This window comes from Marinomonas rhizomae (genome assembly GCF_024397855.1).
Classification (GTDB): Bacteria; Pseudomonadota; Gammaproteobacteria; order Pseudomonadales; family Marinomonadaceae; genus Marinomonas; species Marinomonas rhizomae_A.
In genome coordinates this window covers 2,594,533-3,055,905 of the sequence record NZ_CP073343.1, presented here as the reverse complement: position 1 = coordinate 3,055,905, position 461,373 = coordinate 2,594,533, and the positions used below count along the sequence as shown (strand labels likewise).

Sequence of the window (461,373 nt, the reverse complement as noted above, 5' to 3'; positions counted from 1 at the left end):
CGCGCACAGTGCTTTAAAACGGACTACGCGTTGTAAGGCATCACGAAATGTTCTGGCATGATAAGCCACTAAAAATGACGGCGGCAATGTGCTGCTATCCAGTAATGTCATCAGTTCAATGCCAACATCAGCACCCTTAAGCTGTTCCAATGCGTTCCAAAGCGCAAAAAATTGCGCTGTGGATACTTTACTTTGGGTATGGCCAATTGATAAAGGTAAACCCGCCAACCGAATTAATTGAGAGCGGCTGATATCTAACTTATCAATTGCTAACCAAAATACTGTTGGAAGTGTGTTTCGATCCGGAGTGCTCATTTGGCTTGATAACCACCATCAATATTTAAGGTATGACCAATGACAAAACTTGCTTCATCGGAAAGTAGCCATGCAATTCCATTAGCTATTTCTTCTGGATAGCCCAAACGATTAATTGGGTGCATGGCTGCAAGCCCTTCTTCATTGGCGGCAATATGCTCTGCGATAATGTCTGTTCTGATAGCCCCCGGTGCAACCGCATTAATACGAATACCTTGAACTGCATGGTCTATTGCCGCAGACTTTGTAAGCCCGACTACAGCATGTTTGGTAGCCACATAAGTCCCCGTCATTGGTACACCGTTTAATCCAGCAATAGACGCTAAGTTTACAATCGCGCCACCACCTTGCTTAAGCATCTGAGCAATTTCATTTTTCATGCAGTAATAGACGCCCATCACATTCACATCAATCATTTCATTAAACTTTTTCGTATCAGATTGATCAAGCGTTGCGGCTTCGTTATAGACACCTGCATTGTTAACTGCCATATCTAGGCGCCCAAATTCAGAGACTACCTGAGCAATCATTTGCTGGATAGCTGTTTCGTCCGTCACATCGTTGCGAATAAACTTAACTTTAGCTCCCTTAATAGAAACGGACTCAATTTCAGTAATTGCGTCGTTAGCCAATTCCTCTCGGCGTCCTGAAATAACCACATTCATGCCTTGGCTAGCCAGCTTTTTAGCGGTGGCCTTACCAATTCCTGTTGCTCCACCTGTAATAAGTGCTGTTTTAATTGTCATGTTGATGCCTATATCGCTGTCATTAATGTCGATCAATTGTAAGAGAAATTATGAGTGAATTAGTTGCAAATCGCGCCAATGATGTTGCGTAAGGCGCCAATATTTGTGCCATGTATTGGAGAATGATTAGTTTGGCCCTGAACGGAGTCTGGATTTTGTTAAAGCCAAAAAACCAACAACAATCTAGGGGAAATTCCTTTGCATAAGAAAACCTTATGTTATCCATTAGTTTATACCTAGTTTACAAGCTTCTAAATGTTGCTCATTATCGATTAACGTATTTCAAATAACAGATGAATCTAGTTATAACGTTAATAATAAACAACTAACTTATTAATTAGTTTTGTCAATATTTTGGGTATAGATACGAAAAAGTGGAAAGATAATTTTAGAGAGATGAAAAGGATATAATAACTCAATAAATAAAATAAAAAATTAAATCAACAGGTTTAAATAAGGATCACATATGACACGAAAAACGTTTTACCTAAAATGTAAATTGCAATGTGAAGGGGCGGGATATGACCGATAAAAAATCTAACCCCACCAATAATAAAGGTGATATGCAAACAGCTTATGTTGTCGGGCAAGACAATATTGTAGGTACATTTGGACCATTAGGCTTTGATATCCACAACCGAGTATTCATAATATCCTCTCTTACATCCATCATTTTCATTTTACTTACTCTGGCTTTTCCAGCGGAAGCAGGTAACATCTTTCAATCCATAGTGTCTTTCTCAACCAAAACACTGGATTGGTATTTCTTAGGTCTTGTTGATTTTTTCATATTGTTTTGTGTATTTCTTGCTATTTCCCCCTACGGTTCAGTCCGTCTAGGAGGGGAAAATGCCAAACCAGATCACAGCTACTTATCTTGGTTTGCTTTACTATTTACTGCAGGTATAGGAATCGGGCTGTTATTCTTCAGTGTGTTAGAGCCTGTATATCACGGTAACGTATCTTTACCTTTAGGTATCACATCTCCTTTTGCCGCCAATGGAGAACTTATACCAAGCGCAGTAGAAGAAGCGACCGCTATGGGGCTTGCCGGAACCTTCCTTCACTGGGGGATTCATGGTTGGGCAGTTTACGTTATCATGGCTCTAGGTCTAGGTATATTTACCTATAACAAAGGTTTACCATTTTCAATTCGTTCAGTTTTCTTTCCAATATTTGGTGATCGCGTTTGGGGATGGACGGGCGACATGATTGATGTACTGGCCGTGTTTTCTACTCTCTTTGGCTTGGCTACGTCACTAGGACTTGGTGCAAAACAGGCAAATGCTGGAATGAATTTCATATTTGGTATGGAAGTCAATACAACAACTCAAGTGATTGTAATCACATTAGTGACGGCCGTTGCATTAGTGTCAGTATGGCGTGGACTAGAGGGAGGGGTGAAAAAGCTTTCTGAAATAAATATGGTCATGGCTGTACTTTTCTTCCTATTTGTATTGTTTGCTGGCCCAACTTTGGTAGGTTTAAACGGCTTCTGGACGGGGTTAACTAAATACGTTACGGAATTTATTCCATTATCTGCTCCATTTGGCCGTGATGATGACGCTTATCGCCAAGGATGGACTGTATTCTACTGGGCTTGGTGGATTAGTTGGGCGCCATTTGTCGGCATGTTCATTGCGCGCGTCTCACGTGGTCGTACTGTTCGAGAATTTGTGATTTGTGTACTTATCGTTCCAAGTCTGTTCATTTTTATCTGGATGGGGGTGTTTGGTGGTATTGCACTGGATCAGTTATATGCTGACCCAAACAACAGCTTGGTCAAGGAATATGTGATAGACAGCTATCGGCCTGAACTATCACTTTTCGGTATGCTAAATGAGTTGCCACTATCGGGTTTTACATCAATTGTTGGTATCATTTTGGCATTGGTGTTCTTTGTAACCTCCTCAGATTCTGGCTCACTGGTTATCGATACTATTACGGCTGGTGGTAAAGTTGATGCACCGCGCCCACAGCGTATATTTTGGGCTGTAGTTGAAGGCTTAATTGCTATCGTATTATTAATCGGTGGTGGCTTATCTGCGCTTCAAGCGGGGGTAACAGCAACAGCTATTCCGTTCTCTATTTTAATGCTACTGATGTGCTACTGCATTGTCATAGCTCTCAGAGGTGAGCGAAATAAGTAAAACGCAGTTTTCAGTAAATAGATGTTTTCAGTAAGTAAAAGCTTTCAGTGTACTCTCGAACCTTACCGTTCTTGGTATTCTGAAAGTTTTTTTACTATTGACTTCAGGTTATGTTTTACTCAGTCGAGAGGGAGGATCACTTGTATTAATTGCGCTGTTTTTGCGCAGTTTCCAGTACCCATTGTTTAAATGTTTCGGCATTTGGGTGCAGGAATTTTTGGGCAGTATGAGTTAAGAAAAACGCTTCCGATGTTTCTAATTTTTGTTCGAAAGGCGCGATAAGGCTACCTTCCTTCAACATTTCTGCTACCAGGGACGTTCGACCTATTGCAAAGCCTTGTCCAAGTTTAGCCATTTCTAGCGCGGAAATTAGAGTGTCAAATTGGATGCCTAAGCCATTGTCAGAATAATCCATATTGGTTTGATTTAGCCAATAACCCCAGCCCTCTTCATAACCTAATACATGCAATAGTCTGTGTTCTGACAATATGTCTGTTTGTAATGGTAGTGAATGATCTCTTATTAGATCGGGGCTGCATACAGGAAATAGTTCATCCCAAGTGAGCCTTTCTGCTTTTACATCAGACCAAATACCTCTACCATAGCGAATATTTAAGTCGGTTTCTCGTTCTTTCTCTCGCTCTTTTTCTGTTCCTTCTTGCCAAATGTTGCTGGTAAAGCGTATACGAATGTCTGGATGTTTTTCATAAAAAAACGGCAATTTTGGGGCAAGCCAGGTGGTAAAAAAGACCAAGCTGACTCTGATAGTTACCTGTTTGCTTTGTCCCTGACCAAATAACTCATCTGTCACAGCGGTTAAGCGATTAATGGATTCATGAATGGCCGGCACATAGGCTAACCCTGCATCTGTTAGTGCTAAACCTCTTGGTAAGCGTTTAAAGAGTAAGGTGCCTAACTGAGACTCTAGGCTTTTTACTTGTTGGCTAATAGCCGCTTGAGTGAGGTTTAGTTCATTCGCAGCTTGGGTGAAATTTAAGTGACGGGCTGAAGCTTCAAAGGAACGAAGCCAATTGAGCGGTGGTAATCTTTTTTTCATGCTTGTTATCTCAACATAAGTTCCTACGTCGGCTATAAATCATGTCTCCAAATATTTGAAATATTGCCCTGAGTTAATAATTTTTCTGGTAGTGCAATTTTATCTTTATTTGGTATCAAAATAATTATTTTTTTAATGCTATAACTAAAAAAGGGAAGATAACTCGCGTTATCTTCCCTTTGGTAAATTTAATAGTTATTTCATTGTTGGCATAGAAAACTCAATACCTTCGCGGACGCCAGCAGAAGGCCAGCGTTGAGTGACAGTTTTGCGTTTGGTGTAAAAACGAACGGCATCAGGACCATAAGCATGAAGGTCACCAAAGAGTGAACGTTTCCAACCGCCAAAGCTGTGATAAGCGACAGGAACTGGCAATGGGACGTTAATGCCGACCATGCCTACTTGAATGTTATCAGAGAAGTAACGCGCTGCTTCGCCATCACGAGTGAAGATACAAGTACCGTTACCGTACTCGTGAGCATCAATCAGATCCATGGCCTCTTGCATTGTGTTCACTCGAACGATTTGCAGGACAGGGCCAAAAATCTCATCTTTGTAACTAATCATCTCAGGGCTAACATTGTCGATTAATGTCGCACCCACATAGAAGCCATTTTCATAGCCTTTTATTTTAACGTTACGTCCATCAACAACGATTTTTGAGCCTTGTTGTTCCGCGCTATTGATATAGCCAATAACTTTTTCTTGATGTGTTTTGGTGATAACAGGACCAAAGTCATTGCTCGCATCAGAGTAAGGACCCACATTTAGCGTTTGCATAGCGGCTTGCATCTTCTCGGCAAGTGCGTCTCCAGCGGCATCGCCAACTGTCACTGCTACAGAAAGTGCCATGCAGCGTTCGCCAGAGGAACCAAATGCCGCGCCAACTAATTGATTGACTGCATTGTCCATATCCGCATCAGGCATCACTATTGCGTGGTTTTTTGCTCCGCCTAGGGCTTGGCAACGCTTACCATTGGCGTTCGCTGTGGTGTAAATGTATTCTGCAATTGGAGTGGAACCCACAAAGCTAACGGCCTTAATTCGGTCATCATTCAATAGAGTATCAACGGCTTCTTTATCACCGTTAATAACATTCATTACACCGTCAGGAAGTCCTGCTTCTTTTAGTAGTTGGGCTATAAACAATGTTGAGCTTGGGTCACGCTCAGAAGGTTTAAGAATAAAGCAATTACCACATACCAAGGCCATTGGGAACATCCACAAAGGCACCATAGCAGGGAAGTTAAAGGGGGTGATACCTGCGACAACGCCCAGAGGCTGGAATTCACTCCAAGAGTCGATATTCGGACCGACATTTTTACTGTGTTCACCTTTTAGAAGTTCTGGTGCACCACATGCATACTCGACGTTTTCAATGCCGCGTTGAAGTTCACCTGCAGCATCATGACTGATTTTACCGTGCTCTTCACCAATCATTTTACAAATGATATCGGCATTTTTTTCTAGTAGATTTTTGAAGTTGAACATAACTCGAGCGCGTTTGATCGCTGGCGTATTGCGCCAAGCTGGATAAGCTGCCTGCGCAATAGCGATCGCTTCTTCTACTGTCTTTTTAGAAGCCAAATCGACTTGTTTGCTTACCTCTCCAGTGGATGGGTTGTATATCTCCTGTTGGCGAGTTCCTTCGATAACGATTTCACCATTAATTAGTTGCCCAACTGTGTTCATTATTATTTTCCTATAATTAACGTTCCAAATATTGGTTTTCTATATGCATTCAAATTTAATTTAAAATCTTTACAACCAAAGTTTTTTATACAATTCAATAACTTCTGATGCACTGGGAACTTTTGGGTTGTTATTTGGAGAGCCTGATGCTAATGCTTGCTCTGCCATTGTGTTTAAAAGTCCCATGAAGTGTTCTTTGTTAATACCAAACTCTTCCAGTGTTGGTACTTGCAACTCTTTATTGAGGGCTTTTAATTCTTCAATCAGTTTGATATTCGCACTGTTATCGCTATCCTGCTCAGAAGCTACTCCCATTGCCCGAGCACAATTGGCATAACGTTTGATGGCAGCAGGAATAGAATACTCGGTGATAGTTGGAAGCAACATAGCGTTGGATAAACCATGTGGCACATGAAAAGCTGCACCTATAGGTCGACTCATCCCATGAACTAAGGCAACAGAAGCGTTGGAGAAGGCCACTCCCGCTAGGGTAGAGCCTAACATCATTGCTTCACGTGCTGTTTCGTCTGAACCGTCGTGATACACACGACGTAGATTCGGAGCAATAAGACGCATAGCTTCTAGTGCTTGCGTGTCACTATAAAGGCTCGCTTTTTTACTTACATACGCTTCCATTGCATGGGTTAACGCATCTATTCCGGTATCAGCTGTTGTACGTGCGGGTAAAGATAGCGTTAAATTGTAATCGACTAAAGCTGCTATAGGCATAAAACCGACGCCCATACAGAGCATTTTTTCGTCTGTGGTTTCGTCGGTAATGATGGTTACTTTAGTGACTTCTGAACCTGTTCCTGCCGTTGTTGGGATGGCTATAATAGGTAAACCTGATTCAGTAATGACCCGCGGAAATTTATAATCGCGCATTTCGCCACCAAATTTACCTAGTATGCTGATGGCTTTAGCACTGTCGATTGGGCTTCCACCACCTAGGGCAATAATGCTGTCGTAATTACCTTTTTTTACTTTGTTAACGCCTGATTGAATTGATGCAACAGTGGGTTCTGGTACGGTGTCATCAAAGATATCAGCCGACATGTTTTGCTCTGCTAGAACTGCTTGGATTTTTTCCGCATAGCCTAACTGCACCATCATTTTATCTGTGATGATTAGTGGGCGGCGGCAACCTAGACTCTCAAGAATCGATGGCGTGGCACGACTGGCATCTTTGCCGACTTGTAGCATTCGTGGAAGAATAATTTGAGTAGACATATGGTTCCCTACTATATAAGTGTTTTAAGAAAATTGATTGGGTCCATTATTAGGTTTAAAACAGTTTGAAACTGCTTGTTTTTTTTAAACCGTTTTACTGTAAAGTGCTTTTGCAAGGCTTGGTTCGATTGCTGTGAATAATGCAATTGCGATCACTAGCAGGACTGAGCCGACAGCTAAAATTGGTTAGGTGCCGCAGAGGGATCCTTATTTTAGGGAGAGCATAAGCTTTGTTGTTCATCGTGTAGGCCTCGCCATCGCGCTAAAGCTTTTCGAAATCACTAAACTTATTAACGTTTTAGTTTGGTGATCTAAACCGATGAGACTAGGGGACGTTATATTATTCATATTGCCATTCTCACTTTTATTTTTATTTTATTGTTAAGGTGTTTTTATACTCATTTACTCGAAAAAACATTGTTATGAATCTTTTTGAAACTGAGAAGCAATAAAAAATCTACCTAAGCCCTCAAAAAATTTATGACTCAATTTTATTTTTTAGATATAAAAAAAATGATATCTCAGACTAATTTTATTTTGCTGGTTCGCTGTTTAATTCACTCCTAGTATTCTGCTTTCGACGTCTATTGGATGATGTTTTTAGTTGACAATTATGTCGTCTAAACCTAAAGGCAGCCGGGACTCCGGTATAAAAATAAATAACGCCGGTCTACATGAACCGTTTTTATAAACGGGGGTGGATCAGGTGAATTAGGATGAAGCGAATATGAATAAACAGAATCAACTACCGTTAGTAGGTGTCCGCGTTGCTGATTTTGGACAGCAAATTGCGGGTCCCGCTGTGGCTATGGTGTTGGCCGATTTAGGTGCAACGGTCGTACATATAGATCCACCAAATGGACCTAGTTGGCAGCACCCTGCTAACGCTGTATTGAACCGTAATAAATCCTCTCTTCGTTTAGATCTAAAGAGCCAGTCAGGTTTAGACCAAGCCTTAGAGTTAATCGCTAATGTTGATATTGTTATTGAAAGTTTTCGTCCCGGTGTGATGAAAAGGCTGGGGGTTGATTTCGCAAAATTGCGTGAGACGCGCCCTGAATTAATTACATTATCTATTCCTGGCTTTGCAAGTAATGATGAACTCCGTCGTGACTGGAAGGCAACGGAAGCAGTAGTTGCTGCGACGTCGGGTTCTTTTACTGATATGGGCTTTAACCGAGTTTTAATGGGACTTAACCCTAGCTTTTCACCATTACCATTGGGCTCATCTTATGCCATTTCTCTGGCTGCGAGCTCTGCTGTTTTGGCGCTGTTTGAAAGAGAAAAAACAGGTCGAGGGGATAATATTGAGGTACCTATTGCCGCTGCGTTAATGGAAGGGCTTTCATATAACTCTTATTTGGTTGAGCAGCTGCCCGAGCGTTATAAGACCATGCGAGAATTAGAAATAGAACATCGTAAGTCCAATGGCATAAAAATGGATCTTAGTTATGAACAATTACAAGAGTACTTAGACCCATTTTATCGAACCTATTTATGTGCCGATGGTCGCCTGTTTTATTGTGTTTGCCCTTCTCATCGAAATCATGCCAAAAGGGCATTGAAGGTATTGGGTATTTATGACGAATTAGTGGAGGCTGGCTTGCCAGATGTGAAGGACCTGCATGCTCCAATTAGTGAGTGGGAAGGTGAAACCTCTATCGGTGTTTACCCGCTACCGAAAAAATGGGCCGATATTATTTCAGAGAAGATGAAAAAAGCCTTCCTACAAAAAACCTCAGATGAGTGGGGGGGTATTTTTGGCGAAGGCCAAATACCTGGAGCTCCTCACCGTACAACCCAAGAGTGGGTAAACAGTGAATATAGCAAGGAGTCTGGATTAATCGTTGAAGTTGAAGGGACAGAGTTTGGTACGATGAAGCAGCCAGGACCCATTGTTTGGTTCGAAAATGAAGCAGAAGCGATGCTGAAGCCAAATGCACAAGAAAATGTAAGCTTCGAAGAGGCCTTAGCACGTTTGCAAGATGTTGCAAAAATAGAAAATACCACCCGTCCAACAGGAAAAGACATTCAGCCAGCAAGTGGTAAAGGCTGGTTGGAAGGGGTGAAAATTTTAGATTTAACCAACGTGATAGCTGGACCTCACTCTACCGCATTTTTGGCACGCTTTGGTGCTGAAATTACTAAGTTAGACCCAGTGACGCCTCTGTACGATCCACTGATAGGTATTCTATTTACGTTTCAAACGGGTGTCGGTAAGCAAAGCGCGTTGGTTAATATCATGACCAAAGAAGGCCGTGAAGTGTTTGAACGCTTAGTCAAAAGCGTGGATATGGTGGTTATTAACGCTCCGGATCGCCAAATGAGGCCGTTGGGCTTGGATCAAGATAGTTTGAGTGCAATCAACCCAGATGTGCTCTTCTGTCGCCTTGACTGTTTTGGTGGGCCTCGTGCAGGTAGTAAGACAAATTACATTGGTTATGACGATATTATTCAGGCAAATAGTGGAATTATGAGCCGATTTGGTAAGCCAGAAACACCTGAAGAACATGCGCATTTGGGTACGCTCGATGTGAATTGTGGTTTTGCTGGTGCGTTAGGTATGGTGGTTGGTCTATATCAAAAACGTAAAACGGGTAAAGTGAGCCGTGCGAGGACATCATTGTCTGCGGTGACCAATATTGCACAGCTTCCGTTTGCCTTTGATTATGAAGGGCGTGGGCCTTTTAACGAGGCGTCTGGTCGAGAGGCGAAGGGCAATCACGCTTTATCACATTTTTATCAAACTCTTAATGGCTGGATATTTGTAGATTCACACCAAGATGAGTTGGCGAAACTGGATGCTATTAAAGGCTTAGGCGGCATTCAACAGAGCCAAGATATTAGTCAATTTTTACGTGAAAACCTCGTGAAAGAGTCCTCAGACTACTGGCTGAACGCGTTTTCTTTAGCTGATATCGCTTGTGCTGAACCCTTGTCTATTGAGCTTTTACGTGAGAAAAATAGCCGGCAGGCGGATCAGAAAGCGGGAACTGATCGAGGAAGTTATGCTTTCTCAATTTTCCCCAATCATCCTAGTGGACATTGTATTACTCAGGTGGATCCATACTCAATTCGTCCGTTAGAGGCCAAGATTAGAGCGGTAACACCCGCAGAAAAATTTGGCCATTCAACGACCGAAGTTTTGAGAAGCTTGGGTTACACTGATGACGATATATGTTTGATGCTAGAAAAGGGCGTTGCTGCAACTGGCTGGAGTAATGAATTTTTACCAAGCTAAGTGGTTTTTATAGCGATGGCAGTCACAGATAACTGAATGTGCCCCCCATTATTTGATACTTGTAGAGGTATAAATACAAATAAAGTGCTCTTTGAGCACCATGGAAAGAGTCGTAACCAAGCTTATCTTCTTAAGCTTGGTTACCGCCCTAAAAAGAAGGGTTATAGGGTTGTTTTAAAAGGTGATCTATCTGTTAAGTTGTATTCATTAATCACCTGCAGAATTAGACAGTGTTATTTACTGATCTAAGTACAGCGTTTGTTTTTTTTTAATAGTCTACCAGCCACCTATTTTGCCGCCGAGCCATTGGCCCAAAGAGCCACCCATGCCTTCAGCGATGGAACCGACGATTCGCCCAATGACTGTGCCAATTATGGGGACTCAAGTCTCATATTCGAAGTCAAAGACATGGCAATATTGATAAAACAATAACGTCTAATTCCGGCTCTTTGCGAACAAGAGTCTTCTTATCACCTTCTTCCATTCCCTTCAGGTTTGACCACTTTGCAATGAAACGATTGGCGTAATTCGCAATAAGCTTGGCGTCATCTGCAATTTTATATCGAATTAGGTGAGATACACTCAGTATCAGTTAAGTAAGGGAGCGCCCCTTCTCAGAGATGTATAGAGGGCAACATTAATACTGGCAACTGACGTTAAAACTCACCAATTTAGGAGTGCTTTATGCAAATCATTAATAAACATTATATCAATGGCGACTTCGTGGTATCCCACGGTAATGATGTTGCCGATCTTATCAATCCATCGACTCAAGAAATCATTGGTCAAGTTGTACTCGGCGATGAAGAGGATACACAACGAGCGATCACAGCGGCAAAACAGGCTTTCAAAAGCTATGCACAGTCAACTCCAGAACAAAGAGCAGAGTATTTACAAAGACTTCATGATGCTATCGTTGACCGCTTAGATGACCACATTGAGGCATTAGTGAAAGAGTACGGTGCCCCAACCCAAATTGCGCAATATCTTGTTCAAGGTGCAGCTGGCGTAATCTTAAGTGCCAAAGAAGCCTTACAGAGCATGGCCTTTAAGGAAATGGTAGGTGACACAGAGGTATCTCTTCACCCTGTCGGTGTTGCCGGCCACATTACGCCATGGAATGCGAACATAATTTATTTTTGTAACAAAACAGTCTCTGCGTTAGCTGCGGGGTGTCCTGTGGTGACAAAACCAAGTGAAATGAGTGCTCTACAAACACAAGTCATTATGGAGTGTGTTCATGCAGCAAAGTTACCCGCTGGCTTGATTAATATTGTCAACGGTCGTGGAGATGTGGTCGGTGCCGAGATAACCCGCAACCCTGATGTGGCAAAAATATCTTTTACAGGCTCTACAGCGGTAGGAAAAATCATTGCTCGCGATGGTGCTGCAACACTTAAACGTGTCACTTTAGAGCTGGGTGGTAAGTCCCCACATATCGTCTTGGAAGATGCTAGCCTAGAGCAGGTAATCCCGTTTATTCTGATGACTAGTTTCATGAATAGCGGTCAGGCTTGTATTGCAGGAACTCGCTTGTTAATCCCAGAAAGCCGCGCAGAAGAAATTAAAGCAGCATTGAAACAGTCTGTAGCTCAGTATCTAAAAGTAGGACGTCCGGAAGACGGTGATACCGCAATTGGACCAATGGTATCAAAAACTCAGTATCAACGAGTGCAAAGCTATATCACTAAAGGCATTGAAGAAGGGGCTGAGGTTTTGGTTGGAGGAGAGGGTCATCCTGAAGGACTGGAAAATGGTAACTTCGTGAAACCTACTATTTTCGTCAATGTCACCAACGACATGACTATCGCACGTGAAGAAATCTTTGGCCCAGTTTTGTGTGTACTGACCTATAAAACTGAGGAAGAAGCCATTGAAATTGCGAATGACACCCAATATGGTCTGGCTGGTTACGTAAGTGGTACCAATATCGACCACGCTAAAGTCATAGCAAATCAAATTGATGCGGGTGTGGTTTCTGTTAACTCTTTTAATCATAACCCTGCAGCACCATTTGGTGGGTTTAAACAATCTGGTATCGGCAGAGAAAATGGGGCGTTCGGTATTCGTTCGTACTTGGAAATCAAATCTGTGAGCTAATCAGTTCATTCACTTTTTAGAATTCCAGCCACTCCAACAAAGTTGAGCATCACGAAAAGGATGCTCAACTTTTAATGAAAGCAGCGTCTTAAATTACTGAGTATCGTCAACATGTCCCGTTTATTCATTATACTTTCCACATTTTTACTGAGCGCTTGTGCCACAGAAAACCTCTATGACGACTTATCAACATCTCCCCCACCAATACAGAAAAAGACGTTGAAACCACAAATACTTGGAGTCGCATTTGGAGGTGGTGGTGTTAGAGGCATTATGCATCTTGGTGTTATCAAAGCATTGATGGAAGAAGATATTACTCCCGACTTAGTGACTGGTACCTCAGCTGGCTCGATAGCCGCCGTTATGTTTGCATCGGGTATGAACTACACCGACATGGAGAATATTCTGCTCAACGTGAGTTCATCCGACTTAGCCGATGTCGTCATTTCATCTAAAGGACTAATCAACGGACAGAAGTTGTCTGACTGGGTTAACCAGCATGTTAATCAAACTGAACTTGACTCAATGCCTATTCCAGTTGGAATTACAGCGACTAATTTAAATACTCTAGAACCCATTGTGATCCGTAAAGGTAATGTGGGACACGCCGTTCAAGCCTCTTCATCAATTCCAGGAGTTTTTATTCCCGTTATTAGTAATGAGTCTGTGCTGGTCGATGGTGGTTTGGTCAGCGTAGTTCCCATTAATTCGGCCCGTGAAATGGGAGCTAATATAGTCATTGCTGTTGATATTTACTGCGGCAATACCCCAAAACCTACTCAAGCGATGGGAGGAGATGAAATTACTTTTTACAGTTTTAGAATAATGGCTTGTAAGCTATCTAAAAATGAAATTCAAAGCGCAGACGTATTGATTCAACCTAATTTTGAGCCTAAAACCTCAGGTTTTTTCGATTATCAAGCAAAACTTGATTCGATTAATGCTGGTTACGCAGCCACAAAAAAAGCAATTCCCAAAATAAAAGAGCTACTTGGTCTCCCTACTTTTATAGCCAACACAGCCCCATAGAGAAAAGATATGGAAAATATTCAATCCGCCATTAATGCCTACTTCCTTGGCGAACGAAACGAAATGATTTCGATTATCGTGGGATCGGTCATGGTATCTACATGTATTATTCTATTAAATCGTAAATATCAACGTAATCTAATCAAATCAATAAGTTGGTCGGTGAGCGCTTCTGGATTACTGCTTTCTGCAACGGCAATCTCTTTGCTGTTCAGAGATGCTGAGCTAAGAAATACTTTACTATCTGGGTTATCTGCCAGTCATACCACTGAGCTTCTCACAACAGAACTTCAACGTATTAACACGGTAGTCGGAAAATATCGGATTTATCAGTGTGTTTCTGCTGGCATTATTGTTTCATCTTTATTTGCTGTTTTTTTCTCTAAGCATTCGACTGTGAGAGGTATTTCTATAGGACTAATACTTCTGTCCATAGCTCAATTGGCGATTGATCACTATTCAGAAAATCGAGCCATTCAATATCAAAATCAATTATTCCATGCGTTGTACTCAACTCTTAAGTGACAAAGTTTGTAATGATCTAATTATTCTAGAAGATCCTATGCCACTACACCTGAAAGACCCGTATGTTTATATGGATGTAGGTAATTAGGGCGATTGCCGAGGGCATGATCTAAAAGTCAGTATTTTATTATTGAGCACCTCGACAATAGAACTACTATTCACAGTCGGTACTCACCTCTAATAACAGGCTTTTATTCACATGCTGAAGCAAGAGGACTCGTTCGTAGTTTTCTTAGTGACTTCACCATTTGGATTTTGAAGCTGTAAATAATAGCTATGCCTCTTTGTCCCATTAAAGTTTCCGATAATTAGCCCCAAGAGCGAGTTTTGCTTGCTTTTCTATCTAATGCTTTGCTTAAGTGTTGCTTTAATTGGTAAGAAGCCTCTAATGTGCCACCTTGCTCAAGCATATCTAAAATTTCCAAGTGTTCGGAACAATTTGTAACGAGCCGCTCTCTATTTATTTGGGCTTTATACTCCATTAATTTTCTCATTTTATTGACTCTTTGAAGCGCCATTAAGAAGTAAGGATTACCTGAAAGTTTAATCAGTTCTTCGTGAAAATTAGCGCCATATTCCAGGATTAAACTGTCAGAAATTTCTCCTACTGTAGAGTCAAGTATCCTGTTTTGAACATCTCGGAGCTTTTGTGTTACTTGTCTGTCAAGTCTGAAAGTGGGTTCAAGTAATGCGGCTGGTTCAATAGCCGCTCTAAAACGGTAAAGTTCGCTAAAAGATTCGGTTGTTTTAGCAACAGGTAATAGTTTCCAGCCGTAACCAGGGTTGCGCTCAGCCCAGCCTTCTTTTGTTGCGCGATTTAATATGGATAGTGCTTTTGACTTTGTCCAATTATATCTGTCTCTTACATACTGTTCCGTCAGAGTGTCTGGAATTGAATCTGTTAACCAATCATCCGCTAACTGTTGGTAATCGTCGGTTTCATTTTCGAGTTTTGACTTAACCCAATTATGGACTGAGTCTGGTAAGTTATCTGCAACAAAAAAACCTTTATTGGGGGCTCTGCTAACAACTTTGTGCTCTTCAAGTTCCATAAGTGCATCGCGTACTGGTGTTCGTGACACATTGTAGTCTTCTGCAATTGTCTTAGCGTTTAGATGTCCGCCTAACTCTCGTTTTCCAGAAAGAATATCTTGCAGAATCATTATAGAGAGTTTCTTGCGAACTCCACTGTCTCTGGTGCTCATTGCTATCTCCAAATTACAAAATTCTGGCCCATTGGGCGAAAGTTTAACAGGTATTATTTCAGAAAGTGATTCTTGTGGTGATTAAAAAGCGACAAAAGTTGTATTTATATGATTATAAAAACATTTTTCTAGTGTGGGGGGAGTTCATTATTAGGTTTATAAGTTGTTTTATGTCTTTAAATTATTATGTTTAGCTCATTTTTATCTTTAGGTTGGCAATGATTGCGTAAGAAATTTATAGATGTATTATTGCATTTTTGTGTTTTAATGTGCAATATTGTGATTCCTATATGAGCTGATGCAGAGGATTTGATAATGATAAAAAAAGTACAAAATCTCGTGAAAATGGGTGTGTGTGTTGCTATGTCTACAGTGTCGCTGATGACGTTTGCCGATACTTACCCAAGTAAATCTATCAATATAGTGGTTCCGTTCAACCCAGGGGGTGGTGTTGATACTGTTGCTCGAATTATCGCTGTTAGCTTAAGAGAAAGTCTTGGGCAGGATGTCATTGTGGATAATAAACCAGGTGGAAGTGGCATGATTGGTGCGAATGCGGTGGCTAAAGCGGAGCCAGATGGCTATACCCTTTTGTTGGGATCTGCCGGAGAAACTGCGATAAACGAGTTTGTTTATAAATCTAAAATGCAGTATTCGCCAGCGCAAGACTTGGCTCCAATTACGCTTGTTACAAAGATCCCAAATGTATTTGTTGTTAGCCCAAGGTTGCCTGTAAATAATGTTGAAGAGTTTGTTGCTTACGCAAAAGCACACCCCAATACGCTAACTTATGCGACTAGTGGAACAGGTAATGTTCAACATTTAGACGGTGAGTTATTGAAAATGATGGCAGGGATTGATATGACTCAAATCCCATATAAAGGCGCCTCTAAACAGCTTGTTGATGTTTCTTCAGGAATGGTGGACGCAACATTTGTAAGTTACACCGCGGCACGCAGTTTTATGCAAAATGGTAAAGTCAAGGCACTTGCTGTGACATCAGAGCTTAGAGCGGATTTTGATAAATCAATCCCTGCTGTGAATGAATATCCCCCCCTTGCTCAATATAGCCTAGAAAATTGGTTTGGTATGTTTGCGCCAGCAGGAACGCCTAGAGAGGTTCTTGAAAAAATTAACTCGGCCGTTGTTGCCGCTTTAAAAAATCCTGAACTATCGGAGAAGTTAAATAATATAGGTGGTAAGCCTGCACCATTAAGCATAGATCAATTTTCTGACTTTCTAAAAGTTGAACGAGCTGTTTTCGCCGATATCGTTGATCAAGCAAACATCACTATTCAGTAATTTAGTAGGTCAGTTCATTTAGTATGGACTGACCTTGTCGGGATAAAAATATGAAATTATCACGAGATCTATGGGCAGGACTTGTTCTGTTGATTATTGGAACAGTCGTTGCTCTTTATTCACATAATCAATATCGAATGGGGACAATTCAAAGTATGGGGCCTGGTTATATGCCTTTTGTATTGTCTATTATTCTGATCATTCTAGGTGGTGTAACCGCAGTCTCTTCTCAGTTTGGAGTATCTTCTGAAGAGCCAGAGCGAAAGATAAGCTGGAGAAAAGTGATTCCCGTTGCTTTAGCTGTTTTGGCGTTCGCATTGACTATAACCAAACTCGGTTTAATTGTGGCAACCACGTTGTTAGTGTTTATCGCTTCATTAGCGGATAAGCGTTTTAATTTAAAGCTCACTTTATACCTGATCATTAGCTTCTGCTTTATTTCATGGGTTGTATTTTCATACTTCCTTCAGATGAACATGCCTGCCTTTTGGTGATTTATGGATATTTTATCGAATTTTGTAAGCCACCTTTCTATAGGTGTTAATGAAGCATTTACGCTTGCTAACCTCTGGTATTGTTTTGTCGGTGTGTTTTTGGGGACCTTAGTTGGTGTTATTCCAGGTTTGGGGTCACTTATTACAATCTCCCTTCTTTTACCACTAACGTATCACTTAGACCCAACTGGTGCCTTGATTATGCTCGCCGGTGTCTACTTTGGAGCGGATTATGGTGGAGGGACATGTTCAATACTTTTAGGCGTTCCTGGCCATCCTGCAGCGGCAGTAGATGTTTTGGATGGCTATCCTATGGCAAAACAAGGGCGCGGTGGCGTGGCATTATTCATTAAGTGTATCGCTTCCTTTTGGGGTTCTACGGTTGGGATTTTACTTTTGATGTTGTTTGCTCCTCTGCTGGCTGCAGCTGCATTTAGCTTTGGACCTCCAGAGTATTTTGGCTTGATGCTGTTGGGGCTTGTTTCTGCTTCGACTGTAGGTGAGGGGTCTGCTGTTAAGGGTCTCGCAATGATGGTTATTGGTCTGATCATTTCCTGTGTGGGAACTGATGTAAATAGTGGTATTGAACGTTTTACGTTTGGCTATCCAGATTTGTCAGAAGGTATTGGTTTAATTGTTGTAGCAATGGGGGTTTTTGCTATTGCTGAAGTGATGAGAAGTGCTGGAACTATTGCGGTAAGTCCAGTGAAACAAAAGTTTGGAATGCGTGATCAGATACCAACAAAAGAAGATATGAAGCAGTCATCGGGTGCGATGCTGCGTGGATCAGGAATTGGGGCGTTTTTTGGCTCTTTACCCGGAACTGGTGGAGGCATGGCGACTTTTATTGCTTACGCAGTCGAAAAAAGAGTTTCGAAACATCCTGAAAAATTTGGTAAGGGCGCGATTGAAGGTTTGGCAGCGCCAGAAGCTTGTAATAATGCCGGTGTAGGTACTGCGTTTATCCCAACACTCACTTTAGGTATTCCTGGTGATGCCATTATGGCGCTGCTTTTAGCTGGATTGGTAGTTCAAGGTATTCAGCCAGGACCAATGGTAATGAGTACTAACCCTGAATTATTTTGGGGATTAATTGTGAGCTTTTTTATTGGTAATTTAATGTTGCTTGTTTTGAATATTCCTTTAATTGGCTTTTGGGTTCGTCTCCTTAGTATTCCGTATCAATGGTTATTTCCGGGAATCTTGCTGTTCACTTGTATTGGGGTTTTTAGTACTCATTACAATGTATTTGACATATATCTACTGCTTATTTTTGGCGCAATTGGCTATATCGCTTGGTTATTAAAGCTGGATGTCGTTCCCCTAATTTTAGGGATGGTATTAGGTCAACCGCTTGAAGAAAACTTCCGTAGGACAATGCTTATTTTCAGAGGAGATTTCTCTGTCTTTGTGACAAGACCAATTACAGCTACGGCTCTTGCCGTATGTGTTTTGTTGATTTTGTGGTCCATTAAATCTCAGATTACCAGGAAGAAAAAATCATGAGTGATTTAGCTGTTAGTGTTAGCGATAAGCTAATTACAAATATTACTGTAGCAAACAAAAAGTACTCCGTAGTAAATCCTCGAGCAGCTTTTGGCGACGTTGTTGATAGATTGCCTGTCGTTTTGCGTTTGCTGCTTGAAAACCTCTGTCGTAATGCATCTGAAGATGAGTTGAAAGAAGGGGCTTGCGCAATTATTGGCTGGCTTGAAAAGCATACAAGCCATGCGGAAATCCCTTTCCAGCCAGGCCGAGTTTTAATGCATGATACAACCAGCACACCTGCATTGGTTGATATAGCTGCGATGCGTGACACATTGCGAGAGAAAGGAGTACCCCCGACTTCACTCACGCCACTGTTGCATGTGGATGTGTCTATTGATCACTCACTCGCTGTTGAAGCGTTTGCTGAGCAAGATGCCGCCAATACAAATATGGCTCATGAGATTAGAAGGAATAGTGAAAGATATAGATTTCTTCGTTGGGCAGCAAAGGCATTGGGGAATGTGACTATTCATCCGCCAGGGACTGGCATTATGCACACTATCAACTTAGAGCAGCTTGCGACAGTTGTTTATGAAGAGGAGATAGATGGTCGAGATTTTCTTGTTCCAGATATGATGCTTGGCACAGACAGTCATACCCCAATGATTAATGGAATTGGCGTTCTGGGTTGGGGGGTTGGCGGACTTGAAGCTCAAACCGTGATGTTTGGCATGCCGACTATGCTTAGAATTCCTGATGTCGTTGGCGTCAAATTAACTGGAGAGTTAGCACCTGGAATTCAAGCATCTGACCTTGCTTTAACTGTCACAAATCGATTAAGAGCGATTGGTGTTACCGGCGAGTTCGTCGAGTTTTTTGGCCCTGGTGTTAAAACATTAAGTGCTGATTCTAGGGCGGTGGTTGCCAATATGGCTCCTGAGTATGGAGCAACTACTGGTTACTTTCCTGTTGATGAAAATACCCTGACTTATTTGAAAAATACAGGTCGCAGTGACGAACAGCTGGCTCTTATTGAAAGTTATATGAAAGAGGTTGGCTTGTGGTTCGATGAGAATGCTAACCCTGAATACAGTCGATTGCTTGAAATTAACTTGAGTCAAATTGGTTTGCATGCCGCTGGTCCTAGAAGGCCCCAAGATATTTTAACTCTTGATCAGATTCCATCAGCATTGCGTAATATAGAGCCATCCCCTAAAGGAACAAGTGGTGAGTTACCAGTCTTTCCTGTTGCGGTTGCTGCTATTACGAGTTGTACAAATACGTCATCGCCAGCGCTTCTGGTTGCAGCAGGATTACTTGCTAAAAAAGCAGTTTTACTTGGACTATCGATACCTGACTGGATCAAAACGTCTCTGGCTCCTGGATCTCCAGCGGCGGTTTCGTACCTAAAGCGAGCCGGTCTGCTTGAAGCGCTAGAAATATTGGGTTTTGGGGTTGTTGGCTTTGGTTGTACAACCTGCATCGGTAACTCTGGTCCCTTGACAAGCAAAATTTCAACCGCGTTGGAGAGGGAGGAAATTCGGCCAGTGGCCTTTCTCTCAGGTAACCGAAACTTTCCGGGAAGAATTCACCCAGATGTCGATTTAGGTTTTATTATGTCGCCGCCAATGGTTATCGCAGCCGCATTAGCTGGAAATGCTGAAATTGATTTGGCGAATTCCCCGCTGCAGTATTCAAAAACGGGAGAGGCTGTTTATCTAAAAGACTTATGGCCATCGCATGATGAAGTCAATGCTGCTCTAGCCAAAGGCTTGCAGACCATTGATTTCAAAAATGACTTTGACATTGCTTCTAAAAATCCACTGTGGATGTCTTTGGTTGCACCTGAATCAGATTGTTTCCCTTGGGCAGAAGAGTCTACGATTTTGCGTCGGCCGCCATTTGCCTCTTGTGATGAAGGCACTCTTTTAGGTGACTTTACCGCTTACCCATTGCTGGTAGTTGGTGATGATGTTACTACCGACCATATTTCTCCGGCCAGTGCGATTCCGAAAGATAGCTTGGTGGCCGACTTCTTGGTTGAGCGTGGAGATGATCGCAATGATCTGAATGTATTTGCATCGCGCCGAGGGAATTGGGAGGTTATGATGCGGGCCGCTTTTCATAGTAAGACGCTGGTGAATCTTCTCGTTCCAGATGTGCCTGTTGCTCATACATTACACGTACCAAGCAATACAGTAGCACCTATTTCCGACGTTGCAGATCAATATCGAGCGGCGGGTGACTCGGTGGTTATTTTGGCCGGTGAACGTTATGGCATGGGATCCTCACGTGACTGGGCTGCGAAGGGGCAACGTTTACTGGGTGTGAGGGCTGTGATTGCCGTGAGCTTTGAACGCATTCATCGATCTAATCTAATCGGGATGGGAATTTTACCGCTTTGTTTTCCTGTTGGAGTCAGTTCTGCAAGTTTATCTATCCAGCCGGGTGATCAAATTCAAGTGAATGCTGATCATAAAATGCTATCTTGTCGTGGTGCTGTGGAGGTAAAAATCATCCGAGCAAACGCGGCTGATGAGTTAATCGTGGCTACGGCTGCCATTGAAACACAACTTGAGTTGGAATTGTTAAGGGTAGGTGGAGTGCTTCCTTTGATTTTAAAGCGAACCATCGAAAATAATTAAGTGGCAAGCCAGTTCATTTTCTTACTCTAGCGAATGGGGCTGGCTTTTAATGAATCACTGCAATACACGCTTCCAAGGGACAGTACATGGATAATTTACAAGAAATAAAAGACAGGTTCGCTCCTACAGGACATTTGAGAGTGTCGATTAATTTAGGTAACCCTATTCTTGCTAAAGCGGAAGTGGGTAATCAACCTCCATCTGGAGTGTCGGTAGACCTAGCTAAAGAGTTTGCTAGGCGACTAGGGCTTGAGATTGAATGGGTTGTTTTCAACTCAGCGGGAGAGTCGGTAGAGGCTGTGACATCTGAAGACGCAGATATTGGCTTTTTTGCAATAGATCCGCTTCGTGGTGTGGGAGTTAATTTTAGTGCAGCGTATGTTCATATTACAGGCAGTTATCTTGTGCCAGAAGCGTCTGAATTACAGACAATTGAAGAGGTAGACCAATCAGGAAATCGCATTGTTGTGGGGAAAGGAAGTGCTTATGATCTTTATCTGACTCGTAACCTAAAAAGCGCGAGTATTGTTCGTGCACCTACATCGCCCAAGGTCGTCGAGTTTTTTGTTCAGAATCAATGTGAAGTTGCTGCAGGTGTTACACAACAACTGGAATCTGATCTTCAGCGTTTCCCTAATCATCGGCTTTTATCTGGTAATTTTATGTTGATTCAACAGGCTATGGGCGTACCAGTAAGTCGTGGTGATTTAGCTGCTCAATACCTTGCTGATTTCGTTGAAGATGTTAAACGAACAGGATTTGTTGCCGAGGCTTTGATTCGCAATGGTATAAAAGGTGCGTCTGTTGCACCTCAAGTGGAGGAGTAGGGAATGCTGGCATTTATTGGCTGTCGCACAACGAAGGAGCGAAATGCTAGAGGTGAAGGTATTAGCCTCGTATCCTATAACGAAATAGACGGTTCTCTAAAGTTAGTTCACCTTGAAAAAGGGTTAACGAATCCTTCTTACTTAGTCATTAATAAAGCAGGTGATCGCTTATACATTGTTCATGGTGACGGTTCTGAGGTTAGCGTATTTAAATTCGATGCCAATAGCCGAAAACTAACTCATTTAAATACACAAGATACAGGTGGGCTAAATCCTGTCCATTTGGCACTATCGCAAAATGAAAAGCACCTTGTTGTATCGAACCACATAACAAGTAGTTTGGCGGTCCTACCAATAAATGCAGAAGGTGGATTGCTAGAAAGGTCACACTTGATTCAGCTTGCTGGTGAGCCAGGGCCCCATCGAAAAGAGCAGCCGTTTTCAAAACCTCATTTCAATCCATTTGACCCAAGTGGTAGATTTGTTGTCGTTCCGGATAAAGGTTTGGATAAGATTTTCTTATACGAATTTAAGAATGGTCAGCTTGATTCTACTCACTTGACCGAGGTAGATTGCCGAGAAACGTCCGGCCCGAGGAATCTTGTTTTCCATACAACTAAACCATGGGCTTATGTTGTTAATGAGCTTGATTCAACCATAACAGCATACGAATTTGACAACAAAACTGGAGCGTTGGTTCCGTTTCAAATTCTCAGTGGGCTCTCAGATCGTTTCACTGGAAACAGTCGAGCGTCAGGTATTACTCTTGATATGATGGGCAAAACGCTTTATTCAAGCCATCGAGGTGCTGATGCTATAGCAGTTATGAAAATTGATTCCGAGACGGGCAGTTTAACGCTCATTCAAACAATCAGTGGCCAAGGCAAAACCCCACGTTTTATTACGCTTAGTCCCGATGGCAAGTGGTTATATGCACTTAATGAAGACAGCGACAATATTATTACTTTTGCTGTTATGCCAGAAACTGGCTTGTTGCAGGAAACCAGTCAGTGTTTTATTACAGGAAGCCCTGTCTGCATGGTATTCAATTAGTGCTGATACATGTTTACTGGCGAAGAGTATGTGTCGAGCTTTGAAGGAAGTTATTGTCTTGCTAGGTTTGCAATATCTTTAACTTCTAATATTTGGCTTTTATAGCCCAGTCGTACTGTATTTAACATTGCCACACCAATATCGCGGGTGGTTAAAATGTGGTTAGGAAAGTAGTGTTTTAATAATGGAAATAGTGGCGTCATCAGTTGATGGATTATCCGATAACTCATTGTTTTAGAACGAATACCGTTTAGCGGTTGGATAATGGCTGGGCGAAACAGATAGACGTTGGCGAAGTTGCTTTTTAACAAGGCGTTCTCCGTTTTACCTTTCACCCTAGCCCACATACTTTTACCATTTTCAGTACTGTCAGTCCCTGCACCAGAGACATAAGCAAAGGTCATATCTGGATTGTTTGGTTGTAAAGCTTTAGCCGCCGACATCGTCAAATCAAAGGTGATGGCTCGATATTGTTTCTCCATCATACCTGATGAAGATTGGCCTAGACAAAAAAAACAGGCATCTATCTTTGCTAATCCATCTAGGGTGTGAGGTAGGTTTTTAAAATCTTCACTGATAATCTGTGTGACCCGTTTATTATTTTCAGGTAATAAACGTCTTCCGACCACAAAGATGTTATCTACATCAGATGCAAGAAGTGATTCATGCATGACACCTTGTCCCACCATGCCGCTAGCACCAAAAATTAGCACATTCATATTTTTCTCTTTTTCATCATATTCGCTTTGATTTTATATTGCATCACGACATTTGGTTTTGGATAGTAGCTTTTGATTCGAGTTATCCTGTTAACAGAGTTTTTCTGAGCAACCAGTGGAATTTATCAATGTAGCTCCACCTGTAATAAGTGCTGTTTTAAGTATCATGTTGATTCCTCTGTCGTTGTCGTTAATATCGAACAAGTGTAAGAGAAAGCTTGAATTGATCAGTTGCAAATTGCGCCAGCACTATTGCGTAAGACGCCAAATTTTGAGTCTTACGTTAGAGGTCTATAACAAGCGTTTTGAAAGCTAGGTGGTTTTATTTACCTATGCGTGTACTTAAATAAAACGCTGCACACAGGGTGCCGCAGCTGGCCATGATGATTGAAAGGCTTCCTGGTGTGCCATCGAACAATAAGCTCGCCACATAACTAATGAAGCTCCCCATCGCAAATTGAGCGGCTACTAATAGCCCAGACACCGTACCTGCCTTTTCTGGTAATAATTCAAATAAGGTGGCTAAGCTGTTTGCACCAATCGCGCCAGTGACACTGATGTAAAGCATGGTAGCGATGACAAATAAGAGAATGGGTGTCCCATTAAAGCCATACATTCCCCAGATGATCAGTGTCGCCATAAAAGAGATAGCAACCGCTACGTTTAATGCGACGCTGACACTATAACGTTTACTGAGATATGAGTTGAGTAAAGTGGCGATAATGATAGCGACAATATTGGCGGAAAATAACATCGCATAATGGGTTTCTGAAAGGTGAAAGTACTCGATATACACAAAAGCGGATGTTGCAATGAAGGCAAACATTCCCGCGAATGAAAAAGCGTTGGTCAGTACATATTGGACCAACAATGGTGCGTGCAGGCAGTCAATGTAGTTGTTACAATAATGACGCAAGCTTGGCTTTATCGTTGAGCTGGACTTTGTTTCTGGTAATAACAACGCGCTTCCAATAAAGGCGATCATTGAGAACAAGGCTAAGAAATAAAAGATCCAACGCCATTCAAAATAGCTAACAATGTAAGCTCCGAGTATGGGTGATACCAGCATGACCATCATTGAAATGATATGCATGTGTGAAAGGATATTGGCTGCTCGCTTTAATTCATACAAGTCTCTCACTAACGCTCTACCCAGAACGGCCGCTGCAGCGCCTCCTAATGATTGTAGGAAACGAAATAGAATAAGGCTCTCGCCTGTCGACGCCATGGCGCAACCAATACTACTCAAAAAATAAAACCCTATCCCAATTAACAGTAAGCGTTTTCGGCCTAACATATCGGATAAAGGGCCAAAAATGAGCATGCCGATTGCCATTCCAAGCAAAAATACCGTAATCGTTGTTTGTATTAGTTGGTCCGTGGTGCCTAAGTTATTGGCGATAGTCGGTAAACTTGGCAAATACATATCAATAGAAAGCGGCCCAAACGCGACCAAATAGCCAAGTAATGGGATGGTTAATTTACTCAAAGCTGAGGTCATGGAAGCTCCTATTTAAATAAGCTGATTAGTTTAGGTTGGTGATTGCCGCGTTCGCACAGTCAATATCTTGCTGTTCACTACCACCAGAAATACCAATTGCACCAACCAGGCAAGCATCAAGTAAAATAGGCAATCCGCCACCTAAAAAGGTGAAATCTGGCTCGCTTTGTAAGGCTAGTAAGGTGTTATTTCTTTGTGCGAGTCGGGTTTGCCACTCTTTGCTTGGTATGCCAAATGATACAGAAGTGATGGCTTTTTTATGGGAAATGGCTTGCGATAAAAGCGGTGCTTTGTTCATTGCGACGCTCGCTAGGCTACGACCTGAAGTGTCGACAACAGTGATGCAAATATGGATATCAATTTGCTCCGCATGATAGATGGCAGCACGACAAAGCTGCAGTGCTGCGAGAGTGGTTAAATCCTGTTTTGTAATAGTGTTCATGATCATCTGCCTACCTAGTAGAAAATATGACTTATAGCAGCCTTGTTGCTAAGCATAGGAATAAGATTAATTATTAACATGTTAAGTATTTTTGTTGAATGTTTCTAGGTGTTTTTTATAAATATCACACTAATGATTTTTATATATGGCTTGTTGTTACTTGGGTAAATGAGGCTAGGTTGCTTTTCTGTATTGCTTTCGAAAATCCGAAGGGCTCAGACCAGTATTTTTTAAAAAGAATCGAGAGAAATAGGAAGGATCGATATAACCTAAAGTGTATGCTATTTCAGTGAGGTTTTTATTCGTGTGAGTCAATAAACGTTTGGCTTCTAGCAATACGCGGCCGTTGATCATTTTTTTGGGGCTTAGTTTGGTTATTTTGTTACACAAGTAATTCAGCCTACTTTCATTGATTTGTAAGGATTGGCAATAGAACTGAATGTTTTTTTCCGTTAAAAAATGGTGTTCGAGTAATGTGCTGAACTCTCGAAAACAGAGTATTTCAGATTGGTTGTGTTGCTTTTGCGGTTGCTCAGTACCAGAAAGTCTTAGCATACAGATCAGAATTAGCTTAACAATGGCTTCAATACTGTCCCGTTGATATAGCGCAGATCGACTCCATTCTAACTTCAGTATTTCAAACAGGTTTAACAATTGTTCCCAATGTTGCAGCTCGGGTTTAATGTCTTTTTGCTGATCGATATGAAAGGGCATCAGTAGTGAGTTGTGATTACTGTATGCGTTGAGTTCAGCCATGATTTTTTGTAGGTGGGTATTGTGAATCGTGATGACATAGCCAGGAGCTGTTGGCTCTGTTAGAAACGCATGCGGTGTTGCTGGAGGCGTATAGAAGGCGGCGCAGCCTTTTGTCTCATAAACATTTTGATCAATATTAAACAAAGTATTGCCGGAGCGAATTAGGTGTATTTGGCAATATTCTGCGTGCAGATGCATGGGCATATCGCGCCCAAAAAAGTCAGCCATTTTGCCAAGAACATCAAAATGGATAGTGGCGTCCTTGTAGGCGACATCATAGTCTTGGCCAATCGTGATATTGGGGATCCACTCTTCTTTCATTGAGTTAGGTTCTTTGTTGTTTGTGAGCGATTGGAGTTTCTTCAGCTGTTAATGTTTTAAAGCATACATTGAAATATTAAAAGAGAGCGTTATGCGATGTCACGATAAAAAAAGCCCGACATGTGAGTAGACATCATGCCGGGCAAAGTTAGGGTGACCAAAGATAAAACGTCTAAACTAACAGGCATAAAAGCACTAGTTTAGATTACAAGCAGCATTTAATAGACGGATGCTGTTGTTTCTTCATGGGAATGTTGTTCAGGTTTGAACTCATTCACCAAAGCTTTAGTACTGTTCATTAATAAACCAGTATCACTGCCAACGGCGACAAATAAAGCACCAAGCGATAGATAACGTTTCGCTTGTTGTTTGTCCGCCATTAAAATGCCTGGGGCTTTTCCTGCCGCAATGATTTTTGCAATGCTCTGCTCGATCACTTTAACCACTTCAGGGTGGTTAGGCTGACCAATATAGCCAAGCGATGCACTAAGGTCGGCAGGTCCAATAAAGACACCGTCTACCCCATCTACAGCTAGAATATTATCCAGTTCTTCGATAGCTCGAAGTGACTCGATTTGAACCAGTACGCAAATTTCATCGTTCGCTGTCGTCAAATAGTCGGGCGTTCTATTGAACTGCGAGGCACGTGCTAATGCACTGCCAACACCACGAATACCGGCGGGTGGATAGCGTGTAGCTTTGACTATCTCCAGCGCTTGCTCAGCATTATCTACCATAGGTGCTAGGACAGTTTGCACACCAAGATCAAGTATTTGCTTAAGCGCGACATGATCCGCCCATGCAGGACGAACAATTGGGTGGCTGGCAAATGGCGCTATGGCTTGCAGTTGCCCAACCATAGTTTGCAAGGTGTTTGGTGCGTGCTCTCCGTCGATCAATAGCCAATCAAATCCTGCGCTCGCAATAAGTTCTGCGGTGTAGTTGTTGGCTAAGCCAAGCCATAGACCAATCTGTGGCTGTTGGCTTTTGAGGGCCGCTTTAAAAGTGTTTTTAGGGGCAGACATGTCTATCTCCTAAGCAAAATGACAAGACACTGAACCAAGTGGGCCATAATCCACGTTAAATGTATCGCCTTTACGTGCTGCAATCGGGCGAGTAAAAGAGCCGCCAAGGATGATTTGTCCTGGCTCAAGTTCAACATCAAACGGCGCGAGTTTATTGGCTAACCATGCGACGCCATTAGCTGGGTGATTGAGTACACCTGCAGCCACACCTGTTTCTTCAATAATGCCGTTACGTTGCATAATGGCTGACGCCCAACGTAAATCCATTTCATCTATTTTGATCGGTCGTCCACCTAAGATAATCGCAGCGTTGGCGGCATTATCGGCAATGGTGTCGAAGACTTTGCGTGGGCGTTTGCTTTCTGGGTCGATAGATTGACTACGTGCATCAATCAGCTCAAGTGCAGGAATAACATAATCTGTTGCGTTATAAACATCGAAAATCGTGCAGTTTGGTCCTTTCAAAGGCTTTTTTAAAACGAAGGCTAATTCGACTTCAATACGCGGTACAATAAACTTGTCCGTTTCAATTTCACAGCCATCGTAATACAGCATGTCATCAAGCAAGGTGCCGTAATCTGGCTCATCAATTTGTGAGCTCATTTGCATCGCACGAGATGTTAAGCCAATCTTATGACCAATTATCTTGCGACCTTCATTTAATTTCATTTGTACCCATTCGCGTTGAATGGCGTACGCATCATCAAATGTTATATCTGGATAATCTAGTGATATTTGACGAATTTGAACGCGTTCTTTTTCAGCCTGATTAAGCTTGTTAGCACAAGCCGTAATAATATCGTTTGAAAGCATGCTACACCCTTATTTAAATTGTTTTTAGGTATTCTGACTCAGAAATAATGGTGTTTTTTAGAACACCAACGCCTTCTACTTCTGTGGTTACAACGTCACCAGGCTTTACATCGGCTAGACCTTCCGGTGTCCCTGTGAAGATCATATCGCCTGGGGTTAATGTCATAATGTCGCTTAAGTAAGCAATCAGATGAGGAATATTAAATACTAAATCCTTGGTGTTCCCTTCTTGCTTCAGCTCACCATTAATATAAGTGCGCAGCATCAAGTTATGAGGGTCTTTAATGTCTTTGGCATCAACGAGATATGGCCCAATTGGTGTGCAAGTGTCACGACTTTTTACGCGCAGGTTAGGGCGGTAGTAATTTTCTAAATAGTCGCGAATAGCGTAGTCGTTACCTACTGTGTAACCGCCAACGTAGTCCATGGCGTCTTCTTTGGAGACGTTTTTGGCTTCTTTGCCGATGACGACAACCAATTCACATTCATAGTGCATGTAATCGACGTTATCAGGACGGTAGGTGTTTTGATCGTGGCCAATTAGCGAGTTTTTATTTTTCAAAAAGACTAAAGGTTCTTCTGGTGCTTTGAAGGAGAGTTCAGCAGCATGGTCGGCATAGTTGATGGCCAAAACGAACATTTTACCTTCGCAAGGTGGTAACCATGTAAATGAACCATCTGCCAAAACGTCACCTTGTTGAGTAACGACTTGATCTTGTTCGTTGATGGTGACATCTAATGTTTTATTGTTAAAAAGTATACGCGCGCTTTTCATGACTGCTTCCTATTCTTGTTCCACTGGATTGGCTAGACGGCCGACGCCTTCGATATCTATCATGACACTGTCACCGGGCTTGATTTCTAATTCCGGTGTGCGCTCGGGCGTACCCGCGATGATGATATCTCCCGCTTCCAGCGTCATAAAACTGCTGATATAGCTCACTATCTCTTCAACCGAATGGATCAATTGATCGGTATTTGTCTCGTGCACTAACGCGTCATTCACAAAGGTCTTGATACTCAAATTATTAGGATGACTGACCGCTGTTTTGTCTATTGTCCATGGACCCATAGGGCAGAAAGTATCGCGGCATTTTGCTTTTACCGCGGGGCGATAGAAGGAGGTTTCAGCCAAGCTCACTTCGTTAACTACGGTAAAACCTTGAACAAAATCTAGAGAGTCACTGGCATTGACGCGAGTTGCTGACTTGCCAATGACGATACCTAACGAAGGGCCAGCATAGATAGCGCCTTTGTCAGTAGGAACCTTGATGCTGCTCGCATATCCGATATGAGTATTATCGGTTTTAATGTGTAAAACAGGCGTTTTAGGAGGGTGAATATGTGGCTTTTCGTTGAACGCTTGCTCCAAAGACTTGGCTAGCGCTTTATTGTTTAGAGCGACGCCTATTACACTGCCAGATGTTGGTGGGAGTATGGTGTCATCTAATCTAATTTCAAAGCTGGCATTCGCTGTTTTGGATACCACTTCATTTGATTCTTTTTGTCTGTAATGAAACATTTTTTTCTTACCAAATGTAGTTAACATGTTAACTATAGTTTCGTAAAAAACATTCCTTGTCAATACACTGTCGATTTTATTGGATGAATTTTCGGAATAGCTCGGCTTGAGATTTGATTTTGAGTTTACGATAGATGTTCTTGCGATGGTTCTTAACCGTTCCTTCCGAAACAAAGCATTTGTCCGCAATAGAAGCCGAAGATAGTCCGGTTAAAATAAGCTCAACGATCTCTTTTTCTCGTTTGGTGAGGTTATGATATTCAAACATAGAGCGGCGAGCATCTAGGTTTTCATGTTCAATCGCTTGGTTTTGTTGTAACTGTCTCCCAACACGCTCATGGGTCAAAATAGCCGCTTTAATAGAGTTAATGCAAGGGATTAGCTCTCGGTTGACCGCTTCAATGGAAGAGCCGTTGTCTTTTGTTGAATAGACGATGCAGATTTTTGTGTCATCGTTTGTGCCGATCACAATGTTTGTTTCATTGCACCAGTCTAATCGTTGATAAAACGTATCGTAGTAAATGGAGTCACGAAAATCATCGTTAACAAGACTGTCTAACGTAAAGAGTTCGGTTGGATCTTTATCACCGCAGATCATGTCATAGACAGGGTCTAGTAAGTACGCTGATTGACAATACACTTCATCAATTTCTGACATTGGATAGCCACCTAAAAAAACAGGATGATGTGTTTTCGAATAGCTAACAATTCTGATGTTAGAAATGGGGTCTAGCTCTTTGATTGAATAGGCGACTTGATCATAGAAGTGGTGCTGACCAATGCCATTGATAAGAGCAGGCAAAGTGTCATAAAGGCTTGAATTTAGCATGTTATGCGCTCCCGTTTATTGTCAGTTATTTGATAGGGCACAGATGGATAATTTCACATCTGCACTAAAAGTCAATCGATGCAAAAGATATTCCATATCTACCTATCCCTGTCTTTTTTAATTAAATGCCTTTCATTGTTGGTAAGTGTGCTTGACATACTATACATGTTAAGTTTAATTTATTTAACATGTTAACTAAATCGATGTCGAGACATTCTCGTTCGGTTCCTTATCAGAAGAGAGAAAAAAATGATTAAGAACTTGATAAACGGCAAATGGGTTGAGAGTAAAGAAACTTTTCAGACTTTTAATCCAGCTACAGGTGAAGTATTGGCTGAAGTAGCTCACGCATCCGATGAGCAGGTGGCTGAAGCGGTTCAAGCAGCCAAAGACGCCTTTCCAGCTTGGGCGGCTATGCCCATTGCAAAGCGCTCAAAAATCATTGAAAAGTTAGGCGACCTTATTGCTGAAAACGTAGAAGAAATCGCTCGACTCGAAACAGCAGACACTGGCTTACCTCTATACCAGACGCTAAATGCATTGATTCCACGTTCATCGAATAACTTCTATTTTTTCGCTGATAAAGCCAAGCAGATGAATGGTCATACGTATCCAGTTGATGACCAAATGTTGAACTACACCTTATATCAACCAACTGGTGTGTGTGCGTTGATTTCGCCATGGAACGTACCTTTCATGACGGGAACATGGAAAACAGCGCCTGCCCTAGCGTTAGGTAACACAGTGGTGATGAAGCAGTCTGAATTATCTCCGTTGACAACAGACTTCCTAGGTCGTTTGTCCATCGAAGCAGGCGTGCCACCAGGTGTTTTCAATATTGTGCATGGTATGGGGGCAACAACAGGTAATGCCATCATCACCAACGACGATGTGGATGCGATTTCTTTCACTGGTGGAACGTCAACAGGCAAACACATTATTGCTAATGCTGGCCTAAAGAAATTCTCTATGGAGTTGGGTGGCAAATCTCCGGTGATGATCTTTGAAGATTGTGACTACGAACGTGCTATGGACGCTGCGGTATTTGGTATTTTCTCGATCAATGGCGAGCGTTGCACAGCAGGTTCTCGTATTTTCGTACAAAAAGGCATTTACGATAAGTTCGCGACGGAATTTGCTGAGCGAGCTAGCAAAATCAGAGTCGGCGATCCGACAGACCTGAATACGCAAGTTGGCTCTCTGATTAGTCAACAACACTTCGACAAGGTGACAGGCTACATTCGTATCGGTATGGAAGAGGGTGCGACATTGATCGCGGGTGGTCCAGATAAGCCTGTGGATGAGTTACCAGATCATCTGAAAGGCGGTCATTTTGTCCGTCCAACCGTATTTCGTGATGTTACTAATGACATGCGTATTGCACGAGAAGAAATTTTTGGGCCGGTTGCTGTGTTGATTCCGTTTGAAGATGAAGCCGATGTGGTCGCCATGGCGAATGACAATGAATATGGCCTAGCGTCTTATCTATGGACGCAAGATGTTGGCAAGGTTCACCGTATCGCGCAAAAAGTAGACGCAGGTATGATGTTTGTAAACTCGCAAAACGTACGTGATCTTCGCACCCCATTTGGCGGTAAAAAAGCGTCAGGTACAGGCCGTGAAGGTGGTGATTACAGCTTTGAAGTTTTCTGTGAACCGAAGAATGTTTGTATCAGCATGGGTTCTCATCATATCCCTAAATGGGGCGTTTAGTTTAAACATTGGCGAGGGCGTTATGTCCTCGCGCTTGTCGGAGCATTCTTATGCCACATTTTGTTTTTGAATATTCTGCCAATCTTGAAGGTCGTTTAGATTTTCAGCCAGTGTTTAAAGCGCTGCATGAATACATAGTTTCTACCGGACACTTTCCTCTTGGTGGTGTGCGTAGTCGAGCGATATGTTGTGATCATTTTCGCGTAGCGGATGGCCGAGATGACTTCGCCTTGATTAATTTAAATTTAAAAATAGGTCATGGACGTAGCATGGAAATACGCCAAGAAGTGGCGGAAAAGGTCTTTGCTATTTTCTGTGAATGGATGAAACCGATCACGGATAACAGTTATTGCCAGATCTCTTTTGAACTGACGGAGCTGGATCCTGTTCTTAAATTTAATAAGAACAATATTCACGGTCTCTTTAAATAGAGCGTGATTGATTAAATAACGATTTCAAATAATTATAAATAGAGGGTAATCGTGATGAACCTTAAAAAGATTTTTTCTATTGCTGTAGCGGCCACTTTGTCCAGTATGACGTTTGCGGAAACGATCCGTGTTGCTAGTTGGCTTCCGCCGACGAATCCAATGAACCAAGTGGTTATTCCTGCTTGGGGGAAAGCCATTTCTGATGCCACTGACGGACGTATTAATGTCGAAATCGTCTATGGTCTGGGCCATCCTAAAACAATGTGGAATTTGGTTGAAGATGGAATAGTGGATGCGAGTTATAGCTACCATGGATACGTTCCAGGGCGTTTTGAATTACCACAAGTTGTAGAACAACCAGGGCTAGGGACGAATGCAGAGGCGGCTTCTTATGCCTTATGGACGACTTATGAAAAGCTTTTTTCTAACTCACACGAATTCGATGGTCTAAAACTACTGGCTTTGTTTACTCATGGCCCAGGTCAAATTCACTCAAATTTTCCGGTCAATGCCATTGATGATCTTAAAGATAAAAAGATCCGCATTGGCGGCGGTGTGCAAAGTATTATTGCTGAAAAATTTCATGTAACGCCAGTCGGTGCGCCTGCACCAAAAGTTTACGAGATGATGCAGCAGGGCGTCATTGATGGTGCATTTTTACCTGCTGTAGAGCAAAAAGTGCTGCGTCTATCCGAAGTGACTAAGTATTTGACCATTTTCCCCGATGGTCTCTACATGGGCAGTTTTTCTATGTTCATGAATCCTTATGTGTTTGAAGATTTAGATAAAGAAGATCAAAAAGCAATTAATGATGCCTCTGGTGAAGTCTTATCTGTGCTAGCGGGTAAAGCGTGGGATGCAAGTGATGCGGCAGGGGTAGAGTCGGCGCGTGAAAATGGCGTCACAGTCACTATTTTGTCTCCAAATGATAAGCTTGTGAAAGATGTTCAAGCCACTTTGTCTGATGCCAGCGCTAGCTGGATAAAAACCGCCGATGACAAGGGTTATGACGGCAGTAACGCGTTGAAATACCTTCGTGATACGGCTCATCAGTATGCAGCTAAGCATGGAGAATAGCCATGTGGTTATCTGCGATGGTTAATAAACACCATAGAGAATTCGGGCTGGTTAAATGGCTGGCCTTTGCTCTTGAAGTGGTGTCGTCATTGGTATTACTAGCTTTGATGTTATTGACTTGTTCCGACGTGATTGGACGTTACGTATTTAACAACTCTATAAATGGTACAACAGAGCTAACTGAGTTGGCTCTTTGTATTATTGTGTTTTGTCAGCTGCCTATCGTAACGCTTACTAGTGCTCATGTGGTGGTGGATATTCTGGATCGTATATTACCGGCAATATTTATGAGAGTAAGCGGTTTAGCTATTAATTTAGCGATTGCAGCAGGTTTTTTCTTTGTGGCAGAGCGTGTCTGGTTTCAAGCTGCTAGGTCATTACGTCGCGGTGTGATGACGGAATTTTTGCATATCCCTGTGGCGTATTTTATCCAGTTTATTTCTATCATGATGTTTGTGACTGCCGTGATTCTTATGCTGAAAGCTTTTTATACTGTGTTTTCAAAAGTGGAGGTGTCTGAGTGATTATTTCTGCTTTTGGTTTTGCCATTCTGCTTGTGCTCATTCTCATTTTTAGAATGCCTATCGCCTTTGCTATGGGAACGGTTGGCATTGTTGGGTTTGGTTATTTGCAAGGTTTGAGTTTCGATAATCTGTTTGATTTTCGTTGGACCGGAGCTTTAGCCCTTGCGACAAACCGTATTATCGATACTTCACAAGAATATGGGTTGTCTGTCATACCGCTGTTCATCTTGATGGGCAACTTTGTGACGAAAGCAAACTTATCGGGTGAATTATATAAAGCGTCCAATGCGTTTTTGGGGCATCGTAAGGGTGGTCTAGCAATGGCAACGATTGTGGCTTGCGGTGGTTTTTCGGCGATTTGTGGTTCGAGTTTAGCAACATCAGCAACTATGGCAAAAGTCGCTATGCCGCCGATGAGAAAATATGGCTACAGTGACGGCTTAGCCAGCGCTTCTATTGCAGCGGGTTCTACACTCGGTATTTTGATTCCGCCTAGTGTTATTTTGTTGATGTATGGGTTGTTAACCGAGACCAGTATTCGAGAGCTATTTGCCGCTGGTTTTTTACCAGGAATACTTGGGATTTTGTTGTATTTGGTTGCGGTAAGGTATGTGGTTTGGCGTCACCCAGAAAAAGGGCCGAGTGCTGAGCGCACCGGTCTTGCTGAACGGCTACAGGCGTTGAAAAATGTCTGGGGTGTTTTAGTCTTATTCATGGTTGTGATGGGGGGGATTTATCTTGGTATCTTCACTCCTTCAGAAGCGGCTGGTGTCGGTGCAGGAGGGGCTTTTTTAATTGCTTTAATGCGTAAATCACTGACTGTAGAAGCGATTTTTCATGCATTAATTGATACAGGTAGAACCACAGCCATGTTGTTTTCGGTATTAATCGGCGCCTTAATCTTTTCTGATTTTATTACCATTGCCGGTTTACCCGCAGAATTACTGGCCTTTGTACAAAGTTTTAATCTTTCTGCATTTGGTGTCATTTTAATTATTATCGCTATTTATTTAGTGCTAGGAATGGTATTTGAAAGTTTATCAATGATTCTTTTGACGGTTCCTATTTTTTACCCTTTGGTACAAAGCCTAGGTTTTGATTTGGTCTGGTTTGGCATCGTGGTGGTTGTGGTGACAGAAATCAGTCTTATTACGCCGCCAGTAGGGATGAATGTATTTGTGTTGAGCGCTGTATTAAAAGATGTAAAAGCCGGAACGATCTTTAAAGGCATTACGCCATTTTGGTGTGCCGATATGGTCCGACTTGGCTTAATTGTGGTCTTTTCATCTGTCGCTCTTTTCCTACCAGAACTGTTATATAGATAAACACTATTTTGGAGATTTACTATGGGTAAGTTAGCTCTTGCTGCAAAAATAACACATGTGCCATCTATGTATCTTTCGGAGCTTGATGGCCCTCAAAAAGGCTTTCGTCAGGCCGCTATAGACGGTCACCTTGAAATTTCAAAGCGCTGTCGTGAACTTGGAGTGGATACCATTGTTGTATTTGATACACATTGGTTGGTTAATGCGAACTATCACATTAACTGTGCGCCACACTGGGAAGGGGTTTATACCAGTAATGAACTGCCACACTTTATTAATAATATGCCATACAGCCTCGATGGTAACCCAGAGTTAGGTCGTATCATTGCTAAGGTGTGTAATGAACAGGGTGTTGAAACCATGGCGCACGATGCGACGACATTAGCGCCTGAATACGGCGCGCTAGTGCCAATGCGTTATATGAATCCAGACCAGCATTTCAAGTGTATATCCGTCTCGGCGTTATTAACGGTTCATTACTTAAATGATTCGGCGCGTTTGGGATGGGCTATCCGTGAGGCGATTGAAAAACACTACGACGGTACTGTCGCTATTTTGGCCAGTGGCTCGTTATCCCATCGTTTTGCTCAAAACGGTCAAGCGCCAGGTTTCTCTACCAAAGTATGGAGCCCATTTCTTGAGAGCCTAGATCACCGAGTCGTTGAAATGTGGGAAAACGCAGAGTGGAAAACATTCTGTGAGATGCTTCCTGAATACGCGGCAAAAGGCCATGGAGAAGGATTCATGCATGATACGGCTATGTTGCTAGGGGCGCTCGGTTGGTCGGATTACGATCAAAAAGTGGAGGTTATCACGCCTTACTTTGGTAGCTCTGGCACGGGACAAATTAACGCTATTTTCCCTGTGTCTCCGCAAACTGGCGATGCAGTCCCAAAACCTCAAGCTTCTGTGGAAAATGGTACTTTTGTTTATGGCGCTAGCCGTCTGTAAGAAAAATCCGCTTTAAATGGCTGAATCGAAGTGTCGATCAGCCATTTTTTTGCTGTGGAGCGTATCGTTATTCTAAAGAGCATCGTGGTATTCGTGAAATCGACTCAAATGTCCCTAAGGGGATATATAAACAGTGTTTTTTTGTAGATACGATAAAAATGTTTCGTTTTATCTTCTTTCAGGAGAAGGCGTTTAAATAACCCAAGATAGATAATGCTAGGTAAGGTTTGGTGTTTATTTAAAAGGGAGTTGACGCCATATTAATAATAAATTCTGTCGTGCGATGTAATCTTAATATTGTGGTGATAAGTGGACGCATTTATTTAGTTTAATCACTCGATCTATTTATTCTTCGAAGACGTCATTATTAATATAAAAAATATAAACCATTTTTAGAGTAGGCAGCACTATGAGCGAGAATACTAAAATCGATTTTATTTATCTTTCTGAACCAGACATGATTAAAGCTGGCGTAACGGATATGCCGAGTTGCGTGGATACCATGGAGGAGATGTTTGGACTTTTGTATACGGGCGATTACCGTATGGCAGGCCCCAATAATGATTCGCATGGTGCGATGATTACGTTTCCTGATGAATCCCCTTTTCCTACTATGCCAAAACCAACGGCTGATCGTCGTTTGATGGCGATGCCTGCTTATCTTGGCGGAAATTTTCAGACCTCTGGTGTTAAGTGGTATGGATCAAACATCGCCAATCGAGAGAAAGGTTTACCTCGTTCTATCTTGATGATGATTTTGAATGATATCGATACTGGGGCGCCTTTGGCTTACATGTCCGCTAACTTGCTGTCTGCTTACCGAACGGGGGCTATTCCTGGTGTGGGTGCGCGTTATCTTGCTCGTAAAGATTCAAAAGTCATTGGCTTACTGGGTCCTGGTGTTATGGGTAAGACCACAGTGGCGGCTTTTATCGCCGCGTGTCCTCAAGTTGATACGATTAAAGTGAAAGGTCGTGGGCAGAAAAATCTAGATAGCTTTATTAATTGGGTCAAAGACACCTTCCCTCAGGTCACAACGATTCAAGTAGTGGACAGTGTTGAAGCGGTGGTTCGTGATTCAGACTTGGTTACTTACTGTAATTCTGGCGAAGTGGGTGATCCGTCAACGTACCCAATTGTTAAGCGTGAATGGGTTAAACCAGGGGCTTTTTTAGCGATGCCAGCGAGCTGTAGTTTAGATGATGGCATGGAGCAAAAAGATGTTCGTAAAGTCCTTGATAACACCGGCTTGTATGAGGCGTGGTACGAAGAAGTTCCGAAACCGGCTCATCATGTTATTCCGCTTGTTGGCGTGCGCTGTATGGACATGATTGCTGAAGGCAAGCTGACGCATGATGATATTGAAGACCTTGGCAAAATTGTATATGGCGACTCTCCAGCTCGTCAGAATGATGAAGAGATCATTGTTTTATCTGTTGGCGGTATGCCGGTAGAAGACGTGGCTTGGGCAACCGTGGTTTATCGTAATGCTATCGAAAAAGGCATTGGGGTTTCACTGAACCTTTGGGATGTTCCAGCATTACGTTAATCGGAAATATTTTATTCTCAGTTTAAATATTAGGTAAGACAAAATGGTTAAAATTATTAAAGCAAAGACAGACTCCATATTCGAAGAAAAAGCGAGTTATTCTCGTGTTGTGTCGGTGGATAATTGGATATATGTGTCGAATAGCGCTGGTCGAAACCCTCAGACAAAAGAAATTCCCGAAGATGTGCTTGATCAGTTAGATCAGGTTTTTAGCAATATCGAATTAGCCTTGAAAGCCGTTGACTCTTGTCTTGAGGACATCGTTGTTTCTCGTGTTTTTATCCAAGACCCAGCAGACACGCCGAAGGTTATGGATGCCATAGGGCAAAAATTCAAAGGGGTGAATCCTGCATCGACTGTAACCTGTCCTCCTCTGGGATCAACGGTTTATAAAGTGGAACTAGAAGTTACCGCTTATCGCGGTGCATCCACTGCCAATGTTGAAAACATTACTATCGGTTAATAAATGTGCACTAGGGATGAATAGAAAAAATATCTATCTTCCCTAAATCTTCAGGAAAAAATCATGACAAAAACACTCGAAAGAGTTGAGACTCAAGATCAGCTACCGGACTCAACCAGCGTTGTCATTATCGGAGGTGGCATTGTTGGTCTGACCGCTGCTTTGGCTTTGGCTGAGCGCAATATTCCTGTTGTATTATTGGAAAAAGGTCATGTGGCTGGTGAACAATCTTCACGGAATTTAGGCTGGATTCGTAAAACCAATCGTCATTTACATGATGTTCCATTAGCGCAAGCCGCTGATCGACTTTGGGCAGAGATGCCAAGCCGAGTAGGGCAGGATGTCGGCTACAAAAAAGCTGGCATTATGTTTCTGGCTAAAACTGAAGCACAACTTGCTATGCACCAAGGCTGGTTAAAATCGGTGGAGTCACTTTCGTTAGACTCAAGAATGGTCACTCCTGAAGAAATAACAGAACTGGCTCCCGGTGGTAAAGGGGATTGGCTTGGTGGAGTTTATACTCCTTCGGATGGTTATGCAGAACCTTCTATTGCCGCTTCGGCTATCGCTAAAGCCGCGATTAAAAAAGGGGCGATAATCGTTCAGCAATGCGCGGTACGAACCTTGTCGACTGATGGTGGAAAAGTGACGGGCGTAGTGACAGAGAAAGGGGCGGTTCGCTGCGAGCAAGTGCTTCTAGCTGGCGGCGCTTGGTCTCGACGCTTCTTAGGTAATCTTGGTATTTCATTTCCGACACTGCCTTTAATTTGTTCTGTGTTACGAACGAAACCTATGGACGGGCCAACGGATATTGCGGTGGGCGGGCCAGATTTTTCTTTCCGAAAACACCAAGATGGCGGCTATATCATTACGCAGCGAGGCAAACTTGATGCTCCGGTGACACTTGATCATCTGTTAATTGGTCATAAATATCTTGATCAACTTCGTACTCAACGTAGTTTTTTAAATATTTCTATGGGAAGTTATTTCTTTAAAGACTTGGGCTTATCTCGTCGTTGGAATGCAAAAAATCGCACACCTTTCGAAAAAGTCAGAACCAATGACCCAGAATTTAATGCGGACTTGAATCAGCAAGCTTTAAATAATCTTAGACAGGCTTGGCCCATTTTTGAAAAAGCAGAAATTGCCGAAGCATGGGCTGGAATTATTGATGTCACACCAGATTCTAATCCGGTGATTGATCAGGTTAAATCTATTCCTGGCTTAACCGTCGCAACGGGCTTTTCAGGGCATGGATTTGGCACTGGGCCAGCGGCTGGACAATTAGCGGCCGATTTAATGTCAGGCGTAGAACCTATTATCGATCCAAGCCCTTATCGGTTTGATCGACTTTAGACAGAATACGTTCAGCGTCCGTCTCTTTTATAAATTGTCATTATAAAAAATGGAATGCTCTATACTGAGCATTCCATTTTTTTATGATCTAATCTAACTTCTAGTTAATCAAAAATAGCGCTGTAGATTTTCTTGTGATTTTTTAAGCTATAGTGGCTTTTGACGCTGGTAAAGGTGGATTGATGTATGAAAGTGCATGAGTTAATTCAGCGCTTTATGTAGACACTGAATGAGCCTGTCTCGAACTTTGGCTTTGATTTACCTGCTTTTTCCTCACATTCACCGAATTTTGAATAGCCATCTCTCGCTATTGAATTCGAACATATTGATAGTACGTTGTTCAATAACAGTCAGGACTTTCGAATTCAATGAAGTGTACTTTTATTGCTCTATAATTGGGTAAAAGGCTATCTTTAATGGTAATGAGTCACATTAAACTTCCCTAAGCACAATCTCTCCTTAATTCTTATGAATTCCTCCGACTTTGTAGGCTTAATCTCTCGTGAGTTTACTTATATTATTAGTGTCAAATTTATGACGTCATCCTTATGTTGAGGATTGGTTGAATCCAATTAAGCAACGAGAGAGCTTCTTTTGAAACTATTTTTTACTTCTTTATCTCATGTGCGTGCCAATTCCTTTTGGCTGATAAAACAATCTTTATTTGCGTCTCTATTAATTAACTTAATAGGGCATGCACAAGCGGAAGAGTCGGATGTTAAGGTCGATTCTGTTCCTGTGGCTGAAAACGTTCAATTAGAGCAAGAGTCAAAAGGGTATGCTTTTTCAAATCAGACGGTTATTGAGCTGGCGAAAAAATTGGCCCAATCCCCAATGAAGCCTGCCGAGAAAGCGCCGCCAGCGTTGACCGATATGGATTATCCCACTTATCGACAAATTAATTTCCAGCAAAACCAAGCTGTGTGGGGAAATACGCCAACAAAATTTTCCGTCCAACTGTTCGCTCCCGGTTTTATCTTTAAAGATTTGGTCTCTATCGATGTGGTGGAAAACGGCCGTGCTTTTCCTTTGAATGTGTCGTCGGATTCCTTTACTACTCCTAATGCCGAGATTAGTAAGTTGATATCTCAGGTTGGTAAATACGCAGGTTTACGTTTGCACTACCCGATTAATAACGCAGATACCAATGATGAATTTGTTGTTTTTCAAGGGGCGAGCTATTTCCGTGCGATTTCCAAAGGTCAGTCTTATGGTTTGTCGGCCCGCGGTTTGGCGGTAGATGTTGCCCAACCTAAAGGTGAAGAGTTCCCAATGTTCAAACAGTTTTGGATTGAACGTCCATCTTCAAGCCAAGATGCCATTGTGGTTCATGCTCTGCTAGACAGTAAAAGCGTTACGGGGGCTTATCGTTTCGGTATTTATCCAGGGAAGCCGACTCATATCGATGTAAAAGCCACCTTGTTTCCGCGAGTAGATTTAAAAAATGCTGGTATTGCTCCTCTAACGTCTATGTTCATGTACGACAGTTCGTTGGATGCTTCCGATATACCTGATTACCGTACTGCGGTTCATGATTCGGATGGATTACAGATTTTAACAGGCAAAGATGAGATGCTTTGGCGTCCTCTGAATAACCCAAAATCGTTACAAATAAGCGCTTTTAGCGATACCTCTCCAAAAGGTTTTGGGCTGATTCAGCGTCATCGTAAGTTCGAGGATTATCAAGATCTAGAAGCCAGCTACCACACTCGTCCTTCTGCTTGGATTAAACCAATGAATGACTGGGGCGCTGGGCATGTAGAACTGGTGGAAATTCCGTCTAACGCCGAGACCAATGACAATATTGTTGCTTATTGGCAGCCTAAAGAGGGGCTTAAGAAGGGCGAATCATACACTTATAAATATTTGATGACTTGGTCTAACGATACGCCTGTGTCATTGGATTACCCTCGTGTGGTCCGTAGCGCCAAAGGGGTGAAGTTGTTCAAGACAAACCCAGAGGTGGTGATTGATTTCAATAAAATGCCGGATGTTAATGTCGATGATCTGACAATTGATGCCAGTATTAGCAAAGGAAAAATTCTCGAAGCGATAGCTGTCAAAAATCCTCATAAAAAAGGTGTCCGTGTTTACGTCTCTTTTGATCCTCAAGATACGGATTTGGCTGAGTTAAGAGTTCAACTTAAACAGGGAGATACCGCCGTTGCACCGACTTGGCTGTATCGTTGGATGAAGGAATAATCATGTTATTAAAGGATAGCGCTACAAAATTGGCATTGCCGCAAACTTCACCGTTGGATATGCCTCGTCATACTGTTGATGAAGCCCCTCAAGTTCGTAAAAAAAGGCTGCAAGGGTTTGCAATAACAACGCTGCTTTCGCGCTTGTTTGTTTTAGTGATTACTGCTGGATTGTCTTGGTATGGCGCCACTGAAATGTACAGTGTGCTGAATACCAATGCGATTGCGGGTCTACAGTGGGCGTTCTTGGTATTATTTTGTATCAACTTTACGTGGATTTCCTTTGCGTTTTCCCAAGCGACACTGGGGTTGCTTTTTCAGCTATGGCCCTTTTCACACACTCGAAAAGAGCAAGAGGTAGAAGGCGTTACGGCTATTTTATTGCCTGTCTATAACGAAGATCCTTTGCGCATTCGTGCCAATATCCAAGCCATGCACGAAGACCTGATGAAACAGGCTCCGGGCAAATTTGCATTCTTTATTTTAAGTGATACTAACAGAGCGGATGCTTGGATTGCGGAGGAGCAAGCGTTTCGTCCTTTGCTTAATGATGATGCGGCGGCTTGTCCTATTTATTATCGTCGTCGTTATAACAATGCTGAACGTAAGGCAGGTAACATTGCAGAATGGGTGACCGGTTACGGCGGTGATTATGAATGCATGATAGTGCTGGACGCGGATAGTTTGATGGGCGCGGATTGCTTGATCTCACTGACCCGTCGGATGGCGGCAGAACCAGGTTTGGGTTTAATTCAAACTTTACCAACCATCATTCGTGCCAACACATTATATAGTCGTATTCAGCAGTTTGCTAACCATTGCTTTGGTCCTATTTATGCCTCTGGTTTAGCGGCTTGGCATGGTTACTCTTCTAACTTCTGGGGACATAACGCCATTATTCGCACCAAAGCCTTTGCCGATGCGTGTGGTTTGCCTGTTTTAGAAGGCAAAGCGCCTTTCGGTGGTCATGTAATGAGTCATGACTTTATGGAGGCGGCATTATTGCGTCGTGCGGGTTGGGGCGTGCGTTTTGATACCGACTTAAAAGCGTCTTATGAAGAAGCGCCACCATCGCTGGTGGATGTGATAGTGCGTGATCGTCGCTGGTGTCAGGGTAACTTGCAGCACAAAGCCTTTGTATTCGCGAGAGGCTTCCACTTTGCAACTCGCTTGCATTTGATGTCTGGCATCATGTCTTACCTAAGCGCCGTTTTTTGGCTGATGTTGATAGTGGTTGGTTTTGCCTTGGCGGTTCAGGCCTATTTTGTTCGCCCTGAGTATTTTGCTAATCCATCCTTGTTTCCAACTTGGCCGGTATTTGATTTTGAAAAAGCGCGGTCTTTGTTTGTTTTGTCTATGGCCTTGGTGCTAGCCCCTAAAGTGTATGGTTGGTTGGCGGCTATGTTGAACTTTCGTCGTTGCATGCAATTTGGCGGGCCCATATTACTGACTTTCAGTACTTTGATAGAAACCGTGTTGTCGGCGTTGTATGCGCCTATTCTGATGTTGTCTCAATTTCAAGTGGTTTACGATGTTTTTAAAGGTCGCGACAGTGGCTGGAAACCTCAATCTCGTGATGATGGCGCAACGTCTTGGAAAGTCGCTGCTCGAGCGCACTGCAGCCATACTTTGCTGGGTATTGGGCTTGCTGGTGGTGCTTTATTCTTAAGTAAGGAGCTTTTTTACTGGTCCTTGCCAATTAGTTTTGGCTTAATCTTGTCTATTCCTTTGTCATGGTTAAGTGGTGGTGCAAAACGCGGTAATGTGATTCATCACCTAGGCTTGATGCGTGCACCGGAAGAGAAACGTCCTCACCCAATTATTGATATGCAAAGTCGCTATGATGCCTCACAAAGTGAATTAAGCTTTGATAGCGCTGCATCTTCTCTAAAGCGATTGTCATCTGATTCGGCGTTGTTTTACTGGCATTTAGCTCAAATGCCAGAAGATGAACCAAACAAAGAATTTTGCCGCGCATGGATATGTGCCGAATGGCAGATCATCAACAGCGACAACATTCAAAGCTTGCTAGATCATCTTAATGAGAAAGAGTGTCTTGCTATCTTGCAACACCGAGAGCTGATGGCGGCAATGGAAAAATATTTGCCAGAAGATAAGCAGCTAAGCGAACAGACAGAAGAGTTTGTATTGGCTTAGGCTGACTAAGCTTAAATTTCGAATTCGGCGTAAAGAGAGTATTTTCTTTGCGTCGTTTTTTTATGTTACGGGTAATTGTATGGAGGGAATCCATTTAACGGGAATTCCCTCGTTATTTTGGGTTGTTTACTCAAAAGCTCATCATAACTATCTAGATTATCTGGTGATGATCTCACAATCACCACTGACAGAATGGTATTTTTGTATTTCAGAGCATTTTACAAGGGCTGTCAGCCTTATGAAATTATTAAAAGGCATTTTATTCTTTGTTTGTTAATTCAGAAAAGACTTGCTGAGTGATTGTTTTGAAAGATTCAAAGGCGAATTGTTCTTTTAAAGAATCAGCACACATAATGTAGATATTTCGTTCTATCGGAATAACATCTTCTAAATTGATTTCCTTCACTGAATAACCGTCTTTAATCACAGAAACAGGGAAATGGGGTAGAGCGGCTAAGTATCGACCGGTAGACAGCATTTTCATGATCATGATTGCATCATTCCTAAAGATCACTTTTGTTCTTGTGCTGTGGATACCATAGGATGTGAGCATCTCAGTTGTTTGTTTCTCGAAATACGAGGCAATGCCTAGACTAAGCCAATCAAGCTCGTAAAAATCTTCAATTTGAAGGTTTTTCTTGTTTGCGAGTGGATGACTTTCTCCACAAAAAATGCCGATTCTATCCTCAATAATGAGTTCACGATGTAAGTTTTTAGTTATTTTATCCGCAGGCTGCGGTGCAATAATAATATCGAATTGATCATCCATTAAGCCTTCTAAGGCGATTGAAGGGTTTAGGCAAGTAACTGTCATTGCAATATCTGGTTGTTCAGCCAGCATTCTTTCAATAATGGCCGGTAATATCTCCATCGCAAGTAATGATCCTGTGGCTATTCGTAAATTGTGCTTGATACCTAATTTGTAGCGAGAGATTTGTTCTTTTGCTGAGCTAAGTCTGCGGGTAATAGCTCGGCCTTCTCTGGCTAAAGATTCACCAATAGGCGTGCTTGAAACACCAAAACGACTTCTGGTAAATAGCTGTGCACCAGCCTGCATTTCAAGGGTAGCCATTGCTCTTGTTAAAGTGGGTTGTGCAATATTTAGATGTTCTGAAGCTGCGGTAATAGACCCCTTTTCTAGAATGACAGATAAATAAATAAGATGTTTTGATTCCATTAGTTGGGACCTATAAAGACTTTTTTAAATTGTTATTTTATTTGATCAGCTGGAAAGCTAGCACATTCATTGAAAATACGCGCACTACAATGACGACACTTTTCTTTATTGATATGTTCTAAAATCCCTGTGATGGCGTCTTTTGTATTATTGGTTAGATAAGCTGATAGAAAAGATTTGAATACTGGCATGGACCTAATCTCATCTAAGACGGTGCCTTTTAGGGAGCAAATCCTGACACAGCCACCTAACTTTTCAATTCGTGCTATTTCGGACTCGAGTAAATGGACACCTGAAGCATCCATAAAATTGATGCCTTTGGCAACAATGATGAGATGCTTTGTCCCATCCTTACTGAATTTGCTGATTTCTTTTTGTACATAATCCACAGAGCCAAAATACAAGGACCCATCAATGCGGATGATTTTTACTTGTGGACAAACGGCCAGAGAGTAGCGATGAATATTTCGGATGATTCTGTGTTCTGCGTCTTGTATCGGAGCAACCTCGATGAGTCTAGGTCTTGAGGTTCTGCGCAGGTAAAAAACAATGGACAAAATAATACCTACATAGATAGCAAGCTCTAATTGTATAAAAAGTGTTGACAGAAAAGTGCCTGATAGAATGATGGCTTCTGCGTGGCTGAGTTTTAGAGTCTCGATGATTTCTTTTCTATTAATTAAATTCCAAGCAATTAATAGTACGCTGCCAGCCATTGCAGGAAGTGATAAATAGGAGGTGGCCGTTGGGATGAACGCAATCACGATAGCCACAATAATGGCGGCATACACCGCAGAAAGAGGGCTAACTGCTCCGGCGTCGTAATTGGCACCAGATCGTGTGAAAGAGCCAGAGCTTGGATAACAGGAGAAAAAACCACCGACTAAATTCGACATTCCTTGCCCAACAAATTCTTGATTGCCATCAATTATCTGTTTCGATCGGACTGAAATAGCACGAGCTATCGATACGGCTTCAATTAGCCCAAGTAATGCCACTGCAAAAGCGCCTGGAAATAGGTTATGAATACGTGAAGATGAAAAATCAGGTAAAGATAACTGGGGTAAGGTCCCCAGCATACTTTGTACCATGGCAACCCCATGAGCTTGGCCATCTAGCAATAAGCAGATGATGCTACCAAACACCATGCCTATTAATAAATTGGGGAGTTTTTTGTTGATAAGTTTGATCAGCAATGACGTGATTAAAGTAGCGATACCTATTATCAAAGCGTAGACATTCAGTTCACTAAAGTGTTCAACGAGAGCCGCTACTTCCTCGATGAATGATAGGTTTGATGCCAATTTGATCCCTAAAAAGTGCTTTATTTGGCTGGTGGCAATGAGTATGGCTGCGCCAGTAGTAAAGCCAATAATTACGGTATGAGAAATAAAATTGACCAAGGCTCCTAGTCGAAGAGCACCTAAAGAAAACTGCATCAGGCCTGTAAGAAATGAAAGAGTCACGACTATGGTCATTTGTTCTGCGACGGAGGAATAGCCTATTTGTTGTACAACAGAGGCGACAACAATGGATAAAGCCGCTGTGGGACCTGAAATCATATGAAAGGAGCTGCCAAAGAGGGCTGCAACAGACGCCGAAACAATGGCTGTATATAGCCCAATTTCAGGAGGTAACCCCGCTATGTATGCGTAAGCAATACCTTGGGGGAGGACTAATACAGCCCCTGTGATGCCGGCCATCAGATCTTTTTTAAATGTAGCGGGTGTTTGTTGTTGAGCCCAAGAAAAGAAAGGAAATAAGACCGACAAGATGGCTTGAAGCATGATGATTCCATTAGGTAGAAAAGGGTTGATCTGGGTTCTTTGAGTCTGTAATAAATGCTTTTTTTATAGATGATAAAACATAAAGTTTTATTATTAAAATGATAAATCAGATATCCAATCAATCATTAATGGATATCATGCTGAAATTTAGTATTCATTAATGATTGATTAATCTCTTAAAATGGTATTTTACGGATATAAAAATAGAAGGTAGATTGATGAGATAGCTAGACAAAAAAAATAACATCGAGCCGGAGAACAAAATGTATAACCCTAGAAAACTTCTAAAAAATGGATTGTGTGCTGTTAGTGTCGTATTCGCGAGCTCTTTTATTGCTTCGACCGCTCATGCAGAGCAAATTGGTATGGAATCGGCTACGCCTAACAGTATCCTTGGTATGTTTCCTCAAGCCATGGCGCCTTATTGGTCTAAGCAAGGTGTTGATATTCAATTATCTCTTAATCAGACATTAACCAAATCACTTTTGAAAATTGGACAGGGGAGTTTGGACTCGGCCGTTATTCCTCCATTAGCCTTCACAGCTATGCAAAAGGGTGTAGGACCATATGCAAGGATGGCAGATAAAGCGAAGGCTTTGTCTAAGAATGTACGAGGATTATTTACTTTACCAGGTAGTTATTATCATGCCATTACTCGAGCTGACTCGGGTATTAATACTTGGGCTGATGCAAGAGGCAAGCGAGTTTTTATTGGGCCGCCAGCAGGTGCCGCTAACTCGCAAATTATGAGTCTTGCTGCGGCAGGTGGGCTTGCTGAAGGTGAATATGAAGCCATTAAAGCGCCTTGGGGAGCGGCTGCACAAAGTTATCAGGATGGACAATTTGATGTGTTTGTCGGGACTTTTAGTTTAGGTTCTCAATCACTAGCGGAGCTCAGTCTCTCGAATGATATTCGACTGCTCGGCGTTCCAGGAGCGAAAATGATTCCGCCTAAAGGTCTAGGGATGCAGGCAGCTGAGATTCCAGCGAATACTTACCCAGGTCAGGTGAATGAACAATCCGTTTTGACTTGGCAGACTATAATGATGATGGCTGTGAAAAAAGACCTTTCTGATGATATTGCTTACACGTTAACAAAGGAGTTTGTTGAGAACCGTTTAGCATTGGCAAAATCAAATCCCCTTTTTAATGATCTGCTAACGACTGATTATTTTGTCGGCGTTAATGCACCTCTTCACCCAGGGGCTGTACGTTATTATCGAGAAGCAGGAATTGCTATTCCAAAAGAGTTATTGCCTTCACAGTCGTAATCGCTCTTCGGTATTTTTTATGTAATTTTCATTAGACAAAGAGCTTGCTCTTTGTCTAAGGAGCTTCTTATGTTTTTTTCTTCTCGTCTTTTACTGAGACTTGTTTCGGCGGTCATTGTCATATTGAGTTTAATGATATGTTTATATGGCTTAGCGAATGTGATGCCTGCCATTGGTGATCTGCGTATAGGGCCATTTCCACTGGTGTTTTTTAGAGCGACGTTTTTTGCTTTGTGTGTTGTCACCATTGCTTTTTCTATGATGGAAAGTTATCTGCATGGAAAAAACAATATATTAGTGGCGGCTATTAGCACGGTATTTATGTTTGGCTTGCTGTGGTGTTGTTGGTCATTCTATCAAGTGAGTATTGCACTTGATGACGGCATGTTCTTGTTTGGTTCCAGCGAAATGTGGATTGCGGTCTTAGCGTCAGCTGGTGCATTGTTTTTTTGTTGGCGTATTTGGGGCGTTCCAGTCGCTTTACTTGGTGTGATCGGGATTTTGTATATGGCGACAGGTCAGTATTGGCCGGGACCACTGCAAACCGTGAGTCATGATGTTAATGAAACATTGGCCCAAAACCTTTTATACAGTCTTGATACCGGTATTTTAGGCAGTACTTTTGCCATCGTAATTACTACTGTATTTCCATTTATTATACTAGGAGCGTTACTAGAAGGCGTGGGAGCAGGCGACTCTATGATCCGCATTGCGTTTCATTGGATGCGTAAAACAGCGGGTGGCCCTGCTCATGCGGCTGTGTTGTCCTCAGCCTTGTTTGGTACCGTTTCTGGTAGTGCTGTAGGTAACGTTGTAGGAACAGGTGTTATTACCATTCCTATGATCAAGCGCCGAGGTTTTTCTCCTAATTTTGCGGGTGCAGTAGAGGCATCTGCATCAACTGGTGGGCAAATAATGCCACCTATTATGGGGGCGGCTGCTCTAGTGATGGCGGATTTTGTTGGTGTGAACTACATGACTGTCATTATTGCCGTGTTAGTGCCATCCATTGCGTATTATGCCAGCCTGTTTGCGATGATTGTTTTCGAATCCCGTCGCCTTGATATAAAAGCGGAGGATGAGTTTGAAGGCGTTGATAAGCCAAATAAGCAAGACTACTTAAATCTTTTACTGATTTTTATCCCTCTCATTATTATTGTGTCATTACTATTATATGGGCTATCGCCATCTGGCGCTTCAATTGCTGCGTTGGCTTGTTTATTTCCGTTAAGTCTTATCAACCCGGATATCAGGGCAAAGCCCGTAAAATTGATACATAGCCTTTCTGTAGGTGGCAGAACCTTTGCTGGCTTGCTCATGGCCATTGCTGCAGTGAGTATTGTTATTTCAGCCTTATCGGCGACAGGTGTTCCGGTCAAGTTTAGTGTTTTGCTGTCTAGTATTGTTTCAAACTCTTTGTTGGTTTCATTACTGATTGCCGCACTATGCTGCATTGTACTTGGAATGGGAATGCCAACTTTACCTGCTTATGTCACTGTCGCAACGATAGCAATTCCTGCTATGGAGCAGCTTGGGTTAGCGCCACTTACCGCGCATATGTTTGTGTTTTTTATCGCGGTAGGGTCGGCAATTACGCCACCTGTTGCTATCGCCGCTTTCGCTGCGGCCAGTATCGCGAAGGGTGGCCCTATTGGTACCTCTGTACAGGCTTCTAAAGTGGGGATAATGATATTCATCATTCCATTTACGTTTGCCTTTAATCCTCTACTGCTCACTACATCTGATTCTGGCGTTGATTTTGAGCTGATTCCTTGGCTTTGGTTATTAACAAAATTAGTTATTGGGATTTTATTAATGGCAACTGCTTTGACTGGCTTTCATATGCATAAGTTACGCTTTTATGAAGTCGCGACGCGTTTAGTCGCAGCCGTTTTATTATTTGCGCCAGGTCTTCTGTGGGATCAGATTGGCATTTCAATGGCTATCTTTTTATGGGTTTGGCATTTACGTCATGATTTAACAATATTGCAGCGTTTTAAGGGAGCAAAATAATGACCAATATTATATACATTGTCGCTGATGATCTTGGGTACGCAGATTTAGGGTGCTACGGTGGGCGTGAAGCTCAATTTGGTCAGGTATCACCGAATATAGATAAGTTGGCAGAAGAAGGCATGATATTTCTGGAGGGGTATGCAAACTCTCCTGTTTGCTCACCTACCCGTTTTGCGTTAATGACTATGGCTTATCAGTATCGCCTTCGTGGCGCTCTGGAAGAGCCAATCAATAGTAAGAGTATTGGTAGCTCTACTTTAGGCTTGCCTCCGCACATACCTACGTTACCATCTCAGCTTAAAAAATCGGGTTACTATACGGGGTTAATGGGGAAATGGCACCTTGGCTATCCTCCTCATTTTGGACCTCGATCTTCTGGCTACGATGAGTTTTTCGGCATCATGGCAGGCGGTGTGGACTATTTCTCACATAAAAGCGGTCATGGTGATCATGACTTATGGATTAATGAAGAAGAGCATAAAGAGATCGGCTATTTGACGGATCTTATATCAGAGCATTCTTTGGATTTTATTAATCGTAGAGCAGAAGAAAGTCCTGAACAGCCATTTTTCTTGAGTATTCATTATACAGCCCCACATTGGCCTTGGGAAACACGAGATGATGCGCATCTTGCGGATAATCTTTCTACCTTGTTCCATCTTGAAGGTGGCAACATCCATACGTATAGAAAAATGATTCATCATATGGATGAAGGCATTGGACGTATTATGGAAGCGTTAGAGAAGCATGGTATAGCGAATGACACCTTAATTGTCTTTACCAGTGATAATGGTGGCGAGCGTTTTTCTGATAACTGGCCTTTGGTTGGGGGGAAAATGGACCTAACCGAGGGTGGGATTCGCGTGCCTTGGGTAGTTCGTTGGCCTGGAGTCGTGGAAAAAGGCAGCGTTAGCATGCAGCACTGTATGACAATGGACTGGTCACGTACCTTGCTTGAAGCTGGTAACGGTCAATTTGATCCGAATTATCCTGTTGATGGTGTGTCTCTTATGCCAGTACTGAAAGGTGAAACAGGGCGTTTTGAACGACCTTTATATTGGCGTATGAAACATCGTGGTCAGCGAGCGCTTCGACTAGACGACTGGAAATACTTAAAAGTTGATGAGCATGAGTATCTATTTAATGTGACGAATGATGCTCGTGAGCGAGCAAATCTAGGAAAACGCTATCCTGAAAAACTCGTTAGTATGAGGCAACAATGGCTCGATTGGAACGCTACTATGCCAGCGATACCAGAAGATGCCGTGGTGAGTTTAGGTTACAGTGTTGCGGATATGCCGCAAAGGTAGTGGTCTTATAAAACCAGCCCTTTTTAAAGGGCTGGTTTTATCATGGCATACGATTTGCTATTTCGATTGCTGCTTGTTGGAGGCGCAAAACGACTTCTTTCTCTAAGTCGTGATTTTTTATACAGCCTGGTGACCAAGCTAAAGAAAGGCATCCAATCAATTTTTCATGGCGTGTTTTTATAGGAACTGCAATAGCTTCAATAAGCATGCCATTTTGGTTGCGATGATTATAGTATGACGATTGTCTAACACCATAACCTAGTATTCTAGTTTGATTAATTATTTGGTTTAAATATTCAGTATCTTGAGCTAGTTTACCTTCTTTATTTTTTGATTGTCTCAGTTTAGATAGTATTTCTAATCTTTCTTCTTCTTTACAAAATGCTAAATAACAACGTCCTACTCCAGAATATAAAAACTCAGGCCGGCATTGAGATATTTTGGTGGTAAGAAAAGAGTGTCTGTCGCGTGTTGTTTCTAATAATTTCATTCTATCGTTATCTCGGACACTAATATCAGATGGCCAATTTAATTTGTAATAAAGGCTATCTAATATTGGTGCTGCTGCTTCTGCTAAACGAGCTTCTGGAGATTTAGGTAGGATTTCCTCTAGTATAGAGGAAGATATACTGTACTTACTTTCGCAAAGAGACCTGATTACCCAGCCATTAATACTTAATGTTTTTAGTATTCTTAGTAAAGTCGATTTGTTTATATTTGTGCATCGCTGAAGTTCAGAAAGTGTAAGTGGTTTTGGTGTTTTTTTTAATATATCTAAGACATGCATTGCTCGGGTTACAGAATTAATTGATTTAACCATAAGATTAACCTTTTAAAGCATGGCTTTTATTTTAAAAATAAAGTCTTAAATGAAAGGGTTTTATATTTTATATCTAATGATAGTGTTTTTATCGGGAGAATGGGTATTCAAAAAAAAGGATGTTGTAGTGTTTTTTGATATAAAAATGCCCAAGTAAAAAAGGGAGTAATACCTGAGCATTTTTATAAAGCTAAAAAGTCTGGAAGATTAGTAACTTAAGTTAATGCCTAGTGCTACGTTATCCGCTGCTATGTCATAGTTGGCGGCTTCAGCCCAAAAAGAAAGGTTCTTTCCAAGTTGTTTTTTGACCTGAAAAACTGTTCCTTCATCATCATTGTTATCTATATCAGAGTCTTTTTGGTAGAGAGCAGCAGCTACAGAGTAGCTGTTATTTATATAGTAACGAGCAGCAACGCCAAGAGTATTGTAGTCACCAGATGACCCAAATGTATCTGTGTTTATTTCGTACGTGGTGCCCAAGTCTAATTTTTCAAATTTGTAACCAGCAGTAATTGCAGATCGCTTATAATCTTCTGAGGCAGATGTTAATGTTTTGCTAGCAATAACATGGCCAACGCCAAAATTAAATTCACCTTGATTATAAATTGCACGGAACGACTTTACGTCAAAATCATTTTCATTATCTTCTTTAACAGACAGCATAGCAGCGACAAATTTTATTCCATAAAACTTAGGGGATGACCAAGCAACAACATCGCTTCCTTCAGACGCTTGACCAAATAAAGTGTTTCCTGATGGAGATGACATTCCAGAATGCGCGGCATTGTATTCAAAATAATTTACGTTAGCGTATAAATCTCTATATTGACCGCTTGTTGATCTTGGTGATAATACAAAATTGCCGTATGAAGTGGGGAAAATCATGTTTGCCTCTTTAACATGAATATCCGCTTCACCGTCTGTTCCGCCAGTATCTCTACTATTTATTGCATCTGAAAGATCTGCCTTAACATTATAAATGATTTTCAAACCATCTGATGTAACTATACCGCTAACCCCAATTTCTGTTTTAAATGCTTCAGGGTCAAAATCTTTCTCTTCGACATTCAGAACACCAAAACTAGCGAGTAAAGTGAATTTTGGCTTATTTATGATGGTATCTGGAGATTCAGCCGCTACTGTGATTTGACTAAGTAATAATGGTATCGAAACTGATAATGAAATTTTAGTTTTTTTATTCATAATATGTGCCTTTTTAATAATTATTTTTACAAATAAATATATTAACAGGTGTGAGGAGAGTGAAAATGGTGTGTTTCACCTAGTGAACCGTAAGGGTTGTTATGTGATTTATCTTGTATGGTGTTTTTTTGAATGCTAGCGGTTTAATTTAATTCTGGGGTGTTTTTTTAAGGTGAGGTTTTTGTATAAATATTAAAGGTTTAATTAAATGTTGGTTTTTCGGTTATGGTAAACAGAGGAGGATTATACTTAATATTAGTCGTTATTAAATAACAGGGGGATGCTCCCCCCGTTGTCTATCTGTCTTAGAGGTTATTGAATTTTCGGTTTCCATATCTTTTCGTTTTGCCATGCTCAGCGGCTTTCTTTGCCTGCTTTTCTCGTACTCGCTCCGCATCTTCAAAACTCAATTCTGCTGGTGCGCGGGGTGTTTGGCCTTCTGGAATAATGCGCTTTCGCGGTGGCAGTTCGAATTGCTCAGAGGATACTCTGGGTAAGTTTTTAAATTTATACAGATAGAAAACTTCTACTTTTTCTCGTGCCCATTCGGTTTTTTTGAGAAATTTTACACTGGACTCAATACTCGGGTTAGTTTTGAAGCAGTTGATGTTCAGGTAAGCGTATAGGATCTCAAAACCGTAGTGATCAACTAGCTGGGTGAGCAGTTCTTGTAACCCTAGGCCGTGTAGTGGATTGTTTTCGTAGTTGATCTCGTCGTTCATAAGAGTGTCCGGTAGTATGTCGAATAATTTAAAAGGCATTAGAAAGCGCCATCATACCTGTGACAGCCAATACAATATAGTAAAGCCTAATCTCAGTCGTTGTAGAAATACCTATAAACGTTCAACCCTAATGGTTTTCACGAATGCATTTAAAGTAAACTAGTTTTTAAAGCATAGCAGCCATCATTGGATGCTATCAGGACTCAGATATTAATAGGTGGAAGGTAATGGAGCACATACATAAGCAATCCCCCAAACTTCTTCTAACCGCAAACGAAATGGGAAAGGCTGATAGCGCTGCCGTTGTGGCCGGTGTGCCAGCTATGGAACTTATGGCGGCGGCAGGGAAGGCTGTTGCTGATGCTGTGCTCGGTCGCTGGTCTAGGTGTTCTGTCTTGGTGCTTTGTGGGCCGGGTAATAATGGCGGGGATGGTTTTGTTGTCGCTCAACTTTTGCTATCTGCTGGTTGGCCGGTGCGTCTGGCTTTTTGGGGTTCTGTTGAAAAATTATCGCCAGAAGCTGCGCATTTTTACTATGCTTGGCAAGGCGAGGTTGAAGCGTATTCTGTTGATTTATTAGAGCAAACTGATTTGGTTATCGACGCTATGTTTGGTGCGGGTTTGACACATGCCTTAGAAGGCAAGGCTCGTGACATGGTAGATGGAATCATCGAGCGTAAAATTTCTGTGTGTGCGATTGATGTTCCTAGTGGTGTGGATGGTACAACCGGCGCTGCGCTTGGCAATGTTGCCCCTGCTGAATTAACGGTGACTTTCTTTCGTAAAAAGCCTGGCCATTTATTATTTCCAGGTCGTGGTTTGTGCGGCAAGCTTGTTGTTGCTGATATTGGCATTCCCGATCCTGTTTTAGACGAGTTGAACCTCCAGACTTGGGAAAATAGCCCTGAGCTTTGGTGTCGAGATTACCCTTGGCCTCGTTCAGAGGAACACAAGTTTCATCGTGGACACGCTGTGGTGTATGGCGGAGAAAATATCACTGGCGCAAGCCGTTTGACCGCTCGTGGCGCTATGCGAATTGGCGCGGGCTTGGTGTCGCTGGCCGTGCCAATTAAAGTGTGGGCAATATATGCTACGGCGATGACTAGCGTGATGGTGGCGAAGTTAGAGCAGAGCCAAGAAGCAGAAGATTTTGAAGAGTTATTGCTCGATCCCCGTCACAACGCTATTGCAGTCGGGCCAGGTGCTGGCTTGGCTGGGTTTGAAAGAATACGGACACGCAAAATTGTTCTGGCTGCGCTGGCGACTAATCGTCCTACCGTGTTGGATGCTGATGCACTCAGTGCTTTTGCAGATGATCCGAAAATACTTTTTGATGCGATTAATGGACCTTGTGTGATGACACCTCATGAAGGGGAGTTTGCACGTCTGTTTCCTACTTTTAATGAAAGCACTGATATTAATAAAAGCCCTGACATTAATGAACAATGCGTGGCTGACAAATTAACGCGAACTCGACTTGCCGCCAAATTAAGTGGTGCAGTGGTGGTATTGAAAGGAGCGGACACCGTCATTGCGTCGCCTGATGGCCGAGCGATTATCAACTCAAACGCGCCTGCGGATCTGGCAACCGGTGGCTCTGGGGATGTGTTGGCGGGCTTTATTGTCGGATTACTTGCTCAAGGCATGCTGCCATTTGATGCCGCAGCGACTGCGGTTTGGTTACATGGTGAAGTAGGTAATGAGGTGGGAATTGGCTTGATTGCAGAAGACTTACCAGATCATCTTCCGAAAGTGTTATCTGCTTTTAAGAGACAATACTTCAGCGATTAAATAGGATTATTTAGATAAAACAAAAAAGACCTTGTTCAACTCTCGTTATGTAAACGTTTGCGGAACAAGGCCTTTTTTAATCTAGCGTTCTAGATTGGTAGCTGAATTAGCTTACCATTTTGTGAGGGTCGATAACGAATTTCTTCGCTGCGCCGCCATCGAAATCAGCATAACCTTGTGGTGCTTGGTCAAGTGAAATCATTTGTACGTTAACCGCTTTAGCAATGTCGATCTTATCAAACAAGATGGCTTGCATTAGTTGGCGGTGGTACTTCATAACAGGGCACTGGCCAGTATGGAATGAGTGAGATTTCGCCCAACCTAGACCGAAGCGCATGCTTAGGCTGCCTAGTTTTGCCGCTTCGTCAGTGGCACCTGGATCTTCTGTTACGTACAAACCAGGAATACCAATCTGTCCACCAGCACGTGTCATTTGCATTGCAGAGTTCAAAACGACTGCTGGAGATTCTTGTTTGTGGTTACAACCACAAGCGTGTGCTTCAAAGCCTACACAATCCACAAACGCATCGACTTCACGATCACCAAGAATCGCTTCGATTTTATCTTGGATGTCGCCTTCTTGAGTAAGGTCGATTGTTTCACAGCCGAAAGAACGTGCTTGGTTAAGACGATCTTCCACCATGTCACCAACGATGACACAGGCTGCACCAAGTAGGTGAGCGGATGCCGCAGCAGCTAGACCAACAGGACCTGCGCCAGCAATATAAACAGTAGAGCCTGGACCTACACCAGCCGTAATACAGCCATGGTAACCAGTAGGAAGGATGTCAGACAGCAAAGTTAGGCCTTGGATTTTTTCCAGTGCTTGGTCTCTATCAGGAAATTTTAGTAGGTTAAAGTCAGCGTATGGAACCATAACGTAGTCAGCTTGTCCGCCAACCCAGCCGCCCATGTCAACGTAACCGTATGCTGCACCTGGGCGAGCTGGGTTTACGTTCAAACAAATGCCTGTTTTACCTTCTTTACAGTTGCGGCAACGGCCACAAGCAATGTTGAAAGGAACCGATACTAAGTCGCCGACTTTAATGAATTCGACATCGCGACCACATTCGATAACTTCACCAGTGATTTCATGGCCAAGAACTAGGCCTTTCTCAGCAGTTGTTCGACCACGAACCATGTGTTGGTCACTACCACAAATGTTAGTAGTAACAACTTTTAGAATAACGCCATGATCACATCGGCGCTTGCCAATAGAAAGTTCTGGAAAGGGGATTGATTCTACTTTGACAGTGCCGTTACCTTGATAAATAACACCGCGGTTTGCATGATTACTCATATCGACATCCTTTTTACTGTTGTTTTTGTTGTGCGCACGACTGGCTATTCTGTCACCAGTGAAAATAAAGAGTAGCCCTTAGAGCGACATAAAAACATGCTAAAAACGACGAAAATATAATAGCGACCACTGCGTGACGATTGCATTCGTTAATACCTTGTTAAAACAGATTCAAAATGCCCATCATTACTATATGACACAGCTAAGAAGCAACATCAAGCTACTTCTTAGCTGTAAAGTAAGCTAGGAGATATGCAGCTCATGTAGGGACAGACTCATGGCTTCCTGATCTTTGAGGTAGTCCCGTGTGATCATTTTTTCCAGAAAACTTGTGTGGTCAAACACAAAGTCTCGGACTTTGGCTAAGGGCGAAGGTAAATAGTGGAATAGGTTACCCAGTTTACGAGCAAACTCCACATGGTGATTCACATAATCGACCCGATCCGCTTCGAACTGAGAAAAGCCTCGTATGACGGAGTTCATATCGCTTAAATCCAGTTGATTCATAGCCTTACCCAGAAAATACCCATCTTCAATCGCCATTCCCATACCGTAAGCTGCATAAGGGGAAACAGGATGCACCGCATCACCTAGGCAAACCACTCGGCCGCGACTCCATTGCTTAAGCGATGGGCGATTATAAATATCCCAGCAAAAAATCTGTTTGTTGAAGTCCGTCACATTCGGGAACTGGGGTAGCGGATCCGACCAGTTTTTGAGTATGCCTTGGATATGTGCTTTGACGTCTTTTGGCTCCGGTGCATTTTCTTTTACTGGCTCAACCACCCACCATTCATAGCCCGGCTTGCCATCGTGTAGCATTGGGAAAAAGCTAGCCTGATATTTATTCGAGTGGGTAACCGCCGCGGTATGGGGAAGGATGCCTTCAATGCCGCCTGCATCACACCATGCCAGCCAAACTCGCAAGCCAACATGAAATAGATCTGGCTCACCAAAGGCCTGACGGGAGACTCCAGAACGTATGCCATCGGCACCAACTAGGATATCTGCTTCGACAGTGCTGCCATTGGTGAATGTGATCTCGATGTGATCGCTGTCTTCACGGTAGGATTGAAAGTTATGATTGGCGATCAAAATACCCTCTGACAGGCACTCCATCATCCGTGCAAAGGCATTAGCGCGTAGCATGCCATAGTGCCAACCTTTGAGGCCGAATGACTCTTCAACTTTTGCATTGGAGGGAACACTGGTTCGTACTCGGCCACGATGGTTGCGAAATTCAGTGTAGGTATAAGAGCCGAAATTATTCAGATCAACACCGTATTTACGCAGTATCGCCAGTACTGGAACGCTCAGTAGCACACCACCACCTAAAGGTTTGGGCTTTGGGCTTTTGTCGTAGAGGCGCACATCATATCCTTGATGATGTAATGCTAATGCGGCTGATACGCCCCCAGGGCCTGCACCGATAATCGCTACTCGTTTGCCTTTGCGCCATGGTAATGCTGTTGTTGATGTCATGTGTGTACCTCTCGATTTTTTGTTATTTTGTTTGGAATCTAAACAATACGAGTTGCGACTTGAACAAACTATGCGCATTGATCCATACTTTCGGACAAATAATCCTATAGTGATGAAGCATGATGGACTTATTAAGCAGTGTCTTATTGGCCTTAAGGATCGAGTCCACGAGTATTTCCCGTTGGCGCATGTCGGCCCCTTGGGGGGTTAATGTGCAGGACTTTTTACCCGGATATTGCCTGAGTATTGTTACTGGGCAATGTTGGGTGACATGGGCTGGAATGGAGGCTGTTCAGTTGCAACCCGGTGATACGTTGCTGGCACTCAAAGGAGGGGATTGTCAGTTGTTATCTGAGTTGGGGACTGCAGCCTCAATAATGAATGACCTGCCGTGGCAGGGGGAAGATATCCAAGGGATGGATGCACGGCATCGTCCTACTTCAACCCAAAAATTGACGTGGGGCGGTGGAGGCGAACTTTGTAGCATGTTGGGCTTGGCGTTTACTTTTCGTCGAGGGCGCGGTGATTTTCTACTGCAAGCATTGCCTCAGTTTATTGTATTGCGGCGTGATGATACCGAGTTATTGCCATTGACCCATTCGGCCATCGAATGTCTGGTCGATGATGATAAGCCCGGTTACATTGCCGTGGCCGATCAGTTGGCCGAATTAATTATCATCAGCTTGATTCGCTCCGCTGTGCTGTCTGATACAGTGCCGTCTAACCATTGGATAAAGAGTCTACAGGATCGTCATATTAGTCGTGCTCTGGCGGCTATTCATGCACAGCCGCAGTGTGCTTGGTCTGTGATTGCTTTGGCACAGGAAGCGAACCTATCACGATCCTCTTTTGCCGTGCGTTTCCATCATCTGGTTGGTCAGACACCAATGGACTATGTGAATCGCTGGCGTATGCAGCTGGCGGCTGATTTACTCACCGAAACCCGAACTTCCATTACTCTTATTGCACAGCAAGTGGGTTATCAATCTGACCGTGCGTTCCGTAGGGTATTCAATCAGCAGATGGGTTGCTCCCCGACCACCTATCGTAAACTCTACGCATGACAGCGTCGAGTAGTGCTGAGGTACTTTAAGTTGGCTTTGAATCCATATTAATCACAGCTTGCTTTATTGTGTTACGAAGCCAGATAAGACCTTCGTCATTGTTGCGATATTGATGCCATTGTAGACACTCCTTCATTGGGGGGATGTCGAAGGGTAAAGGCATGATTTTTAACGGCCAGACTTTGGTCATTTTGGCTGCCAATCTAGCATGAATGGTGGCAATGTTTTCCGAACCAATCACCAATGCTGGTAAGGATGTGAAGCTAAAGGTGGTGGCGATGGATCGCCTTTTTATATTGTACTTGGACGTAAAGGTCGTTTCGAAAAAATCTCCTCTATCTGCCCCCGTCGGACGCATTAAAACATGGCCTGCTTCCACGTATTTCTCTTGCGTAAGTTCTGACCTAGCCAGCTCACTGCCATCCCAAACAACGCAAACAAACTCTTCTTCGTAGAGCACTTCACTGGGGTGATCGTCAGAGGTGAATTCCTCGGGGATGATGATTAAGTCGACTAGACCTTGTTCCAGTTGTTCATATGGCGGTGGGTTTAACTGACCTAAAAACTGGAAACGTGCCGTGCTTTTATGTTTGCCAATCAATTCTAGTACGTGGGGAGCGAGCACCGTTTGTGTGTAATCGGAGCAAAAAAAGCTGAAAATTCGCTCTGTGGATTGAGGATCAAAGCTAGGCTGCATCAAAATGGTACTTTCGATGTTGTAGAGCGCGTTTCGCACAGAAACTTGTAAACTTTCGCCCAACGGCGTGATCACCATTCGACGACCGATTTGCGTTAGCAAGTCATCATTAAAATACTCTCTTAATCTTGATAACGAGTTGCTGAGAGCCGATGGGCTCATGTTTAGCTGCTGAGCCCCTTTAGTAATGCTTTTTTCCGCCAACAGAGTGTCCAAAGCGACGAGCAAATTTAGGTCAAGTTTCTTAAAACGCATTGCGCATCTCCAGAATTTTTATTTTTTATCATTCGATAGTATCGAAAGGTTGATTCGGTTTAAAGGTTTTTCCTGAAAGGTTATCGTCATTTATATTGAGCTTGTTCTGGAAATATAAAAATAATATTTGAGAGGAAGAACAAGTGAAAACAATAAACTCGACGCCATTTCGGCTGAAGGTAATTGTCTTAGCAATTGCCTCAGGCGCAAGCTCCGCATATGCATTTAATATTGAAACTGGTCATTCTGACTTGAGAGCAAGTCTGGACAACACGGTTAAATACAGTACTGCTTTTCGTACACAAGAGGCTTCCTCAGGTTTAACAGAAGGAAGTGAAGCGGATAACTTTAACGATGGCGATAACAACTTTGGTAAAGGGCTGGTATCGAACCGTCTAGATCTCTTTTCTGAATTTGACTTGTCTTATAAAGATTATGGGATTCGTATTAGTGGTGCAGCGTGGCATGACGATGTGTACCACCATGATACGGACAATACTAGCATCACTTCAAACCATAGCCCTGCTAATGAGTTTTCAGATGCCACCAAAGAAATCATGGGGGGAGATGCTGAAATTCTTGATGCCTTTGTTTACGGCAGATTTCCTGTGATGGATGGCATGGAAGGGACTGTTCGTATAGGGCGTCATAGTTTGTTATGGGGCGAGAGCTTATTCTTCGGCGCGAATGGTATTGCTGGAGGCCAAGGCCCTGTTGATGTAGTGAAGTTGTCATCTGTTCCTAATTCTACCTTTAAAGAAACAATGCGCCCAACAGGCAAAGTATCGTTTGATATACCCATTTCTGAAATAGCTTCTTTCGGGGCTTATATGGGGTATGAGTGGGAAAAATCTCGTTTTCTACCCGCAGGTTCTTATCTTTCTACAGGGGATACCTTAGAAGGGGAGCAAATTCTTTCTGGTCCAGCAAGCTTTACTCACACGACTGACGAGGAAGGCTCTGATTCTGGTCAATACGGTCTGCAATTAAAATGGAGTGATTACGATCTTGATGCGGATTTTGGTTTGTATGCGATTCGTTTTGACTCTAGTTCGCCAAGTAACCTTTACACCATTCTTGATTCTACTTTTCAGCCTAGCCAATACAAATGGGCTTATGCCAAAGGTATCGAAGCCTATGGTGCCAGTGTGGCAAAAACGATTGGGATCTGGAGTTTAGCTGGTGAAGTCTCATATCGCAAAAATGCCCCTTTAGACAGTACTACCCAAACGATAACAAGGGTAGGCGTGCAATATGATAACGATGACAATCCTGGCTACGCGATTGGTGAAACCGCTCATGCTCAAATTTCTTGGTTGGCACTTTTAGGTCCCAATTTCCTATCTGAAGAGTCCACTTTTGTTGGTGAGATTGCTTGGAATACTCGTGTTAAAACCACCGAAAATGAAAGTATGCTCAATCCCAATGCAGACAAATCTGCTATTGGTTTGAAAATGGTTTACAGCCCAACTTATCGTCAGGTGTTTGATGGTGTGGATCTCAGTCCTTCGATTGGTATTGGTCATACATGGGGGAAATCTTCTGCATTAGGGTCTTCGTTTGGTGTGGACGATGGTGGTGATATCAACATTGGTATAAATGCTGTGTATTTGAATCGTTGGAATGGATCTTTGAACTATATCAAATATTTAGGAGATGAAGGGATACTCAATGAAAGCGATAGCAATAATGGAAATAATGCAACTTACAAGCAATCGCTAAAAGATCGGGATTTCATCTCCGCTTCAATTAGCACCACCTTTTAACTTTTGGGAGAATTGCGATGTATAAGAATAAAAAACACACTTTAAGTATTGGGATAGTAACAGCTCTGGTGAGCCTAGCTAGTGTGAATGGCTATGCTGCGGTTAGTCTTGAAGAAGCGGCTCGATTGGGCGCAGATTTAACGCCTTTGGGCGCTGAAAAAGCAGGTAATGCGGACGGTTCTATCCCGGCGTGGACTGGTGGTTACAACGATCCTATTCCGGGGGAAGTATTGGGGGGGAAACGGCTTGATCCATTTGCCGACGAAAAGCCTTTGTATACGGTTACCGCCGCCAATATGGATCAATACGCTGATAAGTTATCTGACGGCGTAAAAGCCATGTTGCAAAAATACCCCGATACCTATCATCTTGATGTGTATCCAACTCACCGTACCGCGACTGCACCAGATTGGGTGTACAACTTCACACAGCAAAATGCTTTGAAAGCAACTTTAGACGGCCACGATATTAAAGGCGCTTACGGAGGCATTCCTTTCCCCATTCCTAAAACCGGCTTAGAAGTGATTGACAACCATCGTCTTTCTTGGCGCGGAGTAAGTTGGGAAACAGCCATTAACCAATACCAGATTACTGCCAGTGGTAACGTGGTATTAACCACCGATGGCTTGCTGAAAGAGCAATCTCCTTACTACTTTACCGAGGGATCTGCGGAAGACTTTGATGGTTATTTTTGGGATGTGAACCTTGAAAACTATGGCCCGCCAATTCGTGCCGGAGAGCGTCTTGTTGGCCGCTCTAACTTAGACGGTGATGCTAGCCGAGCTTATGTCTATCTGACTGGCCAGCGTCGTGTGCGACGTTTGCCAAATGCGTGTTGTGATACACCTGCCCCAGCCACAGCGGGTTTGATGTCGTTCGATGAGCTAAGGGTCTTTTCTCTTACCACGGAAATGTTCGATTGGAAGCTTATTGGCAAAAAGGAAATGTTGATTCCGTACAACGAAAATCGCTTCCTTCAATATAGTGACGATCAAATCATCACCGGAAATCACTTAAATCCAGATACCGTGCGCTGGGAGTTGCACCGCGTATGGGAAGTGGAAGCGACATTAGCAGAGGGTAAACGTCATCAAGCTGTGCGCAGTAAATATTACATAGACGAAGATACTTGGCAGGCGGCTTTAGGGGATCGCTGGGATTCTAAGGGTAACCTCTGGAAGACCTTATTTCAGTTCAACTATGTGATGCCTGAATTCCCCGGCACGATTCCTCAAACATTTGGCTTTTACAATCTGTTATCTGGTGAAGGATTTGTGGGGGCTGTAATGAATGATAAAGCGTTCCATAACCGTCCAGTTGAGCGCTTCCCGACCAGTATCTTCACTGGGCAAGGATTATCACGTCAGGGAGTTCGATAGCATTTTATTCTGTTGTTAATTGCATCGAGAGCAGGTGAGCCCTTCCCCTTGGGTGAGTTTGTTTTTCGATGCAGGTTTTTTTGCATCATAAAGGTGTTTGTTAACCAGATGCTCAGTTTGTTGAGTCTTAAATATTGGATTTTGGAGAACTTATGTTTAGTTACTTTCCCACGAATTACCCTTGGGATCTTGCCATTAATATCGCCTTGGACATGGGGGCTTGTATGGGAGAAATCGACGAAATGTGCGCGCCCCTAAAAGAAGCGGCCAAAACCAAGGACGCCGAAGCGTCGGAAGCTTTTCGTAAAAGCTGGGAGCTCATGGCAGATAAATTATGTGAACTGGCGAAAGAAGATGAAGGCAATGGCCGTTTGCTTTCTGCGGGGGATAAATACGCTCGAGCATCGACTTACTACTGTACCGCAGAACGTTTACAAGGGCATGGTGCGCCGGGGCGAATGGAATTATACCAGCACTTTTTGACGATTTTTGCCCGCAGTTTGCAGTTAGCAAAAGCAAACTGTGAGCGTGTGGAAATTCCTTATGAAGGCAAGCATTTGTCTGCTTTGTATGTGCGAGCAGAGGGCGTACGTGCAGAAGACGTTGAAGGTAAAGCGCCGGTTTTAGTTATGGTGAATGGCTTGGATTCCACAAAAGAAATGATATATCGCGGTGGCTTGCCTGAGTTGTTGGCGAAACGTGGTGTCTCGTCGTTGATTGTCGATCAGCCAGGCACGGGTGAAGCGATTCGTTTGCACGGACTGACTGCTCGCTTTGATGCGGAGCATTGGGCGAGTCGTGTGGTGGATTGGTTAGAAACACGTGAAGAAATTGATGCCAAGCGAATTGGTATGGAAGGCATATCCCTAGGGGGATACTTTGCGCCAAGAGCAGTGGCATTCGAGCCAAGACTCGCTTGTGGCGTGGTTTGGGGCGCAAACCATGATTGGCGAGATGTTCAAAAACGCCGCCTAGAAAAAGAAGGCAACTTTCCTGTTCCTCATTATTGGAAGCACGTGTGTTGGGTGTGGGGAGCTAAGGATATTGATGAGTTTATGGAGATTGCGGAACAGGTCCATCTAGATGGCGTGCTAGATCGTGTCAAAGTTCCATTCTTGGTGACCCATGGTGAACAAGATTCACAAATTCCATTGAAGTGGGCGCATCGCACCTATGAAGAATTGGTGAATAGCCCTAAACGTGAGCTGAAGGTCTTTACTGAACGAGAAGGTGGGGTACAGCACTCAAGCTGTGATAACTCCACCAATGCGGGCGCTTACATTGCTGACTGGGTCGCAGAAACGCTAAACGCTCACACCGCTTAATTTCGTAGAGAGGAACACATAATGAAGATACTAGGTTTAGAGACGATTGTTTTTGGTGTTGAGGATGTGGCGTCGTGTGCTGCATTTTTAACGGATTATGGTTTATTGCCTGTTGATGTAACAGAAACAGGTGGCCGTTTTGAGGCATTAGATGGTACGGCGGTGGTTTTAGCGCATGCCTCAGATGAAAGCCTTCCCGCCAGCATTGGTAATGGCTGCATGATGCGCAAAACCGTTATGGGCGTGGCCGATCAGGCGACGGTTGAAGCCATTAAAGAAGAGCTTGGTAAAGATCGGGAGGTACTTACACTGGCGGATGGTTCTATTGAATCTACCGATGATTCAGGTTTCGGGATCGGTTTTAAAGTCACGGCACGCAAAACGCTGGATTTAGCCGGTGAAATCTCCAATGTTCCCGGCTCTCCTCTCCAACGCCCTGTTAATCACAGAGCGATACAGGTAGATAAAGAGCAAATTCGTCCTCGCACCTTGTCTCATATCGTTTATTTTGTCCCAGATCCGGTTAAGGCCGAAGCGTTTTATGTGGAGCGTTTAGGTTTTCGTTGCACTGACCGTTTTGAAGGAGCAGGGCCGTTCCTACAACCTGGTGGCACACTTGATCACCACACACATTTTTTAATTGGTGCGCCGCCATTTATGCATGGTGTAGATCATTTTACCTTCCATTTTGGGGGGCCAACAGAGGTGATGCAAAATGGCGCACGTTTCGTCGAAAAAGGGCATCAACCCTTTTGGGGGCCAGGGCGTCACATTTTTGGCTCAAATTGGTTCTGGTATTTCAACAGCCCATTTTCATGCTTGATTGAAATGGATGCGGATATGGATCTGCTCGACGAAAACAGCTCCCCTCGTGTCGCTCAAATGGGAGCGGACACGTCCCAAGCGTTTTTAATGCGTTACCGCGATAAATGGGCGCCGGGCAAAGGAACAACGGCCAAGGGCGCATACGAATAACCGTATAGAAATATATCTCAACAAATAGTCCTATTTGAGATTTAGTAGGTAGAAAGCCCGATGCACTCTCTTAGAGAGAAGCGCTCTTTTAGAGAGAAGCAGGGCATCGGGCAACCACTACATAACAATAAATACAGTGGATAGAAAACATGTCGAATAAAAGTTTAAGAAACTCAGTTAAGGCTGCGGTGATTAAACGTCTGATCTGCGTTGTCTTGGTGTCGTCTTTATTCGCTATAAAGGGGGTTGCCGCGACCGTTGATGACGCGATAGACCGCCCAGCAACCAGATCTGTATTAGGTGCTCACTCTGCACTACTGGATGCTGACCTAGTAGGACAAGATATCATCGCCGTGGGGGAGCGGGGATTCATTTTACGCTCTAATGACGGCGCTCACTCGTGGCAACAAATCAAATCGCCTGTGAGCGTCACTTTCACTGGCGTGCAATTTTTTGATGAGCAGGTTGGTTATATTATCGGTCATGGTGGAACTGTGTTGCGCACTGTGAATGGCGGTCAGGACTGGGAACTTCGTTTAAATGGTCGCATGTTAGGGGGGATTTTATTACGCCAAGCCAAACAGGATCAGGATGAGGAAGCACTGCGCAGGGCGCAATATTTGCTGGAGGACGGCCCAGATAAGCCTTTTTTAGATCTGTTGGTGATGGACGCAGAGCATCTAGTCGTCGTAGGGGCCTATGGGTTAGCACTTGAAAGTGTGGATGGTGGTGCAACTTGGTTGCCTTGGATGTCGCGCCTACCGAATGATTTTGGTTCGCACTTGTATAGTATTCAAAAACAGGGCGATCAGATCCTTATTGCTGGCGAGAGGGGTTTTGTTGCTCTGTCCCATGATAAAGGACTTTCTTTTGATCTAATTGAAACCCCTTATGAGGGGAGTTTTTTCACCGCACAATTTTTAGCTGATGGACAGATTTTTTTGGCAGGCCTAAGAGGCAATAGCTTTTTGAGCCAGGATGATGGCGAATCTTGGGTGCAACTAAGTAACCCTATCTCAGCCAATATTACCGCCTCAACTCTGCTTGCCAATGGTCAACTGGTGATGGTCAATCAAGCGGGCTTCATCATGGAAGCGTCATCGGATCATCTAGCGCCGTTACCTATTCCTCCGTTGCCACCGTTAACGGAGATCTTAGAAATAGCTGGGGATAAATTGCTGGCGCTGAGTATGTCTGGCCCCTTTACTGTTGACCTTCCTGCTGTTGCGAGGACTGCTGATAGTGCTGTTTATGGGGCTGTTGATAGAGGGAATTCTAAATGAAGCATTCATCACCTAATACCGTTTCACCTGAGGATCGATTCGATCCCAAATCTGGCTCCTTAATTGAACGTGTGCTATTTAACTATCGTATGGTCGTTATTGTCATCTGCACATTGATAACCCTTGTATTGGGGTGGCAAGCTACCAAGCTAACCATCAATGCCAGCTTTGAAAAAACACTGCCAACCCATCAGGCGTACATACAAAACTATTTGACCTACGAAGATGAGCTAACCGGACTGGGTAATGCCCTTAGGATTGCGGTGGTTAATCCGAAAGGGAGCATTTATACCGCTGAGTATATGGAAACATTGCGTCAATTGAGTGATGAGGTGTTTCTGATGCCGGGGGTTGACCGTGTGCAAATGAAATCCCTATGGACGCCTTCCACTCGCTGGATTGGGGTGACCGAAGAAGGCCTAGATGGTGGCCCTGTCATCCCAGAAAACTTCGATGGCTCACCTGAGAGTTTGCAAAAGCTCAAAACCAATGTGGTGCGATCTGGTCAAATTGGCCAACTGGTCGCTGCAGATGGTCAGTCGTCTATCGTGTATATGCCTTTGTTAGGGCAGGATGCGACCGGTAAAACGCTAGATTACGCGCAATATTCCGCCCTTTTGGAAGCGCTACGAACGAAGTACGAATCCAAAGGGGTGGAAATTCACATTACAGGCTTTACCAAGATTATGGGGGACTTGATCGAAGGGGTTGAGTCGGTACTGTCCTTTTTTGCCATAGCGGTTGTGATCGCGACGATTATGGTTTTTTGGTACACGCGCTGTACTCGGTCTACATCATTAGTGGTGTTTGCCTCGTTGTTGGCCGTGGTGTGGCAACTAGGGTTATTGTCAATTCTGGGCTATGTACTGGACCCATATTCCATTTTGGTACCGTTTTTGGTGTTTGCCATTGGTATGAGCCATGGCGCACAAAAAATGAACGGTATTATGCAGGATGTTGGTCGTGGCTTTGATAAATTAGTAGCCGCTCGATTTACCTTCCGGCGTCTCTTTTTAGCAGGTTTAACAGCACTTCTCGCTGATGCGGTTGGCTTTGCAGTACTGCTGGTCATCGATATTCAAGTGATTCAAGAATTAGCCATCGCCGCGTCTATTGGTGTAGCTGTGTTGATTTTTACCAACCTAATTCTGTTACCCATTATGTTGTCATATATTGGGGTTAGCGCACGCGCGGCTAAACGCAGTGTAGTGAACGACATAACGCCAACTGAAAGCAAAAGGATTCCGCTGATATGGGGGGTCTTAGATCAATTTACCCAACGTAAGTGGGCCATCGTATCGCTTGCAGCTGGTGTGGTTTTGGCGGTTGGTGCGCTTATTATCAGTAGTCATTTGAAAATTGGTGACTTGGATCCGGGGGCACCAGAATTACGCCAAGACAGCCGTTATAATCTCGATGTTGCCTTTATGAATGATCATTACGGAGCGTCCAGTGATGTATTGGCCATCATGGTGAAAACCCCAGATGGAGAATGTTCACAGTATTCTACGTTGAATAAAGTCGATGCTCTGGAGTGGCAGTTACGTCAATTGCCAGGGGTTGAAACCACGGATTCTCTAGCCTTGTTATCCCGCCGTGTGCTCTCTGGTTTAAATGAGGGTAACCCCAAGTGGTACGAGTTTTTGCCTAATCAAAGCATGTTGAATTACATCACAGCGGGCGCGCCTCGCGGTCTTTATAACAACAGCTGTAATTTACTCACTGTCTATGTCTATCTAAAAGATCATAAAGCGGACACCTTGACAGGCGTGGTGGATCATGTAGCCGCGTTTGCTCAAGCAAACAATGATGATCAAGTGCAATTCTTATTGGCGGCTGGATCTGCAGGTATTCAAGCAGCCACCAATATTTCTGTGAAAGAAGCTTGGTATCAGATGTTGTTCCTTGTGTACGGGGCGGTTGCCTTGTTATCTCTGATTACCTTTAGGTCCATTAAGGCTGTCATTGTTGCCATTGTGCCGCTGATGCTGACTTCCGTGATGGCGGAAGCATTGATGGTAGTGCTCGGCATGGGGGTTAAGGTCGCGACCTTACCTGTGATCGCGTTGGGGGTGGGCATTGGCATTGATTACGCCCTGTATATTTTGTCGATTACGTTAGTCGGCCTACGCCTCGGCAACACACTTTCCCAATCTTATTTAAGAGCATTGAATTTCACTGGCAAGGTGGTGATGTTAACCGGAGTTACCTTGTCTGTGGGGGTGATCACTTGGGTCGCTAGTCCTATTAAGTTTCAGGCGGATATGGGGTTGTTGCTGGCCTTCATGTTCATTTGGAACATGCTTGGTGCCTTGGTTCTCTTGCCAGCGCTAGCGCATTTTCTGCTTAAGCCAAAGTTCATATCTGAAAAGGTAACTGAGGAGTTAGAGGTAGAAAAAGAGGCAGCGTTATAAATAAAACAAAGCGCGGTAGTCGCGCAAAGGTCTCTAACAAACAATAGTTAAAAATAAGAATTGAGGAGTAGAGTAAATGGCCGCAGTTAAAAAGGTTTTAGTCATTGGTGGTGGTTTCTCCGGTATGGCGGCAGCGATCAAGCTGCGTCGTCACGGTATTGAAGTAGACCTCGTTGAAATCGACCCAGAATGGTGTGAGCTGGGAGCAGGGATTACCATCCATGGGGCTTCAATGCGTGCATTAGAAGACCTTGGCTTGTATGAGCAAGTGGTTGAAAAAGGCAGTGTTACCGATGGTGTTGCCATGCATTTGCCCCATGGCCCTTTGTTGGTGGAAATTCCCACACCTAGCCCAGTCGGTTCAAACGTAGGGGGCAGTGGTGGTATTTTTCGTCCGACGCTAGCACGTATTATGTCGGCGGCTACCCTTGAGGCGGGTGTGGATGTGCGTCTTGGTTGTTCCTATACAACTATTGATATGACAGATGACGGTGCCGTGGTCACATTTACTGACGGTTCTACTCGTTCATACGATTTGGTTATTGGCGCTGATGGTGTGCACTCTCAGCTAAGAAAAGAATTTTTCCCGGAAATACCTGAACCTGAATACATTGGCCAAGGTGTTTGGCGCGCTATTATGCCTCGCCACGCCGAAATCAATCGCCTTACTATGTGGATAGGACATCATTTAAAACTGGGGTTGAATCCAGTATCCGATACGCTCATGTACATGTTTATCACGGAAGACCGTCCGGTCAAAGAACACATCGACAAAGCGACTTGGCCACAGGTATTGGCTGGCCTGATGAAAAATTTCCCCAACCCGATTGTACAATCACTGATCCCCCATGCGTTGGCTGAAGAGGCCAATATTGATTATCGTCCATTAGCCAATTTGTTAGTTAAAATGCCTTGGAATCGAGGTCGTTTGCTCATGATTGGTGATACCGTCGCGGCGACCACACCACATCTGGCATCTGGTGCTGGTATTGGCATTGAAAGCGGTATTGTCTTAGCGGATGAGCTGGCGGGTAATGATGACCTTGCAGTTGCATTGGACAAATTCCACGAGCGTCGTTGGGAGCGCTGTCGTATGGTGGTGGAGAATTCCGCACGCTTGTGCCACATCGAAATCAATGACGGCGATAAAGCTGAGCATTCAAAGATTATGATGGAATCAAATATAGCACTTGCTCAGCCGATTTAACCTTCACCTTATTGGGCAGCGTGAGGTCTCTATTGACCGATCGCTGCCATTTTTTTGTAAACAAATTAATCAATTTAGGGGATGAGGAAATGAAATTCGCAACACTGCCCAACGACACGTTAGATGGACGTTTGGTTATCGTATCAAAAGATTTAACCAAGGCTGTCGATGCCACTGTTATTGCGCCTAACTTATTATCAGCTGTGCAAAATTGGCAGGAAAAAGTAGCAGATCTACAAGCTTTGTATAACTTGCTAAATGAAGGTCAAGTCGATTTTGCCTTTGCTTTTGACCCGACGGTGTGCCTCGCACCCTTGCCTAGAAGCCCTCAGTGGTTGGATGCTTCGGCATTTTTGAATCACGGTAAATTAATGGAACAAGCTTTTAATGTGGATCCCATTGCGGATTTCGACACGATTCCATTGATGTATCAGGGAGCAAGTGATGACTTCATCGGCCCCAATGCGGATGTGGTGATGCCCAATGAAACCGATGGTATCGACTTTGAAGGGGAGTTCGGGGTAGTGATGGCAGAAGTACCTATGTCGGCTTCTGTGGAAGAAGCGGAACAGGCGATTCGTCTTATCGTGCAGATTAACGATTGGAGTTTACGTGCCCTAGGTGCACGTGAAATGCATTCGGGTTTTGGCTTTTTACAAGCCAAGCCTTCTTCAAGCTTCGCCCCTGTTGCGGTGACACCAGATGAATTGGGGGAAAGCTGGGCCAATGGCCGAGTCAATATGAGTTTGCATGTAGCCTGGAATGGTCAGCGCTTTGGTGAGCCCCATGGCCGTGAAATGGGCTTTTCATTTCCACAATTAATCGCCCATGCAGCGCATAGCCGTCGCTTGAGTGCGGGTTGTATTTTAGGTTCTGGAACCGTGTCTAATGCTGCGCGCGAAGCGGGTTCGGCGTGTATTTCTGAGCGCCGAGTAATCGAAAAAATCGACCTTGGTGAGATCAAAACCCAGTTTATGCGTTTTGGTGACAGGGTGCGTATGCAAGCAAGATTCGATGATGGCCGCGATGGCCCATTTGGTGTGATCGAACAAAAAATTGTTGCTAATAACTGTTGACGTTAAGAAGAAATAGAATGCTCCTAAGTGAGCATTCTATTCTGTGTGTCATCGAAAAAGGTTATTCATCAAAAATAGCGACAGCGCGGACAAAGCCTGCGGAGCCGTTTTTGATCTTGTAAGGGAAACAAGACACCATAAAACCATTGGCGGGTAAGCTTTCTAAATTAGATAGTTTTTCCATTTGCCCATATCCAATGTCGCGGCCTACTTTATGTCCTTCCCAGATGATGGATGCATCGCCTGACTCTGCGAATTTCTCACGAGTGTATTTGAATGGTGCATCCCAGCTCCAAGCATCCGTCCCCACGACTCGAACACCACGTTCTAATAAATACATAGTGGCTTCTCGTCCCATACCGACCCCTGCTTCCAGATAACCGGCTTCGCCGTATATGGCTCCTGCACGGGTATTGATCAGTATAATATCAAGGGGTTGAAGGTCGTGATTGATGCGTTTTAACTCAGCTTCGACTTCAGCGGCGGTAATGATATGGCCATCAGGAAAGTTGCGGAAATCCAGTTTCACTCCCGGTTGTAAGCACCAATCTAACGGTAATTTGTCAATGCCATAAGCGAGTTTGCCACCGTCAGTGGTAGACGCATAATGCCAAGGTGCATCCATGTGAGTACCGTTATGAGCGCTCATTTGTAACTTTTCAAATGCCCATCCCTCGTTACCTGGCATGTCTTCTTTTTGTAAACCTGGGAACATGCCTGCCATTTCTGGCCAACCTTCTTGATGGTTGGAGTAATCAATCTTGGGCAGAAGCGGTGGTGGGTCGGTATAGGGGTTATTATCTAGTGTGACTGATAGGTCGATAATACGTCGTGTGCTTGATGGCTTCATCGCTATGTATCCTCTTAATTATCCCAATGCCATCACTAGGCTAATTAGCACTTAAGATGCGGCATTGTTTATTGTTCTAGTCTCCTTCGATCATAGTAAAAAGTGTTTGCTGGGTTAAGTTGATAATAACCACTCAATATGTTGATAAAATCAACTTGACTTTTTTCTTGAGTGATAAGTATTCATCAGCACATCCAGCATGGCCGCTGCCGCGATGGAGAGATTAGATCTGGGTTGGCAGATGACGCCGACGCGTCGGCGAATTTCCGGTTCTATGACTGGTCGGCAGGTGGCGCCTTGTTCAATCGCTTGTTGTCGGCACAATGCAGGGACAACGGCAACGCCCATGCCCTCGCTAACCATGCGCCCCACAGTGGCAAGTTGGTGAGCATCAAACGCGACATTGAGTTCTATGCCTGCCTTATGGAGTGTACTTTCAATCATGGTTCGAACACTGGAAGGGCGCTGCAAGGTGATGAAATCGTATTCCAGAAGTGCTTGCCAAGAAATTGTGTCTTGTTCTTCTAAAGGGTGATTCTTCGGTAAAATCGCGATGAACCTGTCTTCATAAAGGGGATAGAAATACAAATCCACAAGATTACTGGGTTCGAAGGAGATGCCTAATTCCACTTGGTTGTTACGCACCATTTCCACCACCACATCCGATAAGACATCATCTATGGCGACCTGAATATTGGGGTACGATGAATGATAATTACGAATCGCTTTTGGCAGCAATGACGCAGCAAAAGAAGGCATGGAGGCAATGGTAATTTTGCCAAGCTGCAAAGCAAAGCGTTGCTTCATCTCGTCTTCGGCATTTTCCCATTGGGCCAACAATCGTCTCGCTATAGGCACTAGAGCTTCTCCTTCTGGAGTTAAGGCGATATGACGTGTCGTACGAGTGAATAATTTCCCACCCAAATTATCCTCTAGGCTTTTAATTGACAGGCTCAGCGCAGGTTGTGACAAGTGTAATTGTGTGGCCGCACTGGCAAAACTCATGGACTCGGCGACTGCGAGGAAGGCTTTTACTTGTTTGACGTTCATTTAAGAATACTTCTCTTATGATTATTATTTTGAAAAACTTATTAATAAATAGAAAAAACAAATTTAATTAATTTATCTGCTTGGGTCAAACTGAAGGGAAATTAAGAATAAAAAAACAGGAGAATAAAATGGCCGGTTTTGACAAAGTCGTCGCTTCTTATGAAGAAGCCATGATCGGGCTAGAAGATAATATGACGGTGCTTGCAGGTGGTTTTGGTCTGTGTGGTATCCCAGAAAACTTGATTGCTGAAATTAAACGCAAAGGCACAAAAGGTTTAACTGTTGTGTCGAATAACTGTGGTGTGGACGGTTTTGGCTTGGGCATTTTGCTGGAAGACAAGCAGGTGCGCAAAATGGTGTCGTCTTATGTTGGCGAAAACGCCTTGTTCGAAAAGCAGTTGTTGAATGGTGAGCTTGAGGTTGAGTTAACACCACAAGGTACCTTGGCTGAAAAAATGCGCGCTGGTGGTGCGGGAATCCCCGCTTTTTACACGGCTACTGGTGTCGGTACGCCTGTCGCCGAAGGTAAAGAAACCAAAGAGTTTAATGGCCGCGAATACTTGCTCGAAGAAGCCATCGTTGGTGACTTCGCTATTGTTAAAGGCTGGAAAGCAGACCGTTACGGCAACGTTATTTATCGTCATACCGCGCAGAATTTCAATCCTTTGGCCGCAACTGCCGGCAAAATTACCGTTGTAGAAGTAGAAGAGATCGTTGAAGTCGGCGAGCTTGACCCCGCACAAATTCATACCCCAGGCATTTATGTTAATCGAGTTGTTCTTGGAACATTCGAAAAACGCATCGAAAAAAGAACAGTCAAGCCAACAGAATAAGAAAAAGAGGTTTTATATGTCACTTACTAGAGAGCAAATGGCACAACGTGTTGCTCAAGAGCTACAAGACGGTTTTTACGTCAACCTTGGCATTGGTATTCCTACCTTAGTCGCCAATTACATCCCAAAAGGCATGGAAGTCATGCTTCAGTCAGAAAATGGCTTGCTGGGCATGGGGGAGTTTCCTTCGGAAGAAACCATTGATGCCGACATGATTAACGCAGGCAAGCAAACCGTCACGACAGTTAAAGGAGCATCGATTTTTTCCTCGGCTGAATCCTTTGCGATGATCCGTGGTGGTCATGTGGATTTAACGGTATTAGGTGCATTTGAAGTAGACGTGAACGGCAACATTGCATCTTGGATGATCCCCAATAAGCTGATTAAAGGCATGGGTGGTGCGATGGATTTAGTGGCAGGTGCCGAGAATATTATCGTCACCATGACGCACGCTTCCAAAGATGGCGAATCTAAACTCTTGTCTAATTGTTCCCTTCCACTAACTGGCAAAGGTTGTATCAAAAAAGTCCTGACAGATTTAGCTTGGCTAGAAATTGAAAATGGCGCGTTTGTGTTAAAAGAACGGGCGCCAGGTGTTTCTGTAGAAGAAATTCAAAGTAAAACTCAAGGTAAGTTGATTGTCCCTGATCATGTCCCTGAAATGGTCTTCTCAAAATAATAATCACAACAGGAGCGTTACTATGAAAGCCGTTATTGTTGCTGCTGCAAGAACACCGATTGGTGCCTTTAATGGTGCTTTATCTTCTTTAAGTGCTGTGCAATTAGGTACTCAATTGTTGTCTGGCATGCTAGCCAAACAACCTATTTTGAAAGATCACATTGAAGAAGTGATTTTAGGTCAAGTTCTGGCTGCTGGCTGCGGTCAAAACCCAGCTCGCCAAACAGCTGTTCATGCAGGATTACCAAAGCATGTTTCTGCCATGACTATTAATAAAGTCTGCGGCTCTGGCTTGAAAGCTGTGCAACTGGCAGCTCAAGCCGTACTGAATGGCGATGCGAATATGGTTGTTGCAGGTGGGCAAGAAAGTATGAGCCAAGCGGCGCATGTTTTACCAAACAGCCGCTCTGGTAAAAAAATGGGCAACTGGGAATTATTGGACTCCATGGTCACCGATGGTCTATGGGATGCGTTTAATGATTACCACATGGGGAAAACCGCCGAAAATATTGCCAATCGTTGGGATATTAGCCGTGCAGAGCAAGATGCATTTGCTGCACTCTCTCAACAAAAAGCCACGCAGGCGCAAGCTGCAGGGCGTTTTGTTGAAGAAATTTTGCCGATCTCCATTCCTCAGCGTAAAGGTGATCCTATTATCGTCGATGCCGATGAGCAAATTCGTCCGGATACCACCGCAGAGTCCCTAACCAAGTTACGTCCTGCCTTTGCAAAAGAGGGCACTGTCACTGCAGGTAATGCATCTACCTTGAATGATGGTGCTGCCATGGTGGTTGTCACATCGGATGTGGAAGCCAAACGTTTGGGCTTGCCGATTTTAGCCGTCATTGAAGCGGCAAGCGGTGCCGGTGTTGATCCTGAAATTATGGGGACTGGACCGATTGCTGCGACACAAAAAGTACTTAACAAAGCTAAGTGGCAAGTAGCTGATCTGGATCTTATCGAAGCGAACGAAGCCTTTGCTGTGCAGGCGTTGTGCGTCAACAAGGAGCTTGGTTTAGATGCATCAAAAGTTAACGTAAACGGTGGTGCCGTGGCGTTAGGTCATCCGATTGGTGCGTCTGGTTGCCGAATTTTGGTGACATTGCTTCATGAAATGCAACGGCAAGATCTTAAAAAAGGCTTAGCGACCTTGTGTATTGGTGGCGGCATGGGCGTTGCTATGTTGGTGTCTCGCTAATAAGTCATATTAAAAAGAACGAATAAATAAACGTAATAAAGTGAGTTAGCAGAAAAGGATCTATTCTTTTCTGTTTTTGCTTTTGTCGTCCAATAAAAAATATAAAAAATATAAAAAAACAGGATAAAACTGATGAATACTCTCGAACAAAAACAAACAGGTTTACAAAAAGTAAGCCAATTCTTCGTTACCTTGTTACAGCGTTACCTTCCTGATCCTTTTATTTTCGCCATAGTCTTAACATTTGCTGTATTTTTATTGGTGATGCCGAGTACTGGGCAAGGGCCAATGCAAGTAGTTAATGCTTGGGCGGGTGGCTTTTGGAATTTACTTAGCTTCTCTATGCAGATGGCGATGGTAGTTGTTACGGGCCATGCCATGGCAAGCGCTCCGGCGTTCAAACGTAAGTTGGCTATGTTGGCGGGTGTCGCGAAAACACCTGGGCAAGCGATTATCTTAGTAACGGCTATTAGTGCGATGGCGTGCTGGGTTAACTGGGGGTTTGGCTTGGTCGTCGGTGCTATTTTTGCCAAAGAAATTGCTGCTCGTGTTAAAGGCGTAGATTACCGTTTATTAATCGCTTCTGCTTACAGTGGGTTTTTGTTCTGGCACGCTGGACTGTCTGGCTCTATTCCTCTGTCTATTGCAGGCGGTGCGAATATAGAAAAGGTCACGAATGGCGCAGTGACGGCTGCGATTCCAACGTCAGAGACAATTTTCTCTGCGATGAACTTAACCATTTTGGCTGTGATGTTTGTCACTATCCCGTTATTAAATCGTTTGATGCATCCCGCACCACAGGACACGGTTGCGATTGATGCAGAATTGTTAAAAGAGCAAGTCGTCGAAATGCCAAATAAAGCAGACATGACAACAGCTGAGCGCCTTGAAAACAGTCGTGTTTTATCCATGCTGTTAGGTGTGATGGGCTTTGCTTACGTGATTTACTATTTTGTGAATAACGGTTTCGCACTGAACCTGAATATAGTGAATTTTACCTTCTTGTTTTCGGCGGTTTTGCTTCATGGAACACCAAAAAGTTTGTTGAATTCGGTCTCTCAGGGAGCACGTAACTGTTCTGGTATTTTGCTGCAATTCCCATTCTACGCAGGGATCATGGGCATGATGACTGCAACGGGTGACTCTGGTGCGTCATTGGCAGGGGTGATTTCTCAGGCATTTGTGTCTATTTCCAATGAAACGACTTTTCCGCTGTTTACTTTCTTGAGTGCCGGTATCGTTAACTTCTTTGTGCCTTCTGGTGGTGGTCAGTGGGCAGTACAAGCGCCAATCATGATGCCAGCAGGTGCAGCACTGGGTGTTGATGCCGCGAAAACAGCCATGGCGATTGCTTGGGGGGATGCTTGGACAAATATGATTCAACCATTCTGGGCATTACCAGCACTGGCCATTGCAGGGCTTGGTGCAAAAGACGTGATGGGCTATTGCTTGATGGCATTGATCGGTTCTGGTGTGATTATTTCTTTAGGCTTTTTGATTTTCTAATCTAAAACACCAAACAGGGCGGTCATGGCTTAGAGGTTTTAGCCAAGTTCGCTCTGTTTTTCCTATTTAGTGCACATATTGAAATATTCTTGAAAATTATATATAATACCACTGCTTATTTCCTTAAAGTTATAACTCTTAGTCGTCCTCTCCAGCATGATTTCTCTTTATAATGTTTACAATCTTAATAATTTGAATACGCAATGTGCGTACGTAGGGCGGGGGAGTTCTTATGCGGCAGGGAATAGACAGAGACGATCAAAAAGGAGTGGTTAGAAACAAAGATGCAATCGTTGAAAGCAGTTTAAATCTAGTGAAATACTCTTTAATTGGTTTGTCTCTCTTGTTTGGAATGTCTGCATATGCGAACCAAAGTTGGATGTCTGCAACTTTAGATAATGACTTTTTTGTCAATGAAGATAATGGCTACACTAACGGTCTGTATGTAACTATCTATGACGTCAATGAATCTGGTAATGATTCACACTGGCCGGATTTCTGGGTTAAGCCACTAATGTGGACTATGTCAGATGCACCAGTTAAGACGTCAGCAAATGTCTACAGCGTTGGTCAAACCTTGAACACAGCTGAAGATCTGACGCTAACCAATCCCCCCCAAGGCTCATTTCCATATTCTGCATTGGTGAGTATCAATAATACTTACATCACGACACGTGATGATCATGCGGATCTTGTCAGTACGACTATTGGCATTGTCGGGCCATGGGCGTTGGGTAAAGAAACCCAGAAAACTATCCATAAAGTAATAAGTGCCCAAGACCCCAAAGGCTGGAATACTCAGCTTCATAATGAGTTGGTGTTTGAATTATCCAGAAGCCGTATATGGCGTTCATGGATTTCAGAAGCGGACACCATGGACGTGTTAACCGGTTTTGATGTGAGTGTAGGGACCCTGAAAAGTTCGACGAACACGGGGGTTATGTTTCGCTACGGTCGTAACCTAGAAAGTTCATACGCCACTACGTTATTAGCCGAGAATCGCATGTCCAACCCCATGGCTATAGACAATGGTTGGTTTGTATATGCGGGCGTTAAGGTGGGCTATACTTTTAACCAAATTTTTACAGACGGTAATACCTTCAGAGATAGCCGGTCGATCGATTATGACCATAATACAAGCGTATTCTCCACTGGTGTGAGCTATGCATGGGATGACATTGCCATTGCCTTTGCCATTAACTCACCATTCACTATTAATGGCGACAAACACGATAGAAAAATTGATCGTTTTACTCGCTACGGAACAATGACTTTTGCTTGGCAGATTTAAAGAGTAGCGATTTGTTGATTGATTATAAAAAGAGCCTTCTCTATTGATTCAGAGAAGGCTTTATAGGTTTAAACTAATTCAGCTAAATAGCGTTCCCACTCAGCCGTTCTGCCATAGTACTTGCTGTGTTCTAACCAGGTTAACTGGTCATTTCTTTCAATAATCATGGTTGGATATCCACTGATTCTCAATTTACCCATCAAGCGATGACTTTCCTCCACTTGATTCAGCATGCTCGCTTCAGAGTCGGCCATTTTTTCGTTCCAAGTAGCTTTATCTAATCCCATAGATACAGCCAGTTCTGCTAAGGCATCTAACTCATCGAGATGCTTACCATCTTGATAGTGTGCTTTTTGAATGGCGGCGAGCATGAAATGTGCTTCAATCCCCATTTCTTGACCAACAAGAAAGGCACGAGTTGTCGAGTAAGAATCCACGATAAAATCGCCTGCACCCGCCACTCTTGCTTTATATGCATCGCCAAAGTGTACTTTTGTCATGTTGGCTATTTGACCATCAGCTTGCAAAATATGTTGTCTAAACGAAGGGTCAATTGCCCGTTTCGGAATCATGCCTCCAGGGTGATAAATGATTTCCAATTCCGGCATGTCAGCCAATACACTTACCAATGATGATGCCCCGTAACACCAGCCACACATAGGGTCGAAGAAGTAATGAACTTTTACCATGACATTTCACCTTTATGGACTTTAGCTGCGATATCTAAGCTTAAAGCACCTTTAGCATCTGGATATTTTGCTGTCATGGCTTTAATAAGTTCAGCACTGTTTTTGCTCTCTTTCTTCGCTTTCTGAAAGACTGTGATGTAATTCAGCGAGCTTGAAATAGTGCTTGAATCAAGTTCTGTACCTAGTGCCATGTGACCAGGAATAACAACCTTTGGTTTTAATGCCAACATTTCTTCTAATTGGGCAGTCCAGGCGGCTTGAGCGGCATCAGATTGCGCATCTGCCATCCATAGATGCATGTTTCCGTATACCGCTACGTTGCCTAAAATAGCTTTATTCTCTGGAATCCAAAGGTAAGGGCGATGTGCAAATGCACCTTCAGTGCCACGAATATCAATAGTATGGCCGTCTACCATCAAAGTAGGTTTATCGTAAGCCGTTGGAATAACTGGATTGACTGGTGCGTTGTTGCCCATTTTTGGTCCCCAAAAAGCTAATTTCCCCGCCAGCTTTTCTTCAATGACCTTTTTAACTGCAGGAGTCGTGATAATGTCGGCTTTTGGGAAAATGGTGTGCAGTGTCTCGGCACCAAAGTAATAATCAGGGTCTGCTTGGCTAATGAAAATAGTTTTTAGCTCTTTATTGGAATCGAGCACTTTGGCCGCAATACGCAATGCATCAGCTTTGGTAAAACCAGTATCGATAAGCATAGCTTCCGTTTCACCATATACCAAAGTAGAGGTCACATTAAAGCTATTAGCATCTGCATTATATACATCTAACATTAACGGTTTTGTGTCTGCTGCAACTGCAGAATGAGCGATAAGTGCAGAAGCAACGAAGGTAATCAGTTTTTTCATCTTTATCTCCAAAGAGTGATTGTGTAATTCATGTGGCCATCATAGAGAATTGACGTGCTCGGAAAAATACACAAAAATGAACATGATTGTTTCTTTTATCGTGCAAGTGAAAGGTAGGTTATGGATAGAGTGATAGCAGCGAAAGTTTTTATCGATGTTGCCCAATCGCGGAGTTTTTCCCGCACGGCAGAGCGTTTAAATATGTCGCGCCCCATGGTGACGCGTTATATAGAAGCCATGGAAGATTGGTTAAAGATTCGTTTGTTGCATCGAACGACACGGAAAATATCACTTACTAGCGCAGGTGAAGCCTGTTTAAAAGACGTGGAACAGTGGTTGGAGCAAGCTGATAATATTCTTTCCTTGGTGAATACCAGTGATGAGTTGTCAGGTTTGGTGCGAATCACATCCAGCATGTCGTTTGGTTTTTCTCAACTGATGCCAGCCATTCAAGACTTCATGCAGAAACATCCCAAAGTTCATATTGATATCGATCTAGAAGACAGTACGGCCGACTTAACAGAGAAAAGCATCGACCTTGCTATACGCATTGCTTCGAATCCGGATCCATCGTTAATCGGCAAACCCATTGCCGTGTGTGAATCCGTGTTGGTAGCGTCTCCTGCGTATCTTGAAAAAGTACGACATACGATAGGCGAGATCCAGCATCCGCAAGACCTAATTCATCACGATTGCTTGGGCTACAAAAATCTAGCACGCCATATTTGGCACCTATCCCAGCATGACCAATTTGAATCTGTCTCTTTGGATTGTCGTTTAAGCATCAATGAAGCCACAGCACTTTTGCATGCTACATTGAATGGCATGGGGGTTTGTCTTCAGCCTACTTATTTAGCGAATCGCTACATTAACGATGGTAGCTTGTGCCATGTCTTGCCTGACTGGAAACCCAAAGACCTGATTATCTGCGCGCTTTATTCGTCTCGAAAACATTTATCACCCAATGTTCGTGCTTTGATCGATCATTTAGAACGCTACTTTGCCGAGCATCCTTGGTGATGATAAGAGGTAAAATTGGAAACTTAAACTTATCTCCTAAACCACTCAGCTAAATCTTTCCATTGCTGTTCTGATTGAGCGGCGAGCATTTCGCCGTCTAGCATGGTTGGGCTGTATTCTTGGCCGTCGAGTGTACGGCAGATGCCGCCAGCTTCGGTGTGAACCAGTACGCCCGCGGCGTGATCCCATGGCAGCATTTTGTAGGTTAAGCTGAAGTGAAAGTGGCCTTGGGCTATTTGTCTATAAGCAGGGCAGGAAGGTAAGTTGTTAATGCGAACAAAGCGGCTCGCTTTAAGAGCAAAATCTTGTTTTTTCTGGCCGGTATACGAGTTAACCGACATGATGCCAATGAGCTTATCTAGGTCTGGTTCAGCGGTGAAGCTGAGTGCCAATGGCGTTTGTTTAGGCGTTTGATGTTTGCCTTTTTCATTCATTGCGGTGCGTTGGAAAAAAGTACCTTCACCTAGGTTGGCGTATATCCAGTCATCATTTACTGGGTCATAAAGTAAGCCAAAACGCGTGACGCCTTTTACTACCACGGCGAGTATGATGCCAAATTCTGATAATCCGTGGGCGTAGTTCCAGGTGCCGTCAATAGGATCGATTATTACGCAAGTGTCTGAGGTGCCAATTTTATCTGTGGTGGATGGATCTTCCGCGACGGCTTCTTCTCCGACGATTTCCCAATCCGGAAAGGCAGCCTGAATTTCCTCAGTGATAAAGGCTTCACTGGCTTTATCGGCAATGGTAACAAGATCGGTAAGGCTACTTTTGGTTTCTACGTCTGCGGCACTAAGCTGACGAAAGTTTGGCATGACGATCTCTTGGCCTGCTCTACGGACAATGTTTATTAGTCTTGCTTGAGTTGGTTTATCGAGGTTCATTTTTCGTCACTCCTTTTGTGCTTTCCAAGGTTCACAAATTATACGTGATCAGAGTGACGAATGGTTTAGTGAATTTTGATTATTCTGTGATGTTTTTGTTACTACTTAACACTATGCCAATTGCCTTGTTCCACTGCTGTCGCTTTGATGATGCAGTAAGTTGTCGATGGTTGTTTCGGCTATGTGGTTCAGCGCTTCGATAGTGAAGTAGCCTTGGTGTCCTGTTACGACGACGTTCGGGAAAGTAAGCATGAGCTGGAAGACGCTGTCTTGGATGATATGAGATGACATATCTTCGAAGAAAATTTTGTTTTCTTGCTCATACACATCCAAACCCAGATAACCAATTTTACCGCTGTAAAGGGCGTCGATGGCTTCTTGGGCGTGGACGAGTGCGCCGCGACTGGTGTTGATGATCATCACGCCGTCTTTCATTTTTTCTAGGCTGTGCTTGTTGATTAGGTGATGAGTCGATTCGTTTAAAGGGCAGTGCAGGCTAATAATATCGCTTTGTTGGTAGATTTCATCGAGTGTGAGGTATTGGCAACCTTGGTCGATGAGCGCTTGTGACGGATATAGGTCATAACATAACACCTTGCAGCCGAAGCCTTTCATGATGCGACAAAACGCCGCGCCAATTCGCCCTGTGCCAATGCAGCCAACGGTTTTTCCCTCTAGGTTAAAGCCCATCAATCCTTCAAGTGCAAAGTTGCCTTCTTTGACGCGATGATAAGCTCGATGAGTTTTGCGGTTTAATGTCATGATGAGAGCAACAGCGTGTTCGGCAACCGAAGTCGGGCTGTAGTCGGGAACGTGAAATACTTTTATGCCTTCTTTTTTTGCAGCGTCTAGATCGACGTTATTGAAGCCAGCACACCGCAGGGCGATGGTTTTTACACCTTGTTGCTTTAAAAGATGAATGACCTCGGCATTAACATCATCGTTAACGAAGCATGAGACGGCATCAAATCCTTGTACTAAGCTAATGGTTTCCATGCTAAGCCGACTTTCAAAGTAGCTCATTGATAATGCTTTCTCATTGGCGAAGGTGGCTAGTGTTCTTTTGTCGTAAGGTTTGCATGAGAAAACAGCGACTTTCATAAAACGTGATCCTGTCGTTTTGATCGGAAAATAATGTATTTATAGCCTAAAAAGAAGATAAACGCTCAGGTTGTGACTGTTCTGTTGATACAGGACAAGGTTATGGAATGTTAAATAGTAGTGTTCAGGTGAAACGTCGAGAGTGATTTTACCATACGTAACGTTATGTAATTTCTTTGTTTTTTATGACTCAGTTGCTTCTAAAAACCATTAGTTAATCTACACTTATCGGTAGATAATTTTGCTAGGAGGCAAATGTGAATTGGTTGTCATCTGAAAACATATTCAATCGCTGGGTGATGATCACTTTGCTTGTCGGGACGTTAATCACTTGTGCTGTGGCTTATGACGTTTATTACTCAAATGAGAAAAGAATTAATCAGGCGGCTTACGATACATCGGTTACTTTAAAGCAAGAAGTGACGTCTAGAATAGAGCTATACCAGTATGGATTGCGCGGTGCTCGCGGAGCTGTGCTTACAGCAGGTGAAAACACGATTACACGCGATATTTTTAAGCGATATAGTCTATCGAGAGATATTGACGACGAGTTTCCAGGGGCTCACGGTTTTGGTTTTATCCGACGAGTACCACAATCAGACATAGCGAGTTTTACATCGTTGGCTCGTCAAGATGGCTGGCCAGAATTTTCCATAAAAATGCTTAACCCCAACTTTAACGAGCATTATGTTATTCAGTATATTGAACCGGTAGAGCGTAATCGTCAGGCGGTTGGGTTGGATATAGCATCAGAAAGAAACCGCAGAGAGGCTGCTACATCGTCGCAATACACTGGCGAAGTGCGTTTAAGCGGTCCAATTACTTTAGTGCAAGCCACGGGAAAACCTCAGCAATCTTTTTTAATTCTTATGCCAATTTACCGTGGAGGTAGTACGCCAAATACTCAATCAGAGCGAATAAACAAAGGTTTCGGTTGGAGTTATGCGGCGTTGATAACGGAAGAGGTTCTCGACAGCCTAAGTTATGATCCTAATAAAGTTCATTACCAACTTTATGACATTACAGATTTAGATGATCAAGTGCTTTTTTATAACACAGGTGAACTGAAACATAGAGGTTATGAGCAAGTTCAAACGACAGTTGTTTATGGTCGGAATTGGAAGAGTAAATTAAATGTCTCTCCTGCCTTTATTGCAGATCTACACCTTCCAGATCCTTTGTTTTTTTTAGTAGTGGGCTTTTTTATCAGCTTACTGGGTGCTGGTTTTGTGGTGGTGGTTCGAGTAAACACCGTACGTCAGCGTGAAGTGATGGCTCATCAATCCAGAATCACCGCGTTAGTAGAAAGCTCTGCTGATGGTATTGTTAGTCATAGTTTAGATGGGCTGATTGTCAGTTGGAATAAGAGCGCCGAGCGTATTTTGGGTTTCACCCATGAAGAGGCCATAGGACAATCTATTTATGATCTACTGGTGCCAGGAGACCTTAAAGAGGAAAATTTTGATACGGTTTCTAATCTAATAGCGAATAAAGAAGCGCACTCCATTGAGACTCGTAGAAAGACTAAATTCGGTACGGAAGTCCCCGTTTCACTGACGTTGTCCCCCATTTTAGATGCTAAAAATATCATCATTGGTGTGTCTAAAAGTGTGCGAGATATCTCTGAGCGTAAAAAAGCAGAGGCTAGAATACAAGAATTGAATACCAATTTAGAACATCAGGTTAAGGAGCAAACAGCTGAGTTACGTGAACTTAATGTATTATTAAATGATGTGCTAAATGCGTCATCTGAGGTTTCAATGATCGCAACGGATATGAGTGGTTTTATTACACTCTTTAACTATGGCGCAGAGAAAATGTTGGGTTATACCGCAGAGGAAGTGGTTGGTAAGTTGACGCCAGCTGTATTCCATCTTCAATCGGAGATGGACCAGAAGTGTGTGACAATATTTGAAACGACCGGAGTGCAAGTTGATGAACGTGAAGCGTTCGTTTATTTCGCGTTACGTGATGGTTACGATAGCCAAGAATGGACCTATATTGATAAACAGGGGAATCATCTCCCTGTTTCTATATTGGTTACACCAATGAAAAATAGCGATGGTGAGTTGATTGGTTTTCTTGGGATGGCCATCGACATTTCGGAACAAAAAAGAGCTCAGCGAGAGTTGATTTATGCGCGAGATCAAATGCTTATGGCGGCAGAGGTCGCTCAGTTAGGCGTTTGGCATTTAGACATAGAAACTGGAGTGTCGGAATGGAGCGATTTGATGTTCGACATCTATCAGCTACCTCGTTCCATAACGAATAAAGGACTGTCACTCGAAAAATGGCGGGAATTTATTCATCCTGAAGATTTAGCGTCTGCTGAAGCTTCATTCAATGCTGCCATTGCAGGGCAAGAACACGAAGAAGTCATTATTAGAATCATCGTATCCGATGGCAGTATTCGTTATATTTTGGGGCGTGCCATTTTACAAAAAAATTCAAATGGCAAAATGACAAAATTAATGGGAATAAACCGCGATATTACCAAAGAATATGAATTAGAGAGTTGGCTGCGAAAAGCCAAAGAGGAAGCGGATGCGGCTAGTGCGGCGAAATCAAACTTTCTTGCCAATATGAGTCATGAAATTCGTACGCCCATGAATGCCATTCTGGGGATGCTGCATTTAGTCAAACGTACGACGTTAACTCATCAACAAAATGATTATGTATCAAAAGCGCAAATATCAGCGAAATCATTATTGAGTTTAATTAATGATATTTTGGATTTTTCTAAAGTCGATGCTGGAAAGCTGGTTTTAGAGAAAGCGCCGTTTGAAGTCGAAGAATTATTATGCGAACTGTCTACTGTTTTGTCTGGAAGTTCGTTAGGAAAAGACGTTGAGCTGATTTTTGACGTTGATAAAGATATACCAGAATATCTCATCGGAGATAAATTACGCCTATTGCAGATACTGATTAACTTAGTCAGCAATGCTGTCAAATTCACCCTAGAAGGCAGTGTTGTTGTGCAAATCAAGTCGCAGGCTGTTGAGGGCGTATCACGTTTAAGTGTTTCTGTTAATGATACGGGTATTGGTATTGCGAAAGATCAAATAGACGCTATTTTTGATGTGTTCTCGCAAGCTGAATCCTCTACTGCAAGGCGTTTTGGAGGGTCGGGTCTAGGTTTGGTCATTTGCCGCCGATTTGTTGAGCTGATGGGCGGGGAGTTGAACGTAGATAGTGTATTGGGGGAAGGCAGTCGTTTTCATTTTACTGTTGATTTGCCAACTGCTGATAGTCCGCTTGAAACAAGACCACATTCATTACCCTCAAAAACACTGCGTATTTTAATTGTCGATACCAATGTGGCGACACAAGTTATTTTGACTCGTATGGCATCGACTCTCGGCTGGTATTGCGAAAAAGCGGAGTCTATTGAAGAAGCTGTGCAATGTATTCATTTAGCTGCCAAACAGGATGATTTTTATGATGTGATTTTGTTGGATACAAAGACTGTGGACTTCATCGATCAGAACAGCATTGAAGATCTGCTGTCTAGTACCGGTGACTTTAAAATAGCACCCAAAATAATAATGCTGTCCAGCATGCAGAGTAATCAATCAGGCAATGAGCTTAAAGCAGTCTCCAGCTACTTATTGAAACCTGTTACTTTGAGCAAATTATCAGAATCTGTATACCAATCTCTTTCAGGTACGACTACCGATATAGAAAGGTCTCAGGATAATCAGCAAGAAGAAAGTCTAATGGGACTAAAACTACTACTGGTGGAAGATAACGCTTTTAATAGACAAGTCGCCACGGAGTTATTGAGGGCGGAAGGGGCTATCGTTTCCGTTGCTGAAAATGGCATAGAGGGTGTCGCAACAGTATTAAACCATGATGAAGTCAGCTTTGACTTGGTTTTAATGGACATGCAGATGCCAGAAATGGACGGTTTAGAAGCGACTAGGCAAATTCGTAAAGTGTCGAAATTTGCTCCACTTCCTATTATCGCCATGACCGCAAATGTGTCAGAAACAGACCGTCAGTCTTGCCTTGACGCTGGCATGAACGATCATATTGGTAAACCTTTAGATATAGATCAGATGGTTGGCTGTATTCTTAAACACACGACGGCTAAACCGGCGAATCAAAGTAACTCAGCGGTTGTGATTCATGAAGAAGAGAGCGAATCACCTGAGTGTATTGAGCCAGCAGTCATAACACCTGAAAGCAATGCTAGTGAAAACAATGCTAGTGAAAACAATGCTAGTGAAAACAATGCTAGTGAAAACAATGCCAGTGACAACAATGGTGATGAATACGAAGACATAGAATCCATCTTGAACCGATTTGGTGACAGTGTGGATCTTTACCGAAGCGTTGTCGAAGGCTTTACTCTTGAGGCAAAAGATTTATTAGACAAGATAAAAGAAGCGGCCGATAAGAAGGATCAGGTGACAACGCGTGAGAACCTTCACACTCTAAAAGGTGCAGCACTGACGATGGGATTGTTGAAATTTTCCAATAGAGTGTTTGCCTATGAAAGTGTGTTAAAAGTGTCAGAAGACATAGCTGAAATAGAAGCCTGCATGGCGTCTATTAATACGACCGAGTTGAATGTTGAGCTAGAAGAAGAGCTCGCTATCATTTTCGCAGCATTACCGTAATTAGAACGGTAGCGAGTATATTACAAAAAAATAACCCAACCATTTTTGATGGTTGGGTTATTTTTTATGACAAGATAAGAGAGTCAGATTTTGCGCTACTTTGTCTAGCCATGAGACAAGGTGTCTAGCGTTTTCAAAAGCCACTCCAATTCATTTTCACCTTCTAAGCGTGCAGCCATGATTTGTTCATGTTCCATGACGCGATCGCTTAACGTTAAGAAAAACTTTTCACCTTTTTTAGTCATAAATAAAGCATAAGAACGGCGATCATTAATGGCTGGTCGACGTTCAATAATGTCCATTTGCTCTAGCTTATCGACCGCGGCCACCATGGCCGATCTGTCATTACCGAGGGCTTGAGCGACAGCCGTTTGAGTTAAGCCAGGGTTACGTTCCACGATGGCAATAATGGCAAATAAACCAGGACTAATGCCAAGATCAGAACACACTTCAGAAAACTTGCTAAAGAAATTCATTTGAGCGCGACGTAGGCGATAACCAACTAAGCTATTGAGTATCCCAAAGTCCACTGGTTGGTCTGTTTTTTTTGTGTCGTCAGCCATTTAAGTCTCATTTTTAATCAGATGAACCCGTATTGTAATATAAAAAAACTAATCTGGTGTAATGCTAAACAGTTTAGAGTCTTCTCTATGCAACAAGAGCCGGCATAATTCCCGGCTCTTGTTGGTTTTCATTAGCCAATTAGGTGAACCAAGCCGAGGGTAATACTTGGGAAAAGTATTAACAAAGCCACCCTAACAAAGTCAGAGAGGAGGAATGGAATCACACCTTTAAAACACTCTTTTAGTTTCAACGAATCATCAAACGATTTGATAATAAAAACGTTCATACCAACAGGGGGCGTTATTAATCCCACTTCGACAACGATCAAAGCGAGTATGCCGAACCAAATACCTAAATCTGCTTGTGGAATACCAAAGTCCATTGCCATAACCATTGGGAAATAGATTGGAATGGTTAGCAAAATCATCGCCAAACTGTCTAAGAAGCAGCCCATGACCAAATAGGTAAGCAGCATGCAAACCAATATAGTGTATGGCGACAAACCTGAGTTTTGAATCAGCTCTACCCCTAAGTCTGGTAATCTTGATAGCGCAATAAAGACACTAAATAAATCTGCCCCCAAGACTATGAAAAAGATCATTGCAGAAGAAACAGCCGTTTTCATTAAGCAGACTAACAAGCCATCAAGACGCATTTTACCGTGAGTGAATGCTAGGATTGCTGTCAGGATAACCCCAACAGACGCGGCTTCAGTGGGTGTGAAAACACCTAAATAAATCCCACCCAAAACAATTAAGAAAATCCCCGTGATGTGCCAAACATCCTTGGTGGATTTGATTTTTTGGGCAAAGGTCGTTTTTTCACCGCGTGGACCAGCATCTGGGTACAAACGCACATAAATAGCAATGGCAAGAATATAACCGCCAGCTGCTAAAAAGCCTGGAACAAAGGCTGCAATAAACATCTTAGAGATGTTTTGCTCAGTCAGTACCGCAAAGATGATGAGTACCATTGATGGCGGAATCAAAATCCCTAATGTACCGCCTGCCGCTAGTGCGCCAGCAGCAAGACTGCCAGAATAATTAAGACGCTTCATTTCAGGAAGCGCTACTTTCCCCATAGTGGACGCTGTTGCTAACGAAGATCCACAAATAGCGCCAAATGCAGCGCAACCTGCAATAGCCGCCATGGCAATACCACCACGTTGACGGCCTATCCATGTATTACAGGTTCTAAAAAGTTCTGCTGTAATACCAGAGCGTGTGGCTAACTCTCCCATTAGTAGGAAAAGCGGTACAACCGATAAATCATAACTAGAGAACTTTGAAACGGGCGCGGTGCCTAAATATTCCAATAGAGCAGGGAAGCCACCGATCATGGCGTAACCAAATGCGCCACACACTAACATGGACAATGCAATCGGAATGCGGATGCTCATTAAGACCATCAGCACAGCCATCATTAAAAAGGCCAGTTCGATATTACTCATGATTACCTCCACGAAGTGTTGCGGACAAGCGATATAGGCCGCACAGACCACAAAGTGTCATAGCAATGACACCAACAATAAAAGTCCACCAAGTGGGAAGTTCAAGTAGCATACTTTGCTCTAAATATTCTTTTGCTTCAAAGCCACTTAGGGTCATTCGATACGCAAAAGTAAACGAAACAAGGGTAAACACAAGGTCACTAATTATTCCTAAAGTGAGCAAGGTGTTTGGTTTGCAGTTAGCCGTAAACAAGTCAACAATGACGTGGCCTTTACGGATATAACAAGTAGGGAGAAAGAGAAAGATGGCCATGGCTAGCCCCATTTCTGTTATCTCATAATCTCCCTCTATTGATTGACCAATCGTGGTTCGTCCAATAATGCTAGCGACGGTAACCGCCGCTACCACTAACATGATAAACCCACCTGTCAGTGCTAATATGTCAGAGGCGCGCCCTAGGAAAGAGCGCTGTAAGTCGGTAGTAAAACGTATCATGTTAAATCATCCTACGTACGGTAACGGTATGGCTTAAAAGTTTTCGTATTTCTTAATGAGGTCTTTGGCTTCGTCTAGAAGACGTTGTGCGTCATAACCTTCATCATTCATTTCTTCTAGCCATTGCTCAGTGACAGGCGCAAGTTTTGTTTTCCAGCGATCGTATTCGGCACCTTCAATGGTACTGAAAGTATTACCGCGTTTTACTGCATCACCACGAGCGCCTACTTCATACGCATCGAATGCGTCACCAATAAAGCCTGCTAGATTCACGCCAGAATTTCGGTCTATGACGGCTTTCAGGTCCGCTGGAAGTTTTGCGTAAGAATCATTATTCATCGCGAAAATGAAAAATTGAGTGTAGAGGCCACGATCACCTTTGAACTCAGTATGGTGTGGTGCTAATTCATCAATTTTTAATGGTTTAACGACTTCAAATGGTAGCGCAGCTACATCGATAACGCCTTTTGATAGGGCGCTTGGCATGCTAGGAACCGGCATGAAAACCGTATTGCCACCCAAAATACCGAAAGCATCAGCCATCATTTTGTTTGGCGCACGTACTTTTAGTCCATCAAGGTCTTCAAGAGATTTGATGTCTTTATCACGGGAATGGAGGGAGCCTGGGAAGTGGGTGTGCATGGCAAGTAAGTGAACGTCTTTTAGTTCATCCTGCATTTCTTTTTCTGCATATTCTTGTAAAGCCATGCTTGTGGTACGAGCGTTTAGAGGCATAAACGGCAGTTCAAATACAGTGGCCTTCGGGAAGCGTCCGGGAGTATAGCCGCCAACCGTCCAAGTAATATCAACAACCCCTTTACGAGTCTGATCGAAAAGTTGTGGTGGTTTTCCACCCAATTGCATGGCTGGATAGATATCAATATGGATGCGGCCGTTAGATTCTTCTTCTACCTTATCTGCCCAAGGTTGTAGAAAGTTTGTGTGTGCATTAGAGACTGGTGGAAGCATGTGATGAAGCTTGAAGGTGTATTCCGCCTCTGCCGCTAGGGCATTGATGGACATGATAGAGCCAGCAATTAATGCCAAGCTTTGTAGTTTGAATTTTCTCATTGTGATCACCTTTATTTTTTTTGTTATACGAGTCTTGCTTTTGGAGTCGTTAATGACATTTTAGGTATGTCATCACTTTAGATGACAAAGTTATGCAGGCGTCATTTCCTTATTATTGCCTAAAACTCACTCCTTTTTGACATAGATTGTTGTGCATTTCAACAATCTGGAAGATAGATTTTTTACCCAAGGTATTCAAAATAGGTATGGTTGCTTAAAAAAGGGTGAAAGTGACCTATTTAGATTATTCCTAATCCTTCGTTATAACAGTGTTTTGTGAGATATCCCTATAAGAGCAGCGCTCTAAGGGAAGAGCGCTGTTTTCAGGTTAACAATGATGCTTCTTAGAGGTCATTATATTTTTGAATCAAGGATTTCGTTTTATCAAGTAAGCGCTGGCCATCATAGCCATCCTCATTCATGTCTTTCACCCATTTTTCTGCGATTGGGGACATGGCTTTTTCCCAATGTTGATGTTCTGCTCCTTCGATATAATCAAAAGTATTACCACGATCCACAGCGAATTTACGTGCAAATAATTCGTAGTCATCGAAAAGCTTGCCAATGTGGCCCGCTAACGTAATGCCTGAGTTATTGTCGATCACTTTTTGTAAGTCGAGAGGCATGCTGTCATATACTTTTTTATTCATCGAAAAAATAAAGGTATTTGTGTATAAGCCGGTGCCTTTAAACTCAGTATGGTGCCCAACAAGTTCATGGATTTTCATTGGTAGAACCACTTCATATGGCAATACAGCTACGTCTATTACACCTTTAGAAAGAGCGCTGGGCATTTCTGTTACGGGTAAAAATACCGTATTGGCGCCCACAAGATCGAAGGCTTCAGACATGGCTTTATTTGGCGCACGTACTTTTAATCCTTCTAGGTCTTCAAGCGTTTTAATTCTTTTATCACGTGAGTGAAGAGAGCCCGGTGTGTGAGTATGAACCGCCAGTAGATGAACATCTTTTAGTTCATCTTGCATTTCTGTTTCGGCATATTCCTGTAAAGCCATACTGGTTGCTTGAGCCGAGCCTGGGATAAAGGGCAGTTCAAAAGAGGTCATTTTAGGGAAACGTCCAGGAGTATAGCCTGCGACAGTCCAAGAAATATCGACAATACCTTTGCGAGTTTGGTCGAAAAGTTGAGCCGGCTTGCCGCCTAATTGCATAGCCGGATAAATATCAATGTGAATACGCCCATTCGATTCTGCTTCCACTTTTTTTGCCCAAGGTTCTAGAAAGTTGCTATGGGCATTAGATGCTGGTGGCAGCATGTGGTGTAGTTTGAGCTTATATTCAGGCTCTGCTGCGAAAGCAGTCATAGACATCATTGAGCCAGCTAATAAGGCCAAGCCTGCTAGAGGGATTTTTTTCATTCTATTCACCTTTGTTTTATTTTTATTAATCGAGACCTAGCAACAGTGTGGTGACTACGTTACATAGCTTTTTTATGACGCTACCAAGAGCGTTTACGCAATATCGAGTCGACTGCCATCAAACTATTACTTTCTAGATCATAGTTTGTTTTTCACATAAATTGTTGTTTCTTTCAACATTTACACTTATTGGATTTTTACACTGGCTATTCAAAAAAAGTAACGCCAACATAAAATGTTTGTAAAAAAAATAGTTGTGGTGTACAACATAATTATGTCTGGCAAAGTAACGTCAGCAAACTAAAGCCCAACTTACTAAACAATTATAAAAGACATGTGAGGGTAGAAAATGAGCAAGGTTATTTCCCTAGCGCAAGCTGCTGACTTAATTCCAGATGGTGCCAACGTCGCTTGGTCTACCGTAGGAATGTCTTATTTTGCAGAAGCGATCGCCAAAGCTGTTGAGCAGCGTTTTGAAAAAACAGGTCATCCACAGCAATTAACGCTTATTCATGACTGTGGTTGTGGTGATGGTAGAGATGCAGGCATGTCACATATGGCGCATCCAAATTTGGTGAAGCGTTTGATTTCTGGTCACACAGGTCAAGCTCCAAAGATGGCGCAAATGATCACAGATAATGTGATTGAGGCTTATCTTCTTCCTCAAGGTGTATTAACCACCATGTGGCGTCAAATCGCAGGAAACAAGCCTGGTGTGATTACCAAAGTTGGCATGGGAACCTACGTTGATCCTTTGATTAGTGGTGGTAAAGTGACATCTATAACCACTGAAGATCTAGTGAAACGCATCGATATTGAAGACGAAGAGTGGCTGCTTTATAAAAAATTCCCGTTAGATGTGGTGGTTATCCGTGCCACTACGGCTGATGAAAATGGCAACTTGTCTGTAGAAGAAGAAGCCATGTTGGCGGAAATTTTGCCTATGGCGCAGGCAGCGAAAAACAGCGGTGGTATCGTTATTGCGCAAGTGAAATACATTGCTGAACGTCATTCAATACATCCTAAAGAAGTCAAAGTGCCAGGCGTTTTAGTGGATTACGTTACCGTCGCGCCGGCCGAAGATCACAAACAAACCATCACCACAACCTACAACCCAGGTTTAGCCGGTAACTCACGTGTACCGTTAAACGCTTTACCACCTATGGCATTCAGCGACCGAAAAGTGATTGCTCGCCGTGCTGCGATGGAATTGAAAGCGAATGTCATGGTGAACCTTGGTATCGGTATGCCAGACGGTGTCGCCGCAATTGCCGCAGAAGAAAAAGTCTCCCATTTATTTACTCTAACAACCGAGCTCGGCACTTACGGAGGTATTCCCGCGTCTGGCGGTGATTTTGGTGCGGCGTGGAATGCGGATGCGATTATTGAGCATGAAGCTCAGTTCGATTTTTATGACGGCGGCGGTTTGGATATTGCTTTCTTAGGACTGGCTCAAGCGGATAAAAATGGCAATTTAAACGTCAGTAAATTTGGCCCTAAAGTGGTTGGGCCTGGTGGTTTTATTAATATTTCCCAGAGCGCTAAGAAAGTGGTGTTCTGCGGCACATTAGTCAACGGTGCCAAACTTGGTTTCGAAAATGGCAAGATGAAAGTGTTGGAAGAAGGTAAGGTGCAGAAGTTTGTTGAAGCCGTTGATCACATTACTTTCAGTGGGTCTGTTGCGAGAGAAAATCATCAACCTGTCGTGTTTGTCACTGAACGTTGTGTGTTGGAGCTGCGCCAAGAAGGCATGGTTCTAACCGAAATTGCACCGGGACTAGATCTAGAAAAAGACGTGTTAAGTGTGATGGCGTTCCGTCCAATCATCGCTGATGACCTTAAAAATATGCCAGCAGAAATCTTTGCTGAGCAGTGGGGCGGTTTGGGCGACATCATGGCAGCAGCTAGCCAACAGTAAAATAACAAGAATAAATAAGCGAGGACACTTTATGTCTATCAAGAATGTAGAAATTCCTTACGGCGCTTACTGGAGTACACCGTTTACCAAATGGCAAGGTTCACTTCAGCATCTGCACTCGATGAAATTCGCTGCGCACGTAGCGAAAGCTGAATTGGCAAAACGCAACATTGATCCAAAGGTGTTCGATTCAGGCGTATTGGGCATGACGGTTAATCAGTATCAATCTTTTAACGGCGCACCTTGGCCTTTGTATGATATTGGTGCGGTAAATACAGCAGGTCATGCGGTTAACCAAGTGTGCGCGACCAGTGCCCGTGGTTTGTTTGCAGCAGCATCAGAAATCGTCTGTGGCATGGCGAATATCTCTCTCTTGATGACGGCAGATCGCTGTTCAAATGGCCCGCATATTTATTACCCAAATGCGAAAGGTCCAGCTGGAGCATCTGAAGACCAAGTAACTTATAACATGATGAACGATTGTGTTGGCGGCCATTCGATGATGCAAACGGGTGAAAACGTTGCCAAACGTTTTGATATTACTCGTGAAGAATTGGATTTAGTAACTTATAGACGTTATGAACAATATCAAGATGCTTTGAAAGACGATCAAGCTTTTCAAAAGCGTTATATGACGCTGCCTTTGTCTGTGCCAACGGCTAACTTCAAAAAAGAAGACACGGTAATTACTGGCGATGAAGGGGTTTTCCCAACGACGCTGGAGGGCTTGCAAAAACTAAAACCCATTCAAGAAGGTGGCGTGATTACCTTTGGTAACCAAACGCATCCTGCTGATGGTAATGCCTCTGCGATTCTTTGTCGTTCTGAAGAGGTTGCTTCACTCACTTCTCGCCCTGAAATTAAAGTAGAAGTGCTAGGTTTTGGCCAAGCCCGAGATGATCTTGCTTACATGCCAGCGGCGCCAATAGAAGCGGCAAAACGCGCTCTAGCTGTAGCGGGAGTCGATATTAAACAAGTCAAAGCGATCAAAACACACAATCCATTTGCTGTGAACGATGTGGCTTTTGCCAAAGCCATGGATGTTGATGTGATGACGATGAATAACTACGGCTGCTCATTGATTTGGGGACACCCTCAAGGGCCAACTGGCATGCGCGCCATTATTGAGCTTATTGAAGAATTGGTCATCAACGGCGGCGGTTACGGTTTATTCACGGGTTGTGCTGCTGGAGACACTGGCATGGCCGTGGTGATTAAGGTTTCTGACCGATAAAAACGGCATGACTACTGCGCTCGCCAATAAGAGTTTGAGGCGTTCCATAAAGAATTTTAAAGGTAATCCGAGATGACTTATCAATTTATTAACTATTCCGTAGAAAATGGCGTGGCGCATTTGCAGCTTAATCGCCCAGAAAAGAAAAATGCCATCAATGACAGCTTATGTCTTGAGATTGAACACGTGTTTTTGAATTTAACCGATGACGTTAATGTCATTGTGTTTTCAGGTAGCGGCCCGGAGTTTTGCTCTGGTCTGGATTTGCAAGAGCACAAAGCCCGTGAGCCATTTGAAGTGGTGAAGCACTCTAATATGTGGCATCGCGTGTTTGGTCATATTAGTGATTCAGGCATTCCTGTCGTGGCTGCTATGCATGGCGCGGTGATTGGCGGTGGTTTGGAATTGGCTATTTGTGCCCATGTTCGCGTCAGTGAAGAAAATACCTTTTACCGTCTGCCTGAGGGCAAACATGGCATCTTTGTTGGCGGTGGCGCATCGGTAAATGTATCCAATGTGATTGGTGCCAGCCGCATGACAGAAATGATGCTGACGGGGCGTGATGTAAGAGCCGAAGAAGGTTTGCGTATTGGCTTGGCACATTATGTTGTTGGCAATGGTGAAGCCTTGGCAAAAGCCTTTGAAATCGCAGAAGGCATCGGCAAAAACTCGAAATACTCCAACTGGGCCATGACCACAGGTCTGAGCCGTATTAGCAATATGTCGGCACAAGATGGTCTGTACACTGAATCATTGATTTGTGGCATTACGCAAACCAGCGATGAAGTAAAAGCACGTATTGATGCGTTTTTGAATCGTAAAAAAAGCTAAGAAGTTTTGCCCTTTGTCATAAAAATAACAGCAAGGTAAGGAGTATTAAGATGCAAATTCAAGATAAACATTTTGTGGTGACAGGTTCAGCTTCGGGGATTGGCGAGGCGGTTGCCCGTCGTCTACATGGTTTAGGAGCAAAAGTGACCCTAGCCGATGTGAATGAAGAAGGTTTAGCACGCGTTAAATCTGATTTAGGTGAGCGCGTACAAGGTTGCGTGACAGACATCGTTGATGAGAATTCGGTACAAAGTGCGATTAATCAAGCCGTTGAAGCCTTTGGTCCTATTAGTGGTTTAGTGAACTGCGCAGGTATTCCAGGCGCAGAGCGTATTGTCGGTCGTGAAGGGCCACATCGCTTGGCATCATTTCAACGTGCGGTATCGGTTAACTTAATTGGTACTTTTAATATGATTCGTTTGGTTGCTGACAAAATGCAGCATAACGAGCAAGAAGCCAATTTAGAGCGCGGCGTAATTATTAATACAGCGTCTGTAGCGGCGTTTGATGGTCAGATCGGGCAAGCAGGTTATGCCGCTTCCAAAGGTGGTGTGTGCGCCATGACTTTGCCAATTGCTCGTGAATTAGCACGCTTTGGTATTCGAGTGATGACCATTGCTCCGGGATTATTTAAAACGCCAATGATGGATGTTTTGCCGGAAGAAGTGCAAAAATCTTTGGGTGAATCTGTGCCATTTCCACCGCGTCTTGGTGAGCCTGATGAATACGCGTCTTTGGCACAACACATCATCGAAAATGGCATGCTGAATGGCGAAGTGATTCGTCTTGACGGTGCGATTCGTATGGCTGCGAAGTAATACGGAGTTGATGATGAACTATCAAGCTCCTTACAAAGATATGCAGTTGCTGGTGGCACAAGCCTATCAACAGCAAGGTCTGGCTGGCGTTGAATCGTTAGACGGTTTCGACCCTGAATTGGCCAATGCGGTAATGGAAGAAGCGGCTAAGTTCGCTACTGGTGTGCTTGCTCCACTGAACCAAGTTGGTGATGTGCAAGGTTGTCGCTTTCGAGACGGGAAAGTGATTACAGCTGATGGCTGGAAAGAGGCGTATCAGCAATTTGCCGAATCTGGCTGGATTGGTTTGGCATTGCCTGAGGAGTTTGGTGGTCAAGGTCTGCCAAAATACATTGCCCAGCCTGTAAACGAAATGTGGCTGTCAGCGAATTTGGCCTTTGTGATGTTTCAAGCTTTGGCGCAAGGTGGTTCAGAAATTCTTTTAAATTTTGCCAATGAATCGATTCAAAATCGTTATTTACCAAAGATTGTTAGCGGTGAATGGACCGTGGCGATGGCGCTAACTGAGCCTAATGCAGGATCGGATTTAGGCGCACTGAATACTAAGGCGATTCAACAAGCTGACGGCACTTATAAAATTAAAGGCCAGAAAATCTACATTACTTACGGTGATCATGATCTTACCGACAATATTGCCCATTTGGTTTTGGCTAGAACACCAGATGCACCAGCAGGCAGTCGCGGTATTTCGCTATTTATCGTACCTAAACATCGTGTTGCTGATGATGGTGCATTAGGAGAGTTTAACGATGTTCGCTGTACCGGTATTGAACACAAAATGGGACTTCATGGTAGCCCAACGTGCTCTATTAGTTACGGTGATCAAGATGACTGTATTGGTGAATTAGTCGGTGAGTTGAATCAAGGCCTAATGGCGATGTTCGTCTTGATGAACGAGGCTCGATTAAGTTGTGGCCTGCAAGGTGTGGCGTTAGGTGAATTAGGATACCAGCGTGCATTGGAATATGCCCAAGAAAGAACTCAGGGTGCCAATAGCCAAGGTGAAAAAGTGGCCATTGTTGAACATGCTGATGTAAAACGGATGTTGTTAGAAATACGTTCGGAAACCTTTGCGCTGCGTGCCGTGGGTTATCAGATTGCGGCGCAAATTGATGCGACTGAAGTGACAGATGATCCGCTGAAAAAAGACCGAGTGGCTTTGCTAACGCCGATCTTTAAAGCCTTTGCAACCGAACGTGCGAATGTCATGGCGGGTCAAGTGGTTCAGGTATTTGGTGGTATGGGCTTTGTAGAAGAAACTGGTGTGGCGCAAATTATGCGTGATGCTCGAGTGACGACGATTTATGAAGGCACCACTGGTATTCAAGCCCGTGACTTGATGTTTAGAAAAGTGCGCGGCGATCAGGGTAAAGCCTTAACTGAGTTATTAGCAGAAGTAACTCAGTTGGCTCAGTCTTTTGAGTCCGACGAGGTATTTGCCTCTATGGCGCAAGACTCTCAGCAAGTGATTAATAAGATGACGTCGTTACTGCATTCACATTTGCTGAATCCTGATATGGACCATGAAGATTTACTGGCTGTGTCTGTGCCCTTCTTGGAAGCCATGGGGATCTTATGTTGCACATGGCAGTTATTGAATGTGTTGGCTTATCAGCAAGCGCAAGAAAATACGGATGAGTCTTACGTGCAGAATATTAAGGCGCTATCCGTATTTTACGGTGCTTATCGTTTGCCGTCTGCCATGGCGGCATTGAAGGTCGTTGAAAACGCTGGGTTAGGTCTTGGCAAATATAAATTTTGAAGCAGGCCATTTAGGTCTGAAGTCGAGATAAAAATAACAATTCGGCAGTGGTTAATAAACCACTCCCTAAAACTCTAGCCATAAAAATAATCATAGAGCCCTTAAGGGCAAAAGATGAGAGTGGGAGCAAAAAAATGAACGGTGAATTTCATCCAATAAAAGTTGTAGCGCATCCTATCGACATTGAAAATCGCGACGGCGGAGTGCAAATCATCAATAGCCAAAAAGCGCTCGATGAGTATGCTCGTTGCTGGACAGATCAGCTTGAATACTGGGCTGATAAAACCCCCGATCGAATATTTGTTGCGCAGCGTGATGAGCAAGGTGACTGGCAGGAAGTTACCTACTCACAAGCGGTAGCCCGAGTACGAAAAATAGCATCTTGGTTAATCACTCAGCCAGTTTCTGCTGAGCGTCCCATCGTTTTTTTATGTGGCAACAGCGTTGAGCATTTGATGCTTGCTTTGGCTGGTATGTATGTGGGTGTGGCTCATTCTCCTTTGTCGCCTGCTTATTCTCTTATCGCGACGGATTATTCTAAGCTGCAAGGTATTGTGGATATTTTGACACCCGGCATGATTGTGGTGGATGAGTTGGCACCTTATGAAAAGGCAATTAAAGCGGTTTGCCAAGATACGGAAATTCCCGTAGTGGTGATCAAAGGGGATACCAAGGCACAACAAATTGACAATCCAATTGTGGCTTTTCAATCCTTTTGGGACTTTCCTGAGTCGGCTTTGATTGATGAAATGAACGAGCAAGTGAATGGCGATACGATTGCCAAAGTGCTTTTCACCTCTGGTACCACAGGTATGCCAAAAGGCGTTATCAATACTCAGCGTATGATTTGCGCCAATCAGGTGATGATTCATCAAGTAATGCAGTTCTTGCAAGATCAGCCGCCTATTATGGTTGATTGGCTACCTTGGAACCATACTTTTGGCGGTAACCATAATATTGGTATCGCTTTGTATAACGGCGGTAGTTTGTATCTTGATGATGGCAAGCCAACTGAAAAACTGTTCGCTAAGACATTGCAGAATTTGGCGGAGATATCTCCAACCGTGTATTTCAATGTGCCAAAAGGTTTTGAGTTATTAGTGAAAAATTTGAAAGCGGACAGTGAGTTAGCTGAGAAGTTTTTTGCGCGCTTACAGTTTACCTTCTTTGCCGCTGCAGGTTTGGCTCAGCATATTTGGGATGATTTGGATGCGCTGGCGATTCAATATACTGGCAAGAAAATCCCTATGGTCACTGGGCTAGGCTGTACCGAAACAGCGCCGTCAGCGACGTTTGCTTCTGTTGAAGAATCAACTTCTGGTGTTATTGGTGTTCCTGCGCCAGGTGTGTCTATCAAGCTTGTTCCAAACGAAGGTAAGTTAGAAGCGCGTGTGAAAGCTGAAACTGTGATGCCGGGTTACTGGCGTCAACCAGAATTGACCGCAAAAGCGTTTGATGAAGAAGGCTATTATTGCTTAGGCGATGCGATAGCATATCTTGATGAAAATGAACCGCAGCGAGGCTTCCGTTTTGACGGGCGTGTATCGGAAGACTTTAAACTCGATAGTGGTACTTGGGTCAGTGCAGGTACATTGCGTGCTAAATTTATCAGTGCCTTTGCGCCATTTGTACAAGATGTTGTGTTATGTGGTACGAACCGTGGCTATATCAGTGCATTGATCTTTCCTGATTGGGCTCATTGTCAGGCGATTCTTCCTCATGATTTGGTGGAGACGAACGAGCAAGTTATTGCACACTCAGCAGTACGTGATGCTTTTCAGCAGAAGTTAAGAGATTTTGCTAAAAACAGCACCGGTAGTTCGACTGTGGTTCAACGTATTTTGTTGCAAGCTGTGCCACCGAGTATTGATGCAAATGAAATTACTGATAAAGGTTCGTTGAATCAGCGTGCGGTGCAAGCTCATCGAGAAGACCAAATTGAGCTTTTGTATCAAGAGCCTCTTTCTGATTTGGTTATCAGTTTATAAGGAAGAGCGTCATGTTTAACAATGAACGCCAAGTACAAATTGAGTGGGGTGACTGCGATCCCGCCGATATTGTTTTTTACCCGCGTTATTTTGCCTATTTTGACGCGTCAACGGGGGCTTTATTTGAGGCAATGGGCGTTTCGCTTAGATATATTCGCGATGTATTAAAGACCGTTGGTTTTCCAATGGTTGATACGCGCTCTCAATTTTTTAAACCTTCTAAGTATGGTGACAAGGTTACTATTAAAAGTGAGTTTACTGAGGTTGGTCGTGCCAGCTTTGGGATTCGTCATCAGCTTTTTAATGATGGTGACTTAGCGGTCGAATGCACGGAAAAACGTGTCTGGGCCTGTCTAAATGCAGAAGGTGATCTTAAAGCTAAGACAATTCCAGATGACATTCGAGCAAAAATGTTGAGTCATGGTTAAACAGAAAGGTCAGTGAAAGAATGAAAATTTTAGTAGGTGTTAAACGCGTCATTGATTACAACGTTAAGGTTCGTGTTAAAGCAGATCAAAGCAATGTGGATTTAACCAATGTCAAAATGGCAATGAATCCATTTTGCGAAATCGCTGTTGAAGAAGCGGTTCGCCTGAAAGAAGCTGGCGTGGCATCTGAAGTGATCGTTATGAGCGTTGGAACGACGCAAAGCCAAGAGCAACTTCGTAATGCCCTGGCGTTAGGCGCTGACCGTGCCATTTGGGTTGAAGCTGAAAGCGACATTGAGCCTTTAAATGTCGCCAAAGCCTTTGCCGCAGTCGTTGAAAAAGAGCAACCTGGATTGGTGATTCTTGGCAAGCAGTCGATTGATTCTGATAACAATCAAATGGGACAGATGTTAGCTGCCTTGATTAAATGTCCACAGGGAACCTTTGCTTCTAGGCTTGTTATCGACGGCGATAAAGCGCTTGTTACTCGTGAAATCGATGGCGGGCTACGTACTGTTGTCCTGACATTGCCTGCGATTGTAACGACGGATCTACGTCTTAATGAACCTCGCTATGCCAAATTACCCGATATTATGAAGGCTAAACGTAAACCACTCGATACCTTATCCTTGGCAGACTTGGGCGTAACGCCAAAGGCTCATTACCGATTAGATAAAGTGGAAGCGCCTTCAACTCGTAGTGCGGGCATTAAAGTGGCGTCGGTGGATGAATTGATCAGTAAATTGAAAGATGAAGCGAAGGTGATCTAATGACGACTTTATTAATTGCAGAACATAATTCGAGTACGCTTTCGTCTGCTACTTTATGCGGCTTGACGGCCGCTCAAGCCATTGGCAATGACATCCATGTGCTGGTGGTAGGTAAAAATGTTGAGTCCGTTGCCGATGAGGCGGCGAGCCTTGCTGGTGTTGCTAAGGTGTTGTGTGCCAATGCGGATGTTTATGAATACGCCTTGGCTGAGCCAATGGGGGATTTGGTCGTGCATTTAGCGGCAAACTATTCGCACATTATTGCGCCGTCCAATTCAGAGTCAAAAGACTTCATGCCTAGAGTATCGGCTCTATTGGATGTTGGGCAGGTGTCTGATATTTGCGCTGTGTTGAGTGCTGAGCAATTTAAACGCCCGATTTATGCTGGTAATGCGATTGCGACGGTAACGGCTTTGGATGCCACAAAAGTCATTACAGTACGGGCGTCTTCTTTTGATAAAAACATTAAACAGAATGATCAGAAGTGTCCTGTTGAAACGATCGATTTTGTGGCTGAGAGTGTTTTGTCTAGTTGGCAATCTGATGATATTACTGAGTCAACAAGACCAGATCTTTCCAGTGCGAGCCGCATTGTGTCAGGTGGTCGTGGAGTTGGCAGTGGCGAGAATTTTGCGTTGGTTGAGGCGTTGGCCGACAAACTAGGGGCAGCGGTCGGTGCCTCTCGTGCGGCAGTGGATGCGGGTTTTGTATCGAATGATTTACAAGTTGGCCAGACGGGTAAAATCGTCGCGCCCGATTTGTACATGGCTTTTGGGATCTCTGGTGCTATTCAGCATTTAGCAGGTATGAAAGACTCCAAAGTGATTGTGGCGGTAAACAAAGACGAAGACGCACCTATCTTTCAAGTGGCGGATTATGGCTTGGTAGGTGATCTTTTTGCTGTGCTTCCAGAAATGACAAGTAAGCTATAGGGATACATTTCCATAATAAATAGACTGTCTAACATCAAGTTAGACTGCCTGTTGTGAATTTGATGACGTTAACCGAGCCTCGGCTCGGTTTATTTATTTGCTTGAATTAGATTGAGAGCAAAGCTCAATAACGCGTTTTCCACTGATAACCAAGAAACAGCAAACCGTCGTTGCTAAAGCGGTAAGGTGAAAAAAATCAACAAGTAGCATGTTTTCCATAGATGATTCCTTTTGTGAATTTTTATCATTGTTATTTTGTTTAATAAAAGCACAAGATTCACAATTCGTCCATACTGTTTGCGAAATAGGCCGTTTGAAAAGCATTTATTTGCGACAATGAAAAGTTTTGAATTTTGCCTTATTGGCTTATAGTGTGCGTCGGGATTTACTGTATACCTCGATCCTATGGTTCTTTTGAAATACTCCCTCTATATTAAAGATGCTTTATACTGTGCAGATTGTTTATAGGAGTCGTGAAGACTCATGATTCGCCCATTGTTGATTATGCGATTGCTGACTATGCCGTGTTTATGGATGAGCGTCGTGCAGTTTGTGTTTGGTGAATTGTCCTTTATGTTTTTTAAGGATGATGTTGGGCGTGCTTTTGCACTGCCTGCCTTGATTACGTTTAGCATCGCCTTAGTTATTTTACTGGGTTTTAAAAAGTACCCTTTACCTTCAGTGAATTCTCGTGAAGCCATGTTGTTTGCTACTTTAACGTGGTTGGCTGTTGGTGTGCTTGGTGCGATTCCTATTATTTCGATAACGCATATTTCTTTCACTGATGGGGTGTTCGAATCCATTAGTGCGTTGACTACCACAGGTGCAACTGTGTTATCAGGCCTAGATGACATGCCACCTACTTTTTTGATGTACCGTCAGTTTTTGCAATGGATGGGGGGGCTTGGTGTTGTGATCTTTGTGGTAGCCATTCTTCCAATGTTGAACATTGGTGGCATGCGCTTATTAAAAGCAGAAACACCAGGACCGATTAAAGACGATAAACTTTCTCCACGAGTATCCAGTACAACTCATTATCTATGGATGGTGTATTTGGCTATTACCGGTTTGTGTGCGCTGAGTTATTACCTTGCAGGTATGTCAGCGTTTGATGCCATAGGTCACAGTTTTACCACGGTATCGACTGGTGGGTTTTCAACCCATGATGCCAGTATGGGGTACTTTAACAGCCCGTTGATTTTGTGGATTTGTAATCTTTTTATGGTATTGGGGGCGGTGAATTTCGCGTTGCATTACCGTATTTATATTGCCCGTAGTATTAAGTTGTATTGGCAAGATGAAGAGACACGAGGTTTTTTGAAAATCATTGCTTTTGTGGCTTTATTATTGGCTTTGTTTCTTTTCCAAACGGGTTCAGAAGATGGACTTTGGGTTTCTATCACACAGTCTTTTTTCCATGTTATTTCTTTTATTACCAGTACGGGATTCGCAGCAACAGACTTTGGTGCTTGGCCTGCAGTAACATCAATTGTATTGATTTTTGTTGGTTATATTGGCGGTTGCGCAGGGTCGACAGCGGGTGGTAATAAAGTCATTCGGAATGTTATTTCTTTAAAATCTATTTCGTTGGAATTGAAACGTTTAGTACACCCAAATGGTGTTTTTGCGATGAAGTTTCAGGGACGAACTATCAGTGCCGATGTCCGCCATTCTGTGATGGGTTTTATGTGTCTTGCCGCTATGGTTACGGTTTTATTTACTGCCTTATTGATGATGACGGGGATGAGTTTTATGGCTTCTCTGAGTGCCACCGCAGCTTGCTTGAATGTGCTTGGACCAGGCTTTGCGGAACTTGGGAATAACTTTTCCCCGCTAAGTGATACAGGGACTTGGCTGATGAGCTTTGCGATGATCTTGGGGCGATTGGAGTACTTTACTGTGCTAGTGCTTTTCTTACCCGTGATGTGGCGTCATTAAACATATTGCTCTTATGCCATTATTTGCTCGAAAAGGCGAACACTCGCGGTGTATCGTGCTTGGGTAAATGAATTAATGTAAGCCCATAATGCTGAGCGAGCTTGACGGCTAGAGTACTTGGTGATGCCAAATGAATTAATCTAGACAGCCCAACCCGCACCGCTTTCTGGACCAGTTCCGTACTGCATCGGCTTGACATCAAAACACTGTAGTTATGTAAGTTTATATCTTGCTGTAGTGCATAGCCGATTATTTTATCTAGGGCATTATGCCGACCTATGTCTTCCATGCAAACAATGGGTTCGCCTTGCGGTGAAATCAATAAAGCGGCATGAACCGCCCCTGTTTTATTGCCCAATGCTTGGAATTCAGATAAACGGCTTCTTAATGTCAGCAAGTCTGTTTCTTTTATCGCTTGGCTTGCTTGAAGCCTTGGTAGTACTGGAATGGCTTGGGTTAATGATTCTATACCACACAAACCACACCCTGTTGCGCCAAGATGTGTTTGTCTTCTTTGTTTGAATTGTGAAAATCGACGTGGGCTTAGCTCTAAATTGATTGCAACACTTTCGATGTCTGGGTGCGTTTGAGAAAGCTGGACATCAATGTCTCGGATATCATTAATATGTTCAATAATCCCCTCACTGCGAGCAAAGCCGACGACAAAGGCCTCTAAATTGACAGGTGTTACCATCATGACGGCATAAGAAATGTCGTTGATACTAAGTGCTAACGGAACTTCTTCAACAAGTTCTGCTGATTCGAATGATGCCTGTTGTTGCGTCGAGTCTATCTGTAACGTATCGCAACGGCCAAATTTTTGGCGCCTGTGGCTAGTAAAAGAAATCGGCGAATGCTGCATGATGTTGAGATCGGTTAATTAAAAAGATGTACTCATAGTACGGACAGTGGCCAAGAGCGTCCAATGCTTTTGCGCTAAGAAAGAGGATGAAAACGACATGAATATTGAATAAATATTGTTTGTTTAATAAAGCAGCAATATACGGCAGGTTTTCAAAGGCGGGAAGTATTTCTTTAGCCGTTAAAATACCGTATCCTACCCCGAAAATTTAAGCTTCGAATACTTTTATCCGTCTGGGTTTTGTAAAACTATGGGGTAAAAGGGTATGGACTGTGATTATTTGCACTCCAACAGTGGCAAGGAAAAAGTGCATGCTACAAAGTGTGGTTCTGTTTTTGTCATATATTGAGAACGTGTACGGTCAAAAGATCAGTACATAGTCAGGTTCTCCGTGAGCCACTTTTGTTTAATGAGTTTTTTATTTATGCAGTTTATCAAACACCTCTCGCGTTGGGCTCTTTCTGGCCCGCGAGCTTGGTTATCCATTATTTTTATAGTATTTATTGTACTTTCTTTCGTTTATAAGTCTCTTGTGTCTCCAGCTAATGACCTTAATGAATATACACTTCCAAGTGTTACCGATGTCATAACGGGTAAGGGATACACGCCTAAGATCAGCAATAATGACAATGTCATTTTCCCCCAAATCAGTTCGAACACAGATGAAGACAATAATTATGATTCTCTGGTTACGATGGACGCTCTGCAAAATGTGGAGAAAGTACCGCCTGTTATCCCCTCGATAGAATATGTTATTAAACCCGGCGATACACTGGCACGTATTTTTGCTCGTTTAGGATTATCCAGAGAGGCCTTATACTCAGTATTGGAAGCCGATCAGGAATACTTGGTACTTGAGCCATTGCTGCCAGATGATAAGTTCACCTTTAAATTGGATGAAGACGGTGACTTACTCGAAATTACCCGACGCATAGATATCAGTAAAAGTGTGTCTTATGTTCAGCATGATGGCGGTGGTTTTAGCTACAAAGAGAGCATCAAACCCATTACTTACACGCAGAAAGCAGTACACAGTAAAATCGTTGGAAACTTTTATCTTTCAGCAAAAAAAGCTGGCTTATCTGATACGCAAATTTTAATTATTAATGATTTGCTGAAAGGTCGGGTGAATTTTCGTAAAGACCTGCGTGCCAATGATGCGTTTGACTTCGTCATTAAGAGTGGCAGCATTGATGGTGTAAAAGTAGGCGACAGCCAGTTAGAAGCCTTAGAAATCACAGTAAAAGGTGAAACCTATCGTGCATTTCTACATTCAGATGGTCGTTTTTATGACCAAGATGGAAATAGTTTAACGCCAGCTTTATTGCGCTGGCCAACACATAAGAAATATAGAATTAGCTCACCCTTTAATGCGAATCGTCTACATCCTATTACAGGTCACCCGGCGCCACATAATGGTGTTGATTTGGCGACGCCTTCGGGAACGGAAGTGCTGGCAACCGGTGATGGTGTGGTGACTCGTGTTGCTTCGCATAAATATGCAGGCAAGTATGTTGTAATTGATTACACTGGCCCATATGGTTCACGCTTTTTACATTTAAGTAAGATATTGGTGAAAAAAGGCCAGAAGGTTAAGCGTGGTCAAGTTATTGCGTTGTCTGGTAATACTGGACGTACAACGGGTGCTCATTTGCACTATGAGCTACATATAAGAGGTCGTCCCGTGAATCCAATGACCGCAGAAATTCCGACGACTCAGTCCATCCCCAAGAGTGATAAAAAAGAATACTCTAACAATGTTGAGCGTTTGTTAAATATGATGATGGGCAATCAGGCAGGAGACCCAGATGTCACGGATGCACAGCCTGATTCTATGGTCGATTCGCAGTCTACATTAGATGCTGTTGCAAATTAAACTTTGATTTTAAGCTGCATAACGCAATAGAAAAAGGCGTCTTTTCTGAAGAAGAGACGCCTTTTTTGTTGGCTATTTTTTATCTTTAGATACTTTAATGTTGTGTGAATACAGTGCTTACATGTTTTTCTTGTACGATTTGTTACCGATCACGAAAAGCACCAAAAAAATGGCTAAGCCAAGACAATTAATCCAAAGCGCTAGATGTGGCCACAGCATCATTACAGAAGCAACTAAGGCAATCACTCGAGCAAAGATCGATAGTTTATCTTCTAGGTAACCTTCCATTGCCCCAACGAGAGCGTACATGCCAAATATAGCAAAGACAGTCAATCGCAGAAGTGTTTCTGTATCACCGCCAATTAATGGCGTATAAGCCATTAACAGAGGAACAATATAAAGGCCTTTAGCCAGTTTCCACGCCGTTAGACCTGTTCGCATTGGCGGCGTTTTGGCTATGGCAGCAGCTGCGAACGCGGTTAAGCAAACCGGAGGCGTGACGTTACTGTCTTGGGAAAGCCAAAAGATAATCATGTGGGCTGTGACGAGAATCATCGCCACACTTTGAGCCCCCAATGCTTGATCCATTAACATGCTTTTGAAGTCGTTAGGAACTTGCGCTAATAGAGCTTGAGCTTGCTCCATTGGCATGCCTTGCGCTAATGCTGCAATAGCGGAAGGGTCAACCAGCATGAAGACAGCGCTGGCGGCTTCAGGTAAATTGCCAGCAGACATCATGTCTAATAGTTGGCTTTCAGCGATAAGGTTAAATAGGGCTGGTGCAGATAATGTCCCTAATACAATGTAAGACGCGGTTACAGGTAAGCCCATACCCAAAATCAAAGACGCGATGGCGACTAAAATAATGGTGAAGAACAGGCTGCCACCAGCCCAATTGGTAATTAATAAAGAGAAAGTATTCCCAACGCCTGTGGTACTAATTACGTTAACTACCAAGCCGATACCAACCAGTAGAACGGCGGTAGTAGACATGTTTTTCGCGCCTTGAGCCATGGCATCGATCACGGCAGCAGGCCCCATTCTATGCTTACTAGACAGGAAAGAGGCGGCAATAACGGCCAAAATACTGATGCCAGCGGCGTAGGTCGGTGTAAAACCCTGTACTAACAAGGTAACTAAAACGCCAAGTGGCACAATATGATGCCAGCCATCTTTAAGTACTTGTGAAATTTTGACGGCATCATCGCTTTCTGTGGCGATGACTTTGCTTCGTTTTGCTTCGACACGCACGAAGAATCCAACAGAAAGGAAATACAATAGCGCTGGAATCGCGGCAACACTGATAATAGTGACGTACGACACTTGCGTATAAGAAGCCATAATGAACGCCCCAGCACCCATTACTGGTGGCATCAATTGCCCACCGGTAGACGCGGCGGCTTCTACACCTGCGGCAAATCGTGCTGGAAAGCCAGCTCTGCGCATCAATGGAATAGTGATGACACCAGTGGATACCGTATTCGCCACCGATGAGCCAGAAACAGAGCCCATCAAACCAGAGCCTAGTACCGCGACAAAACCAGGGCCACCGATCATTTTGCTAGCAAGAGATCGAGATAGGTCAATGATAAAGTCGCCCGCACCGGACTTGACTAGAAATGCACCAAATAAAATGAACATGAAGACAAAGCTCCATGAAATACGGGAGATGGAACCGAACATACCGTCGGTGCTAAAAAAGCTACGATACAACAAGGTTTCTAAACTGAGTCCAGGAAAGTTAAACATTCCTCCCAGCCAACTTCCCCATAGCACCACATAAGTTAGTGCGACGATGATCAAAAAAGGGATAAACCAGCCGCTGGTGCGACGAATAAGTTCGAGGGACAGTAAAACCGCGACACTTGAGACAATCCAATCTGAGGTATTGAAGGTGACGCCTCGGGCGTAAAGGGCGTCTTCAAAAAATACAATGTAAAGCACCATTCCTATGAGCGCGAGCACAATAGCGCCATCAAAAAATAGGGCTACCTTGCTGTCTTGCCATTTAGGGTGCGCTGGAATCAGTAAGGCACATAGGGTACCGAAGCCTGCAAAATGAAAAGCAGAGACCCAGAGTTCTGGCAGCGTGGCGATGGTGTTGATGTAAATATGGGCAACAGCTAAGAAAACTGACAGTGTGAATACAAAACGGTTTAGCCAAGGGCCAGAGCGGTGTTTGGTTTCGAAATCTTCAAGATTGACGTCTTGAGGTTCTGTTGGTTGCGATGAAGCAGTCATAGACAGGCTACCTTTGTGTGTGCAAAAAGCGGGTCGTGCAAAGAGGTAAAAAGCGCGCCGTACTTAGGTACGGCGCTAGAACGAGATGGAACCTTGTTATTGAGTGATTAGACGAGCTGGGATGTTAATACCGCGTTCACGATAATAACGAGCCGCACCAGGATGCAATGGCACTGGAAGGCCAGCGATGGCTTTCTCAATTGACATAACGGATGTCGCTTTATGAATAGCGCTTAAATACCCTAAGTTCTCATAAAGTGACTTGGTGAGTTCGTAGACATCGTCATCTGATAAGTCGGCGCGAGTTGCCAAGAAATTTGGTTGAGCAACCGTATTGATGTCTTTCGTTTGACCTGGGTAGGTATTGGCCGGAATGACATAGCGAGTCCACAATTCGTAGTTACCGTTTGCTTCTTTGATTTGCTCGTCCGTGAAATCTAATACTTTGACCTTGTCGCCCATGGAGGCATACAGTCTCGTTACAGCACTGACTGGAACACCTGCAGGTGTGTTCATGCCATCGATATTACCGTTTTGCATTGCATCAGCACTTGCACCGTAGCCCATGTAAGCAAGAGCGAACTTATCTGGGTCAATATTCAGACCTTTAAGCTGCTGACGACCAGAGCCTTCCGTTCCAGAATTTTTAGTACCAATGGAAAACTTATTATTGGTTCCTTCAAGAGCTTTTAAATCTGACATAGTGCCGGTTTTGGTTAGGTCAGTTTTTAGCACAAAATGCTCTACGTTTTGCCAAAGCATGGAAACTGAACGTAATTCAGTCTGTTTGCCTGAGCTTTCAAATGGGCCTTCACCGTCCCAAGCCCAAGCACCATAAAGACCTTGTAAGATGGCAAATTGTGCTTGGTTTTCACGTAGAAGTTTGATGTTCTCGCCGGAACCTGCTGAACTAATGGCAGAAACTGATAAGCCAAATTTAGGCTCTAGTTTTACTTTACTTAAGGTGGCGATAGCGACACCCACTGGGTAATAAGTTCCCCCTGTCGATGCTGTCGCTAAGATATAGTTGCGGTTGTCTGCAGCGGATACACCAGATGCAGATAACGCAATAGCAGCCGCTGTTGCGCTGGTAAGAATCGTTTTAGTAACAAAGCCCAATTTCATATTATTTTTCTCCTATTGATGGGGTGTTGACATACTCTATAGCGATTATCATGCCAAATATATATCTTATTGATTTATAGGTGTTTTATTTTATCCTTAGTATTTCCTTTGTTTTAATATACACATATGCGCTATTTATTGCTTATGGTTGACGTTTCACTGTCGGCAATAAATTGCTTACGATGTAAGCGAGCAAAACCCCTTACAAACATGCTATTTTGTGTCATGGCGTTTGATATCATGAGCAAAATATTGCCGATGGACTTAGAGCGAGAGAATAATGAAACAAGATCATAATATTCGGGTTGTATTGTTTGATTTGGGAAATGTCTTAGTCGACTTAGGTGATGTTTCTGAAATGCATGCTATGTTGAATACGCAAGGTGAGGAATCTGAGGTTTGGTTGAAGTGGTTAAGATCTCCAACCGTCGCTGCCTTTGATTCAGGTAAAATCACTTTTGACCAATTTGCTGATAGCTTATTAAAAGAGGTTGGCAGTAGTATTGATAAGGAAATATTTAAAGCGTCTTTTAAAGCATGGCCAAGAGGATTATTTGACGGCGCGCTTGAATTAGTTGACGCTGTGAAACCTCAATATCATCGTGCTATTTTATCCAATACTAATGCGGCGCATTGGCCGCGCTTAATGGGTGAAATGGGACTGGCTGGTAAATTTCACAGTTATTATGCTTCTCATATGGTGGGGTTTGTAAAGCCGGATGAGGCGATTTATCAGTATGTGATACGACATTTACAAGTGGCGCCTGAGCAGATACTTTTCATTGATGATAATCAGATAAACATTGATACAGCGAATGCATTAGGTATGAAAGCGTTTCGGGTTAAAGGAATAAAGGAGGCGCGTCTAGTGCTTCATCAACATGGGGTGTTGTCCGGCGAGATTATTGCTTGAGATAAGCGGCAATAGAATTGCTTGAAGCCTTAAATTAAGCTGTAGAGGTGTAAATGCTATTTGGTCTAGAGGTTTCTATGCGTACTTTTGATGGGCAATCTTCTACAAGTTATTCGCGGACTCGGCCCATGTATCCGGCTGAGCTTTATTATTGGTTATCACAGCAAGTACCAGCATCAAGTACTGTATGGGATTGTGCATGTGGCACAGGCCAAGCGTCGGTAGATCTTGCTGCGTATTTTGATCGCGTAGAGGCGTCTGATATTAGTGAGTCTCAGGTCACCGCAGCGACACCGCACCGCAAGGTGAATTATCAGGTTTTTCCCGCTGAGAAGACGCTTTATCCCGATGATTATTTCGATGTGGTGTGTGTTGCCCATGCACTACATTGGTTTGATTTAGATGCGTTTTGGGCTGAGCTCAAGCGCGTATTAAAACCCGGCGGAATGTTTGTTTGCTGGGGTTACAACTGGCTGCAGGTTGGTGAAGCAGAAGATAAGGCGATTGCAGAGAATGTCTTGCCGCACCTTGAAACCTATTGGCCTGCTGAAAGCCGTTTGTTGTGGAATCAATATCGTGATATTAAATTTCCCTTTGAATTAATAGAGGTTCCAGCTTTTGAGCTGAACTGTCACTGGTCTGTTACGCAAACGCTGGACTTTATTCGGACTTGGTCTGCGTCTCAATTGCGCATTCAGGAAGAAGGTGATGACTTTTTAGTAAATGCTTCACCTATTATTCGTGACGCTTGGTCTGAGCCAACAAAGAAACAAGAAATACGCTTGCCATTCTTTGTTAAGGCGGGGCGTTTCGCTTAGGTCTGCTTTTGCAATAAGACTAAAGTGGAATAGATTGGAACCTCTGGCAGGTTATAGTAGTTCAGCATCCGAATAAAAAATTTAACAATGGAGCGGGTTATGAAGTCATTATATAGCGCAACCTCAAATGAGGCGGCAAAAAATGCCAATGTGAGTCAAGCAGAATTTGAAAAACGCTATCAAGAATCGATTGAAAACCCAGACGAATTTTGGGGCAAAGAAGGTCAGCGTTTAGATTGGTTTACACCATATACAAAGGTTAAAAATACCTCTTTCAAACGCGGTGAAGTTGACATTAAGTGGTTTGAAGACGGTGAGCTGAATGTAGCTTACAACTGCATTGACCGCCATTTAGCCCACGCCGCAAATAAAGTCGCTTACTACTGTGAAGGCGACCAAGAAAGTGATGAAAAAACCGCAATTACCTATCAGACATTGCATGATGAAGTCGGGCGTTTAGCCAATCTATTGAAGCGCCAAGGCGTTAGTAAAGGCGATCGTGTCGCTATATATATGCCAATGATCCCCCAAGCAGCCTATGCCATGTTGGCGTGTGCTCGAATCGGTGCTATTCACTCTGTTATTTTTGGTGGTTTTTCTGCCAACGCGATCGCTGATCGATTAAATGATTGTGGAGTGAAGCTCGTTATTACCGCAGACGAAGGCCGTCGCGCAGGTAATACTATTCCCCTTAAACATAATGTCGACATGGCCCTAGACAAGAATGCTTGTCCGTCGGTTGAAGGTGTTGTGGTTTATCGCTATACCCAAAAAGATGTACCTTGGTTTGAGGGTCGTGATTTGGATTGGGCGGCTGAAGTAGAAAACGAAAGCACTGAATGTCCAGCTGAGCCCATGAATGCCGAAGACCCGCTGTTTATTCTCTATACTTCAGGTTCAACGGGTAAGCCAAAAGGCGTTGTCCACACAACAGGCGGTTATTTAGTCTATGCCTCGTTAACTCATGAGTTGGTATTTGACCTTAAGCCAGACGATATTTATTGGTGTGCTGCCGATGTAGGGTGGATCACAGGTCACAGTTATATGGTTTATGGGCCACTTGCCAATGGCGCAACCAGCATCTTATTTGAGGGTGTTCCAACCTATCCAGATTCTGGTCGTATCGGTCGCGTGGTAGACAAATTTGGCGTGACTCTTTTATATACTGCACCAACGGCAATTCGTGCTTTGATGGCGAAAGGTGATGAAGCGACTCGCTCCAGCAAACGTGATTCTTTACGAGTGTTGGGTAGTGTCGGTGAACCAATTAACCCTGAAGCGTGGTCTTGGTATTACAACGAAATTGGTAATGCCTCTTGTCCTATTGTTGACACTTGGTGGCAAACAGAAACTGGCGGCATGATGATGTCACCTCGTATTGTTCAAGGTGATGTTAAGCCTGGGTCATGTACTGGTCCTTTGTTCGGTGTGCAGCCTGCCTTGGTTGATGCGCAAGGTGTCTTGCAAGAAGAGCAAGGTGTGTTGGTTGAAGGTGGTTTGGTTATTACCGATTCTTGGCCTGGTCAGGCGCGTACCGTGTATGGCGACCATGAGCGTTTCGAGCAAACTTACTTCAGTACTTTCGAGGGTATGTATTTCACTGGTGACGGTGCTTCTCGCGATGAAGATGGTCATTATTGGATCACTGGCCGTATGGACGATGTATTGAACGTATCAGGGCATCGTCTAGGGACCGCTGAAATTGAAAGTGCGTTAGTTGCTCATCCTTCCGTCGCTGAGGCCGCTATTGTTGGCTACCCTCATGATATTAAAGGGCAAGGCATTTATGTTTATGTTAGTGCTGTCGCTGGTGTGACGCCAGATGAAGAGCTGACTAAGTCATTGAAGCAGTTTGTTCGACAAGAGATTGGGCCCATTGCGACACCAGACCTTATTCAGTGGGCTAGCAAAGGGCTACCGAAAACTAGATCTGGTAAGATCATGCGCCGAATTTTGAGAAAAATTGCTGCGAATGAACATGATCAATTAGGTGATACAAGTACATTAGCTGATCCAAGTGTGGTTGATGATTTAATTGAAAACCGTTTAAATGTGTGACGGTTTACACATTTAAAAGGATACACAGTGATTTCACTTGTTATCGCGGATGATCATCCCTTGTTCCGTAGTGCGCTATGTGGCGCACTACGGTCAGAAATTGAGGGCATTACCATAGTCGAATCCCATGATTTGGATTCGACGTTACAGTGTTTGGATAGTCTAAATGATCTTGATTTGCTGCTGCTGGACTTGAATATGCCGGGAAGCGGTGATTTATATGGGCTCATACGAATTCGTAAAGACTTTCCTGATGTGCCCGTAGCCGTTATTTCTGGTAGCGAAGACACCACCATGGTTGCAAAGGTGATTGATGCTGGCGCTTTGGGGTTTATTCCTAAAACGAGTGAGCCCGCTACTTATGTGCAAGCCATTCATGCGATTTTGGCTGGTGGTATTTGGCTACCTGATGGACTTAGGGAAGAGGTTGCCAAGCAACCTAAGCCTGATTTATCAATGCAGCATAAAGTCACTGAGTTAACGCCCCAGCAATATAAGGTCTTGTGCTATCTGCATGAAGGTCTGTTGAATAAACAAATTGCTTATGAATTGTCTATTTCTGAAGCAACGGTAAAGGCTCATATTACAGCGATTTTCCGTAAATTGGAGATTAATAATAGAACTCAGGCGGTCTTAGTTGCGAGTGATTTGAAGTTGCAAATGAGCGCGACACAAAGCTAATTCTTGTCTTTTTCTGTTTTCTCGCTTTTGCAGTGGCATGAGTCTGGAACTGGATCCATGCCACCTTCGTGCCATGGATGACATTTAGACAATCTTCTCAAGCCAAGCCACACTCCCTTAAAAATTCCAAAGCGTTCAATGGCTTGGATCATATACTGTGAACAGCTAGGATAAAAGCGGCAGTTATTCCCCAATAATGGACTGATTAAAAACTGATAGCCTTTTACTAATAATATGAAGAATCTTTTCATGAGCCGCTTACTTTAGTGAAGTGTTTGATGGTGGGAAGTGTGTCATTTTTGTGTAAATGGTAGCGTCTATTTGTTACTGTAGCGGAAATATATCACAGAATCGATTCTACTATGCCAGATCAACATCTTACTCTTGATGCAATGCAGGTTGTTGCTTATCAAGGCGAGCCTGGGGCTTACTCTCATCTTGCTTGCAAACATACCTTCCCAGATTGGACCAGTATTCACTGTGCGAGCTTTGTTGATGCTTTGCAGATGGTGGAGCGAGGCGATGCTTACTACGCAATGATTCCAGTAGAAAATTCCACCGCTGGTCGAGTGGAAGAAATATATCGAGAACTAAAGCGTACCCAGCTGTATGTGGTGAAAGAGCATTTTGAGCCTGTCAATCATTGTCTGATTGCTCGTCACTCGATGACATTGGATCAAATTACACGAATTGGTAGTCACCCTCAGGCATTGGCGCAATGTGATGCCAATATCAAGGCGTTAGGGGCGAAGAGTCAGGCTATGTATGACACGGCTGGCGCGGCTAAGCATATTGCTGAGTTCGATGAACCCGGCTTGGCGGTTATTTCGTCTGAGTTGGCGGCAGAATTGTATGGTCTAAATGTATTACAAACTTTTTTCAATGATACGGTAGGCAATACAACACGGTTTTTGGTCTTCTCCCGCCAGCAAAAAATGCCCGTTTATGAAGACGGTAAAACCTATATCACTTCTTTTATGTTTCGCGTGCGAAATATCCCTGCTGCACTGTATAAAGCGATGGGCGGTTTTGCGACACAAGGTATTAATATGCTGAAGTTAGAAAGTTATATGGTGAATGGTAATTTCACCGCGACTCAGTTCTATGTAGACGTTGAGGCGCACTTTCAATCATCTTCTATGCAAGCGGCACTTGAAGAGTTGCGTTTCTTCTCTGAAGAAGTGCGGATATTAGGAACCTATTTGGCGGATGATTATAGGTTGAAGTGACAATGATGACTCGTTGGTTATGTGTTAGTTTATGTCTGCCTTTTAGTATGAGTACTTGGGCAGAAATGGATGATTCCTCTTTCAGAGGTGATGCCTTGTATGAAAACACTGCTGGTGGCAGCTTTTCCGATATGAGTGCATATGATGGTTTTTTTGATCATATTCCTGTGGTGGTAACTCCGTCTAAAATGTCTCAACCTAGAGTGGATGTGTCTTCTACTTTATCGGTATTGGATGGTGAGTTCATTCGACGTATTAATATTCAATACGTGGAGGACCTCTTGCAGTTTGTCCCCGGTTTTTCTGTTGCACCTTATAAATCATCCAGCCAAAAAGAAGCCTCATACCACGGTACTCAGTTAGACCAATATCGCCGAATTCAAGTCTTGGTTAATGGGCGCTCTGTTTATAGCGTAGGGCTAGCACGTGTTGAATGGGCGACTTTGCCGCTTAGTATTGAAGATGTTGCTCGTGTGGAGGTTAACCGCGGACCAAATGCTGCCAGTTACGGTATTAACTCGTATTTTGCTGTAGTGAATATTATCACCCGATCTCCTTTAGAGACTCTGGGTGACAGTATTACTGCGTATTCTGGGTCTCGTGGAGATTATCGTTTATATGGGCAGCATAGTGGCTTAAATGGAGATTGGAGTTATCGTGCATCTGCTTCAACAAATGCTGTGCATGGTTTTGATAAAGATTACTACGGTGAAGACAGGCACGATGGCCATCGTTCAACGATGGGAAATGTTTTCATTCAAAAAGAAACGTCAAACAGTTTTTTTGATTTAGATATTGGTGCGAGCTCTTTAAAAGACAAAGTGGATCCTATGCGATATGACATAGGCTCTATATCTGGAGGAAGGGATACCAATAACCCTATGCGCTTGGTCGATCGTGAGCACATTAAGTTCAGTTATAGTAAGCAAGTTTCACCAACGCATGAGCTTAAAGTTCAGTATTACTATGATCAATCTGATTTAGGCGAATATCATGAAGCTCGATTAAATAAAGATTTTTATAATGCGGCCTTCAGTGCTTCAAGCGCTGATGATGTAGACGTTTCATACTTGATTGACCTGTTAGAAACGCGTCATGATATTGAACTTCAGAGCACGTGGGAGGCATCTAAAAAACTTAGGTTAATTTCTGCGATAGGCTATCGTTGGGACGAAGCAGAATCCGAGAGTTTCTTATCTGGAACAGCGAGTGATGAAGTGTTTCGTCTTTCCTCGAATATGGAGTATCGAGCGAGCGATCTTTGGATCGTCAATGCGGGAGCAATGTTCGAGCGTAGTGAAATGGGAGGTGAATTTTTATCTCCTAAGCTTGGTATGACGTATAAACTATCTGAACAGGAGTCAGTTAGATTTAATGTTTCCAAAGCGGTGAGAACGCCAGATTTGTCAGATCAATACTTCAAATGGCATTATGTTTTGTCGAATGGCAAAGAATCGTTCACAAACTACGCAGTGAATGGTGAGGAAGAGGAAAAAATTACCTCTTATGAGCTCGGTTATTATCAATACTGGGCGAGTCATGGTGTTTCTCTTGATGTGAAGCTATATCATGATGAAATTGAGGACATGGTATTAAGTAAGAAATTATTTACCGCTCTTAATGCTGATGCGCCTATCGAAGAGGGTGTGGTCGAAGATGTTAATATCAATGGGCTTGAGCTTGAGCTGGATTGGCGCTTTCGATCTGGTGCTATTACTCGTTTCACCTACGCATATCAAGATACTCAAACAGACAACGCCAGTCTTTTGAAGGCCACAACGCCTGTGATGTTGTCTTTTTTCGGAAGTCTGCCACTAGCGGAGCGTTGGGCTATTCAAAGCTATTACTGGTATGGAAAAGAGTTAGGTGGAAAAGATTACGAGCTTCTCAATACTTGGTTGTCTTATCGATTGTCTTTAGGAGGATACTCAAAAGCAACCATGGGTTTTGGGGCAGAAACGCGTTTGGATAATAACGCACTGGTTTCTAAGCACAATAATATAACGGAAGATACGTTTGCTTATGTTTACACGAATATCACTTTCTAGCTTGGATAAATAGAAAAGTGAAAAGGATTTTTTCTATTATTTTTTTGCTGCTGACATCCATGCACGTGTCTGCAGCGATTTATATAGTCCATGATATTGAAGAAAGTTCAGTACGTTCTCTATCATTCCAACTTTCTAAATTACTGCCTGAAGACAGTCAGCTGATCCCAGTGCGTCGTTCTTTATTTCTGCAAAATGTGTCTTCTCTGAAAGAAGAAGACGTTATGGTGGCAATTGGAGTGGATAGCTTTAGTCAAGTTTGCTCATCAGTATCTGAAGGGGCGGTTATGGCTATTTTCATCGGTAAAGAGGAATACCTTAAAGCCCAAGCGCAATGTTCAATACCGAATACAGCGGTATTTTCCGGAGCGCCTTTGGATAAACGATTAGCATTGCTAAAAGCGGTTTGGTTTGACCGTAAACCACTGGCTATGCTCTACAGTGATAATCTCTTGGTTGATGAGCAAGAAATGCAAGATCAGGCTGCTCAATATGGTTTTGAGTTCCAGTTTATGAAAACAGAAAGCGACCGACTCTCTGTTTTGAAGGCCATCAATTTTGTTTTAGAAGATTCAATCATGGTGTTTTCATTGGTTGATACGGAGCTTTATAAGAATCGTATAGCTCAGGATGTATTAAAGTTACTGTTTCATAAGCAACGTGTCATGATTGGCCCGTCTTTCGCTTTTGTTCGAGCGGGTTCTTTATTTGCTGTTTATTCTGATACAGGCACCAAGCTAGGCATATTGGCCAATCAAATTGGCGTATGGCAGACAAGAGAGATTCTTTTGCCTGCTGTATACCCTGACAAGTTGCGGGTGAGTTTTAATCCTTATCTCATCAAATCTCACGGTGTCGTATTGCCGTCCCCTTCTTATTTGAAAGATAAATATGGTCTTTGTTCGGAAACGGCATGTTAGTGCTTACTGTAAAAAACGTTTTACCAGGCTGGTAAAGGGGAGTGGCTTTTCTGCATGTAGCCAATGACCAGCGTCTGTGATGATTTTAAAGCTGGCATTAGGGAAAAGAGCCATGATCGCTTCTTGGTGTTGTGCCACGATATAATCTGAGTTCTCGCCTTTGATAAATAGCGTTGGTATGTCTACTACATTTTCCATAACTGGCTTTTCTAGGATGGTAGAATAACTATCTGCTATGTTGTTGACAGAGAGCTCCAGAGTAAAGCCTTGCTCACTTCTCACTAGGTTTTTCAGTAAGAACTGTCTGACTGCTAAATTTGATTCGTATGAGCTTAGCAGGGCATCGGCTTCTTTTCTTGAGGCTGGCTGTGATTTCTCAATAGCCTTTAATCCTTCTAAGATACGGGTATGACTTGGTTGGTAATCAACTGGAGAGATATCAACCACGATGAGTTTTTCAATTTTTCCCACAGGTGCGTTTGCAGCCATCTGCATAGCGACTTTTCCACCCATTGAGTGGCCGAGAAGGTAAAAAGTGTTTATTTTATTGAGCTCAGCCCAGTCGAATATCGCTTCTGCCATTTTTGGATAGCTGGCATCAGACATACTGTCTGATTTACCATGGTTAGGAAGATCGATACAGTGCACTGTGAAATGTTCAGCCAAGCTTTGTGCAATGGAGTGCCAGTTGTCAGCATTACCAAATAAACCATGTATGACAATAAGATTTGGGCCAGATGAGCCATATTGCTTTGCGTGTATCATAGGAGCCTTGTGTGGAAGTGAATATAGATACATTGTATCAAGTCTTGGAAAGTTTCGTCCCTATAGAATCAAGGTAGTTGTTTGAATGTTAGACACGTTTTTTATAAAGAGCTTGAAACATCCTTTGCGGATTACAGCAGTGGTGATCGATAAATTGGGCATTAAAGCCAATTGGATTACTTTGTTTGGCTTTGCTTTTGGCATGATGGTGTTGCCTGCTTTGTATTTTGGAAATACGTCATTGGCGTTGCTGTGCGTGATCATTAATAGAGTGATGGATGGTTTAGATGGTGCTGTGGCAAGAGTGCAGGGGCCCACCGATTTAGGCGGATATTTAGACATCACTTTGGATTTTATTTTTTATTCAGCGGTGATTTTTGGTTTTGCTTTGATGAATCCGTTGGAGAACGCGCTAGCCGCGAGCTTTTTGATTTTTTCTTTTATGGGAACGGGGAGTAGTTTTTTAGCGTTTGCTATCATGGCAGAGAAGCAAAAAATAGAGCGCTTAGACTATGGTCGTAAATCGCTGTATTTTTTAGGTGGTCTAGCGGAAGGGACAGAAACCATAGCGTTGCTAATATTGATTTGTTTGTTCCCAAGTTACTTTGCTGTCATGGCGTATGTTTTCGGTTTGATGTGTTGGATAACGACGGCAACCCGAATTTATGCAGGTTACCGAACATTATCTTAAACTCTCAGTGCAAGCTTTAATCGAAAAAAGCGATTTCAATGTCACTTTTGACAATAGCACAGCAAGCTAACAAATAACCGCTTTGCACCCACGCTAGAGGCTCAAATGGGTACATAACATTTCCCCATAAGAGCTTGATTGAGCACGAAGAGCAATATCCCTCACGACACTGGTATTCAACGTGAATACCAGCTCGTTCAAGTTGTACCAGTAAGGGCTCATCCTCTGTGACAAGAATTTGTTTTTTCCCTAAGAGTACGCGATGTACTTGGTCTTTTTTTTCTGGGGCTTTGGGATCAGAGGTCGAAGTCATCAAAGTCTGAATCGTCTAAGCTATTGTCCGTTTGTCCTACTAGGTAAGAGCTGATTTCTGCTTCTTGTGGGGCAACTTGAACATTATCACTCACCAACCAAGCGTTTATCCAAGGGATTGGGTTGTGTTTGGTGTCGAAACAAGTTTCAAGTCCAACCGCTTGCATACGTACGTTAGTAATGTATTCAACATATTGGCCTAAAATTTGAGAGTTAAGACCGATCATTGAGCCGTCTTTGAATAGGTATTTTGCCCATTCTTTTTCTTGTTCCGCCGCTTCGATGAAGATTTGGCGAACCTCGTTTTGGCATTCTTCAGCAATCACCGCCATCTCTGGGTCATCTCTACCGGAAGCCATTAGGTTCAACATGTGCTGAGTGCCTGTTAAATGCAAGGCTTCATCACGAGCGATCAGCTTGATAATCTTAGCGTTGCCTTCCATTAGAGTGCGTTCAGCAAAGGCGAAGCTACAAGCAAAGCTTACATAGAAGCGAATCGCTTCTAACACATTGACGGAAGCAATTGTCAGGTAAAGGGCCTTTTTAAGTTTAGGCATAGAAATTTCAATTTCGCCTTTACCTGGAATATCAAAGGTTCCCATGCCCATGGTGTTGTACAAATTGACCATTTCAATTAGACGGTCATAGTAGATAGAAACACTATCAGCACGTTTGGTTATTTCTTCATTTGTCACAATATCATCAAAAATCTTGGTGGGATCGTTAACGATGTTACGAATGATGTGTGTGTAGGAACGGCTGTGAATCGTTTCACTGAAAGACCACGTCTCGATCCACGTTTCTAATTCAGGCAAAGAGACAATCGGTAATAAAGCAACGTTTGGCGAGCGACCTTGCACGCTGTCTAGCAGAGTTTGGTACTTAAGGTTACTTAAGAAGATGTGTTGTTCGTGCTCTTCTAAACGTTGAAAGTCTTTGCGATCAGTAGATAGATCGACTTCTTCAGGGCGCCAAAAGAAAGACAATTGCTTTTCGATTAGCTTTTCAAAAATAGGATGCTTTTGCTGATCATAGCGAGCAACGTTGACATTTTCACCAAAGAACATAGGTTCTTTTGTGCTATCGAAGTGCTTGCGGTTGAAAGTCGAGTAACTCATGTTTCAGGGTATTCCTCAAAAGCGTAGGGCATGTTCAATAAGAAAATGCCCTAGTTATTAATAGATTTTAGGTTTCATTAAAGCAGTAAACGTAGCAAAGCCTCATCCATATGAGGCTCTGCTTGTCAGATCATGCAACAGATCTGTGTGCGATGGCTGACCGATTAGATTTTGCAAGCACCGCCAGCACAATCGTCCATGTCTTCTTGTTTATCATCAGCACCATCGCGAGTGTTATGGTAGTAAAGGGTTTTTACACCAAGTTTGTAAGCGGTTAGTAGGTCTTTCAAAATGACCTTCATTGGTACCTTTTGTGACTCAAATTTTTGAGGATCATAGTTGGTGTTAGCAGAGATCGCTTGATCGACAAATTTTTGCATGATACCAACTAATTGTAGATAGCCATCGTTTGATGGGATAGTCCACAACAGCTCATAGTTGTCCTTTAGACGTTCAAATTCAGGAACTACTTGCTTTAAAATACCGTCTTTACTTGCTTTAACAGACACGAAACCACGAGGAGGCTCGATACCGTTAGTTGCGTTGCTGATCTGAGAAGACGTTTCTGATGGCATCAATGCTGTCAGTGTTGAGTTACGTAGACCGTGAGCAACGATCTCAGAACGTAACGTTTCCCAATCATAGATCAATTCGTTAGAAACAATGTTATCGATTTCTTTTTTGTAAGAGTCGATTGGCAAGATGCCTTTAGAGTATGTTGTTTCGTTAAAAGCCAAGCATGGACCAAACTCTTTCGCTAGCTTGTTAGAGGCTTTCAATAAGAAGTACTGAATTGCTTCAAACGTTTTATGAGTGAGCTCGTTTGCGCTGCCGTCAGAGTATTTAACACCGTTTTTCGCCAAGTAGTAAGCGTAGTTAATAACACCTACACCTAATGTGCGGCGTAGTTCAGTTGCACGTTGTGCTGCTGGAATTGGGTAGTTTTGGTAATCCAACAGTGCATCTAGTGCACGGACGATCAGCTCAGACAATTCTTCAAGCTCGTCTAGGTTCTCTAGGGCACCTAGGTTAAACGCAGATAATGTACAAAGTGCAATCTCGCCTTCTGGGTCATCAATGCGATTTAGTGGTTTGGTTGGAAGCGCGATCTCCAAACACAAGTTACTTTGTTTGACTGGTGCAACTTTGGGATCGAATGGGCTGTGAGTATTACAATGATCCACGTTCTGTAGGTATATACGGCCAGTGCTTGCACGCTCAGAAGCAAACAAAGTAAACAACTCTGTTGCTTTAACGGTTTGCTTGCGGATAGAAGGATCTTGCTCATACATGGTGTATAGGCGATCGAATTCTTCTTGATCGGCAAAGAAGGCGTCGTATAGACCTGGGACGTCAGAGGGGCTAAATAGCGTTATGTTACCGCCTTTAATCAAACGTTGGTACATTAAACGGTTGAACTGAACGCCATAGTCTAAGTGGCGAACGCGGTTTTCTTCTACACCACGGTTGTTTTTTAATACTAGTAGGCTTTCGACTTCAAGGTGCCAGATTGGATAGAAAACAGTCGCTGCACCACCACGAACACCACCTTGAGAACAGCTTTTTACGGCGGTTTGGAAATGTTTGTAGAATGGGATGCAGCCAGTATGGAAGGCTTCGCCACCACGAATAGCGCTACCCAATGCACGAATAGCCCCTGCATTTACACCAATACCGGCACGTTGACTGACGTATTTGACGATAGCGCTGGATGTTGCATTGATGGAGTCTAAGGAATCACCACACTCAATTAGGACACAGCTACTAAACTGGCGTGTCGGCGTACGGATGCCAGACATGATAGGTGTTGGTAATGAAATCTTAAATTTAGAAACGGCATCGTAGAAACGGCGAATAAGATTCAAGCGATCTTTTGAGTCGTACTCAGCAAACAAGCAAGCAGCAACTAGGATGTAGATAAACTGAGGGCTTTCGTAAATATCGCCGCTTACACGGTTTTGTACTAGATATTTACCTTCAAGCTGTTTGACGGCCGCGTAGGAGAAATTCATGTCACGAGAATGGTCAATGAATTCATTCAGCTGATTGAAATCTTCTTCAGAATACTTGTCTAGCAATTGAGCGTCATATCGCTTTTGTTGAACTAGGTTTTTTACATGCGCATAAAGGTGTGGAGGCTCAAAATCACCAAAAGCTTTTTTACGTAAGTGAAAGATAGCTAAGCGAGCAGCCAGATATTGGTAATCAGGCGTATGTTCAGAAATCAAGTCTGCAGCAGACTTGATTAGAGTTTCGTGAATGTCTGTAGTTCGAATGCCCTCAAAGAACTGAATTCGTGCTTTTAGCTCTACTTGGGAAACGGAAACATTGTCTAGACCTTCAGCCGCCCATGCGATGACTTTATGAATCTTGTCTAGGTTGATGTTTTCCGTCGTCCCGTTACGTTTAGTAACTGTGAGAGTACTCATGCATTGACTTCCCATTAGTGCGATATAAAAAGAGGTGGTTTACTCTATGTAGTGTGTTTGTTTTGGTTAACATACTACATATAGTGTTTTGTTAATAATCTGTGGTGAACAATAGTGCTCATTCAAGTGAAAATCAAGGCTTGAAAAAAACTCTAAAATGATAATTAAATAATAGCTAAGTGCTTACTTACTTTACTTGCCTGAAGAAGCGTAAAGTTAGCAATTGGCAATACCGTTAGGGCTATTTTTATCTATTTTTTGATGAAAAAAACTCACCTCACTGAATGCACGAAAAGTGATCAAGAAATGAAATCGAGCACCATTTTGAACGCTGCCACTAGTATAAATAAAATGACTTGATGGATAAGGTATATAGGCAGAGCGTAGCGTCCCATAAAGGCCAGAATGTCTATTATTAGCGCGTTTGGTGTTGGACACTTGTGCGAGTTCAAGTAGCCAAGAAGAGGACCAATTAAAACAACGCCTATCCATGGAAATGGAAATACAATATCTAAGGTTCTTTGCGGCAGCTCTACATAAGAAGTAATGACTGAAAATGCGTTTGGGAAATGTAGCCAATTTGTGGAATGGTAGATAATTGTGATGACTGCGCCAGCCAGCGCTGAACTAATTGGCCATTTGGCAAATGGTCTGGTGATCAAAGAGGCTATAAAGATAAAGTGTAATATGCCAAAGTATATCCATTGGTTAGGTGCGGCAAGATATGTGGCGAGTGAAATTGCAGCCGCGGAAATAAACAGTTTGGTATCGCGTTTCCAGAATGAAGGGTGTTTGGCTTTGGTTAGCGTGAGGTAAGTGGACCAACCGATGGCCGTAAGAAAAAGTGTTAAAATAACGCTGCGAAAATACACCCAAAAAGGGTCATAAATGGAAAACTCCATAAACCCAAAATTCCGTAGGTCCCAGCAGAAGTGAAAGATCATCATTAGTAGAACAGCAGATCCGCGATATACGTCTAAAAATGCGCTGCGTTTGGTTGGCTCGAAAACGGAAGAGGTTTGCATTGAAGTCCAAGGTGAATAATTAAATGGAAGCTCGGCCATCATACCGATACTCATTTTCTAGCTCAAGCTTGCCGTCGTTGATGTCTCAGCTTAAATCGGATGTGCTGTGGGAGCGGGAAAGCCTGACTATGTTTGGACGTGATGTTTTGGTGCCACGCCAAGTCGCATTTATAGCGGATCACGGTGTTTGTTATCGTTATTCCGCTAAAGATCATCATGGTTTTGGTTGGCCTGATTGGCTGTTGCCTATTAAGAAAGAGGCTGAACAACATGCATGTCAATCTTTCAATGCGGTGTTATTGAACTGGTATCAAGATGGTGATGAATATATGGGCTGGCATGCGGACGACGAGAAAATATTAGGTCCGGCTCCCGTTGTTGCTATGTTGAGTCTTGGCGTGAGTCGACCCTTTTTATTTCGCTTAAAAGTGAATCATCAAATTAAGCACAGCGTTGAATTAGAAAATGGAAGTTGGCTAGTGATGTCGGCTTCAACACAAGTGTTGTGGCAGCATTCTTTACCGGTAAGGAAGCGGATCAAAGAGGAGAGGATAAGTTTAACCTTTCGTCTCCTACTTTGAGTTCCTGTTCACTCTCCCAAAAAGCTTCATTTGTAGGGATTAAAACTGCTTTCTATTAAGTATATACATAACACTGCTACGCTTTTTCAGCAGCGAGTTTCGATGCCTTAATGTAGCCTTGTATAGTGTCTTTCAGCTGTAGACGTTGCTTCTTTAATTTTTCTTCTTCCATGGTTGGAGCTGGGGTAAGTTCTTGCTCCATTTTTTCCACTTCTTTTGTTAAGTGATTATATTCATCATAGAGTCTTTTAAAGTGCGCATCGTCCATTTTTAGCTGGTGGATGTCATCTTTATATTCAGGAAATTCGTTTATTAAATTGTGGTCTTCAATCGGCATAATTGCCTCCTATACTTGCTAGCTTTTGTTAAAGACTAACCTAGTTAGGGTAGCCTTCTCTTGATGTTGATCATGTTTTAGTGAGTCTTTAAAACATCGACCAATTGCTTTGCTACAAAGGGATGTCGGCTGTTTACCAAATGTCCCAGATAGGGATTTCAAACGCTCTAATATAGTTATGGTCTGTTTATTTTGCTTTTCAATGGAGGGTGTTTAAGTCTAGATTAGGTTGCACTGATTCGCAGGTTTCTTTGCGTATTTTTGACATTAAAAAGCCGTGATAGAGTGGTTTTCTATCACGGCTTTTGGGGTAAGTCTGATGTACTTTAAAAGCGGTTAATAAGAGGTCTTAGAAGTTTAATTCTACTCTTGGTTTACTGCTTTTAGATAGGTCCACTTCAGGAGTGCAAAGGAAAACTCGTGATGACGAGATGCCTTCTTTTACCAAATAGTCTTTTAAGTGATCGGCGCGCTTCTGTGCTAGGTTGCTGGCGGCTTCCCGTGTATCACTATCAATCGATACTGGTGGTTTCTCAAGCCCTAGATCGAGATAGCTTGCTACACCACAGGCTTTTAGCTGACTGTCTTTTTTGTCTTTCATTAGGGCGACAAGTTGTTTTAAAAAGGCGTCTTGCGAGTCGTTTAATTCGTCGTCTTCTGCGTCAAATATCAAAGGCTCTACGCGAATTTTGAGTAGTTGATCACCGGCAAATTGCGCAATGCTAATGACATTGGCATAAGGAATAAACGTCTGCATTAAGTAGGTGCTTGATGCGCTGTACAATGCTTTCCGGACCGGTAGAAGCAAGAAGTCCTGCCAGCCAAATTCTGGTTTTTCAATATCACCAGACAAGGGGATATCGAGATCAATGTTGTTGTCTCTGTCTTTAAGAATGCCGACGGCGATGTTAAGTGGAACAGCGCCCGCTTTGATAGCGGAACTGCTTTCTTTGCGTCCACCCAGATCAAACTCCCTTAATACGATATGCGAGTTGCCATTTAACACGCCATTATCTGCATTAAGCTTTAAGTCTAGATCCAGTTGTCCTGAGTCAATTTGGTAGCCTAAAACGCTGGCAATATAAGAGGAGTAGGGTGGCAATTCCGCTTCACGAATAACGACGTCGCTTTTTAAGGTGAGTTTGTCTGCCAAAGGCCAAATGGTGATATCGCTTGTTAACGTAGCGTATTTGCCATTGCGTGCTTTTAAAGCCAACACGGTGGCTTGATCTTTTTTCTGCGTGTTTAGGTTACGCAATGACAATGTATCTATGTCTAAAGAACGTTGCAGTGCTGGTGAAATGCTATTGTCTTTTATATAGATACTGGATTTCCCCGTAGTATCGTAAGCGTCTAAAACAACGTAGTAAGGTGCTTTAAATGCCGGATTCTGTTCTCCGTCCTGAGTGCTGCTAATGGCATTGTTGGCGTCTTTTTCCCTTGGAACGTTTGGATTTTTGAGCACTGGCTCAGGTGCTTTTTGCTGTTCTACATCGACAAAAACGAGATTTTCTATACGTTTCTGTGTATCCAAAATGAGACTGGCCTTGGCTGAGTCTGTCGTAATCTGCTTGATTTTCGCGCCATCTTGATTTGCGCTCAATTGCTCTACTTGAATGCTGCCAACATGAGCCAGTGGTGGAAGTGTTTGTTTGCTACCTTCTTTTGCAAGCTGTTCGGAAACGGTTAAATCCTTGATGCTTAATTGCTCTAATGAAGCATCAAAGTCTTTATCTTGCTGAGTGAATGAAAGACCGCTAATGTCGGCATTTTTCCAAGAAGCAATGCGCTTCTGATTCGTCAACATGCTGTCCAGCGATTCACTGGTGAAGTTTAGGTTAGTACCCTTTATTGCAGGAGGCTGCTGATTCGCTTGTTCTACATTCAATTGGTCCGCTGTCAGTTTTGCGACACCTAATGAAAATTGCTTTTCGTCACTTTGTGTCCCTTTCAACTCTTTAATATCGATGGACAGTTTGCTGTTTTTAGCCGAAAGCGTATCGCTGTTTTTTTGTAGGGAAAGCGTGTTAGATAAATTGAATTCTTCGTAGTTTGCAGTGTTACCAGCTTGCTGTACTGATAGGTTTTTGCTTTGGATATCGGCGAGCAATGAAGCAGTAAGAGATTCATTGTTATCCATAGTAAAAGCGACATCGTTTAATGCAATGTGTAGCTGCTTGTTTTGCACGGCAAGGCTTTCTGATGATAGAGAAAGTGCATTCATGTCCAGTGTTGTAGAGGCCACGTTGGCGGTCAGCCCCGACTGCTTATCTTGTTTGACATCGAAAGGTGTGTTCAACGTCAAATTATCGAACTGTACGCGTTGTTCCGCTTGTGCAAATAGGGATTTTCCTAACTGTAAGTCAAGGTCACCGCTGGCGGCTAATCCAAGCTCATTCTGCTTGATATCGAAGGGTGTTTTAAGCGTAAGTGTATCGAGCTGTGCTTTTTGTTCAGCTTGAGTAAATAGAGGCTGCTCTAGCTGTAAATCAAGATTGCCGTTTGCTGCTAATCCCTGTTTATCACGTTTTACATCGAACGGCGTGTTTAGAGTTAGCTGATCAAATTGTGCGGCTATATCGGCCTGCGCAAAGAATGATTGTGTAGATTGTAAGTTAAGCGTTCCCGCCGCCGCTAGCTGATCGGCTGAAACAAAGTTTATATTGGCTTTTGAAAGTGCCAGTGTTGTAGATTTAGTAGAGGCTTTGTCTTGCTCTCCTAACGGTAAATCTAGGTTTTCAATTTGCGTGTTTAGGGTTAGGTTTTTGATGTCAAAAGTAGGTGCACCATTAACTTGCTGCTGAGTAAATTGAAAATTTGCTGCGAGATCCAGTTGGCCTTTGCCTTCGTTATATGGAGAAGGTAAGAAGTGACGAAAACTTTCTATTAGCAATCGTGTGTTTTTAATATCGACGTCAGCATTGGCTTGTTCTGGTGAGTAGTCAAATTGGCTATTTAAAGACAGTGTTGTTTCGTTGACGAGGGCGGATAGCGCTATTTCACCTTGCCAAGTGAGTTCTTGGCCGGATAGGTCTTCAATAGACAAATTTGTTAAGACGAATTTATCGGATTCAGCTGGGACGTTTAGGTCTGGCTGGCGAGATAAATCAACTTGGCTGTTTGTAAAGGAAAACGAAGGCAGTTTGATGGTCCAAGGTGCGCTCGTATTTTCTTCCGATTCAGCTTCTGGCTCAGGTTCTTGTTGGTCTTCCGGTGTAATGAATTGGGACGTATTAATACCGGCAACAATCCAATCTTTCTCTTTTTGAGAGACGACTAAGTTTAAACCTTCAATTTTGGCTTCTGAGATATGAACTGTTTTAGTCAAGAGTGGCCAAATTTCAACTTCGAAAACAGCGCGTTCAAGCGTCAAGGTGTCTTGCGATTTGTCATTAATAACAATGTTTTTCAAATCAACTTTAGGTGGGAAGAAATCAATAGACAGCTTGCCAACAGTTACATCTTCGCCTTGTTCTTGAAAATAAGTGGTTAGATAGTGTTCAGCGACAAATGGCGCAGCCAGCCAAGTAGCCGTCGTTACACCAGTCAGAGCTGCAAATGGGTAAAAGACAAAGAGTCGAAAATGTCGGCGTGTCATCATAAAGTGCCTTTCTGCTGTGTATGTAAAAATAAGTGGCTATTGGTTAGTTGGTTCCGTCTTTTTCTTCTGGCTTTTTTAATGTGTCTGACGATTCATTGTCAGGCTCATTGATGTTCGTACTGTCTGCGGTTGATACGCCCTCAGAACGAATCGGCATGCGTAATAAATAAGTGCTGACGCAGAGGCCTATGGTAATTAATCCTATCGTTGCCCAAAAGCGAGAAACAATAAAGATCGAAATGGCCATACCGGCCCACATAAAAATAATGGCACGGTTTCTTGCTTTGCGAGGGATGCCATCTGAAGATTGCCAATCACGCACAATAGGGCCAAAGAATTTATGTTCAATCAACCATGTGTGGAATCGTACAGAGGAACGAGAGAAACACCAAGCAGCGAGTAACACCAGCGGTGTTGTGGGAAGTAAGGGAAGGAAAATGCCAATGATGCCTGTGATCAGAGAGAACCAGCCCAGCATCAAATATAAGATTCGCTTTCCTTGCATATGAATGCACTCTCTAAAGGGTAAATAAAAAAACGCGTTATCAACGTAAAAACGCGTTTTTCCAATTGAGCTATTTTCCTGAATTAAAAATAGCGGCCATGCTATCTTCTGCTTCGTTTTCAACCAGTGGCCAGCCACCAAGTCGTTTTAAGCGATTCACCATTTCACAAAATAGTTCTGCGGTTTTTTCCGTATCGTACTTTGCCGAATGTGCTTCGGAGTTACTGAATGGAATAGACGCCGCTTCACAGGCTTTTGCTAATACTGTTTGTCCAAATACCAAACCTGCTAGACTTGCGGTATCGAAGCTAGAGAAAGGGTGAAATGGGTTGCGCTTAATATCCACTCGCTCAATAGCTGCGTTTAAAAATCCGTGGTCAAATGCAGCATTGTGGCCAACAAGAATGGCACGTTTACAGCCAACAGACTTTAGTTCTTTTCGAACTTTGCTAAACATTTGGCCAAGTGCTTCGCTTTCTGGTATGTCTTGTCTATCGGGAGCAAAAGGGTCTATGCCTGTAAAGTCCAGCGCTGCTTTTTCAAGGTTTGCACCTTCAAATGGCTTAATCAAAAACTCTAATGTTTCATGGATATATAAGTCGCCATTTTCATCCATTCGAAGGATGCTGGCTGCCATTTCTAATAAAGCATCGGTTTTTTGATTAAAGCCTGCGGTTTCTACGTCGATAACAACAGGTAGGAAGCCGCGGAATCTATCTTTGATTTCATGGTTTGACAAAAGAAGGTCCTTAATTCTGCCGCTTGATCAACAGTAACGGTATACAATAGGATCGGATCATAACACATTTGATAATGCTTGAACGAGATGTCTAAATGGGAATTCCCCAACAACTTCTAATTCGCACAACATTTTTATTGGCTGCTGCCATGCCATTTATGCAAGCCCAGGCCATAACTCACTATCAATCCGGTATTTCGGATTCTGAGTGGCTACTTTCGGGCGACATTTTTTCGTGCAGTTTAACGCACCCCGTGCCGAACTATGGCGAAGGCCACTTTATAAAAGAAGCGGGCGAACCAATGAAGTTTATTTTGCAGCCGCAGAATGAAAAACTTGGTCCCGGTCAGGTGTATATTATTTCCCAAGCACCAGATTGGTCGCCGGGATTAAGGCCAGAAACCTTAGATATTCTGCCTTATCCGGGTTACGGGTTAACGGTGGAAGTGGGCGGCAAAGTCGCGGAACGAATGCTCACAAGTTTGGATCGTGGGCGTCATCCTGTTGTCGCAGGAACGGCCTGGGAAAACAATCGCGAGACTGTGGAAGTCGGCTTGTCGAATATTAACTTTGCCCCAGCGTACAATGAGTTTAGACGCTGTTTGGCTAGTTTGTTACCGGTGAACTACGATCAAATCGCCAGAACGGCGGCTCTGTTTCCAACCAATGGCGTGAACCTTACTGATCGAATTAAGGCGCGTTTGGATCTGGTTGCCTTATACGTGTCGTCTGACCCAAGTGTCGAGTACATATATATCGATGGTCATACGGATATTATTGGCTCTCGCCGAGATAACCGCGAACTGTCAAAAGTACGAGCAGAAAAAGTTACCTCGTATTTATTGGAAAAAGGCGTGCCCGCAGGGAAAATTATTTCTCGTTATCACGGTGAGCGCTATCCTGCTATGACGAATAATACGAGCCAAGGACGAGAACGTAACCGACGAGTGACGATTCGCTTGGAAAAAGCCGATGCTAGTTGATTTATGTATTATTTGATTCTCTATAATTTACTAAAAGGGCCCTGTTTTACTGAATTATCTTAGTAGAGCAGGGCTTTTTGCTTGCTAAGCAAGAATCGAGATCTTACACTTACAGCCCCTTTTTTTAAATTATTTGCGCCGCCATGTACTGGTTTTAAAGCATTGGCGTGGGAGCGCGAGCTCGTTGAGGAGAATAGAGATAATGTCTGACGTGAAGAAGGTAGTGCTTGCCTATTCTGGCGGCCTGGATACTTCCGTAATCGTGAAGTGGCTTCAAGAAGAGTATAACTGTGAAGTGGTTACCTTTACCGCTGATTTGGGTCAGGGTGAGGAAGTTGAACCAGCTCGTGCTAAAGCTCAAGCGTTGGGTATTAAGGAAATCTACATTGAAGATTTGCGCGAAGAGTTTGTTCGCGACTTCGTTTTCCCAATGTTCCGTGCTAACACTATTTACGAAGGCGAATACCTATTAGGTACGTCCATTGCGCGTCCTTTGATCGCTAAACGCTTGATCGAGATTGCCAATGAAACTGGCGCAGATGCCATTTCTCACGGCGCAACAGGTAAAGGTAACGACCAAGTACGTTTTGAGCTTGGCGCTTACGCGTTGAAACCTGGCGTTAAAGTGATTGCTCCTTGGCGTGAGTGGGACCTAACGTCTCGCGAAACCCTAATGGCGTACTGCGAAAAGCACAATATCCCAGTGGATTTTTCTACTAAGAAGAAAAAATCACCTTACTCTATGGACGCTAACCTACTGCACATCTCTTTTGAAGGTGACCAGTTGGAAGATCCATGGACAGAGCCAGAAGACGATATGTGGCGTTGGTCTGTATCTCCTGAAGATGCGCCAAATGAAGCAACTTACATCGAAATCGGTTACGAAAAAGGCGACCCAGTTTCTATCAATGGTGAAGCTATGTCTCCTGCAACCATCTTGGAAACATTAAACAAGGTTGGTGGCGCGAACGGTATTGGCCGTGTAGACATAGTTGAAAACCGTTTTGTTGGTATGAAAGCACGTGGTTGTTATGAAACACCTGGTGGCACCATCATGATGCGTGCGCACCGTGCGATTGAGTCTATTACGCTAGACCGCGAAGCGATGCACTTGAAAGACGAAATGATGCCTCGTTACGCGAAAATTATTTACAACGGTTTCTGGTGGTCTGAAGAGCGTCGCATGATGCAAGCGATGATCGACACGTCTCAGAAATATGTTAACGGTACGGTTCGTCTTAAATTGTACAAAGGCAACGTAACGGTTGTTGGTCGTCAATCTGAAAACAGCTTGTTCGATAGCTCTATCGCAACATTCGAAGACGATGCTGGTGCTTACGATCAGAAAGATGCTGCAGGCTTTATCAAGTTGAATGCGCTTCGTATGCGTATTGCCGCTCAAAAAGGTCGTGGTTTTCTAGATAACGATAAGTAATTACTTGTTGATATAGAAAATAAGCTTTCAAAAAACGCTCCATTCTTGCAGAATTGGAGCGTTTTTTATTTTTGTACACTTGGTCAGTATTCGCTGGTAAATTGACATAGCATGCATGCTTTGAAAAATGAGCAGTGGAATAAAATGTGCCGATAAAATAAGCACGCTGATCTTGAAGGAAGAGAATTATGACAATTTATAACTTTGGTTCGATTAACCTCGACCACCTTTATCAGCTAGATCATTTTGTTCGGCCAGGCGAGACCATGGCATCCAATAACTATCAGTGTTTATTGGGTGGTAAAGGGGCAAACCAATCCGTAGCTCTTGCTAAAGCTGGCGCTGACGTAAAACACGTTGGTGCGATTCATCACAGTGATCAAGCTGTGATTGATCAGCTAGAATCCCTTGGTGTTGATACCGGCTTGATAAACCGAATTGATGTACCAACCGGTCATGCGATTATTCAGCTAACCAAAGAAGCGGAAAACTCGATTATTTTGTACCAAGGCGCGAATCATGCGCTAACGGAAGAACAGGTTGACCAAGTATTGTCGCAAGCAAACGCTGGTGATTGGGTGTTACTACAAAACGAAACTAACCTGATTGAATACATCATGCGCAAAGCGCAAGAGAACAAAGTTAAGGTCGCATTTAATCCAGCGCCTATGGACGCGGAGCTCACTAAGAAAGTGCTTGGTTTTGTTGATTTGTTAATAGTTAACGAAGTCGAAGCCATGGATTTGATTGGCACGGCAGACATAGATAGCACGATTGAAGCGTTTCCAAAGGCTTATCCTGAGCTTGCTGTATTGATGACGCTTGGCAAAGCGGGTGTTTGTTACTTTAACGGTAATGAGAAGTTATCGGTAAAAGCCTTTTCTGTAGAAGCGGTTGATACCACAGCAGCTGGCGATACCTTTATTGGTTTTTGCTTGTCTTCTCTAATGAATGATGAAGATATGACGCAGGCCATTACTCGTGCCTGTGCCGCATCGGCTATTTGCGTTACTCGCTTAGGTGCCGCATCAGCAATTCCAACGCAAGATGAAGTGACGGCCTTTCTTGCTAAGCACAACCGTTAGCCAAAATACATTGCCAACAACGAATAGTGAAAAGAGGAATTGAAACATGGCTCGTAAAATTATAATTGATACAGATCCAGGTATAGACGATGCAATGGCGATCTTCTTCGCCTTTCAGGCACCACAGCTTGATGTACTAGGTTTAACGACAACCTTTGGTAATGTGTCTGTAGATTTGGCAACACAAAACGCCATCACCTTGACTGAGATTGCGAAAGTAAACGTGCCTGTTGCAAAAGGCGTTGCCGTACCAAGTAAGATTGCCCCACGCCCACATCCAGATTTTGTTCACGGTGCAGATGGCTTCGGTAATATTGATTGGCCAGCACCAAAAGGTAAAGCCATCGATAAAAGTGCCGCGCAATTTATTGTTGATACTGTCCGTGAGTTTCCAGGTGAAGTGACTATTATCGCTCTTGGTCCGCTAGGTAACTTGGCAAAAGCGTTGGAGATTGATCCAGAAGTGGCCAACTTGGTTGATGAAGTGGTTCTAATGGGCGGTACAGCAATTGAATACGGTAACGTATCGCCAGTAGCAGAAGCCAACATCATGAACGACCCTCATGCTGCTGATTTGGTTTTCACCGCGCCTTGGCAAGTGATCATGATTGGTTTGGACGTCACTCATCAAGTGTTGCTGGATAACCCGATTCTAGAACGTATTAGAGAAGCGAATCCTACTGAAGGTGGTTTCTTGTATGATTGCGCTCAGCATTACATTAATTTTTACAGCAGCCGCTTTGATATGGATGGTTGTTACTTCCATGATGCATCGACGATTGCCTATGTAATGGACCCGAGTATTTTTGGGGTAGAGCTTGGCGCGGTGCGTGTGGCTTGCGAAGGCATTGGTATTGGGCAAACGATTTTTGCACCACAAGGCATGACTTTCCCTGAACCACATTGGAACGATGTTCCAATGACACAGGTTTGCATGGAAGTGGACAGTGAAAAATTGTTGGCCTTGTTTGAGACAACCTTGTCTTAAACCGTTAGAATGGCGTAATCAAACTTGAAGGCATGGAGCATAACGTCCATGCCTTTTTTATTTATGAAGAGAAAAATATGAAATTATTAGTAAGAAATCTAGCCCGCAACACCACCGAAGAAGAGTTGAGAAGTTTGTTTGCCGTTCATGGTACTTTACAGTCTTGCACGATTGTGATGGACAAAGAAACGGGCGAATCTAAAGGCTTTGCCTTTGTTGAAATGCCAAAAGTGGGCGAAGCAAAAGTGGCAATCAAAACCCTAAACGGTATGGATGTTGATGGTTCTAAAATCCGCGTGAAGAAAGCGGAAGAGACAGCGAAAAAAGCGGACGGCGATGACGCAGAGTAAAATTCACACCTAGTGATCCGCTACGCTATCCTAGCTTATCTTTGTTATGGGCTAGGAATGAGCGTCGGCGAATTCTTTGATAAAGTTCACGTCTTTATCTGAAATGGTGTGATAGCTAAGTTTTATATAGTGTTTATTATGCTCGTTAAAAACATCCAGTTGCGGATCGCATAATACTTTTAGCGTGGCTATTTTTCCCTCATGAATTGCCTTCAACTCTAGCTTCACCATTTTAGACCCTTGTATACCTTCAGGTGCTTCCACTTCTATCATTTGTGTTGATATGTGTGTGCAATGAATAGGCATGGTTTTGCCATTGGTTAAATACAATGTGCCTGTCCAAAAGCAGCGAACGTAAGGCGAATGTGAAATAGACATTGGTTTATCCTTTACTGGGTGAAGATCCAAGGTCGTTGATGACTCTTCTAGGACAGCCATTATAGTGCAAGATGCTAGACAAGTGATAGCTAGATAAAACTGATATGAATCAAGGTGTTGCTGGGAACTTATCGGCAACACCTTGATTAGAGTGTATTACTAAGGCTGGTAGCGTCTGTTAGTTTTGTTGCTTAATTGTCTCGCCCAGAGCATTGATCAGGCTGTCGATTTCGGATTGCTCTGTTGTAAATGGCGGGGCTAATTGAATAGTATCAGCGCCATAACGTACATAATACCCTTTGTCCCACATGGCCATAGCGATTTGGAACGGACGTTTCGCTGGCTCGCCATCGATTGGCGCAATAGTAATACCTGCGGCAAATCCATAGTTACGAATGTCTGTGATCATAGGGCTGGCATCTTTCAGCTGGTGGACGCTGTTTTCCCAGCTTGAACTCATGCTGTTAACACGTTCAATCAAGCCTTGCTTCTTGATTTCATCAAGTGATGCTAGCGCCGCGGCACAAGCAATAGGGTGAGCCGAATAGGTGTAACCATGAGGGATTTCCAGCATGTAGTCAGGGCCGCCGTTATCCATGAAGGTATCGTAGATCTCTTGTTTGAAGGCCACAGCGCCCATTGGGATAACACCATTAGTTACTTGTTTTGCCATGGTAATCACGTCAGGCGTCACGCCAAAGGCTTCTGCGCCAGTTTTTGCGCCCATGCGGCCAAAAGCCGTAATGACTTCATCAAAAATTAACAAGATATTGTGCTGATCACAGATTTCGCGCAAACGTTGTAAATAGCCTTTCGGTGGCACAATCACACCAGCAGAACCTGACATAGGCTCAACGATCACCGCGGCAATGTTAGACGCATCGTGCATCATGATTAGATTTAGCAGGTCATCCGCGCGCTCTTTGCCTTGCTCGGCCATGCCTTTGGAAAACTCGCTGCCTGGAACTTGCGTATGAGGAAGGTGGTAGGATTCTAAACCTTGGCCGTAAAGCGTACGGTTTGCAGGAATACCACCGACGCTGAAACCTGAAATCCCCGCGCCATGATAACCTTTGGCACGACCGATGAATTTGGTCTTCGTACCCATGCCTTTTTTACGCCAGTAAGCCCGGGCCACTTTTAGTGCCGTATCGACAGATTCAGAACCAGAGCCTGTGAAGAAAATACGATTTAATCCCGCAGGCATAAACTCGGTAATCTGTTCCGCTAACAAGAAAGATTTCTCGTGACCGAATTGAAAAGCAGGGGAGTAATCAAGGGTTTTAACTTGCTGAGCTACCGCTTCGTTAATGGCTGGGTTGCTATGTCCCAAACCACAAGTCCATAAGCCAGACAGACCATCAAAAATCGTTCTGCCATCACTGTCGGTGTAATAGTTGCCAGCAGCAGAAGTGATTATGCGAGGATCTTTTTTGAATTGACGATTGCCTGTGTAGGCCATCCAATGGGCATCAAGCTGGGCTTGGGTTAAACGATGACTCATGGCATTCTCCCTCTAAAAAAGTGAAATCTAATAGAGTAAGAATGCCGAGCTGGAAAGGTTTAATAAATGCGATGTTATTTAAATTTAGGTTAGTCTTTAGTTAACTAAAGAGTCTTAACTAAAGGTCTATAACTTAATTAGGTAGACGTCTTGTCTTTGTACTCACAGAGGTCTTCAATAATACAGGCATCGCATTTAGGTTTACGAGCTACACAGATGTAGCGGCCATGCAAAATCATCCAGTGGTGAGCGTCCAAGAGAAATTCCTTTGGCACAAATTTCAGTAGCTTCATTTCTACTTCTAAGACGTTCTTTCCCGGTGCGACTTTTGTGCGATTACCAAAACGAAAGATATGCGTATCCACCGCCATGGCCACTTGTCGAAATGCCGTGTTTAAAACCACGTTGGCGGTTTTGCGGCCAACGCCAGGTAAGGCTTCAAGCTCTTCGCGCGTTTCAGGTACAACACTGTTGTGTTTTTCGATCAGAATCTGGCAAGTTTTAATGGCATTTTCGGCTTTGGCGTTAAATAAGCCAATGGTTTTGATATAGCTTTTTAAGCCATCTACGCCAAGGGCGAGCATGGTTTCTGGCGTGTTGGCCACAGGGAAAAGCTTGCGTGTGGCTTTGTTGACGCTAACATCAGTGGCTTGGGCTGAGAATAAAACCGCAATCAAAAGCTCAAAAGGCGAGTTGTATTCCAGCTCAGTTACGGGATTTGGGTTTTCAGCTCGTAAGCGAGAAAAAATCTCGTAGCGCTTGTCTTTGTTCACAGTAAATAGCCTTTATTTATTTTTTGACCCCCTCCCAACCTCCCCCTTGGCAGGGGGAGGGGCTTAGAGCTTTTTTATTCCTTCCCCTTATCTTCAAGGGGAAGGCTAGGAAGGGGTTGTCAATTTTTTGACCCCCTCCCAACCTCCCCCCTTGGCAGGGGGAGGAGCTTAGAGCTTTTTATTCCTTCCCCTTATCTTCAAGGGGAAGGCTAGGATGGGGTTATTAATTTTTTGACCCCCTCCCAGCCTCCCCCCTTAGCAGGGGGAGGAGCTTAGAGCTTTTTTATTCCTTCCCCTTATCTTCAAGGGGAAGGCTAGGATGGGGTTGTCTTGATCTTGGTGTAAAGTGTTAGCTAACTTGCCCAGTCACACGAACGCGTTTTGATGCACTTGGGCCGTCTTTGGCTTTTTGTGCTGCAACGCGTTTCTTCTCGCGTTCGTCTAGGTAGTTTTTACCGGCAATCAACAAACCTAAGCCAATGAAGGCACCTGGTGGCAATACAGCAAACAAGACATTTGGGTAATTTTCAAAAACGACGATTTTCCAATGAATTGCCATGTCACCGAATAGAAGCTGCATATCGGAAAACAGTGTCCCTTGCCCAATTAGCTCACGCATTGCGCCCAAGGTGACAAGGATAAACATGAAGCCCAAGCCCATCATAAAACCATCTAGCGCTGAAGGTAGCACAGGGTTGCGGCTGGCAAAGGCGTCAGCACGTCCAAGAATCGCACAGTTAGTCACGATAAGTGGAATGAAAATCCCTAGAATTTGATAAAGCTCATAAGTGTAAGCCTGCATGATTAATTCGATACAGGTGGTAAACGACGCGATAATCATCACAAAAGCCGGTAGGCGCACGGCATCCGCAACGTAATTACGAATGATGGAAACCGCAATGTTGGAACCGACCAATACAACCAGAGTCGCTAAGCCAAGACCTAAGGCGTTAACGACGGTACTGGTTACCGCCAACATTGGGCATAAGCCAAGTAATTGAACTAGGGCAGGGTTGTTTTTCCAGATGCCGTTATAAATGATTTCAGCGTAATTGGCGCTTGGCTTGCTCTCTTCTTGAGTAGCGTCGCTTGCGGCTGTTTCTGCGCTCATTTTCATTAGTCTGTCCTAATACGCTAATAGCGTATCTTTGTGTTGATCAAAATAAATAAGAGTATTTTTTACGGCGCGAACCACAGCGCGAGGGGTGATGGTCGCACCGGTAAATTGGTCAAAGTCGCCACCGTCTTTTTTCACGCCCCAGCCTTTTAAGCTAGGATTGTCTAACGACTTGTTGGCAAAGCTTAAAATCCATTTGGATTTCTTGAGGTCTACTTTGTCGCCAAGTCCTGGTGTTTCTTTATGACTAATTACACGGCTACCTGTGACGACGCCGTTTTTATCAATGGCAACGAGCATATCTAAATTGCCATTATAGCCGCGTGGTGCAATGGTTTCGAAGATGATGCCAGAGACTTCGCCATTTTTACGAGCGATGTGAATTTTTATGCCTTCTTCGCTGCCAAGTAATGGATCAGCAGGTAGTGTCGCTGTGTCTTTGGTTAAGTCGTTATCATACAGATTGGCTGGCAGTATTTCGTTGAAGGCTGAAATTTGCGCATCCAAAATATTGTTCTTAATGGTGTTATCAGTCAGCTGGTGGGTAATGGCAATGAGGCCCGCTGTAAGTACCGCGAAGATGCCCAGACCAAGACTGTTACGACGAATAGAGGCTAATAATTCCATTAGTTATCTTCCCCAATTTTTAAGCCTGTCTTAGCTTTTTTATGGCCATAAGTTCTCGGTTGTGTGTAGTAGTCGATTAGCGGTGCGGCGAAGTTCATTAGCAAGACGCCAAATGCTACGCCGTCAGGGTAACCACCCCAAGAGCGAATAATGTAGATCAAGATGCCAATGCCTGCGCCATAAATCAGCTTGCCGCGATTACTGGTACAAGACGACACAGGATCAGTGGCAATAAAGAAGGCGCCAAACATGGCTGCGCCAGTGGTTAGGTGAAAGAAAGGCGTTGCTGTATTGCTTGGGTCAAATAGGTGAAAAACACCCGCCATGACCAGTAATGCACCCAACATTGCCGCTGGCGTGTGCCAGGTGATAATACGTAGCCAGATCAATCCAAGACCACCGACAAGATACGCTGCGTTTACCCAAAGCCAGCTGTTTAAACTTGGCCCTTGAAGAGCGGCAATACTGCTAAAGGCGGCTTGCGAATCTAATAGATCTTTATGTTTGAAGCCATCTAAAGGCGTCGCCATGGTGTAACTATCAATCACGGGTAAGTGATGGAAAATAGCCTGCAAGCTCTGCATGAAGGACAAAGTCTCACCAGCTGGAATCATGCTTTGTACGCCAAGCCATTGGCTCATTGGCACAGGGAAAGATACCAGCACAATGGCATAACCGACCATAGCAGGGTTAAACGGGTTGTTGCCCAAGCCACCATAAAGTTGCTTGGCAAAGATAATCGCAAACGCCACCGCTGTCACCGTTACCCACCAAGGCACAACGGGAGGCAAGGCAACGCCTAACAGCACCGCGGTTAATAGAGCGCTGTAATCTTTCAAGAAGAAACCGACAGCACGACGACGAATGGCTAAAATAGCCGCTTCACTTAATAATGCAGTGATGCAGGCGATCATTAGGTTGATTAGCGTGCCCCAGCCAAATAGCCAAGTCTGTACGACTATGCCAGGAATGGTCGCTAAAATGACCATCTGCATCACCCAAGAGGTGCGACGTCCTGCACGTTGTGTGTGGGGGGAGGTGATCCTCAATAATGCCATTTAACGATTCTCTTGCATGTTGGTTTGCGAATGAATAAGTTTTTCTAACAAGGTTTCGGCGCTCTGCAGACGTTTCTCAGTGGCGGCAATCTCTTGATTGATGCTGTCGGCGTCTTCAGGCGAGTTTTCTAAGCGCTTGTTGAGCTTGTTAATTTGCGCTTTGGCGAGCGCGACAGCGATTTTTTCTTTCTTGATTTGCGTTGCTAAATCCATTTCTGGTTCGACTTTAGCTTCGCTGTCAGCTGTCGAATCCGCAGCTTTCTCTGCTGGAGAGGAAACAGGAGCGGTCGTTGCTGCTGGTGCGCTTTCATTTGCTTCAAGCGCGGCTAGCTTTTGTTGTGCTTCAATGAGTTTTTTAGGCCATTCCGATGCTTCTATCTCGCTTTCGTCCTTGCCTTGGTCTTTTAGAAGCTGAATGTTTTTCTCGGCTTTCTTGATACCGGCCTTGGCGATAGCTAGGTCTATTTTGCGCTTCTTAGCGGCATCCGCATCGACGTTTGCTGAGGCAACTGGTGACGCTGGTGCACTGGCTTCTTTTGCGACGGAAGGTGCCGTTGTCTCTGCAGCTTGTTCTTTCTCAAGTGCAGCGAGTTTATCTTGTGCTTCTTTTAGTTTGCTCGGCCATTCCGACGCATTGATTTCAGCCTCGTCTTTACCTTGCTCTTTCAGAAGCTGAATATTTTTCTCGGCTTTTTTAACACCTGCCTTGGCAATGGCTAGGTCGATCTTGCGTTTTTTGACTGCGTCGGCATCAAGGTTGGCAGCGGGCTCTGTTTTTTCTGCAGCCGATTTGGGTGCTGCAGCTTCTGGATTAGCTAAGGCTTGTTCCAGTTCATCAGCTCGCTGCTGGGCTTCTTGCAATTGCTGGCGAATCGCTTCGATTTCAGGCGCGTTTATTTCTTCCGCCTTCTTCAAGGCTTTTTCGACTTTTTTCACTGCCGCTTTGGCAATGGCTGCATCGATTTTTAGCTTTTTCAATTCATCGCTAATCGCGGCTTTTGGTTCGGTTGCTGCCGCGTTTGCGCTTGGCTGAGTACTTCCATTTAGCTTACTGACTGTGTCTTGCGCGGCTTTTAGATCGGTTTCAAAAGCGCTGATCTTGTCTTTCAACTCTTGATCATCTGGTGTCTCTATAAGCTGCTTTTGCAGTTTCTTCAGCTTCACGCCAATCAAGGCTACATCAACTTTGGCTTTTTTCAGCTCGTCGCTAACAGTCGCTGGACTTGCTTTGGCGGTATTTGCCACTGGAGTGGCAGGCGCTGCGCTTGGAATTTGCGCAAGCTGTTCTTCCAGTGTTGCGATGGCTTTTTCTTGATCGGTGACTTGCAGTTGCAAGCTGTTGATCTCTTCTACGTGCTCGTTTTCTTGCGCTTCAAGCAACTGCTTTTGCAACTTCTTCAATTTGGATTTGCCAATGGCAATATCGACCTTGAGCTTTTTCGATTCGTCGTTGGTTGCAGGCGCAGCAGCGGCCGTTGGAGCAGCTTTCGCTGGCGCAGCTTTTTTCTTATCTGTCGCTTTGTCGGATGTCGCTTTTTGACGAGCAAGGCGTTTGGCTTCTTTCTCCGCGGCTTCTGCGTCTTGGCGAGCTTTACGAGCTTCAAAACGTTGCTTGGCTAAGTCTGATTTGACGTTGGCTTCGCGAGCTTCACGGATGCTGCTCTTGGAATGACGGTAATATTGCACCAGCGGAATGCTGCTTGGGCAAACATAAGAGCAAGCGCCACATTCGATGCAATCGAATAGGTTATGGTGTTCGGCTTTTTCAAACTCTTGGCTTTTACTGAACCACAGCAACTGCTGAGGCAACAAGCTAGCAGGGCAGGCTTGCTCGCACATGCCGCAACGGATACAGGCTTGCTCTGGTGCCGGCGCAGGCAGTTCTTTTTTGCTGGCGGCTAAAATGCAGTTACTGGTTTTTACAATCGGTACCGTGGCTGAATCTAAGGTGTAGCCCATCATTGGGCCGCCCATGATCAAACGGCTGAGTTTTTTCGGTTCAGAATCGGCGTATTCCAATAAATGCGCTACTGGCGTTCCGAACAGTACTTCGACGTTTTGCGGGTTTTTTAATGCATCGCCCGTTAAGGTGGTAAAACGTGAAATGAGTGGTTTACCAAGTGTAATCGCATCGTGAACTGCCACACAGGTGCCGACGTTTTGACATAAAACGCCAATGTCTGCTGGGTATTGCCCACTTGGGACTTCTTTGCCCGTTAATAGTTGGATTAATTGTTTTTCGCCACCAGAAGGGTATTTAGTTGGCACAACCGCAATTTGAATCTTGCTGTTGCGTTCAGTCAATACGGCTTTTAATGCCGCAATGGCGGTCGGTTTATTGTCTTCAATACCAATGACAATGTTATCTGCCTCAACAAGGTGTTGAAGTATCTCGATACCTAACACTAACTCTAAGGTTTTCTCACGAATCAACATATCATCAGCGGTGATGTAAGGTTCACATTCTGCCGCATTAATAATGAAATGCGTCAGTGGATTCTTGTGGGCACCTTGAAGTTTTACTTGCGTTGGAAAGCCAGCACCACCCATACCTATGATGCCCATTTCAGACAAATACGCCAGAACGTCTGTTTTACTGATATCTTGCCAATTGCTTAGTGGCTCAAGGTTTGCCCATGTATCCTCGCCATCAGGTGTGAGGATAATACAAAGGTCGCTTAAACCAGATGGATGGGCAATTAGGCGCTCTTCAATAGCGGCGATCGTGCCAGAAGTCGGCGCATGTAAAAAACTGCTTAAAAAACCATTATTGATGGCGATGGTTTCGCCTTTTAATACCTTGTCGCCCACTTTGACTAACGGGCGAGAGCTCTGACCAATATGTTGTCCAAGAGGCAAAATAAGCTCGTTAGGTAGGCTTGGTCGACCCAAAGGTAATTGCAGAGATTGCGCTTTGTTTTCCGGTGGGTGAATGCCGCCGTGAAAAGAAAACACCTTTGCTGTTTGTTGTTTATCAGCTTGCATCAATGCGTCACCTCCGCTTGGCGGTCGGTGGCAATAACGTTTAATGAAGTTGCCGCGATACCTTGCGGTTTATCCCAAGACCAAGTTTTCGCTGTCACGCCTACTTCTACCATATCAATACAATCTACAGGGCAAGGCTCGACACAAAGGTCACAGCCTGTGCATTCATCTGCTATAACGGTGTGCATTTGTTTCGCCGCACCTAAAATCGCGTCTACAGGGCACGCTTGAATACACTTAGTACAACCGATGCATTCGTCTTCACGGATAACCGCGACACGCTTCGCGCTTTCTGCGCCGTGATCGCCATCTAAAGGAACCGCTTCTACATCCAACAAATCGGCTAGGGCTTGGATGGTGGCTTGACCGCCAGGAGGGCAATGGTTAATGGCTTCACCGTTGGCAATGGCTTCGGCATATGGACGGCAGCCTGGATGACCACATTGGCCACACTGTGTTTGTGGCAGAAGGGCATCGATTTGGTCGACTATTGGGTCGCCTTCAACGTGGAAACGCACGTTGGCATAACCCAAAATAGCGCCGAAAATAAGCGATAAAAGAACTAAAATGCCGATGGCGAGTAAAACAGTAAACATCGTCTGACTCCTAAATCTGCACAAGGGCGGTAAAGCCCATGAAAGCAAGGGCCATAAGACCAGCGGTAATCATGCCGATAGCGGAACCTTTGAAAACAGTCGGTACATCCGCCACGTTGATGCGTTCGCGCATGGCAGAGAACAAAATCAATACGAAGGAAAAGCCCACCGCCGCACCAAAACCATAAAGAATGGATTCAACAAAACCGTTTTGCTTGCTGATGTTTTGCAGAGCCACACCCAATACGGCGCAGTTTGTGGTGATAAGAGGTAGGAAAATACCTAATACGCGATACAGTAGCGGACTGGTTTTATGGACCACCATTTCAGTGAATTGCACAACAACGGCGATCACCAAGATAAAAGAAATGGTTTGTAGGTATTCAAGGCCAAATGGCTGAAGTATGTAGGTATAAGTTAGATAACTGCACAGGCTGGACAAGGTTAAAACAAAGGTCGTCGCCATTGCCATGCCAATAGAGGTTTCTAGTTTCCCAGACACGCCCATGAAAGGGCATAGGCCCAGAAACTGTACCAATACAAAGTTATTAACCAGAATGGTACTGACCAGTATCAGGAGATATTCAGTCATCTCAAATCCAAAGTATGCGGTGAATAGTATGTGGTTTTAGATACCTTTAAGAGAAAAGTATCTTTGAGCGTAACTATACCAATCTGCTTATAACTAACAAGACTAAAGCTTTTGTATTTCTAGTCCGATTTAGTATATAGATAATAAGTTATGCTTATATAAGTTCGATTTATGTTTTTTTATTAATGCCAATGCCCACCTTATTAAGAATCTTTCTTATTTACTAAGGTGAGCACTGGAATGTATTGCTTTTCTTGGCTGTATAGGACTATGCCGTGTGGCTTACATCACGCGTTGGCCAGGTTTTGCACCAGCGTGAGGTTCTAGAAGATAAATTTCTTCACCACCAGGGCCTGCTGCCAATACCATGCCTTCTGACATACCAAACTTCATTTTGCGAGGTGCAAGGTTGGCAACCATCACGGTGTGTTTGCCTTCTAAGTCTTCTGGCTTATAAGCTGACTTAATACCAGAGAACACAGTGCGTGTTTCGCCACCAATGTCTAAGGTCAATTTTAGCAGCTTATTGGCTTTTTCAACGTGCTCGGCTTTAACGATCAAAGCGATGCGCAAGTCCACTTTTGCAAAGTCATCGAAATTGATTTCTGCTTCGATTGGTTCTTTGCTTAGTTCGGTTTCCGCTTGAGTCGGTTGCGCTGCTTCTTTTGCTGCTGCCTCTGCCGCCGCTTCTACCTTGCCTTCTTCGATGATGGCATCGATTTGTGCTTGCTCAATACGACCCATCAGCGGCTTGAATTTGTTCACTGTGTTGCCAAACAACAATTCGCTGCGGTTATCCCAAGTTAGCTCTTTGCCAAGGAAGGCTTCCGCGTCGGCCACCAAGTTTGGCATGACTGGTTTCAAATAAGTTGCCAATATGCTGAACAAGTTCAAGGCAACGGTACAAACGTCCTGAACCTTCGGTAAAGTTGCTTCGTCTTTTGCCAACACCCAAGGTGCTTGAACGGCAATGTATTCGTTCGCTACGTCAGCAAGGCGCATGATTTCACGAATGGCTTTACCGTATTCGCGGCTTTCAAAGTGCTCGGCAATTACATCGCCAGCGTCAACGAAAGATTGGATCATCTCCGCTTCGCTCACATCATTTGCCAATTGACCATCGAACTTCTTGTTGATGAAGCTCGCTGTACGGCTCGCTATGTTAACGACTTTACCCACGACGTCTGAATTCACGCGCTGCAAGAAATCGCTTAGGCTAAGATCGATATCGTCAACACGAGAGTTTAGCTTGGCTGCATAGTAGTAACGCAAGTATTGCGGATCCAAATGCTTCAAGTAAGTGCGGGCTTTAATAAAGGTACCGCGCGACTTAGACATTTTTTCGCCGTCAACGGTTACATAACCGTGTGCGTTAACCGCTGTCGGTGTGCGGTAGCCAGCACAGTCCAACATGGCAGGCCAGAACAAAGCATGGAAATTGATAATGTCTTTACCGATGAAGTGGTAAAGTTCGGCGTCGGAATCTTTCGCCCAGTAATCATCAAACTCCAAACCTTCGGTGCGATCACACAGATTTTTGAAGCTCGCCATATAACCAATTGGTGCGTCTAGCCAAACGTAGAAATATTTACCCGGTGCGTCTGGGATTTCAAAACCAAAGTAAGGTGCATCGCGGCTGATGTCCCATTCTTTCAAACCAGAATCTAACCACTCAGATAGCTTGTTAGCCACTTGGTCTTGCAAAGTGCCGCTACGTGTCCATTTCGCTAGGAAATCTTGGAAGTCTGGCAATTTAAAGAAATAATGTTCTGAGTCTTTTTCAATTGGCGTCGCGCCAGAATAAACAGAGCGCGGATTGATCATTTCCATTGGTGTGTAGGTGGCAGAACAGACTTCACAGTTGTCGCCGTATTGATCTTCTGCTTTACACTTAGGGCAAGTCCCCTTAATGAAACGATCCGCAAGGAACATTTCTTTCTCTGGGTCGTACGCTTGCACGATAGAGCGTACCGCGATTTTGCCATTGTCACGAAGAGCTGTGTAAATGCTGTTTGAGAATTCGCGGTTTTCGTCAGAATGTGTTGAGTGGTAATTATCGTAACCAATCAAGAAGTCATTAAAGTCTGCCATGTGTTCTTGGCGAACCCCTTCGATCAACTCTTCTGATGTAATGCCATTTTGCGCGGCTTTGATCATAATCGCCGTGCCGTGAGCGTCATCCGCACACACTGCTGTACAAAGATGGCCGCGCATTTTTTGAAAACGCACCCAGATATCGGTTTGGATGTGTTCCAGCATATGCCCCAAATGGATAGAACCATTGGCATAAGGAAGGGCGCTGGTGACTAAAATTTTGCGTTGCGTTTGTGCCATTTTTGATAAGCCTGCTGGATTAAAAAAGGTCGGTTATTCTATCAATAATTAGACGTAGATGACGAATGAATAAAGCGCCTAAAAGATAGATTCTCTAAGAAAAGCGACATTATAAGTCCCAATTCCGCGTGTGCAAGCGCTAGTCTTGTATCCCAGTCTTGCTTTTCTGCAATTTGCCCCCACACTTGGCTCAACGTTATAAAATAAACACTCTTTAAAATACGCCTAACTAGGAGCCCCCATGCTAACTAATGCCCAACTACAGGCGACTTTAGAAACCCTAATCGACGACAACAGCGGCCAACCTTATGGTGCTGTTTGGAATGTTGTTGCAGACGACAGCCGAGTTCATGTCACTTTAACGCTCGCCTATCCTGCGCAAAAACAACAAGCTCAACTAGAAGCCAAGATCAAAGAACTCTTGGGCGATTCTCGTAACTTGGTGTTAGACATCGACTTTCAAGTTAAAAGCCAAGCCACACAAGGCAGCATTCCAGGCATGAAAGGCGTGAAAAACATCATCGCCGTAGCGTCTGGCAAAGGTGGCGTGGGCAAGTCCACCACCACAGTTAACCTTGCTCTTGCTATGGCAAAAGAGGGCGCTCGCGTTGGTATTCTGGATGCAGACATCTATGGCCCAAGCCAAGGCATGTTGCTAGGGTTTGAAGAGGGTACTCGCCCACAAGTCCGTGACGAGAAATTCTTCATCCCACCAACGGCCTTTGGCGTGCAAGTGATGTCCATGGCGTTTCTGACCACTAAAGACACGCCAGTTGCATGGCGTGGTCCTATGGTGACAGGCGCCTTGATGCAGATCCTAACGCAAACCGATTGGGATAACCTTGATTACCTATTTATCGACATGCCACCGGGTACAGGCGACATTCAACTGACGCTGGCGCAAAAAGTCCCAGTTGCCGGTTCTGTTGTTGTCACCACACCACAAGACATCGCTTTATTGGATGCTCGCCGCGGTATTGAAATGTTCAACAAGGTAAACATTCCAGTATTGGGCGTGGTGGAGAACATGTCGACGCACATCTGTTCTAACTGCGGTCATCACGAAGCCATCTTTGGTGACGAAGGTGGCGCGAGCCTAGCAAAAGAATACGATGTTAATGTATTGGGTAAACTACCACTCAGCCTAGCGATCCGCGAACAGAGTGATGCTGGCCGACCAATCGTGGTAAATGCCCCAGAAAGTGATACTGCAGGCATTTATCAGTCGATTGCACGCAAGCTTGGTGCTACCCTTGCATCCCAACAAAATGAACAAACAGCGATGCCGATTATTGGCATGAGCGACGATTGAGGAAAAGTAATGCGTTTGTGTGACCGAGATATTATTAAAGCCCTAGACGAAGGTTCCATTGTCATCGAACCCCGCCCAGATAACAGCGTTATCAGCGGCGTATCTGTTGACCTACGATTGGGCAACTCGTTTCGCGTCTTTCAAGGTCACCCAGCGCCTTATCTTGACCTAAGCAGCTCGAAAGCAGACTTAAGCAAAGTCATCGAATCTGTGATGAGCGAAGAAATCCTTGTCGAAGACGGCAAACCTTTCTTCATCCATCCGGGCGAACTCGTACTTGGCGTCACCAAAGAATCCGTCACCGTGCCAGACAACCTAGTCGGCTGGCTCGACGGACGTTCTTCCTTGGCACGCCTTGGCTTAATGGTTCACGTCACCGCACACCGCATCGACCCAGGTTGGAGCGGCGGCATCGTGTTGGAATTCCTCAACGGCGGCAAACTGCCCATCGCCCTAAGCCCAGGCATGACCATCGGCGCCATCAACTTCGAAACCATGTCGGGGCCGGCGGATCGTCCTTATAACAAGCGGGATAACGCTAAGTATAAAGACCAGACCTCAGCGGTTGGCAGCCGGATTTCAGGTGACAAATCCTAGATCTTTTTAAGATCGACTAGAAAGAGGCCTCGGCCTCTTTTTTTGTTTTTATAAGGTCAAATAGTTACTTCTCAGCGATTCCTAGTTTGCAAGCTTGGTTCCGCTCTGCTGAGCGGGTAACTTTTGCCAATCGATGCAAAAGTAACCAAAAAATCTTTTATCGGGCTATCGCCCAAACGTCTCTTTCACTCTGTTTAACGTTACATTTAGCAAGACGACTTTTATCGTAAGGCATAGATTGTTTATTTCGTGAGAGATGGATTGTCAAACAATGACCCTGAAACTCCATAGGGTCGCGCAACTTCGTCGCGTCGAACTTACTTCATCATAGAGGCTGATTTTCATGAGGCGTCATGAATGGAACGGCTCTAAATTTAAAAAAATGCCGATGAAAGTGATGCTTTCATTTTCTAAAGTAGGTCGTCCTTCAGGGCGACAAAAAACACCATGGTTAAAAGCTTTTATTGTCTAAATAGAGTGATTATCCATTAAGTGACGCATTTTCTCAGTGATCCAATCTGTCAGTTTATTGCTTGGGCTGTCGAGTCGTTTCACTATGCCTATTTCAATTAATTGATCTGTTAAGAAATCGCTTTTGGCGATTTTTATTTGCTCAAAAAACCAATGCGCTTTGGCAATATGCTCAGGCACGATGGCCCAGCCTTGATTCTGCGTGACCAATTCACAAATCAAATAGTAACTGTCTAAATCCCAATGATCTGGACTTAGGGCGTTTTCGCGGTTCTCTCCTGAACGGTTGCATAACACGAACTGACGGTATTGCTGTAGTTGCGATAGACTCAATACATTTTCTTTAGCAAGTGGGTGCTTTTTACCGACAATCAGAATTTTTTTAAAATATCCCAAAGACTGCATGGTTAATTTTGGTGGCAAGGCACTGTTGCTAATCATAAAGCCCATGTCGGCTTTTTGATTGGCAATGGCTATGGCGATGTCGTCTTGTGATCCGTTAGTAATAACCAAATGCGTATTAGGAAATAAATCGCCAACTTGTGAAAAAATGGAATGAATGGTTTCCAGTGGCAAGGCTTCATCTAGGGCGATGCGTAACGAAATAGGTTCTTTGTTTGCCGCTGATAACGCACGTGAGTCTAAGCGTAAACATTGGTTAAGCACGGCTCGCGCTTCGGGAAGCATCTCGTTTCCCAGTGGCGTTAATACGGGGAATTTAGAGCTGCGATCAAATAACTCAAATCCTAAATCCAATTCTAAATTAGCGATGGCGCTGCTGATGCGAGACTGGGCCTTTTGTAATTGCCTTGCTGCAGCCGAAAAAGAACCAAGCTCAGCGGTGGTAACAAACGCCAGTAACTGATCCAGTGTCCAATTCATTTCTTTGCTCATAAAATGGTTACTCTCGCGGCATAGATAATGGCTCAATCCATCCTATAAGCGGATGGTAACTAACTTTCTTATATCTTAATTATATATATTATGCCTGCATTCTTACTTTCTGGATATTTAAGTTATGCAAGCCGCTCCACAGGTTCAACCATCACAATCCGTCGCAGGCGCGTTTTGGCGCTTTGCCATTCCTTCCATCGTCGCTATGTTAGTTAGTGGTTTGTATCAGATCATTGACGGCTTCTTCGTGGGCCACTTTGTTGGTGCGGACGGACTTGCAGGCATCAACATGGCCATTCCCTTGCTTGGTCTAATCATGGGCTTTGGTATGCTGGTGGGAATGGGCGGTGGCAGTGTGCTGTCTAAATATCGAGGCGAGAATAACCTAAATGGTACCCAAGCAACACTCGTCACGGCGCTTTTCTTGATCATTTTGATCGGCTTATTGGCTACTGTTGTATTTATTGCCTTTGGACAGAGTCTGCTCAATATTCAAGGCGCGACAGGCGTCACCCTAGAAATGAGCTGGAGTTATGTGCAGACCATGTCGTTTGGTGCGCTTATTTCGATTGGTGCCAGTGCCATGCCTATGCTGGTCCGAAACGACGACAGCCCAAACCTTGCGACAGTGTTCATTGTCGTTGGCGCCGTCGCCAACATTGTCTTGGACTATGTTTTCTTAGCTCACCTTGAGATGGGATTAAAAGGCGCAGCCATTGCCACCCTAATTGCCCAACTGGCGACCTGTATTCTGTGTCTACGTTACTTTACGTCCTCAAAAGCCAAAACCAAGCTGGCGATTAAACAGCTTGATAAAGCCATTGCGATTCGTATCGTGCAACTGGGTGCGTCAAATTTAGTGATGTTTATCTACTTCAGCTTTGTCATGGCGTTTCATAACCTGCAATTTATGGCCTACGGAGACACCACACAACTCGCCGCCTTCGCTATAGTTGGCTACTTAGCGAGTTGCTACTACTTCTTCGCCGAAGGCTTAGTCAGCGGCTTGCAGCCACCGGTGAGTTACTACTTAGGCGCCAAGCAATACAAGCGCATAACCGAAACCGTAAAACTGGCTTTTTCCGTCACCGTTGGATCGGGTATTGCCTTGGTTATACTGTTTAACATTTTTCCAGAACTCTTTATCAGCATCTTTACCACAGGCAACGATGCACTGCTTGAAGCCAGTAAAAATGGCATTCGTCTGCACTTAATGGCCCTGTTTTTAGATGGCTTCTTATTCATGGCGTCCATCTACTTCGTCGCCGTTGGCAAAAGCGGACAAGCCCTGTTTGTCTCCGTTGGCAACATGTTGATACAGATTCCATTCCTGTTCATCTTACCGAAATACCTCGGCATCGATGGTGTTTGGTTAGCTGTTCCTCTATCCAACATCACCTTCGCATTGATCGTACTGCCGATGCTATTGATCAACCTGAAAGGTCTGATGAAAATGCATAACCAACAAAGTGATATTGAAGCAAGATCGGTCGCTTATCAGTAATCTCTGAACCTATTAGTGAAGAACACTTTGTTCAAGGTGTTCTTCAAATTTGGCTTCTTCGTTTCCATTCAAACGCTTTGTATTCCCAGCCTTTATTCCGCCTTTTAATTCTGGGAAAAGCTGAGCGGGTAACTTCTTGACAAAAGCCATTTTACCTATCAATATGATAGGTATTGACTCAATGGATGAGTAATATGAAAAAGAATAATCCACAAGGAACCGTGGCGTTTCCTCTCAGTGAATTTACAGCTCGAAAAATCATTAATGATCTAGCAGAAAACCATACCAATAGAATCCGCTGGAGTAAGCAAATTAAAGAGAGAATGCTGGAACGTGGTGTGACAACGGGACAGGTTTTGGCGCTACTTAAAAGTAAGCGATCTGTATTTCGTGAAGGGCCTTATCTTGAGCTAAATGGTGATTGGAAGTTTAATTTAAAAGGAATGGCGGCTGGATCTATTATAGAACTCAGTGTCGCCATTAAGAACCATGCTGATAACCCGACTTCAATTCTCATCACAGTTTGGGTTCATTAGGAGTAAAACTATGTATCACTATACAGAATGTGGCTTGCCTAACGTCTATCTAAAAAACGGTTTTACCATTGAAAATATAGACGGCGAAGACTACACCAGCATTGATGATATGAATAACTTACATGTCGCCATCGCGCAAACAATCGCAGACAGTCACATGATACTTCGTCCTGCTGAATTTAAGTTTTTACGCATAGAGTTAAACCTATCGCAAAAAATGCTCGGACACCGCTTTGGTGTATCAGAACAAACGATAGCGCGTTACGAAAAAGGCCAGTCAGAAATCCCCCGAACGACAGACGCTGCGCTTCGATCTCTATTTATGGAAAAACTAGAGAAAACAAACTCCGTCAGCTACTTTCTAGACCTTTTGTCTGATGCAGAAGCCCAACAAGCCGCAAAGGAAATATTACTGGAAGAAATTGACAACCGCTGGGGGATCGCGGTTTAGCTAGATGTGGAATTGAGGTTCCATTTGAACGCTCTGTATTCCTGACCTTTATTCCGCCTTGTAATTCAGAGAAACGCTGAGAGATCGGTTTTTGTAGGGCGAGATAATGGAGGCACGACTGCTTTCTGTAATATACGAGAGCCAAACCAATTGTTCGTGTTTTGCCTCTGAGCGAGGCGTTGAACTAAGTCGCTTCGTGGGCCTTATCTTAATTTCCCCAATTCCCTTATTTAGAACCACACTTAATCTTCCACTCAACAGTGGAGGATTAGTTATGACGCTTTAAAAAGTGCTTCGTATCATACTGTCATGGGACAATGGCAGTTAGCGTTAGCACACGGTGAGATCGGTGTATAAAAACAGATCAGATCATAAGGCCTGAGGGAATCGCTTGCCTCGTGGGTCAAATCGCGCTACAAAAGGGCAAACAAAGAACCAACATAGCGGCGATCAAAGACGATCTGAAGCGGCGTAGTCCAGACAAACGTTGGTATTTAGCGAGTTATATAACAGGGAAGTCCTACCATGAAAAAAGCAAATCCCCTATATAGACAACGCAGCCGTTCAACAGTGGGTTATAACCGCAGCTACGCTGCCGTATAACCCTTAATTGTTATGAGTTACGGAGAGTGAAGTGACAGATAGAGTAAAAATTTACTGTAATACTTGTAAAGGTGAAACAAACCATAACATCAAGTCTACTCATGATCAGTCATATCACGAAGAGTTTGAAGACCATGGTCAACGATTTCTGGGCTATTGCGAGGAAACAAAGTTTAGCTTCCTGGTTTGCCGCGGATGCGACTCTGCAACGTTACAGGAGAGGTGGACTTGCTCTGGAATGCATGATCACAATGGTGATGAAATCTACTCATACAACTACCACCCTAAACGAAAAAATCTAGGCGAGCGTGAAGTTAAGAAATTTCATCATGTAGATAAAAAGCTGAATGATTCATACAAAGAAATCATTACTGCTTTTCAGCAGGGCCTTGAAATTGTCACTGCTATGGGAGTTCGAGCATTACTTGAAGGTATATGCGTCATTGAAGGAATAGATGACAAAGCTGCTTGGGGGTTAACAAAAAAAATTGAAAAGTTAAAAGACTCTCAAAATATACCAGATAGCATCATTGATGGTCTTAACGGCTTAAAGTTTATCGGTGATGATGCTGCGCATCGCTTGAATGCTACCGACAAACACACGTTAAGCCTCTCAATTGATTTGTTGGAATCACTGCTAACTCATTTATATGAAGCTCGCATAGATTTGGAGCGAAAAGCTGAGATGGTGCGAAAAACTCATAACAAGCAAAGGCAGTCGGACGCGTAAACGCGCCGATGCTTTGGGCGTTATGGCGCACGATCAAATTAACTAGGTACTCAGGATGAGCGATAGAGTAAAAGAAGCATTGATTTGGTTTAAGGGGATCTTGGAATCAGAGCGAATTGACTATCAAATTGTTGGTGGCTTGGCTGCAACAATTTACGGTGGTAGCCGAGCAGTTGCAGACATTGATTTGTATATCCACAATAGCGATGCTGAAAAACTGTTAGCAAAGGTTGGTTCATATGTCTCCAAACCTTTAACTCATTACGTGGAATACGGCTGGGATTTAGAGTATTTCCAATTAATCTACCATTCTCAAAAAATCGAAGTTGGTTTGTCTAAAGGAACTAGAATTCAATCGACTCTTGATGGTTTATGGCACAAGTTAGAAATTGACTTTTCTAACTCGGTTTCAATGTGTTATCAAAATGTCGAAGTGCCAGTAATCCCCAAAGGCGAGTTAATAAAGTACAAGCGCTTACTGAACAGAGTGGTGGATTTAATCGACATACAGGAACTGACTGAAAACCCAGCGCCATAACAAATTGTTCAAGAGTGATTCGGCACTTTACTATGCGTTGGTTTTAATGGTTAAGGTGGTATGTAGCGGCTTGATCAGTGGGTTGTTCACTACCAAATTGGACGCTATGCACATGAAAACTGGGATGAAATAATGAAAGTGAAATTCTTAATCCTAATTGTCCTCATTATAGCTGGCTGCACGTATCGAGGGGCTTATGAAGGCATTCAAACTAGTAACAGATTCGAGTGCTCTAAACTTCCACTTTCTCAATATGATGAGTGTATGGAAAACGTTAATAAATCATATGATGAATATGAGCGTGAGCGAAAAGAAGCACTGGGGCAGTAATATTTTGGTGTAGCTAATTGTTTGATCTTGTCGTTGAAGTTTTAATGCATAACAAGGTGGTTCGCAAAGCTTGGTGTTTTCGTTTTGCTAAAGTATAGCCAAGCGTCGCTAACGCATTAATGCGGCATTACCACGCAAAAGCCTCATGAAAGCCATCGTAACCTCAGATATTTTCGGCAGAACTGTTGTTCTTGAACAGCTTGTCGAAAAGACAAGCCAAGACGCGTTAATTTTAGATCCATATGATTCTAAAAGGTTTAGTGAGGACCCAAAGAAGGGATTAACCCCATCCTCCGCCTTCCCTTTGAAGACAAAAGGGGAAGGGACTTGGTGATTTGTAGACGTTTCCTTCAATATTCGACGAGCTATCAACACATGAAAGTTTCGCTTTCATCGGCGCATCACGGTCGTACCTCCCTCATGTCGCCCTACGTCTTTGTTTTCCATCATTGCAATCCAGAGGAAGTCTGTTCGACGCGACGAAGTTGCGCGACCTTATGGCGTTTCAGAGTCATTAACGGAAAGCCCTTCTAATACCACCAAAAACAATCTATGCCTTTCGAAATAACTCGTGTTGCTGGACATAACCTTAACCAAAATAAATGAGACGTTTGGGCGATAGCCCGATAAAGAGACCTTTTGGTTACTTTTGTGCTTTTCTGAATTAAACAGAGGGCTAAAGTTACCCGCTCAGCAGAGCGGAATAAAGGTTGGGAATACAAAGTGTTTGAATGGAACCAAAAACAACCTCATCCTAGCCTTCCCCTTGAAGGAAGGGGAAGGGACAAAGCCCTTGTTACATTGGCTCAAACACCGAGCCTAAGCTCGGAACAAACAATTTATTGTACATGCGGCTGGCGTAGTCGTCGGTCATGGAGGCCATGTAGTCGCAGATGATGCGCAGTCCATTTTCTCCCCGCTCTTGGCTTTTCTGCCATTCGTTGGCGATTTCTCTTGGCAGTAATCGGCTTGGGTCGGCGGAGTAGGCTTCGAACATTTCCAATAGCATTTGCTGGCCTTTGTAGACGAGCATTTGCACTTCTGGGCGTTGGATAATGTGCTGCATTTCAAATTGTTTTAGTAGGTTTAAGGCTTGGCGTTGACCTTCTGGTAAACCGACTTGGAAGCGTAATAGCGGATGTTCAAATTGCTGCTTTTCGATTACTCGACAAGAGGTGATGAACCAGCTGACTAAGCTGCCGATGGCTTCTTTACGAAGGTGGCTTTGGCGGCTGAACAGTTGGGTTCGAATGTCGTTTAGGTTTTCAGCTAAAAAGGGTGAAGCCAAGGCGGCGAGTTTTGGTTCTAGGTGTTCGAGCCACATGTCTTTGGTGACCATGCCGAGGACGATGGCGTCTTCTAGGTCGTGTACGCCGTAGGCGATGTCGTCAGCGAGGTCCATGATGCTGGTGTCGAAGCTGGCGTGTTTAGCTTTGGCGTGGCCGTCTGGTTCGGTTTGGTTTACTTCTTGTAATAAGCTTTTGTCGGCTTGACTAAAGGGCTCGATGATCCAGTTTAGTAAGTCTTGTTCTTCTTGGTAGACGCATTTTGGTGGCGCCCAGTTAGACGCTTTGAATTGGCGGAAGTTGGCTGGTTTTTCTGGGTATTTACCAACCACGCTGGCGTGCAAGACGGGGTATTTTAAAATCCCCAATAAAGTACGACGGGTGACGTCCATGCCATAGATGGGCGAGTAAGACCCGCGTTTGCCGAGTATTCTTAGTGACTGTGCGTTGCCTTCAAAGCCGCCATAATTTTGCATCATATAGTTTAGAGCCACTTCACCGCCATGACCAAAAGGCGGGTGGCCGATGTCGTGGCTTAGGCAAACGGTTTCAATTAAAGCATCGTCAGCGAGCCAAGGCTGAAAGTCGGCGTCAGCTGGGGAGCTAAATTTAAGCTGATGAACAATGCCGTTGCCAATTTGGGCGACTTCTAGAGAGTGTGTTAAGCGTGTACGGCTATAGTCGTTTTGTCTAATGGCGAGGATTTGAGTTTTGGATTGTAGTCGACGAAAGGCGGCGCTGTGGATGATTCTAGCTCGGTCGCGTTGGTAAGGAGTGCGGTAATCGTTGTCGCGGGATTCTTGATGGCCGGATTGTCTTTCGTGCCAAGGTCGCATTGTGTCTTGTTCGGTTGTCATGCACTTAATCCACTTAGGTTAATAACTTTGAGTCTTTCATGAAAACACGATATAGGTCAATGTTCGTAAAATTGGCATTGGGCATAATGTAACCAACTATAAGGAATCTTTATGCTTAATACACAACATCTCATTACCTTTAGGTCGTTGGTTGAAACAGGAAGTTTTACTAAAACTGCGAAGCAGTTGGGTTTGACTCAACCTGCGGTTAGCCAACATATTCAAAAACTGGAGCGTGACTTGGGCGAGCCCTTACTGGTTCGACATGGTCGAGTAACGGACATGACACCCGCGGGTGAAGTTCTACTGCAGCACATAAAAGAGCTGGAAGCCTGTTACGAGGGGTTTATTGTTTCCTGGCAAAGTCACTTGGAAAGTAAATCGAATGACGTGTTCCAAGCCATTAAAAGTGCCTAATCATAGGTATCAGACACTTTTATTTTGGATTTAAAGAAAGTCGCGTTTATTGAGGTGAGGTTGGTATGAGGTTGGCAACGTGCAGACCACACTCCTTGTGTTCGGACTCTTCCCACCACCAGCGGCCTTCACGTTCGTGTTGGTTTGGTAAAATAGGGCGTGTGCAAGGTTCGCAGCCGATGCTGGTAAAGCCTTTCAAATGCAGTTCATTGTAGGGAACATCAAACATTTTGATGTAGTTCCACACGTCTTCAGAAGACCAATTAGCCAATGGATTGAATTTAAATAAGTCTTTTTCATCGGTACTAAAGGCACCGTCTTTTTCTGCAAAAGCGAGCACGTTACGGGTGCCAGGGCTTTGGTCTTTGCGTTGTCCGGTTATCCACGCATCTAATGTTGCCAGCTTACGTTTAAGTGGCTGTACTTTGCGGATGCCGCAGCATTCTTTGTGACCATCTTCAAAAAAGCTAAACAAGCCTTTTTCACGAATGAAGTTTTCGAGTGCTTCACGGTCAGGAGAAAGGATATCGATCTTAATATTGTAGTGTTTGCGCACTTGCTCCATGAAACGGTAGGTTTCGGCATGAAGACGACCCGTGTCCAGAGAAAATACGTGAATGTCTTTTTTTGCTTTGACTGCCATGTCAATTAGAACAACATCTTCCGCACCGCTAAAAGAGATGGCAATGTTGTCGAATTCTTTCATCGCGTTATGGATGATTTTTTGAGCTTCGTCTTCTTTGTTGTTAGCAATAAAAGACGCTAAATCAAATGCTGGCATAGGAAAGTTTACCGTGATCTAAGTTACGTTAGCTGTACCTTATCAATTTGTGCCAACGAAATAAAAGACGAAAGAACACTATCCTTATAATGCTTAATAAAGGTAATGGATAAAAAACCTAAAAACCGTTAACGAATGTGTCTGGCCAGCGTTTGATAAAGTCCGTAGAGTATGCCGGCGGTGACGCCCCAAATACGGATTTCTTCATAGTCGATTTCAAAGTAACCACGCTCTATGGTATCGAGCTTTTTTTGTCTAAAACGGTAATTTTGTGGTGTCAGTAAGTGTCGCAAAGGCACCCAATGGACAGATTTAACTTCTTCTTCACACAGGCTTAGTTCACTTCTGCGTGTCATTTCAGCGACAATGGGTTTGATGCAATAGCCTGAAATTGTGCAATATTCGCCCAGTTCGCCTAAGAGATCGAAACAGTCTGGTGACAGTCCAACTTCTTCCAAGGTTTCACGCAGAGCAGTGTATTGAATACTTGCATCATCTGGGTCATGTTTGCCGCCGGGGAAGGCAATTTGCCCTGGATGATTGCGCATATGAAGCGCACGTTGGGTGAGAAGTACATATAACTCACCATCCTCCGGCTCTCGCCAAATAGGGATGAGCACTGCCGCAGATCGGTATTTTAAATCATAACCACTAGGGAACATTTCCTCATCTGGGTTATGGATTTGTTGCGCGTAAGGTTCTCTGTCTAATGCAGCGCGAATATCATCCAAGCTCAGGTCAATGGGAGGAGCATTTAAAAAGTGCTCAATGTCAGACATGATACGGCCTATTTCAAAAAGTCTTGTTCTAGAGTATGGGTTAATTTGCCCACTTTGGTAAAGGTTTCTTGGTATTCTTCCTGACATTTCGAATCCGCGACCAATCCCCCGCCGGCCCAACAATGCAAGTTACCATGGTCGGCAACCAGTGTGCGGATAGTGATACTGGAATCCATTTGACCGTTTGCACTGAAGTAAGCGATAGAACCGCAATAGGCTGAACGTTCATGAGGTTCGAGCTCATCGATAATTTCCATGGAGCGAATTTTAGGCGCGCCAGTAATAGAACCGCCGGGGAAGCTTTGATGGAACACTCGAATCGCTTGGTCGGGCTGATCAATGCGACCTTCTACCGTGGAAACTAAGTGATGGACATTGGCATAAGTTTCTAAGGCAAACAGCTTAGGAACTTTGATACTGCCGGTTAAACAGGTTCGCCCTAAATCGTTGCGTAGCAAATCGACAATCATCAGGTTTTCTGCGCGATCTTTTTCTGACGCTAATAACCAATCTGCATTGGCTTTGTCCTCGTCTGGTGTTTTGCCCCGCGCGACCGTGCCTTTGATTGGTTTAGATTCTACTCGCCCTTGATCGCATAAAAGGAAACGCTCCGGCGAATGACTCAATAAACTTTGTTCTGGTGAGAATTCCATATACGCAGAAAACGGCGTTGGGCAAGCGTCCCGTAAAGCGTGATACGCCGTGAAGGTATCGCCTTGATAACGAGTGGAAAAACGCTGTGCCAAGTTGACCTGATAACAATCACCAGACTGAATGTAATCTTGAACCGATGAAAATTTCTGCGCGTATTCCGCTTCTGTCATGTTTGAAGTAAAGGGCGCTTCTAGGCTAAAAGGCTGCGCTTCGTTTAAATCATGTTTTACCAGCACATCATCACAGGCGCTGGTGAAGCGATTGATTAGATCAGCAACGTCTTCGGAAGGGCACCAAGGTGAAATAATCAATTGGGTGGTTTTTTCCTTGTGACAAGTCACCACTGCCCAGCCATAAAGCCCAATGCTCAATGTGTCTAACTGAATGTCGTGTTCAACTGTGTCCGGCAATTGCTCAACAAAGTGGCCGCTTTCGTAACCGTAATAGCCGAGTAAGCCGCCAACGAAGGGCAAGTCTTTTGGCGCCGATTTTGCCCAAGGTTCTTGGCAGATAAGGCTCATTAACTCATTCAGCAAGGTCATTAGATTGTCAGTAATGCTTAGATCATAAAGCGGTGTTGTGTACCAAGTAATGGGCTGGTTATTGTGAGCAGGATGAATGCGAGCGAGTGGGTTGGCAACTAAAATGTCGAAGTTGGTATCGGGGAAGTGTTCGTGGTTACTGTCGAGTAAAGCCGGATAGGGTAAGTCTCGTACAGCAGAAAAGAAAGACAGTAACGACGCCTGATACGGGAGATTTACTTGTTTGATTTCTGACATTTTTTTATCAATACCTAGTAATAGAGACCTTTGCACGACTACTGCGCTTGCCAATACTTTGTTAAAAATAGACTCGAAATGCTCATTTATAACCTATAAACTCGGCTTTGGCATCCTGCGTCGCTCTAATACCTACATCCATGTAGGTGTCTGCTTTCTCGTCTATTTTTTTTGCCTCGTCTTGTTTTCGCTCGTAACATCGTGCAAAGGTCTCTAATATACGTTTGTGTGTAGAGTGCGAGTAAGTGCAAACATTGTATTCTTTTAATAAAGGTTCTCACAGGTTAATTACAAGTGTCAGACATATTTTTTCTTTCTTTACCCAATGCTCGTATTGCCTATCGCCTTTACGAAAACCCAGAAGCACAAAGCGACCGAGCCTGCCTGTTATTGCATGGTGCTGGTGTGGCTGGTGAAATCACTTTTTCCCCGATGTTGCCGTATTTTACCCAATGGCGTTGGATGCTGGTGCCAGATCTAAAGGGCATGGGCGACTCTTTTCATTGTCATGGCGAAAAGGGCGAGTTTCATCATCACGGTGAAGAGGGCGCAGTGTCGATTGCCGAATTGACCGAGGAAGTTGAGGCGTTGCTAACCCATGTTAAATGGGACGACTTTGATTTGGTTGCCTACTCATTAGGCGGTCTGGTGGCGTTGAATCTCAATTATCAGCGTAGCTTGCAAGGCAAAAAGAAAGTGAAAATGGCGTTATTAGAGCCAGCATCTTTGGATCGTGAAGACTTATCCAACTTGATGGATGTACGCCAAAAATATCGCCATGCGTCGAAGTTGATTCGAGATACGGGCGATGTGGAACTAGGCGTAGCGAGTTTTATGGATGGCGTATCACCGAACCGCCGCAAACATCCGGTTGCGGAAGCCACCACTCAATCTCGACTCGCTCACCGACCTTTTGGTTTTGCTTATGCTTTGGATGCGGTGACAGACCATGTGGCGTTAATGGCGGAGGAACCTCATATTCGTCAGGCCATGATAGAAGCGTCTGAGCAGGTGTTTTTGTTCTCTGGAAAATTAAGTCACGAAGCCTTGCGCCAACATTACGATTTGTTGAGTGAGCAAAACACGGCTTGGCAACATAAAACCATGAGTGCATGTGATCATTCATTGCCCTTTCAAAAACCGAGACAAATTGCGAATCATATTAACAAATGGTTCACGACCGTATAGTCTAGAGCGGTTAGGATAAATTAAGCGGAACGGGCATGGATGTCTGTTCTGTTCAGTGTTGTTTAATATAAAACAAGGAGGTTTTCAATGAACCGTCAATACGGTTTCTCTCTGCTGGAACTGCTTTGTGTTCTGGCCATCTTGAGCATTTTAGCCCACGCAGGCTCGGCGCAATTTCTCAGCGTCAGCCAAAAAACCAAAGATAAAAACACCCTCAAAAATGACATGAAGCGTCTGGCAGATGCGCTTACGCAAGCTCGGCAATTGGCGGTAATTAGTGGTCAAACCAGCTTTTTGTGTGGCGGTTTGAGTTGCGATGGCGGATGGTCTTCAGGCTTTACCCTTTATCAAATTGAGCCAGATAGCGATGTTGAAAAACACTATCGCCAGATCGCGTTTGATCATGAGCTAGCAGTATCTTGGCGAGGTTTTCCGGTTAAAAAACAGCAAATAGAATTTCGACCTAATGGCTTGTCTGGTTACCAAAATGGCACCTTTGAATTTTGCTTGGGGGCTTGGCAAGCAGATTTGATTCTTAATCAAAGCGGTCGTTTTTACCTTACTAATCCACAAGGTATTGATTCAAAGGACTATGACTCACAAGGAGCAGGTGAAGAGCGATGCGGATGAATAGGCAGCGGTTAATAAAAAAATTGTCTCAGCCAAGATCAAAAGGCTGGATCATGCTCGAAGTGGTGCTGTGTTTGGCGTTATTTGCTGTAGTGCTGTTGGTTTTGCAACGTCAGAGCACTGTACAATGGCAATCGCTTCAGCAAGCGGAAGCGCAACGACAGCTTGATGAAAATCAACAGAAGCAAGCAGCAATGGCGCAGTTGACCGGATCAGTCGCTTGGCTTGATGCCCAGAATTCGCCTAACGACGTGTACCCTGATTGTCAGGCATGCAGCGGCAATGAACTTAAAAATTGGTTCCATGCCTCTCAACATTCTTTGTCTGAGTCAACGGTCTTAACCTTGAATGAAGAGGGCTCACGATGAATCAGCGACGTTATCTAAAAGGCAGCTTGTTGATTGAATTGCTGGTGGTTTGTGGTTTGATTGCGGTGTTTTTACCGTTTCTGGTAATTGCTATTGCGCGCATGCAAGAGCGTCACCTTTTGGCGCAAATCTATCAAGATCAACACACCATAAAGGCCGCTATTGATGCGCATTTTAAAGCCCAGTGGTCGCGGCTATTGCCTGCCAGTTGTGCGATTGATGAGTCGTTATATTTGACCATTGAATCGGGTATGTCTCCGCCAATGCGGCTGGTCACTCGTATCGTTGATAAATATTCAGATTGGCTACAGGGTGTCGATCACGGTTTGTGTCGTAGCTCAGTTACTGTCAGGAGTAACCCGATGGAAACCTCCATGGCGTGTCACTGGAAAGCCGGTGATAAAGCCAATTTCTCATCTTGTGAGTCGCACTATAAAGGTCAGGTGCTGAGTGTTTCTAGCAGAAAGAGCCAAATTAAATTAGCCGATGATCTTGCTGTTGGTCAGTCTGGCATTTTAGAAAGTGAAGACGGGTTTTATTGGTACGTATCTCAAGGCAAAGATGGCTCAAACGCATTATGGCGAACACCAGAAGAAAGCGGTAACTCGCTAGAGCTGTGGAATGGTATAGAGCGTATGGCGATTTTCCCTATGTTGGATAATAACCAAGATGGTTTGGTGGACACACTAGACACTCAATATGGGCGCTTTCCCTTAAAAAATCTGCGTGGTTTATGGGTCGAATATCAATATCGATTAAGTGATTGCCAAGTCGCTCGTGATGCCGAGTTTCTGGAAGAATATCACTCTATGCGCGGTGAGAAATGGCACTATTATTCACCTTGCCAAAGTGTCGGTAATCAAATAATCGCCTTATAAGATCGCTGCTTTTACAGTCTCAAGGATGAGATAAAAGTGTTAAGGGATAAATAAAATGGCTGCTTTTTTATTTCATGCGCAACGGGCTTGGGTGTCTTTGCCCATTATTGCTTTGCTATTGGCGATGTCTAGCTTGTCGATGCATTTTCAAGAAAGACTCAAGGCATCCTATAAATGGCGTGGCCAAGTGAATGAAGTGGAATTAGATCAGAAAATTTGGACGGATTTTCATCAAAACTTAGTTGCGTCTCCAGGTTTTGCATCGGCCATAGCGAGCGAATGTATTGGCTTTTGCGATCTGGGCAAACCTATTCAGGAAAAGACATGGCAAAAAGCCAAGCAACTTGTGCATTATCGCTGGGAAAGTTACGAGTCTTTGCCAGACGACGCTGACAATACAAAAACCTTCTACCGACTCTGCGCCACGCAAAACCAGCAAGAGTATCGATGCTGGTGGTGGCGAGAAGACAGGTTACTGTCAAACGGTTGGGTTAGTGTTTCTGATTGAAGGCTTTTAAATGTTCCGCACTGCAAAATGCACGCGCTTCTTGGTCATGGATTGCATGAGAACGCGGCATGAAGGTTTTGCATTCTTCACAGCGAACCATACTTTCTTGGGACTCATCCTTTTTGGTTGAATCCTGTTTTTTAGCTTTCGCAGGCGACTGACTGCGTTTAAAAGCGACAAATTGGCGGTACAACCACCAACCAATAAAGAAAATAGCAACAAAAACGATCAAACGTACGATCATATACTTTACCTAGCTTGGGTTATTCCAGACAATAACGGGCATATTCTAACAGAGTTCACGAGATAGCAACTGTATGACATTACGAATTGCAATGGCCCAGCTGGATATGCTGGTCGGAGACATCACAAAAAACACTCAATCCGTTATTGATGCGGCGAACAAAGCCCGTGATGAAGAACGCGCGGATGTGGTGGTTTTTCCTGAATTAACCTTAACTGGCTATCCACCAGAAGACCTACTGCTACGTTCCAGTTTGGATCAGCGTATCGAATCTGCCTTGGCAAAATTATTGGCCGAGATTCGCGATATTTACGTGGTCGTTGGTTATCCTCGTCGAATCGATGGCGAACTGTTTAACTGCGCTGGCGTGATTTACCAAGGTGACTTGCTGGTGGAATACGCCAAGCAGAAACTGCCTAACTTCCTTGTGTTTGATGACAAGCGTTACTTTAGCGAAGGCCGCGAAGCGGGTCTTGTGGATATCAAAGGTGTTACCGTTGGCTTAAGTATTTGTGAAGATATCTGGCACCCAGAGCCGATTGCCCAAGCCAAAGCGGCTGGGGCAGAACTGATTCTTAACTTGAACGCCTCGCCTTACCACATTGAAAAAATGGGTGAGCGCGAAGAATTGCTTCACCAGCGTGCGACCGAATCGACATTACCCATTGTCTATGTGAACTACATGGGCGCGCAGGACGAATTAGTCTACGAAGGCGGCTCGTTTGTGGTTAACGCAAAAGGCGAAAAAATCATGCAAGCGCCTTGGTTTGAAGCCGGTCTGTTCTGTATCGACATGATCGTTGACGAAAGCCAACCAAACAAAGTTGAGCCTGTGGCTGGTGTCATAGCGCAAACATTGGATGTAGAAGCCAGCGTTTACCAAGCCATGGTGCTTGGCTTGCGTGACTACATTACTAAAAACCGTTTTAAAGGCATTGTGCTGGGTTTGAGTGGCGGAATCGACTCAGCCTTGTCTTTGGCTGTCGCAGTAGATGCCATCGGCGCAGATCGTGTTCAAGCTATCATGATGCCTTACACTTATACGTCTTCTATCAGCTTGCACGACGCCGAAGAAGAAGCCAATTTGTTAGGCGTGAAATACAGCGTCTTGCCGATTGAATCCATGGTATCGGCCTTTACCGACGTACTAGCCCCAGAATTCGAAGGCTACGCCAAAGACACTACCGAAGAAAACCTACAAGCGCGTACTCGTGGCGTGACCCTAATGGCGATTTCTAACAAGAAAGGCTACATGGTACTAACCACAGGCAACAAGAGTGAAATGGCTGTGGGTTATGCCACACTTTATGGCGACATGGTTGGTGGTTATTCCGTTTTAAAAGACGTCTTCAAAACACTCGTCTTCAAACTTTGCCGCTACCGCAATACCTTGGGCTACGTGATTCCTGAACGCGTTATCACGCGTCCACCTTCCGCTGAACTCGCTCCAGATCAAAAAGACGAAGATTCCTTGCCAAGCTACGACATCCTCGATGAGATCTTACGTATGTACATCGAAGAAGATCAAAGCGCAGACGCTATCCTAGCGACTAAGAAATTCGACCGCGACACTGTGTATCGCGTACTTCGACTTGTCGACGTCAACGAATACAAACGTCGCCAAGCACCAACCGGTGTTCGTATTACTGCTCGAGGTTTTGGACGAGATCGTCGTTACCCGATTACCAATGGTTGGCACATCGGGGAGTAGCGCTTTTAAAAAAGCTTTCAAAACGTGTTTTTGCGCCTTCTCTTTGAAAAAAGAGAAGGCGTTTTCTTTGGTTTCCTTTCAAACGCTTTGTATTCCCGACCTTTATTCCGCTCTGCTGAGCGGGCTAGTTCCTTCCCCTTTCTTCAAGGGGAAGGTTAGGATGGGGTTGCTCTTTGGTTTCCATTCAAACGCTTTGTATTCCCGACCTTTATTCCGCTCTGCTGAGCGGGTAACTTTTATCCAGATCCATAAAAGTAACCAAAAGGTCTCTTTGTCGGGCTATCGCCCAAACGTCTCATTTGCTTTGTTTAAGGCAGCGTTTAGCAAGACGACTTTTATTGTAAGGCATGGATTGTTCATTCGGTGGGAGGTAGATGGTCAAACAATAACTCTGAAGCTCCATAAAGTCGCGCAACTCCGTCGCGTCGAACTGACTTCTTCGTAGCCAATCGTCTGCAAATTTATATCCGATACCGTAATGCCAGTCGTAGGGCGGATGAGGGAGGTAAGACCGCTTTCTGTAACATAAGAGTGCCGTTGAAAGCGAAGCCTTCATTATTCCCACTAAGTCTCCTGCATAGATACGTCATTCCCCACAAGGGGACAAGTGCCCGCGAAGGCGGGAATCAAGGTCTTATAGACTAAGATGCATTCTCTTTGAAGTTGAGCCGACTTCATTTTTGGATGAAAGTTAAAGCACAATTTATGTGTGCATATACAGTTTATTTTTTAAATGATCCATTATTGGAACGGTTTGCCTAATAAATAATCACAGAGTTGCGTGTTTTGTACTGGCGTTAAGCAAGAAAGTCTAATAATATCAATGACTAAGGATATCGGTAGCAGAAATACCCCGCTGTGGATAAAGACTAAACGCGCATGCGCACTATTAAACTGTTATGAGCTATAGAGAAATTGAGCATGGACGAAAGAATTGACTGTAATAAATGTGGTAAAAAATGTACCCCTAGGCTATGGCATTTAAAGGGAGGTTTTTTCCTTAGAAAGCGGATTCAGCATTTATGCCCATATTGTGGCTCTGTAATGTATGAGTCAGGTGGTGGTGTTGGTCTAGGCGTCATCGGTCTTGGGGTGCTGTTTGCTATCTATGCCGCATCCGCCTTTAATCAATGGGCAAATAAAGATGAAATTGCCGCTCAACGGCTGAAGGTGGAGATAAAAGAATTAAAAGAAAGAGTCGAAGGGGACGAACACGAGGTTTCTATTCTTGTCGAGAAAACTCAAGGTGGTAAAAATCCTCAACTATTGAAGCAGCTGGATGGTAAGTCTGAGAAATTGGAAAAGCTTAAAAGCCTGCTCAATAAAAAAATATCGACGCTTAAATCAGCTAATGGCTCATAACAAAGCCAGTCATTTGACCGCCATTCCGGCGCCTCGCGCCTACATGCCAGCAAATGCTGGCATGTAGGCGGCGTTGATGCTGTTTTTCTTGAATTAGAAATTCTACAGGCTCGTTATGTTTAATCAGCTCTACGTAGTTAAATAAGGAAATTAAAATGAAGTACTTAATAGCGTTACCAATGATTTTAGCGCTTTTAGCAGGATGCCAATCAACCGGCGAGCTTACATCTGTGTCTCAAATCAAGCCGGGAGTGGCGAAAGAAGGTTCGCTTGCAAATGCAAAATTAATCTCGGATGCTACTGAAGGCTTGGAGCAGTTAGTCGGAGAATCTATTGAAGCTCCTAATTTACTAAAGTTTGTTATTCAGCAGCCAGTTGGAGAAACAGGATCCCGCTCTTGGAGGGAAATGTGGATTGTTAAAAAACAGAACTCTCAAACTCAGTATCTAATCACATTTAAAGAGGCGGGCTTAGGAGCAGCAGACTTTCAAATTGAACCAATGAGCAGTGCATCTCAAAAGGCTGAATGTCCAAAATCGGTTAGCAGCTTTAAAGAAGGACAGTCGAATAAATTCATTTTAGAGTGCTTGGGTGAACCAGATAATATCGACAAAAATCCTGATGGCCGTTACATCTATTTTTACTATGGCCCTAAAGGTGTAGTTTTAACTTATCTATTTGATACAGATGATGAACTTATTAAATTCAGTGCGTATCAAGACACAAATTAAACATAACAAATGCATTAAACCTCACAGTGTTCGTGCGGACATCTACTCGTTGGCTGGCGCTTCGCGCGAGTTTAGCCAACAAGTAGCTGTCCTTTATGCAAAACGTTAGGCGATCAATGCGAATGAGCACAGAACCATTTGCTATCAAAGATGAAGGTGTTGCCCACCCAATTGCGGGCAGCTGGCGATCTATCTTTCAAGAGGTGGTAAAGGCATTTGCCAAAGGAGATTTTGAGCTGTCTCGGGGAGTGCCTGGAGTTGAGCCGGTTGACACTGATATTGCCTCACAGAACCGGGAATATGTCCGGGAATATGGCGAAGTGTTGGTGGAGCTTCCGGAGACAACATGGGGCACATCTTGCGCTCATTGGATGGGATCGTATTGGGAAGTTTTAATTGACCTATATACCGAGAATGAAGGCTATAGTGATCTTGTTCTGACGGGCCGTATGAGTGAGCAGAACGGTAAACCACAACTTACAGTGGGGCTTATCTATGTTCCGTAGCACATTCGAGTCCCAGCGCCTAATCAACCAAGGCAGTGGGACGCTATGTGGCCATTGATAACGAATTTTTGAACATTCAATTTATGTTTGAAGAGCTAATTATTTTGTTCGAATCAAAGTTAAGTGTGCGTGATCAATATTTAATGTGGGTGTCTTGGTAAGCATTTTACACCGATGAACCTTTTGATATGGTTTTTGTTGGTGAGGCACTGAAAAGGCATGGTTACTTTGTTTTTGAGATCGATGGCTTGGTAAAAATAGTGGAGGCGCAAGAGGAGTACATTTTATGAAAAGGGAATACATGTATCGGTTAATGAAGAAGGATATATTTCGGTGTCTGGGTTAGTTGTCTCTTATTCAACTAACATTGTTGACGGTGCTGGCACCAATGTTGGTTGGATTTACAAAGGAAATAATAATGCCTGGGAGAGAGTCGATCATCAAGACGAATGCCCTTGCAACAATACACTTAGACACCAGTTGCAGTTTTCATTACTAAGAATGCTGAATGCAGCGATAAAGAATGAAGAGTTTATTACAGAGGGCGCTTATTGTTACAGGCATAAAAATGTCCAGTCTGCCTAACAAGTCAAGGCTACCGGACGCTTCGTGCCGCAGCTTGAAGCGTTATACTTTTGGGGGGAGTATATGGAAGTATCGCTTTATAGCGCAAAAGGTTCTAATAGCTCTGAAAGAGTGGAGTGGGTCCTCAATTTTAAGGGTATAGGTTACGATAGAATTGAGATCAGCTCTGATGAACTATCGACAACATACCTAGATATAAATCCTTTCGGTTATGTCCCATCTCTTAGTGTCGATGGTTCGGTATTTTCTGAATCAATGGCAATTATTGAATATTTGGAAGAACGCTTTCCTAATCCGGGTTTATTTGGCAAAAATCTTAATGAAAAAACGCACATCCGCAGGGTTTGTGAGTACGTAAATTCCAGTATTCACTCTCCCCAAAATAGAACAGTATTAAGATTCATGCGTCCGGAGTTAGATGAAACATCAAAGCGCGAACTTCGGGGGAATTGGATTATGCGATGCCTAGAAAAGTTAAGTACATCGATCTGCTGTGAATCAGGATTTGCAGTTGGTAATATCTTTAGCGTAGCCGATATATTTGTAGCTTCAATCTATAAAAAAAGCGTTACAACATGGTTGTGCGGGAAACGACTTTTACGACCAGCACTTGATGTACATAAGGGCAAATGAAAATGTCGTGGTTTCAGAACCACAAGCATAACAAACAACTCAAGTGGATTCTCAACGCATGGCGGTTTGGACTTCGCAGCCTTTGTCTGAATCAGATGTAAAGGCCCTGTTCTCAGATTTTGAAATAGTCAGGTTTTTTGAGCGTGATGGGAAAGCCAAAACCTCATTGGGTAGAGTGAAGCATTGGCATACGTATTCTGTAGTCGCGGTGAAACGAAGAGAGCAAGGTGTTCAAGTAGGTCTTCAACGGTCGGCGCTATAGTTCTAGCGCCTTTGTTTTGGCTGCTGATCTAAGTGTTATGCCTTCTATGGAAAATTAGAAAATGATGGATGAAAACAAGGATGTCTGGCTTCAGTATTATGAAAAAGCATTATCTCGCCCTCACTTAAAACGTACTGAGCTTGCGGCTCGACTTAATGAGTCAAACCTTAAAGTGGCCACAGATTGCGGTTGTGGGGCAGGTAGTGATATTCAGTATCTAGAGCAGCAGGGTTTTCAAGTTTATGGTTTTGATAGTAATCCTGAATCTGTAGCCATTTGTCGAGATAGGTTTGCTTCAAAGTCGTTAGTGCAAATATCAGAGTCTTCGTTTGAGTGTTTTGATTACCCTAAATCTGGTGTTGTTATCGCAAACTCAAGTTTGTTTTTTGCTGACCCAAATTACTTTGATACGACTTGGAGCAGCATTAAATCCTCAATTGAAGTTGGTGGAGTATTTGCTGGTGACTTCATGGGCCTGAAAGATAGCTGGGCTAAAAACTACCGTAGTCCGACATCGCCTTTGTCTGAATCAGATGTAAAGGCCCTGTTCTCAGATTTTGAAATAGTCAGGTTTTTTGAGCGTGATGAGAAAGCCAAAACCTTATTAGGTAGAGTGAAGCATTGGCCTACTTATTCTGTGGTCGCGGTGAAACGAAGAGAACAAGGTGTTCAAGTAGGTCTTCAACGGTCGGCGCTATGGCTTTAGTGCCTAAGTTTTAGCTACTCAACTTAGCGTTAGGCACTTTAATTATGAACCTCACTAAAGGAAGTAAAGTGGTCGTTGTATTAGCAGTGCTTTCAATAGCGTTGTTTTTATACATGCTTTATTTTCGTGCTTTCATATATGCTGACATGTATATCGCGCCAGACGATCCTTACGGTATATCAGACATCATTGAGCTCTTGCTTGGAGCTGTGTTTATTCTATTATCACTTGTTTCGGGCGTTGTCTCTTTAGCTTTATTTATTCGTGGCGCAACACAATCTAAAGTTTTGGCTGTCGGTCTAGTTGTCACTCATGCAATTATGTATTTATCGTTTACTTCAATGCATGCTCTGGCAGCAAGCTATGGTTCAGCGTAAGAAGATTAGCCAACCTTTCCGCAATAAAAACGATCTGCTCGTTTCGTTCCGCGTCAGTCTAAAGTCGCGATTTACAAAATGAAAGCTTCGCTTTTTCAGCGTCAGATCACCTCGTTCCTCGTCTCATCAGACCTACGTTCTTTGGTTCCTATTATTGAATACGCTATGAAGTTAGTTCGACGTGTTTTCTATTAGAGGGTCGATTGCGCGATTTTATGGCGTTTCAGGCGCATTGTTTGACGGTCTATCTCCGCACAGTGAAACAATCTATGCCTTACAATATAACGGAATTATGTCTGTATCTGATTTCGCCCTGCTTGTTTAGCGCGATACATTTTTTGGTCTATTTCTACCAAAATGCTTTCTAAAGAATGATTGTCACTAAATTCGGATAGGCCGAGACTAATGGTAATGTTAATTTGCAAAGGAAAATTATGTAATTGGATAGCTGAAAACACATTCTCTGCAATGTTTAGCGCCATTGTTTTATCTGTATTTGGGCATACGATAACAAACTCTTCGCCACCCCATCGTCCTAATGTGTCTGTATCACGAATCGCTGCCTTGACGACTTGAGCAAGCCTTATTAGAACCTGATCCCCCACGTCATGCCCAAACGTATCATTCACATGCTTGAAGTGGTCTACATCAAACATAAGCACGCTAAAGGGATGTTGATTTTGCTCATAACTACTGACTTCGGTATGAAGTACTTCCATCATTTTGCGACGGTTTGCAATCGAGGTTAACTGATCGGTATGAGAAATAGTACTAAGCAGGGTGTTTTTGTCTTTTAACTCAATGTTCTTCTGAATTAATGCTTTTTCAGTGAGCTTCTCAATGGCTTCCGATATCTTACCTATTTCGTTCTTGGGAAACACATATTTGCCCAATTCATCTTTCCCTTCGGTAATTTCTTGTACCCTTTGTTGCAATCTTTTCAGAGGTAAAATCAGGTGTCTACTTAATATATAACTCATCAACCAAGTCGTAAAAAGAGACCCTATGACTATCATCAACAAAGTTAATGTAATGGTTTTTACAATCGGTTGACGAATATCAGCTAAATTAACTTCAGTAACAACAATCCAGCCCAACTCATCAATACGATCAAAATGAGCCAGTTTTTTCTGATCGCCATTGTTGTAAGAAAGGCTGCCTGAAGCATTCATTTTCTTTGGTAAATGAGAAAGAATTTGTTGATGAAGTGTATCGGGGAGAGTTTCATCGGGATGAATCAGTATTTTACCCTGAGTATCCATGACAAAGTTGTATATAGTCGGATACTTTTCATCCCGAATGGCCAGTGCTTTAACAATGGCATCCATTCCCGCATCAATGGAAATAACACCAACAATCTTGTTATCTGCGTCTAAAAGTGTTTTACCAAACGAAACCAACCACTTTTTAGAGTTAATATCTTGATAAGGAACACCTTCGGAAATTAGTGGGTTCGACTTGATTGCTGCCAGATACCAAGGGCGAACGGTGGCATTGAAATCTGCAGGTGCGGTGTAATTATTAATCAGCAAGGAACCATCTTCATAGCCAGCAAAAATGTAATGTATGTTAGGTATGGTGTTTTGCAGTATCTCAAACAGACTCAGAATTTTTTCTTTGGTTTCTTGCTCACGAAAGCGACTATGATCAACACCTGAAGCAGAGCTGCCAGTGTATTCAACGGCTTTGCGTAAGGGGGCAACATAGCCATCTATCAGCGTTGTGACAGACCTATTTTTATTACGAAGTACTGATTCAGCGTTATCTATACCTTGCGTATACAAAAGAGAAGCAATAGAAATACTGATAATAACAATGGTGATCAAAGCTAAGGTTGTTGTGATAGCAAAAATTTGGCGATGTAACTTTGAAAACTTTTTCATATAAAATGGTAATAAGCTCTATTATCTGCTTCGGACACAAAGTGCTCTTTAGAAGGTTTTTCGATTAAAAATCGTTCGATATTGTCAAAAGGAACTTAGCTTGTCTACCTATATTTCGGATCTTAGCGGAACACTAACTTAACCTCCGCTGTACTCGCAAAATGGGAACTGGTCTCTATGAATGGCAGCATTGCGGTCGTCACTGGTTTTGACATCAAAGTTGTCGTGATAGACATTTTCTTCAATGTCAGTAGAGCGGAATAAAAGGTCGGGAATACAAGGTGTTCGAATGGAGCCAAAGAACAACCCCATCCTCCGCCTTCCCCTTGGAAAACAAAAGGGGAAGGGACTAAGCCCCGTTCAACAGAGCGGAATAAAGGAGCTACTTACACGATGAAAGCTTCGCTTTCAACGTCAGATCACGCCTCGTTCCTCGTCTCATCAGACCTAAGTTCTTTGGTTTTCCAGCATCGGGTTTCCAAAGTTGTCCCTTCGACGCAATCCCGATTGCGCGACCTTATGGAGTTTCAGAGTCATTGTTTGACGGTCTATCTCCCTCCGAATAAACAATCCATGCCTTACGATGTAACGAGCGTAGGGGAACAATCATGGTCCTACACAGAAAAGCAGGCATTAAAGATCTTAAAGAGACCTTTTGGTTACTTTTGCGGATCTGGGCAAAAGTTACCCGCTCAGCAGAGCGGAAAGAAGTTTACGAATACAAAGTAATTGAGAAGAAACAAATATACCTGAAGAACCAAGGAACAACCCCATCCTCCGCCTTCCCCTTGGAAGATAAAAGGGGGAGGGACTAAGCCCCAAATCGCCAATGGCGAAACCCTAATGTAATAACCCATTAATACCTTTTCTCTTTCTCTAGCTGTTACAACATAGGACGTTTTAAACAAATCAGGAGAAGGTGTCATGTCGAATAAAAAAATCTTAATGATCACGGGTGATTTCACGGAAGATTACGAAACTATGGTGCCGTTTCAGGCGTTGATGAGTGTCGGCCATACGGTGCATGCGGTGTGTCCAGATAAGAAGTCTGGCAATACGGTGGCGACGGCGATTCATGATTTTGAAGGAGATCAAACCTATACGGAAAAACCGGGGCACCGTTTTGCGTTGAATGCGACTTTTGCCGATATCAAGGTAGAAGATTACGATGCTTTGGTGATTCCTGGTGGTCGAGCGCCTGAGTATCTTCGTTTGAATAAAGCCGTGGTTGTTATGGTTAAGCATTTCTTTGATAACAATAAACCGGTGGCGGCGGTGTGTCATGGTGCGCAGTTGTTGGCCGCGGCGGGTGTGTTGGAAGGTAGGAAGTGTTCTGCTTATCCTGCGTGTCAGCCTGAGGTGGAGCTTGCGAAAGGGGAGTTTATGGATATTCCCGTGGATCAAGCGGTGACCGATGGTAATTTGGTAACTGCGCCTGCGTGGCCTGCGCATCCTGCTTGGCTTGCTCAGTTTTATGTCTTGCTAGATAAATAACAAGCTGAGAGTTGATGAGTACATTGGGACGGATTTGATTTTGTCATGAGGCAGTAAAAGTTAAATTCGTCCGACTATTTTTCCTTTTCATCAGCTAGACTGTTTGCATTGAGTTATTTCATTCCAATAATAAAAAACGTCATTCAATAGGAAAAATACAATGTGTAAGCTCTTCGTGAATTCAGATCCTAGTCTATGGGAAAATGTCACTCGTTCTTTGCGTATTGATGGCATGGTCACCAGTATTCGCTTGGAAAGTTTCTTTTGGTTTACGCTGGAAGAGATTGCCCAGCGCGATAAGCTGTCTTTGTCGCAGATGATTGCCAAGCTGAACCATGAAGCCTTGGATGCGGGCCATAATTTGGATAATTTCACGTCTTTTCTACGAGTCTGTGCGATGCGTTATCTGCATTTGCAGACCATCGGAATGTTGCCGCACTCCCATGACGTGAGTTTGGCGTCTCTTAATTCTGATCGTATTCTTGAGCAGGAGAGGTCTTATCTAGAAGTTCACCAGTAATTTTTGAGACTTTTTTACGACTACTGCGCTCACTAATACTTTGTTAAAAACAGACTCAAAATACTCATTTATAGCCCATAAACTCCGCTTTTTCGTCTGTTTTTGCCTCGTCTTGGTTTCGCTCTTAACATCGTACAAAGGTCTCAATTAGCTTAATGTTATTTTTGCCCCAACATTTTTAGTAGTGTTCCGTCTTTTAAGACGTATTGATGAAACAAGGCAGCGAAGGCGTGTAATAAGACCAAAGACATCATGATGTTCATGGCGATTTCGTGTACATCGCCCATAAAGTGAATGCCTAAGTACCAAGCGGTTGCGCCAAACACAGGCACTAAAAACATCAGTAAATATAAGATTTCATGGACAATACGAGACAATCGATCGAGTAAGTTAGTTGAGGCTGTTTTGGCTTTTTTAGACAGGAAGCGCACTATGATGCGTATTACGACCAAGGCAATAACGGCCAATCCAACATATACATGCAATGATGCCACTAGGTTATAGCCTGCATTGCTGTCATCAAGGTGTTGACGAAAAGCGCGCCCCATCCCTTCACTGACGAAGTAGTTGAAAATAATTAAGGCGGCAATGGCCCAGTGCAATAGGATTTGGGTTGTATTGTAGGATCGCTCTTGGTTTTGCATTTTAATCTCTATCGTTAACCGGTTGGCGAAGTGACTCTTCTTTTACCAGTGAACTTTAGCGAGGCAAGATTAAGGTTTTCTTAACGGCTATTTCATTGAGCATATATTTCTAGATTTCTGCCTATCTCGCCTAAAATGCTCACGGCGTTTCCTATATAATGTGCGCCATCTCGTTGTTACGATTCATTCAGTTTAAGCTTTTCATTGTTAGAAAGGCTTTTTATTAGGTAAACGGCACTTTATGTTTAACGCTTCATCTACTCGTTTAAATAAATACATCAGCGAAAGCGGTATCTGCTCTCGAAGGGACGCTGACCGCTTTATTGAACAAGGTAATGTGTTCATCAATGGCAAGCGTGCTTCGGTGGGCGATCAGGTGGTTGCTGGCGATACGGTGCGAGTGAATGGGCAAATTATCGAACCGCAAGACGCAGATGATTTTGTTTTTATTGTGTTGAATAAGCCAGTTGGCATTGTGAGTACTACGGAAAGCTCCGAGAAAAATAACATTGTCGATTTTGTTAGCCATGGGGTGCGTATTTTCCCAATTGGTCGTTTGGACAAGGATTCTCAGGGTTTGATCTTTTTGACCAATAATGGCGATCTGGTCAACAAGGTATTGCGTGCCGGGAATAACCACGAGAAGGAATATTTAGTGACGGTGAATAAGCCGATCACAGATGACTTTATTGCAGGTTTGGCAGGTGGTGTGCCGATATTAGGGACGATGACGAAGAAGTGTCCGGTGAAAAAAGTCACGGCGAATGTGTTTAACATTACCTTGGTGCAAGGCTTGAATCGTCAGATTCGTCGTATGTGTGAGCATTTTGGCTATGAAGTCATGAAGCTTGAACGCACGCGGATTATGAATGTCAGTCTGAAAGGTGTTCCCGTTGGTGAGTGGCGAGATTTAACACAGAAAGAATTGTCTGTGTTGCTTAAGTCTATTGAAGATTCTTCTTCAGAAGCCAGTGCGCCAGCGAAGAAGTCTCGCAATGCACCGCGTAAAAATACGCGTTCTGATGGTGTGTCAAAACCGAAAGCTTCAACAAAACCAGGCGCTGCGACGAAAGGTAATACTAAGCACCCTAAAGATGATTCTAGAAAGCCGGTGGGTTCGAAAGGAAAAGATCGTCGTCCTTTTGGTGATGGTAAGAAGCCTGCGGGTAATGGCGCTGGTGGAGGCAAACGTCCGACAGGTAAGCCAAGTGGGGCGCCAAAAGGTAACGGTAAGCCTGCTCCTAAAGGTAAGCGTCCTGCAAACGGTCGTGGCCCTAATAAAGCGTCGCGCCCATAGAGAACAATAAAAAGCCCTAATGATGAGTTAGGGCTTAGATGACTCGAATGTGGTACCACCATGAGATTTAGTGGCTAGCAGGCGAGGTTATTTTCCTAATATAGTGTTGGTGGTCGACTTTTTAGACACCTTCGCTGCTTTCTTTTCTTTTGCCGTTAAAAGCGGTTTCTTCTTTGTATCTTTCTTACTGTTTTGACCCTTGCTCATGATATTCACCATCAGTCATAACTGTATAACCTTCGTGGGCTCTTGCCTACGGTAGGGCTGTTGCTACGCACGGTTGGTATTGACGCCGTAAAAATTTGCTACGCAGCCAGCTGAGTATGTGCTTATTGCAGAGCAAGTAAAGGGCTATTTGAGGTGAAAATAGTAATTTTTTTGTCGTTGTTTTTTTGCTTTCTTGGTACTCAAAAAAGTTATCATTGAGACGCTATTGTAAGTTTGAAGCAGTCGTTTTTATTTTGTTTATAATGGGTGAGTCGATAAGGAAAACGGTATCTCTTTGTGTTGTTTTTCGTTTATTACTTAAGAGCTTTTGAGGATGGTTATGTATACAGACGAAGATTTAAATTTGGCCGTGAAGAAGGGCGTTTTTTCAGCCCATTCAGTAGAGGAGTTCCGTCAGCTTGTATCGTCCTCAAACGGCTCATCGGCAGTAGATGAAGAGAACTTTCGTCTGGTGGGTGGGTTTAACGATATTTTTATAGTCATTGCTTGTGCTTTGCTGTTGTTTTCATCGCTTTGGGTGTTGATGTCAATGAATGAAAGCTTGGCGTATTTGGTGTTTGCTGGCTTATCTTGGGGATTGTCAGAAATCTTTGTTAAACGCCGAAAAATGGCGTTACCTGCCATTGTGTTGCTACTGACTTTTGTGGGCGGGGCGTTTAATTTCGCAGGGTCTTTATTAGGTGATCAGTCTAGCTATGCGGTGATTTTTTCGACCGCAGTGTCTACTTTGGCAGCTTACCTTCATTGGCGTCGTTTTAAGGTGCCTATTACGGTCGCTGTTGGTACAGGAACGGCCTTAGCGTTATTGGGTTCCAGTGTACTGAGCTTTTTCCCTCAAAGCGCAGGCTTTCTGATGGTCACTTTGTTTTTATGCGGGTGTGTGGCGTTTGCTTTAGCTATGTATTGGGATGCTGGTGATACCAGCCGCACAACACGCAAATCTGATGTGGCTTTTTGGTTACATTTGCTAGCGGCCCCTTTAATTATTCACCCTATTTTTTCCAATTTGGGCATCTTAGAGGGCAATGAAAGTTTGAGTAATATGCTGCTGATTGTTCTTTTGTACTTGTTGATGACGGTGGTGTCTATCTCGATTGACCGTCGTGCTTTTATGGTATCGTCTCTGGTCTATGTGATTTACGCTTTGGTGAGCTTGTTTGAGCATTATGGTGGTGTGGGTTATAGCTTTGCTGTGACGGGTGTTGTCGTCGGAGCGTCTTTACTGCTGTTGTCTTTTTATTGGCACACGGTTCGATCTGTTTTTGTGCAAAGACTGCCTGAACGTATACAAGGCTATCTTCCAGTGATTAAGAAGGTATAGATATGTTTTTTCGTTTTATAGGTATTGCACTGATTGTATTTTTGTCTGGCTGTAGCGCCTTAAAGGATACGATGGATGTTCGTAAGCCAACAGCATCGATAACGGGTGTTTCGGTCAAAAGTGTGTCGACAAAATCCATGACATTGCTGATGGAAGTTAAAGTGAATAACCCCAACTCGTTTGACCTTAAAACGGCGGGTGTCGATTTGGATTTATTGATAAATGAACACAAAGTTGTGAAGATAAATCAGCCTGATGTTAATTTATCTTTGCCTGCCGAAGGCAGCAATAGTATGCGCCTTCCTGTGACATTGATGTTTGATCAAATTCTTGAAAGTGTTGGGGGCTTGCCTGATAAAGACAGCCTGAAATATGTTGTGAAAGGTGCTGTGGCGATCAATTTGCCTGTACTGGGTGACTTTGATGTGCCGGTTGATTATTCCGGCACTCTCTCGATTCCTAAACGACTTGATATGTTTTTTTAGCTTTGTTGTTAGCAATAAATGTTGCGTACTAGCATATTGCTTTATAGCGAATGTTAGTTTATGAAGTTAAGCCGATTATAGTCAATAATATGCAGCAACGATAAAGGTAAGGGGTTATTATTTTCTGGGAATATCTTTGATAGCTTGATTCTTACCTGCATCCTCGTGTTAGATAGAGGACGCTTAGTGCTTTTATTAGGGTTCATTTTAGTCGTGGTTTTTTAGTATGAGTCATGCCGTATTTTATGAAAATATAACGACTTGTGAAGAGTGCGACTTTATTAACGAGATTCCTCCGTTACATAGCGGAGAGCGTTTTCGTTGTCAGCATTGTGATCATGTTTTGGTCAGTGCTCATCAGCATGTTGCTGCAAGGATTATAGGAGCAGGTCTTTCTTCTCTGTTAATGCTGGCATTGGCCATGAGTTTTTCTTTCCTTGGTTTTTCTAGCAATGGTATTGAGCGAAGCGTGACCTTGTTTGATACCTTGAGTGTGCTGCTTAGTCAGGGGTACCTTGTTCTAGGGGCATTAATCTGTCTGGCGTTGTTTATTTTTCCGCTGGTTTATCTGCTGTCTGTTTTATTTCTAATTTGGTCTTTTAGGCATCCGCATACCTTGAACCTTGCTCAACGTTATTGTCTACGTTGGATAACCGTTATTCAGCCTTGGTTGATGGTTGATGTGTTTCTGGTGGGGGTTTTAGTTGCGCTAGTCAAGATGAATAGCTTGGCCGATATTTCTTTTGAACTGTCTTTCTGGGCGTTTTGTGGTTATGTCCTGCTCTTGCTAAAAACAGTCACTTTGGTCGATAAACGTTGGTTTTGGAATCAAGTAGCTGGGAAGTCGGCTGAGCATGACGTGATTAAGGCAACGGCCAAGCAACAAGGGCTAATTGGCTGTCTTTTTTGTGGCGCTACCTTGTCTGGTGATGCGCAACATTGTGACCGCTGTGGGCATGCCGTTTATAGCCGACGACCAAAAAGTATTGGCACCACTGTTGCGTTATTAATTGCTTCCTTGGTGATGTACATTCCAGCTAATGTTTTTCCAATCATGCAAACGACATTTTTAGGTACTACTGAACCTTCTACTATTATGGGGGGGGTGTTGTTGCTTTGGTCGCTAGGCTCTTATCCTGTTTCCTTGATTATATTGCTGGCGAGTGTCGTTATTCCTCTTGCTAAAGTGCTGGCATTAAGCTGGTTGTGTTGGCAGAGCTATTTTCCGAGCCGCAAACAGACAGCACAAAAAATTAAGCTGTATCGTATTACCGAATTGATAGGGCGTTGGTCGATGATTGATGTTTTTGTGGTGGCTATTTTGACTAGTTTGGTTCAAATGGGTAATTTTATGTCTATTTTACCTGGCCCCGCGGTGTTGTCATTTACCGCTGTTATTGTGTTGACTATGTGGGCTGCGATGGCATTTGACCCTAGACTCTTATGGGATAAAGACGAAGCTCCTAGTAGCTCTTCTATAGAAAGGGGAAATGAGTGAGTGATCCAAACAAACAAGTAGAAAGTATGCGACAAGTCCGATTTAACTCTATTTGGCTTGTGCCCTTGATTGCGCTGTTAGTCGCAGGTTGGATGCTTTATCAAAACTGGTCAAGCCAAGGCCCAGTTATCACGCTGATTGCTGCCAATGCAGATGGGTTAGAGATGGGGAAAACCAAACTCAAATCCCGGAACGTCGACATAGGGCGAGTCATTGATATTCGTCTGAGTCCAGATTATGAAAAAGCCATTATTCAAATTCGGATGAATCATGGTACAGACAAAATGTTGCGTGATGATGCTAAGTTTTGGGTGGTTAAGCCTCGTGTGGGTAAAGAGGGGGTAAGTGGCTTAGGGACATTGTTATCGGGCGCTTATATTGATATGACGCCAGGCGTAAAGGGGCGATTGGAAACCGAGTTTACGCTTCTAAGTCAGCCGCCATTGTCTACTGAAGATGAGGGCGTGCGTCTTGTTTTATCTAGTACCGAGGGATCTAAGTTAGACGTTGGTGCTTTAGTGCATTTTCGTGGTTACGAAGTCGGTTATGTTGAAAAAGTTGGCTTTGATTCAGAAAAAGGAGCGATTACATATCGTATCGTTGTGCGTTCTCCGTATGATGCTTTGGTTAATAGTGACGTGCAGTTTTGGATGACTCCGGGGTTGTCACTAAAAAGCTCTGCCAGTGGTTTTGAAGTTCGTCTTGATTCATTAGAAACATTTTTTGCTGGTGGAATTTCGTTTGGCTTGCCTCCAGGTCGAACAGCAGGGCCACCGGTTAACGACATGGCTTCATTCCGCCTTTATTCGTCAAAAGAAAGCGCTGCGAACAATATGTACAATCAATTTATCAATTATGTATTTTTGTTTGAGAGCAACATTAGTGGCCTGACACCGGGTGCCGCCGTTGAGTTTCGAGGTGTGCGTATAGGTACGGTTCTTGATGTGCCATTTAATGGTATTCCAATGGACTCTTTAACTTCTCTTGATACGCCTTTGATCCCAGTACGAGCACGCATCGAGCCTCAACGCTTGAACTCCCTAGATACGTCGGAGGAATCATCATTACAAAAATGGAATGAATTAATCGAAGATCGTATTAATAAAGGTGTTAGAGCGACCCTTAAAATTGGTAACTATCTGAATGGTGCAAAGGTTATTAATATCGATTTTATAGCCAATCCACCGCCAGTAAAAATAAAAGAGTTTGCCGGTTATCAGATTTTCCCCACAGCACCGGATGCGCTTGCTAATATTGAAACCAAAGTGGGAAATATCTTAGATAATGTGTCTCAGGTTCCTTTAAATAGAACGTTTGAGCAGCTTGGGCAAACCCTGAGTGAAGCCAACGAAACATTACGCCAGTTACAAGAGCTGAGTAAAGGTGTGAAACAGTTGCTTGATAAATCAGAGACTCAAGCGATTCCTGCGGATCTTGCTGCCACTATTAATGAGTTAAATGTTACTTTGGAAACCTATCAGGCAAATGGCCAAATTGGTCGTCCTTTGAAAGAGAATATGGTGTCCCTAGGGCGAGCATTAAACGAGTTGCAGCCTTTGCTTCGTCAGTTGAGAGAAAATCCAAATACACTCATTTTTGATAGCAAACCGCGAGTAGATGTACAGCCAAAAGCAGCGAAATAGTTGAAAGGGATAAAATGAATATGATGATTTATGGGCGCGTTTTTTTGCTGGCTTTAATCGGTTGGATGATGACTGGTTGTGCCACGCAAACCCCACCCAGTAAAGAATATTTGTTGATGGATACTGGGCTAAGTAATGTCCAATCTCAACCGACAAAAGCAATGTCTGTGCAACTTATGCCAATCGTAGTAGCCAATTACTTGGCAAGTAGCGAGATTGTCTTGGTCACAAAGCAGGGTGATGTTCATCGTTCTCAGAGTAATTTGTGGGCTGAGCCGCTATCACCACAATTAACGCGATTAACCCAGCAGCGATTGGAAAAAACCTTACCAAATATCACTTGGTTTGGTGGTCAGCGTCTGCCGTCTTATGCGATTGCTTTATTGAATATTGAAGTAGATGCTTTTTACGCAGATTTAGAAGGCATGATACATATTGTCGGTCGTTGGCAGGTGATTTCTGCCATGGGAGACTTGTCTGCTTCAAATACGTTTGATGTCAAAAGCGCCTTAAAATCAGATGGTTATTCAACCATGGTGCAAACACTGTCTGCCAGCTGGTTTGATCAAGTGATTGATCCTATGGCACAAGAAATAGCCCAGTCGTTCAAAGAATAAACCTTGTTTTTTGGCGTAAATAAAAAGGGACGGCGGATCTATTCGCGGTCCCTTTTTTAATCCCAGCCAATTGATTCTTAGTGAGATTGATTGAACTCATTCATGGCAGCAATATGTTCTGGTCCAATACCGCAACAACCGCCAATTAACGTGGCGCCATCTGCCACCCATTGTTTAACCCATGCGAGGTAAGCTGGTGGTGTTAAATCTGCACGTAGTTCATCAAGACCATCGTTTGCTGTGGCATTTTTAGGTTGTGGTGGGAAAGCGTTGGCGTAAGCGCCGACTTGGATATTGCTAACCTTCAATGATGACAATACTTCTTGGGTGAGTCGAATCGCTTCGCCGATAATTTCAGGTTGGCTGCAATTAAACAGTATCGCATCGACGCCGATGGCTTGCATGGCGTTGACCGCCTCAACCACCGTTTCGCCAGACCGCAATAAAGGCTCTGCGGTTGGCTCTGAATCTTCAAGGGTAAAAGAGACCCAGAACGGTTTTTGATCGGTATCAATTTTATCGACAAGGGCTTTTACACGCGTAACTTCATCGATAAGGCTTTGGGTTTCTGATAACCAAAGATCCACATAAGGGTTGAGTGACTCAATAAGCGGAACAGCCAGCTCTTCAACACGATCGGCTTGATATAGATCTGCACGGTATGAACCGAACAGCGGAGCAAGAGACCCCGCGACTTTTGTACCTGTGCCGCTTTCGTCAGCGGCTTCACGAGCCACTTTTCCTGAAAGTACGGCAAGTGTTCGCCCTTGCTCTTTAAAGACGTCTTCGCCAATGTGAAAAGGAACTAGGGAATAACTATTGGTTGTGATGACGCGTGAGCCACTAGCAATGTAAGACTGATGTATTTCTTTTACAATGTTTGGTGCTTCCATCATCGCCAATGCAGACCATTCTGGTTGTTTAAATGGAGCGCCGCGGCGTGCAAGTTCTCGGCCCATGCCGCCATCAAGAATGGTAAATGAGGTCATATAAAATCCTACAGTATTTTAGTGTATGCGCGATTTTAGACGGATTTTTAAAGTATTCAATGGGCACACCAATTATCCAAGTGACACTATAGGTCTTTCGTATAGCGTTTGAGCATATCGGCGTTCGTTTCAGGCTCTGCGTTAATACCTAATTGGTCATTAATCATGACGCCCATTGCGGGTAGGGAGGATCGTTCGATTATTGCCTCACTAGACCAAAGCTTAGAACGCATTAACGCTTTTGCGCAGTGTAGAAAGACTTCAGTAATTTGTACTTCAATACAGGCTTTGGGTGGATTTTGTTCTTCTGAAAATAATGCCAAATAGTCTGGCGCTGTGCTTATGCGCGCCGTTCCGTTGATGCGTAAGGTTTCATCGACGCCGGGAATTAAAAATAGACAACCAATACTGTTGGTTGCCAATAAATTCACTAAGCTATCCAAACGATTGTTGCCTTTGGATTCTGGTATGACAATGCATTGCTCATTGATGACTTTTACAAAGCCTGGTTTGCCCCCTCGAGGAGAGCTGTCAGCTTTGCCTTCTGCGTTGTAACTCGCTAGGGTGAAGAATGGAGATAAACGAATAAAGGCGGTTGAATGCTTTTCTAGCTTAGTCAGAAGCTTGTCTTTTGCTCGCCCTTTAGGGAGGCCAAATATTTCTCTTAGTTCCTCTTCAGACTCTATGTACATAGCAATATCCTTATTTTTGGGTGTCATATTTTGACTGTTTTTGGGGGGTGCTTGTGTTTTAAAGGAAATTAAAATTTAATGAATAATAGACATAATATATAGGAAGTGAATATGTTATCAATTTGGAAAGGACGAGGCTGGATTGCCCCTGTTATTTTCATTGCCTTTTTTGTGGATATTCAACGAGTCGTTGATTACTTTATGGGAGAGGGATTTTATAGCGATAATCGTTGGGTAAAAGTGTCGGCTTTAGTGGCCGTTGCTTGCTTAGTGGGCGTTATTGGTTATCTGTTAAATAGTCGCGATCGCATTATTCAGATTGATTCTGAAACAGGCAAAAAAACTCGGTCACCGGCACACACCCTGTTATTTTTGCCTGTTGAGGTATGGGCTGTCATTGTTCCCTGCATTTTCTTAGGCGTTGATTATTTTAATGCTGAGCAAGAAAATAAGACGCTGGCATATCTTGCCAAGCCAAAGGTTAATGATATCTATGGGGTAGATTTTGCTAAAATTTTTAAAAACGAAGATCCCGTTTATAAATACGGCACCATGGTGGTTGTCTCCGTAAATCTTAATGTTGTAGAAGTGCAAAGTAGCACTCATGCTTATGACGGCAAAAGTGGGGTAAGAAAAGACCTACATAATGGTAAGGCCAAAGAAGCATTTTATTATGTGGATGAAGTAACGCCATTTAACATTCGAGAGGTGCTTAAATTTTATGAAAATGGCGCTATCTATTCAGTACATCGAGAGTAGCGGTTTCTATTCGTTTTCTTGTAAGAAAGTATCCATAGCGTTTAGAACATGCTGAGGATGAGTCATGTGTAAACAATGTCCATTTCCCTCTATGACTTCCAGCTTGGCATTTTTCAATTTCTTTTGAGTGTATTCGCCTACGCTTTTAGCGACTAAGGTATCGTTTGAACTTTGTAAAATAAGGCACGGATGAGAGATGCTCGGCAATAATGACCGATAATCAGAGAAGAAAGTCGCTTGTGCAAAGGGTTTTGAGTAGGTCACATCAGTAGAACAAAAACTGCTAAGTAACTCATGTACTAATGCATCATTTTCCGACATGCCAGGGCCAATAGGGGACAAGTCGTTACCCATTACTATTGGCGCTAGATAGTTTCCCCAGCCAATATAATCTTTATCCATTAACTGGATTAGGTTTTCCAAATCTTGTCTCTCAAAGCCGCCTTGGTACTCTTCGTCTATGTTTAAGAAACAAGGTGAAGGGCAAACCGCTACCAACTTTGAAAAAAGCTCAGGGCGTTGTTTGGCAACTATCCAGCCTATAGTGCTGCTGACAGAGTGGCCGACAAAAATAGCGTCTTTCAATTCTAAAGTGTCGCATATTTCAATGATGTCTAAAGCATAGCCTTCTAGCTGCTGATAGCGATTTTTTTCATAAGCAGAAAAGTCAGAATTGCCGCTACCGACATAATCAAATAGTAGTATTTTGTGTGTTTTTTCAAGAAACGGCAGCATAAAACGCCACATGTTTTGATTGCAGCCAAAACCGTGCGCCAAAATAATCGTCTTTTCGCCTTTGCCAACTAGTTTGATGTTATTGCGGAGCATAATGTCTGCTGACAGGTGTTCTGTTTGCAGTGTTTTCAGCATTATAAAGTGTTCCTTCCTTTATTTGAGTTCAGTCCTGTCTACTATTTCGCATAGGTATAACGCTATTTTATAATACTTACTTGAAGGTTTTTATGATCTACAGCAAGTTTATGGTAGGAATGTTTGCCGCGTTGACCGTAGCAAAAAAAACGCCAACGTGATGTTGGCGTTTTACATTCTACTAATGGATCGCTCTAAAGCGATTTAGAGTGAATGAAGCGAGTGATTATTTCGCTTTGTTCTTTGCCGCTTCAATGCTCTTTTGAATCAGAGGCGAAATAGTGAGGCCTTGCACAATGATGGAGAAGATAACCACAACATAAGTAATAATGACGATAATGTCGTGTAAATCTAGGCCTTCAATCATCATTTTATTGGTTGGAATAGCAGCAGCCATAGCAAGTGCTAACCCGCCTCGTAAACCGCCCCAAGTGAGTATTTTAACGGAATGCTTATCATATTCGCGGTAGCGTTTGAAAATTAGGTAAGGGGTGCCGACACTGATAAAGCGAGCCAGTAAAACAACAGGCACCATAACCAAGCCTAAACCAATTATTTCCCACGTTAATGGCATGGTGACAATCAGCATACCAATGATTAGGAAAAGTAAGGCGTTTAAGAAGCTGTCAGTCGCATGCCAAAAATCTTTTACATAGCGAGTCCCGTCAGGGCCACGTCTTTTTGACGCCGTTGCTCGCGTGATGTTACCAAGAAGTATACCGCTGGTTACCATCGCAAGTGCCCCTGAAATTTCCCAGATATTCGCCAGCGCAAAGCCAGCGGAAGGAATGGTTAAAGTGACTAATAAGCGAGTATTGATGTCTTTGCAATTGATGATAACAAAGTGACCAACTAGAGCGATAACAAGACCAAATACGATGCCACCAATAGCGTCTACTAAAAATAGTTCAGCGACTTCTTGGAAGTTGGCTTCGGTGCCATAAAAAGCGACGGCGAAAATGGTCGTGAAAATAACCAAACCCACACCATCGTTAAACAAAGACTCTCCTTCTACCTGGATAGAGATGCCCTGAGGCGCATTCATTTGTTTGATAATCGCCAATACTGCAATCGGGTCGGTAGGGCTAATCAAAGCGCCAAATAGTAGACAGTAGATAAAGGGAACGGGGAAGTTGAGGAGAGCCAATACATAGTAACTTAAATAGCCGACTATGAAGGTGGAAACGAGTGTGGAAAATAACACCAATATGGTGATCTCCCAGCGCTGCCTTCTTAATGCCGCAAGGTCGATTTCTAATGCGCCTGCAAACAATAAAAAGCCTAGCATGCCTTTTAACAAAAGCTGATTAAAGTCTATACCGGAAACAACTTGAGTAATGAAAAGCGCGGTTTCATCGCCAAGCATTTTCACAGCAAGAATCAGAAGTAATGAAATTACGACAGAACCTGTTGTGATGGCGATCGTAGTTTGCATTTTTAGTATGTATTGATTGGTAAAAGCGATAAAAACCGCTAATGCCGAAAGAAAACAGATGAGATACCAAGCGTTCATTCGAGAACCTTAACATTTATCAGTAAGAGTGAGAGTCATAAAAGGGTGCATGGGGGATGCTGGGACAGTATGTTATCCCTAGAATTTGCCTCTGTCACTGTTTCACTGTACAAAAAACAGCCCTAAAGTGCAGATTTTTAAAAAAAACAAGAAAGTTTCTTTCAGAAAAGAGTGCCTTTTCGCGATTTTGGCTTTTATGTAGGAAAATTACAACTATTTGGCGTATTGCTGTGCATTTTTCGAATAGTCTGAGCGAAAAAATTATTCTTCTTCTTTGTTTATCTCTTTTATTCTGTTGTTATGGATAACAATTATTAATAAAAACAAAATAAGGGAATCGATAATGCGCCCATTCTTATACAAACCTAGTTTGCTTAACTTAGCCATTGGTAGTTGTATTGCTTTTAGTAGCTTAGCAAATGCCGCTACTGTTGCGGCAATTCCACAATTGAGTGAAGCCAAATCTTCTGTTCTAGCTAAGAGTTGTGAGGGATTTTCAGCTCTATTAACGGCAAACAATACTGTGATTGACTCGGTTGAAACCGTCGCCAAGGGCGTGTTGAAATTAGGTGATAATGAGGTTGAAGAGCATTGTTTGGTCAGGGGCAAGATGCATGAGCGAATTGGCGAGGTAGATGGAAAGCCTTATGCCATTGGCTTTGAGTTGCGTTTACCTAAAAAATGGAATGGTCGTTTTTACTATCAAGCCAATGGTGGTTTGGATGGTGCCGTCAAAACGGCTGAGGGAGCACTAGGCGGTGGGCCTCTTACTGGTGCACTATTACAAGGTTTTGCAGTGATTAGTTCTGATGCAGGTCATGGCAAGGGGCTTCCAACCTTTGGTTATGATCCGCAAGCAAGACTGGATTATGGTTATCAGGCCGTTGCTAAATTAACGCCAATGGCAAAAACAGTGATACAGCAAGTTTATGGCAAAGGCCCTGATCGTAGCTATTTTGCAGGCTGCTCTAATGGCGGTCGTCATGCCATGGTGGCGGCGACCCGATATGCCAATGATTACGATGGTATTTTAGTCGGTGCTCCTGGTTATCGTTTACCGCTTGCGGCGGTGGCAAGCATTGCCGGTGCTCAAGTGTATGCGTCAGTCCCTAATACGGATAAAAAGGATTTGAAAACGGCTTTTACCTTGGCAGAACGTACAACCGTTTCGAAGGCTATACTGGCAAAATGTGACGCGCTTGATGGTATTAAAGATGGCATGATTCAAGATTTTAAGTCTTGTCAGACAGCTTTTAGTATTCAAACCGATGTGGCTACTTGTAAGGCAGACCGCGATGGTACTTGTCTTACTCAACCGCAAAAAGACGCTGTGGATACCATATATAAAGGCGTCACAACGAGCGATGGCACACGTTTTTACTCTTCTTTTCCCTATGATGCGGGGATTAATGATAAAGACCACATGATGTGGGAATACTCAGCTCCTTTACAGCGAGATTCTGGTGCCGTAGCAATGATTTTTAATACACCGCCTGTTGATCTTAAAGATTATAGTATCCGCAATTTCAATGGCGCTGACTTTGTTTGGCCGTCCAATATTGATGATTTGGTTGCTGGAGTGAATGCTGTGTCTGGGGGGTATAAAGAATCCGCTATGTCATTTATGGCACCGCCTACGCCAGAAAACATGTCTACCTTGCGAGATAATGGCGGCAAGATTATGGTGTACCACGGAGTGTCTGATGGCATTTTTTCTGTGCAGGATACGGAATCTTGGTATAACGCATTAAATTCAGCCAATGGAGGTCATGCTGACGATTTCGCCCAGTTTTACCCAGTGCCTGGTATGGGACATTGCCGCGGCGGGCAAGCAACGGATCAGTTTGATATGTTGATGCCTTTGGTCGCTTGGGTTGAAAAAGGTCAGAAGCCTGAACAAGTGATTGCGACTGCACGAGGGGAAGGTAACCCAGGTGGCGTCAATGATGAACTACCAGCCTCATGGAGTGCCAACCGTACTAGACCACTTTGCCCTTATCCTAGTGTCGCAACCTATGACGGCAAAGGTGATGTAGAAAGTGCGAAAAGCTTTGCTTGTGAGGTTCCTCAAAGCATGTAATGTTTTGGCCGCTACAAAAAGGCTTGCCTATGAAAATAGATAAGCCTTTTTGTTGCCCTCAATTTTTAATAGCTAATGTGCCGTTTTAAAGTGATTTGAATAATATCCCCGATTTTTTCATAGTTTGTAAATCTCCTTCATTTCTTAATGTTTTCCGCTTTTATAGGTCGTTGTTTACTTACAAAACATAACCAATTGGTCTGAATTAGATGAAGCGAGCCCTCAAGGGGAGTATAATCCGCGGCATTTACACTATATGAGATCTTTGCACGACTACTACGCTTGTCAATACTTTGTTAAAAACAAACTCGAAATGCTCATTTATACCCAATAAAATCCGCTTTCTCGTTTATTTTTGCCTCGTCTTGGCTTCGCTCGTAACATCGTGAAAATGTCCCAATATGAAATTTAGTGACGTCTTTTAGGAGTATATTCATGGCAACACCTTCCCAGCACGATTTGCGTAATGATTTTCGAGCATTATTAGCAAGCGGTAAATGTTATTACACTGCTTCTACATTCGATCCTATGTCGGCTCGTATTGCTGCAGATCTTGGCTTTGAAGTCGGGATTTTAGGTGGCTCTGTTGCATCTTTGCAGGTATTGGCTGCACCAGATTTTGCTTTGATTACTTTAAGTGAATTTACTGAGCAAGCGACTCGAATTGGTCGTGTGGCGCGTTTACCTATTATTGCTGATGCCGACCACGGTTACGGTAATGCATTGAATGTCATGCGTACCATTGTTGAGCTTGAACGTGCTGGTGTTGCAGCATTAACGATAGAAGATACTTTATTGCCAGCAAAGTACGGTCATAAATCTACTGATTTGATTCCAGTTGAAGAGGCTGTAGGTAAATTGAAAGCGGCTTTAGAGGCGCGTATTGATCCTATTATGAGCATTATTGCTCGTACTAATGCGGGTCAATTATCGACCGAAGAAACCATTTCCCGAGTTAAGGCTTACCAAGCTGTTGGGGTTGATGGTATTTGCATGGTTGGTATTCGTGACTTTGCTCATCTAGAAGAGATAAGTCAGCATATTACTATTCCAATCATGCTTGTGGCTTACGATAATCCAGAATTGCGTGATCGTGAACGCCTTGCTGCGAATGGTGTGCGTATTGTTGTTAATGGGCACGCAGCCTACTTTGCTGCGATCAAAGCGACATACGATTGTTTGCGTGAGCAACGAGGTATTGCTGAAGGCACTTTGAACGCTTCTGAGTTGTCTACGCGTTATTCCACTTTGGAAGAAAACCGCGTTTGGGCAAACAAGTATATGGATGTTCAGGAATAATTCAGAAATCTGTTCAATGTACAGAATGCTAAGGCGAAGGAGTTGTTAGTGCTGCGTAAGATGCTAATTTCCGATTATGATCAAGTGACGGCTTTGTGGGGAAATACTGAGTCCATGAGCTTGCGTGGTGCCGATTCTGAAGAAAACATCACTCTTTATTTAAAGAAAAATCCAGGACTAAGCTTTGTAGTAGAAAAGCAAGGTTTGCTGGTCGGAGCGGTATTGGCGGGCACTGATGGACGTCGAGGTTATTTGCAACATTTGGCTGTTAATGCAGCTTCTCGTGGAGAAGGGCTAGGGAAACAATTGGTCAACGCAGTAATTGATGGACTTGCGAAGCAAGGTATCGCCAAAACACATTTGTTTGTTCATGCAGACAATAAGGCAGCCCAAACTTTTTATGAGTCAATGGGGTGGTTTGCAAGAGACGAAGTGCGAATGTTTTCGTTCAACTCTTCCTCTGAGTTAAATGTATAAATCGTAAAGTGCCTGTTCTTCTATCGCATTATTAAAACGTAAAGGGCCAACATCATGTTGGCTTTTTCATATTTTTTACCTGTTAATATGGCGATTAACCAAGCTGGGCGAGTTGCTCATAAGTATTGCGTAGCCAGACTTTCATGCGTTGACGCTCGGCAATATTCATTATGCCTTTATCATTCGCCACAGCCCAAAAACTGCTGTTGTTAAAATCAATCTTTTGAGTCAACTTACTTTGTAGTTTTGGCAGTTCAATGATCAAGGCTTCGCGGCTCACGGCTTTTTTATAGGTGTCAGATTTTTGAAAACGAGAAAAATCAGTACCACGACCTAAGTTTTGTACGACCACAAAATCAACTGAGGGTTGAGTATAACGGTCAAGTAAATCATCCAGTAGCGCCACAGAGTCAGCGCCATCATCCATAACGTGCCAAAGACAGACCTGATATCCCATTTCGTCTAACAGGCCAAATACGTCGGTTTCTTCAATCCATTTTCCCAATGGCTGAGACGCTTGAGCAGCAAGATCAATGATTAAGTCACGATCTGGATATTCTTCAACGGCGGCTAGCATGCCATCTAAGCTGTCTTCCTCGCCAATCACGATAGGTGAAGCAAACTCATTGTAAAAGCGTGAAAAAGTTCCGTGAGATGCATCACAGTCAAAACCTAAAAACGGTTGATCATTATCAATATAGAATTGTGCTAAGACGCGCGCGGTCATAGATTTTCCTACACCGCCTTTTTCACCACCGACAAAATGTACCTTACCCATTTAAATTTCCTCATTGAATCTTAACTTGATCATGGTTAAAGGATTTACTGAAAGCATGGTTGGTTGGAAATGCATGCTAACAATATTGCCTGAAAAGGTTTTGCACTTTCATTACAAAGTAACAGAAAAAAGAATAAATGGGTTAGTAGTAAAGGGGATTAGGCTGCTTTTCTAGGTACTTAATCAAATAGGTGCTAGTCTGAATGATTGTAAATTACATAATATAAGGATCATTTTATGGAGATCTTAGCTTTTTTATTTATTGGTGCCTTGGCGGGCTGGTTAGCAGGTCAGCTGGTTAAAGGTGGCGGCTTTGGCTTGATTGGTAATATCGTTATTGGTGTTGTTGGTTCTTTTGTCGGCGGATTCACATTTCAATTGCTCGGTTTGTACTCTGGTAGTTTCTTAGGTTCTCTTGTTACGGCAACGGTCGGGGCGATTATTCTTCTCTATGTTGTGCGGCTTGCTAAATCCTAGTTTGAAGACGGTTTCTCATAAATCAGCCCGTTTTTAAATGCGGGCTTTTTTATGAGCAATAGTTTAATGGTCAAGCTTAGATAAGTTCTAGTTCTTCCATGATTCGGCGTATAGTGGCTTTGGTGCTGTCTTGCAATGGCACCATTGGTAAACGACATTCTTCAGTACAAAGACCTAATAATGACATTGCGTATTTTGGACCAGCTGGGTTAGGTTCGATAAACAAAGCGCTATGTAGGGCAAATAATTTATCCTGTAATTGTGCTGCTTCAACATAATTGCCTTCACGGCATAAGTGCTGTAGTTCGACAATTTTTTTCGGTGCTACGTTTGATGTCACCGAAATACAGCCAATACCACCACCGACGTTATAAGCGACAGTGCTTACATCGTCTCCGCTTAGAAAGCTAAATGGTTTATTTATTAGTGCTCGCTCGCGAATAGGTCGAGTTAGATCACCTGTTGCGTCTTTTACGCCAATGATTCTTGGTAATTCAGCAAGGCGAGATAAGGTTGCGACCTCTAAGCCAACAACAGCGCGTGGTGGAATGTTGTAAAGAATTATGGGGAGTTTGCTGTTGTCATGTACATATTTGAAGTGCTCATACAAACCTGTTTGATTGGGGCGATTGTAATAACCGGCTACATGTAAAGTGGCATCAGCGCCAGCTTGATAAGCGAATTCAGAATAGTTTACCGCTTCAACAGGGTTGTTAGAACCAGCCCCAGCAAGAACAGGGACGGCTTTATTTGTTTCTTGAACGGTAATTTCAATAACACGTTTGTGTTCATGTTCGCTTAACGTAGGGGATTCACCCGTTGTCCCAACAGGCACTAAGCCATTGATGCCTTGATCAATTTGCCAGCGAACGATGTTACGTAATGCCTCTTCGTCTAATTGGCCGTTACGAAAAGGGGTGATAAGTGCTGTGATTGCGCCGTAGAACATACTTTTGCCTCATTTAGGCCGGTATACATTCTGCTGATAAAGAGAGATAAACCCGTCAGCGAGAATGCTGCCGGGGAGTTGTTTAAATCTTAATTCCACACGTCAGCGCCGCAAAGCTTCTTAGCCTTACGTTTATCACCGTTGCGTTTATTTAAGATGTTGTTATTCATAGAGTAATAGAAAATCTTTGTTCAGTTTTATAAATATTTAGTTTTTCTATGCTGACGTTTTTTCTAAAAAAGGTCAATACGCGAAGGCGTTTTTTGTTCGATCTATTTTCGCCTCTAGGATGTTCGTTTTTTTGCGTTAGATTGGATAAAATATTGGCGCAATTTAATGCGCTTTTAATCATTCTAATAAGAGAAACTATATGGATCTTACGACTTGGCTTTCTTTGGTTGCAGTTTGTGTCATGGGGGCAATTTCTCCGGGGCCGAGTCTTGCGGTTATTTTACGTGTATCAGTTTCTCAATCTCCTTTGCATGGAGTGTTAGCTGCCATAACACATGGTTTAGGAATCGGCTTCTGGGCATTTTTGACACTGCAAGGCCTTGCTATATTGATGTCAAAACACCAAACCATATTTTCTGTATTAACCGTTTTAGGTGGGATTTACCTTGCTTGGTTAGGCTTTAAAGCATGGCGTTACGCTGGTAAAGGTCAAGACATTAAGGTCGAAGGTCAAAAGTCTTCCTATTGGGAGTCCGCTCGTGATGGCATGATGATTTCTTTGATGAACCCAAAGGCGGCTCTGTTTTTCTTAGCTTTGTTTAGTCAGCTTATTCCTGCTGAAATAAATACCTTAATCAAGTTCCAATTATGGGCAACCGTGGTAGTCATTGATACTGGATGGTATGTCATTGTGGCTCTGCTTTTGGCTGGTGGGCCTGTGCTTTCTTGGTTACGTCGTCATACTGTTTGGGTAGATAGAAGCATGGGGAGTATTTTGATATTGCTTGGTCTAAAAGTGGTGATCGATGCCTTTGCCTAGGCATGAATTAGCAAACATATCATTCACATTGTTTGGAAATACGTTTAGCAAGACGTTTTTTACCGTCAGGTTATGGATTGTTTATTTGGTGGGAGATAGGTCTCCAAACAATGATTCTGAAACGCCATAAAACCGCGAAACTTCGTCGCGTCGAACTGATTTCTTTTGGCGTGAAAGTAAAACACAATTCATGGGTGGATATACAGTCTATTTTTGAGATGAACGCATTTTTGCGCGTTTAGCCATTTTAAATAAACCAGTTGTGCGCGTTTTGTGCTGGCGGTAAGGAAGAAAGTCTCCTAATATCAATGAATAAGGATTTATAGAGCAGAAATAACAGGCTGTGGATAAATGAAATAACACGCATGCTTGTTTTTCCAGTTTTCGCTTCTGTTGGTATCAGTTATTAGGGCACTTAAATCAGTGACTTACTGGCGTGAATAGAGAGTTGTGAAATTGTCTAAACGCGCATGCGCATTAACAAAATGTTGAACTAAGCCGCTTCGCGGGTCTTTTCTCAGTTTCCCCCAATTTCCTCAGTTAGAGTCACATTTAATCTTCCACTCAACAATGGAGGATTAGTTATGACGCTTTAAAAAGTGCTTCGTATCATACCGTCATGGGACAATGCAGTTAGCGTTAGCACACGGTGAGATCGGTGTATAAAAACAGATCAGATCATAAGGCCTGAGGGAATCGCTTGCCTCGTGGGTCAAATCGCGCTACAAAAGAGCAAACAAAGAACCAACATAGTGGCGATCAAAGACGATCTTAAACGGCATAGTCTAAACATGTGTTGGTATTTAGCGAGTTATATAACAGGGAAGTCCTACCACGAAAAAAGCAAATCCCCTATATATACAACGCAGCCGTTCAACAGTGGGTTATAGCCGCAGCTACGCTGCCGTATAACCCTTAATTGTTATGTGACTACAGAACCCTCTCATTTTAGTGGCGTTGTTATGCAGAATTTAAAAGAAAAAATCAAAATAATTGATAAATTAATTTTGGATGATACACCTCAAAGTTTAGTCTACGCAGCTCTTGAGTGTAGACTAGCAATCGAGTTAATTTGTTACGAAAGATTAAAAGTATCAATAGGAAAAATGTCTAAAAATGATGTGGATTGGTAACCTAAGAAGGTAATTCGCCAAATCTTAGCGGAAGAAAATCCAAACGCGACTGAAGAGTTAACTCTTTCAATTTCACCTGAGCCTAATAAAGAGACTGATTCTAAGCCAACCTTAGAGGAATTTAAGGCAAAGTCATATGTTAAGCTTGGTATGCAGTCAGAGTTAAATATAAATAAACTAGCTAGATATTATCAAGCTTTATCTAATTTAGCCCTTCATGTCTCTGTGCCAAAAAACCAAACAATTCAGACATATGGTGACGCTACAATTATTAAACGAAAATTAGGGGAAGCCCTTGTTCAACTAAGAGCTGTTAGCTGCGGTAATCTCGTATTGGGAGGGATCGGACCAGAGTACAAGTTTCAATGTTTAACATGTAATTCTTTAATAACCCGAAAAGTTTCTGTATTACATGAGGGAAAAATAGTTCACTGCAATTCGTGCATTGAAAGTTACTTAATTTCTATAAGCGAGGGGGAGATTTTCTACTCCCGGAATGTATATGAAATACCTTGTGATATTTGTAGTACGACTTCTCTTTTACCTAAAAATTTATTTAGGAATATGAGAGTAGAGGAGTGTCATGATTTGAAGTGTGATGGTTGTGATAAAAATTTATATGTCAGATTAATGCCAACAATGTATAAGTTTCGCGAATAAGTCACATAACAAGAAAATCAACAAGGACACGTAACAGTTGGCTACGTTTCGCTTCGCTACACAATTTTAGCCAACCATTACTTAGCCTGTTATTTAGGCGTTATATTTCACGGAGGATTCAGGTTGTCATTTCCAGTTTTAGAGACAAATCGCTTGAGGTTAGATAAATTATCTAAAGAAGACTCAACTAGCTTATTTGAGTTGTTCTCGGACAATTCAGTTGTCGAATATTATGATTTGGAAGCTTTCACTGAACTATCACAAGCGAGTAACTTAATAGAGTTCTTTAACTCTCGCTTTAACGACAACACTGGTATTCGTTGGGCTATTCGCCTAAAAGAAACAGATCAATTTATCGGAACTTGTGGCTTTAATACTTGGAGTTCCAAAATGAAAAATGCCGTACTTGGATATGATTTATTGCCAAAGTATTGGGGCATGGGTTTGACCACTGAAGCAGTCCATCGAATAGTTAAAGCAGCCTTTTTAGGTGAATTACCTTGCGGTAAACTTAATCGTATTCAAGGTGATACCGTTCCAGGGAACTTAGCATCTGAATCACTGCTTCTAAAGGTTGGTTTCAAAGAGGAAGGCGTAAGACGCCAAAGTGGTTACTGGAAAAAACAGTTTCATGACCTTAAATGCTTTGGGTTAATTCAGTCCGAGTACAGTGAAATATAACAAGAACAAAAAACAGTTGTTTTTTGCTCCTTCGTCGATAATTTTAACCAACTATTGTTTGCCTGTTAATTAGGCGTTACATGAAGGAATCATGAGAAGCATCGAAGCGATCATTAAAGATATCGACGAGTATGTGCCGGTCAACGGTCAACGGTCAACGGTCAACGGTGAATGGGAGTCTTTGGATGAGTTGATAGATGAAGCCTGCACGCTCAATGATCGAAGAGTCGTCAAACCTTTGCTTGGGGTGTTAGAGCGTAATCAGGATCATGATGGCTATGGTGCATTTTGGTCGATTGTTCATGGGCTAGAGTCTTTGGAAGGTTACGAATCTGATCTGGCTGCTTCTGTATTAAGTAGGCCTCACGAGATGGGCGTACTTATGCTCAATCGAATGCTAAACGGTGGCATCCAAAAAATTGATGGTAGGCTCGTCCTGGAAATACTCGAGGAAATTGGTGCTACCCCTGCGTTCCCAATATCTATACGAGAAGAAGCAAATCACTTCTTGGCCTATCAAAGAGATAGCATGTAACAAGTTGTTGTAGTTTGTTCCGGCTTACGACCTCCACCGGTCGCCCCTGTCGGGGTGCCGCTAAACAAAAGCGTTAACTCTCAATACAATAAATTATGGAGTACACATGGAAGATAATATTAATGAAATACCAACTGAATTTGAAAATGCAACTAGAGGAGAAAGACTTGGTGCGGCTTTAATAGATGCACTTATTATTACGGTTGTCATTATACCTTTAGCTTACTTTATGGGGTATTTTGAAAATTTTGGTGAAGTTACACCTCCCCTGAATATAACGATAGTTCTTGCTATAGTTGGTTTTGCTCTTTATTTTTTGGTTAATGGAAAATTATTACATACTAACGGGCAAACTATAGGTAAAAAATTTAATGGTATCCGAATAGTTAAATTAGATGGAACGAAACCAGACATTAAAGAGTTACTTGTAAGGCGTTATATTCCGTACTTTGGATTTCCTTACATTCCTTATATTGGAAGTTTCGTCAACCTTATTAATCTTTGTTTTATTTTTGGCAAAGAGAAGCGATGCCTTCATGACAAAATAGCAGGCACTAAAGTTGTCAAGAGTTAAGGAAGGTGCGAACAAGTCCTCTTGTCTCGGTAATTGCTCCTGCATTACCCTAATAACCTACATCCATGTAGGAATCAGCATGTGGATAAAAGCCTGTTGTTCGAGGCGAGTGCCGAATGTGAATAGTGGTTCTATTTTCGAGGTGCTCAACAAAGAAAACAGGCTTTTAGGCCATGCCCTCGGCAATTGCTCCTGCATTGCCCTAATTGCCTACATCCATTTAGGCATGCGGGTATTTCAGAGCTTACTATTAAAAATAACAGGCCACATGTCGTTGCGACTCTTTGAAAGGTACCTACATTCCTTCAGAGTCGCGCCTTATTTGCCGATTTCTCTGAAAGACTGAGGCTTAGTAGACTTATTCGCACCTTCCTTAACAAAGCGTTTAAATCGCCTTCGGCTGGGACGTCTGTCGTAGCCCTTTAACGCGGCGTTAAATCCTCTTAGACGCACTCCCGATCGCGCGACTCTATGTAATTTCCGAGTCATTAACGGAAAGATTTTATCGAACAGCAAGCCCAATCTATGCCTTACGATAAAAGTTGTGCTGCTAAGCGTGACGTCAAACAATGTGAATGAGACGTTTGGGCGATAGTTTGACCAAAGAACAACCCCATCCTCCGCCTTCCCCTTGGAAATAAAAAGGAGAAGGTTAGGGGGATTAAGGGAAAACCGTTATGGCTGTTAGGCGTCGAAGTAAGGTGATTTCATGCCTTTACTTGCCTCGGCCACGACGTCACCATCAAATAATTTAATGCTGAGGCTGGCGTTTATTGATTTGGCTATATCGGACAACATGCCTTCTGCGTAGGCGCGGGCGTTTTGTACTGAGTCGAACTCGTAGAAGCCGCCTACGGAGTGATTGTTGATGCCGCTTAGCCAAGTTTTATTTCGAAGCCCGGTGACAGTTTGCATTGCTGGGTTAGCTTCTTGCCATACTTCTTCAGTAAATAGTGCTGATACTTGAAGTTCAGCGTACAGAAAAACACGGTTTGGTTGGGTCATTGTAGACTCCTTAGTTTAAATATTTAGTGGGATCTTAATTAAGGGATTAGTTTCGGCCTGCGATTACGCCACCATCCACATCCCAAATAGCGCCAGTTACCCAGCTTGAATCACTGCTTAGTAGAAAGTTAATTGTCTTGGCGACATCTTCGGCTGTGCCAATTCTTCCAATTGGATGGAAGCCATCAAATGTAGCGAGTGTTTCATCGATTGCACTTGGGTCAATGAAGGATTCGTAAATAGGGGTTTTTACCACTGCAGGAGAAACCGCATTGACGCGAATGTTCTGGTCAGCTAATTCCATTGCCATATGTTGTGTGAGTGCATGCAGACCAGCTTTAGCCATTGAGTAAACCGACGATGGTGTGGCTTTGATGGCTTGTTTTGCCCACATTGAGCCAATATGTACAATTGAACCGCCGCCATTAAATGCCATGTTTTTGGCGACGGCTTGAGATATAAAGAATGCCGCACGGTTCAGTTCCTGATACGCATCGTAATCCTTATGATCGTGTTCCAAAAATGCTGTTGGTTTGAATTTTCCCGCTGCATTTACGAAATATTCTATATGGCTATCATGATTAGCGACAAAATCCAGTATGCGTTGGATGTCATCGGTTTCGTATAAGTTTGCTTGCAGCGTTTCAATATGCCCCAATTCAGCAAGTTCCTGTTTAGCAGCCGCAAGTTTTGTCGTGGAGCTGCCTACAATGATGGTTGGAATGCCACGTTTGAGTAGTTGCTTTGCTGTCGCAAATCCCATTCCGCTAGAGCCGCCTAGAATTAAAGCGTAAGAACTATTTATGTTTTTCATTTGATTATCTCTACAGGTAAATATTAAAGTGTGGAAGTAGATTACAATCCCCGTAGACTATTGAAAATTAGGCACAATTTGGTGCGGTAGGTACTTATTGGTATATCTTTATGAAAGAACAGGAAAAAATATTTCCAAAGAAGTCTGCACCTGAGAAAAGTGCGCGTATGGTTGAGACTATTTATGGTTGTAAATGGTCATTAACCATCTACCAGCTTTTGGCAAATGACATTAATCGACCTGGGGCCATGGTCCGAAGTGTTGAGGGATTAACGACTAAGGTGCTTAATGAATGTCTGAGAAAAAATACAAAATTTGGTATTTTGGAACGCGTTGACTTTAATGAAGTACCACCTAGAGTGGAATATCGTGTGACTCGCTTTGGCACAAAATTTCTTCGAATTCTTGATGAGCTGGAAAAGTTACAGAACGAGATTGAATGTGAAATTGCGTAGTGGCGTTGTTCGGGTAACGGAGTCTGATGCGCTTAATTCACTAAGTAAAAAATTATCTTAATTACACGAAGTACCCCAATCTATGCGTTTACTAAAATCTTCTATCCACCCCAGTATCGAGCCTGTCGATCAATCCTCTTTTTTACGTCTTGCTGCCCGTGGGATTATTTTAAACGGCGAGGATATTTTGATGTTGTATACCCAGCGTTACGATGATTATACCTTGCCGGGTGGAGGGATTGATGAAGGTGAGAATCAGGTGGAAGGTTTGATCCGTGAGTTAACGGAGGAGACGGGAGCGCGGAATATTCGTAATGTCGAGGCGTTTGGTCTGTATGAGGAGTTTCGTCCTTGGAATAGGGATGGTTTTGAGATCATGCAGATGAAGTCTTATTGCTATACCTGTGAGATTGATGAGCAGTTAGGCGAGACGAGTTTGGAAGATTACGAAGTCAAAAACGGTATGAAGCCAGTGTGGATTAATGTTCACGATGCTATTAAGCATAATCTCGATACGATTAAAAACAGTGATAAAAAAGGTATGTCGATTGAGCGTGAAACCTTTTTGTTATGCTTGATTAGGGATGAGTTGTTGGCGGTTGTAAACTGAGGCGTTTTCTGTTTTTCTGGGTTTCATGCACTAGGGTTGGGTATGTTTACGAGAAAGCTTTTATACTTATTGGTGTTTATATTATTGCAGGGGTGCTCGAGTACTATGCCGAATCTAGGTGTTACCAATGGGAAGTTAGCGGTTTGTCCTAGCTCGCCAAATTGTGTGAGTAGTCAGGCTCAAGCGAATGATAAGCATTTTATTGAAGCTATAGTGGTTAAAGGCTCTACTCTTGATGCCCATGGCAAAGTGCTCGCCGTGCTGGAGTCTTCTAAGCGAACTAAGGTTGTGGTGAATAAAGCGGATTACATTCACGCTGAGTTTACGTCGGCGGTGTTTCGCTTTGTCGATGATGTGGAGTTCTTATTTTCGCAAGAGCGTGATGGAGAAGTGGTTGTCGATATTCGCTCGGCGTCTCGAGTTGGGCATTCTGACTTTGGGGTGAATCGAAAACGTATGGAAGCCATTCGAGGCAAACTGAATAAGTAGTCTGGTTGGTAATTAATTTTAAGGCGCTCTATATATTCTATAGAGCGCCTTAATTTATCTGGTCACAGTGTTTGAGCGCTTTTTACTTCGTGCTCGATGTTTTGGCGCAGGTCGGTTGGTAAGAGCAGTGCGTCTCCTAGGCGGTCTAGGTAGTGGCGTTCTTCTGTGGTGTCGATATCAATGGCGAGCATGGAGACAAGGTAAATCTCTGTGGCTTGTTCTTCACTTTCTGATAAGCGTGCGATGGTGATTGGGTCGCTGGCTGCTCGTAGTTGTTCTATCAAGAATCTTTGTTCTTCTGCATTGATGCCAAGGTCGCTGATTTGTTGTTCGATTCGAGTGCGTTCGCTGGCGTCTATGTGGCCGTCTGCTTTGGCGGCGCTGATCATGGCTCGAATTAAGATTAGGCGCATGTTTTCAACTTGCTGCGTTGGTTTTTCTTCTGCAAGGTCAAAAATGCTGCCGGCTGGAACCGCAGGTGTGGTGGATGTGCCGAAGCTCTGATTAGGTTCAATGTTGGTAATTTGTGTCGTGGTTTGGTTTTCTTTATGAGTACGCCACGCTTTGTAAGCCATTCCACCTACGGCGGCCATGCCGCCATATTTGATGGCTTTGCCGCCCATTTTCCGGGCTTTTTTGTTGGTTAATAGCATAGCGGCTAAGCCGCCAGCGGCCGCGCCACCCATGAATCCGCCGGGTATGGAGCTTGATTTGGCTTTGGTGACGGCTTTGTCAATTCCTGAACCTGTAGAGCCCATGATGCTGCTTAGCAGTGAGTTAATATTCATGATTAATAATCTCCAATTTATTTATCTGTTAATTCATCAGACTGGAGAAGTGTGGGAGAGTTCATCTCGGACTGTTTTGTTCCCTTTCTTTTACTTTTTAATTACGTTATTAAAAGGGAATAAACCTATGGCCTGTTTGAGTAATTTATGTCAAAAAATGTGTTGATGACGATTGGTGGGAATGAGTCTAGCTTTGCCGTGGAAGATGAGCAGGATGTGGTTTTTTTGCCTGTTGGCTTTGATTTAGTCAGCTTACGATATTTTAAGCATTCACCGCCGACTTACGATGATATCGAATACGCGATTAATTATATCGAGGACGAGATTGAGCGGGTCGCTAAGAAAGTACCTTATGATGGGTATTCTTTGGTGACGGATCAGCCTTTTATTCGAGATCTCGCGAAGTTAAGCGGAGCGGTTGGCGTAGAAGGTAAGGGGCGCTTTCATCGTGATGATCTGGAACGCTTGTTTGGTCGATATGCTGAGATTGCAGCGGGGAGCCCAGCTCAATCTGACGAGTCTGATACCTCTGTGACTTTTTATGCTCAGCTGCTGATTTTTCGTGAATTTATGCATCATCTTAAATTTGAATACGTTGTTGTTAGATAGCTAAAGTGAGTTGAAATGTTTTATGTGTTTGTTTTCTATGGCTGCTTAAGCCTAATCACTTTTTGTGTCTATGGTATGGATAAGTCGGCTGCTAAGCGGGGTAAGCAAAGAGTGCCTGAGTCGACGTTGCATTTATTGTCTCTGCTTGGCGGTTGGTTCGGTGCTCTGTTGGGGCAGAAGGCATTTCGGCATAAGACGAAGAAGCGACGCTTCTTGGTGGTGTTTTGGTTGACGGTTATGGCGAATATCGCTGTGACTGGGTATGCAATGCATGTCTTTGATTTTTTTAATGTTAGTTAGTCTCATTACGCTATGTAATTGCCATAGATTTTTATTCAAGCTGTACAGGTAATAAGTGTTTATGTGAGAGCACTTTGATTCATTGTCATCTACAATCCATTAATGATATTGATTTTTACCTTTAGGTGTAATGTTTTATGAAAAACAATGAGCTAGCGATTAGCGTTGCCGATGTAATGGAGTTGATGCTGGATGCTGTGTGTGTTGTGGATCGTGATGGACGTTTCGTTTTTGTGAGTGCGGCTTTTGAGACTATGTTTGGTTATGAGCCCCATGAAGTGATTGGTGAGCCTATGGTAAATATGGTGTATCCAGATGATAGAGAAAAGACTCTAGGGGTCGCTGAGTCTGTGATCTGTGGAAAAATTTTGCCGCGCTTTGAGAATCGTTGGGTTCGTAAAGATGGCAAGGTGGTGAATGTGCTTTGGTCAGCTAGGTGGTCGGAAGAGCATCAGGTAAGAATCGCGGTTGCCCATGATATTACTGAACGTAAAGAAATGGAGGTTCGGCTGCTTTATGCCGCGGGTCATGATGATTTGACGGATTTACCGAATCGTACTTTGCTTTTAGATCGTTTACAGGCCTCGCTCACCTTGGCAGAGCGTGAGCAGGTTGGTTTATCTGTTTTGTTTATTGATATTGATGGCTTTAAAGATATTAATGATGGTTATGGTCATGCGGTTGGTGATTTGTTGTTACAGCAAATTGCGGCGAGGCTGGGTGGTTGTGTCCGTAAGTCAGATACCGTTGGGCGTCTGGGGGGCGATGAGTTTTTAATTATTTTAAATAAAGTAAATAACGCGGAAAATGCCGCTTTGGTTGCAGAAAAAATCCGTGCGGCTTTATCTGAAGCTTTTGTAGTCGAAGGTTCTACTCTGTCTGTTTCTGCCAGTATAGGCATTGCTAAGTACCCTGAAAATGGTATACAACCATTGGATTTGGTGCAGTCTGCAGATCATGCTATGTACCAAGCAAAGAATAATGGTGGTGATAAGGTTTTTTTCGAGGCTTCTTAGGCTTTTTTACTTTAGGACGTGTGTTGCCTTATTGAGCCCTTGTTACCAAGAAGGTAATATGCTTTTCACGTCTCATCACTCTTTTGTCAGTCTATTTTCTGGTTCAAATTAGCAAATATACTGGAAATACACATTCTGTTTGATCCGTGGTTTACGATTTGCTTTCTTCGTGTTGGTTTCCGTTTTACTATCGTGTCATTGGGCGAGAAGCAAAGTCTAGAGTCCACATAATATCTGTGTCGATCACTGGTATTGTTTGTAATCATTTAACTTTATAGGAAACAATAATGGCGGCTTTTGGTAGCGTGTTTATGCCTAAAATGGCATTGGCAACATTCGAAAATAATCAATGGAGTGACGCAAGCATTGTCGCATCGGACAGCATTCAATTGCATCCTGGTGCTCACGTGTTGCATTACTCAAGTACCTGTTTTGAAGGTTTGAAGGCGTTTCGTCATGCTGATGGCAGTGTACATGTGTTTCGTATGGACCAAAATATTAAGCGTTTAGCACAAAGTAGCCGTCTATTGTCTTTGCCAATTTTGGATGAAGCTCAAGTTGCCAAAATGATTATTGATGCGGTTGCTGAGTTTGCGACTGATGTGCCAGAGCCTCCAGGATCTATGTATATTCGCCCCACTCACATTGGTACGGAAGCGGCGGTTGGTAAAGCGGCGGCGCCAACAGCAACGTCTATGTTGTATGTTTTGTTGTCTCCTGTAGGTGATTATTTTACTGGTGGTGCTAAAGCGCTTCGCCTTCTATTGGATGAAACGGGCATGCGTTGTGCGCCTCATATGGGCATGATCAAAAGCGGTGGTAACTACGCCAGTGCTTTGGGTCCTATGATGAAGGCGAAAGCGGAAGTGCAAGCAGACCAAATTTTGTTCTGTCCAAATGGCGATGTACAAGAAACCGGCGCGGCTAACTTCTTGTTGATCGATGGCAATGAGATCATCACCAAAGGTTTGGATTCATCTTTCCTTCACGGTGTGACTCGTTCTTCTATCTTAACGCTTGCGAAAGATCTAGGTATGACGGTAAGTGAGCGTGATTTGACGGTTGCTGAGTTACTAGAGCGTGCCGCTAAGCCTGAAGTGGAAGCCGTGTTGTCTGGTACAGCGGCGGTATTAACGTCTGTTGGTACTTTTATCCATAATGATAAAGAGTACAAAGTAGGCTCTGGAGAGCCTGGTCCTATTGCTCAGAAACTGCGTCAAACATTGAATGATATTCAGTGGGGTAAAGCGGAAGACAAGCATAATTGGTTAACCAAGGTTTGCTAGTTTTTTAGGATGGGACAGTAAGATAAAAAAGGGGAAGCATAATGCTTCCCCTTTTTGATGATCAACAACGCATTGTTAATACGTTAAAAACTCAATCTTGCTGTTGCAGACATAATGTTGTAATTGTCTGCTGATTGGTAGTTGCCTGATAAAGAGAAGTTTTGAGTGAAATAATAGCCTAATGAAAATTTAGTGTTGTCTAAATAGTCTTGGTCTGAGTACATTGTGTGAGATAATCTTGCTTCTAGACGATCTGTCAACGAGCTACGGAAGCCAACTCTAAAACTAAAATCGGAATCATCATAGTCATAGTCATTGTAATGAACGAGTCCATATATTTGGCTAGCTTGACCAATATCAGCATAAGCGCCTAAACCGACCTTTAAAACATCAGAATCGTTAAAGTCGATGGCTTCTACTGAAATGAGTGGAATAATGAGGGTATCTATAGATACAGTAAATGCAGAATAGTCACCGTCACCTGCACCGGAATCATAGTCAATGGTTCCTATAGTGTAATCAACAAACGTCATTGGAGATGCACTGGCGTTCATAGATAAGGATATTGCTGTCGCTGCAATTCCTGTTGCAATAATATTTTTCATGTTTTTCTCCGATAATTCGATTAATGAGAATGGGCGTCGGGCTTTTGTATTGTTCCTTACCTCTATCCAATCGGTTGATTTAAGATAAACTTTAGCTAAACCGTCTAACATTCTTCCTTATTTTTCTGATTTTTCATTCAGCTTAATGATATATAAGGTATTCTGGTAGGCGATTTTTTTTGCTAAGGGTGTATCGACCCCCTAATGAATTAAGAAGGTATTATGAAAAAGGTAATGAGAAAGCTCTGCTCTCCAGTACTGGGAATGTTCGAGTCCGGTGAAGGGGAATTTGATTATAAACCATCCCATCGAACTATATTGATCGTGTTGGGATTGCTTTGTTTTTTGCTGGCGTCTGTTTCTTTAGTCATGTCGCTGATGACGGGCGAAGCGGCTGGTGTTATTCCTATTATGGTGTTTTTTCTAATGGGCTTGGTCTGTGAGATTGTAGGTCTTTTAGGTAGTGATCGTGCAGTAGCAAGAATTTGGAAACGTAGTTAAGTTAATGTGTTCAGAGGTGCTAGCGGTCGCCTACGTGGTAAAACGAAAAAAGCGACCTAATGGTCGCTTTCGGTGACTTTTCTCTTTAGTTATAGCGACTTAGTGACGTTCTTTTCCGTGATGGCGAGGCATGTCGTCACAGTCTTCCATGCGCTCTTTTTGTAGATCGATGAACTTGGTTTTTTGCTCTGGCGTTAAGATGCTAAGCATTTTGTGTTGGTTACTGAGCATCTCTACTTGACGTTTAACTTGTTTATCAGACTTTTCTTGTGCCAATTCGGTGGCTTTGGCTGGATCAAATTTTTCCGCTGTCAGTAAAGCGTTTATTTTATCAAAATGTGCCATGCGAGCGTTTTCGCCTTGCTCTCTTTTGTCGTTGAAGCCTTCTTTCATGGCTTGTTTATTTTCTTTGCGTAGCGTTTTGAATTGCTCTTTTTGGCTGTCTGTTAGATTTAAATCTTTCATCATGCCGCGGTTTAAGCCTGGGCGACATTCCTGTGGGCCTTTGTGATCTTTTCCGCCAAACGCAAACGCGCTGGTGCTCAATACTAGTGGAAACACAACAGCGGCTATAATCAGTTTTTTTGCCATTTTCATATTTTCTTCCTTATATACATTAGAGGATCAGATGATTGATACGTACTGCGTTTTGAACGCATGGAAGTAGAATAGAGGCTGTAAGGTAAAGTGGCGTATCGGCTAGGTAAAGTATCGTAAAGGCTGCACTGTGCTTAGCATTTCGACGTAAAATAGCGTTAAAGAGTGCTAGCTGCTGATTAATTAAATCGTTTTAGGAACTGTTGATGCCACATATTTTAATCATTGATGATGATGTTGAATTGAGTGATTTGCTCAAAGAGGTTTTGTCTTTTGAAAATTGTGCTGTTTCTGCTGCTTATGATGGCGAGGCGGGTTTGACTGCGATGGATGACAGTGTGGATCTGATATTGCTTGATGTGATGATGCCTAAGCTCAATGGTTTTGAGACCTTGAAGCAGTTGCGAGAAAAATGGGATGTGCCTGTTTTAATGTTGACGGCAAAAGGGGAAGAGATTGATCGTGTTGTCGGTCTTGAGCTTGGGGCGGATGATTATTTGCCAAAACCTTTTAGTGAGCGAGAGTTACTGGCAAGAATTCGTGCCATTTTACGCAGGACTCAGACAAGCAAAGGTCAGCCGCAAAATGATTTCGTGACTTATCGAGATATTAAGCTATATCCAGGTCGTCTTGAGGCGTATTGCAATGGAGCGCTATTAGATTTGACCAGTACTGAGTTTGCCTTGCTGCATCATTTTTTACTTCATCCAGGGCAAGTGCTAACGAAAGAAGTACTCAGTCTTGATGTATTGGGTAAGCGATTGGCGGCTTTTGACCGAGCGGTTGATATGCATGTCTCTAATTTACGTAAGAAACTCCCTGACTGGCCGAATGGCAAACCACGTATTAAAACCTTGCGTGGGCGTGGCTATTTGCTGGTGGAGAGCGACTGATGCGTTTACCAAAGATCACCAGTTTATACGGGCGTATTTTTGCCATTTTTTGGTTTACCATGTTTCTGGTGATTTTAGCCGTTTTGGCGTTACCACATTTCGATCCTCGTAAAGCTCGGGATATTCCTCCGCCTCACTTTGATCGCATGCTGCAAATACGAGATCAGGTTGAGCGCACGTTTGCTTCTGCCCCAGATATAGCGCAAGTCTTACCCGAAATAGAAGGGGGCGCTCGTCGACGCCCTGGTGATCATAAGCTGCGCCTTTTTATCACCGACCTAGATGGTAATGTGATTACCACAGAGCGCCGTCCTGATTTCAGTTATAAGGCGTTACGTAATTTTGTGACCTCTATTGATAACCCTCAAGATCCTCAGCAGAAATTGTATGGGAAAACGATGATTTCTGGACCGCTGCCTATTCGGCTAGCCCAAAAGGACTATTTTTTATATATCGGCACTCGCTGGAGTGAACCTCCGCATTTTTTATTACAGTTATTTGATCATCCTCTTCGCTTATTGTTGGCCGTTATGTTGGTTAGTACTCCTTTATTATTGTGGTTGGCGTGGGCCTTGAGCCAACCTGCTCGTCGATTAGAGTTGGCGGCACAGCGCGTGGCGAAAGGTGTGTTTGAAATTGATCCTGAGCTTGAAAAAGGCACGTCAGAGTTTCGCCAAGCGGGTGCGAGTTTTAACCAAATGGTAGAAGCGGTTAACTTGATGATTTCACGTCAGCAGCGTTTATTGTCGGATATTTCGCATGAACTGCGTTCGCCTTTGACGCGTTTAAGAATGGCGCAAGCGTTAGCAAAACGAAAGTTAGGTGACAGTACGGATTTAACTCGTATTGATACCGAAGCTCAGCGTCTTGAGCAAATGATAGGTAAGCTGCTTGAACTGTCTAGTGTGCAAGTCGACAGTCATTTGAATCGAGAGATTCAACCTCTATCAAGCCTCTTTGATGCCTTGCTAGCGGACAGTCAGTTTGAGGCGGAGCAAGTGGGAAAAGCCTTGCTTTTGTCTGAGGTTCCAAATCGTATGATTAATTGCCATCCGCAGCTGTTGATGAGCGCTTTGGAGAATATTGTCCGTAATGCGATTCACTATGGTAAAAACCAGATTCAGGTTTCATTGGGTGTTTATTCCAATACGTTATCTATTCGAGTAGAAGATGATGGCGACGGTGTAGCCGATGATGAGTTTGATTCTATCTTCCGGCCTTTTTATCGGGTCTCAACCGCCCGTGATCGAAACAGTGGCGGCGCAGGGTTGGGATTGGCTATCGCAGAAAATGCGGTTCGCCAGCATAATGGTACGATCAAAGCGACTCGAAGTGCATTGGGTGGGTTGCTGGTGGAAGTGACTTTACCTCTGCAAGAAGAACCATAATGCGTCCTAATTTCTGTAACTAGGACAGTATTATCTTTGTTTTTACGAAAGCATTAGTAGACAAAGCGGTTAATTGGGCTCATATTAGAAACTCATCGTTCTTATTATGCATTCGGTTAATCGCTTTCCCCAAAAGCTATCCCTAAAAGTACAGAGTAACGCAGAGAGTACTTCTCTCTCACCTTGCCTTTTTTATACTTTATTTAAATAAGAAGTTTGCTAATAAGCGCTTGGTCTATTTGTTTAGACCCGTTTTTAAAAACAAAAAAAGGGAGAAGCCTTGTTGTTTTTCTCTAAAACCATAGGTAATACATGATAAATACAGCCAAAGAATTTGTACTACAGCGAATTTGCAATTTTGCAAGCCAGACGTTCGATCCTAACTCCGACTCGCAAGTTGTTGGATTATTGAAAAGTAAATTCAATATTCGTTTGCCACAGAGACGTTCTATTAACGAGTCTTTATCTTCTTCCGTTAGCGATCATGAAATTATTGCTTTGATTCTAAAATACCGTTCGATGAATGAGTCGTAAGTTTAAACCAGCAAGACTTCTTTATTTTTTGACACACAAAAAGATTGCATTACCAGATTGCTGATCCCACGGTATGATTTTGTCGTGCTCGTGTTCAAAGACATGGACATCAAAGTATGGCGTTAACAGAGCCTGTAGCTCATTAAAGCTTAATGCCACCATAAGATGTTCATCTGCCCAAAGTTGAGTTTGTAGCGCGGTGGTTTTTTCAATGCTCAGCTTTAGTGTTTGTTTTTCACCTTCACCACAGTAATACCAAGAAGAGCCAAATGAGAACTCGCTATTGTCGTGAGTGACGCTGTGCTTCGCAGAAAGCGTATTGTCTATGTGGTTCTTATCTACCGAGTTAAAACAAAAAACACCACCAGTACTGAGCGATTTGTGTACGCTTTGAATGCAACTGGTTAGGTTATTGATGTTCCCGCTGTAATGAACCGAGTATAAAAAACACGTAATTAAGTCATAAGACTCAGTCGTATCAAATGCACACATATTACCTAGCTCGAATTGCGCACCAGGGCATCGTAGTTTGGCAAGATCTAGCATGGGTTGATTAATATCCAAGCCGCTAGATTGATAACCTTCTTGGCTAAGGTAGCTAATATGTGGTCCTGTTCCACAAGCCAAATCTAAATGCTGTTTCCCACCATTTCCAAAAATTTGATGAAGCCGATGCGCACTGTTGCTCTGGGCTTGATAATTAATATCGGCACACATTAAGTCGTAATAGCCAGATAAATCCGTATAGAGCGCGTTGTCAGACATGTTTCTTCACTTGGTGGGTAGCTAATATGGTAGGTGAAACTCGAGCGCGAATAATATAGTAGATACTTTCGCGCGACTACAAAAACGTTTAGACAGTAATGAAGATAGGAATAATTGGAAAAATTAAGGCAAAAAAAAACAGGAACAAAGTCTGACTTTGCTCCTGTTTCTTTATATTGCTACTGCTTTATCTGATTTAAACGAAGATAAAGAATTTAGCGATAAACAACGCAGCTAATAGATACACAGCAGCGCCGACTTGCTTACCTTGACCTGACAATAGTTTGATCACAGCGTAGCTGATGAAAGACAAAGCAATACCATCCGCGATAGAGTAGGTTAGTGGCATCGTAAAAGCGGCAATCAGAACCGGTGCGGCTTCTGTAATATCATCCCAGTCTACGTGCGCTAAGCTGCTTGTCATCAATACTGCAACGTACATTAATGCGCCCGCTGTCGCATAAGCAGGAATAGATCCAGCCAACGGCGCAAAGAATAAGCTGAGAATAAACAATAACGCTACAACAACAGCCGTTAAACCAGTACGTCCGCCAGCGGCAACGCCAGAAGCACTTTCGATATAACTTGTTGTAGAAGAGGTACCTAATGCAGCACCCACAACCGTTGCGCCAGAATCAGCCAACAAGGCTTTTTTAAGGCGAGGTAATTTACCTTCTTTATCTAATAAACCGCCACGTTGACCAACACCGATTAGGGTGCCTGACGTATCGAATAAATCCACAAAGAAAAAGGCAAAAATCACGCTTAGCATACTGATTTGAAAAGCACCTTCTATGTCCATCGCGAGGAAAGTAGGTGCAACAGATGGTGGCATAGAAACTACGCCACCAAATTCATTTTGACCAAAGAGAATAGACAAAATGGTGACGAAAAGTATGCCAATCATCACAGCGCCGGTGACATTTAAATACGCCAAAGCACAGATCACAAAAAAGCCAAGTAAGCCATAAATCGCTGATGGTGAAGATAGGTCGCCTAGAGACACCATAGTAGCTGGGTTTTTGACAATGATGCCGGAATTTTGCAATGCAATCATTGCTAGGAAAAGACCGATACCAGCTGCAATCCCCAATTTCAACGAAGACGGAATGGCATTGATAACCCATTCACGAATTTTAAAAATACTGATGAAAATGAAAAGAATACCGGATAAGAAAACCGCGCCAAGTGCTTGTTCCCATGTGTAGCCCATGCCTAAGACTACACCGTAGGTAAAGAAAGCATTTAGTCCCATGCCTGGTGCAAGAGCAATAGGGTAATTTGCGTATAAGCCCATAATCAAGCAACCAATTGCAGCAGCAAGACAAGTTGCGACAAATACGGCGCCTTGATCCATTCCTGCTTGAGCAAGAATAGAAGGGTTAACGAAAATAATATAAGCCATCGTTAGGAAGGTGGTTATACCTCCGACAACTTCATTACGTACTGTGGTGTTGTGCGCTTTAAGTTGAAAATAACGTTCGAGCATGAGGGGGACCTTTTGCTAGTAGACGACGGCGATTATTTTATTGCGAATTTACGGATTCAGTAGCATCACAATAAGAAACGCCGGGATAATTTAGTAACTGATCATTTGGTCAGTAAATAATTTCGGCGGCAAGTATAAAAAATTCGAGGTGATTTGGGGAGATAAATTGTAATAAATAATCGTTAAGGCAGGATTTAGCAGTAAAAACGCACTAGTTTTGTGTGTTTTTACTGTTTGATGAGACTTTTTTGACCGTTAAAAGACAGTGAAAGGGGGGTTATAATCTCGAAACTTGATAACCGCTGGCTTCAAGTTTTGCGAGTAAACTGTCTGGACCTGCAAGGTGCATTGCCCCAACCATGATGAATTCGACTTCGTCATTAGTGAGCATGTTTTCAATTTGAGGCATCCACAGATCATTTCGCTCCACTAAAAGTGATTGATACACCTCTGGGTAATCTTGTTTAAAGTCCTTTAATTCAATGTCTGCCATGGTTTCCATATCACCTGTGCGCCAGCTTTTTCTAAGGTCTTCCATCGTTTTTGGCATGTCTTTGATATCTGACAAGGTGTAATTAATGACCTCGTTACTATCTTGGTTATTGAGGTTGCTGAGCATGTCAACTTGAGCTTGGGGTTCTTCTAACCAGCTCTTAGGTTTGTGGTCTTGTTGCGCCTTTTGTGCATAGAACTGATCGACACCTTCACTGGTAAAGCCAAGATGTTTTAATTCAATCATGCTGAGGGAAATAGCAAGTGCACTGGGTTTTAGGTGTTGAATCGCGGTAATGGGGATTTGTCTGGCGTTTAAATAGATTTTTAGTGATCGATAGGTTTCAGGTGAGATGACTTCATCTATGGTGGTGCCATCGGAAAAAGACAACTCTGATTGCATTTGTCTTATGAAAGCTGAGTTTCCTAAGGTTTCCATATCCGTTTCAAAAACAACGCTGTCACAGGCTTGATAGGCTTTATCGTAGGCTTTTGGCAAAGGGTAGTCTTGTGGCGTGAGTAAATGAATCGTACCGCCAATATAGAGCGTATTAACACCTGACGTTACCTTCCAAACAGAGGCTGCTTGGGTTTGAAATGTGGCGGCTGCAAGTAAGGTTAGGCCAAATTTTTTGATGAAATTCATTGGATACCTGAATGGTTTTGTTAATTTCTTATGTCTTTCAGTTTACCTATTTCAATGATGATCGGAAGGGGGGAGTGAAAATTGTACGGCTTTTTTCTTATTTTTTGCGACAGAATAAGTCTTGTTTAACATGTTGGTAGCGTTATAAAGAATGGCAAGCGTAACGCATAAAAGTGATATTATTCTTGTTCTTATTTTATTCTAGTGTGAGTTTTTTGATGGGAAATGAGTTTGTCACCATAGGGTTAACTAATCCTAAGAGTACCTCAAATGTTGGTTCTGTAATGAGAGCGGCAGGGTGTTATCAAGTGAATCAAGTTTTGTATTCTGGCCATCGTTATGATCGCGCAGAAAAAATGTCGACAGACACTAAAAAAGCTATTTCATCCATTCCATTGATCAACATAGAAAGCCTTGGTGTTGATAGTTTAATTGATGCTGTTGATGCAGATACTAAGATTGTATGTGTCGATTTGATCCAAGGTGCGACGCCATTACCTTCTTTTAATCACCCTGAAAAAGCCCTATATATTTTTGGTCCGGAAGACGGCACGATAGGTCAAAAGGTTGTTGATAGAGCCGACTTTGTTGTCTTTGTTCCAACGGTTGGTTGTATGAATCTTGCCGCCTCGGTGAATGTTCTGCTTTACGATCGTCTGGCTAAGTCTTCTCAAACCTTCGCTGGCGACGAACTGATTCGCCAGAGTAAAGACGTCAATAATAATGTGAGGGTGCGTTCTAACACTCAGAAGTAGGATTTTTAAGTGTAAGGGTGTGTGATTTTCTTATCTATTACTTTGCATATAGTTAGCAGAATTTTGACTGTGATAAGTTGGTATCAATGCAAAAATATCTCTTAAACCTAATGGCTGTATTAGGAAGGAGGTCAGAGGTCTGTTTTTCCTGAATCTGAATGTTATCTGATTCTCCGTCACTTCCTTTTTTAGCCATCATGGAATCAGTTTGATGAGATAGAAGGAACGTATACAAATGGAGCCTATAAAACGAGTCGTGCTTGCTGTATTAGCTTGTTCCGCGCCTGCTGTTTATGCTGCTGATACTCCCTTTACCCCTTTAGAGCCTTTGAGTGCGGAATTAGAATTAGGCGTTATTGCCATTACTGGTAATACTGAAAGTACAGCCGTAAAAGCAAAAGCGACCGTTAAGCAGGATTTTACGGCTTGGAAAGCCAAGTATGAGCTAGACACACTCTATAAAAGAGGTAGAAATGAGGGTGAAGTTGACACTAAAACAACGGCACAGAAAATGTTCTTATCCGCACAAAGTGACTACAAATTAAGCAGTAATAACACTTCTGTATTTGTCTATGGGTCTTATACTGATGATCGATTTAGCGGCTATGAATACCAAAACACAGTGTCTGTTGGTTACTCCGCGCGTTTGTTCGACCATGATAGTTCTTTTTTAGATTACAGTATTGGTCCCGGTTATTCCTTTAGTATGACAGACGAGGGTGAAGAGGATGAAACTTCGATAGTGCATTTGGAATTGCAGTATGAATATGAAATTAGTTCTAATGCGACTTTCCAACAATCTTTAAGTACGGAGGCCGCTTTGCAAGATAATAAGAATACGCGTTCAAAGTCGGAGACTTCTGTTAGCGTAAAACTCAGAAATAACCTTAGCATGAAGGCTTCTTATGGCCTTACCCATAATAGCCAGGTTTTGGATAACAAAAAGAAAACAGATGGTACGACAAGTATCATATTCGCTTATACATTTTGAGAATTTTTCGCCATGCGTTATCAGGGTATAAAAGTCACGTTGGTGACGGGGTTTTTAGGAGCGGGGAAGACCACTTTAATTCGTCATCTACTTGCGCAGTCGCCTCCAAATGAACGTTGGGCTGTGTTGGTTAATGAGTTTGGTGATATTGGTCTTGATAGTGCGTTTTATGCGGATTTAGATGTCGCCATCAGTGAGGTTCCGGGTGGTTGTGTTTGTTGCACGACATCGGCTGCTTTTCAGCAAGGGCTAAACCAATTAATTCGCCAATATAACCCTGACCGTATTCTTATTGAGCCATCTGGCCTTGGTCATCCAAAGCAAATTCTGCAGAAGTTACGCAGTGCGGCTTATCAAGATGTGCTGTTATTGACGGGGGCATTTTGCGTATTGGATGCTCGGAATTTAAATGATGAACGTTATACAAAGCATGATATTTTCAATGACCAAATAGAGTCTGCGGATGGTATTGTATTGAGTCATGTTGATCGTTATCAGCAAGAAGATATTGATCGAGTAAAAGCTCGCTTTGGTGTGCTTACTTCAATGGGGTCAACTCCCACTGTTTTTATGTCAGATCCTATGGCTTTGAGTGCTGATTCTTTGGATATTGGTCTGATAGATTTATCGAATGCTTCTTCTACCGTAGAAAAGCACTCACATACACCAGAAAAACACTCTCACCATTCCTCTCATCACCATGTTCATGCTGCCGTTGAAACGACAGATCAAGACAAGCATTGGAGTTATCACAAACAACAAGGTGACATGCAGGTTGTCGGCTGGCATTGGCCTAGACAGGATTGTTTTACTCAAGAAAAGGTAAAGTCAATTATTCAAGAACTGTCCGGGTTTGCTGGGGTTTACCGTATTAAAGGCGTATTTTTAATTAGTTCAAACGAAGCGCTTTTGGTGAACGTAGCGAGAGGTGAAGTCTTGATAACAACTTCTCCTTGGCATGATGGCAGTCGCTTAGAAATTATCGGTGGGATTGAAGGTGATTGGCTGAAATTTGCTCTTAGTCGTGGTGCAGAATTGCTGTAATAAAGGCTCAACTGATTATATTTGCTAGCTTTGAATTGGCTTGAATGGTGATTATTCTCTTTGTTTGACTGGTGAAATCCTAAGCTTGGTCTATTTTGTCATTAACTTTGGCACCTTTTGTTATTGAGAGATAGCCTCCGATAGAGGAACCTTTCTACCATAAGAGGTTCCTATTGGAACGGATGGAATAAAAACAAAAAGAGGTCATAGGCCATGCCTGAATATAAAGCGCCACTGCGCGATATCAAATTCGTCACTGAAGAAGTTCTAGATTTTCACGGACACTATGCTAATTTGCCGGGCGCTGAAGAAGCGACGCCAGATATGGTGGCGGCGATTTTGGAAGAGGGTGCTAAGTTTGCCGAGCGAGTGCTTTCTCCTCTAAACCGTGTTGGTGACCAACAAGGTTGTCAGTTTAAAGATGGTGTTGTGACAACGCCTGACGGATTCAAAGAAGCTTATCAGCAGTATGTTGAAGGTGGCTGGCCTTCATTGTCGCACCCTGAAGCAGTAGGTGGACAAGGTTTACCAGATTCTCTTGGCATGATGGTGACGGAAATGATCGCCACATCCAACTGGTCATGGGGGATGTACCCAGGCTTGAGTCACGGCGCGATGAATACCATCGAGCTACACGGCACTGACGAGCAAAAACAAACCTATTTAACGAAACTTGTTTCTGGTGAATGGACAGGCACCATGTGTCTGACTGAACCACATTGTGGTACTGACCTTGGTATGTTGAAAACCAAAGCCGAGCCGCAAGACGATGGCAGCTATGCCATTACAGGTACTAAAATCTTCATCTCTGCGGGCGAACATGATATGGCGGACAACATTATCCATATTGTATTGGCTCGTTTACCAGATGCCCCAGCGGGTACAAAAGGTATTTCTCTGTTCATCGTACCAAAACACAATGTTGATGATGCTGGTGAAATGGCAGATCGCAACCAGGTATCTTGTGGTTCTATCGAACACAAAATGGGTATTCATGGTAACGCGACTTGTGTAATGAATTTCGATGGCGCGAAGGGCTTTCTCATTGGTGAGCCGAACCGTGGTCTGAACTGCATGTTTACGTTCATGAATACGGCGCGTCTTGGTACGGCTTTACAAGGTTTGGCACATGCAGAATGGGCACTACAAAACTCTGTGGCATACGCTAAAGATCGTTTGCAAATGCGTTCTTTGTCAGGTCCGAAAGCGCCAGAAAAAGCCGCAGATCCAATCATTGTTCACCCCGATGTACGTCGTATGTTGTTAACGCAAAAAGCCTTTGCTGAAGGTGGTCGCGCTTTAATTCATTATTGTTCTAAGTTGGTGGATATCACTAAAAAGGGCTCTAAAGAAGAGAAAGAAGAGGCGGATGAATTGATGTCTTTACTGACTCCGATTGCTAAAGCCTTTCTAACTGAAACCGGTTTTGAATCTGCAAATCATGGTCTACAGGTGTTTGGTGGTCACGGCTTTATCGCTGAATGGGGCATGGAGCAAAACGTTCGTGATTGCCGCATTTCGATGTTGTACGAAGGCACTACTGGCATTCAGGCGTTGGATCTTTTAGGTCGTAAAGTACTGATGACTCAAGGTGCAACACTGCGTCGTTTTACCAAAATCATCCATAAGTTCTGTAAAGAGCATAAAGGCGATAAACGCGTTAAATCCTACATCACAGCGCTAGATAAATTAAACGGCGAATGGGGCGATGTGACGATGAAGATCGGCATGAAAGCCATGCGCAATAAAGATGAAGTAGGTGCAGCGTCTGTCGATTATTTGATGTTCTCGGGCTATGTGGTACTGGCTTATTTCTGGGCTCGAATGGCTGTCACCGCACAGACTAAATTAGACGAAGGCACAGATGAGGTGGGTTTTTATACTGCCAAACTGCAAACAGCGACTTTCTACTACGATCGTTTGTTGCCACGTACTCGCGCTCATGTAGAGGCTATGTTGTCTGGCGCTGATAACTTATTGGCGATGGAAGAAGATAATTTCTTATTTTTGAATGCCTAATTAGCGTTAATAAATAACCACCCATGTATTTTTTTTAGTTCATGGGTAATAAAGTTTTTGAAAGATTGAAGAGGTTGATATTATGAGTGAAGCAAAAGCTGTTTTTGAATCCATGTTAAATCGTTTTGACGCTGATGAAGCGGATGACATGGAAGCGGTGTTTCAATTTGACTTAGATGATGCTGACAGTTATTACTTAAGTATTGCAGATGGGAAATGCGATATGGGAGAGGGCGAGCATGATGATCCAACTGTGACTCTGAGTATGGATTTAAATACTTTAAAAGAAGTCATGAGTGGTGAGCTAGATGGCATGGCTGCTTTTATGCAGGGAAAAATCCGTGCTGATGGAGACATTATGTTGGCGACAAAATTGACGCAAATTTTCCCTCAATAAGGGATCTTTTAATCATTTTATAGCTCTAAAGCTCAACTACACTTTATGTAGTTGAGCTTTTATGCTTGATCACTTTCTCCTAAATAAAAAAAACAAATGGAGCTTATTATGACTATGGATACTTCTTCTCCAAGCAATGCAAATATTGGAAAACCACCGGGCAGCTATTTACCAGAGTCGCTTAACCCACATGGCTATCAGTCACTAAATGATGTCTTAGCGTTAGCAACGAAAAAGTTTGCCGACCGTCCTGCTTTTACCAGCGTCGGCCGCACTCTGACTTACCGTGAGTTAGGTGAAAAATCTGACGCCTTTGCTGCGTATCTTCAGCACGAAACCGACTTAAAGCCCGGTGATCGGATTGCTGTACAATTGCCTAATATTATTCAATATCCTGTGGTGCTGTTTGGCGCTATGAAGGCTGGCTTAATTGTTGTGAATACCAATCCACTTTACACACCAAAAGAGCTTGAGCATCAATTTAACGATGCGGGCGTAAAAGCATTGGTGGTGTTTGCTAATATGGCGCATAACGTCGAAAAAATATTGGCTAAAACGTCAATAAAACACGTTATTATCACCGAAATTGCAGATTTTCATCCGCCTTTAAAACGCTTATTAGTAAATTCCGTAGTTAAGTACGTGAAGAAAATGGTGCCGGAATATGATATTTCCAGTGCTTCTACACTTAACGATGTGATAGCGAAAGGCAAAGGTAAAGCGGTTGAAAAAGTAGAATTTCAGCCAGAGCAAATTGCTGTATTGCAATACACTGGTGGAACCACTGGGGTTGCAAAAGGGGCGATGCTGACGCATGCCAATTTAGTCGCCAATATGTATCAGTTAAGCTCTAGACTCCGCTCGATTATTGATGATCAGAATGAGGTCTATATTGCCCCGCTGCCGCTTTATCATATTTATGCATTTCTAATTCATGGTCTGACGTTGTTGGAGCGTGGCGCTCATACGGTATTGATTCCGAATCCTCGAGATTTGCCAGGCTTTATCAAAGAGCTTAAAAAATGGCCATTTACTGGCTTTGTTGGGTTAAATACCTTGTTTGTTGGTTTGTGTAACAAGGCTGAGTTCAAGGCCCTCGATTTTTCTACTCTCAAACTTACTTGTTCAGGTGGGATGCCTTTAACCCATGCCGCTGCGGATGAATGGGAGAGGGTCACTGGCTGCAAAATTGTAGAAGGCTATGGTCTAACCGAAACATCACCTGTTGTGTCTTTTAATCCTATAGGCAAAGAACGTATTGGTACGATCGGTTTGCCTGTTGCAGAAACCGACATTAAGATCCAAGGGCGTGATGGTGAAGCCTTGCCACAAGGGGAGTCGGGTATGTTATGCGTACGTGGACCTCAGGTAATGAAAGGCTACTGGAACCGTGAAGAAGCTACGCGAGAAGTCATGACAGAGGACGGTTTCTTAATAACTGGGGATATTGCTATGCAGCATCCTGATGGTTATTTGCAAATTGTTGATCGTGCTAAAGATATGATTATTGTGTCCGGTTTTAATGTGTATCCAACAGAAGTAGAAGATTGCCTTTCCTCTCATCCTGCTATTTTGGAATCGGCGGCGATTGGTGTGCCTGACGATAAAACAGGTGAATCGGTAAAAGCCTTTGTTGTTCTAAGAGACGATGTTGAAACATTGGATGAAAAGGCGTTGCGCATATATTGCAAAGAAAACCTTGCGGCTTATAAAGTTCCTAAGTTTGTTGAGGTTCGCAAAGAGTTGCCGAAAACCAATGTTGGGAAAGTATTGCGTCGTGCGTTGCGCGAACAAGAGCATGCTTAAGTCTTGTGTTTACCGCTTTTTGAAGTATTGGGAGAGCAGCAATGGCACAGGTTAAACGTAAGCTAATGCACCGGCGTTGTATCGAGTCATATGGTTTTTTACGCGAAGATGGGCTGTGGGATATTGAGGCAAGCATGCAGGACCTCAAATCCTACGATGTTACGCGTGAGTTTGATGATAGCTTGGTGCCTGAAGGCAGTCCCTTTCATGATATTCGCGCCTGTTTGACCCTAGATGACACCTTTTTAATAAAAGAGGTGTCGGTCACTATGGACTCCTATCCCTTTCCTAATTGCGCAGGAGCAGTGCCTAGTTTTTCGGTTTTAAAAGGGACTCGTCTTAAACCCGGCTGGAGTCGTTGGCTAAAAGAAACCTTTAGCGGAAAAGTAGGTTGTACTCATGTGTTAGAGCTTTTTCCAGTGATTGCGACAACCGCATTTCAAACCATGTGGGGGCCGCTGGGAGAAAAATATCCTGAGCAAGTTCCAGCCGCTGTGTCTAAGCTAGTGAATAGCTGCCATGGTTGGTCTGAAGACGGCCCAATGGTACGCAAATTGGTTGATGAACAGGTACTTAAACTACCATCATAAGGGAGCCAGTAATGAGTGATTTTGTTACTGAAAATATTGAGTCTGGTGTACAAATTCTGTGTTTAGACAGAGTTGAAAAGAAAAACGCGATTACATTGGACATGTATCAGGCATTAACGAATGCATTACGTCGAGCAGAGTTGGACGCCGATATAAAGGTGACCTTAATTCATGGCGCGGGGAGTGATTTTTCTTCGGGTAATGACATTAATGAATTTGTGCAGATTGCTCAAACGCCAGAGAAAATGGAAGCCATTATGGCTTTTTTACAAGTGCTGAGTAGTTATAAAAAACCACTTATAGCAGGTGTTGAAGGTCGGGCTGTTGGGGTTGGTGCAACTATGTTACTGCATTGTGATCTAGTACTTGCATCCCGTGAAGCGCGATTGCAGTTTCCTTTTGTGCAATTAGGACTGGTGCCCGAAGCAGCGTCTAGTCATTTATTGCCCCAGTTAGTGGGCCATCAAAAAGCCTTTGAGATACTTGTTTTAGGTGAGGTTGTAGATGGTATGCAGGCTTATGAATTAGGTCTGGTTAACCACATATGCGAAGAAGGTGAAGCCTACAAAGTAGCATTGCGTTATGCCGAAAAAACGGCGGCGCTGCCTGTTGAAGCGGTAGCATTAAGCAAAGATCTATTAAAGTATCGAGCGCAGGATGATGTTCAAATGGCGTTAATGCGAGAAGGTCGAATCTTTAAAGACCGCCTACGTTCAACAGAGGCACATCAAGCTTTTACTGCGTTTTTATCGCGTAATAAGTAATACCTTCTAATATAGTCAATCAAGCCTCACTTATCAGTGGGGCTTTTTTGTCATTAGGACTAGACTCATTATGTGGAAAGGGTGCAGAGCCCATTTCACACATAATGCGCTATTTGAACGAAGCGTGAATATTTTTGTCAGTTAACTGGCGCTTTTTTGTTATTGATGAAAAGCATTCCCAAACTACTATAGAGGGTAAGTGAAGAGTTCTATTGATAGGGAATATTTGCATGCTATCAATCTAGTGAAAATCTAGACGGTATGTATGAAACAGAACTTAATAATAAATACGAGGGGCTTATGAAAATCTTAGTATCTGTAAAGCGAGTCATAGACTACAACGTCAAAGTTCGCGTCAAATCCGACCATACTGCGGTCGATCTTACCAATGTCAAAATGTCCATGAACCCTTTCTGTGAAATTGCAGTGGAAGAAGCTATACGCCTAAAAGAAAAAGGCGTCGCTTCTGAAGTCGTTGTGGTCTCTGTTGGTTCAAAATCTTGTCAAGAAACCTTGCGTACAGCAATGGCGTTAGGTGCAGATCGAGCAATTCAGGTGGAAGCAGAGGATGGTTTAGATTCTTTGTCAGTTGCCAAACTCCTCGCCAAGGTTGCTCAAGACGAAGCGGCTGATTTGGTAATTATGGGTAAGCAAGCGATCGATTCTGATAATAATCAGACGGGTCAAATGGTGGCAGCGCTATTGGATTACCCTCAAGCAACATTTGCGTCAGAAGTTGTTATTGAAAACGGCGAAGCGCAAGTTACGCGTGAAATTGATGGTGGTTTGCAAACTTTGGCGATTACCCTGCCAGCGGTTGTTACGACAGACCTTCGTCTAAACGAACCGCGTTTTGCTTCTCTGCCAAATATTATGAAAGCGAAGAAAAAACCATTGGATGTAAAAACACCTGCCGATTTAGGTGTGGAAGTTGGGTCTAATGTCAGCATCGTTTCTGTTACACCACCGCCGCAGCGTGCTGGTGGTATTAAAGTTGGCTCTGTTGCTGAGTTAGTAGACAAACTTAAAAATGAAGCGAAGGTGGTGTCATGAGCGTTTTAATCATTGCAGAACACGATAATAAATCTCTAAAGCCTGCGACCTTGAATACAGTGACCGCGGCGACACAAATTGACGCTGATGTTCATGTATTGGTTGTCGGCTTTGAGTGCCAAACCGTTGTTGAGCAAGCATCACAAGTGTCTGGAGTGACTAAGGTTTTGGTTGCTGATAATGCCGCTTATGAACATCAGTTGGCTGAAAATGTCTCTAAATTAATCGTTGAGGTTGCTAACGGCTACGAACACATTTTGGCGCCAGCAACCACTACAGGTAAAAATACCTTGCCACGAGTGGCGGCATTATTGAACGTAGCGCAGTTATCTGACGTGATTAAAGTTGAATCTGCAGATACGTTTGTTCGTCCAATCTATGCTGGCAATGCCATTGCGACGGTAAAAACAACGGATCCAGTAAAAGTATTGACCGTTCGTGCCACAGGTTTTGATGCCGCGGCAAGTACGGGTGGTAGCGCAGAACGCCAAGTGCTTTCTCAAGTGATTGCATCTGATCGCAGCCGTTTTGTGAAAGAACAATTGGCTGAATCTGATCGTCCTGAATTGACCGCGGCTAATGTGATCATTTCTGGTGGTCGAGGCATGGGCAACGGCGATAACTTCAAATTGCTGGAAGGGGTTGCAGACAAACTGGGCGCAGCCATTGGTGCTTCACGTGCCGCTGTTGATGCGGGCTTTGTGCCAAACGATTTACAAGTCGGCCAAACCGGTAAAACGGTTGCCCCAGATCTGTATATCGCAGTGGGTATTTCTGGTGCGATTCAGCATTTAGCGGGTATGAAAGACTCTAAGGTGATTGTTGCCATCAACAAAGATGAAGATGCGCCTATTTTCCAAGTGGCGGATTATGGCTTAGTCGCCGATTTGTTTGATGCCGTGCCTGAATTAGAAAAGAGTTTGTAGTTTTTTTAGAAACTAACTTTTAAAACAACTGACTTTTTACACACCAGATGACGGTGAGCTAGATAACCACCGTCATCATAATAAAAATAATTGGAGACCAGCATGATTTTCGAAGGACAAGCAATCAAGGTTGCAGTCGATGATGCCAGTGTGGCAACCGTCACTCTGGATTTGGTCGGTGAGTCGGTCAATAAATTCAATAGCCTTACCTTGAATGAATTGGCCGAAGCCGTTAATGCCCTTAAACACATTGATGATCTACAAGGCGTTATTTTTGCCAGTGCAAAAGACGTTTTCGTCGTGGGCGCAGACATTACAGAATTTACTTCTTGGTTCAAACTAGAGGACGATGATCTATCCGATAAATTGCGTCATGCCCACAGTATTTTTAATGATATATCGAATCTATGTTGTCCAACGGTAGCAGCCATTAATGGTATCGCACTTGGCGGCGGTATGGAGTTAGCGTTGGCGTGTGATTATCGAGTTATGGCAACGACAGCAAAAATAGGTTTACCGGAAACGCAATTGGGCATTTACCCTGGTTGGGGGGGAACGGTTCGTTTACCTCGTCTGATTGGTGCGGATAATGCTTGTGAGTGGATTTGTGGTGGTGCTCAGAAACGCAGCGAAGATGCTTTTAAAGACGGTGCGGTAGATGCGGTTGTTCCTGCGGCGAAAGTCAATGAATCTGCTCGTCACCTTGTTCAACAAGTGTTGGATGGCAAGCTCGATTATCATGCTCGTCGTAATGAATTGCGTGCACCGATGGAATTTACACCTATCGAAAAAATGATGGTCTTCGAATCGGTTCGCGGTGTGGTTGGCGCAAAAGCGGGTAAGCATTACCCAGCACCTATGGCAGCGATTAAAACCATTGAAAAAGGCATTAGCCAAGAGATGGAAAAAGCCCTTGATACTGAAATCAAAGGCTTTGTAAAGCTAGCTAAAGGACCAGTAGCGAAATCTTTGGTTAACTTATTCTTAAGTGATCAGCAGATTAAGAAAACCGCAGGTAAATATGCGAAAAATGCGACGCCTGTGAAACAAGCCGCTGTATTAGGTGCGGGTATTATGGGTGGCGGTGTTGCCTATCAATCCGCGTCAAAAGGCACACCGATTATCATGAAAGATATTCGTCCTGAAGCCCTAGAATTGGGCTTGAGTGAAGCCAATAAGCTGTTCAATGGCCAAGTCGAGCGCGGACGCTTAACGACCGAAAAAGCCTTTAAAGCCATGAACGCAATAGTTCCTGCATTGAGCTATGGTGAATTTGATCACGTTGATCTAGTTGTCGAAGCGGTGGTTGAAAACGTTAAAATTAAAAAGTCAGTATTGGCTGAAGTCGAAAGTAAAATTGCCGACGACGCTATTCTGACCTCTAACACGTCAACTATCTCTATTACTGAATTGGCAAAGGATTTAAAACGCCCAGAAAACTTCTGTGGTATGCATTTCTTTAACCCAGTCCATCGTATGCCTTTGGTGGAAGTTATTCGCGGTGAAAAAACCAGCGATGCAGCTATCGCCAAAACCGTTGCTTATGCCCAAGCGATGGGTAAAACACCGGTTGTGGTAAATGATTGCCCAGGATTCTTGGTGAACCGCGTATTGTTCCCTTACTTCGCTGGTTTCTCTTTGATGATGCAAGAAGGCGCGGATTTCCAAGTGGTTGATAAAACCATGGAAAAATTCGGTTGGCCGATGGGGCCTGCGTATTTGCTGGATGTTGTTGGTGTCGACACGGCTTATCATGCAGATCAGGTTATGGCTGAAGGCTTCCCAGATCGTATGAAGCACGAAGGCACTAATGCGGTTGATCGTTTGTTTGAACTGGAACGATTTGGTCAGAAAAACGGCAAAGGTTTTTATACCTATGAGCCAGACCGTAAAGGCAAGCCTAAGAAGATCTTTAATGAAGAGATAGATGTTTTGCTTTCCTCTGTGGTGGTATCTAAATCTGAGTTAAGCGAAGACGATATTGTCGCTCGTATGATGATTCCACTTTGTATTGAGACAGTACGTTGTCTTGAAGAGAATATAGTGGCATCGCCAGCAGAAGCGGACATGGGATTGATTTATGGTATTGGTTTCCCTCCATACCTTGGCGGTGCATTGCACTACCTAGACCAAATGGGACTGCAGGCTTTTTGTGACCTTGCAGACAAATACAGCCACTTAGGTAAGTTGTATGAGCCAACCGCAAAAATGCGTGACATGGCGAAAAACAACGACACTTATTACGGCGCATAATTTCCCATAGGCTAGAGGAGAATTTCCATGAAACTGAATCCAAATGATGTCGTTATTATCGACGCCGTTCGCTCACCAATGGGTAAAACGAAAAATGGCGTGTTCCGTAATGTACGTGCAGAAAACTTATCGGCGGCGCTGGTAAAAGAATTGTTCAAGCGTAACCCAAATGTGGATCAAAAAGACGTAGAAGACTTGATCTGGGGTTGTGTAAACCAAACCCTTGAGCAAGGTTTTAATATGGCCCGTGCAGTGTCTTTATTAGCTGGTTTGCCAGTTACATGTGCAGCGCAAACTGTGAACCGCCTTTGTGGTTCATCTATGTCTGCTCTCCATACGGCCGCTCAAGCTATTATGACAGGCCAAGGTGATGTGTTTGTTGTTGGTGGTGTCGAGCACATGGGGCACGTCAATATGATGCACGGCGTAGATGTTAACCCTGCGTTGTCTAAACATATGGCTAAAGCGTCCATGATGATGGGGGTTACAGCGGAAATGCTAGGCAAAATGCATGGCGTGAGCCGAGAAGACCAAGATGCCTTTGCTGTACGTTCGCATCGTCTTGCTCATGAAGCGACCTTGCAGGGTCGTTTCAATAACGAAATCGTATCTATCGAAGGTCATGATGCTGATGGCAATAAAATCCTTGTAGAAGTGGACGAAGTAATTCGTCCAGAAACCTCTATGGAATCTTTGGCTGGGCTGAAGCCTGTGTTTATGCCAAAAGTCGGTACGGTGACAGCGGGAACATCTTCAGCTTTGTCTGACGGTGCGTCGGCTATGCTGATGATGTCTGCGAAAAAAGCTGAGGAACTTGGTTTAACGCCTATTGCCAAAGTACGTAGCATGGCGGTGGCGGGTTGTGATCCTGCGATTATGGGTTACGGACCAGTGCCAGCGACTAAGAAAGCACTTAAGCGTGCAGGTATGACGATTGCTGATATCGAGATTGTTGAGTTAAACGAAGCGTTTGCTGCTCAATCTATTCCAGTACTAAAAGATCTTGGATTGCTTGATCAGGTTGACGATAAAGTGAACTTGAATGGTGGTGCGATTGCCCTTGGTCATCCGCTTGGCTGTTCAGGTACACGTATTTCAACAACCTTGCTAAATGTGATGCGTGAAAAAGACGCGACTGTTGGCCTTGCTACTATGTGTATTGGTATGGGGCAGGGTATAGCAACGGTATTCGAGCGCGTGTAAATGCACGACTACTGTGCTCGTGACGTCGTACAAGAGCTTTAATAAATCTGAAATTGTAATGTCTGTCTTTAGCCCCGCCATGTGCGGGGCTTTTTTTAGGCCATGGTGTGTTCTTAACTTGATTTAACATTGGTGGGACTGTCTTTCGGAATGGATCTTGCAACCTTCTAGTTAAGTGAATCATGTTGAGGCCATGTTGATGGACTTCTTTCAATCCTTACATACACAAGCTTCTAACTGGCTCTTGGGCACTCCGAATTGGGTCCTAATTCTAGTGGTTGTCGTGGTTGTTATCTGTGCATTACTGCTTGTAAAGCGCCTTATTTTAATCCGCATAATTCGAATTACCGATCGAACTCATTATTTCTTTGATAGTCTGCTGATAAGAGCCATTCGCATACCTTTGTCTTTAATGATTTTTTGGATAGGATTTTTGTTGCTTGAAAATTCTCTCGCTTCCGGTTCTTCACCAATGGCCACTGCGACAAGAAGCATAGCGAAATACGTATTGCCACTTTTGTTGATATTGGCAGCGGTTATATTTATTGATCGTATGGTTACGGGCTTTATTCGCTATTACAGTAAAAGCTCATCAGTTTTATTAAGCAGTCAATCGATAGTGGTGGGGGTGAGTCGATCCTTTGTTGTGGCTATTGGTGGTTTGGTCTTAATGGGGACATTGGGCATTTCTATTATGCCTGTGGTTGCTTCTTTAGGGATTGGTTCTCTTGCTGTTGCATTGGCGTTACAACCTACCTTGGTGAACTTCTTTTCCGGTGTTCAACTGGTCATGGATAAACCTATTCGAGTGGGGGACTACATCGAACTGGATTCAGGCGAGCAGGGTTTTGTCGAAAAAATTGGCTGGCGTTCGACTTGGATTCGTATGTTGCCAAATAACACGATAATTATGCCGAACAGTGTGTTATCTGAGTCTAAAATTATTAATTACTTTTATCCGACTAAGGAGCTGTCTGTTCCTGTTGAAGTGAGTGTGCATTACGATTCAGATTTAGATCATGTAGAACGAGTGACCTTAGAAGTAGCCAGAGAAATACTGCAGAATCACGAATTTGGTGTAGAAAGTTACAACACCTTCATTTTGTTTCATACCTTTGATGATAGCAGCATCAACTTTACGGTGATGCTGAGATCACATGAGTACTTCCAGCGGTTTTTTATTAAATCTGCGTTCATACAGGCTTTGCATAAACGGTTCAAAGAAGAAGGTATTGTCATTCCTTATCCAATAAGAGCCATTAACACAACGCAAGAGGGTGCTAACCTTAAGGGTAATTGAAACGCTGTGGCTGTATTTGGTTGGATGTTTTTATGGTTTAAGTTCATCATATCGGTCTGAAAATAGCGGAAAAAATAAATACTTTTACCTTAAGGAGACACGGTGTTGAAAATCGCGATTCTGGATGACTATCAAAATAGGGTTAAAGATCTTGTGTGCTTTGATGTATTAAAAGGCCACGATGTACATGTTTTTAACGAAACCTTTCTTAGTATTGATGATTTGGTGGTCAATTTAAAAGATTTTGATGTGCTGGTTTTGATACGCGAACGTACGGTCATTTCTGAAGATTTGCTGGCTAACTTACCTAATTTAAAACTGATCAGCCAAACAGGCAAAATTAGCAATCACATTGATGTTAAACTGTGCCACAAATATGGTGTGGCTGTGGCAGAAGGTATTGGTTCCCCGGTTGCGCCGTCCGAGTTATGTTGGGGCTTGGTTATGTCGGCAAGTCGACATATTCCCGAATATGTTTCTCAATTTTCACAAGGTCATTGGCAACAGTCTGGCTCGTTGGGGTTAGGTCGAGTGTTGAATGGCGCAGTTTTAGGAATTTGGGGATACGGTAAAATCGGTCAACGTATCGCGCAATATGCGAAAGCCTTTGGTATGAAGGTGCTAGTTTGGGGTAGTGAAAGCTCCAGAGTATTAGCCAAGGAACATGGTTTTTCTGCCGCTGAATCGAAGGCTGAATTCTTTCATACAGCGGATATTATTACTTTGCATTTGCGACTCAATGACGCCACTAAAGCCATTGTGACGGAAGCGGATTTAGCCTTGATGAAAGCGGATTCTTTGTTGGTAAATACTAGTCGTGCTGAACTTATCGAAAGTGGTGCCTTGTATGCAGAAATGCTGGCTAACCCGAATAAACGAGCGGCTGTTGATGTATTTGAAAGCGAGCCAGCAACGACAGAGAATGAGCCTTTGTTGTCTTTACCAAATGTGCTCTGCACACCGCATATTGGTTATGTTGAAAAAGCCAGTTATGAGATTTACTTCAAAATCGCTTTTGAAAATGTTGTGGCGTTTGCTGATGGTAAAGCGGAAAATTTGGTGGCAATTTCATAAATCTTAGTCTGATTAATGCTATTATCTCATGAGTTATTGGCCTGTTTGGGGTCATTTTTAATCAACCGAAGTAATGAGCCATCATTGCTTCAATGGATATTTTAAATCACATAGGATGTTTCATATGAAAACTCTTTCATGTGCACTGTTTATTGCCGTGCCTGCTGTACTTTTTTCTAATCTGCTTGTTGCTCAAGAAACTTCTGAAGCGCCTGTTTGCGATGTAAAAGATATGACGTCTTTTTCTTATATGGAAAATATTCCGCCTAATAGTGATGCGGATGTGGGAGCGATATATAAGGCAAAAACAGACGAGCTTATTGCTTTTGGTAAAAAGAACAATCTAGAGGATTTTCAGATTATTAGCCAAGATGCCTCTTTCAGCCCTAACTGCTGTGGTAATTATGGATCACAAGTAAACATGAATTATACTGTGAGCTACAAACCTAGCTATGATGCTTTTAACGCTTTCCGTAAGTTTTCTGGGATGGGATCTGTCTCGACTTACCGCGTTGGTATGGAAAGCTGCCCAACAGAGAAATAGATATACCATTTTGCTCTTGCTCTTTAATTGTTTAATCCTTGTTAAAGAGCAAGAAGCTATTCAGCCTTAATTGCCATGCAACACCTTCTGTAACGCTAGACCTTAAAGTTCCCCACTTCATTATTAAGCGTTTTATACAAGTCTGTTATCTGTGTGGACTGTTCATTTATTAGAACGGAAACATCTTTAACGCCATCCGTTTGTTCTTTTAGCTGGACTAGGCTTTGGTTGATTCCGTCTGATAATGCCGACTGTTCGAGGGTCGCTTGGGCTGTTTTTGAGGCCATTTGTTGTACTTTTTCAAATGAGGTATTGAGCGAGTCAAATATCGTGATTACTTGTTCAAAGTTTGACGCTGTGTTGTCGGCATTATCACGACTATTTTGAGTGGAAATAGAAGACTCTTTTACATTCAGTTTAAGTTGCTCAATGATGGTTTCTATTTCATCTGTACTCTTCTGGGTTCGAGTGGCTAGAGTTCTAACTTCATCGGCAACGACGGCGAATCCTCTACCTTGTTCGCCAGCACGGGCGGCTTCAATGGCAGCATTTAATGCAAGTAAGTTGGTCTGCTCGGCAATGTTCCTTATCACTTCAAGAACAGATGATATATTCTCTGAGCTTTTTTCGAGCTGATCGGCTCGTTTTAAGGACTCTTCAATATCACCTATAAGGCTAGATATGGCTTTGTGGGATGTATTGACCGCTTGAATCCCTTGTGATGTTAATTGGCTAGACGTAGTGGCTTCTGTTTCGGTGTCTTTTGCTACTTCCGCCATTTGTTGATTTGAAAGGTTCATTTCTTGCCCTGCATTGATCATAGAGGACGATGCATTTACTAGTGCATGGGTAATATTATTGGTTGTATCTGAGGCGTTTTTTAATTCCGTAGTCATACTGCCTAATGCAGAAGATTGTTTGTGGATGTTGCTAATAATGGATCTAAGTTGCTCGACAAAGCTATCAAACTCATGGGCTAAGTCGCCAAGTTCGTCTTTTGAATCTGAATTGATTCGCTGAGTTAAGTCACCATCGCCTTCAGCGATCTCTTTAATACGACGTCCCATATTTTCGACATTTTTGGTAATTTTGAGTGGGATAATGTAGCCAAAAATAAGCGCAATAACAAAAGCAATTCCTGTGACTATCATTGCAATGTCTTGATTACGGGCAATATTTTGTTTAGTTATCTCTTCTATTTCTCTGGAATGATTTCTAACACTGTCACCTGCTTTATCTAATAGGGCTCGAATGGCATCAAATTTTTCATCTGCTTCAATGATTTCTTTAGGAAGTTTATGGGTGGTCTGAGCATCGGGTGAGTTAAAATTAATGAGACTTCCTTCAAACCATTCATTAAAGAGGACATCAAATTTACTGTAAGGTCTTGTCAATTCCGGTTCATTAATCAGGTGGCCTCGGTAAGCCCTGAATCTTTCTAAAGCTTGTGTTGTATTGAGTTTGAATTCTTCTATGTTTTCCTCATTGCTACCTATGCCATTAATGAATCTTTGTTGGGCTAAGCGAGCCTGATATAAGTCTCTATCAGCATTTAATACTTCAGTGATTGCTTCGACATAGTTATTCAATTCTTGGGCTGAGTTTATTTGATCTTTCATATCATGTGTGTGTGTTCTTAGTTTTTCTCCAGCTTGGTCGAGCATATCGCGAATAACTTTGAACTTATTATCTAAATTTATCATTGCTTCTGAGAATTGAATGCTGCCCTTTGAGGTGGCAATAAGGCTCTCACTTGTTTTTATCCATTCAGTATAAAGGCTATTAAAGGATTCAAAAGGTGTTAGTAGGTCTGATGGTTCGTCTTCGAGATACTTTCGATAAAGCTGAAAGCGATCAAAAACTTGTTGAGCGTTTTCTCTAAATTCGGCTTCGTTCCCATTTTTAGGTCCTTGCCCATCGAGCATTTTTTCTTGTGCAAGTCGTGCTTGGTAAATGTCTCGGTCTGCATTTAATACTTCTGAAATCGCCTCGAAATAGTGTTCGGCTTGCAGTTTCATATTGTTTTTTTGCATATTGCTCATGAGCATCATGAAGGCAAATAGAGAGATTAAAATAAGCGAAAGGAAGATAATCGGTAACATCATTTTGATTCGAATAGAGTGGACGCGCATTTATAATCCTTTATTGTCTTGTAAGTTCTTTACAGTCTAGGAAAGGATGTTTGTAAGCGCAAAAAAATGATCAAATTTTAATCTATTATGTTGTTTTGAATGATGACGTTGAGTTGTTTTGAATGATGACGTTGAGTTGTTTTGCTTAATGGTCGTTGGATATTCAGAAAAGATGAGAAGACTCGCTCTTTCATCTTTTCTGAAAAAACATTGATATATTAATGATTATATCGCTTGCGTAATCCAAGGCTCAGTAATGACTTGAGATGGTTGACGTTGCATGATGATTTCACCATGTCGAACCGACAACAATACTTCCCCTTGCTGACGTAGCACGCTGTAGTCGTCATGTCCTTCCAGCAAGATAAAATTCGCGGCATTGCCTACTTCAATGCCATAACCTTGTAAGCACATGGTTTTTGCGCTGTTGTCTGTGATCATATCTAGCGCTCGGGCGTAGTCTTGATACCCCATCATTTGGCAGATGTGCATGGCGTAATCTAACGTACGAAGTAGTTTGCCGTTACCGAGTGAGTACCACGGATCGAAGATAGAGTCTTGGCCTAGGCAGACGTTGATATTGGCTTCTCTTAGTTCTTTGACTCTTGTTACGCCTCGGCGTTTCGGGTAGGTATCAAAACGACCTTGTAAGTGAATGCTTTCGGTTGGGCAGGAGATAAAGTTAATGCCGGAGTTCTTCAATAATCGAAATAGCTTCGAACAGTAGGCGTTGTCGTATGAATGCATTGCTGTGGTATGGCTTGCTGTGACTTTCGATCCCATATCATGGAACAAGGCTTCGCAGGCAAGAAACTCTAAAAATCGTGAGTTTGGATCATCGATTTCATCGCAATGTACATCAATCAAGCGATCGTATTTTTTCGCTAGTTCAACGATGAGTTTGACGGATTTCTCACCCAATTCACGAGTGTACTCAAAATGTGGAATCCCACCGACCACATCGGCACCTATTTCTAAGGCTTCCTCCATCAGCTTTAAGCCATTTGGGTAAGACAGCATGCCATCTTGTGGGAAGGCCACCACTTGTAAATCGATTTTATCTTTCAATTCATCACGCAGAGCACAAAGCGTACGAACGCCTATTAGCGTTGGGTCTGTGGTGTCAGCATGAGTTCGAATTGCCTGTACACCATTTTGTACCAATAGTTCTATTGTCGATAACGCACGACGGCGGATGTCGGCTTCATTTAGCATCGGTTTGCGCTGGCTCCAGCGTTCGATGCCTTCGAAGAGTGTTCCGCTTTGGTTCCATTCCGGTTCGCCTGCTGTTAATGCTGCATCAAGATGAATATGTGGTTCGACAAAAGGCGCACAGACTAAGTTTCCACTAGCGTCAATGGTGTCTTCTGAAGCCGCTAATGTGTCTTGTTGAACTTCAATTTTACTGAACTGGCCTTGGTCAATATGGATAGAAAACAGTTCTGGACGTTGGCGTAAACGGGCGTTAATGATGTGCATAAAAACCTCAGTCATAATGAAGGGCAGGCGTGAAAGCCTGAGCTTCGATGTTGTGATGGTGAAATAATATTTGCTCGATAATCAATGCATTTATCACATGGTTTCTATCATGCAGTGACGGCTTGTCTATGAGATAGAAAAGATAATACGCCATAAACTACTATTGCAACAAAGACGCCAACGATCGGAGGCATAATCGGCGAGGTGTAAGCTGCTGCCGATGCAATAGCATAAGAACCAAGACCAACCCAGTTGAATGCAGGCAATTGAGTATCAACTAATAATGGATATTGGCCTTTATGACGTAACCAAAAGTCTGCCATGATGACACCACCAATTGGCGGAATGAAGGTTCCCAATAAAACGAGAAAAGGGATGAGAAAATTATACATTCCAAATACCGCCATAACAGTGCCAATAGCGGCACCAGCGACAGTGATAATACGACGTTTATCGGTTCGCAGCAGGTTGCATCCAGCGACGGCAAAGTTGTAAATAGTGTTATCTTGAGTTGTCCAAATATTTAGAAATAGCATAAGCACGGCAAGTACCATAAAGCCCTGAGCCAGCATCACGTCTACAATATCGGCTTGTTGATAAATTAACGTACCAAGCGCACCAGTTAACACCATTAAGCCATTGCCTAAAAAGAAAGCTCCCATGGTGGCCCAAATGGCGACTTTTCCACTATTAGCAAATCGGCTCCAATTTGTAGCTTGAGTAGCACCGCTGATAAAGGTGCCAATGACAATGGTGATGGCAGCGGTAAAGCTCAAACTTTGCGTAGGCTCAATACTAAACAACGCCGATACGCCACCAACATCGACTAAGCCTGTGTAAAGACTAATCAAAATGAAAATAAGCATGGCGGGCACAGCAATTCGGGACAATATGTCCATACCGCGAAAACCAATCATCGCGGTGATACAAAACGCCATGCCGAATACAATCATTAAGGGCGTTTGCCATACTTCAGGGATAGCGGTGATTTTGACTAATACAATAGCAAGAGTGGCTGTTCCCCATGCGTACCAACCAATTTGCGTAAAACCAAGAATGAAATCGGCTAACTTACTGCCTATTTCACCAAAGCAAAACCGGCCCATCAATACGCTGTTTAAACCACTTTTGTAAGCAATGAACGCTAAGCAAGATGCATAAAGGCCAAGAAGCACATTCCCGACTAGAATAACCAATAGCAATTCTGAAAATGAAAACGAGGTTCCTAATGTACCGCCTGCCCACATGGTTGCAGTAAAAAAAGTGAACCCTAGCAGGATGACTGCCATTGGCAGTAAGCCTCTGCGTTTATTTTGAGGCACTTCAATTAATGGATAGTCTGATTGTGTCATAGCCGTTTCCCATAATGATTGAGTCAAAGTCGATTATTCGTTCCTTAGCTTTACAAGCAACTTGTGAACCAGTTCTGGATTAATACTATTTTTTTAATAGGTTTATGGCGAGATAACTAAGGATGTTGATAAAAGGTTAGGCGGTTTACACAATGGCTGATTTTACTAAGCTCTAGATGCTTATTCTCAACCTTTGGAATGCACCATTTGATAGCAAGGAAAAGAAGCGGATAACCTAGGCTATTGTCTTCTTAGTTTTTATTTATTAGTTACTCACTCTTTTTAAGTTTATAACTATAGTTAATCAAGCGTTACTGAAAAATAAAATGTTCTAAGCAGCAAGAAGGAGAGAGCGTTATGTCTAACGAAGGTAAGTGTCCTTTTAATCATGGTGCCGCAGGTGCAAACCAATCATCTGGCCGTGGTACATCCAATAAAGACTGGTGGCCGAATCAGTTGAATTTAAATATTCTGCACCAGCATTCCCCAAAATCTAACCCAATGGGCGAAGATTTTGATTACACCAAAGAGTTTAATAGCTTGGATCTTGACTCACTTCGTCAAGATTTGTTCGCACTGATGACGGACTCTCAAGATTGGTGGCCTGCCGATTACGGTCACTATGGTCCATTTTTTATCCGTATGGCTTGGCACAGTGCAGGTACTTATCGTACGGCTGATGGTCGTGGTGGCGCGACGTCAGGTACTCAGCGTTTTGCACCATTAAACAGCTGGCCAGATAACGTTAACTTAGACAAAGCACGCCGTTTACTTTGGCCTATTAAGCAAAAATACGGCCGTAAGATCTCTTGGGCAGATTTGATGATCTTAGCGGGTAACTGTGCATTAGAATCCATGGGCTTCAAAACTTTTGGCTTTGCTGGTGGTCGCGTAGACGTATGGCAACCAGAAGAAGACATTTACTGGGGAACCGAGAAAACGTGGTTGGATGACGAGCGTTACACTGGTGATCGAGAGCTTGAAAACCCGTTGGCAGCCGTTCAAATGGGTTTAATTTATGTTAACCCAGAAGGTCCAGAAGGCAAACCAGATACACTGGCTTCAGCTCGTGATATTCGCGACACTTTTGAGCGTATGGCGATGAACGACGAAGAAACCGTTGCCTTGATTGCTGGCGGTCACACTTTTGGTAAAGCCCACGGTGCAGGTGATGCGGCTCAAGTTGGCGCTGATCCAGAAGCGGCGGGTATTACTGAGCAAGGTTTTGGCTGGAACAACAGTATGGGCACGGGTAAAGGTGTCGATACGATTTCTAGTGGTCTTGAAGGTGCGTGGACGAAGAGCCCAATTGCTTGGGACAACGGCTACTTTGAAAACTTGTTTGAATATGATTGGGAATTAACCAAAAGCCCAGCAGGTGCGTGGCAGTGGACTCCAAAAGGCGGCGCAGCGGCAGGTTCTGTTCCAGATGCTCACGATTCATCTAAACGTCATGCGCCAATTATGTTTACATCCGATTTGGCATTGCGTGATGATCCAATTTACGCACCAATTTCTAAACGTTTTTATGAAAATCCAGACCAACTTGCCGATGCGTTTGCTCGTGCTTGGTACAAATTGACTCACCGTGATATGGGACCAGTGGCTCGATACCTTGGGCCTTTGGTGCCACAAGAAGAGTTGGTATGGCAGGATCCAATTCCAGCGGTAACATATGTATCAGTTAATGATCAAGATATCGCCGATCTAAAAGCACAAATCCAAGCGTCTGGTTTGAGTGTTGCTCAATTAGTATCGACGGCTTGGGCCTCTGCATCGACTTACCGTGGTTCAGATATGCGTGGCGGTGCCAACGGCGCTCGTATTCGTTTGGCGCCACAAAAAGATTGGGCAGTAAATCAGCCAGAACAACTTGCTAAAGTATTGTCTGTTTTAGAAGGTATTCAAACCCAGTTCAATAGCCAAAGTTCAACTAAGCAAGTTTCTATTGCTGACTTGATTGTCTTGGGTGGATCGGTTGGTGTTGAGCAAGCAGCAAAAGCAGCCGGTCATGATGTGGCTGTGCCATTTACGCCAGGTCGTGCGGATGCTTCTCAAGAGCAAACTGATTTGGAATCCTTTGCTTTCCTAGAGCCTGCTGCAGATGGCTTCCGTAACTACTTGAAAGGTAAGTACACGGTCTCTGCTGAAGAAATGTTAGTAGACAGAGCGCAATTACTAACCCTTTCAGCACCAGAAATGACAGTGTTGTTAGGTGGTTTACGAGTGCTAAATGCCAATGTGGGTCAATCTCAGCATGGTGTTTTGACTCAGAAGCCAGAAACGCTAAGCAATGATTTCTTTGTAAATTTATTGGACATGGGAATCAAATGGTTTGCTACTTCTGAAGAAGAGGAGGAGTTCCAAGGTCGTGACCGTACAACCGGTAAGATCTTATGGACTGCAACACGTGCGGATCTAGTGTTTGGCTCCAACTCTCAGCTTCGTGCGATTGCCGAGGTGTATGCTTGCTCTGATTCACAAGCACGTTTTGTGAAAGACTTTGTTGCAGCGTGGACCAAAGTAATGGAACTGGACCGTTTCGATCTAGCTTAATCTCTTAGTTTCATAGTTGAGCATTACCAACACCAACCCCGCATTTCGAATGGAATGCGGGGTTTTTTAGCATTTCGGTTTAAAAAATACCCATTTCAATAATAAAAAATAGTAAAGCTGGCACTTTAAGTGCTGCTGTTATAAATTCACTGATTTTCATTTAGTTGCAATAATTGCATGCCACTTTGTTGTAGCGAAAATCACATGGAAGCGCGAACGCGGTTTGAATTTTATAAAATAGGTAATGAAAGAATGAAGGTATCCCACAAGGTTGTATTATGTGCATCCGTCGTCGTTGTTTTAGCATTCTCACTGTATTCGTGGTTGCAATACAGCAGTCTAAGAAGTGCGTTATTGGAAAAAACGACCACGAGTACTCAGGAAAGCAGTAAAGCATTGGCTTTGCAGGTAGATAACTGGTTACAAAACAAAATAAATTTGATTGAAGTTATTGCTCAAACGGTAAACGCAAATTTTAGCCAAGAGACGATTCAGCAAGCGTTTGATGCTCCCATTAATCAGCAAGAATTTTTATTATTGTTTGGTGGCTTGGATACAAGCGAGCGTCGTATTACCAATAATCCTGAGTGGGACCCACCAGGCTGGGACGCTCGTAAACGTCCTTGGTATAGTGTGGCACAACAACATAAGCAAGCGGTATTAACGCAACCATACCCTGATTCTGTAACAGGCGAGATCTTGATCTCAGCTGTGGCTGCTTTTCGTGATCAAGGCACTTTTAAAGGGGCATTTGGTGGTGATATAAGCCTTAAAACAGTTTCTGACTCAGTAAATGCGCTTAACTTTAATAATACTGGCTATGCATTTTTATTGAGTAAGGATGGAAAAATCATTAGTCATCCTAATGCGGCTTTAAACGGTAAGTCGGTTACCAATTTACTTCAAGGCGGTGTACCAACATTAAGTACAGACTTGGTTGAAAAACAGCTTGCAGATGGCACGCCAGTGTATGTGTCTTTCAGCCCATTACCTAATTTGTACGGTTCAGATTGGTATGTCGGTGTGGTATTAGATGAAGATAAATTATTCGCTAGCGTGCGAGAATTTGGGTGGGTCGCTTTTTGGGGAACATTAATCGCTGCCTTACTTGTTTCTATCGTGCTGTACTTTGTTGTGACTCGTTTATTACAGCCGCTCCGAGCTTTGCATGAATCTTTAGAGGAAATTAATGGTGGGCAAGGCGATTTAACTAAGCGTCTGGCGATTACCAGCGATGATGAATTTGGTCATGTATCAGGTGAATTTAATAAGTTTATTGACTATTTACAGCGCTTAATTAGCGAGGTGAAAAGTCAATCTCGCCATATACGTGAGAATACAGATAAGACAGCAGCATCTTCTGTGGAATCTTCTAAACAACTTTATACTCAGCTTAATGAACTAGATCAACTGGCGACGGCAATGCATGAAATGTCGGCCACCGCGCATGATGTAGCGGATAATGCGCAAACAGCAGCAAGTCGAGCAAATCAAGCCGATGTTGCAGCAAAAGAAGGTGAAGTCATTGTTGATCAAACGACAACGTCTATTGCTCAACTGACAGAGCAAATGGGTGATGTAGTCACGACTATTAATGACTTGGTAAGTTACAGTGACAACATAGAATCGATTTTGACCGTTATCACTGACATTGCTGATCAAACGAATTTGTTGGCATTGAATGCGGCGATTGAAGCGGCACGCGCTGGTGAGCAAGGTCGAGGATTTGCGGTAGTAGCAGATGAAGTTCGGACGTTGGCGTCAAAAACGCAAGAATCTACAGAGCAAATCAAGAAAATGATCCAGCAGCTACAGACAGGGGTAAGGGATGCAGAAAAAGTTATCCTAGAAAACCGCGATAATGCGAATGGAACACAACGTCTTGCAGACCAGGCGAAAATATCATTGGATGCAATTCGTTCGAGTATCATTGAAATCAATGAAATGACGATTCAAATTGCCGCGGCCGCTGAAGAGCAAAGTGCAACATCTAATGAGATTAATCGTAATACCACGAATATTCGTGATATTAGCCAATCTGTTTCTGATGCTGCACAAGGGCAATCTGTACTATGTGAAACCATGGTTGAAATTACCGTTGAGCAAGCAAGATCTTTAGATAAATTTAAAGTGTAGCTGTTTTTAGGTACCATCAAGGTGAGCTAGGCTTTTAGTCTTGCTCACCTTTTTTATGCAAATTACTGCTTTTATACAAGGGAAGGTAACAAAGAAGGAAATAATATCCTAATCACTTTTTTGTCATCCAATTCTAGTATGCTGATTTTTTATCAAAAAGTCGAACCTATGAAGTTTGAAGGCTTAAAAGCAATTGCGGTTGTTGATGGCGTAAAAGGTCTACTAGCCCTGTGTTTAGCGCTTAGTGTTAATGTTATCGCTAAGCAAGACCTGCATCAACTCGCGGCCCAGCTAATGCAAAACTGGCCCATCTCTCCAAACAATTATTACGTTAATTTGCTGTTAACTTTCGTTGAGAAAGTTATCCAGCAAGATCATGTATTGGTGATAATTATCGCCCTAATGTATGCCTGTTTCCGCTTTGTTATCGCCTATGGGTTATGGCATAAATTGCGCTGGACTGAGTGGTTCGCTTTCATCAGCGGCTCACTTTATATTCCCTTTGAGCTTTATGCTATTTACCAAAATCCTAGCCATGTTAACGTTGCTGTATTGCTGTTTAATTTAATCGTTGTGGCTTACTTGTATTGGGTGCTAAAGCGAGGAGAGAAAGCATTAGCGATGGCAACTAAATAGGAGGTATTTGAGGATTATGAATATTCGCCGTTATGAAGAAAAAGACAGAAAAGTGGTAATTGATCTATGGGAACAATGTGGTTTGCTTGCCTCTCAGAACGACCCAGATAAAGACATCGCTCGTAAGCTTAAGGTGGATGCCGATTTATTTCTTGTTGGCGTCGTCAATAATAGCGTGGTTGCTACGGTAATGGGAGGTTATGAAGGTCACCGAGGTTGGATTAACTATTTAGCTGTTAGCCCAGACCATCAAAGAAAAGGCTACGGACAATCAATTATGACAGCGGTTGAAGAATTAATCATTGCTAAAGGCTGTCCTAAAATAAATCTGCAAGTTCGTAATACGAATCAAACCGTCATCGAATTTTACAAAGCAATTGGCTATGGCAATGATGACGTTGTCGGCTTAGGAAAGCGCTTCGAACACGATAACTAATGTTTCCACTCTATTTGTTTGGTGTCGCCCATTTTACCATCGCTGTTGAGTCGATACGCTAAAGCGACAAGTAGGGTCTGTGCCAATGTCATAGAGGATGTTAGCGAACGAAACCCCAATACTTCCGCTTCTTTTATATCAAAACAAACGTCTGAAAGGGCGGCTAATGGGCTGATTTTGCTATCAGTAATAGCAATGACTTGAGCGCCTGCTTTGAATGCATATTCGCAGACATTAACGGTCTCTTTGGCATAAGGGCTAAATGCCGTCGCAATGATAACGTCGTTTTTGCGAATATTGCTGGCTTGCTCAATCAGCATTCCCCCACCGCCATCAATAAGGTGGGTCGTTTTATTTAAGTGTCTTAAGCTGTAAGCAAAGTAGCTTGAAATTGGAAATGCACGGCGTAAACCAATGAGGTAAATATTCTGCGCGTTTTCAAGCAAGTCGACTGCTTTGTTGAGCATTTCTTGAGAGAAGTGGTGGTTCATGTGGTTCATGGAAAATGCATTACTGCTACTGAACTCTTCTAGAATGTGCGAAGCATCAATCGTGGTACTGACAGTGCTTTTGCTCAACTTAACTCGCTCGCTATAGCTGGATGTCTGCTCAACGAGTGCTTGTCGAAACAGGTTTTGCATCTCGCTAAAGCCATTGTATTCAAAAGCTGCCGCAAAACGAACCAATGTAGAAGGGGGCACATCACATTGCTCAGCAAGACTTGCTACCGTTTCTAAAGCGACAGTATTAGGATGCTCTAGTAAAAAACGTGCTACTTGTTGTAAGCGTTTGCTTAAATCGTCGTAGTTTCGGCTAATGGCTTGCTGTAGTTGGTCAAGAGAAGTTGGTGCGCCCAAACAGTGGCTCCTAAAATTGTGATCTAGCTATGTATTTAACGACTCGCATTATAGCGATTTTTTATTATAAATACTTGCCGAGAGGTTGTGCTGAGGTCGTTGATGACCTCAGCTTTTGTTAATCAATAGATTTAACGGAATTCCCCCGCGTATTTTTCAACAAGCGCGATGTTGTCTTTGGTAATGAAACCAGGACCAGAGTTCACATCGTTACTTGGAATCAACCCGTAGCGCGTGTAAAGCGTTAAGAAGCTAATAGGTAAGTAACCTTGTAAGTAAGGTTGTTGGTCGATAGCAAAGTTAATTCGACCATCTTTAATGGCGGCCGAAATTTGCCCGCTCAAATCAAAAGTACCAAAATAAATGTTTTTCAGATTGCGATTTTTTTCCAATGCTCGCAACGTTGGATGAGCAGAGGTTGGCCCTAAGGTTAGGATTGCATCAGTATTTGGGTTCTTACGAAGGTAAGCCGATACTTTGGTTTCTACGTTGGTTGGATCGGATCCAGAGTCAATCATCTGGTTGCCAAGCTCAACACCTAGGCCTTTGGCAAACCCCATGCAACGTTCTACAGATGCTGGGTTGGTAATGTAGTGGTTAACACATAAGAAGGATTTTACTCCTTGCTTCTTCGCGCGCTGTCCAGCACCGAAGCCAGCGGCAAACTCAGGTTGCCCTACATGCAGTAGTGCGCCTAATGCTTTGGATTGCTCTTGTGTACCTGAATTCATGGTAATGAATGGAATGCCTTTTTTAGAGGCTTTCTCTAAAGGGCCTTCTAAGGTATCGAAATCTGCAATTGAAAGCACAATACCATCAGGGTTAGTCGCAACGGCTTGTTCGACGATTCTTGCCATATCAGCTAAATCGCCGGTTGGCGGGTTACGGTATTCAACGGTGACCTTCATGTCTGAAGCAGCTTGTTTTACCGCATTTTTAATCACGTTCCACCAAGAATCAGAATCAGGTGCATGGGAAATGAACACATAACGTTCACCTTCAGCGTGAGCCGCTGTGGGCATGGACATAACGCCTAGAGTCGCAGCGCCGGCGACGAGTATGGCTGTACCTTTCTTCAGGAATTTCTTCATTACGACTATCTCCGTTTCGTTTAATTATTTTTGTTATTACTTATTTTTGGATTTAGCAAATTCTAACTCTGATCTATTTTTGAGCAGAATTGGAATGATGTTAGAATGAATATTTCATAATTGCAATATTTCGAAATTTTTTATTCTGCAATGAGTTTTTTTACATAGTTAATTGTTTTTTATGGTTTTATTTTCATTTTATAAAGACTTTCTGATGTTTTTTGGGCAATTTATTTTGTATTTAATGTAAATTTTTATTTTGTCTATTGAATAAAATGAAATAAATATTCTATTATGGTTCCATTGTTGAAATGAAAAGACATTAAGCTCTATCGTGTTACTGAGTACGCTACTTAAAGAGCAATTTGTACGAGAATAAGAGACGTAACGAGTTGTTAGGCAAGTAGGGCTGCTCGCTAAACATGTTTAGAAATCACAAAAAAATAACTATAAAAAGTAAGGTGTGACGCTATGACTGATCAAACTCAATCGGTTGATTTATCTAAAATGGCAGAAGATAAATCAAGAGAAGAAAAATCAGCTGGAGATGAACGAGTTCGCAAGGTTCCCACGTGGAAGCGGTTGTTGCATCGGCCTGAATTTGGGGCGATTTCTGGTGCATTATTAGTGTTTGTTTTCTTTTTTATCACCGCAGGGGATTCCGGCATGTTTGCCTCCGATGGCATCATGAACTGGACAACCGTATCAGCACAATTAGGTTTGATTGCTATTAGTGCCTGTCTATTGATGATTGCAGGCGAGTTTGATTTGTCGATTGGTTCGATGATTGGTTTTGCTGGCATGATGATGACGATTCCTGCTGTTTATTGGGGGTGGCCAATCTGGGGGGCGATTCTTTTTGCTTTTGCTGGTGCCATGCTAATTGGTTTTCTGAATGGCTACATAGTTGTTAAGACTGGTTTGCCTTCTTTTATTGTGAGTCTTGCATTCCTTTTCATGTTGCGTGGTTTGACCATCGCGCTTTCTATTCTATTCACCAATCGCACCATAGTGGGCGGTATCGACAAATACGCCGATGGAGATTGGCTCGCCGCGGTGTTTGGCGGTGTCATTGGTAAAAGCCTGTTTGCCTGGTTCGCCAATATTGGCTTGATTAGTTCTTACGATGATGGCACTCCAGTGGTTGAAGGTATTCCAATGGTGATTGTTTGGTGTGTATTCCTAGCCGTCGTTGCAAGTTGGGTTCTATTGCGTACGAAATACGGTAACTGGATTTTTGCGACGGGTGGCGATGACAAAGCGGCGCGAAACGTTGGTGTGCCAGTTGATAAAGTCAAAATTTCTTTGTTCATGTTTACGGCATTCACCGCAACGGTTTACGCGGCTTGTCAGGTGTTTGAATTTGGTTCCGCATCCGCTGACCGCGGTGTTTTAAAAGAGTTCGAAGCCATTATTGCTGTGGTCATCGGTGGTGCGTTACTGACCGGTGGTTATGGTTCAGTCATTGGTGCGTGTTTTGGCGCCTTGATCTTTGGTGTCGTACAAATGGGCATCTTCTTCACCGGTATCGATTCAGATTGGTTCCGCGTGTTTTTGGGAGCCATGTTGTTAATCGCGGTTTTGTTCAATAACTACATTCGTAAAAAGGTAACAGAGGCCCGACATTAGCGGCGAGCCCGTACTCGAGTTGACTTTTTAGAATCAGAATTTAGGAGAACAAAATGAGCGAATTTATTATTGAATTAAAAAAAGTGAGCCGCTACTTCGGTTCAGTTATTGCCATCAAAGACATCGACATGAAGGTGAAACTGGGTGAAGTTCACTGTTTGCTAGGTGATAACGGCGCTGGTAAATCCACCTTGATCAAAACCCTAGCAGGTGTTCACGCACCAAGCGATGGTGAGTATTTGTTTGAAGGCAAACCAGTGGTGTTCGAATCACCAGTAGAAGCCCTTGATTCAGGTATTGCGACCGTTTATCAAGATCTTGCATTAGTGCCTTTAATGAGTGTGACACGTAACTTTTTTATGGGGCGAGAAATCACCAAAGGGCACGGCATTTTTAAGCGTTTTGATATTGAAACCGCTAATCAAATTGCTCAAAAAGGCATGGCCGAAATGGGCATTAATGTCCGTGACCCTTCCCAAGCGATTGGTACTATGTCAGGGGGGGAAAGGCAGTGTTTAGCGATTGCTCGTGCCATTCACTTTGGTGCCAAGGTGCTGATCCTTGATGAACCCACTGCGGCCCTTGGTGTGAAGCAATCTGCCAATGTTTTGAAGGTCGTGGCGAAAGCCAAAGCCAGAGGGTTGGCGGTGATTTTGATTACTCATAATGTCCATCATGCTTATCCTATTGCCGATCGTTTTACGTTATTGAATCGTGGGCAGAGCCTAGGTTCCTTTATGAAATCCGAAGTGAGCCGCGAAGACGTACTGGAAATGATGGCAGGCGGCCAAGAGTTGGATGAGCTGACGGCGGAACTGGAAGAATTTAGCCGTTTGGATGCCACCGCATAAGGGACGACATCATGACAAAAAAACAAATGCGTGTTGGTTTGGTGGGTTCAGGGTACATGGGCAAAGCTCATGCGATTGCTTATCGAAATGCAATGGCGGCTTTTGCCATTCCCCACAGTCAATTGCACTGCGAAATGTTAGCCGATGCCACGGCTGAATTAGCTAAAGCGAAGGCTTTGGAGTTAGGTTTTAACCGCTCAACAGGGGATTGGAAGGCCTTGATTAAGGATGTTGACATTGATGTGGTCGATATCTGCGCGCCGAACTTTTTGCATAAAGAAATCGCCTTGGCGGCCATTGCCGCCGGCAAGCATGTATACAGTGAAAAACCCTTAGCGCTAAACGCTGAAGACGCCAAAGAAATGACCGAAGCGGCCGAAAAAGCCAGTGTGAAAACACTGGTTGGCTTTAATTATATTAAGAATCCAACAGTGCAATTTGCTAAGCAATTAATTGCTCGTGGAGATATCGGCGAGGTGGTGCATTTTCGAGGTGTGTTCAACGAAGATTATCTTGCTGACGCCAATTTGCCCTTTAGCTGGCGTTTACAAAAGCAATTTGCGGGAACTGGAGCGCTGAATGATTTAGCTTCACATCTTGTGCAATTGGCCATTCATCTCGTCGCGCCGATAACATCATTGTGTGCCGATTTAAAAATCGTGCATCAACAACGTCCACTGGCTCCAACGCTCGACGATTCGAAACCCGGTGTTGGCGAAGTCGAAAACGACGACCAAGCGCATATGATGGTGCGTTTTGCCAATGGCGCCCAAGGTACATTAGAAGCATCACGTATCGCATGGGGGCGAAAAAATGGTTTATCGTTCGAAATTACAGGCACCAAAGGAAGTTTAATTTTCGACCAAGAAACCTTGTCTGAATTGTCTTTGTACATTGCTGAAGGTAATCCTCAGACTCAAGGATTTAAACGTATTTTAGTGGGACCGGAGCATCCGGATTATCAAGCTTTTTGCGTGTCTGCAGGCCATGGTTTAGGCTTCAACGATATGAAAGCCGTTGAAATTCGAGACTTGTTTCGAGGTGTTGTTAATGATGCGCCTTTATGGCCAGATTTTCGTGCTGCGACCCAGGTTAATATCATTCTCGACAGCGTGGTGGAATCCGTTGATAAAAAAGCTTGGGTCGAGGTAGAGCAATACGATGGAGATCAAAAATGAATAATAAAAAATTGGATGTTATTTGCTTAGGGCGTGCCGCGGTTGACCTATATTCGGAACAGATTGGTGCGCCATTAGAAGACGTGAGCAGTTTTAAAAAATACCTTGGTGGTTCGTCTTGTAATATCGCTTTTGGGACTTCTCGAATGGGGTTGAAGTCGGCCATGCTAACCCGTGTCGGTGACGAGCACATGGGGCGATTTGTACGTCAAGAGCTTGCGCGAGCGGGTGTGGATGTCTCTCATGTGGTGACTGACAAAGAACGCTTAACAGGCTTGGTGTTGCTTGGTATTAAAGACAAAGACACCTTTCCATTGATCTTTTATCGTGAAAATTGCGCGGACATGGCGATCAGTGAAAGCGATTTTAACGAAGCCTATATTGCTTCAGCAAAAGCCTTGTTGATTACTGGTACGCATTTTTCTACCAAAGGTACAGATCAAGCGGCTAGGACAGCGATCAAGTACGCCAAAGCCAATAATACAAAAGTGGTGGTCGACATCGATTATCGACCTGTATTGTGGGGGTTGACGGGGAAAGGTGAAGGCGAAAATCGTTTTGTATCAAACGACTCTGTCACTCAGCATTTGCTGTCTATTATGCCTTTGTGCGATTTGGTGGTGGGAACCGAAGAAGAGTTTCATATTGCTGGTGGCTGCGAAGATACCATTGAGTGCTTAAAGCGCATTCGTAAAGTGTCCTCTGCTGAGTTTGTGGTGAAGCGTGGCGCCTTGGGTTGTTCTGTTTTTAAAGGTGACATTCCTGACACCTTAGATGAAGGTGTCACTCGTTATGGTGTCACTGTGGATGTGCTGAACGTATTGGGCGCTGGCGATGCTTTTATGAGTGGTTATTTACGAGGCTGGATTCCGGGTGAAGCGACGGAGAATGCCTGTGACTACGCCAATGCGTGTGGTGCAATTGTGGTTTCTCGACATGGTTGTTCGCCTGCCATGCCTAGCTTGGAAGAGCTGGATTATTACTTGGCTAATCGCAATGATATTCCAAGACCTGACCTCGATCCCGTGTTGAACTATCTGCATCGTGTCACCACTCAGCGCATGTTGCGCGAAGATCCAACAAAAGCATGGCAAGACATGTGTATCTTAGCATTCGACCACAGACGCCAATTTGTCGATATGTGTCGTGAAGCGGGCGCGCCTTTGTCGCAAATACCGAAAGCAAAGAAATTGATTCTACAAGCGGCTTATCAAGGCGCTTCTATGTTAGAAGGTAAGGTTGGCGGTACGGGCATATTGGCGGATGGTACCTTTGCCCAAGATGTTTTAAACGATATTACTGGCAAAGATTTTTGGATCGCTCGACCAGTGGAATTACCAAGTAGCCGCCCATTGCGTTTCGAATTAGGCAATAACGTCGGGCAAGCGATTGCAACATGGCCAGCCAACCATATTGTGAAATGCTTGGTGTTTTATCATCCAGATGATGAAGTCAGTTTGCGTAATGAGCAAGAGAAAAAGGTCATGGATCTGTATCGTGCTTGCTGTACAACGGGCCATGAGTTACTGGTGGAGATCATTCCGCCTGTGGGGTCTGAAGTAAAAGACGATACCTTGCCACGTTCCATCGAGCGTTTTTATAACTTGGGGATTTTCCCAGATTGGTGGAAATTACCTTCTCCGAGTAAAGCTGCTTGGCAAAATATTGGCGACTTAATCAAGGCCCGAGCGCCGTATTGTCGAGGTGTCGTGCTGTTAGGCTTGGATGCGCCAGTAGACGCACTAAAAGCAGGCTTCGAAGCGGCCGCAGGACAAGACATTTGTAAGGGCTTTGCCATTGGCCGAACACTATTTTCTGAACCGGTTAAAGCTTGGTTAAGAAATGACATTGATGATGCCGTGTTTGTTGAGCGTGTAACGCAAAACTATTTAGAAATGAGTGCATTGTGGCAGCAGCGAAACGACAGCCAGATGATGAAAAGGAAGGAGGCATAATGGACACAATACGTTTAACAATGGCGCAAGCCTTGGTCAAACATTTGCAAGCGCAATTCACTGTGGTGGATGGTGTGGAAGTGCCTTTGTTTGGTGGTGCGTGGGCAATTTTTGGTCATGGCAATGTAGCTGGGATAGGCGAAGCCTTGGCGCAAGTCAAAGACGAGTTTACGACCTTTCGAGCTCATAATGAACAAGGCATGGCGCTAGCGGCTAGTTCCTACGCTAAGCAATATCGTCGCCAACGTATTATGGCCTGTACCTCTTCTATTGGTCCGGGAGCGCTTAATATGGTGACGGCTGCAGGCATGGCGATGGCGAATCGTTTACCTGTGCTGTTTTTGCCGGGGGATGTCTTTGCTACGAGAACGCCTGATCCAGTATTACAACAGGTCGAGCATTTTAATGACCCGACCATGTCTGTAAACGATTGTTTTCGCCCCGTATCGCGTTATTTCGACCGAATCAATCGACCAGAGCAGTTAATTACCAGCTTGCCAGTGGCGATCAATACCATGTTAGATCCAGCCACTTGCGGGCCAGCTACCTTGGCATTGCCGCAAGATGTGCAGACTATGGCGTTTGATTATCCTGTTAGTTTTTTTGCGAAAAAAGTTCATAAACCGCGTCGAAATCGCGCTGATCTGGATCAGCTAGCGGCGGCTATTACTGCGATTAAACAGGCAAAAAAACCACTGGTTTTACTTGGTGGCGGTGTGCATTACAGCTTGGCGCTTGAAGAAGCCACTGCCTTGATTGAGCAATGCCATATTCCCGCTTGTGAAACGCAAGCAGGCAAAGGTGCATTGCCTTGGGATCATGAATTTAATCTTGGTGCGGTGGGCGTAACGGGTTCAAGCGCTGCAAATGCTGCTGCGCAAGAAGCAGACTTAATCATCGCGATTGGCACGCGTTTGCAAGATTTTACTTCGGCATCGCGTACCTTGTTTGCCAATCCAGATCACATTTTATTAAGCATCAATGTCACGTCTTTTGATGCAGAAAAGCACAATGCTGTGCCTTTAATTGGCGATGCAAAAGTCACGTTGCAAGAGTTATTGGCCGAGGTTGAAGATTATCAAACGCCAGCGACTTGGAGTGATAAGGTGAAAGCCTTGAATCTTGATTGGCTCGCTGCAGTGGACCAAGTGACCGCCTTGCCAAAGCAAGCAAGCGATCATGATTATTTGCCAACCGACGCGAATGTCATTGGCGTGATTAATCGTTCTGCAACCGTTAATAGTACCTTAGTACAAGCCGCAGGTGGTTTGCCTGGCGAATTGCACAAGTTGTGGCGTACTTCGTCAGACCTTGGTTATCACGTGGAATACGGTTTTTCCTGTATGGGTTACGAGCTAGCGGGTGGGCTGGGTGTAAAAATGGCAACGCCTAATCGTGACGTGATTGTGATGGTGGGTGATGGCAGTTATTTGATGTTGAACTCTGAAATCGCCACGTCGGTGATGCTGGGCTTGAAGCTCATCATTGTTGTTTTGGATAACCGTGGCTACGCCTGTATCAATCGCTTGCAACAAGCCTGCGGTGGCGAGTCATTCAATAATTTATTGCAGCACTGCCATACCGTAGAAGCTGGCGCACCAAAGACCGACTTTGCTGCTCATGCCAAAGCTTTAGGGGCAAATTCCGAACAGGTCGCTTGTCTTGCCGATTTAGAACAAGCTCTAACGCGAGCCAGAGCCAGTAACAAAACCTATGTGATCGCAATCGATACGGACCCAATGCCAAGTACACAAGAAGGCGGTGCTTGGTGGGATGTGGCGGTGCCAGAAGTGTCGAGCCGTGAACAAGTGGTCGATGCCGTGCGTCAGTACAAAATAGCCAAACAACAGCAACCTTATTAATTTTCATTTTTACTTTAACTTTTAAATAGAAAGTAAAAAGTAGAAAAAAGAACATAGATCTTGGAGTAATTTCATGAACAGCACGAATAAAAATAATAATGCGACAACGGAATCAAAGATCAGAATTGGCATTAATCCTCTTACTTGGACCAATGATGATTTGCCATCATTAGGTGCCGATACACCGTTAGAAGTTTGCTTGAGCGAAGCGCGTCAAGCAGGTTATAGCGGTATTGAATTAGGTAACAAATTTCCCCGTGATGCCAGTGTGCTTGGGCCGATTTTAAAGCAACACGACTTATCTTTGGTGTCCGGTTGGTACAGCGCTCGTTTGTTGGAGCGGAGTGTGGAAGACGAAATTGCCGCCATGCAGGACCATCTAAATCTACTAAAGGCCTTGGGTTCTAACGTCATGGTATTTGCCGAAGTCAGCGGGTGTGTTCATGGGTATCAATCTGTGCCTTTGTCACAACGTCCGCGTATGACCCAAAATCAATGGGAAGAATACGCGAAACGCATGACAGCAGTCGCTGATTATATGGCGTCGGAAGGCGTAAAAATGGCCTACCACCATCATATGGGCACCGTGATTGAAACCTCGGAAGAGGTCGATAAATTGATGCAAATGACGGGCGACAATGTGGGGTTATTGTTGGATACAGGGCACATTACCTTTGCAGGTGGTGATGCTTTAGCGATGGCGAAGAAGCACGCTAAGCGCATAGTGCATGTGCATTGTAAGGACATCCGTCTGGATGTTTTGAAAGACAACCTCAATCGCGACAGTGCCTTTTTGAACGCGGTTCTGGAGGGCGTTTATACCGTGCCTGGAGATGGTGGTATCGATTACTTCCCAATTTTTGAAGTGCTGAAAGCAGCCGATTATCAGGGCTGGATTGTCGTGGAAGCGGAGCAAGATCCTGCTATTGCGCATCCATTAACTTATGCGACAAAAGGCTATGAGTATTTGTCAGCGAATTTAGCAAAGGCCGGTTTTCATTTTTAACCCGCACTGGTCATTCATGTACTTTAAAAGATAAGAAAGAAGAGAGAAGAAAATGTCTAATAACTTTATGGGTAACTTCATCAATAACCAAACGGTAGAAAGTGTTTCCTCACGCCAAGCGAAGGTCTTTAACCCAGCAACGGGTGATGTTTCATTGCAGATTTCCTTGAGTACGGTTGAAGAAACACAAAGTGCGATTGCCGCAGCACAAACGGCTTTTGAAACTTGGTCTCAGGTGACGCCATTAAATCGTGCTCGTGTACTGTTTAAGTTCAAAGCCTTGGTAGAACAACATAGCCATGAGTTGGCGGAATTGATTTCCAGCGAGCACGGCAAAGTATATTCAGACGCAATGGGTGAATTGACTCGTGGTCTGGAAGTGGTGGAATTTGCTTGTGGTATTCCTCATCTACAAAAAGGTGAGCACAGTTTGAATGTTGGTCGTGGTGTCGATAGCTATAGCCTGATGCAGCCACTAGGTGTTTGTGCGGGTATTAGCCCATTTAATTTCCCTGCCATGGTGCCAATGTGGATGTTTCCTGTGTCCATCGCTTGTGGAAATACCTTCGTGATGAAGCCGTCTGAAAAAGACCCAAGTACCATTATGCGTCTTGCTGAGTTGTTAAAAGAAGCCGGTTTGCCGGATGGTGTGTTTAATGTCGTTAATGGCGATAAAGAGTCGGTTGATGTCTTGCTGACCGATGAACGCATTCAAGCGGTGAGCTTTGTTGGTTCTACCCCAATCGCAGAATACATTTATGCCACTGCCAGTGCTCACGGCAAACGTGTTCAGGCTCTGGGTGGTGCAAAAAATCATATGTTGGTGATGCCTGATGCCGATCCAAATCAAGTGGTTAATTCGCTAATGGGAGCGGCTTATGGCTCCGCAGGTGAGCGTTGTATGGCGATTTCGGTTGCGGTGTGTGTCGGTGATGATGTTGCCGATAATCTGATTACCAAGTTGAAAACAGAAATTTCCACCATGACGATAGGGCCGGGTTTGTACAAACAATTTGGCATTGAAGAAGAGCCGCACATGGGGCCACTCATCAGCAAAGAACATGCGCAAAAAGTACGTGACTACATTACTTCAGGTGTTGAAGAGGGCGCCACTTTGGTGGTGGATGGCCGTGATTTTGTGCGTAAGAACCACGAGCAAGGTTATTTTGTTGGGCCCACTTTGTTTGATCAGGTTAAAGCGGGCATGCGCATTTATGACGAAGAGATCTTTGGCCCAGTTTTGTGTGTGGTCCGAGTGGATTCGTATGAAGAAGGTTTGGCGCTAATTAATCAACATGAATATGGTAATGGCACCGCTATTTTTACTCGCGATGGAGACACAGCACGTCAGTTTACCGAGAAAGTTCAAGTCGGTATGGTGGGCGTAAATGTTCCAATACCTGTACCTATGGCGTTCCATAGTTTTGGTGGTTGGAAGCGTTCTTTGTTTGGGCCTCTACACATGCATGGGCCAGACGGTGTTCGTTTTTACACTCGCATGAAAACCATTACAGCACGCTGGCCAACAGGCTTACGAGCTGGTCCAGAGTTTTCAATGCCAACCATGAAATAATCCGTTTCGAGGTTTTTAATATGTCCTTATTAAGTAAAAACAGACTCAGTAAAAAAAATCAGAAAGCAGGGCTGTCACAGACTCAATTAGTGACACCTAAAAGTGCCAATTGGCAGTATGTTGGCTTTGAAGCCTATCAACTGAAAGCGGGCGAATCCATTACGATTCAAACTGGAACCGATGAAGTATGCGCGGTGGTTTTATCAGGTAAAGTCAATGCCAGTACCAAGCAGGAAGCATGGAAAGACATTGGTGATCGTATGAGTGTGTTCGAGCAAAAAGCACCTTATTCGGTGTATTCGCCAGCACAAGACGAGATTCGTGTTGAAGCCATTACCGATGTAGAAGTAGCCTTTTGCAAAGCACCGGGAAAAGGCGGGTTTCAAGCGAAATTGATCACACCGGAGCAATGCCAATACGAAACGCGAGGTGTCACCAGCAACACTCGCCATGTGTGCAATATCTTATTCGGTAACGAACCCGCTGACAGCTTGTTAGTCTGTGAAGTGATTACGCCAAGTGGCGGCTGGTCAAGCTATCCGCCGCACAAACATGATACCGATGCGGCTCCTGCTGAAACTCAGCTGGAAGAAACCTATTATCACAAAATTGATCCGCCACAAGGCTTTGCTTTTCAGCGAGTTTATACGGATGACAGAAGTATTGATGAAACCATGGCTGTGGAAGACGGAGATCTCGTGATGGTGCCAGAAGGCTATCATCCAGTAGGCGTGCCACATGGTTACCAATCCTACTACCTGAACGTTATGGCAGGGCCTAGTCGTAACTGGATTTTTCATAATGATCCGGATCATGAGTGGATTATTGAGCGTGACAAGAAAGTTTAGAACACACATTATTAAATAAAAATAACAGCTGTTATCGAAACTATTGTTGGTAACTTAATAGATAACCCCACCCTAACCCTCCCCTTGAAGATAAGGGGAGGGGACAAAAGTACCAAGTTCTGTTCCCTTTGAAGGCATAAGTGAGGGGACAAAAGTGCTAAGCTCCTCCCCCTGCTAAGGGGGAGGTTGGGAGGGGGTATTCGGTGATGCCAATATTGTTTTAGAGAGCAGTGAAAATAACATTGAAGGGATAATAAAATGCTTAATTTTGCTTTGTTTGGTGCTGGTCGAATCGGAAAAATGCACGCCCAAAATATTCAGGCGTTTGCTCAATCGAATTTGAAATATGTGTTTGATGTCTATGCACCAGCGGCGGAAGCGGTAGCAAAAGCAACCGGTGCTCAGGTAGCGGATAGTGTAGAAGTGGCCTTAGCTGATCCTGACGTGGATGCGGTTTTGATCGCAACCAGTACGGATACTCATGTGGACTTGATCATTAAGGCTGCCAAAGCCGGTAAAGCGATTTTGTGTGAAAAGCCAATTGATTTGGATACGGCTACGGTTAATGCGTGTTTAGAGCAAATTAAAGACTGCCATGTGCCTATTCAAATTGGTTTTAACCGTCGTTATGACCCAAGCCATGCGGCTGTGGTAAAAGCGGCGCAAGATGGCAGTATTGGTAAGTTAGAGCAGATTATCATTACTAGTCGAGATCCAGGCATGGCGCCAGTAGAGTATCTTAAATCGTCTGGCGGCATTTTCCGCGATATGATCATTCATGACTTTGATATGGCGCGTTTTGTCTTAGGTGAAGAGATTGTTGAGTTACAAGCTTTTGGTAGCGCTATGGTGGATGAAAAGATCACCGAAATTGGCGATGTGGATAGCGTGATGTTGATTATGAAAAGCCAATCTGGTCGTTTGATTCACATTAATGGCTCTCGTCGTGCGATCTATGGCTATGATCAACGAGTGGAAGCGTTTGGCTCAGAAGGCATGGTGATTTCAAATAACCAAACGCCAACCTCGGTAACGCGCTTCACCAAAGACACTACGCAAGTACAAGACCCACTTTATAACTTCTTTATTGATCGTTACGTAGATGCCTATAACTTGCAGCTAACCTCTTTCATCGAAAACGTCTTGGCCAAGAAACCTGTCTCTCCAAGTTTCGAAGATGGACGTCGTGCGCAAATGCTTGCTGATGCCGCACAGAAATCGTTGGAAACAGGGCAGAAAGTGACATTGAGCTGGTAATTTCTATTGAGGTGATTTGACTCAATATAATAAAAAAGGGCTGCTAGCCCTTTTTATTATCTGGTTCTAAAGAGGTTCAATCATCACTCTTTGGTTTAAGCCCTTCAAACTTGTTATCGAATGCTTCTATAAAAGCGTTTTTCAATGCTTCTAAAACCGCGTCGAAAGCACTGATTTCTGGGTCATTTAGTGAGCCATTGATCTCTATTATCGTCGCGGCTTTGTCCGTATCGCTGTTGGTAAATAAGCCTGTTAGTCCGCCGCTTAACCCTTCCCAAGAAAGTTGGAATAGCCCATCGCCATCTTCTACTGCATCTTGTTGCCAATCCAGAATATCAACTTTTTTAAATAAGGGTTTTACGTAGCCAGTTAGCTCTCCATTTTCTGCTTTTAGCTCGCTGACAACTTCACCAGTGCCTGCTCGAAAGTCAAATCCGGCATAGGCTCGGGCAAAATCATTAAGCAAAGGTAGTGAGACGGATTCTGTTTTTAAGGCGATGTTAAAATCGTCAGAGACAAAAGGATCGAACTCTGCGTTCATTTCCAAAGAGGCTGAATTAAGTAACTTTGCGTCTAGGTTTAAGCTCGCCACACGTTTACCGTCTTGTCCGCTGATATTGGTTAGGTTGGAAACGTCAGCGTGAAGTTCGGTAAGTTGAATATTAACCGGTGGTTCTGATTCGAAATTGCGGAAGGCGATTGTACCATTGTTTAAACTGATTTTACTGATGGTAATAGGTATAAGCCCTTCGACGACGCCTTGCCAGTCGCCACCTTTGCCCGATTGGGCGTTATCCTCTTTTTCACTGTCGACAAAGTTGACCTGTGGTGAATCAAGGGAGATATCAGCAAGAATTTCGCCTTTAAATAATGCGCGCCAGCTTAATGCAATATCTATGTTGTCAGCACGAACAAAGGGCACTTTGTGTGCGCCTTTTACTTTTGAAACAGACAATTCCTGCAGCTGATATGCGCCTCGATAAAGATCTATATCGACGTTTTCTATATGCCCTGAATAATCGCCCATATCGGACAATTTTTGATTCACTGTATAAAGCGCCCAATAGGGTAAATATAGCCTCAATATGATCAGAATACTCAAGATCATTACGAGAAACGTAATGGTGTTTTTCAGTCGTTCTGCTTTCATGCTAATGTCTCCTTGTTAACACTTAGCTTAAGTGGCAGAGCGATTTTTCTCAATGAAAAGTAAGGCTTTCCCTAATCTATACGCGACCTTTGCACTTATTTCCCACACTGTTCATACAAAAAATCAGAACGGCTTTATGTCTACTCTAAAGATGCAATAGATTGCTCGACTTTTTGTCTGATGTCATCAGGAAAAGGAACAGCGGCTTTGGCGGCTTTGGAGAAGCATACATAGGTTACATCCGCTTCAACAACCATTTCATTGGTAGGGAGTTTTACAATGGTTTGCTTCATGGTGATGCTGCGATTACCTATCTTTGTATAGTGGGTTTGTACCTCGAGTAGGTCACCGAAATTGGCTTGCGATTTAAAGTTGATATTGATATTAACAACGGGCCAAACAAAATCCTCTTGCATCCAGTCGTCGCGTTCGAAAAACTGATCAAAGAAAGCCCAGCGGCCTTCTTCTATAAACTCTAAATAACGAGCGTTGTTAACGTGTTGAAAAAGATCTAAGTGATAGCCGCGTACTTTGATTTGTGTTTTGTTGAGCATGATTACTCCCTATTAAAAAAGCTCTGACGCAAAAGAGTACGATGCTTCAATCGAGAAAAAAATAACAAAATCGCTCGACTTTACTAACAGAGAAAAGGGGCGATGTGGTTAGCTTGGTCGAACCGAATGTCTCCAAACGGGTGGTGCATGGAAGGTTAAATGTTGCTTGCTACGCGCTTTGTCAGAGGCGTTTTCCAAGAGTTCTGAAATGGCATCGACCATAGCGCCTAATGGTTGTGAAAAAGTGGTGAGCTGGTAGCCAAGCCAACTTGCCTGCTCAATATCATCAAATCCGACAATGCAGATGTCTTCTGGAATTCTTAAACCAAACTCATTTTTAGCCACATCTATAAAACCACAGGCGATCAAATCTGTAACGCAAAAGACACCGTCAGGTCTCTCGCGTGAGGCTAATAAACGTCGTGCTGCGTCTACGCCAGTTTGGTAACTGGTTGGTCCTGCTCGCAACAAAATACAAGTTTGCTGAGCGTCTTCGGCGGCTTGAATAAAGAGTTTTTCACGAGTCAGTAAACTGGGTGATTGAATGGTCGACGAGACAACGGCAAGGTTTGTGCAGCCGGCTCTTAAAAGCATATGGTGTGCGTCGGCCATGGCGGATTGATAGTCGATACTGATGTGGTCTGTGCCTTCAAATTGGCCAGCACGGTTCACAAGGATAACTTGTTGGCCACTCTTTACGCAGGTTTCGATTAAAGTGGTTTGTGGTGTCCCGGATAAAACGATCGTTGCCGACGCGCGATAATTTAACGTTTGTTGTAATGCCGCATCTGCACTGGCTTCGCCGCCAGACGTATTGATTACCATCACCGCTCGGCCAGCCAATTGCAAACGCTGGGTGAGGGCATCAAGTAAGCTAGCTTGATAGGGTGCATTCAGGTTAGCACCAAGAATACAAACGGGGCGGCTTTTCTCGTTAGATAAGCCACGGGCAAGATGATTGACGTGGTAATTTAGCTCTGCAGCAGCAGCCAGTACACGTTCACGAGTGTCTTTGGAGACGCTCGCACCTTGGGTAAAGGTGCGAGAAACAGCAGACCGAGAAACGCCAGCGAGTTTGGCTACTTCTGCGGCGCTGGCGATATTTTTCTGTTGCTGGTTTTTCATGCTTTTCTCATATCCTGACCAAAGCCCGCGTCGCGCAGTACCTTTTCCATGCTGGCGGCACGTTCTGCTAGGTGAATTAAGGCGGGTTTTGGGGTTTCATACCATTCATCTGGGTGAAGCTCTCGTTTTTCCCGAATATGTGCAATGGCAGAATCCAGTGTCGGGTAACGATCTGGATATTCTAAATGCAAAAATAGGGCAACTATAGTGACGGAACGACTTCGTCCACCACGACAATTCACCAAAATATTGCCTTTTTCACGAACTTTATAGGAGGCTTTTTCAGGCAGTACCTGATCTAGAGCTGAACGCATTAAGTGATAACCTGCCAATATCATGGATTCAGGGTTTCCAGGGCCATCGATCATGCCAATTTTGTAATAACGCACAGGCGCCCAACCATGCTTTAGCAGGTGCTCCGGTGGGTTAGGCCCTTGCGAGTTTACAAGGTCAATATCTAGATTTATCGCGCAGTTAAGCACCACTTTAATATTATGTTTTTCAAGTAGTTCTGCGTCTGCCACACCAGTCGAACCGCCAATGTAGATATCTACACCCCAGCCAGGAATATTGCTCTCAATTAGGCTCATTGGTGGGCGAGGGTAGCGCTTTTTTACTTTTTCGGTGGTCATAATTGTCTCTTTCATTGTATGGGATCAACAGATTAGGCAGTCAGTCCAAATTGATTTTCTTTTCGGTTATATGTCTTAGTGGACAAAGATATCATGGTGTCATTGGAAAACTGTTCCGCGACACCAGGAGCGACGGCTAGAATGGCTCCGCCATGGGCTATCTCCTCGTGAGTCTGAGGGTAAACGCCTGTTCGACCGCCAGCTTCACGCACCATGAGTAAACCTGCTAAGCAATCCCATGCATTCATATGTGATTCAGCGTAGCCGTCAGTTCGACCTTCTGCTACCCAAGCCAATGCCAACGCGCCAGATGCGCCACGACGAATATTGGTGCCACTTGCCAATAATGAAGAAACGATTGTTAAGTAGATTTCTTGGGGAACCCGTGTAGACCATCCTAATTCAAAGGAGGAGCTATGGGTATCTGTTATAGTGGAAACTCGCAGCGCCTGACCATTTTTGCTGACGTAGTGGTCTTTGCGCGCTACATACATTTCGTTTGTCGTAGGGTTGTAGATCGCACCAAGTAGTGTTTCGCCGTTATGAAAAAAAGCAATGGAAATACAAAAATGATCGATGCCACGGGCGAAGTTGGCCGTGCCATCAATGGGGTCAACCACCCAAAGGGATGGGTTGGTGACTGAGCCTCCTGTTTCTTCCCCAAGCAATCCATCGTTAGGAAAAAGCCGATGAATAGCCTGACGAATGTGTTCTTCTACTAGCGCATCGGCTTCTGTTAAAAAGTCTTGCTGGCCTTTCATGGTAAAGTCGCCCGGTTTTCTGGCGTGATAGCGTTCCAGTGCTAATGCTCCTGCGCTAAGAGTAATGTCATGCAGAGCGGTCTCACGTTTTTCTAATTCACTTTCTTTGATGTCGTGGAGGGTCAAGGAGGGATCCTTTTCTATTTGTTATATATAAATCAGTTGGGAAAAATTCGTCCCAACTGATTTCATTCTTAGTAATAATCGCTAAAGCCTTTTACGGTTTAATTCTTGAAGCTTAGGCTCCACAGATCTTGCCAATCTTGACGGCTTTCCCAATCCGATTTTGCTGTGGATGCGTCATACCCCATGATTTGATCGCGTACTTTATCAATCCCTGCAGGCTCGTCAGTAGGCAGTTTAACAGTCTGATTGGTGGACATTTTGCCATCCACGCCCTGTGGCGCGATGCCTTCAGCTGTCATCATGTAATGAATAAAAAGTTTCGCAGCGTTAGGGCTCTTAGTACCTGTGGTGATAAAGCCTAAGCCTGGGTAGCTCCAGCCACTAAATGGCACCATGTCGGCACAAAGGCCAAGCTTCATGCCATTTTTATTGTTTCTGAACTTAGCCGCGCTGACCATGCCAACAAAGCTATCCTTCACATCTGGTGCGCCAACGGCGTTGGCGGCTTCAGTGTCTGAACTGGTGACCAATGGGCGGTTTTCTGCGAGGGCTTTTACGAACGCCGCCGTCGCGCTGCTCTCGTTGGTTTTTAATGGTTTGCCGAATTCGGCTTGATAGGCATCGGCCATGGCTTTGTCGTGGTGTGTGGCTAGCTGATTAAACCAATCCGTGTAAGACGGTTTGCCAAGCGGATCCTGCATGGCGACTTTGCCTTGCCACTCTGGTTGGGTCAGTTGCCAAATATTGGTGATTGGGCAGGAGTCATAAAGGCCTGTGTTATAAGCCCAAATGTTTGGAGCTAAAACCACAGTAAGCGGCTTTTGGTAGGTTGCTGGAATGTGTTTAGCTAGATCGTTCGGTACCCAGCTGGTGACATAACCTTTTGATAAAAGCTGCTCCATGCCTGCAGGTGCATCGGCCAGAATGGCAACGTCGGCTTTCACATTGCCGGCTTTCGCTTCACGGCTGACAATTTCGAGAATTTGCGAAGCTTTGGCTTTAATCCCTGTTGCTTGGATGCCGTATTTTTTGCTAAAGGATTCCGCCTGTTTAACAATTTTCCCTGTGGAATCATACACAGTTAGCGGTGCTTCTTGTTTTGCGGCTGCTATTAATGCTTGAAGATCAAATGTGTCGGCAGCGAAAGTCGAAGCCGCACCAAAAGTGGTTAGGCTAACAGTCAGTGCAAGAAGGCTTTTTTTCATCGGGAAGTTCATAACGGTTTCCTTTGTTGATTAGCTTATGCTTGTTTAGCGAGTGGTTGATTGGTGTGCTTTTGGTTGATTGACGCCGAGTTGAGCAGTAAATGGCTGTAATCGAGATCTGTTTCTGGAAGAACAAGGCGATTGTTTGCTTGATCAAAAAAGTGCAGTGATGATGTTGGCAAATAAGCATTTACTTGCTCTCCTTCTCGCCACTTCGGACGAGACTGAGTAGAGTGAAATAATCTGTCATCACCAAAACTCAGTTCAATCACCCAGCTGCCACCCGTTGGCATGATGTTTTCAATGCTCATTGGCAGCGTATTGGCGTTTGCCGTATCGGTCAGAATGATTTCTTCAGGACGGATCGCGCAGACGTTGGTGAATTCGTTGGTGGCGATTCTGCTTCGAATATGATTAGCAAGGCTGACTTGCTCTGCGGCAGAGGCTTTTAAATCAACAATATTTATTTTTGGGTTGCCAATAAATTCAGCCACAAAGCGATTGCATGGTTCGGCGTAAATTTCATCTGGCGTACCGATTTGTTGCAGCTGCCCTTTGTTCATGACTGCAATGGTGTTGGCCAGCGTCATGGCTTCCCATTGATCGTGGCTGACAAAAATAATGGTGGTGCCAAAGGTCTGATGTAAGCGACGCAGCTCGGCGCGCATTTCTAGTCGCAGAGTCGCATCTAGGTTCGATAAAGGCTCGTCTAATAACAAAATACCAGGATTCACCGCCAGCATACGTGCCAAGGCAACACGTTGTTGCTGGCCGCCAGATAATTGAGATGGGTAGCGGTCGGCGTATTCAAGAATGCGTAACTTGCTCATCACATCCAAACAACGTTCTTTACGCTCTTGGGCTGGTACTTTTTGTAAGCGCAAACCAAAGTCCACATTGCGTTCTACTGTCATGTGAGGCCAAAGGGCATAGTTTTGAAATACAAAACCAATACGGCGCTGTTCCGGTGGAATAAAACAGGATTGGTGAACTGAATCGACCACCAAATCGTCTACGGCAATTTCGCCGCTGGTGGAATGTTCGATACCGGCAATCATGCGTAAAATCGTCGTTTTGCCACAGCCCGACGGGCCGAGCAAACACATGAATTCGCCGTCTTCCACTGTCAGTGATACTTGGTCAACGGAAGGTTCAGTATTGCCGTCGTAGCATTTCGTTAGATTGGTTAATGAGATTGTAGGCATATTAATTCTCCAGACCTTGAGCCAAACCAGTACCAGAGATCTTTTGGATCAAGACGGTGCCAAGCCAAGCGATAAGTGCAATCATCAAGACCACCGCATTGGCGGCTTGGTCGTAGTTGTAATCGAGTAAACGCAGTGAATAGGTGGTGAGAACATCCGTGGATGGAATCGCCAAGATAATGAATAGGCTGACGCCCTTAATACCGGAAATGAAAGGCAACAGAATTCCCGTTGCCAATGGCCCTGCTTGTATTGGGATAATGATTTTAGTCATGCGGCTAAACCAGTTGGCACCAGCAATACGTGCCGCTTCTTCCGGTTCCTTGCCCAGCTGTGTCATGGCAGCGATACCTGATCGACTGGCAAAGGGCATTTTGGAAGCCACTAGAGCAATAATTAATATGGCTGGCGTGCCGTACAGCGCTGGAATCGGGCCGCGCGAAACAGCGAACAAAGATAAAAACGCCGCCGCAAAGGCAATGCCGGGAACCAAATAGGGCAAGAAGGTAATTTGGCGTAAAAATGAGCCAACGCCTTTGAATGAACAGCGTAATACTGCGTAACCGACCAGCAAACCTAGCACACCAGAAATCATTGAAGACGAGCCAACAATGACAATAGTGTTCCACGCGGCCTGCCAAAATTCTGGTGTTAGCAAGATGCCATTGCGTAGGGCAACCGTGTCTAAATTACTGCCAATCCAATAGTCAAAGGTGAAGTTCTCCAGTGTAAAACGGCCGGGCAAAATCATGATGGTGGATAAGAATAAGGTCAGCAACGGCAGAACTACTCCGATCAATACAAAGGCCCCCGCAAAGCCAGATGCTGGCAAGCGCATACGGCCTAGTTTGCGCAGTCTGTCCATATTGCCTTTACCGCCAACAGTGACGAAGCGGCGAGCCTCTTTCATCATGCGCACATCAATCAGTAAGGTAATCACACCGATGATCATAATCACGCCAGCAATGACCGCAGCCACGCCGTTTTGACGGGTGTCTAGCGCTCGATACAAACCAGTTGCCAAGGTGTCATAGCGCACTGGTAAACCTAAAATATAAGGCACGGCGAACTCGCCAATACAATCGGCAAAAATCAATAAAGCGGCAGACATTAAGGCAGGGCGAATTAACGGCAGAACAATAGAAAAAGCAATGGTTCGTGATGGCGCACCAAGTACTCGAGCGCTGTCTTCCATTTGCGAATCAAGGCGACGTAACGCATTGCCGACAATCAAAATGACCAAGGGCGTGTAATGCAAAACCAAGATAAAAACGATGGGGAAATAGCCGTAAGCCACGCTGTTTGAAGTGGTGATTCCTAAAGATTCTAGCCAGCCAGGTTGTCCGCCAACAGTACGGTTTTTAAAAATCGTCGTCCAAGCGAGAGCGAAGGTCCAAGTCGGCAACATAAAAGGCACAATCAGTGCTGTGGCGAACCAAGCGCGTCCTGCCATGTTGGTGCGATTCACTAACCACGCCAGCGCTACGCCAATACTCATGGAAAACACCACCGTACTGGCCGCAATGGCTAAGGTGTTGTAGAGAGGTTGCCATAAAAGGATTTCAGAAATGCGTGAGTACAGAGTGCGAACAATATAGTAAAGAGTGAAACTGCCTTCGTCTTGGTGGGTTCTGGCTTCGTCTCCGGATTGCACGATAAAGGAATCCACGAGAATGGAGAGCACAGGTGCAAGAATCAAATAAGCAAAGAAAATAGCCAGAACAAGACCAATCAAATTGGCAGGCTCGTGTCGGGCAACAGCAAATGAATGCCTTGCGCGTCGCCAAATATTTGGCTTTTTTTGCTCTGCTGCGGTGAGCAAGATGGTCATAGGTTATTCCTTAGAAAAACATGTAATTTTCTAAACAATAATCTTCCTCTATGACAAACCGATGACATTTTGCACATATGTGCAATAAAAAATTTGCGAACGGTTTTTTAAGCTAAATAGCCTTATTAGATTGAGCGCGTAGACATCTCTTGTTACTTTAGTTTTTCTAGTAACGGGAGAGTGTAATGGAACATGTATTGCCGGACGATGAGGCTTTTTATGGCAAGACCTTTATGGATTTGTCGATGGAGCAGGGCAAAGTGAGTCGTAAGGTATTTGAGTCTTGCGTATTTGAATCTTGTGATTTCAGTGAAGCCTTCTTTGATGCTTGTACTTTCAAAGATTGTCAGTTCCGTAAGTGCAAATTAACGGCAGTGAATGTGAGAAACAGCAAGTTCTCAGATGTACAGTTTTATGAATCTAGAGTGCTGGGCGTGGATTGGACCAAAGCCTATTGGCGTGGCTTGGAGCTCGGTGCGCCGTTATTTTTTAAAGAATGTCTAGTGAATGCCTCGTCGTTTTACGGCTTGAAATTATCAGGTGTCGTGTTTGAAGATTGCCGAGCGCATGACGTGGATTTTCGAGAAGCAAGGATTTCCCGTGCGCGTTTTACTGGCACCGATTTAACCAACAGTTTGTTTGTGAACACGGATCTGACCGGTGCAGATTTTAACGGCGCGACAAACTACGATATTGATGTGAAGAAAAACACCATTAAAAACGCCATCTTTTGTCGATATGAAGCGGTAAGTTTACTGACGTCCCTTGGTATTAAATTGGTATAAAGCTCTCGTACAAAAAAAAAAAGGAAAGCTGCATGTTAAGAAAAGACAAAACCGGTTTGGTAGTAATAGACGTTCAAGGAAAGCTCGCGACTATTGTTCATGACAGCGAGGCCTTTATTGCCAATTTGGTCACGCTAGTAAAAGCCGCCAAGTTATTGGGAATGCCGATTCTGTGGTTGGAGCAAAACCCAGAGAAATTGGGCGCAACTGTGCCAGAACTACGCGAAGTTTTGGATAGGGTTGAACCTATTGCTAAGTATTCCTTTAGTGCCTGTGGCGAACCTGCTTTTGTCGAGGCGGTTAAAAAGGCCAAGATGAACTCGTGGCTGATTACCGGCATCGAAGCGCATATTTGTGTGTATCAAAGTGCGCTAGGCTTGTTGGATTTAGGTTATGACGTGGAATTGGTTAGCGATTGTGTATCATCTCGAACGATAGAGAACAAAGGCATGGCGCTCGCCAAGTTAGCTCGCAAAGGCGCGGAAGTGACCAGCCTTGAAATGTGTTTGTTTGAATTGATTGGTGATTGTCGATCGGATGAATTTAGAGCGGCGCTTAGTTTAATTAAGTGATTACCCCCTCCAAACCTCCCCCCTTGGCAGGGGGAGGCGTTTAGAGCTTTTTGTTCCCATCTTCTTGGTAAAAGGGTCCCTAGGGTGGGGTTATTTTATGTTTAATTTACCTTGATTAGTCTGCTTTGTGGTTTAATCCAGCAATAGTTTTTATTGAGACTCAATACCTTTCCCTCTAGGCAGGCAGCATGAACATAGATAAATCGAAAAAGCGTATCGCGAAGAAAGTAAAAATGGGTTTCAAAGGTTATCCGCAACTTTCCATTGCGTACTTTGGCGAAACAGAAGAAATTGCCACAGAAGTGGTTGTGACTTTTACGGCTGAAGAAGGCGCAGAGCCACAAGATCAGCGTTTTGCTGGCCAAAGTGATGTGCGCGAAGACGAAGTGATTCAATCCGCCTTGGTGAAAATCATGGAACGTACCGATGCTAAAACAGTATTAGAAGTAGAAGGCGTGTCGATTAAGAGCTAAGGTTTTTTATTTTTAAGAAATAGGAAACGGATGCTTGACCTTGGACTATTGTCTAAGGTCTACACTCTTGTTATAGATTCATAACAGGAGAGTTGTATGCATCATTCATCAGGTCACCATAAAGAAAATTGCCAATCTCATTCTTCATGTCAGTGTCATCAAGCAAAAGATCATTCATCACACGCACATCAAGAAACAAGCGGATCTTGCTGCTCGACATCGAGTGAGGTTTCCTCTTGCTGCGCAAGCGACGGTAGCGGCAAGAAAGAAAGTTCGTGCTGTTCTTCCGATGACGAAGGCGACGCCAGTTGCTGTACATCCGCGGAAGCTGACGATACCCCTGCAGCCCAAGTAACCGGAAAACAAAACTATAGTTGGCGAGTCAGCGGAATGGATTGTGCCAGTTGTGCGCGTTCCATTGAAAAGGCGGTATCTTCTGTGGATGGCGTACTGAGCGCCAACGTGGTTTTTTCTACCGAAAAATTACGTGTTTCGGCGGATGCTGATGTGTCTGACAAAATCCAAGAAGCCGTAAAAGGCATAGGTTTTGATTTACAGCCTTTAACGGCGGTTCCAGAAGCTTCCTCATCATTGTTGTCTTTTGAAAACTTGCGAGGATACGGCCCGATTGTCGGGTTAGCTGTACTCATGCTATTTAGCTGGGGAATAACGCAATTAAATCCTGTATTGGGTGAGACGGCGTTTATTGTTACCACCTTGGTTGGTTTAGTGCCCATCGTGAAAAAATCATGGCGAATGATGCGCAGTGGCTCGCCGTTTGCCATTGAAACCTTGATGAGTGTCGCGGCGATAGGCGCATTATTTATTGGTGCCACCGCAGAAGCGGCCATGGTGTTGTTGCTGTTTATGATTGGCGAGTGCTTGGAATCCTTTGCCGCAAATCGTGCGCGCAAGGGCGTCAGCGCCTTGATGGCCTTGCTGCCAGAAGAAGCCTTGATTATCAAAAATGGTGAGCGCCAAAAAATCTCTATTGCGGATTTACGTCCAGGAGATGAAATTGAAGTGTCACCGGGTGAGCGCTTGCCTGCGGATGCGGAACTCTTGTCCGAAATGGCAAGCTTCGATGAAAGCGCGTTGACGGGTGAATCTGTACCTGTTGAGCGATTACGAGATGAAAAAGTTCCCGCTGGCAGCTTGTTGGCTGACCGAGTGGTGCGACTCAAGGTCGTGTCACAACCCGGTAATAACGCCATAGATCGGATTTTGCATCTTATTGAAGAAGCGGAAGAGCGCCGAGCACCACTTGAGCGCTTCTTGGATAAATTCAGTCGCATCTACACGCCAGTGATTATGCTGGTTTCTGTCTTAGTGATTTTGATTCCACCTCTGGCTTTCGCTCAACCTTGGGATACCTGGATTTATCGCGGCTTGGCTTTGTTATTGATTGGCTGTCCTTGTGCCTTGGTGATTTCTACGCCTGCGGCGATTACTTCTGGTCTAGCGGCGGCCACTCGTCGAGGCGCTTTGATTAAGGGCGGATTGGCGTTAGAGCAATTAGGCCGAATCAAAACCATCGCCTTTGATAAAACCGGTACGCTCACAGAAGGCAAACCAAGCGTGACAGATGTGGTGCCTTTTAATAATGCAAATGTGAGTGATGTCTTGGCGGCAGCAGCGTCGGTTGAAATGGGGTCCCATCATCCATTGGCGAAGGCTATTGTGGATTACACCGAGCAGCAGGGTGTTGCTCTCGTTCATGCTGATAATCGCAAGACCTTGGCGGGTGTTGGTGTAGAAGGGGATTTTGAAGGTAGAAAAATCAAAATCAGCTCACCAAGTAAGTTAGAGCAAGCGTTAGATGATTCTATTCAACAGCAAGTTATTGGCTTGGAAGAAGAGGGTAAAACGGTTGTTGTTGTACTTGAAGATGGCGAACTTTCTGGCTTGATCGCGTTGCGGGATAGATTACGCGATGACGCTAAAGCCGCGCTTAAAGACTTAGCCGATTTGGGTATTAATGGTGTAATGCTAACCGGTGATAATGCCCGTGCCGCTGCGGCGATTGCCGCAGAGCTGAACATAGATTACCGCGCGAGCTTGTTGCCGGAAGATAAAGTCACCGCGGTGACTGAATTGAATCAACAGCAGGCGACAGCCATGGTGGGCGATGGTATTAATGACGCACCAGCGATGAAGGCATCTACCATAGGCATTGCGATGGGGAGCGGCGCAGACGTGGCGTTAGAAACGGCGGATGCAGCACTGACGCATAATCGTTTGCAAGGCTTGGCTGAGATGATTCGCTTATCCCGTGCGACCAATGCCAATATTCGTCAAAATATCACCATTGCCTTAGGATTAAAGGCGGTGTTTTTGGTGACAACCTTGTTGGGTTTAACTGGGCTTTGGCTTGCCGTGTTGGCGGATTCTGGCGCAACGGCCTTGGTTACTGCGAATGCATTAAGGTTGCTCAGAGAGAATGCCAGTAAGTGAATAGGCTATGTTTAGTATCTTGTTTTGACTGATAAAATGAACCGCCAGTCATCAATATTTCATTTATGTTAATGAAATGGGTAAGAAAATATCAATTCGTTTACAAAGCGCTAAGTTTTGTTCTGCAAGCGCATTTTTATAGAAAGTTGGTGGTAGGATTTCGCACCTTGTGTTTGATGTTGGTCGTAGAAAGGGCGCTTTTGGTGGTTTTAAATCTACCAAAATACTGCCCTAACTACGGTTGGCCCATATCAATGTCTGATGGTAGTGAAGTGCCTGTGGGGCGCATCCTATCATCCAACTATAAAATAATAGATGTTGTTTGCTTTATGAAAAATCAAAATACAGCTCCAGAAAAATCCTTATCTGCTCCGTTCGTTTATCCGAACATGAAAATCGCGTTTATCTTATTGATTACCTGTTTTGCTGCATGGGGCGTTGCCGCCAACATGACAGATCCTTTGGTAAAAGTGTTTAGCAAAATTTTTACCATGAGCACCTTTGAATCGGCTTTAGTACAGTTCGCTTATTATGGCGCGTATTTCTGCTTGGCGATTCCTGCTGCGTTTATTAATGCCCGTTACTCTTATAAAGCGGGCGTGTTGACAGGATTAGGCTTGGCGATTTTAGGTGCCTTGGCGTTTTATCCTGCCAGTGTTTCGATGACGTATGGTTTCTTTTTAGCTGCCTTGTTTATTTTGGCAGCAGGCTTGTCTATTTTAGAAACCTCGGCGAACCCTTTTGTGATGACCATGGGGCCAGAAGGCAGTGCAGCACGCCGTTTAAACTTGGCCCAAGCCTTTAACCCAGTTGGCACCAATATCGGTGTGTTTCTTGCGGCTACATTGATTCTTCCTAATCTAAATACGGCTTCTCCTGAAGAAAGAGCCAGCATGGCTCCCGAGATGCTGCTTAGCATTCGAGCAGATGAATTAAATAGCGTGATGACACCTTATGTCGGCATGGCGTTTGTGTTGATGATCATTTGGGCGTTTATCTATTTTATGCGCGTACCTAAATCGGCTAACAAGGTTAATGTTGATGAGGTACAGAAGATTGATTTTGTGGCGACACTAGGACGATTGCTTGCTAGAAAACAATACCGTTGGGGTGTTGTAGCACAGTTCTTTAACGTTGCTGCACAAACTTGTACTTGGACTTTTACTATCCAATATGTGCAAGAAACATTGGGTGGGACAGAAGCCAGTGCGTCTGATTATTTGCAGTATAGTTTGATTATTTTCTTAATATCGCGTTTTGTTATGACGTGGTTGATGGGCTTTTTCCGTCCTGCTGTGTTGCTAAGCATCTTGGCTTTATTAGGTACTGCTTTATGCCTATACGCTGTGATGGTGCCAGATGTAACTGGTGTTTGGGCGATAGTGTCTATTTCCGCTTGTTTATCTTTGATGTTCCCAACGATTTACAGCATTGCGTTGGACGGTCTTGGTAGTGATACGAAATTCGGTTCTGCGGGTTTGGTAATGGCTATCTTGGGTGGTGCCGTGATGCCATTGATCCAAGGCGCGACTATCGATGAGTACGGCGCTATTATTTCTTATGTTGTGCCTGCTGCTTGTTTCTTAGTTGTAGCAGCTTACGGAATGTTCTCAGTGAAAAATACCTCTGTTTAAGATATTTGGTTTTAAACGCTGATTAGAATGAATGCTAAAGAGCCTCGCGGATGCGGGGCTTTTTTTGTTTGCTGACTTTGTGTTTCAACTCGTTTGTTATGGTCCATTGTTGTGCAAAACCACCGCTCGGCTTGGAAAAGCGAGGGATTTGCATGGATACACACCCTGATTTGATACCAAGGATCGATAGAGTGACTTCATCCTGCATTTTTTTGAATACTTGGCTAGTAAGCAACTGAGTAAATGGTTAGCGCTCTTAAAAGTTGAATGTCTTATAAGATTAAGGCCTCTAGCACTCGCATCAGACAGCATACAAGTATTGATTTAAAAGTTAGGACGCTAAGTGCTAAAAACGGATATGGAAAATCCATATCCGTTTTTAAATTAGGTTTACCTAAGCAAAATAGGCAGAGGTAAAAGCCGTTTGCAAAAGAGCTTTATGAACTAGTTATTCAGTGGTCCTGCAAATCTAACTTCAGGAAGTCCTGCAGAGAACATTTCCTCCGCTTTTATCAGCATGCCATCACTGTCTGTCGGTTTATCTAGGCCCACCTTCGCACTTGTACAATAAAGCGTTTCATAACTTGGTCCCGCTAACACTGGGCAAGTGGTTTGAACACTGGGAGACTGGATGACTCGGTCAACGTTTCCGGTATCAGTGTAACGTACCACTCGGCTACCGCCCCATTCGGCATTCCATAAATAGCCTTGCGCATCAATGCAGGAGCCATCTGGCGCACCACCGTCTTCGACTTTTACAAAAATGCGCTGATTATCGAGAGACGGATAGTCACAGCAGAAAATCTGACCCTGCATAGAATCGCTGTAGTACATGGTGCCGCCGTCTGGGCTGAAACAGATACTGTTTGGAATGACGACGGCAGGTAATGCCAGCGTTTCTGTTTCCAAAGTAGCAGCGTTCAGTCGATGAAATTGTCCGCATTTTTGAACATAGTCACCGTCCAGCATGGAGCTAAAGACAAAGTTGCCAGAGCGATCGCACCGTCCATCACCGATACGCGTCCCCGTCATACCAGGTGATGATGCTACAGGGGTTAACACCTCCGTATTCAGGTCATAAAAAGCGAGCTGTGACGCTAGCCCTATAAGCAAAACATCCGCTTTCCCAGTTAGCGCAAACGATCCAGCGCGTTCGGGTAGAGACCAGCGTTTGACGATACCGCTTTCTTTTTCAAAGGCGAGCAGCTCACTACCCTCAATATCTGTCCAGAATACTCTGCGTGTTTTTTCACACCAGAGTGGACATTCTCCCAACGCATTATTAACATCAGTAACGATTGAAAACATTTTAATTCTCCAGAGGCAACATTATAGTGAACCGATGCTTGCAGACACCCACAAGCCGTTCACTTCTATCCGTGTAGAAAACGTTCGGATAACTTGTCGCCGAACAACATAATGGCGAGTCCGATCAACATGACCAGCATTCCGCCAAGTTTCAGCCCCGAAACGGGGCGTCGGATGGAACCCAACAAACCAAAGTGATCTATGACCTGTGATGACAGCAGCTGCCCGACAATAGCCAACCCGAGCAAAGCTGAAAAACCAATTTTTGGGGCCAGCACGACATAACTAAATAATGCACATGCGCCGATAACACCACCCACTAAAGTCCACAATGGTTGCGACGGAATGGCGGCAAGCGAGGAGAATAAGCCTCCTCGCAGCAGTGAATAAATCCCAAGGCAGAACGCTCCAGCCGAGAAAGAAAATAGTGCAGCAGTGACAGAGTCACCACCCAACCCTTTTGCTAACTGACTGTTCAAGGTTGTCTGCAACGTGATACCCAGACCGGCAGCAAAAGCAATTAAGTAATAGATCATGCTCATCGGTATTCCCCTATTAGTTAGCCTGCTCTAAAGGCAGAAAAACGTCAGCAAATACATCAGGCTGATAGCCAGACGCAGCAAACAGATGCTCTAGGGATTCATCAATGGCAGCACGAAGACGCTCACTGTCGACACCCAAAACTTGACCCTTCTGTTTGACGATACGACCAGCGATTATCACGGTATCAATGTTGCTACGTTCCGTTGCATGCACCACGGTGCCAAAAGCATTACCGGACGGGTAAAGGTTGATGTCATTGGCGTTAATCAAGATCAGGTCTGCTTGTTTCCCCGGCGTCAAACTGCCAATTTTGTCCTGCAAACCGGCACAAGCGGCACCATCAACGGTGGCGGATTTAAGAAGCTGAGCGGCTGGAAGCGTTGTCTGCATATGATCATGATCAGAACCACAGTGCTTCTGCTGATGCATGCCCATGACTCGTTGTAGATAAAATGCCACACGCATTTCCATAAACATGTCAGTACTGTAAGAGGTTTCATTATCGACACTTAGTCCTGGGCTAATGCCATGACGCTGCGCAGCTGGCATAGCGAACATACCGTCTTCGATGCCATAGTGTGAATCAGAGCGTGGGCAGACGTTTACTCGAACACCCGCTTCACGCAGGATTTTCCATCCTTCATCAGGCAGTGACGTGCAGTGATTGAAAATATTATCTGGACCAAGAAGACCTTGCTGATGCAGTGGTTCAAGTTCATCCGCCATCAAAGAGCCAAAGAACTCAGTCACAATAGGTAACCCTAATCGACGAGCTTCGGCCCATAACTCTGGCTCCAACTGAGCCATGACGCCAAGAGAAACAAGGCTGTCAGGGTTATTCGTAAAGTATTTTTCCTGCAAGCGTTGCCAGTTACCTGGCCAGTGCGCTTTATCCCATTCACCAGCAACGGGCGCACCCGAGGCATGTATGGCGCGAATGCCTGAATCAAGTAGGGCCTCAACGGCGGCATCTGAATGTTCAGCGGTGCGGCTGTTATGAGAATTGTCTATGACAGTAGTGATACCCGCGTCAATGCAGCCCAGAGCCGTCAGCAAGTTGCCGATATAATTATCCGCTGGACGATAGTATTTGGCGAAAGAGAAGTGCGTGGCGTTACTATAGTCTTCCAAACAGGTGGCATTAGGGTTGATGCGGCGTAATTGGCCTTCCCACGAGTGACGATGAGAGTCCACCATACCCGGCATGGCAATCATGTTGGTAGCATCAATGACATGGGCGCCCTCTGCATCTAGATTCTGTCCCACAGCGGTAATGGTAGATCCAGTAATAAGAATATCACCACACTCAATATTACCTACCTTCTCATCCATGCTCAGAATCGTTGCCCCACGAATCAAGGTTTTAGGGGGAGTTGTAGTCTGATTATTAACAATATTTCTTACGTAATCGGTCATCTTTAATTCACCTTTTTGAAATTTCGTGAAGCAAGGGTACGCAAAGTGACTATTCGCAAAAAGACAGTTAAACTGTTTTCATTATTCAATAATTACGAACAATGGCGCCATCGGTTGTGGCTCTTGGAAAAAGCATATGGATCGTATTCAAGCAATGCAGATTTTTGTTCGTGTGGCGGAAGCTGGGAGTTTTATCTATGCAGCGGAAACCTTGTCCTTACCAGCCTCGACGGTGAGTAGTACGGTTAAAAGTCTTGAAAAATATTTGCAGGTGCGCCTGCTGAACAGAACAACACGGCGCGTCAGCTTGACCACAGAGGGCGCGCAGTATTTGGCTCAGTGTTTGGAAATACTTAAATTAATTGAGCATACAGAGTCTAGCCTGACCGATTCCGTTAAACGGCCTCAAGGGCGTTTACGAGTTGATATGCCTGGCGGTATTGCCCATTTTGTCATCATGCCAAATCTGCAAGACTTTTACAGACGCTATCCGGATATCTATCTAATGATAGGGGTTAATGACCGACAGGTAGATCTTGTTCAGGAAGGCGTAGATTGTGTCATTCGAACTGGTGAGCTTAATGACTCTACGCTCGTTGCACGACCGCTTGGTCGATTTCGCTGGGTGACATGCGCTTCTCCGGCCTATCTCGAAGAGAAAGGGATTCCACAGACGCCAGAAGATTTATCTGACCACCGAGCCGTTCATTATTTTTCAGGGCATGCTAAGCGAGCGAATGAAATGAGCTTTGTTAGCGGCTCTGAAAAAATGTCAATCCCGGTTAGCGGGGCAGTGGCCGCCAATGAGACGGGGCTATACATAAAAATGTGTCTTGAAGGGTTAGGGCTGGTGCAGCTTGCTGAGAAGGTGGTATCTGAACACCTAGAAGAAGGCCGACTCGTTGAAGTTTTGGCGGACTGGCAACCTGTGTCCGTACCGGTTAATTTGCTCTATCCGCATCAACGTTTTCTATCGCCAGCCGTACGGGCATTTGCCGATTGGGCAACCGAGCTTATCAGTGACGATAATTCGTCCATCTGATCGACAAGAGCAAACACCACTTTTTCTGTACTAAGATGACGGTGTCATATTTATCTGTGTAACCGTAATTTCGCTAATACGGGAGAGAGTTATCTCCCGTATCTGATAAATATGGGTTTAACGCATCGATGGAGCCGGTTCAAGATGGACGTTTCGCCCAGCCATCATGCCAGTACACGCACCAGCAACAGCGATAGCTGCCGTAATTAACAGCGGTGCAGTCCAGCCGCCCGTCCAGTCGTGCACTTGACCTAGCAATAAGGGGCCTGCTGCCGCCATGAGATACCCGACACACTGTGCCATTCCTGACAGAGCAGCCGCGTCGCCAGCATTCTGCGTACGCAGTACAACGAAAGTCAAACCTAGCATCATGCAGGCACCAGAGCCAAAGCCCAGAAGCGCAGCCCACAAGATGGCGAACTCTGGCGCATAAATAAGCCCGATAAACGATAAGGCAACCAACAGGCTGGTTGTTACGGCCGCCAGTTTCTGATCTTTTAGGCGGCGCAGCGTGGCTGCTAGTATTAACCCCGGAATGGCTGTGGCCAGTTGAAGTGTCCCATGTACGGAGCCTGCTTCAGTGGCGGATATACCATTATCCATCAGAATAGTCGGTAACCAACCTACAGCGACATAAAAAGGCATCGCATTGAGCCCCATAAACAGTGTGACCTGCCATGCTAGAGGCGATTTCCAGACGGCTACTGTCGCTGATTTTTTCGGATTGGACAGGCTCACTGGCTCATGCTTTTTAAGCTGCGGCAACCACACAATAAGCGCAAACAGCGGGGCTGCAATTAATAAAGTCAGCGCAATGTTCCAGCCCCAAACCTGTGTTAAAGGAATCATGATGGCAGACCCTATCGCACCCGCTGCCCCCATCGTAATGGAATACGCCCCTGTCATGGAGGCAACGTTGGCTGAGAGGTCGCGTTTAACTAGACCAGGCAGCAGTACGTTACCCAAGGCAATCCCTGTGCCTATTAGTATTGTACCTAGATATAAGGCCCACACACTTCCTGTAGAACGCAGCAAGATTCCTAAAGAAATGATTGTCATTGCAGCAAAAAGTGTACGTTCTAGTCCGAACTTTCGGGCAACAGGTGCACTCAGTGGTGAGAATGCAGCAAATGCCAGCAATGGTAATGAAGTAAGCAGACCGACGGCCGAGGAGCTTAAGCCGAAATCACTTTGGATAAGCGGCAGAACGGGCGCTATACTGGTAAAAGGAAGCCGCAGGTTAACCGCAATAAAAAGAATTCCCGCCACAAGTGCAATGGTATTCCACTTGTTTTTAGTGTCTAACATATTCTCTAACCTTCTTTACTTTAGAAAAAAAAGCACTATAAAGTATCAGAAGAGCGTATAATATAGACAATATGACAGGTGATATCTTAATTATGCCAGATTTTAAAAAGACGGTTTCCTCACCGGAAGACTTCGATTCCGATGAGTTCATGCAGGCAGCCGTTGCCTTACAGATCGAACCTGACCTGAAGCATTCCGGTGTTAGACCGCATCACCACCGCAAGGGTCAGTTGATCTTGTCTTTGCATGGTGCGGTGAGCTGTGAAGTACAAGACGCACTATGGCTTGTGCCTCCTCAGCACGCGGTCTGGATCCCAAGCGGCACCCCTCACAGCTGCCGAATCACCCAAAACGCCAGCACCTGCTTTTTGTTTATTGAGCCTAGTGCGGCAGTGATGCCCGACACATGCTGCACCCTTGCCATAACGCCTCTTGTACGAGAGTTGGTTCTGCATCTTGCTGAGCAGGATCCCGCTTACCCTTCAGAGGGTAAAACAGCCCGTCTTGTTGCAGTGCTTCTCGAACAGCTTTCTGATGCGCCGCTCAAAGAGCTGCATCTACCCATATCAGACCACCCCAAAATTAGACACATTGCCGATGCACTTTTTGCAGACCCTAGTGACCGTACCACTTTACGTCAGTGGGCGGCCAGACTTGCAACCAGTGAGCGATCGCTCGCTAGACTGGTGGAAAATGCTACCGGATTGAGCTTCGGGCGCTGGCGTCAGCAGCTGCATCTGATGATCGCACTGAGTCAGTTGGCAGAGGGGAAATCGGTGCAAAGTGTCGCGGGAAATCTGGGGTATGATTCTGTAAATGCCTTCATCACTATGTTCAAAAAAGCACTGGGTAAATCGCCTACCCAATATTTTTCCTCGCTGCGATAATGAATTTGGGGTCAGATCAAAAACTAACCTGTTGGTGTGGTTCCGTGATGTATATTCTCTAAAATACTCAGTGGCATCATGAGCCATTGTATCTCTAGTTTCTTGAAGACTTCAATAGACAAGCAACGTCCCCAATGATTTACAGATTCGCGTTGGACGGGTGCCATTGAACTAAGGCGCGACTATCGATGAGTACGGCGCGATTTTTTCATATGTTGTGCCTGCCGTTTGCTTCTTGGTTGTAGCGGCTTACGGAATGTTCTCAGTGAAAAATACCTCTGTTTAATTACTGGTTATAATGAATTTTAAAGAGCCTCGCGAATGCGGGGCTTTTTTTTGTCTGTGACTTTATACGCTTACTTCTTTATGATTCCTGCTCACTCAAATCAATGTTGAAACGGCTCGTGGTTGATTTTAGTTGGATGATTAAGGATGTTAGTTTGTTATGTATTTATCGAACAGAGCGGAAATATTAGAAGAAGAAAGCCGCATATTTGCTCATTCTGTGACTCAATGTGATTTGCATCATCACGATGCACATGAATGCTTATGGGTGGTGAAAGGCCGTATTCGTGTTCAGGTAATGGATGAAATACTGCTTTTGCAGGAAGGCGATGTTTTATTTATTAATAAAGAATTGCCTCACGCCACTCAATCTACCGAGGATGATAATTTAGTGCTTTGTCTACAGCATAACTTTGCTGGAGTGGCTCTGGATACTTGCCCAATGAAAGCATGGAGTTTGGTTCAGAAAAATATGCTGCCAACGATTAAGCGGCTGATGGCGCATTTGTGGTGGGAGCACTACTACAAGGCGGGTCATTGGCAACAGGCGCAAACAAGTTTACTTGCCCAACTTGGCTTGCTGTTTGCTCGCTACTTTCCTTCGACTAATGCAATTAGAGCGGACTCTCTTGAATCTACTTTATTGATGAATGACCTGTTACGTCAGATTACATTGCGTTACCAAGAGCATCTCTCTTTGTCCTTGTTAGCTGAGGAGCGAGGTTTGTCGGAAGCCTATTTAAGCCGGTATTTTAAAGCCAAAGTAGGCGAGACTTTTCTACGCTATTTGACTCTTTATCGATTAGAAAAAAGCTTGTCAGATTTGGCACAGAAACCTAAAAAAGCCGTATCAGATATCGCTTTTGATCATGGTTTTCCTTCTGTAAAAGCCTTTAATATGGCGTTTCGCCGAGAATATGACTGTACGCCAACGGAGTTTCGTCTTAAGCGGGAGTCGGTAAGTTTAGTGAGTGTGGGGCAAGCCTATGCAGGAGTAGACGTAGTACTTTTGAAACAACGAATTATGCCGTGGTTGGATAGGCAATTTTTGTATCTTTAGTAAAAGGTGACTTTATCAAGGTCAAAAAACGGCTACTGAGCAGGTCAAAAATCGGATAGCACACTTGATATTAATTCCCATAATGAAGCAAAACAATAAATACAAATAAGGTTTCATTATGAAGAAGTTATCGTTTTTCGATAAGGTTAGTTATGGCTTTGGTGACTTAGCCAGTAATGTGGTGTTTACTGCGGTTGGCACCTATTTGATGTTTTTTTATACCGATGTGTTCGGGATTTCTGCGGCTCTTGTCGGGACATTATTTTTTGTCACGCGAATGTGGGATGCCATATCCGATCCAATAATGGGCATGATAGGTGACAGAACCCAAACTCGATTTGGTAAATTCCGTCCTTATTTACTCTATGTACCTATTCCTCTGGCTATTGTCGCTGTGCTCACTTTTACGACGCCTGATATGGATGAATCCGGCAAGATCATTTGGGCATTTGTGACCTATATTCTACTGATGACACTCTATACAGCCATCAATATCCCATATTCCTCTTTACCAGCAACCATATCGGATAGCCCAGTTGAGCGCGGCCAGATGGCTTCATTTCGCATGGTATTGGCGTTTACCGGTGCTTTGCTGGTTAATGCGAGTACGTTACCTCTGGTTGAATTTTTTGGTGACGGTAATAAACAGCAGGGCTTTCAGTACACCATGATATTGCTAAGTGCCGTCATGATTGTAATGTTCTGGCTGTGTTTTTCTCGTGTTAAAGAGCGTGTTCCAATGATCAAACAGCGCTCTTCTTTAAAAGACGATTTCGCCGTGGTGATTAAAAACCGTGCTTGGTGGATCACCATCTTAATGGGCATTCCTCTGTTTACTTTTACGATCATGCCATTTGCTGTAGGTATGTATTATTTTACTTATATCGTGGGCGACGCTAGCAAAGCAGGTATGTTTTTTACCATGGCCAGCCTAGGGATGATCGTAGGTTCCGCTTTGATGTCTCAGTTAGTTAAACGTTATTCAAAGCGAAACCTAGTGATTGTGGGTGCACTGTTGAGTATGTGTTTGATCAGCAATTTATACTGGGTTGATCCAGCGGATGTGTACGTCATTTATGCCATTATCTTTTTGAATCAGCTGTCAAAAGGCATAGCCGCTTCATCATTGTGGGGGTTGGTTGCCGATACTGCAGATTATGTTGAGTGGAAATCAGGGCGCCGTGTGGTTGGTTTATCGACCAGTTCTGCGACCTTCTCCCATAAATTTGGTATGGGGTTAAGTGGCGCCTTAGTCGGTATTGGGTTGAGTTTTGCTGGTTATCAAGCAGGTGTTGAGCAAACTGCGGAGTCTGCTCAGATGATTTTACTTTTCATGAGTCTGATTCCTGCTTTTGGCGCAGGCTGCATTGTTGTTATTGCTTACTTTTATCCGATCACGCGAGAGGTAGAAGACACAATGCAATCTGAATTACGTGCGACTCGTGAAGCGAACCGAGCAAATTAAAGAATACTGAGGTTTTATTATGAATGAATCATTCCGTAATGCACCGTTTTTTCTGGGTGACACCGAGCTTACTTGGGTGAATAAAACCTATTCAGAGCTAACGTTAGAGCAAAAAGTAGGGCAACTGTTTAATCTTATTGTTAGAGCAAATTCCGCAGAAGAGTTGTCTCTTATTGATACGATTCAGCCTGGTGCGGTGACTAAGTTTGTCGGGCAAGATCTTGATACCGAAGTAAAGATGATGAATCAGCTGCGCAGTCATTCTGTCATTCCGCTTTTGGTGAGTGGTGACCTTGAAGGCGGTGGCATGAGCTTTCCTTTCGGTGCTCAAGTACCAAACCAGCTTGGTCTTGCTGGGTTGAAAGATGAGAGTGCAGTGGAATATTGTACTAACGTGATTGCACAAGAAGCAAAGTTGCTGGGAATTAATTGGTCATTCACACCGGTTGTCGATATTAATGCTAAGTTTCGCAGTGCCGTCGTAGGCACTCGATCTTATGGAAGTGATGTAGATGTTATCGAAAGCATGAGTCGTTCGAATATTGCGACTTTCCAAAAAAATGGCATTGCGGCAACGGCTAAACATTGGCCAGGTGAAGGTTTTGATGATCGTGATCAGCATCTAGTAACAACCGTTAATCCGCTCACTATGCCGGAATGGGAAGAGCGTTATGGGCGGCTTTATCGCAGTGCGATTGATAGCAATGTGATGTCGATCATGTCGGCACATATTGCATTGCCTGAGTATGCTAAGGCTCATGAGGAAAATCCTGAAGAGTGGTGGCGCCCAGCCAGTGTGAGTAAATTGCTCAATGAACAACTCTTACGTAGAGAGCTGGGCTTTAATGGCTTAATTGTCTCAGATGCTACTGTCATGGCGGGTTTGAGTAGCTGGGCTAAACGTGAAGATGTGGTTGCTGAGATCATTGAAAACGGTTGCGACATGCTGTTGTTTTGCAAAGACCCTGTCGAGGATTACGCTTACATGCTCAAAGCGGTGCGAGAAGGTCGAGTTTCTGAAGTGCGCTTAGAGCAATCTGTGCTGCGTATTTTGGCGATGAAAGCCGCTTTGGATTTACATAAAAAACAAGAAGAGATTAGTACGAATACATTTAATGGTTTACTAGCCTCAGATTATGCAGATCGGATTCCTGAGCTGAATCGTCGAACGGTGCACTTAGTAAAAAGTCGAAACAATATTTTACCTATTAGTTTAGAGCGTTATCAGCGTGTGTTGATTATTTCAACGGGAATTCGGCATGTTTTTAGTCCTGAACCTGCGCCATTAAATGTGGCAAGCATGCTGAAAAATGAAGGTTTTGAAGTGACTGAGTTTCAAACAGGTATGGCCTTAAATATGAAAGACTATGACTTGTTACTCTATCTTAATGCCGATGAATCCATGCTGGTGAAGTCGCACATTTATATTGATTGGATGGCATTACACGATGGTTTTGGTAACGCGATGTATCGTCCTTGGGTTGATATTCCGACGGTGATGGTGTCTTTCGGTCATCCGTATCTTTTGTACGATGCACCCAAGGTGCCTGTCTATATTAACGCTTATAGTCCTTTGTTAGAGGTCCAGAAAGCTGTCGTGGATGGTTTGTTAGGGCGATTAAGTTTTAATACAGATGCCGCGATTGATCCTTTCTGTGGATTAGAGCAACTAGGTTACTGATCGATACTTAGTTTATAACAATAGCCTTAGTGAGAAGAGCCCCCCAATAGTAGGACAATCAAATATGGGGGCGAGTTCTCCTAGCCTACTTTGTTTGGATTAGTTTTCCTCGGCTTTATACTTTTCAGTCGATTGTTGAATGCGTTCTTTTATAATAGGAGCAATGGCATTTAACGGCTCAGAATCAAGCATGTCTTGATGTTGGCAAGGAATATTATGAGTTTCTATCTGGCCAGTAATTCTTGAGGCCCAGGCATTTGGCTGATGTTCGAGGATATTGCCCATAGAGCCATTAGCACTTTCTTCAGCGACAAAGAACAATAGGTCGGCATTAACTTTCCCTGGTTTGAAGCGACCAGCGAGCGTTAAGTTGTTTTCGATGATAGCTTGAACTCGGTCCATAATATCGGCTTGGCTTTTCTGAATGTCTTGAACCACAGACATGGATGAATCATCGTAGTCTCGCCAAAGGAGCGATGCTAACTCTTCTTTGTTAATAGGTAGCTTTTCTAGTGTACTAAGGTCATAGCCAAGAAATAGTAGGGCGGCTCTAACAACGTCTGCTTCATTTTGTGGCTGTTGGTAGCCAACTTTATACGGATAGCTGTCTAGCATGCATAAAAAAGACACAGTCTCACTTTGCGCTTGCAGCTTTTCAGCAATCGCATGGGCAACTAAGCCACCAAATGACCAGCCTAGTAAACGGTATGGTCCTTGAGGTTGAACGCGCTTAATTTGTAATAAATACTCTTCAGCCATTTCTTCTATGGATTCAGGTAAACGTGCCGCATGACGTAATCCTGTTGCTTGTAAACCATATACTGGGGTTGATTTGGACAGATGGCGCAGGAGTCCCGCGTATCCCCAAGAAAGGCCGAGAGCTGGATGAATACAAAACAGTGGAGAATCCGTGCCACTGGATTTGATAGGAAGTGTGCTAATCATCGGATCCCAATCTTCGCTTTTACTTAAGTAATCAGAAAGATCAGCAATAGTGGAAGCTTTAAACAGAACGCCTAATGGCACTTCAATTAATAAGTTCTTCTGGATGTGATTTAAAATCCTTGTTGCAGATATGGAATCACCGCCAATTTCAAAAAAATTATCGCGGATGCCAACAAGAGTTAGCCCCAGCGTTTCCGCCCAAAGGCTCGTGAGCATTTCTTCTAATTGATTTCTTGGTGGCTCATAGCTATTTGATGCTTGCCAAGTCGGCAATGGCAAGGCTTTACGGTCCACCTTTCCATTCGGTGTTAATGGTATTTCATTTAGCAACATGAAGTGCGCAGGCACCATATAATCGGGAAGCACATTAATTAGCTGGCGACGAAGTTCGCTAGTATCAAGATTCTTGTCTACTGGTATAACGTAAGCCGCCAGCTGCTTGTCTCCATTGGGAGAGGTTTGTGCAACAACTATGGCTTGAATAACCTCACGGCATGCCAGCAGAGCGGATTCAATATCGCCAATTTCAATACGGAAACCACGGATTTTGATTTGATGGTCGTCGCGACCTTGGTACTCCAGTATGCCATCTTGTCGCCAGCGAGCTTTATCTCCAGTGACATACAGACGGCTTTCTTCGTCACCGTAGGGGTTTGGTAAAAAACGCTCGTTTGTCAAGTCTGGACGTTGGTAATAACCTAGTGCTAAACCATCACCTGCAATATATAAGTCACCTGTCACGCCGACTGGAACAGGTTCCATTGCATGGTCTAAAACATACATTTGAGTATTTAGCAGCGGTCGACCGATTGGAGGGTTGCGAAGGTCCGTTTGTTCTGTAAGGGGCATAATGCTTGACCAAATCGTTGTTTCTGTTGGTCCGTATAGGTTGACAACAGGGTGACCAAGTTTTGCCATTGTTTGAGCGAGTTGACCTGGTAGCGCTTCGCCTCCAACCAAAGGTCGGATGCCATTTAATTCATTGTTGTATGTCGGTAATAATGCTTGCCAAAGAGATGGGGTAGCTTGAATCAATGTTACGTTTTCTTTGACGGCAAGCTCTGTTAAGGCTTTAGGGTCGCGGACGGTTTTTCTATCTGCAATGACGACGGATGCTCCAAGGGTCAATGGTAAAAATAATTCAAGAATGGAAATGTCGAATGAAATGGTTGTCACTGCTAAGAACTTATCTTTACTCGTAAGATTTAGTTCTGCTTGCATGGCGTGTAAGAAGTTCATCAAAGCATTATGAGGAATTTCTACACCTTTAGGACGTCCTGTTGAACCAGATGTATAGATAACATAGGCAGTGCTATTTCCTTGGATTGTAATTCCAGTAGGGTGAGTCACGCGGCTGTCTAAGGAAATATCGGAATGTGGCTCATCAATGAGTATTATTGGCGTATTTACTTTGGGGAGCTGACTAATGGCACTATGACAGCTGAGTATTAATTTTGGCTTAGCGTCTTCAACTATGCTGCGAAGGCGTTCTTCTGGAAAATCTGGGTCCAGTGGTAAATAAGCCGCTCCAGCTTTTAATGTGCCGAGCAAAGCAACAAGCATGTCTGTGTTACGAGTGAGCGCTATCGCGACCAAATCACCGGGGCAAACTTGTTCTTTTATCAGTTTATTTGCCCACGCATTAGACAATGCGTCTAGCTCTGAATAATTTAATGCGCTTTGTTCAGAGCATACTGCCAAAGCTTTCGGAGTGTTTGCAGATTGACTATTAAATGCTTCAACCACAGACTTTTGCGGGATAGGGCACGCCGTGTCGTTCCATTTATACAGAATTTTATGGCGTTCGCTTTGGGTTAGTAGCGTTGCCTTACTGATAGGATTGCTGGGTGCTACTATCATCCCATCTACTAGGCGTTCGAATTGAGTTAAGTGATTTTCTAATTCTTGTTCGGTATAACGAGTGGGGTTGGCATCAAACTCTACCTTTAGTCCATTGTTGTCATTTCTATCGAAGATGAAAACAGTAAGGTCATCGATTAAGGCATTACTTAAGTTATGTAGAGAGGTTGAGCACTCGCCGAATGTTAAGTCATAGTCAAAAGGCTCTATATTGACGCCTAACGACGCAATTTGCTGTCCAGCAGACATTAAGCCTAGTTCCCGTTTTAGGTCCTCGTAACGATATTGTTGATGACGTAACGCTCTAAGTACCACTTTAGATACTTGGGTAATTAACTCTTCCAGCGTGATTTCTGTTGATAAGCTTAGTCTTATAGGAACGGCGTTGGCCATCATACCTGGTGTGTTGCGTTGTAATCGTTGCGTTCTTGCTGTAACAGGCATTGCAAAAATTAGATCATTGGCACCTGTCATTCGGTAAAAATACGCGGCAACAAGCGCAATAAGCGTTTGCGGTAGGCTTGCGTTTACTTGTTGGCCAATCGTAATCAGTTTATCTTTTAATTCTTGAGATAAAGTAAGTGATTTACGTAACTGCTTTTGATTCTGAGAAAGATCGATTCTTTGAGAAAGCGATGTGGTTTCAGGTAAGTTAATTAGATTTCCTAACCAGTATTGGCGATCTTTTTTGTAACGCTTAGAAGACTTGTATTCACGTTCGCTTTCGACAAGTGCTGCGATAGAGCTAAAAGGAGTTGGACTAATATCATTATTATTCAGCAGCGCATTGTATATTTCAACGAGTCTTAGAGTGAGTAAATTCCCTCCAAAACCATCAAGTGCTACATGATGGCAGCGGTGGTACCAGTAATAGTGGTTTTCACCTATTTGAACTAAAGCGCTACGCCATAGCTTATCATCTGGTTTGTTGAGTGGCTGCATCATATCAGCCGTCATCCATTCCACTGCGGCTTGATGAGGATTGCTGGCTGAACTAAAATCAAGTAAAGAAAAATAATCTTCGTCTGAAGATTGAATTATTTGAAAAATTTCGTCATTTTCTTCAACAATGTGACTACGAATGCAATCTGCTTCGCTAATGAGTTGTTTTATAGCGGAAGTAAAGTGGATGACATCAATGCTCCCTTTAATTTCGACATATTCTGCAATATTAAAGGCAGTATTTTTAGGGGCTAATTTTTGGGCGATCCATTGTCCACGTTGAGCTGTGGAAAGAGGTAACGTAAATGATTGTTTTGAAAACGGTTTTTTTAAACCATGGGAATTATCATGACTTATAATCATTTGTTTGCTCCTGCAAAAATATCATCCATGTGAATTACGTGATTATTTTATACGTAATATTTACTTAATTTAACATAACTCTATCTTATAATTAAGTATATTAAGAAAACTTTACATATATATGAATATAAGTGTTGAAAAATAATTTTTTGATGTGAAAGGTTGTGGTGTCAGCGCGAGAAAACCATGTGTTTGTTTTTGGTATGACTTGTTACTTGTAGGAAAAGCAGTATTCCTGACAGCATCCCAAATGCAGCTAATCCAGACCAAACCCAAGCATGATCTATGTTTGTTGAAGATAACAGCCAACCTGTGCTGATGTTGCCGATAAACGCGTAAATACCACCTACGCAAGAATACAAACCGTAATGGCTACCTAACTCTTTAGGCGAACAAAATTTAGGTACATAAGCGCCTAACAGCGGGAACACTAACATAGAGCCAAGGCTAAAAAAGACGGCACAAATTATGAAGGGCAAGGCTGGTAGCCACGGTAGGCTTAGATTGAGCCATAAGTAGCTGGAACCCATAATAGCCATACCTAACCCAATGCCACGCGCTGTTCCCAAGCGAGATTCCACGAACCGACTTACAGGCATTTGCATTAATACTCCCATAATAGAAGAGGTTGCGAAAACCCAAGTAATGATACTGACGTCTTGAGTGACGGCGCGTATTTCATGAGGAACAGCAATATAAAGTTGGTGAAACAGCAAATGATAGACTGAAGAGCACAGTACAAATTGCATAAAGGTTTTATGCGTAAGCATTTGTCCCCATTGTCTCCAAAACTGTGAATGGGTGTGCGTGGTACTTTTTTGCGATGCTAATTCGGGTAAAAAACGCCATTGAATAACAAATAGTAAAGTAAATAACCCTGCTGAAATGACACCTACTAAAGCGAAATCGAAATAAAGTAGAGACAAGCCTACTAATGGTCCAAGCAACATCCCTGCTACGGACGTAAGGTTTTGCAGTGCGAATACTTTATCTCTGGATTTTTGCTCTGGGTATTCCGAGGCTAAATAAGCTTGGCTGCTCGGTGTAAAAAGAGCACCGGCAAAACCTGAGAAAAATGCACCTAATAATAAGACCGGAACCGTTTGACCTACTCCTAATAAGGCAAACCCAAGGATGCGAACAGCGCAACCTAATAGTATAAGACGCTTGTAGCCTAATCTGTCACCTAAGGTCCCGCCGACCAGAAACATGCCTTGCTGGCTTAAGACTCTAAGCCCGATGATCACGCCAACATACCAACCACTGATGCCCAAATTATACTGTAAGTGATCGGCTAGATAGGGCAGTAACATGTAAAAGCCAAGATTGAATGTGAAGCCATTAATGACCAATACTCGGCCGGCAGGAGAGAGTAACTGCCAATCTTTTATTAGGTATTTTGAAAACATGATGGTGTGGGTGTAAGCCTTAATAAAATAATAACGTGAAGCAATCGGTTTTCCGTGACTAGAGCGATCAGATAACACCCTCAGCGACACTTGTTATTTTTTTAGTCTTAGGTCGATCATTTGCTTCCGAAGTCTTGTTGGTAGAAGCTCCTCGGGTGTTTCTAATTGTGCGTACAAAAGGAATCCCTGAAGCATCTTTGGTAATATCAGCATTGACGTTATAGACATTTTTTACTAAAGACGGTGTGAGAATGTCGCTTGGTTGACCGTTGGCAACGATCTTGCCATCTTTAAGAACCAGTAGATTGTCAGCATATTGAGCGGCAAGATTAAGATCGTGAAGTACCATGATGGTAATCCAGTCTTGCTCTTTGGTTTGCGCATCTAGATGATCGAGAAGGACATGCTGAAAATGTAAGTCTAATGCGCTGACAGGTTCGTCTAACATGAGGATTTTAGGCTTACGCATTAAAGCTTGAGCGAATAAAATCATTTGGCACTGACCACCACTTAGTTTATTAACTTGGCGGTCTGCAAGATGAAGTAAACCAATTTTATCTAGAGCCGACAAGGCTTCAGCAATTACGTTATCGTTTAAGCGAAACCCTAAAGTATCTAATTGCCCAAGTAATACGACCTCTAAAACACTTAATTCCACATCGAGACGAATGTCTTGGGGCATATAACCAAACTGCTTGCGCCATCGAGATAGCTGCTTGTGCTGGAGTGTTTCGTTATTAAAAGAAATAGCACCTGATTTGGCGTGAATATCGCCGAACAAGGTTTTTAATAACGTGCTTTTACCTGTGCCATTTGGTCCAATAATCACGTTTACTTTACCTGGCTCTAAGGCAAACGACATATCATTGGCTAGAACTAGGTTGTCTAGGGTGACGTTAAGATTATTTACTGTCAGCATGGGTTAGCGCCTTTTGCCTAAAATCAGCCAGAAAAAGAAAGGTACGCCGATAATGGCTGTAACAATACCAATTGGGAAAAGGGCACCGGGCACAATTACCTTAGACAGTACTGATGCACTAGAGAGTAAAAAAGCCCCAATAATAAAGGATAGTGGTAAGAAAAAACGCTGATCTTCACCCACTAAAATCTTGGCGATATTGGGGGCTACAATGCCTACAAAACCGATAATGCCAACAAAACTTGTGACGGTTGCGGTCATGACAGCAACGATCAGCAGGGTTCGTAACCTGAGCTGAGTGATATTAACACCAAGACTTTTTGCTCTTTCTTCACCTAATCTTAATGCGGTTAGTTTCCATGCGTCGCGAATTAAAAAGAACATGCAGACGACAGTGACACCAATAATGATAGAAAGATTAGACCAAGAGGCTTTTGATAAGCTGCCGAAAAGCCAGAATAGAATTTGCTGGCTTAGTTCTGGTGAGGATATAAATTGCACAAGCGACAACAAAGATTGAAAAAGGAATAATAAAGCGATTCCAGCCAATATAAGCTGTCCTGAGCTAATGTGTCTCATAGTGGCCAGAGCAAACAAAAACGCAGCAGCTAGCATACAACAAACAAATGCTCCTAGTGGAACTGCAATGTTGGTGTTAATTCCCAATGAGCCGAAATATAACATCATTGCAGCACCAAAACCGGCTGCAGCCGCCATGCCCAATGTGTATGGGCTTGCCATAGAGTTATTAAGTAGGGTCTGCATTTCTGCGCCACCAACACCTAACACACCACCGACTACGACAGCCATAATGGCGATTGGAAGGCGTAAGTTAGAGACAATGACTTGTGTTGTTGCATCTACTTCAACAGGGAAACCAATTAGGTTGAGTAGGGCATTCGCAACATCTTTTATATTCAGTAAAGATGGCCCTGTTGCAATATCCAATACAAAAGAAAAGACGAGAACGGTGAGTAAGATGCTGATGACTGACCAACGACGTTTTTCACTTCGTCGTTGCTTTGATACGGCATCAGAGATTAAGGCTGATTGCATTATTATTTACCAAGAATTTGTGTACTTTTGATGTGTCGCTCTAGTCGGGCTATGTAATTAATAGCGTCACTTGAAATATCTGCTGCTTCTAGACGTTTAACATTTGTATCAAGCCCTAGAAATGGCCAATCTCATAATTATACGCAGATCCATTAACGAGCTATTTTGTTGAGAATTATTTCTGTTTGGAATCTTACGGATAGATGAGAATTAATCAAGAACTTTGTTACGATTTAAAGTGCATTTAAGAGTCATTTCAACATAGAGTAAAAAATGGACCTAAACAGGGCTAGAAAGGAGAGAGCGTATGCTCCTCCTTCATAGGCTTGAGTTGAGACGTATTACTCTGATATTTGGGCGGTAAAGGTGCCTGTTGGCATGACGGGTAAATACTTTTTATAAAAGTTTAAGTATTCTTGTTCTGGGTCTATGTCCTTGAATAAGCTTGGGTACATAGATTTAGCGATAAATTGAACCATAGAGGCATCTAAAATAGTACGAGAAGCGCCTTGGTAAATACCGTATACGCGGTTGTTTTTTACTGCTGGCATTTGTTCCCAGCCCGTGCGAGTTTTATAGCCCGCGAGACGAGATTCTGCCAGTTTTCTATCGACACCTTGCCCCATGGCTATTGCATCGCCTGTCATACCTGATTCAGTGCCTGCTAGAAATACAACTTCAGGTCGTGAAGCCAGAACTTGTTCTAGATTCATTGGTCCCCACCATTCCACAAATGGCGCTGCAATATTATCGCCACCCATCATGGTAATGACAGCTCCCCACATATTTTTGCCATAAGTAAAGCTATATTGGCTTGGACCTTTATTGCCAAACTCAACATAGGTGCGTGGTTTTGGTAAATTAGCGGCTTTTATACGCTGTAAGGTAGATTCTATAGTATGTTGATAGTCATCTGCGATTTCTTGAGCACGTTTTTCTTGCCCAGTTAATTCACCAATAATCTGTGTACTCTTGATGTGACGCTCTAGTGTTTGGGCATTGTAATCGACAACAACAATTGGAATACCAGCATCTTCTAAGCGCCCGGCATCAGTGCCAAGGCCTTTATATTGCCAATCTGCTAGAAGAATAACACTTGGTTTAAGGCTGATGACTTTTTCAATAGAGAAAGTTTGAGCTTCTACTTCACCAACATCAGGAATATTCTTTAGTGAGGGGCGATAATTAGTATAAAGGCTCCAACTTGAGGGGCGCCATCCTTCCCAGGTGTCACGAGAGATGCCAACTACATTATCTAGTGCTTTTTCAGTGCCTATGGCCATGTAATCTTCAGCGTAAAAACCTAAGATGACTCGCTTAGCCGGTAAGTCTAGTTCAACTTTTCTGCTCAATACGTCGTTAATGACTGTCATTTTTGCTTGAACGGAACCAGCAAAAATAGAGATACCTAAAGCTAAAATAAGCAGTACACGTGGATTCATTAATGAATGTCCTTTTGTTGAGAATGATTTTTGTTTCGGATATTACGGATAGGCGAAAAATTAGCAAGGTTTTTGAGTATATTAATAAGATTTAAGCTGCATTTAAGAATCATTACTGAGGTGTAGCGTATGAGCTAGCATAGAGTGAGAAAGGTTTTATATTTAAAGACCTTTGTTGATGGTGTGAGAAGGTATCTTAGAAGTTAATTGGTTATGTGAACGGTAAACGTCCCTTCAGGTGTGACGGGTAAATATTTTTTATAAAAGTTTAAGTATTCTTGTTCTGGGTCTATGTCCTTAAATAAGCTTGGGTATAAAGACTTTGCCACAAATTGAACCATTGCAGCATCTAATATAGTTCGGGACGCGCCATGATAGACTCCATAGATACGGTTATCTCTAATGGCAGGCAAATTTTCCCAGCCCGCGCGTTCGGTGAAACCTTTTAAACGAGATTCTGCCAGTGTTCGCTCAATACCATGCCCCATCGCCATGGCGTCTGTTTTTACCCCCGATTCGGTGCCTGAAAGGAAGATGACTTCGGGTTTTGAATCTAACACTTGTTCAGGGTTCATTAACCCCCACCACTCGATATACGGTGTGGCAATATTGTCACCTCCCATCATAGTTACAATGGCCCCCCACATATTTTTTCCGTACGTCACACTGTACTGACTAGGGCCTTTATTTCCATTCTCAACATACGTTCTAGGTGGTGGTAATTTGGCTGATTTGATGCGTTTTAATGTTGTCTCAATTGTGTTTCTATATTCCGCTGCAATTTTTTTTGCGCGTTTTTCTTGTCCCGTTAGCTGGCCAATAATGAGCGTGCTGCTGATGTGTCGATGTAATGTTTGGGCGTTATAGTCAATGACAACAATGGAGATTTCCTCTTTTTCAAGGTCGGCAATTTTTGTTCCTAAGCTTTTATATTGCCAATCAGCTAGCACAACAACACTTGGTTTTAGGTGGATCACTTTGTCAATGGAAAATGTTTGATTTTCAACTTCACCAATGTCTGGGATGTCTTTTAACGAAGGGCGATATTTTGTATAGAGGTTCCAATTGGCCGGCCGCCAAGCTTTCCAGGTATCTCGTGATAGGCCGACGACGTTATCAAAAGCACTTTCAGTGCCAATGGCCATGTAATCCTCTGCGTAAACTCCTAAAACGACTCTTTGTGCAGGTAATTCCAGTGCGACTTTTCGACCTAAAACGTCATTAATGACGGTCATTTTCGCTTGGGTTAGCCCAGACAAAAAAAACACCACTAAAATCTGTGTAAGTTTAAGAAGTTGATTCATAGAGTACTCTTTAGCTAAGAATGATTTTTCGATTTCCCTATGCTCAGTATGAGTGCCAGAGCACTTTAAAATTGATTATCTTTTAAAATGCTCTCTATTTTTAATAGTACGCTTACGGATAATTTACAAGTGTTTATTATCTCTTTAATTGAAAATGATTATCAATAAGGATATATTTCTTTTTGATAATGGTTATCATTACAGGAGATATTATGGACATTACCTTCCCTGAACATACCAATGCTTTAGTTTCTGAGCGGCCGCAAGCTGATGTGTTTTTATTCAATTCGAATTCCAACCTTGTGCGTACTAATGGTATTCGCCAGCGCATTTCTATCCCACTGTTAAGTAATACTTTTCATCAAGAGGTTCAGGCTGTTTTTCAAAGAGAACAAGCTCAAGGAAGGTGTAATCCTATTGTGGTAGGGGCTATTCCATTTGACATGAATCAACCGGCTCAACTGGTGGTGCCTGAGTGGCATGAAAGAGTTAAGCCTCTGGATCGTACTTTCTCATCATTCGTCGATAAGGACTTTATTCATCACGCAAGTGAGCAAAGCTTTGCTCCAAGTCATACGGAGTTTTTAGATATAATAGAGCAGGCGCTGTCTTCCTTTGAAAACAGTCCTTTGAAAAAAGTTGTTTTATCTAAAATACTGAAGTTAACCTTGGATAGAAAAGTTGATGTTCCACGCTTGCTGTCTAATATTATGGCGCAAAACCCAAGCGCTTATCACTTTAGTGTTCCCCTTAAAAACAGTGTTTTAATTGGTGCTAGCCCTGAATTACTTCTTAGAAAGCAGGGTAACAAGATATTTTCAAACCCGTTGGCAGGGTCTGCTAAACGATTAGACAATCTTGACGCTGACCGACAAGCTGCAAAAACTCTTGCAAATTCAGCGAAAGATCAATATGAGCACCGCCTTGTTGTAGATGCCATTCGAGCGGCGCTGTTGCCTGTTGTAGAAAGTCTTGGGGAGCGAAAAGAATCTAGCATAATTGCGACACCAACAATGTGGCATTTATCAACGGACATTGAAGCAACACTTCCCACCGTAAACCCACCTTCCATGTTTGATCTTATTAAACAAATACACCCAACGCCGGCCATGTGTGGCACACCAACTGTGTCCGCGCAGCATCATATTGCAGCGCTAGAGCCCCATCAGCGTGGTTTTTTCAGTGGCTTAGTTGGCTGGTGTGATGCAGAAGGTAACGGCGAATGGGCTATTGCCATACGTTGCGCCGAAGTATCAGGTAACAAAGTGACCTTATTCGCTGGAGCTGGGGTTGTGCCTGACTCAAATCCAGAGAGTGAGTGGTTAGAAACCAGCGCTAAAATGCGCACCATGCTGAATGCATTTGGAATAAAGGAAGATGTGATATGAGTATTGCTTTTACACCTTGGCCAGAATCGTTTGCCAAGAAATATCGGGAAAAGGGTTATTGGACTGATCGGCCATTACTGGATTTAATTGACAACGCACCACAAGAAAATGTTGCAGTTATTTGTGGCGAAAGGTCGTTGAGCTATCAAGATTTGTGCTCTCAATCCAAACGATTAGCTGTGTATTTTCAGGATCTCGGTTTACGAGCTGGAGATACTGCATTGGTCCAGCTTCCTAATATTGCCGAATTTTATGTGGTGTTTTTTGCGCTTATGCGTCTTGGCGTTGCTCCTGTGAACGCATTGTTTAGTCATAACAAAATGGAGTTAACCGCTTACGTCACACAAATTGAACCAAAGATTATTGTCGCCAGTGACGAACATGCTTTGTTTCATGATGGTGCTTTTTTCAACACATTGAATGTATTGTCAAAAGAATCGCAGCACGCCCTGATTGTTGGGAAATCAGAATGGACTGAGACTCTTGAAAATGTACTTGCTTCATCGACAAGTACATTATTAACAGCAGTGCCAAGTAAGGTAGATGAGGTGGCATTCTTTCAGCTTTCTGGTGGCAGTACAGGTACACCAAAGCTAATCCCAAGAACCCACAACGATTATTTTTTTAGTGTACGCCGCAGTGCAGAAATCTGTCATTTTACGGCTACCACAAAGTATCTTTGCGCGTTGCCTTGTGCGCATAATTTTCCTCTTAGTTCTCCTGGTGCCTTTGGCGTTTTTCATGTTGGTGGATGCGTTGTTATGTCACCAAGTCCTGACGCGAGTACGTGTTTCGAATTAATCGAACGCCATCAAGTGACTGTTACTGCTTTGGTTCCTCCTGCTTTGGCTTTGTGGCTACAAGCGGCACCGTCCAATAATTCGTCTTTATCTTCTTTGCAGCTAATGCAGGTTGGTGGTGCAAAACTGAGTGAAAGCCTTGCTCGACAAGTACCCGAAATATTGGGCTGTCAGTTGCAACAGATTCTTGGTATGGCGGAAGGTTTGGTGAACTACACCAGATTGGATGATGACATTGAGACAATAGTAACCACACAAGGGCGTCCCATGTGTTCGCTTGATGAGGTGAAAGTACTTGATGCCGAGGGCGAAGAAGTTGCTGCAGGGGAAATAGGCGAGTTGGCTACTCGTGGCCCATACACCATTCGTGGTTATTACAATTCACCAGAACATAATGCCAAGGTGTTTGATGAGGAAGGGTTTTATCATTCGGGGGATTTGGTATGCCGTAACGATAAAGGGTATTTGACAGTAGTCGGGCGTGATAAAGATCAAATTAATCGCGGTGGTGAAAAAATTGCGGCAGAAGAAATAGAAAACCTTTTATTAAAGCATGAGTTGATTATGCACAGTGCGCTTGTCTCTATGCCAGACAGTATGATGGGAGAAAAGAGCTGTGCTTTTATTGTTCCTAAAGTGGTTAGTCATGGCATGAAAAGTCTCTCTTTGCGTAAATATCTAAGAGGTCTTGGTGTGGCGGACTACAAAGTACCTGATCGGTTTGAATTTATTGACTCTCTTCCCCTTACTCCTGTTGGCAAGCCTAACAAGGTTGCATTACGGGAGTTGATACGCCAGCGCTTACAACATAACTCACAACTTACTTCTCAATTAGATAGAACACTATAAAAAGGACTTTATATGAGCATTCCAACGATACCGTCTTACTCTATGCCAACCGTTGATACCTTTCCTAATCAAAAAGTAAACTGGGTATTAGAGCCAAAGCGTGCTGTGTTTTTGATTCATGACATGCAAGCGTACTTTCTGCGTTTTTACGATGCTGATTCGGAATTGATCAACACTTTGAAGCAAAATCTTGCGGCTATTAAAGCCTATTGCCGAGCCAATGATATTCCCGTTGTTTATACCGCGCAGCCTAATGATCAGAAACCGGAAGATCGTGCTTTATTAAATGATATGTGGGGAAGTGGCTTAAATGATTTTCCTGAGTTGCAACAGGTTGTGAAAGAGTTGGCTCCAGACGAAAGTGATACGGTTTTAGTTAAGTGGCGTTATAGCGCATTTCATCGTTCGAACCTTCAGGAACTTATGCAGAGCTGGGGACGCGATCAGTTATTGATAGGAGGTGTTTATGCGCACATTGGCTGCATGATTACCGCTGCGGATGCGTTTATGCGTGATATTCAGCCTTTCATGATAGGTGATGCCTTGGCGGATTTTAGTGAAGATGAGCATCGACAAGCGCTCACCTTTACAGGGGGAAGAACAGGTCGAGTGATTTCAACAAAAGAGGTGTTGATTGCAACTGATATTGTGGACACTGGCTTTCGCTTTGAGCAGTTAAAAGCACAAGTTTTTGCCTTCCTTGATGATGAAGATATCCAGGAATTTGATGCCGATGAAGAGTTGATTGATTATGGCCTTGATTCGATTCAAATTATGTCATTGGTCACCAAATGGAAAGCGTTGGGAGTTGAGGTTTCTTTTCAAGAGTTGGCCAGTGTTGCCACACTGAATGGTTGGTGGGAGCTAATCCAAAACAAGAGGGCGCTAGCGGCATGATTAATCCACTTGATTTTTCAGGTAAAACCATTTGGGTAACGGGTGCTGGAAGCGGGATTGGTTTGGAGGTAGCGAATCAATTTACTTCTCTTGGTGCCAAAGTTATCGGCTTTGATCTAGCGTTTGATGGTGGCTTTTACGGTTTTGACTGTGTAACTCTAGATATTAGCGATGAAGAGGCTGTTTCTCGTGTTATGCCAGAGATACAGAGTGATTTTCCACAACTAGATGTATTGGTGAATGGTGCGGGAATATTGCATTTGGGAAGCCTTGAGGACACAAGCTTGGATGATTTTAAACACTGTTTTAACGTCAATGCGGGCGGTGCTTTTTTAATGATTAAGCATGCGGTTACTACTTTTAAACGCCAGAAGAGTGGGGTAATCGTTACTATTAGCTCGAATGCAGCCAAAGTACCGCGTCAAAATATGGCGGCTTATTGTGCATCGAAAGCGGCTTTATCAGCGTTGAGTCATACAGTAGGGTTAGAGTTAGCGCCTTATGGTGTTCGTTGTAACCTTGTGTGTCCTGGCTCCACCGACACACCCATGCAGCGAATGTTGTGGACCAATGATGATGCAGAGCAAAATACGATCAAAGGTTTTCCAGAGCAATATAAGCTTGGTATCCCTTTGGGGAAAGTTGCTCAGCCGAGCGATATTGCTCAAGTGGTATTATTCTTTGCTTCAGATATGTCGAACCATATCACCATGCAGGATGTTGTTGTGGATGGTGGTGCTACGTTAAACGCTTAATTAAACGCCGTTAATTTAGAGAGATTAAAAACCAAAAAAGGCGAATCGAAAACGATTCGCCTTTTTTGGTTATTGTACGATATTTAATAAATTACATACGGTAGGTAGCGCTTAGGCCGATAGTGCGAGTTTGACCTACAGAGGCTCGTACAGCTCGTCCTCCATTGATTTGGTAAATAATGTCTTCGTCAGTTAGGTTTTTAACATAACCATCTATGGTTAGGCTGCCATTAACATATTGTATGCGAGCGTCAGTGCGTACGTAGTCGCCTGCTTTGTAGTCTTCCGTATTGTCCAAATCAGAATAGTATTCGCCGACATAAGTAACATCGCTACCAAATGACCAGCGTTCGCCAATGTATTGAGTAATGCCTATGCTTGCGTTGATTTCAGGGGCGCTAGGAAGGTCATTTCCCTCTGAGGTTTGATAGTTATCAATTTCGCTACGTAGCAAACCAATAGAGCTGCGTAATTGAAGATCATCGGTTGCCCAAGCTGTCGCTTCCAGTTCTATGCCGTAGGTGTGTGCCGAATCTATGTTATTAATACGGTCGTTATACATGGCTTGGTAATTAGAATAGTCGTTATAGAACAAAGAGGTGACTAAAGTTGCTCCATTCGTAAATTGACTTTTACTACTCAATTCGTAAGCAGTAACATCCTCGCTTTCATAGGTATAAAACTCGCGTGTAGAGTCCCATTGATAAGCAGAACCACCCGGGCTGTAGCCTTTTCGAATGTTGGCGCCTAATGTCGTGGTATTTGATATCGCATGGGTAAGACCAATTTTTGGCAGGAGGTTTGTTTCGCTATCATCATGATCAACATCTGTTCGACCATCATTAACAATAAAGCGATCGGCTTCTTCTCTTTCAAGACGTGCGCCACCAATTAGATTTGTTTTCTCTGTGAGTGCGTAGCTTCCTTCGCCATATAGCGCTAATGTAGTGGTGGAGGTGTCGTTAGCTGTGTACCAATTTTGTCCACGATAGGTGATGTCTGTATCGGCGTCTTTTTTTGACGCAAATACACCAATGACACCTGTTAATGCAGCATTAGGCTGATTAAAGATAATGCGGTTTTCGATTGTTGTTGTGTCTTTACTTATGTCGAGTAGCGTTGTTCCAGGGTATTCATCAAAGCTGATTTTGCTTTTGCTATAAGCAATATATAAAGCATTACTTATGCCATCACCTAGATTGTAATCGATGTCTACCGCAATGGCGTCAGTCGTAGAGTCTTGCAAGCGTGTATTGCGTCCGCTACCTAGAGTCATCAATTCTCCAGAAAAATCATCTTCCTCATCATTTGCCCAACTTAGATACTCTCCTTCGTATTGGTGGTGTTCTACGGTCAATTTTGCCGTTAAATTCGGGTTGCTTGCAGGGTCCCAGAGTAACTTTCCACGCATATTGTAGTTTTCTGCATCGTTGACATCGGGGCCCGTGTCTAGCTCATCGTCTGATTGAGCGTAGTTCATCCAACCTTCGCCTTTGGTGCCATCAAGTGCAATACGATACGCTAGCTCGTCATCTATTAAAGCTCCAGATGACATTGCTCCTAAATTATATTTTAAATTACCGTTTTCATAATGTTCGAGTCCTGCACGAACGGCGGCTTCATCCGTAAAGGTTGGGTCGTTCGTTTTGATTACGACAGCGCCAGCTATTGAGCTAGTGCCTTGGGTTGTGGATTGTGGACCACGAAGAACCTCTACTTGTTGAGCGTCCCAAACACCGCTGGGAGTAAAATTGTAACCTGACCAATCTTGAGTACCACCGTCAATGACTGTTGAGACGCGAGAGCGTGCGCCAGTGATCAAGGCATAGCCACCAGAGGCAGCACCATTACCACTCATACCGCGGATTGCTACATTACCAAAGGACGAAGTGACAACGTTTGGTGCTTGTGTGGCTAGTTCTTTTACATCCTTTGTTTCGCCACTAGCCATATCCTCGCCACGAATAATAGTCACAGCGGTTGTGGTTTCTTTAATGTCTTTATCCATTTTTTCACCCGTTACAACCAATGCAGGAAGCGCTGTGGTGTCTTCTGCAAAAGCATTGGATGAGACGCAAGCCGCATTAATACTAATGACCGCAATAGCAATTGTTGATAAGGGGCTGGGTAATTGAGTGGATGAGGTTTTTTTGGAGTGATACATATTTATCCTTTTTTGCATCAGTGAAGTAAAGATTTAGCTAATATTATTGATAACGAGAATGATTCGCAATACTATTATTTCATATTTTTGAAATAAAGGATGAATGTGTTGAATAAGGAATCTACGTTGCCAGCATGGCTGGAATATTTTGGTGTTTGCCAAGAGCAGGTTGGCAGCAACATTTGGTGGCAAAGCGTCAGTTCTGCAGGAGCGCCTTTTATACAGGAGGGAAGCGAGCAAACCAGCTCCGTGTTGTTTGTTTGGCAAGATCCTCAAGGAAATGAATATGAATCAAGCGTTGCAAGTGTGTTGCTTGATGTTAATTCGTTGACAGACCATCACAGTTGGGAGCCAGTCTGCCTACATCGAATAAGTGGTACGGATGTGTGGATGGGCTTGTTACAAATCAATTCTAACTGGCGAGGCAGTTATTCCTTTATTCCAATAGAAAAGCACCAGTTGCCGGTTTTTGTGCGACAAACGGGCGATGGTTCTAGGGAAGCGCAACGTGCTTGGTGGATGTCTGTTGCCGTAAATCAGATTTCAGATCCATTGAATCCATTGCCTGAATTGATTTCGGGGTGGGGGATAAGTTCACCGCTTCATCTTCCTAAAGCCGCAACTGAATTGGGTTGGCAAGAATGGGATCGTGGAGAGTTGAATGCTATTTCAGTGAGTCGTGTGCATGCGATCAATTGGTCCTCAAAAGAGTTAGATAACCAGCGAACTTCTTGGCTTTTCTCGACAGCAACGAATGATGCTCCATTGGTTATATTGCTTGACGGGCAAAAATGGGGAGCGCCAAGTGGCACCTTATCGGTTCTCCAGTATTTAACAGATACCTCTAAAATAGCACCTGCTCATTACCTTTTGGTGCCTTCAATAGATGGGCCGACACGCTGGAAAGAGCTGAGTTGCTACTACTCTTTTTGGCAGTCTTTGTTAGATGAGCTTTTGCCAATAGTAACATCAGAACTTGCACAGGAAGATTGCTCCGTGTCTGATTTTCTTGTCGCAGGCCAGAGTTTAGGCGGACTTTCTGCCTTGTACGCAGGCGTTACCTTTCCAGAGTATTTTTCAAAAGTGATTAGTTTGTCTGGCTCGTTTTGGTGGCCAGAAGATAGTCGAATGCGAGCACCTAATAATACGACCTCTAGTAACGAATGGATTAAGAATGTACCTACAAATAGCCTTGCCGACCAAATCCTCAAAAATCAAATAAGTGTTTCTCATTTACAAGCTTTTTTGAATGTAGGGAGTGGCGAAGCAGATATGTGTCTATATAACGAAGCGACTTATCAAGCGATTCAGCAAAAAGGCGGACAGGTGCATTACGAGATAGTTTGTGGTGGTCATGATTGGTTGTCATGGCGCTCAGGTCTTGTTGATGGTTTGCGACATTTAATACCAGCTAGATCTTAACTTTACTGAATTAGACAGGGAGAAAAAAATGAGTAATGAAGCAATTAACCCATTTGACGATGATTCATTGGCGTTTTTGGTCTTAGTAAATGCACTGCAGCAGCATAGTTTATGGCCGCTTTTTAAGACTATGCCAGCAGGTTGGCAACAGGCTTTTGGGCCGAGCTCTCGTGATAATTGTCTTGAATATATCGAAACGAACTGGACGGATATTCGCCCACAAAATTCCCCTTCACTTTCTAGCGGTTCTTAAAGAAGTTTATTATGGAAAATAACATCGCATCGCGCATTAATAAATCGATAGGCTTAGAGGATAGTACGGTTGCACCCCTTACGGATGTGCAGATGGGCATATGGCTAGCCGATCATATTTCTTCACAACTTAATACCTTTACTATTGCGCATAAGGTCCACATCACAGGGAATCTTGATTCTAAGTATTTACTAGAAGCTATTCAGCTAGGGTTGAAAGAAGCCGATACCGTACAGGCTGTTTATCGCGAATATAACGGCGTTCCGACCCAACAGTTGGATTGCAGTGATCTCGAGTTTACTCCTGCATGGATGGACATCTCGAATCAAAGTGATGGGCAAGCTTATATGGATTCGCTTATTCAGCAAGACTTGGACGCTGAGTTGACGCTGTCTTCGACTATGCCATTGGTTCGTCAGATTGTTTTTAAACTGTCAGACCTGCAGTACGTTTGGTATCAGCGTTTTCACCATATCATGCTAGATGGTTTCAGTTTTAATGCTTTTACCGCCAGAGTGGCGAGTATTTATCAGGCGCTTGTTCTGCAAAAAACCATCACTAACTCACCTTATGCCTCTTTTTTTCAGGTGGTAGAGGAGGAGCAAGCCTATAAACGATCAGATAAATACCAACGTGATAAAGCTTTCTGGACAGAATACTGTTCCGATTTACCTAATGTGGTCAGTTTATCTAATCGCGATGCATTGACGGAGGCAGGAAATGCGTCGGTATCCCAGCGTTTAATTAGAGTAAATGGCCGTATTGGTGGTTCAACTTTACAAAGCTGCCTAGATCGATTCCCTTCTTCTAATCTTACCGTTGCTGATCTGGCAATGGGATTGATCTCAGCGTATTTGATTCGAATGACGGGGCAGTGGCGAGTTCCGGTTGGTTTGCCATTTATGGGGCGCGTTGGCAGTGTTTCTTTAAGTGCGCTTGGGCCAGTGGTGAATGTCTTGCCCGTTTTTATTGAAGGGCATTTGGAAGACGGTATTTTTGAGCTGACGCGACGTATAAAGCAAAGCTTGAAAGCCATACGCAAGCACCAAAAATACAATGCTGAGCAAATTTCTCGTGATTTAAATCGTGTGGGAGAAGCCTTATATGGTCCAACATTAAACTTGCGGCTGTTTGATTATGACCTCTCGTTTGGTGAGGTCGCTGCAAAAATAGAACACCTTGCTGCTGGGCCTGTTGAAGATCTGGATTTCGGCTTGCACTTTGACAGTGGGGACCTTCACATAGAGTGGGTGGGTAATGATCAAAAATACGATGTCGAATCGTTAAATACGCATCTGCGGCGTTTTGAAATATTTGCTGAAAGACTTTTAGATGATTCTGATACTCGTATTGCCGATGTTTCAACGTTACTAACCTCTGAGCAATTGCAGATTCAACGTTGGCAGAAGGGTGTCGTCACGCCTAGCAGTGACTATGTGAGTTTGATAGAACAGTTTCATGGATTAGATAATTCTTTGGCAACTAGGCCAGCGCTCGTAGTGAAAGAACAGTCAATTAGCTTCGCACAATTAAATGACAATGTCGCAAAATGGGCGCAAGTGCTGAGTGAGTTTGGGGTGAAAAAGGGCGCTTGTGTTGGTCTGGCTTTACCACGAGACGAGCGCATGGTGTACGCTATGTTTGCGGCCATGGGGCTAGGCGCTCATTATTTGCCTATCGATCCGACTTATCCTGAAGAGCGCATTAATTGGATGCTAGAAGACTCTGCGCCTCAGTTATTGATTGCCTGTGGTGCTTATGGCTTTAACGTGTCTGATACGACATTTGTTGTGTCAGTTGATGATGTCAGTTTTATAAAATCAGTAAATCAAAAAGATCCCTTAAAAGCCGTGTTTGATTTTCCTTCGTCAGATGACTTGGCTTATATCATGTACACATCTGGTTCGACTGGAAAAGCAAAGGGGGTGGCGATAGCTCACAAAGGTTTAGTTAATTTAGCGTTTTCCCATTGGCTACGCGATGGCAAGGCGTTGGCAGAAAAGCATTTGAATGTGAATGCCATGCTGACCGCTTCTTTTTCATTTGATACCAGTTGGGACTCGCTATATTGGCTGTGCTTTGGACACACCCTTCATATTGTTGACGATGAAATATGTAAGGATTCTGAGCTTATTAAGCAGTATTTTAATAAGCATCATGTTCATGCCGCCGATCTGCCTCCAACGGTACTGGCTCAGCTTTTTGATCTTGAGGCGATAGAGTCAGCTAAGTGCTTTCCTGAGTTAATTTACATTGGTGGCGAAGCACCATCTTCTCGTTTATGGCAACAAGCACGACGTTACCCAGCATTGAATGTTAGAAATTACTATGGCCCTACGGAGAATACGGTAGACAGCCTAGGAGCCGATATAAAAGACTCGGACCAAGTCGTGATAGGTCGTCCTATCGCCAATACGGAATCCTATATTCTCGACTCCAGCCTATCGCCAGTTGCCATTGGAACCACCGGAGAGCTCTATGTTTCAGGTCCTGGCTTGGCGCATGGATATCTAAATCAAAGTTCATTAACCGCAGCTCGTTTTATTGCTAATCCATTCAAATTGGGTGAGAGGATGTACCGAACGGGTGATTTAGCGAGATGGCTAGAGGATGGGCAAGTTGAGTTTATTGGTCGGATAGATCATCAGGTCCAAATTCGCGGTCATCGTGTTGAGCCTGGTGAAATTGAGACGGTTCTGAATGCAATTGAAAACGTGAAAAGCAGTCTTGTTGTCGCCAATAAACTGGGCAGTACGCATCGTTTAGATGCTTATGTCGTACTTGATCACTATCAAAAAATGACTACTGATGAGCAAGCAACACAAAATGAAGCTCGAGCACTGTTAGATGTTTTGTCTCGTCAACTTCCTTCGTATATGGTTCCGGCTACTGTGACGTTATTGGAGCAATTTCCATTAAACACAAACGGTAAGATAGATCGAAACGCGCTACCTGACCCTATTATTATTCGTAGCCGTGGAATTTTGCCAAAGAACGATAAAGAAGCGTTGGTGTGCGAATGGGTTCAGAAGGTTTTGAATCTAGATTGTGTCTTTATTGATGACGACTTTTTTGCGTTGGGTGGTGATAGTATTGTCGCTATGTCTTTAGGCGGTTTGGCGCGAAAAGAGGGTTATTCTTTACGCGCAAAAGATGTTTTTGAAAGCCGCATAATCCGTTCAATAGCAACGCGATTATCACGAGTAGATGCTGTTAAAAAGCGGCCAAGTGTTCAATCTGGTCAGCTATCGAATTTACCTATTTATCAATGGATGCAGGAAGCTGGAGGTATTAATCAGCCTTATTTTCAGGCCGTATGTTTTGCTTTACCAGATTCTATGTCACATCAGCAGTTTGAACAGGTTATTGTCAAACTGATTGCAGCTCATAGCATTCTTGCGGCTCAGGTTAATGCTTCTCACCTTGAGATCGGCTCTTCTGAAAATGCTTTTTTTGTAAAAGTATTTGAGAAACAAGGCGCTTTATCGAATTTGGCTGACGATGCTTTCGAGCAGCTTGTTCGCATTGAATCAAATGAGCCTTTTGCTGCTATGCGAGTGGCTTATTTGCGTAATAACAATAAAAAAGCGGCTGTGTTTGTTATGCATCATTCGATAATAGATGGGATGTCATGGCGAATTCTTTTTTCTGATATAGCGGGTTTATTGAAAGACCCAGAGAGAAGCTTATCAAATTCACCCAATAGTTTAATAGATTGGCAAAAGGTTCTGGCAGATGAGATGCCTCGCTGGTTGTCCCAGCAAGCATATTGGTTGGAGCAACGAAAAGGTAAGCCACTGATAGCGCGCGAAGCTTCTAATGAGCGTGCGCATCAACGGATTTTATTAGATGAGAACGTCTCTAAACTCTTATTAGACGTTATACCCAAGCAATATCAGTGTCAGCCGCAAGAGGCTATTTTGAGTGTTTTATATATTGCTCTCGCTATGCAATATAAGAAGACAGACATCTCAATGATGCTGGAATCCCATGGTCGTGCTGAGGTTGGTGAGCTAGATTTGACTCGAACCTTGGGCTGGTTTACCGCTGAATACCCGATACGTTTGGCCGGAAAAGACGCTCTATTATTTGATCTTAATCATCCTGAAGCGCCTTATGAAGAAGTTGTACAGTTGGTGCGTAGTAGTTTGCTTAGAGTGCCCAATGATGGTGTGGGATATGGCGTGTTGCGCTATTTGGGTGATCAGACTTCACTTGCTGAGAGTAGCAACACAGTAGCGCCACAAATTTTATTTAACTACCTTGGTCGTTTTCAGCGGGATGATCTTTCTCTGCTGCAAGGCGGGCGTTATTTTCAAGATACCTTTGAAGTACATCAATCCGATCAGCTGAAATCATCTTATGCGTTGGAATTAAATATTTTTGTGGATGACAGTCAGGGGGCTCCGCAATTAGCTATTTACGTGGATCATGATATTCAACAAATAGCGCCTACAGAATCCCAAGAGCTGATTAATCAGTTGTCTGCTGCCTCGTTGGCTATGAGTAAATTCGCTCTAACGCACCAAGCTATAGCGGCGGACACCTTGGTGCCAGAAGATCTGAAAAATTTGGATCTTAGCGACCAGAATATACATAGGTTAAGAAGCCAATATGGCTCCTTACAAGCCATTTTGCCCGCTTTGCCTTTGCAGGAAGGACTACTTTTTCATGCGCAGCTAGAAAAGGAGAGTGATGCTAAGGATGCAAGTTATAGCTCTTTAGTACGCCTGACATTTTCTGGTGTTGTTGACACTGAGCGTCTTAAAGCATCGTTAGGGGCTGTGATGGAAAGGCATCCTCAACTCGGCGCCTTATTTGATTTTTCACAAGGCAATACCGCGTTACAAATTCTACCTTGGCGGCGTGGCGAGCGGAAAACGTGGGTGCCGTTACGGGTCGTTGATTTAACGGATCAAGATGTTCTTGTCCAACAAGAAACATTGCAGGAGATTGAGCGCGAAGAGCTCAGCCGAGATTTTATGGTGTTTCAGTCGGCAGGCATTCCATTGCTGAATACTGTTTTAGTTCACATGTCAGATAATCAACATTGCTTGTTTGTAAATGCCCATCATCTAGTTGTTGATGGCTGGTCAACGCCTATCTTAATTCGTGATTTGCTTACTGATTATGGCAGTAGTGCTATTGAATTACCTGCTATTCCTGTTCCGTATTCTCAGGTTGTTGAGCGATTGATGTCTAGGGATAAAACGGTGATGCGAGATGCGTGGAAAGAGGCATTAGCGGGTTCCGCCCCGACGCTGCTATTTGCGGATCAACCGCCTTCATCACAAGTCAAAACTCATGCATTGACACTTTCCGAGGATAAGTTTACCAAGCTCAAACGTTTTTATCAGCAGCGAGGGCTTACCTTAAATAGCGTATTGCAAACCTTGTGGGCTAACTTACTTTCGGGTTTGACAGGTCGCTCTGATGTGATCTTTGGTACCCCCGTTTCTGGTCGCTTTTCTGATGTGGCGGGAATAGAAGAACATATAGGCCTATTCAGTAATACGGTTCCTGTCCGTGTGCAATTACAGCCTGAATTGACCTTGTGGGAGCAAATGCAACAAGTTCAATATGAACAAGTTGGTTTGTTAGAACACGATGGATTGGGGCTGGCTGAAATCCAACGATTAGGAGGGCACGCTAATTTATTTGATACCTTGCTGGTGGTGGAAAACTTCCCTGAACAGGCGGATTTATTTAGTCAGACTTATCACGGTTTACAGCTCAACGAAATGTATAGCCGAGGTTTCACTCATTACCCATTGACGGTATTAGCATTGCCTGGTGAGCAGTTAAATTTACTGTTTGAGTACCGAGGTGGTGCTGAAATTAACGATCTAATAGCGCGTTTCGATAGCCTGGTAACCTCGTTGTTAAGCGATGATAATTCGCCACAGCAAGCATTAGATCTTAGGTTACCAGCCGAAAAAGCCATAACAAAAAGCGTGAATGACACTTTTCAGGCTTTGCCTAGAATGACGCTCCGTGATGGTTTAATGGAGCAGGCTAGTCTGACACCACATCAGGTTTGTGTATCTGATGATGAGTATCAATTAACGTATTTAGAGGCTCGTTACCAAATTGTTACGCTGGCCAAAGAACTACAATCTTTAGGTGTTCAATCTGGTGATGTTGTGGCGGTTGCACTGCCTCGTTCCGTTAAGTTAAGTCTTGCCTTGTGGGCAACTATTGAAGTGGGTGCTGCTTATCTTCCTCTTGATACTGGGTATCCAGATGATCGACTCAACTACATGCTGGACGATGCAAAACCTGTGGCGTTAATTACGCTATCAAATGAAGTTGATCGTTTTGAAACGAACGCAAGACCGTATTTATATGATGCTCCTATTGCGGTAGTAGACGATTCTCAAGTGAAGCAGACCTTAGAAAGTTGGAATGCACCGGAGCTCAGTCAATCAGCTGCAGCGTATTTGCTTTATACCTCTGGTTCCACAGGTCGACCAAAGGGGGTTTTAGTTTCTCATCAAGCTATAGTGAATCGTATTTTGTGGATGCAAAACCAATATCCGCTGACCTCGGACGATGTTGTTCTACAAAAAACACCTTGCAGCTTTGATGTGTCGGTTTGGGAGTTCTTTTGGAGTGCTATGGTGGGAGCCAAATTGCACATGGCACCGCCAGAGTCTCATCGTGATCCGCTTCAATTACAACAATTGATTGCTGACAATAAGATAACGACTTTGCACTTTGTTCCCTCCATGTTAGCAGCATTTTTGTCTTCATTAGGCGATGAAAATACGGCAACTTGTCATCGCTTGAAACGGGTCTTCTGCAGTGGTGAGGCCTTGCCTGTTGAGCTGTCAAAGCAATTCGAAGTGAGCGTTGGTTGCGAACTTCATAATTTATATGGACCAACGGAAGCGGCAGTGGATGTCTCTTATTATCCTGCTTTTGGTCACGATTTGACTCAATTAAAAGGTGTTGGGGTACCTATTGGTTATCCCGTTTGGAATACTCAACTGCGGATACTGGATAACTTCCTACGTCCAGTACCTATTGGTGTTGCTGGGGAGTTATATTTGTGTGGTGTACAGCTAGCGGATGGCTATTGGCATCGGCCTGAATTATGCGCCACACGCTTTGTGGCTGACCCAGAAGCCAATGGTGAGCGCATGTATCGTACTGGTGATGTGGTTCGTTGGTTAGACAGTGGTGCGGTTGAATACCTTGGGCGAAGTGATGACCAGCTTAAAATTCGTGGTCAACGTATTGAGTTGGGTGAAATAGAGCAAGTGCTCGCGGCACAAATTGGCGTGGATCAATCTGTTGTTGTGGCGAAAACATTAGGTCAAGACAACAGTGCAATGGGCGCAGATGCTCGTCAATTGGTGGCCTATGTCACTAGTCGTTCAGGAGTGTTGGACACCGCACAAATCCGCACGTCTATGAGTGAATTATTGCCTGCCCATATGGTGCCTGTTGCAGTATTGCAGCTAGAGGCTATGCCACTAAGTGCGAATGGAAAGCTTGATCGAAAAGCCTTGCCGCAACCATCTGACCTTTTAGGGGTGAGAAAAGGAAGGGCGCTCAAATTAGGCCTTGAAACTGAAATAGCCAATGCTTTTTCTAAGGTATTGGGCGTGAGTGACCTTAATGCGAGTGATGATTTCTTTACCTTGGGCGGGCATTCGATTCTCGCAGTACGCTTAGTTTCAGAGCTGCGTAAGGTATTGAAGCGAAATATTACGGTTGGGCAGGTTATGGTGTCCCCAACTATTGAATCGTTAGCCCTGGTAATTGCCAATCAAGACCCAACACAAAGTCGCGACCTATCTGGCTTTGGCGCGGTGTTACCGATAAAAGAGGGTACTGGCTTACCTATTTTTTGTATTCATCCTGCGTCTGGTTTTGCTTGGCAATATGCTGGCTTTGCTCGTTATCTATCGCACACTTTTCCCATGATTGGTTTGCAGTCTCCGCGGCCGGATGGGCCCATTGCTGCACAAACCAATATGGATGGTGTGATTGAACAGCACTTTAAAGTATTGAAAGAGCGCCAGCCAACAGGACCTTATCGCTTGATTGGTTACTCCTTAGGCGGTGTTATTGCTCACGCTCTGGCGGTTCGATTACAAGCAATAGGCGAGGAGGTGAGCTTTCTTGGGTTGTTGGATACTTATCCACCCGACGAGCAAGATTGGTCCGAATCTGTTGATGCTGAAATTCAGCATGAAGTTGAGCGTGAGAGGACAAAGTTCATGGATACATCGGAAGATATGTTAGATGAGCAGGTTGAAGAAGCACAAGATGCCATGTTTGCCGATATTGTGCAGAACTATGCCGACTCGGTTGCTTTACTTTCAAAGGCAAAAACGCAGCGTTATCAAGGCAAAGCTGTTTTGTTTGTGGCAGATAAAACCGTGCCAGAGAAGATGAATATTCAGGCAGCATGGGCGCCTTATGTCGATGAGCTCGAAGAGCATCATTTTGATTTTGCGCATGAAGATATTTTATCGCCTGAAGCACTTACTGCGCTGGGCCCTGTTTTTAACCAATTGGTCTCAGAGCTATAGCTTCAAAACAACAACTTCAAACGTATTAGAGCGCGGCGAACTGTCGCGCCAGATTTAAAGAGTCGTTATGTCTAAATCAAATATCATGTTGGACTTTAGTTTGCTAAAAACCAACAGAAACTTTCGCGCTATTTTCATTGCTCGGCTGATGTCTGTGTTGGGTATTGGCATGCTAAATGTTGCCGTGCCGGTACAGATATATGAGTTAACGGGATCCAGTTTACAGGTTGGTTTTGCCGTGGCGCTAGATGGAATGGGGATGTTTGTCGGTCTGATGCTAGGAGGTGTTTTAGCAGACAGAATGGACCGCAAATGGCTGATTCTATTTTCGCGCTTTATTTGCGGAGTTGGTTTTGTCTTGCTTGCAGCCAATGCGTATTTATCAGAGCCAAGCCTTTGGGCTGTGTATGCTATCTCTCTCTGGGATGGTTTTTTTAGTGCGATTGGAATGACAGCATTAATGGCGTCTATTCCTCATTTAGTCGGGCGAGAAAATTTGCCAACAGCGGGCGCATTGAGCATGTTGATTGTTCGAATTGGTTCCGTCATTTCACCCGCCGTTGCTGGTGTAGTGATTGTGTCATTTGGGGTGACATGGAACTATACCTTGGCAGCGATAGGTACGCTTTGTACGTTAATTACCTTGGTTACTTTGCCAAACATGAAGCCGCAAGAAGGTGGGCCTCAAGAGCATCCAATTCGCTCATTAATGGACGGATTTAGCTTTGTATTTACGCATAAAATTATTCGTGCGGTTGTTGCATTGGGTACGCTAGAAGCGGTCACCAAATCTATTCGTATTTTATTTCCTGCTTTAGCGGCAACCGCGTTTGGTGGCGGGGCGTTTGAAGTGGGGCTCATGTACGCTGCGGTGCCTGTGGGATCGACTTTAGGAGCACTTACTAGCGGTTGGGTTCGTCATGCGAAGAGGCCTGGTGTGGTTATGTTGTTCACGGCGTTTTTTTCCTTCTTGTGTGTCGCTGCGTTGGGTTTTATGGGGCATTTGGTATTAATGCTGCTGGCCTTGGCTGTGTTTGGCTATCTAGGGTCGATTGGTGGTTTGCTGCAATACACCATTGTACAAGGCCACACTCCCGATCATATGTTAGGGCGAATTGGTAGCTTCTGGACAGCACAAGATGTGGTAGGCGATTCTGCTGGTGCATTAGGCATTGGTGTGATTGTAAAAGTGCTGTCGCCAGTTATGGGTTTGGTCGCCCTTGGCTTTGGTTGTGCCGCAGCAACGTTATTATTAAGCGCAGGAGTGCATTCATTAAGAAGTGTCAGTTTGATTGATACGACGCTCTTTCCTGATGATGACGTTGCTGAAAAAGAAACTCTTCCAGCAAAAGACGCTACGGCATAATCGTTCTTTTACTTGTGCAGTCTAAGAAAATGGCGATGTTCCAGGATATCGCCATTTTTTATTGATAGCTTGCAGTTCAACTATACTTGTCGGCCTTTTGGAATGATTAATGGTGTACCCGAAACAGGATCTTCCATAATAATACAGGGTAAACCAAATACGTCTTCAATAAGCGCTTCAGTGACTACGTCTTTGGGGGCGCCAGAAGTAATGATTTGTCCTGCTTTCATAGCAATAAGATTGTCAGCGTATCGGCAAGCGTGATTAAGGTCATGCAGAACCGCCACCATGGTATGACCTTGTAGGCGGTTTAAGTCTTGAAATAAATCCATCAGTTCAATTTGATGAGCGATATCTAAGTACGTTGTTGGCTCATCTAATAACAGTAATGGCGTTTCTTGAGCCAATGCCATTGCTACCCATACACGTTGTTTTTGCCCGCCAGAAAGTTGATCGACATGATGCTGAGCGAACTCCATGATGCCCGTTGCTTTCATTGCAGACTCTACGGCTATCTGGTCTTGTTCGCGCCAAGGTTGAAACCACTTTTGATGGGGAAAGCGACCACGAGCGACTAAATCGACCACTTTTATGCCATCTGGCGCAATGGCGCTTTGTGGTAAGAGCCCCAGTATTTTTGCTACCTCACGGGTCGGTAAAGTATGAATGTCTTGGCCATTTAGTCGTACTTGGCCAGATGTTGGCGGCAGCAATCTGCTCAATGCTCTTAGTAAAGTGGATTTTCCACAGCCATTTGGGCCAACAATAATACTGAACTTACCTTCAGGAATATCAACCGAGAGATTGTTGGCGATGATTGTTTGATCGTAGCCGAGGGTAACAGATTGGGTCGACAAAGAAAGTTCTGGCAAAGCTTGATAGTCTGTATCGTTTGATTTGTTCTGCTGAATTTCTGGGACTGTTGCTGTCATTTTCTTCCCTCACGAATAATTAAAAACACTAGATAAATACCACCCAAGCTCACGGTGATGAGTCCTACTGGTAATGTCGAGCCTTCCCAGCTATGTTGCGCGATAAAATCTGCACTAAGTAATAACAAACCGCCGACTAGAGCGGATGATCCTAATGAGGTGCTCGCGCTGTTTTCAAGGCGTTTTGCTATCTGAGGAGCGGCCAGAGCAATGAAGGCTATTGGGCCAGTGATGGCAGTGGCGACAGCGGTTAGAGCAACGCCAACAAACATTAGGGCGAGACGGGTTTTATTCACTGAAACGCCCAGCGCCGCCGCGGTATCGTCGCCCATTTCGAGCAATTTCATACGAGTATTAAGCAAAAAAGCACAAAGGATAAAGACCGCAATGAGTACTGCGGCGGGCAATATGCGTACCCAGGTCATACCATTGAGTGTGCCTGCGCCCCAAAGCGCAGCGGTCATTGCGGTTTCTAATGAAACGCTAAGAATCAGCCATTGGTTAAACGCAGAAAGGGTGGCACTAATCGCGATGCCTACAATGATTAATCGAAAACCGGAATGGCCATCTCTATAGGCAAAAATATAAACGAGCAAGGCAGAAAAAAGACCGCCCAGAATTGCGCCCAATACACTGAACCAGTAGAGATTGCCAAACAAAGCAATAGACAGCAAAACCCCGGTAAAGGCGCCAACATTAAAGCCAGTGATGTCAGGGCTACCCAAAGGGTTACGAACCAATGATTGGAATACGGCACCGCTGATTCCTAGCGCCGCACCGAGCACTAGGGCGGCAAACAATCTAGAGGCTCGCCATTGCCACACAACAATAGATTGATAGGGGGCAGCTTGACCTGTGAGAAGTCGCCAAATATCTTGAACATTTTCGGCAATGTGTTGGCCAAAAAAAAGTGTGGCAATGACCAGCGCAAGAGTAAAAAAACAAATGATTTGCTTTGGGTAGTGACTAACAACAGTGGTTGTTGTCAGTGTGTGGTTACGATAGACCTTCATAGTCCAGAAGCTCCTTTTCTGCGCACTAAATAAATCAGAATAGGTGCGCCGATAAACGCTGTCACAATAGAAACTCGTAATTCCCCAACAATTAACACACGTCCGATGATGTCAGCGATTAATAGCAATATGGGCGTTAGAATAAAGCAAAAGGGGATGATCCAGCGTTGATCTGGGCCCACCATCCAGCGAGCAATATGTGGCATCATTAGACTGACAAAGCCAATGGGTCCGGCCGCCGCAGTGGCAGCGCCACAAAGTAATGTAACTGCTATTAGTCCCAATAACTGAATACGAGCGGGTTTGCTGCCCAGTGCTGATGCCAAAGAGTCGCCTAGTCCAAATGCATTAAGGGCTGGGGTAATCGATACGGCTAACAAGCAGCCGCCGATGACAATAGGAGCGATAAATAATGGGACAGATATCGCGCGAATATCTAGGCTGCCAACCGCCCAAAAACGCATCTGATCGAATGCACTAGGATTGAAAAGGGTAAGGCCAGAGCTAATACCGCCAAATACGGCGCCAATGGCAACCCCTGCTAGCGTAAGTTTCAGTGGGTCGGCTCTACCACCGCCTATGCTACCAACGAAATACACTAATAAGCTGGCTAAAAAAGCCCCCAGAGCCGCATAGCCAAAAAATTCGGTCAGCTGAGTTGCGCCTAAAAAGACGATGGCGATCGCGATGGCTAAACTGGCGCCTAAGTTAACACCAAGAATACCGGGGTCCGCCAAAGGGTTTCGGGTTATTGCCTGAATTAGTGCGCCAGACGTTCCAAGCGCCATACCAACAAAAAGCCCATTCAGCGTGCGTGGTAAACGACCTTCAATAACAATGGTTTTAGCCAGTCCATGTTCTTCGCCCATGAATATATTCCACAGAATGTCCATGGAAATCGGCTTAGCTCCAATGCATAAACCGGCGACCATAATAATGAGCAAAAATAGTAGCAATGCGAACAACCAAGCGTATCGCTTGCTCTTTGACGCAGACATTGTGTTATTGGTCATGACTTTTCACGTCCAAACAGTGCTTGCAATCGCTTCAATAAATTGGTGGCGCTGTAATAGTCTAGGCGAAAAGTGTCTTCGCCAACGGCGAATACCTGATGGTTTTGTACAGAACTTGTTTCATGTAGATAAGGGTTATCTATAAATGCTTGTTCTCTATCAGTGCTGGCTGAAAACAGCAGTGTGGTATTGCCAGTTACCGCATCAGGAAAGCGTTCCCCAGTAGCGATGATTATGTCATGACGAATCCCCATGCTGATATCGCCTTTTACGCTCTCAGGGACGTCAGCTAGAGTAAAACCAAGTTCTTGTAATAATCGACCCTGTGCAGATTCTGAGGTCCAAATATTGGCTCCAGTGTCGTCTTGGTAGTAGACCATGGCCGTGGTCGGTTGAGGTGGTAGGTTAATCGTAGTTTTGGTGTGTTTCACTTCTTGTTCAAAGCGTTGGATCATGGTTTTCGCTTGTTCTTCTAAACCTAGAATATCGCCAAAAATGCTCGCAAGTTGCATCCAGCTTTTGTCGTCATACGCAATAACCAATGTTGGTGCGATATCTTTAAGTTGCTCATAGAGCTTGAGGGCGGAATCTCCACCAGTTGCAGAAATGATGATTAGATCTGGGTTGGCCTTGATAATCGCTTCGGCATTGGGTTCGGTTTGATAGAGGGGAGTGACACCTCGAGTTTCTGCGATATCTGCCCATTGGCGCATAAAGCCTTGTTCAGATGCTACGCTGGTATTCGCCATAGTAGCGCCAGAAGCGACAAGGGGTGCCTTGATAGCAAGTAACGTCCCCGTCAAGGTGACGCTGGTGGACACAATTCTGGTTGGTTTTTTATTAAGAGTGAGCAGACCTTCTGGGGTCATGATTTTTCTTGGCCAACCCGATGTGCTTTTTTCTACCTGATCTATTTTTAACTGTGTTTTGTCTGGCGCGGCTGTGGGTGATTGGTCACAGCTTGCTAAAGTAAGACTTAAAAAAAGAAGAGCGAGAACTTGCTTGAAGTGTGTCATAAAGCGAACCATGTCTAAAATCCTGTAGACCGAGAAGAACGCGTCATTATATAGATGAGAATAGAATATTTATACTATTGATAATCATTTCTATTTATTTTTTAAGTGTCTCTATTTGTTACACAGTAAAACACCAGAAGTTAATGCTATAAGGGCTGACTAGGTTGAGCTTAGAGAGCTTAGGAAAATCACTCAGTTTGACTTTGCCATTTTTAAATTTTGGCTTGAGGCCGTTGATACGAATTTTTTTTGAAGTGAGAGAATCTGCGGTGATTTCAAAGCGCTTCTTTTTGGCACCAAAACCGTTGCAGTGTAAAATTTTGGGATTGGCAGACATATTGATGATAAGAAGGGTGCATTTGCCTACTTTTTTGGCACTATGGCAATAAATTTGTACAAAAGGGTCGTTGCTGTGAACATCAAAAACTTGCTCACCCATGAGTTTGCCCCAGAGCCAGCTGACCCAATAATCTGGGTTTGGTTTTAACGTTTGGCGGTTAATAAGAGCGTAATCACCGCCTATTAAGCTCTGTCTTATCATGACTTTTTGGCCGATTTTCGCGCCTCTTCCTAATTGATCAGCCCACCAAAAGCAGGATACAAAACGGTCTGATAACTTGGCTTGTCCACCGCACTGAGCTGAGCCTGTCTCTCCTGTCCAAAGTTGCGCGTTGGGCTGATATTGATCTCTGAGCTTTTCTAATTGCCTTGAATATCTTTCGTAATCCATAAGAGAGCTTGGCGAGAGAATATTTTTGATGGTTGCTGCTCGCGTTATAACAGGAGATCGGCTGCTTTGGAATGGGTAATAATGCCAATCAACAATGTCGAGAGGTTCTTCTAGGTAGCTTAGGAATGGTGCGGAAATATTACTCAAGGGTTTGATAGCTTCGCCGATTCTTGGCCAAAAAGCGCTGCCTGGGCCTGCAACTTTGCTATCTGGGCTACATTGGCGAACACAACGGATAAAGGTATCGTAGTCTTTGGCAAGATTTCGCGCACTGGGTTGAGACGTTAATCCATGAAACGCCCAATAGGCATTGAGTTCATTGCCCAGTTCACAAATGTCGATGTTTTGTCCGTGCTCTTGGCTATATTCTAACAGCGCTTTGACTTCGCTTGCTTGCCAGTGACCTTGTTGACGCCGCTCGAATAGACCATATTTCATGGTAAACATGAGGGCTAATGCATTTCGCTGGCAGAAATCATGAAGCTGATGCCACATATCCCGAGTAAGAAGCAGGGCGTTTGGAGAGGCTTCACTATTCATGTTTTTACTGGTGAAATAAGTGACGTTATCTGCTTCGGATCCACCGACACGTACGTAAGCACTACCAAGGCCTTTGACTAATAAATTCAGTTTTTCTTGGTTTAAATCCAAAGGAGGAACTCGTTGTGTGCCAAGTCCTCTTTGTGTGCCTTCACTGCCTTCCCACCAGAAACCACCAGCCAATACGGAAATATCAATGGAGAAAGATAAGTATCTTGGATCTATAGTGGTAATGGGTGTCGTGCTGTTAAGATTAACGAGCAGCGATTTATTTTGATGAATATTGTGCCGTCTTTGCAATCTAGAATAAAACAAGAGTTCATATCCCTCATAAAAGGTTTTACTAGACTGCGATAAAAGTGTGACATTTTTATGATGCTTTACATGTACCGTTTTTTATAAAGGATACTTAGATGAAAATAACGAATGGGATAAAGACGATTTTGCTTGCAGGCTGCGCTTTATTAATGGGTTGTACCAGTGCGCCTAAAAATATTGACCCTGTGACCGAGTTCCAAGTTAAACGTTATTTGGGGACTTGGTATGAAATCGTCCGCCAAGATCATGCTTTTGAAGAAGGTTTGTCAGAGGTGACGGCGACCTATTCTATGCGGGACGATGGTGGTGTATCTGTATTGAATCGTGGCTATTCAGCGGAAGAAAAAAAATGGCGTGAAGCCGAAGGTCGTGCTTATTTTGTCAATTCATCTAATGTTGGCCATTTAAAAGTTTCTTTCTTTGGGCCGTTTTATGGTGCCTATGTAATTTTCGAGTTAGATAAAGATAATTATCAATACGCCATGATTTCTGGCCCAAGCCGTGATTATTTCTGGTTGTTGTCACGTACGCCAACTATGCCAGAAGCCGTTAAGCGTCGATTGCTAGCCAAAGCGGAAGCTTTGGGCTTCCCGATGGATAAGTTGGTGAATGTAGTTCAGAGGGGGAATGTTCCAGCCAGCTAATTCTTTGCTCACATGCTCTCTTTTTAGAAAAGAGAGCATGTGATGGATTCTTTTGCTTGTGGGGTTGAGCAAACTTCAGCGTATGCCGCAGGGTTTTGAATAAGCGCATAGTGCATATTCGAGTCGCGGCATAAGGCTAGGAAATCATCATGGCGTTGATTGAAATTGTTTCTTGTTATTTCGTAGTCGATGGTTGCGTCGTTACCACCAAAATCATTCTCTATTGAGTCAGCTTTCTCACGCTGAATCAGGTAAGTTAATTCATTATATCTTTGCATAACTTGATGACAGTAAGCGCTATTTGGCGTGGTTTCTGCACACTCTGTCATTGAGGTTTCAAGTTGTTCCTTCTGCATTTGATAGCGGTCTAGATAACGTGTCGCTTGGCTATTTTTTTTCTGCGTTCTTTCTGAACGAAGAGACAGGGCGTCTAATCTATTTTGGGCTTTACCTAAACGCTCTTCTTTTGCCAAACACTCTTTACCAAAGGCTATTAAGTCATTGCCATGTGCTAGATTGACAAAAGAGCACATTAATAAAAGCACACTGTATTTAATAGGCAAAATGCTCATGAGGTTGCTAATCCTGTTTGTTCTTCGTCACATATGTTGTGTATGTTAATCGTCATTACGCCTAAGGAAGGTGCGAACAAGTCCTCTTGCCTCAGCATGTGGATAAAAACTTGTTATTCGAGGCGAGTAGCGAATATGAATAGTGGTTCTATTTTCAAGGTGCTCAACAAAGAATACAAGCTTTTAGACCATGCCCTGCGGGTCTTTCAGAGAAAACGCCACATGTCGTTGCGACTCCTTGAAAGGTACCTACATTTCTTCCGAGTCGCGCCTTATTTGACGATTTCTCTGAAAGACAGAGGCTTAGTAGACTTATTCTCACCTTCCTTAAGTATACACTGTGTTTTTATGGAGGATGTATGGATAAATTGTCATCAGTAAAAAGTATAGGGAAAGGTATTAAGGTTTCTCTTGATAGAGGGCCTTTTCAAAATAATGGTGCGTCACCCTGGTATGCTTATGTGGGAGTTGGTACGCCTGCGCAAGCATTGAAGTTTTCTTTTGATACTGGAAGTAACTTTATATGGGTTACTTCTAGCTTCTGTGAGTCGAATACGTGTCATCACTACGGCGATAAACAGTTTCTCTATCAACTATCTTCTAGCTTCTCATTGCTCAACCCTCGGACAATTGGCGTCGATTTTGGTCCTTGGGGAAATATGGAGGTAAAAACTGGTAAAGACACATTTACATTAACGCCTGATTCTTTAAGGCAATCTTGCATTGGTCCGGTATCTATATCCTCAGATGTATATTTGGCGCAATCTTATGAAGGAACTCAGTTTCAAGAGCTTGATTGGGATGGTGGCATTGGTATTCCTAGCACGACAGAAGCATCTGATTCGCTTCATTGTTCGTCTTATCGTTACCAGTCTTTTTCTAGTCAAGCTGAAGCCGTATCTTTCCACTTCTTCCAAAGTTTGATTCAGCAAGGAATTGTTAGTCCCCAGTGTCCATATGTTGGCTTTTTGACGAGTAGCCATGATGGGAGAGGGCAGGTTCAATTTGGCCTGCTTAATGAGGATTATCGCAATAGTAGAGAATATTTATTTTTACCTTGGGATAAATACGCTGCTCCGTATCTGTGGACCAGTAAGATAGGTGCACTTTCTATTGGTCAGAAACAATTAATTCCTTCAGCAACTCTTCCTGAAGCGACTTATTTTTTTGCTTTAGACTCTGGTTCTTCAGCATTTAAGGGGGATGTCGCTTTGATGAATGCCCTTTATAGCATTGCCTCTCAAACAAAAGAGGATCTTGTTATTGAAATTGGCCAAACCGATTCTGGAGAGGTGGGGAAATTGGTGGTCACTTCAGATATGTACAATGTTTTGATCGAAGAAGGAAAAGATAAAGGTAAGCTTGTTACTCAGTTTCAGCCGCTTGAAGGTGGAGATTATATCGCTCTAGTAGGGTCTGTCATGATGGATTATCTGTATACCCTGTATGAATATTCGATCGAATACATTGATGGAAAGCCAAACCTTTTACCTGTGGGAATGTGGATTTTTAATAAAACCTCGGGCCCAAAAGTCATCACAACCCTTCAAAAGCAGCCAGCACGAATTTTTGCTGTTGACTGATTTTTCTAACAACTTAGGAAATAAAAGTATGTCTTTAATTTTAAACGGTACTTGGGAAAATAGTTATGGATCCACTATGACATTAGAGGTGAATAACGACGGCTTTATTTTAGGGGAATATGGTTCACATACAGGATCAACTGGGACCTATATCGTTGTTGGCTATTGTCGACAGATCAATCCAGTTCAAGATGCTTCGCAACCATTAGTGCTGTCTATTTATTGGCGTTCAACTGGTGATGAAGAGCCCGATGATGGTTCACATTGGGTATCGACTTACTGTGGCCAGCTAGACTTCAATGGTCAAATGACAGTGATGAATTCCTTGGTTACGACAACTCAATACCAAGGTTTTGAACCTGGTGATTACATAGATAAGCTGATTTTCACTAAGCGGTCTTCTTCCTCCTCTACATTTGCTGTCGATAAGGTGAAAAGCATTACACAGCAAAAAGTCGAGGTGGCGAATCCTATTAATGGGATTTGGCAGGATTCAGAACAAAAAATCCAGTTAACTGTGTCCTTGCAGAATCAGCGATATGGCTTTGTTGAAGGCTGGCTAAGTTATAGCAATGAGCGAGTTAAAATTTGTGGCTTCACTGATACTTTGCCTAGGCAGAATAACAATACATTACAAAGTGTCAGTTTAAGTGGATATATGATGGTTCATGGTCAACCTATTTCACTTGTTGGCCGTATTAGTCAAGATACTCGTGCTCTAGTGCTATCTAGGTGGCTTGCTAATTCTACCACCACAGATGATTCTTTTTTTCAGGCGAGCTCGATGAATTGGCGACTATCCAAACAGCCCTAGTTGGGTGTGGCATATTGTGAGGGAAAACAAATGAACATCAGTAACGCTTTTAATCAACAAGAACATGACCAAACCATCATTGATTGTTTTCTCGAAATGTGGCGTTACTCCGCTGATTTAATGTTTATTATGGCGGTGGAAAAAGACGGTGAGTTTTCCTTATATGATAATAACCCAGCATCTAAGACTGTTATGGGGCTTGAAAAGGGCGCTGAAATTCACCGTCTTAATCTGAGGGTGCAGTTTGGCGATGAGATGGCAGAGCAGGTTTTCGAGACCTATGAAAACGTTATAAAAGGTCGTAAGCCGATCTCTATTGAACAGCCTGGTGTTTGTGGTGATGGCAGTCGTATCTATTTTGATACTTTGTTTGTGCCTATATTTAATTCTGCTGGAGAACCGATTTTTGTTTGTGGCGTAAGTCGTGATATCACTAAAATTAAAGACGCTGAAAATATGGCTTTGCAAGCCAATGAAAAGCTTCTTGAATACAGTGCCGCTTTAGAATCTATCAATCAAGATCTAGATCGTAAGGTCCAAGAACGAACGAAAGAACTAGAAGATGCTAAACGAACAGTAGAAGATGCTTTGGACGCTAAATCTTCATTTGTGGCTCGTATGAGCCATGAAATACGTACCCCAATTAATGCTGTCATTGGATTAAGCCACCTAAGTTTAAAAACGTCATTAAGTCATGAGCAAAAAGACTATATCAATACTATTTTAACGTCTGCGGAAAGCCTACTTAGCCTCGTTAATGATGTATTGGATTTTTCGAAGATTGAAGCAGGAAAAATGGGCATAGAAGAGGTGTCTTTTTCCCCCAAAGTGGTTGTTCAACACGCCATTAATATGAATGCTATCAAAGCAGAAGAAAAAAAATTGACGGTGACGGTCGATATTTCTCCTTCCTTACCACATATGCTTTTAGGAGACCCTCTGCGTATACAGCAAATATTGGTTAATCTGGTAACCAATGCTGTCAAATTTACCGAGCGCGGTGGGATTTGTGTTCGTCTGTATACAGAAGAAAAGGCTGGCTGCGATGTCGTGCTTAGGTGTGATGTTATTGATACTGGAATAGGTATATCAAAGGCGTATTTAGGCCAGCTATTTCAATCTTTTCAGCAGGCCGATGACAGTGTGACTCGCCAGTTCGGAGGAACTGGATTAGGTCTAACGATATCTCGTCAGTTATGTGAACTGATGGGCGGAGATATTTGGGTGAATAGTGAGCTAGGGCAAGGTTCTACCTTTAGTTTTACTCTTCCTCTAAATGTTGCATTGGAACTTGGTATTTCAAATGAAAACTTACAATATAGTAAAGAGCAAATAGAAAAAAATGAAAAGATTGAACGTACTCCTGATTTATCAAAATATTACGTGCTGTTGGCAGAAGATAATCTGATTAATCAAAAGGTTGTTTTAGGGTATTTAGCGGATACTTTGATCAATGTTGATGTTGTTGAAAACGGTAAAGAAGCGATAAGTCGATTAGAAAGTAAAAAGTACGACTTGGTTTTGATGGATATTCAAATGCCAATAATGGATGGATTAACGGCTTCACGAAATATCAGGCAGTCTTCTGTTTATGGCGATGTCCCAATTATTGCCATGACGGCACATGTCTCTGAAGAGGCAAAAAAGCAGTCTGCAAAAGCTGGAATGAATGCACATTTAGATAAGCCAATAAATAAAACCGGTTTATACAAAATTTTACAAAAACACCTAGGCAAGAATAATCAATATAATCCCTTAGAAATGAATGGGATCTTAGCTCACGAGCAAGGTTCATTACTTTTAGAGGTGTTGTCTAAGTTGTCTTCAATAGATATGTTAGATACGAGTAAGGCGATCTCGAGTTTAGATGATAAAAAGAGTCTTTATCTTGATTTGGTATTGTCTTTTTATAATCGCTATAGGGACTTTTCTTTTTACGAATTGGAGGCGGACAATCTAGTCGGAGCCATTCATTCATTAAAGTCTAATTCTGCTTATATAGGTGCTTTTGAGCTATCAAGTTATTGTTCAAAATTAGAAGAGAATATTAATTGTAGTTCTCCTAGTATTGAAAATATTAGTTCACTAGTAGAAGAAGTGAAGACTCTCGTTAGAAAATTAGAAGTAATTTTAACCTCTTATTCCTCATTAATTAATGCAAGTGAAGTGGAAATTAATTTTGAAGAAGGAGTTCTCGTTGATAAATTAAAAACGATTGTCCCTTTGTTAGAAAAATCAGATTTTTTTGTAGAAAATCATTTCAGCTTGCTACGTAAAATGGTTAGAGGAACCAAGTATGCTCTAGATATTGAAAACTTAATTTATGATGTGAAAAACATTGAGTTTGAGATTGCTTTTGCTAAAGCATCTCGGCTTATTTTAGAGCTTCAAGGCGATTAGACTATGACAGAAGTACAACGTGTTTTAGTCATTGATGACGAAAAAATAAACCTGAAAATAATCAGCGATATGCTGAGTGATGATGTCATCGTCATGCTTGCGAAAAGCGGTGAGCAGGGTGTTAGAAAAGCCATAGAGTACCAGCCAGATCTGATTTTACTTGATGTCATGATGCCTGAAATGGATGGCTTTGAAACCATGAGTCGCCTTCGCCATGATGTACGAACCAGTGCTATCCCCGTCATCTTCATTACGGCTTTAAATGACTCAAGCAATGAAGAAAAAGCCTTGTTAATGGGCGCCAATGACTACATCCAGAAACCACTACATACCAATATTGTACTGGCTCGAGTGCGCCTTCATTTACAGCTTGTGAAACAGCGTAAGATGCTGGAAAAACTCGCGAATATTGATCCATTAACATCACTGGCTAATCGTCGTAAATACCAGGAAGTCATTCAACAAGAATGGCAAAACGCTATTGAGAATCAATCATGTATATCTTTATTGGTCATCGATATCGATAATTTCAAACAATATAATGACTGTTACGGACATGCCACAGGCGACAAGGTACTTCAGCAAGTCGCTTCAGTGCTGGCTAACCAAGTTTTAGATCAAGGACTGGTGGCAAGATATGGCGGTGAAGAGTTCGTAATCTTGCTACCTGACCATTCAAAAGAAGAGTCACTTGATGTTGCTAAGCGATGTATGCAGGGCGTCGAGGCTTTAAATTTAGCTTACAGCCATGAAGACTTTAACGGTAGAGTAACGGTCAGTGTGGGTGGCACTACTCAATTACCCAGTGAAAACTGCCATAGTGAAGACTTTTTTAATGCGGCTGATGATATGCTTGGATTGGCTAAAAAAAGCGGTAAAAATAAAATATTATGGAGTTTACCGAGTAACCTAAATGAAGTTGTTGAGTGATGTTGTTTAATTCACTCTTATAGAAGGTTTGTAATGAACAAGGTTAATAACTCATACGGGTTAGAAATGCATCCGTTGAGAGATGTTTTGTATGCGGAGTTGCATTCGCGCCCATTTCAGGTCTTACCCAGCCCAGCCCGTATAAGCTATCTCGCGGTTATCGTTAGGCCAGACCAAAAACAAGCAGAGTTCGAACATTTTTGTTCACTGTATAATCATTTTAATGGTGCACCACCAGAAAAAGACAGTGTGTGTTTTGAGGTAGATTTTGGTCCTTTCACGGTTCGCCGTGATAAGCACCTTGAGTTCATCTCTTACATGATTATCTGTACTAATGCTGATTCAGTATTCGGTATTTTTGATCAAAATGCCTTGGCTAATTTACCCATTGAATGGTTATCAAGTATGCCTGGCATTACCATTGCCGCTTTTCACGTGGCTGTTGAAGATGCTAGAACCATTCCTGAACCAGATTTGGCGCTCGTTAAAAGTCATTTTGAAGGCATGCGTCTGGTTGGTAGTCGCCCTCATAATGGCGATGCTCAGGTGTGGACGACCTTTCAACTACACAGCGATGGTTGTGGCCGTTTTTTGATTTATAACAAACGCATGAGTGATAGTCAGTTAGGCCGTATGGTTCAGCGCGTAGTCGAAATAGAAACCTATCGTCTGATGGCGTTATTGGCTTTGCCCATGGCTCGTAAGTACAACGCCGAACTGGTTGCGATGGACGAAGAATTAGCGCAAACCACCGCCAGCTTGTCAGATGCAACAGAGCCACTTGATGAACAAGCGTTGTTGAGTGAGCTAATCGATATGGCTGCTTGGGTTGAAGCGACTCGTTCTAAAACGTCTTTTCGATTCAGTGCCACAAGGGCGTATCACGAATTAGTTTTAAAACGCTTGAATGAGTTAAAAGAAGACGAAGTATCTGGTCATTTAACCATTACCGAATTTATGACTCGTCGCTTAACGCCAGCCGTGAGGACTTGTAATACGGCTGGTAATCATTTGGAAAGTCTTTCGACACGAATCGACAGAGTGTCAGACATGATGCGCACCCAAGTAGAAATGTCGATTCAATCGCAGAATCAACAACTGCTTACCTCTATGGATCGTCGCTCAAAGATTCAGCTTGCTATGCAACATACGGTTGAAGGTCTGTCAGTCGCTGCAATAAGTTACTACAGTGTGGGTCTGCTAAAGTTCTTGATTGAAGCGGTATATGACAAGGGTGTGAGTTTTGATAAAAGCCTAGTAATTGGTTTGTCAGTGCCTCTTGTGGTTGGCAGTGTGTGGTTTGCGACACGAAAAATCCATAAGCGGTTTTTGTTGTTAGCTAAAGCAAAAGAAGAAAAATAGCAGGCTTTTTGATAAACCAAACCCTAGAAAAAAGGCTTTCTACTTTAGCGTAGGAAGCCTTCCTGCGTTCTAATGGATAAATATTGATTATATTGTGTTATGAATTTCTGCCACGAAATCATAGGAATCCCCAGGGAACCATGAGCGCGTAAACTCAATGGGTGTACCATTTTGTGTGACGGCGGTACGTTCAATGTAAAGCACAGCGCTAAGTTCTGGGATATCGAGCAATTGGGCTCGCTGTTCGTCAATGCTAATGGCACGAAGGCGTTGGAATGCGCGAACTGGGCGGCAGCCTTGTTGCTCTAATAAATCGTACAGAGACCCTTCCATCGCAAAAGGGTTAAGAATGTAATTGCTTGGAATCGTTGCTAGCTCAAGTGCCATGGGCTTGCCGTCGGCGTAACGCAAACGATAAAAACGCACTACCTCTTGTTCTGCAGATAATTTTAGTGCTTTGCATTCATCTTCATGGGGCATTCCTAAAGAACGATCCAGCCATTTTGATGTAATGGCTTTGCCGCGAGCTTTCATGACTTCGGTAAAACTACGCAAGTGGTTGAGTGGTTGCTCAACCCGCTCGCTGACAAAGGTTCCTGCGCCTTGGCGTTGCGTCAATACGTCTTCCTTTACCAGCTCGTCAATGGCGCGGCGCACTGTGACGCGTGAAACGTCAAGATACTTAGCCAGATCACGCTCAGGCGGAAGGGTATCACCGCCAAGCACTCGACCTGCAGAAATAGACGCTAAAATAGCTTTTTTTACCTGCATATAGAGAGGAATGCCTTTTTCTCTCAATGCATCGGCAGCACCAAATAACTCATTAACGCGATTTTGGTTCATAGTTAGTGTCCTGAACGGGAAGGGGTTCCCGTACTTGTTATTGCTAAGGGCTAAGTATTCCGGCGTTAAAAGGGGATAGCCGCAGACGTATGGGCGTTGACCCTCGTTAAGGCGTTACCTTGGTGATCAAATAAATACAGTCGATTAGGTTGAATGCCAAAGGTGATTTTGTCGCCTGCTTGGTGTTGATTATCGCCATCTACTTTAAGCACCATTTCGCCTTCCTGACCGATATCGACATACAAATAGGACAGTTCGCCAAGGTGTTCTATCAAAGTAACTGTGCCTTCAACGGTATTGTGTTCGCATTCGAGCGCAATATGTTCTGGTCGTAATCCAAGTTGCACTATGTCGCCTTTGTTTAGCGATGACGTATCAATGCCAGCCTGAATGGCGCGGCCGGATTCTAGCACAAGTTGCGTGTTCTCTGGGTCAGGTTGACTGATTTTTGCGGTTAAAAAGTTCATCTTTGGCGAACCAATAAAAGCGGCAACAAATTGTGTTTTTGGGTGGTGATATAAGTCCAAAGGTGCTCCGACTTGTTCTACACGACCCTTGTTCATGACGACGATTTTATCACCTAATGTCATGGCTTCTACTTGGTCATGAGTCACATACACTACGGTGGCTTTTAGTTCCTGATGAAGTTTGCCAAGTTCGACACGTGTTTGAACCCGTAAGGAAGCGTCTAAGTTAGATAAAGGTTCATCAAATAAGAAGACTTTCGGGTCTCGTACAATGGCGCGGCCTATGGCGACACGCTGGCGCTGGCCACCTGACAGCTCTCGAGGTAATCGTTCCAGTAGATGATCAATCTTTAGCTTTTTTGCGGCTTCCATTACCTTGTTGTTTACAAAGTGTTTGTCTTTCCCTGAGATTTTTAAGCCAAACGCCATGTTTTTGAACACATTCATATGTGGATACAAGGCATAAGATTGGAACACCATTGCAATACCACGTTTGGCTGGCGAGCGCCCATTAACGCGTTCTTCATCGATATATAAGTCGCCTTCGGTGATGTCTTCTAATCCAGACAGTAAACGTAATAAGGTAGATTTTCCGCAACCAGACTCGCCGATCAAAACGACAAATTCACCGTCTTTGATATCGAGGTCAATGCCATGCAGTACATCCACATCCCCAAAGCGTTTTTTAATATTGTTCAGTTTTACACTAGCCATGAAATAAACCTCCAACGGTCAAAGATATAAACTATTATTTGACCGCTCCGCTGGTTAAGCCGCGGATCAATTGTCTTGAAAAAATGGTGTATAGAATCAGTACAGGAACGATCGCCAAGGTTAAGGCGGATAATACGGAGTTCCAGTCCGTGACGTATTGCCCCACAAATTGCTGTACGCCAAGTGTAATAGTGCGAGTTTCTTCACCTGGAGCGAGTATCAGCGGGAACCATAAATCGTTCCAAATCGGAATCATGGTAAATACAGCCACGGTTGCCATCGCGGGCTTTAGTAGCGGCAAAATGACACAAAAGAAAATCTTATATTCGCTAACGGAATCGCAACGGGCAGCTTCGGTAAGTTCCTTCGGAATAGTGCGTACAAACTCTGACAAAATGTACACAGCAAGCGGCAAGCCTTGGGCTATGTAAACCAACACCAGAGCAGTAAGCGTATTCACAAGGTCCAAGCTAACCATCAGGCTTAAGATACTTACCGTGCCCAAACGAATGGGAATCATGATGCCCATGGCAAACAAAAAGGTAATCAGCAAGTTGCCTTTGAATTTGTATTCCGTCAGTGCCCAAGCCGCCATAGCACCCAGTAAAAGTACTAAGCCAACCGCCAAAATAGTAACAACTAAGCTGTTCCACGAATACAAACCGAAGTCAGACCTCAATAGCACTTGTTGGAAGCCCACCAAGGTAAAGGAGTCACTGTCTGGCAAGCCGAGTGGGTCGCGGAAAATAGCGCGACGTTCTTTAAAAGCATTGATCACAACAACAATAATTGGGAAAAGGGCAATTACGGTGTAGGCCAATAACACGGCATGTATCGTGACGCTTTTTGGGACTTGTCTTATTCCAGAGGAGGGCATAAGCCGATCTAATAGTTTCATCATAGCCTCCTTAAAATTGGAATCGCTGAATGCGACGTTGAATAAAGAATAGGAACAACATAACGCCCACCAAAATGATTAAGAACATCAGAGTAGCCACCGCGGCACCCATGGAAGCGCTGCCTTGTTGTAGCTGGAAGCCAAAGAAGGTTCGGTAGAAGAAGGTCCCCATTAAATCCGTTGAGAAGTTAGGGCCAGCAAGAGCGCCTTTCACGGCGTATATCAATTCAAAAGCATTAAAGTTCGCCACAAAAGTCAAAATCGACACCATAGCGATGGTCGGTAAAATCAATGGCAATTTAATGTGCCAAAAAGTCTGGAATGAATTAGCACCATCTACCACGCTGGCATCGACAATATCGTCAGGAATATTCAACAAAGTGGCGTAGATCAACATCATCGGAATACCGACAAACTGCCAGACGGAGATAAAGGCCAAAGTAATTAGCGCGCTGCCTTCTTTGCCAAGCCAGGCATCGAAGTATTGGCCAAGGCCAATGTTATAAAGAAAGTCTTCTGAAATTCCCCAGATAGGGCTTAATAACAACTGCCAAACAAACCCAATGATAACCACAGATAACATAGTCGGCATAAAAATGAGCGTTCGATAAGTGCCAGAGAGACGTAATTTTGGTGCGCTTAATAACACTGCCAGAAGCAGACCGATCGGGTTTTGTACAAGCATATGAATCGCAAAAAATTTAAAGTTATTGCCGAGTGCATTCCAGAAAGCTTGTGACCAAGTGTCGTCCGTTATCAAGGTGATAAAGTTTTGCAGGCCAACAAAGCTACTTTGTCCTTGTTGCTCGTTGTACAGGCTTAATACGAGTGTATCGAGTAAGGGGTAAACACTGAAAACAACGTAAATCAGTAATCCTGGCCCAAGGAAAAACACCAAGTGCCATGGGAAAGGCTTCTTTTCGTCATGTTGGTTGGATGGCGTCATAGTTCATCTCAAATTGTTATTAATCTTAACCCCCTCCCAGCCTCCCCCTTAGCAGGGGGAGGAGCAGGCGAGTTATGATCCTCTCCCCTTATTTTCAATGGGAGAGGATCAGGGTTGGGTTTAACTTATTGCTGAGGTTTGTACCATTGCTCCAAACCGTCCTGTGTTTCTTTGGCGGCTTCTTCTGGTGTCATGGTGCCATTGATAACCTGAGCACTAACGTTCCATAGTTGGTTCTCTAAATTTGGCGTACCACGAGATAGGATTTGATAAGAGTTACGAATGGTCGATTTGCACTGCTGACGCCAGCTCATAAACTCTTGTGCAACAGGATCTTTGATGTCGATTTGGTGATTAGACAATGGGAAGAACCCTGGAACCGCATTGGCATAAAGCGTGGCGAATTCTTTGCTAGCCATCCAATTTAAGAAGACTTTAGCGGCTTCTTTATTAGTCGAGTTCGCATTAATGCCAATCCCCATATCGGTATGATCACTTATGTAACAAGTGTCTCCTGATTTCGCCACAGGTGGTGGGAAGGCGCCAAATTCAAAATCCGCCTGATTGTTAAATGTCTGAATGTCCCAAGAGCCCGCTGGGTAAATGGCTGCCCGACCTAAAGTAAATAGGTTTTGTGAATCAGAATATTTTTGCGCTTCAAAACCTCTGCCCAGATACGGTTTCCACTCGGCCAGTTCTTTCCAAGTGTCCACATAGGCTTTGTCAGTTAACTTTTCTTCGCCTGTTAAGAGTGCCTTACGACCTTTTTCGCCTTCCCAATAGTTCGGGCCAATGTTCTGGAATCCCATTGTGGCGGCTTCCCATTGGTCTGCAGTCCCCATGGCTAGTGGTATGTAACGGCTTTCTGATTTGATGGTATCCAGAGTATTAAAAAATTCATCGCGTGTTTTAGGAATAGATAAATTCAGTTCTTTAAATATTTCTTTATTGTAAATAAAGCCGTGAATAACAGACGCAACAGGCATACAGAATTGGTCTTTACCATCATCTGTTACCCAAGCACTTTTCGCTACATCGGAGAATTGTTTGAGGCCTTTTAGATCATTTAAGTTGGCTAGGTAACCATCTTTATAAAGGTCGAGAGCGGTATCGAATGGACGGCAAGTGATTAAATCACCAGCGGAACCCGCTTTTAACTTTGCCTGCAGTGCCGAGTTGTATTCAGTTGGAGGGGTTGGTGCGAAGTTTACTTTTGTGTCTGGGTGACTTTTGTTGAAGGCTGGAATAATAACATCTGACCAGATGTTAGCATCGTCACTACGCCAACTTTCAATAGATAAACCATCTGCCGCTTGCGCGATACCAGTACTGCTAAGCAGTATCGCCGCTAGGCAAGTGAGCTTTGTAACCGTTTTTGCTTCCGGTTTTTTGTGAAGTAAAGCGGAACGAACATTTAACATGAGTACTCTCCGATTGTGTTTTCCAATTGTGATGTGGTTGCTTTTTTATTAGTCTCTAAAGTCTTATTGGTATCTTTTAGGTATTTATTTTTTTAAAAATTAGCACCAATTATTCGTTCAGGCAAATAAATATGACAGAATTGTGGAAAATAATTTGATCTTGCGTTTTAATTGGTCTTATATTGGTTTGTTTTTATGGCTGAAAAAGAGGGTTCTTATGCAAGTCATCATTCTCCCATCCGCTCATGATGTGGCCTTGTTCGCGGCTGATCGTGTCGTTGATGTGATTAATACCAAAACGAATCCTGTTTTAGGGTTGGCGACTGGGTCTACGCCCATTGCTTTGTACAAAGAGTTGGTGGCACGTTATCAATCCAAGCAAGTATCGTTCCGTCAAACCATCAGCTTTAATTTGGATGAATATATTGGTATTGCCGATTCTCATCAGCAGAGCTATCGCACCTTTATGAATCAACACCTGTTTGAATCGATTGATATTGTCGCAACGAACACATATGTTCCATTGGCCGAGAGCCAAAATGCAGACACCTTAAAGAAAAGTGCGCAAGATTATGAAGTGAGTATCCAGCAAGCGGGTGGTATTGATTTGCAGATTTTAGGCATTGGCTTAAATGGTCATATTGGTTTTAATGAACCTACTTCCAGTTTTGCTTCACGAACACGTATTAAAACCTTGTCAGAGTCTACCGTTGTTGCGAATAAACGTTTTTTTGAAGAAGACGAGTATCAGCCGCATTTAGCGCTAACCATGGGAATTGGTACTATTTTAGAAAGCAGGTCGGTACTGTTAATGGCCACTGGTAAGGCGAAAGCAGAGTCGGTTAAAGCCATGATTGAAGGCCCGCTTTCTGCCATGTGTCCAGCGTCAGCACTGCAACTGCATGAAGCGGCAACCATAGTGTTAGATGAAGAAGCCGCTAGCTTGTTAATGTTAAAAGAATATTACCAATGGTGTGAACAAAAACGTCAACAATTGCACGAGGGAAGTTTGGCATGAGCGGTTTATATATTGGTGTGGACGGCGGCGGTACTTTTTGCCGCGCCCGCTTGGTTGATGGTGATGGCAATGTTTTAGGTGAAGCCGTCGGTGGCTCTGGTAATCCAAGAATTGGTATTGAGGCGGCTTGGCAGAATATTATCAACGCCTGTCTTGAAGCGTGCCATCAAGGCAATATTTCTCCCGAAGTTTATGCAAAAATTACCTTAGGTTTAGGCTTAGCGGGTGCCAACCAGCCATTGGAGCAAGAGTTGGTGATTGCTCAAAAATCACCGTTTGGGCAGCGTTACTTATTGACCGATGCGCATGCGGCTTGTTTGGGGGCCTTTAATGGCGAAGATGGCGCGTTATTGATATTGGGCACAGGCAGCTGTGGGGTTGTTTATCAAAATGAACGATTCAATATTGTTGGTGGCTGGGGTTTTCCCTTATCGGACCAAGGTAGTGGGGCGCGTATTGGTCTTGCTGCTTTAGAGTATTCACTAGCAGCCTTGGATGGCATTTCTCCATCGACACCTTTTACCGACAGCATTAATGCTGAGTTCTCTTTATCGGCAGAGGAATATGTCTTGTATCAAAACAGAGCTCCCTTGCCAAAAGAGTACGGTGCGTTTGCAGTTCAGGTATTTCAGTTTGCCCAGCAAAAAGACCCAATTGCCCTGAAAATTATCCAGCAACAAGTGGAGTGGGTGAGTCAATACCTAGACGCTTTGATAGCTAAAGGTGCTCGGAAGGTCGTTTTAGTTGGCGGCGTCTCAGAGGCCATTTTAGAATATTTGCCAGAGCGTTTCTCGCCTTACTTTTGTCAGCCAAAGGGTGACGCTATGGCGGGTGCCATTTTGATGGCTAAAGCTCAAATAGGAAGGAAAGCAATATGATGGAACATAAGTTAACAACCTTGTTTGCCAAGCGTTTGTTCGATGGTGAGAACTGGCTCACGAATCAAAAGGTGACCTTTAAAGGGCAAGTGATTGACTCTATTACATCTGTTGCTGATTTAGCTGTTGAGCAATCCACTGAAAATACAGACGTGGTTGATATTCTGGCGCCAGGGTTTATTGATGTGCATGTCAATGGTGGCGGTGGCGCCTTGTTTAACCATACGCCGACTCTTGAGGCATTAGAGCGCATGGTGGCTGTGCATGCTCAATTTGGCACTGTGGCCATGATGCCGACATTAATTTCCGATGATTACGAAATCATGTCGCAAGCGCATCAAGCGGTTTGCCAAGCTCTTAAGCAAAACATGGCGGGTATTTTAGGTCTGCACTATGAAGGTCCTTATCTCAATCCTATCCGCAAAGGTGTTCATAATGAGTCGAAATTGCGCAAGCCGACAGAAGGCAAATTGTCCGCTTTATTGGAAGTAAGTCGTAGCGGAAAACTTATGGTGACATTAGCGCCAGAGCAAGTGCCAGAAGGCTTTATTGAATGGCTTGTTGCCGAAGGCGTTATTGTTTGCATTGGCCACTCTGCTGCGAATTATGATCAAGCAAGGCAAGCTGTGATGGATGGTGCTCGTGGTTTCACCCATTTGTTTAATGCTATGACGCCTTTAATTAGCCGTGAGCCTGGTGTGGTTGGTGCAGCATTGCAAACGGATAAGCCTACCTGGTGCGGATTAATCGCCGATGGCCATCATGTTCATCCTGCGAGTATGAGAGTCGCGATTGCCGCGAAAGGTTGCGATCACATGCTGTTGGTGACTGACGCGATTCAGAGTGTAGGATCTGATGAGCAAGAAATGCCATTTTTAGGAAAAAAAGTCCTGCGTAGCGAAGGTAAAGTGACCACCGAAGACGGCACACTTGCAGGTTCTGATTTAGACATGGCAACGGCCGTACGTAATACTATTCATTTAATCGGGCGAACGCCTACGGAGGCGTTGCAAATGGCGTCTTTAAGGCCTGCTGAATTTTTAGGAATAGAGCAATCTTTTGGCCGTATTAAAGCGGGATACCGAGCGAGTCTTGTCGGTTTAAGCGAAGATTTTTTTGTCACATCAACATGGATTGATGGGCAGAAGGTGTGGGGGTAATTTAAAATAAGTTGTAAAAAGCTATCTATCCAAAGTTAATCTCTATAGTATGGCGGTACAAGCTAGAAAGAAGTCTAAAATTATTAACTCTGCAATACGTTGTTTTATTCATAAAATCCTCGTCCTGAAAGTTTCTAAGTACAAGTCTATTTTTTTTGCAAAACTGGCCCCTAAAGGGCTATTTAAAACTCAGGTGATTATTTATGTCTAATACAGTGAAAGGAACCGTTAAGTGGTTCAACGAAATTAAAGGTTTTGGTTTTATTGAGCAAGAGTCCGGCCCAGATGTGTTCGCACATTTCAGCGCTATCGCTAGCTCAGGATTCAAAACATTGGCTGAAGGCCAACAAGTAGAATTCGTTGTTACTGCTGGCCAAAAAGGTCCTCAAGCAGAAAATATTACAGTGCTTTAATTAGCTACTAAGAATATTTAAAAAAGGGTAAGTTCTTCGGAACTTACCCTTTTTTTTTGCGTTTTAAAAAAGCATATCTTTTTGCAGAAGGGCCAGTACCGCCTAGTTGGGCTTCTCATTACGCTCTTAACCTAGAAAATTGAAACTTTCTTTTAGGTTTTTGCGTACTTATTAGTATCTATTGCGTTTTGGCTATAAAGCAAAAGCCTAATTCTAATAAGGAGAAATACTATGAATCGTCGGAATTTTCTCGTAACAAGCGCGTGTGTTATTGGTGGTGCTCATTCGTTTAGTACACCTGTTATGGCTGCCTCTTCCACTTCTGGTGAAAATTTTGAGGTGGTTCGAAGTAAGAAACAATGGCAAGTAAAGTTAAGTGATTTTGAATACCAAGTAATGAGAGAGGAGAAAACAGAGCGTGCAGGTAGTAGTCCTTTGCTTAATGAAAAGCGAGAGGGCACTTATCTCTGTAAAGGTTGCGATCTTCCCCTGTATCCTAGTAATACGAAATATGAAAGTGGAACAGGTTGGCCAAGTTTTTATGACAGCTTACCTAATGCTGTTGGTACGAAAGAAGATAATGGTTTCTTTATGAAACGCACAGAAGTTCATTGTCGTCGATGTGGCAGTCACTTGGGGCATATTTTTGATGATGGTCCGAAGCCAACAGGATTGCGCCATTGTTTAAATGGTATTTCTTTAGTATTTAAGCCTGTTTAATTACGATTTTTAAATTATTTTTTAAAAATTGAAACCTTTTTAAATTCGCTGCGTATCTCTTAATAACCATGGCGAATTGTTATGGAAAAACAAACTGGAGAATAACAATGAAATTACTAAGTCTTGTTTCTGCTGCGACAATTGTAACGCTTGCTGGCTGTTCTGCTAGCGGCATGAAAACAACTGATGACAATGCTAATCCAATGGTGGGTGGCGCTCCAATGTATGCGAGCAAAAACATCATTGAAAATGCGGTTAACTCTAAAGACCACACGACATTAGTGGCTGCCGTTAAAGCCGCAGGTTTGGTTGAAACTCTTCAAGGCCCAGGTCCTTTTACTGTCTTTGCGCCAACCAATGCTGCTTTTGATAAATTACCAGAGGGTGCCGTAGCCGGTTTATTGAAACCAGAAAACAAAGCGGCTTTAACTAAGGTGTTGGCTTGTCACGTGGTAAAAGCGGATGCTCTATCTGGCGCCATTAAAACCATGATTGATGATGACATGGGCAAACACCCAGTGCCGACGATTGGTGGCTGTACATTAATGGCTACATACATGGGCGACAAGATTATGCTTGAAGACGAAAACGGCCGCGTTGCTCACGTGACTATTGCTGACGTTAAACAATCGAATGGTGTTATTCATGTAATTGATACCGTGCTTTTACCTAAGCAATAAGCGAGTACTAAAACGCAAAACTAGCCTAAAAATCTGAGTAATAAGGTTAGTAGGTTAACCCCAGAAGCCAGTATCTTACCCCTTTAGATACTGGTTTCTTCGTTTCTTAAGGTCAGAACTTCATAACCCGTGTCTGTGACTAAGATGGTGTGCTCCCATTGAGCGGAGAGTTTTTTATCAGCCGTCACAACCGTCCAGCCGTCTTTTTTTGTCTTGGTCTTGGCTTTCCCTTGGTTGATCATGGGTTCGATGGTGAAAGTCATGCCTGCTTCCAATGTCATTCCTGTTCCTGCTTTACCGTAATGCAGTACTTGTGGTTCTTCGTGCATTTCTCGACCAATACCGTGACCGCAGTATTCTTTTACGACAGAATAACCTTTGCTTTCCGCTAGGGTTTGGATGGCTGCGCCAATGTCGCCTAGGGTAGCGCCGGGTTTTACTTTTTTGATTCCAGCCCACATGGCGTCATACGTTGTTTTGACCAGACGTTTGGCAATAGGGTTGGCGTCACTCATGACATACATTTTACTGGAATCGGCGATAAAACCGTTTTTCTCTAAGGTGATGTCTAGATTGATGATGTCTTTTGCTTTGAGTTTATGGCTGTCGTTTGGCACGCCATGACAAACGACTTCATTTATTGAAGAGTTTAAGGAAAAGCCATAATCGTATTGCCCAAGGCTTGCCGGCCTGGCGTTCAGTTCATTGCGAATGAAGTCTTCTACTTTATCGTTGATTTCTAAAGTCGATACGCCTTCTTTGACGAAGTCATCGAGCATATGAAATACGCTGGCCAGTAATTTGCCAGACTCACGCATGAGTTCGATTTCTGTTGGTGTCTTAATATGAACTTGCATGCTACTTCACCGCTTTTAGTGGTGTTTCAGCATTTGCACTGGCCAGTTCGTTGGCAATCAACTCGGAAAAGGTGAGACTGGGGTTGAGCTCGGCTAAGCGTCCCATTTTTATCCAGAATTCGGCTTGTGCATTGATAGAGCGCGACATGACATGGCAGCTTTTGCGAATGTCGTCGTGAAGTTCGTCGGAGATTTTAATAATACCCATGAGATATGATCCATATATGATTTATATACGGATCATATGTTCATGGTTTGAGCTTTTCAAGTGCTATTTATAAATCAGCTTTTATTGAAACAGATCTTTTATCAGTTTAATGCCTGCTTCCTGCCCGCCTTGGTTGTACGCATCTAATAGCGCAGAACCTAAAATCGCGATGTCAGCTTTGCCGATAAGTTGCTCAATCTGATCGCGTTCACGCAGGCCAAAACCGACGCCCATTGGTGCGTTGGCGTGTTGTTTGATTTGTGCCAAATAGTCATCAAGTGAGGTCTGCTTGGCTTTTCCTTCATGGACAGAATGGCCTGTAACACCAGAGCGCGCCACGCAATATAAGAAACCGCTGGCTTGACTGGCTAGCATGGCTAAACGGTCTGGTGGTGTGACTGGTGTTACCAACCACACTGGATCGATACCGTTGGCTTTACAAGCCGCTTGGTAGGTGGCTGATTGTTCAATAGGGAGATCAGGTAAGATCAAGCCTAGAATATTCTCCTCAGCCGCACGCTTGGCTAGCTTGTCTAAACCAAAGCGATACATTGGGTTGAGATAACTCATTAACACGATGCGGCTTTCAGGGAAGTTCTTTGCGAGCTTTCCTAATTGAGATAAGCAGGTTTCTACGTCCAGCTTTTGCTCTAATGCTTTATGACAAGCGGCAACTATACTTGGGCCGTCGGCGACAGGATCGGAAAAAGGAAATTGCACCTCGATAAAATCGACGCCTTCCTGCATTAACCTTTCCATCCAGCTCAAGCTTTCTTCAACGCTTGGGTAGCCATAAACCACATGGGTCATGGATAAAATTGGCTTGTTTTGGCGTTTTTCTTCAATAAAAGTCGCTAACTGGCTCATGCTTTATCCCCTTTGTTTTGAGTGGTTGGGTAAGAGGCTAGGTAATCGGTTAAAAACTGCGGGAAGGTTTCATCTTCCACTGCTTTTGCCACGTTAAAGATGTCCTTGTCGCCACGGCCAGAAAGGTTGATGACGATCTTTGAATCTTTTGGTAAGTTTGGTGCGTCTTTAAATGCGCCCGCTAAAGCATGAGAGGACTCTAAAGCAGGGATAATGCCTTCTTTTTTAAGCAATAACGTACAAGCAGCAATCACATCATCGTCCATTGCATAGGTCATTTTGATGCGACCTGTTTCGGCTAAATGGGCAATGATAGGAGAAACGCCAACATAGTCTAAGCCTGCTGCGATTGAGTGGGTTTCTTGTAGCTGTCCTGCGTTATCTTGCAAGAACATGGTCGCAAAGCCTTGGGCGATACCTGGCTGTCCAAGGTTATGGGACAAACGAATGGAATGTTCGCCAAGCTCTAAGCCCTTGCCGCCCGCTTCGACGCCGATCATTTCTACTTCTTTGTCATCAAGGAAAGGTAGAAATAAACCGCAAGCATTAGAGCCGCCGCCAACGCAAGCATACAAACGATCTGGAAATTGACCGAATTGCGCGACACTTTGCTCGCGGACTTCGTTACCAATAACAGATTGGAAGTAGGCCACCATTTCAGGGAAGGGCGCACAACCACAAGATGTGCCAATTAAATAATGGCTTTCTTCGTGGCTAGAAGACCAATCACGTAATGCTTCGTCTAATGCATCACGTAGGGTTTGTGCGCCAGTGGTAACAGGCACAACCGTGGCACCAAGTTGTTTCATCCAGAACACATTTGGATACTGACGTTCAATGTCTTTTGCACCCATGTAAATGGTACATTCAAGCCCTAAACGCGCCGCAACAAGGGCCGTAGCAATGCCGTGTTGTCCAGCGCCTGTTTCTGCAATGACGCGCTTTTTGCCCATGCGTTTGACCAATAACCCTTGGCCAATTACGTTGTTCATCTTGTGTGCGCCACTGTGATTTAAGTCTTCGCGCTTCAGATAAATTTGTGCGCCACCAAAGTGTTCGGTCAAATTCGCGCAAAAAGTCAACGGCGTTGGGCGGCCAGAAAACTGCTGCCATTGTTTATTCAGCTCAGCGAGAAACTCCGGATCGTTTTTGGCTTCTTCGAACGCATGTAAAATTTGCTGTTGGCTCGAATAAAGGATTTCAGGAATATAGCTACCGCCGTATTGCCCGTAGAAACCGTTCTCGCTTTGCATGACTTGCTCCTAAAATTGCTATTTTTTTCTCGATTAAATTAACTATACCGTTTAGTTAATTTAATCGTGTTTTAAGGTGTCGTCAAGTGTATTTTTTGGGGCTATATTGTGTTTTCGCATTTTTGATAAAGCCCATGTAGTTTGCAGTCCGTTCGGAGTGATTCGTAAGTGTTGAATTTACTGCTACAATTTTAGTGAGCTAATTTTATGCACAGGGTTCTTTATGATTAAGCCGGAAATTCCAAAAAATGAAGCTGAACGATTGCATGCATTAAGAGCATTGCGAATTCTTGATACTTCCTATGAAGAACGATTTGATCGCATTACTCGGATGGCTAAGCGGATGTTTAGTGTTTCTATCTCGTTAATTAGTCTGATAGATGAAAGCCGCCAATGGTTCAAATCCCGGCAGGGGCTTGATGTGATTGAAACATCACGAGATATATCGTTTTGCGGTCATGCTATTAATCAGGATGGTTTGTTTATCATTACTGATGCGTTAATTGATGAGCGATTTTTTGATAACCCGCTTGTTACAGACGCACCGAATATTCGTTTTTATGCAGGCTGTCCTTTGAAACTTCGCCAAGGAATTAATATTGGTACTTTGTGCATCATAGATAGTAAGCCAAGGGTATTTGATGAAGAGGACCAACTACTGCTTAAAGATTTAGGTACGATCATTGAACAGGAAATACAATCTATTCAGCTGGCAACATTAGACGAGCTCACTTTGATTTCTAATCGACGTGGCTTTATGACTATGGTCAACCAGATGCTGAAAGTGTGCCAGCGAGATAAAAAGACGATGTCTTTTGTTGTCTTTGATCTTAATAAATTTAAAGCGATAAATGATGATTATGGTCATCATGAAGGTGATTTTGTTTTGGCTAAGTTTGCTCAGATAATGCTTGAGTCATTTAGTGAATATGATGTGATTGGGCGCTTAGGCGGGGATGAATTTGTTGCTATGTTGAGTGACCGTACGGCCGAAGAGATTGCTGTGTTTTTAGAGCGCTTTGCGGTGTGTGTAGATGAAGTGAATGACAGTTTGAAAAAGCCTTATAGGATTCAATACAGTGCAGGTGTTACCCATTTCCCGCATGACACTGACAAATCGATTGAAGAGATGATTCAATGTGCCGATGCTGCTATGTATCAGCAGAAGAAAAAAAGGTAGCGTCCCTTTCATAATTTTAATTTGCTATTATCTACCGATGTCGCTTTTTCAAATATAGAAAGCAACGTTACATCAATGGGTTAGAATTCCATTAGATAAAATAACACTTGTTAAGAGGCAGTAATGGCAAGAGGAAGACCCAGTAAAAAAGCACACATAGTTGAGGCTGCGGGTGGTTTATTCACACAACAGGGCTATCAAAGCACCAGCATTGACCAAGTCGTTGCCACGGCTGGCGTGTCTAAGCCAACGGTATACAGTAACTTTCCTACCAAGTTGGTACTGTGGGAAATGGTGTTAACTTCGTTAACAGAGCAGGCGCAAGATGAAATGGAAAAAGCTTTATTGCATCTGCAATCGAAAAAAGAGCTATCGCTGATTGCTGGTTGGATTTTACTTTGGGAAGCTTGGGTTAATAAAGCGGAACGTCTTGCTGTGTATCGTATTTTACTTGGCGAGCAGCATAAAATGTTGCCATCGACATTTGTTTTATTTACTGAATTTGAAGCAGTTTTAGAATCTATTTTGTCAGCTTGGATTGCTGAGTTTTCAGTATCGCCAATGAATTTTTTTACGTTAAAAGCGGTTAGCAAAGAGGCGCTTTTAACGCCTGCACTGATGAATCAAGCGATGATGAATAAAACTGAACTAGAGTGTCAGCTTGATGATCTGCTAGTTGATTCTAGCAATATAAAAAAAGCCAAATAGCAAAGCTATTTGGCTTTTTACTTGAACTCAACTAGGTCGAGTTTTGTTATTAAGCAGCAGCGTTTTCTTCTTCCGTTACTTCTTCAACACGGCCTTTTTCAGCCCAATACATGATGCCTATTGCGAGTGATCCCATGATTACAAAGCCGCCTGAAATTGGCATCAAGGTATTGTTGTACATTTGGCCTATGATGGTGCCAATTCCCATCGACATGATTGCCGATACCGAACCAATAACTGCAGAGGCAATACCTGCAACATGTCCCATAGGCTCCATCGCAAGGGAGTTGACGTTACCGAACAATAAACCAAAGCAGAAGAACAAAATCGACGCATATACCAAGAACATCCATAAGCTAATAGTTACAAAGGCATGCAGGGCAAAGAATGCAATGGAGGCGATAACAACGACGCAAATAGCACGGAAGGCAATATATTTGGCTCCGTGTTTTTCTACGATGCGCGAATTAATTAGTGAAGAAAAGCCAAGTACCAAAGCCAACAAACCAAAGTAAAGTGCGAATAAATTCCCCGTCTTAAATTGCACCTGGAAAATTTGTTGTGAAGAATTCAAGTAGCCAATGAAGCTACCGAAAAACAGACCCATACAAATGGTATAACTCGCGGTTATGCGGTTTGTGACAACTTCTTTAAAGCCTTCTGCAAAGCCTTTCTTGGAAAACGCAATTCGATTGGATTTTGGTAAGGTTTCTTTCAGGCGTAAGCCAATCCAAGCGATTAATATCACCGCATAAACTAGGTATAGCTCAAATATACCGCGCCAGTCGGAAATGAACATCATGGCCTGACCGAGTGTTGGTGCAATAGCAGGAACTAGGACAAAAATCATCATCACCAAAGACATAACCCGAGCCATTTGTGCACCGTGATACAAATCACGTACTAACGAGATAGCTGAGATATAAGGTCCAGCAACGCCCAATCCTTGGATAAAGCGACCTAGCATGAGCATTTCTAAACTGTCTGCCTGATAGCACACCACGGTGCCGAGCAAATAGATTGCGAAGCCACAAAACAAAATAGGGCGACGGCCTAGGGAATCAGATAATGGGCCGCAAATTAACTGACCCATTGCCAGACCAAGAAATAACATACTGATCAGCAGCTGGGGTTGGTTTGCAGTAACCGCACCCAGCTCCTTTCCGATAATGCCAAGCGCTGGAAGCAAGGCATCAATCGAAATCGCCGTGATCGACATTAATAAAGCCACTAAAAGTGTGAATTCCTTCGTTCCCATACCGGAGGAAGAAGTATCGTTGTGAGCATTTTCCATTTTTTATCCAAAGAAAAAGGTGGTTTGAAGGGAGTACATAGATCGATCCCTAATAATAGCCGAGTATTATACTCAGGCTTTATAACATCCAGTTTGCCAATATGTGTATGAAATAAGGATTTAGCCTAGGCCGTTTTAGTCTTTGTACAGTTTTGTTTTTCCTCATAATATAAGTAATGAGTCATGTTTTGTTATATAGGAATTAGCGATGCATAACAGTGAGAAAGAAAAAATAGAGCTAGAACATCAGGCTGCTAAGCTTTTCATGCGTTGTTATGAGCGTAATACAGGGAAGCATATTCGTCATATTTGGCATAATGATCCGATTCGTCCTGATGTCTCTTGTATGTTGGAAGGTGAACGACTGGATTTAGAGATTGCGCATCTTTATGGCTCAGAAGAAGAGGCGATGGAGATTCTTGGAAGAGATCTTACCCCAATTACGCGTAATGTCTTGCGGTCACTGAAAGAAGAGCCTGCGGATGGGCGGTTACTGAGGTCGCTCAATAAGATTTTAGAGAATAAATCGGGTAAACAATACGATTCGAAACGAGTCTGGTTGGTGATCCGTAATACACATCCTGCATGGAGCCAAGCTGATATAAAAGCGCTTGAGCATCTGATTACTATTCCTGTGCCTCACGCTTTCGAAAAGGTATGGATTTTAGGAGATATAGAAGGCAAAAGCGGTATAGTTCGTCTTTATCCCTAAATTGAATGACGCTACTTGTTCTTTTGTTTCTCTTCTAGACGCTTTTTTGTTAATTCATTGATGCGTATTTGTTCTGCTTTGTATTTTTTTAGAATAACGAGCCCAACAATTAACGCGGCGCAGAAGAAGATGATAGCGAATGCGCCAAGCGCGACAGTGGCAAGGGAATGCATAATATTTGTGCTCAATAAAATATTTGTAATGATTATATAAAAAAATGACCACTTTTACAGGAAAGTAAAGTGGTCATTTTTTGTTCCGCTTAGGTGAGTGTTGGATTGCTCTAGCGTTGGTGAACGCATTTGCCAGCAGAGTAGGTGGCTTGGATCGCTCGGTCGTCGCCAATGGTCATGAAGACAAATAGACTTTCTTCGATGCCTTTGGATAGCGCTAAGCGCGATTCTAATAACGGCGTACCTTTTTTGTCTAGGATGACGAAATCCGCTTCGCTACCAACCGCTAAGTTGCCAATTTTATCTTCTAGCCTAAGTGCTCTAGCGCCACCTAAAGTAGATAAATACAGAGATTTAATTGGGCTAAGGTTCTCGTTTTGCAACTGAATGACTTTGTAGGCTTCGTTCATGGTTTGCAGCATAGAGAAGCTAGTGCCGCCGCCTACGTCAGTGCCAAGACCTACGTTGACCTTATGTTCTTCTGCTTTATTGAGTTTGAATAAACCGCTACCGATAAAAAGGTTAGACGTTGGGCAGAAAGAAATAGCCGAGCCTGTTTCGTGCAGTCTATGGTATTCACTGTCACATAGATGGATGCCATGAGCAAAAACGGAGCGTTCACTTAACAGTTTATGTTGGTCATAAACGCCCAAGTAGTTTGTGCTTTCTGGAAAAAGCTCTTTTACCCAAGCGCATTCGTCTTTGTTTTCTGACAAATGAGTGTGCAGGTAAACGTCTTCATATTCACTTAACAGTTTGCCTGCTAAATGAAGCTGCTCATCAGAGCTGGTTGGGGCAAATCGTGGGGTGATGGCATAGTGCAATCGGCCTTTATTGTGCCAAGTGTCGATCAGTTCTTTGCTTTCCTGATAACTGCTCTCTGGCGTATCGGTTAGGTAATCTGGCGCGTTACGATCCATCATTACCTTGCCACAAATCATGCGTAAGTTATGGACTTCGCTGGCTTCGAAAAACGCGTCGACAGACACTTTATGTACGGTACCGAATACGAGTGCGGTGGTTGTGCCGTTGCGTAAAAGTTCTTTCAGAAAGCGGTCTGCCACATTGCGAGCATGCGCTTTGTCGCCAAATTTACCTTCTTCAGGAAAGGTATAGGTATTTAACCAAGTTAATAGTTGTTCACCGTAAGAGCCGATCATATCGGTTTGTGGATAGTGAATATGGGTATCAATAAACCCTGGTGTGATGATGGCGTCTGGGTGGTGTTCAATTACGGTGTTTTTTGGGAGGGTAGAAAGTAAATCTTCCGCATTTCCTAAAGCATGTATTTTATCGTCTTGAATGACTAATAAGCCATCTTCAAAATATTCGTAAGCAGCGTCTATGCCGACATCTTTAGGGTCTGCGATACAGTGAACAATGGCGGAGCGCCACGCTTTCAAATGGCTCATATGTCTCTCTTAAGTGTTTTCTAGAGGATTTAAATTATAAAGTTTGACCGAATGGTTATACTTTAACAGGTCTTTTTTGTACTTTCATTAAACCTTAGATTTTGATTTAAGAAATAGCCCTATTATTAGTCTTACGAGTACGATCAAAATGACACCGAAAGTATCAGCATAGAAATCTAACCATTCGCCATATCTATTCACATAGGGCTGAATTAGTTCGATCATACCGCCCCAAAAAATGATAAATAAAGCCATATAGGCAAAGCGTTTGAGCGGGCCAAAAGCACATAGAAGTGCCCAGCCACCAAAGCCAATAATATGATGCGTTTTATCAGTACCTGGTACTGCTGGAAGGATGTCGGCAGGCGTTAATGTGGCTAGACATATGATGAGAGCGCCTAAAACGAAACCGGCAGCTTGCGCTGCCGGAGTGGTGAGCTTGTTGATCATCGTAAAATTCGTGCTCGAATATTTTTGCCTTTAATTTTTTTGTTTTCAAACTCTTTAACAACGGTTTTGGCCACTTCGTTGTCGACAGATACGTAAGCATGAAAATCAAAAATATCGATCTTACCGACTTGTGATTTGTCCAATCCTAGACCCGCAGTGAGTGCGCCAAGGATATCACCTGGGCGAAGCTTATTTTTGCGGCCAGCATCAAAAGAGATAGTGGTCTTTTGAGGGATCAGTCGGTAGTGAAGATCGATCTCTCCAAGTTCAATGAAATTCGCTGTGGTGTTGAAGCGAGTTTCAATGTCGCGTACTTTGTAATCGTCTTTTGAGGTGACAAGGTTGACCGCAATACCTGCTGCGCCAGCACGGCCTGTTCGACCAATGCGGTGAGTATGAACATCGGTATCACGAGTTGTGTCGTAATTCACTACTAGATCAATTTCTTTGACATCAATACCTCGAGCGGCTACATCTGTCGCCACTAATACGCAGCTACTTTGGTTGCTGAAGCGTACTAGCACTTGATCGCGCTGTCTTTGCTCAAGGTCGCCATGAATGGCTTGAGCGGCTACTTTGTGGTCGGCTAACCAATCTGCAACTACTTGCGATTCCGCTTTCGTATTACAAAAGACAATCGCCTGACGCGGTTCAAAATGTTGTAAGGCCGCCAACAAGGTTTCGCATTTGCCTTTATTTTCGCTACGAACAAAAAACTGTTCTATATTGGGTTTAAGGTCTTCTTGGACTTCAACCTTGATGCTGACTGGGTTGTTTTGAAATTCTTTGCTTATCGCTTCAATGCCATCGCCATAGGTGGCGGAAAAAAGGAGTGTTTGACGATTGCTTGGTGTTAGGTCAACGACTTCGCGGATGCTGTCGACGAACCCCATGTCTAACATGCGGTCAGCTTCATCGAGCACCAGAGTGTTCAATGCATTAAGTTTAAGCGTGCCTTTGCGAAGATGTTCCATCAAACGACCAGGTGTACCGACAACGATGTGGGCACCATGTTCTAAGGAGCCTATCTGTGGGCCAAATGGCATGCCACCACATAAACTCAGTACTTTAATATTGTCTTGATAACGGGCTACTTTACGAATTTCTTTCGAGACTTGATCGGCCAGCTCGCGAGTAGGGCACATGACAAGTGCCTGAACTCCAAAGAAACGTGGGTTAATTTTTAGCAAAAGAGCAATTGAAAAAGCTAGGGTTTTACCGCTACCAGTTTGTGCCTGCGCAAGAATGTCTTTGCCTTCAATCATCGGTGGTAAGCTTTGCTCTTGAATGGGCGTAAAGCTAGAGAACCCCATGTCAGAAAGTAGAGCGGTTAGCTTAGTCGGAAGAAGGTTGTTTAGAGCGTGTTGAAATGTGGTCACAAAATGCCTGTCTAGTTATGTAGATAATAGGCGCAGGATACCAGAAAACCACGGTAAATACTTTTCTTAACCATATATTCCGTGTCGGATATATGGTTTTTAGGTAAAGTAGCTTGTGAGTCAGGGAAAAGCGTTAATAAAGTGGTTTTTGGGTTGCAACGCATAATGGGAAAAGAATGATTTCTTCAAAGAAACAAATGAAGTTTAACAAAGCGCATTACCTGGTGTTTTGTTTTGTTTTTTTATGTGGCATAGGGGCCAGTCTTGCGCTTTTATTGGAAGAGCGGAAACATGTGAATATTGACCAAAAAGCCATGGGAGCTAAATTCACAGATAAGCTTGATGATTTACTAAGCCAATATAAACTGGAGCTTGGCTCTGTAGCGGCTTTGGTTCAGTCGAATAAAGGCGAAGTGTCTGCCAGTCATTTTTCACGTTTTGCTCAGAATCTAATGATGACTCCCGGGATCAGTCTGTACTTTGCTCAGTACCTTCCAAAACATAAAAAATATGACTATGAATTACAGCAACGAGTCCTATTGGGTAACCCTAATTTTACGGTTTTTCCAAGTGGTGATAGGGAAGAGTACATGCCATTGGCATTGGTTTATCCCGATAAAATACCTTATGGCTTTGATATTTTATCATCACAATATCGAGATCTAGAATCAGTTCGACAAGCTCGCAGTTCGTATGCTTTAGTAGCATCTAAACCCAGTGTTTCACCATTTTTAAATGTTAGCTCGAGTAATCGAGTGGATACTATTATTCTCAGTGTTCCTATCTATTTGCCCCTTGATTCGCGCTCTTATAAATTAACTGACAGTATTGGCTTTCACGGTATTGTTGCTGGGTATTTCAATATAAATAGCGTGCTTAATTTAGTCGCTCCCTCTGTTAGTCGTGACTTGTTGTATCGCATTGCAGATGTGTCATCAGAAGAAGCTATTTGGTTTGTTGATTCAGCAACAAATTCGGCATGGGAGAATGGACATTATGATACGCATTTTCTTTCTGTCGCTAACCGAAAGTGGCGGGTTGATACGCGGCATGCAGCGAGTGTGTGGAGCCGAATTCATTGGCTACCGGTGATTGCCGCTTTATTGATTTTTATTGCTATAGCTTGTTTGCTTACTTTTTATACTCGAAAGCTGTCTTCAAGCTATTACTCTGCGCTTGGTGCGGTTAATAAGCGAATTGAGGTGGATGAGCTGACAGGGCTTTCAAGTCGCTACCATATCCAGCACAAATTGAATGAAATGCTTGAGTGTTGTGAAAAAGACAATAAACAACTCGCTACGCTCATTTTAGACCTGGATCACTTCAAAACAATTAATGATGCATTTGGTCATGAGCTGGGAGATAAGCTCTTATCCAGTGTATCTAAACGCTTATTGTCTATTTTGCCTGATGATGCTGTTATCGGATATTTGGGAGGTGATGCATTTCTTGTCTTGTTGGTACAAGGCGACCACCAAGATATGCCACCTTTGGATATTGTTGCTAAACAACTTATTGAAAAAATCAGTCAAAGCTATTTTGTAGAGGGGTTAACGTTAAACATTGGCTGTTCCATTGGGGTGGCTCTATCCCCCGAATTTGGTACCGATGCTGTTACCTTAATCAAAAATGCCGACATGGCTGTGTATCAAGCCAAAACCTTAGGCCGTGCCACTTATCATTTTTATGATGGTGAAATGGGGCGTCGCTTTGCTCGTAATGTGCGTATAGAGACTAGGTTGAGAAAGGCGCTACAAACAGAAGGTTTAGAGCTGCATTTTCAGCCCAAAGTGGATCTTATTACCGAGCGATGCGTGGGTGTGGAGGCTTTGCTACGCTGGGAGGATGAAGAGCTGGGGACGGTTTCACCAGCGGAGTTTATTCCTATTGCTGAACAGACTGGCGTAATTTTACCTCTAGGGGATTGGGTTTTTGAGCAAACGTTTCGTCACATTGTCGAGTGGCAGGAGCAAGGGATTACGGTACCACCTATTGCGATCAACTGTTCTGCAGCGCAGCTAAAGCGAGTAGATTTTCTACCTAATCTATTATCTTTACTCGACAAGTATAAGGTTGACCCTGGCTTGTTAGAAATAGAAGTGACGGAATCTATATTGATCGAAGATGCGGAAAGTTGCGCAGAATTGTTACGTCAGATTAGTCGTCTTGGTATGAAGTTGGCGATTGACGACTTTGGTACCGGGTATTCCAGCTTAAGTTATCTAAAAGATCTGCCATTTCACTATGTGAAGATCGATCAAGTTTTCATTCGCGATATTATTGAAGATAAAAAGCACGCGGCATTGACCCATGCCATTATTAGTCTAGGCCATAATCTGAATCTTAAAGTGATTGCAGAGGGCATAACAAGCATTGATCAATTAATTATGTTGCAAGAATTTGGATGTGATATTGGGCAAGGTTATTTATTTAGTAAAGCGCTCGGAGCAAACTCCATGGGAAGTGATCCCATGATAGTCGCGCTTAATGAACAGGAAGGACTTGATCGAACTTAGTTGGAAAAGGCATAAAAAGCCCGCATTAAAGCGGGCCATTGTTAGCGATTTTACCCTTTAGGGCTTCCCAAAATTGGTTGAGATTTGGGTTCTGATTGAACTTAGATCGGTAAAGGCGTATTTCAAGTGGGATATGCCAATTCTCTTCTCCTGCCAAAGCCACCTTGCCATAGTTCAATGTGTCTAACATCAGACGTTTTGGAATCCAGCCAATGCCATAACCTTCTTTCACCATCGCCTTTATGCTGACGGAATGATAATTCTCCGACAATGTTTGTAATTGAGGGATATCTCTTTGCCTTTGTAAATGGTGGTGAATGACCGGCTGCAAGAATGAATTCTCGTAATAACCAATGTAAGGCAACGGTTTGCGTTTCGCACCAGGAAGCGTGAACTTGGGTTCCCCTGTCGAATCCGTGGCGCTGCACGGAATTAGGGTCTCTTCAGCAATAACAAGATGCTCGTATTGTTCATCATCCAGTGCGCGGATGAAGTTAATGGCTGGATGCCAGTAGCAGAGCATGATATCGCATTGCTGATCCATTAAAGAGTTAACAAAGTCGATACCTAGCCAAGAGCTAGATTTCATATTAATGTCGAGATCCATGTCGATGCTTTCACAAAACGGCTCGATAACTTCCTTATAAAAGCTGAGAAATAAAGTTTGTGTCGTCACAAAGCGTACTTGAGACTCTTCTTGCTTGCGAATTTCTTGGCAGCGCTCTTTGGTGTCTCTTAGTTGTCTGGTAATCAATTCTGCACTTTGCAGGAAGACTTCGCCCGCTGGTGTTAAAGACAAAGGCAATGTGTTGCGGTCTATTAAAGTGACGCGCATTTCTTCTTCGAGCAGCTTAATGCGTCGACTAAATGTCGGTTGGGTTACATTTTGTTCATCTGCTGCACGTGAAAAATGACGTGTTTTAGCAAGGGCAATAAAGTCCTCAAGCCATCTTATTTCCATGTGGCCTCCTGATAAGCGGAAGCCGTAAAGTAGGTGCTCTGTAAGAGAATCATAGTCGATCCTCCTCAATGGCGTGACAAGCGACGCTACTGCCGTCACTTTGTAACGTCATAGCTGGTGAAGCTTCATAGCAGCGTTGGTTAGCGTAAGGGCAACGTGCCTGAAATACACAGCCAATGGGTTTTTCTATTGGTGTTGGTACTTCGCCAATTAAACGAATAGGTTGTGCGGTATTGCTGTCCAGCCTTGGAATGGCGGATAACAAGGCTTGAGTGTAAGGGTGTTTTGGAGAGCTAAATAAAGTTCCTGTGGGAGCCAATTCACAGATTCGACCCAGGTACATCACCGCCACTCTGGTGGCAAAATGTTCAACAACGGCTAAGTCGTGAGTAATGAAGAGATAGCTAAGGTTGCGCTCTTCTTGCTTGTCCATCATCAAATTGAGTACTTGTGCTTGAACTGATACATCCAGTGCAGACAACGGCTCATCAGCGACAATAAAATCGGGCTCGACCGATAGTGCGCGAGCCAAGCTGATTCGCTGACGTTGACCGCCTGAAAATTCATGAGGATAGCGGTCAGAGCTCGAGGCTGAAATCCCGACAGACTCTAATAGCTCATCAATGTTCTCATCCACTTGAGACTGTGATAACTGTGGGTTGTGAAAAGAGATCGGCTCGCTGAGTGTTTGGTAAACCGTCATTCTAGGGTTTAATGAAGCATAGGGGTTCTGAAAAACCATCTGCATACGACGCCTAAAAAACATGCGCTGACGGTTGTTTAATTGATCGATACGTTGATCTAGGTAATGTATTTCACCCGCACTAGGTGTCGTCAGTCCCATGATCACCCGCGCAAGAGTGGATTTTCCACAGCCCGTTTCGCCCACAACACACAGGGTTTCACCTTGGTTAATTGTAAGGTTGACGCCATTAAGTGCATGAACACTGTCCTTATGTTTCTTTAGCTTGCCATGACGAAAACGCCATTGACTCAGCCAGCTTTCGTTTGCTGAAAACGCTTTTTCTAAGCCGCTAATTTGAATGAGAGGGGTAGCCATCAGCTTGCCTCCTGGTCTTTATCGGCGAATTCATTCAGCATATCTTCTACTAAAAAGCAGGCGACGCTAGATACGCCACTGAAAATAAAACGTGGCTGCTCTTGTCGACATTTTTGTGTGGCATAAGGACAGCGCGGATGGAATGCGCAACCTGATGGGCGCTCTGCTAGCGATGGCATGCTGCCTTGGATTTGATTTAAGCGCTGACCTGGCAAGGTCATCTGAGGTAACGCATTCAGTAATCCTTGCGTATAGGGATGCTGGGGGTCATTGATAATTTCTAGGGTTGGGCCTTCTTCCACAACGTGGCCAGCATACATTACCAAAGTGCGCTCAGCGACTTTAGATACCACGCCAAGGTCATGACTAATCAACACTAGTGCCACGCCATTGTCTCGACAAATAGTCAGTAAGAGCTGCAGTATTTCCGCTTGAATGGTGACGTCCAATGCCGTGGTTGGTTCATCGGCAATAATGATGTCTGGATTGAGTAGCAATACTGAAGCGATGATAACTCGCTGTCTCATGCCGCCAGATAATTCATGTGGGTATTGATCAAAGCGTTTTTCTGGGGATGCTATTTGCACATGGTGCAGTTTTTCAATGGCAATGCTGCGCGCGTCTTTGTAATTGATTTTTGTATGGCTACGAATGGTTTCAACCAGCTGGTCGCCAATGGTGAGTACGGGATTCAGTGTCATCATTGGGTCTTGGAAAATCATGGCGATGCGCTTGCCACGGACTTCCTGCAACTGACGTAAATTCATCTTGGTAATTTCTTTGTTTTCCAATTTAATGGAACCAGATTCTATATACCCAGGTTTACCAATTAAATTAACAATTGAGAAGCCTAAAACCGATTTTCCAGCCCCAGATTCACCAACGATAGCAATTCGCTCACCACGGTTTAAAGTGAAGCTGACGTCAATAAGAGCCGCGAGCTCCTGTTCTTTCATGTGAAAGTTTACGTGTAGGTGACTGACGCTTAATAAATTCATGTGAGACCTTTGCACGACTGCTGTGCTTGCCAATACTTTGTTAAAAATAGACTCAAAATGCTCATTTATGCTCTATAAACTCCACTTTCTCATCTATTTTTGCCTCGTCTTTGCTGCGCTCGTGACATCGTGTAAAAGGTCTCATATTAGTCTTTATATGTCCTTGGGTTTAGATGGTCGCGCAACCAATCACCCAGTAAATTCATGGCTAGAATTAAAATGATCAGTGTGATGCTTGGTATGACACAAATCCACCAAGAGCCGGCAAACATATAGGCAAAACCAGCTGAAATAAGTGAGCCGAGGGAAGGCTCCGTTGCAGGCATACCTAGACCTAAAAAAGAGAGCGCGGCTTCAGCGACAATGGCGTTTGCAATTTGGACGGTAAAGATCACCAGAATGGGAGAGAGCGTGTTGGGTAAAATATGGCGAAACATGATTCGCTTTGAACTAATGCCCATCACTCTAGCGGCATCAACATACTCTTTTTGCTTTTCTGCAAGTACTGACGCTCGAATGGTGCGTGCAAAGAGAGGCCATTCAGTTAAGCCTATAACCAGAATCAAAATGACCATAGCGAGTTGTTGGTATCGAGCCATACCAAATAGAGATTGGAAAATGGCTAAGAACACAATTGCAACCATCATGTTTGAGAAAGACAATTGAATATCCGCACAGCGCATTAGAAAGTTATCAATACGGCCACCTAAATACCCTGCCATCAGACCGATGCAAATACCCAGTGTGGCTTGTATTAAGACAGCGCAAATACCGATGGTGAGCGATAAACGTGTGCCATATAAAATAACTGATAGTAAGTCTCTGCCTTGCGCATCAGTGCCTAGTAAAAAGCGGTTGTCATCACTGATCCAGCTTGGAGCGATCTCTGCATTCATTAGATCCATAAACGCAGGGTCAACGATGTCGTAGGGAGCAACCAATGGTGCGAGTAGGGCAATTAGGCAGTAAAAAATGAAGACGATCAGCGCCAGCATCGCGAGTTTGTCGCCCACAAAGCCCGATACAATATGGCTCCAGCGGCTGCCTGAAGCTGGGTGAAAGAGGTCTTTTTTCGTGTACTTCATAGTCCGTGGCTCGCTAAGCGTACAGTGGGATTAACTAACCCATAGATTAAATCCACCACGGTGTTAGTAATAACAAAAATGCCACCGACAACGATTAAGTAAGCTGAAACGAGTGGAGTATCGACTCGGCTAACGGCGTCCATAAACAAAAAACCCATTCCGGGCCATTGAAAAATAGTTTCGGTTAGAATGGTGTAAGCCACTAATGTTCCGGCTTGAATTCCACCTACTGTTATGACGGGTAACATCGTATTTTTTAAGGCGTGTTTAAAATAAATTCGTCGAGCGGATAGGCCTTTTGACCAGGCGAAACGGATATATTCGGACTGCAAAACTTCCATCATTTCTGCGCGTATTAAGCGAACGAAAATCGGCATTAAAGCAATCGCAAGAGATAGACTGGGCAGTAACAAGTGCTTCAGACCATCTTTTGTGAATAGACCACTTTCCCATAAGCCAAATACTTCGACTGTGTTGCCGCGTCCAAAGCTGGGAGCCAAATTCAACTCAATGGAAAAAATATACACCATTAGAATAGCAATAATGAAGATAGGAACCGATAGGCCGATGGAGCTGATAATCATCAATAAACGAGAAAGCACATGTTTGGGCTTTATTGCTGCTAGAACACCACAAGGCGTAGCAACAATGACCACTAATACGATGGCGCAAAAGGCTAATTCTAATGTTGCTGGTAGCTTTTCAAGAATAACGTCGAGAGTGGGCTCTTTATAGTAGTAAGAAGTACCTAGATCACCATGGATGGCGCCTTTCGCAAAACGCCAATATTGAATAAAGAAGCCATCGTTCAAGCCAAGGTCATCACGTATCAGATTACGCTCTTCTTGGGATACAGTCATGCCAACCATTTGTTGCACTGGGTCGCCTAGTTTATCTTGTATAGCGAAGCTGATCAGACTAATGATGATCATAACAAAGCAAGCTTGCATCAAGCGGCGGAGTAAAAAAATCAGCATTAGATAAGGGTATTCCCATTGGTTATTGGCATGTTGCTGTTTTGATGAAATCCCTTAAGGAGTTGGGTGTATTGACTATTCTTCAATGAATAGATCTCCTATATGGGGATAGTTTTGATCATTGACTATATCTTGTATTTTGACGTTATCTTTCGCTGCCCAAATAAGGGATTGCCAATATAATGGCACAATTGCCGCATCATTATATATGGTTCGTTCTATTTGTTGCATCAGACGAATACGTCTTTCTGGGTTCATTTCTCGGTTTGCTTGACGGATATCGTCATCAATAGAAGGTTTACAATATTCACTGGCATTATAGGCGCCTAGACCAGTTTTGGCATCTGGACAGGCAATTATAAACTCAAATAGGTTGTTGGAATCCATGGTGTCTGATTGCCAGCCTAACATCATCATGTCGGCGCTGTGGTTATCGAATTCTTTAAAGTACTGCGCTTTAGGAAGCGTTTTTAAATCGACAGTGATATTGATTCTAGACAGCATAGCTGTAATCGCCTGAGCGACTTTTTCATCGTTCATGTAGCGATTATTGGGTGCCATCATACTGATACGGAAGCCGTTTTCGTACCCAGCTTCCTTCATAAGTTGTAACGCTTTACCTACGTCGTATTCTGGTTCTAAACCATTGATATGACCTAGAAATCTGTCAGCGCTCAATTGCCCTGCTGGGGTGGCATAGCCTTTGAGGATTTTTTCGACAATCAGAGGTTGGTTAATGGCTAAATTAATGGCCTTTCGGACTCTGATGTCTTGAAATTCCTTTCGGCGTTTTTGGTTCATGTGTAGTAATAAAATACGCGTGCTAGGTAAGGTAACCAGCTGAATGCCTTTGATTTTTTTTGTTCGTTCAATGTCAATGGGGGAAACGGGAAAAATGAAATCAACATCCCCAGACAAAAGCGCGGCTAATCTTGTTGAATCGGCTCGAATTGGAGTAAGTATGATTTTATCTATGTTACCGCCGGAGTCTTTATCCCAGTAGTTAGGGTTGCGTTTGAGCTCCATGCGACTGCCTAACTCTCGCTCCGTTAGAATAAACGGGCCGGTTCCAGAGACATTTCGAGAGGCGAATGTTTCACCATACTTAATGATTTGGTCTTGGTTTTGGTAGAAGATCTTATCCATTGGAAAAACATACGTCATTATGTTGAGTAGCAATGGATTGGTGTAGGTTGAGTGGACATCAACCGTGTATTCATCGACCATGGATGCGGATTCTATAGTGTCGAACATGGCGCGAAAATCAGGAGACTTTTTAAGTCGCTCTATGGTGTAAACCACGTCTTTGGCGGTAAATGGGTTGCCTGTTCTAAAGGTGACATGGTGGCGTAAATGGAAGCGCATTGTTTTATTGTCGATTCGCTCCCAATTAGTTGCTAAGCGAGGTTCGATTTGACCATTTTTTTCCCAGCGTAATAAAGGATCAAAAGCAAGGTGAGAAAACTGTAGTGTGCCTTCTGACAGTTGTTCGTGCGGATCTAGTGAAATCGGGTCCGCATCAAAGGCCATTTTTAGTGTTGTTGCTGTTGCCTTATTCCAGAAGAGTAGGGTTAAGCAGCAGACTATAATAACCTTCATTTTCATTATTTCAGGTCTCATTATGTAGTGGGGTGTGGTTGCTTGTATTAGATGGATAAAGAATTGATAAGATGCATAGAATTTGGCATTTACAAATCTTGACCATTAAGACGACTCAGCATTTTTACAAAAAAATGAGCAAAAAGACAGCAAGACTAACGAGTTTGAATACAATTTAAGTTGAATTGTGTTTTATTTAAAAGATGCTCTCAACAAAATAGGTTGATATGAATTATTTTGCCCATCTGCACATTGCATCAGTTACGAATACTTCTTGGGTTGGTAATTTGCTGGGAGACTTTTCAGTTGACGCTAATCAACTGGACTCTGATTTGCTGGTTGGCTGGCGTCTTCATCAAAAAGTGGACGTCATGGTCGATAAGCACGAGGCCAGTTTGTTATTCCGCTCAATGTCCCGCAAAGGTCGTCGTCGTTTTTCGGGCATAGTACAAGATATCGCGATGGACTATTGGCTCATTCAATATTGGGGCCGATTCAGTGATGTTTCTCTGGAGAAATTTTGTGATCAAGCGTTAGTTGGATTGGTGAAAGATAAGGATCGTAGTCCTGATCGTCTGAAGAGCATGATTCGCTCATTAGAGCATGAAAACTGGTTGTCTAATTTAGGGACGATGGAAGGAGTAGATAAAGCCATTCGTTCTATTATGCGGCGCTGGAAACATGGTGAGCATTTGCAAGGTTTTGTTGATGACTTACCAAGTGTGATAGCTCAGGCTGAAGCACCATTTTTATCTTTATACCCAGATTTGTTGGATTATGTGGCGCTGGAAATGAAAAGAGCCGAGGCCACACACAGCCTCGGCTAATGGGCCTTTGTGCTATGAGGTTCATAGCAGACCCGATCGAGAGAACAACCAAATAAACGACTTAAGCTCGGTGCAGATTCCTCGCTATCGTTATCTGGAATAGACGAGTATAGATATTTTTCAATCAGCCTCCTTGACTTAGATCAGATTTGAGGTGATCACTACAATTAAATGTATTCTTAACGATCTTGCTTTGTGCGCGTAGTATTTTCTCTATCTTGTATGAACTTATGGTAGAATCCGCCACCGAAAAAGACTTGGTTAGAATAGGGGAGTTAGGTTGAGCGTTCAGTGGTATCCAGGGCACATGAATAAAGCGCGTCGAGAAATCGAAGAAGTTATGACGCAAGTAGATATCGTTATCGAGGTATTGGATGCCCGTATCCCCGATTCCAGCCAGAACCCTATGCTTAATACTTTGCGTGGAGAGGTTCCTGTTCTTCGTCTCTTGAATAAAAAAGACCTAGCAGACAAAGCTAGACTAGACTTATGGTTAGAGCACTGGCGTGGAAATGAGTCTGTTTTGGCTCATCCATTTTCTACACTAGATAAAGCCGATGTTGGTCGAATTAGTCAATGGGTTAGCCAGATGGTTCCCCATAGAGGCAGTGCGGAAAAGCCAATTAGAGCCATGATTGCAGGCATTCCCAACGTTGGGAAATCCAGCTTAATGAATGCTTTATTAGGTCGTCGAGTGGCGAAAGTCGGTGATGAGCCAGCTGTTACTAAGTCTCAGCAAAAGCTGAAAGTAACCAATGGCTTTCAGATATTAGACACACCAGGTATTTTGTGGCCAAAAATTGAAAACCCAGATGCCAGTTATCGTTTGGCTGTCACCGGGGCTGTTCGTGATACAGCGATTGATTACGAAGATGTGGCGTTGGCGGGACTGAAGTTTTTTATTGCAGACTATTTAGAGTCGCTAACAACACGCTATAAGTTAAAAGAAATCTCTGCAGATCCTTTTGAAGTGCTAAAAGTGATTGGTTCTAAACGAGGCGCTTTGCGTGCAGGCGGTAAAGTTGACATGCATAAAGCGGCGGAAGTTTTTTTAAATGATGTAAGAACGGGTGCTATTGGGCCTTACGTCATGGAAACACCAGACATGATTGCTCATGAAGAGCGTTTGGTTGAAGAGGCGAAAGCGAAGAAAGAGGCCGAAAGGCAGGCTAGATTGGCAGCGGCTGTACCGCAGCGCCAGCAAGCCAGTAACCGCGCTTACCGAGATGCTCAATCGAATGATCAAGTAGAGTCCACAGAACAAGCTAACGCTATTCAGCAAGATGAGAACATAGATGACAAACAGTGAGGTTCACGGTCATGGATTATGAAATTGCCTTTGATCAGGACGAAAATGTTTATCGTATTTATACAGGGTATGAGTTTGCTGCAATTGGCGAATGGGTCTCTGAATATGTGCGAGATTTAGAAAGTATTCAACGAGTGCTAATGGCCGCTCGTTTGGCAGAAACGGAAAAAGAAACCACGCAATTTAAGCATGGTCCTTTTGATGTGATTTTGAGCGAAGAGGGCGTGTCTGTATCTCGACAAGTGGATTTAGACTCTGCTGAAGAAGAAATAAAAGCCATGTTTGATTCTCAAGAAAGCTTTTATCAAACCTCGACAGACGGTATTCAAGCAGAATGCGGCTTAGAAGACCTGATTAATATGGTTGAAAATTGGCATGAAGTGTTGCAGTGATTCTAACGTGTTAGGATAGTTGTTCCTTGCGCTGGCTGGGTTTACACTAGCGCTTGTTTATTTTACGTTTTTTTAGGGAGCCGATATGCTCATCGAATTGGAAAAAGCCCGCACTCGAAATAATGTTGTTCGTATATTTCGTGAAGAATTGGACGGACCAGATGGTTGGACCGACGGTTTTGTTGTGGATGCCAACGAAGAAATGGTTTTGCTCCAATTAGTGGATGATAGTGTTCGTCTTAATGGCTATCAAATTCTCTTTTTAGAGGACATTAGTGACTTTGCTCATCCTGCTCCCTTTAATGATTTTCAGAAAAAAGTGTTGGCGCTTCGTGGCGAAGAAATGGTTGACCCAGAAGTGGAGCTTGACGACCTCGCAGTATTGCTGATTGATATTAGTGAAGAATTTGGTTTAGTTACTCTTCACCGTGAAGAGGTAGAACCTGATAGCTGTGAGATTGGCCGTGTTGTTCGTGCTGATGCTGTCACTTATGAACTAGAAGAAATTGGTTCAGATGCCCGTTGGTTTGATGATACCTTTGAATATGACTTATACGATATTACTCGTATAGAGTTTGGCGGCGCGTACGAAGATGCTTTGTTGCTAGCAAATGATGATCTGGGTGATGACTCCTATGAGTTATCAGATGATTATCCAGATGATGGAAGAGTAGACGAAGAATAAAGTGTACTGTTTATCTATTGTTAGAATTTAGTCGAAAAACGCCTTCAGGGCGTTTTTTTATTTATATTTATGACCTTTATAAATTTGTTCGCTTTATAAAGGGCTAGAATACTTTATTGAGCTGGCAGGCAGTGATCTTTTGCAATCGCAAGGGTAGAGTACTTCGCGAATAAAATGAAATGGAAAATGAGGAATCTTTTTATGTCTCGGTGGCTAACCCTTCTTTGTTCGCTTTTGCTCATTTCCGGCTGTGCGGCTTATGCAACACATCAATTCGATAACATGTTTGGGGCACAAAACCCTGAAAATCGTATCGCTAAAGTTAACGAAGAAGACAGGGCATTTTACAATGAGCAAGTGAAGCCTATTTTAGACAGTCGCTGTGTTTCTTGTCACGCCTGTTATGACGCACCTTGCCAATTAAAGTTCACGGCTCCTGCAGGGATTGAGCGAGGCGGTTCAAAAGACCTCGTTTATGATGGTACCCGTTTATTGGCGGCTTCACCAACACGCTTGTTTATCGACGCTAAAAGTACAGATGAATGGAGGTCGAAAGGTTTCCATCCTGTTTTAAATGAGCGAGAGCAATCGCCATCCGCTAATTTACAAGGTAGCTTATTGTACAGAGCGATTGCGCTGCGTAAAAAGCAGGGTGAATTTACACAGCCTATTTTGCCCGATAGCTATGATTTTTCGCTGGCTAGAGATCAACAGTGCGTCAGTATTGAAGGGTATCAGCAATTTGAAGAGGACTATCCAGACTGGGGTATGCCATATGGGCTGCCTGCGCTTAGTTCAGGAGAGTATGATGTTCTAACTCGTTGGTTGGCAAAAGGTGGCAAAATGCCACCTGCTAAGCCTATACCAGAGAATCTGCAGAAGAAAGTCGCTTTGTGGGAGTCTCGATTAAATGGCGACACTCTTAAAGAGCAGTTAGTTTCTCGTTATATATACGAGCACCTTTATTTATACAGTTTGTACTTAGATGATGGGGAAGAGTTTCGCTTTCAGTTAGTGCGTTCTAAAACCCCACCAGGTGCACCTATTGATCGTATTGCGACGCGTCGTCCTTATGATGCGCCGGGAGTTGATCATGTTTACTACCGCCTTTGGACTGATCCTGAGGTAAAGGTTCAAAAAAATCATATTCCTATGCAGTTGGATGAAGCGAGATACGCTAGGTGGCAGTCTTATTTTTATACTGAAGATTACGAAGTCACTAGAGATCCCGGTTATGCACCTGAGGTGGCGACAAACCCGTTTAAAGCATTCCGTGAAATACCTGCTCATGGGCGTTACCGTTTTTTATTGGATCATTCTCAAAAGACCATAATGTCCTTTATTAAGGGGCCTGTGTGTCGTGGTCAAGTTGCGGTGAATGTGATTAATGAGCAGTTTTGGGTGTATTTTATTGACCCAGAAGTCGTATATAACAAAGGATCTGCTGATTATTTAGAAGATACCGTTCAGAATTTAGATTTGCCTGCTATTGGATCTAGTAACACGTTATCCCCGACATCGTGGGTGACTTTTTCGGAGCAGCAAAAGTCCTACCTATCTGCAAAAGCCAAGCTAATTGAGGGCGAAGTAGGTAGTAAGATACCTCTGGATTTAAGTCTAATCTGGGATGGTGATGGCAATAATGAAAATGCCGCTTTAACGGTATTTCGTCACTTTGATAATGCCTCTGTGGTAAAAGGTATGGTAGGTCAGTACCCTAAAACCGCTTGGGTTATTGATTATCCATTGTTAGAGCGTATCCATTATTTGCTGGTGGCGGGTTTTGATGTATACGGTAATGTTGGTCATCAACTAGTAACTCGTTTGTATATGGACTTCCTGAGAATGGAGGGGGAGATGAACTTTTTGCTTTTACTTCCCAAGGATGACCGTGAATCAATCCGAAAATATTGGTATCGAGATGCGAATGAAACGATTAAAAATTATATTTTCAGTGATTATATAAAAGTAAATCGTCAAACCCAGATCGATTACAAGACCAGTGACCACCAATCTGAGTTGTATGAAAAACTTCGAAGTGAATTGGCGCCAGTGTTAGACCATGGTTATGACCTGGAGCAAAGCAAGCTGACCGCGAATCAACTTAAGGCCTTATACAAGCTGCAGTCTATCCGCGGTGCTGGACTGGTTCATTTACCTAATGTGGCCACTATATTGGTGACTCAGCAGGGTGTACCACTGGAAGTTCTCAGTCTCATTCATAATAAAGCGCATGCGAATATTTCGAGTTTATTGGATGAAGAAGCTGCACGACTTCCTAGTGAAGATGGTGTGACCTTGGTGAAAGGTGTTTTAGGGGATTATCCTAACGTGTTGATGCAAGTCGAAGAAAGTGAACTTATCGATTGGGCGGAGCAAGTTGGAAACCTTAAGACAGAAGCCGATTACTCTGCTCTTATAGATGCCTTTGGTATCCGTAGGACTCATCCTGATTTTTGGTTTGTCAGTGACGCAATCAGTAATCTGAATAAACTAGATCGTCCAAGAGAAAGTGGGATCTTAGACTATAATCGTTTGGAAAATAGATAAGTCAATCGCTCTATAAAAGGCAGAATTGGCACTTCTGCATTTAGTGCATGATTGAGTCCTTGTAACTGGGGCTGGTAGGTCTTAAATAGAGGGTATATTAGCTTTATCGGATGAATACTATGGTTCCTCTTTCAATACTTGATCTAGCGCCTATTGCGGAAGGTCGATCAGTTTCAGATTCATTGGCAATGAGCCGACGCATGGCTATTGCTGCAGAAGAGCACAATTACGAGCGTTTTTGGTTGGCTGAGCATCATGGCATGGCGGGTGTGGCAAGTTCTGCGACCTCTGTTGTGCTGTCTCACCTTGGTGCTGCCACATCAAAAATTCGCATTGGTTCTGGTGGTGTTATGCTGCCAAACCATTCTCCTTTAGTGATTGCGGAGCAATTTGGTACCTTGGCTGAGCTCTATCCTGGTCGTATTGACTTAGGCTTGGGGCGTGCACCGGGTACGGATATGCAAACCGCAAGAGCGCTGCGACGAAATATGGATGCCTCTGTGGACAGTTATCCAGATGATGTCTTGGAGTTGCAGAGGTTGCTAGGTGATGGCGGGCAAGGGGTTATGGCTGTTCCAGGTCATAATACACACGTACCCTTATGGATGTTGGGTTCTAGCTTGTATAGCTCTCAGGTCGCGGCTGAATTTGGCTTGCCATATTCTTTCGCATCACATTTTGCACCTGATCAGTTGATTCAAGCGCTAACCGTTTATCGTCGCAACTTTAAAGCTTCTGAACAGCTTGCTAAACCGCATACCATGGCGGGCGTTATGGCGGTCGTTGCGGATACAGATGAGGAGGCAAAATATTTATTTACCTCTGCTCAACAGCAGTTTGTGAATTTACGTCGTAGCCGAAATCTTCCTTTTGCTAAACCAGTGGAGAGTATGGATAGGATCTGGTCGCCTAGCGAGAAGCATATGGTCGAACACATGTTGCAATACGCTATTGTCGGTTCAAAAGAGTCTGTCGCTTTTCAGCTTGAGAGCTTTATTGATGCGACAAAGGTAGATGAATTGATTGTATCAATGCCTGTGCATGATTCGGAAGCTCGATTGAAATCTTTGCGTTTAATGGCGGAAGTTCGCGATAGTCTTCAATAGTTTTTTGTTGTTGCATAAAAAATAAAAGCCACTGAAAGTCTATCTTTCAGTGGCTTTTATCTTACAGGTCGTAGGGAGAGGGCGTGCCAGGAATTTCTTGTGTTTTAAAGCGTCTATGTGCCCAAAAATATTGCTCTTTTTTCGGCTCTATAATCGCTTCCATCAATTCATTTATTCTCGTTGCGTTTTCCACATCGTCTTTACTAGGGTAGTTCTCTATTTCGGTTAAGCTCAAATGATAGCCATCGTCTGTTCTTCCATAGTCATATAAAACCACCGGAGCATTGGTCATATTTGCTATACGTCCAATATGAGCGATCGTTGCGCATTGGTGTCCATAAAATGGTGCGAAGACCGAATTTTTTCTACCATAGTCTTGGTCTACTGCATACCACACTGCTTTGTTCTGCTTTAGGGATTTTAATACTTCTCGCATGTTAGTGCGTTCAATGGTTTTAGAGAAAATAGCTTGCCGTTGACGCTCCATTACCCAGTTCATAACAGGGTTTTTTTGTAGCTTGTAGATAGGATGAACATCCATAAAGCGAGGCATTTGACTGCCGCAAATATCCAAAGGCGAAAAATGTCCGCTGATCAATATGCAGCCTCGTCCTTTGGCTAGCACTCGATCTATTACATCTTGTCCTTCAAAGGTGAATCGAGACTGAAACTTTTTTTGGCATTGAAACCATGAGGTAAAGGTTTCAATGGTGCCTTTTCCCATGCTTTCAAAGTGTGCTTTGGTTAGCTTTTTACGTTCGGTAATGTTCATCTCTGGGTAACAAATTTTCAAATTGACATCGCATATATGGCGACGTCTTTTGGCTGTGGCATGAAGTATGCGACCAAGAAATTTTCCTAACCCTTGTTGTAGTGACCAAGGTAAAAAGCTTAATACATAAGCCCCCCCCATAAACAGCCAGCTTAGCCAGTGTTTTGGTCCTATAAAATTGAGAATGCTTTTGTCTAAAGTGCTTTGTTTAGCCATGGTAACCCTCCAAAAAAGCCTGCCAAAGCTCTTCAGATACATGAAAATTTGAATGTTGATTGGATTCTTTGTCGATTGAGCGTTTAAGGCGGTCAATATTAGACTGTTTCCACTCTTTGTTGGGTTCTCTTTGCTCGCATTTGTCGAAGTCAATGACCCAAACTTTGTCTTGTTCATCTATCATAATGTTGTGGCAATTTAAGTCTGAGTGATAAATGCCATTGTTATGAAAGTGTTTAATGACTTTACCTATTTCGTTCCAGCCAATTTTATCGGACCGATTGTTTTTGATAATGTCGAAAAGATCCTCTGCGTTTGTGATGGTTTCGGTCAATAGCTCTGCTTTGTAGAAACCATATTTCACAGTAAAAATGCCGCCAATTGGTCTAGGGACAGGCAAGGATAGTTTATTCATTGTTTCTAATAGGCTTAGCTCCAGCCAAGGGCGTGTATTTGCTAATCCTGTAAACAGGAACCGACTCTTATTAAATTTTGCTATCAGTCCGCCTCGACGATAGCGACGAATGACAAACTTCCCAAATTGGCTATTGATAAACCAGACTGCACCTCGGCCATTTCCTGTGCCAGTCAATGCTTGTTGTGACTGCCAGAACTCTGGGTCGAACCACGTTGTTGATAGTGGTAAAGCTGGATCGCTTTTTAACAGTGTTGTGTTAGGGGATATTTTGATGGTTTGTGGCATGCTGCTCGCTTTAATAAGATGTTCTTTGTAATGTCTATAAACTTGGACACATTCAAGAGTGTCTATTCTATAATACTTGCCAAGTTTAAGCAGCACTAGAGGAAGACATGCAACAAGAGAATATTCAACATTTGGCCGTTATTCGATTGTCGGCACTGGGTGATGTATGTCATGCCATGGCAGTTGTGCAGTCAATTATAAAACGCAATCCATCCATTCAGGTAACTTGGGTGACTTCTCCATTAGAGGCGAACTTAGTGCGTTTACTGGATGGTGTTCGAGTCGTTGTATACGATAAGAAAAGTGGATTTTCTGGGTTGTTGGCGTTGCGTGCGTTATTAAGCGATCAAACTTTTGATGTATTGCTGCATTTGCAGTGGTCCTTTAGAGCGAGTGTGGTTTCTCGAATGATAAAGGCCAAAAGACGTATTGGCTTTGCTTTATCTCACTCTCGTGAAAAGCAACATTGGTTTGTTAATGAATATGCACCTGAACCTAAAGGTGAACATGTTCTCGATTCTTTTTTATCCATTGCCAGTGTATTGGGTGTTTCTGAACCAACATTGCCTTGCGAGTTAATTTTGCCAGAATTAGACCTAGGCTTACCGGATCATTATGTGGTGATTAATCCGTCGGCCTCTAAGGAAGATCGCAATTGGACCATTGAGGGTTATCAGGCTGTAATTGAGCGATTATTAGCAAAAGGTCTTCGCCCTGTTATCACTGGTGGCCCTTCAGTCGCAGAAGTGGCGTTTGCCGAACAAATTGTTTCTAGTTATGCTGATCGGGTTATTAATTTGGTGGGTAAAACACAACTCAATGTAATGTTGGCTGTTTTGAAAGGGGCGTCATTGGTTGTTAGTCCTGATACGGGTCCAGCTCACATGGCAACCTTGGTTGGTACGCCAGTTCTTGGTTTGTATGCCCATTCTAATCCGCGCAGAACAGGTCCATATTGTGACCTAGATAAAGTTCAGAGTGTGTATGAAGAATTGGTCGTTAAAGAGTATCAAAAGCCTGTTGCTGAATTACCTTGGTCAACTCGTGTGCATGACCCTAAGGCCATGCAGCACATTCGAATTGAGCAAGTTTTGACTGTGTTGGATACGCTTATTTAGTAAATTTATTGACCGCTACTATTTAGACAGAGACTGCTCTGCAAGTTTAAGATCTAGTGTTGCCTTTAGTAGCTTGTAGAGCTGGATAGAGGCATCAATTTCTTCTTTTCGATTGGTTAAGCTTTCGATATTCAAACCAAGTGGAATGCCAAGTGGTAACGCTGTCTCAATGATTTGTTCTAACGCATTTCGGCAAATTTTAATGGATTCTTCTAATGGCGCTGATGCATCCAATATGCGATGTTTCGTTGCCTCTGGTACTGAAATTCCCAACCACTCCATGAATTCAAGCGTTTTTGCGCTTCCACATGGGGTGAAAGTTAAAATGATCCGCTTAGGCGTTTCACCTTTTTCTTTACAGGTTCTCGCGTAGCGGCTGATTAGGTCTGCGGTTGCTTGGTGATTGTAAACGGCCTGCGATATAAAAAATTCGCAACCTGATTCAGACTTCTTCAAAAGACGTAAATGTTCGTCCCCTTTTTTGGCATGGCGCTCAGCAATGGTGACACCACCAAGATTAAAGTTATGAGGTGATTTTTCTAGTGTTTCATAAGCTTGCGGTAAGGGCAGTTTTATATCGCCACTTGAAGAAGGTGATCCAACTAATACTAGATCACGAATGCCATATTGCTCCCATGCTTCTGTTAGCCACCCGGAAAACTCTTCTGAGCTACGGGATGAGACGGATTTGTAAGTAATGACAGGCTTGCCTGATTGTTGGTGTAGGCGTTTTGACCATGCTCGTGGGTCGTGAGTTTCCATGAAAGGAAATGGGCGAGGCTTGTCAATGCGGCTGGTTTCGTCTTGAATGTCATATACGATCAAACCATCAACGTCGATATTATCAAGGCGATCAAGTAGCTTTTGACTGATTTGTTGTAGTTGCTCTTCTTCAAGAGAGGACTTTGGTGGTGTTGTTCCAATGAAGTAAACGCCTCTGCTGGGATCTTGAAACTTTGTTGCTAATTCAGATTTCATAATGTCACACTCTAATTAAACGAGACAGATAATGTTGTTCTGCATCTCGTGATGTTTGTTTGTTGGGGTTATTCTAACAGTGAAATGAATTCAAGGCTTTGTCTTTAAGTTGAATAATATTGATGACGAAGTGAGTTGAGCTAATCTTATAGTGAGAAAGGTTATGTCAAACATAGAGCTAAAAGGGCTTTCTGAAACAACGTCTTCTGCTTTGCCTCCTGTGCATAATTGGAAACCACCTTTTTGTGGTGACATAGATATGGTGATTAAAGCGAATGGGGAGTGGTTTCATGACGGCGGTAAGATTAAACGTTCTGCCATGGTGACGATGTTTAGTCGAATATTGTGGTATGAAAAGGGTGAGCATTTTTTGGTAACACCGGTAGAAAAGGTGCGAATTCAAGTAGAGGATGCGCCTTTTCTTGTTACTGTTTGGAAGTGGATAAATACCGAACAGGGTCGAGCGCTAGAGTTCACTACGCAAACCGATGATGTTCTTGTGCTTGGTGTCGATTGTGATCTTTGGATGGGGGTGTTTAAAAACGAAGAGCGTCCCTATGTCTCAATGCGCTACGGTATGAAGGCATTAGTAGGGCGAAATGTGTTTTATGGTATTGCTGAAAGTCTTGAGCATGTCGAGACTTCTAAAGGTAGTGGTATGGGCATAATAAGTGCGGGTAAAAGCTATCTTTTAATGCAAGATGCATAACGAATTTGAGCCTGTCTAGGTTATAATGTGCGAATTAAACGTAGCGCTTTGGCTGCGTAGTGTATTTAGTTTTGAAAGGGGTGTTTGTTTGTTATTCGAAGAATTTGGTTTTGATAATCGCATTTTAAAGTCCATTAGTCATTTGGGGTTTGATGAGGCAACTGAAATTCAGTCTCGTGCTATCCCTGAAGCGATGGCTGGCCGTGATTTATTGGCGTCGTCAAAAACAGGTTCGGGAAAAACGCTTGCCTATCTTTTGCCTGCGTTGCATCGAGTCTACAAGAAAAAAGCCTTGTCTAAACGTGATCCGCGTGTGGTTGTATTGGTGCCGACTCGTGAATTGGCAAAGCAGGTATTTGGTCAGCTGCGCCTTTTATTGGCGGCTAGTCGTTTTACGTCTATCCTGATTCAAGGCGGCGAGAATTTTAATGATCAGCACAAGTCTTTGCAAAAAGACCCACATTTTATTGTGGCAACGCCGGGTCGTTTGGTTGATCACTTAAAACAGCGCCACGTGTTTTTAGAAGGTCTTGAGCTGTTAATTTTAGATGAAGCCGACCGCATGTTAGATTTAGGCTTTGCTGATGCCATGCGAGCGATTAACGCCGCAGCCAGTCATCGCCAGCGTCAAACTTTATTTTTTTCCGCGACACTAGATAATACTGAAGTAAGTGAGATTGCGGGTGAGCTTTTACGAGAGCCTTCCCGTATTGCTATCGGCCAAGGTTACGATGAACACACAGATATTTCTCAACACGTTTTACTTTGCGATCATCTAGACCATAAGGAAGCCTTGCTAAAGCACTTATTAGTGGGACAAACCATCAAACAAGCCATTGTCTTTACTGCAACCAAGAATGATACCGTACGTTTGTCTGAGATTATCGCTGGTTGGGGGTTAAGTACCCAGGCTTTGAATGGCAATTTATCTCAAAGTGCTCGTAATAAAACCATGGAAAGCTTCGCGAAAGGGCAGTTTGATGTACTAGTAAGTACGGATGTGGCTTCTCGAGGTTTGGATATTGCTAGCGTATCTCATGTTTTTAACTTTGATCTACCAAAACAAGCAGAAGAATTCGTTCATAGAACGGGTCGTACTGGGCGCGCAGGTTTTAAGGGCGATGCTTATTCCTTGGTTGGACCGAAAGACTGGGTGAGTTTCAAAGCAGTAGAGGCTTTTTTGCAAAAGACCTTTGCGACAGAATCTATTGAAGGGCTAGAGCCTAAGTTTAAGGGGTTGCAGCCGCCTAAGCCCATTCGTCAAGAAACCAAAAAGGGCAGTGCAAAAGCGCCGACAAAAGCGCCTAAGAAGACGAATAAGAAGCCAGCAGGTAAAGCGCGTTTCCATGATAATCAGCAAGATGGTTTTGATGCATTCAAATTGCCGCCTAAGCGTTTTGCTGCGCCAGATAATGTTGGTGATGAAGATGAGTAGTATTCGTTAGTTTTTTGTTAATTTATCCAATGAGTTAGATTTTATTAATTGACAGATGAGCTATATTCACGATATTGATTAAGTAAGGTGCAATTTGGTCTTTTAAATTCCATTATTTCTGAAACATTGTTAGATGAATTTTGACTCAGAAGGAATGTACCTTCATTTACTTTCTTATCTATTGGAGATGAGCTTATTAATCGTTTACCCCCATTAAATTCATTAAAGTGTTTTGAATCTGCTGCTCGTCATGGCAGTTTCAATAAAGCAGCCAAGGAATTGTCTGTAACACCTTCTGCGATTAGCCATCAAATCAAAGGCCTAGAAAGTTTTCTAGGCCTTGAATTGTTCCGCCGTACTAAGCGTAAAGTGATCTTAACGGAAGCTGGGGAATCTTACCTAAAGCCAATTAAAAGCATTTTTGAGCAGTTAGAAAATGCTACTTCGGAGCTGAAAAGCAAGCAAAAATCTGGATCGCTTCGTTTGGCTGTGGCACCCGCTTTTCTAACTCGTTGGTTGATGCCAAGAATGGAGCGTTTTCAGGAACGTTATCCTGATATTCAGATTGAAATTAGCTCCTCTACAGGTTTAATTGATTTCTCTGCCAACGATATAGATATGGCGGTGTATTTTGGTAGCGGTGATTGGGATGATGTTGAGGCCCATTATTTGCGTCCAGCACGACTTGCGCCTGTCTGTAATCCTCGCTTGATTAAACCAGAGCAGCCTATAGATAAGCCGGAAGATATGCGTTTCTACCCATTATTGCATGTTACTAAACGAAAAGATGAATGGCATGATTGGCTGCAGCAGCATGACCTTGATCCTAAATTATTTCGTCGCGGCTTGATGTTTTCGAGTGGCTCGCTTACTGCGGGGGCGGCGGCTCAAGGTTTGGGTATTTCGTTAACTGATCCAGAATTAATTATGCCAGAGATAGAAGCTGGAACACTAAAAGTGTTATTTAATCAGCATTTAATTACTAACCGGTCTTTTTATTTGGTTTATGAAAAGCGACGTTCTGTGACATCGGCTATGTCGGCTTTCAAAGAATGGATAATTGAAGAAATGGTTGGCAATAAAAATACATAATTGTATTTTTAGGTTGCTAAACATGCATTTTAAAAACGTAAATGAGAACTTGTATATGAGCACAGCGTTAACGGTAAATAGCTATTTTAATGATCAAGTAAAGTCTATTGCATTGAATAATGCAGAAGGAACATCAACAGTAGGTGTTATGGCCGTAGGTGAGTACGAATTTGGTACGAGCCAGCGAGAGTATATGACGGTTGTGTCTGGTGCTTTGAATGTTTTGTTGCCTTCAGAAAATGAGTGGAAAACCTTTGCTAAAGGTGAAACCTTTATTGTTGAAGCGAATCAGACTTTCCAAGTGAAGGTGGCTGAAATAACCGCTTATCTTTGTCGTTACGAGTGATAGTGCAATAGTAAAATTGCAACGTGAGAGTTATAAAAAAAGGGCTGAATTTCAGCCCTTTTTTGTTGGTTCGAACCTAATCGGATAGACTTGTTTTACCCACCAACGACATTGACGAGTAAAGTGACTTTATCGCCAGGTTGGACATATTTCTTACTACTAACCTTCGGGTTCCAATCACGAATATCATTGACTGATACTTTAAATTTGTTAGCGACAAGAGCTAATGACTCACCAGAGCGAATAGTGTAGACCACCTTCTTCATTACACTACGAGTGCTGTTCTCTGATTGTTTAGGCTTTAACCACACAACGAGCTTCTTGCCAGGAATGAGCGGGTCTGCAAGTCCCATATTATTCCAGCGAGCCAATGTTTTGCTGTCTGTGCCATATTTGTTTGAGATTAACCATAGACTATCGCCAGAATTCACGGTGTAGTTTATTTTTATGCGATTGCGATTTGGTGCGCGAGATTGTTTAGCCAATAATCGCTGATGAGAGCTTAGCGTATAGCTTTCAATGTCATTGCCAGCGACAGGAATCATTAGTTCTTGCCCAACACGGATCATGGTCGAGGATATTTTATTCACGTTCTGCAACACATTGACGGTGGTGTTGTGCTGTTTGGCAACGAGAAGTAAGTTATCGCCCGCTTTTACTGTGTAACGCACCCAAGTAACTCGTTCTTTACTCGGTATTTCAGCCAGCTTAGTTCTAAATTGTTTTGCTTTAGACACAGGCATTAGTAATCTGTGTGGTCCATCTGGAGATGTGGCCCATTGGTTAAAACCAGGGTTTAGTAAATAGACTTCATCGATGCTTACGTCTGCCATTTCGGCTGCTTGGGCTAAATCGAGTTGCCCGCCGATATTTACGACATCAAAATACGGTTTGTTAGGAATGAAGTAAGTCGAGTAATTGTATTTTTCTGGATTTTTAATGATTTTTGCTAGAGCGATCAATTTTGGCACGTACGCACGTGTTTCTCTAGGTAGGTCTAGTGACCAAAAATCAGTTGGCTTGCCTGCTTTCTTGTTTTTTCTAATAGCTCTTAATACCGTACCTTCACCTGAATTATAGGATGCTAAAGCATGTAACCAGTCACCATCGAACATTTTGTGCAGTCGAGTTAAATAGGCGATAGCGGCTTGAGTTGAACCAATAATGTCACGGCGACCGTCATACCACCATGTTTGGTCTAACCCATACATTTGCCCTGTAGAGGGAATGAATTGCCAAGGGCCTGAGGCGCGGCCATGGCTATAACCAAAAGGATCAAAGCCACTTTCGACGATAGGCAATAAAGCAATTTCAGTTGGAATGCCTGCTTTCTCTAGCTCATCGACAATGTAATACAAATAGCGCTCACCGCGCTTTGATACTCTGTCTAAGTAAGAAGGATGAGAGCTAAACCAACGTAACTGGGATGATAAACGAGGGCGATCTATATCTAGGTTGAGCTGGTATCCTTCACGGATGCGTTGCCAAATATCTTCTGGCGCTCTTGGTTTGCTGTTTGCAATGACAGGTTCTGCTTTAACGTCTTCTTCCTCAACAGTTGAGTCAACTGGAGGGACGGTATCGATAAAACCAAGTTGTTCTGTGTCTGCTTCGACAGTATCAGCATCAGCATCTACTTCTGCTGAAGATTCTAGCAAATCACTTGAGGTGTTTTGTCGCTCTATTTTAGAGGCGGTTTGGCATGCGCTTAGCGCTAGGCTTGCCAGGCAAACCCATAAAAATTTATATATCATGAAGGTCACAAAGTTGGATAAAGTTTCGCCATTTTAAAGGTGTGGCTATAGAGGTCAACTAAAACTATCTTTAGCGCGTCTCACTTGGCTAAAAGCGGCGACAGAATTTGGCGCTGGTTTTTCGTTAAGTTGTTGTGCAGATTGAGTTTTTACAGTCTCAATATGGCTTCTTAAAAAAGGATTAGTTTTTTTCTCTAAACTGAGTTTGGTTGGTAGTGTCGGCTTGTTTTCCTGGCGGAGTTGCTGGCTAACTTGGTTGCTTACCATCAGTTCTTCGTTATCTGGCTCCACCGAAAGGGCAAAGCGGTAGTTGGCTAGTGTGTATTCGTGTGTGCCATAAATTAGCGTATCATCAGGTAGGCTTGAAATCTTGTTCATCGCTGTCAGCATTTGCTCGGGTGTGCCTTCCATTATTCGACCGCAACCACCCTTAAATAAGGTGTCACCACAGAATAATATGGGGTTTTGTTGATCAGAAAAATAACATAAGTGATCAAGAGTGTGCCCAGGTGTTGCAATGACAGTGAATATTTTTGAAAAAACTTGGACTTGATCATTTTCATCAACAGCATGAGTGACTAAGTCTGTAAGGTGTTTAGGTCCATATACAGGGCAGTTTGAATGTTGTTTGAGCTCTGCTACACCGCCGATGTGATCTTTATGGTGGTGAGTGATTAAAATGCCTGCTAAGGTCTTTTGATATTCATGACAGTAGTTTAAAACAACATCTGCTTTACCTGGGTCAACAGCCCAAATGTCTGAACTATCTTTATCTTGGATTATCCAGATATAATTGTCATTAAAGGCGGGAAGCGGAAAGATAGTCATAACGTGTCTACTTTTAAAAGGTCGTTGTGTTTCATATGACGCGCCAAGAAAAATAACAAAAGACACAGTCATACCGTTTTAAATAGAGAATTCATTGTATGTTGGATGATCAATCAAGACAATTTTTTCAAAATTGGTACAAAAGTAACCTAGGCGATAGCCTGTTGCAATTAGAGTTGAGCGAGATAGCCTCTGAACTTGATTCTGCGGTAGGTTACTATTTAGTGAGTCAGTCTCCTCTTAGAGATTTTTCTTTAAAAAGCCATCGTGTGCGCGAAAGTATATTAATTGCCCCTGCTTTAGAATTTGGTGCGCCTAGTAATACGATTGTGGCCAGAGCAAGTGAATTGCCTTTTGAAGCGGATGGTGTTGATGTGCATGTTTTTCATCACACATTAGATATTTCTGCCACGCCACATGATGACCTCAGAGAGGCAGCAAGAACCCTGTTGCCAAGTGGTAAACTCATTATTGTTGGTTTTAACCCTTGGGGATTATGGGGTTGTAGGCGTTTGTTTTCCAAGAAGGTTAAAGCGCCTTGGTGTGGGCATTTTATTGCTCATCAACGCTTGGAAGATTGGCTTAAAGTGGCGGGTTTGACATTAGACTCAAAGCGTTTTTTTTATTATGAACCACCGCTTAAGTCTAGTAAGTGGCGGTCGCGTTTTGCTTGGATTGATCGAATGCTGAAACCTCTCAAACTGCCTTTTAGTGGTGTGTATGTGATGACGGCAACCAAACAAGTAAGACGTCATATTCCATTAAAACCTCGTTGGTCCGGGGCTCGTGTTAGAGTGCCGCCATTAACAAAACCAACAGCAAAAGAGATGAAAGAGTGAAAAAGGTAATAATGTATACGGATGGTGCTTGTAAGGGGAATCCTGGCATCGGTGGTTGGGGAGCTTGGCTTACTTTTGGCGAGCACGAAAAACACCTTTGTGGTGGCGAGCACGATACCACCAACAATCGGATGGAGCTTATGGGCGCAATAGAGGGCCTACGTGCATTAAAAGAAAAATGCTCAGTGACACTTTATACCGATTCCTCTTATGTACAGAAGGGGATTACGGAATGGTTAGCGGGTTGGAAGCGAAAAGGCTGGATGACAGCTTCTAAGCAGCCAGTTAAAAACAAAGATCTATGGCAAGCGTTAGATGAACAGTGTCAGCATCATGAAGTCACTTGGAAGTGGGTGAAAGGCCATGCAGGGATAGAAGGCAATGAAATTGCAGACCAATTGGCGAACAAAGGTATTGATGAACTAAGGGCGGCATCATGAGGCAGGTAGTACTCGATACGGAAACAACCGGTATTGATCCCAAGCAGGGTCATCGTATTATCGAAATCGGTTGTGTGGAGATGATTGGTCGCAAACTGACTAAGCGACATTTTCATGTTTACATTAATCCCGATAGAGAAGTGGAAGAAGAGGCTTTTCGAGTCCACGGTATTAGTAACGAGTTTCTAGCTGATAAACCGCGTTTCCATGAAATCGCTCAAGAATTTTTTGATTTTATAAAGGGTGCAGAGCTTATCATTCATAACGCGCCGTTTGATATTGGCTTTATGGATCATGAATTTGCTCGGATTGGTGGTTATCCAAAAACAGCAGAAGTTTGTGGCGTGTTTGATAGTCTGGTTTATGCCCGTAAGAAGCATCCGGGGCAGAAAAATAACCTAGATATTTTGTGTAGACGTTACGGTATTGATAACTCGCATCGTGAGTTGCACGGCGCACTTTTGGATTCAGAGATTCTTGCTGACGTTTACCTATTGATGACAGGTGGGCAGACGAGTCTTGGCTTAGCGAATAATTCTGATTCAGACTCTAAAGAAGAAGGTGACGTTGAAGAAATTCGCCGGCTTTCTCAAAATCGTCCTGCGTTGAAAGTGATTAGAGCGAGTGAAGAGGAGTTAAAAGTCCATGAAGAGCGCTTGGATTTGATAGATAAAAAATCAGGTCAGTCTTTGTGGCGGATTAATCATTAGTTCTGTATTACAAATACAACAAACTTATAGAGTAATAATCAAAAATGCCCTCCTTGAAGAGGGCATTTTTTTGCATTTAGGGTTGTACGCTACAGAAAGTAGGTGACACAAAGTCCACCAACAACGCTAAGTACCACTGTGTAAGGTAATGCCATCCAAACCATCTTGCCGTAAGACAATCGCAATAAAGGTGCGATTGCAGAGGTTAACAAGAATAAGAATGCGGCTTGTCCATTCGGTGTTGCTACGCTAGGAAGGTTGGTGCCAGTGTTGACGGCAACAGCGAGTTTATCAAAGTGTTCGCGAGTGATGGTTCCAGCGTCCAAAGCGGCTTTAATCTCATTGATATAAACCGTCGCCACAAAAACATTGTCGCTGATTGCTGAAAGCAAACCATTAGCAATAAATAGCATTATAGGTTGGCGCTCAGTTGGCATTTGTAAAACAACATCAATCACTGGTTGAAACAGGTGTTGAGAATGTATGACGGAAACAACGGTGAAAAATACTACCAACAAAGCGGTAAAAGGTAGGGACTCTTCAAAGGCATGGCCAATACGGTGTTCTTCAATAATGCCATTAAATGATGTCAATAACACGATAACCATTAAGCCCACTAATCCAACTTCCGCAACATGGAAAGCAAGTGCAAATACTAGGATAATAGCAACGATGCCTTGCACAATAAGTTGGGCTCTGATTTTGTTTGTGTGTTTTTGGCTTTCTTCTTTTTCAAAGTTATTAAGGATGTCTCGGACTGTGTCTGGCAATTGTGCTCCGTAGTCAAACCATGCGGTTTTCTCTAACACCACAACGGTTAACAAACCGCAAATTAAAACAGGTATTGAAACAGGAGCCACATAAAGGAAGAATTCGCCAAAATTCCACCCCGCCACTTTAGCAATCAGTAAGTTTTGTGGTTCGCCTACTAACGTTGCGACACCGCCGAGTGCTGTACCAACCGCACCGTGCATTAACAAGTCTCGTAAGAAAGAGCGGAATTCATTCAGGTCTTCAGTGTTCACTGGCAGAATAGAGTCATCTTTACCATGGTCGTGGTTTTTATTTGAGCTTTGTCCTGAAGCGGCTTTGTGGTAAACCGAATAAAACCCTACACCGACACTGATCAGAACGGCTGTCACGGTTAGAGCGTCCAAAAAGGCAGAGAGCAACGCAGCAGAAAAACTAAAAATTAACGAAATAACGATTTTAGATTTTACTTTAACTAGGAGCTTATTGAAGATAAATAACAGCATGTCTTTCATGAAGTAGATACCAGCTACCATGAACATTAGCAGCAATATTACTTCAAGGTTGTGTGAGACCTCTGTGTAAACGCCCTCGGGTGTTGTGAGGCCAAGCGCTACAGCCTCAATAGCAAGTAGGCCTCCCGGTTGAAGTGGGTAGCATTTTAGTGCCATTGCTAAGGTAAAAATGAACTCAATAATTAACAGCCAGCCCGCGATAAATGGACCTAAAGTAACGAAAACAATAGGATTGATAATCAAAAAGGCTAAGATTATTTGTTTGTACCAAAGTGGCGAGGCGCCGAGGAAATTTCTTCCAAACGATTGTGACAGAGAGGTTTTCATTAGTTGCTCCTTCATAAAAAGGCACTGAAATGTGCAAAAAAATTAACAAGATTTCTCTATGTTTTCAGTGGTTCAGAAGAATCTTGTTAGCTTTCTTGTAGTTATTATTTTGAAGAGGCTTTTTCAAAGTGTGCAGATAATAAGTCAAATAAGAAACAGTATCTATAGTGATTAATGACTTATAGATATTGCTATTTATAAAAATAGCCCCACTATCTCAAGAAGTTATGATTATTTAGAGGAAGAGATGTTGGAATTTTTAACTGATTACGCCGGTTTTTTATTGAGATTGGTCAGTGTTGCTTTGGTGATAGGTTTTCTTTTGGCTGTTTTATCTAGTGGGAAGCGTAAATCGCAACCAGGTAGTTTGTCCGTTACTAAGTTGAATGAAAGTTATGATGCCATGAAGGCTGAGTTGGATCATCAGCTATTGGATAAAAAAGATCTTAAAAACATAGCAAAAGAAAAAAAGAAAAAAGAAAAACTGGAAAAGAAGGCGTTAAAAAAAGCACCGAAAGAGGCAGAGGAAGTCGCAAAGAAGCGTCTTTACGTCTTGGATTTTGATGGTGATATAAAGGCGTCAGCAGTTGAAACCATGCGTGAAGAAATTACCGCAATTTTAAGTGTGGCTAAACCTCAGGATGAGGTGGTGGTTCGTTTAGAGAGTGGTGGTGGTGTTGTGCATGGTTATGGTTTAGCAGCATCTCAGTTGCAGCGCATCCGAGAGGCCAGTATTCCGTTAACGATTTGTGTTGATAAAGTAGCAGCCAGTGGCGGTTATATGATGGCTTGTGTGGCTGATAAAATTATTGCAGCACCGTTTGCGATTCTTGGTTCTATTGGTGTCGTTGCGCAAGTTCCGAATGTGCATAGATTGCTTGATAGGAGCTTGATTGATGTGGAACTTCACACGGCGGGTAAGTATAAGCGTACTTTAACTATGTTGGGTGAAAATACGGATGAGGGCCGAGAAAAATTTAAACAAGACCTAGAAGATACTCACGGTTTGTTTAAACGATTTGTTTCGAGCCAGCGTCCACAGTTGGATATTGAAGACATTGCAACAGGTGATACTTGGTATGGTTCAGAGGCAATAGACAATAAACTGATTGACCTAGTAATGACCAGTGATGCGTATTTGGTTTCTCATTATGAAAGCGCTGAAGTGATACAAGTGACTTATAAGCAGCCAAAGGGAATGGCGGAACGTTTAGGTTTGTCTTTCTTTTCTGCTCTGGAGCAAAAAGCCGTGTTGTGGATTGGGAAAATCACCCAATCTCGAGGGTATTAAGGAAGGTGCGAATAAGTCTACTAAGCCTCAGTCTTTCAGAGAAATCGTCAAATAAGGCGCGACTCTGAAGGAATGTAGGTACCTTTCAAAGAGTCGCAACGACATGTGGCCTGTTATTTTTAATAGTAAGCTCTGAAAGACCCGCAGGGCATGGCCTAAAAGCCTGTATTCTTTGTTGAGCACCTCGAAAATAGAACAACTATTCACATTCGCTACTCGCCTCGAATGACAGGCTTTTATCCACATGCTGAGACAAGAGGACTTGTTCGCACCTTCCTTAACCAATAACTTGAAGTTGGTTTTATAAAAGAGCGTAGCTAAAAAAAAATGCGGTAAAAAAAGAGTGGTATGCGAGGCATGCCACTCTTTTTTTGTGTTGTCTTACTTGTTGTCTTGTTATTTGTTCGTTAGTTCATTTGTACTTTGAAGGGAGTCATAGGTCAGGCTGCTTCCGGTTTCGGGCGTGACTGATTGTTCGGCAATTTTTTCAATGGCGTCTTCTAGCTCTATTGGCTCAAAATATATTAACGTACCAATCGTTGGATGATCTAGGTAGTTTACTTTTTTGCTAGCAGTTTTATTGCTTTGGTTCAGTGTTAATACCAATGCCGGTTCGAACTCTTTGAATTCAGGCTTTGCTTTTTGCTCAGTTTCAGACTGAGAAAAAAACAGGCTTGTTCCTGCTTGATTCGAGTTTTGGTTGTCTTGTTCTGGTGTTGTTTCTGGTTGAGTAAAGCTATCAAACAAATAATATTTGTATTGGATGTCTGATTCTAAATAGCGCCCCAAGGTGATGGCAATGTTCGCAGTAAGTTCTGGGTAGCCATCTTTCTCTTGAGTGCTATGGAAAGATTTTTTAATGGTATCGCCTGGGTGTTTGAATATGAGAGTCCATTTTCGATTGGCTAAAATGGTGACATGTGTACCCAGCCTTTGTTCCATATTGCCAAAAGGAGTTGATTGGTTGATGTTGTTGTCTGGATCGTTTGCTTTTTCCTCTTCTGCCGTAAGGCGAAGAAGATTTTCTGTAGACAGTACATTTTTGTAGTCAACGTGTTCCGTTGTGAGGGCTTCAGGCCATTGGAATGTCACCAAATAGCCTTCATAAGCTCTGGCTGTATCCGGGTTGATTTGTTCGTCTTCAGCAAAAAGACGAGTGCTAAGTAACGTCAGGGATAAGAAGATAATAATTAGCGATTTCAATGTAATAATTCCAAAGTCATTGTCGTTTGTTGGAAACGCTCTTCTGCGCTGTTCATTGGGGCTAAGAATTTCAAAGTATCAGAGCCAACCAGCTTGTAGATGTCGGGTTTCGTTTGAATAAGTCTAATCAACTTCATTGGGTCGACAGGTGTTTTACTATTAAAGAAGATTTTACCTTCTTTGGCATTGGCTTCAATCTTATTAATGCCAAGACTTTCCGCTTTAAGCTTTAATTCCGTTTGCCTAAATAGATTTTTCGTTGCGTCAGGCAGCAGCCCAAAGCGGTCAATCATTTCCACTTGAAGGTCTTTTAATTCATCACTGCTTTTTGCACTGGCAATGCGCTTATACAGAATCAATCGTGAATGTACATCACCTAAATAATCTTCCGGAATAAGTGCGGGAACTCGTAAGTTCACATCAGTTTGTGCTGGAGATGTGATATCTATGTCTGGAGACTCACCATTTTTGAGGGATTTAACCGCTCGGTCTAACATGTCCATAAATAGAGAGAAGCCAACATGTTCAATATGACCACTTTGACCATCACCCAATAATTCGCCTGTGCCGCGAATCTCTAAATCGTGAGTGGCTAAGGTAAATCCTGCGCCGAGAGTATCAGCAAGTGTAATGGCTTCTAGGCGTTTTTCTGCATCGCCAGTTACTTTACGGTCATTTGGTGTTAATAAGTAGGCATAGGCTTGATGGTGCGAGCGGCCAACTCGACCACGTAATTGATGCAGTTGTGCCAAGCCAAACTTATCTGCTCGTTCAATGATAATAGTGTTGGCGTTCGGTATATCGATACCTGTTTCTATAATGGTAGAACAAACGAGCACGTTGGCTCTTTTGTGGTAGAAGTCTGACATGACTTGTTCCAGTTCTCTTTCACGCATCTGTCCGTGACCCACAATAACACGAGCTTCTGGAATTAACTCTTCCAATTCTTCTGCGGCTTTTTGGATGGTTTGTACTTCATTGTGTAAGTAATAAACTTGCCCGCCACGATGAAGTTCGCGCAAAATCGCTTCTTTTATTTGATGTTCGTCTTTTTGTTTTACAAATGTTTTTACGGATAAACGTTTGGCTGGTGGTGTCGCAATAATGGATAAATCACGAATGCCAGACAAAGACATGTTTAGCGTTCGAGGAATTGGGGTGGCGGTTAGTGTGAGTATGTCTACTTCTGCTCGCAGAGCTTTGAATTGCTCTTTTTGCTTGACCCCAAAACGGTGTTCCTCATCGATAATGACTAGGCCTAGATTAGCAAACTTGATGTCACTTTGGATGAGTTTATGTGTGCCAACGACTATGTCTGCTTTGCCTGATTCTAGTCGATCAATAGAAGTGTTGGATTGTTTGCCTGAACGAAATCTCGACAATAGTTCGATCTCTACAGGCCAGTCGGCAAAACGGTCGCAAAAATTTTCATAGTGCTGTTGGGCAAGCAGTGTGGTTGGAACGAGAACGGCCACTTGCTTGCCATCTTGAACAGCTAAGAAGGCGGCTCGCATAGCAACTTCTGTTTTACCAAAGCCTACGTCACCACAGACCAAGCGATCCATTGGTTTCTTAGCGGACATATCCGCCATCACTGCATCGATTGCCATTTGCTGGTCAGGTGTTTCTTCAAACGGGAATCCTGCCGAGAAGAGCTCATATTGGTCGTCTGGCTTAGCAAATGCATAACCGACTCTAGCCTCACGTTTGGCGTATATTTCCAGTAACTCCGCGGCTGTGTCGCGGGCTTTTTCAGCTGCTTTTTGTTTCGCTACACTCCATTTGTCAGTGCCAAGCTTGTGCAGTGGTGCGGTATCTTCATCTGCGCCCGTGTATCTGGAAATGAGCTGTAATGACGAAACGGGTACATAAAGTTTGGCGTCATTGGCGTAGCCAAGCGTGAGGAGCTCTGTTTCTTGTCCGTCTATTTGTAAATTAGTAAGGCCAAGGTAGCGGCCAACCCCGTGATCAATATGCACAACGGGTGCATTTAATCTTAACTCAGTGAGGTTGCGAATGATCGCATCTTCGCTGATGTTGTTTTGTTTATTGCGTCGACGGTGTTGAGAAACGCGTTCGCCTAATATTTCACTTTCAGGAATTAGCGCAAGCGCTTCATTAATGATGAAGCCGCGGCCAATATTGCCTTCGGTAATGGCGAGTGATTTTGTCGACTTAGTGAATGCTTCCCAGCTGTCAACTTGCTTTGGTTTAATGTTGTGTTTTTTTAACAGGTCAAGCAAGGCCTCTCGGCGGCCTGCAGACTCAGCGACAATTAATACTCTAGCTGAGGTTCCTGCCAGAAAGTCTTGTAGTTTTCCAAGTGGTTGTGCTGCTTTTGAATCAATTTTAACGGTATCAAGTGCTTTATATGCAGGATGATCACCTGTCACTGAAAAAATAATGTTCGTGTATTGATTAAGTCGTCCAAAAAGTTCGTCTTCGCGTAGGCACAGTTCATCGGGCTTTAAAATAGGGCGCTCGATGTTGTAATTCAGGGATTCGTGGCGGCTACGGAAATCAAGTTGAATACTCGCAAACTGATCGTTGAAGTTGTCGGAGCGAACGATCAGAGTGTTGTCAGGTAGGTAGTCAAATACGCTAGCGGTTTGTTCAAAGAATAAAGGTAAATAGTATTCAATGCCTGCTGGTATAATACCACTGGAGATATCTTGGTATATCGGGCTTGAAAGTGGGTTGGCTTCAAAGCGCTCTCTAAAAGCTTGGCGAAACTGCTGAATTCCCTGTGAAGTGGTTGGGAACTCTTTTGCTGGAAGCATTTTAATTTCAGCTACCTTGCTAATGCTGCGCTGTGTCTCTGGATCAAACCATCGAATCGATTCTATTTCATTGTCGAACCAATCTATCCTGATTGGGTTTTCCGCACCCATTGGATAAACATCCATCAAGGCGCCGCGGATGGCGTATTCACCATGCTCGTGGACGTTCTCTACATTTAAGTAGCCCGCGTTAGTTAGCTTTCTTGATAGTTGCTCCAGAGGAAGTTCTTGTCCTTCTTCCAAATGAAAGCGCTGGGCATCAAGGTGGTGTTTAGGGCAAAGACGCGTTATGCAGGAAGCAACCGTGGTGAGTACAATCGGATTTTTCGTTTCGGTAAGCTTAGCCAGCGTTTCTAAACGCTGAGATATAATGTCTTGGTGTGGCGAGAAGGCGTCGTATGGTAAGGTTTCCCAATCGCTAAATCTTAATATTTCTCTTTTGTTTTGATTTAGAAACTGTATTTCATCTTCAAGCTCATTGAGTTCGGCGACCGTGTTGGCCATAAAAAGCATAGGTTGTTTATGTTGAGCTGCTATTGCTAGCAGTTGTAATGCTTTTCGGCTGCCATCTAGGCCGCTAATTAAGTTTTTGAAGCCGGGTTTTAGGGTGATTGATACGGTTTCTGACATGTTGGGCTTATTGTTCTCTAGTGGCGGATAGCGTCAAAGATACAGAGTCTGCAAAACGTAAAGCGTGAGGTTTTGCAACTTCGACTTTTGCAAAGGTTACATGGTTCGATGACATGCAAAGCTCCAGTAAGTCTGCGGTTAGTTTTTCAAGCAATAGAAAGCGGTTATTTTCAGTGTGAGCTATCATTTCTTTACAAATTGTCCGGTAGTTTACCGCATTTTCAACATTGTCTGTGTCATAGGCTTGAGAGGCCGGATAGTGTATCCAGGCATTGATTACCACATCTTGCTTGTTTTGTTTTTCAGATTCATTGAATCCAATATAGGTTCGCAGACGTAGATTCTTAATATGAATTTGAGCTTCTGGTTTGATCATAGTTATGCTTCCGTGTTTTAAGCCTATTCATTTATTGGGCGATATTGTGTCGTTTTCAATCATGTATGGCAACAGACTAAAAATACGGAGCAATGTCGCTTTTTGGATTGCTTTTTCTAATTTTAATTCTTTCGAATAAAGTTCGTATGACAAATTGTGCACTATTATGTAATTAAACAACAAAAAAGTGGCTTTTTAGTGGTTATAAAATGCGCAATAAGGACATTGTAGTGATTTTAAGTAAAAGTTGGTGCTTAAAGACGGTCTCGTGAGCTGGTCAATGGAGGGAATGATCTTTATAATACGTCGGTTTTTTGGTGAAGTGAGTTTGCGTTTTACAATTAATTTAATATTAGTTGTTCGCTCTTGCATGTTTTCCCGGAGGGGGGCATGAGCATGACGCATTGCGCTTTTTGTGTTCAATTTATTGTTGGGCAGAACATATGTATAAAATTACAAAAGGCCTAGATCTACCGATCTCAGGTGCTCCCAATCAAGTGATTGAGACGGCTGCTGCTGCAAAGACAGTTGCTGTGATCGGTCCAGACTTTCATGGAATGAAACCCACCATGCTTGTCAAGGAAGGGGACAAGGTCAAGAAAGGTCAAATTATTTTTACGGATAAGAAAACGGAAGGTGTTAATTATACCGCTCCTGCTTCTGGAACCGTAATTGAGATTAATCGTGGTGAACGACGTGTTCTTCAGTCTCTCGTTATTAGCGTTGAAGGCGACGAGTCTGAAACCTTTGCGTCTTATGCCGGCTCTGAACTGAAATCTTTAGAACGTAGCAAGGTTGTGGAAAATCTGGTTAACTCTGGATTATGGACATCATTCCGTACCCGCCCGTTCTCTAAGGTTCCTGAAATTGCTTCAGCGCCAAACTCCATTTTTGTTACCGCTATAGATACGAATCCGCTAGCTGCTTCTCCTGAAGTTGTGCTTGCTGATCAAGCGGAAGCATTTGCAGATGGCCTTACTGTGTTGACTCGTTTAACCGAAGGTAAGGTTTTTCTATGTAAGGCAGCTGGCGCAAAAATCCCAACAACGTCCGATGTGACGGTTGAGGAATTTGCTGGTGTGCATCCTGCCGGTCTTGCTGGTACGCATATCCACTTCCTTGATCCAGTTAGTGATAAGAAAACAGTTTGGTCTATTAATTACCAAGATGTTGTTGCTATTGGTAAATTGTTTGTAACTGGTGAGCTGGATGTTGAGCGAGTGATTGCTTTAGCCGGACCACAAGTTAAAAAGCCTCGTTTGGTTCGTACTCAAGTTGGTGCAAGCTTAGAAAATTTGCTGGCTGGCGAAATGGGTGAAGGTGATAACCGAGTTATCTCTGGCTCTGTTCTTTCTGGTCGCAATGCTTTTGGACCTTTTGCTTACTTAGGTCGTTACCACACTCAAGTGACTGTATTGCTTGAAGGTCGTGAGCGTCAAATGATGCATTATCTTCGTGCGGGCGTAGAAAAACATTCTATTATGAATGTGTTCTTGTCCAAGCTTACGGGGAAAAAATCCTTTGATATGACAACGACGACAAATGGTAGTGATCGTACTATGTTGCCTCTTGGTAACTTTGAGCGCGTGATGCCACTTGATATTCTAGCAACGCAATTGCTACGAGCGTTAGTTGTGAACGATACAGAGCAGGCTCAAAAGCTTGGTGCACTTGAGTTAGATGAAGAAGATTTGGCTTTGTGTACTTACAGTTGCTCAGGTAAGTTCGAATATGGCCCGATCCTTCGGGATTGCCTAACTCTAATAGAGAAAGAGGGTTAATTCATGGGGCTTAGAAAAGTACTCGATAAAATGGAACCTGAGTTTCACTCAGGTGGAAAATACGAAAAATGGTATGCGCTTTTCGAAGCGGTAGATACTATTTTTTACCGCCCAAGTTCTGTAACCAAGAATGGCTCTCACGTTCGTGATGCAGTGGATATGAAACGCATCATGATATTGGTGTGGATGTGTACATTCCCAGCTATGTTCTTTGGTATGTACAATATTGGTCTACAAGCCAATACTGCAATGGAAGCAATGGGTGTTGCGCCTGCTGATTCTTGGCGTCATGCCATTATTGGCGGTCTAACGAGCTATAATGCTTCAAGCATTTGGGACAATATGATTTACGGTGCAATGTACTTTTTGCCTGTTTATCTTGTTACCTTTGTTGTTGGTGGTTTCTGGGAAGTGTTGTTTGCTTCTGTGCGTAAGCATGAAGTTAACGAAGGCTTCTTTGTTACCTCTATCCTTTTCTCTCTTTCTCTGCCTGCAACTGTGCCTTTATGGCAAGTGGCTCTGGGTATCACCTTTGGTGTTGTCCTGGCGAAAGAGGTGTTTGGTGGTACAGGTAAAAACTTCCTTAACCCTGCTTTGGCTGGCCGTGCGTTCTTGTTTTTCGCTTACCCAGCGTCCATGTCTGGTGATGCTGTTTGGACTGCGGTAGATGGCTTCTCTGGTGCGACTGCGTTGAGTCAACTTGCTGCTGATGGCGTTGCAGGTTTAACCGTTGCTTGGTCTGATGCCTTCTTTGGCTTCATTCAAGGTTCCATGGGTGAAACTTCTACTCTGGCTATTCTGATTGGTGGTGGTGCATTGTTAATTATGCGCATCGCAGCTTGGCGGATAGTTGCTGGCGTTATGCTAGGTATGGTGCTGACTTCTGCGTTGTTTAACGTTATTGGTTCAGACACTAACCCTATGTTCTCTACGCCTTGGTATTGGCATCTTGTTTTAGGTGGCTTTGCTTTTGGTATGATGTACATGGCGACGGATCCAGTGTCTGCGTCAATGACGAATCGCGGTAAATGGTTTTACGGCGCTCTGATTGGCTTGATGGTTGTGTTGATTCGTGTTGTTAACCCTGCTTACCCAGAAGGTATGATGTTGGCAATTTTGTTTGCGAATCTGTTTGCGCCATTTATTGACCACTTTGTTGTTCAGGCGAACATTAAACGGAGGATTGCACGCAATGGCTAGTAATAACGATAGTATTAAAAAGACCATTATAGTTGCTTTATCTTTGTGTTTGGTTTGTTCTATTTTTGTTGCAGCCGCAGCAGTAGGTCTTAAGCCTATTCAGAACACCAATAAAGACTTAGACCGTAAGCGCAATATTTTGTCTGCCGCTGGTATGCTTGAACCTGGCAAATCAGTTGATGAGATTTTTGAGTCTGTTGAAACTCGTATTGTGAATTTGCAAACTGGCAAATTTGCTACTCAAGCTGAACTAGATGATGCAGGAATTAAAGCGTCTACTTTTGATCAAAAGGCGGCGTCTAAAGATCCTAGTTTGTCTATTTCTCTTAAGGGTAACGATCCGGCTGGTATCAAACGTCGTTCAAACTTCTCTGCGGTTTACCTTGTGAAGTCTGGCGATAATATCGATCGCATCATTCTGCCTGTGCATGGCTATGGCTTATGGTCAACTATGTACGGCTTTATGGCTTTGAAAAATGACTTCAATACAGTGATCGGCTTTGGTTTTTATGACCAAGCTGAAACACCTGGATTAGGCGGTGAGGTTGATAATCCTAACTGGAAGGCATTGTGGAAAGGTAAAGAAATCTACAATGGACAAGGCGAAGCTGTAATTCATCTTGTAAAAGGTGGAGTGGATAGTTCTGATCCTGATGCTGAGCACAAAGTAGATGGTTTATCTGGTGCTACACTAACAAGTCGTGGTGTTACTCATCTTGTTCAATACTGGTTGGGTCAGGAAGGGTTTGGACCATTCTTATCGCAACTACGTAGCGAAGGAGTTCAATAATGTCTGATGTGAAAAAAGTCCTCTTTGGGCCAATTCTTGCAAATAACCCGATTGCCTTGCAGATCTTGGGTATTTGTTCAGCGTTGGCTGTAACAAGTAGTATGAAAGTCAGTTTGGTTATGGCCATTGCCTTAACCTTGGTAACGGCTTTCTCAAGCTTTTTTATTGCGATTATTCGTAGCCATATTCCAAACAGTATTCGTATCATTGTTCAGATGATCATTATTGCCTCTTTGGTAATTGTGGTGGATCAGGTTTTGAAGGCCTTTGCTTACGAAATCAGTAAGCAGCTTTCTGTATTCGTTGGTCTTATCATTACGAACTGTATCGTAATGGGGCGCGCAGAAGCGTTCGCTATGAAAAATGGCCCAATAATGAGCTTTGTGGATGGTATTGGTAACGGTTTAGGTTACAGCGCAATGTTAATTGTTGTTGCCTTTTTCCGTGAATTACTTGGTGCTGGTAAGTTATTTGGTGTCGAAATCTTTGCAACTGTTCAGAATGGCGGTTGGTATCAGCCTAATGGTTTGATGTTGCTTCCACCTAGTGCATTCTTTGTTATCGGCTTGGTTATTTGGGCTTTGCGTTCTTATAAGAAAGAACAAGTTGAAGAGCCTGAATTCAAGATTGCAGCGAATTCTCGTTCTCAGGAGGCGCTATAAATGGAACATTTAATCAGTCTGTTTGTTAAAGCTGTTTTTGTTGAAAACATGGCGTTAGCTTTCTTCCTTGGTATGTGTACCTTTTTGGCTCTGTCCAAAAAAGTAGAAACAGCGATAGGTTTGGGGATAGCAGTTGTTGTTGTTTTGGCGATTACGGTTCCTCTTAATAACTTGTTGTACCAGAACCTATTAGTAGATGGTGCGCTTGAGTGGGCGGGTTTGCCTGGCGTTGATCTTAGCTTTTTGGGTCTCTTGAGCTACATTGGTGTTATCGCTGCTGTGGTTCAGATATTGGAAATGACTTTGGATAAATACATGCCTGCGTTATATAACGCGCTTGGTGTGTTTTTGCCACTTATCACAGTGAACTGTGCCATCATGGGTGCTTCTTTGTTCATGGTTGAGCGTGACTACAACTTTGGTGAGAGTGTCGTTTACGGTGTGGGTGCTGGTGTTGGTTGGGCGTTGGCGATTGCTGCGCTAGCTGGTATTCGGGAGAAGCTTAAGTATTCAGATGTTCCTGCAGGTCTTCGTGGTCTAGGTATCACGTTTATTACTGTTGGTCTAATGAGCTTAGGTTTTATGTCATTTTCTGGTGTGCAGCTTTAATTAGCTGCCCGTTTAGACAACCAAGAATAGGGTTTAACTAACATGGTCAACTTAGAGATTATTCTAGGTGTGGTGATGTTCACAGCTATCGTGCTTGCGTTAGTGGCAATTATCCTTGCTGCTCGTGCACGCTTGGTAAGCTCTGGGGACGTCACAATTCGCATCAATGGTGAAAAGGAAGTAACAGCACCGGCTGGTGGTAAGTTACTTCAAACTTTGGCGAACAGCGGCATTTTTCTATCATCTGCTTGTGGCGGTGGTGGTACTTGTGCCCAGTGTAAATGTAAGGTGACTAGTGGTGGTGGTTCTATGCTTTCTACTGAGCAGTCCCATTTTACTCGCCGTGATGAAAAAGAAGGTTATCGTTTGTCATGTCAGGTTTCTGTGAAACAGGATATGGATGTAGAGGTACCTGAAGAAGTGTTTGGTGTTAAGGCTTGGGAATGTACTGTTGAGTCTAATCCTAACTTAGCGACCTTCATCAAAGAGCTTACATTGAAATTGCCTGAAGGCGAAAACGTTGATTTTCGTGCTGGTGGTTATGTTCAGCTTGAAGCGCCTGCTCATACTGTGCATTACAAAGATTTTGATATTGAAGAAGAGTATCGAGGTGACTGGGATAAATTTAACCTTTGGAAATTTGTTTCTAAGGTTGATGAAACCGTAATCCGTGCATATTCAATGGCGAACTACCCTGAAGAAAAAGGTATCGTGAAGTTTAATATTCGTATTGCTTCTCCGCCTCCCGGTAAAGATGATTTGCCTCCGGGTCAGATGTCTTCTTATGTGTTCAGTCTTAAGCCTGGCGATAAGATAAAAGTATACGGTCCGTTTGGTGAGTTTTTTGCTAAAGATTCGGATGCTGAAATGGTGTTTGTTGGTGGTGGTGCAGGTATGGCGCCAATGCGCTCACATATCTTCGATCAGCTTAAACGTTTGAATTCGAAGCGTAAGATTTCATTCTGGTACGGTGCTCGTAGTGTACGCGAGGCCTTCTATTCTGAAGAGTACGATAAGCTTCAGGAAGAGAATGAAAACTTCGAATGGCATTTGGCGCTTTCTGATCCTCAGCCTGAAGATAACTGGGAAGGTAAAACTGGCTTTATTCATAACGTTCTTTATGAAAGTTATCTAAAAGACCATCCGGCTCCAGAAGACTGTGAGTTCTACATGTGTGGACCTCCAATGATGAACGCATCTGTTATCAAGATGCTAGAAGATCTAGGTGTAGAAAAAGAAAACATCCTCCTTGATGATTTCGGTGGCTAGCACCTAAATAAAGACCCACCTATAGGTGGGTCTTTATTTTTATTGGCGACTAAAAAGACTTTATATGCGTAAAAAAATACTACTACCCGTTTTCCTGCTTATCGCTATTGCGGTTGTATACCGCCTTTCTGTTTTTACCCCTGAATTAGCCAGCTTCTCTGGCCCTACAATGGGCACAACTTATACGGTGAAATTTTTTACTACTAAAGACGTGGGGGCTTCTTCAGATTTGAAGGATGACGTTGATGCTGCGCTGGTTCGAGTTAACAGGCTAATGTCGACCTATGACGCTAACTCAGAGCTTTCGCTGTTTAATAAGTTGTCCGCTGGTGAATCTGCTGTAGTCAGTAAAGATATGGCTTACGTGATTGATAAAGCTCTGCTTATTAGTGAAATGAGTGGTGGGGAGTACGATGTTACTGTTGGTCCTCTGGTTAATTTATGGGGGTTTGGTCCAGGGAAACGAGAAGATAAAGTGCCTAGCCAAGAGTCAATTGATGACGCAAAGTCGCGAGTGGGTTATCACTATTTAAATCTTGATGGCCGTCAATTGACCAAAGAAAAAGATATTTATGTGGATTTGTCTTCTATTGCGAAAGGCTACGGCGTTGATGTCGTGGCACGAGTTCTTCAAGATAGAGGGATAGAGAGTTATCTGATTGAGGTTGGTGGAGAGATTATATCCCAAGGTCTAAAGCCTGACGGAACTCCGTGGAGAATAGCGATCGAAAGCCCTGCTGGCGGGCATGACATGGCCGAGCGTATTATTTCTGTGACAGATATAGCGGTTGCTACATCTGGAGATTATCGAAATTATTTTGAAAAAAATGGTGTGCGTTATTCCCATACCATTAACCCTATTACAGGTAGGCCAATTACGCACAGGTTGGTTTCTGTTACTGTAGTAGATAAAACAACCACAATGGCAGATGGTCTTGCTACTGCAATTACGGTGCTTGGTCCTGATAAAGGCTTTGAGTTTGCACAAAAAAATGGCATTGCTGCTTATTTGTTGGTGAAAACAGATTTTGGCTTTGAAGAGCATCCATCTGATGCTTTTAAGGCCTATTTAAAATAGATTTTGAAAACTTTTTAGGAGAGATCATATGTTAACGATTGTATTGGCATTTGTCCTTATGCTCATGTTGGTGGCTGCTATGGCGGTTGGTGTATTAATGGGTAGAAAGCCTATTTCAGGCTCTTGTGGTGGCATGAGTGCTTTGGGTATGGAAGTTGCCTGCGATATTTGTGGTGGTGATAAAGGTAAGTGCGAGAAAGAAACGAAAAAAGGTATGGCGGCAACGGTTTCTGATGACACGTTTTATGACGCATCTAAATAATTGAACAGTGAAGAGGGTATTATGACAACGAGACATTATGATGTGGTGGTTTTAGGCACAGGTCCTGCCGGAGAAGGTGCTGCGATGAGTGCGGCGAAGGCTGGCAAAAGAGTGGCTGTGATTGAAGCGAGTTCGCAAGTTGGCGGAAGTTGTACGCATTTAGGAACCATTCCATCAAAAGCGTTGCGTCACGCTGTTAAGGAAATTATTGCATTCAATACTAATCCAATGTTTCGTGATATTGGTGAGCCTCGTTGGTTTTCGTTTCCAAAAGTGTTGGATCGCGCAAATAGAGTTATTGATCAGCAGGTTATGGGTCGTACAGAGTATTACGCGCGTAACCGAATTGATATTTACTTTGGTAAAGGTAAATTCAAGGATGCCAATACAATAGAAGTAAATACTTATGAAAAGGGTCCTGAGCTGCTGGTTGCGAAGAAAGTTGTTATTGCAACAGGTTCGCGTCCATATCGTCCAGCCAATATCGATTTTTCTCATCCTCGTATTTACTGCTCTGATACCATTCTAAGTTTGAGTCATACTCCGCGCTCACTGATTATCTATGGTGCGGGTGTCATTGGTTGTGAGTATGCGTCAATTTTTTGTGGTCTGGGTGTGCGAGTTGAGTTAATCAATCCAGCCAAAAAATTATTGAGCTTTCTTGATGATGAAATTACCGACGCATTGAGTTATCACTTGCGTGATGGCGGTGTGCTAATTCGTCACAACGAAACCTATGATTCAGTTGAAACCACAGAGCGTGGCGTTGTTATGCATATGGCGTCGGGTAAAAAATTACGTGCAGATGCTTTGTTATTCTGTAATGGACGTTCTGGTAATACTGATAATTTGGGTCTAGAGTCAATTAACTTAGATGTTAATAGTCGTGGTCAGTTGGCAGTGAATGATACCTATCAGACGCAGGTCGAGAATGTCTATGCAGCGGGTGATGTAATTGGTTGGCCAAGTCTAGCCAGCGCAGCGTATGACCAAGGTCGTGCTGCCGCAGCGAATATGTTTGGTTCGCCTGGTGGTGAATTCATTAGCGAGGTGCCGACAGGTATCTATACCATCCCTGAAATTAGTTCAGTAGGGAAAACAGAAGCTGAGCTAACGGCAGAAAAAGTGCCTTACGAAGTGGGTCGTGCTTTCTTTAAAAACACTGCTCGCGCTCAAATTACAGGTGAAGCGGTTGGGATGTTAAAAATTCTGTTTCACCGAGAGTCGTTAGAGTTGCTGGGTATTCATTGCTTTGGTGACCAAGCGTCAGAGATTGTTCACATTGGACAAGCGATTATGAAGCAGCCTGGTGAGCAAAATACATTAAAATACTTTTTAAATACGACGTTTAACTACCCAACGATGGCGGAAGCCTATCGAGTTGCGGCGTTAAACGGTTTTAACCGAGTGTTTTAGGTTTCTATCTGTCATAAAAATGCCCACTTAAAAGTGGGCATTTTTATGTCTTTTATTTGGTCATAATAAGACTGTGATCAAATAACAAATTAGCTGCCTTTGATAGCGTAGATGCCTTTAAGGTTTCTGAAGAAGCCTTTGTAGTCCATGCCGTAACCGAATAAAAATCTATCTGCCACATCTGTTCCGATATAGTCGGGAGTCATGTCTGTTTTACGGTCGTGCAATTTATTGATGACGGTCGCTGTGTATACGCTGCTTGTTTCCTGGTTTTCTAGCCATTGAGTTATGGCTTGCAGGGTGTGTCCTTGGTCGAAAATATCATCAACAACGAGAATGTGTCTGTCTTTAAGGCTGGTTTGTGGATAGCTCAGCCAATTAAGTGATGCGCCTTCCGTTTCCATTCCGTAACGAGTTGCATGAATGTAGTCGAGTTCTAATGGAAAGTTTAAACGTTCTATTAGAGCGGCTGTTGGGATTAATCCGCCATTCATAACGCAAAGGACAAGAGGGAGCTTATCTGAAAGGTCCGCTGTAATTTGTGTCGCCATTTTATCAAGGGCTTCGTTAAGTTTTGCTTCGTCAACTAAGCAATCCGCCTCTTCTAAAATGTTGTTTAGATCGTTGATTGTATTCGTCATGGTAAGCCCTGTTGTGGAAAATTGCGGGATTTTACATTAATCCTGACCAGATGCTAAGTTTTTCTGCTGGGATGTGGTTTTTATGTTGTGTAGTGTGGCACAAAGGCAAATGGATGCGAGAACAATAAGCCAAGAGCTTTGTAACCATATTAAAAATATTGGAATGGCAGCGAATGCACCATAAACAACCTGGTAGCTGCTGAAAAATTGTGCGAAAGAACTGAATATGGTGTTTAAAATAAATAAGCCGATGCTGCCTACAAAGGCTGAAATGGAAGCCCACTTTAGGGATACTTCAGCGTTCGGAGTTAAAAAGTTGAGTGTTAATAGCATTAAAAAGTACAGAGTGATGGTGCCAAGTTCCAATAGGTTATCAATCCATGCGTTGGTCTGAGTGCCATATATCTGCATCGATATAAGTGTGCCGTATAAGCTTAATGAGGACGCAAAGATAATGGGGCCCAAGGTGAGAATGGCCCAGTAAGTTAATAGTCTTTCTCTAATTTTTCTGGCTTTTTTGATTTGCCAAATAGATTGTACGCTGCTTTCAAAGCTATTGAGCAGTAATAGTGCGGTGAAAACGAGTGCAACCAGACCAGCGGCTGAAAGATTTTTGGTCTGCGATGAGAATTTAATTAAGTAAGGTATGAGTATATCGCTTGAGCCAGGCGCTAGATGCTGCTCAATTAATTGAAAAAGCTGTGATTGCATTGCCTCTAGTGCAGGTGTAAAGCTCAGAATTCCAACAATGATGGTGATGATGGGGACCGCCGCCAACAAACTTGATAAGGTGAGTTGAGCGGCTTTTTGTGGAAGGTTGCTGTGCTTGAACCTTGTTACAGTTAAATATCCATAACGTTTGAAGATAAGGAAAAAGTAAATTAGACGTTCTGGCATAGTGATTGGGCTCTGTTTAAGTAGGTTCCTACAATAACATAGGCATGAATATTTTATAAAAAACTTCTTTTTGATGCACATTGCACAAACACAGTGCAATGTGATTCATTTTGGCGCGTGTTCCTTGTTTTTTGGGAGGGCTGCTTGTATTATTTATCTCGTTCCTTTTGTGATATTTGTGCTGCGGGATAGTGAATTTTAACTATTCTCGGTTCCATGGTTGCAAATAGTCATTTTTAGCCCAGTTTTACTGGGCTTTTTTATGTCTATTGGTTGACGATTGCTATTCCATCCCTATAATAGCCCACCACATGAAATGTAATGATCTTTGTTCCGTTAGCTCAGTTGGATAGAGCAACCGCCTTCTAAGCGGTAGGTCACTGGTTCGAATCCAGTACGGAGCACCATTTTCAGTCCATTACTTTAATTTAATTTTTATTTAGGTTTTGTTGGCTGTAATTGAATAGATGTCTTGTTAATGACGAGATTGCCAACAAATTAAAGCAGGTTCCCGAGAGGAAGTTTTATGCAAGTTTCTGTAGAGACAACGTCTCCAATTGAGCGCGTTCTAACAATTAGTGTTCCAGCTGCTCGTATTGACGAAAAAGTAAATGCTGAAGTGGCCAAGACAGCGAAAACAATTCGCATCGATGGTTTCCGTAAAGGCAAAGTGCCTGTTAGTGTTGTTAAAAAACGTTACGGCCAAGGTATTCGTCTAGATGCTGTAGAACAAATTATGCGTGATGCATATGTTGAAGCGATTCAAAAAGAGTCTATTCAACCTGCAGGTATGCCTTCAATCGAACCTAAGAACTTTGCTGAAGGCACAGATCTTGAGTTTGTTGTAAAAGTAGAAGTATATCCAGAAGTAACATTGGCTGATAACTCTACTATTAAAGTAGATCGTGTTGTGTCTGAAGTTACTGATGCAGACGTTGATGTAATGTTAGAAACTTTGCGTAAACAAAATTCTGAATGGTCTGCTGTAGAGCGTGAATCTGCTGACGGCGATCAAGTGACAATCGACTTTGTTGGCTACCTAGGTGATGAAGCTTTCGAAGGCGGTGCTGCTGAAGGTCACAAGTTGGTATTGGGTTCCAATACTATGATTCCAGGTTTTGAATCTGGTATTCTAGGTGCTAAAGCTGGTGAAGAACGTACTATTTCTGTGACTTTCCCAGAAGATTACCAAGCTGAAAACTTGAAAGGTCAAGAAGCAACTTTCAAAATCACTGTTTCTGAAGTTGCAGAGCAAATTCTTCCTGAGCTAGATGATGCTTTTGTTGAGAAATTTGGACTAGAAGAAGCGACGATTTCCGCTTTACGTGCTGAAGTGCGTAAGAATATGGAGCGTGAGCTAAATCAAGCAATTAAGTCAAAGCTTAAAAATGCATTGTTTGAAGGTTTGTCTTCAATCAATGAAGTTGAAGTACCTTCAGCTCTTGTTGAACAAGAAGTTGATGCACTACGTAAGCAAGCTGCTCAGCAGTTTGGTGGTGAAGGTTTCGATGCATCTCAGCTACCTGCTGAATTGTTCGAAGAAGAAGCGAAAAAACGCGCTAAATTAGGTTTGTTGATTTCTGAAGTAATCAAGAAAGATGACCTGAAAGTTGATGATGATCGTGTTCGCTCTTTCTTAGAGGACATGGCTCAGGCTTACCAAGAGCCTCAGCAAGTTGTTGATTTTTACTTAAAGAACAAAGAACAATTAGCTCAAGTTCAATCTGCTGTACTTGAAGAGCAAGTTGTTGATAAACTGTTAGAATCTGCTCAAGTTACTGAAGTAACTTTGGGATATGAAGACGCTATCAAGCCAAATGCCCAAGCTGAAGAGGCTGGGGAAGAAGCATAAGACGAGTCTTATCTTTTTTAATAAGGTCGACATAGCATTTGCTATGTCGACTTTTTTGTTTTAAGGAATGCGATATGAATTTGATGAACCCGACTACTGGTCCTGTTGCAATCACAAGTAATGGTCTTGTCCCAATGGTTATTGAGCAGACCGCTCGTGGAGAGAGGTCATTTGATATTTACTCGCGCTTACTTAAGGAGCGAGTAATCTTTTTGGTTGGTCAAGTTGAAGATCACATGGCCAACTTGGTTGTGGCTCAGCTACTGTTTTTAGAGTCAGAAAACCCAGACAAAGATATTCATTTGTACATTAACTCTCCAGGTGGCTCTGTTACTGCTGGTATGTCTATTTATGATACTATGCAATTTATTAAGCCAGATGTTAGTACCATGTGTATTGGCCAGGCGGCGAGCATGGGGGCTTTGTTGTTAACAGCAGGTGCTGCTGGCAAGCGTTACTGTTTGCCTAATTCACGCGTTATGATTCACCAGCCGTTAGGTGGTTATCAGGGGCAAGCTTCTGATATTGAGATTCATACACGTGAAATTTTAAGCATCAAACATAAATTGAATGAAATTATTTCTTTTCATACTGGTAAGCCAATTGAGCAAGTTGCTATTGATACAGATCGTGATAACTTCATGAATCCGGAAGCAGCAAAAGATTACGGCTTAATTGACGATATCTTGCAGAAACGAACAGTTTAAGAAAAGGGTGGAATAAATGTCGGATGATAATTTTAGCCGTGGCGACCACTCCGATCGGTTATTGTATTGCTCTTTTTGCGGAAAGAGCCAAGACGAAGTAAAAAAGCTAATTGCTGGACCTTCTGTCTATATTTGTAATGAGTGTGTGGACTTGTGCAATAACATTATCACGCAGGAGTTGTCTCAAATTACTGAAGATGGCGAGTCTGCGGATGAGTTGCCAACGCCAGCAAAATTGAGTGCGTCGCTTGATGATTATGTTATTGGTCAGGATAAAGCGAAACGAGTTTTGGCTGTAGCGGTTTATAACCACTACAAGCGTTTGCGTCATCAGGGTAAAACAGATACGAGTATCGAATTAGGTAAGAGTAATATCTTGCTTATTGGCCCAACCGGTAGTGGTAAAACATTGCTGGCACAGACGCTTGCTCGTGTTTTGGATGTGCCATTTACTATTGCTGATGCGACTACATTAACAGAGGCTGGGTATGTTGGTGAAGATGTCGAGAACATCATTCAGAAACTATTACAGAACTGTGATTACGATGTAGAAAAAGCGCAGCGTGGTATTGTATATATTGATGAAATAGACAAAATCTCTAGAAAGTCTGATAACCCGTCTATTACACGTGATGTGTCAGGTGAAGGTGTTCAGCAAGCTTTGCTGAAACTGATTGAAGGGACTGTCGCTTCTGTTCCACCGCAAGGTGGTCGTAAGCACCCTCAACAGGAATTTCTGCAAGTTGATACCTCAAATATTCTGTTTATTTGTGGTGGTGCGTTTGCTGGTTTAGAGCGTGTTATCAGTGATAGAACAGAAAAAAGTAGTATCGGCTTTTCTGCCACAGTGAAAAGTAAAGAAGAAGGGCGATCTTTTTCTGAGGCTGTTCACCGTGTAGAGACAGAAGATTTGGTTAAGTTCGGTTTGATTCCAGAGTTTGTTGGTCGTTTGCCTGTTGTTGCGACGCTTTCGGAATTGGATGAAGAAGCCTTGATGACAATCTTAAGTCAGCCTAAAAATGCATTGGTTAAACAGTATCAGCACCTTTTTGAATTAGAGGGTGTTGAGCTGGAGTTTACCCCTGAGTCTTTACGTGAAGCGGCTAAATTAGCCTTAGAGCGTAAAACGGGTGCTCGTGGCTTACGTAGTATTTTAGAGTCTGCTTTATTGGATTGTATGTATGAGCTTCCAACTCGTAATGACGTTGCGAAAGTCGTTATGGATGGCAATTCAATACGTGGCGAGTCTGCTCCGTTGATGGTGCTTGAAAAAGAAGAGCTAGCGAAAAACGCTTAATTCTTTTTTAACTAGAAAAAATAAAAGGCCGAATTTAAGTTTTATTGCTTAAATTTGGCCTTTTTTATGATGTTTCGTTTTAAAACACGTGTAGACTAAATTCAAATAGTGATAGCGCTTGTAATTTCGGGCTTCGCCCTTATCTCTTTCCTAATCAATGTTGAAATATAAAAGTGCACTTTTCTTTATGTGCCCGGATTGGAAAAAAATATGACAGATTCTTTGCTCCTGCCAATGTTGCCACTTCGTGATGTGGTCGTGTATCCCCATATGGTGTTGCCGTTATTTGTTGGTCGCGCTAAATCCATCGCAGCATTAGAGTCTGCAATGGAAAATGATAAACAGGTGTTTCTTGTTGCTCAGCAGGATGCCTCTAAAGATGATCCTACTTTAGAAGATCTTTATTCTATTGGTACAACAGCCAAAGTCATGCAGTTGCTTCGTCTACCTGATGGTACTGTTAAAGTGCTTGTCGAAGGTGGTAAACGTGCTCGTCTTGAAAAGATGGAAGAAGCGGATGGTTTTGTTTTGGGTCGCGTTGTTGAGCTAGACCTTCAAGAAGAAGATCAAACTGAACATGGTGTGATTCGTAATGCTTTACTTAAACAGCTAGATGAGTACGTTGCAGGTAGTAAGCGTATCCCTGCAGAGGTCGTGGCGTCTCTAAAGTCTATCGATGATCTTGCGAAGTTGATCGATAACATTACTGGTCACATGAGTCTTAAGCTTGAAGATAAGCAAAAAGTATTAGAAATAGACTCGTTAACTGGCCGTGGAGAATACTTAATTGGCTTGATGGACGGCGAACTTGATATCGCTCATCTTGAGAAAAGTATTCGTAGCCGCGTTAAAAAGCAAATGGAAAAAAGTCAGCGCGAGTACTATTTGAATGAGCAAATGAAAGCCATTCAGAAAGAACTTGGTGATATGGAAGACGGCAGCAATGAGCTTGATCAGCTGCAAGAAAAAATTGCTGAAGTTGGTATGTCCGATGAAGCAAAAGAAAAAGCGGAAGGCGAACTGAAAAAGCTTCGCATGATGTCGCCTATGTCTGCAGAGGCTGCGGTGGTTCGAGGCTATATTGATTGGTTAACCTCATTGCCTTGGAAAAAGCGCAGCAAAGTTCGTAATGATCTAGCTTACGCAGAAAAAGTATTGAACCAAGATCATTATGGTCTTCAAGATGTTAAAGAGCGCATCCTAGAGTTTCTTGCTGTGCAGCAGCGAGTGAAAAAAGTGAAAGGTCCTGTGCTTTGTTTGGTTGGGCCTCCAGGTGTTGGTAAAACATCATTGGGTCAATCTATTGCTAAAGCGGTCAATCGCCAGTATGTACGTATGGCGCTTGGTGGTGTTCGTGATGAAGCTGAAATACGTGGTCATCGCCGTACCTATATTGGTTCTATGCCAGGTAAGCTACTGCAAAAATTGGCGAAAGTGAAAGTTAAGAACCCACTGTTTTTGTTGGATGAAATTGACAAAATGGGTATGGATCAGCGAGGTGACCCTGCCTCTGCGCTGCTAGAAGTGCTTGATCCAGAGCAAAACCACACTTTCAATGATCATTATCTTGAAGTGGACTTCGACCTTTCTGATGTCATGTTTATTTGTACATCGAATAGTATGAATATCCCTGGTCCTCTTTTGGATCGTATGGAAGTTATTCGCATTCCGGGTTACACCGAGGATGAGAAACTGAATATCGCAAAACGTTATTTGTTGCCTAAACAAATTAAGCTGTCAGGTCTGAAAGAAAGCGAAATTAAGGTAACCGATGACGCATTAATGGACGTGATTCGTTATTACACGAAAGAAGCGGGTGTTCGTGGTCTAGAGCGCGAGCTTAGTAAAGTTTGTCGTCGTGTAGTTAAAAAACAAGCGTTAAGCAAAGATAAAGAGTCAAAAGCGGTTGAAGTAACCAGTGCTAATTTGGAAGATTTTTCCGGTGTACATAAGTTTAGTTACGGAAAAGCGGAAGAAAAAAATCAAATTGGTCAGGTGACTGGTTTAGCTTGGACGTCTGTTGGTGGTGAATTATTGACCATTGAAGCGGCGGGTGTGCCTGGTAAAGGTCGTCATGTTAAGACAGGTTCCCTTGGCGATGTCATGCAAGAATCTATTCAAGCTGCTCTTACGGTGGTTAGAAGTCGAGCAATTGGCCTTGGAATTGATGAAGATTTTCATGAAAAAACAGACCTTCATTTACATGTTCCTGAAGGTGCTACACCTAAAGATGGTCCGAGTGCTGGTGTTGCCATGTGTACAGCCATCGTATCCGTGCTAACTAAGATCCCTGTTAAAGCCTCTGTGGCGATGACTGGCGAGATTACGCTGCGTGGGGAGGTGTTACCTATTGGTGGGCTTAAAGAGAAGCTTCTGGCGGCTCACAGAGGAGGGATAAAAACTGTGATTATTCCTCAAGAAAATGCTCGTGATTTAAAGGAAATTCCTGATAATATCAAAGCAGACATTGAAGTCGTCCCTGTCAAATGGATAGATGAAGTGCTTGATATTGCTTTGGAGTACATTCCTTCACCAAAAAAGGTAGAAACATTACCTTCAAGTGAAAAAACTGTTGATGAACAAGAAACTGTAAGTCATCATTAAAGGCATAACCTGTGTTGACAGGGGATAGGCTGGGCTTGTATAACTGCTGGCTCGGCCTTATCGGTAGTGATTTATACTGCGCCGAAAAACACTAAGGAACCAAGAAAATACTGAAGGGGTACAACGTGAACAAATCTGAATTGATTGATGCTATTGCAGCGTCTGCTGATTTATCTAAAGCTTCTGCTAGCAATGCACTTGATGCTACTTTGAAAGCAATTGAAGCTGCTTTGGCAAAAGGTGACCAGGTTACACTAGTTGGTTTTGGTACTTTTGCAGTTAAAGAACGTGCGGCACGTACAGGCCGTAATCCTCAAACTGGTGAGGAAATCCAAATTAAAGCAGCGAAGGTTCCTGGCTTTAAAGCCGGTAAAGGTCTTAAAGACGCTGTAAACTAATGTTTTTGGAGCAGTAGTTCAGTTGGTTAGAATACCTGCCTGTCACGCAGGGGGTCGCGGGTTCGAGTCCCGTCTGTTCCGCCATTAGACACAAAAGGTGTATTCCAAGCGGAATGCACCTTTTTTATTTGTCATTTAATTAACTCATTCGGAGGCAGTAATGCTCCAGGATATAAGAGATAAGTCACAAGGCATTGTGGTAAAGATCATAGTTGGTTTTATCGTTGTGACTTTTGCTCTATTTGGCGTAGACGCCTTGGTTACTAGCTTTAATTCGTCAGATACTGTGGCTGAAGTGGATGGTGTAGATATTACCCGGACGCAAATGTTGCAAGGTGCTGAAACGCAACGCCGTCAATTAATTTCAATGATGGGCGGACAAGTGAATCCAGCATTATTGGAAGATAACTTATTGCAGCGTCGTGCTTTGGATGAGTTGGTTCAACGTGTTGTGTTAGCCAATCAGGCAAAAGGTTTAGGGTTGGGTGTTTCTGATGCCCAAGTAAACGCTTATTTGCTTCAGGCTGAACAGTTCCAAACAAATGGGCAGTTTGATCAAAATAAATATCTTAACTTTATTCGTTCTCTAGGCTTTACACCATTAGCCTTTAAAGAGCGTATTAAACAAGATGTTTTGATTCAGCAGCCTCGTAACGCCATTGCAGGCTCTGAGTTTGTACTGCCTTATCAAGTAGACAGTGTTGCGAAACTTCAGTCCCAAGAAAGAACATACGATTACGTATCTTTTTCGTTGGCTGATGAGTCAGAAAACACCAGTGTTTCAGACGCTGAGCTGAAAGCGTATTACGAAGCAAATAAAGAAAACTTCAAAACGCCAGAGCAGGTTAAAGTGAATTACGTTGTAATTTCTAGCTCTGACTTTAACAGCAAAGTTAAAATCACCGACGCGGAATTACAAGACGCTTATCAGGCCTTTATTTCAGCTCTATCTCAAGAAGAAAGATCGGCTTCACATATTTTGATTGAGACATCGGATCGTAGTGATGACGAAGCGAAAGAGCGTCTTGCAGAAGTAGAAGCTAAGCTTAAGTCTGGTTCAAAATTTGCTGATTTAGCGGCGGAATATTCGGATGACATTGGTTCGAATAAAGACGGCGGTAAACTAGGTTATGTTGAAAAAGGCGTTATGGGATCTGCTTTTGACGATACGCTTTTCTCTATGAAAAAAGGCGAAGTTAAATCGGTTAAAGGCCAGTATGGATATCATTTAATCCAGTTGGATGATATTTCTAAGCCCGATGTACCTAGCTTTGCATCTAAGAAAGAAGAGTTAGAGAAACAACTGCGCGAAGATAAAGCAAGAGATGCGTTGTTGACGGCCCATGAAGATATTACTGATTTGGCTTACGCGATTGATAAGTTAGACGGCATCTCAAAAGAGTACGGCGTTGATGTACTTCAAAGTTCGTATTTTGGTCGTGATGGTGGTTCTGATGAAGTGACGAGTAATCCAGCGGTTATTGCTGCTGCGTTTGGTCCAACTGTATTAGAAGACGGCCAGAACAGTAATTTGATTGAGTTGAATGATGACCAAGTGGTTGTGCTGCATTTAAATGAACACAAGCCAGAAGCTTTCCAGACATATGAAGAAACGAAAGAGCAAGTCGCTTCTATCGTAGTACAGAATAAAGCCTTAGAGTCACTTCGTGCTAAAGCTGAAAAAGCGAAAACTGCGAATAACACTAAGTGGACCTCTGTAAAAGATGCTAAGCGCGGTCAAGATGAAATGACATCATTGGCTTTCTCTTTGCCTCACCCTGATGGTAAGCCTGTTATAGAGGTGAAAGGCCTGTCTAACGGTGACTTGGCTTTGATCCGCTTAGACAAGGTTGACGTTGGTGAGTCAACGGTTCCTGATGATCAAAAATTGGCTTATGAGCGTTACTTGAATCAAACTCAAGCGACTCTTAGTACTCAAGGTCAACAAGATTACTTGAAAAACAAAGCACAAATAGAAAGATAAGCGTCTATTTTGCCCACAAAAAAGCCACTCAATGAGTGGCTTTTTTATTGCCTAATGCTTTTTTTAAGATAAAGACGCTAGCCATTTATTTGATGGAACAAAGAAGGCTTGTCCTGTTGTTGCGCGAGTATACTTCATCAGGTGGTCGGTATTGCCGTGCTCGTCACCTTTCACCATACTTTCTAACATAAGATTAAAAATCACTGGCGTTTTGCTGTAGCTGGCAAACATTAGGCCTTTTTCAGTTAAAGAGGCAAATGGCATGCTATGGCGCAAAATCTCTAAGGAATCGCCATTCTCGTCTTTCAGTGACGTGCGCTTAGTGTGAGCGTGAACAGACTTTTCTGCGGAAGGGTATTCTTGGTTGGTATGCTTGGTTCGCCCATACACATCTTCTTGGGTTTTTAGGTCTTCTTGTTCCCATTTGTCCAGATCGTGGACGAAACGGATTAAGTTGAAGTAAGAGCCATGTTCAAAACTTGGATCTTCATCGCCAACGAGGGCGACGGCTTTACGCTGTTCTCCCGCTGGGTTTTCGGTGCCATCTACAAACCCAGTTAAGTCCCGATTATCAAGATATTTAAAGCAGCTGACTTCCTCTGCTAATGTAACGCTGTTTCCAAAGGCGTTAAAAAGAACACTAGCTAATTGGTAGGTGACATCATGACGAGAAGAGCGAATATGAAGAACAAGATCCACATCTGTTGGGGTGAACTCAATATCTTTACCCGCTATGTGAGGGAAGGTGGCAAGCAACGACGGGCGGTTGCTGTCTAGCTCATCCCATATAAGGCTGCTAAGACCAATGCTCGCGTGTAACTCGGCTGCCGGGAATTGGGATTGCAATTCTTCAATAAGCGCAGGAGCGGCTGCTAGGGCGCTTTTGAGGTTGTTAATTTCGGATCTATTTACATCTAGTGTAATAAAAAGAGCATCACTTGAAGCTTCAGCAACAATGCCGGATTGATATGGTGTCATCATGGAGGTCCTTTTAGAAATAGCATTCATTAAAAATTGGGATACAGTGTTTTTAGCTGACTGGCCTGAGATGGTTTGGCTTGTCCGCTAGTGTATTCTTCCAGTGAGTCTGCCAAAGGTTGTCCTTGCCACTCGTGTGCTGGATTATTTGAATACAGCATGATTTCTGCTTCCATTAATAGTTGAGTAACCTGAACAGACGTTAAGCGCTTTATGTCGTCGACACTGCGAATTTCATTATCGCCCCAGCGATGTCTTGCCCATTCCAATAGGTTTGGCCTTAAGGATTGGAGATCATTTTGCTGGCAACATTCAATTAAAGCTTTAAAGGCGCTTTGCTCGTCAGAAGTGCTAAGCGGGGCAAACTCCTGCAGCGTTGGTACTTGATAGCTGCTGTCTGGCTGCGCTTTTCTACGCTTGAACCAAATGACTGTCCAGATACTTAGCATGGCAACGGCTAATAACAGCAGACCAGCAATAAGGTAGTGGCGAAGAGAGAAACCACTTTCTGTTTGTTGTACTTCTAGATTTCCCCCATTTTCTTGTGAACTTGCCTGAGTCGGTGGCGTTGCTTTTTCGGCTGGCTTTTTAGCCAAGGAGATAGGCGCTACGGAGCGAGTTTGTGCTGGCAGAGGATCACTGATTGTAGGTTTGTTCGCAGAAGCGTTTGTCTTGCCTGATGTATTTGGTAGTGGGGCAATTTCAATGCTTTTGGTCGAGGCGCTGGCTGTACTTATCGTTCGATTCTCTGTATCCCAATAAGTGATGGTGATATCGGGTAAGGTGAGAGTGCCTTGCTCTGTTGGGACGACTTCAACGGAGATGCTTTGGCTGCCGATTACTCCGTTGGCGGTTTTTTGATTATCGAACTTAGGAGGCTTCGGATAAAGTTTATAATCACGCGTACTGTTAAAGTCCAGCGTTGGTATTTGCTCAGGCAATGCGCCTTCGGCTTTGATATCAATCGTCCAAATAAGTGTGTCACCGACTCTTGGTGCGTCGTTTGTTTGACTCAGAGTAGTGGAAACCGTGACTTTTTTACTTGGTAGCCAAGCATCCCCTGTGTAACTGGCTGGAATTGGCGTTACTTGCAGGTTAAGCGGTTCACTTTGTACCTTGATCATTCTTCGGCCTGTCGACGTATTGATCATGGCCTGAATAGTTTGTGGTGGAATAGTCAGTTGACCACTACGTTGTGGAAACGCCAAATATTCTCGGGTAATAACTTGATACTGAGTGCCATTAACCGTTTGATAATTCATTTGGTCATCAACCAATCTTTCAATCACAAGATCAGGGTGTGAAGGGACGGATCGATTAGCATTCTGCAGAGCAACTGACGTGTAAAGTTTGACGCTCAGTATGACTTCTTGTTGAAGGTAAGGTTCTATTTCAGAGACTTCTGTTTTTAGCATGACAGGCGGGTTGCCATTGCTGTCCAAGAGTTGCGGAGAGCTTTTGATCGTCAGTCTAATCGGCTGAGATTCGTGATCGCCTATCTTTATCGGTGGAATTTCAACGGTTCCGACGGATTTTGGCATTAAGGTAACAACCCAAAAATTTAACGCTGTACTGGTGCCTAGGTTGAAACTGAATTGGCTATTTTGGCTTTTTCCCAAGATATCGAAGTCGCGTTCTAAAGGGGATAGGTCAGGCCCATTTCCCGTGTCTGAAAAGTCGGCTCGTAAAGTGAGCTGGACGACTTCGTTTTCAGTAGCGACATTTTTATTAAGAGAGGCGGTGACGCTGGCTGCATGAAGAGAGCTTGATAATGTAATAAAAAGCAGAGTCGTCATTAGAGAGAAAAACAAGCGACTGGGCTTGTTTTGCGATATTAATGAAAGGAAGTAGTGCTTTATTACCATGGGTTTTGCCCATCCTTTTGCGAAAATCGATTTTCATTGCGTTTTTCTTGATGTAAATACCAGAGCTTACGTTGCAGCAATAACCCAGGATCATCTTGGATCTGTCTTAGCCACTGGTTTAACGCTTGTGTTTTTTCTTTATCTAGCTGTTCTTTTTCAGGTTGCTTCTGTTCTTGTTTGTCTGAGTTTTCATTCTGCTTATTATCCTCAGGTGTTTTGTTTTTGTCTTGTTTTTCGTTCTTTTTATTGTCTTTTTTGGAGTCAGAGGGATCTTTTGAATCGTTTTTATCATCGGAATCCGATTGATTGGGCTGTTTGTCTTTGTTCTGCTCTTGGTCTTGCTGCTTGGACTTATCCTGTTGTTTTTTCTGCTGGTCTTTCTTTTGCTGTTCCTGTTGCTGCTTTTTTAAGTAATCGAGGTTGTCTTTTGCTGCTTTTAACGATGGGTCCTGTTCTAGGGCTTTTTCATAAGCTTGCATGGCTTTTTCCGTGTCGCCAGATAATGCTAGCGCATTGCCCAAATTATAATTTTCAGCCGAATTTCTGTTGAGGTTTTCTAGTTGCTGAATCGTTTCTGGATAATTTTCTAACGCGTAGGACGAGGCGGCTTTCCATTCAGGTTGTTTAAAGTATTGATCTGCGGCTTGCCAATTGCCTTGATCGACTGCTTGTTGGCCTTTTTGATCTGGCGTCATTATCCAATCGAGAGGTGAAGCCTGTAACTTTTCTGATGGCAAATAAAAGACGCTAACAAGCAGCATGAAAAGCATGCCTTTGCGAAACTGAAATGCCAGCCATAGCAAGAAAGGCAAAGCAAACCAATGGCCTTGCTCTATCCAATGGATGCTTTTGTTCTGTGCTTTTTTAGTTTGCTTATCATCCAGGGCCGTATTGGTAATTGTCGCAAGTTCTTGAGCACTTAAACGCCCTTGGTGAAACGTGCCACCAAGGGACGAAGTGAGTGCTTTTAATTCTTTAATAGGTGTTGTTGGTGTGACATTTTTGCCATTTTTTCTCAGGATTTGACCGTCTGGAAGTTTAATCAATGAAGCATTGGTTGTACCAACAGCCACTAAATCCAGCTGAATGTTTTTGCCTTTTAATAACGCTGGAATGGCGGTTTTATCTTGTTCGCTAAGGTCATCGGTTAACACGATAAGGTGAACGGGTGAGGAGTCATCTTTATTTAGAGATAGGGCGGTTTCAATGCCACTGGCCAAATTACTGCCATACACCGGCATGATGATAGGATCTAATGCGAGTAGAAAATGGGTGATGGTTTCTCGGTCTTGGCTAAAGGGGCTGATGATAAAACCTTCGCCCGCAAAAGCGACTAAGGCAATATCGCCTTCTTTACTGTGCGTCAATATATCGCGAATAGTTTGTTTTAATTGGGTTTGGCGATTGGGTTTAATGTCTGTGGCGTACATAGACAATGATTGATCGACAACCAAGACGGTTTTTTGGGTGTTTTCAAACATGGTGGTTGGTGCTTTCGTCCAACTGATTCCTGCTAATCCTATCCAGCACAGTGATATCACGGTTAAACCAAGCCATTTATTAACATTGCTCGATTTATTCTGATAGACCAGGTGCTGCATCAAATGCTGATCGACCACTTTGTTGAGTGTGCTTTTGTTTGAGCTTTTGGCGGTAATCAAAAAAGCCAGCAGCATGGTGACAGGCAGCAAAAGAAGCCAGTAAGGACGTTCAAAGTGAATCAAGTCAAAAAGTATCATGCTTGACCTCCTTTGCGTGAGGCTTTGTTCGGCAGAAAACGTTTGTTCAAAGTCAATTGCTTAGTGGCGAGCAGTGCCAACCCTAGAAAAATAACTGAACCGAGACCTAACCAATGGAATAAGCTGGTTAATGGCCGCTGCCAAATGTCTTCAGCTGGCGTCGGCTCTAACGCATCAAGCGTTTGATAAATGGCTTGTAGATCTTCTGTGCTTTTGGCTCGGAAGTATTCGCCACCGGTTTGTGCAGCAATGTTTTTTAAAAGTGTTTCATCTAGATCGCTAGAGGGATTGATTGCTTTAGGCCCAAAGAAACTTTGTACAATCATGCTGTCAGCGCCAATTCCTATGGTGTGGATTTTTACATTTTGTGAGGCAGCAAACGCTGCGGCCTGCTGAGGTTGAACTCGGCCTGCAGTGTTTGCACCATCCGTCATTAAAATGAGCACTTTTTTATCGGAAGGTTTGTCTTCGAGTCTTTTTATTCCCAGCCCTATGGCGTCGCCAATAGCGGTTTGTTCGCCAGCAAAACCAATTTGAGTTTCTTGCACCAACTGATTAATGGTCTTGGTGTCAAAGCTTAACGGTGCTTGCAAGTAGGCTTTTGAACCAAAAACGATAATGCCAATACGATCACCGCGGCGCTCTTGAATAAAGTCAGACAAAACAGATTTGGCGGCTTCTAGTCGATTCGCCGGTTGGTCATTAAGTGCCATATCGCTGACTTGCATGCTGCCAGATAAGTCCAAAGCAATTAGCAAATCTCGGCCTGATGGCGTGACTTTAGTCGGCTCGCCTAACCAAACAGGTTGAGTCATCGCGAAGATCAGTAATACCCATGAAGCCAAAAGAAAGCCGTAACGCAATGTCGGACGTTTAGGTATCGCCTTACTGTCTTGGTGGTCAACAAGTTGTTCAGTATTGCCCCACCAAATGCCATCGCCTTTGGGTTTAGCTTTTGGCAGAAAATACATAATGAAGGGCACAGGTAAAAGCAGAAGGAACCAAGGCCAAGATAATTCAAGCATGGTGTTTCCTTATCCAGTAACTGGTATTTTTTATCATCGCGCTGCGTTGTTCTGTGGTTAGCTCAATCTGGTTTCTGTAAGGGCCATCAATAAAATCGTTGCCAAGAGAGGTGAATTTTCGTTTTACAGGCATTTGATTGTCTAAGGTTTCAAACAAGGTTTTGCTAGGTAAAGCGGCAGTTTCTGTTTTGCCCTCACTAATCAGGCAGCGACGGACCATCTCGTGGCAAAGTAAAATGCAGTCTTTATCGGCCAGATCCTTCGATGAATTGGTGATGTTTGATAAAGCTTCTCGGCGATAAGCACGCTTTTTATAGCGTCGATACCATAAGATAAGCAAAGCTATTATGAATAGAACAACAGCCGCAACAATAAGCCAAGTCCACCATACTGGCGGCCACATAGGAACAGATTCTGGCAGCATGTAAGCTTTGTGGGGTAAGTTTATCGCTTGTTGTGAAGCTTGTGCTTGTAGAGGAGCTTGAGCAGCAGGCATCAGTGTAATGCTCCTTGAGAAAGTAAGTAGCGAGCGATTTTTTCTGGTGACTCGGTAATATCAAAGATTTGATGGCGAATACCAAAGGAAGCCAGTTTTTTGCGCATTAGTGTGTTTTGGGTGAAGAAATCGTCTTTCGCTTGTTGCATGCTGTTTTTGCCAATGGTTATGGGCTTAATACCGTTATTGTTGGCCATCTGACTGTCGACTATTTGATAATGGCCAGCAGGCAAGTTAAACGTATTGCTATCAATGATCTGTATCCAATGGACAGAGTTGTGCTCTGCCAGCTTCATCAGCGCGCTTTCTTCGTCATCATTCCAGCTTTGTTTGTCTGTCAGGATGATCACGTCTTTATTGTGGGATTTATTGGTGAGTAAAGTGTTTGACCAAATGCTGGTGGTTTTATGGCTATTGGCTCGATTTTCTATCTTAGACGCGTCTTTTAAATAGTTTAGTAGCGCCGGCAATGTGTTCGTTTTGTTGCTGGCGTGGTCTTGGTTGCCGTAAGTGACTCGATAAGACAAGGTGTCGCCTTGTTGTTTGGAGCGCCATGCAATAATCCCCGCGAGTTGAAGAAAGCGCGTAGCAATAAAGGTATGACGAGTTCCAAAGTAAGCGCTGCTAGACAGATCCAGCAACAAGAGGCGTTGATGGTCATTTTCTTGCGCATAAAGTCGAGTATGAGCTTGACCTGTTCGTGCCGTCACTCGCCAATCGATGTGGCGCAAATCGTCGCTGGCCTGATAAGCCCGAAGTTCGAGCATTTCCATGCCATGGCCTTTTTGACGTGAACGGCGCTCTCCAGCATTGGTCGCAAAACGAATGGCTTTTGGTGCGCGACCTAAATGCTTAGCATAACTCGCCAGTAGGGCGAAATGGCCGTCATCTAGCTCAGGAGATTCAGGTGATAATAATGGGCTCATCGTACTACTGCCTTATATTACGATTTTAGAATTACAGCGCTGGAACGTGACTAATTAATCGCTTCAAGAGATCGTCTACAGATAATCCAGCCGCTTGAGCTTCAAACGTAGTGATGATGCGATGACGCAACACAGGTAAGGCAATCTGACGAACATCATCAGGCGTCACAAAATCTCTGCCATTTAATAAAGCATTAGCACGAGCACAACGGTCAAGGGCCAAGGTGCCGCGAGGGCTGGCGCCAAATTCAATAAGATTGGTTCCTTTACCTGCTTCGCCCAAATAATGCTCGGGTTGGCGGGTTGCCATCACGAGCTGTACTATGTATTGCTCGACACTTTCAGACATATATAAAGACAGCGCTTTATGTTGAAGTTCAAGAATGTCATGGGGTTTGCAAACTGGTTGAGGCTTGCTTGATGAGGTTTTGTGTAGGTCTTGCTGACGTACTAATCTGAGGACATCCAACTCGCTAGCGGCACTTGGGTAACCGAGATTTATTTTCATCATAAATCGATCAAGCTGGGCTTCAGGTAAAGGATAAGTGCCTTCTTGTTCGATTGGGTTTTGCGTGGCAATAACAAAGAACAGCTCAGACAAAGGGTAGCTGTGATTACCCACGGTAACTTGTCTCTCACCCATAGCTTCGAGTAATGCAGATTGTACCTTTGCTGGCGCACGGTTGATTTCGTCGGCAAGCACGATGTCGTTCATGATCGGGCCGGGGATAAAACTAAATTTGGCCGTTTCTTGCTGATAAATATCGGAGCCGGTGACATCGCCAGGCAATAAATCGGGTGTAAATTGAATACGTTGGAAGCGGCTATCGATAGCGCTAGCCAGCGCTTTTGCTGCCGTGGTTTTTGCGATGCCCGGTGGCCCTTCTAAAAGCACATGGCCATTAGCGATTAAAGCGACAAGTAATTCGTGAGTTAAATCTGGTTGGCCAACAACGGCATGGTTTAGGTGATCTTTTAATTGCTCAATTACAGTTACCATCGAACCTAGGTTCCTTATACTTTTGTCAATAAAAGTGTCAACACAAAATGAAAGCCTTGCAAAACGAATGTGCTCGCCAATACTTTGTTAAAAACAGACTCAAAGTGCTCATTTATAAGCTATAAACAACGCTTTTTCGTCTGTTTTTGTCTCGCCTTGGCTTCGCTCGTGACTTCGTGCAAAGGTCTCCATATAATAGCCTTCATCTTATCGGATTCAAATCTTTACGCACAGGGTGATCTCTGTAAGGGTAACGTAAGTACAGGACGAAAAAATGGCAAAAATTGTATTAAATGTGGCGTTGCCCGCATTTAAATATGAGGCTATGTATGCAGGGTCGGCTAAAAACCTAGTCGCGAGCAGTTTAGATGGACGTAAAGTCCAATTGCCTTTGTCGGCATTTCAGCGTTTTGTGACACATCAAGGCATTTACGGTTTTTTTGAAGTAGAATTTGATGACATGAATAAGCTGATTGCCGTCACTAAAGTTAGTTAGTCTAAAATTAGATAGGCTAAAAGTTAGATAGCACGAACTAGAAGACCAAATAAATTAGACCGCACAGATCAGAATAAGGTATTTATCTGATTTTAACCGCCTAGGAGCCCTAACAATGTACCAACTTGCTCGCTCGTTACTTTTTAAATTGGACCCTGAAGTGTCCCATGAATTGTCATTGGACCTTCTTGCAGCAAGCAGCCGATTGGGATTGAACAAATTTCTGGGTGGGTTGCCGTCAACTAAACCGGTTGATGTGATGGGATTGCGTTTCCCTAATGCGGTTGGTTTAGCGGCGGGTCTAGATAAAAACGCCGATGCGTTTGAAGCCTTGGGCGCGCTAGGGTTTGGTTTTGTCGAAGTAGGAACCGTTACACCGAAAGGGCAAGCGGGTAACCCCAAACCACGTTTATTCCGTTTGCCTGAACATGAAGCCATTATTAACCGTATGGGCTTTAATAACAAAGGTGTGGAACATTTGGTTTCGCGCATTAAATCTCACCGCTATCCCGGTGTGTTAGGTGTTAATATTGGTAAAAACCTAACCACATCAGTAGAAGACGCGGCAGCGGATTATTTAGCGTGCTTGGAATCTGTTATTCCATTCGCCGATTACATTACAGCAAACATCAGTTCGCCAAATACACCAGGTCTTCGTAGCCTGCAATTTGGTGAAAGCTTAGCGCAATTGATTGCGCCATTGTCTGCAGCGCGTGACCGTTACGAAGCGGAACACGGTAAGCGTGTTCCATTGGCGGTGAAAATTGCGCCAGATATGACCGATGATGAAATTAAAATGGTTGCGGATACACTGGTTGAGCAGGGCGTTGATGGTATCATTGCCACCAACACTACCTTGTCTCGCGAAGCGGTTTTAGGACATCAATTTGAAAAAGAAGCGGGCGGCTTAAGTGGTGCGCCAGTTCGCGACGCATCGACACATGTTGTTAGAGTGTTGGCTGAACACTTGAAAGATACCTTGCCAATTATTGGTGTGGGCGGTATTTCAAGTGGCGCTGATGCAGTAGAAAAACTGCAAGCGGGTGCGCGTTTAGTACAAATTTATTCGGGCTTTATTTATCAAGGTCCAGAGTTGGTTAAGGAAGCCATAGCAAGCACAGATGCTTATTACCGAGAGCGTGATCTCGGCATCTAAAGATCGAATTGACAACAAGGTGCAGCGTATTTTGTGCCTTGTTTAAAAAAGAGGGCGGGACACAATCCCGCCCTCTTTATGCGTTTCGAAACATTCATTGAAATTTAAAAAAGTATTTTATAAATGAGCACGATATTACAGACAACTGATTCAGCAAGTCAGGTTTACGCATTAGAAATAACCTGTCCTCTTGGATTGGAAAATGTCTTGGAAAAAGAGTTGCATGGCGAAGGCCTGACGCAAACTCGATTGGGTGAAGCGCAGGTTAAGCTGACCACAGACCTAGAAGGCATGTACAAAGCCTGTCTTTGGTCACGCGTTGCCACTCGTGTTATGTTGCCGATTGCCAATTTCAAAATGGAATCGGCCGACGACTTATACGATGGTGTGAAAGCGATTCAATGGTCCGACCACTTGAAGTCGACCAACACCATGGCGATTGATTGCCACGGTACCAATCACCATATTCGCAATACACAGTTTGGTGCGGTTCGTGCCAAAGACGCGATTGCTGATTACTTTATTGCCTTGTCTGGCGAACGTCCTAACGTTGAAAAAGAACAGCCAGAAGTCCGCATTGCTTTGCGTATAAAACGTGACGTTGTGACAGTCAGCATCGATTTATCCGGCGAAAGTATGCATCGCCGTGGCTACCGTCAACATGGCGGCATGGCACCACTTAAAGAAAACTTAGCAGCAGGTCTTTTGCTGCGCGCAGGCTGGGGAACCGATTGCGGTTTAACGCAATTGATCGATCCTATGTGTGGCTCTGGTACGTTTCTTGTTGAAGCCGCTTTGATGTCTTTGGATATTGCACCTGGTTTACGTCGCCAATATTGGGGCTTCAAAGGCTGGAAACAGCACGATCACCGTATGTGGCAACAGCTAATGGACTTCGCCAAGAATCGTAAAAAAGACCCAGCAACTTTGGGCATTCGTTTCCAAGGTACGGATCGAGAGCAAAAAGCCATTGCCGCTGCGCGAGAAAATATCAAACGTGCAGGTTTAACCGATGTGATTGATGTCTCCATGACCTCGTTCCAAGAACATGAGTTTGACATCACGCCAGACGTACCGGGCTTAGTGATCACCAACCCACCTTATGGTGAGCGTATTGGTGATGAAATGGCCTTGATCGCATTATATCGTCAACTAGGTGAATGGGTCGTTACACATGTGCGCGGTTGGCAGTTTATGATGCTGACCAGCAACGATCACCTAGCTCGTCAAATTCCTGTACGACCAGAAAAAAGTACCCGTGTTATCAACGGTGGCATTGAATGTCGCGCTTACCGTTTTCCTTTGCTGGCTGGCAGCATCAAAGAAGACGTCGTTGCACAATCGGTGATGACTCCAGGCGCACAAATGTTTGCTAATCGCCTGCAAAAGAACGCTAAGAAACTGAGAAAATGGGTCGAGAAGAACAAGATCCAATGTTACCGCGTTTACGATGCCGACATGCCTGAATATGCGGTTGCTATCGATGTTTATGGTGATTGGGCACATGTGCAAGAATACCAAGCGCCTAAGAGTGTTGACCCAGAAAAAGCCAAGCAGCGTTTGTTTGAAGTGATGTCTGCTATTCCAACGGCGTTGAATATTTCAGAAGCCAATGTGATCTTGAAAAAACGCCAAAGACAGACTGGCAAAGAACAATACGAGAAAATAGATCAGACGAAACACGAAATGATCGTAGAAGAATACGGCTGTGACTTCATTGTTAATCTAAAAGATTACTTGGACACTGGTTTGTTCCTTGATCACCGTCCAGTGCGTAAATTGATTCAAGATAAAGCCAATGGTGTACGTTTCTTAAACTTGTTCTGTTACACCGCAACCGCGTCGATTCATGCTGGGCAAGGTGGCGCGCGCAGTTCATTGAGTGTTGATATGTCGAACACCTACACTGAATGGGCGCGTCGTAATATCGAGCTAAATGAATTTTCAGATCGTCACCACCAGGTAGAACGTGCAGATTGCATCGAATGGCTAAAACAAAGCCACGATAAATTCGATTTGATCTTCATGGACCCACCAACGTTTTCGAACTCGAAAAAAATGGCGGACGTGTTAGATATTCAACGGGATCATGGTGAGCTTGTGCGTTTAGCAATGGCGAGATTGGCGAGAGGTGGCGAACTTATCTTCTCTAATAACTATCGTCGTTTTGTATTGGACGAATCGTTAGAGCAAGAATACAACGTGAAAAACATCACTCGCGAAACGCTAGACCCAGATTTTGATCGTAATGACAAAATCCACCAGTGCTACATCATTAAGAATAAGTAAGCATAATCACGTGGGTATAGTATAATTCGCTGACGTTTTATTAAGGCTAAGCAGCTTGTTTAGCCTTTTTGACTTTTAAGAGTTTTTTAAGGTTTATAAGTTTTACTATGAGAAAGAAAACATTTCGACTTGTGATTAGTTGTCCCGACAGAGTGGGGATTGTAGCGGCCGTCAGTCAGTTTTTGAATGATCGCCAAGGCTCTATCATCGAAGCGAGTCACCACACAGATTTAGAGCAAAAATGGTTTTTCATGCGTCACGACATTGATGCAGAAAGCTTAGATATTGACGTAGAAACCTTTCGTCAAGAATTCGCGCCAATCGCAGAAGAGTACAACATGCGTTGGTATGTAAAAGACAGTGAAGATCGTCCTAAAGTTATCTTGCTGGCCACCAAAGAATCTCATTGCCTAAATGACATCATGCATCGCTGGCATACAGGCGAATTAAACTGCGAAATCGTTGGCGTGATTGCAAACCATGAAAACCTTCGTTCTATGGTTGAATGGTACAAGATTCCGTATTTCTGCATTCCTGTGCCAAAAGAAGATAAAATGCCTGCCTTCCAAGAAATTGAAGCCTGCATTGATCAGTCTGGTGCTGACACCATTGTGCTAGCGCGCTACATGCAGATCTTCCCAGAATACTTGTGCGAGAAATACCGTCACAAGGTGATCAATATCCACCACAGCTTCTTGCCGTCTTTCATCGGTGCTAAGCCTTACCACCAAGCCGCGGTTCGAGGTGTGAAATTGATTGGTGCCACATGCCACTACGTCACGGCCGACCTAGACGCAGGCCCGATTATTGAACAAGACGTGATTCGTGTTCGGCACAGCCACGCGGCAGAAGACATGGTTCGCCTTGGTAAAGACATCGAAAAACTCGTATTGTCACGGGGACTTCGTTACCACTTGGAAGATCGCGTTCTTGTACATGGTAATAAAACCGTTGTGTTTGCTGAATAAAGTAATCACTGCAAGGTTTGCGAAAAGGGAAGGCTTGATGCCTTCCCTTTTTTTTGGCTTTTTGCGAACGTTGAGCAGTGACTAAGCTGGTGGAAAGGAGAAAGGTTTCTTTTTTTATCTTTTTGTAATGTTAGAGGTAGAAAATTACCCTTCTTGAAAAAAGTGTCTATAGTCTATAGTTAAGATGAACGATAAATGATCAATTGATTTACATTTAAGAGACGGCAGGCAATGTGAGGTGAACAATGAAACTCAAGTTAACGCCAACTCAAAACTTATGTGTTGGGTATCTAGAATCTGGTTTTAAATTGATTCAATTGGGCGAACAATTTTATTTTATCAAAGGCGAACGACGTCAAAAGGTATTGCCAAAAACCTTAGACGCACTCGTTAACCGCGGCGCACTGGCTCACACCGAGCAGGGCGACTACATGCTAAGCGACGAATTTGTCGAACATCGTAAACGAATGCTTGAAACGAACGACCCAGAACAGACTCGTCATTAACCATAGATCTACGACTACCTTGGCCCCATTTTTTCTTCTCAGGATAATGGGGCCTTTTTTATACGACAACCTTTCTTCTTTGGGTTCCATTCAAATGCTTTGTATTCCCGACCTTTTTTCCGCTCTGCTGAGCGTGTAACTTTTGTCCAGAGCCACAAAAGTAACCAAAAGGTCTCTTTATCGGGCTATCGCCCAAATGTCTCATTCACTTTGTTTAAGGTAGCGTTTAGCAACACGACTTTTATCGTAAGGCATAGATAGGCCTTTCTGCTCGAGAGAGACTTTCTGTTAATGACTCTGAAACTCCATAAAGTCGCGCAACTTCGTCGCGTCGAATTAACTTGTTCGGGTTAACTCAAGGTTAGTAGTGAGAGAGCCAAACCTAACACAAAACACGTCATTCCCGCGAAGGCGCACTACTGTCCGGAATAATTTCATAGTACTAATTGTCCCTGCCTTCGTCGGAGCTCTTCATGCTCCCGTCGGCGTTTTTGCTCTATTAGTCGCTCAGTTTGTGGTCTTTGAAAAAGGCCTACTCGAATTTCAACTAACCAGAGCTGTAAGTTAGTTGAAATTCTATCTCTGGACTTCCCAGACTTTACTAGACACCTAACAACCTAATAACCAGCCTTTTAGTAGTGAATTAGCCCTTAAAGAAACGATAAAAGATGAATTCCATATAAGTACTATCTCTGGAGAAGGTGGTTTTGTATGATAAAGATCAGTATTTAACGTGGGAGTCTTATCAAGGCGACGATTGCCAATGCTCAGAATCTAGAACATCGGGCTATAACTAGTGCGGTAGCGAGACTCTATGGCATGGTTAAAGGGCTTTGCGATTTATCTCAGGGCAATGATTCGTGTGCATTCAAAACATAACAAGCTCATATTGTCGGACTGGTTTCCTGTTGCGCTTCAAACCAGCCGAAAATTCGGGTTTTAGGAAGTACAATGAGTATTGGATATGGACTTTCATTAAAAGATATAGCTACAGTCATTGTTGCTCTCGTTGGCTGGCTCGTCGTTCATCGGCTCACTATTTCGCGAGACATTTTCTCTTCCAAAAGAAGTCAGGAGTCTATGCTGGAGCAAGAAAGAAGGAATTTACGAGCTAAATATTTAATAGACGTTTATAGATCTCTAGAGTTAACACCAAAACCTAATCTTGACAAAGAGGAAGGTAATAGGTTCAAGCAAGCTGTGATAGATATACAGTTTCTAGGAAAAAATCAGGTTGAGCTTTTAAAAGAGTATGTCACCGTAAAAGTGTCAACTGGAGATACTGGGAAGTCCAAGTGTGTTTTTTTATTTACATAACTAACTGACTAATATAGCTTGGATTCATATAGTAAGTGCACAACTTGAATAGGTAGAAAGGAAGCAATAAAATGAAAAATTTCAAAACAATTCTAGGTTTTAGTTTAGTTTTTCTTACATTTAATATTTATGCTACATCCTCGGTGGATAAAAATACCAACAAAGGTAATACGGTAAGTAAATCTTGTATTGTTACTGAAAGTGAAACGGATAAAAAAGAAGCTGATCTTTTTGTTCGGATGGATTCATTTAGATCTTATGATGGAGGCTTTAATGAAAAAATGAATCAGGTTTCTGCTAAGGATAAAATGCTTTATGCATTTACATCAGTAGGAATTATTGCTGTAGAGCTTCAAACTGCTTTTACTCCTATGTTATTAGGGTTTTGCAATAAAGAGATTGCAATTGACAATAAGTGTAATTATGAAACGTGGGGCTCTGATGGTAGCCAAATTATCATTGAAACTAAATGGAAAAACGCAACGCAATACACTATGACGCAATCAGTAAGAGCTGCAGAAGGAACCGCTAAAAGAAAAAAAATGACCATTTCTACTGAATTACCAAATTATTGGAATGGTACCATGACCCTTTATGGCGATGATGGCTCGAGATCTGAAACCTCTTGGTCTAGAAGTGCTGATGGCACTGAACATTATCACTCGGAAAGTGTTGGGTCTACAGAGAATTCTAGCGCAACATTTACTGAATACCCTAGTTGTTCCGCAGATATGATATACATCAAAAATGATGTGAAAATAACAGCTAATTGGTCGTTGACTGGTAAAAAAACAACTGGAAAATTTACTTATTGTAATGAAAAAGGTTGTCATGCGGGGGAGTGGTAAATGCTTTCGATTTAGTATTCGCCCCTAAGTAATGGCGAATGCAATTTTACGAAATGTAATAAAGTTAAATACATTCTATTATAAGGTTTTAGACAAGCTGTTAAACATGAGGGCAAGCAGTTAGTCGTAGCTCGTGCTTGCTGATTTTAGCTAATAATTTGTAGTCTCTTAACGAAGCGTCAGCCTACGAATATAGTTTTAAAAGTCAGTCTTCACGATGTGTTCTCTTTTAAGTGGAGTAGCGCTAAGGTTGGTGTGTTTCATGTCACATTACGCCTCGTTCCTCGTCTCATTTGACCTAAGTGATCTGTTGGGCGAATGTTTGTTTGGCCATACTCAATCATTGAGATTTAGAGGGAATAATGAGCAGTAACATTAAACAATTATTCAAGGGCTATTTGTTACAGTTGGAGTCGATTGTTAATAAAGTCCCGCCTGAGTTGTTCTCTGTGTCTTTAACGGATGATATGTTTTCTCTTGAGATGAACGCAAAAATTGCAGCCAATTTTGTGTTAAGGGGATATTACCCGCTGTTGGGGAAAGACGCTATTTCATTGATGTCTGATGAGCGGGGGAAAGCCGCCGTCGTTCGTCAAATCATAGAAACCAGAGAGTTATTAGAAAAGCTTCCTGAAATTCATAACCTTGATGATAGTAAAGTCATAACCGATAAGGCTGGCTTCTCAGAAATACAGCTGGGTCAGTCTGACTTTATTCATCAATACATTGTGCCTAATTACTTCTTTCATATGGGGATGGTCTACGCTATCGCTAAAAGCAAGGGTGTACCGGTGAGTAAAGGGGATTTTGATGGTCTTCATTCTTATCCTGCTAGTTTTAGTTTTGTAAGAAGTTAAGCATGGCTGGCTGAAAAGCTATTCGCCTTTGAGTACCTAAATTCATCGTGTTTTTTGACAAGGAGTGTTGAATGCGTATGTTTAAAATTGAGACATTTTCTCACGACAGTGGGGAGTTAATAGATTCAATGTCCGTTCCTACTGCGTTGGTAAAATCTATACTGACGTTACTACCTAAAAAATTCATGTCTAAGTTCGATGAAAATGGGGATCAGCTAGAGGTGTTACTTTCTGCCGTGTTAAACCCTGATTACAATGGGATTATTCTTGATTTGGTAGACGTTGCAGATAATGAGCGAGTTGTTTTTTCAGTGATCTAGTTGTGCTTATGAAGAGCTAATATCAGAACTTTGAGATATGCGGTCAGGTGAACCTCCCCGTACTCTTTCTCTGCCTCCAATTCATTTACCTCCAAAATTAAAGTTAGTCGTCCACCTAGGGCTTCAATTTCTGATAAACCCTATCTCTTGCATATAATTACAACGTAACTACAATGTAAGTGATGGATGACTTAAAATTCGAATGGAATTTCGACAAAAGTGTATCAAACATACAGAAGCACGGTGTCTCTTTTGATGAGGCAAAGACTGTGTTTACAGATGAGTATGCGCGATTAATTGGCGATCCAGATCACTCGCAAGATGAAGATCGCTTTTTGCCACTTGGTACAAGTATAGAATCTAACTTACTCGTTGTTTGTCATTGCATAAGAGAAGCGGAAAGCATTCGTATAATTTCTGCACGTAAAGCAGGCAAACAAGAGCGTAAGATATATGAGGATTATCGCTATGCGTGATCATTATGATTTTTCAAATTCAGTCAAAAATCCTTACGCAAAAAAGCTTAAGAAGCAGGTCACGATAAGGCTTGATGAAGATGGAGTGGCATAAGCCATTTTTATACATCCTAAAAAAAGAGTCTGCAGCATGTTTAAATTCAGACACTCAGACTCTAATTTATCTCTCAAACACGACATTCACTTGATGCTGGTCTAAAAAGAGGCAAAGTCTTGTTTGCCTCTGGTGACGAATATTATACGTCAGCGCCGCCTAGAACTTTGTCTAGTTGCATTTCTGTTAAAACACGGTCTTGGACAGGTTGTTTAGCGGCGTTAATTTCATCAACCCCCCAAACCAAGCCAACAGGTGTGCGTGTTGGGCGCTTACCTGCAGGCATGTCTGCTAGGGCTAAATAAGCATCTACTACCATTTGTGGATTAGGTGCTTGATCACTCTGCATAAATTTACCGAATTCTTCGAACATGGCGGCAGGGATGTTTGCCAATTCACCGTAGCTGTCCAGTATGTCTGTACGAGATGGTTGTTGTCCTGATGCGCTTAAACCTGTTGGGAATGGGCCAGGTTGTACGATGGCGACATCGATACCGAATGGTGCTACTTCGTAGCGTAAACCTTGAAGGTAGCCTTCTAAAGCATGTTTGGTCGCGGCGTAGGTAGAGAAATACGGAGCCGAAATTTGGCCAACCATGGATGAGGTGTTGATGATAAGGCCAGACTTAGCGTCACGCATCGCAGGTAAAACGGCCAGAATAGTGCGCATAGCGCCATAGTAGTTGGTTTCCATTTGCTCGCGAGCTTGGTCAATACTAAATGCTTCGGTAATACCAAGATACATTACGCCCGCATTGTTTAGCAAAACATCAATTTTTCCGGCTTTATTTAGTACGCTCGCAATGGCGTTTTTGACTGATTCGTCGTTGGTAACATCCATATCAACAACATGGACAGAGTCACTATAGGCTTCTAATTCGGCTTTAACCCCAGCGTTTTTGCCTTCTGGGCCTCGCATGGTGGCGAACACTTGATAGCCTTTATCTGCAAAATCTTTTACTGATTTTTGACCAAAGCCACTGCTGCTTCCTGTAATAACGATGCTTTTTTTTGTATTGCTCATTTTTTCTTTCCTATTCGATTTGCTAATTAAGTACCAGACGGTATAATAAGCGCAAAAGATTAGTATGTCAAATTAAAATACTAGGCGGTATTAAAATGAGTTTAGATTCAATTAAGCCTTCAAGGGGGCGACCAAAGACCCTAGATCGCGATCATGTTTTAGATGTGGCAATGAATTCTTATTGGAAAGAGAACATAGCCAATTTGTCTCTTAATGAAATTTGCAGGAGATCGGGTGTATCAAAGCCAGGCCTTTATCGTGAGTTTTCAAATGAAGATGGGTTGATGAAGGCTGTTCTTATCAGATATCAGGAACAAATTTTAAGCCCGGTGCAGCAGATGCTGAATAGTGACGTTCCATTTAGAGAGGCTCTTGATAACCTTATATCGTTTGCCGCTTCAGTTAGTTGTCATGATGAATCTCCAAATGGCTGTCTTTTTATAAAAATGCGTGAATCACGAACGCATTTGGGTGAAGCGACTCGAGCGCAGGTAGACTTTCTTGAAGAGCAGGGTCTTGTTACTTTTCAAAAATGGGTAGAGCGTTCAAAGGCTAAAGGTGAGTTTTCTGCAGAGATGTCGTCAGAATTTGCCGCTACTTATATCGATGCACAGCTAAGTAACGCTTCGTCTCAGGTGGCGCGCGGTGAAGATCCGCAGATGGTTCAGAAAATACTCGTGGCTGCTCTTTCAATATTGAAGTAGGACTATGTTAAAAACCAGAGTCTGGGTTGTTCATTTCAAACACTCCAGACTCAGGTTATCGCAATGTTAACTCTTCCGAATCACTGCACTGATTTTGGTGTTTGCGTAAATAGGTAACTCACGGCTTGGGCCAGTTGTGGGCTGGCGTGTCCGCTGCGCAGTAATGCCCAAAGTGGTTGTTTGGCTTCTGGGTGTTGGCTGAGTTCGGCGGCGATTTGTTTGAAGGCGATGTAGCCGTCTTCTCGGTGTGCCAATTTTTCCATGATGATGCGCAGTAGCTGCGAATTTTGGCCTAACCAATGGGGGCATTTTGCAGCAAGGGCGGCGATAGGGTGAAGATCATCGTTTTTACATTCGGTTAGGCTGCCAAGTAATCCAAACAACGGCAGTAATAGTGTGTCGTTTAAATCGGCTCTGGATAGGGCACGCAGGTAGCTTGCTTGCATAAGAGCATCTTGCTCGGTTTGTAGTTTCTCAATCAAAGTAGCTTGAAGTTGGCTAGATAGAACTTCATGCTCAAGAGCATGGCATAAAGGGCTAACCACGGGGTTAGCAGCTTGGTGAATGGCTTTTTGAATGAGTGTTTCGTATTTGCTTTCGTCTACTCTGGCGGCAAGTTCGGCAATGCCTTGTAGTCCAAGCGTCTGCCAGCTGTTGTCGTCTGCAGTTAGGTCTGATGATAAGTACTTTACTACGTCGTCAAAGTAGTGCGATGGGGCTTTGTGTAGGTTCTTACCTAGAATGGCGTGTAGGCTTGCCATGCGTTCTTGATCAGGTTTGAAGGCATAAGGGTTGTCTTCAAGGGCTTCTGATAAACCTGCTTCTTCGCCTTTATGGAGTATTTTATCGACGATGCTTTTGATGAAATGGTCACGTGTGCCTAGGTTTAGGCAGCCGGCTTCGTCTAGTGGTAATTTAATAAACCAAATCACACCCTGATCAATGATGTCTTCTTTTTTGGCTTTTTTACCTTGTTCGCTTCCCATGTTTAATAAGCAGGCTAACCAAGCGTGTTGGCGAAATGGAAAAGGGTAGGCTTGTTGCTTGCGGTCGAATTGAACCGCTTGTTGGGGTGTGATTTTGGTAATGTTGCGACCGAGGTCGTAGTAACTTACATCACAACCGACCATATCAAATAAGTCAGAGAGAGATTCGATTTTGTTCATGGTAAAGTTTTGGCTCTTGTTGCCGATAAAGACCTTATTATGTGTGTTTATCGGTATGCTTTAATGTTTAAATTTGCGCTATCTTACCGTTTTTCATAGGAGAAATCAGGTTGAAAAAAGCCTTTTCTGCCCATCATGTGTTGGCTGATTTATTGATGGACTTGCAAATGGCAATGCAAGATTGTGATGTTTGGGAATGTGAGGTTCCATCTAACGAGGCGCTACAAAGTTCAGAGCCTTTTTGTCTTGATACAATGAGGTTTGAGCAGTGGTTGCGCTTTGTGATGATAGAACGATTTAAGATGATGTTGGCGACGGGGAGTGATTTGCCTGTACGCTGCCATATTTCGCCCATGGCGGAAGAGGCGTTTAATGATAAGCCTCAGTCTAAAGTTCATCATATTGTCACCTGTTTAAATAGTATTGATCGGCATTTAAGTGGTGATTTGTGATTGTTAAGCCGCTTTATCATCCATTAGTCAAAGATCTTGCTTGGCTGGTGGAAGGGCATTATATCGAGCGTGATTTTGATCTTCAGCCTTATTGGGTTGTCGATATAAATGAGCGTTTGTTATTGTTGGACCGTGATCCTGAGTCTCTTGTTGCTGCGATGGCGGCTTGTAAGTCGCACTTTCTTGGTAGCTACTTTGAGACCTTATTTTCCTTTGCGATAGAGCATTTGTCGCATTTGAAAATACACTTGGAGCACTTTCAGATTGAAAGTGACGGCAAGACGTTCGGTGAAGTGGATATGCTGGTGGAGACGCCAGACGGTGAGCTTCATCAATTCGAAATTGCTATTAAGTTTTATTTAGAAAGGCCGGATCTTTATCCTCATGATTGGATTGGTCCGAACAAAAATGACAGCTTATTAAAAAAAATTACGAGAGCCCGAGAGCATCAGTTACAGATTTTACAAACAGAAGAAGGTTTGTCTGCGATTAGCGAGCTGGCGAAAGGTCGACAGCCTGTTTCTAACCTGTTGGTTTTTGGTCGGTTATATTCTGCGTTGAATAGCAAAGAAGACATTAACGCTTGGCTTAAAAACGATGAGCGTGGTGGTTGGATTCGTGTGTCCAATGTGGATTTGCTGATGCCATTTTTTGAGGGCTATTTAATCTTACAAAAGCCTCATTGGTTGTCTGTGCCTAATATTAGTGATAATTTTTCTTTCAATTCTCTGCAATCTGCCTACAATCTCGTAGGCGATTTCCTACTTGATGATCGTCCTCGACATATTTTTCTCATGTCGACTCTTTATAAAATTGATCAAACGCATAAATATGTGTTTATTGTGCCGGACTCATGGTGATAGTTTCGACAGAACTTAATTTCAAAATGTATCAACTGTATTTTATTATTAGTAGTACCAAAAACACATGACCGATTTATCTACATTGCTGCATCGTAAAATGCCATTGGCTGCTTGGATTATAGACATAGAACAATGCAGTGTGCCATGGTGTAATAAAGCGGCAGAAGCTCTATTAATGGACTCTTTGAGTGACATTAAATCTGGTCAGCGTGTGATTGGGCCTGAGTTAAAAGATCGCTTGTCTTTGTATTTAGAAGACCTCGATATCGGTGAAAGTCTGCCATTTAAATGGCCATTCGTAGCAAAAGATGCTTCAAAATATAACGTTTATGGATCGGTCATTTCTTTAGGTGGTGCGCGTAAAGGTTTGTTAGTTGAAGCACATCCCGTTTCTTCTCCCGGTGCTTTCATTGAAAGCGCTAGTTCTGGTCTTCTTTCACAATTTACGAGTTTATCTTTTGCCGTCTTTGAGCCTTCTGGCGCTTACTTAGAATCCAGTGTGCGTTTTAATGAGCAATTTGGCGAGATAGAGCATGTCAGAGATTTATTTGCTGTATCGGGTGCTGCCAATAGCTTTATTAACCGTTTAGCCAAAAAGGAGTCTTTGTCTCAAGAGATAAGGCTTTCTACAAAGAGCGGCGTTCGTTGGCACAAAATAGAAGTGTCTTATCAGTCGACGACCAATGCTGTTTATTTGTTGACTCATGATATTCAAGAAGAGAGAGACCATGAAGTCGCCTTGTATCGGCTTAATAATTACGATGGTTTAACTAACTTACCGAATCGGAACTTGCTGTATCAACAGTTAGAAAGTGCTTTGTTAAATGCTCGCAAGCGCAATCGCCAATTTGGTCTCTTGTATTTAGATTTAGATGGCTTCAAGGTTATTAATGATAACTTTGGACATCGAGTGGGTGATGAGCTTATTCAGCGAGTTGCAGAGCGTATTAAAGACAGTATTCCCTCTGGTGCTTGTTTGTACCGATTAGGTGGCGATGAATTTGTGGTGGTACTGGAAAACACGGATGCCATTGAAGAGCTGGAAAGCATTGCTAAGAGTATCATGCAAAATGCCAGTAATACTTATCCTGTGGCTAAAATGGAAATGATGATTACGGCGAGTATTGGTATCGCAAGTTATCCTCAACATGCTGATGACATTGATAATTTGCTCAAAAACGCTGATGCGGCCATGTATCGAGCCAAATCTATTGGACACAATATGTATTGTGTTTATGAAGATCATATGGCCGAGAATATCAATGCACACCTGACATTAGGTGGTGGTTTGCGAAAGGCGATAGAAGAGGAACAGTTCATTCTTCATTATCAGCCGAAGATTCAACTTCCAGAAGAAATCGTTGTAGGCGCAGAAGCTTTGATACGCTGGGTTCATCCAGAGCTTGGGATGATCAGCCCAGATCAATTTATACCTTTAGCGGAAGAAAGTGGCTTGATCCTTCCTTTGGGCGAGTGGGTGATTCGTAGAGCTTGTCGCCAGCTACAAGAATGGCGTGAGGCCGGTTTGGATCCTATTAAGTTATCGGTTAATTTATCTAGTCGACAATTTATGCAGGCCGATCTGGTAGATATGGTTCGTCGAGCGCTAGAAGAGACGGGCGTGGATCCTGAATACCTTGAGCTTGAATTAACAGAAAGCATGTTAATGGCCGATGCTCAGCAGTCTATCGAAAAACTACATGGCTTCCGTAAGCTAGGGTTAACCTTGTCTATTGATGATTTTGGTACGGGGTATTCATCGCTGGCTTACTTGAAAAAATTCCCCATTCAAACGCTAAAAATAGATCGCTCCTTTATCCAAGATTTGGGGCAGGGTTGTGACAATGATGCGATTGTAAAAGCCACGATTGCCATGGCAAATGGTTTGAATTTGAAGGTGATCGCAGAGGGGGTCGAAGAGAGATCGCAAGTTGATGCACTAAATGGCTACGATTGCCAAGAAGTACAAGGCTATTTATTCTCTAAACCTCTATCCAGTGATGATTTTCTTAGTTATTTGAAGGACCATAATCTAAAAAGCTAATGGTTAGACGTGCAAATGAGACATTGAAATAAGAAAGCTTTACGGCTTTGGTTTTTTTCATATTCCGCGAGCGGCTAATAGGTTATTCTCCTTGCTCAAGCGCCAATTAATAAACTATAGGTACACTGTGTCGACGCTCGAAAACCTTTCTTGTCCAATAGATTCTGCATTGCTCACTCGTGAAGAGCGGGTCTTAAAATGCGAACATGGACACACTTATGACCTAGCCAAAACAGGTTACGTTAATCTTCTCCCTGTGCAAAATAAACGCTCGAAAGATCCAGGTGACAGCAAAGAGATGGTTGCCGCACGGCAAGCCTTTTTGAATCAGCAGCACTATTTTCAGATTGTCAGTGCAATTTTATCTTCTTGGCCAAAAGAACAACTAAGCAAGGGTATTCGTATTCTCGATGCGGGCTGTGGCGAAGGCTATTATCTCAGTGAAATTGGCAAGGCTTTAAATGACCAAGGTATCGATGCTGAACGTACGGGTCTTGATATTTCAAAGTGGGCCATTGTTGCGGCGAGTAAGCGTGATAAAGCGGTTAGTTGGTTGGTCGGTAGCAATGCGAGTTTGCCAGCACCAGATAAGCGTTATGATGCGGTATTGTGTTTATTTGGTTTTCCAGTATTTAAAGAGTTTTCTCGCGTGCTTAGCGAAGATGGCTTAATGCTGTTGGTGGAGTCTGGCCCTAATCATCTCATCGAATTACGCAAAATACTTTATCCATCGATTCACGATTATAAGCAAACGTTTTCTGAGGGTGTGGCGGATTTTGAATTGGTTCAAGAGCAGTCAGAGAGCTTTACTTTTACCCTAGATTCGCAAGAAGAAATTCAACAATTATTAAGTATGACGCCCCATATTCATAAGGCGTCCTACGAAGGTCGAGAAGCGGTTAAGCAGCTCGATTCTATTATCCTCACTGCGGACATTAAGCTTCGCTGGTATCGAAAGAAAATTAAGGAAGTGAATCATGTCTAGCCATTTAGATGACCTTTTTAATAAGAATAGAGAGTGGGCTTCAAAGGTTACCGCTGAAGATCCTGAGTTTTTTTCTACCTTATCCAAGCAGCAACAACCCGAATACCTTTGGATTGGTTGTGCCGATAGCCGAGTTCCAGCGAATCAAATTGTCGACTTATTACCGGGTGAAGTGTTTGTTCACCGCAATATCGCTAACGTTGTGGTGCATACCGATTTAAACTGTTTGTCGGTTATCCAGTTTGCAGTTGATGTGTTGAAAGTGAAACACATTATGGTGGTTGGTCATTATGGTTGCGGTGGTATCAAAGCCGCTATGGGCACCGAAGAACACGGTATGATAGACAACTGGTTGCGTCACATTAAAGATGTGTACCGCCTCCACAGAGAAGAATTAGACGCGATAGAAGACGAGCATACTCGCTTTGATCGTATGTGCGAACTGAATGTGGTGGAGCAAGTCGCCAACGTTTGCCAGAGTAGTATCGTTCAAAATGCATGGAAAATAGGTCAAGAATTGCATGTACATGGTTGGTGCTACAGCATAGATAATGGTCATATTACCGACCTGAAAAGAACGGTTTCTAGTGCAGAAGAATCGCTTCAGCAAATAAATAACATGTAAGAAGTTTACCGTGTAAAGCGTCGTATACTTTCTATCAATGCAAAAAAACGAGCCATGAGCTTAATGCTGTTCACTTAAGGGTTGATTTTAATTGAATAGCCTCAGAGAATCCGATTAAGCTTTCTTAATCGGATTTTTTGTGTCTATTCAACGGTTACTTCTTAGTATCGATGAGCTCCACTCCTTCTCAGATCATTCAACCTTCACTCAGAATATTCCCATTGAGTGGATTGAGTCCGCATTAACACTTTCCTTAAGCGCAAGCATCAGGCGACGACGATTACCCGAAGACCTTCGGTCGGTTTAGCCCATACGGTAAACACTATTTTTCTGGTCACAATCTTACTGTGACCATATTTGTTGCCAAGTGACTTTAATGTACATGAAGTGTCTTTTTCTACATTCTCATGAATCGCCACTAATTAGCTAGACACCTTTTAGTTAGATAAAATGATCTAATTGAGAGGTATTTATGAGCAAAACACGTTACCCAGAACAATTCAAAATTGAAGCGGTTAAGCAAGTGACTGAAGCAGGCTTTAGTGTTGCTGAAGTCGCTAATCGCTTAGGCACCACCACTCACAGTTTATACGCTTGGATTAAACGATATGGCCCTGAGGCAGAATCGTTTGCAGAGGCTTCTGCTGAGTCGAGCGAGATCCTTCGTCTTCGGAAAGAACTCAAGCGAGTGACGGAAGAGCGCGACCTGTTAAAAAAAGCCGCGGCGTACTTCGCAAGCCACCCAGACTAAGATACGCCTTTATCAGGGACCACTGTGCCGATTTTTCAGTAAGGCGACTGTGTAATCTCTTCGATGTTCATCCCAGTGGCTATTACGTTTGGTTGAAAGAGCCAAAATCAAAACTTGCTAAGGAAAATGAACGGCTAACAGGTCTTGTTAAACAACTTTGGCTGGAATCGGGTTGTGTCTACGGTTATCGAAAGATCTATCAAGACCTGAGATCCTTGAATGAATCTTGTGGTATTAATCGAGTGCATTATCTGATGCGAAGAGCAGGCCTTAAGGCTCAGGTGGGTTACCGAAAGCCTAGAGCTCGGTCAGGAGAAACACATACAATAGCCAACAATGTGCTTGAAAGACAGTTTAATCCAGAAAGCCCGAATACAGCGTGGGTTACAGATATCACCTATATCCGAACTCACGAAGGCTGGCTATATTTATCTGTCGTGCTTGATCTCTATTCCCGTCGAATAATAGGCTGGAGCATGGGACCAAGAATGGTGAAGGAACTTGTTCTTGATGCACTGATGATGGCTGTGTGGAGAAGAAAATCAAAGCAAAGGGTAATAATCCATTCAGACCAAGGCAGTCAGTTTACGAGCTATGAGTGGCATAGATTTTTGGACGATCACAATTTACAAGCCAGCATGAGTCGACGTGGGAACTGTCATGATAATGCTGTTGCTGAAAGCTTTTTCCAGCTTTTAAAGAGAGAGCGAGTGAAGCGAAAGATTTACTCGACAAGGGGCGAAGCCAAACAAGACATTTTTAATTATATAGAAATGTTTTATAACCCTGTCAGACGCCATAGCGCTAATGATATGTTGTCACCTGTTGAGTATGAGAAACTGTTCGAAAAGATGACTGAGAAGTGTCTACTGAACTAGTGGCGATTCAGGTGGAAGAAGTCAAAAGAGACAGACCGTTTCTATAAATCTTAAGCGCCAATCAGCAGCAAAAATAGCTCCAGTTGGAGCTATTTTTGCTGCTCAAGGAAGATACTCAAGTGAAGGTTGAAGAAGGGGAACGATTACCTAGGTACGCATATGTTTAGTAATGATTGTTCTATTTTCTCTCAGTGCATTTGGAATAGTAGGCTTTTCGATCTTCTGTTATCACTTAATGGATCACTTTATTAATGATACCCCAACGATTATCTTTGATCGAGGTGGGGCTTTTGGTCTTGGTAGAGCCATTGCGGTAGGGGTATTTGGAGGGGCTGTTTTCTTTGTGGGTGTATTAGAAAGGCCTGTTACAGAAAAAATTCAAAAGATTACTTGCTTCTGGCATGGTAATTGGTATTGCGATAATGCTGTCATTACCCATTATCAGCTCGATCTCTGTTAGCGTGTATGCCTATAACAAGGATTATATTGATTGTGATGAAGCAGAGAAAAAAAATAGTTGGCCGATTTATAGAACAAATTATTACACAAAAGATCAAGCGACCTGCACTGAGCTGGTCGAGGAAGTGAAAAGAGATAGGCCGTTTCTATAAACCATAAGCGCTTATCACCATAAAAATACTCCAGTTGGGGCTAATGCTGTTCACTTAAGGGTTGATTTTAATTGAATAGCCTCAGAAGATCCGATTAAGTTTTCTTAATCGGATTTTTTGGAGCGCCAATCTTGTGCATACATTGATGGCTCGTTTTTTATTTTTAACCCATTAAGTTAAACAGGCCGTTGAATCACCCAAAGACGTAGCGTGTAACTTGTCGATAAGTGTCTTCAGGCGCAAGTAATATTGGCGGGAAATGTGACTGGTTGATCGCATCAGGCCAGTGTTGGGCTTCAAGGGCAAGGCCTGCGTATGCCGATAAAGCGCCTTGGTTAACATTTGATTCGGCACCTAGTTGAATATGGCGACCGTCGTAAACTTGCAATCCCGGTTCGGTTGTCTGGTAGTGTAATGTCAGTCCCGTAATAGGGGCTTTAAGGGTGGCAACCGTTTGTAACGGGCGATGACTAGCAAGAGATAGGCAGAAATTGGTATCCAGCTCTGGGTAGTCCTCACGGCCAATAGTGCGCATTTGTAGAAAATCAAACGCACTGTCTGCGGTTGGTGTGACTTCGCCTGTTGGAATTAATTCTGCATCGACAGGTAAATAATGGTCTGCTTGAATGCTGAGTTGATGGTCCAAGATAGAACCTGTGCCATCAAGGTTAACGTAACTGTGGCCGGCAAAGTTACAAATTGTCAGTTGATCTGTGGTTGCCGTAATTTCCATTTCCAATGCGCTATCGATCAGGCAATAAAACACATTCACAATCATATTGCCTGGATAACCCATCTCACCGTCAGCGAGCTTAGTTTGCAGGTGTACCATGTCGTCACTTTGCTCGATGATAGACCAATTTTTACTGCCTGTTCCATCTGGGCCACCATGTAGGTGATGGGCTTCAGGTAGGGTAGGAGGGAGTAGGAAAGTTTTTCCACCTATTACGGCATGCCCTTTATTGGTTCTGTTTGCTACTCGGCCGACAACTGCGCCAAAGTATTTTGCCCCTTGAAGGTAGTCAGTCAGCTTTGGAGAGCCTAAAACTAAAGAGTGCTCATGGCCGTTTAGATAAACAGATTGAATGCTCGCACCCAGTGTCAGAATAGACACTTTAAGCTGCGCGTTTTTTAGCGTGATAGATTGAATTTGGTTTAAATCTGGCGCTAGGTTCACGGAAGTATCCTTTAAAATAAACGGGAGCCGAAGCTCCCGAAAGTGTAGATAGATCGGTTATTAGATGTTTTCTAACAAGTCGTTAATACGATATTGCGCTGTTTCCAGTGCATCGTCCATTGATTTGTTGCCACTAATCGCAGACCCTAACTCTTCACCAAGGATGTCTTGTATGGCGAATTGACGTAAAACTTGAGCGGGTAGAGCTTGCCCTGTTTTTGCGACTTTCGCGATATCACTACGATGAGGCAGGGATTTAAACTTATCGCTGTCAATCACGGCTTTTACCGTTGGTAAATGACCTGTGCGAGCCCATTCATAGTCGTTATCGTATAGGAATTTAAACAGTTTCCCGATGGCCGCCATTTTTTCGTCGTCACGGTTTCCGCGTGGTACAACCCAGCCGTGGCCGTCAGCATAAGTGGCGTCTTTTTGTTTAAAAAACTGTGGCACAGGGAATACACTGTAACCGTTTGATAGTGGATTATTGGCTTGTTTTGATTGCGCATCATAAGAACCAATTAACCAAGTACCGTTTACGGCAATGCCGCCTGCACCATTTGCAAAGCCGGCGACCGCAGCAGGATAGTCCATATTGGTCGTACTTAAGCCTTTATCCATGATGTCTTTCATCAAGGTAAGTGCGGCTTTTGCTTCTTTTCCACTTAAATCAATGCGGCTTGGATCCGCGAAAAATTGGCTGTCTTGCTGCATTAATAAGGTGTAGAAAATGCGGGCGTAAACAGCGGTTTCATTTGCTGTGACTTGAACTAAGTAAGGCTTTCCAGTTGCATCCTTAAATTGTTTACCTTGGGCAAATAATTCATCTGCGCTGCTTGGCAGAATCGGTTTGCCATTGGATTTCATTAAGTCTGCTTTCTTCATCATATTGTTATTTACATGAAATAACATGGTCCAGTTATCAAATGGTAAGGCATAGACTTTGCCTTCCTTCGTCACACTGGAGATGGCCGCGTTCGTAAAATCAGATGGTTTGATATTCTGGTCTTTTAGTAGTTTGTCCAGCGGTACTAATAGGCCGCGAGACTGGTAATCGGACATAGCAGAATAATGCATAGAAACAACATCAGGAGCCGACCGTGATGCTAGCTGAGCGTTCAGCTGATCGTAACCTGGCCATTCCACTGTCGTGACCTTTACGTCGATGTCAGGATTATCGGCTTCAAATTTATTAACCAATGCGGTGATGATGCCACATTCACCCACAGCGGAAGAAACATCGGTGACCTTGCCGTATTCAGCTTCACAAGCACCAAAGAAGCGTTGCAGTTCAATGGTGGTATTGGCGTTAGCCAGCGGTGCGAGAGCTAATAAGCCAACTGCGGTTGTTCCGAGAAGTAACTTTTTCATTATTTTTCTCCTAGTTCATTTTTATTGTTGTTGTATAGCCCAGTGTCAATTTCTATTACTCAAGTATCTTATTCGCGCTATTTTACGGCTCCTCCTGATACCGCAGTGACTATGTGGCGTTGAAAGAAGATATAGACGAGCACTACTGGCAGTGATGCAAAGATAGCCTGTGCACCTAAAAAGCCTAGCCCTTCGGATTGTGCAAAGTTGGTTTGTGACGATGCGATACCAATGGTGAGTGTGTACATATCGGACTTTGTCGCTGAGATCAGCGGCCACCAGTAATCGTTCCAAGCCTGTAAGAAAGTAAATATTCCCAAGGTCGCTTGTGCAGGCAGCGTTAGCGGTAATAGTACTTTCCAGAAGATACGAAAAGTCGACGTGTTATCTAACATGGCCGCTTCATCAATTTCTTTCGGAATAGCCCGAAAGAATTGCGTCATCAGGAAAACCCCAAACGCCGAAGACAAGTTAGGCAATATCAAACCGATATGCGTGTTATGCAGATCAAACCAGTTAAACATCTGATGACGAGCGATGATAACGGCTTGCTCTGGTACGGCTAAGCCAAATAACACAATAATGAATATTGTTTTACGAAATGGAAATTCCAGTCTTGCAAAGGCATAACCTGCGAGAGAAGAGAGTAGTAAGACGCCAAACGTTTGTCCGACTGCTACTATCATCGAATTCATAAACCAACCAAAAACACTGGATGACTTTAAGATGTTCGCATAGTTTTCCATTGTGTAAGGAAAGGAAAAGACGGCTTCAGTACCTTTCAGTAATTCGGCGTTATCCTTTAAAGAAAGACCAATAATCCATGCCACTGGCGCCATCATAATTAAGCCCAGTAAAGCGGCTATCCAGAACAATCTTCGGTTCGACGTTAAATGTTCTGGTGAATAGTTTAATGCTTTCATGCGTCTGTCTCCTCTTTACGAGTGCTGACCCAATACTGCAACATGGCGGCACAGAGAATGATTAAAAACAGAACTTGCGACGCAGCCGCGCCCATACCAATATCCCAGCGTAAGAAGCCAACTTCGTATATGTACATGACAATGGGTCGTGACGAACCCGCAGGGCCACCGTTTGTCATCAATTGAGCCTGACCAAATAACTGGAATTGCATGACGACTTGGATAATCGCGACCAGCATAATTGTCGATTTAATCGACGGCAGCGTGATACGCGTGAGGACTCGCCAGCGCGAAGCATTGTCGAGAGCCGCGGCTTCATAAAGGTCTTTCGGTATTTGTTGTAATGCTGCTAAGAACAACATCATCGGCAAACCGATACACCACCAAACCGTTGCGACACCAACTGAAAATAATGACCAACCAGTGGTTGATAGGAAACCTATTGGCTGCCAACCGAAATATTCAAAAATCAGTGCCATTAAGCCGTCATTAGGAATGAAAACGATTCGCCAAATGAGCGTTACAATAGTGACAGATAAGATGGAAGACGCAAAAAATACGCCGCGTAAGAAAGACGAGCCCTTGGTGGTTTTGTTCAAGGCCAATGCGAGAAACAAACCTAAAACCACTAAGGTAGGAACAGACACCCCAACAAAAATGACCGTGTTTTTGACAGCTTGGCCAAAAATTGGATCACTTAGTACACGGGCGTAGTTTTTTAAGCCGATGAAGCGTTCGCCACCAAACAGATCGACTTTATTCAGTGATAGCCAAATTCCCCAGCCAAGGGGGAAAACCAGCAAGGTCAAAAAGACACTGAGATAGGGAACGACAAACAAGCCATTCGACCAACGGGAACGACGATAACTTTCTGCCATTTTACACCTCCAGCTGACTGTGGTGAGCAAGTCCATCACCGTCAAAAATATGCGCAGCATGAGGAGATATTGCCACCCGAACCTTATCGCCGGCTTTTACTTTTGAACGTCCGGAATCCTCTGCAATTAGCTCTGTGCCATCAATTAATGTGCCATAAAGAAGTGTACGATCGCCAAGGCGCTCGACGACTTTTATCGTCAAATCTAGGCCATCTTCTTGTTCAGAAACCACTTCAGTGTCTTCTGCTCTAATGCCGATTACCGCGTCTTTGGCGTTGAACTCTGGTGGCAGGCTAATCGCTGTGGCGACGGTTCCAGCTCCACTAACTTCAACAGTAACGCCATTGGTTGTTTTTTCTATGTGATTAATAGGCAACATGGACATTGGCGGAGAGCCAACAAATTCAGCAACAAAACGACTCACAGGATATTGATAAATCTCCATAGGTGTGCCGATTTGTTCTATTTTTTGGTTGTGCATGATGACGATGCGATCTGCCAACGTCATCGCTTCCACCTGATCATGGGTCACAAAAATCATGGTCGAACCAAGGCGCTGGTGGAGTTGTGCCAGTTCTAATCGTGTTCTACCGCGAAGAGCAGCATCTAAATTAGACAGGGGCTCGTCAAAGAGAAAGGCTTTAGGCTCTTTGACAATGGCGCGGCCAATAGCGACACGTTGACGCTGACCGCCAGACAGACGTCCGGGTTTACGATCTAGTAAGTGATCGATTTCGAGAATTTTCGCTGCGTCATTAACGCGACGATCAATTTCGTCTTGGGCTACTTTCACATTCTCTAGACCGAACGCCATATTTTGACGCGTCGTCATGTGTGGGTAGAGCGCATAGGACTGAAACACCATAGCAACACCACGTTGCCCTGGTGGTAGCGTGTCGATGCGTTTTTCGCCAATTTCAATAGCGCCATCGGTGATGGATTCTAGCCCCGCAATCATACGCAATAGGGTAGATTTACCGCAGCCAGAAGGGCCAAGAAATACAACAAACTCGCCGTCTTCGATGTGTAGGTTAATGTCGTCTAATACGGTAACACTGTCATATCGCTTTGTTATATTTTTTATAGAGATAGATGCAGACATGGTTTCCTCTCTCAGCAAATTTTAAACGGAAAAACTTGGGGTATTACACCCCAAGTCGAATCATGCGATAGCTCATAGGAGCAATGCTTGCCGTTAGTTTTTGCTGCGTAACAGATGCGCCTTGACCATCTTTTGGTGCCACTTGCTCTGCATCTGGGCCATTCTTAGCGTCAAGTGCATGACCTGACATGACTTTATCCATAATTACTGTCTGGTGCGTAAAGCCTTGTAGAGATAGATCTAATTCAATGCTTTCATCTGGGTGACGGTTAACGATGAAGAAGGTCAATCCGCCATCTTTATCAGATTCCACGGCAGACACATCTAAATACGGTACATCTTTAGCAAAGTCTGTACTGTAACTTTCGCATTGCACTGCAAGATTGAGCGCTGTACCGCGGCCATATTGGGAAGCATACAAATATGGGTAGTAAGTAGACTGGCGCCAAGCTGGGCCGTCTTTCACTGTCATAATCGGTGCGATAACGTTAACCAATTGTGCTAAACAGCCAATTTTGACCACGTCGCTGTGACGAATAAAGCTGTTCAGAATGCAGCCAACTTGCAGCGTATCAGCAAAGTCGTAAATGTCTTCTAGTAATGCTGGAGCATGTGGCCAGCCGTCATTGCCGCCAAGGATTTTCTTGTCTTGCTCGTTGGAGTGGTACCAGACGTTCCATTCATCAAAAGAAATATATACGTCGTGGGTAGAGCGTTTTTTCGCTTTGGTGGTTTTAATGACCGCCGCAATAGTGTCTATGTAGTTATCCAGTAAGCTGGCTTTTGCTAAATAGTTGGCCGTGTTCTTTTCATGGTCATCGAAATACATATGCAATGAAATATAGTCGACGGTTTCGTATGTATAATCTAGAACAGTACTTTCCCATTCTGGGTAAGTGGCCATTTTAGGGGAAGAAGAACCACACACAACCAGTTCGATATTCTTGTCGAAGGCACGCATGGCTTTAGCGGTTTCAAAGGCGACTCGGCCGTATTCCGCTGCTGTTTTTTGACCGATCTGCCAAGGGCCATCCATTTCATTACCAAGACACCAAAGTTTCACGTCCCAAGGTTCTTCGCGACCGTTTTGCTTACGTAGGTCAGACCAGTAAGAGCCACCAGGGTGATTAACATATTCTAAGAAGGCGCGAGCTTCATCTAAACCTCGTGATCCAAGATTCACTGCTAACATCATTTCTGTGCCCGCTTGTTCTGCCCATTCGGCAAATTCGTGAATGCCTATTTCGTTGCTTTCTGAGGTGTGCCAAGCGAGGTCTAAGCGAGTCGGGCGGTCTTCTTTTGGCCCTATGCCATCTTCCCAGTTATAAGCAGAAACGAAGTTACCACCAGGGTAACGAGTAACTGGTACATCGATGTCTTTGATCAGCTCGATAACATCTTGGCGAAAACCGTGCTCGTCGGCAGTCGGATGGCCTGGCTCGTAGATGCCGCTGTAAACAGCGCGACCTAAATGTTCGATGAAAGAGCCGTAAAGGCGAGGGTCTATTTTAGCAATCACATAATCTTTGTGTGCAGTCACGTTGGCGCGCATGCTTACTCCTTTCTTATTTTTGTACTTATTTAAGGTATTTTTAAGTATCTGATTTTTTGTTTGTTATCCGATTAATGGATATTAAGTGCATATTTGACCTGAGGTCAATCAATAAGACGTTTAATTTTCGTGCAATTAAATACCGAAATTGGTATGTCTTGGCGGGATTTTTAACGAAAAAAGAAAGAGGTGAATGTTTGACGATTTTCTAAGGCGTTGAGATTTATGGTCTTTTTAAATTTTAATCGCTATAACAGGCGTGCTGATATCAAAATCAGAAAATAAGATGCTGTGTATGAGGTTAAGGACTTGTTCTACCTTCCTTAAGATTGAAGGCGTAATATAATGTCTTGGTCGTAATTGCCAAATTGTTTGCCAAAAATATTGATGCCGCCAGGGTGTTCAGCATTATTAGGGACTGAAATTCGTACCCGAATGGATCTGTGCTCTTCAAGTGCTAGGTCTTTCAAAGAAATGTCTGAGACGCGCATGCCATCCACAAAAGTCCCGTTATTAGTGACTCGGAAGCTTTTTAAATGTCCATATTGGCTGCCTGCCAGCTTCCACCAATCTGGCGTGTATTTGCCTTGATGGTCGCCATAATCCCCAGGGGCGGTCCAGATAGCAGCGGTTTTGCCATTGATGGAAATATGGATGTCCGAAGGCCAGTTTTCAGAAGTGCCAGGGACTTCAGAAGAAAGCTCCATTACCAGCTCTAGCTCTTTGACTGTCTGGCCTGCAATGCGGGCGTTGTTAGGGAATTGATATTCCACATAGCCTTTGGTGAACCATAATAGGCTGGCTCGCATACGGTCTGGAGAAAGGTAAGTATCTGGGCTGTCTAGGAATCCAACAATGCCAGACTCAGAGCACAAGCCACAAGGCGCCATCACATCAAATTCAGAATACAGGCCAACAGGCATGGATACTTCAATGACATTATTTTGATTTTGCTTGGTGTTGCTGAAAGATAGGACGATTTCTTCGTGTGTCGCACGGCATATTTTTTGGCTGCCTTTACGACCTTTTTGACTTTCTGTGGTGATTAAACCCACTGTTTCGAGGGAGTTGATGTGGCTGGAGGTAGATGACTGCGGTAATTCGAGTAAGTCGGCAATATCATTAACATTCATTGGCCCTTTTTCATGTAGCAAGGACAAAATTGCCAAACGCGCTGGAGCCGCTAGGCTTTTTAGGACATCAGCGCCGTCTTCAGGTGTTAGCAATAAGAACTTTTTACTCATCATCATCTCCACTTCAAGATGTCTTTATATCGAGTATTATGATTCTTATCAAGTTTTAAATGGCTTCCTCACTTGGTTCACTTTGTGAGAAAGCCATATATTTTTCTGAAAAAACAGACGTTATTGGCTAATTATACAGGGCATGGAAAGGCACCAAGACCAGTGAAGGGAACAGAATTAACGCAATAAGCAAGGCCAGTTGAGCCAATAAGAAAGGCGCAATACCTTTTGTAACCGCTCCCATGCTGGTGTTGCCGACACTTGATATGGCCGCTAATACCGTTCCCACTGGCGGTGTCAGTAAACCAATACTTAAGTTAAGCACAAAGACGATGCCAAAATAGACAGGGTCAATACCTGCCGCTGTAACAACAGGCATGAGAACCGGAGTCAAAATTAAGATAACCGGCGCAAGGTCCATCGCCATACCGATGATTAATACCAAGATGTTGATAATGATCATTAGAGTGGTTGGGTCGTCTTTCCAGCGTTGTAGTAACTCAGACACAGCACCCGGAATATCCGCCATGGTGATCATCCAAGCGGCAATAGAAGAGGCCGCTACCAAGAACATAATAATACTGGTTAGGGTCGCGCAATTTACTAACACACCATATAAACGCTTAGGTGTGAGTTCGCGATAGACAAATGTTCCAATAAACAATGCGTAGAACGCCGCAACAGCACCCGCTTCGGTTGGAGTGAAGACGCCAAAGCGCAAACCAACAACAATAATGACTGGCAGGATGAGCGCCCATAACGCATTCTTTAGAGCGTGTAGACGCTCACTAAGACTGGCTTTTTCTAGTAATTCAATGTCTTCTTTGCGCGTTACGTACCACCATACAAAAATAAGCAGCACACCCATCATTAGGCCAGGCGCCAAACCCGCAATAAAAAGCTGTGAGATAGAAACACCGCTGGTGACACCAAATAAAATCAATGGAATGCTTGGCGGTAAAATTGGGGCAATGATGCCACTTGAGGCAATAAGGCCACAAGAGCGGTTGTGGTCATAACCCGCTTTCACCATGAGTGGAATCAATATAGCGCCAAGAGCGACGGTGTCGGCAACGGCGGAACCTGATAACGACGCAAAAAGTATCGCTGCCACAATGGTTACATAACCCATACCGCCTTTTTTGTGACCCAGCATGGTCATGCCTAAATCAATGATTCGACGGGTAATCCCGCCTGCATTCATTAACTCCCCTGCAAGTATGAAGAAGGGAATGGCCATCAAAGAGAAATTATTGCTACCGCTGACTAGGTTTTCTGCAATCAACTGACTGTTAAACATGTCCATGTAAAACATCAGCGCCATGCCTGTCATGATGAGCGCGAAGGCGATAGGCATACCGATAATAATGGCGCCAAATAACGCGCCAGCAAAAATGACCAGCTCCATTATGCTTCTCCTTCTTGATGATTTTTATTGAGAGCGTCTTGTTGCTGTTCGTTTTCGAATAAGCGTCTAATGCCAAATAAAATAAACAAGCACATGCAAGCGCCCATAATCATGGCGCCAGCATAGAGTAGCCATAGAGGCATATTAGTAGCAGGGCCAAGGGTGTTAATGTTTATTTTGACTAGCTGCCAGCTACCATCAATAAGTAACCAGAGGGCGTACAGCATTAAGGCCGCAGAAATAAGTTGCAGCGCAACTCGTAGCCATTTGAAGGGCATAAGCTTTATGAAAATATCGACATTCAAATGTTGATTGAGCTTCATAGCTCGTGTCGTGCCGAGAAAAATCATAAAAACAAATAGGTAGCGCGACATTTCTTCCGACCATGTAATACCTGAGTCGAATAAGTAGCGCAAAATGACATTCGAGAAGACAAGGCAGGACATCGTGGCCAGACAACCCGCCATGCCGATTCCCAGTAGTAAGTCTACAGAGCGAGATAGCTTTTTCATCATGGTGAAGCTCTTAATTGGTCAAACAGTATTAAGGTTTAAGAGTAAAAAAGGGCGTCTATATGGATTATATAGACGCCCTTATCAAGCTTACTTTTCGCCTAGTGCAATGATCTCTTGGACAATATCGCGAGCACCTGGGTGTGATTTATAGAAATTTTCATAAGCAGACTGTTCTGCTTGTATTAACGCACTGTGGAATGCTTGATCTGGAACGGTGATTTTCACACCATCTTGCTCAAGAGTTGCTTTGTTTTGTGCTTCTTGTTTGATCAACAAACTCCATTCTTGCTTCGCTGCATTTTGTGCCGCTGTAGAGACAGCTGTTTGTTGCTCCTTGGTTAAGCCGTTCCAAGTGTTGTTGTTCATCAAGTACAAGTTTGGCGTGAAAACGTGATTCGTTTCTGTGATGTATTTCACAATTTCATACCACTTAGACGCGACGATATTTGGATATGGGTTTTCAACGCCATCCACAACACCTTGCTCTAATGCACTAAACACTTCAGAAATAGGCAAAGGCGTGATATTCGCACCTAGGTTTTTACCGATTTCTAGCATACTGGAAATACCAGGGAAGCGAAGGCGCAATCCTTTGAAATCATCCATAGAAGAGATTTCTCGGTTACTGGCAACTACGCGGAAACCTTGTACACCATAAGCCAGGAAATGCATCCCTGTATTGGTGTCCATATCATTCACCAATTTCTGGCCGATATCGCTGTTTAACGCGTTTTGAGCGTGTTCGTAATTTTTGAATAAGAAGGGCAGTTGGATGATGCCAACATTTTCTACTTCTTTATCCATAATGGTGCCGAGGATAGCCATGCTAATGGTGCCGCCTCGAACGGAGTTATAAAGCTTTTCTTCTGCGCCCAATACACCATTGCTAAACACTTTAACTTTTAGCTCGCCATTGCTAAGGCTTTCGACATCTTTTTTGAAGGTGTCTTTTAGGGCGATACTGTTTGGGTGAGTATCAGGAAAAAAGTTAGCAACCGTTATCATTTTTGCTGCAAAAGCCGTTGGTGTGACAGCAAGGGCTGATGTGATAGTGAGGGCCGCAAGGGTTTTTCGTGTGAACATAGTCTTCTCCTAAATACGCTTTAAGCGTAGATTATTTTTATTGTGCTAAGAAATATTGTGCTATTTTTCGCTAATTAAGCAGCTTGCTATGGTGTATTTCTCTAAGGTTTCAGGCTTCGGTGAGAACCCTAGACCTAGAGAATCTCCAAGATCGAATGTTGCAGGGCATTCATTAAGTGGATGAAGAGAATCAGCCAACTCAATAAAGGGAATTTCTAATGATGTTTCAGGCATGGTGGCTGCGATGAAATGGGCAGTCGCTATCATACCGGCACCATAGTAGAAGCAGTGAGGTACGACTTGTACGTTATGATGTTTGGCGCGTTTGCACACATCGTACATGCCTGTAATACCACCTATTTTGCTGACGCTTGGCTGAGCAATATCAATGGCTCCTGCTTTAAATAACTGTTCAAACCCTTCTGGGCCAGAGGCGTTTTCACCCGCCGAGACAGGCACGCCAATTTTTCTAATGGTTGCAAGTTGAGCTGCATCTTCTGGCGGCCAAACAGGTTCTTCTACCCAACCTAAGTTAAGCGGTTTTAACTCAGTGACGTTGTCTGTTGCTTCCGTAAGATTCCAAGGGCAATTAACATCAACCATGAGCTCTACGTCGTCAGGCAATGCATCGCGTGCAGCAGCAATAGCCGCATAGGTTGTTTCGTGTAGTTTGATTTTTTTGAAGCCAGCATTGGCAGTTCGTAAGACATTTTCACGGACTTTATCTGGTTCGTTACCGTAGCTCACTAAGCTAGCGTAAAGACTGATCTTGCCCGTAGTGCCGCCAAGAAATTTGTACAGGGGTTGCTTGGCATGCTGTGCTTTAAGATCCCAAATGGCAATATCGATTGCTGATAAGGCATAGAGCATAGGACCTGAGCTACCAAAGCTATGCAATGCACGCTTGGCTGCGTAGAGGTGTTGTTCGTAATTTGCGATGTTTTTGCCAACAAACATAGGTGCAACAAGGTGTTCTAAAGCCGCATAAGTCACGATGTTTGAAGCATGACCGAACGCTTCGCCCCAGCCAACTAGGCCGGTATCTGTTTCTACTTCAACGAGCAACGATTCCATCTTGTCGATATTAGGAGAGGCGCCGTTGAATTTGTCTTCCTCTTTTACAGGGGCGATGTCTCGTACTCCTGCCGTAAATGGAATGGCGATGCGCCTAATTGTTATTTTTGTAATTTTCATGGCTAAGAAAATCTCTGTCGATCTAATGTATTTAATTTGATGTAGTACATCATACAACTTACTTTTTATTGGTCAAGAGGTACGATGACTATTTTTTAATACGGGCTAACACCGAGTTTCTAGTCATTACTACGCCCAGTTACGATGATTTGTGAGGCGGATCTTTGTTTAATACCTTGTTTTATTTCGTTTTCCGTATTTCTTTTATATGTTGTATGATGACTTTTTTGGTTGTAGGAATAACTGAAAGTGAAACATGACCCTTTATTGTCCGCTAATTCTTCTGATGAGCCCCGTCGGGAGCAAAAACCACAACGGAATCTGGCGCAGAAACTGGTTCAAGAAATACTGCATAAAATTGAAAGTAAGGTTTTAGTTCCCGGTGATAAGTTGCCTAAAGAAGCGGATATCATGCAAGAGCATGGCGTTAGCCGTACGGTTGTACGAGAAGCACTGCAGCGCCTTCAAGCATCAGGAAACGTTGAAACCAAACACGGTATAGGCACCTTTGTTTTAAATAATAAAGGGCAAGGGCCAATGGATCTGTCGTTTGATTATGTCAACGATGCTGTAGAGATCTTGGAGTTGCGCATTGGATTGGAAGTGGAAATAGCCGGTTTGGCTGCGTTACGACGCACCGAAGAGCAGCTGGTGGAAATTCGCCAAGCATTAGATGCCTTGCGAGCCATAGATAGAAACGGTCATGTATCAGACGCCGGGTCAGCGGATTTTAACTTTCATTTATTAATCGCTAAATCAGCAGGCAATCATTACTTTGTCGATATCATGCAGCACATGGAAAATAGTTTAGTGCCACGTAAGCGCATAGATGTGTCTCATGTGAATCATGAACACGAAGAAGTATATACCGCGATCGAACGAGGGGATTCCTATGCTGCGCGGGCTGCAATGCGCTTACATCTAACCAACAGCAGAGAGCGGTTCTTGAAACTGGCAAGAAAGTGATTTCCCTGTGGTAATCACTTTTTGCCAAGTAATGTTTTAGGGGCTAGGCCAGCGGCCCACCGATAATAGTGGTGCGCAATCCTGCGATGATATTTTCGCCTGTTTCGTGCCTTAGTTCGTCGTACCAAGCTTGGGTTTCTTGCATGTTTTTACCATGAGTAACATCGCAACGTTTACGAGCTTTTAGTACAAGGTCTTTAACGCGATAGCGGCGCTCTTCTTCATATTGCTTCAAAGCGGCTAGCACACCAGAAACCGTTTTGCCTTTCTCTTTTAATTGATCCGCGAAACACTGACCAAGTACAACGGCGTCTTCGAGTGCAGAGCAACCGCCTTGGCCAATGTCTGGGGTTGTGCTGTGAGCCGCATCGCCAAGTAGGGCGATATTGCCTTTTACCAAGGTATCGAATGGCTCGATGTCATGAATTTCGATACGGTTTGTGGTTTCTGGATTAATGGCGGCAATCAGTTTTTGGACAGGTTCAGCCCAACCTTTAAAGTACCTCGTTAGATCAGCAACGACTGTGCTTCTGTCTTCCGCTAGGCCTTTTGGTAATGGCACATCAAAGAAGAAGTAAAAGCGACCATTGGCAATTGGCATAATAGAAACGCGTTTGCCTTCGCCAACAAAGGTTGTCCATTGATCGCCAGGGGCAATGCTTTCATCGATTTCTACCAAACCATTCCAGTTCACATAATCGGCGTAGCGACGTTCTGTTTGATAACCTATCACGTCAGCGCGTACGACAGAATGTGCGCCATCGGCCGCAATCATAAAATCACCCACGGCGCTGGTGCCATCGGTAAAATATGCGGTGACGCCTGTGTCACTCTGTTCGACTCTTTCAATGCGTTTGCCAAACTGGACTTTGTCGCGTCCCCACCAATCGATCATTTGGCTTTGTAAGTCTGCTCTTGATACAGGGCAAGGGCGTTCTCCAACCGCATCAACCAATGGTGCAAGACTGAACTGCGTCATCACGGAGCCAGTTATACCGTCGTGATAGGCCATGTTGTGCATCGGGCCACCGAGTTCGTCCATAATGCTGCCCATACCTAAATGGTTCATGCACTTTACACCGTTAGACCAAATAGAGAGCGCCGCGCCAACAGGTTTGATTTCTTTCACTGCTTCAAAAATTTCACACTCGATGCCTTGTTGCTTTAACGCAGCCGCTGCAGACATGCCGCCAATACCGCCGCCAATAATAAGTGCTTTCATACCATTCCCCTTTAATCTTTCGCTTCGTTGTCGTGTTGTCGTAGCGAATTTTTAATGTCTTGTTAAAGGAGTAAATGGCAATAAATATGCCATGAAACAAATGAGCCTATATTTATTTATGTGAAACCTTTGTTTTAGAGGGGTGCGTAATCGGTGGTGCTAGGTCAAAGAAGAAATAGGCTGGCTTTCTTCTTTGACCGATAGGGCAGGAAATGACTTATCTTGGTGCGGCTTTATTTATTTTTGCTCTATTTCGGCTCGTTAAATGTTGAGCTGGTTATTCAAGGCTAGCTGCCACGATAAGTACTGTAAGAATAAGGCGAAACCAGAAGAGGAACATGATAGTGAGCGTTTTCATCACTGATGCCGAAACGAATAATTACTGTATTTAAGAAGCTCGGACCCTCTTTTAGAGTGGCTTCATTAGAGCTGTCAGCAAAGTACTCATCAATGGCGAACTCCAGCTCATATATGCCTGCAGAGAAGCTATCCGCTTGTAATAAGGGCTGATCACAGCGACCATCATTGTTGGATATCGTGCTATGAATGAGCTGTCGTTGTCCGTCTTTAGTTTGCTGGTAAAGGTCGATTTTAACACCAGCGGCGGCGATGCCTTTTGTCGTATCTAAAATGTGTGTGGTTAAGTATCCCATTGTTTTACCTCAATCTAATCTGAAAACTAGCCTGCTTTTTGCAAGTAAGCGTCTTTATAAGTGAAATGGTGCTGAAAATATTGTTTCATAGAGATCAATATTTGTGCCATGTGTTCCTATAGCAAGCGTTTTTATTATTTATCGAGATTCGTTTAGAGATCTTTTTGTATAAGCCGTCAGAGATTGGAGTCCTATTATGCACGACCCGTTAGCTGTAATCAGTGAAATGGAAAAAGCGGATTTTATCGCGCTATTTAGCAGTATTTATGAACATTCCACTTGGGTGGCAGAAGAGCTATGGCGACAAAAAGCCTCGCACCCCAGCGAGTACTTTGACAGCATCGATAAAATCAAAGCCACTATGGCAGACATCGTAGAGCAAAGTACAGATGAACAAAAACTCATACTGCTACGTGCTCATCCAGATTTAGCTGGCAAAGCGGCGTTAGCGGGTGAACTCACTCATGCGTCAACCTCAGAGCAGTCAGGAGCAGGGCTGGATCAATGCTCAGAAGAAGAGTTGGCGCATTTTCTACAGCTGAACGATACATACCGAGAGAAGTTTGGCTTTCCCTTCATCATGGCCGTAAAAGGCGCGACCAAGGATCAGATACTTGCAGGCTTTGAATCTAGAACCCCCAATGACTGGCAAACAGAGTTTGACCGCGCCATGAGCGAAGTGCATAAAATTGCAGGGTTCAGATTGGCGGATTTGTAAAAGGAAAGACCTTTTTTGCAGGGCCTTTCCTTTATTGTTTTTTATAGCAAGGTTAAAAACTGTATTTTGCTTTTAAAGAGACAGTGCGAGGTTCACCTAAATAAACTGCATTTTGTGTGGAATCTGAACCAGCGCTGTAGTAATCCTCATCAAATATATTTGCAACGGTTAACTGCATACGTAGCTGGTCGTTTGCGAAACTAGGTTGGTACCAAAGGGTTACATCGGTTGTCGTATAAGCGTCGAGTTTGTAGTCGTAGTCTTTTCTACGATTTCCTGCACGCTCTCCTACATAAAGGATACCTGTACCGACTCCCCACTCTTCTGTAACATCATAAAATAACCAAGCACTTGCGTTGTGCATCGGCACATTGACTGGTTTATTCGCACTATCCGGAGAATCTACAAAATCAACGTCTGTATAGCCATATGAAAATAAGGTGGTTAATTGATCGTTGATGGCGTAATCACCATCAATTTCAAAACCTTGGCTGCGTTGTTTGTAGACATCATAACTAATTGGATTGCCATCGTTTCTATAAGCAACGTTATCTAAGTTGATATGGAATGCGGATGTTGTCAAATTAAGTTTGTGATTTAAGAGCGAAAACCTGATGCCTGCTTCGTATTGTGTACCTTCCTGTGGGTCTACCCATTCTTGCTTCACTGTATCGAAATTGTTGTTTGGTAGATAAGAAGTCGCAATATTTGAGAAGAAAGAAACAGAATCCGACAGCTTATATAGGGCGCCTATTTGTCCGCTTAGGTTAGAGTCATTCGGACTTTTCGCGTCTGAGTTGCTAAAGTTGGCTCTCCCTGCAGGGTTAGCTAAAATGGCACTGTCATAGGTGTCTTTGAATTCTCTTGAATAAGTATCATGTCGAAGCCCTACAGCAAAGTTCCAGTCTCCATACTTTATTAAATCATTGATAAAAATGCCGTATTCTTTTATTTCTTCTTTTGTTGTATTTAAGTGGTAGTAATCATTTGGGTCACTGGCTGCTGAGCTATCTGTATAGTAATTATAGAGTCCAGAATTAGGCGACGCTTCACCAAAAATTACGGCAGAGAGCGCTGCCATTGTGGTATTTGACCAGCTTTTAGAGGCATTGTTAATTATTGTCTCTTTGTAGCGTGTCGCGTCAGCACCTGTAATGATTGTGTGTGAGCTTTTTCCCCAGTCAAAGTTAAGTTGGTTTTCCCAAGAGAATATGTCTGTGTTGCTGCTTGTTTGGCTATCGTTAACATAGCGGTTGATATTACCGTCAAATGCTACTTTGTATTGATCTTGGTTTCGGATACTTGTGCCAAGAACTGTTGATACTGAAGCGTCTGAAGCAGCATAGAAATGCACTCTGCGACCGTCTGTATCACGCTTTTGATGTTGATATTTGAAGCGAGTCGTCCAGTAATCATTGACGTCATGAGCCACTTCAAAACCAAATTTTTCAGTTTCACGCTCCTGTCTAGAAAAGCTAGTTCCTATTCGGCTAGAGTCAATATCTAGGAAGTTCCATCCTGTGTTTGAGGCGTTACGTACCGCCAATGTGCCACGATCGAAAGGAAGCTCCTCTTTATTGTATTTATAAAATAGAGTGACTTCGGTGTCCTCACTAGCAAACCACGTAATGGTCGGAGCAATAAAGGTTTGGGTGCTGTCTGAGTCATCTCGCCATTCATCAGAATCATCCGTTACGCCGACAATACGATAAAGAACCGTTTTATCTTTATTAAGTGCTCCAGTACTGTCGATGCTTAGACGTTGTTGTCCATGTTCATCTAGATTCAACTCAATATCTGTTGCTTGGTTAGGTGATGGCTTTTTGCTAATGACGTTGATTAGTCCACCAGGATTCATGTTGCCATACAAAACTGATTCTGGCCCTTTAACTACTTCGACATACTGAATGTCTTCCATGACCGCTTTATCTTGTGCGACGCCATATACTCTAGCTCCATCTTCATAGACGTTGGCATTAAAACCACGAATAGAAAATTGATCTCTTGTTCCGCCATAGTTATTGTCTTCTGATACGTTGCTGATGTTATGTACTACATCGCTTAAAGAGCTCGCATTTTGCTCGCTTGCAATCTCGTCGTTTATAACCACTACAGATCTAGGGATTTCAGCTAAGTTCGCCTCAGTTCGCATGGAGGATTGTGAGACATTCGTTGTGAGCGACTGTTTAACTCCAGAGATAACTAGTGTGTCTAGCGTATTGTTCTCTGTATTTGTGTTTTGATCTGTAGGTTCATCTGCTGCTAGAGCAATCGGACTGATTATAGCGAGAGCCAGAATAAATGAATGTCTTGGTTTGATCCTAGATGAGACATATTTGGCTATGAGTGTCTTATTCATGTTGTTGCTCAATCCTATTTTTTAATTGATAGCGTTTGTTTAAATGTTTTGTGAATGCAATTAAGGCATTGACATTAATTTACAATTAATAGCAAAAAAAAATATTTATGTAAATGCTATTGCAATTAATAATCGTTTTCATTTATTTTTTTCGTCATATGATGTCGCATTAGTTAAAGAGGATTAGAGATGTCAGTAATCCTTCAAAAAATATTGACTTCAATGGAGTTGCAACTAATTGTGTGTTGGGTGGAAATCATCAGAGTATTGTTAGAGATAAATGTGTTTCAAAATCAATCTATGATGCTTTGATGACGGACTTAGTAGGGAGGGTGAGTAAAGTAACTATATCGTCACAATAAGGCCTCCTTTATGGAATGGGATATCTAGCGCCTAGTCGATTAGGAGTATTTGTGTGATATATGTTTTTCTGGTGCTTAATGGTATCTTTCTATAAAATAATGTTGATAATGAGAATGCATATTAATACCAGTGATGGGTTGTTGTGAATGAAGTTAATCATGGTTTTAATGAAAGGGAATGCTTTCCTCTTTTTATCAGCTATTACCCTGAGTGTGTTAAGTGCATTTTGTGGGATTGCCGTCATTTCATTTATTAATGATGTAGTGTCGGGAGCAAGCATCAATGCGAACAATATTCTCGCTCTATTTGGGTTGATATTTTCCCTTTTTATACTGAGTTTTTGTTCTCAGTCTATGTTGACGTCGTTAGGGCATAAAGTTGTGTACCGCTTGCGCCTCTTACTTTCTCGACGATTAATGAATACCTCGGTAGAGCGTTTAGATTTACTAGGACAACCCGCCATACTGGCGTCTTTAACTAAGGATGTCGCTTCTATTAGTCAGGCGTTTAATAGTTTACCTTTTGTGGTGTTTGGCCTTGCGGTACTAGTTAGCTGTTACGGTTACTTATTGCATCTGTCTCCACCATTCTTCTTTTGTACTGTTGTAATGACTTTATTATCTGTGTTGATCGGTAAAGTTCTGATGACGGCATCGAGAGGTTATAAAAAGCGAGTCAGGGACAATGATGATTTCCTATACGAGAGCTATGAAGGATTGATCAAAGGGCGTAATGAACTAAAACTAAGCAAGCAGAGACGAGAGGTTTTTTATCATAAAAGTATGGTGCCAGTGGTGCAGCATGCTCTCGATTTAGAAACAAAAGCAGATCGTTTGACCGTACTAAATGGCAGCTGGGTAAATTCGTCGATTCTGTTACTGATTGCAATGGTTGTTCTGCTATATGCGCAATTTAATATAGGGACAAGAGAGGATATTGCAGGCTTTGCATTAGCTATTTTATTTCTGCGTTCGCCGCTTGCTGGTTTGGTCGGCTCTCTTCCTACTCTGCTGCAAGGATCTGTTGCTTATACCAAAATACAGAAACTTTCGCTTGCAGAACCTGATGCTGAAATGCCATTTGCAGAAGGTAAAACCAAGAAATGCAATATCGGCAAGCCTACCAAATATTCTGATAACTGGGGGAGTCTGGTACTCGATAAAGTTTATTATCAATACCCTTCTGAAGGCGGAGAGTCTGGCTTTTGTGTAGGCCCCATAGACTTTCAACTTAACCAAGGGGAGTTGGTATTCTGGGTGGGAGGTAATGGAACGGGGAAATCAACCTGCGCTCGTTTAGTGACTGGTTTATATGCTCCGCAATCTGGTTCTGTTCAGTTTGCAGGAGAGTATATAGACAATACAAATATAGATTTTTACCTTAGCCATTTTTCTGTCGTGTTCGCCGATTTTTATTTGTTTAAGGAATTAATCAATGAAGCAGGAGAACGACCTGATACAGAGCTTGTAGAGCATTATTTGCAAGCATTGTCATTAGAGAAAAAAGTCAACGTGAATGTTGATGGTAAGTTAAATACAACAAAGTTATCTCAAGGTCAGCGAAAGCGTTTGGCCTTACTTTTAGCCTATCTAGAGAATCGTAGCATTATTGTTCTAGATGAGTGGGCCGCGGATCAAGATCCGGTTTTTAGAAAGGTATTTTATACCGAGTTATTGCCTGAGTTAAAAGCGCGGGGGAAAACAGTGATCGCGATTACCCATGATGATCATTATTTTCATATCGCAGACAAGGTCTATCGGATTGACGAAGGAAAAATTACACCTTTTTTTCTTGAGACTGCTGAAAACAGCTCTTCTTTTCATGACAAGGAATACTCTTGATGAAAATGTTTTTTAATTTACTTTTTGCGTATGCATATACACTGAAAAGCGTTTATGTATTCAAAAAACGATCTTTTATGACAGCCGTTTTATTTCTTTGTACGATGCAAAATGTGGTGGCTGAGGAGGTGACTCATGCCGTTTCTTTGTATGGCCCACCTAAATATTCTGCTGATTTTGATCATTTTGATTACGCTAACTCTCAAGCTCCTAAGCAGGGAGCCTTAGTGATTGCCGAAATTGGCAGCTTCGATTCTTTGCATCAATTTATTAATTTGGGTACTAAGCCAAGAGGTTTGTTTTGGTTATATGATGGCCTAACTGATCGAGGGCATGATAAGGATGAAACAAAAGTACGTTATGGTTTATTAGCAGAAAAAATTGCTATAGCTGATGATTATTCGTCGGTTACCTATCATTTAAGGAAGGAAGCTAAATTTAGCGATGGTACATCGGTTCGCGCAAAGGACGTTGCTTTTTCGATAGAGCGTTTTCAACAGCAGGGATTAAGTAATATCAAATCTCGTTTTTTAGATGTGCAATCAGTTGACGTGCTTGATCCACTAACCGTTAGACTGAATTTTGGTGAGAAAGGTAGCCGATTACAAGTTATTAACTCAGGTAATTTGCCAGTGATCCCTCAGCATGTCTGGGAAGGAAAAGATTTTACTGAGGCGTCTCTATATATTCCTATTGGTTCAGGCCCTTACAAAGTACTTAAAGTTGAGCCTGGTAGAAGTATTACTTATGTATTACGTGATGATTATTGGGCGAAGAACCTACCTTTAAACAAAGGTAAATATAATTTCAAAACGATTCAAGTGGAATATTTTCGAGATCGTAATGCAGCTATCCAAGCATTGGAGGCCGGAGAAGTAAATTACATTGCAGAATCAAACCTCTCACGTTGGGATAAGTTATATCAGGGGAAGGCGTTTGATGATGGTCAAATAGTAAAAGATAAGATTGATTATCAGGCGCCTTCTTTTGTAACTGCGCTCCTGTTTAATTTACGGGAAGCAAAGTTCTCTGATCGAAAAACGCGTGAAGCATTGGTGCGTGCATTTGATTTTGAGTGGCTGAATCAAAAGGCATTTGGTGGTCAATACAAACGTGCAGAAAGTCTATTTAATAATAGTTTCTTAGCCTCTAGCGGTACGATATCAGAAGCTGAGAAAGCCATTCTAGAACCGTATAAGAGTCGCTTGCCTAAGGCATTGTTCACCGATGCCTTTGTATGGCCTGATACGGATGGCTCTGGTGATAATAGGGCACAGTTATTAGAGTCCCAACAGCTGTTAAGAGACGCAGGCTGGCAATTGAAAGATGGAGTCTTGGTTGATTCAAAAGATAAGCCATTCACGATACATTTTTTATTGCCTTCACCTGAAATGAAGCCTGCTATTGGTGCTTATGTTCAGAGTCTGAAACGTTTAGGTATTCAAGCGCAAATTTCAGTTCGCACCGGAACCGAATATTATAAACAACTCATGCAACGCCAATTTGATATGGCTCCTATTCAGTACAAAGTACGTATTCCGCCTAATACTGAAATGCGATCAGCATTAATGTCTTCTTTTGCTAATGTAGCGACGAGTAATAATATTGCAGGTTTTAATGACCCAGTAATTGATGATCTGGTGAAGGATTTGGTTGGAGCATCGTCATACCAGCAAACTCAAGACTATGGGCATGCTCTTGATCGAGTTTTAAAGTGGAACTATTACTTCTTGCCATTATGGTCACGTAACTTTCAATTAGTAGCTCATGCTGACTACATTAAAAGACCAGCAATCGATCCTGCTTATGGATATGAAATTGAATTTTGGTGGGACAGCCGAGAGAAGTGATAGAGGCTAATTACTGATGAAGTTTTCTTATTTAGCTAAGCGATTGATGCTTATCATTCCAACCTTAGTGGCTATTGTTACATTGAATTTTTTCTTGCTTCAGTGGTTGCCTGGAGGGCCAATAGAGTCTGTTTTGGCGAAGATGAGTGGTGTCGAAAATTCATCACTAGCAATTTTCGAAAGTGATGGGGCAAGCCTTGGCCAAGATGTGATTGATCAAAAGCTTAGGGAGGATATTGCCCAGCAATATGGTTTTGATAAGCCGTTATTAGCTCGATATTTAGAGACCTTGTCTCACTATATGACCTTTAATCTTGGGACAAGCTATTTTAGTGGGCAGACCGTGGAATCTATGATTGTAAGTCGTTTGCCCACTTCAATTTCTTTGGGTTTTTGGAGTTTGCTAATTACCTATTTACTAGCAATACCACTTGGTGTCACCAAAGCATTAAAAAGAGGCAGTTGGTTTGATGCTATCACCAGTCTAGGGCTATTTGTTTCTTTTGCTTTACCGACTTTTATTATAGCGATTATTTTTATCTTATTATTTGCTGGTGGCGGTGTATTTAGTTGGTTTCCTTTACGAGGATTGGTTTCTTCTGGTTTTGATCAGATGTCTTTAATTGAACAGGCGAAGGATTATTTCTGGCACCTTCTTTTGCCTGTTATGACTTGTGTCGCAGGTGGATTGGCTCCTTTGACAGTGCTAGTAAGAAACTCAATTGTCGATCAACTAAGCCAACCTTATGTGGAAACGGCATTAGGGCTTGGTGAAAGCCGTATGAGTGTTATGTTTCGTCATGTTTTGCCTAATGGCCTGCTCGTGGTTTTAGCTAGAGCGCCTTCTGATTTGTTGGCATTGTTTATGGGCGGTGCCCTTTTGGTGGAATTGGTGTTTTCTTTAGATGGTGTCGCTTTGTTGGCGTTTGAATCGCTGCTGCAGCGAGATTACCCCGTGGTTCTCGGGGTTCTGTATATTTATTCTTTGTTAGGTTTGGTGTTGGTTTTATTAGGGGATTTGTTGTATCGATTGGTTGATCCTCGTTTAGATTTTTCCGAGGCAAAATCATGATGGGTCTAAACTCTTCAAGCCGTTCGGTTGTAGTCAGAGGGCAATGGGCCTCTATAATATTGCTACTGATTTTTGTTATTAGCTGCGCAGCTCCTTGGCTCGCGAATGATAAGCCATTACTTATTCATTATCAGGATAAATGGTTCTTTCCTACATTAGAAAGTTACCCCGAAACGAGTTTTGGTGGTGTTTTTTCGACGCAAGCAAATTATAAAGATCCCTTTGTCGCAGAACAGATAGAAAGTAATGGTTGGTGGTTATGGGCGCCCATTCGATATTCTTATCAAAGTATTAATTATGACGTTAACTTTCCATCGCCGCCAACCTCCGAAAATTGGTTAGGTGTAGATGATCAGGGAAGAGATGTTCTTGCTCGGCTTTTATACGGTATTAGAATTAGTTTACTTTTTTCGTTTGGTTTGACTGCTTTAGTTGCTCTGTTAGCCCTTTTCTTTGGCGGGTTGCAGGGATATTACGGTGGTAAAGCTGACTTGCTTGGGCAGAGGTTTAGCGAGGTTTGGGCAACGGTTCCAGTGCTTTTTATAGTGATGATTGTCGCTAGTTTGATTCAGCCTGGGCCGATTACATTAATGATTGTACTGGCGCTTTTTGGTTGGCATCATCTTGCCCAGCAAGTACGAGCTGAAGTTTTGAAGGTTCGCCAGCTAGATTATGTACAGGCAGCTTTATTAGCTGGTATTGCCGATTTTAGGATTATCTACCGACATATTTTTCCTAATGCTCTTGTCGCTACTTTGAGTAATTTACCTTTTGTTTTTTCTGGTGCTTTAGGCGCGTTGATTACTCTGGATTTTTTAGGTTTTGGTTTACCCACAGGTTATCCTTCATTGGGAGAACTTTTAGCTCAAGGGAAAAATAATATACAGGCTCCTTGGCTAGGCGCTGTAGGGTGCACAAGTGTTTTGGTGTTGGTTGTTTTGGTTGTTTTGGTAGGCGAAGCATTACAAGAAAAATTAGCAACCATTCGCTCTCGCTCAACTCAAATAAAAAGCAACAATGCTGAAGGAGAGGCTGCATGCTAGTTTGTGACAAGCTTACCTTTCAAATAGACGAAACTGTGCTTTTAAGCAATATAAGCCTTAAGGTTGAGGCGGCACAAACGTTAGCCATTGTAGGAGAGAGTGGCGCAGGCAAAACACTTTTGTCTAAATTATTATTGGGTTTTTTGCCTGCAAATGGGGAAATGAAAGGTTCGATTTCCCTTTTGGGACGAAATACTCAGCAGTATTCCGAGCAAGATTGGCAATGTGTTAGAGGCGCTGATATTGCTAGAGTGGCACAAGAACCGCTGTCAGCACTGAACCCTGTAAAACGAGTAGAATGGACTTTGATTCGCGCAATTAAAGTGCATGCTAAAACTCGCTATTCTCGCCATGCTTTAGACCATAGGGTTGATGAATTATTACTTCAAGTCGGTCTTTTACCAGAACACAAAAAACGATATCCCCATCAACTATCTGGAGGGCAGCGACAACGCTTTTTGATTGCGGTGGCGATCGCTAATAATCCTAAGGTATTAGTGGCAGATGAACCCTCAACAGCGTTAGATTCCGCGTCTCAAAAACAAATTTTACAGTTATTAAAGCAGCTTCAAGCCCGTTTGGGTATGGCTGTTGTTTTGATATCACATGATTTATTCATGGTAAGAGAGGTTGCGGATTATGTAATGGTGTTGCGCCATGGTGAAATGGTAGAGCAAGGAACGACGGAAGAGATCTTTCATTCTCCGCAACAAGATTATACTCGTTTGCTATTGCACCGAGTAAAATTTGAGCCAATTCACCCACCGCATTCTCAGTTACTTTTGTCTGTGAAAGAGCTGAATGTTCAAGTTGATACAGGCTGGCTTTCCTCCCAAAAATATATACTGAAAAATGTGAATTTTGATCTGAACTTGGGTGAGAATTTGGGTTTGATAGGTGCGAGTGGTGCGGGTAAGTCCACTTTGGCAAAAGCTTTGTTACGGCTATTACCTGTCGGTGGGATGGTGCAATTTAATGGCAGCGATTGGCTGGCATTAAATCGTAAAGAACTGCGCTTTAATCGCACTAGTATGCAATTTGTTCCTCAGGACACTGCCGCTAGCTTTAACCCTAGGTTAACGATTCGACAATCATTGCATGATGTTTTAACGAGTAAGACTTCATCCTTTGATGTCAATGAGGTTGAATCTATGTTGGCAAAGGCAATGGAAGACGTGGCATTGATGCCATCCTTATTAGATCGTTATCCCCATGAATTGTCTGGGGGCCAACGTCAGAGAATTATGATTGCCCGTGCTCTTCTTTTGTCTCCGAAATTACTTATTTTAGACGAACCTACCACAGCGCTAGATCAGTTTAATCGTCTGCGTATGATTGAACTTCTTAAGTCCCTACAAGATAAACGAATTTTTAGTTTAATTGTGATTAGTCATGATCTCGATTTACTTAAAATACTTTGCCACAAATTTTTAATTTTAAAGGAAGGGCAGCAGGTTGCTTTGTATTCACAGGAAGACAATCATCGCGATTTTTTAGCTCATAAACAGTTTGATCAATTAGCTTTAGTATAGATACCAGGTTGAAAAAATGAACCCACTTGAACCTTTGCTTAATAGGCGATCTTATAGTCGCTCTAAACTTGAGCATCCAGCTCCATCTGATGAGCAGTTACGGCAGTTGTTTGACTTAGTGATGACAACTCCGGATCACGGAAATCTTAAGCCTTGGCGTATTTTAGTTGCTAGAGGTAATAAAATGCAGGAGTTGGCGGATGCCACTTTGGCTATGTATCAGAAGCAATCTCTTACGGGAGAACTTAAAGAAAAAGCCTATCGGTCTGCTCGAGAAATAGCCGAAACTCCGATGATGATTATTATGATTTCTGATTTCAAGGTAGGCCATAAAGTGTCTCTTTGGGATCAGCAATTATGCGGTGGCGCAGCGGCTCAAAATTTAATGACAGGGCTTCATTTAATGGGCTTTGGTGGTTTTTGGTATACCTTCTTAGTAAATGAAGAATTAAAGCCTTTGTTAGGTATGCAAAAGGCAGATCAAATTATTGCCGCTATTTCTGTAGGGACACCAAAAGCTCGTTTTGTGCGCAAAATGAAGCGTAAGGCACCAGATAAATATTGTTATGAGTGGTTGGGATTTAATGAGCAGCCAGCAGCTCTGTTTGATAAGAAGCAAAAGTGATCCTTGTTTATTGTATTGCACAATTTAGGATCACTTACTGTTTGACCGAGCCATGAGCGAAGTGCATAAAATTGCAGGGTTCAGATTGGCCGATCTTTAGATAAATATCATAGGTAAGGTCGCAAGCAGTAATAATCCCATTGATACACTAAAGTAACGGTGGAATTTAGGTTCTTGAAGCCTCTTAGATACGAGCTTGCCTATGGTAATCCACATGAATGTTCCTGGTAGTGTGGCAATATTAAACATCATGATGCATAGCAAAGCTGATGACCAAAAAAGCTCTCCAGTCAAAGTAAAGACAGAGCTTGCAGTCATTAGGCTTGCCCAAGACTTAGGGTTAATTGCCTGAAAGGATGCAGCTTGTAAAATGCCCATTGGCTGAAGGCTCTTTTTGTCTGAGGGCATTTTTGAACAAGCGATTTTTATAGACATATAAACAATGTAGCCTGCTGCAATAAAGGTGAATACCTTATGCAGGTAAGGCCAATGCTTAAACATTTCACCCAAGCCAAACAAAATCATTATATGAAGTAATGTCATGCCAAAACGAATGCCAATCACGTGGGGCAAGGTTCTTCTAATGCCAAAATTAGCACCGGAGTTAGCCAGTAGGATGTTATTGGGGCCAGGTGTAATGGTGCTTATTAGGCAAAAAAGCATTAAGGCTGGAACGAGTTCCAATAGGGCGCTATTTATCATTTCCTTTCCTTTTTAGAAAAATTAATCCAATAATTGTATCGATACAATTATTAGTGTAATGTACCTAAATAGATTTACATACAATACAATTGTGGGCAATTTATTTATTGTTATGAATACAATTATAGAAATGAGTAAAGACACATTCGATCAAGCTTGTTTGGCACATCCAAAGTACAAAGCATTGGCTTTGCTTATTGAGCAGGCGATTCAGTCTGGCGAGTTACTGGATCGACAAAAGTTACCAGCACAAAGGCTTTTGGCGGATAGGCTAGAGATTACTCATGGCACGGTAACAAGGGCGTACGACTTGCTTGAAAAGAAAGGTCTAGTGAATGCTAAACTGGGTGCTGGTACCTATGTGAACCTTCCAAGCTCCTTCGTTACTACTAATGATTCTGTTATCAAAGAATACGACTTTGCATCCAGTATGCAGCCTATGCTGGGGCAACAGATGCTGCTCAAACATGCCTTAAGCGAATTTTCTCAAGATCTTGTTTCGATCGAGCAGGTGATGACTTATTCGCCTCAAGGCATACAAAAGCACAAACAAATTTTTACCGATTGGCTGGCATCTAAAAAAATCTATATTGAAGCGAAAGATATTATTTTTACGCAAGGTGCCCAGCAGGGTATTTATACATGCTTGCAAATTCTTACCAAAGAAAATGATTATATTCTTCATGAAGAGTTAGCGTATCCGGGGTTATTTCGTGCCGCCGAAGCGAGTCGAGTAAAACCATTAAGTGTGCCATTATCAGCGGAAGGTTTAGATTTAGTTGTATTAGAAGAATACTGTGAAAAATACAGTCCTAAGGTTTTGTATATAACACCCAATATTCAAAATCCGACCAATATTCAGTATTCAAAAAATCAGCTAAAGGCCATCCTAGAATTAAGTGAAAAATATCATTTTTATATCATTGAAGATGATGTGAATTACTGTTTGCCAGAAAGCTGGAATATACCTTTGCAGCAGCAAGCAAAAGATCGAATATTTTATCTTTCTAGTTTGTCAAAATATGTAGCAGGTGGTTTAAGAGTTGCCTATTGTCTGGTGCCTGAGACTTGGCAGCAAGCCTTTAATTTAAGTATCCATAGCCAATGCTGGATGGTTTCGACGCTGAACTTTGAATTGGCAGCACGCTTTCTGAGAAGTGAAAACTTTACGCATAATCAGTCTCTTTTAGCTGAAGAAATGCGTTATAGACAAGGCGCTTTTCAAGCTCTCGCGGAGAAATATAGTTTTCGTTCTCGAAGTGGTGGTTTAAATGCGTGGTTGGAATTGCCAAGCCATATTAATGTGAATCAACTGAATCATTTTTTTGCATCAAAAAATATTAAAGTTAGAACGGCCGATCTATTCCGTTGTCCTACTGCGTCTTTACCTTCGGTAAATTGCTTCAGAGTATCTTTAGGTGGATTCAACTCAAGAGTGGATTTTCAGCAAGGCCTTTCTATATTCGAAAATGCCTTAACTCAATTTAACAGCCAAGAAGATATTGTTATTTGATATTTTGAATAAAGTCATACTAAAAGACCATCATAGCAGCCTATGATGGTCTTTTTTCTACTTATTTATCTACAAAGTTAGCTTGAATACGTTGTGTCAAAAAGTCTGCAGCGCTGATGGGTTGGTAGCGTTTTGCTGGGCCTTGGATGATCTGGGTTTTGTTGGCTTGGCAGAAGAAAGCGATGGAATGGCGACTGCCGCAGTATTCATCGATTCGTGGTTGACGAACACGGTGCAAGTTGGATTTCAACTGATCGTCGCTCCAGCGCATGAGCATATCGCCGATGTTGCAGGTGATCACGCCGCCAAGAGGCGGAATGCTGGTCCAGCGTTGTGTGTCTGCTTCTGCACCGGGGCAAACTTGTAAGCCGCCGTGGCCTTCGTGTTGGAACAACAAAGTCAAACAATCAAAATCCGTATGGGCGCCCGCACGCCACATATTACCCTGCTCGGTGACACCTTCCGTTGCGTAGTAGTGCAACAAACGTAAGGTGCTTTGGTAATCTGGCTGGTGTGGGTCGTGGGCTTTGCTAAAGAAGTCTCGATCAAAGCCTAGCTTGTCGGCAAAGCAAGACAATACCTTCATACCCACTTCCCAGCACTGTTTTTCAAAACGCAGCGTATTGGCCTGAAAGTTTGGCAATTCTTCTTCAGTCGGCCACAAATTATCCATGTGATATTGAGTGATTTGATAGGATTCTTTTTGGTCTTTGGTGCCGGTGGAAGGGCGAATTTGGCTGCGACTTTCCCAGCCTGCATTGACGCTTTTTGGTCGAGGGTATTTGCTTTTAATACTTTCAGGAAGGTTAAAAAAGCGCTCGGACTCTTTGAAGGCCGCTTTTATTTCTTCAGGATCGATACCGTGGTTACTTAATTGGAAAAAGCCAATCTCGGTGGCCGCGAGCCAAAGTTGCTCGGTGATTTCTTCTCGGCGATTTTCAAAATCGCTCATGTCGATGATGCGAATTTCTCGGTCATTGGTGTCTTCACCAGCTCCGCCAAAGGTGGTTTCGCGTTGCAGTTCTTCCAGTGAATATGAATTAGTCATGGTTTTCTCCCATTCTCCTAAGTTAAAAATAACTAGGCACTTTTTGCCTAGTGGAAAATGGAGCAATGACCGAATGTATTTCCTATGAAATACATCTGACTGCTTCTACTCCGATGATTTAGTGTTACCAAACACCCTCATGCAATTTTGCTGCCTCTTTTTCAAGGCAAGGTCCAATTACTTCTACTTTTCGTTGCCCCGATTCAAATACGATGCGACAAGGCAAAGCCAAAGTTGGGTTTTCTGGGTGATTGCCGGTGATCTGTTTCAAGCTGTCTTCGCTTAATCCATACACAAGGCGTCCTAATCCTGCCCAATAGGCAGAGCCTGCACACATGGCGCAAGGCTCGGCGGAAACGTACATGGTGCATTTCGCCAGAAAGTCAGGGCGATAGGCTTTGCTTGCGCGCGTCATTAATTTGCGTTCGGCGTGTCCCGTCATATCGAAATCAGGCAAGTAGCCATTTACTTGGCTCATTAGCACATTGTCTTCATCGTCGACCAATATCGCCGCAAACGGGTGGATGCCTTGTTGTTTGGCTTCATCCGCTAGGGCAAAGCTTTGGCGTAAAAAGTCTGTGTCTTTAGTGTTTAATGTCATATCTGTCTCTATTATTAAGATTTCTTCTTAGGAAGGCTCCACGGAAAAAGCCAAGCCTGAATCCACTGGATCGATTTAAACAGCAACAAACTGATAACCGATAAGAAGATCAGCCCAGCAAACGCTTGTGGAATTTTAAAGAACGAGGTGGAGAACTGAATGAAATAGCCCAAGCCTTCTTCTGCCGCGACGAACTCCGCTACTACAGCGCCGATAATCGCCAAGGTGATAGAGACACGAAGGCCACTGAAAATGTGTGGAATCGCATAAGGAA

General features: G+C 43.3%; 407 protein-coding genes, 2 tRNA genes and 1 pseudogene (2 of these 410 cut by a window edge). 240 read left to right on the top strand and 170 right to left on the bottom strand.

The genetic code is table 11. The annotated features are described in order from the left end of the window. Both KDW99_RS14390 and KDW99_RS14385 read right to left on the bottom strand, forming a co-directional pair. Positions 1–315: the 5' portion of an AraC family transcriptional regulator gene (locus tag KDW99_RS14390; protein ID WP_255825692.1), read on the bottom strand. The gene continues 681 nt to the left of window position 1, outside the view; the window shows 315 of its 996 coding nt (coding positions 1–315); the start codon lies at positions 313–315; the stop codon falls past the left edge of the window. Next, positions 312–1,061, bottom strand: coding sequence for an SDR family NAD(P)-dependent oxidoreductase (locus tag KDW99_RS14385; RefSeq protein ID WP_255825691.1), 750 nt, complete (start codon positions 1,059–1,061; stop codon positions 312–314). The genes KDW99_RS14390 and KDW99_RS14385 overlap by 4 nt, the downstream gene beginning before the upstream one ends. A 521-nt stretch (positions 1,062–1,582) precedes the next feature. On the opposite strand from KDW99_RS14385, the gene KDW99_RS14380 reads away from it, so the two are divergent. Beyond that, positions 1,583–3,211, top strand: coding sequence for a BCCT family transporter (locus tag KDW99_RS14380; RefSeq protein ID WP_255825689.1), 1,629 nt, complete (start codon positions 1,583–1,585; stop codon positions 3,209–3,211). Positions 3,212–3,356: 145 nt separating this feature from the next. On the opposite strand, the gene KDW99_RS14375 is transcribed toward KDW99_RS14380, so the two are convergent. From KDW99_RS14375 to KDW99_RS14365, 3 genes are all read right to left on the bottom strand, one after another. After that, on the bottom strand, positions 3,357–4,268 hold the full coding sequence (locus tag KDW99_RS14375) for a LysR substrate-binding domain-containing protein (protein ID WP_255825688.1): 912 nt from the start codon (positions 4,266–4,268) through the stop codon (positions 3,357–3,359). 195 nt (positions 4,269–4,463) lie between these two features. Then, on the bottom strand, positions 4,464–5,960 hold the full coding sequence (locus KDW99_RS14370; protein ID WP_255825686.1) for a CoA-acylating methylmalonate-semialdehyde dehydrogenase: 1,497 nt from the start codon (positions 5,958–5,960) through the stop codon (positions 4,464–4,466). Positions 5,961–6,029: 69 nt separating this feature from the next. Beyond that, positions 6,030–7,190, bottom strand: coding sequence for an iron-containing alcohol dehydrogenase (locus tag KDW99_RS14365; RefSeq protein ID WP_255825685.1), 1,161 nt, complete (start codon positions 7,188–7,190; stop codon positions 6,030–6,032). Between the two features lie 727 nt (positions 7,191–7,917). Here KDW99_RS14365 and KDW99_RS14360 point away from each other — a divergent pair. The 4 genes from KDW99_RS14360 to KDW99_RS14345 all read left to right on the top strand — a co-directional run bounded on the left by KDW99_RS14360 (position 7,918) and on the right by KDW99_RS14345 (position 14,085). Beyond that, positions 7,918–10,431: a CoA transferase gene (locus tag KDW99_RS14360; RefSeq protein ID WP_255825684.1), complete on the top strand. Its 2,514-nt coding sequence runs from the start codon at positions 7,918–7,920 to the stop codon at positions 10,429–10,431. A gap of 684 nt (positions 10,432–11,115) precedes the next feature. Continuing rightward, a complete protein-coding gene (locus KDW99_RS14355; RefSeq protein ID WP_255825683.1) occupies positions 11,116–12,531 on the top strand; it encodes an aldehyde dehydrogenase family protein in 1,416 nt (471 codons plus the stop codon). Positions 12,532–12,642: 111 nt separating this feature from the next. Continuing rightward, a complete protein-coding gene (locus KDW99_RS14350; RefSeq protein ID WP_255825682.1) occupies positions 12,643–13,560 on the top strand; it encodes a patatin-like phospholipase family protein in 918 nt (305 codons plus the stop codon). Between the two features lie 9 nt (positions 13,561–13,569). Next, positions 13,570–14,085 carry a hypothetical protein gene (locus KDW99_RS14345; protein WP_255825681.1) on the top strand — a complete coding sequence of 172 codons (516 nt, stop codon included), beginning with the start codon at positions 13,570–13,572 and terminating at the stop codon, positions 14,083–14,085. 308 nt (positions 14,086–14,393) lie between these two features. On the opposite strand, the gene KDW99_RS14340 is transcribed toward KDW99_RS14345, so the two are convergent. Further along, complete coding sequence (locus KDW99_RS14340; protein ID WP_255825680.1) at positions 14,394–15,290, bottom strand: GntR family transcriptional regulator; 897 nt, start codon at positions 15,288–15,290, stop codon at positions 14,394–14,396. Between the two features lie 315 nt (positions 15,291–15,605). Between KDW99_RS14340 and KDW99_RS14335 the strand changes: the two genes are divergently transcribed. From KDW99_RS14335 to KDW99_RS14310, 6 genes are all read left to right on the top strand, one after another. After that, positions 15,606–16,592 (top strand): Bug family tripartite tricarboxylate transporter substrate binding protein, encoded by a 987-nt coding sequence (locus tag KDW99_RS14335; RefSeq protein ID WP_255825679.1) that lies wholly within the window; start codon positions 15,606–15,608, stop codon positions 16,590–16,592. Between the two features lie 50 nt (positions 16,593–16,642). Further along, the gene (locus KDW99_RS14330) at positions 16,643–17,086 is read left to right on the top strand and encodes a tripartite tricarboxylate transporter TctB family protein (protein WP_255825678.1); all 444 of its coding nucleotides are present in this window, start codon (positions 16,643–16,645) and stop codon (positions 17,084–17,086) included. A gap of 3 nt (positions 17,087–17,089) precedes the next feature. Next, a complete protein-coding gene (locus KDW99_RS14325; protein WP_255825677.1) occupies positions 17,090–18,592 on the top strand; it encodes a tripartite tricarboxylate transporter permease in 1,503 nt (500 codons plus the stop codon). After that, complete coding sequence (acnA, locus tag KDW99_RS14320; protein ID WP_255825676.1) at positions 18,589–21,219, top strand: aconitate hydratase AcnA; 2,631 nt, start codon at positions 18,589–18,591, stop codon at positions 21,217–21,219. The genes KDW99_RS14325 and acnA overlap by 4 nt, the downstream gene beginning before the upstream one ends. Positions 21,220–21,305: 86 nt before the next feature. Beyond that, positions 21,306–22,046, top strand: coding sequence for an ABC transporter substrate-binding protein (locus KDW99_RS14315; protein ID WP_255825675.1), 741 nt, complete (start codon positions 21,306–21,308; stop codon positions 22,044–22,046). Between the two features lie 3 nt (positions 22,047–22,049). Next, positions 22,050–23,099, top strand: coding sequence for a lactonase family protein (locus tag KDW99_RS14310; RefSeq protein ID WP_255825674.1), 1,050 nt, complete (start codon positions 22,050–22,052; stop codon positions 23,097–23,099). A 50-nt stretch (positions 23,100–23,149) separates the two neighbouring features. Here KDW99_RS14310 and KDW99_RS14305 read toward each other — a convergent pair whose 3' ends face one another. The 9 genes from KDW99_RS14305 to KDW99_RS14265 form a co-directional block, all read right to left on the bottom strand. Continuing rightward, positions 23,150–23,818 (bottom strand): epimerase, encoded by a 669-nt coding sequence (locus tag KDW99_RS14305; protein WP_255825673.1) that lies wholly within the window; start codon positions 23,816–23,818, stop codon positions 23,150–23,152. A gap of 322 nt (positions 23,819–24,140) precedes the next feature. Continuing rightward, a complete protein-coding gene (locus KDW99_RS14300) occupies positions 24,141–25,319 on the bottom strand; it encodes a multidrug effflux MFS transporter (protein WP_255825672.1) in 1,179 nt (392 codons plus the stop codon). A gap of 25 nt (positions 25,320–25,344) precedes the next feature. Further along, positions 25,345–25,761, bottom strand: a complete 417-nt coding sequence (locus KDW99_RS14295; protein WP_255825670.1) for a GlcG/HbpS family heme-binding protein — start codon at positions 25,759–25,761, stop codon at positions 25,345–25,347. A 174-nt stretch (positions 25,762–25,935) separates the two neighbouring features. Beyond that, complete coding sequence (locus KDW99_RS14290) at positions 25,936–26,838, bottom strand: helix-turn-helix domain-containing protein (RefSeq protein ID WP_255825669.1); 903 nt, start codon at positions 26,836–26,838, stop codon at positions 25,936–25,938. 218 nt (positions 26,839–27,056) lie between these two features. After that, positions 27,057–27,863, bottom strand: coding sequence for a 4-hydroxy-2-oxoheptanedioate aldolase (hpaI, locus tag KDW99_RS14285; RefSeq protein ID WP_255825668.1), 807 nt, complete (start codon positions 27,861–27,863; stop codon positions 27,057–27,059). A gap of 9 nt (positions 27,864–27,872) precedes the next feature. Next, positions 27,873–28,676, bottom strand: a complete 804-nt coding sequence (gene hpaH / locus KDW99_RS14280) for a 2-oxo-hept-4-ene-1,7-dioate hydratase (RefSeq protein WP_255825667.1) — start codon at positions 28,674–28,676, stop codon at positions 27,873–27,875. A gap of 13 nt (positions 28,677–28,689) precedes the next feature. After that, positions 28,690–29,451, bottom strand: coding sequence for a fumarylacetoacetate hydrolase family protein (locus tag KDW99_RS14275; RefSeq protein ID WP_255825666.1), 762 nt, complete (start codon positions 29,449–29,451; stop codon positions 28,690–28,692). A 9-nt stretch (positions 29,452–29,460) separates the two neighbouring features. Further along, entirely contained in the window at positions 29,461–30,198 is a 738-nt protein-coding gene (locus KDW99_RS14270) for a fumarylacetoacetate hydrolase family protein (protein WP_255825665.1), read from the bottom strand. A gap of 76 nt (positions 30,199–30,274) precedes the next feature. Further along, entirely contained in the window at positions 30,275–31,027 is a 753-nt protein-coding gene (locus KDW99_RS14265; protein ID WP_255825664.1) for a helix-turn-helix domain-containing protein, read from the bottom strand. 249 nt (positions 31,028–31,276) lie between these two features. Between KDW99_RS14265 and hpaE the strand changes: the two genes are divergently transcribed. The 11 genes from hpaE to mdoH all read left to right on the top strand — a co-directional run bounded on the left by hpaE (position 31,277) and on the right by mdoH (position 44,774). Continuing rightward, entirely contained in the window at positions 31,277–32,740 is a 1,464-nt protein-coding gene (hpaE, locus tag KDW99_RS14260; protein ID WP_255825663.1) for a 5-carboxymethyl-2-hydroxymuconate semialdehyde dehydrogenase, read from the top strand. 50 nt (positions 32,741–32,790) lie between these two features. Continuing rightward, positions 32,791–33,171, top strand: a complete 381-nt coding sequence (locus KDW99_RS14255) for a 5-carboxymethyl-2-hydroxymuconate Delta-isomerase (RefSeq protein ID WP_255825662.1) — start codon at positions 32,791–32,793, stop codon at positions 33,169–33,171. Between the two features lie 54 nt (positions 33,172–33,225). Continuing rightward, positions 33,226–34,248: a TRAP transporter substrate-binding protein gene (locus KDW99_RS14250; protein WP_255825661.1), complete on the top strand. Its 1,023-nt coding sequence runs from the start codon at positions 33,226–33,228 to the stop codon at positions 34,246–34,248. 2 nt (positions 34,249–34,250) lie between these two features. Beyond that, positions 34,251–34,772 (top strand): TRAP transporter small permease, encoded by a 522-nt coding sequence (locus tag KDW99_RS14245; protein ID WP_255825660.1) that lies wholly within the window; start codon positions 34,251–34,253, stop codon positions 34,770–34,772. Continuing rightward, positions 34,769–36,097 (top strand): TRAP transporter large permease, encoded by a 1,329-nt coding sequence (locus KDW99_RS14240; RefSeq protein ID WP_255825659.1) that lies wholly within the window; start codon positions 34,769–34,771, stop codon positions 36,095–36,097. The genes KDW99_RS14245 and KDW99_RS14240 overlap by 4 nt, the downstream gene beginning before the upstream one ends. Positions 36,098–36,118: 21 nt before the next feature. Continuing rightward, the gene (gene hpaD, locus KDW99_RS14235) at positions 36,119–37,048 is read left to right on the top strand and encodes a 3,4-dihydroxyphenylacetate 2,3-dioxygenase (protein WP_255825658.1); all 930 of its coding nucleotides are present in this window, start codon (positions 36,119–36,121) and stop codon (positions 37,046–37,048) included. Positions 37,049–37,457: 409 nt separating this feature from the next. Next, on the top strand, positions 37,458–38,597 hold the full coding sequence (locus tag KDW99_RS14230; protein WP_255825657.1) for a tyramine oxidase subunit B: 1,140 nt from the start codon (positions 37,458–37,460) through the stop codon (positions 38,595–38,597). Between the two features lie 43 nt (positions 38,598–38,640). Continuing rightward, positions 38,641–39,060: a Rid family hydrolase gene (locus KDW99_RS14225; RefSeq protein ID WP_255825656.1), complete on the top strand. Its 420-nt coding sequence runs from the start codon at positions 38,641–38,643 to the stop codon at positions 39,058–39,060. A gap of 63 nt (positions 39,061–39,123) precedes the next feature. Then, on the top strand, positions 39,124–40,416 hold the full coding sequence (locus KDW99_RS14220; RefSeq protein WP_255825655.1) for an NAD(P)/FAD-dependent oxidoreductase: 1,293 nt from the start codon (positions 39,124–39,126) through the stop codon (positions 40,414–40,416). Positions 40,417–41,010: 594 nt separating this feature from the next. Then, on the top strand, positions 41,011–42,618 hold the full coding sequence (locus KDW99_RS14215) for a glucan biosynthesis protein G (protein WP_255825654.1): 1,608 nt from the start codon (positions 41,011–41,013) through the stop codon (positions 42,616–42,618). 2 nt (positions 42,619–42,620) lie between these two features. After that, entirely contained in the window at positions 42,621–44,774 is a 2,154-nt protein-coding gene (gene mdoH / locus KDW99_RS14210; protein WP_255825653.1) for a glucans biosynthesis glucosyltransferase MdoH, read from the top strand. A gap of 259 nt (positions 44,775–45,033) precedes the next feature. Here mdoH and KDW99_RS14205 read toward each other — a convergent pair whose 3' ends face one another. Both KDW99_RS14205 and KDW99_RS14200 read right to left on the bottom strand, forming a co-directional pair. Beyond that, entirely contained in the window at positions 45,034–45,951 is a 918-nt protein-coding gene (locus KDW99_RS14205) for a LysR family transcriptional regulator (RefSeq protein WP_255825652.1), read from the bottom strand. Between the two features lie 32 nt (positions 45,952–45,983). After that, positions 45,984–47,738 carry a SulP family inorganic anion transporter gene (locus KDW99_RS14200; RefSeq protein ID WP_255825650.1) on the bottom strand — a complete coding sequence of 585 codons (1,755 nt, stop codon included), beginning with the start codon at positions 47,736–47,738 and terminating at the stop codon, positions 45,984–45,986. A gap of 263 nt (positions 47,739–48,001) precedes the next feature. Here KDW99_RS14200 and KDW99_RS14195 point away from each other — a divergent pair, with 263 nt between their 5' ends. The 3 genes from KDW99_RS14195 (at position 48,002) to KDW99_RS14185 (ending at position 52,335) form a co-directional block, all read left to right on the top strand. Then, positions 48,002–49,009: a TAXI family TRAP transporter solute-binding subunit gene (locus KDW99_RS14195; RefSeq protein WP_255825648.1), complete on the top strand. Its 1,008-nt coding sequence runs from the start codon at positions 48,002–48,004 to the stop codon at positions 49,007–49,009. A 69-nt stretch (positions 49,010–49,078) separates the two neighbouring features. Then, positions 49,079–51,022 (top strand): TRAP transporter permease, encoded by a 1,944-nt coding sequence (locus tag KDW99_RS14190; protein WP_255825646.1) that lies wholly within the window; start codon positions 49,079–49,081, stop codon positions 51,020–51,022. Continuing rightward, on the top strand, positions 51,022–52,335 hold the full coding sequence (locus tag KDW99_RS14185; RefSeq protein WP_255825644.1) for a sulfatase family protein: 1,314 nt from the start codon (positions 51,022–51,024) through the stop codon (positions 52,333–52,335). The genes KDW99_RS14190 and KDW99_RS14185 overlap by 1 nt, the downstream gene beginning before the upstream one ends. A gap of 40 nt (positions 52,336–52,375) precedes the next feature. On the opposite strand, the gene KDW99_RS14180 is transcribed toward KDW99_RS14185, so the two are convergent. The 3 genes from KDW99_RS14180 to KDW99_RS14170 all read right to left on the bottom strand — a co-directional run bounded on the left by KDW99_RS14180 (position 52,376) and on the right by KDW99_RS14170 (position 55,119). Further along, positions 52,376–53,155: a helix-turn-helix domain-containing protein gene (locus KDW99_RS14180; protein WP_255825642.1), complete on the bottom strand. Its 780-nt coding sequence runs from the start codon at positions 53,153–53,155 to the stop codon at positions 52,376–52,378. Positions 53,156–53,362: 207 nt separating this feature from the next. Next, positions 53,363–54,358, bottom strand: coding sequence for a porin (locus KDW99_RS14175; RefSeq protein ID WP_255825640.1), 996 nt, complete (start codon positions 54,356–54,358; stop codon positions 53,363–53,365). A gap of 305 nt (positions 54,359–54,663) precedes the next feature. After that, positions 54,664–55,119 (bottom strand): VF530 family DNA-binding protein, encoded by a 456-nt coding sequence (locus KDW99_RS14170; protein ID WP_370646808.1) that lies wholly within the window; start codon positions 55,117–55,119, stop codon positions 54,664–54,666. A 188-nt stretch (positions 55,120–55,307) separates the two neighbouring features. Here KDW99_RS14170 and KDW99_RS14165 point away from each other — a divergent pair, with 188 nt between their 5' ends. Beyond that, positions 55,308–56,870 (top strand): NAD(P)H-hydrate dehydratase, encoded by a 1,563-nt coding sequence (locus KDW99_RS14165; RefSeq protein ID WP_255825638.1) that lies wholly within the window; start codon positions 55,308–55,310, stop codon positions 56,868–56,870. Between the two features lie 106 nt (positions 56,871–56,976). On the opposite strand, the gene fdhA is transcribed toward KDW99_RS14165, so the two are convergent. Together fdhA and KDW99_RS14155 are read right to left on the bottom strand one after the other, a co-directional pair. Next, a complete protein-coding gene (fdhA, locus tag KDW99_RS14160) occupies positions 56,977–58,170 on the bottom strand; it encodes a formaldehyde dehydrogenase, glutathione-independent (RefSeq protein WP_255825636.1) in 1,194 nt (397 codons plus the stop codon). 243 nt (positions 58,171–58,413) lie between these two features. Further along, a complete protein-coding gene (locus tag KDW99_RS14155; RefSeq protein WP_255825634.1) occupies positions 58,414–59,652 on the bottom strand; it encodes an FAD-dependent oxidoreductase in 1,239 nt (412 codons plus the stop codon). A gap of 119 nt (positions 59,653–59,771) precedes the next feature. On the opposite strand from KDW99_RS14155, the gene KDW99_RS14150 reads away from it, so the two are divergent. Next, positions 59,772–60,716, top strand: a complete 945-nt coding sequence (locus KDW99_RS14150; protein ID WP_255825632.1) for an AraC family transcriptional regulator — start codon at positions 59,772–59,774, stop codon at positions 60,714–60,716. 25 nt (positions 60,717–60,741) lie between these two features. Here the strand turns inward: KDW99_RS14150 and KDW99_RS14145 are convergent, their stop codons facing one another. Continuing rightward, positions 60,742–61,668, bottom strand: coding sequence for a LysR family transcriptional regulator (locus KDW99_RS14145; RefSeq protein ID WP_255825630.1), 927 nt, complete (start codon positions 61,666–61,668; stop codon positions 60,742–60,744). A 143-nt stretch (positions 61,669–61,811) separates the two neighbouring features. Here KDW99_RS14145 and KDW99_RS14140 point away from each other — a divergent pair, with 143 nt between their 5' ends. The 8 genes from KDW99_RS14140 to KDW99_RS14105 all read left to right on the top strand — a co-directional run bounded on the left by KDW99_RS14140 (position 61,812) and on the right by KDW99_RS14105 (position 73,093). After that, entirely contained in the window at positions 61,812–63,434 is a 1,623-nt protein-coding gene (locus tag KDW99_RS14140) for a DUF1302 domain-containing protein (protein ID WP_255825628.1), read from the top strand. A 17-nt stretch (positions 63,435–63,451) separates the two neighbouring features. Then, on the top strand, positions 63,452–64,813 hold the full coding sequence (locus KDW99_RS14135) for a DUF1329 domain-containing protein (RefSeq protein WP_255825626.1): 1,362 nt from the start codon (positions 63,452–63,454) through the stop codon (positions 64,811–64,813). Positions 64,814–64,965: 152 nt separating this feature from the next. Further along, complete coding sequence (locus KDW99_RS14130; protein WP_255825624.1) at positions 64,966–66,138, top strand: alpha/beta hydrolase family protein; 1,173 nt, start codon at positions 64,966–64,968, stop codon at positions 66,136–66,138. A gap of 21 nt (positions 66,139–66,159) precedes the next feature. Then, complete coding sequence (locus KDW99_RS14125; RefSeq protein WP_255825622.1) at positions 66,160–67,113, top strand: VOC family protein; 954 nt, start codon at positions 66,160–66,162, stop codon at positions 67,111–67,113. A 149-nt stretch (positions 67,114–67,262) separates the two neighbouring features. After that, positions 67,263–68,396, top strand: coding sequence for a WD40/YVTN/BNR-like repeat-containing protein (locus tag KDW99_RS14120; protein WP_255825620.1), 1,134 nt, complete (start codon positions 67,263–67,265; stop codon positions 68,394–68,396). Further along, complete coding sequence (locus KDW99_RS14115; protein WP_255825618.1) at positions 68,393–70,810, top strand: efflux RND transporter permease subunit; 2,418 nt, start codon at positions 68,393–68,395, stop codon at positions 70,808–70,810. Before KDW99_RS14120 ends, KDW99_RS14115 begins: the two co-directional genes overlap by 4 nt. Before the next feature lie 76 nt (positions 70,811–70,886). After that, a complete protein-coding gene (locus tag KDW99_RS14110; RefSeq protein ID WP_255825617.1) occupies positions 70,887–72,017 on the top strand; it encodes an FAD-dependent oxidoreductase in 1,131 nt (376 codons plus the stop codon). Between the two features lie 89 nt (positions 72,018–72,106). Then, positions 72,107–73,093 (top strand): fumarylacetoacetate hydrolase family protein, encoded by a 987-nt coding sequence (locus KDW99_RS14105; protein ID WP_255825616.1) that lies wholly within the window; start codon positions 72,107–72,109, stop codon positions 73,091–73,093. Between the two features lie 61 nt (positions 73,094–73,154). Here KDW99_RS14105 and KDW99_RS14100 read toward each other — a convergent pair whose 3' ends face one another. Together KDW99_RS14100 and KDW99_RS14095 are read right to left on the bottom strand one after the other, a co-directional pair. Continuing rightward, a complete protein-coding gene (locus KDW99_RS14100) occupies positions 73,155–73,943 on the bottom strand; it encodes a cyclase family protein (RefSeq protein ID WP_255825615.1) in 789 nt (262 codons plus the stop codon). A gap of 150 nt (positions 73,944–74,093) precedes the next feature. Then, positions 74,094–74,993 carry a LysR family transcriptional regulator gene (locus tag KDW99_RS14095; RefSeq protein WP_255825614.1) on the bottom strand — a complete coding sequence of 300 codons (900 nt, stop codon included), beginning with the start codon at positions 74,991–74,993 and terminating at the stop codon, positions 74,094–74,096. Positions 74,994–75,121: 128 nt separating this feature from the next. Between KDW99_RS14095 and KDW99_RS14090 the strand changes: the two genes are divergently transcribed. The 5 genes from KDW99_RS14090 (at position 75,122) to KDW99_RS14070 (ending at position 80,500) form a co-directional block, all read left to right on the top strand. Next, a complete protein-coding gene (locus KDW99_RS14090; RefSeq protein WP_255825613.1) occupies positions 75,122–75,826 on the top strand; it encodes a CoA transferase subunit A in 705 nt (234 codons plus the stop codon). A gap of 16 nt (positions 75,827–75,842) precedes the next feature. Next, positions 75,843–76,505, top strand: coding sequence for a CoA transferase subunit B (locus KDW99_RS14085; protein ID WP_255825612.1), 663 nt, complete (start codon positions 75,843–75,845; stop codon positions 76,503–76,505). A 22-nt stretch (positions 76,506–76,527) separates the two neighbouring features. Beyond that, entirely contained in the window at positions 76,528–77,703 is a 1,176-nt protein-coding gene (locus KDW99_RS14080) for an acetyl-CoA C-acetyltransferase (RefSeq protein WP_255825611.1), read from the top strand. Between the two features lie 132 nt (positions 77,704–77,835). Next, the gene (locus KDW99_RS14075) at positions 77,836–79,209 is read left to right on the top strand and encodes a short-chain fatty acid transporter (RefSeq protein ID WP_255825610.1); all 1,374 of its coding nucleotides are present in this window, start codon (positions 77,836–77,838) and stop codon (positions 79,207–79,209) included. A gap of 232 nt (positions 79,210–79,441) precedes the next feature. Beyond that, a complete protein-coding gene (locus tag KDW99_RS14070; RefSeq protein WP_255825609.1) occupies positions 79,442–80,500 on the top strand; it encodes a lipid A deacylase LpxR family protein in 1,059 nt (352 codons plus the stop codon). Positions 80,501–80,568: 68 nt separating this feature from the next. Here KDW99_RS14070 and KDW99_RS14065 read toward each other — a convergent pair whose 3' ends face one another. Beyond that, entirely contained in the window at positions 80,569–81,189 is a 621-nt protein-coding gene (locus KDW99_RS14065; protein ID WP_255825608.1) for a DsbA family protein, read from the bottom strand. Further along, complete coding sequence (locus KDW99_RS14060) at positions 81,183–82,049, bottom strand: MBL fold metallo-hydrolase (protein ID WP_255825607.1); 867 nt, start codon at positions 82,047–82,049, stop codon at positions 81,183–81,185. Before KDW99_RS14060 ends, KDW99_RS14065 begins: the two co-directional genes overlap by 7 nt. Before the next feature lie 120 nt (positions 82,050–82,169). Here KDW99_RS14060 and KDW99_RS14055 point away from each other — a divergent pair, with 120 nt between their 5' ends. Continuing rightward, on the top strand, positions 82,170–83,069 hold the full coding sequence (locus KDW99_RS14055) for a LysR family transcriptional regulator (protein ID WP_255825606.1): 900 nt from the start codon (positions 82,170–82,172) through the stop codon (positions 83,067–83,069). Between the two features lie 29 nt (positions 83,070–83,098). Here the strand turns inward: KDW99_RS14055 and KDW99_RS14050 are convergent, their stop codons facing one another. Both KDW99_RS14050 and KDW99_RS14045 read right to left on the bottom strand, forming a co-directional pair. Next, a complete protein-coding gene (locus KDW99_RS14050) occupies positions 83,099–83,953 on the bottom strand; it encodes an inositol monophosphatase family protein (protein WP_255825605.1) in 855 nt (284 codons plus the stop codon). Between the two features lie 111 nt (positions 83,954–84,064). Continuing rightward, positions 84,065–85,054 (bottom strand): 2-hydroxyacid dehydrogenase, encoded by a 990-nt coding sequence (locus KDW99_RS14045; protein ID WP_255825604.1) that lies wholly within the window; start codon positions 85,052–85,054, stop codon positions 84,065–84,067. A 257-nt stretch (positions 85,055–85,311) separates the two neighbouring features. On the opposite strand from KDW99_RS14045, the gene KDW99_RS14040 reads away from it, so the two are divergent. After that, a complete protein-coding gene (locus tag KDW99_RS14040) occupies positions 85,312–89,676 on the top strand; it encodes a PAS domain S-box protein (RefSeq protein WP_255825603.1) in 4,365 nt (1,454 codons plus the stop codon). A 104-nt stretch (positions 89,677–89,780) separates the two neighbouring features. Here KDW99_RS14040 and KDW99_RS14035 read toward each other — a convergent pair whose 3' ends face one another. The 5 genes from KDW99_RS14035 to KDW99_RS14015 all read right to left on the bottom strand — a co-directional run bounded on the left by KDW99_RS14035 (position 89,781) and on the right by KDW99_RS14015 (position 94,636). Next, positions 89,781–90,239 carry a MarR family winged helix-turn-helix transcriptional regulator gene (locus KDW99_RS14035; RefSeq protein ID WP_255825602.1) on the bottom strand — a complete coding sequence of 153 codons (459 nt, stop codon included), beginning with the start codon at positions 90,237–90,239 and terminating at the stop codon, positions 89,781–89,783. A gap of 131 nt (positions 90,240–90,370) precedes the next feature. Then, the gene (locus tag KDW99_RS14030) at positions 90,371–91,690 is read right to left on the bottom strand and encodes a TRAP transporter large permease (protein ID WP_255825601.1); all 1,320 of its coding nucleotides are present in this window, start codon (positions 91,688–91,690) and stop codon (positions 90,371–90,373) included. Further along, the gene (locus KDW99_RS14025; protein ID WP_255825600.1) at positions 91,683–92,186 is read right to left on the bottom strand and encodes a TRAP transporter small permease; all 504 of its coding nucleotides are present in this window, start codon (positions 92,184–92,186) and stop codon (positions 91,683–91,685) included. Before KDW99_RS14025 ends, KDW99_RS14030 begins: the two co-directional genes overlap by 8 nt. 33 nt (positions 92,187–92,219) lie before the next feature. After that, positions 92,220–93,257 (bottom strand): TRAP transporter substrate-binding protein, encoded by a 1,038-nt coding sequence (locus KDW99_RS14020; RefSeq protein WP_255825599.1) that lies wholly within the window; start codon positions 93,255–93,257, stop codon positions 92,220–92,222. 344 nt (positions 93,258–93,601) lie between these two features. Further along, positions 93,602–94,636: a TRAP transporter substrate-binding protein gene (locus tag KDW99_RS14015; RefSeq protein ID WP_255825598.1), complete on the bottom strand. Its 1,035-nt coding sequence runs from the start codon at positions 94,634–94,636 to the stop codon at positions 93,602–93,604. Between the two features lie 349 nt (positions 94,637–94,985). Between KDW99_RS14015 and KDW99_RS14010 the strand changes: the two genes are divergently transcribed. The 9 genes from KDW99_RS14010 to KDW99_RS13970 all read left to right on the top strand — a co-directional run bounded on the left by KDW99_RS14010 (position 94,986) and on the right by KDW99_RS13970 (position 105,317). Beyond that, on the top strand, positions 94,986–96,554 hold the full coding sequence (locus KDW99_RS14010; RefSeq protein ID WP_255825597.1) for an acyl CoA:acetate/3-ketoacid CoA transferase: 1,569 nt from the start codon (positions 94,986–94,988) through the stop codon (positions 96,552–96,554). A 31-nt stretch (positions 96,555–96,585) separates the two neighbouring features. Further along, positions 96,586–97,788, top strand: a complete 1,203-nt coding sequence (locus KDW99_RS14005; RefSeq protein ID WP_255825596.1) for a thiolase family protein — start codon at positions 96,586–96,588, stop codon at positions 97,786–97,788. Positions 97,789–97,860: 72 nt separating this feature from the next. Beyond that, on the top strand, positions 97,861–98,619 hold the full coding sequence (locus tag KDW99_RS14000) for a crotonase/enoyl-CoA hydratase family protein (RefSeq protein WP_114411901.1): 759 nt from the start codon (positions 97,861–97,863) through the stop codon (positions 98,617–98,619). A 50-nt stretch (positions 98,620–98,669) separates the two neighbouring features. Next, on the top strand, positions 98,670–99,437 hold the full coding sequence (locus KDW99_RS13995) for a 3-hydroxyacyl-CoA dehydrogenase (protein ID WP_255825595.1): 768 nt from the start codon (positions 98,670–98,672) through the stop codon (positions 99,435–99,437). A 13-nt stretch (positions 99,438–99,450) separates the two neighbouring features. Further along, complete coding sequence (locus KDW99_RS13990) at positions 99,451–101,199, top strand: acyl-CoA dehydrogenase (protein WP_255825594.1); 1,749 nt, start codon at positions 99,451–99,453, stop codon at positions 101,197–101,199. A 134-nt stretch (positions 101,200–101,333) separates the two neighbouring features. After that, entirely contained in the window at positions 101,334–103,187 is a 1,854-nt protein-coding gene (locus KDW99_RS13985) for a feruloyl-CoA synthase (protein ID WP_114411904.1), read from the top strand. Positions 103,188–103,198: 11 nt separating this feature from the next. Further along, complete coding sequence (locus KDW99_RS13980) at positions 103,199–103,615, top strand: acyl-CoA thioesterase (RefSeq protein WP_205114110.1); 417 nt, start codon at positions 103,199–103,201, stop codon at positions 103,613–103,615. 20 nt (positions 103,616–103,635) lie between these two features. After that, a complete protein-coding gene (locus KDW99_RS13975; protein WP_255825592.1) occupies positions 103,636–104,385 on the top strand; it encodes an electron transfer flavoprotein subunit beta/FixA family protein in 750 nt (249 codons plus the stop codon). After that, positions 104,385–105,317, top strand: coding sequence for an electron transfer flavoprotein subunit alpha/FixB family protein (locus tag KDW99_RS13970; RefSeq protein WP_255825590.1), 933 nt, complete (start codon positions 104,385–104,387; stop codon positions 105,315–105,317). Before KDW99_RS13975 ends, KDW99_RS13970 begins: the two co-directional genes overlap by 1 nt. Positions 105,318–105,410: 93 nt before the next feature. On the opposite strand, the gene KDW99_RS13965 is transcribed toward KDW99_RS13970, so the two are convergent. Beyond that, the gene (locus KDW99_RS13965; protein WP_255825588.1) at positions 105,411–105,536 is read right to left on the bottom strand and encodes a hypothetical protein; all 126 of its coding nucleotides are present in this window, start codon (positions 105,534–105,536) and stop codon (positions 105,411–105,413) included. A 264-nt stretch (positions 105,537–105,800) separates the two neighbouring features. Here KDW99_RS13965 and KDW99_RS13960 point away from each other — a divergent pair, with 264 nt between their 5' ends. Then, the gene (locus KDW99_RS13960; protein WP_255825586.1) at positions 105,801–107,255 is read left to right on the top strand and encodes a TrkH family potassium uptake protein; all 1,455 of its coding nucleotides are present in this window, start codon (positions 105,801–105,803) and stop codon (positions 107,253–107,255) included. A gap of 19 nt (positions 107,256–107,274) precedes the next feature. Here the strand turns inward: KDW99_RS13960 and fdhD are convergent, their stop codons facing one another. After that, the gene (fdhD, locus tag KDW99_RS13955) at positions 107,275–108,117 is read right to left on the bottom strand and encodes a formate dehydrogenase accessory sulfurtransferase FdhD (RefSeq protein WP_255825584.1); all 843 of its coding nucleotides are present in this window, start codon (positions 108,115–108,117) and stop codon (positions 107,275–107,277) included. A gap of 424 nt (positions 108,118–108,541) precedes the next feature. On the opposite strand from fdhD, the gene KDW99_RS13950 reads away from it, so the two are divergent. Continuing rightward, positions 108,542–109,993 carry a peptidoglycan DD-metalloendopeptidase family protein gene (locus tag KDW99_RS13950; RefSeq protein ID WP_255825582.1) on the top strand — a complete coding sequence of 484 codons (1,452 nt, stop codon included), beginning with the start codon at positions 108,542–108,544 and terminating at the stop codon, positions 109,991–109,993. A gap of 117 nt (positions 109,994–110,110) precedes the next feature. Here the strand turns inward: KDW99_RS13950 and KDW99_RS13945 are convergent, their stop codons facing one another. Next, complete coding sequence (locus tag KDW99_RS13945; RefSeq protein ID WP_255825581.1) at positions 110,111–112,234, bottom strand: TRAP transporter permease; 2,124 nt, start codon at positions 112,232–112,234, stop codon at positions 110,111–110,113. Between the two features lie 96 nt (positions 112,235–112,330). Next, positions 112,331–113,359, bottom strand: coding sequence for a TAXI family TRAP transporter solute-binding subunit (locus KDW99_RS13940; protein WP_255825579.1), 1,029 nt, complete (start codon positions 113,357–113,359; stop codon positions 112,331–112,333). A gap of 280 nt (positions 113,360–113,639) precedes the next feature. Here KDW99_RS13940 and KDW99_RS13935 point away from each other — a divergent pair, with 280 nt between their 5' ends. The 4 genes from KDW99_RS13935 (at position 113,640) to KDW99_RS13920 (ending at position 117,829) form a co-directional block, all read left to right on the top strand. Next, positions 113,640–114,272: an HAD family hydrolase gene (locus tag KDW99_RS13935; RefSeq protein WP_255825577.1), complete on the top strand. Its 633-nt coding sequence runs from the start codon at positions 113,640–113,642 to the stop codon at positions 114,270–114,272. A 53-nt stretch (positions 114,273–114,325) separates the two neighbouring features. After that, the gene (locus KDW99_RS13930) at positions 114,326–115,090 is read left to right on the top strand and encodes a class I SAM-dependent methyltransferase (protein ID WP_255825575.1); all 765 of its coding nucleotides are present in this window, start codon (positions 114,326–114,328) and stop codon (positions 115,088–115,090) included. Positions 115,091–115,189: 99 nt separating this feature from the next. Next, positions 115,190–117,148, top strand: coding sequence for an acetate--CoA ligase (acs, locus tag KDW99_RS13925; RefSeq protein ID WP_255825573.1), 1,959 nt, complete (start codon positions 115,190–115,192; stop codon positions 117,146–117,148). A 27-nt stretch (positions 117,149–117,175) separates the two neighbouring features. Continuing rightward, positions 117,176–117,829 (top strand): LuxR C-terminal-related transcriptional regulator, encoded by a 654-nt coding sequence (locus tag KDW99_RS13920; protein WP_255825571.1) that lies wholly within the window; start codon positions 117,176–117,178, stop codon positions 117,827–117,829. On the opposite strand, the gene yidD is transcribed toward KDW99_RS13920, so the two are convergent. Then, positions 117,826–118,080 (bottom strand): membrane protein insertion efficiency factor YidD, encoded by a 255-nt coding sequence (gene yidD, locus KDW99_RS13915; RefSeq protein WP_255825569.1) that lies wholly within the window; start codon positions 118,078–118,080, stop codon positions 117,826–117,828. The two genes, KDW99_RS13920 and yidD, sit on opposite strands and share 4 nt — an antisense overlap. Before the next feature lie 111 nt (positions 118,081–118,191). On the opposite strand from yidD, the gene KDW99_RS13910 reads away from it, so the two are divergent. From KDW99_RS13910 to KDW99_RS13900, 3 genes are read left to right on the top strand one after another with little or no spacing between them, the layout of a single operon-like run. After that, positions 118,192–119,058, top strand: coding sequence for a prephenate dehydratase (locus KDW99_RS13910; RefSeq protein WP_255825567.1), 867 nt, complete (start codon positions 118,192–118,194; stop codon positions 119,056–119,058). A 5-nt stretch (positions 119,059–119,063) separates the two neighbouring features. Continuing rightward, positions 119,064–121,106, top strand: a complete 2,043-nt coding sequence (locus KDW99_RS13905; protein ID WP_255825565.1) for a TonB-dependent receptor plug domain-containing protein — start codon at positions 119,064–119,066, stop codon at positions 121,104–121,106. A gap of 17 nt (positions 121,107–121,123) precedes the next feature. After that, a complete protein-coding gene (locus tag KDW99_RS13900; protein ID WP_255825563.1) occupies positions 121,124–122,026 on the top strand; it encodes a hypothetical protein in 903 nt (300 codons plus the stop codon). Positions 122,027–122,029: 3 nt separating this feature from the next. On the opposite strand, the gene KDW99_RS13895 is transcribed toward KDW99_RS13900, so the two are convergent. Then, on the bottom strand, positions 122,030–122,791 hold the full coding sequence (locus KDW99_RS13895; RefSeq protein WP_255825561.1) for an alpha/beta fold hydrolase: 762 nt from the start codon (positions 122,789–122,791) through the stop codon (positions 122,030–122,032). An 85-nt stretch (positions 122,792–122,876) separates the two neighbouring features. On the opposite strand from KDW99_RS13895, the gene KDW99_RS13890 reads away from it, so the two are divergent. Then, entirely contained in the window at positions 122,877–123,482 is a 606-nt protein-coding gene (locus KDW99_RS13890) for a CDP-alcohol phosphatidyltransferase family protein (RefSeq protein ID WP_255825559.1), read from the top strand. A gap of 16 nt (positions 123,483–123,498) precedes the next feature. Here the strand turns inward: KDW99_RS13890 and yfaE are convergent, their stop codons facing one another. The 4 genes from yfaE to KDW99_RS13870 all read right to left on the bottom strand — a co-directional run bounded on the left by yfaE (position 123,499) and on the right by KDW99_RS13870 (position 128,420). Further along, entirely contained in the window at positions 123,499–123,795 is a 297-nt protein-coding gene (gene yfaE, locus KDW99_RS13885) for a class I ribonucleotide reductase maintenance protein YfaE (RefSeq protein ID WP_255825557.1), read from the bottom strand. Further along, positions 123,779–124,912 carry a class Ia ribonucleoside-diphosphate reductase subunit beta gene (gene nrdB / locus KDW99_RS13880; RefSeq protein WP_255825555.1) on the bottom strand — a complete coding sequence of 378 codons (1,134 nt, stop codon included), beginning with the start codon at positions 124,910–124,912 and terminating at the stop codon, positions 123,779–123,781. Before nrdB ends, yfaE begins: the two co-directional genes overlap by 17 nt. 164 nt (positions 124,913–125,076) lie before the next feature. Beyond that, positions 125,077–127,341 (bottom strand): class 1a ribonucleoside-diphosphate reductase subunit alpha, encoded by a 2,265-nt coding sequence (gene nrdA / locus KDW99_RS13875; RefSeq protein WP_255825553.1) that lies wholly within the window; start codon positions 127,339–127,341, stop codon positions 125,077–125,079. A 299-nt stretch (positions 127,342–127,640) separates the two neighbouring features. Further along, complete coding sequence (locus tag KDW99_RS13870) at positions 127,641–128,420, bottom strand: heparan-alpha-glucosaminide N-acetyltransferase (RefSeq protein WP_255825551.1); 780 nt, start codon at positions 128,418–128,420, stop codon at positions 127,641–127,643. On the opposite strand from KDW99_RS13870, the gene KDW99_RS13865 reads away from it, so the two are divergent. After that, the gene (locus KDW99_RS13865) at positions 128,390–128,947 is read left to right on the top strand and encodes an alpha-ketoglutarate-dependent dioxygenase AlkB family protein (protein ID WP_370646805.1); all 558 of its coding nucleotides are present in this window, start codon (positions 128,390–128,392) and stop codon (positions 128,945–128,947) included. The genes KDW99_RS13870 and KDW99_RS13865 overlap by 31 nt on opposite strands. A gap of 76 nt (positions 128,948–129,023) precedes the next feature. Here the strand turns inward: KDW99_RS13865 and KDW99_RS13860 are convergent, their stop codons facing one another. From KDW99_RS13860 to rnt, 4 genes are all read right to left on the bottom strand, one after another. Further along, entirely contained in the window at positions 129,024–129,284 is a 261-nt protein-coding gene (locus tag KDW99_RS13860) for a YdcH family protein (protein WP_255825547.1), read from the bottom strand. Positions 129,285–129,633: 349 nt separating this feature from the next. Next, positions 129,634–132,885, bottom strand: coding sequence for a DUF748 domain-containing protein (locus KDW99_RS13855; RefSeq protein ID WP_255825545.1), 3,252 nt, complete (start codon positions 132,883–132,885; stop codon positions 129,634–129,636). Between the two features lie 43 nt (positions 132,886–132,928). Beyond that, positions 132,929–133,390, bottom strand: a complete 462-nt coding sequence (locus KDW99_RS13850) for a YbaN family protein (protein ID WP_255825543.1) — start codon at positions 133,388–133,390, stop codon at positions 132,929–132,931. Between the two features lie 70 nt (positions 133,391–133,460). Next, on the bottom strand, positions 133,461–134,129 hold the full coding sequence (gene rnt / locus KDW99_RS13845) for a ribonuclease T (RefSeq protein WP_255825541.1): 669 nt from the start codon (positions 134,127–134,129) through the stop codon (positions 133,461–133,463). 95 nt (positions 134,130–134,224) lie between these two features. On the opposite strand from rnt, the gene KDW99_RS13840 reads away from it, so the two are divergent. From KDW99_RS13840 to KDW99_RS13820, 5 genes are all read left to right on the top strand, one after another. Further along, positions 134,225–135,112, top strand: coding sequence for a flagellar protein MotY (locus KDW99_RS13840; protein ID WP_255825539.1), 888 nt, complete (start codon positions 134,225–134,227; stop codon positions 135,110–135,112). Between the two features lie 202 nt (positions 135,113–135,314). Then, positions 135,315–136,547 (top strand): argininosuccinate synthase, encoded by a 1,233-nt coding sequence (locus KDW99_RS13835; RefSeq protein ID WP_255825537.1) that lies wholly within the window; start codon positions 135,315–135,317, stop codon positions 136,545–136,547. A gap of 188 nt (positions 136,548–136,735) precedes the next feature. Continuing rightward, positions 136,736–137,632 (top strand): ribokinase, encoded by an 897-nt coding sequence (locus KDW99_RS13830; RefSeq protein WP_255825535.1) that lies wholly within the window; start codon positions 136,736–136,738, stop codon positions 137,630–137,632. Between the two features lie 46 nt (positions 137,633–137,678). Next, positions 137,679–138,620: a nucleoside hydrolase gene (locus KDW99_RS13825; RefSeq protein WP_255825533.1), complete on the top strand. Its 942-nt coding sequence runs from the start codon at positions 137,679–137,681 to the stop codon at positions 138,618–138,620. A gap of 77 nt (positions 138,621–138,697) precedes the next feature. Further along, entirely contained in the window at positions 138,698–138,970 is a 273-nt protein-coding gene (locus KDW99_RS13820) for an RNA recognition motif domain-containing protein (protein ID WP_255825531.1), read from the top strand. A 51-nt stretch (positions 138,971–139,021) separates the two neighbouring features. Here KDW99_RS13820 and KDW99_RS13815 read toward each other — a convergent pair whose 3' ends face one another. The 10 genes from KDW99_RS13815 to metG all read right to left on the bottom strand — a co-directional run bounded on the left by KDW99_RS13815 (position 139,022) and on the right by metG (position 150,934). Beyond that, positions 139,022–139,348, bottom strand: a complete 327-nt coding sequence (locus KDW99_RS13815) for a hypothetical protein (protein WP_255825529.1) — start codon at positions 139,346–139,348, stop codon at positions 139,022–139,024. A 178-nt stretch (positions 139,349–139,526) separates the two neighbouring features. Then, the gene (locus KDW99_RS13810) at positions 139,527–140,852 is read right to left on the bottom strand and encodes an aspartate aminotransferase family protein (RefSeq protein ID WP_255825527.1); all 1,326 of its coding nucleotides are present in this window, start codon (positions 140,850–140,852) and stop codon (positions 139,527–139,529) included. Positions 140,853–140,989: 137 nt separating this feature from the next. Beyond that, positions 140,990–141,625 (bottom strand): endonuclease III, encoded by a 636-nt coding sequence (nth, locus tag KDW99_RS13805; protein ID WP_255825525.1) that lies wholly within the window; start codon positions 141,623–141,625, stop codon positions 140,990–140,992. Between the two features lie 349 nt (positions 141,626–141,974). Next, positions 141,975–142,736, bottom strand: coding sequence for an electron transport complex subunit E (locus tag KDW99_RS13800; RefSeq protein ID WP_255829292.1), 762 nt, complete (start codon positions 142,734–142,736; stop codon positions 141,975–141,977). A gap of 15 nt (positions 142,737–142,751) precedes the next feature. After that, on the bottom strand, positions 142,752–143,369 hold the full coding sequence (gene rsxG, locus KDW99_RS13795; RefSeq protein WP_255825523.1) for an electron transport complex subunit RsxG: 618 nt from the start codon (positions 143,367–143,369) through the stop codon (positions 142,752–142,754). Next, positions 143,369–144,427 carry an electron transport complex subunit RsxD gene (gene rsxD, locus KDW99_RS13790; protein WP_255825521.1) on the bottom strand — a complete coding sequence of 353 codons (1,059 nt, stop codon included), beginning with the start codon at positions 144,425–144,427 and terminating at the stop codon, positions 143,369–143,371. Before rsxD ends, rsxG begins: the two co-directional genes overlap by 1 nt. After that, complete coding sequence (gene rsxC, locus KDW99_RS13785) at positions 144,428–147,412, bottom strand: electron transport complex subunit RsxC (protein ID WP_255825519.1); 2,985 nt, start codon at positions 147,410–147,412, stop codon at positions 144,428–144,430. It abuts the gene before it with no gap. Continuing rightward, positions 147,412–148,008, bottom strand: coding sequence for an electron transport complex subunit RsxB (gene rsxB, locus KDW99_RS13780; RefSeq protein ID WP_255825517.1), 597 nt, complete (start codon positions 148,006–148,008; stop codon positions 147,412–147,414). Before rsxB ends, rsxC begins: the two co-directional genes overlap by 1 nt. Before the next feature lie 10 nt (positions 148,009–148,018). Beyond that, the gene (gene rsxA, locus KDW99_RS13775; protein WP_012069258.1) at positions 148,019–148,600 is read right to left on the bottom strand and encodes an electron transport complex subunit RsxA; all 582 of its coding nucleotides are present in this window, start codon (positions 148,598–148,600) and stop codon (positions 148,019–148,021) included. Positions 148,601–148,882: 282 nt separating this feature from the next. Further along, positions 148,883–150,934, bottom strand: a complete 2,052-nt coding sequence (gene metG / locus KDW99_RS13770; protein ID WP_255825511.1) for a methionine--tRNA ligase — start codon at positions 150,932–150,934, stop codon at positions 148,883–148,885. A 241-nt stretch (positions 150,935–151,175) separates the two neighbouring features. Here metG and apbC point away from each other — a divergent pair, with 241 nt between their 5' ends. Together apbC and dcd are read left to right on the top strand one after the other, a co-directional pair. After that, positions 151,176–152,246, top strand: coding sequence for an iron-sulfur cluster carrier protein ApbC (apbC, locus tag KDW99_RS13765; protein WP_255825509.1), 1,071 nt, complete (start codon positions 151,176–151,178; stop codon positions 152,244–152,246). A gap of 9 nt (positions 152,247–152,255) precedes the next feature. Next, positions 152,256–152,843, top strand: a complete 588-nt coding sequence (dcd, locus tag KDW99_RS13760; protein ID WP_255825507.1) for a dCTP deaminase — start codon at positions 152,256–152,258, stop codon at positions 152,841–152,843. Positions 152,844–153,311: 468 nt separating this feature from the next. Here dcd and KDW99_RS13755 read toward each other — a convergent pair whose 3' ends face one another. After that, entirely contained in the window at positions 153,312–154,208 is an 897-nt protein-coding gene (locus tag KDW99_RS13755; RefSeq protein WP_255825505.1) for a LysR family transcriptional regulator, read from the bottom strand. A 124-nt stretch (positions 154,209–154,332) separates the two neighbouring features. On the opposite strand from KDW99_RS13755, the gene KDW99_RS13750 reads away from it, so the two are divergent. Next, positions 154,333–155,712, top strand: a complete 1,380-nt coding sequence (locus KDW99_RS13750) for an MATE family efflux transporter (protein ID WP_255825503.1) — start codon at positions 154,333–154,335, stop codon at positions 155,710–155,712. 12 nt (positions 155,713–155,724) lie between these two features. Here KDW99_RS13750 and KDW99_RS13745 read toward each other — a convergent pair whose 3' ends face one another. Beyond that, positions 155,725–155,862 carry a hypothetical protein gene (locus tag KDW99_RS13745; RefSeq protein ID WP_255825501.1) on the bottom strand — a complete coding sequence of 46 codons (138 nt, stop codon included), beginning with the start codon at positions 155,860–155,862 and terminating at the stop codon, positions 155,725–155,727. A 44-nt stretch (positions 155,863–155,906) separates the two neighbouring features. Here KDW99_RS13745 and KDW99_RS13740 point away from each other — a divergent pair, with 44 nt between their 5' ends. The 4 genes from KDW99_RS13740 to KDW99_RS13725 all read left to right on the top strand — a co-directional run bounded on the left by KDW99_RS13740 (position 155,907) and on the right by KDW99_RS13725 (position 158,570). After that, the gene (locus KDW99_RS13740; protein WP_255825499.1) at positions 155,907–156,248 is read left to right on the top strand and encodes a hypothetical protein; all 342 of its coding nucleotides are present in this window, start codon (positions 155,907–155,909) and stop codon (positions 156,246–156,248) included. A 10-nt stretch (positions 156,249–156,258) separates the two neighbouring features. Beyond that, positions 156,259–156,699, top strand: a complete 441-nt coding sequence (locus tag KDW99_RS13735; protein WP_255825497.1) for a helix-turn-helix domain-containing protein — start codon at positions 156,259–156,261, stop codon at positions 156,697–156,699. A 634-nt stretch (positions 156,700–157,333) separates the two neighbouring features. Next, positions 157,334–158,032 (top strand): DUF4145 domain-containing protein, encoded by a 699-nt coding sequence (locus KDW99_RS13730; RefSeq protein ID WP_255825495.1) that lies wholly within the window; start codon positions 157,334–157,336, stop codon positions 158,030–158,032. 55 nt (positions 158,033–158,087) lie between these two features. Continuing rightward, entirely contained in the window at positions 158,088–158,570 is a 483-nt protein-coding gene (locus tag KDW99_RS13725; RefSeq protein WP_255825493.1) for a MazG-related protein, read from the top strand. Positions 158,571–159,696: 1,126 nt separating this feature from the next. Here the strand turns inward: KDW99_RS13725 and KDW99_RS13720 are convergent. Further along, positions 159,697–161,043, bottom strand: a complete 1,347-nt coding sequence (locus KDW99_RS13720; RefSeq protein WP_255825491.1) for an anti-phage deoxyguanosine triphosphatase — start codon at positions 161,041–161,043, stop codon at positions 159,697–159,699. Positions 161,044–161,154: 111 nt separating this feature from the next. On the opposite strand from KDW99_RS13720, the gene KDW99_RS13715 reads away from it, so the two are divergent. Further along, positions 161,155–161,460 carry a LysR family transcriptional regulator gene (locus KDW99_RS13715; protein ID WP_255825489.1) on the top strand — a complete coding sequence of 102 codons (306 nt, stop codon included), beginning with the start codon at positions 161,155–161,157 and terminating at the stop codon, positions 161,458–161,460. Positions 161,461–161,506: 46 nt separating this feature from the next. Here KDW99_RS13715 and KDW99_RS13710 read toward each other — a convergent pair whose 3' ends face one another. The 3 genes from KDW99_RS13710 to pabB form a co-directional block, all read right to left on the bottom strand. Further along, positions 161,507–162,241 carry a phosphoadenylyl-sulfate reductase gene (locus KDW99_RS13710; protein ID WP_255825487.1) on the bottom strand — a complete coding sequence of 245 codons (735 nt, stop codon included), beginning with the start codon at positions 162,239–162,241 and terminating at the stop codon, positions 161,507–161,509. A gap of 128 nt (positions 162,242–162,369) precedes the next feature. Further along, entirely contained in the window at positions 162,370–163,020 is a 651-nt protein-coding gene (locus tag KDW99_RS13705; RefSeq protein WP_255825485.1) for an NUDIX hydrolase, read from the bottom strand. 8 nt (positions 163,021–163,028) lie between these two features. Then, complete coding sequence (gene pabB / locus KDW99_RS13700; protein ID WP_255825484.1) at positions 163,029–164,453, bottom strand: aminodeoxychorismate synthase component I; 1,425 nt, start codon at positions 164,451–164,453, stop codon at positions 163,029–163,031. Positions 164,454–164,747: 294 nt separating this feature from the next. On the opposite strand from pabB, the gene KDW99_RS13695 reads away from it, so the two are divergent. From KDW99_RS13695 to KDW99_RS13675, 5 genes are all read left to right on the top strand, one after another. After that, entirely contained in the window at positions 164,748–165,641 is an 894-nt protein-coding gene (locus tag KDW99_RS13695; protein WP_255825482.1) for an alpha/beta hydrolase, read from the top strand. A gap of 87 nt (positions 165,642–165,728) precedes the next feature. Then, positions 165,729–166,271, top strand: a complete 543-nt coding sequence (locus KDW99_RS13690) for a GspH/FimT family pseudopilin (RefSeq protein ID WP_255825480.1) — start codon at positions 165,729–165,731, stop codon at positions 166,269–166,271. Then, the gene (locus KDW99_RS13685; RefSeq protein WP_255825478.1) at positions 166,262–166,639 is read left to right on the top strand and encodes a hypothetical protein; all 378 of its coding nucleotides are present in this window, start codon (positions 166,262–166,264) and stop codon (positions 166,637–166,639) included. Before KDW99_RS13690 ends, KDW99_RS13685 begins: the two co-directional genes overlap by 10 nt. Beyond that, entirely contained in the window at positions 166,636–167,517 is an 882-nt protein-coding gene (locus KDW99_RS13680; RefSeq protein WP_255825476.1) for a type II secretion system protein, read from the top strand. The genes KDW99_RS13685 and KDW99_RS13680 overlap by 4 nt, the downstream gene beginning before the upstream one ends. A 55-nt stretch (positions 167,518–167,572) precedes the next feature. Next, the gene (locus KDW99_RS13675) at positions 167,573–168,025 is read left to right on the top strand and encodes a hypothetical protein (protein WP_255825474.1); all 453 of its coding nucleotides are present in this window, start codon (positions 167,573–167,575) and stop codon (positions 168,023–168,025) included. Here the strand turns inward: KDW99_RS13675 and KDW99_RS13670 are convergent. Then, positions 168,009–168,269, bottom strand: a complete 261-nt coding sequence (locus KDW99_RS13670; RefSeq protein ID WP_255825472.1) for a PP0621 family protein — start codon at positions 168,267–168,269, stop codon at positions 168,009–168,011. The genes KDW99_RS13675 and KDW99_RS13670 overlap by 17 nt on opposite strands. Positions 168,270–168,342: 73 nt before the next feature. Here KDW99_RS13670 and KDW99_RS13665 point away from each other — a divergent pair, with 73 nt between their 5' ends. From KDW99_RS13665 to KDW99_RS13625, 9 genes are all read left to right on the top strand, one after another. After that, positions 168,343–169,980 (top strand): NAD+ synthase, encoded by a 1,638-nt coding sequence (locus KDW99_RS13665; RefSeq protein WP_255825470.1) that lies wholly within the window; start codon positions 168,343–168,345, stop codon positions 169,978–169,980. Positions 169,981–170,901: 921 nt separating this feature from the next. Continuing rightward, positions 170,902–171,342: a hypothetical protein gene (locus KDW99_RS13660; protein WP_255825468.1), complete on the top strand. Its 441-nt coding sequence runs from the start codon at positions 170,902–170,904 to the stop codon at positions 171,340–171,342. A gap of 155 nt (positions 171,343–171,497) precedes the next feature. Then, on the top strand, positions 171,498–172,073 hold the full coding sequence (locus KDW99_RS13655) for a hypothetical protein (RefSeq protein ID WP_255825466.1): 576 nt from the start codon (positions 171,498–171,500) through the stop codon (positions 172,071–172,073). A 122-nt stretch (positions 172,074–172,195) separates the two neighbouring features. Further along, the gene (locus KDW99_RS13650; protein WP_255825464.1) at positions 172,196–172,579 is read left to right on the top strand and encodes a DUF7668 domain-containing protein; all 384 of its coding nucleotides are present in this window, start codon (positions 172,196–172,198) and stop codon (positions 172,577–172,579) included. A 333-nt stretch (positions 172,580–172,912) separates the two neighbouring features. Continuing rightward, positions 172,913–173,164 carry a hypothetical protein gene (locus tag KDW99_RS13645; protein WP_255825462.1) on the top strand — a complete coding sequence of 84 codons (252 nt, stop codon included), beginning with the start codon at positions 172,913–172,915 and terminating at the stop codon, positions 173,162–173,164. 63 nt (positions 173,165–173,227) lie between these two features. Further along, complete coding sequence (locus KDW99_RS13640; protein WP_255825460.1) at positions 173,228–173,797, top strand: glutathione S-transferase family protein; 570 nt, start codon at positions 173,228–173,230, stop codon at positions 173,795–173,797. 58 nt (positions 173,798–173,855) lie between these two features. Continuing rightward, positions 173,856–174,059 carry a hypothetical protein gene (locus tag KDW99_RS13635; RefSeq protein WP_255825458.1) on the top strand — a complete coding sequence of 68 codons (204 nt, stop codon included), beginning with the start codon at positions 173,856–173,858 and terminating at the stop codon, positions 174,057–174,059. Between the two features lie 61 nt (positions 174,060–174,120). Beyond that, a complete protein-coding gene (locus KDW99_RS13630) occupies positions 174,121–174,765 on the top strand; it encodes a class I SAM-dependent methyltransferase (RefSeq protein WP_255825456.1) in 645 nt (214 codons plus the stop codon). Between the two features lie 44 nt (positions 174,766–174,809). After that, positions 174,810–175,142 (top strand): hypothetical protein, encoded by a 333-nt coding sequence (locus KDW99_RS13625; protein WP_255825454.1) that lies wholly within the window; start codon positions 174,810–174,812, stop codon positions 175,140–175,142. A gap of 290 nt (positions 175,143–175,432) precedes the next feature. Here KDW99_RS13625 and KDW99_RS13620 read toward each other — a convergent pair whose 3' ends face one another. Both KDW99_RS13620 and KDW99_RS13615 read right to left on the bottom strand, forming a co-directional pair. Beyond that, positions 175,433–177,025, bottom strand: coding sequence for a sensor domain-containing diguanylate cyclase (locus KDW99_RS13620; RefSeq protein WP_255825452.1), 1,593 nt, complete (start codon positions 177,023–177,025; stop codon positions 175,433–175,435). Between the two features lie 138 nt (positions 177,026–177,163). Then, complete coding sequence (locus KDW99_RS13615; RefSeq protein WP_255825450.1) at positions 177,164–177,337, bottom strand: hypothetical protein; 174 nt, start codon at positions 177,335–177,337, stop codon at positions 177,164–177,166. Between the two features lie 612 nt (positions 177,338–177,949). Here KDW99_RS13615 and KDW99_RS13610 point away from each other — a divergent pair. Further along, positions 177,950–178,519: a DJ-1/PfpI family protein gene (locus KDW99_RS13610; protein ID WP_255825448.1), complete on the top strand. Its 570-nt coding sequence runs from the start codon at positions 177,950–177,952 to the stop codon at positions 178,517–178,519. Positions 178,520–178,679: 160 nt separating this feature from the next. Further along, positions 178,680–179,039, top strand: a complete 360-nt coding sequence (locus KDW99_RS13605; RefSeq protein WP_255825446.1) for a ribbon-helix-helix domain-containing protein — start codon at positions 178,680–178,682, stop codon at positions 179,037–179,039. Positions 179,040–179,197: 158 nt separating this feature from the next. On the opposite strand, the gene KDW99_RS13600 is transcribed toward KDW99_RS13605, so the two are convergent. Next, the gene (locus tag KDW99_RS13600; RefSeq protein WP_255825444.1) at positions 179,198–179,683 is read right to left on the bottom strand and encodes a cytochrome b; all 486 of its coding nucleotides are present in this window, start codon (positions 179,681–179,683) and stop codon (positions 179,198–179,200) included. A 241-nt stretch (positions 179,684–179,924) separates the two neighbouring features. Here KDW99_RS13600 and rluF point away from each other — a divergent pair, with 241 nt between their 5' ends. The 6 genes from rluF (at position 179,925) to KDW99_RS13570 (ending at position 186,772) form a co-directional block, all read left to right on the top strand. After that, on the top strand, positions 179,925–180,980 hold the full coding sequence (rluF, locus tag KDW99_RS13595) for a 23S rRNA pseudouridine(2604) synthase RluF (RefSeq protein WP_255825442.1): 1,056 nt from the start codon (positions 179,925–179,927) through the stop codon (positions 180,978–180,980). 547 nt (positions 180,981–181,527) lie between these two features. Beyond that, a complete protein-coding gene (locus KDW99_RS13590) occupies positions 181,528–182,529 on the top strand; it encodes a hypothetical protein (protein ID WP_255825440.1) in 1,002 nt (333 codons plus the stop codon). Positions 182,530–182,531: 2 nt separating this feature from the next. Beyond that, positions 182,532–183,014, top strand: a complete 483-nt coding sequence (locus KDW99_RS13585) for an LEA type 2 family protein (RefSeq protein ID WP_255825438.1) — start codon at positions 182,532–182,534, stop codon at positions 183,012–183,014. 226 nt (positions 183,015–183,240) lie between these two features. Further along, positions 183,241–184,512: a paraquat-inducible protein A gene (locus tag KDW99_RS13580; protein WP_255825436.1), complete on the top strand. Its 1,272-nt coding sequence runs from the start codon at positions 183,241–183,243 to the stop codon at positions 184,510–184,512. Beyond that, entirely contained in the window at positions 184,509–186,155 is a 1,647-nt protein-coding gene (pqiB, locus tag KDW99_RS13575) for an intermembrane transport protein PqiB (protein WP_255825434.1), read from the top strand. Before KDW99_RS13580 ends, pqiB begins: the two co-directional genes overlap by 4 nt. Before the next feature lie 14 nt (positions 186,156–186,169). Then, positions 186,170–186,772: a PqiC family protein gene (locus KDW99_RS13570; protein WP_255825432.1), complete on the top strand. Its 603-nt coding sequence runs from the start codon at positions 186,170–186,172 to the stop codon at positions 186,770–186,772. Positions 186,773–186,849: 77 nt separating this feature from the next. Here KDW99_RS13570 and KDW99_RS13565 read toward each other — a convergent pair whose 3' ends face one another. Together KDW99_RS13565 and KDW99_RS13560 are read right to left on the bottom strand one after the other, a co-directional pair. Further along, the gene (locus KDW99_RS13565) at positions 186,850–187,761 is read right to left on the bottom strand and encodes a homocysteine S-methyltransferase family protein (protein WP_255825430.1); all 912 of its coding nucleotides are present in this window, start codon (positions 187,759–187,761) and stop codon (positions 186,850–186,852) included. Positions 187,762–187,847: 86 nt separating this feature from the next. Then, positions 187,848–188,453 carry an MSMEG_1061 family FMN-dependent PPOX-type flavoprotein gene (locus KDW99_RS13560; protein ID WP_255825428.1) on the bottom strand — a complete coding sequence of 202 codons (606 nt, stop codon included), beginning with the start codon at positions 188,451–188,453 and terminating at the stop codon, positions 187,848–187,850. Between the two features lie 111 nt (positions 188,454–188,564). Here KDW99_RS13560 and KDW99_RS13555 point away from each other — a divergent pair, with 111 nt between their 5' ends. Then, the gene (locus KDW99_RS13555) at positions 188,565–189,212 is read left to right on the top strand and encodes a hypothetical protein (protein ID WP_255825426.1); all 648 of its coding nucleotides are present in this window, start codon (positions 188,565–188,567) and stop codon (positions 189,210–189,212) included. Between the two features lie 6 nt (positions 189,213–189,218). Here KDW99_RS13555 and KDW99_RS13550 read toward each other — a convergent pair whose 3' ends face one another. Then, a complete protein-coding gene (locus KDW99_RS13550) occupies positions 189,219–190,082 on the bottom strand; it encodes an alpha/beta fold hydrolase (protein WP_255825424.1) in 864 nt (287 codons plus the stop codon). A gap of 226 nt (positions 190,083–190,308) precedes the next feature. Next, positions 190,309–191,595, bottom strand: coding sequence for a cation:proton antiporter (locus tag KDW99_RS13545; RefSeq protein ID WP_255825422.1), 1,287 nt, complete (start codon positions 191,593–191,595; stop codon positions 190,309–190,311). 343 nt (positions 191,596–191,938) lie between these two features. On the opposite strand from KDW99_RS13545, the gene KDW99_RS13540 reads away from it, so the two are divergent. From KDW99_RS13540 to KDW99_RS13530, 3 genes are all read left to right on the top strand, one after another. Further along, positions 191,939–193,675: a tannase/feruloyl esterase family alpha/beta hydrolase gene (locus KDW99_RS13540; protein WP_255825420.1), complete on the top strand. Its 1,737-nt coding sequence runs from the start codon at positions 191,939–191,941 to the stop codon at positions 193,673–193,675. 435 nt (positions 193,676–194,110) lie between these two features. Then, positions 194,111–194,974, top strand: coding sequence for an isocitrate lyase/PEP mutase family protein (locus KDW99_RS13535; protein WP_114413291.1), 864 nt, complete (start codon positions 194,111–194,113; stop codon positions 194,972–194,974). Positions 194,975–195,022: 48 nt separating this feature from the next. Beyond that, a complete protein-coding gene (locus tag KDW99_RS13530; RefSeq protein WP_239544164.1) occupies positions 195,023–195,451 on the top strand; it encodes a GNAT family N-acetyltransferase in 429 nt (142 codons plus the stop codon). A gap of 94 nt (positions 195,452–195,545) precedes the next feature. Here KDW99_RS13530 and KDW99_RS13525 read toward each other — a convergent pair whose 3' ends face one another. Next, positions 195,546–196,229 carry a mobilization protein gene (locus KDW99_RS13525; protein WP_255825416.1) on the bottom strand — a complete coding sequence of 228 codons (684 nt, stop codon included), beginning with the start codon at positions 196,227–196,229 and terminating at the stop codon, positions 195,546–195,548. A 237-nt stretch (positions 196,230–196,466) separates the two neighbouring features. Between KDW99_RS13525 and KDW99_RS13520 the strand changes: the two genes are divergently transcribed. Beyond that, complete coding sequence (locus tag KDW99_RS13520; protein WP_012070611.1) at positions 196,467–196,706, top strand: GlsB/YeaQ/YmgE family stress response membrane protein; 240 nt, start codon at positions 196,467–196,469, stop codon at positions 196,704–196,706. A gap of 76 nt (positions 196,707–196,782) precedes the next feature. On the opposite strand, the gene dapA is transcribed toward KDW99_RS13520, so the two are convergent. Beyond that, the gene (gene dapA, locus KDW99_RS13515; protein WP_255825413.1) at positions 196,783–197,655 is read right to left on the bottom strand and encodes a 4-hydroxy-tetrahydrodipicolinate synthase; all 873 of its coding nucleotides are present in this window, start codon (positions 197,653–197,655) and stop codon (positions 196,783–196,785) included. A 370-nt stretch (positions 197,656–198,025) separates the two neighbouring features. On the opposite strand from dapA, the gene KDW99_RS13510 reads away from it, so the two are divergent. The 5 genes from KDW99_RS13510 to KDW99_RS13490 all read left to right on the top strand — a co-directional run bounded on the left by KDW99_RS13510 (position 198,026) and on the right by KDW99_RS13490 (position 202,229). Beyond that, on the top strand, positions 198,026–198,646 hold the full coding sequence (locus KDW99_RS13510; protein WP_255825412.1) for a LysE family translocator: 621 nt from the start codon (positions 198,026–198,028) through the stop codon (positions 198,644–198,646). Between the two features lie 962 nt (positions 198,647–199,608). Next, positions 199,609–199,779, top strand: coding sequence for a hypothetical protein (locus KDW99_RS13505; RefSeq protein WP_255825411.1), 171 nt, complete (start codon positions 199,609–199,611; stop codon positions 199,777–199,779). Positions 199,780–200,592: 813 nt separating this feature from the next. Continuing rightward, positions 200,593–201,120 carry a GNAT family N-acetyltransferase gene (locus tag KDW99_RS13500; protein ID WP_255825410.1) on the top strand — a complete coding sequence of 176 codons (528 nt, stop codon included), beginning with the start codon at positions 200,593–200,595 and terminating at the stop codon, positions 201,118–201,120. Between the two features lie 91 nt (positions 201,121–201,211). Next, positions 201,212–201,655 (top strand): hypothetical protein, encoded by a 444-nt coding sequence (locus KDW99_RS13495; RefSeq protein ID WP_255825409.1) that lies wholly within the window; start codon positions 201,212–201,214, stop codon positions 201,653–201,655. A 106-nt stretch (positions 201,656–201,761) separates the two neighbouring features. Then, positions 201,762–202,229 carry an RDD family protein gene (locus KDW99_RS13490; RefSeq protein ID WP_255825408.1) on the top strand — a complete coding sequence of 156 codons (468 nt, stop codon included), beginning with the start codon at positions 201,762–201,764 and terminating at the stop codon, positions 202,227–202,229. 684 nt (positions 202,230–202,913) lie between these two features. On the opposite strand, the gene KDW99_RS13485 is transcribed toward KDW99_RS13490, so the two are convergent. Next, positions 202,914–203,234, bottom strand: coding sequence for a YdhR family protein (locus KDW99_RS13485; RefSeq protein ID WP_255825407.1), 321 nt, complete (start codon positions 203,232–203,234; stop codon positions 202,914–202,916). A 46-nt stretch (positions 203,235–203,280) separates the two neighbouring features. Further along, positions 203,281–204,048 (bottom strand): SDR family NAD(P)-dependent oxidoreductase, encoded by a 768-nt coding sequence (locus KDW99_RS13480; protein WP_255825406.1) that lies wholly within the window; start codon positions 204,046–204,048, stop codon positions 203,281–203,283. A 110-nt stretch (positions 204,049–204,158) separates the two neighbouring features. On the opposite strand from KDW99_RS13480, the gene KDW99_RS13475 reads away from it, so the two are divergent. From KDW99_RS13475 to KDW99_RS13465, 3 genes are all read left to right on the top strand, one after another. After that, a complete protein-coding gene (locus KDW99_RS13475) occupies positions 204,159–204,503 on the top strand; it encodes a winged helix-turn-helix transcriptional regulator (RefSeq protein ID WP_255825405.1) in 345 nt (114 codons plus the stop codon). A gap of 82 nt (positions 204,504–204,585) precedes the next feature. After that, positions 204,586–205,113: an NUDIX hydrolase gene (locus tag KDW99_RS13470; protein ID WP_255825404.1), complete on the top strand. Its 528-nt coding sequence runs from the start codon at positions 204,586–204,588 to the stop codon at positions 205,111–205,113. A 105-nt stretch (positions 205,114–205,218) separates the two neighbouring features. Beyond that, positions 205,219–205,602 (top strand): DUF1499 domain-containing protein, encoded by a 384-nt coding sequence (locus KDW99_RS13465; RefSeq protein ID WP_255825403.1) that lies wholly within the window; start codon positions 205,219–205,221, stop codon positions 205,600–205,602. A 62-nt stretch (positions 205,603–205,664) separates the two neighbouring features. Here the strand turns inward: KDW99_RS13465 and KDW99_RS13460 are convergent, their stop codons facing one another. Then, complete coding sequence (locus tag KDW99_RS13460) at positions 205,665–206,390, bottom strand: tellurite resistance TerB family protein (RefSeq protein WP_255825402.1); 726 nt, start codon at positions 206,388–206,390, stop codon at positions 205,665–205,667. A gap of 147 nt (positions 206,391–206,537) precedes the next feature. Between KDW99_RS13460 and KDW99_RS13455 the strand changes: the two genes are divergently transcribed. The 4 genes from KDW99_RS13455 to KDW99_RS13440 all read left to right on the top strand — a co-directional run bounded on the left by KDW99_RS13455 (position 206,538) and on the right by KDW99_RS13440 (position 209,601). Further along, positions 206,538–206,999 (top strand): hypothetical protein, encoded by a 462-nt coding sequence (locus KDW99_RS13455; protein ID WP_255825401.1) that lies wholly within the window; start codon positions 206,538–206,540, stop codon positions 206,997–206,999. Positions 207,000–207,014: 15 nt separating this feature from the next. Beyond that, positions 207,015–207,299: a DUF1294 domain-containing protein gene (locus KDW99_RS13450; protein WP_255825399.1), complete on the top strand. Its 285-nt coding sequence runs from the start codon at positions 207,015–207,017 to the stop codon at positions 207,297–207,299. A 137-nt stretch (positions 207,300–207,436) separates the two neighbouring features. Continuing rightward, a complete protein-coding gene (locus KDW99_RS13445; RefSeq protein WP_255825398.1) occupies positions 207,437–208,315 on the top strand; it encodes a diguanylate cyclase domain-containing protein in 879 nt (292 codons plus the stop codon). 287 nt (positions 208,316–208,602) lie between these two features. After that, the gene (locus KDW99_RS13440) at positions 208,603–209,601 is read left to right on the top strand and encodes a branched-chain amino acid aminotransferase (protein ID WP_255825397.1); all 999 of its coding nucleotides are present in this window, start codon (positions 208,603–208,605) and stop codon (positions 209,599–209,601) included. An 83-nt stretch (positions 209,602–209,684) separates the two neighbouring features. Here KDW99_RS13440 and KDW99_RS13435 read toward each other — a convergent pair whose 3' ends face one another. Then, positions 209,685–210,206 (bottom strand): hypothetical protein, encoded by a 522-nt coding sequence (locus tag KDW99_RS13435; protein ID WP_255825396.1) that lies wholly within the window; start codon positions 210,204–210,206, stop codon positions 209,685–209,687. Between the two features lie 222 nt (positions 210,207–210,428). On the opposite strand from KDW99_RS13435, the gene KDW99_RS13430 reads away from it, so the two are divergent. Beyond that, the gene (locus tag KDW99_RS13430; RefSeq protein WP_255825394.1) at positions 210,429–210,707 is read left to right on the top strand and encodes a hypothetical protein; all 279 of its coding nucleotides are present in this window, start codon (positions 210,429–210,431) and stop codon (positions 210,705–210,707) included. Between the two features lie 99 nt (positions 210,708–210,806). On the opposite strand, the gene KDW99_RS13425 is transcribed toward KDW99_RS13430, so the two are convergent. Continuing rightward, positions 210,807–211,304 (bottom strand): CpxP family protein, encoded by a 498-nt coding sequence (locus KDW99_RS13425; RefSeq protein ID WP_255825393.1) that lies wholly within the window; start codon positions 211,302–211,304, stop codon positions 210,807–210,809. Between the two features lie 206 nt (positions 211,305–211,510). Between KDW99_RS13425 and KDW99_RS13420 the strand changes: the two genes are divergently transcribed. From KDW99_RS13420 to KDW99_RS13410, 3 genes are all read left to right on the top strand, one after another. Further along, entirely contained in the window at positions 211,511–212,197 is a 687-nt protein-coding gene (locus tag KDW99_RS13420; protein ID WP_255825392.1) for a response regulator, read from the top strand. After that, a complete protein-coding gene (cpxA, locus tag KDW99_RS13415) occupies positions 212,197–213,585 on the top strand; it encodes an envelope stress sensor histidine kinase CpxA (protein WP_255825391.1) in 1,389 nt (462 codons plus the stop codon). Before KDW99_RS13420 ends, cpxA begins: the two co-directional genes overlap by 1 nt. A gap of 312 nt (positions 213,586–213,897) precedes the next feature. Beyond that, positions 213,898–214,119, top strand: a complete 222-nt coding sequence (locus tag KDW99_RS13410; protein WP_255825389.1) for a hypothetical protein — start codon at positions 213,898–213,900, stop codon at positions 214,117–214,119. 21 nt (positions 214,120–214,140) lie between these two features. Here the strand turns inward: KDW99_RS13410 and KDW99_RS13405 are convergent, their stop codons facing one another. The 3 genes from KDW99_RS13405 to KDW99_RS13395 form a co-directional block, all read right to left on the bottom strand. Then, positions 214,141–214,884 carry a class I SAM-dependent DNA methyltransferase gene (locus KDW99_RS13405; protein ID WP_255825388.1) on the bottom strand — a complete coding sequence of 248 codons (744 nt, stop codon included), beginning with the start codon at positions 214,882–214,884 and terminating at the stop codon, positions 214,141–214,143. Positions 214,885–215,080: 196 nt separating this feature from the next. Further along, entirely contained in the window at positions 215,081–216,373 is a 1,293-nt protein-coding gene (locus tag KDW99_RS13400; RefSeq protein WP_255825387.1) for an NCS2 family permease, read from the bottom strand. Between the two features lie 277 nt (positions 216,374–216,650). Beyond that, positions 216,651–217,511, bottom strand: coding sequence for a TraB/GumN family protein (locus KDW99_RS13395; protein WP_255825386.1), 861 nt, complete (start codon positions 217,509–217,511; stop codon positions 216,651–216,653). A gap of 218 nt (positions 217,512–217,729) precedes the next feature. Between KDW99_RS13395 and KDW99_RS13390 the strand changes: the two genes are divergently transcribed. The 15 genes from KDW99_RS13390 (at position 217,730) to KDW99_RS13320 (ending at position 234,230) form a co-directional block, all read left to right on the top strand. Beyond that, a complete protein-coding gene (locus KDW99_RS13390) occupies positions 217,730–218,266 on the top strand; it encodes an RNA methyltransferase (protein ID WP_255825385.1) in 537 nt (178 codons plus the stop codon). 235 nt (positions 218,267–218,501) lie between these two features. Next, the gene (locus KDW99_RS13385; RefSeq protein ID WP_255825384.1) at positions 218,502–219,257 is read left to right on the top strand and encodes a DUF481 domain-containing protein; all 756 of its coding nucleotides are present in this window, start codon (positions 218,502–218,504) and stop codon (positions 219,255–219,257) included. A 12-nt stretch (positions 219,258–219,269) separates the two neighbouring features. After that, positions 219,270–220,301: a CobW family GTP-binding protein gene (locus KDW99_RS13380; RefSeq protein ID WP_255825383.1), complete on the top strand. Its 1,032-nt coding sequence runs from the start codon at positions 219,270–219,272 to the stop codon at positions 220,299–220,301. Between the two features lie 213 nt (positions 220,302–220,514). Next, positions 220,515–222,320 (top strand): acyl-CoA dehydrogenase C-terminal domain-containing protein, encoded by a 1,806-nt coding sequence (locus tag KDW99_RS13375; RefSeq protein ID WP_255825382.1) that lies wholly within the window; start codon positions 220,515–220,517, stop codon positions 222,318–222,320. Positions 222,321–222,402: 82 nt separating this feature from the next. Beyond that, positions 222,403–222,717, top strand: a complete 315-nt coding sequence (locus KDW99_RS13370; protein WP_255825381.1) for an SCP2 sterol-binding domain-containing protein — start codon at positions 222,403–222,405, stop codon at positions 222,715–222,717. A gap of 108 nt (positions 222,718–222,825) precedes the next feature. Further along, positions 222,826–224,523, top strand: a complete 1,698-nt coding sequence (locus KDW99_RS13365; RefSeq protein WP_304941361.1) for an AMP-binding protein — start codon at positions 222,826–222,828, stop codon at positions 224,521–224,523. Positions 224,524–224,564: 41 nt separating this feature from the next. Next, the gene (locus tag KDW99_RS13360; protein WP_255825380.1) at positions 224,565–225,113 is read left to right on the top strand and encodes a DUF2889 domain-containing protein; all 549 of its coding nucleotides are present in this window, start codon (positions 224,565–224,567) and stop codon (positions 225,111–225,113) included. Between the two features lie 11 nt (positions 225,114–225,124). Continuing rightward, a complete protein-coding gene (locus tag KDW99_RS13355; protein ID WP_255825379.1) occupies positions 225,125–225,877 on the top strand; it encodes an enoyl-CoA hydratase-related protein in 753 nt (250 codons plus the stop codon). A gap of 300 nt (positions 225,878–226,177) precedes the next feature. Beyond that, positions 226,178–226,930 carry an electron transfer flavoprotein subunit beta/FixA family protein gene (locus KDW99_RS13350; protein ID WP_255825378.1) on the top strand — a complete coding sequence of 251 codons (753 nt, stop codon included), beginning with the start codon at positions 226,178–226,180 and terminating at the stop codon, positions 226,928–226,930. Beyond that, on the top strand, positions 226,927–227,856 hold the full coding sequence (locus KDW99_RS13345; RefSeq protein WP_255825377.1) for an electron transfer flavoprotein subunit alpha/FixB family protein: 930 nt from the start codon (positions 226,927–226,929) through the stop codon (positions 227,854–227,856). The genes KDW99_RS13350 and KDW99_RS13345 overlap by 4 nt, the downstream gene beginning before the upstream one ends. 102 nt (positions 227,857–227,958) lie before the next feature. Then, positions 227,959–230,109, top strand: a complete 2,151-nt coding sequence (gene fadB, locus KDW99_RS13340) for a fatty acid oxidation complex subunit alpha FadB (protein ID WP_255825376.1) — start codon at positions 227,959–227,961, stop codon at positions 230,107–230,109. 27 nt (positions 230,110–230,136) lie between these two features. Continuing rightward, positions 230,137–231,312: an acetyl-CoA C-acyltransferase FadA gene (gene fadA / locus KDW99_RS13335; RefSeq protein ID WP_255825375.1), complete on the top strand. Its 1,176-nt coding sequence runs from the start codon at positions 230,137–230,139 to the stop codon at positions 231,310–231,312. 199 nt (positions 231,313–231,511) lie between these two features. After that, positions 231,512–232,612: a mechanosensitive ion channel family protein gene (locus tag KDW99_RS13330; protein WP_255825374.1), complete on the top strand. Its 1,101-nt coding sequence runs from the start codon at positions 231,512–231,514 to the stop codon at positions 232,610–232,612. A gap of 105 nt (positions 232,613–232,717) precedes the next feature. Then, positions 232,718–233,686 carry a D-2-hydroxyacid dehydrogenase family protein gene (locus KDW99_RS13325; protein WP_255829289.1) on the top strand — a complete coding sequence of 323 codons (969 nt, stop codon included), beginning with the start codon at positions 232,718–232,720 and terminating at the stop codon, positions 233,684–233,686. Positions 233,687–233,810: 124 nt separating this feature from the next. After that, positions 233,811–234,230 carry a hypothetical protein gene (locus tag KDW99_RS13320; protein ID WP_255825373.1) on the top strand — a complete coding sequence of 140 codons (420 nt, stop codon included), beginning with the start codon at positions 233,811–233,813 and terminating at the stop codon, positions 234,228–234,230. A 95-nt stretch (positions 234,231–234,325) separates the two neighbouring features. On the opposite strand, the gene KDW99_RS13315 is transcribed toward KDW99_RS13320, so the two are convergent. The 3 genes from KDW99_RS13315 to codB form a co-directional block, all read right to left on the bottom strand. Further along, the gene (locus KDW99_RS13315) at positions 234,326–236,362 is read right to left on the bottom strand and encodes a methyl-accepting chemotaxis protein (protein ID WP_255825372.1); all 2,037 of its coding nucleotides are present in this window, start codon (positions 236,360–236,362) and stop codon (positions 234,326–234,328) included. Between the two features lie 225 nt (positions 236,363–236,587). Then, positions 236,588–237,841, bottom strand: coding sequence for a cytosine deaminase (codA, locus tag KDW99_RS13310; protein ID WP_255825371.1), 1,254 nt, complete (start codon positions 237,839–237,841; stop codon positions 236,588–236,590). A gap of 107 nt (positions 237,842–237,948) precedes the next feature. Beyond that, a complete protein-coding gene (gene codB, locus KDW99_RS13305; protein WP_255825370.1) occupies positions 237,949–239,193 on the bottom strand; it encodes a cytosine permease in 1,245 nt (414 codons plus the stop codon). Positions 239,194–239,550: 357 nt separating this feature from the next. Between codB and katG the strand changes: the two genes are divergently transcribed. The 4 genes from katG (at position 239,551) to KDW99_RS13285 (ending at position 244,957) form a co-directional block, all read left to right on the top strand. Next, positions 239,551–241,749, top strand: coding sequence for a catalase/peroxidase HPI (gene katG / locus KDW99_RS13300; RefSeq protein ID WP_255825369.1), 2,199 nt, complete (start codon positions 239,551–239,553; stop codon positions 241,747–241,749). Between the two features lie 252 nt (positions 241,750–242,001). After that, complete coding sequence (locus KDW99_RS13295; RefSeq protein WP_255825368.1) at positions 242,002–243,885, top strand: methyl-accepting chemotaxis protein; 1,884 nt, start codon at positions 242,002–242,004, stop codon at positions 243,883–243,885. 168 nt (positions 243,886–244,053) lie between these two features. Further along, on the top strand, positions 244,054–244,521 hold the full coding sequence (locus KDW99_RS13290; RefSeq protein WP_255825367.1) for a DUF2127 domain-containing protein: 468 nt from the start codon (positions 244,054–244,056) through the stop codon (positions 244,519–244,521). 16 nt (positions 244,522–244,537) lie between these two features. Then, positions 244,538–244,957 (top strand): GNAT family acetyltransferase, encoded by a 420-nt coding sequence (locus KDW99_RS13285; RefSeq protein WP_255825366.1) that lies wholly within the window; start codon positions 244,538–244,540, stop codon positions 244,955–244,957. Here the strand turns inward: KDW99_RS13285 and KDW99_RS13280 are convergent. Continuing rightward, positions 244,954–245,814, bottom strand: coding sequence for a MurR/RpiR family transcriptional regulator (locus KDW99_RS13280; RefSeq protein ID WP_255825365.1), 861 nt, complete (start codon positions 245,812–245,814; stop codon positions 244,954–244,956). The two genes, KDW99_RS13285 and KDW99_RS13280, sit on opposite strands and share 4 nt — an antisense overlap. A 131-nt stretch (positions 245,815–245,945) precedes the next feature. Beyond that, positions 245,946–246,905, bottom strand: coding sequence for a sugar ABC transporter substrate-binding protein (locus tag KDW99_RS13275; RefSeq protein WP_255825363.1), 960 nt, complete (start codon positions 246,903–246,905; stop codon positions 245,946–245,948). A 471-nt stretch (positions 246,906–247,376) separates the two neighbouring features. Here KDW99_RS13275 and KDW99_RS13270 point away from each other — a divergent pair, with 471 nt between their 5' ends. The 9 genes from KDW99_RS13270 to iolG all read left to right on the top strand — a co-directional run bounded on the left by KDW99_RS13270 (position 247,377) and on the right by iolG (position 259,064). Next, positions 247,377–248,534, top strand: coding sequence for an ABC transporter permease (locus KDW99_RS13270; protein ID WP_255825361.1), 1,158 nt, complete (start codon positions 247,377–247,379; stop codon positions 248,532–248,534). Between the two features lie 53 nt (positions 248,535–248,587). Continuing rightward, positions 248,588–249,385 (top strand): ATP-binding cassette domain-containing protein, encoded by a 798-nt coding sequence (locus KDW99_RS13265; protein WP_255825360.1) that lies wholly within the window; start codon positions 248,588–248,590, stop codon positions 249,383–249,385. A gap of 11 nt (positions 249,386–249,396) precedes the next feature. Continuing rightward, the gene (locus KDW99_RS13260; RefSeq protein ID WP_255825359.1) at positions 249,397–250,563 is read left to right on the top strand and encodes a Gfo/Idh/MocA family protein; all 1,167 of its coding nucleotides are present in this window, start codon (positions 249,397–249,399) and stop codon (positions 250,561–250,563) included. Next, entirely contained in the window at positions 250,560–252,518 is a 1,959-nt protein-coding gene (locus KDW99_RS13255; RefSeq protein WP_255825358.1) for a bifunctional 5-dehydro-2-deoxygluconokinase/5-dehydro-2-deoxyphosphogluconate aldolase, read from the top strand. The genes KDW99_RS13260 and KDW99_RS13255 overlap by 4 nt, the downstream gene beginning before the upstream one ends. Beyond that, the gene (gene iolD, locus KDW99_RS13250; protein ID WP_255825357.1) at positions 252,518–254,380 is read left to right on the top strand and encodes a 3D-(3,5/4)-trihydroxycyclohexane-1,2-dione acylhydrolase (decyclizing); all 1,863 of its coding nucleotides are present in this window, start codon (positions 252,518–252,520) and stop codon (positions 254,378–254,380) included. The genes KDW99_RS13255 and iolD overlap by 1 nt, the downstream gene beginning before the upstream one ends. Positions 254,381–254,453: 73 nt before the next feature. After that, a complete protein-coding gene (gene iolE, locus KDW99_RS13245) occupies positions 254,454–255,386 on the top strand; it encodes a myo-inosose-2 dehydratase (RefSeq protein ID WP_255825356.1) in 933 nt (310 codons plus the stop codon). Positions 255,387–255,438: 52 nt separating this feature from the next. After that, on the top strand, positions 255,439–256,959 hold the full coding sequence (locus KDW99_RS13240) for a CoA-acylating methylmalonate-semialdehyde dehydrogenase (protein ID WP_255825355.1): 1,521 nt from the start codon (positions 255,439–255,441) through the stop codon (positions 256,957–256,959). 20 nt (positions 256,960–256,979) lie between these two features. Continuing rightward, entirely contained in the window at positions 256,980–257,807 is an 828-nt protein-coding gene (gene iolB, locus KDW99_RS13235; protein WP_255825354.1) for a 5-deoxy-glucuronate isomerase, read from the top strand. A gap of 258 nt (positions 257,808–258,065) precedes the next feature. Then, positions 258,066–259,064 (top strand): inositol 2-dehydrogenase, encoded by a 999-nt coding sequence (iolG, locus tag KDW99_RS13230; RefSeq protein ID WP_255825353.1) that lies wholly within the window; start codon positions 258,066–258,068, stop codon positions 259,062–259,064. A 76-nt stretch (positions 259,065–259,140) separates the two neighbouring features. On the opposite strand, the gene KDW99_RS13225 is transcribed toward iolG, so the two are convergent. The 8 genes from KDW99_RS13225 to KDW99_RS13190 all read right to left on the bottom strand — a co-directional run bounded on the left by KDW99_RS13225 (position 259,141) and on the right by KDW99_RS13190 (position 267,653). Further along, positions 259,141–260,214 carry a DUF748 domain-containing protein gene (locus KDW99_RS13225; RefSeq protein ID WP_255825352.1) on the bottom strand — a complete coding sequence of 358 codons (1,074 nt, stop codon included), beginning with the start codon at positions 260,212–260,214 and terminating at the stop codon, positions 259,141–259,143. A gap of 140 nt (positions 260,215–260,354) precedes the next feature. Then, positions 260,355–260,768 (bottom strand): acyl-CoA thioesterase, encoded by a 414-nt coding sequence (locus KDW99_RS13220; RefSeq protein WP_255825351.1) that lies wholly within the window; start codon positions 260,766–260,768, stop codon positions 260,355–260,357. A gap of 108 nt (positions 260,769–260,876) precedes the next feature. Next, positions 260,877–261,893 carry a LacI family DNA-binding transcriptional regulator gene (locus KDW99_RS13215; protein WP_255825350.1) on the bottom strand — a complete coding sequence of 339 codons (1,017 nt, stop codon included), beginning with the start codon at positions 261,891–261,893 and terminating at the stop codon, positions 260,877–260,879. Next, positions 261,890–262,525 carry a dual specificity protein phosphatase family protein gene (locus tag KDW99_RS13210; protein ID WP_205115218.1) on the bottom strand — a complete coding sequence of 212 codons (636 nt, stop codon included), beginning with the start codon at positions 262,523–262,525 and terminating at the stop codon, positions 261,890–261,892. Before KDW99_RS13210 ends, KDW99_RS13215 begins: the two co-directional genes overlap by 4 nt. 32 nt (positions 262,526–262,557) lie before the next feature. Next, positions 262,558–263,412, bottom strand: coding sequence for an inositol monophosphatase family protein (locus KDW99_RS13205; protein WP_255825349.1), 855 nt, complete (start codon positions 263,410–263,412; stop codon positions 262,558–262,560). 98 nt (positions 263,413–263,510) lie between these two features. Then, entirely contained in the window at positions 263,511–264,629 is a 1,119-nt protein-coding gene (locus KDW99_RS13200) for an ABC transporter substrate-binding protein (protein WP_255825348.1), read from the bottom strand. Between the two features lie 23 nt (positions 264,630–264,652). Then, positions 264,653–265,822, bottom strand: a complete 1,170-nt coding sequence (locus KDW99_RS13195; protein WP_205115215.1) for an ABC transporter ATP-binding protein — start codon at positions 265,820–265,822, stop codon at positions 264,653–264,655. A gap of 1 nt (position 265,823) precedes the next feature. Further along, complete coding sequence (locus KDW99_RS13190) at positions 265,824–267,653, bottom strand: ABC transporter permease (protein WP_205115214.1); 1,830 nt, start codon at positions 267,651–267,653, stop codon at positions 265,824–265,826. 185 nt (positions 267,654–267,838) lie between these two features. On the opposite strand from KDW99_RS13190, the gene KDW99_RS13185 reads away from it, so the two are divergent. The 5 genes from KDW99_RS13185 (at position 267,839) to fucP (ending at position 273,571) form a co-directional block, all read left to right on the top strand. Next, positions 267,839–268,438, top strand: a complete 600-nt coding sequence (locus KDW99_RS13185) for a pentapeptide repeat-containing protein (protein ID WP_114412474.1) — start codon at positions 267,839–267,841, stop codon at positions 268,436–268,438. Between the two features lie 32 nt (positions 268,439–268,470). Further along, positions 268,471–269,010, top strand: a complete 540-nt coding sequence (locus KDW99_RS13180; protein WP_255825347.1) for a hydrolase — start codon at positions 268,471–268,473, stop codon at positions 269,008–269,010. Between the two features lie 188 nt (positions 269,011–269,198). Next, a complete protein-coding gene (locus KDW99_RS13175; RefSeq protein ID WP_255825346.1) occupies positions 269,199–269,483 on the top strand; it encodes a hypothetical protein in 285 nt (94 codons plus the stop codon). 96 nt (positions 269,484–269,579) lie between these two features. Beyond that, entirely contained in the window at positions 269,580–271,937 is a 2,358-nt protein-coding gene (locus tag KDW99_RS13170) for a zinc/cadmium/mercury/lead-transporting ATPase (protein ID WP_255825344.1), read from the top strand. Positions 271,938–272,002: 65 nt separating this feature from the next. Beyond that, on the top strand, positions 272,003–273,571 hold the full coding sequence (gene fucP, locus KDW99_RS13165) for an L-fucose:H+ symporter permease (RefSeq protein ID WP_255825343.1): 1,569 nt from the start codon (positions 272,003–272,005) through the stop codon (positions 273,569–273,571). A gap of 444 nt (positions 273,572–274,015) precedes the next feature. On the opposite strand, the gene KDW99_RS13160 is transcribed toward fucP, so the two are convergent. The 3 genes from KDW99_RS13160 to KDW99_RS13150 form a co-directional block, all read right to left on the bottom strand. Next, a complete protein-coding gene (locus KDW99_RS13160) occupies positions 274,016–274,879 on the bottom strand; it encodes an SMP-30/gluconolactonase/LRE family protein (RefSeq protein ID WP_255825342.1) in 864 nt (287 codons plus the stop codon). A 65-nt stretch (positions 274,880–274,944) separates the two neighbouring features. Beyond that, positions 274,945–275,421 (bottom strand): DMT family transporter, encoded by a 477-nt coding sequence (locus tag KDW99_RS13155; protein WP_255825341.1) that lies wholly within the window; start codon positions 275,419–275,421, stop codon positions 274,945–274,947. A 13-nt stretch (positions 275,422–275,434) separates the two neighbouring features. Next, positions 275,435–276,838 carry an amidohydrolase family protein gene (locus KDW99_RS13150; protein WP_205115210.1) on the bottom strand — a complete coding sequence of 468 codons (1,404 nt, stop codon included), beginning with the start codon at positions 276,836–276,838 and terminating at the stop codon, positions 275,435–275,437. 136 nt (positions 276,839–276,974) lie between these two features. Between KDW99_RS13150 and KDW99_RS13145 the strand changes: the two genes are divergently transcribed. Beyond that, a complete protein-coding gene (locus KDW99_RS13145; RefSeq protein ID WP_205115209.1) occupies positions 276,975–277,880 on the top strand; it encodes a LysR family transcriptional regulator in 906 nt (301 codons plus the stop codon). Positions 277,881–277,997: 117 nt separating this feature from the next. Here KDW99_RS13145 and KDW99_RS13140 read toward each other — a convergent pair whose 3' ends face one another. Continuing rightward, positions 277,998–279,188, bottom strand: a complete 1,191-nt coding sequence (locus tag KDW99_RS13140; protein WP_205115208.1) for a CynX/NimT family MFS transporter — start codon at positions 279,186–279,188, stop codon at positions 277,998–278,000. Between the two features lie 92 nt (positions 279,189–279,280). On the opposite strand from KDW99_RS13140, the gene KDW99_RS13135 reads away from it, so the two are divergent. From KDW99_RS13135 to KDW99_RS13120, 4 genes are all read left to right on the top strand, one after another. After that, entirely contained in the window at positions 279,281–280,075 is a 795-nt protein-coding gene (locus KDW99_RS13135; protein ID WP_072837928.1) for an AraC family transcriptional regulator, read from the top strand. Between the two features lie 445 nt (positions 280,076–280,520). Further along, complete coding sequence (locus KDW99_RS13130) at positions 280,521–281,420, top strand: helix-turn-helix transcriptional regulator (protein ID WP_072837929.1); 900 nt, start codon at positions 280,521–280,523, stop codon at positions 281,418–281,420. A gap of 118 nt (positions 281,421–281,538) precedes the next feature. Then, positions 281,539–282,885, top strand: a complete 1,347-nt coding sequence (locus tag KDW99_RS13125; RefSeq protein ID WP_255825340.1) for an MFS transporter — start codon at positions 281,539–281,541, stop codon at positions 282,883–282,885. 19 nt (positions 282,886–282,904) lie between these two features. Further along, positions 282,905–284,566, top strand: a complete 1,662-nt coding sequence (locus KDW99_RS13120; protein ID WP_255825338.1) for a glycoside hydrolase family 3 protein — start codon at positions 282,905–282,907, stop codon at positions 284,564–284,566. Positions 284,567–284,665: 99 nt separating this feature from the next. Here the strand turns inward: KDW99_RS13120 and KDW99_RS13115 are convergent, their stop codons facing one another. From KDW99_RS13115 to KDW99_RS13090, 6 genes are all read right to left on the bottom strand, one after another. Further along, a complete protein-coding gene (locus KDW99_RS13115; RefSeq protein WP_255825337.1) occupies positions 284,666–288,676 on the bottom strand; it encodes an amino acid adenylation domain-containing protein in 4,011 nt (1,336 codons plus the stop codon). Positions 288,677–288,846: 170 nt separating this feature from the next. After that, complete coding sequence (locus tag KDW99_RS13110) at positions 288,847–290,163, bottom strand: MDR family MFS transporter (RefSeq protein WP_255825336.1); 1,317 nt, start codon at positions 290,161–290,163, stop codon at positions 288,847–288,849. Continuing rightward, positions 290,153–291,004, bottom strand: a complete 852-nt coding sequence (locus KDW99_RS13105) for an ABC transporter ATP-binding protein (RefSeq protein ID WP_255825335.1) — start codon at positions 291,002–291,004, stop codon at positions 290,153–290,155. Before KDW99_RS13105 ends, KDW99_RS13110 begins: the two co-directional genes overlap by 11 nt. Before the next feature lie 3 nt (positions 291,005–291,007). Then, positions 291,008–292,060, bottom strand: a complete 1,053-nt coding sequence (locus KDW99_RS13100; RefSeq protein WP_255825334.1) for a FecCD family ABC transporter permease — start codon at positions 292,058–292,060, stop codon at positions 291,008–291,010. Between the two features lie 341 nt (positions 292,061–292,401). Next, positions 292,402–293,502, bottom strand: a complete 1,101-nt coding sequence (locus tag KDW99_RS13095; RefSeq protein ID WP_255825333.1) for an ABC transporter substrate-binding protein — start codon at positions 293,500–293,502, stop codon at positions 292,402–292,404. A gap of 203 nt (positions 293,503–293,705) precedes the next feature. Beyond that, on the bottom strand, positions 293,706–294,806 hold the full coding sequence (locus KDW99_RS13090) for an ABC transporter substrate-binding protein (protein ID WP_255825331.1): 1,101 nt from the start codon (positions 294,804–294,806) through the stop codon (positions 293,706–293,708). A 212-nt stretch (positions 294,807–295,018) separates the two neighbouring features. Here KDW99_RS13090 and KDW99_RS13085 point away from each other — a divergent pair, with 212 nt between their 5' ends. Genes KDW99_RS13085 through dhbA form a run of 4 tightly spaced genes read left to right on the top strand, consistent with a single transcriptional unit; the run spans position 295,019 to position 299,495 of the window. Next, a complete protein-coding gene (locus KDW99_RS13085) occupies positions 295,019–296,194 on the top strand; it encodes an isochorismate synthase (RefSeq protein ID WP_255825330.1) in 1,176 nt (391 codons plus the stop codon). Next, complete coding sequence (locus tag KDW99_RS13080) at positions 296,191–297,843, top strand: (2,3-dihydroxybenzoyl)adenylate synthase (RefSeq protein ID WP_255825329.1); 1,653 nt, start codon at positions 296,191–296,193, stop codon at positions 297,841–297,843. The genes KDW99_RS13085 and KDW99_RS13080 overlap by 4 nt, the downstream gene beginning before the upstream one ends. A gap of 12 nt (positions 297,844–297,855) precedes the next feature. Next, positions 297,856–298,740, top strand: a complete 885-nt coding sequence (locus KDW99_RS13075; protein WP_255825328.1) for an isochorismatase family protein — start codon at positions 297,856–297,858, stop codon at positions 298,738–298,740. After that, positions 298,737–299,495, top strand: a complete 759-nt coding sequence (dhbA, locus tag KDW99_RS13070; RefSeq protein ID WP_255825327.1) for a 2,3-dihydro-2,3-dihydroxybenzoate dehydrogenase — start codon at positions 298,737–298,739, stop codon at positions 299,493–299,495. The genes KDW99_RS13075 and dhbA overlap by 4 nt, the downstream gene beginning before the upstream one ends. Before the next feature lie 91 nt (positions 299,496–299,586). Here dhbA and KDW99_RS13065 read toward each other — a convergent pair whose 3' ends face one another. Beyond that, positions 299,587–301,659, bottom strand: coding sequence for a TonB-dependent receptor (locus KDW99_RS13065; protein WP_255825326.1), 2,073 nt, complete (start codon positions 301,657–301,659; stop codon positions 299,587–299,589). A 108-nt stretch (positions 301,660–301,767) separates the two neighbouring features. Between KDW99_RS13065 and fes the strand changes: the two genes are divergently transcribed. The 4 genes from fes (at position 301,768) to entS (ending at position 313,243) form a co-directional block, all read left to right on the top strand. Beyond that, complete coding sequence (fes, locus tag KDW99_RS13060; protein ID WP_255825325.1) at positions 301,768–303,081, top strand: enterochelin esterase; 1,314 nt, start codon at positions 301,768–301,770, stop codon at positions 303,079–303,081. A 28-nt stretch (positions 303,082–303,109) separates the two neighbouring features. Beyond that, entirely contained in the window at positions 303,110–303,334 is a 225-nt protein-coding gene (locus KDW99_RS13055; protein WP_255825324.1) for an MbtH family protein, read from the top strand. An 11-nt stretch (positions 303,335–303,345) separates the two neighbouring features. Further along, positions 303,346–311,877 (top strand): non-ribosomal peptide synthetase, encoded by an 8,532-nt coding sequence (locus KDW99_RS13050; protein ID WP_255825323.1) that lies wholly within the window; start codon positions 303,346–303,348, stop codon positions 311,875–311,877. Positions 311,878–311,944: 67 nt separating this feature from the next. Next, the gene (gene entS, locus KDW99_RS13045) at positions 311,945–313,243 is read left to right on the top strand and encodes an enterobactin transporter EntS (protein ID WP_255825322.1); all 1,299 of its coding nucleotides are present in this window, start codon (positions 311,945–311,947) and stop codon (positions 313,241–313,243) included. Positions 313,244–313,323: 80 nt separating this feature from the next. Here entS and KDW99_RS13040 read toward each other — a convergent pair whose 3' ends face one another. The 5 genes from KDW99_RS13040 to KDW99_RS13020 all read right to left on the bottom strand — a co-directional run bounded on the left by KDW99_RS13040 (position 313,324) and on the right by KDW99_RS13020 (position 318,802). Further along, the gene (locus KDW99_RS13040) at positions 313,324–314,175 is read right to left on the bottom strand and encodes an ABC transporter ATP-binding protein (RefSeq protein WP_255825321.1); all 852 of its coding nucleotides are present in this window, start codon (positions 314,173–314,175) and stop codon (positions 313,324–313,326) included. After that, complete coding sequence (locus KDW99_RS13035) at positions 314,172–315,188, bottom strand: FecCD family ABC transporter permease (RefSeq protein ID WP_255825320.1); 1,017 nt, start codon at positions 315,186–315,188, stop codon at positions 314,172–314,174. The genes KDW99_RS13040 and KDW99_RS13035 overlap by 4 nt, the downstream gene beginning before the upstream one ends. Then, positions 315,185–316,201 (bottom strand): Fe(3+)-siderophore ABC transporter permease, encoded by a 1,017-nt coding sequence (gene fepD, locus KDW99_RS13030; protein ID WP_255825319.1) that lies wholly within the window; start codon positions 316,199–316,201, stop codon positions 315,185–315,187. The genes KDW99_RS13035 and fepD overlap by 4 nt, the downstream gene beginning before the upstream one ends. Beyond that, complete coding sequence (gene fepB / locus KDW99_RS13025) at positions 316,198–317,229, bottom strand: Fe2+-enterobactin ABC transporter substrate-binding protein (protein WP_255825318.1); 1,032 nt, start codon at positions 317,227–317,229, stop codon at positions 316,198–316,200. Before fepB ends, fepD begins: the two co-directional genes overlap by 4 nt. 106 nt (positions 317,230–317,335) lie before the next feature. Further along, a complete protein-coding gene (locus KDW99_RS13020) occupies positions 317,336–318,802 on the bottom strand; it encodes a glycoside hydrolase (RefSeq protein WP_255825317.1) in 1,467 nt (488 codons plus the stop codon). A gap of 98 nt (positions 318,803–318,900) precedes the next feature. Here KDW99_RS13020 and KDW99_RS13015 point away from each other — a divergent pair, with 98 nt between their 5' ends. Further along, a complete protein-coding gene (locus KDW99_RS13015; RefSeq protein WP_255825316.1) occupies positions 318,901–319,449 on the top strand; it encodes a lipocalin family protein in 549 nt (182 codons plus the stop codon). 23 nt (positions 319,450–319,472) lie between these two features. Here KDW99_RS13015 and KDW99_RS13010 read toward each other — a convergent pair whose 3' ends face one another. Then, positions 319,473–320,021: a hypothetical protein gene (locus KDW99_RS13010; RefSeq protein WP_255825315.1), complete on the bottom strand. Its 549-nt coding sequence runs from the start codon at positions 320,019–320,021 to the stop codon at positions 319,473–319,475. Between the two features lie 359 nt (positions 320,022–320,380). Here KDW99_RS13010 and KDW99_RS13005 point away from each other — a divergent pair, with 359 nt between their 5' ends. Genes KDW99_RS13005 through KDW99_RS12985 form a run of 5 tightly spaced genes read left to right on the top strand, consistent with a single transcriptional unit; the run spans position 320,381 to position 327,110 of the window. Continuing rightward, the gene (locus KDW99_RS13005; protein ID WP_255825314.1) at positions 320,381–321,604 is read left to right on the top strand and encodes a pepsin-like aspartic protease; all 1,224 of its coding nucleotides are present in this window, start codon (positions 320,381–320,383) and stop codon (positions 321,602–321,604) included. Positions 321,605–321,632: 28 nt separating this feature from the next. Then, positions 321,633–322,418, top strand: a complete 786-nt coding sequence (locus KDW99_RS13000) for an avidin/streptavidin family protein (protein ID WP_255825313.1) — start codon at positions 321,633–321,635, stop codon at positions 322,416–322,418. A 30-nt stretch (positions 322,419–322,448) separates the two neighbouring features. Beyond that, positions 322,449–324,818 (top strand): ATP-binding protein, encoded by a 2,370-nt coding sequence (locus KDW99_RS12995; protein WP_255825312.1) that lies wholly within the window; start codon positions 322,449–322,451, stop codon positions 324,816–324,818. Between the two features lie 3 nt (positions 324,819–324,821). After that, complete coding sequence (locus KDW99_RS12990; protein ID WP_255825311.1) at positions 324,822–325,748, top strand: GGDEF domain-containing response regulator; 927 nt, start codon at positions 324,822–324,824, stop codon at positions 325,746–325,748. A 33-nt stretch (positions 325,749–325,781) separates the two neighbouring features. Beyond that, positions 325,782–327,110: a DUF3422 family protein gene (locus KDW99_RS12985; protein WP_255825310.1), complete on the top strand. Its 1,329-nt coding sequence runs from the start codon at positions 325,782–325,784 to the stop codon at positions 327,108–327,110. Positions 327,111–327,197: 87 nt separating this feature from the next. Here KDW99_RS12985 and KDW99_RS12980 read toward each other — a convergent pair whose 3' ends face one another. The 5 genes from KDW99_RS12980 to KDW99_RS12960 all read right to left on the bottom strand — a co-directional run bounded on the left by KDW99_RS12980 (position 327,198) and on the right by KDW99_RS12960 (position 332,399). After that, a complete protein-coding gene (locus KDW99_RS12980) occupies positions 327,198–327,953 on the bottom strand; it encodes a GntR family transcriptional regulator (RefSeq protein ID WP_255825308.1) in 756 nt (251 codons plus the stop codon). A 65-nt stretch (positions 327,954–328,018) separates the two neighbouring features. Beyond that, positions 328,019–329,134, bottom strand: a complete 1,116-nt coding sequence (locus KDW99_RS12975; protein WP_255825307.1) for an ABC transporter ATP-binding protein — start codon at positions 329,132–329,134, stop codon at positions 328,019–328,021. A gap of 34 nt (positions 329,135–329,168) precedes the next feature. Further along, the gene (locus KDW99_RS12970) at positions 329,169–330,032 is read right to left on the bottom strand and encodes a carbohydrate ABC transporter permease (RefSeq protein ID WP_114412447.1); all 864 of its coding nucleotides are present in this window, start codon (positions 330,030–330,032) and stop codon (positions 329,169–329,171) included. A 10-nt stretch (positions 330,033–330,042) separates the two neighbouring features. Beyond that, the gene (locus KDW99_RS12965; RefSeq protein ID WP_255825306.1) at positions 330,043–330,978 is read right to left on the bottom strand and encodes a carbohydrate ABC transporter permease; all 936 of its coding nucleotides are present in this window, start codon (positions 330,976–330,978) and stop codon (positions 330,043–330,045) included. A gap of 125 nt (positions 330,979–331,103) precedes the next feature. Continuing rightward, positions 331,104–332,399: an ABC transporter substrate-binding protein gene (locus tag KDW99_RS12960; RefSeq protein WP_255825305.1), complete on the bottom strand. Its 1,296-nt coding sequence runs from the start codon at positions 332,397–332,399 to the stop codon at positions 331,104–331,106. A 217-nt stretch (positions 332,400–332,616) separates the two neighbouring features. On the opposite strand from KDW99_RS12960, the gene nagB reads away from it, so the two are divergent. The 6 genes from nagB to KDW99_RS12930 all read left to right on the top strand — a co-directional run bounded on the left by nagB (position 332,617) and on the right by KDW99_RS12930 (position 337,268). After that, positions 332,617–333,417: a glucosamine-6-phosphate deaminase gene (nagB, locus tag KDW99_RS12955; protein WP_255825304.1), complete on the top strand. Its 801-nt coding sequence runs from the start codon at positions 332,617–332,619 to the stop codon at positions 333,415–333,417. Further along, positions 333,414–334,295, top strand: a complete 882-nt coding sequence (locus KDW99_RS12950) for a BadF/BadG/BcrA/BcrD ATPase family protein (protein WP_255825303.1) — start codon at positions 333,414–333,416, stop codon at positions 334,293–334,295. The genes nagB and KDW99_RS12950 overlap by 4 nt, the downstream gene beginning before the upstream one ends. Beyond that, positions 334,292–335,455 carry an N-acetylglucosamine-6-phosphate deacetylase gene (gene nagA, locus KDW99_RS12945; RefSeq protein ID WP_255825302.1) on the top strand — a complete coding sequence of 388 codons (1,164 nt, stop codon included), beginning with the start codon at positions 334,292–334,294 and terminating at the stop codon, positions 335,453–335,455. Before KDW99_RS12950 ends, nagA begins: the two co-directional genes overlap by 4 nt. A 203-nt stretch (positions 335,456–335,658) precedes the next feature. Beyond that, positions 335,659–335,868, top strand: a complete 210-nt coding sequence (locus tag KDW99_RS12940) for a cold-shock protein (RefSeq protein ID WP_012069364.1) — start codon at positions 335,659–335,661, stop codon at positions 335,866–335,868. A gap of 231 nt (positions 335,869–336,099) precedes the next feature. Then, the gene (msrB, locus tag KDW99_RS12935) at positions 336,100–336,588 is read left to right on the top strand and encodes a peptide-methionine (R)-S-oxide reductase MsrB (RefSeq protein WP_255825300.1); all 489 of its coding nucleotides are present in this window, start codon (positions 336,100–336,102) and stop codon (positions 336,586–336,588) included. A 107-nt stretch (positions 336,589–336,695) separates the two neighbouring features. Further along, a complete protein-coding gene (locus KDW99_RS12930) occupies positions 336,696–337,268 on the top strand; it encodes a fasciclin domain-containing protein (RefSeq protein ID WP_255825299.1) in 573 nt (190 codons plus the stop codon). A gap of 83 nt (positions 337,269–337,351) precedes the next feature. Here KDW99_RS12930 and map read toward each other — a convergent pair whose 3' ends face one another. From map to trpB, 4 genes are all read right to left on the bottom strand, one after another. Then, entirely contained in the window at positions 337,352–338,125 is a 774-nt protein-coding gene (gene map / locus KDW99_RS12925; protein ID WP_255825298.1) for a type I methionyl aminopeptidase, read from the bottom strand. Position 338,126: 1 nt separating this feature from the next. Continuing rightward, entirely contained in the window at positions 338,127–338,333 is a 207-nt protein-coding gene (locus KDW99_RS12920) for a ParD-like family protein (protein WP_255825297.1), read from the bottom strand. Positions 338,334–338,414: 81 nt separating this feature from the next. After that, on the bottom strand, positions 338,415–339,200 hold the full coding sequence (gene trpA, locus KDW99_RS12915; protein WP_255825296.1) for a tryptophan synthase subunit alpha: 786 nt from the start codon (positions 339,198–339,200) through the stop codon (positions 338,415–338,417). After that, positions 339,197–340,453 (bottom strand): tryptophan synthase subunit beta, encoded by a 1,257-nt coding sequence (gene trpB, locus KDW99_RS12910; protein WP_255825295.1) that lies wholly within the window; start codon positions 340,451–340,453, stop codon positions 339,197–339,199. Before trpB ends, trpA begins: the two co-directional genes overlap by 4 nt. A 223-nt stretch (positions 340,454–340,676) precedes the next feature. Between trpB and KDW99_RS12905 the strand changes: the two genes are divergently transcribed. After that, positions 340,677–341,633 (top strand): GGDEF domain-containing protein, encoded by a 957-nt coding sequence (locus KDW99_RS12905; RefSeq protein ID WP_255825294.1) that lies wholly within the window; start codon positions 340,677–340,679, stop codon positions 341,631–341,633. A 123-nt stretch (positions 341,634–341,756) separates the two neighbouring features. Further along, a complete protein-coding gene (locus tag KDW99_RS12900; protein WP_255825293.1) occupies positions 341,757–342,341 on the top strand; it encodes a TetR/AcrR family transcriptional regulator in 585 nt (194 codons plus the stop codon). A gap of 49 nt (positions 342,342–342,390) precedes the next feature. On the opposite strand, the gene KDW99_RS12895 is transcribed toward KDW99_RS12900, so the two are convergent. Further along, entirely contained in the window at positions 342,391–343,635 is a 1,245-nt protein-coding gene (locus KDW99_RS12895; protein WP_255825292.1) for a multidrug effflux MFS transporter, read from the bottom strand. 208 nt (positions 343,636–343,843) lie between these two features. Here KDW99_RS12895 and KDW99_RS12890 point away from each other — a divergent pair, with 208 nt between their 5' ends. Further along, positions 343,844–344,347, top strand: coding sequence for a hypothetical protein (locus tag KDW99_RS12890; protein ID WP_255825291.1), 504 nt, complete (start codon positions 343,844–343,846; stop codon positions 344,345–344,347). An 11-nt stretch (positions 344,348–344,358) separates the two neighbouring features. On the opposite strand, the gene KDW99_RS12885 is transcribed toward KDW99_RS12890, so the two are convergent. From KDW99_RS12885 to dbpA, 4 genes are all read right to left on the bottom strand, one after another. Then, the gene (locus KDW99_RS12885; protein ID WP_255825289.1) at positions 344,359–344,520 is read right to left on the bottom strand and encodes a hypothetical protein; all 162 of its coding nucleotides are present in this window, start codon (positions 344,518–344,520) and stop codon (positions 344,359–344,361) included. Positions 344,521–344,630: 110 nt separating this feature from the next. Next, positions 344,631–345,932, bottom strand: coding sequence for a guanine deaminase (gene guaD / locus KDW99_RS12880; RefSeq protein WP_255825288.1), 1,302 nt, complete (start codon positions 345,930–345,932; stop codon positions 344,631–344,633). A gap of 87 nt (positions 345,933–346,019) precedes the next feature. Continuing rightward, positions 346,020–346,382, bottom strand: a complete 363-nt coding sequence (locus KDW99_RS12875; protein WP_255825287.1) for a hypothetical protein — start codon at positions 346,380–346,382, stop codon at positions 346,020–346,022. Next, a complete protein-coding gene (dbpA, locus tag KDW99_RS12870) occupies positions 346,379–347,761 on the bottom strand; it encodes an ATP-dependent RNA helicase DbpA (RefSeq protein WP_255825286.1) in 1,383 nt (460 codons plus the stop codon). Before dbpA ends, KDW99_RS12875 begins: the two co-directional genes overlap by 4 nt. Positions 347,762–348,054: 293 nt before the next feature. Here dbpA and KDW99_RS12865 point away from each other — a divergent pair, with 293 nt between their 5' ends. Beyond that, the gene (locus tag KDW99_RS12865) at positions 348,055–350,277 is read left to right on the top strand and encodes a bifunctional diguanylate cyclase/phosphodiesterase (RefSeq protein ID WP_255825285.1); all 2,223 of its coding nucleotides are present in this window, start codon (positions 348,055–348,057) and stop codon (positions 350,275–350,277) included. A gap of 25 nt (positions 350,278–350,302) precedes the next feature. Here the strand turns inward: KDW99_RS12865 and KDW99_RS12860 are convergent, their stop codons facing one another. The 6 genes from KDW99_RS12860 to KDW99_RS12835 all read right to left on the bottom strand — a co-directional run bounded on the left by KDW99_RS12860 (position 350,303) and on the right by KDW99_RS12835 (position 356,963). Continuing rightward, positions 350,303–351,238: a LysR family transcriptional regulator gene (locus KDW99_RS12860; RefSeq protein ID WP_255825283.1), complete on the bottom strand. Its 936-nt coding sequence runs from the start codon at positions 351,236–351,238 to the stop codon at positions 350,303–350,305. Between the two features lie 49 nt (positions 351,239–351,287). Next, a complete protein-coding gene (locus tag KDW99_RS12855) occupies positions 351,288–352,298 on the bottom strand; it encodes an ABC transporter ATP-binding protein (RefSeq protein WP_255825282.1) in 1,011 nt (336 codons plus the stop codon). Beyond that, a complete protein-coding gene (locus tag KDW99_RS12850; protein ID WP_255825281.1) occupies positions 352,298–353,296 on the bottom strand; it encodes an ABC transporter ATP-binding protein in 999 nt (332 codons plus the stop codon). The genes KDW99_RS12855 and KDW99_RS12850 overlap by 1 nt, the downstream gene beginning before the upstream one ends. 146 nt (positions 353,297–353,442) lie before the next feature. Further along, positions 353,443–354,381, bottom strand: coding sequence for an ABC transporter permease (locus tag KDW99_RS12845; protein ID WP_255825280.1), 939 nt, complete (start codon positions 354,379–354,381; stop codon positions 353,443–353,445). After that, positions 354,378–355,358 (bottom strand): ABC transporter permease, encoded by a 981-nt coding sequence (locus tag KDW99_RS12840; RefSeq protein ID WP_255825279.1) that lies wholly within the window; start codon positions 355,356–355,358, stop codon positions 354,378–354,380. The genes KDW99_RS12845 and KDW99_RS12840 overlap by 4 nt, the downstream gene beginning before the upstream one ends. 75 nt (positions 355,359–355,433) lie before the next feature. Further along, positions 355,434–356,963 carry an ABC transporter substrate-binding protein gene (locus tag KDW99_RS12835; protein WP_255825278.1) on the bottom strand — a complete coding sequence of 510 codons (1,530 nt, stop codon included), beginning with the start codon at positions 356,961–356,963 and terminating at the stop codon, positions 355,434–355,436. A gap of 221 nt (positions 356,964–357,184) precedes the next feature. On the opposite strand from KDW99_RS12835, the gene KDW99_RS12830 reads away from it, so the two are divergent. The 6 genes from KDW99_RS12830 to KDW99_RS12805 all read left to right on the top strand — a co-directional run bounded on the left by KDW99_RS12830 (position 357,185) and on the right by KDW99_RS12805 (position 363,826). Then, the gene (locus KDW99_RS12830) at positions 357,185–357,784 is read left to right on the top strand and encodes an acyl carrier protein phosphodiesterase (protein ID WP_255825277.1); all 600 of its coding nucleotides are present in this window, start codon (positions 357,185–357,187) and stop codon (positions 357,782–357,784) included. A gap of 280 nt (positions 357,785–358,064) precedes the next feature. Next, complete coding sequence (ylqF, locus tag KDW99_RS12825; RefSeq protein ID WP_255825276.1) at positions 358,065–359,093, top strand: ribosome biogenesis GTPase YlqF; 1,029 nt, start codon at positions 358,065–358,067, stop codon at positions 359,091–359,093. Positions 359,094–359,104: 11 nt separating this feature from the next. Continuing rightward, on the top strand, positions 359,105–359,485 hold the full coding sequence (locus tag KDW99_RS12820) for a YacL family protein (RefSeq protein WP_255825275.1): 381 nt from the start codon (positions 359,105–359,107) through the stop codon (positions 359,483–359,485). Between the two features lie 85 nt (positions 359,486–359,570). Next, complete coding sequence (locus KDW99_RS12815) at positions 359,571–360,170, top strand: hypothetical protein (RefSeq protein WP_255825274.1); 600 nt, start codon at positions 359,571–359,573, stop codon at positions 360,168–360,170. A 201-nt stretch (positions 360,171–360,371) separates the two neighbouring features. Beyond that, positions 360,372–362,720, top strand: coding sequence for a fatty acid cis/trans isomerase (locus KDW99_RS12810; RefSeq protein WP_255825273.1), 2,349 nt, complete (start codon positions 360,372–360,374; stop codon positions 362,718–362,720). Between the two features lie 119 nt (positions 362,721–362,839). Next, complete coding sequence (locus tag KDW99_RS12805; protein WP_370646797.1) at positions 362,840–363,826, top strand: LLM class flavin-dependent oxidoreductase; 987 nt, start codon at positions 362,840–362,842, stop codon at positions 363,824–363,826. 61 nt (positions 363,827–363,887) lie between these two features. On the opposite strand, the gene KDW99_RS12800 is transcribed toward KDW99_RS12805, so the two are convergent. Beyond that, the gene (locus KDW99_RS12800) at positions 363,888–364,814 is read right to left on the bottom strand and encodes a lysophospholipid acyltransferase family protein (RefSeq protein WP_255825270.1); all 927 of its coding nucleotides are present in this window, start codon (positions 364,812–364,814) and stop codon (positions 363,888–363,890) included. Beyond that, positions 364,807–365,517 carry a 3-deoxy-D-manno-octulosonic acid kinase gene (locus tag KDW99_RS12795; protein ID WP_255825269.1) on the bottom strand — a complete coding sequence of 237 codons (711 nt, stop codon included), beginning with the start codon at positions 365,515–365,517 and terminating at the stop codon, positions 364,807–364,809. Before KDW99_RS12795 ends, KDW99_RS12800 begins: the two co-directional genes overlap by 8 nt. Positions 365,518–365,624: 107 nt before the next feature. Between KDW99_RS12795 and KDW99_RS12790 the strand changes: the two genes are divergently transcribed. Continuing rightward, the gene (locus KDW99_RS12790; RefSeq protein ID WP_255825268.1) at positions 365,625–366,635 is read left to right on the top strand and encodes a glycosyltransferase family 9 protein; all 1,011 of its coding nucleotides are present in this window, start codon (positions 365,625–365,627) and stop codon (positions 366,633–366,635) included. An 18-nt stretch (positions 366,636–366,653) separates the two neighbouring features. Here KDW99_RS12790 and KDW99_RS12785 read toward each other — a convergent pair whose 3' ends face one another. Further along, complete coding sequence (locus KDW99_RS12785) at positions 366,654–367,613, bottom strand: hypothetical protein (protein WP_255825267.1); 960 nt, start codon at positions 367,611–367,613, stop codon at positions 366,654–366,656. Between the two features lie 163 nt (positions 367,614–367,776). Between KDW99_RS12785 and KDW99_RS12780 the strand changes: the two genes are divergently transcribed. The 4 genes from KDW99_RS12780 to ppnP all read left to right on the top strand — a co-directional run bounded on the left by KDW99_RS12780 (position 367,777) and on the right by ppnP (position 371,195). Continuing rightward, the gene (locus tag KDW99_RS12780; RefSeq protein WP_255825266.1) at positions 367,777–368,322 is read left to right on the top strand and encodes a DUF1285 domain-containing protein; all 546 of its coding nucleotides are present in this window, start codon (positions 367,777–367,779) and stop codon (positions 368,320–368,322) included. An 88-nt stretch (positions 368,323–368,410) separates the two neighbouring features. Then, positions 368,411–369,757, top strand: coding sequence for a DEAD/DEAH box helicase (locus tag KDW99_RS12775; protein WP_255825265.1), 1,347 nt, complete (start codon positions 368,411–368,413; stop codon positions 369,755–369,757). A 180-nt stretch (positions 369,758–369,937) separates the two neighbouring features. Then, positions 369,938–370,849: a transcriptional regulator GcvA gene (gene gcvA / locus KDW99_RS12770; protein WP_370646902.1), complete on the top strand. Its 912-nt coding sequence runs from the start codon at positions 369,938–369,940 to the stop codon at positions 370,847–370,849. Positions 370,850–370,904: 55 nt separating this feature from the next. Next, positions 370,905–371,195 carry a pyrimidine/purine nucleoside phosphorylase gene (gene ppnP, locus KDW99_RS12765; RefSeq protein ID WP_255825263.1) on the top strand — a complete coding sequence of 97 codons (291 nt, stop codon included), beginning with the start codon at positions 370,905–370,907 and terminating at the stop codon, positions 371,193–371,195. Between the two features lie 95 nt (positions 371,196–371,290). Here ppnP and KDW99_RS12760 read toward each other — a convergent pair whose 3' ends face one another. Together KDW99_RS12760 and gloB are read right to left on the bottom strand one after the other, a co-directional pair. Continuing rightward, the gene (locus KDW99_RS12760) at positions 371,291–372,949 is read right to left on the bottom strand and encodes a lytic transglycosylase (RefSeq protein WP_255825262.1); all 1,659 of its coding nucleotides are present in this window, start codon (positions 372,947–372,949) and stop codon (positions 371,291–371,293) included. 54 nt (positions 372,950–373,003) lie between these two features. Next, positions 373,004–373,843 (bottom strand): hydroxyacylglutathione hydrolase, encoded by an 840-nt coding sequence (gloB, locus tag KDW99_RS12755; protein ID WP_255825261.1) that lies wholly within the window; start codon positions 373,841–373,843, stop codon positions 373,004–373,006. A gap of 32 nt (positions 373,844–373,875) precedes the next feature. On the opposite strand from gloB, the gene KDW99_RS12750 reads away from it, so the two are divergent. The 3 genes from KDW99_RS12750 to dnaQ are packed head-to-tail and all read left to right on the top strand — an operon-like array spanning position 373,876 to position 375,766. Further along, positions 373,876–374,616 carry a class I SAM-dependent methyltransferase gene (locus KDW99_RS12750; protein WP_255825260.1) on the top strand — a complete coding sequence of 247 codons (741 nt, stop codon included), beginning with the start codon at positions 373,876–373,878 and terminating at the stop codon, positions 374,614–374,616. After that, entirely contained in the window at positions 374,613–375,056 is a 444-nt protein-coding gene (rnhA, locus tag KDW99_RS12745; RefSeq protein ID WP_232617181.1) for a ribonuclease HI, read from the top strand. The genes KDW99_RS12750 and rnhA overlap by 4 nt, the downstream gene beginning before the upstream one ends. Next, on the top strand, positions 375,053–375,766 hold the full coding sequence (dnaQ, locus tag KDW99_RS12740; protein WP_255825259.1) for a DNA polymerase III subunit epsilon: 714 nt from the start codon (positions 375,053–375,055) through the stop codon (positions 375,764–375,766). The genes rnhA and dnaQ overlap by 4 nt, the downstream gene beginning before the upstream one ends. Before the next feature lie 89 nt (positions 375,767–375,855). Here dnaQ and nhaB read toward each other — a convergent pair whose 3' ends face one another. Continuing rightward, complete coding sequence (nhaB, locus tag KDW99_RS12735) at positions 375,856–377,358, bottom strand: sodium/proton antiporter NhaB (protein ID WP_255825258.1); 1,503 nt, start codon at positions 377,356–377,358, stop codon at positions 375,856–375,858. A gap of 247 nt (positions 377,359–377,605) precedes the next feature. Between nhaB and sohB the strand changes: the two genes are divergently transcribed. Continuing rightward, positions 377,606–378,649, top strand: coding sequence for a protease SohB (gene sohB / locus KDW99_RS12730; protein WP_370646796.1), 1,044 nt, complete (start codon positions 377,606–377,608; stop codon positions 378,647–378,649). Positions 378,650–379,045: 396 nt separating this feature from the next. Here the strand turns inward: sohB and KDW99_RS12725 are convergent, their stop codons facing one another. The 3 genes from KDW99_RS12725 to folX are packed head-to-tail and all read right to left on the bottom strand — an operon-like array spanning position 379,046 to position 383,638. After that, entirely contained in the window at positions 379,046–379,852 is an 807-nt protein-coding gene (locus tag KDW99_RS12725) for a CsiV family protein (protein ID WP_255825257.1), read from the bottom strand. Next, entirely contained in the window at positions 379,849–383,262 is a 3,414-nt protein-coding gene (gene mfd, locus KDW99_RS12720) for a transcription-repair coupling factor (protein ID WP_255825256.1), read from the bottom strand. The genes KDW99_RS12725 and mfd overlap by 4 nt, the downstream gene beginning before the upstream one ends. A gap of 7 nt (positions 383,263–383,269) precedes the next feature. Further along, positions 383,270–383,638, bottom strand: a complete 369-nt coding sequence (gene folX / locus KDW99_RS12715) for a dihydroneopterin triphosphate 2'-epimerase (protein WP_255825255.1) — start codon at positions 383,636–383,638, stop codon at positions 383,270–383,272. A 443-nt stretch (positions 383,639–384,081) separates the two neighbouring features. Here folX and KDW99_RS12710 point away from each other — a divergent pair, with 443 nt between their 5' ends. The 9 genes from KDW99_RS12710 to sthA all read left to right on the top strand — a co-directional run bounded on the left by KDW99_RS12710 (position 384,082) and on the right by sthA (position 392,705). After that, complete coding sequence (locus KDW99_RS12710) at positions 384,082–385,419, top strand: Na(+)-translocating NADH-quinone reductase subunit A (protein WP_255825254.1); 1,338 nt, start codon at positions 384,082–384,084, stop codon at positions 385,417–385,419. A 3-nt stretch (positions 385,420–385,422) separates the two neighbouring features. Next, positions 385,423–386,619, top strand: coding sequence for an NADH:ubiquinone reductase (Na(+)-transporting) subunit B (locus KDW99_RS12705; RefSeq protein WP_255825253.1), 1,197 nt, complete (start codon positions 385,423–385,425; stop codon positions 386,617–386,619). Next, positions 386,612–387,409, top strand: a complete 798-nt coding sequence (locus KDW99_RS12700; RefSeq protein ID WP_255825252.1) for a Na(+)-translocating NADH-quinone reductase subunit C — start codon at positions 386,612–386,614, stop codon at positions 387,407–387,409. Before KDW99_RS12705 ends, KDW99_RS12700 begins: the two co-directional genes overlap by 8 nt. Beyond that, complete coding sequence (locus KDW99_RS12695; RefSeq protein WP_255825251.1) at positions 387,409–388,071, top strand: NADH:ubiquinone reductase (Na(+)-transporting) subunit D; 663 nt, start codon at positions 387,409–387,411, stop codon at positions 388,069–388,071. The genes KDW99_RS12700 and KDW99_RS12695 overlap by 1 nt, the downstream gene beginning before the upstream one ends. After that, the gene (nqrE, locus tag KDW99_RS12690; protein WP_255825250.1) at positions 388,072–388,680 is read left to right on the top strand and encodes an NADH:ubiquinone reductase (Na(+)-transporting) subunit E; all 609 of its coding nucleotides are present in this window, start codon (positions 388,072–388,074) and stop codon (positions 388,678–388,680) included. It begins immediately after the preceding gene. A gap of 42 nt (positions 388,681–388,722) precedes the next feature. Further along, positions 388,723–389,949, top strand: a complete 1,227-nt coding sequence (gene nqrF / locus KDW99_RS12685) for an NADH:ubiquinone reductase (Na(+)-transporting) subunit F (RefSeq protein WP_255825249.1) — start codon at positions 388,723–388,725, stop codon at positions 389,947–389,949. Between the two features lie 64 nt (positions 389,950–390,013). Further along, positions 390,014–391,027 carry an FAD:protein FMN transferase gene (locus KDW99_RS12680; protein WP_255825248.1) on the top strand — a complete coding sequence of 338 codons (1,014 nt, stop codon included), beginning with the start codon at positions 390,014–390,016 and terminating at the stop codon, positions 391,025–391,027. A 28-nt stretch (positions 391,028–391,055) separates the two neighbouring features. Then, positions 391,056–391,289, top strand: a complete 234-nt coding sequence (nqrM, locus tag KDW99_RS12675; RefSeq protein ID WP_012069427.1) for a (Na+)-NQR maturation NqrM — start codon at positions 391,056–391,058, stop codon at positions 391,287–391,289. Positions 391,290–391,310: 21 nt separating this feature from the next. Further along, positions 391,311–392,705, top strand: coding sequence for a Si-specific NAD(P)(+) transhydrogenase (gene sthA, locus KDW99_RS12670; protein ID WP_255825247.1), 1,395 nt, complete (start codon positions 391,311–391,313; stop codon positions 392,703–392,705). Between the two features lie 89 nt (positions 392,706–392,794). Here sthA and KDW99_RS12665 read toward each other — a convergent pair whose 3' ends face one another. After that, positions 392,795–393,346: a hypoxanthine-guanine phosphoribosyltransferase gene (locus KDW99_RS12665; RefSeq protein WP_255825246.1), complete on the bottom strand. Its 552-nt coding sequence runs from the start codon at positions 393,344–393,346 to the stop codon at positions 392,795–392,797. A gap of 36 nt (positions 393,347–393,382) precedes the next feature. Next, positions 393,383–394,243, bottom strand: a complete 861-nt coding sequence (locus KDW99_RS12660) for a YihY family inner membrane protein (RefSeq protein WP_255825244.1) — start codon at positions 394,241–394,243, stop codon at positions 393,383–393,385. Positions 394,244–394,573: 330 nt separating this feature from the next. Here KDW99_RS12660 and KDW99_RS12655 point away from each other — a divergent pair. The 8 genes from KDW99_RS12655 (at position 394,574) to KDW99_RS12620 (ending at position 403,085) form a co-directional block, all read left to right on the top strand. Next, positions 394,574–394,650, top strand: a tRNA-Arg gene (locus tag KDW99_RS12655). A 119-nt stretch (positions 394,651–394,769) separates the two neighbouring features. Then, positions 394,770–396,095 (top strand): trigger factor, encoded by a 1,326-nt coding sequence (tig, locus tag KDW99_RS12650; RefSeq protein WP_255825242.1) that lies wholly within the window; start codon positions 394,770–394,772, stop codon positions 396,093–396,095. A 74-nt stretch (positions 396,096–396,169) separates the two neighbouring features. Continuing rightward, on the top strand, positions 396,170–396,802 hold the full coding sequence (clpP, locus tag KDW99_RS12645; protein WP_255825240.1) for an ATP-dependent Clp endopeptidase proteolytic subunit ClpP: 633 nt from the start codon (positions 396,170–396,172) through the stop codon (positions 396,800–396,802). A gap of 16 nt (positions 396,803–396,818) precedes the next feature. Beyond that, positions 396,819–398,099, top strand: a complete 1,281-nt coding sequence (gene clpX / locus KDW99_RS12640) for an ATP-dependent protease ATP-binding subunit ClpX (protein WP_255825238.1) — start codon at positions 396,819–396,821, stop codon at positions 398,097–398,099. Between the two features lie 210 nt (positions 398,100–398,309). After that, complete coding sequence (gene lon, locus KDW99_RS12635; protein ID WP_255825236.1) at positions 398,310–400,703, top strand: endopeptidase La; 2,394 nt, start codon at positions 398,310–398,312, stop codon at positions 400,701–400,703. Between the two features lie 125 nt (positions 400,704–400,828). After that, positions 400,829–401,101 carry an HU family DNA-binding protein gene (locus KDW99_RS12630; protein ID WP_012069435.1) on the top strand — a complete coding sequence of 91 codons (273 nt, stop codon included), beginning with the start codon at positions 400,829–400,831 and terminating at the stop codon, positions 401,099–401,101. 7 nt (positions 401,102–401,108) lie between these two features. Then, a tRNA-Asp gene (locus KDW99_RS12625) sits at positions 401,109–401,185 on the top strand. 76 nt (positions 401,186–401,261) lie between these two features. Next, positions 401,262–403,085: a SurA N-terminal domain-containing protein gene (locus tag KDW99_RS12620; RefSeq protein ID WP_255825223.1), complete on the top strand. Its 1,824-nt coding sequence runs from the start codon at positions 401,262–401,264 to the stop codon at positions 403,083–403,085. 63 nt (positions 403,086–403,148) lie between these two features. Here the strand turns inward: KDW99_RS12620 and KDW99_RS12615 are convergent, their stop codons facing one another. Genes KDW99_RS12615 through KDW99_RS12585 form a run of 7 tightly spaced genes read right to left on the bottom strand, consistent with a single transcriptional unit; the run spans position 403,149 to position 411,114 of the window. Continuing rightward, positions 403,149–404,066 carry a Dyp-type peroxidase gene (locus KDW99_RS12615; RefSeq protein ID WP_255825221.1) on the bottom strand — a complete coding sequence of 306 codons (918 nt, stop codon included), beginning with the start codon at positions 404,064–404,066 and terminating at the stop codon, positions 403,149–403,151. A gap of 26 nt (positions 404,067–404,092) precedes the next feature. After that, complete coding sequence (locus KDW99_RS12610) at positions 404,093–405,928, bottom strand: BatD family protein (RefSeq protein WP_255825219.1); 1,836 nt, start codon at positions 405,926–405,928, stop codon at positions 404,093–404,095. Beyond that, complete coding sequence (locus KDW99_RS12605) at positions 405,922–407,667, bottom strand: VWA domain-containing protein (protein ID WP_255825217.1); 1,746 nt, start codon at positions 407,665–407,667, stop codon at positions 405,922–405,924. The genes KDW99_RS12610 and KDW99_RS12605 overlap by 7 nt, the downstream gene beginning before the upstream one ends. After that, the gene (locus tag KDW99_RS12600) at positions 407,664–408,692 is read right to left on the bottom strand and encodes a VWA domain-containing protein (RefSeq protein WP_255825215.1); all 1,029 of its coding nucleotides are present in this window, start codon (positions 408,690–408,692) and stop codon (positions 407,664–407,666) included. Before KDW99_RS12600 ends, KDW99_RS12605 begins: the two co-directional genes overlap by 4 nt. Next, positions 408,685–409,188: a DUF4381 domain-containing protein gene (locus KDW99_RS12595; RefSeq protein ID WP_255825213.1), complete on the bottom strand. Its 504-nt coding sequence runs from the start codon at positions 409,186–409,188 to the stop codon at positions 408,685–408,687. Before KDW99_RS12595 ends, KDW99_RS12600 begins: the two co-directional genes overlap by 8 nt. Then, positions 409,188–410,114 carry a DUF58 domain-containing protein gene (locus KDW99_RS12590; protein ID WP_255825211.1) on the bottom strand — a complete coding sequence of 309 codons (927 nt, stop codon included), beginning with the start codon at positions 410,112–410,114 and terminating at the stop codon, positions 409,188–409,190. Before KDW99_RS12590 ends, KDW99_RS12595 begins: the two co-directional genes overlap by 1 nt. A 31-nt stretch (positions 410,115–410,145) precedes the next feature. Beyond that, positions 410,146–411,114, bottom strand: a complete 969-nt coding sequence (locus KDW99_RS12585) for an AAA family ATPase (protein ID WP_255825209.1) — start codon at positions 411,112–411,114, stop codon at positions 410,146–410,148. A 274-nt stretch (positions 411,115–411,388) separates the two neighbouring features. Between KDW99_RS12585 and KDW99_RS12580 the strand changes: the two genes are divergently transcribed. The 10 genes from KDW99_RS12580 to KDW99_RS12535 all read left to right on the top strand — a co-directional run bounded on the left by KDW99_RS12580 (position 411,389) and on the right by KDW99_RS12535 (position 420,347). Further along, complete coding sequence (locus KDW99_RS12580) at positions 411,389–411,610, top strand: DUF2835 domain-containing protein (protein WP_255825207.1); 222 nt, start codon at positions 411,389–411,391, stop codon at positions 411,608–411,610. Between the two features lie 115 nt (positions 411,611–411,725). Next, a complete protein-coding gene (locus tag KDW99_RS12575) occupies positions 411,726–412,766 on the top strand; it encodes a quinone-dependent dihydroorotate dehydrogenase (protein WP_255825205.1) in 1,041 nt (346 codons plus the stop codon). A 123-nt stretch (positions 412,767–412,889) separates the two neighbouring features. Then, positions 412,890–415,055 (top strand): bifunctional 23S rRNA (guanine(2069)-N(7))-methyltransferase RlmK/23S rRNA (guanine(2445)-N(2))-methyltransferase RlmL, encoded by a 2,166-nt coding sequence (rlmKL, locus tag KDW99_RS12570; protein WP_255825203.1) that lies wholly within the window; start codon positions 412,890–412,892, stop codon positions 415,053–415,055. A 107-nt stretch (positions 415,056–415,162) separates the two neighbouring features. Next, entirely contained in the window at positions 415,163–416,023 is an 861-nt protein-coding gene (gene purU, locus KDW99_RS12565) for a formyltetrahydrofolate deformylase (protein WP_255825201.1), read from the top strand. A gap of 245 nt (positions 416,024–416,268) precedes the next feature. Beyond that, complete coding sequence (locus tag KDW99_RS12560; RefSeq protein ID WP_255825199.1) at positions 416,269–416,529, top strand: formyltetrahydrofolate deformylase; 261 nt, start codon at positions 416,269–416,271, stop codon at positions 416,527–416,529. 951 nt (positions 416,530–417,480) lie between these two features. Further along, on the top strand, positions 417,481–417,846 hold the full coding sequence (locus tag KDW99_RS12555; RefSeq protein ID WP_255825197.1) for a hypothetical protein: 366 nt from the start codon (positions 417,481–417,483) through the stop codon (positions 417,844–417,846). 71 nt (positions 417,847–417,917) lie between these two features. After that, positions 417,918–418,694, top strand: coding sequence for a hypothetical protein (locus KDW99_RS12550; RefSeq protein WP_255825195.1), 777 nt, complete (start codon positions 417,918–417,920; stop codon positions 418,692–418,694). A gap of 362 nt (positions 418,695–419,056) precedes the next feature. Continuing rightward, positions 419,057–419,551: a DUF1993 family protein gene (locus tag KDW99_RS12545; RefSeq protein WP_255825194.1), complete on the top strand. Its 495-nt coding sequence runs from the start codon at positions 419,057–419,059 to the stop codon at positions 419,549–419,551. Positions 419,552–419,622: 71 nt separating this feature from the next. Then, a complete protein-coding gene (locus KDW99_RS12540) occupies positions 419,623–419,871 on the top strand; it encodes a hypothetical protein (protein WP_255825192.1) in 249 nt (82 codons plus the stop codon). Positions 419,872–420,053: 182 nt separating this feature from the next. Continuing rightward, positions 420,054–420,347, top strand: coding sequence for a BrnT family toxin (locus KDW99_RS12535; protein WP_255825190.1), 294 nt, complete (start codon positions 420,054–420,056; stop codon positions 420,345–420,347). 236 nt (positions 420,348–420,583) lie between these two features. Here KDW99_RS12535 and KDW99_RS12530 read toward each other — a convergent pair whose 3' ends face one another. Then, positions 420,584–421,465 carry an SDR family oxidoreductase gene (locus KDW99_RS12530; RefSeq protein ID WP_255825188.1) on the bottom strand — a complete coding sequence of 294 codons (882 nt, stop codon included), beginning with the start codon at positions 421,463–421,465 and terminating at the stop codon, positions 420,584–420,586. A gap of 95 nt (positions 421,466–421,560) precedes the next feature. Between KDW99_RS12530 and KDW99_RS12525 the strand changes: the two genes are divergently transcribed. After that, the gene (locus tag KDW99_RS12525; protein WP_255825186.1) at positions 421,561–422,169 is read left to right on the top strand and encodes a TetR/AcrR family transcriptional regulator; all 609 of its coding nucleotides are present in this window, start codon (positions 421,561–421,563) and stop codon (positions 422,167–422,169) included. 80 nt (positions 422,170–422,249) lie between these two features. Here KDW99_RS12525 and KDW99_RS12520 read toward each other — a convergent pair whose 3' ends face one another. Beyond that, a complete protein-coding gene (locus KDW99_RS12520; protein WP_255825183.1) occupies positions 422,250–423,335 on the bottom strand; it encodes a DUF3549 family protein in 1,086 nt (361 codons plus the stop codon). A gap of 110 nt (positions 423,336–423,445) precedes the next feature. Here KDW99_RS12520 and KDW99_RS12515 point away from each other — a divergent pair, with 110 nt between their 5' ends. The 8 genes and pseudogenes from KDW99_RS12515 (at position 423,446) to KDW99_RS12480 (ending at position 430,393) form a co-directional block, all read left to right on the top strand. After that, complete coding sequence (locus KDW99_RS12515) at positions 423,446–423,787, top strand: YqcC family protein (protein ID WP_255825181.1); 342 nt, start codon at positions 423,446–423,448, stop codon at positions 423,785–423,787. Next, positions 423,784–424,647: a DUF1853 family protein gene (locus KDW99_RS12510; RefSeq protein WP_255825179.1), complete on the top strand. Its 864-nt coding sequence runs from the start codon at positions 423,784–423,786 to the stop codon at positions 424,645–424,647. The genes KDW99_RS12515 and KDW99_RS12510 overlap by 4 nt, the downstream gene beginning before the upstream one ends. Positions 424,648–424,714: 67 nt before the next feature. Further along, positions 424,715–426,694 (top strand): putative bifunctional diguanylate cyclase/phosphodiesterase, encoded by a 1,980-nt coding sequence (locus KDW99_RS12505; protein WP_255825177.1) that lies wholly within the window; start codon positions 424,715–424,717, stop codon positions 426,692–426,694. Positions 426,695–426,821: 127 nt separating this feature from the next. Beyond that, positions 426,822–427,679, top strand: a complete 858-nt coding sequence (locus KDW99_RS12500) for a putative RNA methyltransferase (protein ID WP_255825175.1) — start codon at positions 426,822–426,824, stop codon at positions 427,677–427,679. Continuing rightward, complete coding sequence (gene can / locus KDW99_RS12495) at positions 427,672–428,304, top strand: carbonate dehydratase (protein ID WP_255825174.1); 633 nt, start codon at positions 427,672–427,674, stop codon at positions 428,302–428,304. Before KDW99_RS12500 ends, can begins: the two co-directional genes overlap by 8 nt. Before the next feature lie 145 nt (positions 428,305–428,449). After that, positions 428,450–428,596: pseudogene (locus KDW99_RS12490) on the top strand (IS4 family transposase); the annotation flags it as partial. A gap of 180 nt (positions 428,597–428,776) precedes the next feature. Next, positions 428,777–429,933 (top strand): IS3 family transposase gene (locus tag KDW99_RS12485; protein ID WP_370646783.1). Its coding sequence is split into 2 segments (ribosomal slippage): positions 428,777–429,022 and positions 429,025–429,933, totalling 1,155 coding nucleotides; the frame shifts between segments, so codons are not numbered across the junction. Between the two features lie 169 nt (positions 429,934–430,102). Then, positions 430,103–430,393: a hypothetical protein gene (locus KDW99_RS12480; RefSeq protein ID WP_255825172.1), complete on the top strand. Its 291-nt coding sequence runs from the start codon at positions 430,103–430,105 to the stop codon at positions 430,391–430,393. A 344-nt stretch (positions 430,394–430,737) separates the two neighbouring features. On the opposite strand, the gene KDW99_RS12475 is transcribed toward KDW99_RS12480, so the two are convergent. From KDW99_RS12475 to KDW99_RS12425, 11 genes are all read right to left on the bottom strand, one after another. After that, the gene (locus KDW99_RS12475) at positions 430,738–431,721 is read right to left on the bottom strand and encodes an aldose epimerase family protein (protein WP_255825170.1); all 984 of its coding nucleotides are present in this window, start codon (positions 431,719–431,721) and stop codon (positions 430,738–430,740) included. Between the two features lie 60 nt (positions 431,722–431,781). Next, a complete protein-coding gene (locus KDW99_RS12470; RefSeq protein WP_255825168.1) occupies positions 431,782–433,092 on the bottom strand; it encodes an extracellular solute-binding protein in 1,311 nt (436 codons plus the stop codon). A 77-nt stretch (positions 433,093–433,169) separates the two neighbouring features. Continuing rightward, entirely contained in the window at positions 433,170–434,015 is an 846-nt protein-coding gene (locus tag KDW99_RS12465) for a carbohydrate ABC transporter permease (RefSeq protein ID WP_114411183.1), read from the bottom strand. Then, positions 434,012–434,893, bottom strand: a complete 882-nt coding sequence (locus KDW99_RS12460) for a carbohydrate ABC transporter permease (protein WP_255825163.1) — start codon at positions 434,891–434,893, stop codon at positions 434,012–434,014. The genes KDW99_RS12465 and KDW99_RS12460 overlap by 4 nt, the downstream gene beginning before the upstream one ends. Before the next feature lies 1 nt (position 434,894). After that, positions 434,895–435,995 carry an ABC transporter ATP-binding protein gene (locus KDW99_RS12455; protein WP_255825161.1) on the bottom strand — a complete coding sequence of 367 codons (1,101 nt, stop codon included), beginning with the start codon at positions 435,993–435,995 and terminating at the stop codon, positions 434,895–434,897. Between the two features lie 43 nt (positions 435,996–436,038). Then, entirely contained in the window at positions 436,039–437,547 is a 1,509-nt protein-coding gene (gene arfA, locus KDW99_RS12450; RefSeq protein WP_255825159.1) for an arabinosylfuranosidase ArfA, read from the bottom strand. 323 nt (positions 437,548–437,870) lie between these two features. Continuing rightward, positions 437,871–438,791 carry an ArsR/SmtB family transcription factor gene (locus KDW99_RS12445; RefSeq protein WP_255825157.1) on the bottom strand — a complete coding sequence of 307 codons (921 nt, stop codon included), beginning with the start codon at positions 438,789–438,791 and terminating at the stop codon, positions 437,871–437,873. 127 nt (positions 438,792–438,918) lie between these two features. Beyond that, on the bottom strand, positions 438,919–440,199 hold the full coding sequence (locus KDW99_RS12440; RefSeq protein WP_255825155.1) for a TRAP transporter large permease: 1,281 nt from the start codon (positions 440,197–440,199) through the stop codon (positions 438,919–438,921). Further along, positions 440,199–440,714 carry a TRAP transporter small permease gene (locus tag KDW99_RS12435; RefSeq protein ID WP_255825153.1) on the bottom strand — a complete coding sequence of 172 codons (516 nt, stop codon included), beginning with the start codon at positions 440,712–440,714 and terminating at the stop codon, positions 440,199–440,201. Before KDW99_RS12435 ends, KDW99_RS12440 begins: the two co-directional genes overlap by 1 nt. 87 nt (positions 440,715–440,801) lie before the next feature. Next, positions 440,802–441,797, bottom strand: coding sequence for a TRAP transporter substrate-binding protein (locus KDW99_RS12430; RefSeq protein ID WP_255825151.1), 996 nt, complete (start codon positions 441,795–441,797; stop codon positions 440,802–440,804). 60 nt (positions 441,798–441,857) lie between these two features. Further along, complete coding sequence (locus KDW99_RS12425; protein ID WP_255825150.1) at positions 441,858–442,991, bottom strand: mandelate racemase/muconate lactonizing enzyme family protein; 1,134 nt, start codon at positions 442,989–442,991, stop codon at positions 441,858–441,860. Positions 442,992–443,240: 249 nt separating this feature from the next. Between KDW99_RS12425 and KDW99_RS12420 the strand changes: the two genes are divergently transcribed. Further along, entirely contained in the window at positions 443,241–443,957 is a 717-nt protein-coding gene (locus KDW99_RS12420) for a FadR/GntR family transcriptional regulator (RefSeq protein ID WP_255825148.1), read from the top strand. Positions 443,958–444,000: 43 nt separating this feature from the next. On the opposite strand, the gene hpxO is transcribed toward KDW99_RS12420, so the two are convergent. Both hpxO and uraH read right to left on the bottom strand, forming a co-directional pair. Next, positions 444,001–445,179, bottom strand: a complete 1,179-nt coding sequence (gene hpxO, locus KDW99_RS12415) for an FAD-dependent urate hydroxylase HpxO (protein WP_255825146.1) — start codon at positions 445,177–445,179, stop codon at positions 444,001–444,003. A gap of 287 nt (positions 445,180–445,466) precedes the next feature. After that, on the bottom strand, positions 445,467–445,832 hold the full coding sequence (gene uraH, locus KDW99_RS12410) for a hydroxyisourate hydrolase (protein ID WP_255825144.1): 366 nt from the start codon (positions 445,830–445,832) through the stop codon (positions 445,467–445,469). Between the two features lie 196 nt (positions 445,833–446,028). Between uraH and uraD the strand changes: the two genes are divergently transcribed. Beyond that, complete coding sequence (gene uraD / locus KDW99_RS12405; RefSeq protein ID WP_255825142.1) at positions 446,029–446,550, top strand: 2-oxo-4-hydroxy-4-carboxy-5-ureidoimidazoline decarboxylase; 522 nt, start codon at positions 446,029–446,031, stop codon at positions 446,548–446,550. A 52-nt stretch (positions 446,551–446,602) separates the two neighbouring features. Here the strand turns inward: uraD and KDW99_RS12400 are convergent, their stop codons facing one another. Beyond that, complete coding sequence (locus tag KDW99_RS12400; protein WP_255825140.1) at positions 446,603–448,909, bottom strand: TonB-dependent siderophore receptor; 2,307 nt, start codon at positions 448,907–448,909, stop codon at positions 446,603–446,605. Positions 448,910–449,418: 509 nt separating this feature from the next. Between KDW99_RS12400 and KDW99_RS12395 the strand changes: the two genes are divergently transcribed. The 6 genes from KDW99_RS12395 to KDW99_RS12370 are packed head-to-tail and all read left to right on the top strand — an operon-like array spanning position 449,419 to position 457,235. Beyond that, positions 449,419–451,113, top strand: coding sequence for a cyclic peptide export ABC transporter (locus KDW99_RS12395; protein WP_255825138.1), 1,695 nt, complete (start codon positions 449,419–449,421; stop codon positions 451,111–451,113). Continuing rightward, a complete protein-coding gene (locus tag KDW99_RS12390; RefSeq protein ID WP_255825136.1) occupies positions 451,113–452,963 on the top strand; it encodes an extracellular solute-binding protein in 1,851 nt (616 codons plus the stop codon). The genes KDW99_RS12395 and KDW99_RS12390 overlap by 1 nt, the downstream gene beginning before the upstream one ends. A gap of 16 nt (positions 452,964–452,979) precedes the next feature. Further along, positions 452,980–454,035, top strand: coding sequence for an ABC transporter permease subunit (locus KDW99_RS12385; protein WP_255825134.1), 1,056 nt, complete (start codon positions 452,980–452,982; stop codon positions 454,033–454,035). After that, positions 454,032–455,078, top strand: a complete 1,047-nt coding sequence (locus tag KDW99_RS12380; protein WP_255825132.1) for an ABC transporter permease subunit — start codon at positions 454,032–454,034, stop codon at positions 455,076–455,078. Before KDW99_RS12385 ends, KDW99_RS12380 begins: the two co-directional genes overlap by 4 nt. Beyond that, entirely contained in the window at positions 455,072–456,610 is a 1,539-nt protein-coding gene (locus KDW99_RS12375) for an ATP-binding cassette domain-containing protein (RefSeq protein ID WP_255825130.1), read from the top strand. Before KDW99_RS12380 ends, KDW99_RS12375 begins: the two co-directional genes overlap by 7 nt. A gap of 16 nt (positions 456,611–456,626) precedes the next feature. Continuing rightward, entirely contained in the window at positions 456,627–457,235 is a 609-nt protein-coding gene (locus KDW99_RS12370) for a nitroreductase family protein (RefSeq protein WP_255825128.1), read from the top strand. A gap of 96 nt (positions 457,236–457,331) precedes the next feature. Here the strand turns inward: KDW99_RS12370 and KDW99_RS12365 are convergent, their stop codons facing one another. Further along, complete coding sequence (locus KDW99_RS12365; protein WP_255825126.1) at positions 457,332–457,937, bottom strand: LysE family translocator; 606 nt, start codon at positions 457,935–457,937, stop codon at positions 457,332–457,334. 112 nt (positions 457,938–458,049) lie between these two features. Here KDW99_RS12365 and KDW99_RS12360 point away from each other — a divergent pair, with 112 nt between their 5' ends. Then, positions 458,050–459,450, top strand: a complete 1,401-nt coding sequence (locus tag KDW99_RS12360) for an aminotransferase-like domain-containing protein (RefSeq protein WP_255825124.1) — start codon at positions 458,050–458,052, stop codon at positions 459,448–459,450. A gap of 61 nt (positions 459,451–459,511) precedes the next feature. Here the strand turns inward: KDW99_RS12360 and KDW99_RS12355 are convergent, their stop codons facing one another. The 3 genes from KDW99_RS12355 to KDW99_RS12345 all read right to left on the bottom strand — a co-directional run. Next, positions 459,512–460,498 (bottom strand): isopenicillin N synthase family dioxygenase, encoded by a 987-nt coding sequence (locus tag KDW99_RS12355; protein WP_255825122.1) that lies wholly within the window; start codon positions 460,496–460,498, stop codon positions 459,512–459,514. 124 nt (positions 460,499–460,622) lie between these two features. Further along, a complete protein-coding gene (locus tag KDW99_RS12350) occupies positions 460,623–461,099 on the bottom strand; it encodes a nucleoside deaminase (RefSeq protein ID WP_255825120.1) in 477 nt (158 codons plus the stop codon). A 14-nt stretch (positions 461,100–461,113) separates the two neighbouring features. Then, positions 461,114–461,373 carry the end of an ABC transporter permease gene (locus KDW99_RS12345; RefSeq protein ID WP_212915633.1) on the bottom strand. It continues 535 nt past the right edge of the window, so the window shows 260 of its 795 coding nt (coding positions 536–795); its start codon lies off the right edge, out of view — the gene reads right to left on this strand; the stop codon is at positions 461,114–461,116.

Excerpts from the sequence above, each read along its gene's own strand:
- KDW99_RS14385 (WP_255825691.1), bottom strand. The coding sequence starts at position 1,061 with ATGACAATTAAAACAGCACTTATTACAGGTGGAGCAACAGGAATTGGT.
- KDW99_RS14380 (WP_255825689.1), top strand. The coding sequence starts at position 1,583 with ATGACCGATAAAAAATCTAACCCCACCAATAATAAAGGTGATATGCAA.
- KDW99_RS14375 (WP_255825688.1), bottom strand. The coding sequence starts at position 4,268 with ATGAAAAAAAGATTACCACCGCTCAATTGGCTTCGTTCCTTTGAAGCT.
- KDW99_RS14370 (WP_255825686.1), bottom strand. The coding sequence starts at position 5,960 with ATGAACACAGTTGGGCAACTAATTAATGGTGAAATCGTTATCGAAGGA.
- KDW99_RS14365 (WP_255825685.1), bottom strand. The coding sequence starts at position 7,190 with ATGTCTACTCAAATTATTCTTCCACGAATGCTACAAGTCGGCAAAGAT.
- KDW99_RS14360 (WP_255825684.1), top strand. The coding sequence starts at position 7,918 with ATGAATAAACAGAATCAACTACCGTTAGTAGGTGTCCGCGTTGCTGAT.
- KDW99_RS14355 (WP_255825683.1), top strand. The coding sequence starts at position 11,116 with ATGCAAATCATTAATAAACATTATATCAATGGCGACTTCGTGGTATCC.
- KDW99_RS14350 (WP_255825682.1), top strand. The coding sequence starts at position 12,643 with ATGTCCCGTTTATTCATTATACTTTCCACATTTTTACTGAGCGCTTGT.
- KDW99_RS14345 (WP_255825681.1), top strand. The coding sequence starts at position 13,570 with ATGGAAAATATTCAATCCGCCATTAATGCCTACTTCCTTGGCGAACGA.
- KDW99_RS14340 (WP_255825680.1), bottom strand. The coding sequence starts at position 15,290 with ATGAGCACCAGAGACAGTGGAGTTCGCAAGAAACTCTCTATAATGATT.
- KDW99_RS14335 (WP_255825679.1), top strand. The coding sequence starts at position 15,606 with ATGATAAAAAAAGTACAAAATCTCGTGAAAATGGGTGTGTGTGTTGCT.
- KDW99_RS14330 (WP_255825678.1), top strand. The coding sequence starts at position 16,643 with ATGAAATTATCACGAGATCTATGGGCAGGACTTGTTCTGTTGATTATT.
- KDW99_RS14325 (WP_255825677.1), top strand. The coding sequence starts at position 17,090 with ATGGATATTTTATCGAATTTTGTAAGCCACCTTTCTATAGGTGTTAAT.
- acnA (WP_255825676.1), top strand. The coding sequence starts at position 18,589 with ATGAGTGATTTAGCTGTTAGTGTTAGCGATAAGCTAATTACAAATATT.
- KDW99_RS14315 (WP_255825675.1), top strand. The coding sequence starts at position 21,306 with ATGGATAATTTACAAGAAATAAAAGACAGGTTCGCTCCTACAGGACAT.
- KDW99_RS14310 (WP_255825674.1), top strand. The coding sequence starts at position 22,050 with ATGCTGGCATTTATTGGCTGTCGCACAACGAAGGAGCGAAATGCTAGA.
- KDW99_RS14305 (WP_255825673.1), bottom strand. The coding sequence starts at position 23,818 with ATGAATGTGCTAATTTTTGGTGCTAGCGGCATGGTGGGACAAGGTGTC.
- KDW99_RS14300 (WP_255825672.1), bottom strand. The coding sequence starts at position 25,319 with ATGACCTCAGCTTTGAGTAAATTAACCATCCCATTACTTGGCTATTTG.
- KDW99_RS14295 (WP_255825670.1), bottom strand. The coding sequence starts at position 25,761 with ATGAACACTATTACAAAACAGGATTTAACCACTCTCGCAGCACTGCAG.
- KDW99_RS14290 (WP_255825669.1), bottom strand. The coding sequence starts at position 26,838 with ATGAAAGAAGAGTGGATCCCCAATATCACGATTGGCCAAGACTATGAT.
- hpaI (WP_255825668.1), bottom strand. The coding sequence starts at position 27,863 with ATGTCTGCCCCTAAAAACACTTTTAAAGCGGCCCTCAAAAGCCAACAG.
- hpaH (WP_255825667.1), bottom strand. The coding sequence starts at position 28,676 with ATGCTTTCAAACGATATTATTACGGCTTGTGCTAACAAGCTTAATCAG.
- KDW99_RS14275 (WP_255825666.1), bottom strand. The coding sequence starts at position 29,451 with ATGAAAAGCGCGCGTATACTTTTTAACAATAAAACATTAGATGTCACC.
- KDW99_RS14270 (WP_255825665.1), bottom strand. The coding sequence starts at position 30,198 with ATGTTTCATTACAGACAAAAAGAATCAAATGAAGTGGTATCCAAAACA.
- KDW99_RS14265 (WP_255825664.1), bottom strand. The coding sequence starts at position 31,027 with ATGCTAAATTCAAGCCTTTATGACACTTTGCCTGCTCTTATCAATGGC.
- hpaE (WP_255825663.1), top strand. The coding sequence starts at position 31,277 with ATGATTAAGAACTTGATAAACGGCAAATGGGTTGAGAGTAAAGAAACT.
- KDW99_RS14255 (WP_255825662.1), top strand. The coding sequence starts at position 32,791 with ATGCCACATTTTGTTTTTGAATATTCTGCCAATCTTGAAGGTCGTTTA.
- KDW99_RS14250 (WP_255825661.1), top strand. The coding sequence starts at position 33,226 with ATGAACCTTAAAAAGATTTTTTCTATTGCTGTAGCGGCCACTTTGTCC.
- KDW99_RS14245 (WP_255825660.1), top strand. The coding sequence starts at position 34,251 with ATGTGGTTATCTGCGATGGTTAATAAACACCATAGAGAATTCGGGCTG.
- hpaD (WP_255825658.1), top strand. The coding sequence starts at position 36,119 with ATGGGTAAGTTAGCTCTTGCTGCAAAAATAACACATGTGCCATCTATG.
- KDW99_RS14230 (WP_255825657.1), top strand. The coding sequence starts at position 37,458 with ATGAGCGAGAATACTAAAATCGATTTTATTTATCTTTCTGAACCAGAC.
- KDW99_RS14225 (WP_255825656.1), top strand. The coding sequence starts at position 38,641 with ATGGTTAAAATTATTAAAGCAAAGACAGACTCCATATTCGAAGAAAAA.
- KDW99_RS14220 (WP_255825655.1), top strand. The coding sequence starts at position 39,124 with ATGACAAAAACACTCGAAAGAGTTGAGACTCAAGATCAGCTACCGGAC.
- mdoH (WP_255825653.1), top strand. The coding sequence starts at position 42,621 with ATGTTATTAAAGGATAGCGCTACAAAATTGGCATTGCCGCAAACTTCA.
- KDW99_RS14205 (WP_255825652.1), bottom strand. The coding sequence starts at position 45,951 with ATGGAATCAAAACATCTTATTTATTTATCTGTCATTCTAGAAAAGGGG.
- KDW99_RS14200 (WP_255825650.1), bottom strand. The coding sequence starts at position 47,738 with ATGCTTCAAGCCATCTTGTCGGTCTTATTTCCTTTCTTTTCTTGGGCT.
- KDW99_RS14195 (WP_255825648.1), top strand. The coding sequence starts at position 48,002 with ATGTATAACCCTAGAAAACTTCTAAAAAATGGATTGTGTGCTGTTAGT.
- KDW99_RS14190 (WP_255825646.1), top strand. The coding sequence starts at position 49,079 with ATGTTTTTTTCTTCTCGTCTTTTACTGAGACTTGTTTCGGCGGTCATT.
- KDW99_RS14185 (WP_255825644.1), top strand. The coding sequence starts at position 51,022 with ATGACCAATATTATATACATTGTCGCTGATGATCTTGGGTACGCAGAT.
- KDW99_RS14180 (WP_255825642.1), bottom strand. The coding sequence starts at position 53,155 with ATGGTTAAATCAATTAATTCTGTAACCCGAGCAATGCATGTCTTAGAT.
- KDW99_RS14175 (WP_255825640.1), bottom strand. The coding sequence starts at position 54,358 with ATGAATAAAAAAACTAAAATTTCATTATCAGTTTCGATACCATTATTA.
- KDW99_RS14170 (WP_370646808.1), bottom strand. The coding sequence starts at position 55,119 with ATGCCTTTTAAATTATTCGACATACTACCGGACACTCTTATGAACGAC.
- KDW99_RS14165 (WP_255825638.1), top strand. The coding sequence starts at position 55,308 with ATGGAGCACATACATAAGCAATCCCCCAAACTTCTTCTAACCGCAAAC.
- fdhA (WP_255825636.1), bottom strand. The coding sequence starts at position 58,170 with ATGAGTAATCATGCAAACCGCGGTGTTATTTATCAAGGTAACGGCACT.
- KDW99_RS14155 (WP_255825634.1), bottom strand. The coding sequence starts at position 59,652 with ATGACATCAACAACAGCATTACCATGGCGCAAAGGCAAACGAGTAGCG.
- KDW99_RS14150 (WP_255825632.1), top strand. The coding sequence starts at position 59,772 with ATGATGGACTTATTAAGCAGTGTCTTATTGGCCTTAAGGATCGAGTCC.
- KDW99_RS14145 (WP_255825630.1), bottom strand. The coding sequence starts at position 61,668 with ATGCGTTTTAAGAAACTTGACCTAAATTTGCTCGTCGCTTTGGACACT.
- KDW99_RS14135 (WP_255825626.1), top strand. The coding sequence starts at position 63,452 with ATGTATAAGAATAAAAAACACACTTTAAGTATTGGGATAGTAACAGCT.
- KDW99_RS14130 (WP_255825624.1), top strand. The coding sequence starts at position 64,966 with ATGTTTAGTTACTTTCCCACGAATTACCCTTGGGATCTTGCCATTAAT.
- KDW99_RS14125 (WP_255825622.1), top strand. The coding sequence starts at position 66,160 with ATGAAGATACTAGGTTTAGAGACGATTGTTTTTGGTGTTGAGGATGTG.
- KDW99_RS14120 (WP_255825620.1), top strand. The coding sequence starts at position 67,263 with ATGTCGAATAAAAGTTTAAGAAACTCAGTTAAGGCTGCGGTGATTAAA.
- KDW99_RS14115 (WP_255825618.1), top strand. The coding sequence starts at position 68,393 with ATGAAGCATTCATCACCTAATACCGTTTCACCTGAGGATCGATTCGAT.
- KDW99_RS14110 (WP_255825617.1), top strand. The coding sequence starts at position 70,887 with ATGGCCGCAGTTAAAAAGGTTTTAGTCATTGGTGGTGGTTTCTCCGGT.
- KDW99_RS14105 (WP_255825616.1), top strand. The coding sequence starts at position 72,107 with ATGAAATTCGCAACACTGCCCAACGACACGTTAGATGGACGTTTGGTT.
- KDW99_RS14100 (WP_255825615.1), bottom strand. The coding sequence starts at position 73,943 with ATGAAGCCATCAAGCACACGACGTATTATCGACCTATCAGTCACACTA.
- KDW99_RS14095 (WP_255825614.1), bottom strand. The coding sequence starts at position 74,993 with ATGAACGTCAAACAAGTAAAAGCCTTCCTCGCAGTCGCCGAGTCCATG.
- KDW99_RS14090 (WP_255825613.1), top strand. The coding sequence starts at position 75,122 with ATGGCCGGTTTTGACAAAGTCGTCGCTTCTTATGAAGAAGCCATGATC.
- KDW99_RS14085 (WP_255825612.1), top strand. The coding sequence starts at position 75,843 with ATGTCACTTACTAGAGAGCAAATGGCACAACGTGTTGCTCAAGAGCTA.
- KDW99_RS14080 (WP_255825611.1), top strand. The coding sequence starts at position 76,528 with ATGAAAGCCGTTATTGTTGCTGCTGCAAGAACACCGATTGGTGCCTTT.
- KDW99_RS14075 (WP_255825610.1), top strand. The coding sequence starts at position 77,836 with ATGAATACTCTCGAACAAAAACAAACAGGTTTACAAAAAGTAAGCCAA.
- KDW99_RS14070 (WP_255825609.1), top strand. The coding sequence starts at position 79,442 with ATGCGGCAGGGAATAGACAGAGACGATCAAAAAGGAGTGGTTAGAAAC.
- KDW99_RS14065 (WP_255825608.1), bottom strand. The coding sequence starts at position 81,189 with ATGGTAAAAGTTCATTACTTCTTCGACCCTATGTGTGGCTGGTGTTAC.
- KDW99_RS14060 (WP_255825607.1), bottom strand. The coding sequence starts at position 82,049 with ATGAAAAAACTGATTACCTTCGTTGCTTCTGCACTTATCGCTCATTCT.
- KDW99_RS14055 (WP_255825606.1), top strand. The coding sequence starts at position 82,170 with ATGGATAGAGTGATAGCAGCGAAAGTTTTTATCGATGTTGCCCAATCG.
- KDW99_RS14050 (WP_255825605.1), bottom strand. The coding sequence starts at position 83,953 with ATGAACCTCGATAAACCAACTCAAGCAAGACTAATAAACATTGTCCGT.
- KDW99_RS14045 (WP_255825604.1), bottom strand. The coding sequence starts at position 85,054 with ATGAAAGTCGCTGTTTTCTCATGCAAACCTTACGACAAAAGAACACTA.
- KDW99_RS14035 (WP_255825602.1), bottom strand. The coding sequence starts at position 90,239 with ATGGCTGACGACACAAAAAAAACAGACCAACCAGTGGACTTTGGGATA.
- KDW99_RS14030 (WP_255825601.1), bottom strand. The coding sequence starts at position 91,690 with ATGAGTAATATCGAACTGGCCTTTTTAATGATGGCTGTGCTGATGGTC.
- KDW99_RS14025 (WP_255825600.1), bottom strand. The coding sequence starts at position 92,186 with ATGATACGTTTTACTACCGACTTACAGCGCTCTTTCCTAGGGCGCGCC.
- KDW99_RS14020 (WP_255825599.1), bottom strand. The coding sequence starts at position 93,257 with ATGAGAAAATTCAAACTACAAAGCTTGGCATTAATTGCTGGCTCTATC.
- KDW99_RS14015 (WP_255825598.1), bottom strand. The coding sequence starts at position 94,636 with ATGAAAAAAATCCCTCTAGCAGGCTTGGCCTTATTAGCTGGCTCAATG.
- KDW99_RS14010 (WP_255825597.1), top strand. The coding sequence starts at position 94,986 with ATGAGCAAGGTTATTTCCCTAGCGCAAGCTGCTGACTTAATTCCAGAT.
- KDW99_RS14005 (WP_255825596.1), top strand. The coding sequence starts at position 96,586 with ATGTCTATCAAGAATGTAGAAATTCCTTACGGCGCTTACTGGAGTACA.
- KDW99_RS14000 (WP_114411901.1), top strand. The coding sequence starts at position 97,861 with ATGACTTATCAATTTATTAACTATTCCGTAGAAAATGGCGTGGCGCAT.
- KDW99_RS13995 (WP_255825595.1), top strand. The coding sequence starts at position 98,670 with ATGCAAATTCAAGATAAACATTTTGTGGTGACAGGTTCAGCTTCGGGG.
- KDW99_RS13990 (WP_255825594.1), top strand. The coding sequence starts at position 99,451 with ATGAACTATCAAGCTCCTTACAAAGATATGCAGTTGCTGGTGGCACAA.
- KDW99_RS13985 (WP_114411904.1), top strand. The coding sequence starts at position 101,334 with ATGAACGGTGAATTTCATCCAATAAAAGTTGTAGCGCATCCTATCGAC.
- KDW99_RS13980 (WP_205114110.1), top strand. The coding sequence starts at position 103,199 with ATGTTTAACAATGAACGCCAAGTACAAATTGAGTGGGGTGACTGCGAT.
- KDW99_RS13975 (WP_255825592.1), top strand. The coding sequence starts at position 103,636 with ATGAAAATTTTAGTAGGTGTTAAACGCGTCATTGATTACAACGTTAAG.
- KDW99_RS13970 (WP_255825590.1), top strand. The coding sequence starts at position 104,385 with ATGACGACTTTATTAATTGCAGAACATAATTCGAGTACGCTTTCGTCT.
- KDW99_RS13965 (WP_255825588.1), bottom strand. The coding sequence starts at position 105,536 with ATGGAAAACATGCTACTTGTTGATTTTTTTCACCTTACCGCTTTAGCA.
- KDW99_RS13960 (WP_255825586.1), top strand. The coding sequence starts at position 105,801 with ATGATTCGCCCATTGTTGATTATGCGATTGCTGACTATGCCGTGTTTA.
- fdhD (WP_255825584.1), bottom strand. The coding sequence starts at position 108,117 with ATGCAGCATTCGCCGATTTCTTTTACTAGCCACAGGCGCCAAAAATTT.
- KDW99_RS13950 (WP_255825582.1), top strand. The coding sequence starts at position 108,542 with ATGCAGTTTATCAAACACCTCTCGCGTTGGGCTCTTTCTGGCCCGCGA.
- KDW99_RS13945 (WP_255825581.1), bottom strand. The coding sequence starts at position 112,234 with ATGACTGCTTCATCGCAACCAACAGAACCTCAAGACGTCAATCTTGAA.
- KDW99_RS13940 (WP_255825579.1), bottom strand. The coding sequence starts at position 113,359 with ATGAAATTGGGCTTTGTTACTAAAACGATTCTTACCAGCGCAACAGCG.
- KDW99_RS13935 (WP_255825577.1), top strand. The coding sequence starts at position 113,640 with ATGAAACAAGATCATAATATTCGGGTTGTATTGTTTGATTTGGGAAAT.
- KDW99_RS13930 (WP_255825575.1), top strand. The coding sequence starts at position 114,326 with ATGCTATTTGGTCTAGAGGTTTCTATGCGTACTTTTGATGGGCAATCT.
- acs (WP_255825573.1), top strand. The coding sequence starts at position 115,190 with ATGAAGTCATTATATAGCGCAACCTCAAATGAGGCGGCAAAAAATGCC.
- yidD (WP_255825569.1), bottom strand. The coding sequence starts at position 118,080 with ATGAAAAGATTCTTCATATTATTAGTAAAAGGCTATCAGTTTTTAATC.
- KDW99_RS13910 (WP_255825567.1), top strand. The coding sequence starts at position 118,192 with ATGCCAGATCAACATCTTACTCTTGATGCAATGCAGGTTGTTGCTTAT.
- KDW99_RS13905 (WP_255825565.1), top strand. The coding sequence starts at position 119,064 with ATGACTCGTTGGTTATGTGTTAGTTTATGTCTGCCTTTTAGTATGAGT.
- KDW99_RS13895 (WP_255825561.1), bottom strand. The coding sequence starts at position 122,791 with ATGATACACGCAAAGCAATATGGCTCATCTGGCCCAAATCTTATTGTC.
- KDW99_RS13890 (WP_255825559.1), top strand. The coding sequence starts at position 122,877 with ATGTTAGACACGTTTTTTATAAAGAGCTTGAAACATCCTTTGCGGATT.
- yfaE (WP_255825557.1), bottom strand. The coding sequence starts at position 123,795 with ATGACTTCGACCTCTGATCCCAAAGCCCCAGAAAAAAAAGACCAAGTA.
- nrdB (WP_255825555.1), bottom strand. The coding sequence starts at position 124,912 with ATGAGTTACTCGACTTTCAACCGCAAGCACTTCGATAGCACAAAAGAA.
- nrdA (WP_255825553.1), bottom strand. The coding sequence starts at position 127,341 with ATGAGTACTCTCACAGTTACTAAACGTAACGGGACGACGGAAAACATC.
- KDW99_RS13865 (WP_370646805.1), top strand. The coding sequence starts at position 128,390 with ATGGAAGCTCGGCCATCATACCGATACTCATTTTCTAGCTCAAGCTTG.
- KDW99_RS13870 (WP_255825551.1), bottom strand. The coding sequence starts at position 128,420 with ATGAGTATCGGTATGATGGCCGAGCTTCCATTTAATTATTCACCTTGG.
- KDW99_RS13860 (WP_255825547.1), bottom strand. The coding sequence starts at position 129,284 with ATGCCGATTGAAGACCACAATTTAATAAACGAATTTCCTGAATATAAA.
- KDW99_RS13855 (WP_255825545.1), bottom strand. The coding sequence starts at position 132,885 with ATGATGACACGCCGACATTTTCGACTCTTTGTCTTTTACCCATTTGCA.
- KDW99_RS13850 (WP_255825543.1), bottom strand. The coding sequence starts at position 133,390 with ATGCAAGGAAAGCGAATCTTATATTTGATGCTGGGCTGGTTCTCTCTG.
- KDW99_RS13840 (WP_255825539.1), top strand. The coding sequence starts at position 134,225 with ATGGGAATTCCCCAACAACTTCTAATTCGCACAACATTTTTATTGGCT.
- KDW99_RS13835 (WP_255825537.1), top strand. The coding sequence starts at position 135,315 with ATGTCTGACGTGAAGAAGGTAGTGCTTGCCTATTCTGGCGGCCTGGAT.
- KDW99_RS13830 (WP_255825535.1), top strand. The coding sequence starts at position 136,736 with ATGACAATTTATAACTTTGGTTCGATTAACCTCGACCACCTTTATCAG.
- KDW99_RS13825 (WP_255825533.1), top strand. The coding sequence starts at position 137,679 with ATGGCTCGTAAAATTATAATTGATACAGATCCAGGTATAGACGATGCA.
- KDW99_RS13820 (WP_255825531.1), top strand. The coding sequence starts at position 138,698 with ATGAAATTATTAGTAAGAAATCTAGCCCGCAACACCACCGAAGAAGAG.
- KDW99_RS13815 (WP_255825529.1), bottom strand. The coding sequence starts at position 139,348 with ATGTCTATTTCACATTCGCCTTACGTTCGCTGCTTTTGGACAGGCACA.
- KDW99_RS13810 (WP_255825527.1), bottom strand. The coding sequence starts at position 140,852 with ATGAGTCATCGTTTAACCCAAGCCCAGCTTGATGCCCATTGGATGGCC.
- KDW99_RS13800 (WP_255829292.1), bottom strand. The coding sequence starts at position 142,736 with ATGAGCGCAGAAACAGCCGCAAGCGACGCTACTCAAGAAGAGAGCAAG.
- rsxG (WP_255825523.1), bottom strand. The coding sequence starts at position 143,369 with ATGGAATTATTAGCCTCTATTCGTCGTAACAGTCTTGGTCTGGGCATC.
- rsxD (WP_255825521.1), bottom strand. The coding sequence starts at position 144,427 with ATGGCATTATTGAGGATCACCTCCCCCCACACACAACGTGCAGGACGT.
- rsxC (WP_255825519.1), bottom strand. The coding sequence starts at position 147,412 with ATGCAAGCTGATAAACAACAAACAGCAAAGGTGTTTTCTTTTCACGGC.
- rsxB (WP_255825517.1), bottom strand. The coding sequence starts at position 148,008 with ATGTTTACTGTTTTACTCGCCATCGGCATTTTAGTTCTTTTATCGCTT.
- rsxA (WP_012069258.1), bottom strand. The coding sequence starts at position 148,600 with ATGACTGAATATCTCCTGATACTGGTCAGTACCATTCTGGTTAATAAC.
- metG (WP_255825511.1), bottom strand. The coding sequence starts at position 150,934 with ATGGCACAAACGCAACGCAAAATTTTAGTCACCAGCGCCCTTCCTTAT.
- apbC (WP_255825509.1), top strand. The coding sequence starts at position 151,176 with ATGCTAACTAATGCCCAACTACAGGCGACTTTAGAAACCCTAATCGAC.
- dcd (WP_255825507.1), top strand. The coding sequence starts at position 152,256 with ATGCGTTTGTGTGACCGAGATATTATTAAAGCCCTAGACGAAGGTTCC.
- KDW99_RS13755 (WP_255825505.1), bottom strand. The coding sequence starts at position 154,208 with ATGAGCAAAGAAATGAATTGGACACTGGATCAGTTACTGGCGTTTGTT.
- KDW99_RS13750 (WP_255825503.1), top strand. The coding sequence starts at position 154,333 with ATGCAAGCCGCTCCACAGGTTCAACCATCACAATCCGTCGCAGGCGCG.
- KDW99_RS13745 (WP_255825501.1), bottom strand. The coding sequence starts at position 155,862 with ATGGCTTTTGTCAAGAAGTTACCCGCTCAGCTTTTCCCAGAATTAAAA.
- KDW99_RS13740 (WP_255825499.1), top strand. The coding sequence starts at position 155,907 with ATGAAAAAGAATAATCCACAAGGAACCGTGGCGTTTCCTCTCAGTGAA.
- KDW99_RS13735 (WP_255825497.1), top strand. The coding sequence starts at position 156,259 with ATGTATCACTATACAGAATGTGGCTTGCCTAACGTCTATCTAAAAAAC.
- KDW99_RS13725 (WP_255825493.1), top strand. The coding sequence starts at position 158,088 with ATGAGCGATAGAGTAAAAGAAGCATTGATTTGGTTTAAGGGGATCTTG.
- KDW99_RS13720 (WP_255825491.1), bottom strand. The coding sequence starts at position 161,043 with ATGACAACCGAACAAGACACAATGCGACCTTGGCACGAAAGACAATCC.
- KDW99_RS13715 (WP_255825489.1), top strand. The coding sequence starts at position 161,155 with ATGCTTAATACACAACATCTCATTACCTTTAGGTCGTTGGTTGAAACA.
- KDW99_RS13710 (WP_255825487.1), bottom strand. The coding sequence starts at position 162,241 with ATGCCAGCATTTGATTTAGCGTCTTTTATTGCTAACAACAAAGAAGAC.
- KDW99_RS13705 (WP_255825485.1), bottom strand. The coding sequence starts at position 163,020 with ATGTCTGACATTGAGCACTTTTTAAATGCTCCTCCCATTGACCTGAGC.
- pabB (WP_255825484.1), bottom strand. The coding sequence starts at position 164,453 with ATGTCAGAAATCAAACAAGTAAATCTCCCGTATCAGGCGTCGTTACTG.
- KDW99_RS13690 (WP_255825480.1), top strand. The coding sequence starts at position 165,729 with ATGAACCGTCAATACGGTTTCTCTCTGCTGGAACTGCTTTGTGTTCTG.
- KDW99_RS13685 (WP_255825478.1), top strand. The coding sequence starts at position 166,262 with ATGCGGATGAATAGGCAGCGGTTAATAAAAAAATTGTCTCAGCCAAGA.
- KDW99_RS13680 (WP_255825476.1), top strand. The coding sequence starts at position 166,636 with ATGAATCAGCGACGTTATCTAAAAGGCAGCTTGTTGATTGAATTGCTG.
- KDW99_RS13675 (WP_255825474.1), top strand. The coding sequence starts at position 167,573 with ATGGCTGCTTTTTTATTTCATGCGCAACGGGCTTGGGTGTCTTTGCCC.
- KDW99_RS13670 (WP_255825472.1), bottom strand. The coding sequence starts at position 168,269 with ATGATCGTACGTTTGATCGTTTTTGTTGCTATTTTCTTTATTGGTTGG.
- KDW99_RS13665 (WP_255825470.1), top strand. The coding sequence starts at position 168,343 with ATGACATTACGAATTGCAATGGCCCAGCTGGATATGCTGGTCGGAGAC.
- KDW99_RS13660 (WP_255825468.1), top strand. The coding sequence starts at position 170,902 with ATGGACGAAAGAATTGACTGTAATAAATGTGGTAAAAAATGTACCCCT.
- KDW99_RS13655 (WP_255825466.1), top strand. The coding sequence starts at position 171,498 with ATGAAGTACTTAATAGCGTTACCAATGATTTTAGCGCTTTTAGCAGGA.
- KDW99_RS13650 (WP_255825464.1), top strand. The coding sequence starts at position 172,196 with ATGAGCACAGAACCATTTGCTATCAAAGATGAAGGTGTTGCCCACCCA.
- KDW99_RS13640 (WP_255825460.1), top strand. The coding sequence starts at position 173,228 with ATGGAAGTATCGCTTTATAGCGCAAAAGGTTCTAATAGCTCTGAAAGA.
- KDW99_RS13635 (WP_255825458.1), top strand. The coding sequence starts at position 173,856 with ATGGCGGTTTGGACTTCGCAGCCTTTGTCTGAATCAGATGTAAAGGCC.
- KDW99_RS13630 (WP_255825456.1), top strand. The coding sequence starts at position 174,121 with ATGATGGATGAAAACAAGGATGTCTGGCTTCAGTATTATGAAAAAGCA.
- KDW99_RS13625 (WP_255825454.1), top strand. The coding sequence starts at position 174,810 with ATGAACCTCACTAAAGGAAGTAAAGTGGTCGTTGTATTAGCAGTGCTT.
- KDW99_RS13620 (WP_255825452.1), bottom strand. The coding sequence starts at position 177,025 with ATGAAAAAGTTTTCAAAGTTACATCGCCAAATTTTTGCTATCACAACA.
- KDW99_RS13615 (WP_255825450.1), bottom strand. The coding sequence starts at position 177,337 with ATGGGGTTGTTCTTTGGCTCCATTCGAACACCTTGTATTCCCGACCTT.
- KDW99_RS13610 (WP_255825448.1), top strand. The coding sequence starts at position 177,950 with ATGTCGAATAAAAAAATCTTAATGATCACGGGTGATTTCACGGAAGAT.
- KDW99_RS13605 (WP_255825446.1), top strand. The coding sequence starts at position 178,680 with ATGTGTAAGCTCTTCGTGAATTCAGATCCTAGTCTATGGGAAAATGTC.
- KDW99_RS13600 (WP_255825444.1), bottom strand. The coding sequence starts at position 179,683 with ATGCAAAACCAAGAGCGATCCTACAATACAACCCAAATCCTATTGCAC.
- rluF (WP_255825442.1), top strand. The coding sequence starts at position 179,925 with ATGTTTAACGCTTCATCTACTCGTTTAAATAAATACATCAGCGAAAGC.
- KDW99_RS13590 (WP_255825440.1), top strand. The coding sequence starts at position 181,528 with ATGTATACAGACGAAGATTTAAATTTGGCCGTGAAGAAGGGCGTTTTT.
- KDW99_RS13585 (WP_255825438.1), top strand. The coding sequence starts at position 182,532 with ATGTTTTTTCGTTTTATAGGTATTGCACTGATTGTATTTTTGTCTGGC.
- KDW99_RS13580 (WP_255825436.1), top strand. The coding sequence starts at position 183,241 with ATGAGTCATGCCGTATTTTATGAAAATATAACGACTTGTGAAGAGTGC.
- KDW99_RS13570 (WP_255825432.1), top strand. The coding sequence starts at position 186,170 with ATGAATATGATGATTTATGGGCGCGTTTTTTTGCTGGCTTTAATCGGT.
- KDW99_RS13565 (WP_255825430.1), bottom strand. The coding sequence starts at position 187,761 with ATGACCTCATTTACCATTCTTGATGGCGGCATGGGCCGAGAACTTGCA.
- KDW99_RS13560 (WP_255825428.1), bottom strand. The coding sequence starts at position 188,453 with ATGTACATAGAGTCTGAAGAGGAACTAAGAGAAATATTTGGCCTCCCT.
- KDW99_RS13555 (WP_255825426.1), top strand. The coding sequence starts at position 188,565 with ATGTTATCAATTTGGAAAGGACGAGGCTGGATTGCCCCTGTTATTTTC.
- KDW99_RS13550 (WP_255825424.1), bottom strand. The coding sequence starts at position 190,082 with ATGCTGAAAACACTGCAAACAGAACACCTGTCAGCAGACATTATGCTC.
- KDW99_RS13545 (WP_255825422.1), bottom strand. The coding sequence starts at position 191,595 with ATGAACGCTTGGTATCTCATCTGTTTTCTTTCGGCATTAGCGGTTTTT.
- KDW99_RS13540 (WP_255825420.1), top strand. The coding sequence starts at position 191,939 with ATGCGCCCATTCTTATACAAACCTAGTTTGCTTAACTTAGCCATTGGT.
- KDW99_RS13535 (WP_114413291.1), top strand. The coding sequence starts at position 194,111 with ATGGCAACACCTTCCCAGCACGATTTGCGTAATGATTTTCGAGCATTA.
- KDW99_RS13525 (WP_255825416.1), bottom strand. The coding sequence starts at position 196,229 with ATGGGTAAGGTACATTTTGTCGGTGGTGAAAAAGGCGGTGTAGGAAAA.
- KDW99_RS13520 (WP_012070611.1), top strand. The coding sequence starts at position 196,467 with ATGGAGATCTTAGCTTTTTTATTTATTGGTGCCTTGGCGGGCTGGTTA.
- dapA (WP_255825413.1), bottom strand. The coding sequence starts at position 197,655 with ATGTTCTACGGCGCAATCACAGCACTTATCACCCCTTTTCGTAACGGC.
- KDW99_RS13510 (WP_255825412.1), top strand. The coding sequence starts at position 198,026 with ATGGATCTTACGACTTGGCTTTCTTTGGTTGCAGTTTGTGTCATGGGG.
- KDW99_RS13505 (WP_255825411.1), top strand. The coding sequence starts at position 199,609 with ATGCAGAATTTAAAAGAAAAAATCAAAATAATTGATAAATTAATTTTG.
- KDW99_RS13495 (WP_255825409.1), top strand. The coding sequence starts at position 201,212 with ATGAGAAGCATCGAAGCGATCATTAAAGATATCGACGAGTATGTGCCG.
- KDW99_RS13490 (WP_255825408.1), top strand. The coding sequence starts at position 201,762 with ATGGAAGATAATATTAATGAAATACCAACTGAATTTGAAAATGCAACT.
- KDW99_RS13485 (WP_255825407.1), bottom strand. The coding sequence starts at position 203,234 with ATGACCCAACCAAACCGTGTTTTTCTGTACGCTGAACTTCAAGTATCA.
- KDW99_RS13480 (WP_255825406.1), bottom strand. The coding sequence starts at position 204,048 with ATGAAAAACATAAATAGTTCTTACGCTTTAATTCTAGGCGGCTCTAGC.
- KDW99_RS13475 (WP_255825405.1), top strand. The coding sequence starts at position 204,159 with ATGAAAGAACAGGAAAAAATATTTCCAAAGAAGTCTGCACCTGAGAAA.
- KDW99_RS13470 (WP_255825404.1), top strand. The coding sequence starts at position 204,586 with ATGCGTTTACTAAAATCTTCTATCCACCCCAGTATCGAGCCTGTCGAT.
- KDW99_RS13465 (WP_255825403.1), top strand. The coding sequence starts at position 205,219 with ATGCCGAATCTAGGTGTTACCAATGGGAAGTTAGCGGTTTGTCCTAGC.
- KDW99_RS13460 (WP_255825402.1), bottom strand. The coding sequence starts at position 206,390 with ATGAATATTAACTCACTGCTAAGCAGCATCATGGGCTCTACAGGTTCA.
- KDW99_RS13455 (WP_255825401.1), top strand. The coding sequence starts at position 206,538 with ATGTCAAAAAATGTGTTGATGACGATTGGTGGGAATGAGTCTAGCTTT.
- KDW99_RS13450 (WP_255825399.1), top strand. The coding sequence starts at position 207,015 with ATGTTTTATGTGTTTGTTTTCTATGGCTGCTTAAGCCTAATCACTTTT.
- KDW99_RS13445 (WP_255825398.1), top strand. The coding sequence starts at position 207,437 with ATGAAAAACAATGAGCTAGCGATTAGCGTTGCCGATGTAATGGAGTTG.
- KDW99_RS13440 (WP_255825397.1), top strand. The coding sequence starts at position 208,603 with ATGGCGGCTTTTGGTAGCGTGTTTATGCCTAAAATGGCATTGGCAACA.
- KDW99_RS13435 (WP_255825396.1), bottom strand. The coding sequence starts at position 210,206 with ATGAAAAATATTATTGCAACAGGAATTGCAGCGACAGCAATATCCTTA.
- KDW99_RS13430 (WP_255825394.1), top strand. The coding sequence starts at position 210,429 with ATGAAAAAGGTAATGAGAAAGCTCTGCTCTCCAGTACTGGGAATGTTC.
- KDW99_RS13425 (WP_255825393.1), bottom strand. The coding sequence starts at position 211,304 with ATGAAAATGGCAAAAAAACTGATTATAGCCGCTGTTGTGTTTCCACTA.
- KDW99_RS13420 (WP_255825392.1), top strand. The coding sequence starts at position 211,511 with ATGCCACATATTTTAATCATTGATGATGATGTTGAATTGAGTGATTTG.
- cpxA (WP_255825391.1), top strand. The coding sequence starts at position 212,197 with ATGCGTTTACCAAAGATCACCAGTTTATACGGGCGTATTTTTGCCATT.
- KDW99_RS13410 (WP_255825389.1), top strand. The coding sequence starts at position 213,898 with ATGATAAATACAGCCAAAGAATTTGTACTACAGCGAATTTGCAATTTT.
- KDW99_RS13405 (WP_255825388.1), bottom strand. The coding sequence starts at position 214,884 with ATGTCTGACAACGCGCTCTATACGGATTTATCTGGCTATTACGACTTA.
- KDW99_RS13400 (WP_255825387.1), bottom strand. The coding sequence starts at position 216,373 with ATGCTCGAACGTTATTTTCAACTTAAAGCGCACAACACCACAGTACGT.
- KDW99_RS13395 (WP_255825386.1), bottom strand. The coding sequence starts at position 217,511 with ATGAATTTCATCAAAAAATTTGGCCTAACCTTACTTGCAGCCGCCACA.
- KDW99_RS13390 (WP_255825385.1), top strand. The coding sequence starts at position 217,730 with ATGGGAAATGAGTTTGTCACCATAGGGTTAACTAATCCTAAGAGTACC.
- KDW99_RS13385 (WP_255825384.1), top strand. The coding sequence starts at position 218,502 with ATGGAGCCTATAAAACGAGTCGTGCTTGCTGTATTAGCTTGTTCCGCG.
- KDW99_RS13380 (WP_255825383.1), top strand. The coding sequence starts at position 219,270 with ATGCGTTATCAGGGTATAAAAGTCACGTTGGTGACGGGGTTTTTAGGA.
- KDW99_RS13375 (WP_255825382.1), top strand. The coding sequence starts at position 220,515 with ATGCCTGAATATAAAGCGCCACTGCGCGATATCAAATTCGTCACTGAA.
- KDW99_RS13370 (WP_255825381.1), top strand. The coding sequence starts at position 222,403 with ATGAGTGAAGCAAAAGCTGTTTTTGAATCCATGTTAAATCGTTTTGAC.
- KDW99_RS13365 (WP_304941361.1), top strand. The coding sequence starts at position 222,826 with ATGACTATGGATACTTCTTCTCCAAGCAATGCAAATATTGGAAAACCA.
- KDW99_RS13360 (WP_255825380.1), top strand. The coding sequence starts at position 224,565 with ATGGCACAGGTTAAACGTAAGCTAATGCACCGGCGTTGTATCGAGTCA.
- KDW99_RS13355 (WP_255825379.1), top strand. The coding sequence starts at position 225,125 with ATGAGTGATTTTGTTACTGAAAATATTGAGTCTGGTGTACAAATTCTG.
- KDW99_RS13350 (WP_255825378.1), top strand. The coding sequence starts at position 226,178 with ATGAAAATCTTAGTATCTGTAAAGCGAGTCATAGACTACAACGTCAAA.
- KDW99_RS13345 (WP_255825377.1), top strand. The coding sequence starts at position 226,927 with ATGAGCGTTTTAATCATTGCAGAACACGATAATAAATCTCTAAAGCCT.
- fadB (WP_255825376.1), top strand. The coding sequence starts at position 227,959 with ATGATTTTCGAAGGACAAGCAATCAAGGTTGCAGTCGATGATGCCAGT.
- fadA (WP_255825375.1), top strand. The coding sequence starts at position 230,137 with ATGAAACTGAATCCAAATGATGTCGTTATTATCGACGCCGTTCGCTCA.
- KDW99_RS13330 (WP_255825374.1), top strand. The coding sequence starts at position 231,512 with ATGGACTTCTTTCAATCCTTACATACACAAGCTTCTAACTGGCTCTTG.
- KDW99_RS13320 (WP_255825373.1), top strand. The coding sequence starts at position 233,811 with ATGAAAACTCTTTCATGTGCACTGTTTATTGCCGTGCCTGCTGTACTT.
- KDW99_RS13315 (WP_255825372.1), bottom strand. The coding sequence starts at position 236,362 with ATGCGCGTCCACTCTATTCGAATCAAAATGATGTTACCGATTATCTTC.
- codA (WP_255825371.1), bottom strand. The coding sequence starts at position 237,841 with ATGCACATCATTAACGCCCGTTTACGCCAACGTCCAGAACTGTTTTCT.
- codB (WP_255825370.1), bottom strand. The coding sequence starts at position 239,193 with ATGACACAATCAGACTATCCATTAATTGAAGTGCCTCAAAATAAACGC.
- katG (WP_255825369.1), top strand. The coding sequence starts at position 239,551 with ATGTCTAACGAAGGTAAGTGTCCTTTTAATCATGGTGCCGCAGGTGCA.
- KDW99_RS13295 (WP_255825368.1), top strand. The coding sequence starts at position 242,002 with ATGAAGGTATCCCACAAGGTTGTATTATGTGCATCCGTCGTCGTTGTT.
- KDW99_RS13290 (WP_255825367.1), top strand. The coding sequence starts at position 244,054 with ATGAAGTTTGAAGGCTTAAAAGCAATTGCGGTTGTTGATGGCGTAAAA.
- KDW99_RS13285 (WP_255825366.1), top strand. The coding sequence starts at position 244,538 with ATGAATATTCGCCGTTATGAAGAAAAAGACAGAAAAGTGGTAATTGAT.
- KDW99_RS13275 (WP_255825363.1), bottom strand. The coding sequence starts at position 246,905 with ATGAAGAAATTCCTGAAGAAAGGTACAGCCATACTCGTCGCCGGCGCT.
- KDW99_RS13270 (WP_255825361.1), top strand. The coding sequence starts at position 247,377 with ATGACTGATCAAACTCAATCGGTTGATTTATCTAAAATGGCAGAAGAT.
- KDW99_RS13265 (WP_255825360.1), top strand. The coding sequence starts at position 248,588 with ATGAGCGAATTTATTATTGAATTAAAAAAAGTGAGCCGCTACTTCGGT.
- KDW99_RS13260 (WP_255825359.1), top strand. The coding sequence starts at position 249,397 with ATGACAAAAAAACAAATGCGTGTTGGTTTGGTGGGTTCAGGGTACATG.
- KDW99_RS13255 (WP_255825358.1), top strand. The coding sequence starts at position 250,560 with ATGAATAATAAAAAATTGGATGTTATTTGCTTAGGGCGTGCCGCGGTT.
- iolD (WP_255825357.1), top strand. The coding sequence starts at position 252,518 with ATGGACACAATACGTTTAACAATGGCGCAAGCCTTGGTCAAACATTTG.
- iolE (WP_255825356.1), top strand. The coding sequence starts at position 254,454 with ATGAACAGCACGAATAAAAATAATAATGCGACAACGGAATCAAAGATC.
- KDW99_RS13240 (WP_255825355.1), top strand. The coding sequence starts at position 255,439 with ATGTCTAATAACTTTATGGGTAACTTCATCAATAACCAAACGGTAGAA.
- iolB (WP_255825354.1), top strand. The coding sequence starts at position 256,980 with ATGTCCTTATTAAGTAAAAACAGACTCAGTAAAAAAAATCAGAAAGCA.
- iolG (WP_255825353.1), top strand. The coding sequence starts at position 258,066 with ATGCTTAATTTTGCTTTGTTTGGTGCTGGTCGAATCGGAAAAATGCAC.
- KDW99_RS13225 (WP_255825352.1), bottom strand. The coding sequence starts at position 260,214 with ATGAAAGCAGAACGACTGAAAAACACCATTACGTTTCTCGTAATGATC.
- KDW99_RS13220 (WP_255825351.1), bottom strand. The coding sequence starts at position 260,768 with ATGCTCAACAAAACACAAATCAAAGTACGCGGCTATCACTTAGATCTT.
- KDW99_RS13215 (WP_255825350.1), bottom strand. The coding sequence starts at position 261,893 with ATGAAAAACCAGCAACAGAAAAATATCGCCAGCGCCGCAGAAGTAGCC.
- KDW99_RS13210 (WP_205115218.1), bottom strand. The coding sequence starts at position 262,525 with ATGACCACCGAAAAAGTAAAAAAGCGCTACCCTCGCCCACCAATGAGC.
- KDW99_RS13200 (WP_255825348.1), bottom strand. The coding sequence starts at position 264,629 with ATGAACTTCCCGATGAAAAAAAGCCTTCTTGCACTGACTGTTAGCCTA.
- KDW99_RS13195 (WP_205115215.1), bottom strand. The coding sequence starts at position 265,822 with ATGCCTACAATCTCATTAACCAATCTAACGAAATGCTACGACGGCAAT.
- KDW99_RS13190 (WP_205115214.1), bottom strand. The coding sequence starts at position 267,653 with ATGACCATCTTGCTCACCGCAGCAGAGCAAAAAAAGCCAAATATTTGG.
- KDW99_RS13185 (WP_114412474.1), top strand. The coding sequence starts at position 267,839 with ATGGAACATGTATTGCCGGACGATGAGGCTTTTTATGGCAAGACCTTT.
- KDW99_RS13180 (WP_255825347.1), top strand. The coding sequence starts at position 268,471 with ATGTTAAGAAAAGACAAAACCGGTTTGGTAGTAATAGACGTTCAAGGA.
- KDW99_RS13175 (WP_255825346.1), top strand. The coding sequence starts at position 269,199 with ATGAACATAGATAAATCGAAAAAGCGTATCGCGAAGAAAGTAAAAATG.
- KDW99_RS13170 (WP_255825344.1), top strand. The coding sequence starts at position 269,580 with ATGCATCATTCATCAGGTCACCATAAAGAAAATTGCCAATCTCATTCT.
- fucP (WP_255825343.1), top strand. The coding sequence starts at position 272,003 with ATGTTAATGAAATGGGTAAGAAAATATCAATTCGTTTACAAAGCGCTA.
- KDW99_RS13160 (WP_255825342.1), bottom strand. The coding sequence starts at position 274,879 with ATGTTTTCAATCGTTACTGATGTTAATAATGCGTTGGGAGAATGTCCA.
- KDW99_RS13155 (WP_255825341.1), bottom strand. The coding sequence starts at position 275,421 with ATGAGCATGATCTATTACTTAATTGCTTTTGCTGCCGGTCTGGGTATC.
- KDW99_RS13150 (WP_205115210.1), bottom strand. The coding sequence starts at position 276,838 with ATGACCGATTACGTAAGAAATATTGTTAATAATCAGACTACAACTCCC.
- KDW99_RS13145 (WP_205115209.1), top strand. The coding sequence starts at position 276,975 with ATGGATCGTATTCAAGCAATGCAGATTTTTGTTCGTGTGGCGGAAGCT.
- KDW99_RS13140 (WP_205115208.1), bottom strand. The coding sequence starts at position 279,188 with ATGTTAGACACTAAAAACAAGTGGAATACCATTGCACTTGTGGCGGGA.
- KDW99_RS13135 (WP_072837928.1), top strand. The coding sequence starts at position 279,281 with ATGCCAGATTTTAAAAAGACGGTTTCCTCACCGGAAGACTTCGATTCC.
- KDW99_RS13130 (WP_072837929.1), top strand. The coding sequence starts at position 280,521 with ATGTATTTATCGAACAGAGCGGAAATATTAGAAGAAGAAAGCCGCATA.
- KDW99_RS13125 (WP_255825340.1), top strand. The coding sequence starts at position 281,539 with ATGAAGAAGTTATCGTTTTTCGATAAGGTTAGTTATGGCTTTGGTGAC.
- KDW99_RS13120 (WP_255825338.1), top strand. The coding sequence starts at position 282,905 with ATGAATGAATCATTCCGTAATGCACCGTTTTTTCTGGGTGACACCGAG.
- KDW99_RS13115 (WP_255825337.1), bottom strand. The coding sequence starts at position 288,676 with ATGATTATAAGTCATGATAATTCCCATGGTTTAAAAAAACCGTTTTCA.
- KDW99_RS13105 (WP_255825335.1), bottom strand. The coding sequence starts at position 291,004 with ATGCTGACAGTAAATAATCTTAACGTCACCCTAGACAACCTAGTTCTA.
- KDW99_RS13100 (WP_255825334.1), bottom strand. The coding sequence starts at position 292,060 with ATGCAATCAGCCTTAATCTCTGATGCCGTATCAAAGCAACGACGAAGT.
- KDW99_RS13095 (WP_255825333.1), bottom strand. The coding sequence starts at position 293,502 with ATGAATCCACGTGTACTGCTTATTTTAGCTTTAGGTATCTCTATTTTT.
- KDW99_RS13090 (WP_255825331.1), bottom strand. The coding sequence starts at position 294,806 with ATGAATCAACTTCTTAAACTTACACAGATTTTAGTGGTGTTTTTTTTG.
- KDW99_RS13085 (WP_255825330.1), top strand. The coding sequence starts at position 295,019 with ATGGACATTACCTTCCCTGAACATACCAATGCTTTAGTTTCTGAGCGG.
- KDW99_RS13080 (WP_255825329.1), top strand. The coding sequence starts at position 296,191 with ATGAGTATTGCTTTTACACCTTGGCCAGAATCGTTTGCCAAGAAATAT.
- KDW99_RS13075 (WP_255825328.1), top strand. The coding sequence starts at position 297,856 with ATGAGCATTCCAACGATACCGTCTTACTCTATGCCAACCGTTGATACC.
- dhbA (WP_255825327.1), top strand. The coding sequence starts at position 298,737 with ATGATTAATCCACTTGATTTTTCAGGTAAAACCATTTGGGTAACGGGT.
- KDW99_RS13065 (WP_255825326.1), bottom strand. The coding sequence starts at position 301,659 with ATGTATCACTCCAAAAAAACCTCATCCACTCAATTACCCAGCCCCTTA.
- KDW99_RS13055 (WP_255825324.1), top strand. The coding sequence starts at position 303,110 with ATGAGTAATGAAGCAATTAACCCATTTGACGATGATTCATTGGCGTTT.
- KDW99_RS13050 (WP_255825323.1), top strand. The coding sequence starts at position 303,346 with ATGGAAAATAACATCGCATCGCGCATTAATAAATCGATAGGCTTAGAG.
- entS (WP_255825322.1), top strand. The coding sequence starts at position 311,945 with ATGTCTAAATCAAATATCATGTTGGACTTTAGTTTGCTAAAAACCAAC.
- KDW99_RS13040 (WP_255825321.1), bottom strand. The coding sequence starts at position 314,175 with ATGACAGCAACAGTCCCAGAAATTCAGCAGAACAAATCAAACGATACA.
- KDW99_RS13035 (WP_255825320.1), bottom strand. The coding sequence starts at position 315,188 with ATGAAGGTCTATCGTAACCACACACTGACAACAACCACTGTTGTTAGT.
- fepD (WP_255825319.1), bottom strand. The coding sequence starts at position 316,201 with ATGACCAATAACACAATGTCTGCGTCAAAGAGCAAGCGATACGCTTGG.
- fepB (WP_255825318.1), bottom strand. The coding sequence starts at position 317,229 with ATGGTTCGCTTTATGACACACTTCAAGCAAGTTCTCGCTCTTCTTTTT.
- KDW99_RS13015 (WP_255825316.1), top strand. The coding sequence starts at position 318,901 with ATGAAAATAACGAATGGGATAAAGACGATTTTGCTTGCAGGCTGCGCT.
- KDW99_RS13010 (WP_255825315.1), bottom strand. The coding sequence starts at position 320,021 with ATGAGCATTTTGCCTATTAAATACAGTGTGCTTTTATTAATGTGCTCT.
- KDW99_RS13005 (WP_255825314.1), top strand. The coding sequence starts at position 320,381 with ATGGATAAATTGTCATCAGTAAAAAGTATAGGGAAAGGTATTAAGGTT.
- KDW99_RS13000 (WP_255825313.1), top strand. The coding sequence starts at position 321,633 with ATGTCTTTAATTTTAAACGGTACTTGGGAAAATAGTTATGGATCCACT.
- KDW99_RS12995 (WP_255825312.1), top strand. The coding sequence starts at position 322,449 with ATGAACATCAGTAACGCTTTTAATCAACAAGAACATGACCAAACCATC.
- KDW99_RS12990 (WP_255825311.1), top strand. The coding sequence starts at position 324,822 with ATGACAGAAGTACAACGTGTTTTAGTCATTGATGACGAAAAAATAAAC.
- KDW99_RS12985 (WP_255825310.1), top strand. The coding sequence starts at position 325,782 with ATGAACAAGGTTAATAACTCATACGGGTTAGAAATGCATCCGTTGAGA.
- KDW99_RS12980 (WP_255825308.1), bottom strand. The coding sequence starts at position 327,953 with ATGAACCAAAATCGCGTTAATGAGTTATTTGGTGCTGCCGATGCATTG.
- KDW99_RS12975 (WP_255825307.1), bottom strand. The coding sequence starts at position 329,134 with ATGGCTAGTGTAAAACTGAACAATATTAAAAAACGCTTTGGGGATGTG.
- KDW99_RS12970 (WP_114412447.1), bottom strand. The coding sequence starts at position 330,032 with ATGAAACTATTAGATCGGCTTATGCCCTCCTCTGGAATAAGACAAGTC.
- KDW99_RS12965 (WP_255825306.1), bottom strand. The coding sequence starts at position 330,978 with ATGACGCCATCCAACCAACATGACGAAAAGAAGCCTTTCCCATGGCAC.
- KDW99_RS12960 (WP_255825305.1), bottom strand. The coding sequence starts at position 332,399 with ATGTTAAATGTTCGTTCCGCTTTACTTCACAAAAAACCGGAAGCAAAA.
- nagB (WP_255825304.1), top strand. The coding sequence starts at position 332,617 with ATGCAAGTCATCATTCTCCCATCCGCTCATGATGTGGCCTTGTTCGCG.
- KDW99_RS12950 (WP_255825303.1), top strand. The coding sequence starts at position 333,414 with ATGAGCGGTTTATATATTGGTGTGGACGGCGGCGGTACTTTTTGCCGC.
- nagA (WP_255825302.1), top strand. The coding sequence starts at position 334,292 with ATGATGGAACATAAGTTAACAACCTTGTTTGCCAAGCGTTTGTTCGAT.
- KDW99_RS12940 (WP_012069364.1), top strand. The coding sequence starts at position 335,659 with ATGTCTAATACAGTGAAAGGAACCGTTAAGTGGTTCAACGAAATTAAA.
- msrB (WP_255825300.1), top strand. The coding sequence starts at position 336,100 with ATGAATCGTCGGAATTTTCTCGTAACAAGCGCGTGTGTTATTGGTGGT.
- KDW99_RS12930 (WP_255825299.1), top strand. The coding sequence starts at position 336,696 with ATGAAATTACTAAGTCTTGTTTCTGCTGCGACAATTGTAACGCTTGCT.
- map (WP_255825298.1), bottom strand. The coding sequence starts at position 338,125 with ATGCAAGTTCATATTAAGACACCAACAGAAATCGAACTCATGCGTGAG.
- KDW99_RS12920 (WP_255825297.1), bottom strand. The coding sequence starts at position 338,333 with ATGGGTATTATTAAAATCTCCGACGAACTTCACGACGACATTCGCAAA.
- trpA (WP_255825296.1), bottom strand. The coding sequence starts at position 339,200 with ATGAGCCAGTTAGCGACTTTTATTGAAGAAAAACGCCAAAACAAGCCA.
- trpB (WP_255825295.1), bottom strand. The coding sequence starts at position 340,453 with ATGCAAAGCGAGAACGGTTTCTACGGGCAATACGGCGGTAGCTATATT.
- KDW99_RS12905 (WP_255825294.1), top strand. The coding sequence starts at position 340,677 with ATGATTAAGCCGGAAATTCCAAAAAATGAAGCTGAACGATTGCATGCA.
- KDW99_RS12900 (WP_255825293.1), top strand. The coding sequence starts at position 341,757 with ATGGCAAGAGGAAGACCCAGTAAAAAAGCACACATAGTTGAGGCTGCG.
- KDW99_RS12895 (WP_255825292.1), bottom strand. The coding sequence starts at position 343,635 with ATGGAAAATGCTCACAACGATACTTCTTCCTCCGGTATGGGAACGAAG.
- KDW99_RS12890 (WP_255825291.1), top strand. The coding sequence starts at position 343,844 with ATGCATAACAGTGAGAAAGAAAAAATAGAGCTAGAACATCAGGCTGCT.
- KDW99_RS12885 (WP_255825289.1), bottom strand. The coding sequence starts at position 344,520 with ATGCATTCCCTTGCCACTGTCGCGCTTGGCGCATTCGCTATCATCTTC.
- guaD (WP_255825288.1), bottom strand. The coding sequence starts at position 345,932 with ATGAGCCATTTGAAAGCGTGGCGCTCCGCCATTGTTCACTGTATCGCA.
- KDW99_RS12875 (WP_255825287.1), bottom strand. The coding sequence starts at position 346,382 with ATGATCAACAAGCTCACCACTCCGGCAGCGCAAGCTGCCGGTTTCGTT.
- KDW99_RS12860 (WP_255825283.1), bottom strand. The coding sequence starts at position 351,238 with ATGGAAATAAGATGGCTTGAGGACTTTATTGCCCTTGCTAAAACACGT.
- KDW99_RS12855 (WP_255825282.1), bottom strand. The coding sequence starts at position 352,298 with ATGGCTACCCCTCTCATTCAAATTAGCGGCTTAGAAAAAGCGTTTTCA.
- KDW99_RS12850 (WP_255825281.1), bottom strand. The coding sequence starts at position 353,296 with ATGAATTTATTAAGCGTCAGTCACCTACACGTAAACTTTCACATGAAA.
- KDW99_RS12845 (WP_255825280.1), bottom strand. The coding sequence starts at position 354,381 with ATGAAGTACACGAAAAAAGACCTCTTTCACCCAGCTTCAGGCAGCCGC.
- KDW99_RS12840 (WP_255825279.1), bottom strand. The coding sequence starts at position 355,358 with ATGCTGATTTTTTTACTCCGCCGCTTGATGCAAGCTTGCTTTGTTATG.
- KDW99_RS12835 (WP_255825278.1), bottom strand. The coding sequence starts at position 356,963 with ATGAAAATGAAGGTTATTATAGTCTGCTGCTTAACCCTACTCTTCTGG.
- KDW99_RS12830 (WP_255825277.1), top strand. The coding sequence starts at position 357,185 with ATGAATTATTTTGCCCATCTGCACATTGCATCAGTTACGAATACTTCT.
- KDW99_RS12820 (WP_255825275.1), top strand. The coding sequence starts at position 359,105 with ATGGATTATGAAATTGCCTTTGATCAGGACGAAAATGTTTATCGTATT.
- KDW99_RS12815 (WP_255825274.1), top strand. The coding sequence starts at position 359,571 with ATGCTCATCGAATTGGAAAAAGCCCGCACTCGAAATAATGTTGTTCGT.
- KDW99_RS12810 (WP_255825273.1), top strand. The coding sequence starts at position 360,372 with ATGTCTCGGTGGCTAACCCTTCTTTGTTCGCTTTTGCTCATTTCCGGC.
- KDW99_RS12805 (WP_370646797.1), top strand. The coding sequence starts at position 362,840 with ATGGTTCCTCTTTCAATACTTGATCTAGCGCCTATTGCGGAAGGTCGA.
- KDW99_RS12800 (WP_255825270.1), bottom strand. The coding sequence starts at position 364,814 with ATGGCTAAACAAAGCACTTTAGACAAAAGCATTCTCAATTTTATAGGA.
- KDW99_RS12795 (WP_255825269.1), bottom strand. The coding sequence starts at position 365,517 with ATGCCACAAACCATCAAAATATCCCCTAACACAACACTGTTAAAAAGC.
- KDW99_RS12790 (WP_255825268.1), top strand. The coding sequence starts at position 365,625 with ATGCAACAAGAGAATATTCAACATTTGGCCGTTATTCGATTGTCGGCA.
- KDW99_RS12785 (WP_255825267.1), bottom strand. The coding sequence starts at position 367,613 with ATGAAATCTGAATTAGCAACAAAGTTTCAAGATCCCAGCAGAGGCGTT.
- KDW99_RS12780 (WP_255825266.1), top strand. The coding sequence starts at position 367,777 with ATGTCAAACATAGAGCTAAAAGGGCTTTCTGAAACAACGTCTTCTGCT.
- ppnP (WP_255825263.1), top strand. The coding sequence starts at position 370,905 with ATGAGCACAGCGTTAACGGTAAATAGCTATTTTAATGATCAAGTAAAG.
- KDW99_RS12760 (WP_255825262.1), bottom strand. The coding sequence starts at position 372,949 with ATGATATATAAATTTTTATGGGTTTGCCTGGCAAGCCTAGCGCTAAGC.
- KDW99_RS12750 (WP_255825260.1), top strand. The coding sequence starts at position 373,876 with ATGTTGGATGATCAATCAAGACAATTTTTTCAAAATTGGTACAAAAGT.
- dnaQ (WP_255825259.1), top strand. The coding sequence starts at position 375,053 with ATGAGGCAGGTAGTACTCGATACGGAAACAACCGGTATTGATCCCAAG.
- nhaB (WP_255825258.1), bottom strand. The coding sequence starts at position 377,358 with ATGAAAACCTCTCTGTCACAATCGTTTGGAAGAAATTTCCTCGGCGCC.
- sohB (WP_370646796.1), top strand. The coding sequence starts at position 377,606 with ATGTTGGAATTTTTAACTGATTACGCCGGTTTTTTATTGAGATTGGTC.
- mfd (WP_255825256.1), bottom strand. The coding sequence starts at position 383,262 with ATGTCAGAAACCGTATCAATCACCCTAAAACCCGGCTTCAAAAACTTA.
- folX (WP_255825255.1), bottom strand. The coding sequence starts at position 383,638 with ATGATCAAACCAGAAGCTCAAATTCATATTAAGAATCTACGTCTGCGA.
- KDW99_RS12710 (WP_255825254.1), top strand. The coding sequence starts at position 384,082 with ATGTATAAAATTACAAAAGGCCTAGATCTACCGATCTCAGGTGCTCCC.
- KDW99_RS12705 (WP_255825253.1), top strand. The coding sequence starts at position 385,423 with ATGGGGCTTAGAAAAGTACTCGATAAAATGGAACCTGAGTTTCACTCA.
- KDW99_RS12700 (WP_255825252.1), top strand. The coding sequence starts at position 386,612 with ATGGCTAGTAATAACGATAGTATTAAAAAGACCATTATAGTTGCTTTA.
- KDW99_RS12695 (WP_255825251.1), top strand. The coding sequence starts at position 387,409 with ATGTCTGATGTGAAAAAAGTCCTCTTTGGGCCAATTCTTGCAAATAAC.
- nqrE (WP_255825250.1), top strand. The coding sequence starts at position 388,072 with ATGGAACATTTAATCAGTCTGTTTGTTAAAGCTGTTTTTGTTGAAAAC.
- nqrF (WP_255825249.1), top strand. The coding sequence starts at position 388,723 with ATGGTCAACTTAGAGATTATTCTAGGTGTGGTGATGTTCACAGCTATC.
- KDW99_RS12680 (WP_255825248.1), top strand. The coding sequence starts at position 390,014 with ATGCGTAAAAAAATACTACTACCCGTTTTCCTGCTTATCGCTATTGCG.
- nqrM (WP_012069427.1), top strand. The coding sequence starts at position 391,056 with ATGTTAACGATTGTATTGGCATTTGTCCTTATGCTCATGTTGGTGGCT.
- sthA (WP_255825247.1), top strand. The coding sequence starts at position 391,311 with ATGACAACGAGACATTATGATGTGGTGGTTTTAGGCACAGGTCCTGCC.
- KDW99_RS12665 (WP_255825246.1), bottom strand. The coding sequence starts at position 393,346 with ATGACGAATACAATCAACGATCTAAACAACATTTTAGAAGAGGCGGAT.
- KDW99_RS12660 (WP_255825244.1), bottom strand. The coding sequence starts at position 394,243 with ATGCCAGAACGTCTAATTTACTTTTTCCTTATCTTCAAACGTTATGGA.
- tig (WP_255825242.1), top strand. The coding sequence starts at position 394,770 with ATGCAAGTTTCTGTAGAGACAACGTCTCCAATTGAGCGCGTTCTAACA.
- clpP (WP_255825240.1), top strand. The coding sequence starts at position 396,170 with ATGAATTTGATGAACCCGACTACTGGTCCTGTTGCAATCACAAGTAAT.
- clpX (WP_255825238.1), top strand. The coding sequence starts at position 396,819 with ATGTCGGATGATAATTTTAGCCGTGGCGACCACTCCGATCGGTTATTG.
- lon (WP_255825236.1), top strand. The coding sequence starts at position 398,310 with ATGACAGATTCTTTGCTCCTGCCAATGTTGCCACTTCGTGATGTGGTC.
- KDW99_RS12620 (WP_255825223.1), top strand. The coding sequence starts at position 401,262 with ATGCTCCAGGATATAAGAGATAAGTCACAAGGCATTGTGGTAAAGATC.
- KDW99_RS12615 (WP_255825221.1), bottom strand. The coding sequence starts at position 404,066 with ATGATGACACCATATCAATCCGGCATTGTTGCTGAAGCTTCAAGTGAT.
- KDW99_RS12610 (WP_255825219.1), bottom strand. The coding sequence starts at position 405,928 with ATGGTAATAAAGCACTACTTCCTTTCATTAATATCGCAAAACAAGCCC.
- KDW99_RS12605 (WP_255825217.1), bottom strand. The coding sequence starts at position 407,667 with ATGATACTTTTTGACTTGATTCACTTTGAACGTCCTTACTGGCTTCTT.
- KDW99_RS12600 (WP_255825215.1), bottom strand. The coding sequence starts at position 408,692 with ATGCTTGAATTATCTTGGCCTTGGTTCCTTCTGCTTTTACCTGTGCCC.
- KDW99_RS12595 (WP_255825213.1), bottom strand. The coding sequence starts at position 409,188 with ATGCCTGCTGCTCAAGCTCCTCTACAAGCACAAGCTTCACAACAAGCG.
- KDW99_RS12590 (WP_255825211.1), bottom strand. The coding sequence starts at position 410,114 with ATGAGCCCATTATTATCACCTGAATCTCCTGAGCTAGATGACGGCCAT.
- KDW99_RS12585 (WP_255825209.1), bottom strand. The coding sequence starts at position 411,114 with ATGGTAACTGTAATTGAGCAATTAAAAGATCACCTAAACCATGCCGTT.
- KDW99_RS12580 (WP_255825207.1), top strand. The coding sequence starts at position 411,389 with ATGGCAAAAATTGTATTAAATGTGGCGTTGCCCGCATTTAAATATGAG.
- KDW99_RS12575 (WP_255825205.1), top strand. The coding sequence starts at position 411,726 with ATGTACCAACTTGCTCGCTCGTTACTTTTTAAATTGGACCCTGAAGTG.
- rlmKL (WP_255825203.1), top strand. The coding sequence starts at position 412,890 with ATGAGCACGATATTACAGACAACTGATTCAGCAAGTCAGGTTTACGCA.
- purU (WP_255825201.1), top strand. The coding sequence starts at position 415,163 with ATGAGAAAGAAAACATTTCGACTTGTGATTAGTTGTCCCGACAGAGTG.
- KDW99_RS12560 (WP_255825199.1), top strand. The coding sequence starts at position 416,269 with ATGAAACTCAAGTTAACGCCAACTCAAAACTTATGTGTTGGGTATCTA.
- KDW99_RS12555 (WP_255825197.1), top strand. The coding sequence starts at position 417,481 with ATGAGTATTGGATATGGACTTTCATTAAAAGATATAGCTACAGTCATT.
- KDW99_RS12550 (WP_255825195.1), top strand. The coding sequence starts at position 417,918 with ATGAAAAATTTCAAAACAATTCTAGGTTTTAGTTTAGTTTTTCTTACA.
- KDW99_RS12545 (WP_255825194.1), top strand. The coding sequence starts at position 419,057 with ATGAGCAGTAACATTAAACAATTATTCAAGGGCTATTTGTTACAGTTG.
- KDW99_RS12540 (WP_255825192.1), top strand. The coding sequence starts at position 419,623 with ATGCGTATGTTTAAAATTGAGACATTTTCTCACGACAGTGGGGAGTTA.
- KDW99_RS12535 (WP_255825190.1), top strand. The coding sequence starts at position 420,054 with ATGGATGACTTAAAATTCGAATGGAATTTCGACAAAAGTGTATCAAAC.
- KDW99_RS12530 (WP_255825188.1), bottom strand. The coding sequence starts at position 421,465 with ATGAGCAATACAAAAAAAAGCATCGTTATTACAGGAAGCAGCAGTGGC.
- KDW99_RS12525 (WP_255825186.1), top strand. The coding sequence starts at position 421,561 with ATGAGTTTAGATTCAATTAAGCCTTCAAGGGGGCGACCAAAGACCCTA.
- KDW99_RS12520 (WP_255825183.1), bottom strand. The coding sequence starts at position 423,335 with ATGAACAAAATCGAATCTCTCTCTGACTTATTTGATATGGTCGGTTGT.
- KDW99_RS12505 (WP_255825177.1), top strand. The coding sequence starts at position 424,715 with ATGACCGATTTATCTACATTGCTGCATCGTAAAATGCCATTGGCTGCT.
- can (WP_255825174.1), top strand. The coding sequence starts at position 427,672 with ATGTCTAGCCATTTAGATGACCTTTTTAATAAGAATAGAGAGTGGGCT.
- KDW99_RS12480 (WP_255825172.1), top strand. The coding sequence starts at position 430,103 with ATGATTGTTCTATTTTCTCTCAGTGCATTTGGAATAGTAGGCTTTTCG.
- KDW99_RS12470 (WP_255825168.1), bottom strand. The coding sequence starts at position 433,092 with ATGAAAAAGTTACTTCTCGGAACAACCGCAGTTGGCTTATTAGCTCTC.
- KDW99_RS12465 (WP_114411183.1), bottom strand. The coding sequence starts at position 434,015 with ATGAAAGCATTAAACTATTCACCAGAACATTTAACGTCGAACCGAAGA.
- KDW99_RS12460 (WP_255825163.1), bottom strand. The coding sequence starts at position 434,893 with ATGGCAGAAAGTTATCGTCGTTCCCGTTGGTCGAATGGCTTGTTTGTC.
- KDW99_RS12455 (WP_255825161.1), bottom strand. The coding sequence starts at position 435,995 with ATGTCTGCATCTATCTCTATAAAAAATATAACAAAGCGATATGACAGT.
- arfA (WP_255825159.1), bottom strand. The coding sequence starts at position 437,547 with ATGCGCGCCAACGTGACTGCACACAAAGATTATGTGATTGCTAAAATA.
- KDW99_RS12445 (WP_255825157.1), bottom strand. The coding sequence starts at position 438,791 with ATGAGTAAAAAGTTCTTATTGCTAACACCTGAAGACGGCGCTGATGTC.
- KDW99_RS12440 (WP_255825155.1), bottom strand. The coding sequence starts at position 440,199 with ATGGAGCTGGTCATTTTTGCTGGCGCGTTATTTGGCGCCATTATTATC.
- KDW99_RS12435 (WP_255825153.1), bottom strand. The coding sequence starts at position 440,714 with ATGATGAAAAAGCTATCTCGCTCTGTAGACTTACTACTGGGAATCGGC.
- KDW99_RS12430 (WP_255825151.1), bottom strand. The coding sequence starts at position 441,797 with ATGTTCACACGAAAAACCCTTGCGGCCCTCACTATCACATCAGCCCTT.
- KDW99_RS12425 (WP_255825150.1), bottom strand. The coding sequence starts at position 442,991 with ATGAAAATTACAAAAATAACAATTAGGCGCATCGCCATTCCATTTACG.
- hpxO (WP_255825146.1), bottom strand. The coding sequence starts at position 445,179 with ATGAAAGCACTTATTATTGGCGGCGGTATTGGCGGCATGTCTGCAGCG.
- uraH (WP_255825144.1), bottom strand. The coding sequence starts at position 445,832 with ATGGGATACTTAACCACACACATTTTAGATACGACAAAAGGCATCGCC.
- uraD (WP_255825142.1), top strand. The coding sequence starts at position 446,029 with ATGCACGACCCGTTAGCTGTAATCAGTGAAATGGAAAAAGCGGATTTT.
- KDW99_RS12400 (WP_255825140.1), bottom strand. The coding sequence starts at position 448,909 with ATGAATAAGACACTCATAGCCAAATATGTCTCATCTAGGATCAAACCA.
- KDW99_RS12395 (WP_255825138.1), top strand. The coding sequence starts at position 449,419 with ATGAAGTTAATCATGGTTTTAATGAAAGGGAATGCTTTCCTCTTTTTA.
- KDW99_RS12390 (WP_255825136.1), top strand. The coding sequence starts at position 451,113 with ATGAAAATGTTTTTTAATTTACTTTTTGCGTATGCATATACACTGAAA.
- KDW99_RS12385 (WP_255825134.1), top strand. The coding sequence starts at position 452,980 with ATGAAGTTTTCTTATTTAGCTAAGCGATTGATGCTTATCATTCCAACC.
- KDW99_RS12380 (WP_255825132.1), top strand. The coding sequence starts at position 454,032 with ATGATGGGTCTAAACTCTTCAAGCCGTTCGGTTGTAGTCAGAGGGCAA.
- KDW99_RS12375 (WP_255825130.1), top strand. The coding sequence starts at position 455,072 with ATGCTAGTTTGTGACAAGCTTACCTTTCAAATAGACGAAACTGTGCTT.
- KDW99_RS12370 (WP_255825128.1), top strand. The coding sequence starts at position 456,627 with ATGAACCCACTTGAACCTTTGCTTAATAGGCGATCTTATAGTCGCTCT.
- KDW99_RS12365 (WP_255825126.1), bottom strand. The coding sequence starts at position 457,937 with ATGATAAATAGCGCCCTATTGGAACTCGTTCCAGCCTTAATGCTTTTT.
- KDW99_RS12360 (WP_255825124.1), top strand. The coding sequence starts at position 458,050 with ATGAATACAATTATAGAAATGAGTAAAGACACATTCGATCAAGCTTGT.
- KDW99_RS12355 (WP_255825122.1), bottom strand. The coding sequence starts at position 460,498 with ATGACTAATTCATATTCACTGGAAGAACTGCAACGCGAAACCACCTTT.
- KDW99_RS12350 (WP_255825120.1), bottom strand. The coding sequence starts at position 461,099 with ATGACATTAAACACTAAAGACACAGACTTTTTACGCCAAAGCTTTGCC.